The organism is uncultured Rossellomorea sp., from assembly GCF_947488365.1.
Lineage (GTDB): Bacteria > Bacillota > Bacilli > Bacillales > Bacillaceae_B > Rossellomorea.
Genome location: NZ_CANKZT010000003.1, coordinates 173,015 through 634,387 on the forward strand (window position 1 = coordinate 173,015; position 461,373 = coordinate 634,387).

Sequence of the window (461,373 nt, forward strand, 5' to 3'; positions counted from 1 at the left end):
CAAGTCGACCTCTTCCAATCGTTCACTGCTTATCTCTGCAGCATCCTCCACCGATACAACGATGGCCGGCCCCATAAACCTCTCTAATGGCAGGTCCAATATTCTCTTTCCTTCATTGTCAAAGTGGAAGGGGGCATCGACGTGTGTTCCAGTATGAGAACTCATGGTAAGCTGACCGACATTCACGGATCCCGATTCCTCCTTCGTCCAATTCAAAGAAAAAGAAAAGGGAGTGTCCCCTGGCCAAACAGGAGTATCATGGTGCAGCGGGCGGGAAATATCAATGATCTTCAAGCGGCTTCATCCTTCCTAAAAGAAGTTACGCTACAACATTCCGCGTATTTTCAAACTTCTTATATTCTTCCTTGTCCATGATCATTTTCAATATTTGGATGGTCTCCCACACATCTTCATACGAAGAATAGAGAGCGACGGGAGCCAGTCGGATCACATTTGGAGAACGGAAGTCAGGTGTGACATTGTTCACCTTCAAGGCTTTACAAATTCTTGCCGCCTCTTCATGCTTTAAACTAATGTGCCCGCCTCTCTGATCATCTTCACGTGGGTTACAGATTGTAAACCCATACTGTGAAAGTTCTTGTTGAAATAAATCCATCATAAATCGTGTAAGAGAAAGGGATTTTTTTCTCAGGTTCTCAATACCGGCTTCTTCAAATAACTCAAGCGAGCCAAGTAATGGAGCACTGCTTAATATATGCGGGGTCCCAATTTGGAAGGCACCTGCAGAATCTGCATGGGTCAGCGTATGATCCATATCAAACTGCTTATCCTTACGGGAGCTGAACCATCCGGAAAGGCCAGGCTTCTTCCCTTTATGCCTGTTATGAACAAATAATCCACCTACACCACCCGGTCCGCTATTTAAATATTTGTAATTGCACCACACGGCAAAGTCCACTCCGTCATCATGTAATTGATGAGGAAGAGCTCCTATCGAATGGGCCAGATCGAATCCAATCACAATTCCACGTTTATGGGCTTCGCTCGTCAATCGCTTCATATCCAGGAGCTGTCCGCTTCGATAGAGAACGGATGGTAACAGAATTAGAGCAATATCATCCGTCATATCCCTGATGATGTCCTCTTCACTTAATGTGTATCCGTCTCTGCTTTTTACCTGAATCAGATGTTCATCAGAGGTGTAGCCTTTTAACTCCAGCTGACTTTGGATCGCGTAAATATCCGAAGGGAAAGTCAATTCATCTGCAAGGATTTTGGTGCGGTTTCCATCTGGTTTATAGAATGTAGCGAGTAACTGATGAAGGTTCGTCGTAATGGAACCCGTCACAATCACTTCTTCCTTTTCTGCCCCAACTAAAGGGGCTGTCATTTCGCCAAGTTTCTCAGAATAATAGAACCAGGGCTCCTCGCCATCCATCCAGCCATCAATCCCATGTTCCTTCCAATCTTCCAATGACGTCAGTAACGACTTCTCAGCCCGTTTAGATAATAAACCTAAGGAGTTCCCATCCATATAATAGTGATTTTTCTTTATGTAAAATTCATTCCGGAATTGGGCCAATGAGTCCTGCCTGTCCAGTTCCTTAGCGTGTTCCAACGTCAACTTCTCTCCATCTGTCATCCCTATCCCACCTTAAACAGTCTTACCAAAATGATAATCGAAATGATTTGAATAGTAAAATAATTATTAGGTCTGTCATAGTATAATGGTTTTTTAGTAGGTTCTATTCACCAAAATTTGTGGTTTAACGTCATTAAAATTGCTATGAGTCCTGTCAACCAGAGTGTGCTAGATGGTGAGGGGAACTGCTCCGCTTTCCGCGGACGTACGGCCGAGCCTCCTCAGCTTCGCTTCCGGGGTCTCGGCACGCCCGTTCTTCCGCAGGAGTCTGCGCAGTTCCCCTCACCATCTATAAGAGTTTCTAATGACAGAGTTTAAAAGTGGTGAAAAAACAACCTTAAGAAAATTGAATACTAGTAATTAACAAAAAAGAAATAGAGAAGTGATTTCCTCAAATATTTTGGTTTTATTTAGCTATAATGAAAATTCATGCTTAGAAAGTTGATTGGAGTGGAAGGTGCTCGACTCCTGCGGGAGAAGCGGGAAAGTTGAGACCCCACAGGGCAAAGCCCGAGGAGGCTCAACTCACGCCCCGCGGAAAGCGAGCACCTGTAGCGGAAATCAACTACTGCTCTCTTGAATTTAAGTAATAGCTTTTTACAAATCAGTTAAGCAAAAATATTTATTTTTGAATAATTTATTCAAAAATGTATAAAAAGTCAAAAAACTTTGGTATAAATGAATTAATATAAAATTAATCAGGATAATTATTCATTATTGAATAATTTCAAGACTGGCAAAGGGGATGCTGTCTGTGACTGTAAAGAAAAAAAGTTGGAATGAAAATGAGGCGATTCTTCATTCGCTTCAAGATGATATTTTAGTAACCAATACAGATGGGATCATCTTGAAAGTAAGTGACGCAACCGGGGATATTTATAATGTGAACTCGGCAGACATGGTAGGGAAATCTGTATATGATCTGGAAAAAGAAGGCGTTTTTTCTCCGATATTAACTCCGATCGTTCTAAAAGAAAAGAAAAAAATAACGTTGGTCCAGACGAGTAAAGAAGGCAAGAAACTGCTGGTTACAGGGATCCCGGTATTCAATGAAACGGGTGAATTAGTGAGAATCGTAAGCTATTCCCATGATGTAACGGAATTATTGAATATGAAAAAGTATTTAACAGAAATGGAAGATGAGATGGAGAGGGTGAAAAGCGAGCTTGAAATCCTTAGAAGCCGTCATTATTATTCGGAAGGGATCATTGCCACAAGTAATGAGATGAAAAAGGTGTTACAGGTCGCCCTGCAAGTAGCAGAAGTCGATGTGAACGTCCTGCTCCTAGGGGAATCCGGTGTCGGCAAGTCCCATATCGCGAAATTCATACATAACAAAAGTCAGCGAAAAAGGGGTCCGTTCATTGAGGTCAATTGTGGAGCAATACCAGACTCATTATTTGAAGCAGAGTTCTTTGGCTATGAACCCGGATCTTTTACGGGTGCGGACCGCAAAGGGAAAGTAGGATTAGCAGAACTCGCTGAAGGCGGCACTCTATTCTTGGATGAAATAGGGGAGTTATCTCTATCGAACCAGGTCAAAATTCTAAAGTTCATCCAGGAGAAACAATTTTATCGCGTAGGCGGTACAAAGCAAAGGAAGGTTGACTTCCGGGTTCTGGCAGCTACGAACAAGGATTTAGAGGCAGCTGTTGAGGAGAAAGAATTCAGGAGGGATTTATTCTTCCGTTTGAATGTGGTTCCTATTACGATTCCTCCATTGAGAGAGAGAACATCAGACATTATTACGTTGATCGATTACTTTGTAAATCATTTTTGTGATAAATATCAGCGCCAGAGAGAGCTGGATGAAGGGGTTGTTCACCAGTTGTTGATTCAAGATTGGAAAGGGAATGTCAGAGAGCTAATGAATATAATTGAAAGGCTGATTGTGACATCATCCAAGCCATTAATTGAAATGGAAAATCTCCCTGGTCCATACATAAAGCATAGTGCTGATATTTCAGGATTTGAGTACAATGGTCAATCATTAAAAGACATTCTTGAGTCAGTCGAAGAACAAGTATTAAAGAATGCGAGGGAGAAGCACAAGACTACTATTCAAATGGCTCAAAACCTGGGAATTAGTCAGCCTTCAGTAGTCAGAAAACTTAAAAAATACAAAATTAAATAAAATATTGGCATAAAACTTGCATGTACTAAGGTGAAAAGAACTGGAAGGTGTAGAAGGGGGATATTCATACGACGCATAAGTGATTCTCGAATGGTTAGGGGTTATGGATAAATTATAAAGGGGTGTTTGACAATGGAAGTCGGAAAACAAAATGTTAGTCAATTAGAAGCCCGGTCAGGCAGAACGGCAAGAGAAGCAATGAAGTTTATCATACCGTCCTTGTTAGGGGTACTTTTGTTCCTTGTGCCTGTTACGTATGAAGGAAATATGACTATCGGGGTCGGGATATTCGCTTCTTATTTTCAAGGGTTGCTGGAAGGTGTACTGCCATTATTCATGACTGTGATTTTTGGTGTATCGGCTCTTATGGCTATTTATACGAAAATGTTTAAACCTCAGTGGATTGTCAATCAATCATTTTTAAAAGGACTATTCGACGTAGGATACTTTTGGATCGCTGTTCGTGTCCTCGGTTCGATATTTGCGGTGATGACGGTAAATGGGAGTGGTCCCGAGTGGATTATTTCTGACTTTACGGGAGGAACCGTATTGTATTCGTTAGTTCCTGTCTTAGCCACTTGGTTTTTATTTGCAGGCTTATTGATGCCCCTGCTTTTAGATTTTGGATTGATGGATTTCTTCGGCACTCTGCTGCAGAAAATCATGAAGCCGCTTTTCCAATTGCCGGGACGATCCTCTATCGATGCTCTTGCATCCTGGATGGGGAGTGGCACCGTCGGCGTATTGATTACAACGAAACAATTTGAAGAGGGCTACTATACAAAGCGGGAAGCAGCAGTCATTGCGACAAACTTTTCCGTTGCTTCGATCGCTTTCAGTCTTGTGATTGTCAGCTTCATCGGATTGGAATCAATGTTTGTTCAACTGTATGGGACAGTGGTGATTGCAGGGATAGCAGCTGCGGTCATATGTCCGCGTATCCCGCCTCTTTCCCGAAAGAAAGACACCTATTATGAGCCGGTTGGCATGCAAATATCCGAAACCGTTCCTGAAAATGTTTCCCGTTTTCAGTGGGGGTTTGAAAAAGCAGTAGAAAAAGCATCAGAAGTGAAAAGTGTCGGAGAGGTAACGAAAAAAGGATTCCAGAACGTTCTGGATATCTGGTTTGGTCTTATTCCTTTAGTCATGGCCCTTGGAACGATCGCTTTAGTGGTAGCGGAATATACTCCAGTGTTTGACATACTGGCTTATCCAATTGTTCCACTATTAGAGTTATTACAAATTCCCCAGGCGGCAGATGCGGCTCCTGCCATGATCGTTGGTTTTGCAGACATGTTTTTACCTGCTGTAGTAGGGAGCGGAATTGAGAGTGAGTTAACAAGATTCATCATTGCTGCCATGTCTTTGACTCAATTAATCTACATGTCCGAGATTGGTATTCTATTAATCAAATCCAAGATTCCGATCAGCTTTTTAGATTTATTCATTATTTTTATCCAACGTACGATAATTACATTACCTATCGTCGCTTTATTGGCTCATTTCTTCTTTATGTAAGAAAATTAATATAAAACAAATTTGTCAGCCACATATATGGAGGTTACTAGAATGGAACGAACGTTTGAACAGCTTATTCAAAATATGCCTAATCGTCTGGCACCCAGTATGGCAAAGGATCACCCGAACTTACCGGTAGTAAAAGAAGAGGGGTGCTATTACTACGGGTTGGACGGAAAGAAATATCTTGATTTCACCTCTGGAATTGCCGTAACGAATGTTGGACATCGTCACCCAAAAATTGTACAAGCGATTAAAGATGCAGCAGATGGGCTTATGCACGGCCCATCAGGTGTAATAATGTATGAATCGATCCTTCGATTGGCTGATGAGCTTGCGGAGATTCTTCCGGGAGACTTAGATAGTTTCTTCTTTGCCAATAGTGGCACGGAAGCGATCGAGGGAGGAATCAAACTTGCGAAATATGTAACGAAGCGTCCTTATGTCGTTTCCTTTACCGGCTGTTTTCACGGGCGTTCACTTGGTGCGTTAAGTGTCACGACTTCTAAAAGTAAGTATCGAAAGTTTATGCAGCCATCTGGCCTGACGTATCAGGTTCCATATGCGAACGAAAGAGAGTGTCCCGAGGGACTTGACTCAGTCCAATATGTTGTTGAGAAGCTTGAAAAGGATTTCGAAACTCTCTTTAATCATCAGGTCACTCCTGAAGAGGTAGCGTGTGTCATATTAGAACCTGTCCTTGGTGAAGGTGGGTACATCGTTCCTCCGAAAGCATGGCTCAAAAAAGTAAGGGAGATTTGTAATCGTCACGATATTTTACTGATTTTCGATGAAGTCCAAACAGGCTTTGGACGTACGGGAAATTGGTTTGCCGCTCAAACCTTTGATGTAACACCGGATATCATGGCGATTGCAAAAGGGATTGCTTCGGGGCTGCCCCTGAGCGCGACGGTCGCATCGAATAAGCTCATGAAACAATGGCCACTTGGGAGCCATGGGACCACGTTTGGTGGAAATCCGATTGCGTGTTCCGTTGGACTTGCTACATTAGAAGTTATGAAGGAAGAGAATCTTCTCGATAATACGAAAACGATGGGGGCTTATGCAGTATCAAGGCTTGAACTCCTGAAGGAAAAACATAACGTAATCGGCAGTATTCGTGCTGTGGGGTTGATGATTGGAATTGAAATCGTTCATCCTCAATCAGGGAAGCCGAATCGGGAAGGTTTGATGAACATCCTTGACCTGGCTCTTGAAAAAGGAGTGTTATTCTACCTGTGCGGCAATCATAGTGAAGTGATACGTATGATTCCGCCACTTACTGTAACGAAAGAACAAATTGATGATGGACTGCGAATGTTGGATGAAGCTATAACGGAGTACGAAGAATCGTTAATGAGCCATCTTGATTAAATTCCCATAGCATAAGGAAAGGTTGATCAGTTTCACACTGATCAACCTTTTTTATAGTCTTTTAACCGAAATAGCCTTCCTCATTTTGCGGAGTGCATCCTGACCTTCCATTTCCCTTCTCATCATCAGGTTTACATAGAGAGCATCAATTAACGTTAATTGCGCAATACGGGAAGAGAGGGCCTCGGAGCGATAGTCGGTTTCTTCGGATACGGTGAAGAGTGATGTATCGACTCTTTGGCTCAATGGTGATTTTGCAAAATTGGTGATGCAGATCGTCTTTGCCCCGGTTTCTTTGACGATGTCCAGAACCTGGAGGATATCTTTCGTTGAACCGGAATGGGAGATGAATACAGCACAATCTTCACTCGTCATTTGGGAAGCGGTCATCAACTGGATATGACTGTCGCTCGCGGCATGCACACGTAAGCCGGTTCGAATGAATTTATGATAGGCGTCAAGGGCGATGACACCGGATCCACCACTTCCGAAAAATTCGATTGAGCGTGCGTTGATCATGATGTCCACGGCTTTCAATAGTTTCTTTTCATCAACGACCATTAACGTGTCTTCGATGGTTTTGATGTTCGATCGGAATACTTTTGTGGCAATCGTTTGAGCCGTGTCCCCTTTATCGATGCGCTCGTGAATGTCCTTAAGTCCCGTCACAATTTCTGAAGCAAGAGCGATTTTCATCGCTTGATATCCTTTAAAGCCGATTCGTTTACAAAAGCGGAAGACAGTGGAGTCCGCGACCCCTAAATCTTCTGCTAAACCATTAATCGTTGAATGAATAATCTCAGTTGGATTTTCAAGTATATAGTCGGCAATTTTCTTCTCGGTCACGCTAAATTGAGGATAGTGTGAGCGTATACTGGCTAAACAATGCTGGTGTTGACTCATAGATATCACTCCTGTAAGGGTTTTCATAGTTTTATTATACAAGAATAATAGAAAAATAAAAATAATTTCTGTAAACGGTTGCAAAAAGAAAAATATTTTTTATAATAGAGGTATACAGAAAAAAATTTTCCTGATTATCTTAAACGACGAAATGAACTTCCTTTAAGCCATTTCCGTTTAGTAGATCAGAGAGTAGAAGTTACATAGAGTGAATTGTAAACGTTTTACTTTCTAATTAGTCAGGATCAACCGTTATAAAAAATCTGGCAGCCAAGCTGTCGTCATGAAAGAAAGGTAGGGATAGAGATGTCTGATCAAATGCTTATTTTAGTTGCATTAGCCGGAATTTTTCTTCTATTATTTTTAGTTATTAAAACAAAGCTTCATGCTTTTGTTGCCTTATTATTAGTGAGTTTGATTGTGGGGATCGCCGCTGGAATGCCGCTGCAGGAAGTGGTTACCTCCATTCAAAATGGAATGGGCGGGACCCTTGGATTTGTCGCTGTCGTGGTTGGTTTAGGTGCGATGTTCGGTCGTATGCTTGAGGTTTCAGGGGGAGCGGAACGATTAGCTCAAACATTGATTAATAAATTTGGTGAAGATAAAGCGCAATGGTCCCTTGGTATCACAGGTTTCTTGGTTGCCATTCCTGTATTCTTCGATGTAGGATTCATCATTCTTGTACCGATTGTATATGGTTTGGCAAAGAAAACCGGAAAGTCTCTACTATACTATGGGATTCCATTATTAGCAGGTCTTGCTGTTACACACAGCTTCATTCCGCCAACTCCAGGACCGATTGCTGTTGCTGATTTAATTGGAGCGGATCTTGGCTGGGTTATCTTATTTGGTACTCTTGCTGGTATTCCATCCATGATCATCGCTGGTCCACTTTTTGCAAAATTCATTTCGAAACGAATTCATGCTGTGGTTCCGGATTATATGCAAGTGGAAGAGATCGAGTATGATAAAGAGCTTCCGAGCTTTGCAATGATTGCGTCACTTATCTCGATTCCTTTAGTGTTGATCTTATTGAATACGCTTTCGGGTGTTCTATTAGATGAAGGAAATACCATTCGTTCAATCTTGACGTTCCTGGGTCATCCGTTCGTAGCGTTAACGATTGCGACGCTATTGACGTTTACATTATTAGGAACGAGACGTGGATATTCCCGTCAAGACGTTCAGGATATTGCGACAAAAGCACTTGAGCCGGCTGGGATCATCATCCTTGTTACAGGTGCCGGTGGAGTGTTCAAGCAGGTTCTGATCGACTCAGGTGTCGGTGAAGTCCTTGGTGAAATGATGGCCGGTTCAAGCTTGCCTCCGATTGCCCTTGCTTTCTTAATTGCCATGGTCGTACGTGTGGCACAAGGTTCAGCGACTGTATCCATGGTCACGGCAGCAGGATTAATGAGTCCATTAATTTCCACTCTTGGTTTAGAAGGGCCGGTCCTTGGTTTAATGGTTATTTCCATTGCAGCAGGAGCAACTGTCTTCTCTCATGTGAATGACAGCGGATTCTGGCTAGTGAACCGTTATTTTGGATTAGATGTGAAAGATACGTTAAAATCATGGACAATGATGGAAACGCTCATCGGTTTTGTAGGATTTACCGTAGTATTCATTATAGGGATATTCATCGGATAAAATAGGATAGAATAATAGTGGAAGAGGGAAGAGCCATGTCGCTTCTTCCTTTTCTCTATTTATTTTGGGAGGAACAAAGATGTCAGAATTTATGATTGGTGTCGATATCGGGACAACCAGTACAAAAGCGGTACTTTTTAATGAAAAGGGAAAAGCGATATATCGTCACGGGGTCGAATATCCATTACATACACCAGCACCGGGAACGGCTGAACAGGATCCCGAAGAAATCTTCCGGGCAGTCATCAGTTGTATAAAGGAAGTGACCTCTAATACAAGTGAGAATATCTCGTTTGTGTCGTTCAGTTCTGCTATGCACAGCTTGATCTTAGTGGATGATAAGGACCAGCCATTGACTCCTTCCATTACCTGGGCTGATAACCGCAGTGCCGAGTGGGCAGAGAAGATAAAAAAAGAAATGAACGGATTGGAGATTTATCGTAGAACCGGGACTCCCATCCATCCCATGTCCCCACTCGTGAAGCTTGCCTGGCTGCAGCATGAGGAGCCGGAATTGTTCGGGAAAGCAGCTAAGTTCATTTCAATTAAAGAATTTGTGTTCCATCGCTTTTTCGGAAAATATGTTGTGGATTATTCAATTGCATCTGCAACAGGTATGTTCCATCTGGAAAACCTGGCCTGGGATGAAGAAGCGTTGAAGGTGGCAGGTGTCACCAAGGATCAACTTTCGGTTCCTGTCTCAACAACTGAAAGCTTAGTCGGATTGAAATCCGAGTACACGGACATGTTGGGCTTATCAGCGGACACACCGTTTGTCGTCGGAGCAAGTGACGGGGTTCTATCGAATCTTGGCGTCAACGCCATTGAACCCGGTGTCGTAGCCGTTACGATCGGAACGAGTGGTGCGATCCGTGCTGTAACGGACCGTCCGGTAACGGATCCGAAAGGACGTATTTTCTGTTATGCCTTGACGGATAATCATTGGGTGATTGGAGGGCCTGTCAATAACGGTGGCATGATTTTCCGTTGGGTGCGGGACGAACTGGCTTCTGCAGAGGTGGAAGTGGCGAGCCGGTTAGGGAAAGATCCTTATGAAGTCCTTACGGATATTGCTTCTAAAGTAGAACCGGGCTCGGAAGGGTTACTCTTCCATCCATATATGGCCGGGGAGCGTGCGCCTCTTTGGAACGCAAAAGCACGCGGGTCTTTCTTCGGACTCGGCATGCATCACAAAAAAGAGCATATGATACGTGCTGTATTAGAAGGAATTGTCATGAATTTATACAGCGTTCTTCTGGCGCTGGAAGAATTAATCGGAACACCGAAAAGGGTCCAGGCAACGGGTGGATTTGCCCGCTCGGAAATTTGGCGTCAAATGCTCGCTGATGTATTTGATCAGGAAGTGGAAGTGCCGGAAAGCTTCGAAAGCTCATGTCTTGGGGCGGTGGTGCTCGGAATGTATGGCAGCGGAATGATCGACTCACTTGAGGAAGTAAGTGAAATGGTCGGTTCTGTACATTCTCATCAACCAGATCCACAGGCTACAGAAGCATATCGTAAGCTCATGCCGATCTTTATTCGTGTACCGCGTTTATTAGAAGCCGAATATGAAGCGATCAGTGCTTATCAGGAAGGGAGCTGACTCATATGAGTCGGCTTTTTTCAGGTGAGGGTGGCAAGGAATCACTTAGCCAAAAATAGTTTTTTTCATGTATAATAGAAAGGAAAATACCTTTTAAGATTGAAAGTATCTATAGATAAATGTGAAAGAGAGTGAAACAATATGGGACGTAAGTGGAATAATATTAAAGAAAAGAAAGCGTCTAAGGATGCGAATACTAGTCGTATTTATGCGAAGTTCGGTCGTGAGATCTATGTTGCTGCCAAGCAAGGTGAGCCGGATCCTGAGCTGAACCAAACGCTGAAATTTGTTCTTGAGCGTGCGAAAACATACAGCGTACCGAAACATATCGTGGACCGTGCCATTGAAAAAGCAAAGGGTGGTTCAGAAGAGAACTATGACGAACTACGCTATGAAGGCTTCGGACCGAATGGTTCCATGGTCATTGTGGATGCACTGACGAACAATGTAAACCGAACTGCATCCGAAGTGCGTGCTGCTTTCGGCAAAAATGGCGGCAACATGGGTGTGAGTGGATCTGTAGCGTATATGTTCGATGCCACAGCCGTCATCGGTATTGAAGGAAAATCAGAAGAAGAAGTAATGGAAATTCTGATGGAAGCGGATGTAGACGCACGTGATATTATCGAGGAAGATGATGCTGTGATCGTATACGCTGAACCAGATCAATTCCATGCGGTTCAAGAAGCGTTTAAAGGTGCAGGTGTGACTGAGTTTACAGTAGCGGAACTGACTATGCTTGCGCAGAATGATGTCGAACTTCCAGAAGATGGTCAAGCTCAATTCGAAAAAATGATTGATGCGATAGAAGATTTGGAAGATGTTCAGCAGGTATATCATAATGTTGATTTAGGTGAATAACAGAAGAAAGGACCCCTTATGCTGAGCGCATTTGGGGTTTTTTATTGGAGAACATCCCCGCTGATTATGTCACTTTACCACTTTATTTGTCGAATAGATTGAAAATTCAGCAAAATACTTCATTCTTCCTATCTGCTTTGTTATGCTAAAGAGGAATCTGAATAAATACGTGACAAGGGGAGAGGAAAATATGGGACTAGATCAACTTGAATTACAGCAAGCAGAACAGAACGTGGATCGAAAGGAAAAAACCAAACCCTATCTAACGGCATTGATCGGTTGGAGTCTGCCGGCAATCGAAGCGTGTACGAAGCTTAACAGGCCTTTCGTGGTTGTTGGCCCCCCTGATTTTGAGGCATATGCAGAAAAACATGATATTGCCTTTATCGGTTGGGACTTCGATCGGTTAAATGAAGGTTCAGATCATCTTTATAAACAGCTGAAAGCAATGGGTGCGGAAGTGGCTGTTCCTTTGTATGAAGAGTGTGTGGAGTGGTCCGGGGCATTAAACTCACGTTTCCGTAACGAACCACGCGTCTTCAACCGTTCTCTTCTATTAAGAGATAAAGGGATGATGAAGCGTAAAGCGCAAATTGCCGGAATCAAAGTAGGTGTATTCGAAGAAGCAAGGGATAAGGAAGATGTAAGAAGGTTCTTGAAACGTGTGAATGAAGCCCTTCTGAAAGTCGAAGGAGATAAGAACGACCCCATTCACGTAAAACCTCTTGATAAAGCAGGGTCTGTCGGACACCGTGCCATTGAGAATCCGGAAGATATCGATGCTCTCACCGAGTCGGAGTTTCCGCTTCTGATGGAAAGTCATTTAGACGGACAGGAATTCTCGTGTGAAGCTTTTATTCATAATGGAAAGATCCAATTTTTAAATATAACGGAGTATGTGCGATTAGGCTACTCTAATTTCGTACCGGCATCTCCAAGCCTTGAGGAAAAGCGTCCGATCATCCGTGAGGCGATTCAACAGCTCATTGATGCGTTTGAGATTGAATACGGTGTTATTCATCCCGAATATTTCATTACATCAGATGGTACTCTTCATTTCGGCGAAGTCGCAGCCAGAGTCCCCGGCGGACATATCTTTGATTTGATTGAACGTGCTTATGGATTTAATGCATATCAAGCTCAAATCCTTTGCAGTGACCCCAATACAACAGAAGAAGAGCTTAGAGAGTTTTTCCCTTCTACAGGTGAAAAAGCAAAAGCCCATGCAGGTTGTTTAATGGTCCATCCTCATGTTAATTATGTGGAGAAGCTGGAGGTACCCGATGAACTGGAGAACCATGCCTATTTTGAAAAACATGATATGTTCAGTCCTGCCCAAGGGAAGGTAGCTCAGCGAATCGGCTTCGGTAATCATTACGGAACGATCTTCTTCTACGGGGAAGACAGTGAAATCATGAGGGATCTATTAAAGGAATACGAACAGTTTAACTTCTATATTTAATTCTCTCATCCACTGGTATTTTGATTGATAAAGGAGTTTTGAAATGGCATTTGAATTAACGTCTAAGCTGGAAGATCGTTTTCTGCAAGCGCTTAATGAACTGGAGAGCGCAGCTTCATTTGCGAAATCAATGTATCAAACTGACGTGTATCAGGAAGCGCAAAGATTGTTGGATACGGATGAAGGATTGGAGATTCTATATCGAAGCGCAAGCCGCTTTGAAAAGGCCGGGGTCTTCCAGGACGGCCCCTGGGAAAAGGCGTCCAAGCTTCAACCACCTCTTGTGGCCGGGTCACTACAAGCAAAGGGGCTTCCTTCGATCATTGAAATTCTTAGTGAGTTAAGAATGCTATCCATCGCAGAGGGTCAATATGAACATCCCGATGTTTCGACTGAAATGGCAGAGGATTTCCTCAATGAAGTAATGGTTCTGAATCTGAACCTGCTTTTTCCTGAAGCAACGGAAGCAGCACGGATTGAAGGTGGAGAGCAGAGTGAAAGGGCAACGGAATTATTTCGATTTCTATCTGATAAGCTTTCCTATCAAGCACTTACAACTACACTGATTAAAGAAATCGAACGTTTGACCGCACAGCGTCCGATTATGGTGAAGCGGACAGTGTCAATGATTGAAACAGCGAAAAAGATGCTCCATTCAGACTTAAGTGTAGCGGAACGACTTGTTTTAGAAAAGTATGTGTCTGCTATTGAAGGTCCGTCCCTCATAAGCAAAAGCATTGTCCAGCCGGGTGAATACCGTAAGAAGCTTATGAGTCTGTCTAAGGAAGAACTGGAGAAGGAAGCTGTTGCCTTTGCGCAGTCCATGCGTGAAACGGGGCTTGTCGCTCCCCAGCATGCGATACTACTAAGGTTCCTGAGCAGAAAGGTTCAAGAGCTTGTTCCGGCTGCCCTTCAGTTAAACGACAAAGGAAAAGCAAACCTAGACGAACATGCGGAGCTCGTATTCCAGCTGATTAAAGTGGCGATCTATCCAGCCACAAAGCAATCGGTTTATGGACTCGCCCTTATGCTTGAGCGGGGTGTATTATCTTCCTCTCCTGTATCACCGGGATTGAAAAGGCTGATAGAGCTTGATATTCGACCGGAAGTACGGAAGACGCTCCTTAATTCGTGTAAAGCTGGAGACGGAATTACAGCAAATTCTGTCCTTCTGGCCGGTGTCATCAATGTCCTCGGTCAACCGATCGGGATTGGCCAAGGCTTAAACCCGACTTGTCAAACAGCGCGGGGGATCAGCCTTTGGGCACAGCATGCTCCTGGGTACTTACTCGAACTGATTCCACGGGCAGCGAGGGACGGAGATATCGATATAATGTTTGAAGGAACGCCGGTCCATTCGAAAGAATTAAGTGGAGGGCTGGCGCCTGAGCTTCATCAAGAGCTTGATCCTGTGTCACTTGTTCTCGTTCCTCATCTTGACCGTATTTATAGTGAGATGATGAGACGTGTATCGCTTAGAGGGGAAGATGGACACCGCTGGGTGAATCCGGAATTTTATGGAGATTGGGTTCAAAAAGGGTTTAGCACAGTCATTGATTCACTAACAGGCCTCATCTCTGACTATCCGGGATTCGTTCGCCTATTCTATGCCACTCACCACCCGGAATACAATGATGACTACGGATTGATCTATCCGAATCCAGTCGGGATCTTCATCACAAATGTTCATGGAAAGCTCCTTGGCTTCCATGCCGTTTCGATTTTGAGAATCACCCAGGATCCCAAGGGCGAATACCGGATCTATTTTTATAATCCGAATAATGATGGATCACAGAACTGGGGGCAGGGCATCGAACCTTCCGTCATGGAAAACGGGGAACTGGAAGGAGAATGCTCACTTCCGTTTCACGAGTTTGTTTCCCGCCTATACGCTTTCCACTACAACCCTTATGAACAGGGAGATGCCTTTGCTGTGGAAAATGAAATTGTCGATGAAATCAAAGATCTTGCCCGGGATAGCTGGGGAAGGGATTATACGTGGGTTTGAATCAGTTTCATGGCGTTAAGCACCGTTATTGCTTAACGCTTTTTTTTGCTGCCCGATGCCAGTCGATTTTTCGTGTTTTGCATGATTATGTATTCAGTAGCCATACTAAATACTGGAGGTGGAATAGATGAGAGATCATAAGAAACCTGAAGAGTTACGAATGGACACGCCGTTAAACCCGGAATTCACTTTGAATAATGAGGTTCGAAATCCCAGTCAAGTCTATGTTCCGGGAGAGTCTGTGGAGGAACATCATGCAGTAGAGGAAGGAAACGGGTTCATGGCAGAAAAGGAAATCGGACAATCCAATGAAAATGGGTAGGAGATGATAAGAATGAATACGAAAGAATTTCCCGTAGCGGACCTGTCTGAAGATACCTTGAATAAAGTGAGAAACATGGAAAGTGAACTTCGCCAGCAAACGGAAGAGGATATTATTCTAATCGCTTATAAGAATGGTGGTGAAACGATTGAAGGAAGAAGATAAAGTGAAAAAAGGAAATAAAGACATGCCCGATTTCAAACAGTTAAACGACCGTGTCATCGCAGAGGAACCGAAAGGACCATTTCTCGCCATCAAAACAAATATGGATACAGCAGGAGTCAAGGATAATCCGTATGCGTCTGAAAATGCAGATCCTGAACAAGATGAGAAATTACAGCAATTTTTCGAGGATGAAGAATTATAAGCAAATAGTGTCATGAGCAGTACATAAAAAAGCGCCAATCCGAAAGTGACTGGCGCTTTTTTGATATGATTATTGATTGAAAATTACATCTTTTCAATAAAGGAAAAAGGACTATACTAAAGAGGAAGAATAAAACAAACTGAAAAAGGCAAACTTGTTGAAAAGCAAGGACTGAAAAAGCTATCGGCCTGCCCGTCTTTCGAATGGCCGCCAAGCTGCCAGGCTCCTCACAAGAGTCAAGGCTCAAGAAGAGGAGAATGAAAGATGAATAGAATATGGAAGATGAGTATTTGTCTGATCCTGTTGAGTATCAATTCTTACCAATCAAATGAAAAGGCAGCTGGTATGGACGTGAGAGGGAAAAGCACGTGGCTTTGGAATACGGTTGACATCGTCGGACATAAAGAAGAAATCATCGGTTTTTTTAAAGTTCATGGAGTAGATGAAGTGTATCTGCAAGTGAACCCGAACGTAGAGAAGGAACACTATCAACAATTTATTCAAATGGCGACTTTAGAAAATATACACGTGTACGCCTTGGACGGGGCTCCAAAATGGGCAACCGTAAAAGGACAATCCGCCCTCACTGCTTTTTTTGATTGGCTGGGGGAGTACCAGCTTGAAACGAGTGAGGATCAAAGATTTACCGGTGTTCATTTGGATGTGGAGACTTACCTTTTATCCGGATGGTCAACCGCCTACGGCAAGACGGTGTTAAATTACCAGAAGATGGTGAATGAAGCAGTGATTCGATCTGATTCGCTTCAGCTTCCATTAGGGATGGATATTCCATTTTGGTTTGATGGGAAAACATTTAACAATGAATTAGGAAAAGGTAACCTTGCTCAGTGGGTGATTGGGAGGACGGATGAAGTTGGTGTTATGGCATACCGGGATCTGGCGAATGGGGAGAATGGAATCATTGAACTTGTCAGGAATGAGATGGAATTTGCCCAGGCTGCAGGGAAAAAGGTGAAGGTAGGAGTGGAAACAGCTCCATCTGCTGAAGGGGATTTCCTGACATTTCATGAAGATGGAGAGCAAATCATGCTTGCTGAACTTGCTCTTGTTGATGCCCAGTATGGTACATATTCTTCCTATAATGGAATCGCAGTTCACCATTACAGAAGCTGGAAGGATCTATCTGAATAGAGACAAAGAAGAAATGAGGAATGAAAGATGCCGAAAGTAGCCTTGGTTGCAGGATCCACTGGATTGGTTGGTTCACACCTGATTGAAATACTCATCAAGAGTCCCGAGTATAAAAAAGTGATTTCGTTCGTGAGAAGAAGCAGCGGGGTGAAGCATGAGAAGTTGGATGAACGAATCATCCCATTCGATCAGATGAAGCTCCTGCCCCACGAGGAAATCGACGATGTATTTTGTTGTCTTGGAACGACCATCAAGAAGGCGCAGACGAAGGAAGCATTTAGAAAGGTAGATTACGAATACCCCGTTCAGCTAGGAAACCTCGGTAAGGACCATGGGGCCAAACAATATATGGTCATATCAGCTATTGGGGCGAGCTCCGGTTCACCGTTCTTTTATAGTAAGGTGAAAGGGGAGCTCGAGGAAGACTTAATAGCCCTGAATTATCCTGCCCTGCACATTTTCAGGCCATCCCTTCTTTTAGGGGAAAGAGATGAATTCCGCCTTGGGGAAAAAGCGGGAGAAATCTTTTCCAGAGCCATCCGCCCGGTAATGGTAGGTAAGTTAAAAAAGTACAGAAGCATCTCAGGTGGTCAAGTGGCTTATGGAATGTACCGTGCCGCCAATGGCCATGTCAGTGAAAAAGTAACCTTCCATGAATCGGATCAAATTCAGCAGCTGTAAAAAGAGGAGGATAAAATGAAGAGAGTACTTAGGGGACATCATCTTCTTTGCACCCACGGATTTAAAGGCATGGGGTATAGTCCTGATTTTGTAAACGTTATGACGGAAATAGTGGGAGAAATACGAAATGATGAAAGGGATCTTCCCATTCAGGTCGTTCATGCCTTTGATGACGCCTGTCAAGCATGTCCACATAAAGGGAAAACAGTATGTGAAAAAAGTGAAAACTCCAATGATCATGTTCTATCATTAGATAGCCGTGTCCTCCGGCATTTAGAGCTGAAACACGGGGAAACCTATATGAAATCAGATCTGATTATCCGAACGGCTAATAAAGTGAAACCTGAGGATCTTGATCATCTATGTAAAGGCTGCTCCTGGCTTGAATATGGGGTCTGTAAGGAAGGGATCGGGAAGCTGAGAGAAAAAGTTCTAGCTTAAGAGAAGGCTCTCTTACTACTTTCTCCTATAAAATAAAAAAGACCCGCATTTGAGCTAAGCGGGTCTTTCGAGTCAGAATCCATAAAAATGTCTCAAGGCATTCACGAGATGCTTCAGCGATGGGTCCTCTTCAAGATTCACAATCATTCCTTTAATGACGACCTGCCGGGTTTCCTCTTTTTGAATTTCCTCTTGAATGACTTCCAGAGAAATTTTGGTATTTTCATCCTCTGCTACTTCACGTGCATCCTCGATCATATGAACAAGTGTAGACTCATTGATCCTGTTAGATAAAGTGAAATCCTTCACCAGATCCTCCACTTTTTCAAAGGAAAGAACAGGCTGATCCCCGCTTTTTAGTAAGCCTTCCACTAAATCATCCGTACGTTTCAATATGAATCGGGACAAATAGGCAAAATCCAATTCGATTTTATCAAGCATCACCAATTCTAAATAAGAATGGAAAAAACCTTGAATCATCATAGTGATATCCCAGAAGTAGGGTTCGATTTTTTTTCCGTAAATCCCATATAATCTTTTTTTATAATAACGATGGGTGTCCATTTTCATTTCACTGAGGAGATCATGGATTTCATCGTTAAACGGCATGGCGTTCTCTCTGATCTGCATAATGATAAACTCTTTATGTTTACAGATTTCAATAAGCTGGCATTCTAATTGCTTTTGGAATTTTTCATAAGGAGGCAGATCCTCGTTTTCAATCTCATTCACTTTAGCTGTGATCATTTTAAAATAGTATTTCATGATAGCCAATAGAAGGGCTTCCTTTGACTTGAAATACAAATAGAATGCACCTTTAGATATTTCACACTCGTTCACGATTTCTTGCACCGAGGTGGCGTTAAACCCTTTCGTGGCAAACAGCTTAATCGATGTTTCAATAATTAATTTCTCTTTTTCCTTCATGCTTTCCTCTCCTTGATAAACTCCTTGACTCTATTATGACCGATTGGTCACAATAAATAAACCTTTAATTTTATAAGTATATTGACTTATGACTGTACGGTCAGTTATATTAGATTGTGTTATGACTAGTCGGTCAGAAAATGAGAGAAGGGACGAATAAAGAGTGAATAGTATTATTAATTTCGTACTCAAGAATAAGTTTGCCGTATGGTTAATGACCATCATCGTCATTATTGCTGGCTTATATTCAGGATTTAATATGAAACTCGAAACCTTGCCAAATATTAATACACCGATTGTAAGTGTTACGACGGTGTACCCTGGAGCTACGCCTGAAGATGTAGCAGAAAAGGTATCAGAACCAATTGAAAAACGTTTGAAGAATTTAAATGGAGTTAATGTTGTCAGCTCCACGTCTTATCAAAATGCTTCAGCCGTTCAGATAGAATACAAGTTTTCGAAAGATATGGACGAAGCAAAGACTGAAGTGGAAGATGCTCTCTCGGATCTCTCTTTTCCAGAAGGGGTCAATGAACCGGAAGTCTCAAGACTGAGCTTTAACGCTTTCCCGATCATTGCGCTGAGTGTTGCAAATGAAGACCAATCTTTAGCTGAATTAACCTCAACAGTTGAAGAAGCCATCGTACCACAACTTGAAGGAGTGGACGGGGTAGCATCTGTTCAAGCTTCAGGTCAACAAGTTCAAGAAGCACAAGTCGTTTTCGATCAAGAAAAGCTTGCTCAATACGGCTTAACCGAAGAAACGGTCCAAAATATGATCAAAGGGTCTGATGTGACAGCACCATTAGGGCTTTACACGTTTAAAGACAGTCAGAAATCTGTGATGGTTGATGGAAATATCACAACGATCGAAGATTTGAAAGAGATGAAGATCCCTGTGACACCTTCAGCTGGGAGTATGGAAGCGCCGCAAGGACAACAGCCTGGTGGTCAAGTTTCTCAAGGTCCACCTGTAGAAACGCCTCAGGCTCAGGAAGCACCTGCGGGGATGAAGATCCCAACCGTACAACTATCAGACATTGCTGATATCGAGCTGAAAGGGAAAGCCGAATCCATTTCCAGAACCAATGGGAAGGAATCCATCGGACTTCAAGTGGTGAAAACAGCAGATGCCAATACAGTAGACGTTGTGAATGCCGTAAAAGAAGAAGTGAAAGCTTTTGAAAAAGAGTTGGACGGGGTTGAAATCATCTCTACCTTTGACCAAGGAGAACCGATTGAAGAGTCTGTCAGCACCATGCTGAATAAAGCTTTATTCGGTGCCATATTTGCCGTCATCATCATTCTGTTATTCTTGCGGGATATTAAATCGACGTTAATCTCGGTCGTATCGATTCCATTATCGCTGTTAATCGCGATATTGCTCTTAAAACAAATGGACATTACATTGAATATCATGACCCTTGGAGCGATGACTGTAGCCATCGGACGGGTAATCGATGACTCCATTGTAGTAGTAGAAAATATCTATAGAAGAATGTCACTGAAAGGTGAACTGCTTAAAGGAAAAGAATTGATCCGGGAAGCAACAAAGGAAATGTTCGTTCCGATCGCGTCTTCCACGATTGTAACGATCGCTGTGTTCCTTCCGTTAGGATTGGTTCAAGGGATGATTGGGGAACTATTCCTTCCATTCGCCTTGACGATCGTGTTTGCCCTATTGGCTTCACTTCTTGTGGCAGTAACGATTGTACCGATGCTTGCTCACTCGATGTTTAAAAAAGGTGTCGGGAAGAAGCATGTGGAAAAGCAAAGCCGTTTAGCGATTTGGTACAAAGGCGTATTAAATTGGACGCTGAACCATAAGATCATCACGTCACTCCTGGCTGTCGCGATGCTTGTCGGAAGCTTGTTCCTGGTGCCGCTCATCGGTGTGAGCTTCCTGCCATCAGACGAAGAAAAAATGATCATGGCCACGTATAAACCGGAACCTGGTCAAACTGAAGAAGATGTAAATCAAATCGCTCAAGAAGCTGAAAAGTATTTCCAAGGACGTAAAGGGACTGAAACGATTCAGTACTCGGTTGGCGGGGAAAACCCGATGAGTCCGGGAAGCTCAAACAATGCAATATTCTATGTTCAATACAGCGATGATACAGAGAATTTCTCTGAAGAAAAAGAACAAGTCATTAAAAAACTTCAAGAAACAACAGATAAAGGGGAATGGGCTTCACAAGACTTCTCCGCAAGTGCCGGCAGCAATGAAATTGTCGTGTACGTGTACGGTGAAACCCTGAAAGAAATCGAACCTGTCGTAAACGATATTCAAGCTATGATGGAAGATAAAAAAGATTTCAAAAAAGTAGGATCAAGTATCTCTGAATCGTACGATGAGTATTCGTTCATTGCAGATCAGGAAAAATTGAGTGAGCTTGGCCTTACAGCAGGTCAAATCGCCATGGAACTTGGTCAGACACGTCAACGTCCCGTCCTCACCACCATTGAAAAGGATGGAGAAGAGGTAAATGTCTATTTAGACGTTGAGAAAGAAGAGTACGAAAGCATCAACGACTTGACGGACAAAACGATTCAATCACCACTGGGCATTGAAGTTCCGATTAAAGACGTCGTTGAAGTGCAGGAAGGTAAGACATCCGATACTGTTTCACGACGCGACGGAAAAGTATTTGCTCAAGTAAGCGGAGAATTAAAATCGGATGATGTATCAAAAGCTTCGCAAGCCATTCAAAAAGAAGTCGAAGAGCTTGATTTGCCAGCCGGTATCAACGTAGACATGGGTGGAGTAACAGAAGATATCCAGGAATCCTTCACACAACTGGGATTAGCGATGCTTGCAGCCATTGCCATTGTGTACTTGATCCTCGTGATCACATTCGGCGGAGGGCTTGCACCATTTGCCATTTTGTTCTCGCTGCCATTTACGATCATCGGGGCATTGGTTGGACTATTGATCGCAGGAGAAACAATCAGTATTTCCTCCATGATTGGTGCCCTCATGCTGATTGGTATCGTTGTAACCAACGCAATCGTCTTGATCGACCGGGTGATTCATAAAGAAAACGAAGGTCTATCCACAAGGGAAGCTTTACTGGAAGCCGGCGCCACCCGACTTCGCCCGATCCTTATGACAGCAATTGCGACAATCGGGGCACTGTTCCCATTGGCATTAGGTCTTGAAGGAAGTGGATTGATCTCGAAAGGACTTGGCGTAACCGTGATTGGCGGTCTGACAAGTTCGACACTATTAACACTTGTCGTTGTGCCGATCGTGTATGAAATCCTGATGAAAATGAAAGGGAAGATTGGTCGACGGAAGCGAAAGGCAGTAAAAGAGTAAGTTGAGGAAGGCAGTCCTGTTGCGGGGCTGCTTTTTTGTAGTTTTTTTATATGGGGTTCGGGGTATTTTTGGGGGTTTGTTCACAATTTGGCACAAGTTTGATGGAAAGTGGCACAAGTTTTGCCGAAAGTGGCACAAGTTTACCCCAAACTGGCACAACAAGCACCTGTCATACCTTCCAAAAAAGAATAATACCTGTGTTATTTACGTAGAAAAGAGGCAATTCTTGATGAAATGACAAAAAAACCACGTCATCATCACGATTACAAAAACTTTCCGGCACTTTTTAAACTTTTCTAAAAATTGTATTGATTCCATCAAAAGTCTGGACTATAATAACATTAACGAAAGCGCTTTCGATGAAGAGGAGATAACAATGGTTACAATCTATGACTTAGCAAAACGGACTGGTTTTTCCAGTACGACAGTTTCTAAAGCTCTCAATAATTACACAGATGTGAGTCAGAAAACGAAACAAAAAATCCTGGAGGCAGCAGCTGAAATGGGGTATTTACCAAATGCCCACGCCCAGTCTTTATCGACAAAAAAATCCTGGACGATCGGTGTAATGTTCGCTGAGGACAACGAGGTCGGGATGAAACATCCTTTCTTTAGCGCCCTCATTGAAAGTTTTCGAAAGCATGTAGAACGGGAAGGCTATGATTTAATCTTTGCTTCTCGGAATCTACGAAATCGGGATACTAGTTATTTAGAACATTTTATGTACCGTGCCGTGGATGGGATCGTCGTAATATGTTCAGATCCTAACGACCCGCAGGTTCAAGACATGATCAATAATCATGTGCCGATTGTCGTGATTGATATGAGCAATCAGAACTGCAGCGTCATCTATTCCGATAATATCGAAGGAGGAAGGCTTGCCGTAAACTATCTTCATTCATTGGGCCATACAAGAATCGCTCATATATCAGGGGATCCAAAGATCGATGCAGGAGCACAAAGGATTAAAGGGTTTTCTAAGGCCATGAAGGATTTAAACCTTCCGATTCATCAAGAATACCTTGTGAATGGCGGATTATTTTCCATTCAAGAAGGTAGGGCAGCAATGGAGTCCCTCCTGGAACTGGAAACCACACCTACCGCTGTTTTTGTAGCAGGTGACCATATGGCCATTGGAGCAATGGAAGCCATTAAAGAAAAGGGATTAAAAATACCGGAAGATATCTCGATCATCGGGTATGATGACATTGAAATGTCAGCCTATGTCACTCCGAAACTAACCACAGTCAGACAAGACACGGATAGAATCGGTGCTCGGGCAGGACAGTTACTAATTAAACAGATGATTCAAAAAAAGAAACTCATAACAACGGAAATCATTCCAGTAGAACTAATCATCAGAGAATCATGTACATCACCAAAAAAAGAAAAAAAGAATTAATTTTTATTTTTTAGTAATTCCGAAACCGGTTTCGGAATTTTTATAAGAAATGAATCGAAACCGCTTTCGAAACTATATTGTTGAAAAAGAACAAAGGGGGATAATGATGAAAAAGTTTTTAGCAATATTTATGACGCTTGTACTGCTGGCAGGGGTGTTGTCAGCTTGCTCCGGAGATTCCAAATCATCAGGTGATTCTAAATCAAGTAAAGATGTAGATTTGAAGATTTGGTCATTCACGGATGAATTAAAGAAACCCATTACGAAATTTGAAGAGAAAAATGGTGTGAAAGTAGAGTTGACGATTGTTCCGATTGCCGACTACCCGACAAAATTAAAGCCTGTTCTTGAAAGCGGAGTAGGGGCGCCGGATGTATTCACTGGCGAAATTGCATTCCTTAAGCAATGGGTAGATGCAGGGTATTGGGAGAACTTATCAGAGGACCCATACAATGTAGACGAAATCAAAGATAAATATGTTCCTTACGTATTTGACTTAGGTAAAGATAAAGACGGAAATGTAAGAGCTCTATCATGGCAAACGACGCCAGGGGGAGTTTTTTATAAGAGAAGTATCGCTAAAGAGGTACTTGGTACAGATGATCCAACTGAAGTAGGCAACATGCTTAACTCCATGGACAATGTATTCAAAGTAGCAGAGAAGATGAAGGAAAAAGGCTACAGCATGTTCCCTGATGAAGGGTCCATCCGCTGGTTCTCGCAAGGAGACAATCCACAACCTTGGGTGAACGACAAGAATGAGTTAAAGCTGACTGAACAGAAGATCGAGTTTATGGATTATGCTAAAAAACTCCGTGAGAACAGCTATACGGCACTTGCTCCTGAGTGGTCTCCATCGTGGTTCGAAGCAATGGATAAGCCAATCAAGGTAAAAGAAAACGGTAAAGAGAAAGAAACCCAAGTATTCTCGTATGTTCTTCCTACATGGGGTCTTCACAGCGTTCTGAAAACAAACGTGAAGGAATCTGCTGGGGACTGGGCAGTAACGAATGGACCAAGCCCATACTTCTGGGGTGGAACATGGTTAGGGGTTTACGAAAAGTCAGAGAACAAAGAGCTTGCGTATGACTTTGTAAAAATGATGACTCAAGAAGATGAGTTCCTGACAGATTGGGCAAAAGAAACAGGGGATGTTCTGTCCTACCTGCCTGTAACAAACGAAATCAAGGATGATTTCAGTGACGAATTCCTTGGCGGTCAAAATAACTATCAATTCTTCCTTGAGCAAGCGAAAGAAATCGAGCCTGGCATTGTAACAAAATACGACCAGCAGCTTGATACGTTCTATGGAAACGCTGTTCAGCAGTACGTAGACGGGAAGAAATCCAAAGAAGAAGCCATTCAAGAATTCTATAAAAAAGCACAAAACGCATATCCGGACATAAAAGTACCAAAAAATTAACACGTAAAAATCAAGGGCAAGTGGCATGGACCATGCCACTTGCCCAATCTACTAACAACTAAGGGGGGCTGGGGAATGAAGAAATTAGACCGATATGGTTATGTATTTATTGCCCCGTTTTGGATCATCTTTTTGATATTTAGTATTTATCCCGTTGCGCTTACTTTCTACTACAGCTTTACGAACTATTCAGGGAGCGGGACAGCAGAGGTTGTCGGTCTTGCAAACTATACCCGTTTACTCTCGGACAGTTATTTTGTGGAAGCATTTTTTAACACATGGAAAATATGGGGAATAAACTTTGCCCTGCAAATTGGTCTGGCCCTTGTACTCGCATTAATCTTCTCTGATATGAGAATGAAGTTGAAAGGTTTGGCATTTTTCAGATCGATCTTTTATTTACCTAATTTAATCACGATTAGTTCAGTCGCTCTGCTGTTTGGTATCTTGCTGGACTGGCAGCATGGATCATTAAATATGATTCTATTAAATATAGGTCTTATATCAGAACCGATTAATTGGCTGAACGAGCCCGCGACTGCCCAGCTTTCTGTATCCCTGATCCTAACCTGGATGTGGTTCGGCCATTCGTTCATTGTTGTCATGGCGGGTGTTTCCGGTATATCGAAAGACTATTATGAGGCTGCATTGATCGATGGAGCCAACAGGTGGCAGACGTTTACGAAAATCACGATACCTTTATTGAAACCCATCTTACTCTATATCATGATCACATCCCTGATCGGCGGCCTTCAGCTGTTTGATCTGCCGATGCTTCTGACAGACGGAATCGGTTCCCCGGATGGATCACTGAACACGATGGTTCTGTATCTGTACAATCAAGCGTTCAAGTTTAACAATTATGGATATGCATCAGCTGTCGCATATGGATTGTTTGTCATCACCCTGATCTTTTCAGCGATTGTCTTTAAAGGGATGTACGGAAATGAACGCAAACAAGCAAGGAGGGTGTAAAGCATGTTGGGAAAAACAGCCGTTGAAAAAAATGTACAGGCTCAGAAGGCAGAAAAATCAAAGCCTGAACTTCTGCCACATGAGTCCAAACTAAAGACCAGAAATACCATTGTGAAGAGCATCATTTATACCCTGCTTGTGTTGATGGCGATTGTTTGCTTCATTCCATTCCTGATGATGCTTGTGAATGCAACAAGATCAAATGAAGCAATTCTTTCAGGATTCACCTTGCTCCCAGGCAGTTCCTTAGTCGAAAACTATGCCAATATGATGGAGTACGTAAATATTTGGTCGGGTTTCAAGAATAGTCTGATCATCTCTGTCCTCACAACCGTATTATCAGGATATTTCTCAGCGTTGACTGCATATGGATTTGCATTTTACACATTCAGAGGGAAAAATTTCTTATTCGTCTTCATGCTTGTGATGATGATGGTTCCAGGACAATTGGGTCTTATCGGCTTTTATGAATTAAGTAAGAACCTTGGGATATTAGATACCTTCATCCCGCTGATCGTACCTACCATTGCAAGTCCGTTTGTTGTGTTCTTCCTAAGACAATACATCAAAACGACCCTGCATCCGAGTTTAATCGAGGCTGCCCGTATCGACGGTGCAAGTGAGTTCAAGATTTTCCATACAGTGGCGATTCCGATCATGATGCCGGCTGTTGCAACGATGTCGATTTTCACGTTCATCGGCTCATGGAATAACTACATCATGCCACTCGTGATACTGTTCTCACCTGAGAAATATACGTTGCCAGTATTAATGGGATTCTTGAAAGGATCTCAAGTGGCACAAAATTTAGGATCGATGTATTTAGGTATCGCGATTTCAGTGGTCCCTATCATGATTGCATTCCTATTTCTATCAAAATATATCGTCAACAGCATCTCAGCAGGATCGATCAAAGAATAAAGGAGAGAAAAACATATGCATTTCGATAAAACATTTACCTTTGGAACCGCAACATCATCGTATCAAATTGAAGGGGCACATCAGGAAGGGGGAAGAACACCGTCCATTTGGGATAAGTTCTGTGACATTCCAGGGAAAGTATACAAGCAGCATAATGGTGATGTCGCGTGTGATCACTATCACCGGTTTGAAGAAGACATCCAGCATATTAAACGCCTTGGAGTGGATACGTATCGTTTCTCCATTGCCTGGCCGAGGGTCTTTCCTGAAAAGGGGAAATACAATCAGGAAGGTATGGATTTTTATAAAAAGCTCGCGAGAAGACTTCAAGAAGAAGGAATCAAACCTGCTGTTACGTTGTATCATTGGGACTTACCGGTTTGGGCTCATGAAGAAGGCGGATGGGTGAATCGTGAATCCGTACAATGGTTCTTGGAATATGCAAGAGCATGCTTCACAGAACTTGATGCGGTCGTTGATTCATGGATCACCCATAATGAGCCTTGGTGTGCAGGTTTCCTAGGCTATCATCAAGGGGTCCATGCTCCTGGTCATACCAATATGGATGAAGCAGTAAAAGCGGTCCACCATATGCTGCTATCTCACGGAAAAGCGGTTGAGATGCTGAAGAAAGAATTCCAGTCCCAAACCGATATCGGTATTACACTGAACCTATCACCGGTGTATCCAAATACGGATTCCGTGAACGATGCTTTAGCTGCCAATAATGCAGATGGTTATTCGAATCGCTGGTTCCTTGACCCTGTATTCAAAGGCGAATATCCAAAAGACATGATGAATTTGTTCTCAAAATACGTCCATTCCTATGACTTTATCAAACCAGGGGATATGGAACTGATTTCAATAGATTGTGATTTCTTCGGTATTAACTATTACAGCCGGGGAATCGTCGAGTTCAGTGCTGCCCATGACTTTATGCATAAAGGGGCCTACTCTGATTATAAGAAGACAGGGATGGGCTGGGATATCGCGCCGAATGAATTCAAAGACCTCATCCGCCGCCTGAGACAGGAATATACGGATCTGCCAATCTATATCACGGAAAACGGAGCGGCGTATGACGATGTATTGGAAAATGGAAGAGTTCATGATCACGAACGTGTTAATTATTTAAATCTTCACCTTCAAGCAGTTTCTGACCTTAATGAGGAAGGCATGAACATCCAGGGTTATTATTTATGGTCACTGATGGATAATTTTGAGTGGAGCTTTGGTTATGATAAGCGGTTTGGCATCCTTTATGTCGACTTCGATACACAGGAGCGAATTTGGAAGGACAGCGCCTTCCGATACGCTGAAATCATCCGGGATCATAAAGAGAAGCATGGCCATCATACAAATGCTGAGGAAGTTGCACAATGAATGCGAAGCAAGTAAAGGTAATTTTGACAGCCAAAGAAACAGGAGATCGGTTCTCTGAAAAAGAACCGGTTTCTTTTTCTGCAGGTCAGGCTTCTACCCATATACAGCTTGATCCAGAATGTGAATATCAGGAAATGTTGGGGTTTGGCGGTGCATTCACAGAAGCGGCGGCTCACAGCCTTTCCCTCATCAGCCCTGAGAAAAGGAAAGAGATCATTCACCGCTACTTCGATCCGATAGAAGGCTTGGGCTATCGCTTAGGAAGGACACATATCAATAGCTGTGATTTCTCATTAGGGAACTATTCGTATGTGGAAGAGGGAGATACGTCGTTAGAAAGCTTTTCCATCGAACGGGAGAAGAAGCTTGTGATTCCTCTTATTCAAGAGGCGATGGAAGTGGCTGATGAAGAGCTTTCCATTGTAGCTTCACCCTGGAGTCCGCCGTCATGGATGAAGACGAACGGCGAAATGAACAATGGCGGAAAACTTTTATCAGAATATGAATCTGTTTGGGCTGATTATTATTCAAAGTATATAGAGGCGATGGAAGAAGAGGGGATCCGGATCTGGGGAGTAACGATCCAAAATGAACCCGAAGCAAAGCAGGTTTGGGATTCTTGTCTATATACGGGAGAAGAAGAGCGCGACTTCATCAAAAACCATTTAGGTCCGTCCCTGGCGGAAAATGGCCATGATGATGTGAAGGTCATCATATGGGATCATAATCGTGATGTGATTTATGAGCGTGCCCATGCTGTGTTATCTGATCCTGAAGCAGCTAAATACGTCTGGGGAACAGGTTTGCACTGGTATGTATCCGAGGAGTTTGAAAATCTCTCTAAAGTGCATCATGCTTTTCCGGACAAGCATCTGATTTTTACAGAAGGGTGCATGGAAGGCGGGGTCCAAGTAGGTTCATGGGATACCGGTGAGAGGTATGGCAGAAATATCATCGGTGACTTGAACAATTATCTTGAAGCCTGGATCGATTGGAATCTGGTATTGAATGAAGAAGGCGGACCCAATCATGTAGGGAACTATTGTGATGCGCCGGTCATCGTAGATACCACTAAAGATGAAGTTCACTATAACAGCTCTTATTACTACATCGGTCATTTTAGTAAATATATCAAAGCGGGAGCGAGACGTATTGGGTGTCATGTTTCAAATGACTCTGTATTGGCTACTTCCTTTGAAAATCCAAATGGGGAGATTGTAGTGGTTGTGATGAATGCGAATAGTGGGGATGAAGAAATTTCACTTTCCTGTGCCGAGGGATCGATGACTACTGCGCTCCCTTCTCATTCTATAGCTACATTCATTATTAGATAAAAGATTGAAAGCAGTCCTGGAGAGGGCTGCTTTTTGTTTTGAAAATAGATAGCCTAGTGGTTGTTCGGTTTGTTCACAATTTGGCACGAGTATACTTGAAAGTGGCACAACAAATCGAAAAAGTGGCACGAGTTTGCCTGAAAGTGGCACAACAAACGGCCAAACTGGCACCCCTTCACATATTACCGGGACAACCATCATAGAATAGACCATCTAAAACAAAGGCAGGGTGCAAACATATGAGTTTGTTTTTAAGGGGTACGTTGGTGCTGGTGGTGACGGCTTTTTTAGGTGAGTGTTTGGAGTTTGTGATTAATATGATTTTGGCTCGTGAGCTTGGGGAAGCAGGTCTTGGCACATATATGTCGATCCTGCCGACTGTGTTTCTGATTGTGATTTTATCAAGCATGGAGCTGCCGATCAGTCTTTCCAAGTTCTTTGCCGAACGGGAAGAAAAGTATCATCGGGGCATGCTTCATTATGCTTTTCGATTTGCGGTCATCACGACGTGCATGCTCTTAATTCTTATGGTCCTTATATATGCCTGGACTCCTTTGTTCGAGGGATACCATCCAGGGATTCGCTGGCTCATCTTGATTGTGATTCCCATTGTTGCGTTTACCTCGATTACGAGAGGGTATTTTATGGGGATCCAGCAGATGGGCAAAATTGCAGTGGCTAATTTTCTGCGTAAAGGCATTCAGCTATTTTTATTAGTTTCGATCTATAATTTTCTCTCGTTTGGTATCAACACGTCAATCTTCATAGCCCTTGGGACACTGATTGCCAGTGAAGCGGTCGTTTTTGTTTATTTAATTCATGCTTACGTTCTCGAGATTAGGGGTAAAAGAAAGAAGAGCCATTCTACATTATCAACAATTGAAATGAGAAAGTCAGTATTATCTGTATCGATACCGACGACCGTGTTGCGAATTTTCCACGCTCTCACCCATGCGGTTCAGCCATTTTTGATCAAATGGGCGCTAGTGCTTTCAGGTATGGGAGCTCTGGAAGCGAATGAGCATTTCGGGATGCTGGCTGGTATTGCCCTTACCATCGGCTTCTTCCCATCATTTATTGCCTTTTCGATGTTAATCGTGTTAATTCCGACTGTATCGGAAAAAGTATCATCAAAGGACTTTGATGGGATCCTGACCCATCTTAAGCAAGTCATGTGGATTACGTTAGGATATGGGATTCCTGCCGTATTCATATACTATTTGCTTGGGGACTATATTACAGAAACGTTCTTTCATTCTATGGCATCGGCCTATTATTTGAAGCTGCTCTGGCCGTATTTTCTGTTTCATTTCCTGGTGTTTCCACTCCAAGCCTTTTTGATCGGACTGGGATTGGTGAAAGATGCCCTCCTTCATACCATATGGTCGAGTGTATTTTCTTTTACACTGATATACTTGCTCGGATCCCGTTATGGCATGGAAGGAGTTATTCTTGGCATGAACGCGGGAGCCGTTCTGATCACCATGCTTCACTATTTTACGATCTGCAGAGAATTGGAAACGACTCTCTGGTTAAAATCGGCAATTAAAATGTAAACTATAAAAAACACAATGTGCCCTTTTGAACCTCTTTGTTTTGCACAAAGAGGGACAAATCTTTTATCCTGGAAACACGTACATACTATCTACTGTTATGATGGCTGATTTCATAACCTTCAAAGGAGAAAGCTATGATCGATTCTATTTTATTCAACATCATGTTAGTCGGAGTACTCGGGATCGCTTCCCAGTGGATCGCCTGGAGATTCAGGCTTCCTGCCATCGTCGTCATGTCGATTGTCGGATTGCTGGTGGGTCCTATATTTGGTCTCATTAATCCAAAGGATGATTTTGGTGAAGTCTTTAAACCCATTATATCCATGGCGGTTGCCATCATCCTTTTTGAAGGAAGCTTAAATCTTAATTTTCGAGAGGTAAAGGGATTAGGCAAGCCTTTATTTAGAATTGTGACCTTTGGAGCTTTACTCGCTTGGATATTAGGTTCACTCGGTGCTCACTATGTAGCCGGTTTGTCCTGGGCTGTGTCCTTTGTGATTGGTGGATTATTCATCGTAACCGGTCCAACCGTTATCCTGCCGCTGCTCAGACAGGCGAAGCTGAAACCAAGACCGGCGGCTATCCTGAAATGGGAAGGGATCGTCGTTGATCCTTTCGGTGCACTGCTTGCCGTTTTTGCTTTTGAAATTATTAATTTTCTTATAAGCGATGATGTCACGGGATTAACTTTATTACTCTTCTTTGCAGCTTCCCTATTTGCAGTGGTCTTTGGATGGGCCCTGGGGAAATTCACAGGATTTATATTTGAAAATGGACATGTGCCTGAGTTCCTGAAATCACCTGTTGTCTTTGCACTTGTACTTGCCTGCTTCACGATTTCAGATCAAATCACACATGAGACAGGACTGTTAGCGGTGACCGCCATGGGGATGACGCTTGCGAATATGCATATCTCATCCATTGACGATATGCGTCACTTCAAAGAAAATATTTCGGTTCTGCTCATTTCTACGATTTTCGTCATGCTGACAGCATCGTTAACCGTAGATACGCTATTACGAATCTTTAACTGGAACATCGTCGCGTTTGTGCTTCTTATGTTATTCATTGTCAGACCATTATCGATTTGGTTATCTACGATAGGGACGGACCTCTCTAATAAGGAGAAGTTGCTTGTTGGGTGGATTGCCCCAAGGGGAATTGTCGCACTGACGGTCTCAAGTTATTTTGCTTCAGTCCTATTAGAGAAAGGCTTTGAGGATGCGGCTATACTGACGTCCCTAACTTTTGCACTCGTTTTCTCTACAGTATGTGCACATGGCTTCTCCATTAAATGGCTGGCGAAGAAATTGGACCTTGCCATTGATGAAAGACCGGGGGTTATGATTGTGGGAGGAAGTAAATTCAGTACTGAATTTGCCAAGACCCTTCAAGACCTGAAGATTCCAGTCTTAATTTCGGATTCATCCTGGCAGCGATTGTTTTCAGTCAGAAAAGCGGGAATCCCATTCTACCGTGGTGAAATCTTATCCGAACAAACGGAATACTATCTCGATATGACGCCGTATGAATACATGATTGCGGCTACGGAGCTTGATTCATATAACGCTCTGGTTTGTACGACATTTGTTCCAGAGATTGGCCGTAATAACCTGTTCCAACTGAGTCTGCGGAGCCAGAGGGACGATGATCTTGAAGACATGGTTCATACGATTGGCGGACGGATTTTATTCCAAAACCACGTAACGTGGGAAGAACTGAACAAACGTGTTGAGCGGGGAGACGTATTCAGAAAAACGAATATTACTGAAAAGTACACCTTCGAATCTTACCTGCAGGAGCGGGATGAAAATACATTATTGATGTTTGCCCTTAAACCTACAGGAAGGATCGAGTTCTTTACTGAAGGGACTTCGCCTAAGATTGAGCAGGGAGATGTGATAGTCAGTCTCACCCAGCCGTGTAAGGAAAAGAATAAGATTCAGGAGAAGCTTACGGTTCAACGTGAAAAAGAAATCATAAAAGCTCAAAATGAAACGAATCAAGAAAGCGCCGACTAAGTCGACGCTTTCTTTTTGCAATCCTTTATTTCTTGCCACTATATTGCTCCCCTAATAACTGTTTTACCTGATTATACGTCAGCCCTGAATGCTGATTGAGTCGTTTGACTTCATCAATATCCGTTCCGGAACGAGTGACGTTCTTCTTATGCTGGTTCATACACTACACCCCCTATCACTTAATGTAAGTCATCAGAAGGGTTCCTATACAAAAAAAAGGCCCGAGGGACGGACCTTCGTGCACATTAGGATTGTCGTGTTCTTTTGTAGACCAGGTCAAAGATGAGGATGATAACGGCGAGTGCGTAGGCGGTATAGGCATAGGTTGAGTGTTCTGCCATGTTCTTTACTCCGATACCGACAAATGCCCAAACAAATACAAGTGGATAAAGCAAGTCATGCTGCCCGATGCGGAACCAGAACGCGAGTACCGTAGCGACAATCAGTCCAAGATAAGCCCACACCCATTCAGAAATGCCGAACCCATTCCAGCCAATATCCGTTAAGTAATACGTGATATTGACAATCGTGGCAATGGAAATCCATCCTAAGTAAATGGAAAAAGGGGCTCTATCCAGGAGGGACGGACCTGTGCTCTGCACCCGTCTATAAAGGGCAATGAGAGTTGATAGGAGTCCGATCATGATAAATACGGAAACGAGAAAATAATTGTAATGCCAAACGAATATCCATGCTGAATTCAATAAGCAGCTAAGGATGAAAAGTCCGCTTGTTTCCTGATAAAGAGGGAGATCTCTTCTGTCTTTAGGGAATTGTCGGATGATCCATATCGCAAGCAGCAGATAAATCAGGCTCCAAATGGAAAAGACATACCCTGCAGGAGTAATCATGATATCAAGCCTGTCACTGATTTCCCCTGTCGATTGATTATTCAAAGGCAAAGTCACAGCCAGCGTATTCATCACGATCACTAAAGCGAATGCTAACATATTCAAGATCAGTTTCATTGCGTGTAACCCCCTGTAAGTAGTGGTGTTATATACTATTCCACTCTTATCATATTAAAAACCAAATGAAGAGAGTTAGGAAAAAAGGATTAGTGAAAGATCAGGAAGGATTTAAGGGATTTATCGAGAATTAGAAATAGGATAGGGACAATGAGAAAATTTATTAGGGGGACATTATGGACCGTACAAATCATACATATTCGGATGTTTGGGATTTGGATGTTTTTTTTCAAGGAGGAAGTGAATCACCGGAATTCAGAAGGCATCTCGATACGTTAGAAAAAAAGAAAAATGACTTTGAAGAAAATGCACTCGCTTTCCATCCGCCACAATCGGCTGGTGATGCTGACCTGGTATGGAAGCTTATAGAAGAAGCAAAAGAAGTGATGCTGTATTTGCGTCAGGCAGGTGCTTTCGTGAGCTGTCTTGAAGCTCAAAATATGCATGACAGAAAAGCAGATTCTCTCCGCGGGGAAGTCACAAGCCTGAGTGCGGACTTTTCTTCTACTTTTACAAAGTTTCAGCAGCAGCTTTCGGATTGCAGAGAGGAGGTCTGGAATGAACTGCTTCAACATGATCAACTGAGTGAAATTACATTCGTCCTCAATGAGTGGAGACAAAAAGCGAAAGATAAGTTATCCAGCACAGAAGAGTCACTTATCCAGGCGTTAGCTGTCGATGGCTATCACGGCTGGGGACAGATGTATGACACGATCGTGGGGGCCATGGAGATTGAACATGATGGAAAAAAGCGATCGGTTGGTCAGGCGAATAATCTGCTCTCCAGTCCAGACGCCAATACGCGCAAAGAGGTTTTTGAAAAATTAGAGAATGCCTGGGAACAAAATGAGGAACTCTTTGCAAGGACGCTTAATCACCTGGGCGGCTTTCGCTTGAATGTTTATAAGAAGCGTGGCTGGGACGAATTGATGAAGGAGCCCCTCGAATATAATCGTATGAAGCAAGAAACGCTGGATGCCATGTGGGGAGCTATTTCAAAGCACAAACAGCCTTTCGTCCAGTACCTGGAGAGAAAAGCAAAACTAATCGGGAAAGACCGACTCGATTGGTATGACCTTGACGCACCCGTGGCAGAGTCGACGAGTACCATGTCATATGACGATGGGGCAAAATTCATTCTAAAGCAGTTCTCCCGATTCGGAGAAGAGATGGCCCAGTTTGCTGAAAAAGCATTTGAGAACCAATGGATAGAAGCGGAGGACCGATCCGGAAAACGTCCGGGTGGATTCTGCACATCCTTCCCGTTAAGTGATCAATCCCGTATCTTCATGACGTATTCAGGCTCAATGTCGAATGTCTCCACCCTTGCACACGAGTTAGGGCATGCGTTTCATTCTTATGCATTAAAACCGATGCACACATTGAATCGTAACTACGCCATGAATGTGGCGGAGACGGCATCCACTTTTGCTGAAATGATCGTGGCGGATGCTGCCGTAAAAGAAGCGGCGACGAAGGCCGAAAAGATTGCCCTGGTGGAAGATAAACTGCAGAGGAGTGTCGCGTTCTTCATGAACATCCATGCCCGTTTCTTATTTGAGACACGTTTCTATGAAGAACGTAAGAAGGGGATTGTATCTGCTGATAAACTCAACGAACTGATGGTGGACGCTCAGAAGGAAGCATTCTCAGACTCCATAGGAGAGGTTCATCCGCGCTTCTGGGCATCGAAGCTCCATTTCTATATTACAGGAGTGCCGTTCTATAACTTCCCATACACCTTTGGATACTTGTTCTCACTGAGTATTTACGCCAAAGCACTGGAATCGGATGAAAGCTATGAAGAAAATTACATGGCATTACTCCGTGACACAGCGGTCATGAATGTCGAAGAACTGGCCATGAAGCACCTCGGTGAAGACATCACCAAAGAAGCCTTCTGGGAAAAAGGGATCAAGCTATGCATAGCCGATGTGGAAGAATTTCTTGAGTTAACAGAATAATGCTGGTAGGGTCCGTTCCGTTTTGGGGACGGACCTTATTTTTGTAGTGGAACGACTGTTGTTATGGTTTATCGACCGTTCTATAAAAAGGACAAACTTCTCAACCCCTCCGTCAAACACCAACAAACGACAAACTTCGCGATCCCTCCGCCAAAACATCAAAAAAACGACAAGTCCTACCACTCCTAAGCCTCAAGTCTGATACGAAAATAAAGCTCAGGCTCGTTATGGGAAATACGGAAAATAGATAGGATAGAGACATGAAGAAGAAAGGAGGCAACAACAAATGAAAAAATTCGGATTGCTCTTAGCTGGAGGGATTGCAGCCATTGTCCTGCTTGCCAATTTGGGACCGATCGTAGGGCTCGCCATCTCTTTAGTGATCATGTATTACAGCTTTAAAGGATTTGTGAAAACAGATTCCACAATGAAGAAGATCTTATGGGCACTGATCGGTCTTGCGGCATTCAGTGCTTCGATATCCAACTTCCCGGCGATCATCGGATTGGTTGCTCTATACGTTCTGTATGTGATCTACAAGAACTGGAAAAAAGAAGAAGTCATTATAGAAGAAAAATCATCGGATCCATTCACTAATTTTGAAAGAGAATGGTCTCAATTAAAAAACTAAAGGAGAGATTTCACTATGGCAAACCTATTTCAAAGAATTAAAAATACAGTCATGTCCGACCTGCACGAAGCATTAGATAAAAAGGAAAAGAAAAATCCAATAGCTGTGTTAAATCATTATTTAAGACAGTGTGAGCAGGAAGTAGAAAAAGTAAGTAAGCTTGTGGAAAGACAATATCTATTAAAAGAAGAATTTCAAAAAGAGTATCAGCAGGCTTCTGCATTAGCTGACAAACGAAAATACCAGGCTGAGGTTGCATCGAAGGCAAATGAAGAGGGTCTGTATGAATTTGCCCTGCAGGAACAAAAATACTATGAAGAGCGTGCCATACGCATCCAGGAATCCAAGTTGAAAGCGACGAAAGAGCTTGAGGAACTTGAGAGAAAATATGAAGAGATGAAACACAAGCTAAAGGATATGTACATCAAGCGGATGGAGCTGATGGGAAGAGAGAATATTGCCCGTGCCCATAACAAGGTGAATTCTGTGCTTGAATCTTCTTCCGGTTATAACAACCAGGCGTTCTCTAAATTCGATGAAATTGAAACATACTTAGATCATTTAGAGCATGGTGTGAACTCCTCTTATTATCGAAATACGATCGATGCAAAGATCGCTAAATTAGAAAAAGAAGTAAAAAAAGAGGAAACGGAAGCCATTCCTTCATAAAACATGGTATTCTAGGTTAAGAAAAACATAATAACGATAAAAAAGGGGGAGCCCAACCGGGTTCACCCCGTTTTATCATCAAATAATATGAACCTCTTGTCGGATAATCTTCATTCATAAAAAATACATAACCAGAAAGGAGGAACCCCCTTGTTCAATCGTTTACGCTCAGATGGGATCAGCTGGATCATTTTAATAGGAACCCTTTTAATACTGTTGGAAGTATCATTCTACGATGGGGGGGTTCTCGTCTTTCTCTCGATTGCGGCCTTCTGTATCTATATTGGAAGAAAGAAGCTTCCGAGTACTCTTGGAAAGCTCCTGCTGTGGTTTGGGATCATCAGCTTAGCGGTCAATATCTTTAATACCGTAGCATTTAAATTTTTATTGTTTGCCATTCTTCTATTTATCATTGTCCGTTTTGCTGATTCGAAGAAACATCCTAAATACATCACTCCGGCGATTAAGGAAACGTTCACCCACACAAGTGAACCACTCGTCATGAAAAAGTCCGCTCTTCAAAACGAATGGTTCGGGCCGAAACGGACTCCGGAAGACGTATATGAATGGAATGATATCAACATCCAGGGTGTGATTGGAGACTCGGTCATCGACATTGGAAATACGGTGCTTCCTAAAGGGACGTCCGTCGTTTCAATTCGAAACATTTTAGGCAATATTGAAATATTGATTCCGTATGATGTGGAAGTGAGTGTTCATCACTCGGTACTTGCCGGTTCGATTGAGGTTTTTGAAGAAGTGGAGCCGAAAGCGATCAATCAGTCCCTTTATTATCAAACGCCAGGCTATGATACGGCTGTCCAGCGGGTGAAGATTGTAACCTCTATGTGGATTGGTGATTTAGAGGTGAAGAGAATATGAGTACAGTCAGTAAGCAGATCGCAGCAGGCATTCTCTTTTCTCTTGGTTTGGTGGTCTTTTTATCTCTTTCATTCTTTTATTTGTATCCTTTAGAGGATTGGTCCCTGCTATGGGAAGTGGAAATCATGGATATACCGGGAGCAGGGTTTATCCTCGTTGTAAGTATCCTTATCGGAATCGTGTTTGGCATCCGGACAGGGGTGAAGGATAAACGGCAGCTGAGGGAGATAGAAGATGCCCTTATGAATGTAGAGCAGGGCCGCTCGATCACACTCCCTGAAACGGCAACCACGGAAGTTCAGCAGGTTTGGAAAAAGGTCGATGCGTTAGGAAAACATTTAACGGATCAAGCGCGATATTCCCAGAAGCTTGCCAATGAAAAGGCAGAGGAGCAGGAAAAGAGAATCCAGGAAATCGTTTCCCAGGAGCGGAACCGCTTGGCGAGAGAATTGCATGACTCGGTCAGTCAGCAACTGTTTGCAGCATCCATGCTGATGTCGGCCATCACGGAAACACCATCATCCGGCCGAACTCCACATGAAGAGAAGCAGCTTGGAATGGTGGAGCAGATGATTCATCAGTCTCAGCTTGAAATGAGGGCACTCCTCCTTCATCTTCGCCCCGTTGCGTTAAAAGGAAAGAATCTTCAAGAAGGAATGAAGGAACTATTAGTCGAATTAGCTCAGAAGGTCCCCCTTGATATCGAGTGGAAAATAGAAGACATGAGCCTTGATAAAGGAATCGAAGATCATCTCTTCAGAATTCTGCAGGAGTCGGTGTCAAACACCCTGCGACATGCGAAGGCGACTTCCTTGGATATTCGATTGATTAAAAGGGAATCGATCATTATTTTACGGGTAGTGGATGATGGTCAGGGCTTTGATGTGAATGAATCAAAAGTAACAAGCTCCTATGGGCTTCAGAATATGAGGGAGCGAGCCATTGAAATCGGTGGTACGTTTAAAATCATCAGTGTACCGAATAAGGGAACACGCTTGGAAGTAAAGGTTCCCGTTGTGGAGAATGAAGGTGAAAATAATGATTAAAGTGGTATTTGTCGATGATCATGAAATGGTCAGGATCGGGGTCTCTTCTTATTTATCTGCTCAGGCGGATATCGATGTTGTGGGGGAAGCGTCAGATGGAAAAGAAGGCGTCCAGCTTGCTCTGGAGCTGCGCCCGGATATTATTCTCATGGATCTTGTGATGAAAGAGATGGATGGCATTCAAGCGACGAAGGAAATCATTCAAGAGTGGCCAGAAGCGAAGATTATCATCGTCACAAGCTTCTTAGACGATGATAAGGTATACCCTGCCCTGGAAGCGGGGGCGGTCAGTTATATGCTGAAAACGTCGAAAGCAAGTGAGATTGCAGAAGCGGTTCGTAAGACGTATAACGGCCAATCGATTCTTGAACCGGAAGTTACAGGGAAAATGATGACCCGCATGAGACAGAAGACCGTTTCTCATCCCCATGAGGAACTAACCAATCGTGAACTGGAAATCCTTCTCCTGATGACGCAAGGGAAAACGAACCAGGAAATTGCCGATGAACTATTCATCGCCCTGAAAACAGTGAAAACCCATGTGAGCAATATCCTCTCGAAGCTGGGTGTACAAGACAGAACACAAGCTGTAATATATGCCTTTAAACATGATTTAGTTAAATAATCGTGCAAAGTGACCCAAAAAGAAAACTTTTTGGGTCACTTTTTCGTATAGAGAAGGAGAAAGCAATTCTACCTTTCATCTTCAAAGGAAAAGCATCAGAATTCCAACGTGAAATATATATCTATTAAGGCTTGATGTTTTTGGGTAACAAGTATGAAAGAAATACAATTCTTTCATCAACGGAAGGAGGAATAATGGTAGAATAAGCGATATATTGTCAAATATTGAAAAATAACCTGTAGGGGGATATAACGTGAACGCAAAATTCAGTAAGCCTAAAGGGTTCGGTGAAATACTGGACCACACATTTCGATTAAGCAAGAACCGCTTTAAAGACTTTTTTCTTATTTTCCTTATTCTGTTAGGGCCGGTTTATTTACTGCAGGCACTCATTGAACTGGCAGCAGGAGTCAGTTTTTTTAGAACCGTCGGTACAGGGGAAACCTGGTTCGATGGGATAGTCAACAGCTTTTCAGGCGAGTTTACTGCTGAAGAGGTACAGGAAGTAAATCTGGCAGCAGAGCTTGGTACAGGTCTTATTGGACTCATCAGTATAATTCTGGCTCCAATCGCTCAGGCGGCGATTTTATTTGCCCTTAATCATATGAGGAAAAATGAAGAATTTACGGTGAAGCTTGTGATCAAGGAAGCATTCATCCGTTTTTGGCCGATTATCGGAAGCAGTCTCCTATTCGGTGTGATCGTATTCGGTATCGTTTTTGTTCCGATTTTCATATTTGGTTTTGCCGGAGTATTCGGTGCTGCACTTCTGGAGCCGGGCGTCGGGATTGTGATCGCAGGGGTTGTCCTGTTGCTTGCATTCGCGGTTGCAGTAGCTTACCTATTAACGCGTTGGAGCTTCTACTTTGGAGCGGCAGCCATAGAAAATGACGCACCCGGTCTCGGCAGGAGCTGGAGGCTGACGAAGAAACGTGGATGGACCCTTCTTGGATTATTCATTGTTTTCGGCTTGATCATTGGAATCGTAAGTTCTGCCTTCGAATTGACGTTTGGACTGGTCTTAGGGAATAGTGTCCTGTACGGCATGATTATAAACGTTGTAACTTTATTTACGTCGATGCTGTTTGCCGTCGGATTCGGGGTTATGTTCCTTGATCTTAAAACGAGACATGATGCAGATGATTTGAATGAAATGATCGATGATTACAACGGAATCCAATAGCTTTGTTGAAAAATCGAAGTAACCAGTCTGGGTCCGGAAACCTCATGCTTCCGGGCTTTTGATCTGAAAGCTAGGTGAAAAAGATGTTGAATGAAAATAGAGCAAGAGATCAATTAGAAGAAATCTTGGATGGGGAGGAATATAAGGCCTATCGTGATGGATCTCAGGGGCTGCTGGCCAGCTGGTGGGGGAAGGCAAAGGAATGGCTTTCAGAACAGCTGGGAAAACTGTTCCCTTCCCTTGAACCGACAGACGGGGCGGCATCAGGCATCCTGATCATGTTGATTGTCATTGCAGTGGCCATTCTCCTCGTTGTTGCATTCTTTGCCATTCGGAATGGAGTCCGAAAGCGGAAATTCCGCTCGAATAAACCACTGCAGTCCATGAATGAGATGGAGTGGTCTTACGAGAGACATTTAGACGAAGCTCATAAACAAGAGGGGCTCGAAGATTATTCGAGGGCAACCCGTCATATGTTCCTGGCCCTCCTTTTATACTTTCATGAAAGAGACTATCTCGAAGCAAAGGTCTGGAAAACAAATTGGGAGTATTATGATGAACTGCGTAAAGTGAATCGGGATTGGGCAGAGCGATTCTACAGGCTGGCCCTCCTGTTTGATGAGGTGACCTACGGTGAGCGGGAAGTGGAGGAAGAAGAGTATCTTCCCTATAAACAGGAAGCTCTAAGCTGGTTGGAACATGAAACGGATTCACAGCCTTACGCATAAGAGAAAGGAGGTAGGAACGAGCATTGAAAACAAATAGAAAGGCGTGGGTCTGGCTCACCACACTTTTAAGCTTATTTATCATCATCGGTGTATTTCTTTCTCCTGAAAAGCCTAAGGAGTATCCAGCTTATGTTTCCGAGTCTCCATCCCCGTCAGGAATCAAAGCCCTCTATACCTATTTGGAAAACGAAGGTGCGTCTATACAACGGTGGTCTTTTTCACCAGATGGGCTGCCTGCAACTGAATCTGATCAATTACTGATTATGGTAGAACCTTTTTCAATCCCTGAGCAAGAAGAAATGGAAGCTTACGAGAGTTTCATGAGGGCAGGCAATACCATACTATTATTAAAAGATAATCCAAAAGGAATGTTTGGCGCAAAGACGGTCCTATTAGGGGAAGGGCTCGATAATCCTCTTATACGTGATGGAAAAGGGAATACATATCAAACGGATATTTTATCGGACATAAGACTGGAAACGACGGATGAAGATACCATCTTATTAGATGATCGGGAGGGGACGATTGCCTACAGCTCTCCTATGGGTAAGGGTCAATTGATTGTCTCTACTTCACCGGGCTGGGTGATGAACGGGAATATCCTTGATAGGGATCATCTACCGCTGATTCTCAGTCTATTAGAAAGCGGTCTCGCTGCCCGGAAAACGATCCTCATCGATGAATATCTTCACGGAGGGGAGAGTCAGGCGACCCTGGCTTCACTTTATCCCCAGTGGCTGCTGCTTATTTTACTTCAATTACTGATCTTCACCATCCTATGGCTCTGGATGCGGGGCAAGCGGTTTGGAAGTATTCTTGTTCCAAGAGAAGAGACGGTCCGATTCAGTGATGAGCGAATCAAGGCGCTTTCAGCCTGGTACTTAAAAGGGCGCCAATACAAAGAATCCTTAGTGATTCAAGCCGAGTATGTCAGAGTTCTGTTCCAAGAACGGTGGGGGATCCCGACAAGCAAGGAATGGTCGGAATTGAACGGGACGTTGGAAAGAAAATTAACCACCGTTTCTAAAAAAGAAATCGATTCGTTTTTATCAGGAATAAGGGTTGTATTAGAAAAAGAGCGCATCAGTAAACAGGAATACGTACTGTGGTCGAAAAAGATTGAACTATTCAGGAAAGAGGTGGAGGATCGTTGAAACCAGAAATCACATCCTTAATGGAGAAATATGAAGAGCGTATAGTAGGACAGAGCACGAATCTCAAACTCTTGTTATCTTCCATCCTAGCAGGAGGGCATGTGCTGATTGAAGGAGTACCCGGCACTGGGAAAACCCAGATGGTGAAGACTCTTTCCAGGTTGCTCGGGGGAAGCTTTAACCGGATTCAATTCACACCGGATCTGTTACCGAGCGATATCACGGGAAGTACGATTTACAACATGAAGGATAGCAGCTTCCAGACGATCAAAGGGCCGATTTTCACGAATGTATTATTAGCCGATGAAATCAACCGGACACCGGCCAAAACCCAAGCGGCCCTGCTTGAAGCCATGGAAGAAAAGCAGGTGACGATTCAAGGATCAACGTATCCACTTGAAGAGGTATTTTTTGTGGTGGCCACCCAGAATCCGATTGAATTTGAAGGAACCTACCCACTGCCTGAAGCACAGCAGGATCGATTCCTCTTTAAGCTCGACATTGACTTTCCTTCCTTTGAGGAAGAGAAAAGCGTTTTAAAACAAGTGATTGAGAATCATTATGATTCAAGTGAAGTGGGAGCGGTTCTAGACATTGAAACCTTCCTTTCCATCAGAAGGGAAATCGACGAGGTCACACTTAGTGACGCGGTGCTGGATTATATTATGCAGATTGTGAGAAAGACCCGTGAAACGGAGTCGATCCGCTTCGGGGCAAGTACAAGGGCAGCGATTTCGATTGGGAAAGCTGGACGTGCGTGGGCCTATCTGTCAGGGCGTGATTATGTCACACCGGATGATATCAAGATCGTCGCAAGACCGGCCCTAAGACACCGCATACAACTATCCCCGCATGTAGAATTGGAGGGAGTGACCATTGACCAAGTCATCCAAGAGCTTGTTGGGTCGATTCCTGTTCCAAGATAAGGGAATATTGCCGACTGCGAAGTTATTGATCTCGTACCTTCTATTTTCCGGTATCCTTCTGGCAGGAACGTTTATTGGACTATCATGGACGATGATTTTTATAATGAACGGCTTATTTATCGTCGTGAGTCTCATTGACCTGACCCTATCGCCACCCAAAAAGGAAGTAGACATCAAGCGCAGTATCCCTGATCAAATGGAAAGGGGACTTGATTATCTCGTCGATCTGGAAATCATAAACAGATCTAACCGTGAAATGGAGTTTCGGATCCTGGATGGTACCCCTCAAAGCTTTCAAACATCCTTTCCCTTAGAAGGGAAGCTTGAACAGGATTCAGCCGGGACCCTTACCTATGATGTGGTGACACCGGTAAGAGGAGACTATAACCTGACGAAGCTGTATCTTCGCTATCGAAGCTCCCTCGGGTTATGGGAAAAACAAAAAACAATGGAGCTCCAGGATGGGGTGAAAGTCATTCCGGATCTCACTGAAACGAAGAAAGTATTGGAGAGTGCACAGCAATTCTTACTGTATGAAGGGGTAAAGATCCGTAAGCAGCAAAGCGGTGCCGGAGAATTCTCCAAGATTAGAAATTATGTACTCGGGGACGATCCCAGAAAGATTAACTGGCGTCAAACCGCTAAGCTTCGTGAAGTGATGACCAATGAATATGAACCTGAGCATGGGAAGTACATCACGATTCTCATCGATTGCGGAAGAATGATGGGAGCAGAAATGAAAAAAGCAAACCGGTTGGAAAAATCCCTGGAGGCGGCCCTGACCGTGACGGCAGCAGCCCTTCAAAACGGGGACTATGTGTCTGTCCTTGCTTTCAGTAAAGGTGTTAAGGTATATATCCCTCCGGCAAAAGGGATGGCGCATCTGCAAACGATCCTTCACCGCATTTATAATTTGAAGGTAGACGCAGCCGAATCCAATTATGCAGCAGTTCTTCATTATGTACAGACGGTTCAAAAGAAAAGAAGTCTGCTGTTATTATTTAGTGATGTACACACATTTCTTCATGAAGACAGTGCCCTGTTTTATTTACAGCGCCTGCGGAAACAGCATCTCTTTTTAACGATTGGGATAGAAGACGAAACGTTGGTCAAGAGGATCAAGACAGAGCCTGTTGATTCAGAGCAGGCGATGATGAAGAGTATGGCCCAGAAGCAGATGCTCGTGAAGAAAAGGGAGAAAGCCAAGTGGGAAAAACAGGGCCTCCTGATGGTGGAGGCCCGTGAAGAGAAACTGGCCGCTACGGCTGTTTCGTACTATATTGATATGATGAATCGAGGGTTACTGTAGGCTTGCCTTTAGCCGAAGCCTTCCGATCGTCATATAGAGAATCAGACCGATAACCGTTAAAAAGGCAACCATATATTTTGCGAGTAGCGGTATGGCAGCAGGCGTTATGAATCCTTCGATGATCCCGGCGATCACAAACAGGGGTACCGTTCCGAGGAGCAGCTGGACGGATCGTTTCGCTTGCTGCTTTAATTGGTAGCCTCGTGTGAATCGTCCAGGTACAAAGAGCTTATAGCCCATTAAGAGTCCCGCACCGCCTGCAATGAAGATGGCTGTAAGCTCGATCATTCCATGGGGGACGATGTAAGCCCAGAATTCATAGCTCATACCCTGGTGCCAGAAGACAGCGGCCAGGGCACCTACAATGATTCCATTGTACACAAGCATATAGACAGTCAAAAGACCAAATGTCACCCCGCCGGCAAAGGCAAGGAAGGCGACTTTGATGTTATTGGTCATAATGGCAGCCGACATAAGTGAAGAATCCACCTGTCCGTCACTTTTCCCCAGATTAGAGGGATCCACCCCTTGAGACATCTCAGGGGGTAAAATGGAATAAAGATGAAGAGGGTCATTCACGACAGAAATGAAGGCACCGAGTGCACCGATCGTAAATAAAAGCATCGCCGTTACAACGAACTTCCACTGTTCAAGCAGTAATCCGATAAAGGTAGTGGAGAAAAAATGTCTAATTTGTTTTCCACTTGAGATTTGGTCTTTATATAATAGATTGTGAGACTTTGATACGAGGCCGTTCAAATAATCGGTTACTTCTTCACCGGGAAAATAGGTCTGACTGTACGATAAATTCTGGGCAGCCTTTTGATAAAGACGGTTGAATTGATCAATGGCAGGACCCGTTGTGTTCTTCCTCTTGCGAAGAGTCCCGAGGAGATCTTCTAACTGCTTCCAGTCGTCCCGGTGCTGTTTAACGAATTGCTTCACGTTCATTTTGACACCTACTTGTTCTGTTGATTTCTTATCTCTTATTATAGTAAGTTAAGAAAAAAATAGAAACCATTAAAGGTAAATTCATCCATAAGGGAGGGGATTGTAATGCATGAAGAACAAGTCGATATTAGAACCCCCGAATATGTTTCCCTGCAATTTCAGCCTGCAGGTTTAGGGAGCAGGGCTGCAGCCCTGATGATTGATCAGCTGCTGTTAACAATCGTAAACATCCTGATCCTTGTGCTCCTGTTTTTTGTGACGTCGGGGAATAATGGCATATTTAGTATGTTGGAAATCAACTCGACACTGTGGGGGATCGCCATCATCGCCATCTTCTTTCTCAACTGGGGGTATTTCTTTGCTTTAGAATTCTTCTGGGGTGGAAAGACGGTAGGGAAGCGATTATTGGGAATCCGGGTGATGCAGGAAAACGGACACAGTGTTACTCTCTTATCCTGTTTTATTCGCAATCTATTAAGAATCATCGATATGCTTCCTGTTTCCTATTTCATAGGTATGGTCATGATCTTCCTTCATTCTAAACATAAGAGGGTGGGGGATCTTGTAGCCGGAACCATCGTTGTTCATGAGCGACGCGTCAAAGGGAAACGAAAAGAAAAAGCCATCGTGAAGGAAATCCGCCGACGCGGCTTGAGGAAAGAGGATTTAACGGTGGAAGAGTGGGAATTAAAGCAGCTCGGTGCGAAAGAATGGAATCTGATTAAAACGTACAGTAACCGATTCGTTCAGCTCCCCCTTTCAGAACGAAACCAATTAACCAAAAAGCTTGCTCTGATCCTCTATCCGAAACTGGGATTAGAAATACAGGATAAAACCTATGAGGAGCTTGAGGATACCCTTCTCCTTTTATACCTGGCATTAAGCGAAGAGTGGGAATTTGAATGGTAGAAAGCAGCAGAGTCTGGAGAGGGCTTTGCTGTTTTTTTATTTGTCAGATGACAAGGACTTTATACCTGATAAAGATTCCTTGTGGCTATTAAAGCAATCTTTCAAGAAATTAGATAATGACATAGAAAATTAAGTAAATATAGTAGGATAATGGTGATAGAGGTTTACAATCACTAAACGTAATTTACAAAATAATTAGAAAAATAGTGTCCATTACCCCATTACATTACAAAATGCGACAAAATATACTTGTACTGTAATCATATAAATATATTTGTTATTTGCATTGAAAGGGGAAAGGGTATGAGGACGAAAAAGATATCTTTATCAATTGTCAGTATATTGTTTTTACTTACTGGAGGTTTCATCCAGCCTCAGGAATATATGGACAAGAGTATGGCGGCCGCACCCGGGTCTGCTGTCATCAATGAAGTGGCCTGGATGGGGACAACGGGATCCTATAACAATGAATGGATTGAATTGCACAATACAACCTCATCAGATCTATCCATAGATGGATGGGTGCTTGAAGCCCAGGATGGATCACCGAGTATCGGGTTAAGCGGTACAGTATCGCCAAACGACTATTTTCTTTTGGAAAGAACGAGTGATGGAACGATTTCAAATGTCGTAGCGGATCAAATCTATACAGGAAGCCTTGGGAATTCCAATGAAGTTCTGTATTTGAAAGATACCTCCGGCTCCATCATCGATGAAGTGAACAGCTGGTACGCTGGTGACAACACCACGAAAGCCACGATGGAACGAAACGACCGTTCTATCAGCGGTACGGATCCGGCCAACTGGAGCACAGCAACGGCTTCCTATGAAGGTGGATTTGGTACTCCTAAAGCAGCTAACTCACCGGCTCCAAGCAGTAATGGCAGCGAATCCCTCACGAATGTAAGCGAGGAACTTGGAGCCATCAACGTTTATTTCAACAAAAGCGCCTCCACTCAATACGCAATGCCGGGCAACGAAGCAAACTACAACGTGAACCTAGAAGATCGTCTCATTGAACGTTTGAATGAAGCAACCACGTCAATTGACTTTGCCACTTATGAAATCAATTTGCCCAGAGTGGTCGATACGCTGATGGCAAAAGCAGCACAAGGTGTGGACGTTCGAATCCTGGCTGATGCCAAGGATGGATCGGATCCTCATTACGCTGAACGCTATGAAACCATGCGTCTATACTTGGAAAAGCTTGTCCGAGGTCAGGATGGAGTAGTGGGATCAGCGGATGACGCTCATATCTTATCAGATTCCCCTATGTTTGTAGTCGAAGATACCGTGAAGCGGGCAGCTTATGATTTACCTGCAAGCTTCAGTGATTTCCCAGAGCGAAACGTGGCGGTTGGCAGCACGGTGACAACGGGCTATATGTTTGTAGAAGGAGAATTGAAAGGAACGGACAACTATTATTCTCCTGGGAATCAAATGCATAATAAATTTGCCGTGGTAGATGGAAAGTGGGTCTTCACAGGAAGTTGGAATTTCACCGTAACAGGCTTATATGGTTCTGAGGAAAACATGAACCAGGGGATCCTCGACGGAAACCAGCAGCATGTCGTCGAGGTTCACTCTCCTGAACTTGCCTCCATCTATAAAACGGAATTTGAAGAAATGTGGGGAAGTGGATCCACGACTCCAAATAATACAGCATCCAACTTTAGCACAAGAAAAGTCGATAATACACCTCATACGTTGACGATCGGCGGAGATACGGTGGAAGTGTACTTTTCTTCAGGTGACGATGCCGTTGGACGTATGACAGAACTTGTAAAAACAGAAGCAGATGAAAACGCATATTTCACCATTTTCGCATGGAGCGACCAAGCCCTTGTGGACGAATTGAAGAATAAGTGGGAAGGAAGCTATATGGATAACCAGGGAACGTTGACCGGCTTTGACGTGAAAGGTCTATTCGATTCCAGCTTCTGGAATCAGTGGTGGTCGGCAAGCATTGAAATGACAGGTAGAACGGCAACGCAAACGAGCACCAACAATCCTAACACGCGCTGGGCAAACCCGGCACCCGTGTTCAAGGCAAATGAAAGCCGCAAGCTTCATGCCAAAACCATGCTCATCGATGCCGACACAAACAGTGATCCGACCGTCATCGTAGGGTCGACCAACTGGAGTGAAAACGGCAATAATGTGAATGATGAAAACATGCTCATTATCCATGACGATGCCATCACGAATCAATTCCTGCAGGAGTTTAACGCTAGGTATGTGAATGCTGGTGGGGTTGTGCAGTAAGTTGAATGAACAGTTCCTTAAATTAGGCACAGATTGAAAAAAGAGGCTGGGACATAAGTGTTTTAGTCTAAGTAAAACCCGAACAAATCTGCTTCCTGGAAGGTGGATTTGTTCGGGTTTATTATTTATTTCGATACATTTGATTTTAGCTGTTTCCAGCGGTTGATTGGAGTGCAAGACGAAGACTCCCGCGGGAAAAGTAGCTTATGTGAGACCCGTCCGCTCCGGGACTTAGAGGCACATGTCATAAGTCAAACCGTCCAAGAAGGCAAAGAACACCTTCGTGGCCGCTTCGCCTTATGCCACCCGCCTCTATACAAAGCCCCTCCGCTTTTCTTCCCCGCAGGCTTGCCGAGGAGGCTCACGGGCTACCCGCGGAAAGCGTAGTCTTGCACGGAAATCATTGCGGTATTAAGAGCCTACACTTCTATTTTTTTCTTTACATCGTGGCACTTTAGTTTTGTCCCAGACTCTTTAATTGGTGCCATTTCTTGTTTACTCCATCCCGGGAGCCTTCTGAATTTCAAAAATAAGTACAATTGCAGTGATCGCATGGGCAATCAATCGGATGACCGGGAAGAAGTTTAAGAAGGAAGCAAGGATACCAAGGGCACTTCCAAGGATCGGCTGATCTTCTGATCTTGAGATATACAACACGCTCGCATGCCACAGAGCCACTAAACACAGGAGAAAAGGGATAGCATCTCCAGCAATATTGCCAAAGATAGGAACCGCTAAAAACAATTCGATTGAAAAGGACAACCATTTAATTCGTGAAAGCACGGACACACACCTCCTTATTTCAGTGTATGAATGAATGGGGGGCGTGTGCCTGTTTGAGGGAATTGTTTTTGGGGGAGGGGAAGATTGGTGGAGGAGGGCATTGGGCTGAATTTGTCTATGTATATAGAATGGCATATATAATGAAAAATATGGCATGGAAACCCCGGAAATGGCAGTTCGAAATACCCAGCGGAAAGCAACTCTCACATAACTTGTTCTCTAACCAATAGAGCCCGCCTTCTCATTCTAAGAAGGTGGGCTCTACGATTATGCCAGAAGTTTCTCTATAACCTTATGTTCATTCTCATTCAGCAAGTTTTTACCGATTGTTTCGTGAACCTCTTTATTCATGCTATCTTCCAATACAGCGGCTTCTTCTTTATCCCCGACGAGGACGATTCGTTCCCATTTTTCATCGGCGGCCTTTTTGTCCAGGATGCTGCCGAGGCTTTTCCACCAGCGTTGTTGGTTGGCCTTGAGGCGATTTTCGAATTCTTCCTGCTGATTGGCTTTTCCGCCGCCGCTTCCCATGCTGACGTCTGCGTGGTGAGGACCTTCATGCTTTCGCCAATCATCTGTTTCTAAATCGAACTCCATTAATTCGCTGGACTGAATCTCTCCAAAGGCAGAGGTGAGGATTTTGATTTGATTTTGCTGAAGAAGCACGAGTCCTGTGTAAGGATAATCTTTATGCAGGGATTTTAATTGATCCAGATGAGGGTTCTCCTCCCAATAGAAATTCGTTTCAACGGGTACTTGAAGTTCGAAGGTTTCCCAAATACCGCTATCTGCTGAGGCGAAGATGATAAAGCTTCTTGGCAGTTCACGTTCTAAACTATATACATAGTTTTCTACTTTCGGACGGATCGATTGAAGCCTTTCTTTTTCCTCGGGAGCACTTTCAAGGTATTCTTCCAGGCGGTTGAATCCGTTTTTGAGGGCGATTTTCCATTCGCCTCCCTGTTGATCGGGATCGCTGCGGTCCGTATTCAAGTATACAGTCAATAATTTATCAGGTTTTTGTAAGTACAAGTTTTCCAGTACGCTCAGTGTTTTTTTGAAAGGCATGTAATTCCTCCTTATAAAATGCTTACTTTTCATATAAACGGTAGAGACCCCTCTTAAACATCATTTTGTAAAAAAAGGAATTGACGAAAGGGATTTTATAGGAAAAAATAGGAGGGGATAAGGGAGGAGAACAAATGAATATAGAGAAGCAGTGGGTCCAGGAAGATAGCGATTACATACGTAAGAAATTAATCGAATACAATATGTCACAAGTAGATGAGCAGACAAAGACACCCCTGGAGCAAATCAGTTTTGTTATGAGAAACGATGAAGATGAAATCGTTGGCGGAGTGGTCGGAGAAATGTTCTGGCATCATCTCCATATTGATTATCTGTGGGTGGCAGATGACTATCGGCATGGAGGGTACGGCTCCAAACTGATTCACAGGATAGAAGAGCACGCCAGGGAGAAGGGATGCCATCTCGTTATATTAGATACATTCAGCTTTCAGGCCCCTCATTTTTATCAAAAATTAGGGTATAAGGAATTTGGTGTCCTTAAAGATTTTCCTAAGGGCCAAAGTCAGTATTTTATGGAGAAACGATTGTAGCAACCAGCCGGGACTGGTTGCTTTTTTTTCGATTGTAGGTTCCTTCTATAAAATCTCCAATATGCTTTTTAAGCCATTTTCTTAAAGAAATCAGATAAATCATGTTTTATGTTCTTTCCATCGGGTAAATATGTACTAAATAACACACGACGGGAGAGAATAAAGTGAGCTATATTAACCAGGGTAGAGAGCGTATTCAATTTGATCGAAAGGGTAAGAAAAAGGATTTACATATTCTGGAGTGCACACATTGTGAGAATGAATTCCGTTCATCGATGAATGTCAACCAAATCGAGTGCTCACATTGTTCAACATCTACAGATCCTAAATTGGACCTTTCAATTTTTAAAGTCATCGGATTTATTGAAAATCTTCAAGGGAGTGAAGTTCGTTGCTAAACAAGGACAAATTAGCCGATTTGAAAATGGATTTTAACGATATTCTTTGGATGAGTTCCGGAGTTGCCATTATTCTATTATTACTCGCTTTAGCAAATTTCTTTATCCTAGCCTAATCATATTGTTGTGATCGGAAAAGTCCTGTCTGCTTAGCAGGGCTTTTTTTGTTGGGCGAAACTCTCCATTGAAATAGCCTGCCCGCTTTTAGGAATAAAGCGGGCAGGCTTTTCTTTTAGTTGTTATCCTTTATAATTTTCATCATACTCAAGATAAACAACATGAGTTTCCAGGTATTCGTTAAGGCCGTGTTTTCCATCTGCTCCGCCGATTCCGGATTGACCTCGACCAGCGTGGAAACCATTGATGGCTTCGAAATTTTCCCGATTGACAAAGGTTTCGCCGTATCGAAGTTCATTGGAGGCTCTCATGATCTCATGAAGATTTTCACTGAAGATGGATGAAGAAAGACCATATTCAGTATCGTTGGCAAGCTCGATGACTTCATCAAAATCCTTGTATGTCATAATTGGAAGGACCGGTCCAAAGATCTCTTCCTGAATAATCTCCATATCCTGTTTTACATCTACGAGAATGGTAGGCTCGTAGTAGAAACCTTTATCCATATTGAGCGGTTTCCCGCCGGTAAGGATTTTTGCTCCTTTTTCAACGGCTGTATTAACCATTTCAGTTACGGTGTCAAGTCGATCTTTATTCACAAGAGGTCCGATGTCGTTATCCCGGTTTGTCGGATCTCCGACAGTCGTATTTTTCATCGCTTCGGTCATTTTGCTTATGAATTCCTCTGCTATATCCTCGTGGACATACACTCGTTCTGCGTTCGTGCATGCCTGCCCGGAGTTGGTGATTCTCGACGTTTTGATCTTTTCAACGGCAAGATCAATATTTGCATGCTTGGTGACGATGGCAGGTGCCTTCCCCCCAAGCTCCAGGTTTACTTTTGTAATGGACTTCGATGCGGCCTCCATCACTTTTGAACCAGCCGGGTAGCTTCCCGTCATGGATACCATGCGTACTTTAGGATGGCTGGACATTGGGTTTCCGATATCGGACCCTTTACCCGTTACCAGGTTGAAGACTCCTTTTGGCAATCCGACTTCGTCTATGATCTTAGCAAACTCACATGCGGTATTTGGCGTGTATTGACTTGGTTTCATTACAATCGTACAACCTGTCACAATCGCAGGGGCAACTTTCCTGGCGAGGATGAACATCGGAAAGTTCCACGGTACGATTCCTGCTACGACACCGATCGGTTTTTTGTAAACAAGGATGTTTTCATTCGAGCGCTCACTTTCAAGGATTTCACCTTCATATCTTAACGCCCAACCCGCCATGTACCGGAAATACTCGATGGCTAAATCGAGCTCACCCTCAGAGGCATCCAACGTTTTCCCGTTTTCTTCTGTCAGCATTTGAACAAATTGGTCTTTCCGTTCCTCCAGCTTATCGGCTATTTTATATAAATAGGAAGCACGCTCCTTGGAAGGGACCTTCTCCCACGAAAGAAAAGCAGAATGAGCAGCATCAATCGCGTGATTCACATCCTCTTCCGTCCCCATCTGAATGGAAGAAATCGTCTCCTCATTCGCAGGATTGATCACGTCCAGCGTATCCTTCGACGTACTATCCACAAACTCACCATTAATATACATCTGATACTTCTTCACGATTACTCCTCCTTGTAGAACTCTTTCTTATCATATCTCCTCCTTTTCCCGTTCAATGGGGAGGGATAAACATGGGGATGTGCGAGGGACCTCAATCACTCATATATTAACCTCTGAAATCTGAATACAAAGGGGGCTAAGTGAGTTTGTGGGTTCGGTTTTGGAGATAAAATGATTAGAGGGACGGACCTCATCCACTCAATCCTTCAATCGAAACGCTGATTTAATAGGATTTGAGTAAAAATGGAGGTCCGTCCCTCAGAAGGGCTACTTGCTTGATTCTGCGATTTTGACGAGTTGTTTGCCGATGTTTTTGCCTTGGAAGAGTCCGAGGAAGGCGTCGGTTACGTTTTCTAAGCCTTCTGTGATGGTTTCTTCGTATTGGAGTTTTCCTTGGGAAAGCCATTGGCCGAGTTCTGTTGCCCCTTCTTTGAAGCGGTCATTGTAGTCGTTGACGACAAAGCCTTTCATGAGTGCGCTTGATTTGATTAATCTGGTTTGTACGCGGGGTCCCAGATCACGATCCGTTTTGTTATAAGAAGAAATCGCTCCGCATACTGGTACGCGTGCATGCTTATTTAGTAAACTAAGGGCAGCGTCACCAATTTCACCACCAACGTTTTCGAAATACACATCGATGCCGTTTGGACAAGCTTCTTTTAACGCAGTATAGATGTTGTCCGTTGTTTTGTAGTTGATTCCTTCGTCGAATCCAAGCGTATCTGTCAGATAGCTTACTTTTTCATCCGAACCTGCAATCCCGACGACACGGGCTCCTTTGATTTTGGCGATTTGTCCAACTACAGAGCCGACTGCACCTGCAGCACCGGATACAACCACGGTTTCGCCTTCTTTCGGTTGACCGATGTCAAGGAGTCCGAAATAAGCGGTCAATCCAGTCATTCCCAGTATACTAAGGTGAGTAGAAATAGGAGCGACTTCAGGATCGATTGAGCGGATCTGCTTTTCGTCTGCAAGGGAATACTCCTGCCATGGCAGCATTCCTACAACGAAATCTCCTTTTTGGAAGTGTCCGGATTCTGACTCAACGACTTCTCCAACGGCTCCGCCAGCCAACGCTTCGTTCAATTGGAATGGTTCTACATACGACTTGGCATCAGACATTCTGCCCCGCATATAAGGATCCACGGAAAGATAAAGAGTCTTGACTAATACTTGACCTTCGGATGGTTTAGGAACTTCAATCTCTTTGAAGTTGAAATCCTCTTTAACAGGCATTCCTTCAGGACGGGCGACTAATTGAATTTGTTGCTGCTTTTCAGGTAACATCATGATTCCTCCCCGTAATTTAAGCTAGAATATATTTTCCGATTACTTGAAACTTATCACATGGAGTTTAGGTTCTACAAAGAATAACACTTGAGAAAGGTGGGGTGAATGTGGCGAATAGTTGGGATGCGGAGGTCGCTGTCACCATTGAACAGGCAAAAGCATTAATCGAGAATCAATTCCCGGAACTTCATCCAGCAAAAATTGACATCATTGACTATGGATTCGATAACACGGTCATGAATGTAAACAGTAGTTGGGTCTTTCGATTTCCACGACGGGAAATCGCCGTGAAGCTTTTAGAAACAGAAGGAAAGCTCTTACCGCTGCTCGATGCAAAGAATCTCGGACTCCGAATTCCGGTTCCGACCTTTTTTGGAGAGTCTTCCCCTCAATACAAATGGCCTTTTCTAGGCTACCGGTATGTCGAAGGAACGATTCCATCCCGAGCAAGTGGGGTAGTTAGAGAAGGGGAGTCAGCCCTTAAGTTGGCATGGTTTCTAAAGAAACTTCATCTGACGGATGTTTCAGAGGCCTTGAAACGGGGAGTACCTTATGATGAATTGAATCGTTTAGATGTTGAAAAACGAATCCCTGCTTTGGAGAAAAACATTCAGGAAATCATAGAACTAAACCTTTTTTTCCAGGCTGGAAAGTTAAAAGACTATCTTAAATACGTACCAATAAAGCCATTACCATCAGAAACCACACTGGTTCATGGCGACCTTCATTTTAAAAATATGGTTGTGAATGAGAATGGAATCTTATCAGGGATTCTGGATTGGGGTGACGTTCATATTGGCCATCGAGCCATTGATCTTAACCTCGCGTACAGTTATCTCAATCCCGCGGGACGGGAGTTGTTTTTTAAAGAATATGGCGAGGTAGAGGAAGTTGAGTTGGAATATGCCCGGTTCAAAGCCATCTGCACAAACGTTGTTCTGCTTCTTTATGGCTATCATGAAGAGCAGCCTCATACAGTTGCAGAAGCGCAGAAAAGTTTAGAACGTGCATTAAGAAGAGGGACGGACCTTGATGAGTAGCATCAAGGTCCGTCCCTCTTCAGATATCATTTAACGTTCTTTTGAATATACTTCACGATTTTTCTCAGTTCATTCGCGTGTGGACGGCCAAAGGGGCTCGTTTGTCTTTGCTGGTACATGGTTTGTCCTTTTTCGTTCACAAGGAAGTAAGCCGGTTCACCATGCTGTCCGTGATCCTCATAAGGGGCATCCTCATCGTGATAGAACACATCATAAGCTTTGATAGCCTCTAGTTTTTCGTCGGCTAAAACCGGAAATGTTAAATCCTCTTTGTTCGCAAACTCTTGTAAGTCCTCCAGTTTATCACTGGAAATCGCAAGTATGTGAACATTATGTTTTTCAAAATCCTCTTTGTTTGCTTGAAGTTCTCTTAACTCTTCCTGACATACCGGGCACCATGAGCCCCTGAAGAAAACGATAAGATGCCAGCTTTGATGTTCTTTTTGATGGTCCTCGAACGAGAACGTCTCACCTGAAACTGCCGGGAGCGTGAAATTTGGTACCGTATCATTTAATTGAAAAGTTGCCATTATTCATTCCTCCTATTTGTTTTCTTTCTAGTCAGATAGGCGTTAGGACAAACCTAACCAAATCATGAACATACAATAAAGTAATATATTTTGCTTACATGAAGTGTATTTCCCTTCATGCAAGAAACAAAACGTATGAATGTGTAAAGTGAGTAGAAAGGACGAAGGGTATGAGAAGAAATAAGACAGGTCCGAATCTGTGTGTGTTCCCAGGATACAAATGGTGCGGACCGGGATGCAGCGGCCCCGGTGCCCCCATCAATTCAGTTGACGCAGCATGTAAAGCCCATGATCTATGCTATGAGCAATACGGTCCAAGTTGCCGGTGTGATCGGATGTTCATGAGAAGACTTAAGAACGAAATCAATCCTGAGACTCAAAAAGGAAGGCATGCCTTTCTTCTTTATCAATATATGAAGCTCCAGACAAGGGTTACGTGTCAGGGGGATCGGTGTGGGAGGAATCGGTGTCGGGGGTCGTGGATTTAGGTATTAACCGCTTTGAGTGATCAAGCGGTTTTATTTTATTTGGAGTTAGAAGTGTATATAATCCAGTTATTTCCTCTTCTTCAAGTAAGTTGATGTTGAAATTTGTCGTTATTTGTTGAAAAATGGCTAGTGTACCCTATAAGACATTGTTCTTATTTTAGTAAATGATAATGCACAACTATTTTAATTTAAATAGATTTAACCCTGATTACAAAGGATTCCTTGAAGGTATTGTGGTATGAAAGTATTCCAAACGAAATTAGAACCAAAGTTGCCTTTTAAATTTGTACAGGGATTTTCATGCCTGATTCTATTACAATTACCTATGTTATTGTCAGCAAGAAAGGGGAGAGACTGTGTCAACAAAAAAGAAAAAATACCTCTTTGAAATACATTTTTTAAGAGCATTTGCTTGTTTAGCTGTTTTAGGAGTTCACGTATCAGCTACTTATTACTCCATGAATGATAATACGTTTAATTGGTTTTCATACTTCTTAAATCAAGTAGGTCGTTTTGGAACGCCTATATTTGTTGTGATTGCCGGTTTTCTATTATTCTATCAAGTAAAAAGAAACACGTATTCCTTTAATAAATTTGTCACTTCCAGAATATCAAAAATCATTATGCCATTGATACTATGGAGCTTGGTCTATCGTTTCTTGCTCTATTATTTTGATAATCAACAGATTGGAGCAATAAAGACAGAACTTGTGAAGATCTTTACAGGCGGTCACTTCTATCATCTCTATTTTATTGCTATTATCGTTCAATTTTATTTTATCTTTCCTATTCTGCAAAAAGTATTCAGAACGAAAATGGGATTGATTATATTAACCGTCATCTCATTTTTTATCAGTTATAAAATGATCGGGTTTGACCCTGGAATTGAAGGATTTATCGGAAACTTTATGGCAAGTAAATCATTTATGCCGTTATGGATTTTCTATTTCTCATTCGGTGGACTATTGGCCTTCTTCTGGGAGGATATTAGAGATTTTGCAACAGACTTTCCTTGGATGATGTTAGCCTTATCATTACTCATAACAGCAGGAGCAATCGTAGAGTATACACTCAATGGAGATCTGACCAACAGAAGAGCAAGTAATTTATTAAATATACCTCTATTAAGCATTGCTACAATTGGAATGTATCCTTTACTTTCTCATTGGAGTGTTTTGAAAAAGCCTCTGACGTTATTAGGAAAGTATTCTATGGGGATATACCTGATTCACCCCTTTGTTCTTCACTTGATGAAAATTTATTTACCTGCTTCTACGTGGAATATGATGTATTTGCCAGTAACATTTGTCGCCGTGTTAGTAATTTGTGTAGGATTGATCCGACTTATCCAGCAGGTTCCATTTAGCAGTTATTTCATTCCAGTACCAAAAATCAAAAAAACACCAAACAAAGAAAGTGTAAGGAATGTCTCATCAAAAGAAGCTACAGCATAGACGAAAGAACCGGGTTGAACGCCCGGTTCTTTTTTTGTGTGAACCTATAAATTGAGCCAAGTCGATTGAACTCCGGCAACCTTTTCACTTCAAGGGAAGAGTGTAGTGATACACGGTCTCTTCCTTTATATAACCATTCTTTTCATACAATGCCTGGGCATGAACATTGTCCCGGTCGGTTTCCAAAATAAGCGACTTTGCATTGGTTTGCTCAGCGTGCTCTTTGGCAGCGTCTAATAACATCTGTCCGGCCCCTTGATTTCGTGCTTCTTGAGAAACATAGAGGTCGTTCAGTTTCCAAATCCGCTCCATGTAAATAGAGGAGAAAGAAGGGTACAACTGTGTGAAGCCTACATAACTTTCTTTTTCGACCGCAACAAAAATGACAGATTCATCCCGTGATAATCGTTCTTCAAGATACCGTTTTGCTGCAGACCTATCCGTCACTTGATGATAAAACATACGATAAGAATTAAAAAGGTCCACAATTCCTTCTAAGTCTGAAAGTCGTGCCCGAGCTACCTTCATCCAATCCCTCCCTATATACATTATTTTATGAGAGTGGGGAGAGAACATGCTTGTGATGATGAGAATGATGTGGGGGAGGAAAAGGTCTGTTCTCGAGAAGAATAATAGGTAAGATCTGAAAAAGAGGTTAAAGAGACGGAAAATGTTGCATTCAAGGTGGATAATGCAAGCCCGGGAATGGATAAAGATAGTGTATTGCGCCTGTTTTAAAAGTATTTTGTATAATGATAACGAAAAAGTTTTAGTTCTATCGATTTGAAAAAAAGGGGGAAAGCAAAAGAATGATTGAGAAAGATGAAATCAGGCATAAAGTATGGAATCGGTTGACGGAAAATAAATTAGGCCGGTTTCCATTTCCGTTAGTTGGCCGGATTCCGAATTTCAAAGGGGCAGAAAAGGCAGCCGAGTTTGTTCAGAGTATGGATATTTACAAGGATGCTCAAGTGGTAAAAGTAAACCCAGATGCACCGCAGCTTCCACTTCGGGCAACTGTGTTGAAAGACGGGAAAACCTTGCTCATTCCAACACCGCGCTTGAAGGACGGATTTGTCATGATTAAGCCTGAATGGGTGCCCCGGGGAGAAGAGAAAAAGGCAGCGAGTATCAAGCATATGAACTCTTACGGTCAAGTCGTGCCGCTCACGGACATACCTCCCATTGACCTAATCGTCGTAGGTTCCGTTGCGATTCATCGTGATGGGAGAAGGCTTGGAAAAGGAGAGGGATATGCCGATCGTGAATATGCCATCCTGCGTGAAATCGGAAACAAACCAGTGCCGGTCATCACCACCATTAACAGTGAGCAGCTTGTAGGTGACGACATCCCAAGAGATTCCTATGACCTGGCCGTCGACTGGATCATCACCGAAGAAGGCATTACAGAAACCCGTACTCCATACCCAAAACCACACGGCATCGAATGGGACCACGTAACCGAAGACGAAATGGAGAAGATGCCAATTCTGAAGGAGTTGAAGAATTTCTCTGGAGGCGCACTTTAAATTATAATCAATTGGCAAGAATGCTATAGGGACGGGCTTTTGTAAAAATTGGAGGTCCGTCCCTCTAAAAAAATCCCTGAAGGCAAATTCGCCTTCAGGGATTTTTGGGTAATGCTTGTCGCCTCTGGGCAAAGCCCTTCTGCTTTTCTTAGTATCCTTCTACTACCAAATCAAGTTTCCCTGTTTCAGGACTGATGACAAGTCCGTGGACAGGAATCTTTTTATCCATCAATGGATGGTTTTTGATCATGTCGACGCTGTGGGCGACGCTTTCCTGTACTGAGCTGAAGCCTTTCAGCCAGTCGTGGAGGTCGATGCCGGAGTAGTTGACGGTGTCGAGTGTTTCTTCTGGAATCCCACGGTCCTTCATTTTGTCCAGGATTTTGTGGCTGTCAATGGCGCTCATGCCGCAGTCATGGTGACCGATTACGAGTACTTCGTCGGCTTGAAGCTCATACACCGCAACGAGGAGGCTGCGCATGATACTACCGAATGGGTGACTCACTACCGCACCGGCGTTTTTAACGATTTTCACGTCGCCATTTTTCATGTTCATGGATTTAGGCAGAAGCTCCACTAGACGGGTATCCATACAAGTAAGAATGACTAAGCGTTTGTCTGGAAACTTGGTTGTTCTGTACTCTTCGTACGATTGTTCTTGTACAAACTGTTGGTTGTAATCAAGTATGTTCGTTAATAATGTCATGTCGTCTTCTCCAATCTCCTATAAAATTATTTTTATCACTTCACATTTTGTTGAAGGTGATTTTCTATCTCTTTTATTTTATCCATAATTTCTTGTCGATTCCAATCAGAAGTATTTGAAAGCTTCAAATAAAGAGAAGATACTTTAGCCAATACTTCTGTCAAATTCGGTTCTTTTCGTGGATACGTGGATTTACCCATGAGGTCAAATAAGCCATTCATTTGATCTGACACTTTCTTATACTGATCATCTTTTGAAATGACCGCTACATGGAAATATTGCTGCATATCTGAAAACTGATAAAAAATATCGAACAGTTCAAATGTGCTGTTTTTCTTCAGGTTCAATTCAATTTCACCGAAGGGATTTTTATGAATAATCCGAGCGAACTTTGGGGAACTTTCTTCTTCTATAATAGACATGAAGTTTTCCCCGGGCTTTAAAAGGTCGTACCCTGTATTGGAAGCATCAATTAAATTAAATTGCCTATCCAATAGTAAATAAGGAATCGGGCATAAATGCAGGTTTTCCACATGATCACTCCTTTGGGCAGGTTAATGGACGTCATTGCCCGTTCCTCGCTACAGAGAAGGTTTCATGTGGGATAACATTCAGTGAACCTTATTATGTTTGGCTATTTAGGATTAAGGAGCTAGCCTTTCTGGAAGACAAGCTGTTCAGACATATCTGTCAGATACGCATTGAGCTCTAACAAGTCATTAAAGCTTTCTACCTGTGGTTTCTCCAGAAAATCGAGGGTATAGTTTGAAATCAATCGGCCCCCAACTAGAATTTCAACTTCTTGATTATGCTCTCTAATCTCTTCGATGCACTCTTTCAATCGAGTTAGTTCCGTTGTCATACCGATGGATATTCCAATGGCATGAGGTTTCCAAGCATTAATGAAGGTCAATGCATCTTTGACAGGGACATTGGCTCCTAAGTAACGAGTATTCCATTGCTTTTCTTTGAATACTTCGTTAGCAAGCTCCAACCCCAGACTGTGATGTTCACCCTCTATACAAAATAAAAGAGCTTTAGGGTGGTTTTCTAAAGCTTCTTGATGGGTAAATACGGTAGCAAGTAAATATTTAAGAGTTGCAGTAGCCAGATGCTCATCTGCAACGGTAATTTGATTCTTCTCCCAAAGATCACCAATTCTATACATAGATGGTTTTATGATTTTCTCGTAAAAAGTAAAATTATCTATTTTTGAGTGAATAGAAGACGAATGTAATTCCATTAATGAATGCACGTCTCCTGCGAGAATAGACTTGGTGAAAGCCTTGACCAGCTGATTCATTTATGATCACTCCCAGCAAAAATACCAATTACTATATTCAATAGATAGAATTGAAATTCCTGCTACAAATTTCAATCTATAATTGGATTGACTTTCCCTATATTCTTATTTAATATAACCTCTGTATCACTAATAATCGCTCAAGTACCTGAGAGAGGTTCATAGCATTAACCCTCTATAAAAAACTATGGTTCTATGAATCAAACATGTGGTTTTCTTAAACATGTTATCCTTTAAGCGTAACAGGATATAACAATTTTTGCAATTTTACTGCCTGTTACTCCGATTCTTAGGCTAATGCTATGTCCTCCTTCATTCGAGGCACTCTGAAGAGGAGGATTTTTACATGTCAGGAAGAAAAGACGAAGATTTAACAGATCTATCATTATTAGGAAATCAAGGAACAAATTACTTATTCGAGTATGCTCCACACATTTTGGAAGCATTCGACAATAAGCATCCAAACCGGGACTATTTTGTGAAATTCAACTGTCCTGAATTCACAAGTCTCTGTCCGAAAACAGGTCAACCGGATTTCGCTACCATCTACATTAGCTATATACCAGGTGAAAAGATGGTGGAAAGCAAATCACTCAAACTCTATCTATTCAGCTTCAGAAATCATGGTGATTTCCACGAAGACTGCATGAACATCATCATGAACGATCTGATCGAATTAATGGACCCTCGTTATATCGAAGTATGGGGGAAATTCACCCCACGCGGTGGAATAAGCATTGATCCATACTGCAACTACGGGAAGCCTGGTACCAAATACGAAACGATGGCCGACCACCGGTTGATGAATCATGACTTGTATCCGGAGAAGATTGATAATCGATAATATGGAAGAACGATTCTTTAATGGGATCGTTCTTTTTTTTGAAAATTTCGGAGAATAAGTGTAAATTTTCGTAGAACGGCTGGATTTTAAGTGAATCCGGCCGAATTATCCAACAAAACGGCCGGATTTTCAGATATTTCGGCTGAATTTTCCATCTCATTGGAAAATCAATGTGCACAATAGTGAGGATTCTCTATGTTCTAAAGCGATTTGGTTTGTAAAATGAGTCAAAACGGCCTTCAGTAAAGGCTGGTATTGTGGTGGATCAGTCAAACTATACGCTAGGCGAATATTTCTATTGCCGAAATAAATAGCGAGGACTATACTTGCGAGAGAGTTAGAAAAAGGAGGGAGCGGGATGAAACCATTAAACGCATCTCTTTGTGTGCTGATCGGTGCCAGCTCATACGGAATTCATGCTTCTGTCGTGAAGCTTGGATTTGATGAAGGATACTCGGTGTCAGAAGTGACGGGTGTTCAATATTTATTTGGAGTGGCGATGCTATTCCTTGCTTTTCTTTTTACGAAAAAAATTAACCTAAGTAAGAAACATTGGATTTCGCTCCTTGGAGTCGGGGTTTTACTCAGTATGACGGGGATCTTTTATGGACTCAGTCTTCATGCAGTACCTGCATCCATTGCGGTAGTCATGCTTTTTCAGTTTACGTGGATAGGCGTTTTGATTGAATCCATCTATATGAAGAAACTTCCTTCCAATAAAAAGTTGGTGTCTGTATTATTTCTTTGGATGGGAACTCTCTTGGCAGGCGGAATCGGCTCTTCATCAGGCTTCAGATGGATGGAAAACAGTATGGGGATCCTATTTGGATTCTTTGCAGCCATCACCTTCGCCCTGTTTATTTTCTTCAGCGGAAAAGTGGCGAAAGAAGTACCGACGATTCAGAAGAGCATGATGATCACCCTTGGTGGTCTGCTCGTCGTCCTTATCGCGTTTCGCCCGGCTTTTCTAACAGAACCGGTGCAAATTGTAGAGATGGCTGACTTCGGCTTTCTTGTCGGGATATTCGGAAGCATCCTTCCTGTCGTATTCTTCGCCATTGGCACACCACATATCGATTCGAGTCTATCGACCATCATGGGGGCAGCGGAACTTCCGGCTGCAATCCTTGCAGCCATGTGGATCTTGCAGGAGCAGGTCCTTCCCTTGCAGTTCATTGGCATCCTGCTCATATTAATCGGGATTGCCATTCCCCAGTTTCATATAAGACCTACCCAACCACGGAAACAATACGGGTAAAAGGAAGCTCTCTTCTATGATGAAGGGAGCTGCTTTACGGTGGAGGCTAAAACTCCTCTTATACCCTGAATGTTAACTCTTAAACCTAAACCCCATCCTCATCACATCTGCAAACCCTTCCAATTTTCACAATTATTAAACCTTATTTTTTTACCCGTATTCCCTTTACAAAGGGTCTTTATGGGCTTTATAATCCCGTTGTTCAACTCTTTACGGAAAACCAAAAAATTTTAAAGAAAAAGGAGGTTGCGGTGATGCGACAAAGAATATTTTCCTTCTTAATGATGAATCTCGGTGCATTTCTTGTTTCGGTGAATGTCCATTTTTTCTTATCGCCTAATAATTTAGCGACAGGGGGAGTCAGTGGATTGTCGATCATCATGAACGATCTATTTCCGGGTCTTTCACTTGGACTGTTCATGATCATTATCAATATCGTGTTATTTATCGTCGGTGTGATCTTTCTCGGGTTTAACTTCGGTGCGAAAACCATTTACGCAAGTTTCGCCCTTTCATTCTATGTCTGGTTATTAGAGAAATTTGCTCCGATGAGTGCGCCATTAAGTGATGATATATTGATTCAATTGATCATCGGTCAATGCATTGCCGCAACCGGGATGGCCATTGTGTTCAACCAGCAGGCATCAACGGGTGGAACGGATATCGTGGCCCTGATCTTTAATAAATATTTCAATATAGATGTTGGCAGAGGCGTTTTACTGGCAGATTTATCAATCGCCATGTCCTCAGCCGTACTATTCGGACCGCAAGTCGGTATGTATGCATTCTTCGGTGTCATCCTGAACGGTCTGGTTATCGATTATGCATTGCAACAATTCAATTCAAATAAAGAGATTGTGATCATCAGCCGATACAGCGATGAAATCAAATCTTACATCGTCCATGAACTTGGAAAAGGAGCGACGATCCATACGGCAACGGGAGCCTTCACTTCCGACGAAAAGGAAGTTATTACAACGATCCTTGGTCGCAAGGACTTTTCCAAGTTAAAAGGGTTCATCACCCAGGTCGATAATCGTGCCTTCATCACGGTTCATACGATGAATGAAATACTAGGTCAAAACTTTAAACGACTCGCATAGAAACGAAGCTTCACCTTTATACAGGGTGGAGCTTTTTTATGTGCAAAAATAATTTTCGACCACAAAAAAATAAAGGAAAATATTAGACTTTTCCTGTATAAATAGAAGGGAGGGGGTGGAAATATGGAGAAAGAAGAGTTTGAACGCCTGGAACGAAAAATCAGCACTCTGGAAAAAGAGCTATACCTTGTGAAAAGGCAGTTGATTCAAGCGAAAAGTGAAAGTGAAGCGACTGTCATTCAAAAAGCAGAAGTGTATGAAGAACCTGAGAAGCAGATCCCTGCTGAGGAAAATGAGCACTTCATTGAAAAAGAGCCCTTCGACTTTTCAGTGGAACGCTGGCTTCCGAAAGTGTTTCTGTTTGTGTTATTGATAGGCAGTATCTGGGGCTTTATGGCTGCTTCTCAAAATGGCTGGGTTACGCCCGGATTGAGGGTGTTAACAGGGGCTGTCATCAGTATTGGGATGTATTTCTTAGGAGAACGGTATATCAGGGATCAGAGGAAATTAGCCCTCACACTGCTATCGGGAAGCATCGTCCTTGCGATCATTACGTTATTCTCAGCAAACATCTTATATGGATATATAAGTGGACTCATCACGAATCTACTATTACTCGTCATTATTTCTCTCGGACTGTGGACTTCCCATAAGCATGGTTCTGAAGTGATCCTGTGCTTGATCGGGGCAGGAGCGTACCTGTTTCCGTTTCTTTTTGCAGGGGATGAGCGGAATGAGTGGTTGTTTTACGGATATGAGTTAGTATTGTTCTTTGTTTTAATGACGTTCAGTACGGTGAAACGATACCGGATTGCCTGGAATATACACTATTATTTACTTTATTTCTCATTGTTTTTCTTTGCGGCCTTCGGGGTAGGGGCGATGACGCTGACCATTCTGATTCCATTTGCGATTCAGCATGCCTATGTTTTACTGTTGATCGTGCTGGGCCGGGATGAGCGGGTAAGTGCCGAAATGATTCCTGCTTTGGTATCAGGCTCATTTATCCTTCTTGGATTGTTGAATGATATTTACGCAGTGATCCCGCTCTTTTATTATGTGACTTTCGCTGCGGTGTATATCGGCGTATCGTTCATTGAACCGAAGGAAAAGAAACAAACAAAGGATGTTCTGCTGGTCTTAGGTTTCCTGCATGTGCTCCTCTTCTTACTTGAACTATTCGAATACGATTGGCGCTTTGTCTTAGTCGGCATTCAGGCTACTGCCCTTTTATGGCTTGCGGGAAGAAGGGAAAGCTATCTTGGTTTGATCGCTTCCATTCTTTTGATGATGGGTTCATTCCTCGGGGTACCGGGTGGTGCATCTGATGATTTCTTTACGATTGAGCTGCCGATTTTTGTGATCGCTTTTGGGTATGTGCATCTGTTTTCCCGCTACAATAAGAGTGAGTCCTCGTTCTTAAACGTGTCGACAACGGCGATTAAAGTCGTGTTGACGGGGCTTGTGATGTTCTTCGTATTACGTTTAACGGATTTCATTGTGATCGGCTGGGAATATACCCCGCGGACAACCGCCTTCACCGTAGCGATTGCGGCTCTGTCCATTGCTTATCTCATCTTCGGTGAAAGCAGGAAGGACACCTTTTACCGCTGGGTGGGGATCAGCTTTTTAGCTCTGGCATTGATCAAATTCTTCCTGGCAGATCTCGTGTTCCTGGATTTCACGATCCGTGCCATGATCCTGATTCCAATCGGGGCGATCGGTCTTGTGTTATCAAGAATTTTATATAAAAAGAAATAAACACATTGCAAAAGCTTTCAGAATAATTATATAATGATGATATTAACTAACGTGTAATGGAGAAGGAGGTGGAATTGAGATGAATCGTTCTGTAGGGTTGCGTGGAAAGTATTTAGACTATATTTACATTTGCCGTGCAATTTTTCATGCATTTGCGTTCAAGGGGACACGTATGCCCTTTTTCAGCAAGTGAATATGAATACTGAACGGTAAGAGGTCTCAATTCCAATCACTTTTCTATAAAGAATCGGAAAAAGGGGGCGTTTTCGCTCTCTTTTTTTATGTCTTCTTTTATAAAAGGGGGAAATGCGTACAATCGCATTTCATGTCAGCCATGGGTGAGCCTTCTGCTTCCTCATGGCTTTTTTGTGATAAAAACCTCTTACCTTAAAATAGATGACCGAAAGGAAGAGGAAAATGATACTATGCAGTGCACAGGAATTAAGCAAGATGTTTGGAGGACATTTAATATTTGAGGAATTATCCTTTGAAATACCGGAAAGAACAAGAATCGGTCTCGTTGGCAGAAATGGGACGGGGAAGACGACGATTTTTAAATTATTATCAGGAGTAGAATCCCCTGATAAAGGTCTCGTTCATTTAAAAAAGGGAGCCAAGGTAGGCTATCTTGCGCAAATCCCTCACTATCAGGAAGGGACGAAAGGTCTCGACGTATTGCGCTCTGCGTTTTCAGATTTAATCAAGACTGGTGAGCGCTTAAAAGAGTTGGAATTTCAAATGGGGATGGAGCAGGATGCTGATACTCTCAATCATTTATTAGAGGAATACGGCAAAATTCAGGACGGATTCACCCTTGCCGGGGGATATGAAATTGAATCCAACATTTCAAAAATCGTCAATGGATTGGATATTCATGAACTGATCGAGAAGGACTTCAATGACTGCAGCGGCGGTGAACAAACAAAGCTTTGTTTAGGGTTGATCCTATTGCAAAAGCCTGACCTCCTGCTCCTTGACGAACCCACGAACCACTTGGATATTGGAGCCGTCGAGTGGCTGGAGGAATTTTTGAAGGAGTATGAAGGAGCCGTCGTCTGTATCTCCCATGATCGCTATTTTCTCGATAACGTGGTTACAAAGGTGTATGACTTAGAGGATGGGGAATTAACGATATATCACACGAACTACTCCGGTTTCGTGAAGGAAAAGGAAGAACGTCTGATGATCGAATTTCAGGCCTATCAGGAGCAACAGAAGAAAATTAAGAAAATGAAAGAGGCCATCAAACGATTGAAGGAATGGGCGAATCAGGCCAATCCTCCTAATGAAGCTTTGCATAAACGGGCACGTAACATGGAGAGGGCGTTAGAACGGATGGAGAAGATCAAGCGCCCGATTCTGGACCGCAAGAAGATGGGATTGGAGTTTGAAGAAAGTGATCGAAGCGGGAAAATCGTGTTTTCCATGGAAGATGTTTCAAAGTCTTATGGAGACAAAAGCTTGTTCAGTGACGCCGATCTCCTCGTCCATTTCAAGGATCGCACGGCGATTGTCGGGCAGAATGGAACCGGTAAATCAACGATTATCAGAATGCTTCTCGGAGAAGAAACCGCCGATGCAGGTGTTGTGAAGATCGGAAGCAATGTGAAATTAGGCTATCTTTCTCAACACTTTACGGTGGCGGATCCTAGTGTTCGTTTGATTGATGCGTTTCGGGAAGAGGTTCCCGTGACAGAGGGGGATGCACGGCATATTCTAGCTAAATTTTTATTTTATGGACCGAATGTGTTTCGACGAGTAGGTCAGCTGAGCGGTGGGGAAAAAATGAGACTCCGCCTTGCACAATTGATGCATCAGGACATTAATTTCCTTGTCCTTGATGAGCCGACGAACCACCTGGATATTGATTCACGGGAGGTGTTGGAGGATGCCCTGGAGGACTTTAAAGGCACGATATTGGCTGTCTCTCATGATCGGTATTTTTTAAATAAGTTATTTAAGAAAACGTACTGGATTCATAAAGGGGAGCTCTATTTCTTTGATGGACCCTATAGCTGGGCAAAAGAAAAGCTGCCTGAGCTGGTTCCCCAGGAAGTGCCTGCAACACCCGTGAAAAAACAAGCAGCCCCTAAAGCTGTGCCGAAAAAAGCGTCGCGGACGATGGAGGAAATAGAAGCTGAGCTTGAACAGGTTGAAGAAGAAATTTTTGCTATTGAAGAGAAGCTTCTCTCACAAGGGGACTTGGACATTCTTCAGGAGTTATATAGGGAAAAAGAACAGAAAGAGCAGGATCGGGACAAAATGTATCAGGAGTTAGAAGAATTATTGGCGTAGGGAAGAAGGGGGATGACGACGGAGTCATCTCCCTTCCATTATTTCCAAAGACCTTTGTATAATGAAAAAAGAGAGGATGAGAAGAAATGACAACGAAAGAAGTGATTATCATAGGTGGCGGTTTGTCGGGAATCATGGCTGCCAGAACGTTAATAGAAAATGGAATAACGGATATCCTGATCATTGAAAAGAGTAAAAGTGTCGGAGGGCGACTCGCCACAAGAAGGATACAAAAAGGAAAAGCGGATCACGGTGCCCAATTCTTCACAGTGCGTTCCGCAGGACTTCAAAAGGATGTAGAGAATTGGCTCCAGTCAGGCTGGATCAAAAGATGGTTCGGCAACCCCTACCCGCGATACACCTCCGTTAATGGAATGAACGCCCTTGCCCAAAAACTGGCCGAAACACTTCCTATAAACCTCAACACAAAAGTCTTCTCCATCCGTGATGGGAGGGACGGACCTCTGGAAGTGGTGCTGGATAATGGTGAGAAGATCATTGGGGAACATATCATTGTAACGGCTCCCGTACCTCAGGCCCTTACATTGCTGTCTGAAGTCAGGGGCACGGAGCTGTTGAACACTATCACATTCGCTCCATGCTTCGTAGGTATGTTCACCTTTGCTAATGAGAGCATCGTACCTGCACCGGGACATAAAGACGAACAGCTGCCCGCGGGAGTAGAACGGGTGGTGGATCATCACAAGAAAGGAATTTCTTCTACCGTAACGGTGAGTGTGTATATGACGGGAGTCTGGTCGAAGAAGCGCTTTGACCTGGAGGACGACACCATTTTGGGTGAAATTCAGAAGGTTGCAGAGCTTCATCTGGGAGAGGGAAATCAATTGGTCGATGCTCAATTGAAACGTTGGAAATATGCTGAGGCAGAAGAAGTCGTTCGCTCTCCTTATGTGGAACTTGGAAGTGATAAGCGGGTTATGGTTTGTGGAGATGCCTTTTTAAGAGAAAAGGATGAAGCAGGACGAACACGGTTTGAAAGTGCTTATTTATCCGGGATTTCAGCCGGGGAAAGAGTGGCAGAAAAGCTGAAGGGAACATGAACTGTGTAAGGTTGATTGTGGGGGTTCAGTATAACCACCTTATCATCAAGAAACACTAGAAGAGTACATTAATTCAATGATAAGAAGAGGAAATAAAATGAACATACAACTAAAGCAAGCGAACCCTGACCATCTCGACACGATTATGGACGTTTACTTGAGATGTAAAAAGGATCTGGATGAAAAAGGATTACTTCAATGGAATGAAGTCTACCCGAGCCGTGAATATTTTGAGGAAGAAATGACCAATGAAAATCTGTACGTACTCATGATAGATGAAAAAATAGCAGGATCCGCGACCCTGAATGAATGGCAATCCCCGGAATGGTCCGAGATTCCTTGGAGATTTGCGAAGGAGTGGGTGATTCATGCATTGTTTCTTGATCCCCTTCAGCAGGGAAATGGATTGGGGAAAGTTTTCATGGGGAAGTGTGAAGAGCTCGCTCGTAAAAAAGGGTTCGAGAGTATCAGATTAGATGCGTATTCGAGGAACACGGGAGCCAATTCCCTTTATGAAAAAATGGGCTATGAGTACCGGGGATCGGTCTATTTTACCTCTAAACCAGAGGGACATCAAGAATATCGATGCTATGAGAAAGCCCTGACTCTCTAAGATTCAATGGTTGTTCATATGTACCAAGGAAAAGAACATAGGATAAATGGTATACTTGAAGGTACAGTATGCGCTGAATAAGATAGCAGGGAAGCGATTATATTGACACCGATTTTGGATGAGGCGAGGGCCTTCATTGAGCAATGTTATCAGGAACTGAATAAAAGCGAATCAGACATGATGCTTCGCTTACAACAAATAGAAGATGAACTAAAAACAGAAGGGACTTATACCCATACGAGGGAAGAGCTTGTGCACGGAGCCAAGATGGCATGGAGAAACAGCAATCGCTGTATCGGCCGGTTGTTCTGGAATTCGTTAAACGTGTTTGACGCACGGGATGCCTCCACTGAAGATGAGGTGTTCGGAGCGTTAGAGCGGCACCTTGACTATGCTTCTAATAACGGTAGAATACGTCCGACGATTACCATCTTCAGACCGTCACAGCGACATCAACCGGACATCCGAATATGGAATCATCAATTGATCAGATATGCTGGCTATGTGGAGGATGGTCAATATATAGGCGATCCCCATTCCATTGCGTTTACCAAGAAATGCGAAGGGTTCGGCTGGAAAGGGCAGGGGACTCACTTTGATGTCCTGCCTTTCGTCGTGCAGATCGGGGACGGACCTCCACAGTGGAAAGAGATTGATCTTAATCTGAGATTGGAGGTTTCCCTGCGTCACCCTGAATTTGACTGGTTTCAGGATTTGGGGTTGAAGTGGTATGGAGTCCCGATCATTTCTGATATGGAATTGAAGATAGGAGGCATCTCCTATAAAGCGGCTCCGTTTAACGGCTGGTATATGGAAACGGAAATCGGCGCACGGAATCTTGCGGACGAGAATCGCTATAATCTTTTGCCGAAAGTAGCGAGCTGTATGGGATTGGATATGTCGAGAATGGCAACGTTGTGGAAAGATAAAGCGCTGATCGAGTTGAATATCGCCGTACTCCATTCCTTTAAGGAAGATGGAGTCAGCATCGTGGATCATCATACGGCTGCCCAGCAGTTCCGCTTGTTTGAAGAGAACGAGAAGAGCGCTGACCGTGATGTGACCGGGGATTGGACATGGTTGATTCCGCCTGTGTCACCGGCGACGACTCATATTTTTCATAAAGAATACGACAATACGTGGAATACGACGAATTATTTCTATCAGGATAGACCTTATTAAGGGGAGCTGTTTTCTGTTTCGTGCAGAAAGCAGCTTTTTTCAATACGTAAAGGGCGGACGTTTGGACACCTCATAGTATTGAAACCAAAACCTGAATTCATCAAATAAGACAGGACCATCGAATGTGAAATTCTCAAAGAAATCCTCAATCAATTCTGCGTCGGCATCATCCATAATGCCAGTCACATAAAGAGGCGTCTTGAATCGTTTGTATAAATCCTCATATCCATAAAAGCTAAACAGATCTTGCAGTTGTTGTTCATTCATCATCTTCACCTTCCTTACTAATAGGTTTTCTCTATCTTGTAAAAATATCCATAAAAAAACAGCAGCGGAAGGAGTCCGTGCTGTTTTTTATTGCTTCAATTCTGTATAAACGACCAGGCGCTTGCTGTAGTTTCTTGAGGAACGGTCAAAGTCACCAGTGCAAGTGATCAAATTAAGGGTACTGGCATGGGAGTATCCAAAGATTGATTGAAGGGGGGCGTCATTCCAAGGATATTCCTTCATGTCTGTTACAACGAAGGTTCGTTCTTCGCCATCTTTATTCTTTACAATGATTTCATCACCTTTTGAAACCTTGTTCAGGTTATAAAAAATAGCGGGACCATTCCGGCTGTCTACGTGACCCCCGATGACGGCATTACCCGGTTCACCCGGCATATATCCACCTTCGTACCATCCAGTCTTTTCGAAACTTTCCGTTACGGCCATTTCCCCGTTTTCCTTTAATCCGACAGCTTCTACAGGTGCCGATAAATCGATCGCCGGGATTTCAATGGTCGTTGGCACGATTCCACTTCGCTCATCTTTAATGATCGTTTCAGCAAATGGGGAAGGGGAAGTAGTGGTACTCGCCATTTGAGCTTTTGGCTTTTCCTCTTGCTTTTCGATTGTTTGTGTTTTCGCTTTATCCTCTTGAGAACTTGAACTTAATCCTGCAGAACAGGCAGAAATGGGCAATAGTACAAGCACAAGTAGTACAACCCTCATAGTATACATTATGTGAAGCCACTCCTTTCATCTTCACACTGGGGGACGGACCTTAATAGGTCCGTCCCTCTCATCTTTTCCTATTATTTTTTGTGTGTAGCGTATTTTTTCATTCCGAGTGTTGTTCCACCAGCGATGATTAAGAGCGCTGCAAGAAGGTATTCGAATGGGAATTCGTTTCCGGCTGTTCCGCCCATACCGGTGTTTGGCATTTCAGAAGGCATATTGGCTTTGAATTTGTCAGGGAACTGATCGGCAAATGCTCCTGATAATCCTTTTGCCGGATTCAGCATATGCTCATACGCCATGCGGATTTGCTCCCATGATTTTTCATAATCCCCGGCTGCATAGCTGTCAAATGCTCCAACAAGTTGCTCAACGTGCATTTGAAGTCCTTCTGCAAGGGCGTCAGATTTCAAACGGCCATCCGTTGCCGTTTCAAGGAATTTGGAGAATTCTGCACGATATCCATCCAGGTTCTTAAGGGCTTCTTCTTTTGCTGCTTCATCTTCAGCACCCGTTGCTTTCACATAATCAACGAAGAATCCGATGTGCTTTGACCACATGTCTTTAAATTGGTTACCTGCTTCTTCACCATATACAGAAGCGATCGCTGCAGACAGGTCTTCAGTATTAGCATTCAAGGCACCAACAGATGCATCGAAGTCTTCTGATCCGTCAATCCCGTTTTGCATCGCCATCGTTGCAAGGGCAGCATGCTCTGTTAATAAGTGGTTAAGGGTTGAACGTAAATCAGTTGCAGGTGTTACAGCCATCGTATTTTCAAACTTCTCGGGATATTGATCCGTGATCGCACTTGATAATCCTTTTGATACCATTCCCATATGTCCGATTGCTTCACGCTCGTATTCGTAAGCCTTTTCATAGTCTCCGGCTACATAGCTGTCAAATGCACCGATCAGTTGGTTGATATGCATTTGAAGTCCTTCTGCCAGACTATCAGATTTTAAACGTTCACCCGTTGCCGTTTCAAGGAAAGTAGAAAACTCTTCTTTATAGCCTGCGAGATTTGCAAGTGCTTCATCTTTTGCCGCTTGATCTTCAGCACCCGTTGCTTTTACATAGTCAACGAAGAACCCGATGTGATTCGTCCAAATCGTATTGAATTGATTACCGGCTTCTTCACCGTAAACAGAAGCGATCGCTCCTTTTAAATCGGCTGCGTTATCATTCAGGGCACCGGCTGCTGCGTCAAAATCTTCAGCTCCCTCAGCTCCGCGTCTCATCGCTTCCACTGCTAAGTATGCATGCTCAGTAAGTAAGTGATCTAATGTTGTTCTTAATTCTCCTGCTGGAGTATCCACTTTCACCTCGTGTGAATGATCTTCACCGTTGTGGGCTGAAACTGTACCTACAGTCGGTACTAGTAATGTCATACTTAATGGGACCGCTAAATAACTTTTTTTCATTTTCATATTGGAATCTCTCCTTTTGGTTTTTTTATATTTTCATAGAGCTAACGAGAGGAGTTGAAACTTGGATCACTTTTTTTGAAAAAACTTTTGCACTTTTTTTAGAAAGAGATAAAAGTAGGGTGAAAGTATGTAGAGAGTGGGGTCTTCTTTAACTATGTATCCTTAATAAAAGAGTAGAAAAGATTGTAGCGGGATCTGTAATAGATTTGTACAACTTCTGTTCTAATAGGACTAAATTCCCTAGTTCTATTTTCTTGAACATCCAGATGTGCTAAAAAAATATGGGTGCTTTCTTATTGAAAATAAAAAAGCCCAGCAGTAATGGACTGCAGGGCGAGGAGAAAAGATTATTAAATTTCTGAAGCCAGCACAATTTCTCCCTGTGGAAGCTGGCTATCGGCATCCGGTTCGAGTGTAATGGCCACCGTATCCCAATCTTTCTTTGTGAACTCTTCGTTAAATTTAAATACAACCGATCCTTTGCCATCTTTACTCGTGACAAATGTTCCGGCACGTTCAGGTTTGTCGTCTTTAATGAGCCATACCTGATAGACTTCTTCGTTAGAAAGATCCTGAAGCTCAGAAGCCTGGACAACCATGCTTGTTTGTTCACCCTGCTTAATGATACTGGCTGTTCCCTTGGCATTTCCACTGACGGCAGCGAGGTCGACATATTGTACTACCTGATCGATGGTTGCTTGTTCCACCACTTCGTTTTGATCCTCAAGCTGCGTAAACAGGTACGCATTCCCGACTAAGGAAAGGGCCAGGGCGGCTGCGACAGAAGGGAGGAACCACGCTCTCTTTTTCTTATTGGAGAAAGGTCCGACCTCAGCTTCTGGCTTCTCTTCACCCAGAATGTTAGCCAAAACACGGTCTTCCAGGTCTTTGGGGGGCTCGACAACATCAGATGCGAAAGGCATATATTCTGCTAACTGCTCCAGTTCATGAAGCTCTTCCCGGCACTGGGGACAGCTTTCCAGATGCTTTTCAAATTGGGCTCTCTCAAGTTCAGATAAATGACCGTTGTAGTAATCCAGTAAGTGCTCGCATTGGTGTGTAGTCATTCGAATTGACCTCCTTTCCCTTTAAGACACGTGTGTAAATGCTTTAGCGCCAAACGTATTCTTCCCTTGACAGTCCCTAGTGGAGTGTCGGTGGAATATGCAATGGATTGCTGAGTCAATCCTTTAAAGTAGAATAATTGCACAATGTGTTGCTGGTCTTCTTTTAACGATTGGATACACTCCCGAATCGCTGCCCCTTTTTCCTTCCATTCCAATTGATCAGCCGGAGTTTCGTAGGTGACCTGCAGGGAGTCCTTCTCAATATATTCAACAGACTCATGTTTCTTTCGTCTGCGGATTGCATCGAGGCAAGTGTTCCTTGTCATCGTTAACAGCCAGGACGAAAACTTCCCTTTACTGTGATCATACGGAGAGTGCTTTTTCCAGAGCTTCATGAATACCTCTTGAATCACTTCCTCGGCGATTTCACGGTCTCCTGTCATTTTATATGAGAAAGAATAGATCAGTTTTTCATATTGTTGATAAAGCTGTCGCAGTGCAGTCGAATCTTTGGCTAACACTTGTTGATACAGTTCTAAATCGTGACGATCATTGGGCATAAAACGCTCCTTATCTTTGACATGAATACAATAAGGATACTAAACAACGGAGCTGAACTCAATTTTAAAAAGCTAACGTAAGAAATAAGAATTTGGATCATAAATGTTTGGGGAAATTGTTAGTGGGGTATATAAATGAGTTTGAAGTGGGAGCTGGACTTGTCTATCTCATTATGCGGCGATAAAGCAATTGAATATTCCCCAAAACAAAATCCCCCAAATCATTGGGGGATTTCTCCAGCTTATTTTACTTTTTGTAACTTATCAATCACGGATAAAGAACGTCCTGTTCCGATTGCCACTGATTCAAGCGGGTTAGGAGCTAAGTGAACCGGTACAACGATCTCTTGGCTTAACCAATCTTGAAGTCCGTTCAATAATGCTCCGCCACCAGTCAGGATTACACCGCGGTCAACAATGTCACCGCTTAGTTCAGGAGGACAATTTTCCAATGTTGCACGGATCGTTTCCAGGATGTGAAGAAGAGATTCTTTCAACGCATCTTGAATCTCATTGGACGATAGTTCAATCGTTTTTGGAAGACCGGTAACCAAGTCACGTCCACGAATATCCATCGTTCTTTCCTCATGGTCGATCAGTGCTTGACCCACTTCGATTTTTACCAATTCAGCCGTTCTTTCACCGATCAGTAGATTGTAGCGTTTGCGTACGTATTGAACGATGTCTTCATCCATTTGGTCTCCGCCGATACGGATCGTGTTACAGGAAACAACACCGCCATAAGAGATGATCGCAACTTCCGTTGTTCCGCCACCGATATCAACGATTACGTTGGCGACAGGCTCGCCTACAGGCAAGTCAGCACCGATCGCAGCAGCGACAGGTTCTTCAATAAGTGTCACTGATTTCGCGCCGCTTCCTCTCACTGCATCCTGAATCGCTCTTCTCTCGACACTCGTTGCACCAGAAGGCGTACACACGACAACCGTTGGCTTGCGGATGGAAAATCCAAGTTTTTTACTCGCTTTTTTCATCACTTGTTTTAACATTTCAGTTGTCACATCAAAGTCGGCAATCACACCATCTTTAAGTGGGCGTACAGCCACGATCTTTCCTGGCGTTTTCCCGATCATGCTCTTGGCTTCGGTTCCAACCGCCAATACCGTTTTATTTTCTGTGTCAATCGCCACAACAGATGGTTCATTAAGTATAATTCCTTTATTTTTACTATAAACAAGTATATTTGCAGTTCCTAAATCGATACCAATTTCAGAGTTTGATAACATCAATATTCCTCCAACTATAAGAATTCTAGACAGTATATCCTTCTATACAGTATAGGAGATTTCTGTCGGTTATGAAGGTGGAGATATTTACCACCGACAAAATGTTACAAAGTATGACAGATATGAAAGCGTTAACGAAAAAATAAAAAGCTTGTACGGAGGTGTTTTGTATACCTGGGTGTGTATATGAGGGCGGACCTTGAAATATTGTTCGTTAAAAAAATTTAAACGTTCTGTAATATAGGTGGGGAGATTTGGAGTATTCGGATGGTGGTGAGGGGAGTGATTGTGAAGGTTGGATTGGTCTTTGGGAGGAGGGTGTGGGGCAAAAGTAGAGAGGAGGTGTGGGAGGGTGTCGAAGGTAGGCGAGTTTTCTTTGGGCTGTAACTAAAATGGGAAAATCGGGTGGAATCGGCAATTAACATAGGGAATTGCATTTTTTTGGAGTGGAATCGCTATTAATGTTGGCTGAAAAGAGGGAGGAGATGGATTTTGGATGGAAAATGAGAAGAATTTTAGGTAACGAATTCAAGAGATCAGCGGAATTCCCGATATATCAGCGAAGTCGGTTCATATATCAGCGAACTAGGTCCACATATCAGCGAAATTCTGGATATATCAGCGAAATCGGTCCATATATCAGCGAACTGCCATTTCGCCTTCTTAAATAACACTATGAATTCTCCTACTTTTAATAAGCGTAATAGGAGAAGAACCCAAGATAACGGCGAAAATCAGAATATAACGGCGATATTTTAAATATAACGGCGAAATCTCTGATTTAACGGCGAAAATCCAATTATAACGGCGAACAGACAAATTACCAGTTCTCTCCCAACAAAAAAAGAGATGCTCTCATCAAGCATCTCCCCCTCATTAATACGCTTTACGGAAAAACTCCGCAAGTTCCTGACTATGTTTTTTGCGGGCTTTACGATGTTCTGCACGGTTCTTGGCAGTTTCGTTCAACCATTTTTCCTCTTCTGTTTCCGGTACGACTTCCGCAATGACGGCTGGTTTATTGCCTTCTAAAGCAACAAAGGTCAAGAAGGAGATGGCTGCCACATTGGTTTCCCCTGTTAGAAGCACCTCTGAAGTGACCTTCACACATACCTCCATGGAGCTGCGTCCGGTATACGTCACCATCGCTTCCAACGTCACGGCATCCCCGACTTTTATGGGCTGCAGGAAGTCTACGGAATCTGTTGAAGCCGTGACGACGGGCTTGCGGGCGTGACGGGTAGCGGCAATGGATGCCACGTCGTCTATATAGGCCATCAGTTTTCCACCAAACAATGTACCGTGATGGTTGGTGTCGGGTGGAAGAACGTGGGTCGTTTTACTTGTTTTCGTTTCTTTCATGAACTTTTTTTCTCTCAATGAATTCACCTTCCGTTATCAATGTGCAAAAAGATTGCTACCTTATACTATTCACTAAAGTGGGGTGGAAGAAACATGAAAACAGAAAAAGTTATAGAAATATACTAATGATAATGGCCGTTATGAAGCTCGCCAGTGTTCCTGCGATGATGGCCTTCAAGCTTAATTTAGAAACCATAGGTCGTTGTGTCGGCTCTAAAGAACCCAAGCCGACAATCAATTGTCCGATCGAAGACAGGTTTGCAAAGTTGCAAAGGGCAACGGAAAGAATGGCAACGGTCTTAGGGGAAAGCTCGCTCATCATTCCTGATAGTTCTTTGTATGCGACGAATTCATTCACAGAAAGCTTCGTCCCGATAATGGAGGCTGCACGGAACGCTTCATCCATTGGAATACCGACGAGTAGTGACAGTGGATAGAATAGGTAGCCGAAGACCGTGGAAAGACTCATATCGACTGCACCCAGCAATCCATTGACGAGAGCAAGGATCCCGATAAACGCGATGAGCAGTCCCCCAATATTGATGGCAAGTTGTGTACCACTGAGGGCACCTTCGGAAATCGCTTCGAATACGTTTGTATGAGTGGTTTTTCCTAACGAAATATCTCCATTCGTCTTGGACTCTTCCGTTTCAGGTTCGATGATTTTGGCAATCACAAGAGAGACGATTGGCACACTAAAGACGGATAGAAGAAGGAATTTCATGTCGATCCCCATCAATGAATATCCGATTAATATCGCTCCACTTGCTGAAGCTGTTCCTCCAACCATCACGGCAAAAAGTTCTGAACGAGTCAACTTCGCTAAATAAGGCTTAATTAAAAGAGGAGCCTCTGCTAATCCGAGAAAGGAATTCCCAATGGCATTAAAGGATTCAACCTTGGTTGTACCAAGGATTTTCCCCAACCCGATTCCGATATATTTTACGAAAAACGGGATGATTCGCAAGTAATAAAGAGCCGAAATGAGTGCAGAAATAAAGATGATCGCACCCAGGACATTGATCGCGAAAACGAATGAAATATTCGTCCCTTTTTCGAAGAATCCCCCGAAAACGAACATGATTCCTTCATTGCTGTAGTCGATGACTTTCTGTACGCCTAAGGCTGCTTTTTTCAAAATGGTTTGTCCAAATGGGACTTTTAATACAAACAAGACAAGCAGGAACTCAAGACAGATCCCGATGATGATCGTACGCCATTGAATGGCTGAGCGGTTGTAGCTCAACAGCCATGCTAAAAATAGAACTCCAAGTAATGATAATACGCCATATACTAAACTCATAATACCAATCCCCCAACATGTAATCTTCAACGAATTCTCAGGTTTACGTCGTATGATGTCTGACCTCTCAGGGAAATAAAAAAAGTGCATGAAGACATTCTCTAAAAAATAGGGAAAGTCTCCATACACAAACAGCATATAGAAAAGACTTTCCTTATAGTCCGGCACTTTACGGCTGCCAGGTAGAGACTTATGGTCCATATCACCATAGATATATAAGGAATTCGTATGAAGTTGATTTGAAATATGTTTTCTACTCTATCACACGATTGAAGACTATCACAATAGTTTTTTTGAAAAGAAAAGCATGGAAAAACGTGGTGGTTCATTTTTACTGTTTTTAGCAAAATTCCAAAAATAATAGTTTACTAGTATAACATTTGGGGAACTTTCACAAACACATGTAGTAAATATGAAGGGAAGAGGATGCATGTTTGAAAGTGGATTGCTATTTACTCTATTGTCCTGTGTGTTTTTTATGGGGCTGGTTGCTTGGGTTTCATACATAAAGACCAAAGGATCATTGAACGACTCGACAGGATATTTTTTAGCCGGAAGAGGATTGACTGGAACGTTTATCGCTGGTTCCTTACTTTTAACCAATTTATCAGCTGAACAGTTAGTTGGTTTGAATGGACAAGCTTTCAGGGCGAACCTTTCGAATATGGCGTGGGAAGTGACAGCCGCCATCGCGATTATCATCATGGCCTTATATTTGCTTCCGAAGTATTTAGGAAGAAGCTTCACGACGTTGCCCGAGTTTCTGAATCAGCGCTATGACAAAGGGGTTCGTCAGTATACAACCATCCTCTTTATGCTGGGGTATGTATTTGTTACGATCCCTTCCATGCTTTATTCAGGAGCACTAGCCGTTTTAAAATTATTTGATGTCCCCGACCTCATGGGCATTTCCTATACACAATCAATCTGGATGATTGTGTGGGTGATCGGGATCATCGGCAGCATTTATGCCATCTTCGGCGGACTGAAAGCCGTTGCGATTTCCGATACGTTGAATGGAGTCGGACTCCTGATCATCGGGATTCTCGTTCCGATTCTGGGGTTTTATGCTTTAGGAGAAGGAAGTTTCCTATCAGGTGTGAAAGAGATTGCCACTAACAATCCGGAAAAACTGAATTCGATTGGTTCATCTTCAGATTCAGTGCCGTTTTCAACGATTTTTACCGGAATGATTTTTGCGAATTTATTTTATTGGGCATCAAACCAGTACGTGATCCAAAGGACTCTGGGGGCTAAAAACTTAGCAGAAGGACAGAAGGGTGTCCTCATTTCGGGGTTCTATAAGCTGCTTGTGCCGTTCATGATGATGCTTCCGGGAGTCATTGCATTCCACCTTTATGGAGATTCTTTGAAAAGTGTGGATCTGGCATATCCGGCTTTAATCAATGCGGTCCTGCCGTCTTACTTAACAGGCTTCTTCTTGGCCGTGCTACTGGGAGCGGTGTTGAGCTCGTTTAATTCTCTATTAAATAGTGCAGCGACTTTATTTGCACTGGATATCTATAAGCCTCAGTTCAATCCCGATGTCAGTGATCAGAAGCTGATCACGATCAGTAAATGGTTCGGTGCTGCACTCGCAGTCGTTTCTATGTGTGTGTCACCTATGTTAATAAACGCGACAGATGGCTTGTGGGACCTGATTCGAAAGTTCACAGGATTCTTCAATATTCCGATTATCGTCGTTCTATTGGTGGGAGTGTTCTCAAAACGCATCCCGGCTTTAGCCGCCAAAACAGTCATTATTCTTCACGTGTTCACGTACTATATGCTGGTATGGGGAACAGGGCATCTATTTGGATTCACGATCAATATTAACTTTATCCATATCTATGGAATCCTATTTGTTTCAGAGATTGTACTGATGGTCTTGATCGGCTGGTGGAAGCCGTTGAAGAAACCATACGAATATCGTTACAATCCCAAGGTGGATATGATGCCTTGGAAATATAGCATTCCATTGTCCATCGTGCTCATGGCGTCCGTAGTGCAAACGTATTTCTTATTTTCTCCTGTTGGACTGGCATATGAAACAAGTGTCATTTCACCTTACTTCTGGCCAGCCACAATCGGATTGGCCCTTGTCACCACAGGATTGATCTACTGGTCAATGAAGAGCTGGACCCGGAAATACCAAGCCTACCTGCTGAAAAACAAAACGTACAAACTAAACCGAACCAAAAAATACTCCCTGCAAAACCTGAACCCAATCTATTCATCGAAGCTGCTAAAATAAAAAGGAGGGACGGACCTTCATTCCTATGACCAGGTCATAGGAATCGAGGTCCGTCCCTCGCTTATGTTTTATTTTATGCGTTCTAATAGGTTTGCCAGAACATGTTTTTTATAGGATTCTACTTTGCGTTCCTCGTAGCGGCGAACGCCTGCTTTTTTTAGTTCTTCCACGTACCAGCCTTTGCTTCCGATATGCATTGAAATAAACATCCTTTCTTTGCGTAGTATTGATTGGAATCTCCGACTAGCTCATTTCACATGAGCTACGCTAAGATTGCTTACGGTTGTACATTGTAACATCTCATTTTTTATGAAAAAAGGGGGTGAAGGGAATTTTTCGGATTCATCCTTTTCTGAAAATTTTTCGAGGAAAATGAAGGGGTCTTAATACAATGCTGCAGTGAGATGATAAAGGTTTTGATTCAAGACTGTAACTTGAAAGAAAAGGAATGATCCGCATCGGATCATTCCTTTTTTAATGAACAGCTTTCTTCAATTCCAATTCTTCTTTTTCAAAACGCTCGAACATGATGAAGAAGAGTCCCGCGCTCACAAGAGCAAGAATCGACAGGATGATGAACGTCCAATCATACCCTAGATAAAGTGACAGGGTGATGGATAGAGGTGCAATGGTCCTTGCAATCGTGAATCGTAAACTTGCTGCTGCAAAGTACTGCCCCCGCATATGATCCGGTGCAAGCTTCGATACAAAGCTTTGCTGGATACCTGCTGTCATGAGCTCTGCGAAAGTGAATACTGCCATCGCAATCACAAACATCCAAACCGAGCTTGTTTGTCCAAACATAAAGATCGAAATGGCGTAAATGACAGAAGAAAGGATGAACACATTACGTTCACGGAACTTCGTGATCCAGCGAGTGATGACCACGGTAAGAAGGGCCACCAGGAATCCATTTTCAGATAGAATTAACCCGAATACCTGCTCACTCACAAGGGTCAATGACCAGTCCCCGAAGCTGAACAGAGTGGCTTGATCCATCACATCTTTAATATATACGGGAATCAGCAGGTCCAATTGCATAAAGGTTTGACCCACGAGAATCCCTGCTAATATGAATAATAAAAACGTTTTGTCTTTAAAAATAACACTATAATCCTTCATCTGATCTGATATCACACTATGCCAGGCTTTCTTTTCACCTTCTGTCACTAAAAGCTTACTTTTATCTCGAGGTGCAGTTTCTCTCGTCATTTTATATAAAAGAAGAGCTAAGAACATGCAAATAAGCGCAGCTGCAATTAATAGCTGGAAGCGGTAGTGAACATAGAAAATCCCGCCAAGTATCGGTCCTACGACTACTGCGATATTTATGGACGTATAAAAGACGGCAAACACGTGACTACGGTCCTTTTCATCCACTACATCAGCTACCATCGCCTGACTTGCCGGCCAATAAAACGAACCGAATACCCCTACTAAACTGAAACAGATAAATCCGATCATGGCAGAATCGAGCCAAGGTGAACTGGCAAGCCCAAAGATTAAAAAAGCAAAGCCTTGTCCGAAAGCGGAGATGACCATCATACGCTTGCGGCCGAAACGGTCTGCGCAATAGCCTCCCATCAGGTTCGCCAATACTGCAAATACCTGCGAGAGAACCAATAGTAATCCTGCCGTTTGCTTTCCGAATGACTCTGTAAAATAGATCGTTAAAAACGGAAAGAACATCCAGAAGGTGATATTAATCGCTGCTTCCCCAAACAGCCGGACCTTTAAATTACGGTCCCAATCCCGAATTCTCATCTATATTCCTCCCCTCATGAAACGCTAGATGAACTAGAATATCATAGCTCGATAGGACAAAATAAACAAGACTGATTTACTGGTATTTACAAATTTTTTACTTGAGGGGAAATGGATGCGAATGATACCAATTTCCCTTTTTTGAATACATTAAAAGTATCGCAGGGGAAAGGAACGGTGGGTGGAGGTGATTGATAGGCTTATCCTTATTACTGGTGCTTGGACGCAAGTGATCGGAACGGTGATTGCAGCAATTGGCGAAACCATGGTCATACAAGAAGAACGATACAGTCAAGAGCCTCTCGGGTTTCGGTTAGTCTCCATCGGAAATGGATTTGAAGCGGCAGGAAATGCACTTCAAGGTGTGGGAGCTGAAAAGCTCTCGGACGGTTCGTTTGGAGAAACGTTAAGAGTGATAGGTGATTGGATTCAAGCTTCAGGAAACGTAACAAACGTCGCAGCAGCTGAACTCCAATTCGCAGGGAGAGAAGTGGAAGGATTGAACCTTGATATTTTTGGAGACACCGTCCAATCCTTAGGGGCAGGGCTGGAAGCATATGGGGCCACGTTGAGTACGCGGAAGTTTTCAGATCTCCTTGCAGCCGGAAATTCACTTCAATCCCTTGGTGCAGCAATTGAAGCGATAGGAGAAATTTATATTCTAAAGGAAATGAAGGAAATCGGGCTGCAGATCACCGCATTCGGAAGCTATGCCCAGGCAGCCGGTGCGACGATTGCAGCCATTGCTTTAACGAAGCAGTATGGGTGAGCTTTTGATCGAAAGAGGAGGATTTGTTTGGAAAATGTGCTAATTACATGATGAATGGAAGGTAGATGGAATCACGGAAGAAGGATACACCGATTGAAAGGGGAGAATTGCGTCTTTTTTCAGGTTTTTTGCGTCAAAATATAATTTTATGCGTGGTTTTTCAAATTTATGCGTCAAAATTTCGATATATGCGTTTTTTTTCAGTTACCCCCAACAGATTGAGCGCTCAGTCAACCGATATTCTTCCAAGCCCGTCCTCATCTCCATAAAAAAATCCCAAAAGGCAGCCAAACCACCTTCCGGGATCCTCCACAGTCAAATATTAAAACGCCCAACCGCCATCGCGGAATACTGCTTCAGTCGAGCCGTCTTCTTTCACTCCATCGATGTTCATTTTGTCTGAACCGATCATAAAGTCAACGTGAGTGATACTGTTGTTTAAGCCATTTTTCTCAAGCTCTTCTTCACTCATTTTCTTTCCGCCTTCAATACAGAATGCATAGGCATTACCGATCGCAAGGTGGTTTGATGCGTTCTCATCGAATAAAGTGTTGTAGAATAAAACGTTCGATTGAGAGATTGGGGACTGATGTGGAACAAGGGCGATTTCCCCAAGGTAATGAGATCCTTCATCTGTATCCACAAGGCGCTTCAGGATTTCTTCGCCTTCCTCAGCCTTAACGTCCACAATGCGGCCGTTTTCGAATGTAATCGTAAAGTTGTCGATCACGTTTCCGCCGTAGCTAAGCGGCTTCGTGCTTGATACTGTTCCGTTTACACCTGTTTTTAGAGGAACCGTGAATACTTCCTCCGTTGGCATGTTCGCCATGAAAGTGGTTCCTTGTTCGTTTACACTTCCAGCTCCTACCCACAGGTGACCTTGAGGAAGCTCGATCGTAAGGTCCGTCCCTGGTGCAGTGTAGTGTAGCTTTTTGTAGTTTTTGTCGTTCAGGTATGCCACTTTTTCATGAAGGTTTGCGTCGTGATCCTTCCAAGCTTGAACAGGGTCAGCCTGGTCAGCGCGGACTGCTTTAAAGATCGCATCCCATAATAGGTCCACTTGCTCTTCTTCAGAAGCGTCCGGAAATACTTTTGCAGCCCAATCTTTCGAAGGAGCAGCCAGTACGCACCAGCTCACTTTGTCCGATTGAATGAACTGACGATATTTGGACATTGCTTTTCCAGCTGCTTTTTGGAAGTTTGAGATACGATCTGGATTTACTCCTTTAAGCAAATCAGGGCTTGAAGACACGATACTCATGAATGCAGCTCCGCCTTCAGCCAGCTCTTCGACTTCACGTGCCTTCCACTGAGGGAACTCCTGGAATGCTTCATCTGGAGCAAGATCATATTTCGTACGATTGACCACATCATCATTCCAGTTAACGTATACGTGCTTAGCCCCAACTTCATAGGCTTTCTTTACTACTAAACGAACAAATTCTGCAGAATCGATGGACGTGTTAATGACCAGGGTTTGACCTTTTTGAACATTGACACCGACTTCTACAGCCAGGCTTGCGTATTTCTCAAGATTTTGTTGGAAATTAGGCATATGTATTCTCCTTTTTTCAGAATGTTCTATTACATTCTTATTGTATCAGTGCGGGCATCGTTTGCAAGTGTTTACACCCATCTTTCTATCGTACGCGAAAGAATGGAAAATTATTTTGGCGCATGAAGAATATGAAAGTTCTATGGCATTCAAACAAGAATCATAGCCTTGTCCTGGATAACTATACTATAATGATTGAAGCAATACTCTAGACAAAAAAAGGGGGAAGGAACATTGGCGTGGAATGTCCTTTTATTACGAATGTCCGCCATCTATGGGTTTATTGGAGCATTTCTCGGGTCTCATATGGCAGGAGCAGGATCGTATGCGTTTAAGCCCATTCATGCTCATATTTTAGTAGTTGGTTGGTTGAGCTTATTTGCGTATTCATCCTATTATCGTTCCTATCAAGTACCGAAATCTTCTAAACTGGCATTTGCACATGTATGGACGGCGATGATCGGTTCAATCGGATTAACAGTCGGAATGTGGATGTACAACTTAAATCCATTCAATCTGCCAGGCAGCTTCACGATGGTCTTCTACATAGTAGGAGGCAGTACGCTACTTCTGAGCTTTTTTCTATTTGTATGTATGACATTTAAATATAGTGAGAGTAAGAAGTAAGAGATAGCCTGTTTTCATGATGAAAGACAGGCTTTTTTTTGGGGACTGTGAGTGATTTGTGGATAAATTGTACCTGGTACATATCGTGTGAAATGTACCAGGTACAATCTGGACAATAGGTGCCAGGGACCACTCCACTCATATCCCCAATAAAAAACTCCTCCCCATCTAAATGGAGAGGAGTAATCATACCTTATGGTGACGCTTCACCCTTCTGCTGCTCTTGAAATAAAAACCGGTAGTCCATCGGGTTTTGGATCAAATCTGCCAGGGTGTATTCGTCAAGGACAGAGAGATAGGCGTTTAACGCCTTTCCAAGTACATGCTTTAGTCCGCAAACTGGAGTGATGACGCAGTTGTTGTTTTTTGCATCAAAGCATTCGACAAGGTGGAAGTCTTCTTCTGTTGTCCTGACAAGTTTTCCGATATTTATATCTTCCGGGGATTGTGCAAGCTTGATACCCCCGTTCCTGCCGCGGATCGTTTCGATCAGACCGTTTTTCCCCAGTTCATACGTCACTTTCATCAGGTGATTCTTTGAGATGCTGTAGGCATCAGCGATTTCTTTTATATTAGAGAGTTCCTCCTTTGGTTTAGATGCCAGGAAGATTAGGACTCTCAGTGAGTAGTCAGTGTATAAAGTTAGTCTCATTTATCTCACCTTTCCGATCCGTTATTATTATTATACAGAAGGAAGCATGTTTGTGTCTAAATGTGGCTGTTTTGTTAAAGGTGTATTTTGTATATTGCTTTATGGAAAAAAGAGGAGTACGCTAAAGATGTATTTAAAATATATCTTTAGAGGTGACCAATATGCTATCTCAAAAAACCATTGAAATCGTGAAGTCAACTGTGCCTGTGTTAGAAGTGAAAGGGACAGAAATTACGTCCACTTTTTATAAAAATATGTTTGCGAATCATCCTGAGTTATTGAATATTTTCAACCATGCCAATCAGAAAAAGGGAAGACAGCAAACAGCATTAGCCAATACGGTTTATGCAGCTGCACAGAATATTGATAAGCTCGAGATGATCCTGCCCGTTGTAAAGCAAATCGCTCATAAGCATCGAAGTTTAGGAGTTAAGCCCGAGCATTATCCGATTGTTGGGGAGCACTTACTTCAAGCCATCAAACAAGTACTTGGAGATGCAGCGACAGATGAGATCCTTGAAGCGTGGGGAGAAGCATACGGTGTCATCGCCGGGGTATTTATTGATGTAGAAGAAGAGATGTACCAAGAAACGGAGAACAAAGACGCTGGATACAGAGACTTTAAACCGTTTGTCGTAGCGAAAAAGGTAGTTGAAAGCGATTGCATAACCTCTTTCTATCTTCAACCAAAAGAAGGGGGCAATGTCCCAGCCTACATGCCAGGTCAATATATTTCTGTACGAGTGACCATCCCTGGTGAAGAGTTCACCCATATTCGTCAGTACAGTTTATCAAGCGCGCCAGTGGAAAATCTCTTCAGAATTTCTGTTAAAAGAGAAGCAGAATTTGATCCGGAAGGGAAGGTGTCTAATTTCTTACATGACAAAGTTGCCGTAGGAAGTGAGATTGAGGTCAGTGCACCAGCAGGGGATTTCTATTTAACGGACGCTGAAACACCTGTTGCTTTTATAAGCGGAGGTGTGGGAATCACGCCTATGATGAGTATGCTTGAAACGGTGGCAGGAACGAAGCCGGAACGCCCGACTGCCTTTATTCATGCGAGCAAACATGAAGGGGTACATGCCTTTAGAAAAGATGTCGACGGTTTAATGGAAGAATTAATGAATGGGGAAGCGTGCTATGTTTACGAAAATCCCCGTGACGAATCTCAAGGTCATTTTAAAGGATATGTGAACAAAGAAATTCTTTCACACTATGTGGATGGAGAAACGGAATGCTATGTGTGTGGACCGGTACCATTTATGAAAGCTGTCATCACAACGCTGAAGGAAATGGGGGTCCCTGAATCTAACATCCACTTCGAATTCTTCGGACCAGCCATGGACTTATCGAAGAAGGAAATTGTAAATGTTTAAAAAGCGGATCGGGAATTGGATTTGAAAATAAAATGGGAAAGTTGAAAATAAATGGGCCGAAATTGAAAATAAAATCAGTTTTCGCCTCTCTCAACATTCCAATTTGCCCTCATTTCAGCCAATCAAACGGAAAAACGCCAGGAAATCCTGGCGTTTTGTGTATTTACAGACGATGTTCGTCCTCATCCACCCGGTTTTTAAACGCTTCCTGGGTCACAATCAGTTCTTCATCCCCTGCTGCGTCTTCTGAGTGTTTTCCCTCTGGTGTACTATACTGAGGAAAGTTTCCTGGATGTCCCTTTTTCTTTGATTCGAACGATTTTCCGCGTGCCATGGTATCCACTCCTTTTAATTCGTGATACAGGTAGTTTTTCCAGCACGTACGAAAATATGTGAGATGAATTGTCAGAAAATAGACGTATCTAAAGCATTCAAAGCCGGAGTCTTTTGGATATACTAATGGTAACAAGTGGGTAGTAAACGATACGTCTAAGACCAGCCGCGTCCACTATAGTTTGGAGTAGGAGGGGTAGAATTGGATTTTTCGATGATCATGTCCGAGCAACGAATTAAGAAGGCCTATGAAGAGGGGGAGTTTAAAGAGCTTCCGGGATTCGGTAAACCTCTTAATTTAGACGATGATTTAGGAGTTCCCCAGGAGTTGAAGATGGCCCATCGGATGATGAAGAATGCCGGCTTTACAACAGATGAAATGAATCTCAAAAAAGAAATGATGCGCATAGAAGACTTGATTAAAGCATGCGATGACGACTTGGAGAAGCGGGAGCTGCAGAAGAATCTGAATGAAAACATCCTGAAATACAACGCGATGCTTTCCAGGAAGAGAATCAATACGAATGGTTCCTTATTCAAAAATTATGAGCACAAAATAGAAAACAAGCTCCTGAAATAATGAAAACACCACTTTCAGAAAATGAAAGTGGTGTTTCTTTATTTCTTCTCGGGTTCATCTTTAAATAAGAAGAATGAGATCACTCCGGATAAGAGTGCCGCTCCTATGATGATCATGGTTTTGGCTTCAGAAGGGATTTCAGAGTATCCTTTGCCGATCATCCAAGTCGCTACCACGGCTACGATAAACATGATGGGGATCATCATGATGATTCTTCGTTTCAAGGTGCCACATCCTTTAGTACTCTAATAATGCTTTTAGTTTATCATATTTTACAACTCTACACTGCGTTGAATTCGCTCTGCACTTGTGGCGGTATCTTGAACATATTGAGCAATCATACGGTTATCACCATGAAGGGTCTCGATAGTGGCACTGATTTCTTCGAGTCCTGCAGAGGTTTGCTGAATGACGGCTGCAAGCTCTTTCGTTGATAGTTCGGCTTCTTCGGTTTGGCCTCTTACTTCTGATGCGGTAGAGGTCAAGGTCTTGAACTCGTTTGAAAGGGAATCAAGCTTTTCGCGAAGTGTCGTGAAATACTCCGTTACCTCTCCCGTTGCTCCCACATTTTCATTTAGCTTTTCTGAGCTGAGATTCATGATTTCGACAGCAGAAGAGTTCACTAAGTTAACGGAAGCAAGATTGTCGTTAATGCGGATGGCTGTGTGTCGTGTAATCTCTGCAAGTTTCCGGATTTCATCGGCCACGATACTGAATCCCCGCCCGGCTTCTCCTGCCCTCGCCGCTTCTATAGATGCATTTAAGGCAAGTAAATTGGTTTGGTCCGTAATGTCTTGAATGCTTCCAATGAACGTATTCGTTTCTTCTATTTTGCTTGTTAATTCGCTGAACGTTTGACGTAGTCCTTCAATAATGTTTTTCAGTTCAATCATGTTTTCCTGCAGATATGTGACACGCTCGCTTCCTGAAACGGCGATAGAATTCGCTTGGGTAGAATGAACAGTGAGATTGTTTGAAAGCTTGGAAACCTCCTCCATTTTACTCATCGTCGTTTCCGAAACGGCAGCAATGTTGTTAATCTGGTCACTTTGTGTGACGCTCCCAGCCGATATTTCATTAACGGCGGTTCTCATTTCATCATGTGAGACGAGGTGGGTTTGAATCTGCTCGTTTATTTGATGAATGCTCGTAGAGATGGTCGCTAATTCTGTTTGTAGGAAGTTTCGTTGTTCTTCTTTTTTCATGCTGTCGCTTTCTGTCATTTTGATCAATTCCTGAAGCTGCTTGAATTGATTGCGGTTCAAGTGTATCACCACTCCAAGGACCGTCCCCAACAGAACATAGACAAGCAATGCCGGAATGAATAATTCTGTGAAAATCGGGTCGTTGTCGGGCGCAAGGATTCCATTTAAGATGAACAATGCAAGTCCCGATACATATCCGATTCCAAAGATCACTGGATTAAAGTGAATCGCACTGATGACAGCCAAAAATAATAAGATGACTAATTCTGTGGGATTGGATCCTTCTAAAAATAGCCAGATTCCGATGATGGCATAAACGGTAGGAATGCTGAAATAAACATAGGAATGTGGCTTTTTCAAGATTACTTGCAGCACAATAAAGTATCCTGTAAGAAATAGAATCTGGGAAGCGAAGACGGTTACGGCGATGATTCCTGACTCATTTATGATGGAATACGTGAGGGCTGCGACCAGACTGATGGAATACGTGATCAGGAACAGCAGGTTTTTTCTTTTACTATCGATTTCTTTCAATTGCTCTGGGGTCATGACGTTTTCTCTCCTTTAATAGTGACACCTGTATAGTACATATATCGACAAGATCAGGTAGTACTTCATAACGATTTACGGTAATTTATAAGAAAATTTTGAACACTTTCACCTCTCAATAATTAGAAATTCCATCCGATACTAGTAGTAGACTACGATGAGTAAGGTGGAGCGATCGATGGATAAGACGTCTTTAATAGGAGTCATTTTAGGATTGATAGCGGTTGGAGTGGGGATGGTTTTCAAGGGAGTAAGCCCTGTTGCCTTATTGAACCCTGCAGCCATTTTGATTATTTTGCTTGGAACAGTGGCAGCAGTGACCATTGCCTTTCCAACCCATGAAATTAAAAAAGTACCTAAGCTATTCGGCATACTGTTTAAGGAACAAAAACTGCAGGACCCGAAACAAACGATTCAATTCTTCTCTCAATTAGCAGATCTTGCCCGAAAAGAAGGACTGCTTGCACTCGAGGCCAAAACACAGGAAGTCGAAGATCCTTTTTTGAGGGACGGACTTTCATTAGCGGTGGATGGACAAAGCGCTGATTATATACGGGACGTACTTCATGAAGAAATTGATGCCATGGAAGAGAGACACAGTGCCGGGGCGCTCATCTTTACACAAGCAGGGACCTATGCACCGACACTCGGTGTGCTTGGAGCGGTGATTGGACTTATAGCGGCCCTCAGTCACATGGACAATACGGATGAACTTGGTTACGCGATTTCAGCGGCCTTCGTTGCAACGCTCCTCGGTATCTTCACGGGTTACGTTCTTTGGCATCCATTTGCCAACAAGCTGAAGCGCAAGTCAAAGCTTGAAGTACAGATGAAAATGATGATGGTGGAAGGGATCCTGTCGATCATCGAGGGAGAATCGCCGCGGGTGATTGAACAGAAGCTGGCGTCCTATTTACCGGCAAGTGAACGATTATTGTTATTAAAGGGGGATGAGGATGAGGCGGCGTAAGAAGAAACATGACGACGAGCATATGGACGAGTCCTGGCTGATTCCATACGCTGACTTACTCACCCTGCTGCTGGCCCTGTTTATCGTGCTTTATGCGTCAAGCTCGGTGGACGCTCAAAAATTCAGGGAACTTTCCCAGGTGTTCAGTGAAATCTTCACGGGAGGGACGGGAATGATGGAGTATCCCAGCCCCGTAGCACCTCAGCAGTCGAGCGATCAGGAAAGCAAACAGGCAGCATCTTCAGGGGATGAAGAGGAAAAAGAGAAGGAATTAAGCAAGGAAGAACTTGATAAGCAGGCTTTTCTAAAGGATCAGGAAGAGCTAAAGGAAATACAGGAAAAAATAAATCAGTACATCAAAACGAATAATCTGGAAATTCAATTCGTCACGAAGCTTACCGATGAAGGCTTGCTTCTCACGATTCGGGACAATGTCTTATTCGACTCGGGATCAGCCATTGTCCAAGGCAATGACCTGAGCGTGGCCGGGGAATTATCTGCGCTGCTTGAAATGAATCCTCCACGGAACATTATTATTAGCGGCCATACGGATAACGTGCCCATCAGTAATGCGGAATACGATTCAAACTGGGAGCTAAGCGTCATGCGGGCAGTTAATTTCATGAAAATCATTTTGGACAATCCAAAGCTTGATCCCCAGTGGTTCAGTGCAAAAGGATTCGGAGAATTTGAACCGATTGCCGACAACACTACATCAGAAGGCCGGGGCCAAAATCGCCGGGTGGAAGTGTTGATTCTGCCCAGGGTATCAGATTAAGAAACAGGATCTGCAGTCAGAAGTTGGCTGCAGATTTTTTGTTGGTCAGAAATTGCCGTATTTCCGGGGAAATGAACGGGTTTTGTCGAAAGGACCTTGGTTTTAACCAACTAAATCATCCTCATCCTTCCTCATTTTTAAACAATATGTTTCACACCACCAAATTTAGGGAAAAGTTTGAAAAACCATTTAGAAGTAGTGGCTAATTTTTCAGGAACAGGGGTCTCTATATGCGGAGGAAGGGCATTATACATACTTTTCCACCATCATTTACGCCTTCCCCAACCAACAATTCCAAACCTTAGCCACTGCCTCTACTAAAAGGAGGAGCACGATTGGATACGTTTTTTGACATCATAGGTAAAGTTTCGGCATGGTTATGGGGGCCCCCATTAATCATTGTCCTGGGTGCAACGGGTTTGTACCTGACATTCTTATTGAAATTCATACAATTTCGCTATCCTCTCTACATCTTTAAACAAACGATAGGGAGCGTTTTTAAGAAGCCGAAAGGCGAAGGAACGGTGACGCCGTTGCAGGCCTTGACATCGGCTCTATCGTCCACCATCGGGGCGGCGAATATTGTCGGTGTACCGGCAGCGATCATGTTTGGTGGGCCAGGAGCTGTTTTCTGGATGTGGGTGATTGCCTTAATTGGAATGGCTCTTAAGTTTTCCGAGAGTGTACTTGCGGTCCGCTATCGTGAGAAGAATGAAAAGGGGGAATATGTTGGCGGTCCCATGTACTACATGACGAAAGGATTAAACATGAGATGGCTCGGTGTATGGTTTGCCTTTGCCCTTATGATCGAGCTGATTCCAAGTGTGATGGTGCAAGGGAATGCTGTGGCATCAACGGTAGAAGAAACATTTAATGTAGATGGGCTTATCACGGGCATTGTTGTGGCCCTCATCGTTGTATTAATCGTATTTGGTGGAATAAAGCGTATTGGTAAAGTAACGGAAATATTTGTCCCATTCATGGCTCTGATCTATGTAGGAAGCGCTTTGGTCATTCTATTTATGAACATTGGTGCAGTGCCCGAATTCTTCAGTCTGATTCTGTCAAACGCTTTCCAACCCATGTCCGCAATGGGTGGGTTCGCCGGGGTAGCAGTGGCTGAAACGATCCGTTGGGGATTTGCCCGTGGATTATACTCAAATGAGGCAGGACTTGGAACTGCGCCGATTGCCCACGCTGCGGCACAAACCGATCATCCCGTCAGGCAGGGGCTTTGGGCGATCGTTGGGATCGTGATTGATACGATCATTGTCTGTACGGCAACGGCCTTCGTAGTGTTATCATCAGGGGTGTGGACAGCAGAGAATGCATTGGATGACCCGTCAGCCCTTACGACAGAAGCATTCACAAGTTATTTCGGGGAATTTGGTGGAATCCTCGTTACGATTTCATTGATTTTCTTCGTACTATCGACGATTATCGTCATCGTCTTTTACGGAGCAAAGCAAGCGGAATTCCTATTTGGCTGGAAGGCAGCACAAGGAATCAAGGTTGTATATACGGTTGCGATCGTGCTTGGTTCAGTTGGTGCAGCAAAAGTCATTTGGCAATTCCTTGACTTAGCCCTTGCAGCGATCTTAATTCCGAATATCATTGCGGTTCTTCTTTTAAGTAAAGAAGTTAAGAGGCTTACACATGAGTTCTTTACGTCGGATGAGTATTACATGAAAGACACCGGCAAGGTAAAAGAAAAGAAAATATCATAGTCCAAAAGACTTGTTTTTCCGAGTGGGGAAGCAAGTCTTTTTTTTATGGAATTCTGGCTGCCCTGCGCATTGCGACCTACTTCTGGTTCGTGGATGATTATGGAATTAGTGATAATCATTTTCAATTAGGTGTTGACACCTTTTGAAAATGCAGTATATGATAGTCATGTGCTAAATGATAATGATTTTCAATATCAATGAAATTTAGTAAAATCAATGAAAGTTTTGGGGATAGTCATGAAACAACGTTACCTTTTTATTGCGCTCATCTTGCTGTCACTCCTGTCTTTATTTGTAGGAGTGAGCCATATTACACCGATGGATTTACTTCAATTTCAATCCGAAGAGACACAGATTTTTCTCATCAGTCGATTCCCCCGATTATTGGCGATCTTACTTGCCGGTGCGGGAATGAGCATTGCAGGGTTGATTATGCAATGCTTGAGTCGAAACAAGTTCGTATCCCCTACGACGGTGGGGACGATTGATGCTGCCCGGCTGGGGATCCTTGTATCGATGATTGTGTTTGTAAACGCCTCTTTACTTGAGAAGATGATTGTTGCTTTTGCATTTGCGTTAGCCGGCACATTGCTTTTTATGCAAATACTCGATCGGATCAAGTTCAAGGATGCAGTCTTTATCCCCCTCGTCGGGTTGATGCTTGGGAATGTGTTGTCTTCGGTGACAACGTTTTTTGCCTACAAGGCAAATGTGATTCAAAATATGGCGGCATGGCTGCAGGGTGATTTCTCATTGATCATGAAAGGCCGATATGAACTTTTGTACATAAGCATTCCCATTATGATCATTGCCTATCTTTATGCGAATCGGTTTACTGTCGCCGGGATGGGGGAGGACTTCTCCAAGAACCTTGGTGTTTCTTATCGCAGAATAGTGAATACTGGTCTCGTTCTGGTGGCCCTCATTACGGTGACAGTCGTATTGACTGTCGGGATGATCCCATTTCTGGGTTTGATCATACCCAATATCGTTTCCATCTTTAAAGGAGATCACTTACAGAAGACATTGCCTCATACGGCCTTACTTGGAGCGATCTTCCTTCTTGTCTGTGATATTTTAGGCCGGATTATCATCTACCCGTACGAAATTTCGATTAGTTTAATGGTTGGGGTCATCGGCAGTGCCATCTTCCTATACTTGCTGGTAAGGAGGAAGGCATATGCGTAATCGGTGGAAAATGCTTATTTTATTATTTGTAGCCCTGTTATTTTGCGGGATTTATTTATTCTACGAGCTAAATGGAAGCTATGATTATGCACTGCCTCGACGGGGGATGAAGGTGCTTGCTATGGTCATTACGGGAATCGCAATCGCCTATTCAACGGTCGTATTTCAAACGATCACACATAATAGGATCTTAACACCGAGTATTATGGGGCTTGATTCTCTTTATCTCCTTCTTCAAACGGTGATCATTTTCTTCCTGGGATCGGATCACATGCTTGTCATCAACAAGAATATAAACTTCTTACTATCGGTTGCAGCCATGATTGTATTTGCTCTTATCCTGTATCAATTATTATTCCGTCATAGTAATCAACCCATCTACTATTTATTGTTGATCGGAATCATCGTTGGTACATTCTTTGGAAGCATCACCACATTCCTGCAAGTGTTGATTGACCCCAATGAGTTTTTAATGGTTCAGGATAAGATGTTTGCGAGTTTCAATAACATGAATGCGGATCTGGTTTGGCTTGCCTTTATCGTGGTAACCATCGTGATGATGATTGGCTGGAGGAAGATCCATTACCTGGATGTCATGTCATTGGGAAGGGAGATGTCCATTAATCTTGGTGTGCCTTATGATCGAATGGTGCGTCGTATGCTGGTGATTGCGTCTGTACTCATTGCTGTTTCAACCGCCCTGGTCGGGCCGATTACCTTTTTCGGATTAATCGTCGCAAACTTAGCTTATCAATTCTTCCGGACCTACAAACACAGCATGTTCATTACCGGCGCGGGCTTGATGAGTATCATTGCCCTCGTTGGCGGACAGTGGGTGGTAGAACGGATCTTCACGTTTTCCACGACCCTAAGTGTGATTGTAAACTTCATCGGAGGAATGTACTTTATATATCTTTTGTTAAAGGAGAGTAAAGCCAAATGATACACATTCGAGGGCTATCCAAGTCGTACGGGAAAAAGCTGGTGGTTGAAGACGTGACTGTCACGATTCAGCCTGGTCAAATTACTTCGTTTATTGGACCGAATGGTGCCGGGAAGTCGACCCTTTTATCAATGGTAAGCCGTCTGCTCGACTCAGATAGTGGTGAAATCATACTGGATCAAGCTGATCTCAAGAAAATGAAATCAGATGATCTTGCCAAAAGAGTCGCGATCCTAAAGCAATCGAACTTCCTTAACGTCCGTTTGACGGTGAGAGAACTGGTATCGTTTGGACGATTTCCTTATTCGAAAGGCCGATTAAAGGAAGAAGATGAAAAGGCAGTTAATCAGGCACTTGACTATATGAATCTGGGGGAGTTAGAGGGGAACTACTTAGATGAATTATCCGGGGGGCAAAGGCAGCGTGCTTTCATTGCCATGGTCATCGCCCAGGATACAGATTATATTCTCCTGGATGAGCCCCTGAATAACCTGGACATGAAACACTCCGTCCAGATCATGAAAATTCTGCGCAGATTAGTGGATGATCTGGGGAAGACGGTCGTCATTGTCCTGCATGACATCAATTTTGCCTCGGTGTATTCAGACAGAATCGTTGCAATGAAAAATGGCAGGGTCATAAATGAAGGTTCAACAGATACCATCATTCAAACTCAAGCGTTAAAGGAAATCTATGATATGGACATTCCTGTACAACAGATGAACGAAAATCGGATTTGTGTTTATTTTAATTCATAAAAAAGAGGAGAAAAGATAATGAAAAAATGGTCATTAATAACACTATTACTTACAGTTTTACTAGTATTGGCAGCGTGCGGTTCAAAGGAAGAATCAACGACAGAATCGGAAAGTTCCGGTGGAAACGAAGAACTGAAAGAAATCACAGTCAAGCATGAACTTGGCGAAACGAAGGTTAAGCAAAATCCTGAAAAGGTCGTCGTGTTTGATTTCGGTGTCCTTGATACGTTAGATGAGCTTGGAGTGGAAGTAGCGGGAGTACCGCAAGCAACCATTCCTCCATACCTTGAGAAATACAGCGGTTCTGACTACACGAACGTAGGAAGTTTGAAAGAAGCAGACTTTGAAGCGATCAGCTCCATGAAACCGGATGTGATTTTCATCTCTGCCCGCCAATCGGAAATGTATGAAGAATTCGCGAAAATCGCTCCCACCGTGTATGTTCAGACGGATTACACAAATTACATGGAATCATTCACAAGCAACATGAAAACCATTGCAGAAATCTTTAATAAAGAAGATGAAATGAAGAAGGAATTAGAGGATGTTCAAGCGGGTGTCGACGGTATTAAAGAGAAGACTGGAAGCCTTGATAGCAAAGCGTTGATCTTGATGGGGAATGAAGGGGAAGTCAGTGCATACGGTCCTGGCTCCCGTTTCGGAATTCTCCATGATGTATTCGGATTCAAGCCTTCTGATGAAAACATAGAGGAATCCACTCATGGTCAAAATGTGACGTTTGAATATGTATTGGAACAAAATCCCGATGTTCTGTTTGTGATCGACCGTGATGCTGCCTTTGATCCAAACGCAAGCGTCAAAGATTCAATTGAAAACGAACTTGTACAAAAAACGAACGCCTACAAAAATGAAAAAATCGTCTATCTGAATGGGGGCCCATGGTACCTTTCAGGAGGCGGACTTCAATCGATGAAACAAATGGTTGAAGATGCGAAGGCAGGTTTATAATATGTTTTATCAAATAAAGAGACTGGTAGTGAAAGAGGGAGCATCATCAAAAGTGGTTGAAAGGTTTTCCGGTGAGGGATTAATTGAAAAACAGCCAGGGTTTATCGACTTAAAAGTCCTCGTCAAAAAAGTACGCCGCGGCGACGAAGAAGTGATTGTCATGATTCAATGGGAATCGGAAGCGGATTGGAAAAATTGGGAGAAGAGCCCTGAGCATATTGCAGGTCATAAAGCGAGTGCCGGCAAGCCTAAACCCGACCATATTCTTGAATCGAGTCAACATGTGTATGAGGTAAAGGCAAGTAAATAGTGAAAAGAAGTGTCCTGAGGTATATCGGGACGCTTTTTCTTTTATTTTCCTTCTTGTCTAAATTTAAACAAAAGTTTAGAATATTAACAAAAGTTATTTTTCTTTATAGGGGTGGGAGCTTGTGAACGAAAAAGAAAAGCTTTTGTTGACGTATATTGAGGAAAATCCATTTATGACTCAACAGGAATTGTCCGAGCGAAGTGGGATGTCACGCTCAGCGGTTGCAGGGTATATTTCGAATCTGGTGAAGCAGGGGAAAATCATGGGGCGTGCGTATGTTCTTCCGAAGAAAAACGGGATCACGTGCATCGGAGGAGCAAATATCGACCGGAAGCTTCAGTTGGACGGTACGTTTATTCCTGAAACCTCAAACCCTGCGAGAACAGAGCAATCCAGTGGCGGCGTGGCACGCAATATTGCCGAAAACTTAGGCCGGCTGGGAAAACAGGCCAATTTGATAACGGTTGTAGGCGAAGATACGGAAGGAAGCTGGCTTTTATCTCAAACGAAGTCGTATGCCGATGTATCCGCATCCCAGCGGCTTCCAAATGAAAGCACCGGGGCTTACTCCGCCATATTGGACGAAGAAGGGGAAATGCTGTTTGCCCTGGCTGATATGAACATTTATGAAAGCGTTGACATTGGTTTTATTGATAAGAGATGGGGATTGATTTCTTCATCTGAAATGGTGCTGCTCGACACCAATTTTCCAGAGGATGTACTGAAGTACATCATCCGCAGGTGCCAAACGGAGGGAGTGCCCCTTACGATCATCCCGGTTTCTGAACCGAAAGTGTTGAAGCTTCCTACATCATTGGAAGGGGTTTCCTGGTTCATATGCAACAAAGGGGAAGCGGAAACGTATGTAGGAATGACGATTGAGACAGAGGGCGACTATTTTAAAGCGGCCAAAGCCATCACCCAAAGAGGTGCGGAAAGGGTCGTGATTACACGGGGAGATCAGGGATTGGTCTATTACACTACTTATAAAGAAGCGAGAGCCGTGTTACCTCCCAAAGTTGAAGTCGCTGATGTAACCGGTGCTGGAGATGCCCTTGTTGCGGGAATATTATTTGGCTATTTAAAAGGATCCGATACAGAAGGAGCTTGCCGGATCGGAGTGATCTGCTCGTCCATTACACTGCAATCCAAATTTACGGTGGCACCTACGCTGAACAAGTCCAAGCTTCAACAAGAGTTTAGTCATTACTATTGATTAGGGGGAAATGTACGTGAATATCAACTCATATATTGAATACTCGCAGGAAGTATCAGAAGCCAAAAAGGCAGGAAAGGCAATTGTGGCATTGGAATCAACGATTATTTCTCATGGAATGCCTTATCCACAAAATGTGAAAACCGCTCGTGAAGTGGAGGGTATCATTCGTTCAAAGGGTGCAGTTCCAGCAACGATTGCCATCTTGAACGGGAAGATCAAGATTGGTTTATCTAATGAAGAGCTTGAATATTTAGGACAGGCTTCAGACGTGATCAAGGCAAGTCGCCGCGACATCCCTTATATCCTTGCTTTTAAAAAGGACGGGGCGACTACGGTTGCTGCCACCATGATCTGCGCGGAGCTTGCTGGTATTTCGGTTTTCGTGACAGGAGGCATCGGGGGTGTGCATCGGAATGCAGAAGTGACGATGGATGTTTCGGCGGATCTTGAGGAGCTTGCTGTGACGAACGTGGCCGTTGTCTGTGCCGGTGCTAAATCCATCCTGGATATAGGCTTGACGATGGAATACCTGGAAACAAAAGGAGTGCCTGTTTTAGGATACGGAACAGATTCCTTACCGGCCTTTTATACACGAAGCAGTCCTTTTTCAGTGAACTATAAAGTAGAGACCGCCCAAGAGACGGCTGATATTCTAAAAGCGAAATGGGACCTTGGATTAAAAGGAGGCGTGGTCATCGCTAACCCGATCCCTGCCCAGGACGCACTGGATGAAAACGAGATGAATAGTATCATAGAAAGAGCGTTAAACGAAGCGGAAGAACAACGTATTTCAGGTAAGGAAGCTACGCCTTTCCTCCTTGGGAAAGTAAAAGAATTAACAGAAGGAAAGAGCCTTACAGCCAATATCGAACTCGTGAAGAACAATGCTCATGTAGGGGCAGATATTGCAGTTCATTATGCCAAACTTGCGAAGGTGAAAACCTTCTAATACTGTGAAAATAGGAGAAACCTGGGCAGATGGTTGTGCCCGGGTTTTTTATATGAAATATATTGACCGTTTATATGTTTGAAGAGGTAGGGTAAAATGGTGGTAAATAACGATACAAAAAAGGAAGGTACTATGGCTGATATGCAACCCTATCATGCATTGAGTGTTGACTCGATTCCAGTCCCGGCTGCAATAATAGATGTGCAAGACCAAAATTTTATAGAAGAGAATGAAGAATGGAAAGGTTTGACCCTGCAAGAAGATAATCTTCTTCAGAAAATATTAGTAGAAAAGAATTGTTCCATCCGATTAAATCATTATACCTACAAAGTTAAACGTAAACAGATCGATGAACAAAAAGAATTAGTGATGATTGTTCCGGAGGTGTGTGGAGAGAAGCACGTATCCCATGATTATTCAAATAACTCCCGTTCGGCCATATATGAGTCTCTTATTTATAACACCCCGACTTGTGTTTGTATTCTTGATAACAAAGGGAAAGTAGTGGAGATGAATCAATCCTTTCAGGAGCTGTTTCATATTTCCGATACCGTTTTGGGTGAGTCCCTGTGCAATCAAACACCCCTTCAGAATCAAGCCTTTATCAACTTAGTGATGAACGGAATAAGGGGAGTGAATACGACCGGGGAAGAAGTAACCTTCATGATGGATAATCGACGGAAGATTACATGCAATATTACCATTTCCCCGGCCAATTACAAAAGTGACGGAACTGTAGACAGTGTCGGAATCATCCTTCACGACATCACGGAGAAGAAAAACTATGAAAACGAACTGGTCTCATTGAAGGCGGAACTTGAGAACACACTTCGCCTCCAAAAGACGATCACCTATAAGATTAATAAGAGGGACAATGAATTTGTCATCGAGATGGCGGCAGGGGAGCTATTGAAAAAATTAAATCTGACTCCTTCAAAGGTGATTGGTAAAACCATTGAAGAAGTATTTGATTCCCATCATTTAGGTAAAATCCAACCTAAACTAAAGCGTATTTGGGAAACAGGGGAAGAGTTGACGTATGAGGATGAATACAAGGATTTAGAATATATCGCCTCCATCGTCCCAGTGGTACAAGATGGAAAAGTAGCGGAAATCATCTGCTCCATTTCAGATATTTCCCTGATCAAAGATATTCAGAGAAAACTGATCGAAAGCGAACAAAAGTATAAGTCAATTGTGAAATACAGTCCTGATAATATTTATATGGTTGATACGAAGGGGATCATCCAGGAAGTGAACCCTGCTGTGAAACAGCAATGGAATCATATCTCTCCCTATATGATCGGCAGTCACTTCAGTGAATTCATTGCGGAAGGCAGTAAGAAATCAGCCATCAATCACTTTGAAGTCGCCTTAAAAGGAGAAGCGTCAAGGTTTGTCACCACCTTCGAAAATGGTGAAGGTGGCAAAAGCCATGTAGCGGTCACCAACATCCCGATCCGGGTCAAAAACAAGGTCATCGGAATTTATGGATTCGGACAGGATATCACAGAGAAACTGAAGATGGAAGAAGAACTAAAAGAAGCGAAAGAATTACTGGAAGCGTACTTTGAGCATGCCGGTGATGGAATTGTTCTTTTAGATCCAGAGGGAAGCGTATTGAAGGTCAATCAGCAGTTTGAATCGATGTTCGGTTGGAATAAAGATGAAATTACAGGAAATAAAATCACCTTTATTCACCAGGAAGACCAGGTAGGACAATTCAAACAGAATTTAATGACCATCAAGGCCGGGAAGCGAATAAAGGATTATGAAACGGTGCGGTACCGAAAAGACGGCACGCCGATTGAAATTGCCTTTAACATGAACCCGATCTTAAATGACGATGGAAACCTGATCGGTATTTCAGCCATCATCCGGGACCTATCCGAGAAGAAGCGAAATGAAGACTTACTGAAGAAATCGGAACAGTTAGCGATGATCGGACAGCTCGCAGCAGGAGTGGCCCATGAAATCAGAAATCCGCTGACGACCCTGAAAGGCTTCCTTCAACTGATGAAAGAAAATGCAAAGGATGACTTTTACTTAGGGGTCATCCAGGGAGAGCTCGATCGAATCGAAATCATCACCAATGAATTTCTGGCCTTGGCGAAACCGAGAGCCGTTCAATTTTCCCTGACGTCCTTAACGACCCTGCTCACAAGCTCTGTCGAATTCATTAAGATGGAATGCCTGAAGCAAGGAGTCGATGTAAGGTTCTCCGTGGAAGAAGCGGAAATTTATTGTGATTCCCATCAAATGAAACAGGTCATATTAAATGTCATGAAAAATGCCCTGGAAGCCATGCCAAGTGGGGGTCTCCTCAGTGTTCAACTTGAAAAAGAAGACGGTTATGCGAAAATCTCCATTCAGGATAATGGAAATGGAATCCCGCCTGAGCGAATGAAGCATTTAGGTGAACCTTTCTACAGCACGAAAGAGAAAGGGACCGGTCTCGGATTGATGATCTGCCAAAAAATCATCAAAGAACATCACGGCTCACTATCGATTCAAAGCAATGTATCGGAAGGAACGACCGTTACGATCTTGCTGCCGATTGCAAATGAAAAATAGAATAGAAGAAACTCCATGATGAGAGGGAACTCTTGTCGTGGAGTTTTTTTATTTCCTCGGCTATTGTCGATTTAACTAAGGGAAATCATCCGACAAAAAATGTAAATTCCAGATAAGGTGGACTCTTGAAATGCTGATATTTTCCGGGAAATAGTACGTTCTACAAATTTCTTATTTCTCTTTTCTTTCTTAAGAACTTGTCTACTCGTGGCGATTGGATGAGAGCACATCGCCACGTTTCAACATCCTGGAAAAAGGTTAAAGAGAGAGAAAGAGGTGAGGAGAAATGGAGACAAACGTCTTTATTAGTGGTGGAGGAATCGGCGGTCTGACACTCGGCTTGAAATTAGCGCAGTGCAATATAGACGTAACGGTAGTGGAACGGTTACCAGGTCCAGGTTCCGTATACAAAGGCGAACTCCTCCAGCCAAAAAGCCTGGAAATATTCGATTCATTGGGGGTCATTGACTCCGTCTCCGATAACGGTCATATCATTTCCGATTTGGAACTCATTGAATTGAAACGTGCGAAATCAAAAGCGGAGAACTCCACGATGAGCTACTCGATTCTTCCCAGTCGATACCCTTATTCATTAATGATCCATCATGAAACGTTAAAGGAGATTTTACGAGATAAAGGGCAGGAGTATCCAACATTTCATTATCGATCAAATACAGCCTGTAAGAAAATAGACGGTCACATGGTGACCATCGAGGATCGGAAGACGAAAGAGATACACGAGATTCATAGTGATTTCATTATAGGGGCTGAAGGAAGAAGCTCTGTCACCCGTGACTATATGGAAGTGGATGTAAAGGAAAGAAAGTACAACCATCATTTCTTGACGGTGACGTTTCCACGTCCAAAGGAAATGGTGAAGGGACGTATCATTTCTACATATCAATCATTCCTGGGTCTGTTCCCGTTACCAAACGATGAAGTACGATCCGTTTATCTCATTCCAGCAGGGGAATATAAGTCTCTTCGGAAAAAACCGATTTCAGAATTTCATAAGCTCTATATCCAAATGTGCCCGGATCTCGATGGGTATGTGAACCAAATAGAGGACTGGAAAAAAATTCAGCTGATGGTACCCCTGAAATATCATGCGGAAACCTATGTGAAGAATCATCTTGCCCTCATAGGAGACGCCGTCCACACGGTTCACCCTATGGCAGGAGAAGGAATGAATATGGCGATACAGGATGGGAGCATTCTTGGAGAATTGTTGTGTGATATGTATTCGGCCGGTAAATTAGATCCTGCTAATTTAGAGTGGTACCCAAAGGTCCGGAAAAGAAGGGTGGCCCATCAAATGCATCTCAGTCATTTATCGGCCCTGGTTTATTCATATCCGTATCGCCCGGTTGGCTGGCTGCGAAATAAGAGCCTTCAGCGCATGGAGAGGGATTCGATCTCCCATTACAAGCAGATGCTGAACATATCCGGTCTCGGCATGTGGAGAGAAACCCTGTACGACCGGATGGTCCAGGGGGGAGTGCTTCCAATCAGAAATGATTCGTTAACAGAAGAAGAAAAATCCAACACAAAATTTACTGAAGTTCAGGATTATCCCTGGAAAGGAAAGGAGGCACTACGATGATCGGAGAAATGGTGAAAGTATGGCGGGCAAGAACATGGATGAAAAAGAATGTGCCGTTTCTGTACAGCTGGCACGCTTATGTAGGGTATGAAATGGATCTTTTTGAAAGCTTTACAAAGCCTGCCTCCATTCAGGAAGTTGCGCTTGAAAAAAATATCGAAATGGACCTCCTTGAACAGTGGGTAGAAGTTGGCATCACCATCAAGCATATGAAGCGGGTGGAGGATGAGAAAGTCACCACGAGAAACCGATGGAAGCTTCCGACTCCCAAGAGGGACCCTCATTCGTCAGGTATTTTGCTGAAAGAAATGATGGAGCTTCACATACCGGCCCTCTTGTCGTATCCACAATTATTACGTAATCAAACGAAGCAGCATTTCAATTCCGATGTCCATGGCTCGACTGTAGCCAAAACGTCGATTCTGTTAGAGCGCTTTGCCTTTCCAAAGGTACAGAAGGCGATTAAAAGATACAATGTGAATTCGATATTGGATCTGGGCTGTGGTGAAGGCGGGTATGTGAAAAGAATAGGAGATCGCTATCCTGATAAGAGAATGGTAGGGATCGAGATTCATGAAGCCGTCGCAAAGGCTGCTGAAGAATCGCTCAGTGACTATGAAAATATTGAAATTCTTTGTAAGGACCTCCATGAATATGAACCTGGTCAGCTCTTTGACATGATCATGGCCAATAATCTCTTTCACTATATCGATCCGTCCGAGAGACTGCAATTCTTTGAGAAAGCATCGACTTGGCTTGAAAAAGAAGGCTTGTTCTTTGTTCTGACACCTATGCAGAAATCAAAGCACGGTCAGCAGTTTTCCAGCGCCTTCAACAGCTTCTTCATGACCTTCCAGAACCTGTATCCGATTCCGTCGCAGAAGGAGATGGAGACATTGGCCGCTAAAACAAATTTCAAAGTGGAGTCCGTCGAACCGATCGTGAAAGAAGGCGGATGGTATGTGATGATATTCAGGAAGAACTGATCCTTGTGGTGGGATTGGTTTTTTTGTTTGGGTATGTGGTGCTGGCGTGTGTGGCGGAGGTGTATGTCGGTTTGTGTCGTTTTATCCTTAGTCGATAATAAAAGTGCCGAAGTCGATAATATATCTGGAAAGTCGATAATATATGGGAGTAAAGTCGATAATATAATCCGAAATTCGATAATATTATATAGTGGAAACTCGATAATAAAAAGTTTCGCATCCCCTTTGAAGTACCGCATCTATACACATTTGTCCCTTTCCTTAACCAATATTCAATCGCGAATAATAAAAAACACCGTTAAGGGTGCAATTCTTAAAGCGAATCAATTAAAATAGTTCAGCAGCTGAATATCGGGTATATTTTAACAGTCAAATTCCGATTGAAAATCAACTGTTAAATATCACGCGAAATTCACCAGTCAAAATATTCGCCCACCACACACATCCGTCACAATTATTTTCACTAAAAAGGGTAATCCCCCATCGTTTTAGGGTAAAAATAGAAAGATGATTACAAATGTGGAGGAGAGCCAATTGAGTAGACAGGATGTATATGATTGTATCGGTATTGGGATTGGTCCATACAATTTAAGTTTGGCGGCGTTGATGGAGGAGAAGACGGATTTGAAGGTGAAGTTTTTTGATCAGACACCTGAGTTTCAGTGGCATCCGGGGATGTTGATCAATCTGACGGATCTGCAGGTTCCATTTATTGCGGATTTGGTGACGTTTGCGAATCCACAAAGCCGGTACAGTTATTTGAATTACTTACATACGCATAATCGTTTATATAAATTTTTCTTTTTTCAAAAGTTTGAAATGCCCAGGCAGGAGTACAATGATTATGCCCGCTGGGTGGTGAGTCAGCTAAGCTGCTGTCAATTTCATAGTGAAGTGATCGGGGTCACGGATCAGGGCGACTGCTATAAGGTTGTGATCGATAATCGGTTGACCGACGAGCGTGAGATCTATTATGCGAAGCATGTGGTGATGGGGACGGGAAGTAAGCCGTTGATTTTAGACGGGATGGATGGTCTGCCGGATGTGGACGTACATCATACGAGTAAGTATCTGTTCCATAAAAACACAACAATGGAAGGTTCCGCGATTACAATTGTTGGATCCGGTCAAAGTGCAGCCGAGGTGTTCTTTGATTTATTGAAGGAGCAGGAAAATCATTCATATCAGCTTACATGGCTGACCCGTTCAGAAGGAATATTGCAGCTCGAGTCGTCGAAGCTTGGACAGGAATTCTTTGCCCCTGACTATGTGGATTATTTTCATGGGCTGACGTATGAGAAGCGTGTGGAGGCATTAGAAACGTTGGATCAGCTGCGGAATGGGATTGATCCCGATACCCTCAATAATATTTACAACATCCTTTATAATCATTCGGTCAGTGATCACTCACCGGACATTATGATTCAGCCTTTAACGGAAGTGAGTAAGATCCGGAAAGAGGAGGATCAGTACGTTCTGAATTGCCGTCAATGGCAGGAAGAGCGTGATTTTTCATATCAGACGGATAAAGTGATATTGGCGACGGGTTATAAGCCGAATATTCCTGATTGGTTTTTTGAGGAGTTCGAGGACAAAATCGTTTGGGAGGATGAGAAGAAGTATAAAGTCTCCCGAAATTATAAGCTGGAATTCAAAGAGAACAGAGACCGGGATCATCACTTCTATACGGTGACGAGCCTGGAGCATTCTCACGGTGCAGGGGCAACGAACTTAGGGTTGGCTGTGGACCGTAATATTCAAATCATCAATGATATCGTGGGTGAAGAAGTGTATGAAGTGCAGAGGAACACGATTTTTTCTCAATTCACGATGGATAAATAAGGGTGTTGTGTTTGAATGTATGCACAAAGGGTAAAGTACATGTGTGGTAAAAAACAAACGATAACTAGGAGTGTTTCAATTTTATGGCTAAAATAGCAACGTTAATCACAGACATGTTTGAAGACGTAGAATTTACAGATCCTGAAAAAGCGTTTAAAGAAGCAGGTCACGAAGTTGTGACGATTGAAAAAGAAAAAGGGAAATCAGTGAAAGGGAAGCAGGGCGATGCAACGGTGAAAATTGATGAAAGCATCGATGACGTTAATCCTGCAGACTTTGATGCCCTATTATTACCAGGGGGATTCTCTCCTGATCAGCTGCGTGCAGATGACCGTTTCGTGAAATTTACGAAGCATTTCATGGATGAGAAAAAACCGGTATTCGCCATATGTCATGGTCCACAATTATTGATTACGGCAAAAGCACTGGAAGGACGCAAAGCGACTGGCTTCAAGTCCATCAAGGTTGATATGGAATATGCAGGTGTGACGTACGAGGATAAAGAAGTTGTCGTATGCGGGAACCAGCTTGTGACAAGCAGGACACCGGATGATATTCCGGCATTCAACCGTGAATCACTGGCGCTTCTTTCTAGTAAGTAGGACAAGTAAATGAAAGGGGACATTCCCCAAGGTATTTTGTACCTTTGAGGGAATGTCCCCTTTTTACATATCATTTTCGCAGGTTACCCATTTCTTCAATGATCGCAGTCATTTCACTCGGGCTGAATCTGTCCTTGCGATCGACCATTACGTAAAGGTCGTGAAGATCTTCATACATTTCTTCATTGAAGTCTTCAGGCTTTACGGCTCCGGCATTGACAATTTTTAATTTTTCTTTAATGGCAGTGACCATGAATTCGATATTTTCCGTTGTATTTTGTGATAAATCCATATGGAATCGTCCTTTCTGACGTGCATTCATTATATTTATCTTTCCATGATTCCTTGAACCTGTCAACATAACTTCCACCCGAGAAGGATTTTTTTCTGAGAATGTTTTACACTATTAAGGAATGGGAAATGAGTAGGTAAGTTAAAACGTTAGGAGAGGCACGTTCATGGTATCTGTGTTATTTGTATGTTTGGGAAATATTTGCCGGTCCCCTATGGCGGAGGCGATATTCAGGTCAAAGGTTAAAGAAGGGAATCTGGATGGCGTGATTGAGGTTGACTCTGCAGGCACGGGAGATTGGCATGTCGGGAAGAAACCTCATGAAGGAACTTTAGCCATTCTTAGAGAAAATAATATAAAGAGTGATGGCTTGCTCGCGCGACAATTCCATGGTGAAGATAAGAAATATGATTACATCGTGGCCATGGACGCTTCGAATGAACAAAATATGAAGAAGATTCTTGATCGTGATCATCACGGAAAGGTGTTCAAGCTCCTGGACCTGGTGGAAGAAAGCCGGGAGAAAGATGTTCCCGATCCGTACTTCACGGGGAATTTTCAAGAAGTGTATGATCTAGTGGAGTCCGGCTGCAGCCTATTATTAGAAAAAATAAAAAAAGACAATCATTTGAAGGAGGGTAATACATATGGGAAGCAATAAATTTTTCAAAGGGGTTCTGTTAGGTGCCGTGGCAGGAGGGCTGCTTTCCCTCTTGGATAGAACGACCCGTCAGGAAATGGGTACATCTTTAAAGAACAGTGGGAATTATATTTCAACATACTCAAAAAATCCTCAAAGACTGGTCGAGTCATCGAAGGAAGTGTATGAGAAATTACGTACGACAGCTGATCAGGTCAGCAGGGATATTCAATTCATCAGTGAAAAGGTAGATGAAATCAAAGGGATGACTCCACAGGTGAAAGAAATCATCGAGGAAACAAAAGAAACCTTTGAAGACTCTTCAGAAACCTATAAAGATACGTTTTCAGATAGGGAAACATCAAATGAACTAACAACTCAGGATGAAGAAAATCAACCGATTGCTTCATCATTCAAGGGATATTAATTAAACGAGGTGAGAACATGTCGGATGAGACGGTCAAAGGAGGATGGAAAGGATTTTCTAAAAGTCTTTTCTCAAATATTAGTGCGAATGATGTAACGGGCCTGGCCGCACAAATTGCCTATTACTTTCTTTTATCGCTCTTTCCACTGCTGATTTTTATCGTAACACTCTTGCCATACCTTCCTGTCGAGCAGGGGGACATACTGGGTCTGGTCAGGGATTTTGCACCAGGGGAAACGATGTCCATGATCGAGGAAACGCTACAGGACATCATGTCGAACCGGAATTCCGGTTTACTGTCTGTCAGTATCATCGCCACGATATGGTCGGCATCCAATGGGATGAATGCCATCGTGAAAAGTTTAAATCGTGCTTATGATGTAGAGGAAACAAGATCATTCATTGCGACCCGTCTCATGTCTATTCTATTGACACTAGCCATGATTCTCGTATTTGTCATAGCTCTTTTACTTCCGGTGTTCGGGAAACAGATCGGTCTTTTATTATTTTCTCAATTCGGATTTTCAGAGCAATTTTTAACGGTATGGAACGGGATTCGCTGGGCGATCAGTCCCATCATCCTGTTTATTATTTTCGTAGGGTTGTATTTCTTTGCTCCAAGTAAACGGATCAAATGCTTAAGCGCGTTCCCCGGGGCGATCTTTGCGACGCTTGGCTGGGTACTCGCATCCTTGGCATTTTCTTATTACGTAGGAAGCTTCGGAAATTATTCGGCCACATACGGCAGCATCGGAGGGATCATCGTCCTCATGATCTGGTTCTACTTAACGGGAATCATCATCATGATCGGCGGAGAAATCAATGCACTGGTCACGATTAAAGACAAAGATTCATGTTAAAATAGGGGAAAGACTCCCCGGACATAGTACAGGTCAAAGTAGGGGAAGATTCTATTAAACGTGACGTTTAGTAGGTCTTCTTTTTTTATGTATATAAGAAAGAGAGGTGGTCCCCTTGTTGATAGCTGCGATGGTGGAGAGGCTTGGTATCATTGTGACGATTGCTTTTATTATGACCAGGATCAGCTTCTTCCGTCATCTTATTGAACAACGAACCCATGTGAAGAAAACCCAGACTTTTTTGCTCATATTGCTATTTGGTTTCTTCGGGATCGTTGGTACATATACAGGATTGATCGTGAATCCGTTTCAAGAGGAATATACAAAATGGCAGTGGCATCTTCAGCAGAATGAAGCGATTGCCAATTCAAGGGTGATCGGTGTCGTGGTCGCCGGGTTACTGGGTGGTCCATGGATCGGACTAGGAGCTGGATTGGTCGCTGGGGTCCACCGGTATTTTCTTGGAGGATTCACGGCATTCTCGTGCGGGATCTCGACGGTGTTAGCTGGATTACTGGCGGGGTGGATCGGGAAGCGGGAAAAGAAGAACAGGCTTGTTTCCCCTCAAAAAGCGTTTTTGGTTGGCTTTGTCGCAGAAGGGATGCAGATGCTTCTCATTCTTCTATTATCGAAGCCGTTTGATGATGCGTATTTACTCGTTTCCGATATCGGATGGCCGATGATCCTTGCAAATGGAGTCGGAACCGGGATTTTCCTGCTGATCATTAAAAGCGTTTTTTATGAAGAAGAGCGGATGGGAGCGGCTCAATCCCAGAAAGCACTGCGATTGGCAGATAGCACGGTGAAATATATGCGAAAAGGATTGAATGCCGCCTCTGCACAGGCAACGTGTGAGATCCTGATGAGAGATGTGAACGCGCTGGCAGTTTCCATCACGAACACTTCCCACATCCTCGCTCATGTAGGTCTTGCCTCGGATCACCATCAACAAGGGCGCCCGATTCAAACCGAAGCCACGAAACGGGTCATCGAAACGGGAGAGCTCATGAAGGTGGGAAGAGAGGATATTCAATGTGACCGGAATGGATGCCCATTGGGAGCCGCGATCATGGCGCCTCTTTTAAAAGGGGGAGAAATTGTCGGGACGCTTAAATTCTATTTTCATTCGGAAAAAGAAATATCGCCGATCCTGATGGAATTAACGAAGGGGATCGCGACCCTGCTTAGCCATCAGTTGGAGCTTGCTGAAATCGATACCCATAAAGAGCTTGCGAAAGAGTCAGAAGTAAAGGCGCTGCAGGCACAGATCAATCCGCATTTCTTATTCAATACCATCAATGTCATCGTATCGTTGACGAGGATCAATCCCGATAAGGCGAGGACCCTTCTGATTTCACTATCTCAATTTGTCCGTCAGAACCTGACAGGAAGCACGAAATCCACCTCGACCCTTAAAGAAGAAGGACAGCATGTAAAGGCCTATCTCGCCATTGAAGAAGCACGATTTTTTGACCGGCTGGAAGTGGTGTATGAGATTGACGAAGATGCTCTGCAGGCGAAAGTCCCTTCGATAACCCTTCAGCCTCTTGTTGAAAATGCGATCAAGCACGGGATGAAGAATGTTGAAGAAGGATTTGTGCTCAAGATCTTGATTGCGCTTAATGGTGATGAGGTGACTGTCCGTGTTGAGGATAACGGCGCGGGGATTGATGAAGAGAGACTGGAGAAGCTTTTGCTTGAGCCTGTGGAATCACAGTCCGGTACAGGTATCGGACTCTATAACGTGAACAAACGATTGGAAATGATGATGGGGAAAGAAGCAGGTCTATCGATCACTTCATCAATAGGAAATGGAACCACCGTTGAATTTACGGTAAGGAGTGATAAAGAATGAAAGTCGCCATTATTGATGACGAACCATATAGCCGGGAGGAAATGAAGCATCTATTAAGCGGTTATTCATGGGTGGAAGTAGTCGGAGAAGCAAGCTCTGCCGAAAAGGGATTGGAAATCATTTTAACAAAAGAACCTGATGTCCTATTCCTTGATATTGAAATGCCGGGCATGAGCGGGGTCGACTTAGCAGAAGCCCTGCAAAAAATGAAGCACAAACCGGAAATCGTCTTTGCCACTGCGTATCCGGATTATGCCCTTAAAGCGTTCCGGGTTGAGGCCGTTGACTACTTATTGAAACCATTTGAAGAAGATCAGCTCGGGCAAACGATGGATCGGTTGAAGAATCTTTTGAAAGTGGGAGTGAAAGAGCAAAGCGAGAGTCCGTCGATGGGGAAACTGGCGGTTCAGGATGAAGACAAAATTGTATTCATCAGCCCGAAAGACATTCTATATATCTTCCGTGAAGAGCGGGAAACCTTTATTTGTACGGAGAGGAAGAAGTATACGTGCCGCTTGCCGATCAAGGAATTGGAATCGAAGCTCAGTACATATCCATTTTTCCGGGTTCATAAAAGCTACCTCGTTCAGCTGCCCTTCGTGGAGGAGCTCATCCCGTGGGGGAGCGGTGTGTATCAGCTGAAGGTTCATGGAGCGGAAGAAGCAATTCCAGTGAGCCGGAATTATGTGAAAGAATTGAGGGAGCGGTTGGAGTTGTAGGTGGGGGTGTTTTTTTGAGAGTTTGGTTTGTACCAGGTGCAATTGATGTTGTTTGTAATGGGTACAGGTTAATGGACTTGTACCAGGTACATATACGGTTTATTGTACCAGGTACAAATATGGCTTTTGGTACCTGGTACAAATCAAGCATCTGGTGCCAGGCACCAAACCCGTCATCAGTGCCAGGCACCAAACCATCTAATAGTGCCAGGCACCCATCATTTCCACCATGCACATTAACCCCCGCTCAGAACATCTCAACCCTGATTTACGACATCTTGAACAGAATGTGACAAAACTGTGAATTTGATTGCTATAATGAAAGCGTATTCACAAATGAACGAAAGGGGATCATAAGCATGGTCACATTTCTGGTCTCGATTGTTGTATTAATTATCGGTTATTTCACATATGGAAAATTAATTGAAAAGATTTTTGGAATTAATGAAAGTCGTTCGACTCCTGCTTATGCGAAGGCGGATGGAGTGGATTATGTACCAATGAAGACGGGTAAGAACTCTATGATCCAGCTGTTGAATATCGCGGGTGTAGGACCCATTTTCGGTCCGATCATGGGAGCACTTTATGGACCGGTCGCTTTCCTTTGGATCGTACTCGGTGCGATTTTTGCCGGAGCGGTGCATGATTACTTAACGGGGATGATTTCGATCCGTAACGGTGGAGCTCATTTACCGGAGCTTGCAGGAAGATTTCTAGGCAAAACGATGAAGCATGTGGTGAACGCATTCTCGATTTTATTACTCGTGCTGGTGGGAACGGTTTTCGTTACAGCACCTGCAGCACTGATCGCGAATCTGACGCCGGCTTGGATTTCACTTGGTGTCATTATCGCCGCAATCTTTATTTATTATATTGTCGCAACCCTATTACCGATTGATAAAATCATCGGTAAGGTTTACCCGCTTTTCGGAGCACTGCTTGTAGTGAGTGCGGTTGGGATCGGTGCAGGATTAGTGATTACAGGGGCGGATATCCCTGAGATCAGCTTAACGAATATGCATCCTGATTCAGTTGCTATTTTCCCATTATTATTCTTAACAATTTCTTGTGGGGCACTATCAGGGTTCCATGCCACACAATCACCAATCATTTCAAGAACCACGCAAAATGAAAAGAACGGACGCAAAATTTTCTACGGTATGATGATTTTAGAAGCGATCATTGCGATGATCTGGGCAGCAGCTGCCATGAGTTTATTCCAGCCTGGTGAACTGAATGCCATCCTGAAAGAAGGCGGACCTGCAGCGGTTGTAAGTGAAGTATCGATCCTTATGCTTGGATCAATCGGTGGAACACTCGCCATCCTTGGAGTAATCATTCTTCCGATCACGTCTGGTGATACATCATTCAGAAGTGCGCGTATGATCATTGCCGATTATATCAAAGTAGGACAAGTGAAAATCTCGAGCAGACTTTGGATTGCGATTCCATTGTTCGTGATCTCAGTCGTATTGACCCGAATTGATTTTAATCTATTATGGAGATATTTCTCCTGGGCGAACCAATCGACAGCAATGATTGCTCTTTGGGTAGGTGCCATGTATCTGGCCCTTCAAAAGAAACCGCACTGGGTCGCAACGATTCCAGCGATCTTCATGACAATGGTGACATTCACTTATATCCTGAATGCACCAATCGGTTTCGGTTTATCCATGGGTACAGCCTATATGGGAGCAACAGTCGTAACCATCGCCGCAATCTTAGCTTTTATTTACACATTAAGAAAGCGCTTAAACGATGGATCTGTCATTCAAGTCGACGAAGACGTTCCTCAATCAGCAGCTTGATTAGAAAAGAGAGTTTTCCGGTAATTACCGGGGAACTCTTTTCTTTTTTTGCACAAAATAAGAATGGTTCAAAAACCACAAGTTTTCTTGATGACGACTACTTATTAGGAGTGATTCAGCATGACAAAGAAAACGAAAAAAGACGGCGGCACAAAGCAAAACGGCAAGCACAAGCCGAAACAGAAAACATCCGGTTCTGCAAACGGACAGAATGGATATCACTAGATAATGACGGCCAATCCTTAACGGGTTGGCTTTTTAATTTGGAACTCGAGATGTTTTCTGATGGAGGATGTATTATAATAGGAGTAGTTTCAAAAATTTAGTTGTCTCAAAAGGAGATCCCATTATGTCTAATAATGATCAGCAAATACAGCCAGAAAAGAAAAAAATCAGTCTGCAGGAAGCAATGAAGCAGCAGCTGGCAAAGAAAAAGGAAGCACAAGCCGGTGGAAAACAATCAACAGGCGGTTTAGCGTCGAATCAACGCATGCAAAGCCAACAAACGAAGAAGCCCAGCAATACTCGCCGTAAGATGGGGAGCTAATGGGGAAGAGCGCTCGGGAATTGGGGAGTGCTCTTTTTTTATTGTGCTGGTGTTGTTGCTGGGTGTCGGTTGAGCGATGAATGACAGCAGGCACTAGGGAACTCGACGACTTCGTGAACTGATCATCATATCACTTTAATGTGAATATTCCATTTACTTCCTCCCTCAATCATGCTATCATAATAAAAATTTCAATTAAATGCCATGAAGAGAAGAGTAGATATCCTGAAATCTTTAACAGAGAGCTCCGGCAGCTGAAAAGGAGCAAGAGGGACGGTATTGAATCAAGACTCTGAGCAGCGCATCGGAACCAGGCAATGGGGATGGTGTGACGGGAGCTCCCGTTATCGGGCTAGGGTATAAGCCTGTTGGCCGTACCCGAAAAGGTTAGTATGGCGACATATTAACGAACTGGGGTGGCACCGCGATATCGAATCTCGCCCCCAAGATCAACGTCTTGGGGGTGGGATTTTTTTTGTTTTTCTAGACATATCGCGGGGAGGAATAACCAATGAGGAAGTGGAAGTATCCTTTATTGCTGCTGGCAGGCATCGGGATTTCGAATGTAGGAGGGTGGATTTATTTAATCTCCCTAAATTTGATTGTTTTAGACGAGTGGGGATCACCTCTGGCAGTGGTGATTTTATATGTCTTGAAGCCTGTGGCGGCCATTTTGACAAATGGCTGGGCGGGAAGCTTGATTGACCGGGTCAACAAGCGGAATCTGATGGCGGGTCTTGATTTTTTCAGAGGGGTGTTGATTGCGGCATTGCCTTTTCTTTCGTCCAATTGGTGGGTGTATGCGGTTGTGTTGATCATCAATATGGGAAGCGCCATGTTTTATCCGGCGTCCATGGCGTACATCACGACCATCATTCCCCGGGGTAATAGACAGCGATTCAATGCTATCAGGGGGCTGATCGGATCGGGTGCGTTTCTTATTGGACCTGGAATTGCCGGACTGATGTTCATGATGGGGACACCTACGTTTGCCCTTTATATGAATGCATTGGCCCTCTTTTTATCAGGAGTGATCACCCTGTTTCTACCGAAGCTTGAGGATGGAATCCCAGTTGATACAGGTGATACCAAATGGGAAGTCATCAAAGAGGATTGGCGGATGGTGTGGAGGTTCAGCCGGCGCGCTACTTATGTGATGGTTCTTTACGTCTTGTTCAGCATTCTGCTTGTGATGACGGCAGCCATCGATTCCCTTGAGGCCGCATTTTCTAAAGAGGTATTGCAGCTTTCGAACAGTACGTATGGATATCTTGTAAGCGTTGCAGGTGGTGGATTTGTATTGGGGTCGATCCTGAACGCGTCCCTTTCCCATAAGCTCCATCACATGCATCTGATGGGATTTGGTTCTCTGCTCGTTTCCGGAGGATATCTGATTTATTCTTTCTCAGAAGGTTTCTTATTAGCGGCGATTGGGTTTGCTGTTTTATCATTTGCCCTGGCCTTTGCGACGACAGGGTTTGAAACCTTTTATCAAGAACATATTCCCGCTGTGATCATGGGGCGGGTAGGCAGTATTTATGGATTGCTGGAAGGGGTATTGGTCATCCTTTCCACGGTGCTTATTGGAGTGGGAGCCGAGTTGGTGTCGATTCGATTTGTTGTGATTGCGGGTTCGATGATCATGCTTGGGGTTACAGTGATTTTGTATATTAGCTCTACCAGGAATTATTGGGAAAAACAGTTAAGACGTAATTCTGAATGTTATAATAAATAAAAAAGGCACAAAGGGGGTCAGTGGATGAAGATGACGGCTGATCAATACTGGGACCGGTGGGAAGAGTTGATGGGCCAGGAAGAAGCAAGTTATGAGAAATGGAACGATTTAGAGGATCTGTTGTCCATTGCTCAGAAAGAAAAGGACCTCTATAAGGAGTTTTGCTGCCGGTTCGGGATCATGAGGACCGTCAACTATCTTGGGGAGTATGAGGAATTATTCGATCATTTCGAGTGGTGCAACGGCTTCTTTTTAGATAATGAAGAGAGCCTGCAGGATTGGGTGGAAAGCCTCTTTTGGATCTATAAATGGATGGCGGAGCATCTGGTGAAGATGCCCGGCATTGACACGGAACTGTTAGATGCCTTTTTCAGTGACTTTCAAGAAGCGTATGACCGTTATGGCTACAGTCTAGGCCCCTTTTACCAGCATCAGCATAAACGTGCGTTGAAAACAGGGAATGTAGAGGAAGCGGAAGAGTATTATCAAAAGTGGATGACAGCGGAAAGAGACTCGCTTTCAGACTGTGAAGCCTGTGAATATCAGACACAGCTTGAGTATTTTTATTTTACCGGGGAAAAGGAAAAAGCCCGCCCCATTGAAATGCTTTTATTATCAAAAGAAGTGACATGTGGTGAAATTCCCCACTTGACCTATAGTAAGCTGCTCTTGCCTTATCTTGAAGATGGTCGGGTGGAGGAAGCCTCGCGCTATCAGTCAGAAGGATACTTTTTCATCTATGATAAGCCACACTTTTTAGTCGAAGCTTCCGAACATATCCGGTTTCTTGCTTTAACGGAACCTGTCAGGGGAATTAAAGTATTGGAGCGTCACATCGAGTATGCGGATAGCGGGAAGGATCCTTACGGGTTGTTTTACTTTTATATGAGTGCGATTGTTCTTCACCGTAAGCTTGTGGAAGCCGGTCATCGTCCGGGATTTGCCATTGATGTGATGAGTGAAATTGCGAAAGAGATCGCCGGAGATTTTGATGAGAGGAATGGGAATGATTTCTTTAGTCGGGAGATGGAGAGAATTTATTCTTTGTAACAAATATTGACACCCCCATCAAATCTATATATAATCATCTAAAATATGTGAAACATTGCCGAGGATCAGTAAAGGGATCTTGTCTTTATAGAGAGGGAGCGTTTTGGTGAAAAGCTCCTATAGATGAACCTTTGAACCTGCCTCTAAGTTCTGTATCGAATGAAGATATCAGCGGTCCGAAACCGTTATCATGGAATGAGTGTAAAGCTTTGCTTTGAATCAGGGTGGTACCGCCAGAAATGGTCCCTGATGAGAAGCAGGGCTTTTTTTGTTTTATGGGTGTCGATCAGGCGATTCGCTGATAAATCCGGTATTTCGCTGATAAAATGAAAATTTCGCTGATAAAATGAAAATTTCGCTGATAACTAAACCAATCCAATTAAAAATAAGAGGTGCTTTCAAATGGCAAAAGAATTTGTAAAAGATGTTACGGGCATGAATGAGGATTTTGCCCAATGGTATACGGATGTCGTGACGAAGGCGGAGCTGATCGATTACTCAAGCGTCCGCGGGTCGATGATCATCAGACCTTACGGGTACGCCCTGTGGGAAAATATCAAAGATGCCCTTGATGCGAAAATAAAAGAAACAGGGCATGAAAATGTGTATATGCCACTTTTCATACCTGAAAGCCTCCTGCAACGGGAGAAGGATCATATCGAAGGCTTCGCGCCTGAAGTGGCATGGGTGACCCATGGAGGGGAAGAGGAGCTGGCGGAACGATTATGTGTACGTCCGACTTCCGAGGTATTGTTCGGAGAGCACTATAAAAACATTATCCATTCCTACCGTGATCTGCCTAAGCTTTATAACCAGTGGGCCAATGTGGTCCGCTGGGAAAAGACGACCCGTCCTTTCCTGAGAACATTGGAATTCCTCTGGCAGGAGGGACATACGTGTCATGAAACGGACCAGGAGGCACATGATGAAACGGTGAAAATGCTTGAGGTGTATGCGGAGCTTTGTGAAGAGCTGCTGGCGATCCCGGTCATCAAGGGGCAGAAAACGGAAAAAGAAAAGTTTGCCGGTGCGAAGTATACGTATACGATCGAGAGCCTGATGCATGACGGGAAGGCTTTGCAATCAGGAACGTCCCACCATTTAGGTGATGGATTTGCGAAAGAATTCGGCATTCAATTCACGGACCGTGATGGAAAGCTTCAGCATGTGCAGCAAACGTCCTGGGGATTCACGACCCGCATCATCGGTGCGATGATCATGGTTCACGGGGATGACCGGGGGCTGGTGGTTCCTCCACGAATCGCACCGACTCAACTGATGATCGTGCCGATTGCCCAGCACAAGGAAGGCGTCCTTGATTTTGCCTATAATCTAAAAGGTCAGCTTGCTTCCATCGCCCGCGTTGACATCGATGCGAGTGATAAGAAGCCGGGCTGGAAGTTTAATGAATATGAAATGAAGGGAATCCCACTTCGCCTGGAGGTCGGTCCACGGGACATCGAGAACGGGCAGGTGATTTTAGCAAGACGAGATACGGGTGAGAAGATCACGGTTGTCATGGAAGAGCTGGAGGGGAAAGTCACAGAACTTCTAGAGGACATTCAACACAATCTTTTAGAAAAAGCGAGAGCTCACCGTGAAGAAAAAACCACGGTAGCGAAAACCTTTGAAGAATTCAAAACGACGGTGAACGAGAAAGGTGGATTCGTCAAAGCCATGTGGTGTGGAGACCGCGCCTGCGAAGACAAGATCAAAGAAGAAACGAGTGCTACATCACGATGTATGCCATTTGAGCAGGTGCAGGTGTCCGATACGTGTGTGTGCTGTGAAAAAGGTGCGAAACACCTAGTATATTGGGCAAAAGCGTACTAAGAGACAAAAGACTGGTTCTTCCGTCCTTTTTCTTACAAAAGTCGTCTTTTTATCGTGTTTGATTAATAAACATAGGTAAAGGAGGCGTCGATTATATGGATTTTGAACTCATCATCGTTTTGTTTATGGTATTCGTGGTAATCAGCCTTTGGGTCGTGCATACCAAGCTCAACCGGATCACCGAGCATGTGCAGCAAATGGATGAAGAATACTTATCCGATGAGCAAATCGAGAGGGAATTAGAGGAAGAATGGAATAATGATAAGTAATGACTAAGGCGTTTCTCCTCAGAGGAACGCCTTCCGTTTTTATGAAAAAAAACTACCAATCTAAATGGCCGGTTGATACTATTAAACGTATGAGGGGTGAGGGAAGTGGGGGCTTTTGTCATCATTTTGGTCCTAGTGCTATCGCTATGGTCTATAACAGTCACCATTGAGAAGCAAACAAGCAGACTGGTAGAAAGCCAGCGTGAGCAGATCGAATGGCTAAAGAAGATACAATCAAAATTAGAAGAAAAATGACTTATATAAACGAAAGGGAGGGGCAAAGATGAAATATAAGGACTTAATCATCGAAACACCCCGATTGGTCATCAGACCCTTTGTAAACCGGGATTACAAAAACTGGTTAAGGGAACACCTGAACAGGCTCCCATCCCAGCATAAATATGATGTTGGCTATCAGGACATGAGTGAGTGCACGGAGTTCTGGTTCAGGGAGATGCTTCTGAAGCATGATGAAATGATCGATCGGGACCAGGTCTATATTCTGGGGATCTTTCTGAAAGAAGGTGGCGCGAATATTGGGACCATCGACTTCTCCACTCTGATGCGGTACAACTTTAACTGGGGAAGGGTCGGTTACACGGTACATAATCGTTACTGGAACCGGGGCTACGGGAAAGAAGCTGTGAAGGCAGCCCTTCAGCTGGCTTTTGTCAAATTGAATTACCACAGGATCGAGGCCCATATCAATCTCGATAACGCGCCATCGATCAGCCTTGCAGAAGGTGTCGGCATGCAGTATGAGTGCACGCGGAAAGGATTCATTTATGAGTTTGGGAAGTGGACGGATAATCTGGTGTATTATGTGAATGCCGGTGAATCATAAAAAAACGATGAGAGCTCATGAGCCCTCATCGTTTTTTTATTATAATCCTTCGATGGTCAGTTCTTTCACTGGCAGGAATTCTTCCCCTGTATCCATGTACTTCACGTTCACCTTGTCATTTTCCTTCAGGTAGATCGCAAGTAAGCTGTTTTCGGAGGAGACGATATAGTTGTTGCTGTTGTCGAGTAAGAATGATACGACTGTGGAGTCGCCTGTCTTTTCTTTATAGACCCGGACGACTGTACCATTTGTCTGTTTCTCCTCGGCTTTTGAGCTGCCGTCAACGCTCCCGCCTCCTCGTTGAAGGGCGGTTTTGTATTGCTTCAATGCCTGGTTTGGTGTGCCCGCATAGGCTGATATTTCCGGGTTGGCTGCCGAGACGATGAAGTAGTTTTGTAAGAAACCATTCGCATCGAGCACCGGGGTCAGCCAGCTTGCTTCTCCGTAGAAGTTATAGAGCACCGGCATTTCGCCGTCCCATTTTTTCTCGATGAATTTCTTCTGGATGATCTGTAGGGCTCCTTGTGAATCCATGTAGGATTCTTCAAGATTTCCTGTGTAGAATGTCGCTTCTCCCGTTCTTGAGTTCGTCAGGGAGTAACCGAGCATGGAATCGACACCTTCTTTTGGCGAGGTGAAATCGGTGAAGTAGTACATGTCACCATTTTCGTCAAAAATAGGGCTCACATTGGCTTCGGTCCCTTCATCTGAAGGAAGCTTGACGTCTGATTTACCGAAGCGGCTGTTCCAGAATCCTTGAACGTAGTTACCGAAATAACTGTTTTGGAGGCTGACGGTTTCCGGTGAAATCGCGCCGTCAATGAAATCCGGTACGTCATCGATTTTGTATGACTTGGTATCACCGGATTTTGGATCTACCATGACGATTCCTTTCGCTTCAAATCCATTTCGTGCAGAAATGAACTCACCGTACGTTCGAATATAGAATGGCTTTCCTTCGTCATCGACCTCAAGCTGAACATCACCATTGAAGATCTGCTTCGGATAGTTCAAGCGGATGTGTCGCTCGATCTTTTTATTAAAGAAGGCAGATGGTGTGTAGACCATTTCCTCTTTAATGAATTTAGGGTTTGCTGATGAATCGGTGGCACTTAGCGTGAAGTAACCAGGTGTTTCATCCCCCTTGAACCATTTAAAGAATCCGGAGAATTCAACCGGTGCAATGTAGACGTACTCGCCATTGACCTTTTGAATCTGCAGTCGTCCAAGCTCATAGTAACTCGTATTCGGAACCTGACCGAATGCTTTCTTCATTTTGTTACGGGCGAATTGTGGAGGGACGCTTGCCGGCGTTTCCTTCTCATCGAACGCTTCGATTTCCGTTTTTACGTCCATTTTCGCTGATTCAAATTTCTGATCTGCGTTGAAGACAAAGGCAGTCAGGAAGTAAGCCCCGATGAGGAGACTTCCAAGGAACAATGCGCCCTTCACCATTCGTTCGGTCCCGGTTGCAAGTGTGACGCCGAATCCTGCAGCTACGATGAGCAAGATCCACATGCTCGTAAAGTTCTGATCAAGATTCGTCATGTAATAGAAGACGAATACAATGATCGTCGTGATCAGGAGAGTGGCTCCGGACAGTGCTGCAAATGACGGATACCCCTCTTTTTTATTCTGCTTTTTCATGATTGCCATCGGTACGACGAGTAAGGCCATGACCAATCCGACAATGACTGAAAATAGTAATATATTTCCCATAGTGTTCCCCTTTCAAGTGCTTCTGTTTATAGTGTATATACGGATGAGGGGGTGGGGAGGTTTCAATTGTTTTTAGGAGCGTTGACTGAGTGTTCGATTGGGTGGATCGATCGTCCGATCATGGCTATATATCCAACCTAAGCATCATTCGGTATAATAAAAGAAAGCAACCATTCAGGAGGAGTCTATGGATATATTTGATATTGCGAGGATTGCGGGGGTGTCTCGGAAGACGGTACAGCGTGTATTGAACAATTCGGATCAGGTACGAGCGGAGACCAGGGAACGCATTCTGCAGATTATGGAGGAGAATCACTATCAGCCCAATGTGTCAGCGAGAAGGCTGGTGAAAAAAAAGACGCACACGATCGGCCTTTTTATCATTCAAGATCCTTCGAAGCATCGTATATATTCGGATGACCTATTTTACAGTGTGGTGATCGGGGCCATGATCAATGCCTGCTCAGAGCGGGGCTATAATATGCTGGTGACTATGACGGATCTGAATGATTCCTCCCCGGTTTTAAAACTTTACCGTGAAAAGAGCATCGATGCGGGGATCATCATCAGTTGGAGCAACGTCCAATCAATCGTGGATCAAATTTCCGCAGCGGGCTTCTTGGTGGGGGTCTTTGATCAAAACAACGTGTCAAGGTGGACACCTGAGATCCCGATGCCCGTATTACAAAACGAGGTGAGTGCACTGGGGGCGACCAATCATTTCATTGAGCTTGGTCATGAGGCGATCGGGATCATTACGGGTGATGAAGATAATCCTGCAGCAATGGCGCGTTTGAGAGGCTATCAAATAGCGATGCAAACAGCAGGGCTTCCCGTGCAAACGGATTACATATATAAAGGTAAGTTCATCGAGGAGTCAGGACGGGATGCCGTCAATCATTGGATCGGGCGGGGGACTCTTCCTTCAGCTATCGTTTGTTCGAATGATCATATTGCATTCGGTGCCCTCAAGGCGTTAAAAAAAGCCGGCAAAAATGTCCCTGACGATGTGTCTCTCATTGGCTTTGATAATCTATTGCTTACGGAATATACGTCTCCCGCATTAACGACCATGCATGTACCTAGAGTTGAGATGGCGGTGGCTCTGGTGGAGCAGCTGATTCATAGAATCGAGGAGATTCCCTATGAAAAGATGAGTCCATTTCAAGCTGCACTCGTCAAACGAGCTTCCTGTCGTCAAAAAGATTAAGAAGAGAAAATGCTGTATTCCCAAGGGAGTAGGCATTTTTTTTCGTTAAAAATGGAATTGTTATTGTAAAAAAATGTTGTCAAAGAGTGGTGATGCTTTTATAGTTATATACAAATGTCCCACGTGAGACATCAATCAAAACAGGAGGCGTTCCAATGATTAAAAAAGCTGTCACCTCTTTTACCGCTGCATGTCTCATCATGAGTCTTACACCAGGAAACATAGGAAAAGCAACGCAGAAAGAAAAGCCTTTTCACCTCAAGGATTCGACATTAATAGATAAAACGATTGAAGGCGACCTGGTGATCACACCTGATGCCGGAAAAGACATCACCCTTGAAAACGTGACGGTTCACGGGAAGACCCTTATCAAAGGGGAAGCGCCTGATACCCTTCAGCTGTCCGATTCGGAGTTACACAATCTATCGGTTCAAGGACCTGGTCACCCTACAAAGATCACCGTCTCTGGGGAATCAATAGTCGAAGAAACCCTGTTGGATGGAAATGCCGAGCTTGAAGAAAGAGAACTTTCGTCCGTTGGATTCCAGAACGTAACCGTATCGGCATCCACGGTCAAAACGAAGAAAGCTGATTTGAAAGGCGAGTTCGAAACCATTACAACCACTGGTAAAAAAGGAGGGGCTCAAGTAGAGCTTGACGGCGTTGCAGATCGGTTTGAAATGAACGCGCTTTCAAACGTCAACCTTGCTACGGATGCGTTAGTAAAGGAACTTACTGTATCAGCATCCGGTAAAGGGTCGATTATCGATGGAGACGGTAACGTGGAGAAAGCAACTTTGAACGGCACCGTTATATATAAGGGAGAAGAAACAAGTGATGCATCTTCTTTTGCTTCACCATGGTCCCTCGTATGGAATGACGAATTCAATCAGGCCGATATTGACCGTTCGAAATGGACGTTCGATATCGGCAACGGGTTTACCGATGCCAATGGTACCTTTATACCCGGGTGGGGGAATAATGAAAAACAATATTACACAGACCGCCCTGATAACGCTAAGGCAGAAGATGGAAAGCTCGTCATCACGGCTAAAGAAGAAGAGTATGAAGGCCACTCTTATACGTCCGCACGCCTGAAAACGAAGGGGCTTTTTTCAAAAACGTATGGGAAATTCGAAATGAAGGCGTCGCTTCCAGTCGGGAAAGGCTACTGGCCGGCGTTCTGGATGCTCCCGGAAGATGATAAGTATGGAGGATGGGCAGCCTCCGGTGAAATCGATATATTAGAAGCCCAGGGAAGTAATCCACAAGAAGCGATCGGGACGATTCATTACGGTGAAACCTGGCCGAACAATAAATACACCGGCGCTCACTATGCCTTTGAAGATGGATCGACCATTGCCGACGAGCATGTATACTCAGTTGAATGGGAGCCGGGGGAAATTCGTTGGTATGTGGATGGAAAGCTCCGCCAAGCCCAAAACAATTGGTATAGCAAAGGGACAGGCAATGCGGCCAACTTCACGTATCCTGCACCATTTGATCAGCCTTTTCACATGTTATTGAATGTGGCGATAGGCGGGAATTTTGACGGGGGTCCAACAGAGGATACCATGTTCCCTCAATCCATGGACGTTGACTATGTGCGGGTTTATGATCTGACGGGAAGACCGTATAAAACGCCGGAGTTGCCTGTATTCGAACAGCAACCATTACCGGAAGAAGCGAAACAACCCCTCGAAGACGGAAATCTCATTTACAATAATGGATTTGATCAGGACTGGGATGACGTTGAAGGGATTGAAGGGGTGGAGAATACGGATTACTGGTATTTCTTGACCGTCCCTGACTTTGGAGGGAAAGCGAATGTGTCCCTTGATCAGTTGGATAGCGTGAACTACGCAAAAGTCGATATACAGGAGCCCGGTAATCAACCTTATTCTGTCCAGCTGATACAAGATGCCTCTATTGGAAAAGGACGTTATTATCGTATGTCTTTTGATGCGAAGTCCAGTGAGGCGCGTCCGATTAATGTAAAAGTCAGCGGGGGTCCAGAGAGGGGATATGCCACGTATTCACGAAGTGAGTCGTTTGAGTTAACAGATCAGGTGCAAACCTATGAAACGGTGTTCCAAATGACGGAGGAAACCGATCTTGCAGCCCGACTGGAGTTTAATTTAGGCTTGTCCACCATGCCTGTCTGGATCGGAAATGTCCGGGTCGAGGAAATCCCTCCTGTGAAAGTGGATCCGGATGCTTCCAAGTCTGCGCTTCCTGACGGGAACCTTGTCTATAATGGGACGTTCGACCAAGGATTCCCTGACCGTTTGCTTTATTGGAATTTGGTAGATTCCGAGAATGCTGAGTTCATCGGGGTGGATCCCGATGAGCGGGTATTTTCTGCCAAGCCTTTAAATGAAACGGACAAAGTACAATTAGTGCAAAAAGGTGTTCAGCTTCAAGCTGGAAGTGAATATGAACTGACACTGGACGGGATGGCTGAAAGTGCCCGTGATATTCAGATTGAGATGAGAAGCAAGGATGGAGAGGTTTCCTATGCAGCGGAAACGATTCCTCTGAATGGTGATTGGGAGAGTCATGGCATGGCTTTCAAGATGCGGGATGTAACGGATTTGGAAGCGCAGCTGGTCATCCACCTTGGGGGCAGCACTCATAAAGTGAAGCTGGATAATATGAAACTATTGAAAAAAGTGGGACCCATTGATCCGTTTCCTATTAAAAACGGGACATTCGACAATGCTTTAGATCCCTGGGAGTCTTACATCCATTTTGATGCAGGGGCAAGTATTCAGCATGTCGATGGTGAAGCACATATCTCCATCGGGAATGAAGGGAAGGAAGCATGGAGCGTTCAACTCTTTCAAGGGAATCTGGTGCTAGAGCCCGGGAAAGAATACACGCTATCCTTCGATGCAAGCTCTTCAGTAGCACGGTCGATGGAAGTGACGCTGGAAAACAGTCAATATACGAGGTACCTTTCGGAATTTGCTGAACTTAATGAAAATCTGGGTCGCTTTGAATATACGTTTACCACCCCTTTGAGGGAGGAAACGAGTTTGAAGTTTTTACTTGGTGCCACTGGAGAGGTGCTTGGCGCACATGATGTGGTGATTGATAATGTGGAGTTGAAATAAGTTTGGGTACAGCGTCTTTTGGGCGCTGTGCTTTTTTGTTTAGGTTTTGAGTGTGGGGAGGCTTGAGGGTGTGTGAATGCTTTGGACTAAATGTTCCGCCGGGTGGAGGGCGTGTAGTTTTGACGGAGAATAGTAGAACGGTCGATAAATCTCAAAGCGCCCATAATCCCCCTGGGCAAAAACGACTCCGACACCCAAAACTCGTATGATTCCCGTTCAAACTCCTCCCAAAACAACACAAACCTCATTATAATCACAAAAAAAGCAGCCGATCTAAGATCAGCTGCCTACCCCTTCACCCAAAACCACTTCAACCCCGAAGTGATCCGAGACAACAGGCTTATTGACATCATTAAAGATGACCCGGGACGACCGAACGTCCACTTTCTCACTGGACAACACAAGATCAATCCTTAAATCGACCTTATTCTCATCCCATCCGGCAATCTTCCCTTCAACGGTTATCCCGTTGTCACGTTCAACAGCTTCATCAAATGTATCCATGAGTCCTTTGGAAAGAAGGTAATCATATCCTTCCTCACGAACCCATGCATTATTATTGAAGTCGCCCATTAAAAAGAAGGGGAATTCAGTGGTGACTTGCTCGATCAATGAGTCAACCTGAAACTTAAACGGTTCTTCTTCGTCCGTCCACCAGCCGAGGTGGCAGGAGTAGAAGGTGAGGGGCTTTCCTTCATATGAAATCGTGGCCCCTGCGATCTTACGGGTTTTCCAGTAGGATTGGTCATGGCTTTTTGAGATGAAGAAGCGGTGTTCTTCAACGACCGGGTGCTTCGTTAAGATGGCGACGCCTTCTTCATAGACGTCGTACCCGATATGAGCGAAGTCCCATACTAATGAATAATCCTTCACGCCAAGTTTCTCCAGTTCCCCAAGAAGGACAAGGGCAAAATTGTCTTTTTTAACTAAGCCCTGGGCAGTCTCACTTTCGATCAGCTGACTGACTTCCTGGAGGGCGATGACATCGTAGGATTTCTCCGCGATGTCATGTGCCAGGATCGAGATTTTTTCGAGTTGGCTGTCTTCTTGCCATGAGTGACAATTCAACGTGAGTAATTTCATGTATTACGCTCCCAGTAGATCTTGAATGTCAGACTTGATGACGTCTGCTTTCGGACCATAGATGGCTTGTACGCCTTTGTCTTTCAGGATGAGCCCCAATGCTCCGTTTTTCTTCCATTCCTGTTCAGTCCAGACTAGGCTTGTGTCTTTTACAGTTACACGAAGACGGGTCATACATGCATCCACGTCTACGATGTTGTCTTTACCGCCAAGCATGGCAACGACTTTCGGCGCGATGGAATCTTTACTTACTGTCCCGCCGCCGGTAGTTGCTTCGTCTTCAATGTAGTTCCCGTTACGACCCGGTGTCGGGAAGTTGAACTTTTTGATCAAGAAGTTGGCAACCGTGAAGTTAAGGCCAAAGAATACGATACACGCAATCACAAAGTTCACAAGGTCGACCCATAGGCCGGCTTTGAGGATCATCGGAACACGAGTCAATAGCTCGATGGATCCAAATGAGTGAACACGGATGTTGACGATATCCACAATCGCGAAAGCAAGTCCCGTCATGATGGCATACACAACGTATAAAAGCGGAGCTGCAAACATGAACATGAATTCGATTGGTTCTGTAACACCTGTTAAGAATACAGCTAAACCAGCTGATAGGAACATGGATTTGTATTTTTTCTTCTTGTCTTTATCCACATTACGGTACATGGCATAAGCGATACCGATTAAAGCAGCTGTGGATAAAATCATTTGACCTACTTTGAAACGTGCAGGTGTGACGTCATTTAATAATTGTTTGTAGCTTTCCGTATCTCCTGCAGCCAGGAAGTTGTTTAAGTCAGCGATCCATGCGAGCCATAGTGGATCTTGACCAGCAACCGTCGAACCTGCTCCTGAACCAGTCAGGATCTTGTACGTTCCGCCGAGTTCCGTGTAATTGATTGGAACCGTTAACATATGATGCAGACCGAATGGTAATAATAGACGCTCTAACGCACCGAAAATGAATGGCGCAATGATTGGCGCTGTGTTACGGGATGTTGCGATCCATTGACCGAAGTCATTGAGTAATCCTTGAATGAATGGCCATACAATGGACATTACGACAGCGATTACAACAGAACCTACAATAACGACGAATGGCACGAAACGTTTTCCGTTAAAGAAGGAAAGGGCATCTGGTAATTTATCATAGTTATAATATTTGTTGAAAAGGTTGGCTCCTAAGAAACCTGAGATGATTCCGACGAATACACCCATGTTTAAAGCGGGTGCACCAAGAACCGATGTGAAATAGTCAGAAACAATTAACGTTTGTCCGAAAAGAGAAGAGACCGTTGCTTCGGGGTCTCCAAGCATATCTCCATTGACTCCGAAGATCGCTCCGGTAATACGGTTGATCAGGACAAAGGCGATCAATGCAGCGAAGGCACCGCCCGCACGTTCTTTCGCCCATGAGCCACCGATGGCTACTGCGAACAAGATGTGAAGATTGGTGATGATTCCCCAACCGATATCCTCCATAACTCTTGCAATCGTTTGCACTAATGTGATGTCTCCACCCATCATTGCAATCAACTTACCGATGGAAATCATAATCCCTGCAGCTGGCATGACGGCCACGACCACAAGCAATGCTTTCCCGAACTTCTGCCAAAAATCAAATGACAATAAATTCTTCATAAACCCGTTTCCTCCTTTAATATCAATCTATTCGACTATATATTTTACATTGGATTACATGTGTGCGTTTACATTTCAGATTAAGTGAAATGCTGATTGGTGCGTCTTTATCATTAGAGTGCATGTATCATGAAAATAGATGCAACCGTTTGCACTAACTAAACACATTTTATGATATCCCTTTCAAGAAAGCAACAACAAAATATTATTTTAGTAAAATATTATTAGTTTGAGGGACGGACCTTGGTAGGTGAGGGTATGTTACAGGGGGTGTGGATAACTATTCTGGTTGTTTAGTAGTGGGAGGAATAGATGGGGATATATTCATGGGATGAGGATTGTGGATAATTTTCAGGAGGTGTAATGGGTTGATCTATTGTGGATGAAATAGGGGTGTGGATAAGTGTCAGAGAATCGCTGGACCGCCATTCAATTTCAATCACTGCAATTACATCCCTCACGAATTCACCGCCAATTCACAAAAAAACATCCAACCTCTCAAGATTGGATGTTTTTAAACATTATTTCAACAATCGCAGACCATTTAAGATAACCAAGATCGTACTACCTTCATGCCCGATGACCCCATAAGGGAGATCCAGGATTTGCAGGAAGTTCGACGCGATCAGCAGCATGATCACAGCGATGGAGAACACCACGTTTTGTTGCACGATCCGTTTCATTTTTTTCGAAAGCTTGATGGCTTCAGCAATACGGGTAAGATCGTTTTTCATTAGCACGACATCGGCTGTTTCCAGTGCGACGTCGGTTCCTTCACCCATGGCGATTCCTACGTTGGCCGTTGCAAGTGCAGGTGCGTCGTTGATTCCGTCCCCGACCATTCCGACGGTACCGAATTGACGTTTCAGCTTTTTCAGTTCGTCTACTTTCGTTTCCGGCAGGCACTCGGCAATGAAGGAGGCAACCTTGGCTTCTTCTGCAATGGCACGAGCCGTCTTTTCGTTGTCCCCTGTCAGCATGATCGTTTGGACGCCTTCATCTTTAAGGAGTTGCAAAGCTTCGATGGTTTCTTTTCGAACCACGTCTTTCAATGCGATCAATGCCACAATCTGATTTTCCTTGGCAACGAAGACCGTTGTTTTACCTTCAGAAGCGATTCGTCCAAAGGCACCATCCATAAATTGTTCTGCCAACACTTTATCCACAAAATCTGCTTTCCCGATTTTCCATTCGGTTCCGTTCACAAGCGCTTTGACTCCCCAGCCGGATACGTCTTCGAGGGAATCAGGCTGAAAAAGTTCCGCGTTACGTTCACGAGTTGCGTGTTTCACAATGGCTTGAGCAAGTGGATGATTCGACTGATTTTCAATCGAAGCGACGACAGTCATCACTTCATGTTTATCCACATGATCCGCAACCACTATATCCGTCACAACTGGTTTTCCTTTCGTCAACGTACCGGTTTTATCAAAGGCAATGGCTTTGATGTTGCTCAAGTTTTCCAAGTGAGCTCCGCCTTTAAAAAGAATTCCATGACGGGCACCGTTTGAAATCGCCGATAAACTCGCCGGCATGATAGCGGCAACCAGGGCACAAGGTGAAGCAACAACGAGTAGGACCATTGCCCGGTAGAATGTTTCCGTCCAGCTCCATCCGAGTAGGAAGTGGGGCAGGAACATCATCAGGAAGACAACGGCAAGCACTACTTTTACATACGTTCCTTCAAAGCGTTCGATGAACTGCTGTGAAGGCGATTTTTCGCTTTGCGCGGATTGCACAAGGTCAATGATTTTTTGGAAAAGGGTTTCACTGCTTGGTTTGGTCATTTCAATGGTGATGGCACCGTTGATGTTGACCGTTCCAGCGAACACTTCATCTCTTTGACCTTTAGTTACAGGGACGGCTTCCCCTGAAATGGCTGCTTCATCGATGGACGTTGTTCCTTTTACGACAATACCGTCCGTTGGCACGCGTTCACCCGGTTTGATCAGAATATGGTCTCCGATTTCAAGGCTTGAAACGTGGACTTTCTTTTCGCCAGATCCTGTCACGAGCCATGCTTCTTCAGGCTGAAGCTGCATGAGTGCGGAAATTTCCTTCTGACTTTTGTTCATCGTATACGTTTCAAGTGCGCCGCTGACAGCGAAGATGAAGATCAGGATGGCACCCTCTGTCCAGTAACCGATAATGGCAGACCCCACTGCGGCAAAAATCATCAGCATCTCTACATTCAGCTCTTTGTTTTCGATGGTTTCTTCGATTCCTTCTTTGGCTTTCGCGAATCCGCCGATGGCAAAGGCGAGGAGATAGAAGATGATGCTCAAGCTTGAGTCGTCATTTGATGTCAACCATCCCAGTAAAATAAACACACCACTGACCAATGCGGCAATCAATTCTGCATGAGGTTTTATTTTTTCAAAGAAGTGTATTTTTTCATTTGGTGCTCCCATGGATAAGGCTTTGGATTGTGAGCTCATAGCGTATTCCTCCTTCAGATAAATGAAAATACGAGATTCTCATTGAGAATAATAATCAACGTCAATACCCCTATAAAACGACGAAAGCTGCCACCAATGAAAGGTGACAGCAAAACTGCACGTGCTCTTAGATGATTTTATATGAAGTTAGTAATTTATAATTATTATAATCTAATCCTATCACATGTATATGATAATGGAAAGAGTTTTGTGCTAGTTATTCTGGGTTATTTCACTACGTCGATTTTGAAGGGAAAAGACGAGTAGGCTCACAAAAATCATCAGCATCATGCATGCAATTAAGTAGAAGAAGCTTGAGCCTTTGAACCAGTCGATGGTGATCCCTCCAACGAATGGACCCATCATGCTTCCGAAGCTGAAGAAGATCCCGCACATGATGTTTCCGGCAGGAAGTAATTCTTTTGGCAGAAGATCAGTCATATAACTAATACCAAGTGAAAAAGTCGATCCGACAGCCATCCCGGCTAACGTAAAGCAGATAAATAAGCCCATGGTGGATTCAGAGACGATTCCTGCGGCAGAAAAGCAGAGAAAGCCGATCATCATGACGATGAGCAGGACATTTTGTCTTCCATATTTGTCACTCAGAATCCCGAGTGGTACCTGGGAAATGATACTTCCCACGGCAAAAGCAGGCAGGAGGATGGCGACTGCTTCAATGGAAAGACCGTTTCGAAGGGCGAACACAGGGAAGTTTCCATTTAATGAAGCTTCAAGGAAACCATATCCCAACGGAGGCAACAGGGCGACCCATGCATATTTGAGAACCTTTCCGAAGCGCTGGAACGATCCAAGGAACGAGGCACTGCCGATATTTTGCTGATCGGGGAATTCGTTTTGTAATTTAAAGACGAACATCCACACGGTCAGGCTTAATAAGGAAGAGATGATGAACGGCAATGCCTGATGGATGGTGATGAGCTGAGTCATCATCGGTCCCACGGCAAAACCGACTCCAAAAGAGACCCCGTAGATGGATATATTACGTCCGCGATGTTCTTTTGGTGAAAACGATGTGATCCATGTCTGGGTGGCGAAGTGCAGCATGTGATCGCCGATTCCAATGCAAAGACGCAGGAAGAACCAGAACCAGAAGGATTTCCAAACCGGGAACAGTAAAAGTGACGCTGCGACCACTATTCCTCCGATGATGATCATAGGCTTGTATCCGATTTTTTGAAGTGGCCTTTCCATTAATGGAGAGGCGAGTAAGATTCCGATATATAGTGCAGTTGCGTTTAATCCGTTCAGGGAGGAAGAGATGCCGTCCTGCTCGAATATGATGGCGATTAAAGGAAGGAGCATCCCTTGTGAGAATCCTGAAATTGCCACGATTCCGACAAGGACCCAGAAACGGAAGGTCAGTGTTTGATTCATTTGTAAAAACTCCCAATCATTGATGATTACTTATTAGATGGTACCCCCAATTTCATTGTTTGGCAATACGAAACGAATAGAGTAAAATCAAAACATCTACTAACATAATAAGGAAGGAATGATGTAAAAATGGAATTTAACATGCAAGAAGGCGGATTTTTCACAGATTTAGGGTTTGGGAAGCTGGAGGTTTCGGGTAACGAAGAGTATGGCTTTCGGCCGTTCCAATTATTGGTATCTTCCGTAGCAGTCTGCAGCGGGGGAGTGCTCCGAAAAGTACTGGAGAAAATGCGCATCGAATTTGACGACATACATATCAAAGCAGATGTAACCCGCAACGAAGCCGAAGCAAACAGAGTCGAAGCCATCTCCCTTCACTTCACCATCAGAGGGACGGACCTTGACGAAAACAAAATCGAAAAAGCCATGAAGCTCACCCGCAAAAACTGCTCCATGGTCCAATCCGTACAAGACAGCATCAAAATCGAAGAAACGTTTGAGTTAGTGCAGTGAAATTTTGAGGGACGGACCTCCATTCAACGAGCATAAATCTTATTGTAACAAGGTTTATAACTAGATGGGAGGTCCGTCCTTCAGTGCAGTAGAGTGTTGAGGGATGGACCTCAAATCAGTTTAAGCCCTATTCCATCAAGTCTTACAACCAGATGAAGGTCCGTGTCCCTCACTACAGTAAACTGTTAAAGGACGGACCTCTAAAATCAGCATAAGTCCCATCAAACAAGGTTCTCATCTGATTGAAGGTCCGTCCCTCTTTAGGTGTCCTCTATAGGCTTAGTTCTTGTGGTTCTTTGCCTGTTTTTTCGTAGTAGAGGATGGTTTTGGGTGTGAGTTTGAGGAGCATGTATTCCGGGTCATCGGGGCTTGCGATCCAGGATTTTAGTTGGTCGTTCCAGAATTTCTCTTTCAGCTCTTTGGATTCTTCTACAGTTGCCTCTGCTTCAATTTCTACATAGTGCTCATGATCGGAATCTCGGTCATGGCCCAGAAGAATATGAACATGAGGGTTTTGTGCGATGTCTTCCGCTTTGTGCGCATGCTCATTGGTTGCGGTGTAAAGAGTAAGGTCTTCATGGTAGAACATCATAAAGCGTGAATATGGTTTGTTGTCTCGGATTGTGGCAAGGGTGCCCGTTTTATGGTTGGAAAACAACTCAACGATCTTATCTTTTAAGTTTTGTGCCATGGGTGGTACCTCCTAATTGGGTTCTACCTATAATGTGTCTAATCTCACTTGATTTAAACAAATTTTCTTTTAGAAAGAAGGATCTTACACATGAACAAAATATTTGCACTGCTTGTATTTGCAGGAGTTCCGATCTCAGTCATCGGTTCACTGCTTCATTGGCCGAATGTAATTATGTTCGTAATCTATTGTGTGACGATCATTGCCCTTGCAGCATTTATGGGAAGGTCGACGGAAAGTTTGGCCGTTGTGTCAGGACCCCGTATCGGCGGGTTGCTTAATGCCACCTTTGGAAATGCGGTTGAACTCATTATTTCAATTTTTGCGTTAAAAGCTGGTTTGGTTGGCGTCGTGCTTGCCTCCTTAACTGGATCCGTACTTGGAAACCTTCTATTAGTTGCCGGGTTGTCCTTCTTTGTTGGGGGAATCAAGTTCAAACGTCAGAAGTTTAATGTGTTTGATGCCCGTCACAACTCGGGGCTGCTTATGTTTGCCATTATCGTTGCTTTCGTGATTCCGGAAGTATTCGCCCAGGATATGAACGAAGCGAAGACCATGTCCCTTTCAATTGGTGTGTCTGTTATTTTAATCGCCCTTTATTTATTTGCCCTATTCTTTAAATTAGTCACTCACCGCGGGGTGTATCAGCATGAAGGCGAAGAAGGTGCGCACGCTCATGAAGAACCGGAGTGGAGTAAAGGGAAAGCATTACTGATCCTTGCCGCCTCTACAGCAGCCGTTGCCTATGTATCTGAACGCCTCGTTCATACCTTTGAAGAAGTAGGGAACACATTCGGCTGGAGCGAACTGTTCATAGGGGTCATCATCGTAGCCATCGTCGGAAACGCTGCCGAGCATGCGTCGGCGATCATAATGGCTTATAAAAATAAGATGGATATCGCTGTGGAGATTGCAGTTGGATCTACCTTGCAGATCGCGATGTTTGTAGCGCCGGTTCTTGTATTGATTTCACTGTTTTTCGAAACGAGCATGCCGCTGGTGTTTACGTTACCGGAACTGGTGGCCATGGTTTCAGCAGTACTTGTCACGATCGTCATATCCAATGACGGGGAGACGAACTGGTTTGAAGGACTGACCCTACTCGCAGCCTATTTCATCATGGGGATCGGATTTTATCTACTATAATAAAAAAAGAAGCGGAGTCCAATTACGGACTCCGCTTCTTTTTTAGGGAATGTAGGAATGATTGAAAACGGTCAGTATGCCCGACTGTTTTCTTTTCAAAAGTAGTATAATATAATATTTGAATTTTGTAAATATTCTTTCAAATAAAGTTTTTTGGATAAGCTATTCCAACTAGGAAAAACTAACGGCAAACCCTTAAGTTAAGCTTGAAAGGAGTCAATTTTATGAAAATCATGCGCACTGCTCTTATGGTCATTCTCGCATTTTTCGTTGCAACCACTGGTATCCATGCTGAAAATAGTCCTAAAAAAGCAACTGACAAAGCACCGAAAACAACGGAGAAAGCTCCGCAAGCAAATGAAGATACCAGTGTAAAGATCCCGAATTCGGTTTTAAATATCGCCAAGGAAAATACGTATCCCAATTCCACACAGGATCAGCCGTATCTTCAACCGAGCGAATGGTCTCAGGAACTAATTGAAACATCCAATGTGAAAATTGAAAATCCGAACCTGATTCGGATACTGAACGAATCCACGATGAATAAAGCACCGACGATTGGATTGCGTGCAACCATTTATTTAGGGGAATGGCCTTTAAATTATGCTTCAACGGAGACATCTCCTAACTGGGAGTATCAAAAGGTCAATACGAACTATTTCGATAACCGTGGCGGAAAATCCAACTATCAAATTCATTACGTCCAGGAAGCACAAAAAGTGGTGAAGGGCGGACTCACGGCAAAAGTTCCACATGCAGAAGATGTGGAGAAAATGATGCTTATTAAAGCAATGGATAAATCAAAGCTGCCACTCGCATTTCAAACAATTGTAGGAGCAGGAACGAAGAAAGACCAAGTGTACAATATTTCACCTAAACGACTTGGTTACTTATATGCCTACGCACCAGCGATTAACGAAAAAGGAAAAGTGACCTACGGTGAAGTGTTCCTTGTCATGAAGGGTACGAAACGCTCCATCGTCGTGAAAAACGTAACCTCTCAAGGAGTTGGAGCGTGGATTCCAGTTCAGGATCATGTCCACTTTGGCTTCATGGCAAGCGAAACACCAAGATAAATGTTTAAAGAGGAGTGAAATGGGGTAAACCTTAATTTCACTCTTTTATTATTTTCTTTGATATGTTATAATAATTAGAATATTCAGAATTGAAGGAGGGATATCATGGAGTATCTACTTATTTTTGGTGGGATCCTGATTGCGTACACAGCTATGAGAATTTGGTTCGGAGCGAAAAGGGCTAAAGTATATGCCGAAAGCCTCAAGAATCAAAAGTATAACGTAATGGACCCAGCACTACAGAAGATTGACCAGCCCGTGAAAGAAAATCACCGCGGTCCAATCGGATAAGAAGCACACCGGATAAATGTCCGTTGTGCTTTTTTTTGTGTATGAGAGGGACGGACCTTGAGTTGGAAGAATGGCGTGATATTTAGGTTTAGAGGGACGGACCATGTTTTTAGGGGAGAAGTGGGGTTTATTGGCGTGCTTGGAATGAATGGGTATTTGGTGTACGAGTTGCGATTGGTTCACAAATTGACACAACAAACCTGGAGAGTTGCACAACAAATAGTCAAACTGGCACAACAAACATCCAAAGTGGCACAACAAACCCGAAAACTGGCACAACAAACATCCAAACTGGCACAACAAGCCCTTAAAGTTAGTCAACTAATAGAAAATCAGATCCCAAATTACATGAAAAAAGCCCAAATCCATAATGGATTTGAGCCTTCACACTATTTTATCGAGAAATCTTCGCTTCACGCTCCGAAAAGTCAACATCACCATAATACATAGACTTCACCAGGACGTTCGGTCCAAGGCAGCGGGCCATAGGGCAGTGACAGTTCAACTCTTTCGCAAGAGGTTGTTCTTTCCACTTTTCAAAAATGGCAGGAAGCGTATCCTTTGTTATGTTTCCAAGTGGCGGCGTGTCGCCGAAGTCAGTGACGATGACATCACCGGTGAATATATTTACGTTCAGACGGGAACGGCCGTCGGGATCATTACGGACGCTAACATTTTTAGCTGCATAGAGTTCAGTCAGAAAATCCAAGTCTTCCTGTGAAGAGCTGCATGGATAGAATGGCAGCGTTCCAAATAGCATCCACACGTCTTCATCACGGAAGGAAAGAATGTCTCTAATTGCTTCACGTGTTTCTTCCAATGAAAGAGTTTCTAGGCTTGAAGCGAAATCGGAAGGGTACATTGGGTGAATTTCGTGACGACCACACTTCATTTCGTCTACTACTTGACGATGGATTTTTTCCAAGTAGGGCAGGGTGTTTTTATTTAACATGGTTTCTGCCGAGACAAGGACTCCACGCTCAGAAAGTGCACAGCTGTTTTCGATCATGCGGTCAAAGAGTTTCTGACGCTGCTCCCTTGTTGGCTTTCGTTCCATATTGGCAAAGCCGACATCGATGAACTCATCGACCGTTCCCCAATTGTGAGAGATGTGCAGGACATCCAGGTAAGGGGCAATAAGTAAATAGCGGTCAAGATCCAGGGTCAGATTTGAATTGATTTGGGTATGTACGCCTCTGGAATGTGCATACTTGAGTAATGGCAAGACATAATTTTCAACGGATTTCTTTGACATCATCGGCTCTCCGCCGGTAATACTAAGGGAACGAAGTGTTTTAATATCGTCGAGCTTCTCGAGAATCAATTCTATGGGAAGAGCGCTTGGATCCTTCGGAGACAGGGTGTAACCGACGGCACAGTGCTCGCATCTCATGTTACAGAGCGTTGTGGTGGTGAATTCTATATTGGAAAGCGTGATATCACCATGCTCATCCACATCTAAGTAAGCCTCCCAAGGATCATGGTCAATCGACATTTTCTTGGAGAGAGTATCAGTTTTCATTCGTAAAAGCTCCTTTATTAGTAAGTCACCTATCCATTATTGAGAAACGCCCAGCCCTTGTCAATCCGAAAGTTATTGGTTACCATAGTAAACGTATTGAAAGGAGAGAGAACTCTTGGGTAAAGCTATCAACGATAAAGACTCACAAGTGAGCTATTTAAAACAACGCCTGAACCTGTTCGTCGACGTTCTGGACTCAATCGACCCTGAACAAGCGGATATAGACGATATCGACCGCCTTATTGCGATGATCGATGATATAGAAGTAAAATGCGAGCAATTTAAGAAGAGTGAGTAAGAGTCCTTGATGGGGCTCTTATTTTTTTGAGGGACGGAGCTTTGATTGGGGTTGGGTGGTGAGGTGAATAGCGGTGGTGACGGTGATTTTTTTTGCGGAATTTGTTGGATTTTGTAGAACAGTTGATAAAATGAAATAACAGTCGATAAATCTGATTAGCGATCGATAAACTTTAATAACGGTCGATAAGAATTCATAACGGTCTACAATTTTTTTATCCGCCCCATAAACCTCACCCTTCATCCTATGCAAAATAGGAGACAAGAATACCAAGCAGGATTTCCCCGCTAAAACGTCAAACTTTAATAAAAACATCTATTATTAAAGGAGCGAATCATCCCCATGATCATCACACCCATTGAAAAACACCAATGCCAAGCAGCCAAAGACGTGATCCTGTCCGGTTTCCTCGAACGGTTCGGCTTCATCGATCATACCCTGAATCCCGATATTCATGATATTTCTGTAGAGTACGATGGGACGCACCATCATTTTTTTATAGGAAAAGATAACGACAAGATCATCTGTACAGGCGCTATCCGAAAAGAAACCCAGGATACGTATCGGATTGTGAGAATGTCTGTATTATCCCCATTTCGAAAACGAGGTCTTGGCCGCATCATGCTCAATCATTTAGAAGAAAAAGCTTATTCTCTTGGTGCACGCACACTCACCCTCGAAACCAACAAGCACTGGGCGGACGCCATCCAATTTTACCAGAGTAACGGGTACACCTATAAGGAAGAAGACGAGGTTTCATGTTATTTTGAGAAGGAAATTCCATTGTGAAATCCCTTTCAATCTTATTCTTATAGGAGTATAATGATGTATGAAAATTAAGACTGTTTTTGAGATCTTTAGAGGGGGAGAACGATGAATAAAGAGACATTACAGCAAAGTATGTACGATTTGATTGTGGAAACATCCACAAACCTGCCAAAGGATGTTAGACGTGCGATCCGCACGGCGAAAGCCCGTGAGAACGCCGGCACGCGGTCTGCTATGAGCCTGGACACGATTTCAAATAACGTAAAGATGGCGGATGACAATGTATCACCGATTTGTCAGGATACAGGGCTTCCGACTTTTAAAATAAAAACACCGGTCGGCGTGAATCAGCTTGACATCAAAGAAGCGATTTATGCTGCGATGGTACAGGCGACGAAGGACGGAAAGCTTCGTCCTAACTCAGTTGATTCATTGACCGGGGCAAACTCTGGAGACAATCTTGGCTTAGGGACACCGGTCATCAAGTTCGAGCAGTGGGAGAAGGATTACATCGATGCGCGCCTGATCTTAAAGGGCGGCGGTTGTGAAAATAAAAACATCCAGTACAGCCTTCCGTGTGAGCTTGAAGGACTGGGCCGTGCCGGACGTGACTTGGATGGGATCCGTAAATGCGTGATGCACTCGGTGTATCAGGCTCAGGGACAAGGCTGCAGTGCCGGTTTCATCGGAGTTGGAATCGGAGGAGATCGTTCTTCAGGCTATGACCTGGCAAAAGAACAATTATTTCGTTCCGTTGATGATGTGAATCCGAATGGAGATCTACGTAAGTTAGAAGAGTACGTAATGGACCATGCGAATGAGCTTGGAATCGGCACGATGGGATTCGGCGGTGAAACGACGCTGCTTGGCTGTAAAGTCGGTGTGATGAATCGTATCCCTGCAAGCTTCTTCGTATCCGTTGCTTATAACTGCTGGGCATTCCGTCGCTTAGGGGTGAAGCTTGATGTTGAATCAGGCGGTATCGACGAATGGTTCTACCAGGAAGGCGAGAAGATTGACCTTACTCAAGGATCTGAGGCTGAGCTTGAAACGGCAGCGGCTTCATCCGGGGAACAGCCGAATGTTGTGGTACTGCAAGCTCCGATCACGGAAGAAAAGATCCGTGAGTTGAAAGTGGGAGACGTGGTTCAAATCAACGGGCGCATGTACACCGGCCGTGATGCGATCCACAAACATTTGAGTGAGAATGATGCACCGGTGGATCTTGATGGCCAAATCATCTACCATTGTGGTCCGGTCATGCTGAAAGACGATGAGGGCAACTGGCACGTGAAAGCGGCTGGCCCGACAACATCGATTCGTGAGGAGCCTTATCAAGGGGACATCATGAAGCGATTCGGCATCCGTGCTGTCATCGGGAAAGGCGGAATGGGACCGAAAACCCTTGCTGCCTTGAAAGATCATGGCGGTGTTTACCTGAATGCCATCGGTGGAGCGGCACAGTACTACGCAGATTGCATTAAAGGCGTAGACGGAGTGGATCTGATGCAGTTCGGTATTCCTGAAGCGATGTGGCACCTGAATGTGGAAGGCTTCACAGCGGTTGTAACGATGGATTCACATGGTAACAGCCTTCATGAAGAAGTGGATAAATCGTCATTGGAAAAATTAGCTCAGTTTAAAGAGCCAGTTTTTAAATAAGAAATTGGAACCACCTCGTACGGGATACGGGGTGGTTATTTTATTGGTTATTTATGTTAAAATCAGGTTGAAACTTTAAAGAGCGTTCGTTCGTATTACATACAAACAGGAGCTGGAGGGCTATGATGATTTTCAATAAATTAGTGAGCATGTTGTTTCTTTCCTTGATGGTGTTCTTAACAGGGTGTGCAAGCACTAGTGAAAAGTCCAATATCACTTCAATAGAAGACGTGAACGTTGATACGTTAAAAGAAAACAGTGGAACCTATGTCGGGGATAACTCCAAGGTCAGTGCGATCCTTCAGGAATTGCCCGGTGGAGAGACCATTCAGGAAGTCGATCTTTCAGGAGAAATGGTGAAGGTGACCTACGGCAATAAAGAAGGGGGCCTTTCTGAAAGTGATGTGGATGAGTTTTGGTTTGACGGTAATCATGCCGACCGCAAGAACTTATATTACAACGCCATCTACATGACCCTACTCGTTCCGAATGCCCGGGAATATCATTTCCAGATAGACGAATCCATGGTATCCGTTTCAAGGGACAAAATGGTCAAGAACCTCCAGGATGAATTTGAGCAATTCCCAACAGGAGAGGCCATCTGGGATAAAAAAGTCGTGTCTGAATTCATCGATGAACATAACGGGAAACTAACCGAAATGGCGACGAAGTATCAGACATTTTTTGAGTGAGGGACGGACCTTATCTCGAAACATGTCTCTCTTCGACGAAAAATGAAAGATCAGGGTGACCTGCCCAAGCTTTTGTATTGTATGCAAGTTATAATCATCTAAACTTTATTCTACTGTCATCCCACTCGAAGATTCCTTTTGTACTAATAGAAGGAATCTTTTTTTTACTTATGAACTATATGAATTCAACATATTTAAAGTATTATCTTAAATACATCTACATAAGTATGAGGAGGAAGAGTGAGAGTGAAGGGGGAAGAACATATGACAAATCCGATCGTGGTCCGATCTTTAGATGAGATTCAATTCTGGTCGAGAATTATGAAGGAGCATGCGTTGTTTTTGAGCTTGGGATTCACGTATGATCAGAAGCAATTAATTGAAGAAGCACAACAATTCATTGTGGTTTTCGAAAGAATCGAGGAGAAGCTGAATAAATACTCTATCAACACGGATGTACGGCAAATCCAGGCATTTAACAGCGAAGTTTATCAAGCGGCAGCTGCGATTTGGAACTATAAGCGGAAAATATTAGGTTTGACATTGCGATGTGAAATTCGCTCTAATAATTATCCCTTGTTAGTGGATCATATTAGCAGAGAGGCAGCATTCTTTGCCAAGCGTCTGCAGGAATTGAATGAGGGGAAACTTGTACCAGAACAGGATTCCATAATCCAGGAAAATGTATTCTTTCTGAAAATCATGGCCGATCACGCGAAGTTTATCGGACATCTATTGGATCCTTCCGAACGGAAATTAGTTGAACAGGCAAGAGAATTCAGCCAGGATTTCGATCAACTGGTTTTTCAAGCGATTGATTTAGACTCCATGCGTCCACAATCAGAAACAAAGCCGATGTTGAATCAATTTCTGAATCAGAATAAGGTTTCAGTTAAGTCATTACGTGATTTCAAGAAAACCGCAAGAGAATTAATTGAAGAATGCAGGATCAAAAGTAATATCCATCCACTATTGGCTGATCACACATTTAGAGAAGCAGAACGATTCCTGGAAATCATCGATCTATTTGAAGCGAGTTTGCAAACGAAATAAAGGTTGAAGTTTGATAACCGCTTAAATTATTGGATACTTTTAGTACACATGAATCCTTCCCGTTCTCAAAAACTAAGGGAAACGGAATGTGAAAGAAGGGTTCAACTTGCGGAAATCACAAAAAGTGTTGATAATAGCGTCAATCTTAGTATTGCTCATCCCGGCACAAGCCTATGCAGTTTCAAACAACCCGATAGGCTGGGGATTTAAGAAGAGTCAGAATGAAGCTCCTGCAGAAGCAGGGGCTCAGCATGATCAGCTGCTTGATAAATATGATGCTTTTTACAAAGGATCACCGGATAAAAAAGTCCTGTATCTGACCTTTGATAATGGGTATGAAAATGGCTACACAGGTCAGATCCTTGATGTGTTGAAGCAGGAAAAAGTGCCAGCCACCTTCTTCGTGACAGGGCACTACTTACTAAGCGCTGAAGACCTGGTCAAGCGCATGGTAAAGGAAGGGCACATCGTTGGGAACCATTCCTGGCATCACCCGGACTTCACGGCAAGCTCCGATCAGAAAATCCGTGAAGAGTTGGAAAAAGTAAAAGTGAAAACGAAAGAGTTGACAGGTCAGAAAGAAATGAACTACTTGCGTCCACCAAGAGGCGTATTCTCTGAACGTACGCTTCAAATCGCGAAAGAAGAAGGCTACACCCACGTCTTTTGGTCAGTCGCCTTCATCGATTGGAAAACCGATCAGCAAAGAGGCTGGCAATACTCGTACGACAATATCATGGCACAAGCCCATCCAGGCGCAATCATCCTTCTGCACTCCGTCTCCAAAGACAACGCAGACGCCATGGAAAAAGCCATAAAAGACCTAAAGAAAAGGGGCTACACCTTCAAAAGCCTGGATGAACATCCAATGATGAAAAAATAAGGGGGACGGACCTTCATTCCTAGGACCTGGTCCTAGGAAATGAGGTCCGTCCCTCGATGCTCAGACAAAGGACATGATCAATTTTCCTTACAGCGCTAATTGTTATAAATAAAGAAAACCCTATCATTTGTATATTGTAAGTACGAAGACTCACATTCATACTTAATGGCAGAAAAGCAGTAAAAGAAAATGCCTCCCAACCTTCATTAAATATCCTGATGAGATATTTGTTTCCAATTCTAATGAATGAGGTAATGTGAAATGCCTACTGTGGGTGGATGAAAAGGAAAAGGTTACCTTGATATACACAGTTTGCACTAGGTATGCGGAGTATTTTTTTAGAACCTTCTACTGTATTGGTTCCACTCTAAGTGTGCTATCATTTTAATAATGATAAATACTCGTCCTCCTTTTTAGGAGGGCGTTTTCTTTTTGTAAAAGGGTGAGAATGTCCATGTATGTGATTGTTGGCATACTTTTTTTATCATTTTTCGATAGTCGTCTGATGGAAAATCAGGGATATTCGGTCAAAGAGGAGTGTTTTTTTTGGAAATAGTCATCATCGTGTTTTTCTTTTTAAGTGTGACGTTCCCGGTGCTGCATCTATATCATTGTCTACCATTGTTCCGTGATCCTGACGAAAGGTCGAGGCGAAACCCTGCTTTGAAAAAGTGGATGATCGAACATGGGCATGAAGATGAAAAGGGAATGAGCATTTTGATTCCCTGTTATAACGAAACGGGTATTATTGACACGTCCATTGAGAGCATGAAATCATTGCCGTATTCTCAAATGGAGGTTGTGTATATTAATGATGGTTCAACGGATGGGACAATGGATTATTTATTTGAACGGCTTAAGTTGAAATCATGTTCCATAGATCCAATCGGAAAGCTGTTATATGAAAAAGTCGAAGGAGTATACCGATCGAAACTTTACCCACATTTCTTCGTGATTGATAAGGAGAACGGGGGAAAAGCGGACGCTTTGAATGCCGGCATTGAATACGCGAGCCATGACATCATCATTACGTTGGATGCTGATACGATTTTGGCCGAAGAAGCATTATCGGCTGTCAATGATGCGTTCGAAGATAAGAACGTCGTTGCTGCAGGCGGGATGGTACATGTTTTGCAAGCAAAGACAAATGAACCTTCGAACCGACTGTCTTTAAGGCATACAAACATGCTATTAAGGGTTCAAGTGCTGGATTTCCTTAAAGCATTTTATATTTCAAAACTATCTCTTGTACGATTCAGAGCTTTAGCTGTCATATCCGGGGCATTCGGGATTTTCAGGAAGCAAGCATTACTCGATGTCGGGGGCTATCGCAAGACAATAGGAGAAGATATTGACATCACACTCCGTATCCAAAAACTCATCGCGAAACATAAAAACTTACGAATCAAGTTTATATCCGATGCCGTCGGGTACACCGAACTACCGGAAACATGGAGGGACTTAACCAAGCAGCGGTTACGTTGGCAGAAAGCCTATATCGACTGCATCATTCATTTCAGCGCCTTCTTTGGAAAAACATTATTTACAAAGACCGTTTCTTTCTTCTATATATTTGAAGCGTTTCTGATCGGTACCCTTGCTTCTTATATTATGACAGGAATCGTGATCTTCAATATGATATACGACCCTCAAAATACATATGTGGATTATCTGTTTTTTTATTTGTTTTGGATATTCTTATTTGGTTTCATGTATGACGTGGTGGCGATACGCCAAGGGAAGCGGTACGGTTTCACCTTCTCTATGAAGGATCGTTTCCGTCTGTTTTTTGCGATTTTGTTTGATATTTTCATCTACCGATTTGTCACGATGTATTTTGTCATGTATGGAAGCATCTCCTATTTCTTCAACAAAAAGTGGAACAAGGTGTCCCGGACAGGACGGAATTATCATCAGGAAGGCTCTAAACCCGCCGCATAGTCAACAGGCGCATTTTTGAGCCGACATCATTGTAGCAGGCTTTAGTGTGGAGGACAGATAATGGGTAAAAAATTTCTGCTATTCAGTTTAACCTCTGTGACAGTATTGATTCTGGGGGTAATCAGCTTTACATTCCAATTTGTCACCTCGATCGAAGCCGGTATGGACGAAGAGGTCGACAGGAAAGAATCATTCGAGAAACATGTGGAAACGATCCACTTGAAGGATGGGGACCCCATCTCGATTCTGTTGATGGGAGTCGATACGAGACCGGGTGAAGCGGGCGGCCGAGCCGATACCATGGTTCTCTTAACGATCAATCCCGATTCCCAATCGATGCATATGGTCAGTATCCCCCGCGATACGTATGCCAATATAGAAGGCGGCCTGAACAAAATCAACAGTGCCTATCAAGTGGGAGGGCCAGAGGAGACCATCCACTCTGTAGAAAATCTCCTCGATGTTCCCGTGGATTATTTCTTGCAAATAAACATGGAGGGGTTCGAGGGCATTATTGATGCGTTTGACGGGGTGGAAGTGAACAATGATTTAGAGTTCACTGACAAACATGTCCACTTCCCCGAAGGTAAGATTCGATTGGATGGTAAAGAGGCATTGATTTATGCCCGAATGAGAAAGAAGGACCCACGAGGAGACTTCGGCCGTCAAAAACGTCAGCGCCAAGTCATTGAAGAACTGATGCAAAAAGGGGAGAATATATCCTCGATCACGAAATTCGGTGAAGTCGTCAAGGTCCTTGAAAAAAATATCAAAACAAACATGTCCTTGATCGAGATGTGGAATATTCAATCTCATTATAAGGGAGCCCGGGAAAACATCAAGGAGCACAAAATCGATGGTAAAGACAAAACCATGAAGGGTACCTACTATTACATACCCGATAAGGAAAAGCTTCATGACATTTCTGATCAGCTGAAAAAGCACTTGGAACTTGAAGGTGATTCAAAACTGCCAGAAGAGAATCGAAAAACAAGCAGTTCAGGCAATAAGACTGATCATGTCAAAGAAGAAAAAGCGACTTCCCCTAAACCAAACGATACAGGGTCAGGCGGGGAGAAAGAAGATACTCCCAGTGATGACGCCAAGGAAGAGTCTGATAAACAAAAAGAAATTAAAGTTTCGGACGGGATAACCGTCAAGAATAGCGACGAACCGAACGTTGATAAAGTCATCACGAAAGATTGGCAGTCAGTACCAACCAATCAGAAAAACCATACGAGAGTGACATTGGATGAAGGCTCCCTTGATTGGGGGGAGATGACGACTGCCATTTCAAGAGGAGCAGACTTATCAAAAGAGGATATGATTCTATGGTGGGTGGAAAGCGATCGTTCTGATAGTGCCACTGCTACAGTGACGAATAAAGCTCAAACAGAAACCTACCGGGTCTACGTATCATGGCTGGACGGGACAGGGTATACACCGACCAAAGTGGAATTGCTTCATGTCAATGATCAAAAGCAGTAAAAACATTGTACGAAACACTCTAGAGTAAGGATTCCGAAAAAGGGGGACATTTCCCTCTTTTTTTGGTTAATAGAATGAAAAGAATATAGAGGAGAGGCTTATTGATGGAAAACACAGTCATACTTACAGTAGTCATTATCGTATTGGCAGGTATCATTTTGGGACAGCTACTATTCATTAGGAAGAAAACGAAAAGGTACGAAGAGCGAATAACAGAACTTGAGACGGAAGCTCTTGCCAGTTTAAATAGGGTGGAACATAATCTTATTTTTAAGAGAGAGCAAAAAGGGGGAGATCCTTCATAGTAGGTAGGGTCTCACGCTTTCCCATGCAGCAGATCTGATTTTCAGTCAAGAAGGAAGGTCCGTCCCTCCAAACCATCAATACCAAAGGACGCTATCATCGGCATCATTCTTGTTGCAATCGGCCAGGTTATACATATTCTTTGCCATTGTTCCATCTTCGACATGCTCGATCTTCTTACATGTCATTTCCATGATTTCACCGTTGCCAAATGTATCCCGACGAGAATCTCGTACTGAATGAATCAGTATTCCATCAAACTCAAGGTCATGCAAGATTGGATCGCCTTCATCTGTATAGCTGACAATTCGGACACGATCCTCAACGCCATTCTTCACATTACCGTAAAACTCCTCAAATTGCTCGAGATTTAGAACATCACCATGTGTATTTACAATATCCGTCTCAGCAGGTTCATAATCCGCCACTTGCTTACCTAATCCAACCTCGACCTGATCTCCATGCTCATTACAACCAGCGACCAGCACAAGGAACAAACCAGCCATCATCAATCTCTTCATCCAATCACCCTTTCAGAAATTCCATAAGGTCCGTCCACTTTTAGAGGTCCGTCCCTCTCTTCTAATGTATTAGACGAACGACAACGTTGAAGTGTTACACTCCCGTTATGCTATAATACACATACAAGTTTTGTGCGGAAGGATGAGGACGATGGTAAGTAGGAATGTTAAGATTGAAGGTCCGTATGATTTCGACCGGGTACTGGAGCGGCTGTCGCTGGATCCATTGAACGCAGTGGATCAGGAAGACCGAAGCGTAAAGGTTCCATATTATCTCCCGGATGGGAAAGGCGAGGTCATCATGGTTCAGGCGACAGGCACCACGGATCAACCTGAATTCAGCATCACCTTTGAACATGAAGAATTCCTTGAACAAAAGCAGGACCGAATCTCAGATATTTTCCAGTGGCACACCGGTCTTAACAAAATGCACGAGCACTTCCTGCAAACCGATCTTAAGCCGATCTTCGAAGAGCATATCGGCACACCCATCATCCTGGAGTTCGACCCGTTCGCCACAATCATCAAAAGCATCATCCACCAGCAGCTGAACCTGAAATTCGCGTTCACCCTGACCCATCGTTTCGTCACCAAATATGGCTGGCAAAAAGACGGAGTGTGGTTCTATCCATCACCGGAAACAGTCGCCGGGCTTACTGTGGAAGAACTGCGGGAGCTGCAATTCAGTCAGCGGAAAGCGGAATATGCAATTGGCATCGGACAGAAGGTAGCAAGCGGAGAACTGGACCTGGACAAATTAGCCGAGCAGTCGGACGAAGAAGTCATCAAGGAACTTACTAAAATCCGCGGAATCGGCCCATGGACAGCCCAAAGCTTTCTGTTATTCGGACTTGGTCGGCCGAATCTCTTCCCGAAAGCGGATATCGGCATCCAAAATGCCATCAAGAAATTATTCCAAATGGATCAGAAACCGACCATGGACGAGCTGGATCAATTCAGCGCATCCTGGCATCCTTATTTAAGCTATGCATCCTTGTATTTATGGAGAAGTATCGAATAGAACGGACGTGAACCAATGAAAAAGCAATACGCAAAAAAGCAGCACAATGAAGTGAAAATCGAGTTGAAACAACAGTTCCCTCTGACCATAAAAAAAATCGGCATCAATGGTGAAGGAGTCGGATTCTTTAAACGAAAGATCGTCTTCGTACCTGGAGCACTGACGGGAGAAGAAGTGGTCGTCGAAGTGACCAAGGTCCACCCGAAATTCTCCGAGGCCCGCATCAAAAAGATCCGGAAGAAGTCACCAGAGCGCACCAAAGCCCCATGTCCGGTCTACGAGCAATGTGGAGGCTGTCAGCTTCAGCATCTCTCATATGAAGGACAGCTCGACGCCAAACGGGATATCCTGCTTCAATCACTTGAGCGTCATACGAAGCTCAAATTAGAAGACCTGGACATCCGTTCGACGATCGGGATGGACAACCCTTGGCACTACCGGAATAAAAGCCAATTCCAAGTGGGAACCCAAAACGGGAAAGCCATCGCAGGGCTATACAGCATGAACTCCAACAAGCTCATCGACATCGATGAGTGTATCGTTCAGCACCCACTGACGAATAAAGTCACAACTGAAATCAAGCGCATTATCAACGACTTTAACATCCCTGTCTTTGATGATAAAAAGAAGAAGCCGTTCCTGAAAACGATCGTGACCCGTGTCGGCTTTGAAACAGGCGAAGTCCAAGTCGTACTCGTCACTGCAGAGAAGAAGATTCCACGCAAGGAATTACTGATTTCTGAAATTCAGAAACGTCTTCCGGAAGTCGTTTCAATCGCCCAAAACATCAATCCTAAGAAGACGGCACTCGTATTCGGAGACGAAACAATCCATCTATCAGGTAAAGAAAGCATCGAAGAACGCCTGGAAGAGTTCACCTACGAGCTATCCGCCCGGGCATTTTTCCAGCTCAACCCGATCCAGACGAGCAAGCTGTATAACGAAGCGAAAAAAGCAGCGGGGCTCACAGGGGAAGAGAAGGTTGTCGATGCGTACTGTGGAGTCGGTACAATCGGTCTCTGGCTCGCAGATGGAGCGAAAGAAATCCGTGGGATGGATGTCATCAAGGAAGGAATCGATGACGCGAAGAAAAACGCCAAGAAATTCGGAGTGGATCACGCTGAGTACTTTGTCGGGGGTGCGGAAACGCTCATGCCTCAATGGAAAAATGAAGGCTGGCGTCCGGATGTGGTCGTAGTCGATCCTCCTAGAACAGGTTGCGATAACAAGCTGCTTGATACGCTAAAAGAAGTAAAACCGAAAACATTCGTTTATGTATCCTGCAACCCTTCCACCCTTGCGAAGGATATTGATTATTTGAAGAAGCACTATCGCGTGGAGTATTTGCAGCCTGTTGATATGTTTCCGCAGACTGCCCATGTGGAAGTTGTGGCGAAGCTGGTACTAAAATAATAAAAACGGACAAAGCCCTGTGATTTTCTCGCAGGGCTTGTCTTATTGATTATTTATTCCTCAAACATTACTATGCTGTGATTGTTTATTCCCAGGGGCAAACCACCCAAACAAAGCGATCCCCACAAGAACACCGTAGAAAGTGAGTGTCCAACCAGTACTGTGAGGGAAATCATGATCCAGCACCCCGATATCTTCATGTGCAAGGGTAATGACCGCAAGCTTCACCCCGACCCATGCGACAATCGCATAAGCGGTAGTTTCTAAAGCTGGGCGCTTTTCAAGCAGCTGGACAAACCAGGTTGCCGCATATTTGATTAAGATCAGCCCGGCAATTCCTCCAAGGACGACAATCAGGAACTTCCCGCCGTCCATTCCGCCGAAATTATCCAGAGGAGAATCAGGCAGCCCAAGGGCAAGGGCCACAGCAGCTAGGATCGAATCAATGGCAAAGGCAAGGTCCGCCAATGCGATTTTCCCGACTGTCGGCCAAAAGCCTTTCCCTGCAGCTTCTTCTTCTGTGTCTTCCCGTATATTTTCGTTTTCTTTTCCAAAACGTGCTTTGATGACATGCTTTAAGCCCAGGTAAAGAAGGTAGGCTGCACCTATGGCCTGTATCTGCCAGACGTTTGCGATAAACGAAATGGCAAAGAGGGCACCAAAACGGAAGGCAAAGGCGAGGAAAATCCCATATTTAATGGCCCTTTTCTTCTCGTCGTCCGGCAGGTGTTTTGCAATAACGGCGAGGACAAGGGCATTATCCGCTGATAACAAGCCTTCAAGGCCAATAAGGATCAGTAATGTCCATCCGTATTCTAACCAGATTGATTCCAAGCGTAAAACTCCTTCCTAGTGAATATGCAACCCGATACGGGTCATACCTTTTGAAAATAAGTTCACATGGTTAGCTTCCCACTTAATTTGCATCTGATACTTTCGTTTTTAGTGATGGAAGGACGGAAGCAGAATCCAATTTCCTTTTGCTTCCGTCATCCCTTCATGGTATAGTTAATTTACTAATTATGACAGGAGTGATGGGTGGACGATGAAGAACTAATCTTATTTTCGCGACGTTTGAAATTTCATATTTCAAATCAACCAAAATAGGATTAGTCTGCCCATTTTTATTACATCGTCTGAGCCATTGATTTCAAGTGGCTTCTTTGAGCGCGACAGGTACGGCTAATCCTTCCAGAAGAAATGGGAGGATTTTTTTTATTCTCCCTTTGATGAGAGGGGAAGATCGTATGAGAGAATTAATGAAATTAGTGAATATAAGCTATGAAATCATGGATCAGAATATTTTTGAGGATGTAAAAGCGAGTGTGCAGGAAGGGGATGTCATCGGGATCATCGGGCAGAATGGTGCGGGTAAATCTACACTTCTGCAGTTGATTAACGGGGATTTAGTACCTTCCGAAGGCACACTCCAATGGTTGCAGCATGACTTGAACATCGGTATGGTCGAACAGGAAATGGAATCCTATTCCATCAACGACACGACCCCCTCCGAATCCAGGTTACTGGAAAAATGGCATGTTCCCGACAATGATTTTCAGCATTTGAGCGGCGGTGAAAAGCTGAAGGCGAGGCTTGCAAAAGGCTTTGCGATAAACAGAGACCTCCTTCTGCTGGATGAACCGACGAATCACCTGGATCAGGAAAGCATGGAGATCCTGACAAAACAGGTCAAGGAATATAAAGGGACGATCATTCTTGTGTCTCATGACCGGTATTTTCTGGATGAAGCCGTAACAAAGATATGGTCGATTGAAGGCAGAAAGCTCCTTGAGCATAGAGGGAATTATTCGAGCTACATGGAGGCACGAAAACAGAAACGGCTGTCCCAGCAGCGTGAATATGAAAAGCAGCAGAAGATGGTGGAAAGGATCGAAAGTCAGATCAGCGAGCTCAATTCCTGGTCACAAAAAGCCCATGCTCAATCCACGAAACAGGAAGGATATAAAGAATACTACCGTGTAAAAGCAAAGCGGACGGACAGTCAGGTGAAATCGAAGCAAAAGCGTCTTGAGAAAGAGCTTGAGAGGGCAAAGGTGGAAGAGGTTGAGGAAGAACATACGGTGCGATTCTCCCTTAAGGCCACATATAAGACCGGAAAGCGGTTCCTGGAAGTGAAGGATCTGACGAAAGCTTTCGAGGGACGAATCCTATTCAGGAACGCCAATTTTACGATCCAGCATGGCGAAAAGGTCTCGATCACCGGACCGAATGGCAGCGGGAAGACGACATTATTGAAGGTGATCCTGGGGCAGGAGAAGGCTGACGGTGAAGTATGGGTTTCACCATCTGCCCAAATCGGCTATCTGACGCAGGAAGTGTTCGACCTTCCTCTTGACGAAACGCCCGAGCAGCTTTTCCACCAGGAAACATTCGAGGAAAGAGGGAAAGTCCAGACGCTCATGAAGCACTTGGGATTCCAGACGACCCACTGGCGGGAACCGATCAGGAATATGAGCATGGGTGAGCGTGTAAAGTGCAAATTGATGAAGTATATTTTAGAAGAAAGAGATGTGCTGATCCTGGATGAGCCGACGAATCATCTTGATCTGGCATCGCGTGAACAGCTTGAGGATACTCTCTCCAAGTACAGTGGAACTTTGATCGTCGTGTCCCATGACCGGTATTTTCTAGAGAAGACGACGAGTACCAAACTTGTGATTGAGAACGAAGGGATTCATAAACGGCTGAATGAACCTGCTCCAGAACGGGATGAGCAGGGGGAATTGAGGCTGAAACTGGAGACGGAGAGACAGGATGTGTTGGGGAGGCTCAGTTTTATGACGCCGGGTGATAAAGGGTATGCTGAATTGGATAAGAAATTCTTAGAGCTTACGAAGGCGATCAATGGGTTGAAGTGATCATTTTTATGAGAACAAATAATACCGGGCACACGACATTATATCGGTGTTCGGTTGTTTTCTTGAATTTTGCCTGTTGGTAGATGGTATTGCTGCTAATAGTCCTGAGTTGGGGATAAACTAACATATACTTACAATGAGGAGTGAGAGTATGTTCTTGCAAGGGACCATTATTGCGGGGGATTTTGATTCAACTACTAATGAATTTTCTATACAGAAAGTAAAGGATTTGAATACAGAGTCAGTCCTCAATAAGAATCAGATCGATAGTATCTATCAATATTTAAAAAAACATCAAAACGAAGATGACGGACAAATTATTACACTAAATGATCAAATGCCTGTACGCTTATCACAGGTTGAACTAAATGATTTGATCAGTGATGTAGAGAAAGTGCTTTCCATGTATCAGTGAAATAGGATTGTTGGGTACAGGATTTGCCTTAACTCCTAAATGGCGATCACTCATCGGCTTTTCAGGTAAAAGATGTTATATTTATCTGTAACAATAGAACGCTGGGAAGTGATGGATATCCTTTATGCAACGATTTTATTTATATGTGCCGGTCTAGCTGAAATTGGTGGCGGGTACCTGATTTGGCTTTGGTTAAGAGAGGGAAAACCTGCTTATCTGGGGTTATTAGGAGGGCTCGCATTAGCTTTGTACGGTGTCATTGCAACACTTCAAACCTTTCCATCGTTCGGCAGGGTGTATGCAGCATATGGAGGAGTCTTTATTGTCCTCTCTGTTTTATGGGGCTGGGGAATTGATAAAGAAACACCTGATTTATATGATTGGGTTGGTGCCGGTATTTGCTTAGTCGGGGTATCGGTCATGCTTTTTGCACCCCGGCAGTGATGAATAAATTTCATACAAAAAGGCTCAGAGCTTAATTCTGGGCCTTTTTGTGTGCAGCAGATCAATTTCCACCCGTATACCACTTGTACTGATTGGAGTCTGCGCGGCATTGCGTGTTATATCCCTCACTCTTATGGGTGTCGTAGCAATCACCCGTGAGGTAGCCTTGGGAAAAGTATTTCTCTTTGATGCTGCCTCCGATTGCTACTGCACCCAGGAAAGAGAGGGGAATCAGGACGAATAACCAAACCATTCTAAAAACCTTCTTTATAACCGAGTTAGGTGAAAGCAGGTGACAACCCTGTTGTAATAGCTCATAGATATGGAGATCCCGGAGAAAAAAAGATGAAGAAGTGGGACAAGGGACCTGTCCCTGCGTCCCATCCTGCTACTATCTTACCGTTGAACATATGGAAAAATATAGATAATATTTCGACGTGGGAGAGGCAGGTTTGTACCTGGTACAAAAGCGTTGAATTGTACCAGGTACGAAAAAAGACCGTTAGTACCCGGCATAGATAATCAGATGGCGGATAAAGGTTTTCAGCAAGTTGTTTTGGATTTACAGGAATCAAGCGTGGCACATTCCCCAAGCAGATGAATGGTCAAAACATCTTTTCATCTACTATGATATTCCTTGAACAACAAGAAGGAGGCAAAAACCATGAATGCAAAGTATAAAGATTTATTTACCCCATATAGATTCAAAAACGGAATAGAGCTGAAAAACCGTATCATCATGGCACCGATGACGAACTTTTCATCAGATGATGATGGAAATGTAACGGATGCAGAGGTAGACTATTATGCCCGCCGTTCGAAGGGTGTCAGCATGGTTGTCACAGCTTGTACGTATGTGACACCTAACGGGAAGGGATTCCCTGGTGAATTTGGTGGTGACACGGATGAAATGATCCCGAGTCTTGAACGATTGGCGGGAGCAATCAAGGATCAGGGTGCGAAGGCGATATTGCAGATTTTCCATGGCGGGGTGCAGTGTCCTTCTGACCTGGTTCCTGATGGCGACGTTGTCAGTGCGAGTGATGTGATGGGTGACAATCAAGAGAAGAAAGCAAGAGCTTTAACGGAGGCTGAGATCGAGGAAATCATCGAAGCTTTCGGAGAAACGACCCGCCGTGCAATCGAGGCCGGCTATGACGGCGTCGAGATTCACGGAGCAAACGGTTATTTGATCCATCAGTTCTTTTCTCCAATGACAAATCAGCGAGAGGATCGTTTTGGAGGCAGCTTGGAGAAACGGATGACATTCCCGATGGCGATCGTGGATAAGGTGAAGAGTGTGGTTGATGAGCATGCCAAGCATCCATTCATCGTCGGCTACCGTTTTTCACCTGAAGAGCCTGAGGAGAATGGATTCTCCATGGGGGATACTCTTTCCTTGGTAGACGCATTAGCAGACAAAGATCTGGATTATCTGCATGTGTCTCTATTCGATTTCTTCTCGAAACCGAGAAGAGGCGTGGAGGATGTAGAGAAAACGAGAATGGATTACCTGCTTGAAACGATTGCAGATCGTACTCCACTTATCGGTGTAGGCTCTATCTACTCTGCAGAAGATGCGCGTAAAGCATTTGAGACAGGGGTTCCTCTATTGGCACTGGGGCGCGGTCTCATCATCGATCCCGATTGGGTACAGAAGCTTGCAGACGGGAAAGAAGATGAAATTGTGACGGAGATCGATAAGGAAAAGCAGGAACAGTTAGTAGTGCCTGATCCTTTATGGAATGCAATCATTCATACGCCAGGGTGGTTCCCGGGGGTATAAGGCACGTAGTTATATTAAGCTTAAAGGCAACTGCCTATAGTGGCAGTTGCCTTTTCTGTTACCAAAGTGATCTTTAACAATATGAACTTTTTTTCTATCTTCAATTGGTGTGTGGCCAATGTGAATTGGGAGGGGTCTCAAGTTGGATCAATCCCCCACCACTCATAACAAAGTACATTCCAGAATATGATTTCTAAGTGTGTTCAATTACAAAATGCATAAATGGGACAGTAAACCTGTCCCCCTGTCCCGCACATCTGGTATATAATGAATCTATAAACCTTTGGAGGTACATATGAAACAACAAAGCTATGAGAATCACAGTAAGATCGATCCGTTGTATCATTATGGGATAGCACTTTTATCGATTGTGACGTTGGTATTATCGATTACGTTCTTCGTGAAAAATGTGGGGACAGAGGCGCTCCTCAGTTTTATTGTGCTGTTCGCTGCGATTACGTTCCTGTTTATGACGGTGAAGCTGCGATTATATGCTCTCCAGCTTCAGGACCGGATCATTCGCAACGAAGAAAATTTCCGTTATTATCGCTTAACGGGGAATCGGTTAGATCCTACTATTTCCATGAAACAGGTGATCGCCCTGCGGTTTGCCCCGGATGAGGAATTTCCAGGTTTAGTGGAACGCACATTAACAGAGGACTTAACTGCAAAGGATATTAAAAAAGCTGTACAAAACTGGCGTGCAGATCATCACCGCGTATAGACATCTAAAGAACGGACCGCTCACTCATGGGCGGTTACATTTTTGTAAAAGGAGGCTCGTTATGACGAACGGGATTATGGTAGACGTAAAAGGTCTTGTGAAAAAATATGGTTCCTTCACTGCTGTGAAAGAAGTCCGGTTCAACGTGGAAAAGGGAGAGATATTCGGCCTGCTTGGTCCGAATGGAGCGGGGAAAACGACGACGATCGAGATGCTTGTGGGACTCCGGAAGCCGGATGAGGGGACGGCAACCTTAGCCGGCTTTGACGTTCGGAAAGACGTGAATAAGGTGAAGGAAGTAATCGGGGTTCAGCTTCAGTCGACCTCGTTGTTTGAGTTGCTGAAGGTGGAGGAGATCCTTCATTTGTATGCAAGTTTTTATCCGAGACATGTGGACATCGATCAATTGATCGAGGAGATGCTCCTGACCGAGAAGAGGAAGGACCGGATCAAGGGGCTGTCTGGCGGTCAGAAGCAGCGGCTCGCAATTGCCCTGGCGCTGATTCATGATCCGGATATCGTGTTTTTGGATGAGCCGACGACGGGATTGGATCCACAGGCGCGACGGACGCTTTGGGACATTGTGCTGCGCTTGAAGGAGCGGGGAAAGACCGTGATTCTGTCCACACATTACATGGATGAAGCCCATGTACTCTGTGACCGCATCGGCATCATGGATCAAGGGGAGCTGATCGCCCTTGACACGCCGGCTAATCTGGTGAAGACACTGCAGTCGACGAGTACGGTAGAATTTCACCTCACCAATCCACCTGAACAGGAGTGGTTCATGGAAATGGATGGAGTCGAGGAAGCTGCCATCAAGGATACGTTTGTCCAGCTGTATACAGATGATCTTCAGCTTTCCCTTACATCCTTGATCCAATTGTCTGAGGAGCACGATCTAAAAATCAGGGATCTTCAAACGCGGCAAGCGACATTAGAGGATGTCTTCATTCATATGACAGGAAGGAGGCTGCGGGAATCATGAGAGCTTATTGGCAGTTAACCCTGGCACAATTACGGATTTTTGCCCGTAACAAGCAAGTCCTATTCTTTACATTGCTCTTTCCAGTCATCCTGATGGTGGCCCTCGGGTCATTTGCAGGCGGGGGGAATTCGATTTCATTAACAGTGGGGATGATCGACGGGGATCAATCCGAAGCTTCGAAGGAATTAAAGGACTTATTTTATAAAAATGAGGGAATTGAGACAACGAAATATAAGAGTGTCAAAACGGGGAAAGAAGCCGTTGAGAATGGAGATATTCAGCTTCTCATCGAAATCCCGAAAGGGTATGAAGATAACCTGAAGGAGGGGAACGAGGCTTTTTCCCTACCTGTGTACTATAATGAGAAAAACCTGACCACGTCAGAGCTTGGATTGACGGTGGTGAACGGAATCATCGATCAATACAGCAAGGACCTGGTGGACTACAAGCCGTTGGTGACGGTTGAAAAGGTAGGAATCGAAGCGTTGAATCTTCGATATGTAGATTTCCTTGTCCCTGGTATCGTAGCTATGATGATCATGAGCAACAATATGAACGGGGTGGCGGGTCAAATTTCCGCCTGGCGTGAACGGGGGATCCTCCGCAGAATGCAGGGGACGAGACTGAAGGCTTCCACCTTTATCGCAGCCCAGATTACGGCGCGCTTGATGCTGAACGGGACCCAGGCATTGCTCGTCGTCCTGATCGCCGACCTCATCTTTGACATTAACGTCGCCGGTTCGTGGCTCGCCATGATCTTCTTCATCATCCTCGGAACCCTTGCCTTTATGGCACTTGGCTTTATCATCGCAGGAATGGCGAAGAATCCGGAAAGTGCCGGGCCGATTGCTGGATTTGTGACGTTCCCGATGCTGTTCCTTGGGGGCGTGTTCTTTCCCATCAACAATATGCCGGATCTTATTCAGCCGATCGTGAAGGTGCTGCCGATCGCTCATCTGAGTTCGGCTCTGAGAGAGACGATGAATCTTGGGACTCCGTTTTGGGAGTTGGGGATGGAGACCCTGATTTTGGGTGCTTGGCTTGTTGGCGGATTTGCGCTGGCTAGTTATGTGTTTAAGTGGGAGTAACATAAAAAAGTCCAATCGGATCAACCCGGTTGGACTTTTTTATGTCCTCTCCCTTAGCAGTTTGACTTCTTTCCACATCCTTTTCATTCTTCTAGGTGCCGAATTACGCATCGACGAATGGCGTTGACACCCCGTACCAGTCATTTTCGTCTTCTATTTGTAAATGAAAATCATACGCTCTTTCATGTCACTCTTCTCATAAGCTTCAGCAACCCCCACCTCATCAATCAAGCTTTTTACGACTATTTTGTATTGCAGGGATACGTGAAACTCCTTCTCAAAGGGATAAGGTTCAAGGGTCACTTCCTTTTCATTCAACCATCGGGCCATGAGCGGCTGATTTTCCGGATGAAACATTTCTGTATTCTGAAATCCATTTTTAAACCACGGATGCTCGTCTTCTTTCGCCACACCCGGCTCATTCAAACACAGGTATAAGGACAGGTTATCTGAGAATTGGAGTAAGTGGAAATGCTGCTGCAGTAATTCTTCATCGAGGTCAGGGAACGACTCCCTAAGGTTCATTTGTCTTCTGGCTTCGCCCGTCAAAAAGACAAGGCAGTCTTTATTTTGGGATTGTGAAAAGAAGGAGCAGAAGTGCAGGCTGCATAGGAGACTGGCATAGGTGTTCACTCTCTCAATCTCGTCCACCCCGATTTTATAGAATGCGAGCTTTGGCAGGAGGGGATAGTCAGAAAAGGTGAAGGGAATACTCTCCCTATCATTCCAGATCGGGGTCTCGTCCAGGCCGATCCAGCTGCGGTCATGCTGATAGGCTGCATATAAGGCGTCGTCAAAGAATGCATCTGATTTTAGCAGGGAAGGCTTGAAGTGCTTGATGAGTTCGCCTGATAAAAAGGCGTGGTCGTGCTGCCTGATCATGATAAATGAATCCTTGATTTCACGAATGATCATGATGGGTGGGCTCCTTTCTGTGGGCTTGTCTATGAATCCATTATAGCAAAGGTGTAGTCTATTACAGAAAAAAATATGGGAGAAGTGATGAGGATGGCAGTCTTTTCTTCAAAAGAAAAGACCGGAAGCGAGTGCTTTCGGTCTTTTGTCATCAGTGGTGAGAATCATGATTTCCACTATCATCTGGAGTTTGATCATTCAGGGCTTCGACATCAGCCTTGGACAGCTCACCGACAGCGAAGGGCAGGGTCGGCAGGATGGTGGATCCGTTATTTGCGGCATGGACCTTGATGTAATAGAGTCCATCTTCCGTCAGCTTTTTGTTAAATGTATAATACCCGTCTCCGGCATTATCGGCTTCCTCCATCTGATCATGGAAGGAGCCGTCACCTTTCCATATTTCGACATGGACAAAATCGGCATCATCGACGGATTGACCGTTTTGTGTGAGGGCAATCTTGACCGGTTCACTTCCGGAAAAGTCTTCAGGCATGGTGATATCCGCCTGAAGCGGAGATTCCTGACGGTAAAGCTCGGCTGCATCCTCTTTAGGGGAACAGGCTCCGAGCATCATGCAGATGAGGATGAGACCAATGGTTTTCGTACGATTATTCATGAAGTATCGCCCTTTCTTATTCCGCACCGAGGAATTTATTTAAAGCCGGGATCCGTTTGATAACCAGCCAGTCAAGAAGCAAGATAACGATCAAGGAAACTCCAACCAGAGGGAAGAGGATACCCAAGACAATCATGAGAAGCAGGAAGAGCTTCATTTTCAAGATGCTTGGCGCTTTCGGTGAGCCCATTTCTCTTTTCGGTTTCCGCTTTAACCATAGATAGAATCCGCTCACCACCACCAGGATAATCCCCAGGCAAATGAAGAGACTGATCAATTGGTTGATGAAACCAAATTGAGTTCCGGTATGGAGGGTAATACCCATGGCGACGATTTTCCCGCCGATACCGTAATGGTCGAAGCGATAATCAGCCAGGACAGCTCCAGAATATTGATCAAGGTGCATGGTGACCTCATTCTGAGCTTTTGCTGGAAAGGCAGACAGTGTATAGACGCCGTTCTCACCCTCAGGGATGTACACCGTGTAACTCGGGTCGATTCCTTCTCTGTCGGCGATGCTCACGACATCATTGATCGATACGGGAGTGTAGCCTTCGAGTGCCGATACAGGGACTTCCAGGTTTTCCGCTGCCCATGGGACGTCGGCGATTTCTTTTGTTTTCACAACGGACTGTGGTGCTTCACCTGTCCAAATCGATGGAGGGTATCCGGCACCTGCATTCGTCATGAGATTCTGGAAGTTCGTTCCCCAGAAGCCCGACCAAGGCAAGCCTGTCATGATCAGGAACAGCATTCCAGCTGTAATCCAGAAAGCGGGTACAGCGTGAAGGTCCCGGCGCAGGATGCTTTTTCCCTTACCGAAACGGGGAAAGAACACTCCCGACAGCTTGTCTTTCTTACGTGGAAACCATAGGAATAATCCTGTGATAATCAGAACGATGGCCCAGGAGGCGACAAGCTCAACGATACGATCTCCGATGGTTCCCGCCATCAGTTCCCCATGGAATTCAACTATTTTATCCATGATCCGGTCTTCAGGCTTTAACTCTCCAAGTGATTTTCCGGTGTAGGGATCCAGGAAGACAGTGACTGAACCATCATCGGTGCTGATACCGATTTCACTGGAGCGTTCTGGACTTTCTCCCGGACGATACTTGGTGATTTGTGCATCCGGGTGGAGTTTCTTCACTTCCTCAATTTGTTCAGAAGCAGGAAGTTTCTCCCCTTGTGCTTTCACTTCGTAATACTCTTTGTATAGATTCTGTTCGATCTGGGGCTTGAATAGATAAATGGACCCCGTCACAGCCAGGATGAGCAAGAACGGTGAAATGATGATCCCCGCATAGAAATGCCATCTCCAAATCGTTTGATAAGGAGACATGTTCAACTTTTTACGCATAGTAGATTCCTCTTTTCTTAGTCATGACAGCAGTCTGAGCCCGACATTTCTTCTGAAATGACGGCGATGGCCTCTTGAAAGCTGTAAAGATGCCCTCCAAATCCCGTTTGGAATTGACGGGCCTGCTTGTTCGATTCGAATGCCATCACCTGGGGCTGGCAGCAGTTCAGGTTTAAGTCGGCATCGATCAGGAAAGTGGCGGTCTTCCCACTTATCGTCATATCCGTTAAGAAATCACGACACATGATCTGCACGACCTCTCCCCGGATGTCCCCGTAACGGAGTAATCCACAGTGAGGGCAGCAGGCCTGCTCGATCGTGTGATCCTTCTTCACCAATTGAACCGATCTTCTGGAAGTGGCCGGCTTCAGGCAATAGATGCAGATATTCGTGGGAATGCCTTGATCTTTGAGGGTTGAAATGCCATTGGAGGTTTTGTGGACCCTGTTCTCTTCAAGGAGAGGCTTCAAGTCCCGATACACCGTCATTTCCGAAACCTCAAGGCGGGAGCTGATTTCCGATACACGAAGTGTCCCTTCCTCTTTGAGCCAGGTTAAAATCTGTTGTTGTCTGTCGATGGGCAGCATAATCATCGTCCTTTCGAATGAAATCGCTTTATAGTTAAATAGTATGGAAGGATCATAGGTTATTCAAGAAAATGATTGTTGGTAAATGTGAAAAAATGTTGATTTGTAACACGATGGACAATTGTACTTCATATTTCTCACACAAATGGGTTTCTCGCTTTTGAATTCTTAATGAAGGGGCACTAAGGATACGCATTTTTAATATGATTTGGATTATAGAATTCAGATTTTTTAAAATATTGGAGAGTCCTGAAGGAAAAAGAAGGGATTTCCCTTCAGAAACAGAATGATTATAGTGAAATGATAGAATTCAAGGAGGTAAGAACTATGGGGAGATTGGTACATTTCGAAGTACACGTGGATGATATGGAACGTGCAAAGACATTTTATGGCGAAGTATTCGGATGGAAGTTCGAAGACTGGAGTGAATTCGCCGGAATGCCTTACTTTGGTGCGGTGACAGGGGATGAAAATGAGATGGGGATCAATGGTGCGCTGATGCAGCGTCAAAGTCCTCCACCAGAACCGAACCAGCCGATGAATGGGTATTCGTGTACGATGGGTGTGGAAAATTATGACCAAACGGAGAAACTCATTCTTGATCATGGCGGCAAGGTAGCGATGCCGAAATATGCCCTTCCTGGAATGGCGTGGCAGGGGTATTACATCGATACAGAAGGCAATGTGTTCGGGATTCATCAGCCGGATAAGGATGCGAAGTAGAATTTTTTAGATTGATAGAAGATATGTTGCCTGACCTTTTGCGGGTCAGGCAATATGTATGAATGGATGAGTTCATGGAGGAATAGGCATTGATAAATGGAGAGTTATGTATCAAGGTAAATGGTGTGAAACATTGGGTACGGATTGCTGGGGCAGAGCACGATACCACCCCTTTGATTGCGATTCATGGCGGGCCTGGAGGGCATCAATGGATCCTGGAGCAAACGGGGGGGAAACTGCTCGAGGAGTTCGCGACGCTTGTGTATTATGATCAGCGGGGCTGCGGCCGTTCAGACCCACCGGCAGACCCGGGGGAATATTCCATCGACATTCTCCTTGATGATCTGGAGGAAATCAGAAAAGCACTGAATGTGGACAAATTCATTCCATTAGGACACTCGTTTGGAGGGGAGTTGGCACTGGAGTATGCGTTGAAATACCCTGGGTGTGTCGAGAAAATCATTCTGGAGGGGCCGGCCATTGGTGACTGGGACAGGCTAGCGATCAATCAGATCATGAGTTTTATATCGATTACGGACGGAGAGGTTCAGTGGAAGCTAAGGAACCTCCTGCAAGAAGGGGCTCCCTATACAGGCAGGAATGGAGCGGCTTGGGGATTAGTGGATGAACAGACGACGATGGCATTCTCCTTTTTCAAAAAGGGTTCCTATGAGAAACTAGTCGAAATCAGCACGGATGACGCCCCAAGGGTTGGGAATGAAGATATGAAAGAGAAGATCCAAGAAGTCCCTTTCTCGAATCTGACCGGGAGAATCAAGGCGATTGAATCGCCCGTACTGGTCATGACCGGGCTATATGATGGAAATACAGGAATCGATATGGCGCGGGATGTCTACCGGAATCTGCCTAATGGCGAGATAGAAATCTTCCTGGAAAGCGGACATTATATCCAGATGGAAGAACCGGAGAAGATGGCAGAGGTTGTGAAAGAATTCATGATTAAGTAAGAAAACAGACGTCCTGAGACAGGGCGTTTTATTTATGGATGAATTCATTTGGTATGGTAAAATAAGGATGAATACTGGGTGTTTAAGCAATTTTATAAAATAATTGGGGATTATGCGTTGAAATGGATGCATCTTATTTATCTCGAAGACATTGTATATATAAGAGGAAAAGAGGGATCAACCGTGCTGAAAATATTAAGAAAAACGATAAGTATCATCGTTCTGGCACTATCACTCTATGGATTGGCTTCAAATCATAACGATTTGCTTCCATATACCATGGCAGGCTTGGCGGTCCTCATGGTGATTATGGGAGCGGAAGAACACCAGAAGGATCGGAAATCGTATCGAAGCTATCTGTTTTTTGCCGTATCTGCTTTCTTGCTCATGGTTTTCATCCAAGGTTTTATCTACCAACTTCTCCCGTGAAAAGGAGAATCCCCCCTGTTTGTTGAATTGATTCAAATGGAAATCAGGAGGGGGAGCGAAAGTGGATTATCTATTAGAACAGGTGAATGATCAAATAGATGTGTTAGCGGTTTGGGATGCTGAATGGAATACATATACGAATGCTTACTTTATTCAGGAGGATGCTGGATTGACAGTGGTCGATTCGTGTAAAGAGGGTCACTTGGAGTTTCTCCGGCATTCCTTAAACAAAATCGGGAAAACGGCTGACGATGTAAAGCTGATGCTCGTCACACATGGTCATGAGGATCATGTGGGAGGGGCGCCGTTATTTACTAAGGCAAGGAAGGTCATTCATGCTGACGAGACGTTGCCGGCTGAGTCTTTCATTAGCGGGGAGCTCCTTGATAGGGGAACGATAGGGGATTACGAATACACGAGAGTCGGCTATCATTCTCCGGGTTCTGTGATTTTCTTTCATCGGCCAACCAGAACGCTCTTTACGGGGGATTTCCTCTGTTTCTTTGGGGATCCTTTGTCGGATGGAGGGCTTGTTTCAAAAGGGGAAGATCTAAGGCAAGCCTGGATTGAATTTCTTCAGTGTGGTGGAGTTGCAAAGGTGGACTTACCAGTATTCCTGAATGGACTAAGGATGATGAAGGAATATGATCCGGATGTGATGTGTACGGGACATGGCGGTGTGTTAGTGGGGGATCTTGACGTGTTCCTTGAAGAGTTGATCACTATTGGAGATGCGGATAAATAAAGAGTGGAAGGGATGGGTGGAAGTAGATGCCCATCCCTTCTTTCTGTGCTATTTACTCTGTCCTGACCAAGATGAAATCCTCTAATGATTCAAGTCTATTATCGATGAAAGGCAACAGCCGCCTCTGCCATCTCTAGTATTTTTTGACGAAGATTCTTCGGTTCAATCACTCTTACCTGATTGGCGAAACCGAGGATGTATCCCTTTGCTTCGTCTTCTGTATCAAAAGAAAGGGTCACCGGTATCCAGTTCTCTTTGTTTCTATCCCCCATCTCAAGGACACGGGCAAAGCGTCCGGTGAATGTCAGCCTCGATAAAGCAAGTGGAGAGACCTCGACTTTCACTTCATAAGAGGGCAGCCGTTTAATGAAGGATTGAGTGGAGGATGTCCAATACTGAGCCAGGTCGAATCCCCGGGGTCTTATGAACGTTCCGGCCAAAGAATCGGCAGAGAGGATACGGGAGGCCCTGTAATTCCGGATGTCTCCGTTTTCCTTGGAAGCCACGAGGTACCAGAGGTCACCTTTTGCCACGAGTCCGAGTGGTTCCACAATGCGGTCGTCTGTTTTTCCGTCTGCACGCTGGTAGGTGATCCTCAGTTTCTGTTCCTTCCATATGGCCTCTTTAATGACTTCAAAGGAGGCTGCTTTTTCTTTCTGCTTCCGCCATGAGCTTGTGTCGATGTGGATTCGGTTCCATACGTCTTTAGCGTTTTCACGATAGGTGGATGGAAGGGAGGCGATGAGTTTGTTTCTGGCTTCCTCGGACGTACGGGTCAAGCCGAGATCGTCGAGGAGGTGGGATGAAGGTGAAACGAACAACGAGCGGATTTCTGATTCTTTCAGACCGGTCAGATCCGTCTGATAGTCTTCGAGTAAAGACCAGCCGCCGTTTTTTCCGCGCTCTGCCACCACGGGGATCCCTGTTCCGCTCAGGGCGTCCATGTCCCTGTAAATCGTCCGTTCGGAAACTTCCAATCTCTCTGACAGTTGTTTTGCGGTCATCTGCCCGTGTGATTGTAATAATAAGAGAATGGATACCAGTCTGTCGCCTCTCATCTGCTTCACCTTTTTCTCAATTTGTTAATTTTATTTAATTAAATATGACAGTGGATGTCAAGAATAGGATCGTATAATAAACGTATCTTGTAGATGAAAGGAATGGGTTGGATGAAATCATTGACTGGAAAAGTTGTACTTGTAACGGGGGGAAGCCGGGGAGCAGGACGCGCAATTGCGATTGAATTGGGAAAAGCCGGGGCGACAGTGTATGTCACGGGACGTAGCACAAAAGGGAATTCAACGCAAAACTTTCCGGGAACGATTGACGACACGGTTACTCAAATAGAAGAGGCCGGTGGGAAAGGGATCGCGGTTCGTTGTGATCATACGATTGATTCAGAAACGGAAGCTGTGATCAAGCAAATTCGTGAAGAACAGGGGAAGCTTGATATTCTGATCAATAACGTGTGGGGAGCGCATGACATCGGGGTGAATCCGGGAGCGTTCTGGGAGCTGCCGCTCGCGAATTGGGATACGATGTTCACGGCCGGTGTCCGGGCACAGTTGGCGACGAATCATTTTGCCATCCCATTACTTCGTGAAAACAAAGAGGCCCTCATCGTTCACACGACCTTCTGGGATGAAGGCAAGTACGGAGGACAGTTCTATTATGATTTGGCGAAGAACGCACTGGTTCGCATGGCGTATGGACTTTCAGAAGAATTAAAAGGGGACAATATCGCGGTCCTTGCTGTTTCGCCGGGGTTTATGAGGACAGAGCTTGTACTCGAGCATATGGGAGTGGACGAGGATCACTGGCAGGAATCGGAAGACTTGAAGAAATCAGAAACGCCTTATTATATTGGACGGGCCATCACGGCGCTGGCGATGGATTCAAAGGTGATGGAAAAGACAGGACAGGTAGTAAGAGCGGGTGATTTGGCGAAAGAATATGAGTTTACGGACGTAGATGGGCGTTATATTCCGCCGTTTACGATGTAACCGTTTGTTTTGTTCCCCGGATTAAAGGCCCGGGGGACAAATTCAATCGATGAAATCCAGTCTTAACCCGCATCTAAGCCGAATAGACTATTCATGATAACCACTTTCAAAAGGAAGAGGGGTGGCATGATGTTTTCGGTGACAGAGATGCGTACGTTCGAGTTGTTTTCTGTTCCGCATATTGCTGTGCTTTTGATGTTTGTGGCTTTATCGTTTATCCTTGTTTACTTTAGACGCTTCCTGAAGAGGTATCAGTCATTCTTGAAGGGGACGTTATTCTGGATGCTGGTCCTGTCAGAGGTATCGTGGCATATCTGGCTCGTCTCAACAGGGACGTGGGAGGTGGGGGATCTGCCTCTGCAGCTCTGTTCAGTCAGTACCTTTATCGCTATTTATTTATTCCTGAAGCCGAATCAGAAGGCATTCTATCTGCTGTTCTTTATTGGATTTCTTCCTCCGATCTTAAGCATGGTAACACCTGAAATAGCATATCAATTTCCTCATTTTCGCTTTCTTAAATACTTTCTCCATCATGCAGCGATTGCATGGTCCGTCCTTTATTTCATCGTGTATGAGGGATACAGGGTGCCACGAAAAGCTGTATGGACCGGCTTCCTGATGGTCAATCTTCTCGCCCTTCCGATTTTCTTTCTAAACCTTCTTCTAGAAACGAATTTCTTCTACTTAGCCAATCCAACGGAATCTAAAACGATCCTTTCCTTTTTCGGGTCGGGTGTCATGTATTATATCAATCTGGAAATCGCGGCACTTGTGGTGTTTTTCGTGACGTATCTTCCGATGGGGATGCTTAGGAAGCGGGAGAGGGATAAGGATAAAGTTCATTCAGATGGATTTGCCTAAATCCAGCCTTATGATTCCGCGACTACCAGGGACTTACCCAACTTACAATCTAACTAAAATACAAAAGACCCGTTCTCTCAAATGACGGGTCTTTTCAGCTTTCTCATATTTTCCCTGTTCCACCTGCATAATAACCCCATAGACCCATATCGAGTCAATCAGCACGACTTACGAATCATTGACGGGTTCTTCGCTTCTGTTATAGTTTAGACTTGCTGAAATTCGGACTGGAGTAAGGAAAGGGGGCGTGTAGATGAGGAGTGTCAGGGGTCGTTTGTTCGGTATGTTGCTGCTGTTCATTATCTTGCCGTATTTTCTTTCGGTGTTCATTATTTATAACAATACGAAGACGAGTGTCGAGGAGCATGAGATGAAGACGAGCCTGGAAGAGATGAGGGAGAGCGGAGCAGTGCTGGAACGGTATTTCGATGATATGACTTCGGTTCCCTATGCCCTGTATAACGATCCGGATGTCCTGAGGGTTTTCGAACAGGGACTGAAAGGGGAGCAGGTCCAACCCTTCGAGAGGAGCATGAAGATCTTCACCGTCACCCGACCGGAAATCCGGCAGCTGCGCATCTATTTCGACCGGGGTCAAGAGGCGATGACAGTGTACAGGTCGAAGTTCAGTGCTCCGAAAGTCCAGGAGGATTATCTTCAACAGACCCCTTTCGATAAGCTGTATCAGTCGTCGGAGAATTATGTCATCGAACGTCCTCATGTGATCGAGAATGCGAATAACGCAGCGATCATCCCGGAGTCGGATCGGACGAAGGTGCTCACGATCCACCACAAGGTCAGCAATGTCCTGACTGGGGAGTTTCTCGGCTTCTTTTCCATGGACATCGAGATGAGCTCCTATTCGTCCCTCATCCATCATCTGTCCGATACGGGGGAAGCCCGGGTGGCATTGGTGGATGAGCACGATACCATCATGTATTCCAACAGCCCGGATAAGATGAGTGAAACCTACAAGGGGGAGAAATCTTCTGAAGAACTCATTCTGACCGAGAATCTGGATGGGAATCTTGAAGGATGGAAGCTGGTAAAGATCATTTCGAAGGATGCGCTGTTCAAGGACGTAAATGAAGCGGCATACACGAATATTGTCTTGGGGGTCGGTGTGGTGGTCCTTGGAATCATCATGATCGTGATCATTTCCCATATCATCACGAAGCCCATCACCAATCTTAGTGAGAAGGTCCGTTCCATTGAGGGAGGGAACATGGACATCGATTTCACCACTTCGAGGAAGGATGAATTGGGTCATCTTGAAGATCACATGGATGATATGCTGGACCGGATCAATCAGCATATCGACCGAGAGTATAAACTGGAAATCGAGAGCCAAAGGAATCAGTTCCGTGCCTTGAGGTCCCAGGTGAATCCCCATTTCCTCTTCAATGCGCTCCAGACGATCGGGGCCGTCGCCCTCAGGTCCAGTGCGAAGGATGTTTACAAACTGATCATTTCCCTGTCCAAGATGATGAGATATTCCCTTCATGCGGATCAGTGGGTGACCGTACAGGATGAATTGAATTATATCCAGGCCTATCTCTCACTGCAGAAGGAGAGATTCGGGGAGGGGGTTCACGCAGAGATCGAGATGGAGGAGGAGATCCTTTCCGCTTCGATTCCGAGCATGATCCTTCAGCCCCTTGTGGAGAACTATTTTAAACACAGCTATGAAGAAGGCTATGACGATTCCTCTTTGAAGATCACAGGGAAACGGGACAGGAATTCCATCCTATTCCTCATCAAAAATACAGGAGCATCCTTGTCAGAAGAAGAATTGCAAAGAATCAAAGCGTCCGTTTACGCCAAAGGTTCCCCCAAGTCGTTTCAGGACAAGGGAATCGGGCTGAAAAATATTTATGACCGATTGCAGTTGAATTTCAACGATCAAGTATCTTTTCATATCGATACAATGGAGGGGATGGGCTTCAAGGTCACCATGAGGCTCCCTTTCCTTCGGGATAGATAGAAGGGGGAAAACCAATGAAAGCACTGATTGTCGATGATGAGCGGAATGTCCGCAACGTTATACGTCAGCTTGGGGAATGGGAACGTCTCGGCATCACTACGGTCCTCGAGGCGGCAAACGGCCTGGAAGCGCTGGGTATCATCCAGGCTGAACAGCCGGATATCATCTTTACGGATATCAAGATGCCGAAGATGACGGGAATGGAACTCATCGAAGAGATCAACAAGCTGTCATACAAAAGCAAAATCGTCCTCATCACAGGTTATGACGATTATACCTTCATGCGGAAAGCAATCCAGCTGAACAGCTTCGACTATTTGTTGAAGCCCATCGATGATGACGCCTTTGACGCCGTCTTAAGGAAGGTGGTGGAAGCAGTGAAGCAGGAGGCGGCAGAAGACACGGAACAAGAAGAAATCCTGGAAGAAGCGATGAGATTGCGTGCCAATCAGGTCATTACCTCGGTATGTTCCGGGGAGGAAATCGAGGAAGATCTACCCGTGCCGCTTCTCCCGGCGGATGAAGGGATGGATATGACCCTTCTTTCCTTCTATCGCACGCATCGGGCCGGGACGTATACGGCAGCACTCTCGGAAGAACTGCAAACCCGGAATATCGGAAACGCCTTCACGTATCTCAATGAAGAGAACCTTTGCATCGTCTTCACTGCGAATGATCAGTGGGTCTATGTGGAGGAATGGATCAGTGAGCATATATCCCTCCCCATCAGACTTGTCCAGGAGCGTCTGAATTCCTTGGAAAGGATCCATGAGGTATTTCAGGGATTAATGGGTGACCTGGAACAGAATCAATGCCGCACGATCCGCCGTCCAGATGAACTGGAATCGGCTAAACGCATCCAGGAGATCGTTTCCTATGTCGAGACGTACTATATGGAAGACATTTCCCTTGAGAAGCTTTCGAAGATGTTCTTCTTGACGAGGGAGCATATTTCCCGGACGTTCAAGAAAGAAACGGGTTTGACCCTGTCGAAATACGTGATGAAGCTTCGGATCGACCAGGCAAAATCCTGGCTGCAGGAGACGGAAGAGACGATCTATTCGATTTCCACCATGCTCGGCTACCAGGATGAGAAGTACTTTTCCAAGCTATTTAAGAAAGTGACGGGGATGACGCCCTTTGAATATCGATTAATGGAACCTTCAAAGGGGGTGACGGAATGAGTAAGAAGATGATCCTTCTCGTCATCTTCGGCCTTCTCTCTGCGATCCTTGCAGGCTGTGGGGCAGCGAAGGAAGAAGGGAAGAAAGAAACAGAAACCGAACCTGATAAGGTGACCCTGACCATACGTAACCCGAAAGTCGAGATTGCAACGGAATTCGAACAGATGGTGTCGGCTTATGAGAAAGAGCACCCCGGCGTCGACATCACGGTGGAAACGATAGGGGGCGCAGCCGATGATTATTCAGATATCACGGCAAAGCTCGCTGCCGGGGCAGGTCCGGATATTTTCACGAATTTGGGAAATGACGCAGCGAAGGAATGGCTTCGCTACTTAGAAGACCTGTCAGGTGAACCATGGGTGAAAAGAGCATCAGATCGCGTGTTGGGAGGGATCACGTTGGACGGGAACGTCTACGGGATGCCCATGAACATCGAAGGGTTCGGGATTGTATACAACCGGGAATTGTTCGAAAAAGCCGGTATTTCTTCCCCGCCTTCCACCTTCTCTGAGCTTAAGGATGCGGCAAGAAAGTTGGATGCAGCAGGAATCATGCCGTTTGCCAATGGCTATTACGAGGATTGGAAACTCGGGCATCATATGGCGAGTGTCGCTTTCGCCCAACAAGATGGCGGGTTCATCGAAGGGATGAATGACGGGTCGGCTAGCTTCGAAGAGAACCCTTTATTCCAGGACTTATTCTCCCTGCTCGATCTGACGGTCCGTTACGGGAATGAGCGTCCCACTAAAACTGATTACTATACAGAGCTTGACCTGTTCACAGATGGAAAAGCGGCCATGGCCTTGCAGGGGAACTGGATTCAACCGCTTCTAGACGGAAAGGATATCTCCACAGGGATCTTCCCGGTGCCTCTCAATGATCAGTCGGAGAGCAGGATCCTTGCCGGGGTGCCGGGATACTGGGTCATCAATAAACAATCATCCCCCGAGAAGAAGCAGGAAGCGAAGAGGTTCCTGGACTGGATGGTCTCATCACGGAAAGGTCAGGAGTTCATGACGGAGAAGTTCCATTTCATCCCTGCCTTCAGAGACATCCCTGTCACGGACCTCGGTCCACTGGGGCAGGAAACCTTGAACCTCATCAAGGAGACGGACACCTTCAACTGGTCTTCATTTTCTCCTTGTCTCAAAAAGGAGATGGGGGAGATCATGCAGGCACAAATCAATCAGGAAATCTCCCGTCAGCAAGCATTGGAAACGTTCGACCGGACTTGGAATCAAGGTACATGTCCATCCCCCTCCTCGTGACCGGTGGGGGGTTTTTTTTGACCCTTCAATTTCTAACATATCAATGTAAGACGAAATCTGAATCAATCCATGCCATATTCAATATGGGGTATTCCTTCTTATACTAAGTATGTAAAGTAACAGCGAACTTAATTCGCCGGCACTTATAACTATCATTTAGGAGGAGTACATAATGAACTATCGTCAATTTGCAAACAAAGCAACCGTTGTTTCATTAAGTGCAGCCATTCTTTTCGGAGGCAGCTTCACTTCTGTTTCTGCCAACGGGGCTGACGAAAAAGGATACAAAGAAACGTATGGCACGTCACAGATCACCCGCCAGGATATGAAAAACATGGTCGAGCAGCAGGGAGACGCTCAATTCAAGATTCCTTCCTTCGACGCTTCTTCCATCAAAAATGTAGAATCAGCAACCAAAATCGATGAAAACGGAAATGAAATCAAAATGGATGTATGGGATACATGGCCGCTTCAAAACGCAGACGGCACCGTGGCTGAGTACAACGGCTATCACATCGTGTTCGGACTTGCCGGTGACCCGAAAAACGCCAATGATACCTTCATCTATATGTTCTATAAAAAAGTCGGCGATGATTCCATCGATGCCTGGAAAAATGCGGGACGAGTTTTCGATGATGAAGATAAATACAAAGCGAACGACGAAACATTAAAGGGTCAGGTAGAAGAATGGTCTGGGTCCGCCCTCTTCACAGAAGACGGTGACATCCGCTTATTCTACACAAACCGCGGAGATTTCAATGAAAGCAAGGGACTATTCGGACGTCAATCATTGACAACAGCCCAAGTGAATATCTCTGAACAAGCGAAAAACGAATTGAACATCGACGGTGTCAAGGATCATAAATCCATCTACAGCGGCGGCGACGGAAATACGTATGAAACAGTCGGGAAAGCATTCGAAGACCGCAACTTCATGAATAACCATACGCTTCGTGACCCACACTACATCGAAGACAATGGGAAAAAATACTTAGTATTCGAAGCAAACACAGGTACAGAGTATGGCTACTCGGGTAAAGATTCCCTGTACAACCGTGCGTACTACGGAAACGGAATGAACTTCTTCCAGAAAGAATTCAAAGCCCTTCAGGAAAGCCCGAAGAAAGATCTTGCTGAACTTGCGAACGGCGCCATGGGCATCATCGAAATCAACGATGACTACACCATCAAGAAAGAAATGAAGCCGTTGCTTGTATCGAACACGGTGACAGATGAAATTGAACGCCCGAACATCTTCAAGAAGGATGGTAAGTTCTATTTATTCACAAGTACTCGCGGATCGAAAATGACCATCGAAGGCACAGACGATGAAGATATCTACATGTTAGGATACGTAGCAGACTCATTGACAGGTCCTTTCAAGCCAATGAACAAGTCGGGAATCGTCCTCCATCAGGATCTTGATCCGAACGACATCACATGGACGTATGCACACTATGTCATCCCGCAAAAAGAATCGGACAAATTTGTCGTAACCAGCTACATGACCAACCGTGGGTACTTCCAGGACCACAAATCAACATTCGCTCCATCCTTCCTGCTTGATATCAACAACAAGAAATCATCCGTTGTGAAGGACGGTATCCTGAAGCAAGGTCAAGTCACATACGACGAGCAATAATAGCAAACTTCAAAAAAGGAAAATGTCATTGATGGCATTTTCTTTTTTTAGTAGGTGGTGGAAAAAATGAATCTAGTAAAAAGAAAGAAGGGAATCGTCCTGCTGATTGTTCTGCTCATCCTGGTGATTAGCGCGGCTGCATGGTGGATGAAGACGCCTGAAAGGGAGAAGGAACCGGTCGTGAACAAGGAGGTATCCTACCGTTCCTCCTACCATTTCACAACCCCGGATAAGTGGAAAAATGACCCGCAAAAGCCGGTTTATTATAAAGGGAAATACCATTACTACTATCTTTACAATAAGGACTACCCGGACGGCAACGGGACGGAGTGGCGCCATGCCGTATCCAATGACCTTATCCACTGGGAAGACCAGGGAGTCGCCATCCCCAAATACACCAATGAAAACGGTGATCCATGGTCCGGATCCGTCGTCATCGACCGGGAGAATACGGCCGGTTTCGGAAAGGATGCCTTCATTGCGATCGTGACCCAGCCAACCGGGGAGACGGGTGAACAGGAACAATACATGTGGGTGAGTACCGACGAAGGAAAAACATTTAAAAATTATAGTCATGAGCCAGTCTTGAAGAATCCTGGTATGAAGGATTTCCGTGATCCCAAAGTTGTGTGGGATGATGAACGGGATAAGTGGATAATGCTCATGGCGGAAGGTTCGAAGGTCGGTTTCTATGAATCTGAGAATCTGAAGGACTGGACGTTTACGGGGGACTTTCAGACACCGGACTTAGGCGTGTTGGAATGCCCGGACCTTTTTAAAATGAGGGCGCCCGATGGCACGGTGAAGTGGGTGCTTGGTGTTAGTGCAAATGGAGAAGCTATTGGGGAGCCGAATACGTATGCCTATTGGACCGGGGAATTCAATGGCAGTTCGTTTGAAGCGGATCAGGCGGATCCCCAGTGGTTGGACTATGGATTCGACTGGTATGGTGGGGTGACGTTTGAAGACGGCATGGCCGATGATAAGGAAGAGAAACGTTATGCGTTTGCCTGGATGAATAAGTGGTCTTATGCAGATAATACTCCCACGATGGAGCATGATGGGTTTAATGGGACGGATTCAATTGTGAGGGAAATCAGGTTGGAGGGTGATGCTAGAAGTGGATATTATCTTGGCTCCAAACCTATTGAAGCGCTTGATGGGTTGGTGGAATCTACGGAGACGTTTGAGGATGTTACTGTAGAGGATGGTATGGAGAAGCTGGACATCAAAGGTGACGTGTATCGGATCGAAGCGGACATTTCGTGGGACGAGGCCGAGCAAGTCGGTTTCAGATTACGCGAATCCGAGGATCGATCCCGACATATTGATGCTGGAATCTCCCTGGCAGGTAACTACTCATACCTGAACCGGAACTTTACCGATCAACCGGACAGAGAAGGGAGATTCGTGGAAAGCAAGGCACCATTCGATTCCGCCGCTAAACAGGTTCATATCACTATACTAGTTGATAAGACGAGTGTGGAGGTGTTTGTTGATGATGGGCGGATTGTTCATACGAATTTGGTCTTTCCGCAATCTGGGGATCAGGGTATTTCTTTATTTTCTGAAGGGGGACAAGTGACGTTTGAGAAATTGAAGGTGGGGAAATTAAGGTCCATTAAATGAATACATCAGTGAGGAAAAACCTTTAAGAATTTTGTGAAGTCACCTAAATTTTGGGTCTGATCTCCGGTAGGTGTAACACACACTTAAACGTTTTACGGAACCGGGAATCAGACCATTATTTTGACTACCTCTCCATCACATGCAAACAAAACTCCAAATCCGCCTGTATATGCTCCTTCATCAACCTCTCAGCTTCATCCCCATTATGAGAAACGATCGCATCATAAATATCCTGATGTTCATCAATTAAAAACGGTCGGTTGTGATAAACCACCGTCTTCCTGAATAGGTAGATGATCGACTGCATGCGTTCGATGGTGTCGACCATGACGGGGTTGTTGGTGGCATTGACGATGATGTCATGGAATTGCTTGTTGGCTTCCATGATTTGTTCGGGTGTCCCGGTCCGGCCGATGTGGATGCATTCCTTCAGCTGGTTTAGGTCCTGATCATTCATGAAAGTAGCAGCTGATTTGGCTGCGAACCCTTCAAGGAGTATACGGACCTGGAAGTAGTGTCGAAGGTCCATATCCGTTGGGTTGACGACACGTTTTTGTTTGACGAGCCCTTCCTGTTCGAGCTTGCGGATGGATTCACGGATCGGTGTCCGGCTTACACCGAGCTCTATCGCCAGTTTTTCTTCTATGAGTTTTGTGCCCCGTTCGAGTTCGCCGTTCAGGATTTGATCCCGGATATATTCATACGATTGTATATAGGCGTGCTGCTGCGTTTTCTTCTTCAAGTTGATCGACTCCAATGAAAGACTCTGCCAGTCTTCTTTACGTATTCGGCTTCCATAATAAAAGCCCTTTCTAAAAGTATAGAACGAGTGGGAATGATTTAAAAGTTATAACTGAAAATAATTTTGTATACATTTTATATATTTTTGTATACAAAATATAAATTATTGTGTACAATTGGTGACAACAGCAAAATGAAAACGCTTTATCAACAGGAGGGAATGGACATGAGACTTGGATTTATTGGTCTTGGGATTATGGGGAAACCGATGTCACTTAATCTAGTAAAGAGTGGCTACGATGTAACCGTGTTTGATCTTAATGAGTCTGCAGTAGAAGAGTTAGTGAGCTTGGGAGCACGCGGTGCAGGTTCTCCGAAAGAAGTGGGGGAGCATAGTGACATCATTTTCACCATGCTTCCTAAGGGAGAGCATGTCATGAGTGTGGTCCTTGGTGAAAGCGGTGTCATCTATGGCGCGAATGATGGAACGATTGTAGTGGATATGAGCTCCATCTCTCCGGTCCAGTCGAAGGAAATTGCCGCAGCCCTTGCCGTAAGAGGGATGGAGATGCTGGATGCTCCGGTAAGCGGTGGTGAGCCAAAGGCGATCGACGGAACACTGGCCATCATGGTCGGAGGAAAAGAAGAAGTCTATGAAACAGTGAAACCGGTATTGGAAGTGATGGGTCAGGATATCACCCTTGTTGGGGATCATGGTTGTGGTACGACTGCGAAGCTTGCCAATCAGATCCTGGTGAATGTCCATATCGCAGCGATGTCTGAGGCACTGACGTTAGCGTCGAAAGCGGGAATCGATATTAAGAAGATGTACGAAGCGATCCGTGGAGGGTTGGCTGGAAGTGCTGTGCTGGATGCGAAGGTTCCATTGATCCTTGAGCGGAACTTTGTCGCCGGCGGGCGGATCGATATTAATGCGAAAGATCTGACCAATGTAATGGATACGGCTCACTCCATCGGGGTTCCATTGCCGCTGTCAAGCCAGGTGCTGGAGATGTACCATGCGCTAATGGCAGACGGGAAAGCTGGGGACGATCATGGAGGACTGATTCAGTTTTACGAGAAACTTGCGAATCACGAAGTAAAGGGTGTCAGCCAGTGATAAAAGTGAGAAATGTAGATGAAATACTATCGTCCTACCAATCTATTGATCAGCAAAAAGTGAACCAATGGTGGAAAAAAGTCAGACCTAATTTCACACACAAGATTGTCGTCCTTGATGATGATCCGACAGGCGTCCAAACCGTTCATGGGGTTTCTGTCTATACGGATTGGGAGGAGGAAACCATTGAACAAGGGTTTGCCGAAGATAATCAGATCTTCTTCATCCTGACGAACTCGAGAGCTTTTACGGCAAAAGAAACCGAGCAGGTCCACCGCGATATCGCAGAACGAACCGAGGCCATCTCCAAAAAGCTGGGGATACCTTACCTCATCATCAGCCGTGGTGATTCGACTCTGAGAGGACATTATCCCCTTGAAACAGAGGTTCTCAGACGAACGATGGAATCCGAAAGCAACATGAGTGTGGATGGGGAGGTCATCCTTCCGTTTTTCAAAGAAGGCGGGCGATTGACGATTGAGAACACTCACTTTGTTCAGCAGGAAGACGTGCTGGTACCTGCCGGGGAAACCGAGTTTGCGAAGGATCGGACGTTCGGATACACATCGAGTCATTTAGGTGAATGGGTGGAAGAGAAGACGAAGGGTGCTTTTCCTGAAAAAGGCGTCACGTATATTTCACTGGAATCCATCCGGAACATGGCCATCGACGGAATCGTTGATCAATTGCTTGGTGTGAAGGGCTTTGGCAAAGTGATCGTCAACGCCGTGGAAGAATCGGATGTGAGAGTCTTTACGACGGCGCTTATTCTTGCCATCCAGGAAGGAAAGCGATTCATCTTCCGTACGGCGGCAGCTTTCACCAAGGTGATCGGGGATATCTCTTCACGACCATTGTTAACGAAGGAAGAGTTGATCAGCGAGGAACGGGAGAATGGCGGATTGGTCATCGTCGGATCGCATGTCAAGAAGACGACGGATCAATTGGAGAAGCTCCGGGAACTGCCATCCCTGCATTTCATTGAGTTCGATGCTCATCTGGTGCTGGATAAAGAAGCATTTCAAAAGGAGATCGAGCGTGTACAGCAAGAGGCAGAGACGAAGGTTGCTGAAGGCATCAGCACGGTCATCTATACGAAGAGAAAGCGCTTAGATCTCGGCGACGGGATGGAAGAACAGGAACTACAGTTATCCGTTGAAATCTCGAATGCCGTCACAAGCATCGTGCGTCATTTCTCCATACGACCGAATTACTTGATTGCTAAAGGCGGAATCACCTCCAGTGATGTGGGCACGAAAGGATTATGTGTAAAACGTGCCACCGTTGCTGGACAGATCGCACCGGGGATACCGGTCTGGAAAACAGGGGAAGAGAGCACGTTCCCGTTCATTCCTTATGTGATTTTTCCAGGGAATGTAGGAGCAGTCACGACGTTAAGAGATGTGGTCTCGACACTGGAAGGGTAATGGATCCATGCAGGATTCCCTCTTTCTAAAGGGGAATGCAGGGCGATTCTGCTTGTGATAAACGTGTTTCACAAAACAAAGGGGGTAATCGTACATGGTTACAGGCAATATGTTGATTGTGATTTTCTTTCTGGCATTAGCAGCACTTTTTTTCTTAATTTTAAAATTGAAAGTTGAACCATTCCTTTCCTTGATTGGGGTTGCATTCGCAACGGCTGTGGTCATCGGGATGCCGTTAAATGAAGTGGCGGCCACCGTGACCCAAGGATTCGGGAACACCCTGACCGGAGTCGGGATCCTTATCGGACTCGGTGTCATCTTCGGACAGTTCCTTGGTGCATCAGGTGCGATCGAAAAAATCGCGGCAGCGGTACTTAAAGCATTTGGTATCAAAAAATCTCCAGCCGGTCTTGCATTGACGGGGACAGCCGTTTCGATTCCTGTATTCTTCGATGCGGCATTCGTCATCCTAAGCGGATTGATCAAAAGCTTATCGAAGAAGACGGGTATCTCGGTCATTTCATTTGTTACGGCCCTTGGTGTAGGATTGATTGTTTCCCATAACATGATCGCCCCGACACCAGGACCTCTTGTAGTTGCAGAAAACACAGGTTCAGATCTTGGCTTGTTCATCCTTTACGGCATCCTTGTAGCAATCCCGGCTACACTTGTCGGGGGGTATTTCTACGGACTGTTTATTGGAAAACGGATCAACCATTCAGGTGCCATCGAAGAAGTGGCGGTTAGCCTTGAAGATGCACCGAAAAAGGAAATCAGCACAGGTTTAAGCTTCTTCATGCTGGCACTTCCAATCGGACTTATTTTGATCAACACGGTATCGCAGTTGCTCATCCCGGACACGGGTCTTTCAAGTGTATTGGGATTCATCGGTGACAAGAACATTGCGCTATTCATCAGTGTGGTGGCAGCGATCATCCTGCTTGCCCCTTATATCTCAGTTCCAAACAGCAGATTGTACTCAGAAGCCATCAACTCAGCCGGGATCATCATCCTGGTGACAGGAGCGGGTGGAGCATTCGGAGCGGTGATCAATAAGAGTGGAATCGGCGATTATTTAATCGCAACGATGCAAAGCTGGAGCATCCCGGTTCTATTACTTGCATTCATCTTCTCACAAATCCTGCGTGCGTCACTTGGATCCGCGACCGTTGCCCTTGTGACAACGTCCAGTATCCTTGGACCAATGGCCGTTGAGCTTGGTGTATCACCAATCTTACTCGGGCTTGCCATCTGTGCCGGTGGTATCGGTCTTTCTCTTCCGAACGATTCAGGATTCTGGGTTGTGAACCGATTTGGTAAATTGACGGTTGTGCAGACGTTGAAAGCCTGGACACTCGGTGGTTTCATTGCCGGGTTGACGGCGATAACAACAGTTTTAATTTTGAGTTTGTTCTCGGGGATACTTCCGGGGTTGTAGGAATAGGAAAGGTCCGTCCCTCATGAGATTTGGGGGACGGACCTTTTAAGGCTAACCGAATGTTTGTCTAATTCCATCAAACCCTCTACAATAAAAGCAACAAGAGATGGGACGCTCGTCTCATTACGGAGGTGGAAGTGAAATGAATAAGACCGAGAAACATTATTCAGAGGAAAAGTTTTGGGATAAGTTGAAGAGGTACGGTTTAAAGGCCGGGCATTCTGTGGTTTATACAGCATTGCTTCTCTATTTTGTCCTGCAAAAGCCGGATATTCCCGTGAAGGCGAAGATGATCATCATCGGGGCACTCGGATATTTCATTCTTCCAACGGACTTCATTCCCGACATGGCGGTGGGTGTAGGATTTACCGATGACTTTGGTGCGTTGGGTCTGGCTTTATTGCAGGTGGCGATGTATATCGATGACGAGGTGAAGGCGCAGGCCAAGGCGAAGTTGAGAGATTGGTTCGGGGATGATGTGGATACGTCAGAGGTTGATGGGAAATTGTAAGAGACAGAGAAAAGCCACCCGCTGAATTCAGAGGGTGGCTTTTCATACGAGATGGTCAATTTCAAGATAGAACTACACTAACACAGAGTTCAATGGATGACAAACTTAAATGATCAGGGATGAGCGGGGCCCTTGCCACGAACTGCAAATTGGTGTATGCTGATGGCGAAAATATATAGGTGACATAGAGAAACTATGTTGGCGTCCAATTGGTTAATGACGATTGGTTATCGTAGCGCAGTGCCTCCTGATTATCGGGGGGCACTTTTATTTATATCTAAGGGGGAATGGGTTGTGTGGATAAAAGACGTTCTGTACGGAGAATACAAAGTGGACAGGGTATTGGAAGAACTGATTCTAAGTGATCCTGTTCAACGATTAAAGGGGATCCATCAAGGCGGAGCCAGTTTCCTGGTCAATGAGGAGTGGGATGTAACCAGATACGAGCACTCAGTAGGTGTAATGCTTTTGATTAAAATATTGGGAGGCCAAGTAGAGGAGCAGATTGCTGGATTACTGCATGATGTATCACATACTGCCTTCTCCCACGTCATTGATGGGGTTCTCGATAATCTTTCTGAGGATTACCACGAAGAGATTTTCGAACAGGTCATCCTTCAATCTGAGATTCCTCAAATCTTGGAGAAGTACGATTATGACTATCGGGACATCCTTCTTGATGATTCCAAATGGTCACTGCTTGAGCAGCCGGCACCTGAGCTTTGTGCAGACCGGGTGGATTATACGTTGAGGGATATGTATAGATATGGGTTTATCTCATTTGAAGAGGTTCACGATTTCCTGGAACAGGTTGCAGTGGTGGAAGGGAAGATCTGCGTGAAAACCATTGATGCAGCTGAGTGGTTTGTTAAAACTTATTATACAGAAGTGATTGACTTCTTCATGAATCCGTTGAATATCTATGGAAATCATTCTCTTTCTAAGGTATTAAAAAGTGCATTAGAAAAAGGATGGATCAGCTTGGATGATTTTCTTGGGGAGGATGAAGAGGTACTCCAGAAACTCCAACACACTGATGACCACATTCAGATGCTCCTAAGTGAACTGAATCAAGATGTATATATAGAAGAAAACAAAGCCGACTACGACATTCACCATAAAGGAAAGGTGAGGCTGATAGATCCCTCGGTTATGAATGGGTATGGTTTGCAAAAGTCGTCTGATATGTCGGAAGAAGTGAGACAAAGGGGAGAAGCTGCTTTTGAAGTCAGTAAAACAGGCAGGTATTTGAAGGTGAATGGCGTTGGTTAGTTGAATAGGGTCCTGCTTTGGGTCGAGCAAGCAAAGCGGGTCGTCTATTAGGATGCCCCGCATTTTATACTGGAAAAACATAATTGGTCATTTTCATGCTCATACTAAAGCATATACGTTTAAAGGAGCGAGTACCATGACTGAATCCCAGCAGACCATGCTTGGCCGTTTAAAAGAGATCCAGGAGAATCAAACCGAAATGTGGACCAGCTATTGGCAGCAATATTCTGATCTTGCCACCTGGCCGTTTTGGGTATTGGCTGCATTGTTTGTTCTTCCTTTGATCATTCTTCTTTTTAGAATAGATAAGCGAAAGGCCCTACTTATAGGGTTTTATGGATATAATGTTCATGTTTTTTTTACATACGTAGATGCGATAGGAGCCAACATGGTGAAGTGGTTCTATCCTTATAAAATTTTCCCGGTGCTGGCGAGCTCGGTCTCACTGGATGTGTCCTTGGTTCCCGTTGCCTACATGCTCATGTATCAATTTACATTAAACCAACATAAAAATTATTATCTATTCATGTTGCTGCTCAGTGCAGTCTTTGCATTTGCTTTCAAGCCATTGCTTGTTGCGTTGGGTCTGTTTGAGATGAGCAGGGGTACGAATTATTTCACCTTATTCATTGGATACGTGGTGGTCGGTCTGATTGCGAAATGGATCACGAATATCTTTGTTTACTTCGAAAAGAAAGCTCATTGATCTTTCATGGTTTCCCGTCTGCCTTACCCATGACGTTGATAAAATCCTCGACAAAGCTTGGATAGTCCAATTCAAGGTAGATGTTGATGTTTTTTTCAGCAGGCTTTGAACTGGGCCTGAAATCAGCGATGGACGTTCCCATTCCTGTTCCCGTGGTCAAGATGTTGATTTCCCTTCTGATAGACTGCCCCATTTCCGGGTTCACCATCAGGGATAGGGTCACGACATCGTGAAGGGGGGCACCTTTTATTCCGGGAACGAGCTTCTTATAAGCATCAATATAGTACTCCATGACTTCATCCATGATTTCAATCAATGGATTATCTGACATCTGCTGGATATAACGGATTTGGTCCATGGTGATGATGGCTTTGTTCGAGACATTCAAGGGAACGACGTAAAGATTGTCCAGATCCCTGACCACCACCTGTGACGCAATGGGGTCCCCATAGAAGTTCGCTTCTGCAGACGGGGTGACGTTTCCGGGAACTAAAAATGCTCCTCCCATAATGTAAAATTCCTTGATGTCCTCGACGATATTCTCACCTAATAAGTAAAGGGAGGCGAGGGATGTACTTCTCCCCACGTCAACGATGGTGATATCGTCCTGGTCCTTGATGATTTTGTAGAGTTCTGAGAAATTGGTCAGTTCACCAGCTAAGCTCTCAGGGGGTCTGATGGGTCCGAGCCCTTCCTGTCCGTGGATCTCAGGATAGTACGTTGGGATTTCCCCTGACGATGGGCTATTGGTTCCCCCGATGATCGGGACATCCTCTCGTCCGGCAAGCTTAAGCAAGTAGGCTATATTATCCGTTGCCTGCTCTTTTGAAGTGTTCCCATAGCTTGATACGATGGCGAGTACTTTAATCTCGGGATTCAGTAAGGCGTACATGATGGCAATGGAATCATCAATGCCGGGATCCGCAAACAAAATGATTTTCTTCATCGGACATTCTCCTAATCAATGATAGTGTACTTATATAACGTATCGATAGAAAAAAGGGATTATGCCTTTGAATGAAGTCTTTCTTCTACTTATCCTCGAATAAATCCTCGTCCCCCTGTGGTTCTTTGATTCCATGCTTTTCTTTCAGGAATCGTCCGATGACCGAGCTATTAATGCCTTCTCGAACGGCTCGCTCGATAATGATATAGAAGATAAAAAGAAAAATAATCAAGATGATGATGCTAATAAAGACGAAAAAGAGTTCCATGGCGTTCACCTCCGAAAATTGATTTGTGTTCGTTTAAATTATCCACCCATTCAACACCATTCCCATATTCATCACCATATGAAAAGCAATTGAAGGATAGAGGCTATCCGTTTTCAACACCACAATGGCATAGAATAAGCCTCCGAAAGAGAAGAGGAGACTCAGAAGTACCGGGATTCCGATGGAGAGATGTAAGAGACCGAACCCCAAGCTTGTCACCGTGACGGCATAAAGGACGGAGACGTTTCGTTTCAACGATGACAACATGATGCCTCTCCAAATCAGCTCTTCTAGTATCGCGTTAAGGATGGTAAATCCTATTGCGAAGAGGAATAGGGATTTCACCTCACTTATTTCTAGGGACCAGATGAGTGGGATGAAGATGGTGCTTGATCCCGCCAGGCCAATCAGTAAGAATAAGGGCAATGAAATGGTGTGCGATGGCATGGAGATGCGCTTTCTCCAATTCGGGAACTCAGTGAAGAATCGGATTTTTTCTTTTGATATCAAGTGTGAGAATGCTAGCGCCATCAAGATGATTAGAAGGAAGCTCCTGTTCAACAGAATTTTCGTTTCTTTTGAAACATTCCACTCGTTGATCCAGCCGGTTGCAAGTTGAAACACCAGTAACCCGAGCAGGAAGAACAGGAATAGGGAAATGACCGATCGGTTCTTTTTAGTAGAAAGATAGAGAATGAGAAAGCCCAGGAGCGGCAACAGTCCCCAATCGTATGTTCTATATGAAAGAAGGATGATTCCTGTGAAAAACAGGGAGGCAGAACTGATAAGGAAAATCGTTTGCTGTGAACGGATCATGGGGGTCCCCCTTGGTTGTTCTTTATAAATACTTTAGCATAATTTTCCTATCTTGTATGAGTCCTTTTTTCGTTAAAGATGAAGAGGCCGTTGCTTGTGGTAAAATTAGGATAAGTTACATAAGAGAGGGGAAAGAACATGTACAAACATATCATATGGGACTTCGACGGCACTCTTTTTGATACATATCCCGTCATGGCTGGCTCCTTCAAGGATACGCTTGAAAGTCATGGAATCGAAGAAACGTTAGAGGAAATCATGAAACAGATGAAGGTATCAATCACATCCGCTCTAAAACACTATGAAGAAAAGTATGGGATTGGGAAAGAATTTGTTACAGCCTACAATTCCAGGAGAAAAAAAGTTGAATTCGACAGGTCCAAGCCCTTTGAAGGAATCGTGGAACTTTGTAAGTATGTTCATGAAACGGGAAGAAGGAATTATCTATATACCCACAGGGGAGAGTCATCGATCAGGATGCTGGAGAGTTACGGATTGACGGCTTACTTTTCAGACTTCATTACCTCACAGCACGGATTTGAGCGGAAGCCGAGTCCCGATGCCATTCAACATTTGATTCGTACACATGATATTGATCAATTGGAAGCAATCATGATTGGTGACCGGGATTTGGATCTGGAATCAGGAAAGAATGCCGGGATCAGCTCATGCTTCTTTACGGATAAGCGGGTAGCGAATCCCCATGCTGATTTTGTGGTTACTAGTGTGGAGGAGTTGTATAAGATCATTTGAGGGAAGGAAGTCGAATGGAAAGGCACTATAAACAGCTCCAGTTACTCCCAAGGGAACGTACGTGAGCAATATATGCAGTTGCTTAATAAGGGCCAGCTTGAGCGAGGGTGGTTCTAGGATATATAAAAGGAATGATTCAGTGGAGGGTCATTCTTTTTGGGGGTTTGAGAAAGTTACGCCATTATGAATAAACGGTAGTAGGATACAGCGATGAGGCCATTTTCTAGGAAGGTGGACGGAACCGGTATCCAATGGACTGTTTTAGTACGGAAATGACGTTAATTACCCTTTTTTAGCTAGTGGAGGATTTTAAAAGGGCTTGTGAGACAGAATTTGGGGTGAGATTCCTCTTAAGCAGATGCATCCAGGGAGGAATTGATCCGGATTGGACCGTTTCAATCCTGATCTCAGATAATTGATCCTGATTTGATTTTATCAATCCCATTTTTAATTTATCGATCCTCTATTAAATTAATTGATCCTACTTGTCGAATTTCCTTTAACTTAACGCGTGCTATGGCTGGAAGGCTTCCACTGAAGCCATTAAGTGTTAAGGGAAATTCTCAAAGGCAGCAAGATGTCCTCAACCAGTGAACCGGTCCCGTTTCTCCTTCATTAATAAATCCTGACATGAATAGCGGCATTTTTCATAAAATATTCTGAGGTGAGAAAAATGCCAAGAGTCAAATATACAGATGCAGACGTTGCCTTGATGGCAAGGATGATGAGAGCCGAGGCGGAAGGTGAAGGAAAACAAGGGATGTTGTATGTTGGAAATGTCATCGTGAATCGGGCGAGAGCGGATTGCCTGGACTTCAAGAAGGTAAGGTCCATCCGGCAAGTCATCTTTCAAGTGCAAGGAGGAAATTATTCCTTTGAAGCCGTTCAAAAAGGTAATCTCTTCTATAACAGAGCGAGATCGGTTGAGAAAAGATTAGCAAAGCAGAATCTGGACTATTGGGCGCAGCATCCGGCGAAATATGCTCTTTGGTATTTCAATCCTTATGCCCCGTGTCCTCCAACTTGGTATGATCAGCCTTTTTCAGGGCAATTCAAAAACCATTGTTATTACGAACCAGCAGCCGGAACGTGTGCCAGTGTTTATTGATAGCGGAGGATAAGTAGATATTTTATAAAACGGGAACTCTTGGCTGGCAAGTGTTCCCCTGTTTTTATTAGGAAAAGAAACTTGTAAAACGTCATAAAAGCTTTTTCAAATTCCATACACAAGACTAACGACTCGTCCATGACGGGTCGTTTTACTATTTATCAATGACTATCCTTGCGGGGGCCAAATGAATTGTAACATTTAAGAACATCGTTAAAAGTATGCAAAACAGGAAAGTTGATGAAAATAAATGAAAGAGAAATAATATATCGTGTGTGTTGCTCTTTTATAACAAGCAGCCTGTTGATAGGAATGAAAAGATAGGATTCAAAAAAGAGAAAGGTGATGATTATATGAGAGCGGTACAAGTAACAGGATATGGGGATGTGGATAAGTTAAAAGTAGTCGATATCCCCATACCTGAACCTAAAGAAAATGAAGTACTTGTAAAGGTAAAGGCGTGTGCCATTAATAATACGGAAATCTGGATGAGAGAAGGTGCATACGGTACCGGTTCAAAATCCGGGTGGCGGCCTGAAGGAGTACAGTTCCCGCGTATACCCGGGTCGGATATTACAGGCGAAATAGTGAAAGTTGGAAATCTGGTAGAGGAATCGATGGTGGGGAAAAATGTTGTTTTATTCCCGTTTACGTCTAGTGGAGAAGCGGGATCTGAACATATTTCTGAGGATATGTCCTTTATAGGCTCAGAAAACGACGGGGGTTATGCCGAATATGTGGCATGGCCAGCTGATCTCTGTTTTGATATGCCCCTTTCCGGTTACTCGGAAAGCGCCGTTTTTTCAGTAAGCGGGTTAACGGCTTGGCATATGGTCAAGCAGATCCAAGTTCAACCTGGAGAGACTGTTATGGTGACGGGAGCAAATGGCGGTGTCGGATCGTTAAACGTGCAAATCGCCTCTAAGGTCTTTGGTGCCAAGGTTATTGCGATTATTGGTGACTTGGGTGCTGAGGAAAGAATGAAGGAATTAGGCGCCACACATGTATTATCGTATAAATCGGGAAATCTTGCCGAAAAAATCCTGGAAGTGAACGGAGGACCTGTCGACTCTGTATTAGATGTGGTGGGAGATGCGTTGTTCTCTCTATCTCTTAAGGTTTTAAAAAAAGGAGGCAAGTTCTGCATTTCGGGATCTGCAGGCGGCCAAAAGACAGAGCTTGATTTCAGAACACTGTATCTAAAGCATATTACCATGTATGGATCGGTGTTGGGGACGAGGCAGGAGTTTCAAGAAATGCTTCAGGCCATTTCTGAAGGGAAAATAGAACCAGTCATCGATAAAGCTTTTCCTTTGGAACAAGCGAAAGAGGCTCAAGTATATTTTAAGAATAAGGGGAAGTTAGGGAAGATAGTATTACTACCTGAAGAATAAATACATTCGATTAATGCGCCAAACAAATGATTTGTCATCATACTTCGAACATGTCATCATTAATTCATACTAAAATAATCGGGATAAGGAGATGATGAAATGAACGTAGCAGTGGTAGGAGCAAATGGACAGATTGGAAAGCAAGTGGTCGGGCTTTTAAAGGAAAGCAGTGAGCATACACCAAGAGCGATTGTGAGAAAGGAAGAGCAGGCGCATTCCTTTGAACAGGATGGTGTTCAATCTTCACTGGTTGATTTAGAGGGAACGGTGGATCAGATTGCGAATGGCCTGAAGGATGCCGATGCCGTCGTATTCACGGCCGGATCCGGGGGCAAAACGGGTGCCGATAAAACATTGCTCATCGACTTGGACGGAGCGGTCAAAGCAATGGAGGCGGCCAAGCAGGCAGGAATCGACCGGTTCGTCATGGTGAGTGCCCTGCAGGCCCATCACCGTGAGAACTGGAATGAGTCCTTGAAGCCGTATTATGTGGCGAAGCATTTCGCGGATCGGGCTTTGGAACAGAGCGGGTTGACCTATACCATCATCCGTCCCGGGGGATTACTGAATGAATCAGGGACAGGGAAGGTAGCCGCAGCAGAGAATCTATCAAGAGGCTCGATTCCGCGTGAAGATGTGGCCAGAACGATCGTGGCTTCACTTACCGAGGAACGTACATTCAACCGAGGGTTCGATCTGATTTCAGGAAATGATGGAATTGAAGAGGCTGTGCGGAATATATAAGGAGAATGAAGGAATGATCATCCATAGGGTGGTCATTCTTTTTTTGTAGAGTAATTACTTGTAAAAAGCCATAAACGAATATAAGTGATTCAATCCTCCAAAACTGGGTAAACTATCCCCACCTATATTTAAGGAGGTCATTAAATGAAGAAGAAGTTAACCGTTTTAGCCCTTGTTTTTTTCTCGGTTTTTTTATTGGCAGGCTGTAATGATAAGGAAGAAGTCAAGAATCCACCGGAAAAGGCACCTGTAGAAAATACGAATAATGAGAACAATGAACAAGGAGCTTTTCCTTTTACAAATTTCGATTTAGATGTTGATTATAAAGATAATAAATCGATCGATGTGGACTATGAAAATGAAAAAGACGGAGTGGAAGCGAAATACCAGGATGACCTCAATGGTCAAAACCTGCTATCAGATGAAGCAATGGACAAGCTCGCCCCTATCTTTGAAGGGTTCGACTTCGATCAAAATACAGACGGGCAAAAGGTCATCCAGCAAGTAAAAGAAGCATTCTCTGTTGAAGAAGGCTATCAGGTATTTGAACTTGAAATTACATACTCTGATGGGGTTGAAAAGGAGTACAGGGAATAAGACTCCGGTTTTTTTGTTAATCGGTATACCGCGACTAAAAGAAACAGCTTTCATTCACGCTATTTCTTTTTTTTTTGAATACGAGGGTGTGAGATGAATCTTTAACCTTATCATAAGCTCCTCCATTGGATAATAAAAATGATAGGAAACATATAAAAGTGAGTTAGATGATGCGGTTATGGTAGGTGGCTCTTCGATCTAGAATATTGTCCTGGATTCGCTGAACTAGAGGTTGGGGACGGCTGTAGAAAAATCGTTTAATGATTATTAACATGGGAATCTCTCCTTTCAATCATTCATTGATTAAGCAATCAGGTTATGGAGATGGGCCCTGCGATCCAGGATATTGTTCTGGATTTGCTGAACTTGGGGTTCGGGACGGCTTTGGAAAAAACGTATAATGATCATGAACATAAAAATCTCTCCTTTCATTAGTTGTTGGTTAACCGATGCTGTTATGGAAGTTTGCACGGCGATCTAGGATGTCATCCGTGACGCGCTTTACTTCTGGGGCAGGATAGTGATTGAAAAATACTTTAATAATGGCAAGCATCGTCATTCCCTTTCTTTAAATATCAGTGTGTTCTTTAAATGATATGTGAGAGCTGAATAAAAAGTGACACATATGTCGTTATTATAATCGACAAAAGTGTCATTTATAACCACTTTTTAATTTTTCTTATAAAAAAGTATTATAATGCAGTATTTTTACTTTTTAACTTTCTGAATAATGGATAAAAAGGATTGAAAATAGATATAAGTATCGCTATAATTAAATTAATAAAACGACATTTATGTCTATTATAAGAGCGGGAGGGTTAAGATGAGTTCATCATTAAGAAAAAATAAACACTTCGTTACCTTAATGACGGCACAGGCTATTTCAAGTTTGGGAGACTGGTTGAGTATTGTGGCAATCATTACGCTGGTTGGACTGAAATGGGAGGCAACACCCATGCAGATGTCCTTTATCATCCTGAGCCTGGCACTGCCGATGGCTCTATTGGGACCGATCTCGGGGACCATTGCAGACAGGATGGAACGAAAGACGTTAATGATTTTTTCAGATGTGGTCAGGGGAGTGCTCATCCTGCTATTGACGCTTGCGACGAAAGTTTGGATGGTGTACGGCTGTTTGTTTCTAATCGGAATTTTCTCTTCCGTCTTTGTGCCGGCAAAGAATGGGAAGTTGAAGGAGCTGGTCCAGGATGAACACATCAAGGGAGCCATATCTCTGTCGTCTACCATCGATTCAAGTACGAAAATCATTGGTCCGTTGGTGAGTGGGATCCTGGTTTCAACGATGGGAACCTACAATGTATTTTATATCGATTCAGCCACTTTCTTTCTCTCTGCGCTTTTCATTTTGCTTTTACCTAAAGCGTTGAATGAAACGGAAGCTGTTGAGGGAATGGAGAAGAAGGGTGGGCCTTCCTTTAAAGAGGAGATCAAAGTCGGGATGGGCTTTATCAAGGAAAGCAGGTTTTTACTGTATGGATTGTTTCTACTGGGTGTCAGCTTATTAATCCTGCAATTATCTGATTCCCAAATCATCGTATTACTTCGTGAGTTGACCGATGTATCTCCTGATCTATTCGGTTATACGGTGACGGGGGCGGGTGTCGGTATGCTCGTGACAGGGATTTTCCTTTCTAAGAAAACAGATTACAACGCATTCTTCTATATGTGCTTCGGAGTGTTAGGTATTGGAATAGGGTTTGGAACGATGGCGATCCTGACGTATTATGATCTAAGCCTGTCATTGCTTTGGGTTCCTGCACTCGGCTTCCTGGCAGGGGGCTCAGCCGGATTTGTTTTTATTCCGTTTCAAGCAGCGGCACAGGTGAAAACTCCTGTTCATATGACGGGAAGGGTATTTGGAGTGGTCAACAGTACAACGACTACAGCAACGATCATCGGGCCATTAGCCGGTGGGGGACTTGCCACGATCATAGGTATCATTCCATCCTTTATTGTCACAAGCTCATTACTGATCGTACTATTCATTGTTTCTGTTTCGGTAAGAAATAAAGTAGAAGAGGGGGAGAAGGATGTCACCGAAAGTCAGTCAGGAACACAAGGAGCAACGCCGCTCTAACTTATTAGAAGCAGCAAAAGAGGTATTTATTGAGCATGGCTATGAAAAGGCCACGATGAAGCATGTGATGGATAAGGCAGGTGTCAGTCGGGGGGGATTGTACCAATACTTTGATAATAAAGAGGATCTGTTCGAAGCGTTGATTGAAGAACAGCAGATGCAGTCGATAGATGAGTCCCTTCAGGCGATGCTTAAACATCAGGGCTCCTACTGGGATGCTTTATTGATGACCTTCCTTGGGGAAGCCAAAAAGCCTACCAATAACATGGATCCATTGGCTCCTTCCAAGCTGGAATACTTCATTACAGGAAGGAATGAAAAAAGAAGGCAGGAGCATGCCAGGAAGCGGTTCGTTCAAGCTTATAAAATGACCATTCACATAATCGAAGAAGGCATAAAAGCGGGAGAATTTGCTCCCCGGTTCGAAGTGGAAGTGATAGCAAAGTCCATTATCTCCTGGATTGATGGCATGGCAGTGGATCATGCCATCTTAGACTCTGAAAGTATACGATTAAAGGAACAAACCGAGATGCTTCTGGAGTATTTGAAATGGGGATTAAATGTGAAGGAATAGATGCAATCGTAGTAGAAGAAAGAAAAAGGAATTCCTGATGAGAGGTTTCCTTTTTTGGATTTGTGATCCCTTAACCGACAAACGTATTGTAATGCAGGAATCCGACATATAGCTCATTTCACTGAATGTATAACGAATAATGAGGAATAATAGTGGCGACAAGCAATTAGGAGGCTACTTGATGACAAGTACTTTTGAAGCTATTTCAGCCATTATTAAAAATTTTGTAGATGAAGCACCTAAACCCCCTTTACATGTCGGTGAAGTCATGGATCTTTGGACAGCATTTACCGCATTTCATGAAGCCCAATCTCTTTATCAAGTAGGACTGAATACAACGAGTGATCAAGATATGGAACACGTGTTACAAAATGCGTTGGAAGGTAGCAAGACTGATACGAAAAAAATAGAGGAATTCCTTTTAAAAGAAGGGGTTCCGTTGCCTTTGGTCAACCCTACAAAACCATCGTCGAATTCAGCTGCGGTGCCTGAAGGAGTTAAACTGAAGGATGATGAGATTGCCAATCTCATATCTGCCAAAGTAGCCACTTCTATCACCTTTTGCGCACAGGCTATGTCCAAGACCGTTCGGACCGACGTCGGATTAATGTTCTTTTCCATTCAAATCAACTTAATGAAATTCGCTGCCCCTTTAAAAAATCTAATGATTGCAAGAGGCTGGCTGAGAATTCCACCTAAATATAATCCTCCTGGGTTACCGGAAAAAAGCTAAGGATTACCTGAACGTAAGGTTGATATATTTGAAAGGGGAAAGAATTGGATTTACAACTGATCACTTGATGATCGAATAATTTAGTATGAAGAAGTTCATGAACAATAGTCTACGAAGGAAGTTTATCTTAAAGGTAAGCTTCCTTTTTTTTGAATTAATCCTTGAGATGAGCAGAGTGTTTTGAAATAATTGGAATTGATCGGTATAATTGTAAAATTCGAGTCAAAGGGAGAGAATCTAGTGAAAGAAATGAAAATTTTCTCTTTTTTATTTATATTGTCATTGCTTTTCTTGAGTGGATGCCATTCAAGTCCTGTTCAAGAGGAGAAGGGTCTATTTCAATATAAAGCTTCTTATGTAGGGGATAATGGTGCTGTTGGCCAAATTACCAGGAGATTGCCAAATCCGGATGGTGAACATATCAGTGGATTGGAGGTTCAAACGAAAAAAGAGCCCTATGGCATTACACTGAATTACATCAATGTATAGAAAAGTGAAGGTATAAAAACAAATTACAAAGAGCTTGCTCTTCATAATGCCAATTATATCCTTGCATTAGTTGAAAACGCAGAATGGGTGAAATTTCATTTTGTTGAACGGGAATTCAGCGTAACCAGAGAGGAACTAGAGAACTTGTATGATAAAGATATAAAACAATTTTCAAGCGAAGAAGAACTGAGCAAGTTCATCCAAGGATATTTGGAGGATTCGGATAGAGTGAACAATTTTTTTGAGTGAAGAGGTATGATGGTAATCCTTTTGTATAAAAGATTACCTCTCTTGCCACAATCAGCTCGACCGCTAATTAAGAAAAAAGGTGAGAAATGAATGTATAGACATATGCCTTTGAACTATATATGTCCTTTTTGTTTGGCGGTAAATGGAGAAGAGGACGAAGAAAATAAGAGAGTTCAAACGAAGCAGCAGGATATTATTTATAAAGATGATCATGTAACAGCATTGATTGCAACCTTATGGTGGCCAAATAATAAAGGGCACGTGATCATCATACCGAATGATCATTATGAAAATATCTTTGATCTGCCACTAGAAATAGCTACTAGAATACATGAGTTGGCCCGGCAGGTCGCTCTGGCACTCAAGGAATGCTATGGCTGTGATGGTATCTCAACAAGACAGCATAATGAACCTGGTGGCAGTCAGGATGTCTGGCATTATCACCTGCACGTTTATCCTAGATCTTTTGATGATGACCTTTATCTTACTCATGGGGTGTTAAGTGACCCATCGGACCGTTTCGTTTATGCGGAAAAGCTTAGAGGATGGTTTCGTTCTAATAGACTGAGTGAAATAAAGCAGGCGGGTGAATGAAATCTGAAACTATTTATCAGAATTTTCGTAAATGTATGTTTGGATAGGAGTGAAACATATGGAATTAAAAGTAACAAAGAAAGACGAAAACTTAAATATCAAATGACAATTAAGCAACATCACTATTCCATTATCCGATATTAAAGAGGTGAGAGATGATGATACATCTAGCGGGGAAGGCAAAACAGCAATGAGAATAGGTTATCCATATGGACACACGGATAGAGTCATGATCCAAACAAGTTCAGAAACGTTATTCTGTTCACGAGTAATGGTGGTTTGAAAGAGAAGATTTTGTCGTCGTACATTGGAAGTCAAAGTGCACGGTCCTGATCACTACGCGGACATCGGGTTAGTAAACTATTATAAACAGGGGGAAATACATATGAACAAAACCATCACCATTCTTCACACCAATGATCTTCACGGAAACTATGAACTGGTCGTACGGCAGGCTGCGTACATAAAGGAACGTGTCAGTGAGCTTAAAGCACGAGGGGAAAGTTATTTATTGCTCGATGGCGGGGATCATTTGGATATGAGCATCAATGAGTGTCTTGCGACGAATGGCCATATGCATTTGGATATGCTTTCGGATGTCGGGTATCATGCGATGTCGGCGGGGAATAATGAGCTGCTGAGATCGACACCGGAATTAATACGAAAACATAGCCGGAAATCAAGTGTCCCGTGGTTGTTATTGAATCTCGTAGAGGGTGACGGGACTCCCATCGGCGGGATGAAAGAAACGCTTCTTGTGACAGTGGATAACGGTGTGAAGGTTGGACTTTTTGGAGCGACTGATCAATTCGGGGATCTTTATGAGAACAAGCACGGATTTAAGAATCTGGAAACCCTTGGGGGAATAAAAAAAGCTGTGGCGGATCTGAAAGAACAGGGGGCAGATGTCATTGTCTTTCTATCCCATCTGGGCTATGGTGCCGATGTGGAGATGGCGAAAGAAGTCAGCTGCCTGGTCGATGTGATCGTTGGGGCTCATTCTCATACGGTGCTTCAACGTCCCGTTGTGGAATCAGGTGTCGTGATTGTTCAAGCTGGGTCACACGGACAATATGTCGGGGAGTTGAAATTGGATTTACATATCGAGAATGGTCTTGATAAGATCAAGTCCTTTGAGGGGAAATTGGTTGAGATCACTCCCGAGTCAGAAGCCGATGCCAGTATGGAAGCCATTTTAGAAAAGGGTCGTGAGGAAACGAATGAGTTTTTCTCTGAGGTATTGTACACGACCAGTGAAGAACTTACTCATGCTGATGTCATTCAGTTAATAGCAGATGCCGTGCGGGACTACTGGAAGTCTGAGATTGGCATTATGTATGGGGGAGCAGCAGTGGATGAGGGGCTGGAAACCGGCGATGTAACGAAGGGGGATGTGTACAATCGATGCAGAAGCATGCATTCCCCAGTGTTAATGGAGCTTAAGGGTGAACAAATTGCCGGTTTGATAGAGGATTGTTTGAATCAAGAGGTTATCTCCAAGCCTGTATATGGGAATGGTTTCAGGCCGCATGGGATTGCGATCGGGGCTTTAGCGTTCTCCGGCGTTACGTGGAGAGATAATGACGGCGTAATTTCCGATGTTAAAGTGAATGGCGAAGGCCTGGTCGGAGAGAAGGTGTACAAGGTTGGGACCGGTTCGCCGTTATTGTATAAAGAGGTATGTGGATACGCTTCGGTGAAAGGGAACAAATTAGTCGAGGTTGGAAAAACAGAAATGGTGAAGGATGTGTTTATGGATTACTTAAGAGCCAATCGGGAGAGTCCAGTCAAACTCACTCGTTAAATGGCATAGAGCTGGGCATGGGATGTATGAACCGGATGTCAAAATACCACTGGAAACGATCAGCGGTGCTGAAGCCACTGATCGTTTTTACTGTGTCTGCCCCTGAGCTGTTTTTTTCTTTCTTGACTTCCAAAAAACCACCAGCCCCAATATCAACGGAAGAATGAATTGTACGGGAATATGAAGGTAATAGGGGACGAGCTTCAATCCCACATGTAAGTGCTCGGCGATGTCGTCACTTCGATGGAGGGAAAGCAGGTAAACGGCCACCAGTAAGAGGAGCACATGCCAATTCTTTTGTTTTAACTTAAACAACTGAGTCAGGACGACCCGTGCGGCGTAAAGGAAAACGGCTACTTTCATAAATCCCCCACCAATTAATAGGAGGTAGGTGAAAATCTCCAAGTGTTCGACAATACCTAAATAGGTAACCAGTTCCATCGCTTTCACAAAAGGAAAGTAATAGGTGTTTGCGAAAGGGGCGTGGAGGATTCCGATGACCAATTCCATCGTGATCATAACGACCAGGCCCGCGAGGACGATCGGTATCCATACGACCTTTTGGAGTTTTTCTTTCTTGACTATCGGTAGCAGTACTAGAAATACTACAAGCTCCCCGTAAGGAAAAGTAAGTCCTGTAGGGATAATCATTTTTTTTAAGGGCTCCCAGCCTTGTGCGAAGAGAGGCAGCAGGTATCGGGCTTGAAATTCCTCTGAAAAGAAACCCAGCAACCATAGGGTGACCAGAATCAACAAGGAACAAAAAGCCATGATGACAGCGCTCCTCGCTACTGCTTCGATCCCAAGCATGGTACAGTAAGCAACTACGAGCAGGAATGGAATGGATGCGATCCAGTTAGGGGCGTCAGGAAAGAGCAGCTGGGTTGTAAAAAAAGCAAAATCATTCATCACTCTCCCCGCTATGTAAAGGAAATAGAAGCTGAATACCAAAGCAATGACCTTGGCTAATAGGGAACCGAACCCCATTTCCAAGAGAGGGATGAATTCCTTCCAACCGCTCCTTTTTAACAGGTAGAGGTAGAAATAGAACAATGGTACTCCGAAACCTATCTCTATCAATATGGCCAGGATGCTGTCTTCCATGGCCGTGAAGTTCAAGCCGACCACAACGGTGCTTCCGATTAGAAAAAGGAGCATCATCGAACATACTTCAAGTGTGGTTATGGATACTTTGTTCATGAAATTCCGTCCTCCTTTTTCTTTATTGCTTGATGTGACCGAATCTGATGAGCTGCACATCCACATTTGTATCTACGTTCATCGAAGAGAGGAAATGTTTTTCTTTCCGTTTCTTTTTCCATACATCTGGCTGCTGGCGGTAGAGGGCATCCTTGAGTCCCAGGATGTCGGTTCCGTCCTCATGCGCTTTCTGGATTAATTGATCTATATCCGATTTAATCTTTGTTTCCATTTGTTTCTCAAGCTTTTCCTTTAAAGCCAGTTTGGTGAAATCCTTTTGACATGCTATTTGTTCCAAGTTCCCTTCGATCAACACTTTCAGACGAAAAGTGGTAGGATCACTGTCTGTCTTCAGAGAAGAAGACGTCTGAATCGTATTGACGGTGAACGGTTTTTCTGTATCCGGGCATTGATTGGATATGGATACCACCTGGTTGACTCCTTTGATCAAAGCAAGCGTATTGCTTTCTTCTGTCGTCAAGTAAGAGTGAAGCTTCTCTCCTTTAAAGGTGGCGAATCCTTCAAGTGAAACCTGGGTTGCCGGAGTAAAATCTTCAATATTCTCCTTAGATGTTCCTTTTTCCACATCTCCGTGAATCTCCACGTACGGAATGACGATGTCGGAGGTATTGTCTTCTAAATAGCTTTTGATCCTCTCGGAAGAAGTGTTCACCAAATGCCCCCAGGATTTTTTCGAATTCTTCAGCATGATATTCGTGTACAAAGCGGATAGTTTCTGCTGCGGGGTGAATAATTTTAGAAATAGATCCGGACTTTGATTTTTTAATATGATGGTATTGATCTGTGCCGGAATTCTTGAATCACGGACAAGAAAATCCAACGTTTCTCCCAAACCTTCCTCCTTAGCAAGTTTCTCGCTCAAAACCACGACTTGTAATGTATCGAGGATGGGCTCTTTCAGGCTGTCTTTTTTGATCTTCTGGATGGCCTCAGGTATGGTTCTTCCCATTTGAGTATAGGTGAATCCACCTGTCGGGTCCGTCGCATTCTTCTGATTGGCAGAAGGGTTGAACACCTGCAGTGTAATGGCATAGTGGTCATCCAATTTGTCAACTCCGAGACCTGCCACAAGTTCAACTTCATTTAAAAGGCTGCTCTTCACATATCCGACGATAAAGGTTCCCAAAATGATAAAAAGGATCGTGATGAGACGTAATTTTGATAGATTCACGAGTCACTCTCCTTTTTAGGCTGTTCTTCCATTGGTTCCTCCTTATGAAACGCAGGAATGGTCTTGTTAATGTCAGGTATAGGCTTCCGGATGAATACATCTTTTGCCATGTCCCGCCTTGTAAACGGCGAGATGGGGGCAAGATAAGGAACTGTGAACGATCGTAAATAGCAGAGATGTACCAAAAGCAATAATGTAAATAGCGCAAGGCCATACAACCCTAGCAGGGATCCAATGAGTATCAAACTGAGCTTAAGGATCCTGACTGAATAATTCATAATGGCAATCGGAACGAGACTTGAATAGATGAACGAAACACTGACGATCACAAGGGTAATGGGCTGAACGAGCTGTGCTTCCACAGATGCCTGGCCGAATACGATGGCACCAAACAGAGAGAGGGTGATGATCACGGCCTGGGGAAGGCGGCTGGTCCCCTCAAAGATGGCATCCGTCAATGTCACGATTATAAGTACCTCAAAGACGGTGGGAAATGGCACGAGTTCCTGTTGTGCCGTAAATCCCAACAGTAAATTCACAGGCAACAGACCCTTGTGGAAGGTCGTGAATGCCACATACAAACCAGGTATATAAAGAGCTACCCAAAAGAAGAGAAAACGAAGGGGGCGAATATACTTAGTGGCTTCACTGTGAATATAATAATCATCAGCTGACTGAAAGAACTGGATCAAGACAGCCGGGGCAATCAGGGTGAACGGACTCCCGTCCACGACGATGCACACCCGTCCTTCGAGAACCTCTGCCGCGGCGACATCCGGTCTGTCGGAATTCAAGACTAGTGGAAAGAGGGTTTTGGACTCTTTCGTCAAGTACTCAGAGATATAGTTGGAACCGATGACAGAGTCAGCTGAGATTTGTTCAAGCTTCTGTTTGATATCAGATAAGATGTCTGGATCAACCATGTGATGCAGATAGACAAGAGATATAGACGTACTTGTAATATCACCATAGGTTTGAGTTTCGACTTGAAGAGACGGGTTCTTGATGTATTTTCGAATCAGTGCCACATTTCCACTCCGGCTTTCTGTAAATCCCACATCCGGCCCCTGAACCGTCCGCTGTCCCTTTGGACTTGAGAGGGATCGTTCCTCCCACTTGGAGGTATCGGCGGCAAGGATCTCCGAATGCCCATCAAACAGAATGATGGTGATTCCATCCACCAGCTTGCGAAGGATCTTGTCCATTTCTTTCACTGTTTCCACATCTGTGATTTGGAGTACCGACTCTATCAAGTAAGGGATGGAAAGACTGTCATCTTCGGCTATGGGCTGGGTCAATAAAGGTTCGATGATATGCTCCTGGATGGACACGGTATCCACGATGCCATCTATATAGAGGAGGCAGGCCGAAAGACGTCCTCCGGATAACTTCAAGTATCTTGATTTAACATCCGAGCTATCACTCAAGCTAGCAAGAATCCCGGCTACCCGGTCTTCCAACGTTGCGGGTTGATTCATGTTCATTACGCTCACCCTTTAGACTATGTCAGTATGGTAGTATGCGCTAAGATTGCTTGATTATTCCATAGGGGAGTCATTTTTTATATAGGGAAGGAGAAGATTGAAATCATGACAATAAATTCTATCAGGAAGTTGGATCGAAAAGCAGAAGTCAGTCCGGAAATTCCAATATTCACAATAACTCCAGCGATTTGAACAACAATCATAACTAACAGCCGGGTGGTCTTCGGAAACTCAAAAAGACCTGTCGATTAGCGACAGGTCTTTTTGAGTTGATGTGTATTGATAAGTCATAAATGTTCTAATCGGGTTAAAGCGGAATGGATATCATCATAGGTTTCCTTTGTGCCATTCTGAATGATGATAAATGATTCTAATTCCTTTGAGTACGAAACAAACAATGGTTCCGAACAATGTTCAGTGAAGGAATGAGTAATGTCACACTCTGAATAGGTTTGGAGGGTCTGCAAGATTGTAAGAAGCTCTCGGTTTTCTGACATTTTCTTTATCTCCTTTCGAAAAAAGGGAAGGAATTTGTCGGTTTTGGATAATATTAACACAAACATGAGATGCTTGTAAGTGAGAAAAGTCATACGATAAATTAACTGAAAAGAGGGATAGCAACTCATTTTTAGATGAACGCATTGAAGAGCGGGCATCAGTATGTAAATCACTCAATGAAAACATGAATGAAAATACGTTGACCGTGGAAACTATGAACGATGCAACTCATGAAAACCCATAAAAACCCATAAAAGCTTTCATTTACTCTCTAACAAATTGAAATTGAAAAGGATCTTTTTATAAAAAATAGTTGATCGTAGGGGGTCGTGTATGAAAGAACAATATGATCGAATAAGAGAAAAGGCTTTGAATGTTGTTCACGAGAATACTGTGTATTGGCAGGAATATTGTTTCCTATCCCCACGCTGGTGGTTCTTAATAGGACTCTTCATCCTGTCCTGGTACTTCTATTTTCGTTTAACGAGAAGAGAGGAGATGCCGAGGCTGCTCTTTCTTGGGTTAATATGGATCATAGTGGCAGCGAACCTGGATGGGCTTGGATTTGAGCTTGGGTTATGGGGCTATCCGTCACAATTAATCCCTATTCTTCCAAAAGCATATGTCTTTGACTATGCATTAATCCCTGTTACCTACATGCTTCTATATAAATACTTCCCTAAAGGGAAATCCTTTTTGTATGCGAATATCGTTCTAGCAGCATGTGCATCGTTTATTGCTGAGCCAGTGTTTGAATGGTTAGATATTTATAAAGTATATCATTGGAAGAGATGGTGGTCTTTTATCATCTATATCATCCTTTCCTATGGGATAAGATGGCTGGTTGAGGTTGTATTTGATTCTGAGTCGGGCACTGATAAGAAGTGAAACGGATATTGCTGTCGTGCAATATACTCACCCCATGACACCAACTACCAGAATATTTAGTAAGACCTAGAAGTGTGGTGGGGACAGAATCGTTCTTCCTTCGTGTATCTGGGAACGATAATAAAGGAAAATCCTTTCCTTGACGGATCATGGAAAGGGTCTGTGTCATTTTCTAAATCCATCACCGGTAGGAATGATCATAAGACTAATCGAACTCATAATAGAATCCACCATTCATGGGCGTGACCAACTCAACTGAAGGATGGTGTGTAGATCATACTGTGCGTCATAAGATGGTTGGCAAAGCCCTGCCCCTGGTGCTTTCATCGATAGAGAACGAGGTTAGTAGTCTTGCCTTTTTTGATTAGAAGTGTATTTACGAAGTTTTCCCCCTTTTTCCTAAGCAAAATATCCGACGGGTTCGACGTCATGCGGGATCACTACATGGGTGGTGCCTTTGAAATAGAGGGATGATGGATTTGATCGAGTGGCATGCTGGTGAATTCCAGCTGGTCTTCCGGCAGGTGGAAGTTGCTAAGATAGTCCTTTACGGTTAAATAAAGATTTGGGCCAGCTTGAGGAATGGAATGAACAGTGACCGGGGGAGGGCTCCCATCGATCATCCGGTTTGAGGTTTGAATAGAAGTCCATCGGTCCTCTTTTTTCTGTCTTTCAACGGAAAAGGACGTTAGTTTAGCTAGATTCGGTTCCTTGAGTGATAATGAGTACCGGAATTAGAGTGAAATTCTTTATTGGGAATCCCTTCTGCTATGGAATTGATCCAAATCGGACCATAATCGATCCTGATATAAAATGATTAATCCTGCTTAAACTTTTTTGAACCTTTTTTGATTTATTAATCCTCTTTTAAAATAATCGATCCGCCGTGTCGAATTTTCTTTAGTATGGTAGCCGGGTGATCGGCCCCGTTGCTCTTAATGCAGTTGCTTGAACAATAGATTTGGGACTCTCGATCAATTCCATTCATGACAATGCTTCCGTTCATATGTATCGTTGTATTTGATAAAGGCATGGTGTGATCATCCTGTTCAGTGTTAGGAAGAAATTATAGTCTATTTGGAATTTTAGGGCAAATAGGAGTTGGAAAAATGTTCAAAATGGATTAAAATAAGAACGTATGTTTTGTTCGGAACTAAGGTAGGAGGAGCTTATGATGACTCAAACAAAATACAAAACAGTATGGAATCTCGACAGCATCTTCAAAGGAGGAGGCACATCACCTGAATTACATGATCATATGAAGTGGACGGAAGCCAAAATTATGGAGCTGGAAGAAATGGTGAAAGAGTGGACGGCGGTAATAGATTCGGATCAACTAGTCGATGTTCTTAATCGACTTAGGGATATAAAGATGTCCGTATCACAAGCAAGATCCTATGCTATCTGTCTTCTTTCCGAAAATCCGAAAGACCAGGGCGCACAATTCTACAGAGGGGAATCCACGGCTCTTCAATCAAAATATGATTCTATCAACAGTGACCTGAAGAGGAAATTAGCCCATACGGAGGAATCGGAGTGGATGAGCCTGCTTGCATCAGAGGATCTGAAGGAGTATCGCTTCACCCTTCAAGAGTGGCGGGAAGAAGCGGACCGGGAGCCTTCGCAGGAGGTGTCGGACCTTATGGCAGACGGGTACCATGCCTGGGGGCAGTTCTATCAATCGTTCATGAGCAGCATTAAGGTCCAGGTAAAGGGTCAGGATTTCTCTGTAGGGCAGGCCATCAATCTGCGTTCGCACCACGATGCTTCGATTCGAAAAGAATCTCATGAGGCGCTGGTGGAAAAGTGGACCGGGCTTGAGGGGCAGTTTGCGCAAATCTTGAACCATCTGGCCGGTTTCCGGTTGAATATGTATAAGAGCGTGGGAATTGAGGACGTCCTCCATGTTCCTCTGGCCCAAAACCGGATGAAGGAAGAAACGCTGAATGCGATGTTTTCGGTGATGGAGAGATATAAAGAACCGTTTGCCCAATACTTGAATGTGAAGGCAGACATGAACGGCGATGCCAAAATGAAGTCTTATCACTTTTGGTCCCCAATGAATCATCACCATCAAGGAATGGAATACGGAGAGGCTGCGGCTTTGGTCGAGGAGCAATTTCTCGCATTTGGTACCGAAATGGGACAGTTTGCAGAGACGGCGTTCCGTGAAGGCTGGGTCGAGGCAGAAAATCGTCCGGGAAAGTCTGCAGTTCCCATTTGCGCGGCGTTTCCGTTGACGGGGGAGTCCAGGGTGTTCCTGACATTTCCCGGCACATTCAAAGGGGTATTGACCCTTGTGCATGAACTTGGTCATGCCTTTCATAACCATGCGATGAAATCAGTGAACGGGATGAACAAGTCCTACCCCATGAGCCTGGCCGAAACGGCTTCGACCTTCGCAGAGATGATTATTCTCGAGGCGGCCATGGAGAAAGCGGAGACGGAGGAAGAGAAGCTGTTCATCCTTGATGAGAAATTAAAGCGCAGTGTCATGAACTTCATGAACCTTCATGCCAGATTCATCTTTGAAAAAAACTTTCACGAAGAACGGAAAAAGGGGTTCGTCCCCGCATCACGTTTGAACGAACTGATGGAGGCTGCCTTAGAAGAAGGGTATGCGGGTTCCCTGGATGAGGTCCCGATTCACTCGTGGGTATGGACGCCCCATTTCTATAAAACAGAATCTCCTTTTTATAACTTTCCTTACACCTTTGGATATTTACTTGCACTGAATCTCTTCGTCAGGGCAAAGGAAATGGGGAAAGGATTCGAGGAGCAATACATGAACCTCTTGCGGGATTCAGGGCGCATGTCGGCAGAAGAACTCGTCATGAAGCATCTGGGAGAAGACATTACGGAGGAAGCCTTTTGGGAAAAAGGGATGGCGTTGTGTGTAGAGGATAGTGAGGAGTTTGTGAGATTAGCAGCTTATCTTCATAAAGAGGAAACCTAATGAATAGGATTCAAATGTGATTCTGAAATCGATTTGAGCGGTGATGTTTGAAGATGTATTTTACGAGAAAAATAATCACGAATCATAGGGAGAGAGTTCATGGACAAGATCTTACATAACATAGCCAATCTATTAAACCAGCAAGATCGAAAAATGGTCATCGGTATTTCAGGACATGGTGCTTCGGGTAAAACCACGTTTGCCAAGAAGCTTTTGACGCTGCTGGAAGGAAAGGATATCAATTATATCAATGCCGATCCCTATATCGTCAGTTCTGGCGTAAGAAGGCACACCTCCATCCAATATGAGTACAACAATGAAATCCATCAATCCAAAATGACTGCCTGCCATCCGGCTGCCCACCATGTATTGGCTCTCGATCGGGACGTTAAGATGGTAAGGGAGGGAATGGACTTCTATACCATGGACGTCCCTTATGAAAGAAGTCAGCTCATCTCCTCCCGAATCAACTTGACGATTGTAGAAGGGATGACGGTTGCATTCAGCAACCCCGACTTATACGACCTTAAGATTTACTTTTACACAGATGGCGAGACAGAGCTTATAAGAAGAGGAATCCGCGATGTTTCCGAAAGAGGCATGGATGTCGAGTATTTACGGAAAACCCATGACGAACGCAGAATCCAATATGAGGTATTTATGCATCCGAAGCATGAGAATTTTGATGTAGTGGTGAGGAATTCGGATGAGGGGTATTGGGTGGAAAAGGATATGGAGTGGTCGTAAGTGTAAACAGGAAGCTTATCCGAATGTGGGCAGGCTTCTTTTAGTGAAAATAGTGATTGAGTGTGATGGTTTATTTTGACATAATTGGAATTAAGGGAGTTTGTAGACAACGCAAAATAATGGAGGTCAAATCGTGAAGAGACCTATAGGTGTATCCATCATAAGTTATTTCTATATTTTTGGTGCAATCGTATTATTATTTACCGCTATTTTTTATCAGGCTGCTGCTGATACGATTAGCATTTCTGAAAGGTTTGGAGTACCGATTATGCCTGAACGATTCATGAGAGTAGTAGTGGCGTTCTTTTCCTTAGTGATGGTTTATGGGTATATGAGATTGAAAAAATGGGGTTTTTGGCTATTCATCGCGTACTCCGTGTTGTTTGGGGTGATCAGTTTCCTATTGTTATCTGTACAGCCCGATCAGCCTTTTATAGGGAATTTTATTTTTTCGGTGATTGTCTTGACGTATACGATTTATGTGAAAGAGGCATTTTTTAGATCTACTCACGAACATCGTATAAATTAATTCTGAGGAAAATTATTATTGAAGTGGAGGGGTGTTATTTATGACACAAAACACACAGGATATATATTCACCGCCAAAACATATCGTTTCAGCTGCCACCATTGTCATCAATAACCAACAGGAAATCCTGTTGATAAAGGGACCAAGGCGTGGATGGGAAATGCCCGGTGGTCAGGTGGAAGAAGGGGAGTCGTTGAAAGAGGCTGCGATCAGAGAGACGAAAGAGGAAACAGGAATGGATGTGGAGGTACTGGCATTTTGCGGGGTATTTCAAAATGTGAAAAGATCCATCTGCAACACTCTGTTTCTCGCGAAGCCTGTTGGAGGCGAACCGACGACTTCAGAGGAGAGTCTTGAGGTGGGCTTTTTTTCGATTGAGCAAGCGCTCGAGATGGTGACTCATTCGAATTTCAGAGAGCGGATCGAGCTTTGTTTGGAAGAGAGTCAGCATCCATTTTATATTGAGTTTTAGGGGGATTCAATCTTCCAGGAATGGTGTACAGTTGAATCTCTTTTTGACTGAAAATTGAAACTTTTTAAGGCCTCCACTCGTAAGTATTAGTAATATACGAGGGGGTATATAATATGAAGAAATTCATAACACGAACGTCATTACTAACGGCTGCGATACTTGCTATAGCTATCTGGGTCGGGAGCCTTCTGTTCTCTTTTTCTTACGGAGAATGGAGCTTTTTTATCGGACTGGGATTAACGGTCGGACTTTTCTTTTTTAACAGTAGTGGTGGTGCCTTATCCAAAGGAGCTACTTTGGAGGCGAGTGAGGCAGGATGGAAGATCCAAAAGGACAATGAATTGAAGGCAAATGTAGGTTCAGTGTTTTATGGAGCTGTCTTATTTACGCTTATCAGTTTTGTCATTATGATGATTACCTATTTTTAAAATGTGTGGTTAATAGACAAGGAGAGATAGTATGGTCCATTTTTACGGAACTCCCACTTTGGAAACAGATCGACTCATCCTTCGAAAATTGGATCTCGACGATATTCAAAGCGTCTTTGGCCACTGGATGTCGGATGAGCGGATCGCCGACAATCGAGTTAGTCCGGCACATAAGACCGTTGCCGAAACGCAGGAGCGTGTGGAGAGGATTGTGAGTGGGTATGAATCGAAGGAGTTTTGTCACTGGGGCATTGAACTCAAAGATGATGGTGTACTCATCGGAGAGATCGATTTATATGATTTTGGCCACTCTACAGGGAATTGCGAGGTCAGTTATTCCCTTGGATACAATTGGTGGAATAAAGGATATGGTACCGAAGCCTTGAAAGCGGTCGTGGAATTTGCCTTTATACATATGGACGTTCATAAAATATCCGCCGCCCATAATACGGATAATCCGGCTTCAGGCAGGATCATGACGAAAGCAGGGATGGAGCAGGAAGGGATCATCCGGCATATGATTCGAAATGCGAAGGGTCAGTATAAGGACTGTGCTGTTTATGGGCTTCTTCGGGAGGATTATGTTAGAAATCATACTAAATCCCATATCCTTGTAGGAATGTAAGGCGCTATGGTAAATCAAACAGGTTTTTTTATTCAGTTGGTGTAACGGTTAAGTGACAAACGTTCAAATTAAATTAAGGGGAGCTTATCATTAACTTGAATAAGCTTCACTTTTTTGAGGATTTCCTCTGCACATACTTTTAGAAGGCTCTTTTCGTGAAATTTGTTGCTATTGTAGAGGGAAAGTAGTAGTTGATTTACGCTATAGGATGATCTTTATTGAAGCATTGAATGGTTTTCCTAGTGCGTTTCCAATCAAATGTTAGATACGATCGTATTTTATAGAATACCACAGGGTGAAAGAAAATTCGGGGACGAAGAAGTTTGGGGAATGGTATCATCGCAAGGATTTGGTTTACGATATGAGGGATACAAATGATTGGCGGTTTGTATAGTGGCTATTTATTCGATCAATTATTGGTTTTGTAGGAAAGCGTTCATAAGCAAAGCTATCCCAATCTATTTGGGAATCCTCTATCGTAATATGTTTGAATAAAATCTCATAATTAAGTAAAATCATAATATATTATTTTATATTAACGTCTGGAGGGATACTAATGGGACAGAGAAGCTAAGATACGACTCAGCTGAGCGATGCTGCGTAACATTCGGTTCAATGATTCAATCCGGGTTGCTGGAAGCTGGACGGTCTACTTCTCAATATGGGTTCTATTCAATCCCTTCTAGAGATAAGCAGTTTTCACTTCATGCTTTCATCGATCTAGCCATTCACTTGGTGTATGAAATTTATCATGATGGAGGTGTAAGCCTTATCTAAGGATAAGGCTGCTAATTGACAACGTCTATAAACTTAATTTTAATTGTTTTATTGATTGCTTTAACCGCTTTTTTCGTAGCGACGGAATTTGCGATTGTAAAGGTACGGGGTTCCAGGATTGATCAGCTCATAGCGGAAAATCGTAAAGGATCGATTGCCGCTAAGAAGGTCGTGACTCATCTTGATGAGTATCTATCTGCTTGCCAGCTTGGAATTACGATTACGGCACTTGGTTTGGGCTGGCTGGGTGAGCCGACTGTGGAGAAGATTTTGCATCCACTTTTTGCTTATTTCGAGTTAAATGAAGCGATCACGCATATCCTGTCCTTCGGTATCGCCTTTGCCCTTGTGACATTCCTTCACGTTGTAGTCGGGGAACTTGCGCCAAAAACGGTGGCGATCCAGAAAGCCGAAGCCGTCACGCTATTATTCTCCGGCCCGATCATTTGGTTTTACCGGATCATGTATCCTTTTATCTGGTTCTTAAATGGATCTGCACGTGTGCTTGTGGGAATCTTCGGGTTGAAGTCGGCTTCGGAGCATGAAGAAGTTCATACAGAGGAAGAGCTTCGGATCCTGCTTTCGGAGAGTTTTAAAAGCGGTGAAATCAATAAGAACGAACTAAAGTATGTGAACAACATCTTTGAATTCGATGAACGGATTGCGAAGGAAATCATGGTCCCACGAAAAGAAATCGTCTCCCTTTCCATAGACGATACGCTCGAGGACGTGATAAATACCATTCGAAAAGAGAATTTCACGCGTTATCCTGTCGTGAACGGCGATAAGGATAATGTCAAAGGATTCGTAAATATGAAAGAGCTTCTGACAGAGGCGATGGTCAACGAACTGGATACGAACTTTACCCTTCGACCTTTTGTCAATCCCATCATTACAGTCATCGAGACGATTCCGATTCATGACCTGCTTGTCAAGATGCAGAAAGAGCGGGTTCATATTGCCGTTCTGATTGATGAATACGGAGGTACATCAGGAATTGTGACGGTTGAGGACATCCTTGAAGAAATCGTCGGTGAAATCCGGGATGAATTTGACGAGGATGAAGTAGCTGAAATCCGAAAACTCAAGGATGGTCATTACCTTCTTGATTCAAAGGTTCTCATCAATGATGTCAACTCTCTTTTGAATATAACCATTGACATTGGTGAACTGGACATCGACACCATCGGCGGCTGGTTCATGACACAAAACCTCGATGCCAAAGTCGGCAGCTTCATTGAGGAAGAAGGGTATCGCTTTAAAGTGATTGAAAAAGACGGGATCCAGCTCCGCTATATAGAAGTGACAAAGATATAGACACCAAAAGAAGCAACCGGCTCAAGAAAGCTGGTTGCTTCTTTACTTGTAATACCAAGGCAACATCCTGATTTGAAAGGAGTCTTCATATAAAAAGGAGGATACAGCATGCGACAAAAGCACATCACTATTACTCCGTTTCACCCCGACTATGCCCAAGAAACCGTGAACATGTGGCGGGAAAGTAAAGAAACAGCCATTGATCAAAAAGAAAAGCACAGCGTGGACAGTCACCTCTTTTTTTTAACCCATATCCTGCCTGAACAATATCAAATCGATTTAGCACGAATAGATGGAAGAGTAGTGGGAATGGCCGCATATAATGAAACGGAAATCAGTCAGCTTTACATTCATGTCGATTATCAAGGTGTTGGAATAGGTCAGACCTTATTGGATAAAGCGAAAACGCAATCGAGTGGCCGCTTAACCTTATATACGTTTGAAGTGAATCGAAATGCTCAGCGATTTTATGAAAAGAATGGATTTATGATTATCGGCAGAGGGAAGGAGAATGAAGAGAATCTGCCGGATATTAAGTATGAATGGCGTCTAAAAGAGTAGGGGGATTTAGATGAGAAAATACAATGGTCTTGTATCAATCTTCATCCTGATTGTCACGTTCTTGATTTTACAATCCCTCGTTGGCAAACAGATTGGGAATCTGTGGGTGTGGATCATTGCAGTAGGATATATCGGTTCGGCCCTTGCTTCCTGGTATAGTGCGCCGGGATTTTGGAGGAAGGCATCGGCGGTGCTTATGGTGGTTCTTCCGGTAGGATTTATCATCTTTATTGGTTTATTTATTATTGGATTGATAGGGTTCGGGTTTTAGGACTATCCATTATGAAGGAGGAACACATGAGCCACCATACTAACGAAAAGCAGAAGCGGGTTCAAGATCTATATCGGAAGAAAAAGCGGGAGGATTCTTCCCCTACATTCTGGACGGTGATCTTGATGCTCTGTGTAATCCCGGTGCTGATTCTTCTTGTAACGAGCGCATTATTCGATCTTGGCGTACGGCTGCCTGAGTTTTTTGGCAGATAATAGAGTCTCTGTGGAAATGAAGATAAGCTAATGAAACAGTGGAGATCCCTTTTTAACAAAAAAGGATCTTTTTTTATGGAGAATTGAAATGGTAAGAGGAAACACCCTTCTCTATCTTGAAAGTATAAGTGATACGGAAATGCAGGAGGGAATTAGGATGAATGCGAAACAAGTATTACTCATGCAACTGGATGCATGCCACACTCAAAATACCTGGTTTGTCTCGTTGATCAATTCCATCAAGGATCTCACAGAGGAACAAGCAACGTGGAAACCAAATGAAGCCACCAATTCGATCTCTGAAATCATCCATCATCTCATCTACTATAATCAACGCCATTTAAATCGATTGAAAGGGATTGAGAATGAAGAGAGTACAGGTGGGAGCACGTTCAAGAATAGGGAACGTCTCAGCTGGAGTGAAACGTCCGAGCGGATTGATCAGTTGATGGCTGACTGGAAGAAGACGGTTGAAGCGGTAAATGAGGTGAATCTGACTAAGTGGACTGAAATCATTGCCCACCTCACCATCCATACCACTTACCATGCAGGACAAATTCTTTATATCAGAAAATTACAGGGGTCTTGGAATCCGCGAGCGGGAGTGAAGGGCTAAAGCCTAAGAGAGAGGACTTGGTGGCAAGTCCTCTTTTATGTTGATTGTGCTAGTTCCCTTCTCCCCAACCATAACGATATCCCAATGGAGGTCACGGAAAGGGCAACGATCATCCACACGACACCTGGCCAGTTAAATTGATGATAGAAGCTACCACTGACGGTTCCTCCGACACTCGATCCTGCGTAATAGGCGGATAAGTAGAGTGCTGACGCCTGCGCTTTATCGTGGATGGCCAACCGTCCCACCCAGCTGCTGGCGATGGAGTGGCCGGCGAAGAATCCGTAGGTAAAGATGGCGATCCCGATGATTTTCACCCACAGATTCGGATGCAGGGTAGCTGATACCCCGGATAACATAATAACTAGCGAAAGCGGCAGGATTCTTTTTTTTCCATACTGATCGGCGAGCATCCCCATCCACGTCGAGCTGAAGGTACCGACGATATAGACGATGAAGATGAATCCGACAACGGTCTGGCTGAGTGAGTAGGGTGGTGCGATCAGCTCGAATCCGATGTAATTGTAGAGGGACACGAACCCGCCCATCAATAGAAATCCAATGGTGAAGAGATACGTGAGTCCCGGTACCTTGAATTGGCTGAACAGGGATCCGGCCAATGATTTCAGCTGAAATGTCTGAGGTTTGAAATGGGCAGACGGCGGGATAAGCACAAGAAAGATGACGGTTGAAAGCAAGCTGATGATCCCGACTCCCATCAATGCGACATGCCAGTTGAAATGGTCGGTAAGGACGCCACTGATGATCCGACCGGACATTCCCCCAACGGAATTCCCGCTGATGTATAACCCCATGGCCATCCCAAGACTCTTCGCTTCAATTTCCTCACCCAAGTATGCCATGGCAACAGCAGGAAGCCCGGCGAGTGTAATCCCCTGCAAGATCCGGCCGATGATGAGCATATGGAAGCTTGATGTAAATCCTGTGCATATGGCAAGAATGGAAGATGCCAGTAACGAGAAGGTCATGACGGATTTTCTTCCACAGACGTCAGATAAGGATCCTGCGATTAATAGACTGATAGCGAGGGCAATGGTAGTGGAAGACTGGCTGAGACTTGAGGTGGCCGGTGAAATATCAAACTCATTTGCGATATCCGGGAGCAGGGGCTGAGTTCCCCAGAGGATGGCGAAGGTGCTGAATCCGCCTGCAAACAGGGCCAGGTTTGCGTTTTTGAAGGCCGGTGTTCCCCGTTTGATGTAATCCATGTAGCAAGACTCCTTATATTTTTTTGAAGATTTCTATCTTCATCATACACCTCTGGAGGAAGCACTTCTATCATAAGGCATTCTCCTTCCTAACCTCGCTCCGGTGTAAATTAAATTACAAAAATGTTAAAAACCCCCTACATCTGTTTAGCTCTCATCTCACGAGGTATATAACCAATGTACAAACATACAACACCATTTTACTAAACTTAAGGAGGATTTTATTTATGTCTAACAGTAACAACAGTAACAACAATAACAACAACAGCAGCAACAGCAGCAACAGCAATAACAGCAACAACAAAATGAGTTACGAGGAAGCAGGTCGTAAAGGCGGCGAACAAACAGCGAAGAACCACGACAAAGAATTCTACCAAGAGATCGGTGAAAAAGGTGGAGAAGCAACTTCAGAAAATCACGATAAGAAATTCTATCAGGAAATTGGAGCGAAAGGCGGAAGCCAGTCCGGGAACTCGGGCAGCTCAAATAATTCCAATAGCTCGTCCAACAGCTCGAATAATTCCAACAGCTCCAATAGATCTAACAACTCAAACAACTAAATCCAATAGCCGGATCTTTTCCGGAAACGAAAAAAGACCTGTCAAACATCCATGACAGGTCTTTTTGTATATTTCCCGCTTCAAGGGCTCCGATATATGTATGTGATAAAAGTCATGAATCGAAGGGGAAACATTTTCCCTTATTTCTTGCGTCCTATAGTGATTAACGCTATCGTTAGGGGAAAGGAGTGAGCATTGTGTGTGAGGATATATCAGAAATAGATTATCTCGAGGTTATGGAATATTCACTAGATCCACTTATCATACATACGGATTACAGAATCATGTATGTAAACGGGGCGGCGGAGGAATTTTTTCGAACGGATAAAGAAGGCGTCGTCGGTCAAAGTCCCTTGGATATCTTCAGGGAATCCTCAAAAGACGCGATCAGGAAAAGAATCCAATCTGCCTACGGAAAGCCCGCGGATGTCATTGAGGAAACGGTCTATCGAACGGACGGATCGACCGTGGAAGTCGAGTTGTATTGTCACCCCCTCATGATAGGGAATACTCAGGCGATTCAAACATATGTGCACGACATCACAGAGAAGAAAGAAAGGGAAAAGAAGCAATCGGAAATGGTGGCTGAAATAAATGAATTGTCTGCTACGTTGGTTCCACTGCTGGACGATATTGCCGTCTTTCCTATCGTCGGGAAGGTCGATGAAGAGAAAGCCCGCCTGCTCCTCGATATCATTCCGGCCAAAGTGAGAAAACAGAACGTCAATCAGGTGATCATTGATTTTTCCGGTGTCTACACCTTAGATCAATTCGTTACCGATGCCCTTTTTAAGATTACAAGTGTGCTAGCCTTACTGGGCGTTCGATCCATCATCACGGGACTACGACCGGAAATGGCCATGAGCGCCATAAACCAGAACATCGAGCTCTCATCGATTCCTACGTTTGCTACAGTAAAAGATGCCCTAGCTTACATGTATGTAAACGTCCAGCCATAAAAAAACGCCCCCAGCGGTCTATGGCGCTGGGGGCGTTACTTTGTGTTTTAGTTGGTTTGATCAGCAAGCTTGACCAGCACATGAGCCATATGTTCCCGCTCTTCCTTATTAGCGACATTCCACATCTCATTCAGCACTTTCTGTTCCCGGTTTCGTGGCTCCTCATGCTCCGCTAAATAGTCGGCTACACGCTTGGCTCCCTTAGAAAGTGCTTCCTCACCTAGACCCAGTTTCTCTCCCTTTTGAACCTGATTTCCCAAATAGTTCTTGAAAGAGTCGAAATGCTGCAGGATTTCTTGTCTTCATTCATTTGTGCGGCTGCTTGTTTTGGACCGTGTTCGATAATGCATTCCTCCTTTTGTAGTTGTTATTAGTGTCTTTCTCTTGCAGAATGACAATAAACAAGGAAGAGCACATCGAGATACCGGGGTGGTGTTATTTGAAGAGAGGTACAGCAAAATACATCCAGAGAAACCATCCTATTTTCCTTCCAACAAATCACTATTTATGATAAATTTATAATGTGAAATAATTCACAATCTCGTTTGGAGGTTGAGAGAATGAATAAATTAAAGCAGGCTATTTATACGAGTTTGATTCTTTCTACTTTTTTGATGATCATCAGCATACTGGACGGGGGCATTGTGCTCTTTCCATTTGTCTTGATTTATTCCTTAGCCGGTAACCTGGCTTATGGGATTCCCGTTTCATTGCTTTCTGATAGGTTAACGAGAAGGCTATCGAAGGGACGGATAATGGCTGCTGGTTTCATCCATGCTTTCTTTGGAGCTATCACGTATTTTGTGATAGACGGGTTTGCATGGTTTGCGGTGATATGTGCGGTAATATTCTTCTTGGTAGATGAATGGCTGAAAAGGAAGAACACACCGGGTCCCGACCGGGAGAATAAGCGATTCTATCTTAAATTAGTAAGCGTGGTTTCTGTGGTGGCAATTGTGATGCTGGCAGTGAATTGGATATCCAGTGAAGATCAAGGAGAAATAATAAAAAACCGCTACCTGATCCCTGAAGGTTATGAAGGGACGATTGTCGTTTTCTATGGCATGCCGGATCGACCTTCCATTGAGAAAAATGGAGAGTTTTCCGTCATTCCTGTAGAGATTGAGAGTCTGCCCACGTTGATGAGTACGGATATTGAAAAGTACGGTATCTATCAAACTTCTAAAAAAGAAATGGGATATAACATAAATCAAAATCAGTATTTCTACGTAGATGATGATGGAAACAGAACCTCCATCGAGGATTACTGTATACATCATAGCGTGAGTGGAGGCGTGACCGGCTCCGATGGCACGGACATTTCATATGATGCATTCCAGGTGACGAATTCGGACTGCGGGGAGGACTTCTATTTAGATGGAAATGACCGCTACTCTGCCCAGGGACGGGAGATTGTGAAGTATTGGTCGGGTTTGCATGATGACTAGGAGGAGTTTAACTAAACAGGTTGAGCCTTTTTTATGTGAATTGGTGATTGAGTTTTAAGGGATATTTTCATTCGATTACAGCCAAGGGATAATACATAATTGGGTTGATTAAAACCGAAATTATAGGACCCAATAAAAACCAATTATTGTTTAAATTTTTACATTATTCAGTAAATAAAGCGCTTTCATAATTGGCATAGAACTTGCAATAGATAGAGTGATCTTAAAAAAAGGAGGACGAGTGTGTGAAAAGACTGATTGCTTTATTGGTTGTCGCAGCTTTATGGGGAGGTACCGTTACTTCCGCGGGTGCTGCAAAAAGGAACTATACGTATTATTCCTATGGAAGTGAAGGGGATGTCACGACTGCCACTTCATATGGTGTGAATCTGATGGGTGGCTCGACTGACGTGGATGAAGCGATGAGGTGGATGGCGGAGAAAGCGAATGGAGGAGACTTCGTTGTACTTAGAACATCAGGCAGTGACGGGTACAATCAGTACCTGTACGATTTAGCGGCTGACAATCAATCGCCACTGAATTCGGTTGAAACGATCCTGTTGCAAAATCGGAATGCCGCGTATGAAAATTTCGTGCTGGATAAGGTGAAGAACGCAGAAGCGATTTTCTTTGCTGGGGGAGATCAGTTTCTTTACGTGGATTATATTAAAGGAACTCCTCTTGAAGATGCACTGAACGCTCAGATTCAGAAAGGGATCCCGATTGGAGGTACCTCTGCGGGACTAGCCATTCAAGGAGACTTTGTCTACGATGCTGCAAATGGGACCGTGTATTCAGATGAAGCATTGGCTGATCCATACAATCGCTATATGACGTTTTCAAGGGACTTCCTTCAGAACCGTTACCTGGATAATACCATTACGGACAGCCACTTCGAGCAGCGGGACCGGATGGGTCGATTCGTCGGGTTCTTATCCCGAAATCTATTGGATGGATGGACAACAGAGGCAAAGGGGATAGCGGTGAATGAGCAAACCTCTCTATTGATCGAAGCCGATGGATCTGCCAGGGTGGTCGTGCAGCCGGGAGGGACCGATCAATCGGTTTATCTTGCCAAGGCTTCTTCACAGCCTGCCAATGTATCGCCTCTTTCCATCAGCAATGTTGATGTCATTAAATTGGAGAATGGCGATACGATCGATATGACGAATTGGGCGAGTCATACTGGTTTTTCTTATCAGTTGGAAGCGGTCAATGGGGTTCTGAGTTCGTCGAGTGGTTCGGTTTATGGGAATTAGTATGGGGCTTGACGAGGGCTTGTGAATAATAAGAAGGGTGCTGAATCTTGTTGATTTGGTGCCTTTTTTTTGAGTGAAACCTTTACCTGATTTCCGGAGGCTCAGTGGATATTTTCTATAACATGTGGAATCAGCCTTCACTTAAAAAGAAGGAGAGTTTCCTGTCAGATATGATGAGCTTCTTTTTAATAAGAATTAGTGATTGAGTACATGGCCGACTTTTGAAATAATTGGTAGTAACATACTTTAGGAGGTTTCTATGAACGACAAAACATTCAAGCCGTTTCTTGATGTATTTTTAGACGCTTGGAAGAATTCCTCTATCATAGAGTTTGAGAAATTCATTTCGACTGATTATCAAGCCAGGGAAATCAGGGATGGAGAAACCGTTGATTTTGGATATGAGGAATCGATTGAGGGCTGGAAGCAGGGGTTTGATTTTGTGAAAAAGCAGCACGCAGAGTGGGAGATCCATGAGGTGTCGATCATTCCTATGAAGGAAGATGAAGTGATGGCGATTCTGTCTGCAACGATTGTGCTGAATGGGGAAGCAATGGAAACGTGTCACTTGTTCTTTGACACGTTTAAAAAGGGGAACAATTGGAAGATAGTGAGGAGTTATATTGAGACGGGGGTTGTGCGAGGGACGGACCTCTAAAACAACCGCAAAGAGTACGTTCTCCTGGAGAATCGAGGTACGTCCCTGATTGTGGTGGAGGCAATTCGCCGTTAAAATCTGATTTTCGCCGATAAATGGATGTAAAGGCTTGTCACACATCGAAATGATAGAGCAATTTCTTTATATGAGCTGCTCTGGTGTGCTCGGATGAGACGATTTTTCGCGTGAGTGACCATTTTCACTCGAAAAACGCAGGAAATAGTAACTTTAACGTAGGCATAGCCGAAAAAGAGTACATAACATGGGATTACATCCGATTACATGAAGACGTTAGAGTTCATCTAAGTGTAGATAGATTCTTTTTTTGACATAGTGTGAAACGTTTTGGTCTGTTCACTAGTCTAACGGGTAGAAAGCGGGTGAGTGCAGTTGAAGTTGATGGAGAAAAAGGTCAAGAAAGCGAAAAGGGGAGATGAGAAGGCCTTTCAAGAGTTGATTCATCAGGAAAAAAACAAGCTTTATCGAATGGCCTATATGTATGTGAAAAATGAAAATGATGCTCTTGATATTGTACAGGATGCTATTTATAAAGCTTTTATATCCATTAATGCCCTGAAAAATCCTCAGTATTTTTCAACTTGGTTATCAAGGATTTTAATCAATACAGCATTGGATTTTATTAAAAAGAATGAACGTATCATCCTGACGAATGAAGTAGATATACTTTCTAAAGAGCAGAATCTTGGAATTGAAGAAAAAATGGATTTAGCAGGGGCGATTGAACGGCTGGATGTTTCATATAAAACGGTCATTATTCTTAGATATTATCAAGATCTTACCATAAAGCAAATCGCTGAAATGCTCCATTGCCCTGAAGGAACGATCAAGACGCGATTGCATAGAGCCATTAATCTCTTGAAATCGGATTTAAGGGAGGGGTGTATCTGATGAAGGATCATTTAGGCAATAACATTAAAGACGAGATGGACAGCATTCAAATCCCTGAAGACAAATTGAACCATACGATTCAAATGGCCATTGAGAGAGGGAAGAAGGATCGGGGAGGCCGCGGAAGGAAGTGGATGTATTATAGCAGTGCCGCCATCCTTTTATTTGGATTATTAATCGGTTCGGCTCTGGTATCGCCCGCCATGGCCAATGTGGTATCCAAGATTCCGTACCTGGGGAGCATTTTCGAATCCAAGGGTGATGTCGTAATGGACATGTCAGATGAACTAAGAGAAAAAGGATATCCTGTTAACGGCCTCGGTGTATCATTTCCGGAGAAAGTGATCCGAATCGGAATTGAAGGCGATCAAGACTATTTTAATCGTGTCAAAGCAGAGGTTGAAAAAGTGGCCATGGATTTTCTGAAATCGAGAAACTATGATGCCTATACAGTTAAAGTGAGTAGATATAAAGAGCCAAAGGTTCCGCAGAAAGATAAGGAAACGCAGCAGAGAAGTGAAGACTTCCAGTTGATTGACAGTCGTGTCAGGGAAGAGCTTGGGAAGCGAAACGTAGAAGTATTGCAGCTGGCACACTTGGCGAGACCAGAGAGCATTCAGCTGGAAATCCCCAATACTACGGAAGCCACGAGCGATGAAATCAAGGAAGTAGTAAGAGAGATAATGAGTGAAAATAATATACGCCCTATTCCAGTTGAAATCAAAAAAATCAACATGAAGAAGAGAGAGCAAGATAGAAGATGGAGGGAGATCCTGCAAACTGTCAGTGATGACTTGTTAGGGAAGAAAGATTACAAAGTGAGGATGGTCGGGTATTCCGTGCATCCCGAACCGGAGATTCAAGCTTTTATCACCCTATCAAGCAAGGACGAAAATGCAAAGGTTTTTGCCAAGCAGCTTGAAGACGTCATTGATGAATTTTTGAAATCCGATCAAATGAAAGCCAGGATTAAGGGTGATTCCTACCATATCACGATCTATAGTAAGGACGATAAGGTAATCAACTGAAGTAAATAAATTTAAGAGGCTTATCTAAGCCTCTTTCTTGTGAAAAGATGTTTGAGTTCCTTGTTCAGGTTTGGAATAATGAATATTGAGAAAACTCATTATTATGATAGAGATAGTGGGAAGAATCCGACAAATGGAGGTCCAAATGAAAACAGTCATAGCATTCAGCGGTGGAAAAGATTCCACCATGGCATTATATAACATACAGCAAAATCCGCAATACGAGGTGGACTCACTGCTCGTGACGCTGACGGAAGGATTCGATCGGGTTTCGATTCATGGGGTCCGGTATGGGATGTTGAAGCAGCAATCTGAGTCGTTGGGGATTCCGCTTCGGGAAGTCTGGATCCCGCAGGAGTGTCCGAATGAGGTGTATCAGGAACGGATGGAGGGAGCGGTATCTGACATGTTGGGTGATGGAGTCACTCACATGGTCTTCGGGGATATCCACCTGGAGGATGTGCGGGCGTATCGTGAGGAGATGCTTTCAGGGACGGGGATCAATCCGGTTTTTCCGCTTTGGGGGCGACCAGTGGGGGAGTTGAGTCGTGAATTTATCGAGCTTGGATTCAAAACCGTGCTCACATGTATTGATCTGGAACAGTTGCATCGATCTTTTGCAGGGAGAGTATACGATCGGGATTTCCTAAGAGATTACCCTGAAAGTCGTGACGTGTGCGGTGAGAAAGGGGAGTTTCATACGTTTGTGTTCGACGGTCCGAACTTCGGGTTTCCGATCGAGTATGAGTTGGGGGAGGAAAGGGTGACGCCGGATGTTCAAACAGAGCGGGATCGATTCTTATTTGTAGATGTTTTACCGATGAGACCCAAATAACCCTTTATGCAGGAGAAAGACCATTTAAGAGGATAAAAGAAGCCGGCCGGTAAGAATCGGCCGGTTTTTTATGATTTTACTTCAGATTGTTCGTTCCGACGATTTCAACGTTGACCTTTGGGATAAACTTGACTTCTTGATAGTCTTCCTTCCACGTATCGGGCTTCCATGAATCATGATAGGTGACCGATAATTTCTTCCCGACTCCCAGCGCGTCACTATTGGCTTCAAGTAATAGATCGGTGAGTTCCCGGGCTTTTTTAGTGAGTTCTTTTGAAGCGATTTTATTTAAGCTTTTAATGTCTTTTGGAGTGGTCTCCTCATAATAACTTAAAACCCGTGCTTTCAAGTCCGTATTGATCGTACAGGTGACTTGTCCTTTCGCTTTTTTGACGTCCATTTTTGTTGTGGCTTTATGGATGGCCAGCGTCAGGGGCTGGCTGAATTCATTTGATTGTATAATTAATTTCCCCCGTTTTTTCAGCTGATTCATCATCATGATCAGCAGGGAGGTTTGGCTGGTGGTGAGGGTGTGCCCGGTAAACTTATCGTCGTTGAATAAAGCAGATCCGGCCAGTTTAAGCTTATCTTCCTTGTCTTTTTTAATAAATGGGAGGATCATGTCCTTCTCTTTGGCCGTGTGGTGATTCCAGACAGTAAATGTCGTTTCATCAGGGATATAGGCTTCTTCCACCCCACCTATAAGCAAGTCATTCACCTCGAACACAATCGGACTGTCTTGTCTGTTTAAAGTGAGAATGTCATTTCCTTTCCCTTCACTAATGACGATGGATGAAGCGATATATCCTTTGACGGATCTGAAGATCGGCTCTAAAAGGGGAGCGATGCCCCTAGACTTTGCAAGGTCCTCCCCTACAATGATGATGAAGGCCTTTTCCACATCCATCTGACCGGATACTTTATTCTGGAGATTGATCTCAAGCTCGGAAACCGTTTCCTCTTCGGCTTCATAGAATTCATCCATTACCTCGAACTTTCCCCCACCGGAACTTCGGATATTAATGGCCCGGGCTGTTCCGAGGATCTTATCTGGATCTTCCGTCGTGTCAAAACTGATTCCGTTGACCAGCCGGCTGTCTTTTAACTGCCTTTGATCCCAGCACCCGGTCAAAAGGAGCAACGAACAGAATAGGAATGGTAATTTTCTCAACGGGAATCCACCTTTCTATGTTTGTGTAAGAATCGTGAACATAGTAGTAGCATGAACGGAATGGCGACTAAGACCAGGTAGCTCATATATTCGATCCAAATAGTATAGAGCTGCTTGGATTCAAGATCTTTCGGCGCCACTATAAAAAGGAGGAATACGGCCAGGCTATTCATAAGCACCCGTTTCGTTTGGTTGTGAGTAAATAGTCGCAGGCTTTTACTTGCCAAATAAATAAATATGATGATCGAAGCGGCCAGTGGAACGATCCAGATGGATATAAACAGTAGATCGAGCCGGTCGATCATTTGAAAATGAAGGGGTCGCAGAAAATAGATGACAGGATAGTTGATTTCTTCTAAAAAGGCTTCACTGAATATCAGTATGCATATTAGTACAAAGTAAGCCGTCAGCCCTGTGACAAAGACGTTCGCCCACGTAATGACCTTGAGGAAATCGGTTCCTTTTTTCTCTGCTAATGGGTATAAAAAGAGAATCACTTCAAATCCCAACAACGTTAACATAGAATCACGGCTGCCTAAGGTAATGTTCTTTAGGCCGCTGCTTCCGAATGGGAGGATACGATGCAGTTCCATCGGAAGAAGAAAGGAAAAAAAAGAAATCCCGAATAAGAAAAGAAATAGAATGGAAATCAGACCAAAAAATCTGGCGATGATCCGGATATCACTGATGGCTGCATATGTACAAGTCAGAATCATTAATAATCCTATGACCCAATAGGGGGTACTCATGAGCAGATGCTCTTCAATAATGGATGTGAACTGCAGTAAAACGAACGTAGCCGCCCAGATGAAATACATGTAAATAATCAGGTTCACAAATGTTCCTACTTGTTTTCCCAGCACAAATTGTGTGATTTCAGGATAGGTCAAACGTGGGAACCTTTTTAATAACAGCCAGAACATGATGAGGACAAGCTGAATCATCACTCCGGCGATAATGACTGAAATCCAGCCGTCACCTTTACTGGTGGTTTGCAACGTATTGGGAAGGGATAAAATCCCGAAACCGATTTGGGTCTGGGACATCAAAAAAAAGATATGCCGGTTCGTCAGGAAATTTGTCTTGGCCATGAGAGATTCCCTCCCCCCTTTCTGAAGGTGAGCTACGTTTGTTTCATAGGGTGATTTCTTTTCTTCGTTTTAATAAAGGTATCTTTCAGTTGATGGAAGTAAAATGGTGCGATCGATTCCAAATATGGCTTACCGAACGATTCCAGACGGCATAAATGTATCAATAGTACAGCAAGGGAAAGGACGATTCCTAAAAACCCAAAGAAATTAGCCGCAAGCATGATTGGAAACGCCATGATCCTTGCACCCGTCCCCATTTGGTTGACAGGTGCAACAAACGATGCAATCGCCGTCAGGGCGACAACGACGATCATCGTGTTGGATATAAAGCCAGCCTCTACAATCGCCGTCCCGATGACCAAACCGCCTACGATCCCAACCGTTTGAGCAATGGGGGAAGGGAGGCGGATCGCCGCCTCTTTCAAAAGCTCCAATACTACCTGCATGGCGATTGCTTCGAAAAATGGCGGGAGCGGGATGTATTCGATCTGAACACGTATGGCGTACAGAATCCCAAGAGGCAGAATTTCTGAGTGGAAAGACACGATGGCAATGTAGACAGCTGGTAAGCAGATCGCCATTAAAAAGCTGAAAATCCGGATGAGACGGAAAAAAGATCCAATGATCCATCTGCTGTTATAGTCATCCGGAGATTGATAAAAGCTGAAAAAGGTGATCGGTGAAACAAGCACATGAGGATTTCCATCCACGATCACAAGTGATTTTCCTTCCAGTAAATAAGACGCCGCCCGGTCGGGTCTTTCCGTTGCTAATAGTTGGGGAAAGACAGAATAACTATTATCTTCAATCAATTCTTCCAGCTCCCCTGCAGATTGGAGCTCCTCCACCTCTACCGCCTCGATCCTCTCAATAAGAATGTCTAATGGTCCATGATCCACCAATTCCTCCAAATAGACGACCGATACTTTGGTTTGTGTTTTAGACCCCAGAGTATAATTCTTCATTTGCAAAGATGGATTTTTCACTCTTCGCCTGATCAAGAAGAGGTTTTTGTTCATATTCTCCGTGAAGCCATCATGTGATCCCTTGATGATGTGTTCATTTTCAGGTTCCTGGATGGACTTATCATCGCCGGCCGCAACGGGCATGAGGAGAACGGAAGCTACACCTTCTTCTAACAGGGCACAGCTCCCCTCAAGGAGACCGGTCACTGCCACTTCCAGATCAGTCGATCTACTATATTCGGCGTTCTTGATTACGGTTTCAGGGGTGGCATTTCCTTTGGTTTCAAGAAAAGGTTCAATAATGTTTCGTTCGATCAACTTTTTATCCACCAGGGAATCGATGTAGAGTAGTTTGCATGGTTTGTCCAGAAAAATGAGATCCCTTATCTTCAAATCTTCCGTATGATAGAGGGCGGAATGAATCTCCTCTATATTTTGTTCGATTCTGTCGACGATATTTTTAGAAGGACTCATTTGTGATTCACCTGCCGTCTTTAGATGGTTGCTATTATTTTGCCTGAAATGGGATATTTTATGTTTGGAAGTAAGGGAGGATTTCGTGGAGGGATCTACGAGGTAGCCGAAATGATGTCTACGATACTAGGGGATGAGATCCAATACCCGAATCCTTCAGTGAAGGAATTTACATCTTATATGGTGAAAAAAGGTGGGAAAGTGGATTTCGTAAATGTGGTCATCGGGATTCATTTTTCCAACCAAGTTAGGGGTGGCGGGAGGAGTCACACATGAATTCAAGAAAATAACCAATTCGGATCCCATTCGATTGGAACGTTATATAGAAGAGTTTCAGGGAAGCTGGGAGAAAAACTAGGGTAAATGTATCATGGTATTGTGTCATTATAAAGGTCAGAAAGATTGATTCCCTGAGCGCTTTCTGACCTTTTTAAAATCCATCAGTGATATTCCCATGGAAACGATTATTTTTGGATGGGTCTAAAGTGATTTCTTGTACTTAAATAATGAGAGGCGAAATACATAGCTGTATAAATCGGGAATGAATAGATGTATTTCCATCCTGTATACACCACAAATTCACTCCACACAAATATCGGCTCTGCTACAAAGGAAATCAAGAAACCATATAGTATTCCTTTTATAAAGAAATGGGCATGTGGTTTGACTTGAATAAAAACAATCGTTAATACAGGAATCAAGGTAATATCCCACGGTTTATAAGAAGGGGAGAAGGGGAGGACTTCATAATTGTAATGCCATAAGCCCAATTGAACTCCTATGCTGTCCAGCCAAATCGCGATGAACATGACGAAAAAGGCGATGTATAATAATCGGTGGGTACTTTCCTTTGGACGGTATTTGGCCCATAAGAGCCAAGGAATGATCGTCAGCAGGACCCCGACCCACCATTGCCAGCTGAACACAATTTCCTCTTGCCATAATTCGAACTTCTCTATGTAGGTTTGATGCATAGCTTCATAAATTTGTTGGACCTTTTGCTCCGTGCTCATCTTTCCCTCCACCTCCGCCTATACAACATCTCACTAACGAAAGTCCAAAACACCAGTAAAACTGGAAATCACGTTATCCTGTAGTATGAGAGAAAAAGGGTAATTTATGCATTCAGGATGGAAGAGGGACGGACCTCGAAATGGTTATGGAGGGTGTACAAATGAGAAAAATCTGTCAAAAGAGGTCCGTCCCTCTGGAGGAGGATATGTTAAAATTTAGTGAAAAGTAATTGTGTAGGAAGAAGGTACATGCTGGCATTATGATTCAATATTGATTATACGTAAAGAGGGATGAGAAATGGCAACCATTAAAGAACTTCAAACCCGGAATGAGATGATTCAAGCCTATCCGGTGATGAACGAGTTACGTACCGATTTGTCGGAAAAGACATATATGGCATTGGTTGAGGATATGAGGAAAGAGGGATATCGCTTGTTCGCTTTATATGAGGACGATGAGATCGTGTCTCTCGCCGGTATTGGGGAACGGGTCAATTTTTACAACAAACATCATATGTACATCTATGATTTGATCACGTCGTCCAACCATCGCTCCAAGGGATATGGAAAGCAGTTGTTGGAGTACGTCCATCGATTGGCTGAAGAGATCGGGGTGGAATATGTAGCCCTGGAGTCCGGACTTGAAAGACGTGATGCCCATAAATTCTATGAAGATAAGCTGGGATATGAGAAATGGTGTTATTCGTTTCGAAAGAAGTTGTTCTGAATATATAAAGGTCCGTCCCTCAAAACGAGGGACGGACCTCTAAACCATCTTAATTCCGTATCAGGTAGTCGAATGCGCCAAGTGCGGCGTTTGCGCCTGATCCCATGGAGATGATGATTTGGTTGTATGGGCTGTCTGTACAGTCTCCTGCTGCAAATACGCCAGGGACGTTGGTGGCACCGTGTTTGTCCACGATGATTTCACCGAATTTCGTGCGTTCTACAAGGTCGCCGAGCCAGTCTGTGTTTGGCACAAGACCGATTTGGACGAATACACCTTGTAGTTCGACGTGCTTCTCTTCAAGAGTTTCACGGTCTTTATAAGTGATTCCATTCACTTTATCTGTACCGGTAATCTCCTGAGTTTGTGCGTTCGTGATCACTGTCACGTTCGGCAGGCTGTAAAGACGTTTCTGCAGTACGTCGTCGGCTTTTAGTTCTGAGTTGAATTCAAGAACCGTAACGTGTTTGACGATTCCTGCAAGGTCGATGGCTGCTTCGATACCGGAGTTTCCTCCGCCGATGACAGCGACATCTTTCCCTTCGAACAGTGGTCCATCACAGTGAGGGCAGTACGCCACTCCCTTGTTCTTGAACTCCTCTTCACCAGGAACGCCGATGTTGCGCCAGCGTGCACCTGTCGAGATGATCAGACTCTTACTCTTCAGGACCGCACCGTTTTCAAGCTCAAGCTCCACAAGGTCTTTTTTCTCAAGACGGCTTGCGCGCTGAAGGTTCATGACATCGATGCCGTAGTCTTTCACATGCTCTTCAAGGCTTGCGACAAGCTTGGGACCTTCCGTGTGCTTCACACTGATGAAGTTCTCGATGCTCATCGTATCAAGGACTTGACCACCGAAGCGTTCCGCAACGATTCCAGTACGGATTCCTTTACGTGCAGCATAGATCGCGGCACTTGCTCCTGCAGGTCCTCCACCGACGACAAGGACGTCATAAGGATCTTTATCCGATAGCTCATCCGCACTTGGACCTTCTACGATTTTAGATAGAATTTCTTCCAAAGTCGTACGTCCGCCGTTGAAGAATTCCGCATTCAGGTAGACAGCAGGAACGGCCATGACGTTCTTGCGTTCCACTTCTTCCTTGAAGGCAGCTCCGTCAATCATCGTGTGCGTGATATTCGGGTTCAGGACACTCATGATGTTCAGCGCCTGCACCACGTCCGGGCAGTTGTGACAGCTAAGACTTACATACGTCTCGAAGTGGTGTTCGCCTTTGACACTCTTGATCTGGTCAATGACGCTCTGATCCACTTTCGGCGCTCTGCCGCTCACTTGAAGAAGGGCAAGGACCAAGGATGTAAATTCATGCCCAAGAGGAATCCCGGCAAAAATGATACCGGTCTCCTCACCAGGACGATTCACGCTGAAGCTTGGTGTTCTTGTCAACTCTGCTTTTTCAACACTGATGCGGGATGACATGGAAGCTAGCTCTTCAACAAGAGCCAGCATTTCCTTTGAAGTGTCATCTTCCCCTGCACTGACTTTCAGGACGATGTCGCCTTCCATCATCTGCAGGTACTGTTCTAATTGTGCTTTAATATCTGCTTCGAGCATGCGTAGCACTCCTTATAATTTACCAACTAAGTCAAGGCTTGGCTTAAGTGTTTCAGAACCTTCCTGCCATTTCGCCGGGCAAACTTCGCCTGGGTTGTTACGCACATATTGTGCCGCCTTGATTTTGCTTACTAAGATATCTGCGTCACGGCCGATTCCGCCAGCGTTGATTTCAACTGCCTGGATGATACCATCCGGATCGATGATGAAAGTTCCGCGGTCAGCAAGACCATCTTCTTCATTTAATACATCGAAACCGCGAGTGATGCGTTGTGACGGGTCACCGATCATCGCGTATTTGATTTTACCGATTTTTTCAGAGCTGTCGTGCCAGCCTTTATGTGTGAAATGAGTGTCCGTAGAAACTGAGTACACTTCTACGCCAAGCTCTTTAAGAGTTTCATAGTTATTTTGAAGGTCTTCAAGTTCTGTCGGGCATACAAATGTGAAGTCTGCAGGGTAGAAGCAGAAAATGCTCCATTGACCTTTCAGGCTTTCGTCTGTCACAGTGATGAACTCACCGTCTTTGAATGCTTCTGCTTTAAATGGTACGACTTGTGAACCGATTAATGACATAGTGTAAATTCCTCCTAGTGGTTTGTGTGATTGAGAATCATTAATAGATTATAATAATTCTAATTCGATATTTATTATTATATATATACGTTCTAATGTCAAGGGAAAAGATTCAGGTTCTGATAGAATGATAGAAAGGAAAAATATAGAGGAAGAAACGATACTTAACCTGTTTGCGATGTTCAGGATTCTTCCCGTCCATATCTACGCGGTGTCGACATTTATAATAGGGGACGGAGAAAGTGTGAGGTTTATATATCATCGTTTTATTCCAACATAAAGCAAAGGAGGTTCAATTCATGTATTCTACACAAACCTTGCCTCAATGGTTTTGGCTACTCTATTACTCACTCATTCTATTAACGATTGCATCTGTCTTCTTCTCAATTCAAAACCAACGGGACATATGGAGGGCAATGATCACCATCTTTGTCACTCTTTCCATTCCGGTTGTCGGCTTTGTTAATGGAATTTATCGAGAGCAGAATCAAAATGAATGGGAGCAATGGCTGAGCCACCTTGGCAAAGGGGAGTTGTGGGCATTATATCTTCTGTTCGGTTATATATATGTGGTCGTTTGGTGGGGGGCATTGATCCGGAAGAGGAAGGAAGCTGAAAGAGTCAGCAGACAAGGATAAGTTATATTCTGGAGCGATTCCTTATCCACCCTGTTGCCTGGGCTTTCCCAAACATAAACCAACAATAAAGTAAAACCTTTTCCGGGCTCTCACGTATGTAAGAAAACCAAAATGGAGTCATATGAAAGGGAGGATGGTCAAATGGATTATTTTCAAAGGCTCAAAGAAATCCAGCTCCTTCAATGGGAATTATTTATTGATTATTGGTTTTTACATATTGGGGTTTTGATAGTGGGGGTAGGTCTCCTCCTATTTTGGATCTTGAAAAAGTAAGAGAGTGTGGGCTGTCCAGGCTATTTGCTTTTATCGGAGAATAACTTGAAAAAGCTGAAGATCAGAAAGAGGAGCTTCAGCTTATTTTCATTTGAGCGTTTACCTGTTTTTAGGTGCCCCTGGAGGATAATAGTACGGTGGTACCTTTATCCACCCTCTTTTGCGCATAGCCGTTTTCAGTTCAAAACCGAACACCATTTTTTCTGCCTGGAATCGTGACCACATGAGTCCAATATCATTGCGAATGCTTTGGCTTGTGTTTGTGGCACACATCACAATATTTGTGGCAACCTTAATGGAGATGAAGTTAGCAATTTCCTCATCTGTCATTTTGGCCCCTAAGGGAATACTGTTGGGATCGGATTTTGGCCTTGGTTCTGACGTTTGAGATAGGGGGATGCCTTCATCGACCATAAATTGTTGTAGGGCGTTCAATTGGTGTTCCCCAAGCTTCTTTGATTTGTTAATAAGTTGAATTAATTCGTTGTCTGTCGTTGTATTTAATGCAGCCTCGAGGACCGGTATTTCTTCTGCCAGGGCAGTGAAATACAGCCAACATCCCATTGCTTCACCGATATGTGGAGGCGTCTTGGGTTCTGTATCAAAAGTGGTTCGCAGGTAATCGAAAGCGGTTTCAAAGATATTCTGCATGTAGGGTCATCCTTTTTTTAGTACCATTGTTGCCAATTTCCATCCTTTTAATCTGTTGTTCTTCACTTAAGGAAATGGGAGGGACCTGTTGGTTAATTCTTTTCTTCTGGGATAGTACGAAAGATTCCTGGCGATGGAGTTGTAAGTAAATGACTCGGTGGGGCCAAAGCAAAAAGCTTAGAGACCGGCTCTAAGCTTTTATCTATTCCCCTTAACCACCCACCTATTCTCTGTATCCGGAGATTCCATACATCAGGATCCTCAGGATGACGTCATGTTTTTTCACGTCCTTCGGATCACTGAAAAGGATGCTTTGTTCGGAGGAAACATCCTTTCGATACAACTCGATGATTTTCATGATGATATCATTGGGGACCTCATTGGAGATTGTTCCTTCTGATTTTGCATCATTGATGAACGCGGTAATCAATTCATACGTCCTGGTGATGAATTCCTGTTCGATCAGTTCCTTCATTTGAGGATCATTCATGATGAAGGAAATGAAATCGGGATGGAATTGACTTAATAACTCATTTTTGGTGAATATAAGTCCGGCTATCTTCTCTTCTGTAGAATCATCCGACTGGGTGATTTCTTCTGCCACATGTAACTGATTGGATAAGACCAATCGAACCACTTCAAGCATCAACCCTTCTTTATTCCCGAAGTAGTTGTAAATGGTCACCACCGAGACCTTTGCCTGTCCAGCAATTTCCCGAATAGAAACCTTGCTTGGGGAGAATGATTTAAATAAGACGAGAGCTGATTGGATAATCAGTTCTCTTTTTTTATCTGTACGTGCTTTAAATCCGTCCATTGCTTCACCTCAGAAAAAATTATAACAAAACGTTGATTTTGTTTCAAAATATTATTATAATCATTTTTGTACCAAATGAAACAAAAATATAAAAATGTTTCAAAATTAGGAGTGGATGACATGATTGCAATAGAAGCCAAAGGATTGACCTATTCATATGATGGGAAGTCAAACGCGGTGGACCAGTTAACGTTTCAAGTGGAGAAAGGGGAAGTGTTCGGCTTTTTGGGTCCGAGTGGAGCCGGGAAGTCAACGACGATCAGACTGTTGACCAAACTGATTGCCCCGCCACCGGGAAAGGTTTTTATACTCGGGCAGGATATGTCAAAAGCGAATCATTCGTTTTATAAAAAAATCGGGATCGCCTTTGAAAATGATGTCTTATACCCTACCCTTACCGGCTATGAGAACCTTATTTTTCACGCAAAGTTGTTTGGGACGGGAGAGGCAGAGGTGAATGACATCCTGAAAAAGATGGATCTTTACAAATCGAAGGATAAGAAGGCAGGGGAGTATTCCAAAGGGATGAAAACCAGGCTTGTTCTCGCCAGGGCCCTTGTCACCAATCCGGAAGTGCTTTTCATGGATGAGCCGACGTCGGGAATGGACCCGGAAATCGCGGCCTATGTCAGGGAAGTCATACGCAAAATGAACCAAAAGGGTACGACCATGTTCCTTACCACACATGACATGAATGAAGCGGAAAAGCTTTGTGATCGCATCGCTTTTTTCAATAACGGAAAGATTGTAGAGCTTGATACGCCTGAAAGCTATAAGAAGCGATTCGGTGAAAAAACCGTCACAATCGAACAGAGCGGGAAGAAGCATACCTTTACGCAAGATGGTGATCTGACATCCCTTCTTGCCATGATTGGAAGCAAAGAATTCGAGAGTATCCATTCCCAGGAAGCAAGCCTGGAAGAGATTTTCATCAAGGTAGTGGGCCGGGGACTGAAGGGGGAAGCATAATGCTGAAAATGGAGTACCTGAAGCTGATCCGAAACAATGTGGTTGCCCTGATCTTTGGTTATATCCTTATCATGTCGATCGGGATCAATATTCTGTCATATGGATTTCAGGATGTTGACTGGGTAGCCCGATGGCTGCCGATTTTAACGATCTTTTATATTGTGATTCTCATCGACCTCTTATTTTGGATGGCGGCCATGCAGATTTCAGAGGACATGGAGACAAACATGATACAGGTCATGAGAACAAGCCGGAATATTGTCCAGTACTTTATGAGTAAACATATTCTGTTGCTTATCATCAATCTGGTCGCGGCCTTTCTCGCTGTGATTCCTGCAGCTCTCCAGATCGGATTTGTCCTGCAGTTTTTATATGTGACCTTCATTCTTTCGCTCTTTATGATCGCGAGTGGTGTTCTCCTTGCGATGATCGTGAAGAAACAAAGTGTGGTGATGCTTGCCGGGAGTGTAGTCACCGGATTTATCTTTGCCGTCATGGTCCGGCTCGTCTTCCCATTATGGAACATCCAGCCTGTACCATTTAACCCGTTTGAACCCTTCATTCAGGCATACTACAACCTCTATCTGACAGATGGACCGGGAATGGAATCGTATGTTGGCCTGACGGTTCTTGCAGTAGTATTCTATGCGGTCAGTCTTTTTATTTTTAAAAAGGTTACGTTTGACAGGGGGTTTCGATTATGAGGAGGGGATTATCCATGTTTATCCAAAAAGATTTTACCCTGGCCAGACGGAATATTCTGATCTGGCTCATCATTCTCTTTCCCATCTTCACAGCATTCGGAGCTTCAGGGATCACCGATACGTATTCGGATACTCCGAAAATGGTGGTAATGAACGGGGAGCAGCTCGAGCATGATCTGCCTGCTGAAGTGAAGGTCCTGGTCGCAGATTCCAAAGATGAAATGAAAAAGATGGTGTATGATCTCGATGCCAAGATTGGTATTTCAGATGGGGAATTGGTGACCGATGGCCGGGAGCCGAAAGAGGCGATGAAAAAAGCAGAACAGATGCTAAAAGGAGAGCCTATCAATACCGCCACACTGAGCAAGGATTTATTTGAAAAGGTGTATGCGTTCAATTTATACGGGGCCTTCCTCTTTTTTGGAATCATCATTCTTTTCAGCTTAGTGGAAGAGAGGAAAAACAAGACGACGGAGCTTCAACATGTGCAGCCGGTCCACCCGGTCATTCCGATCCTTTCCAAGGTGGTAATCGCCTCTTTGATCACTGTGATGGACTTTGCCATTTGCAGTTTCATATTAAATGTCCCGTTTCAATTGGGTCCAGTATTGTTGATCATCGTGATTGGAATCCTCCTTGGAACCGTGCTTGGTATGGCCATGGCGTTTTATGCCTCAACCGAAACCCAGGCACTGGCGATCTTAAAGCCGGTGACACTCGTCTTCTTAATGGCCATTCCCGGATTGGGCTTTTTCCTGGGAGGCATCATGCATAGCGTGGCCATGGCGGATCCGTTCTATTGGCTTTTAAGATTGATTCACGGTCTTTATACAAATCAGTTGAACCCGATGTACGTGTACCTGAGCTTTATTGTTTCCTTTACTGCCCTAACTTTAATTGCCCTGAATTGGCACCGCACGCCTTATGGGGTGAAGAAGCACCATAATGCCTAGAGTATAATAAGGCAGGTACTGAGCGACCCGGTGCTCTTGGTACCTGCCTTTTGGGGTTTACCTGATCACGGAATCGGCAACCCTTAGGACATATGTCCTTTCACAAAAATCGGTCCTCCTATTTAATAGAACAAAGAATAGGAGGATGAACGATGAAAGGTGCTTTATTTGCGCTGCTTGGTGGACTTTGCATCACCATGCAGGGGATATTCAATGCAAGGATGAGTGACGCGATCGGCGGGTGGCATACGACTTCGATGGTTCACCTTGTGGCCTTTGTGATTGCGATGACGATCTATATGAAAGTAAGAGATGGCAAAGGAAAGAGCTTCAGGCAGGTGCCGTTCCTGTACTTGATCGGAGGATCGTTCGGTGTGATCGTGGTTTTCTCGGAACTGACGGCGATCCACATGATCGGCCCGGCATCGGCGATTGCGATCCTTCTCGTGGCACAGATCGGGACAGCATTTCTCATCGAGTCACGTGGATGGTTCGGGGAGAAGAAGATCCCGGTTACGCCGAGGCAGGCAATTGGCCTCTCGATGATGCTTGCAGGGGTCGTCCTTTTCCAATTGTAGAAGAAGGAGTTTTACGATGAGAGAAATACAAGGGGGTTCCCCCCATCATTATATAAATCAATTCGAGCTGGAGGAGTTATTCCCGGCGGATTTCAGAAAGCATATCAAGGTGTATCACTTTGAAAAAGGGGACAATCTTTTTTCCACAGGGGAAGAACTCGACGAATTGTACTTCCTCATGGAGGGAAAAATCAAGATCTTCACCCATACACCGGAAGGAAAACTGTTGATCAACCGGTTCAAGCGTCCCCTTGCCCTGATCGGGGATGTGGAGTATGCGAAAGGTACGGCGGTGCTCAATTCAGTGGAAGCCGTGACGGACGGAGTGTTCTTATCCGTGCCTTTCACCGATCTTTCAAGGCTTGAGAAAGAGAATCCCGCCATTATGCGATTTTTATTTGATACAGTGGCCCACAAGTTCTACACGGAATCACATATCACGAGCATGCACATGCTGTATCCCGTCGAAGTGCGCCTGGCGAGCTATTTACTATCCATATCAGAAGCAGGAGAAGGGACCATGTTCCATCAGGAAATGCATACGTCCAATCTCATGGAGCTCGCTGAATGGATCGGAACCAGCTACCGCCACCTGAACCGGGTACTGAAGAAGATGGCAACGGATGATCTCATTGAACGGGTCAACGGTTCCATCACCATCAAAGATCTTGATAAACTCAGCATCCTTGCGAAAGGAAACATCTATGAATAAGGAGGGTCTCATATGATCGGAATCGCACTCGCCATCATGGCAGGAATCTTAATCAGTTTGCAAAATGTATTCAACGCACGGGTCAGTGAAAAAACAGGCCCATGGGCAACGACGAGTTTGGTACTCGGCCTTGGTCTCGTCTGTTCACTGCCGGTCTTCTATACAATGGAAGACAAAAGTCTGCTCGACTTCAGCGGGGTCGATCCCGTCTTTCTGTTCAGCGGCGTATTCGGTGTCGGCATCGTATTCTTCCTGATGAGGGGAGTCACGCTGATCGGCCCGGCGTATGCGATCTCGATCGCACTTATTTCTCAAATCACCATTGCATTTGTCGTCAATACAGGTGGATGGTTCGGTTTTGAACCTTCTGCCCTTTCCTGGGAGAAGATTCTTGGGATCGGATTGTTGATTGGCGGAGTGTTGGTTTATAAGTTGGAGAAGCGGACGGAAGTAGGAGAAGATGTTGTAGGTGAGAAAATTGGAGCATGATTTTTATAGTAGGCAACGGGAACGGTTTTACTGCTTATGTAGCATAAAACCGTCTTTTTGCTGCGCTCTAATAAGCGATGACATGGAGGTTCTGTTGAACATAAACCTGAACCCGATAGATACGCCTTTTCAAAAACCGGTCCAAATCCTGAAGAGGGTAAAGCTGCCTTCCGTGTAGATATGTATGCCCACCTAAAGAAAATTCGACAACTAGGATCAATTGTTTAGATAGAGGATCAATAAATAAATATTTGGATTAATAAATCCCAATCAGGATTAATAATCTGAAATGAGGATTGAAAATAATCCAATCCGGATCGATTACTCCGAGAAGGGATTGCTCACCAGGATTTCCACCCATATCCGGCCCCTCAGACCATGTCCAGAATCCTACTTCAGCTTAAAAATAGACAATCTAACGTCATTTTTCGTCCAAAAGCAGTCCGAATATATGATGTGTTCATCAATGGCACACAAAGCCAGACTTGCTGCTTCAAAAACCGATTGTATAAATCCAAACAGGGATTTCGAAAGTAAGAGGAAAAGATTATTGAACAGAAAACACGCCTCTTCCCAACATGGAAGAGGCGTGTTTCGTTTATTTCAAATCAAACCGATCTGCATCCATCACTTTCCCCCAAGCGGCAACAAAGTCACGGACAAATTTCTCTTTATTGTCATCCTGCGCATACACTTCTGCTAGAGCACGAAGGACAGAGTTCGAACCGAACACCAGGTCAAAGCGTGATGCCGTACGAACCACTTCACCCGTCTTGCGGTCACGGCCCTCATACTGATTGAAGCCTGCCGGTTTCCACTCGATGTTCATATCGAGCAAATTCACGAAGAAGTCGTTGTTCAGCGTACCGACGCGATCTGTGAATACGCCGTGTTTCGAATCACCGTGGTTGGCGCCGAGAGCACGCATACCACCAAGAAGGACGGTCATTTCCGGTGCAGTCAGTCCTAACAATTGTGCTTTATCCACAAGCATTTCTTCCGGGCTGACAGCGTATTCCTGCTTCTGGTAGTTGCGGAATCCGTCTGAAACCGGCTCCAGTACACCGAAGTTTTCAGCATCAGTTTGATCGGCTGTTGCATCGCCGCGACCAGGTGAAAATGGAACCGTTACTTCGAAACCGGCGTCACGGGCGGCTTTTTCAACCCCTGTGTTTCCGCCTAACACGATCAAATCAGCCAAGCTGACTTTCTTATCAAGCTTGCTCTGAAGGCCCTCATAGACACCCAGGACTTTCTCAAGCTGCTGTGGTTCGTTCACTTCCCAGTCCTTCTGCGGTGCGAGACGGATGCGTGCACCGTTCGCACCACCGCGCATATCAGAACCGCGGTACGTGCTTGCGGATGCCCAAGCTGTTTTCACGAGCTCGCTCACGGTTAGACCTGTTTCCAGAATCTTTTCTTTCAACGAAGCTACTTCAGAATCGGATAAATCATAATCCACCGCAGGAACCGGATCTTGCCAGATCAATTCTTCATCAGGAACCTCTGGACCCCAGTATCTTGCTTTCGGCCCCATGTCGCGGTGAAGAAGCTTGAACCAGGCACGGGAGAAGGCATCGGCAAACTCTTCCGGATTCTCGTGGAAACGACGGGAAATCTTTTCATAATCAGGATCCATACGCAGCGCCATATCAGCGGTCGTCATCATCGTCTTCACTTTGATCGACGGATCTTCGGCATCAGGTGCCATATGTTCTTCCGTCATGCCGACCGGTGCCCATTGGGAAGCGCCTGCCGCACTCTTCGTTTTCTCCCACTCATACCCGAATAGAAGGTCGAAGTAGCCGTTATCCCATTTCGTCGGATTCGTCGTCCAGGCACCATCGACACCGCTTGAAATCGTGTCACGGCCTTTACCGCTACCGTATGAACTGATCCAGCCGAACCCTTGATTTTCAATGTCCGCAGCTTCCGGATCGTCACCGACAAGAGAAGCGTCGCCGGCTCCATGAGCTTTTCCGAATGTGTGACCGCCTGCAATAAGGGCCACGGTTTCATAATCGTTCATCCCCATGCGTCCGAATGTATCACGGATATCACGGGCACTTCCAAGTGGATCCGGCTCACCATTCGGGCCTTCCGGATTAACATAGATGAGACCCATCTGGACGGCAGCGAGTGGATTTTCAAGCTCACGGTCCCCTGAGTAGCGGTTGTCCGCAAGCCATTCTTTCTCATTTCCCCAATATACATCTTCCTCAGGATGCCAAATGTCCTCACGTCCTGCACCAAATCCGAATGTCTTCAATCCCATGGATTCAAGAGCAACGTTACCTGTTAACACAAGCAGGTCAGCCCAGGAAATCTTATTCCCATACTTTTGTTTAATCGGCCACAACAGGCGGCGGGCTTTATCAAGATTGACGTTATCCGGCCAGCTGTTCAGGGGGGCAAAGCGTTGTGAACCTGATGAGCCGCCTCCGCGTCCGTCCGTTTCACGGTATGTACCTGCTGCGTGCCAAGACATCCGGATGAAGAATGGACCGTAGTGACCGTAGTCAGCAGGCCACCAGTCCTGGCTGTCTGTCATCAGATTGTGAAGATCCTGCTTCAGGGCATCGTAATCAAGCTTCGAGAATTCTTCTTTATAATTGAAGTTTTCCCCCATTGGGTTTGATTTCGTGTCATGCTGGCGAAGGATGTTCAGGTTCAACATGTTCGGCCACCAGTCTTTATTCGTCGTACCTCCTGGAGCCGTGGTCGTCGTGATGGCACTATCCTTGTGGTGAGTGACAGGGCACTGACCTGCAGCTGCTGAGTGATCCTTTTGGTCTGGGCGATTGTTGTTTTCCATTTACAATTCTCCTTTCAGATATGGGACACTTGGTCGAATAAACCATTACCATTTGCTAGAGATGAAGAGTTAGATTATTATGATAATTCTTACTTGTATTATAGTGGACGATGAGTCTGATTCAAAGTGAGAAGTGTTCAATCGACGGATTTTTATGGAAAATGTATCAAGTAGGAGGCTTCTTATAGAATAAGAGTAAGTCGAGGGGGAATAACATGAATGAAACAGATTTCGAATATGTCTTCTTAGGTGAAGGGACGGCTGGTCGGAACCTGTCCATTGATTCTGCTTCCATGATAAAATATGTTGATAAAATGACTGACGGTTAGGGTGTATGTATATGAAAGTGTTGTTGGTAGAAGATGATCGGACGATTGCGGCAGGGTTGGAGTATTCGCTGCGTCAGGAGGAATATGAGACGATTCTTTGTTATGATGCGGAGTCTGCCAAAGCGATGATTCATGGTCGGTTAGAAGAAATCGATTTATGTTTGTTTGATTTGTCGCTTCCTGATGGGAGCGGCTATGATTTGTGTGAGATGGTGAAGAAGCGGGACGATAAGCCGGTGATCTTTTTGACAGCGCTGGATGACGAAGTGAACGTCGTAATGGGGCTGGATATGGGAGCGGACGATTATATTACGAAACCGTTCCGGGTCCGTGAGCTGCTATCCCGTATCCGGTCGGTGCTCCGTCGATATCATAAGCAACCGGCACAGGCAAATGTGTGGATGGATATTGAGGATATCCGGATTAACACGTTAGAGGGCAAAGTGTATAAAAATGGTGACGAGGTAGTATTGACCGCTTTGGAATACCGGCTTCTCCTTATCTTTGCCAATCACGTCGGACAGGTTCTGACGAGGGCCCAGCTCCTCGATCGGATATGGGACGTGGCCGGTGATTTTGTCAACGATAACACGTTGACTGTTTATATCAAGAGGCTGCGCGAGAAGTTAGAGGACCATCCGCAGCGGCCAACGATCATCAAGACCGTTCGCGGTATGGGATATAAGGCGGGGGATTAATATGTGGCGGAATCGGGAAGTTCAATGGTTTTTCATCAGCCTATTATCCATCAGTCTTGCGGCATTCGTATTGGCAGGTTTTCTGTTTTCGATTCGGGTTGCATGGTTTGTGCTGGTCACATCCGGCTTGCTCGCAGGATGCAACTTTTTCTTTACAAGGTGGCGATACGGTGAAATTGAAAAGCTGTCGGGTTATTTGAGAAAAATCAGCAGCGGGGATGACAGCCTCGATGTCCGGGATAACCAAGAAGGGGAGCTCAGCATATTAAAGAATGACATCTATAAGGTGACCTTGATGCTGTCTGAGCATCGTTCATTTTTAGAGAAGGACAAACTCACCTTGACCAATGCCCTTTCTGACATCTCGCATCAGTTGAAGACACCTTTGACTTCGATGATGGTGATGGCCGATCTCTTAAGTGATAGCACATTGGAGGAATCCAAACGTGCCGAATTCACTCATCATATCCGGGTGCAGTTGGAGAGGATCGAATGGCTTGTCTCTTCCCTTTTGACATTATCCAAGATCGATGCAGGGACCATCGCCTTTAAGAAAGACACGGTGGCCGTCCGGGACCTGATTCAGAGGGCGGTGCAGCCTGTCTTGATTCCAATGGAAATTAAAGAGCAGACATTGAACGTGAACGGGGACGAATCGGTCACGTTCATCGGTGATCTTCGCTGGACGGCCGAGGCCCTCATCAATATCCTGAAAAATGCTGTGGAGCACACGGGAGAAGGAGGGGTGATCTCCATTTCGTTTTCGGAGAATCCACTCTACACTGAAATCACCATTTCCGATAATGGAGACGGGATTCCAAAAGAAGATCTCCCATACATATTCAGGCGTTTTTACAAGGGCAAGAATGCAAGTGACGACAGTGTCGGAATCGGTCTGGCGATGGCTTACAGCATCATCACCAGTCAGCAGGGGGATCTTGAGGTCCGAAGTGAAAAAGGAAATGGGACCGTGTTTTCGATTAAATTTTATAAATAGGAAGGTGTTTATTCTTGCTCCCCGTACCCACTAAAGTGAATAAATTGTCACTTTCATAGTCACTTTAAAGTCATATTGGACAGATATACTGGGGTCTACATCAACATTATGGAGGTACCAAATGAATATTTTACAAATTGAAAATCTGTCTAAGATATATGGCAAGGGGGAGACGGCGGTCAAGGCACTGGATGATGTCTCATTCTCTGTGAAAAAGGGGGAATTCGTTGCGATCATCGGTCCTTCTGGATCGGGGAAATCCACCTTGCTTCACCTGCTTGGAGGCGTCGACCGTCCGACAAGTGGGAAAGTGCTGATCGATCAAACCGATATTTATCAATTGGATGAAACCCAGCTGGCTGTTTTCAGAAGAAGGCAGATCGGGTTGATTTATCAGTTCTACAATTTGATCCCGATCTTGACGGTGGAAGAGAACATCACCCTCCCCATGTTATTGGATCAGCATAAAGTGGATCAAAAGCAGTTGACGGATCTAGTAACGACATTGGGCCTTCATGAAAGGCTGAACCACCTGCCGAACCAATTATCCGGTGGACAGCAACAGCGTGTATCCATCGGAAGAGCGCTGATCAGTAATCCTGCCATCATTCTCGCGGACGAGCCGACAGGAAATCTCGACAGCAAAAACTCTACGGAAATCATCGAACTGTTAAAGATGTTCAACAAAACCTATAACCAGACATTGATCATCATCACCCACGATGAACGGATTGCGCTGCAGGCCGATCGTGTGATCGAAATCGCAGATGGAAAGGTCGCAAAGGATGAGGTGATCCGTCCATGAATATCATCAACAAACTGACATTACGGCATCTGAAAGAAAACAAAAGAAGGACCCTTGTGACCATCACCGGGGTCATCATCTCGGTGTCGATGATCATGGCCGTTGCGACACTCGGCGTCTCATTCCTGGACATTATGAAAAGACAATCTATAGCCGACAATGGCGAGTGGCATGTTAAATATCAAAACGTCAGCCCCGAGCAAATCAAAGCAATAGCGAATGACGAGGATACGGGAAGATTGCTCCTATCCAATGACTTGGGGTATGCAAAGCTCGATGGGGCCAAAATGGAAGATAAGCCCTACTTATTTATAAAAGAATATAATGAAGAAGGCTTGAAGCAATTTCCGGTCGAGTTGAGTAAAGGCCGCCTGCCATCCGATGAACAGGAAGTGGTCATCTCCGAGGAAATCGCGAATGATGCCGGGGTTCAGTACAAGATCGGGGACCAGATCAAACTGGCTATCGGGAGCCGGATGATGGAGGGGCAAAGCGAGCCATTGGGACAGAATGACCCGCTCCAAAGGGATGGAGAAGGCATGAAGGAAAAGCTCGAAGTGAACTCCATGGAGACCTTTACGGTTACGGGCATCATCGAGAGCCCATCATGGGAACCGGCATGGTCTCCGGGCTATACGGTGCTCGGCTATATCGATAAGAGTTCCTTGAATAAGTCAGATATGGTGGATGCGGTTGTGGTGTTGGACAAAGTGAAGTCCTCCGTATTTGAGCATGCCGAGAAACTGGCAAAAGAGAATGGAATCGAAAAGGTAGCTTTCAATGATGAATTACTACGCTACTACGGTGTGACGGACAATGACAGTCTCCGCTTCACTTTGTTCTCCTTACTTGCGATTATCATGGCCGTCATCATCATCGGCTCGGTATCTCTTATTTATAATGCATTTGCCATCAGCGTATCTGAACGATCCAGACACTTAGGGATGCTTTCGAGCGTGGGGGCGACGAAGAAACAGAAGAGAAATTCCGTCTTTTTCGAAGGGATGGTCATCGGAGTCATCAGCATCCCCCTTGGTTTATTGGCAGGTGCCTTGGGGATCGGAGCTACCTTTTGGTTTATCAATACCTACATTGACGGGGCATTGGGCATTTCGGAGAGACTTCAGGTTGTCGTCACACCGTCAACGGTCCTGGTTTCCTGTCTGATTTCAAGCGTGACAATTTTTATTTCCACTTATCTGCCTGCACGAAAAGCCTCGAAGATTTCAGCGATCGATGCGATCAGGCAGACGCAGGATATCAAATTGACCGGTAAGGCGGTCAAAACGTCCAAGCTCGTCCGGAAGCTGTTCGGGCTGGAAGCGGAAATCGGCTTAAAGAATCTGAAACGGAATAAACGACGTTACCATGCGACGATCTTTTCCCTGGTGATCAGTATCGTTCTCTTCTTATCGGTGTCATTCTTTACAGATAACCTGAAGAAATCGGCAGTCATGTCCCAGGAGGGCACGAATTTCGATATTTCCGTATCGGCCAACACGGGGGATACAGAGCCATTGGAAGACTTGGTTCAACTGGAGGATATCACAGCATACAGCGTCCAAAAAAGTCTGAACCCGACGGTCCTTATTGATAAAGACAAATTTCCACAGGAACTGAAAGACATGATCAAACGGGATAACATTCCCCTTGATGATGGACGTTATCAATACTATGTGAACTTACATGGATTGGATGAACAGAGCTTTAAAGACTATGCCAAAAAAGCAGGCGTAGAACCCGGGATGTTCGACGATCCCAAGAAGCCGACAGCCATCGTCATTGATCAGATTTCCTATCAGGATCCGACGACGGCCAAGTTCATCGAGGCCAAATCGATCGTAACCGAACCGGGAGACGTCCTCGATTTGATCTTCACGAACTATGATACAGAGAAATCGAAACCTTTGGGATCGTTTACGATCGGCGCCATGACAGACCAAGTGCCGATGGGGGTCCGTACCGCAATGATGGGCGGATTGGATGTCATCGTACCAATGGAAACGATGGATGCCTTGATGGATGACGAGATGAAAAAGCAAGTCCGCAGCCAGTTATATATAAACAGTACCGACCCGATGGAAACCCAGAAAGCCCTTGAAGAAGTGGTGCCATCGAACCTGTATATATACAATGTCTATCAAGACAGGCAGCAAGAAGAGCAGCTCATCCTGTTCCTCTCAGTCTTCACATATGGGTTCATCGCACTGATTTCAATGATATCCATCGCGAACATCTTCAATACGATTTCAACGAGCATTTCCTTGAGAAAAAGGGAATTCGCCATGCTGAAATCCGTTGGGATGACGCCAAAAGGATTTAATAAAATGATCAACTATGAAAGCATCTTTTACGGAGTTAAGGCATTGCTGTACGGGCTGCCGATCAGTATCGGTGTCATGTATCTGATCCACAGATCTGTCGGAGAGACCTTCGATTACGGGTTCGTGCTGCCGTGGATCGATATCCTATCTGTCATCGCGGCGATTTTCATCATCGTCAGCTCGGCCATGCTTTATTCAATCGGAAAGGTCAAGAAGCAGAATATCATTGAAGGTTTGAAGCAAGAGAATATATAGACGAAAGGAGATGGGCTTTTATAGGCTCATCTTTTTTTATGGTAGAAAGAAGGAAGCCCGGTAATATTTCTTGAAACTCAAATAAAGAAGGAATTAAGAAAAAGTTGTCAAATCTATTTCAGAAGCACGATATCTGAGGAGGTCATTCCATTTGAGTATCCCTTTCGAAGTAAAAAGAAACTTTCAGGTTTCAAAAGAAGTAGCATATAGAAGTCTATTAGATCTTGATTCTGCCAAAGACTGGATGCAAGGGTTGGTGAAAATCGAGCGGATGGATGAAGGGCCGCTCCGTGAAGGCAGTCAGTGGAGGGAAACGAGGAGGATGTTCGGCAAAGAGGCTTCGGAACACTTTGAGGTAGTGGAGCTTAAAGAGCCTGATAAGATTGTGCTGCGATGCGACGGTACGAAGGGGACGACAGGTAAAGGAGAATTTGTATTTACCTATCTGCTTGCTTCATCAGGTGATCAAACTGAAGTGACCTTACTTGGAGAAATCAGAGGACTGACCGGCCTGTCAAAATTGTTCGGTAAGCTAATGGCAGGCGTCTTTAAGAAGGCTTGCGCAAAGGATTTGGATTCATTGAGAGAGTATTTGGAGAAAAATAAAGTGGCAAGCTCCTGACAGTGTCAATCGGAAATGGTATAATCTTTTAGAAGGAAAGTTAGCGTTAAAAGCAGTCTGTAGTTGATCTCGTACATTTTATTATAATAATAAAACCTTTTTAGGAAGTGGATTTTTATAGAGGCAGCTCTATTTTCGCCACACAATGTCAATTGACAATTGTGTGGTTTTTTTATGTGTAGAAAAGGGGGAGAAAAAATGAAAACGTGGCAATATGCATCGATTGTATTTTTTGGTGGATGCTGTTATGGGATATTATCAACATTTGTCAAACTTGCTTATTCAGCAGGTTTTTCAGTAACAGAGGTAACAGGTGGCCAATATTTATTTGGAGCTTTGCTTACCTGGGTGCTGGTTCTGTTTACAAAAAAGAAAAGAATACCTTTCAATCAAGCTTTCAAACTATTATTATCTGGAATTCCATTTGGACTGACAGGTGTGTTCTATTATCAGGCGCTGCAGACACTGAATGCTTCGCTTGCAATCATTTTTCTATTTCAGTTTGTTTGGATCGGAACGCTATTCGAGTGGATCTTCTATAAAGAAAAACCAACTAAAGGTAAAATCATCTCAATTGGTATACTAATAATCGGCTCCATTTTAGCTGCAGGTGCATTTGCAAAGAGTGAAGTTGTTCTATCCTTGCAAGGAACTGCCTGGGGGTTACTTTCGGCTTTGACGTTTACCACTTTTATAACACTCAGCAGTTCTGTCGGAAAAGATTCTCCACCCGTCTTGAAAAGTGCTTTCCTTTCAACAGGTGGTTTAATTGTCGTATTTTTACTATTTCCACCCACGTTTTTAGTTGATTTACCTACTTTGACGGGGGTCGCACAGTATGGTTTATTGCTCGGCTTCTTTGGCGTTGCTTTACCACCTCTTTTATTTTCAATCGGCATGCCCCATGTTGGACCAGGACTTGGCACAATCTTAACTGCTTCTGAACTCCCAGTGGCTGTAACCATGTCCGCTCTAATATTAGCTGAAGTAGTCAGTTTTTCACAATGGGTAGGAGTCGTGATCATTTTATGTGGAATTGTGCTCGGTAATTTAAAACTGAAAGGTAGAATGAAATCCATCTCATAATGAGAGTACAATGAAAAAAAAGAAAAGAGGTCCGTCCCTCATTGCGGTAAAGCTCTACCGTGGTGAGGGACGGACATTTTTAGTTTCTCATGATTTCAGGACTTCTTTGAGTTATGAAAGTCTGATTTTAGAGGGAGTTGATAGTTTGGAGCTTTTTATGCAAAGCATGAAAAATTTAACCGCTACTGTCCAGTAACTTTCATAATTCTGATTGTTATGGATGTGGGTGTGTGAGCTTAATTACTTATTTCAATTCACTCATTTCACTCATTGTCTGCATAATCTCCCATATTAAATAAAAAAAGCCAATTCCAAATAAGAGTTTTTTCATGAATTTCACTTAATTTTGCTTATATTCTGAATGGTAGGTTCAAAAAAGCGAGAGATAAGACCTGTAGTAACCAGATGGAACATATAAAATTACGTGGGATGTAAAAGAAGATAGTGACTATCTCGGAAGTTTACTTTGAATCAATGATAGTGGCCCTATATATGATGTAATGGAAAGTGGGGAAAAAGACTTGGTGTTAGCAATTGATAATTTCTATAATACAGGTTTCGGTTATGCTGGAAATGAGAGGTTACTGCATGCCGGACCATTCATCCAATGGTGGCATGTTACCGGTACAAACGTAAACAAGCCTGTCAGCATCACAGTCTTCAGTTATAACCGGGTGGATTGGCATGCAGAGATTTTAGACGCCGAGGCAAAGTGAAAGAATATGCTGATATTGAAAATGAACATTCCATTTATGGATTACCGTGGAATCCAAGTTCTGAATATCCTGATGGAGAGTTATATGTAACAGTAACTGGTACGGATGATAAAGGTTTCTCCTTAACGTCTGAACCGGAGACCATAACCGTAAAACACTAAGAAATGATGCCTGTCACCGAATGGTGGCAGGCATTTAACATATAGTCAAGTCCTCACTCGAGATTAAGATCCACCAACCATGAAAATACCACCACACATTTATCTTACATTACCCCAAATGACAAACAACAAAAATAAGTCTTTAGGACTACATAAACAAAACTTAATTGGTTATATAGAACTGAATCAAATGGATAGGTTCGTACGTGTTGCAGCAGCAAAACCCCGATTTACAGTGTACTAGCACCATGCTAACATTCAAAATGAATAGTTCGATTATTCTAAAAAGAATAAAAAAAGGAGTTGACTATCGAAAGGTATTGGCAATAATTTACTAGTTGCACTGAGTTGTCATTCTGAAAGAGAAAAAACGTGAATTGTCGGTTTAGATTGAAAAAAGGCTAAAGGGGGAAATTTTAAGTGAAGTCTACTACTTTAAAGGGAGTAGCGTCAGCTGCTTTAAGTGCTAGTTTATTAATGACTCCAATGAGTTCGATGGCTATGGGGTTGGACTACTTGAAAAAGGCTCCAAATGATCAAAAGGGAATATCGGATGTGGAAGTTGCATTGAAGGGCCTGACTGAGCAGCAAAGATTGCAGTTTACTAACTTGTATTCAGATAAAACCGCCAAATTGCGTATTTCATCCGATGTCAATCTAAATAATGAAGAAAACTTGGATATTATCGTTCAGTTTCAAGTAGATCCTGCAGCAGTACAGGTCGCAAAAGAGAAAGCAAAAGGCAAATCCGCTTCAACCCTTCGATTAGAAGAGGCTCAGGAGAAAGTGGACAAGTCCCATAAAGAATTCAAGGAAAAAATCAACAAAGTAAAATCTGAAAAAAAGAGTAAGATTACAAGAGAATTTAAAAACGCGTTTAACGGCGTATCAATGACAGTACCGGCAAAAGAGGTACTGGAGCTCATCGAATTGCCAGATGTTAAAGCGGTTTGGGTCGATCAAGAGATACAGCTGGACCTTCCGATAGAAGAAAAAGAAACGATTTCTCCACAGATGAACGATAGTATTCCTTTCTTGGGAGTTGATGGACTCCATGACGAAGGAATCAATGGGAAAGGGATAAAAATAGGAGTCCTGGATACTGGTATTGATTACAACCACCCCGATTTAGAGGGAGTTTACAAAGGGGGTTATGACTTTGTAGATAATGATGATGATCCAATGGAGGCTACATATGAAGAGTGGAAAGGGTTGGATCCTGCTTCATGGCCGGAAACATGGAATGGATCTCCATATTATACATCTCATGGCACGCATGTATCTGGGATAATTGCAGGCCAAGGTCAAAATGATTCCGGCCATGCCATAACAGGTGTTGCGAACGGGGTGGATTTATACGGTTATCGTGTTTTAGGACCATATGGATCGGGATTTACAGGTTCTGTTCTGGCTGGTATTGATAAAGCGGTACAAGATGGGATGGATGTTATTAACCTGTCACTGGGAGCTACAGTAAATGATCCTCTTTATCCAACATCCGTTGCGTTAAATAATGCGATGATTGCTGGAACAGTAGCGCTGGTAGCTGCAGGAAATGCTGGTCCGAATGACTTTACCGTGGGCTCCCCTGGAACATCACCATTAGCCATAACAGTGGGAGCAAGTGACGTTTCTGTCAGTATACCAACTGCAAAAGGCGAACTTGGGGAAGATTCATTTGCTCTTCAGTTAATGGCCAAGCATTTTGATGACAATATAACCGAATTGTCAAATACATCCCTGGAGGTTGTGGATGCTGGTTTAGGTTATGCTGAGGAATTTAACGGGAAAGATTATTCTGGAAAGTTAGCGTTGATTAAACGCGGTTCACTCTCATTTAATGAAAAAATTGCAAACGCAAAAAATGCTGGAGCAAGTGCAGTCCTCATATGGAATGATGTTGACGGAAAGATTTCACACTATTTCGGTGAAGGAATTGATTACATTCCTGCTTTTACTTTAACGAAGGAAGAAGGACAAAGACTACAAGATCTTTTAACCGAAGAGAAAATGTTTACATTTAAGGAAATCAGCGAGATCAAAACAGAAGGAGATAAATTAGCGGAATTCAGTTCTCGTGGACCAGCTTTAAAAACATACGATATTAAACCAGAAATTACAGCACCAGGGGTTAGTATCTTATCGACCGTACCAGCTTATATAAATGATAAGGAAGATACATCAAATTACCAATATGCATATGAAAGATTGTCTGGAACTTCCATGGCCACGCCATATGCCGCTGGTGTTGCTGCCCTGATACTTCAAAACAATCCTGAATATTCACCATTTGATGTGAAAACGGCATTAATGAATACGGCAGACGACTTAAGTGAAGATTACAGTGTATTTGAAGTAGGTGCCGGCAGAGTCGACCCAACTAATGCTGTTCATTCTGAAGTGAAGCTTCAAGTAATGGACGAAACGATCTCTTTAGATGAATCTTATAATGAAATTGTCATTGATGATATCACAGGAGCCATTGCTTTTGGGTATCATTATAAACAAAAAGATTCATCAACAGCAGATGGGAGAACAGTAGAATTACAGAATAATAGTGACGAAAAGAAAGATTTTAATGTAAATGTAGAACTATTGTCTTCTGAAATTTCAGGTGCAAATAATGCAGAAACGAATGACATTGTCTTTACTGTAAATGACAAAGTCTCTGTAGAGGCTAACAGTAAAGTTGAAATGACACCAAGTATCGAAGTGCCGAAAGAAGCAGAGGCAGGAACATATGAAGGCTATATCCATTTCACAAATGCGGATAACGAACATGAGAAATATCAGATCCCTTTCTCCATCATCGTGGCTGATAGAGGAATAAATTATTCAGTCGATCGACCTGCGTTTGCTTCAGACGCCAGCATGTATCATGCACATATGAGCGTCCCTGCAACGTTCTTAAATGTCGGTTTGAGAAGTCCGATGGAAACCATGGATTTAGTTGTAAAAGATGGAGACACAGGTGAATATCTGGGCTATCTAGGCTGGATTAATACGGAATTCTTAAACGAACAGCTGGGTGTTGACTTTTTAGTACCATTTGTCTTCGGTAGTGGAGCATATTACCCATTTACAGGGGACGAAGAAAACCCAATAAGTGAGGAAATGGTGTTGGCGCCTGATGGAGCATATGAACTTGAAATCATCGGGACTAATGAAGAAGGTGAAATGTTTCAGCCATCAGATTATGTATTCATTGATAATCAAGTGCCGGAAATAACAATGGAAAAAGAGCCCGGCGTTTATGAAATTGAGTACAACAAGGATGATGAACAAGGGGTCTCGTGGTTTAATGGAAAGGTCTACGATTCAAACGTAGATGCTATGAAAGAAAAAGGGTTAAAGGAAATAAAAAATAATCGGGACGGGCAATTAAGTCCTGTTGACCAAGGATTGAATACGGTTGTGGGCTATGATAGTAAGGGCTGGGGCTTCCCTACTCATTATTTTACTCCTGAAGCGGACGGAAGCTTTAAGTTCGGTGTTACTCCAGAAGAAGTAGCTAACGGTCAATACGTTGACTTTGGTTTCTATGGATTTGATGCAGCCACAGCAGGAGATCAAAGCAAGGGTATGCATAAATATTACTTCATAGAAAAAGGCGAAAAATATGCTAAGGCTGATCTTGATAAGGACGAACTGTACTTGGGTGATGAAGTAACTGTGACTTTAACGTTGAAAAATGTTGAGAAGTTCATTGGTGGAGAGTTTAAACTTAGTTATCAAAATTCATATTATGAGTTCGTTGATGCACAAATAAACCCGGAATTTAAGAAATTCGCAGAAGAAAAGAAATTAAGCACAAGGGTGGAAGTTGGCGAAATCAAACATGACCTATGGGAGGATCAAATCCCTGTTAGTGCATTTTTAGAAGGGGATTCATTAGAAGGAGCAGATGGCGATATGCCTATTCTGAATGTTACCTTCAAGGTCACGAACGATGAATTTTATGATTATATTCCTTCATTTAATTTTACAGAAGCTAAATATCATAAATTGGGGGAAGAGGAAGTTGTACAAGTCCCAGGCTTTATTACAGATCAGTTAGAGATAGTGCCTAAACAATCTGTTGTCTGGGGATATTTAGGACCTGAAGCATTCCTTCATGAAGAAGGATGGGTAAATGTAGATTTACATGGTAAAGGCGTCGAAATTACTGCAATCTCACCTGATGGAACTAAATATGAAGGTGAGCTTGTGGAATCATCTAAATCAATATTCGAAATTCACGGTATTCCAGCTTCTGAAGATACCTATAAGGTAGTGGTGAAAGCACCAGGACACTTTGAATCCCACACGACCGTTACTGTAGGTGAAGTGGTTAATGGCGAGGTATTGGGAATAAAAGAAAGAATGTATCCGGGATTGCAATTAGCTGGTGATGTTAATGGTGATCATGTCATTGATATCAAGGATGCTTTTTTCTTGAAAAATCATATCAATAAGCCAGGAGAAAGACCATTAAAAGCAGATATTAACCAAGATGGAGCTATTGATGCTACCGACATGTCATTTGTCGTGAACAACTATTTAAAAGTGAATGAAATGGTAGACAATGCCCCATCCCCTACAGAAAAGCACGGGGGGAAATCGCTTGAAGATATTCTTAAAGAGGTAGGTTTAAGTGATTTATTAAATTAGTAGAAATATCAAATGAATAGGGCCCATTTTGGGCCCTATTTTCAAGAAATCACTAATCAAAGTTCCATTGAATTATGGATATAGACGTTGAAAATACGAAATGACTAAATGGTAGAATCACATAGCTATGAATCAACATCAAAGCATGCGAATGTGATCGTAAGAAACGTGTATAATGATTAATGAGTAGCTTTACAAGTGGTTAAATAAATGGTTTTAAAGGCGGGATGGGGGGACTGTGATGATTGAGGGGAAGATCATAAAGTATTATCGTGAAAAAGCAAAATTAACACAAAAAGAGCTTGGAGGTGGAATTTGTTCGATTACTCATTTAAGTAAAATTGAACGAGGGTTAACAGAATGTTCCACTGAAACGATCGAGCACATTGCCAACCGTTTAGGAATTGATATAGAAATTGAACTGGGAAAGCTTTACAAGATCAAAGACCTTCTTGACCGTTGGCATGAAGTGATGATTAAAGAGGCACTCCCTGAAGTAGAAGCCATAAAAAATGAACTTGAAAATGCTCCGTTAATTCATATTTCTACCTATAAACATTTTTACAAACTGTTAAAAATAAGATATGAACTCATTCATTATCATTTTGATAAAGCAGAGGACATCATACATGATCTCCAGAAAATCGAATTTCATTTATCAGATTACGAAAAGAACTTGCTTAAACAATTACGAGGAATGTACTACATCGCGAAGAGTGACTATGTCAAAGCAATCGATACATTAAAAACCATCAAGCAAAATGAATATAATCATCCTGAATATTATTATCATCTGGCCGTTTCCTATCATAATCTTAACTCTCAGATTATGTGTTACCATTATGCTGAGAAAGCATTGCACTATTTCAAAAAGAGTAATAACTTTCTGAAAGTCATTGATACTGAAATGCTTATGCTAATCCAGCTTCAATTTGATCAGCACCATGATTTCAACGAAACAGTAAAACAATATGTAACGTTAATTGAAAGCTGCGTTATATGCAATGCAATCAGAAGAAAATCCAAGCTTTTACATAATTTAGCCTTTTTCTATTATGTTCGAAAGGATTATCAAAAGGCAAGCGAGCTATATAAAGAATCATGCAGTCTGAAAAATAAGAAGTCAAGCGAATACTTATTGTCTTTTGAAGGCTATATCCGCTGTTCTTATGAAGCTGGCCTATTATCAAAGGCAAAATTAATCCAATTGACCAAAGAAGGATTATCGGTAGCGGTGGAATTGCAACAGAATACATTCAGGATCCTCTTCAATCTCCTATTGTATTTAATTAAAGGACAACACGATCAGTACTATCGCTATCTATATGAAGAAGGCTTGCCTTACTATAGAAAATATGGATTTGTCTATTTAATTCAGCGCTCAGAAAAAGAACTGTTTCATTATTATCATGAAAATAATGAGGTGGAAAAGGCTTTAGACATTGCCTATCTTTCCTTTAGTGGAGAAGACAGTGTGCCCATTGAGACGAGAAGGAATAATGAGTGAGTCAAGGGTCGATTGTTGTCCGGTTCACCATGCTTTATGATGATGAGTCTTTAGCGGCTCATCTTTTTTGTGCATTCTTCTATTGGGCTTTACTCTTTTTGAAAACATAATAACAATAAGGAAAAGAAGCTAATAGAGCAGAATAACTCAGACAATTCCATCACTCGAAAGGGACTTACAGCATTATGCTATGCTAGCGACATCTTATATCCCTGCAAAAGGTCAAGGCCCAGGGAAAAGGCAAATAAACATCCCAACATTAATAGGGTAATACTTAAGGTTTTCACACCGATCACACTCCTCCTCTTATGTTCTTCCTCAACAGTTTCCTGTGACCGACGTCGGTGCCCTCAACAATGGAACTTCGGTCAGCACCTTTTCCAATTACACAGATGGAGCCGAGCCTTCCTCACTCAGTCTCTTGACGGAGGCATTTATAAACGTTTTAATCTATTGTTCCTGTTTGTTGGATTTCACACTCTGCCTTAACAGTAACAGGTACATTTGGATAATACGTTTCCCATTGTTCTTTATTAAATTTGCGATAATGTTCCTTATATTTCGCACCTAAACCTAGTGGATCAACGTTCTGTTCTTTTAGTTGCGTGATGATTTTGTCAGCCCTATCTTCTAATTGTTGCTCTATCTCTTTTTGATATTTCTTTTTATTAAAAGACTGCCTTTTTCTCTTTGAAGAAGAAAATTCTTGTAGCTTTGTTTTCATTTTAATATTAATGATAAACTCCGGTTTACCGTGTACGATATTGACTTTATATTCTGGATTTGATTTAAGAGTTTCGAGAACCACCTTATCTCCATTATCAAACTTATATCCCTGAAGACCATCACTTGTATTTTTAGTAACTAACATCTTAAAAATATTTATTTCTTCCATCGGTATGGATGTAATATATTTATCATAGTGAAAAAAGGCTATCCCTGTGATTTTGATTTTGCCATTTACATTTTTGATCAAAGGTAAATAAGGGTCCTGGCCTATTTGAAACAATTGAAATAAAAAAGTTTGTAAATTGGTGTGGGGGAGTTCACCGGATTCCATATTTTGATCCAGTAATTCTTGAAGGAAAATAGAAATATTCTCATTCTTATATTTATTCAAATTTAATAACTCATTCGCACTACCATCAACAATGGCTATTTGAACAATACTTCCGATAGATGGATCACGGTTCAGGGTATCGACAAAATCATTGATCCCAATTTCCGCCAGTGCTTTTCCGTAAAGAGCAAACCTGAGTTGTCCGCTTACTAAGCGACGTTGTGTTTCATTATTTATACTGGTCCGCATTTCTTTACTGGATTGTGCCAAGGCGGATCTGACTTCTGTATGGGATTCGTTCTTTTTAATAATAGGATATAATATGGTTCCCAATATGTTTCCTTCGTCGGCCAAGTCATAGCCCACGCCTTGTATCATCCCGATCTCATTTACAATATTGGTAGGGAGTAAGGAACAACCTGATAATAGTAAAATGAAGAACATTGAAATGGCAGCACGATTAAACACTTTGATTCCCCCTTTTAAGCAAAGTAAAATAAAGCAGGAGCAGAGGGATATAGATGTAAAAGATGTATAGATTCATTTGAGTGACAGAAGTATCAATTATCTTCTTGACATGCTCGTTTGCTAATTGACAAATCAATACACTTATGAAGCTTAGAACCAGTAATGCATATTTCTGTTTCATATTGAAAATTTTCTTTAGCCCTCTGCATGAGCACCATAACAAAAGTGAAATCAATGCCGTAACAATGATTGAATACATAGAGATATACAAGTATTCAAATCGTTCCAAATAAGAGAACTTTATTATTTTGGTAATCGAAAGCTCAGGCCAAATAGTGGCCTTTAATTGATCCTCACTATAAAATGTGAAAGAAACAATAGAAGAAATGGTATAGAGTGCTGTAGTAAAAAGGACACCAAGATGAGCAAACTTTTTGGATTTATCAGGTTTTCTAATAAATGGATAGAACATTAATAACACCTCTGTACCTGCTATGGTGTACATCGAGCTCTTAATGGAGTCCAACATGTCCATTACGGAATGATTCATTATTGGCATCAGGTTTGAAAACTGAGCAACTTTCAAGGGAAAAAAATACAATACCATTATCAATACTTGTGGAAATATAAAAGACAAGAAAGACAAGCCTACAACGACTCGAAATCCTCCGGAAATACAATAATAGACTAACATTAGAATCAAGGTGGAGATGACCCAGGATGGTAACATGGGAAACATCCATACTTGAATAATTTCGATGAATGTAAGCATAACCGATATGCTGGCTAAACCGTAGTAAATGATAATGAAAAAACTTAAGAATCTCCCAAGAAACTTACCGAAGGCAGCAGTATGTACGTCAATAATATCCCCATCTGCTTTTCCTAGCAGTTTATACATAACCCAAATGAAAACCTGGACCAAGCACCCTGCGGCTAAGACACCAATCCATGCATCATATCCTGCTTTCGTTGCAATCGTTCTTTGAAAACTTAAAATTCCAACACCTACCTGGGAATTATAAATGATAAAGAAAACTAAATAAGGAGAGACTTGGTGCCTTACATCTACTTTCAAAAGTAATCACCCTATATGTTTATTCAAAAATATTTATTCATAAAAATCATTCAATGGCTCAGGCTTTTTCTTGCTGTCTACAAGTTTTTTCTTTTTTTGTGGTCTTAAGTTTTTGGGGTTATCTTTCTGCATGGAAAAAGGGAGTCTTACCCACAAATCTTGAAATGAAGTGATTCGTATCGGATACTGGCTTAAATAAGGTCGTCCAAGTGACGTCAATCTTAGCAAATGGATCAATGTATAGATTAAGCATAGAAAGACACCTAATAAGCCCATCCAAGCAGCAAGAAAAATGACTGGAAACTTAATAAAACGGATGGTGTTACTAAACTTATACACAGGAGATGTGTAGGAAGCTAAGGTTCCGAGTCCCACGATAATTAACAATACATTACTGGTTAATCCGGCTTCCACAACGGCTTGCCCAATGACAATCCCACCTACAACACCAAGTGATTGCCCAATTTTCAGTGGTAAACGAATCCCTGCCTCCTTTACCATTTCAATCATTATCTCTAGAAACAGTGCCTCCAGAAATGGAGGAAAGGGAACAGTTGCCCTTGACCCTACAAGCGGCTCAAGTAATCGAGCTGGAATCAGTTCGTAATGATAGGTCATGATTGCCACGTACATCGGAGTGACAAAAGAAGAGATAAAAATGGCGGAAAATCGCAATAACCGAAAAAAATTGCTAATAATCCAAGAATAACTATAATCTTCCATTGCAATAAAGGATTCCATAAAAGTTACTGGGAGGATAATCAGGTTTGGTGATCCGTCAACCGCAATGATTATTTTTCCTTCAGTAAGACCAGCAGCCACCCTGTCTGCTCTTTCCGTTGCAATTGACTGTGGAAACAAAGAATTTGAATTGTCCTCAATCATGGCTGAAACATAGGAACTGTCCTGAATATGATCATATTGTATATCATTGATCCTCTGAATTGTGGTGTTTACATTTTCTTCATCAGCGATTCCGTTCACATACAAAACAGCTACTTTGGTTCTCGATAATTTTCCGACCTTCATTTCCTTGACGGTAAGCTCCGAGATAGGCAATCTTTTGCGGATAAGATTGATATTTGTATCTAATTCTTCTATAAACCCAACCTGTGGACCCAATGCAGAGGATTCCAATGTTGGTATTCCTACATCGCGAAATTTACTGTTTGCAATATTCACTAATAAACATTCTTCATCATGGGGATGTAATTGAATAGACATATACCCATTCATAAGATTCTGGATAATGTCATCTTTATCACTGGTCAGAATACTTTCTTGAATGGGGATGATGCTCTTTAACTCTTTTAATGAGCTCTGATCCTGTACATAGGGAAGAACATCTTTATGTAAGATATCTGAAGAAATAAGCGTACGATAATAGGAAATCCAAAAGGGTTCTCCATCTTTTAAGGAAGTGTGATAATGAATAAAGTCATTTGAGTCAGAAAGAACTGCAACCCAGTCTTGATGGTTGGCATCGCCACTTCTCACCTTCCTAACCCCCTTCAATGCTTTTTCTTATTATGTGTAAAAAGGGAAAATGTATGCAGAGGCACGATCGGATGATAAATGGGACTGATCCCTCACACGGTGGAGATTTAGTGTGTTGGAAGCCAGAAGCTAATAAAAAAACCTCCACACAGTGAGAAGGTCATATTCCATCAGTTCCAGAAACCACATTTTTTGCACTTCGATGATTTCGTTGTCGGGTGTAACGGTACTTGGATACAGGCATCAGTTGGTGGAGGTTGAGGCGGTCGCGGCAGTGAAGAAACGTACACATTTAACGTAATCTAGGTTTGTCCAATGGATAAACTAAGTATTTTTCACCTGTTTTTAACTACTGAAACACCAAAATTCAACAGAACAAGACAAGAATGTTTCCCAAAAATCGATTGCGCCAGCAGTAGTCCTTTGCTATGATGATCTTACTAATAAATGAAATGGAGGTTTTCCTGTTGACAGCATCAATCAGATTGCGTTTCCCGCTTTTCACTCGTTAATTGAATACGTTTGAAGGCTCTGCCTATGTTCAGAGCAATGGGATTGATCTGTCTTTTTTTAAGAAAACCTGTATTTGTCGGTATTTTTAAAGAGGGGAGGAGTCTCCTCTCTTTTTTGTGTCTTAAAAATAACAAGTAGGCAAGGCTTATTTTTATATAAAATATAATAGAAATGAGTTGGTGGGAAATGAACATAGTAAATCAAAATCAGAAGGAAGATTGGTTAAGAAATATCATTCTTTTCCTTAGCAGTCAGACGATTTCGCTATTTGGATCGTCTTTGGTGCAATACGCGATCATGTGGCATATCACGTTAGAGACGGAGTCCGGGTTGATGATGACGTTGTTCATCATTTGCGGATTTATTCCGACCTTCCTCCTGTCCCCGGTTGCGGGTGTCTGGGCGGATCGCTATAACCGGAAGCAGTTGATTGTGTTATCGGATGGATTGATCGCGACTTCAACACTGGTTCTCGCGATTCTCTTCTTAATGGGATACGATTCGATCTGGCTGCTGTTTGTCATGGCAGCGGTCCGGGCCCTTGGAACCGGGATTCAGACACCGGCTGTCGGCGCGATTTTGCCGCAGATTGTCCCAAAGGAGAAGCTGACGAAGGTGAATGGGGCAAATGGGAGCATCCAGGCTGTCATCATGTTCGTGTCCCCAATGGTCAGTGCGGCATTGCTTGGGATGGCATCAATTGAGATCATCTTCTTCATCGATGTCATTACGGCAGCCATTGCGATCATCACACTGCTGGCCTTCTTGAAAATCTCGGTGCATGAGAAGGCAGCGGGCATACAAACAACAAGCTATTTCAGTGACTTCAAGCAAGGCTTGCAATATGTCAACAACCATGGATTCTTGAAGAAGTTCTTCCTGTTCTTCTCCATCTTCTTTGTTCTGATGGCACCTGCAGCCTTTCTGACTCCGCTGCAGGTCACCCGGAGCTTCGGAGACGATATTTGGAGACTGACGGCCATCGAAATTGCATTTTCCATCGGGATGATGGCAGGCGGTGCCATCATTGCTTCCTGGGGCGGGTTTAAAAATAAGATTGCCACGATGACCTTCTCAAGTCTGATTATGGGATTCTGCACCTTCGCCCTTGGCATCGTTCCGGTCTTTTGGTTCTATCTCGTCTTCATGGCTTTATTCGGAGTGGCCATGCCGATTTTCAATACACCGACAATGGTGCTGCTACAGGAGAAAATAGAAGAGAATTACTTGGGAAGAGTCTTCGGGGTCATGGGGATGATCTCCACCTCGATGATGCCGATTGGCATGCTGATATTCGGACCCTTGGCAGATATCATCGCCATTGAATGGCTCCTCATCGGAACAGGCGTATTGACTATTCTCCTTTCCGTCATGCTCGGCCGCGACCAAGTGTTGATCGAAGCAGGGAAGCCTGCACCTGCGCTGGAGTGAATGTAGCCTTAAAAAGAGCTGTCCTTGTGGCAGCTCTTTTTTGTGTCGTGATATAAAGGAAAAGTAATATATAAAGAGAATACTTATACTAAACAGGAATTGTATTGGATGCAAGACAGATGAAAAGAGAGGGGAACAGGAACATGACCAATAACCCAACACCCGAAAGCGAATTGCCTAAGATGAGTAAGCCCGCGAACCGTGAGCTTCATAACGCCGGATTTTATCGCCTTGAGCAATTTACCAGCGTGTCGGAATCCGATATTTTGAAGATTCATGGGGTAGGACCGAAAGCAGTGCGCATTCTGAATGAGGCCCTGAAAGAAAAAGGGCTGTCTTTTGCAAAAAAATCATAAAACGATTTGATTAAAGTGTAGTTGTGCGAAGGTGGATAACCCATAAAATAAAGGAAGTGGATAGGATGGATTCACTAACGGTCATGCAAGAGCTGGAAGCACTGGGCAAGGAACGATCGAAGAAAATGTACATATCCAATGGTGCCCAGGAGCCGGTCTTTGGCGTCGCGACAGGTGCAATGAAGCCGATCGCCAGGAAAATCAAAAAGGATCAGGCGTTGGCTGAGGAGTTATATGCAACGGGGAATTACGACGCCATGTACTTTGCCGGTGTCATTGCCGATCCGAAAGCCATGACGAAGGCTGACTTTGACCGCTGGATCGACGGGGCGTATTTTTATATGCTGTCCGATTACGTGGTGGCCGTCACTTTGGCTGAAGCCGATATCGCCCAAGACGTGGCAGACAAGTGGATTGCAAGCGGGGAAGAGCTGAAAATGTCCGCGGGGTGGAGCTGCTACTGCTGGCTGCTTGGGAATCGCAAGGACGAAGAGTTTTCGGAAACGAAGCTTGCAGGGATGCTGGAACAAGTAAAAGAAACGATCCACAATGCACCTGAACGGACGAAATCGGCGATGAGTAATTTTGTCACGACAGTCGGGGTTTCTTTTGTACCACTCCATGAACTGGCTCTTCAGACGGCAAAAGAAATCGGACCTGTAGAAATGGTACGGGAAGGGAAAAAGAACAGCACACTGAAGGCTGCCGATGATATTCTGAAGCAAGTGGAGAAAGGGAAGATTGGGTTTAAGCGGAAGTATGTGCGGTGTTAATCCGTTCACCGCGACAGGTACTTTGGCCATGTGAGCCAGGTGACCTGTCCTATGGTGTTCTTGGTGGGTTAAAGAAGAGAAGTGAGTCATGAGAGATTGACTCACTTCTCTTTTTAGGTCATTACCTAACTAATGGGTGGAAAAAGAGGATTTTCCTTAAGGATGTCCAAACTTCTTTTCAAATTGTTCAGACCCACCAACAGCTTGTTCAATCACTTTACCAAGACTTTGATCGAGTCTGTTCATAAGTTGATGAGAACGCTTGTTAAACAAGTAGTTATTAGTCATCATTAAAGTGAAGATTTTCACTTTACGTCCGGAACCAGGGTTGATAATCGTAACCTTCTTGAAATCGCTATCAAAAGTTAGTAGATTAGCAGACTGATTTACTGCAGAAGCAGCGATGAAGGCATCATTAGACTGAAGGGGAACGGACTTTGAGAACTGCATGCCGGTCTCTAGGCATGCAAATGTAGTGTTAGAGAGCTTAAAAAATCTTGACTGAATCAAGCCTTCTAATCGTTCAGTCGATTTTTTATTATAGTATCTTAAGAGTTCTGGTTTTTCGTGATTTTTCACGATGTTTGTAATGAATGTGCTGCGAATCTCGTCTTTCTTATCTTTATATTCGTTCTTACTCCCTGTATGTTGAGTTAACCAATGGTCATGTTCCTCGCTTTTTATCCACTTATGGAATTGTTCTTCTGTATATATTCCCCGTGCTAATACATCGACTGCTTCAGAAAGAACGGTTTCACTTATATACAGTCTAGCCTTCTGCTGAAGTAGATAAATCGTATGTATGACGGTGGAAAGATGGTGGGGGTGGGACGAGTCAATAAATGCAATAAGATAATTGGTATCCATGAAAAAAGCATCCTCCGAATAATCTTTTCCGGGGATGCAATATTCCTCAAGGTATTGAATAGTCATCATTCTTTTCCTCTGACTTCCCGGCAGATTTGATCTGAATCTTCGCCTAAATCAATGGTTCCAATGGATTTTGATAACAGTCTGAGCTGCTCCTCAAAGGGAAGTTCCTTTTCCTTATCAATGGATGGAGTTTGTGTCGGCATAGCTTGATCATCCCCCTTTTTCATCGTTACACCCCCTTAGAATAAGGATTACCTAAAATCACTTATTATAAAAGGTATGTGGTGAATATATATCTATTCTATAAAATGAGGTGATGATTTACAACTATTACCTATTGATGAAAGCCAGGCTTTTACTTTCCTGGTCCTGTGCTTTCTGGACGGATTACTAACTGTCTTTTTTCCTAAATCATTCATGAAAATCAATAACTCCCGACTAGTAATTGCTCCTTTACATTTCCCCCCTCAGAAAATCTCCCGTGTCAACCCGAAATACAATCATTAACAATTCCGCCATAATCAAATGTCCATTTTACAAATAAAGTAAAATATCCTGTGTATAATGCAAAGGATACCTTACATTTAAGTTAATAAATCCATAAAAGGAGAAAAATGGTAGATGTTGAATAATTCTGTTCGAGAATTGCGCACCAGGTTCCGGTTTACCCAGCAGAATCTGGCTAATCGTATAGGCGTTACCAGACAGACGATCGGATTGATCGAAAAAGGGGATTATGCACCGTCCATCACGCTGGCTCTGAAGATCGCACACGCTTTTAATGTGCCGGTGGAAGAGATATTTCGCTTGGAAGAGGAGAGAGGTTCATGTTAATGCAGATATTTCAGTCACCACTGTTCAATGCCGTTCTCATCATCGGTCTTGGGGTCATCATGTTGGGAGATCATTATGCGGCCCACATCCCGGATTGGCTGGTGATTGATTCGATGGTGCTCGGGATTCCGATCCTCATCTTGATGGCGATCATTCCTGTCTATAACAGACGGCATCCGGAGAATCGGATCAAGCCGAGCGTGATCCCGATGGAACTGCGGGAAGAAGATGAGGGGATGCAGTGGCTGACGTTCAAGGCGACGAGGAAGGTGTATATCTTCTTTGCTTTCGCGATTCCGATCGGCATAGCGCTGACGGCTTATTTACATCACATTCCTTATGTCCCTATCATTCTATTAATCGGAATGGGCGTCGTTCAATACCTCATTTATTGGTTTCAGATGAAGCGATTCAGCTAAAGGGGGAAACAGATGGATACTCAGTTGATCATCTCAATCATCATACTCATCACTCTGGCGGAGGTCGGTGCCGTCATCCTGTTTGTGAAATACAGAAGGGGGGACATGGACAGCAACCCGTTCATGACCATCCTGAAAAAAGAGTGGATCATTCTTTTCTATGCCTTGTTTAAATGGAAGAGGAAGAAAGGCAATGATAAAGGAATCCAGAGCTATTATTATCACAAAGGATCGAATTATTTCTGGCTGTTCATCGCGCTCCTTCATGAACAGGTGATTGAAGGTATTGTCTTTCATATCTACTTAAAAGAAATCGATCCCCTCAGGGCAAATATCCTGGTTGTGCTGCATGTCTACAGCATCCTCTACATGCTGGGGGACTACAACTTAGTCAGGAACTCGCCGATCATCCTGAAAGGGAACAAAGTTGTCATGAACATCGGGGTAAGAAGGTCACTGACCTTTCATATCAGGGATGTCGACACCATCCAACCGGCAAGGACGCAGTATAGCAAGGGCGGCGGCATCATCCACGAGAAAAATGCCTACCATGTCAGCATGCTTCCAAGGGTGTTCACCCGTGTATTCGGCATGATGGATGAACTGAAATATGAAGTCACCTTCAAGGAACCCATTTACGCCAGAGGATATTTCGGCCAGAAAAAAATAGTAAAGAAAGCTTTGATATCGATGGACAACCCGGAACAGTTCATCATGGATCTCAGGGAAAAGGTGGACAGCTATGAAGAAAGTGAAGACACGGAAGGTGATCGATTGGTCGCTGCCGCTTATGAGGGGAAAAGACCGAATTTTATCAACTGGAAGGTCTATTTTACCTTACTTGTCCTGAACATACTGGGAGCTTTGGCGATTTCCCCCTATGCGATGGAGCGGGAGAACCTTCATGAAGTCATGGGACTAAGCAAGCTGTCCTTCACCCTGTATTACGTCATTCAGGTGCTGCTGGAAGCGGGAATCCTGCTATTCATCGCTTTGTGGCTCGCAAAGAAGGTGAAGCTCAAGGCACCGATCATAGAATCCTTTTTCAACAAGAACCAACCGCTTCATTCTTTTAGAAAACCGGTCATGAAATCCGCCCTCTATGGGGTACTCGCAGGTGTGGTCATCAGCATCTTCAGCCTGATCGTATCGAAGCCCCTCGGAGTGGACAATTCTTCACTCAATGAACCCACTTGGTGGCTCGGGACATTGGGGTCATTCGGAGCGGCCGTGAATGAAGAATCGATTTTCCGTCTGTTCCTGGTCACGCTGCTCATATGGCTGCAGGTGAAGATGTTCAAAGGAACGGTGACAAAAGCTAAGAAATGGACGGCCATCATCGTTGCTAGCTTAATCTTCGGCATCATGCATTATGGTGTGGCGGCGTCCAATTTCGATATGACTCTCGGTCTCTTCATCAGCATGCTCGTCATCAACGGCATTGGTGGTCTCGTGTTCGGGGCACTCTTCGTCTTTGTGGGACTTGAATTCGCCATGATCGCTCATTTCACAGCGGATATTGTGCTCCATGTGGTTGGGCCGCGGGTGGTGGAGTGAGGGAGCCATGCGGACAGGTCCCATGGCCCCATTTTGATGCCTGCCCCGTTGCGTTAGTGTAAGAACGCAACGGGGCAGGCATTTTTTTATGAATTTGAAGTGTTACAAAAAACAGTTAGTGGTAATGTACAACAACCGTGATGGGAATCACATCCCCTTTTTCATGCAAAATGCAATGTTTCTGCATAATTAGTGGGTAACAATGAACTATAGCAGATATCGATTACAGAAAAGGAGATGGTCATTTGTTAGAATTGATTGGCGAATCTGCGAAGACCTCACTGGGGTATTTCTGGAAATCCGGTTGGGCATTCGTACTTGGATACTTAATCAGCTCCATGATTCAGGCTTTTGTACAGAAGGATAAAATGGTCAAGTATATGGGAAATCCAAGTTTGAACTCCGTTGGGTTATCCACACTATTCGGGGCGATCAGTTCCTCCTGTTCCTTTGCAGCCCTGGCAGCAGGGCGGAATCTTTTCAAAAAAGGGGCCCATTTTATTCCGACCCTTGCCTTTCTATTTGCTTCTACCAACCTGGTGATTGAATTAGGCATACTTATTTATATCTTTCTAGGGTGGCAATTTGTGGTTGCAGAGATGATCGGGGGCATCGTTCTGATCTTTATTACCTGGATTCTTGTGAAAGCCACCTATCCTAAGAAGCTGGTGGAGGAAGCAAAGGATCATGTGGAGGACGATGAGGGAGACGAAGAAGGCTTCAACTGGAAAGAGAAAATCAAGACCAAAGAGGGCTGGTATCAGGTCGGACATGAATTTGTGATGAATTGGCAAATGGTGTGGAAAGAGATTACCATTGGATTTACGATTGCGGGGATCATGGCAACATTCATATCAGAAGATACTTGGAAAATGTTCTTCCTCGCCGATCAGCCGGACTCATTTTTAAAGGTGCTGGAAAATGCACTGATCGGGCCGATCGTTGCCATGCTCACCTTTATCGGGTCAATGGGGAATATCCCCATTGCCACAATCCTCGCTTCCAGTGGAGTGGCCTTTGCAGGAATCATGGCATTCATCTATTCTGATTTGGTCGTGCCACCGATTGTGGCGGTCCACAAGAAGTATTATGGCTTAAAAACGGCATTATACATTGCAGGTATCTTCTATTTATCAATCATCCTGACTGCGATGGGGATGCATTATGCGTTTACGGTCATCGGATTGATCCCGGAAAACGCCAAACAAGTGATGAATGAATCACCCTTTCAAATCGATTACACGTTTTGGTTAAACATCGTATTTGCCATCGTTGCGATGGTGTCCATCTATTTGAATCGACTGTTCATGAAATCCGGTCATCACCATTCGATGATGAACATGGAAGGTGACTCGAAAGTGAAGACGATCGTAACGTATATTTGTATTGGATATTTAGTGGTTGGGACTGTGGTGCATTTTGTGTGATTCGTTCAGTTAGGTTGCCCGTGATAAGCGGGCAGCCTATTTTTTTGTGTCGGATACCTACCGAATAGAACAAGGGATTTATTCCCTCACGTCGAACTTACCTTAAGAGATTAATAGGATTCACTCCTAATCATGGGAACCGCGAAGAAGGGGAGGGTGAAACAGCATGTCCTCACATTTTCACTTGAGAAATTGAATAGAGGGGGAAAGCTTATGAACTTTGAATTAAATGAAGGAATCGAGGTTTTGGAGAGAACCCCAAAGACCCTTGAATATTTCCTTACCGGTTTGTCAAAAGGATGGTTGGAGTGTGATGAAGGGGAAGGGACCTGGAATGCCATTGGAGTTGTGGAGCATTTAATCGAAGGGGAGAAGCATAATTGGATTCCGAGATTGAAGATGATCTTTCAAGAGGGGGAAAGTACGGTGTTTCCTGTTTTTGATCGTTTTTCTCATTTAGAAGAGGGCGCTTCAAAAAGTCTTGAGGAGAAGATCATGGAATTTGCTTCGCAGAGAGCAACGAATGTGAATGAGTTAAAAGAGTTAGCGGCTCGGTATTCCCTTGATGCAACGGGAATGCATCCTGCTTTCGGAAGGGTCAGTGCCCGTGAACTCATCTCCACTTGGGTAGTCCATGATTTGACCCACCTTTCTCAAATTGTAAGGGTGTTTTCCAATCGTTATATGGAAGATGTGGGGCCATGGAAGGAATATTTAGGGGTATTGAACTCTTAAACATGAGTGAGTCTTCGGATTCATCAAAATAAATGGAGGGAACAACATGAACAAAAAAGTATCAATGATTCAATCAGCCCATTTAGCCAATGTTGATTATGCATACGCTTCAAGAGTACCTTCGGACATGGATCTCCTGTTTTTAGCAGGGGCTTGTCCTCTTAACAAAGAAGGGGAAGTTCCTTATATCAATGATTACGAACTTCAAGCCAAACTGTGTGTGGAGAATATGAAGGAAGTATTGAAGGAGAGTGGTGCCTCCTTGAAAGACGTCGTATATACCCGGGTTCTTGTAGCTTCTTTAATTCAGTCTGATTTAGTGACGGCTTGGAACGCGATAAGAAAAGAGTTTGGGGATCATGACGTCCCGAGTACGTTATCAGGAGTGACTGTACTTGGGTACACAGATCAATTGGTAGAAATAGAAGCGATAGCAGCAGTTGAGAAACGAACAAATGTATAGCTGAAAGGAGGATAGGATCATGTATATTCCAAAAGATTTTAAGATCATAGATGAATCGGTGGCTTACGAAATCATGAAAGAACATAGTTTTGCCACTCTTTTTTCTCAACACGATGGGTTGCCGTGTGCCACTCATATACCGTTAATAGTAAACGGGAAGTACTTATACGGACACTTCGCCCGTCCGAATCCCCAGTGGAAAGATATTGAAAACCAAACCGTCCTGGCTGTTTTCCATGGTCCTCATTGTTATATCTCCCCATCCTGGTATGAGACCGGGAAAGCAGTGCCGACATGGAATTACGTGACCGTTCATGCGTATGGAGAAGTCGAGCTTCTGGAGGACGAAAATGAGTTGATGGATTCGTTCCATGATATGGTAATGGAGTATGAAGCTCCTGACAGTCCATACAGATTACAGGATGCAGGTGCTGAGTATCTCGCTGGCTTGAGCAAGGGAGTTCAAGGTTTCAAAATGAAAATCAATAAGGTAGAAGGAAAAGCGAAGTTAAGTCAAAATCATTCATTGCAACGACAGGAGCGGGTGATCCATCAACTTGAAAAAATTCCACATACGGATGAGCAACAGATTGCAGCCTGGATGAAGGCGAATTTAAAAAAGTGATAGGTTAATGCTTTGGTAACATGGTGTGGCTTAGCCAGCGTTTCTGCTCCGATTAGTTTGATTATCTTTCTTCTTTATTATAAGAAAATTGGGCTTTAAGACTTAATGCATTTATTTGATAGAATGTAAGGTTCATTGGGTTTATAGGGGTTAAATGTTTTTATTAGAAATAACCCAATAGCCACTAAAAAAGTAAATAAACTTCTAATAATACTGAAAATTAACAATATTTAAAATTGGCATAAAACTTGCATTTGTATGGAGTGCAGGGACAATCTGATACGTCTCTGCAAATTATGAAATGCGGGGAGTGCAAGAAACATGAAGAAATTTTGGAAAATGGCAACAACGATTGGTTTGTCGGTGGGATTATTGGCGGCTCATGCGCCTGCTGAGGCTGCAAGTGGGGACCATACATATTACGGCTATGGGGATACGACCAACATTAGTCGTACAACAACGTATGGGATCAACTTGATGGGTGGTTCGACGGATGTGGACGAAGCAATGCTATGGATGGCGGAGAAGGCAAACGGTGGAGACTTTGTCGTACTGCGTACTTCTGGTGATGATGGGTATAATCAATATATTTACGACTTAGCCGCAAGGAATGGTGTTCCCCTCGACTCGGTGGAAACCATTGTATTGAATAATCGGAATGCTGCGTACGATTCCTTTGTACTAGATAAAGTATACAGGGCAGAGGCTGTATTCTTTGCCGGTGGGGATCAGTCTTTATATGTAGACTATATCATCAATACCCCACTGGAAGATACATTGAATGATCTCATTTCAATTTACGATGTCCCAATAGGTGGTACGAGTGCAGGACTCGCGATTCAAGGACAGTTCGTGTATGATGCGGAAAACGGTTCGGTTTACTCAGACGAAGCATTAAGCAATCCAGGGAATCGGTACATGACGTTCACACGCAACTTTTTGGATAACTCGTACTTAACAAGTACCATCACGGACACCCATTTTGAACAGCGTGACCGCATGGGGCGATTTGTCGGCTTTATGGCCCGTAACATCATGGACGGCTGGACGACACAAGCAAAAGGGATAGCCGTTAACGAGCAGACTGCTTTATTAGTGGAAGCAGACGGTTCCGCAAGAGTCGTATCGCAACCGGGAAGCACGGATGCAGCTGTATACGTAGCACGTTCAACCAGTGCACCAACGAGCGGCTACAGCTCACCATTGACCATGAAAGACATCGAAATGATCAAGTTAGAAACAGGTGACACCTTCTCTTTCCCATCTTGGTCGAGCAATAATGGTGTTCCATATAAATTAAGTGCTCAGAATGGTGTATTGACGTCAACGACGGGAAATATATACGGCAAGTAATCGAATAGAGCGTTTATAAAGGGTATATATAGTTTCATCGCTTTTTTTGATAGTCCTCCGACGAAATCGGGGGATTTTTTTCATTTTATCCCATTTTCCTTGTAGTGAGATGTTCCTTATTCACCACCTTTTCCAGCAACGAATATGTGCCTCATCAGTATGGGAATAATTTCTTGAATGGAAAGGGAAACTAGGTGAAAGCAAGCTTGTTTAGGAGGGTTGTTTAGTGGATTTTCTCAATAAGGTGATAAGGTTCCTTCCTGATTTCAATGTATACATCTACGCAATGGTTACATTGATCGTACCCATTATCATTATGAAAATAAAGACCTTCCTTACTGGTGCATTGTATCAACCCGGCTCGCCAAAACAGATGGAATCAACCCTTATGATGACAAGCGATATAACTGAGAATGTATCGATGATCAATGAAGTGCTGGGAGAAAATAATGATATCATAACACGTGAATTTTCCATGAATGATTCAAGAGCTTCGATCATTTTCACGAGAGGGTTAGTGGACACAGCCATTATTAATAATAATATTTTGGAACCTCTTATGTTCAACACGATAGATGAAGAGAGGATCCCATATTCACTTAAAGAAATGCTTCCTGTGAGTGAATGTCATGAGGAAACGGATATACATACAATCACCTCCTATATATTAAGAGGGGAAACAGCATTGCTTCATGAGAAATCTCCTAAGGCAATCATTTTAAAAACAAGTGAATCAAAAGATCGTAGTATTGAAGAACCGGTAACCGAGCAGGTGGTGAGAGGTCCCAGAACCGGTTTTAATGAAAATATTAATGATAATCAAGCCATTCTAAGAAAAGCTGGTGTAAATAAGGATCTCAGGTTCATTAGCTTCCAGGTAGGGGAACGATTTAAAAAGGAACTGGTCATCGCCTATATAGAGGGCATTGCCAATGAGACCATCTTACAGAACGTGAAGGAAAGGATTGAATCGGTTCACATCGATAATGTACCGGAATCTGGATATATTGAGGAATTTATGGAAGAGAGTACTTTCTCACTCTTTCCGCAAATTCAAAGCACGGAGCGACCTGATCGGGTGATTGCTGCATTGTCTGAGGGGAGAGTGGGTATATTGCTGGATGGTACCCCTTTTGTCTTGATTGCTCCAGTGACCATCAATATGTATCTGCAATCACCAGAAGACTATTATGATCGCTGGATTCCCGGCTCATTGATTCGGTTATTACGATATACGGCTGCTTTCATATCGGTCTTCACTCCCGCATTATATATTTCCTTTGTCTCTTTCCATCAGGGATTGATTCCAACGAATCTGGCCATTTCCATTATCGGCTCTCGTGAAGGAGTCCCCTTTCCTGTTCTCATTGAAGTTCTGTTAATGGAAGTTTCGATTGAAATCTTAAGGGAGGCAGGGTTGCGTTTGCCAAAACCCATCGGCCAAACGATTGGGATCGTCGGGGGTCTTGTGATTGGAGAAGCTGCGGTGCAAGCAGGTATCGTTAGTCCGGTTACAGTCATTGTTGTGGCTATAACGGCCATCTCATCCTTTTCACTCCCACAATATACGTTAAGTATTTCATTGCGTATCTTACGATTTATAGCCATGTTTTTAGCTGCTACTCTGGGACTCTATGGTGCCATCGTCTTTTTCCTTTTTTTCTGTATTCACCTTGTCCGGTTAAAAAGCTTTGGAGTCCCGTTCCTCGGTCCTGCGGTACCGTACCAAGTTAGTGATTGGAAAGACTTTTTAATCAGATTGCCGATCCAATCAATGAAAAAGAGACCCGACATTCTGAAGCCTGGGGACAAAATGAGAAAAGGTTAGTCATGGACTTTACTTATTGAAAGGACTTGTCATGAATGAACATGAATCAACAGGAACGAATCAGTCCTACTCAAGCGATCATCCTCATCATTAACTATGTTCTTGGGGTCGGAATATTAACGCTGCCAAGGACAGCAGCTGCTGAAGTAGGAACGCCCGATATCTGGATAACGATTATCATCAGCAGTATTTTTCCCATCCTGGCAGGGATGATCATTTTAATTCTTAACAACAGATATCCTGATAAAACCTTTTTTCAATATAGTAGAGAAATTGTCGGGAAAGTAATCAGTATCATCCTTGGGGTAACGATGATTTTTTATTTCCTTACACTCACCAGCTTTGAAGTCAGGGTTATGGCTGAAGTAACCGAAACCTATCTACTCGAGGGGACTCCCATTCAAGTATTAATTGTATTATTTCTTTGGCTTGCCTTTTACTTAAATACGGATGGAATTAATTCCATTGCCCGTGTGTTCCAGGTGATTTTTCCCCTTACCGTCATCATTTTCATCTTAATTGCCACCATGAGCTTAGGTTTATTTGAAATCAATAATCTGCGCCCTGTTATGGGAGATGGAATCCTCCCCGTGTTAAAAGGCGTTAAGACAACTTCACTTTCCTATATTGGGATTGAGTTAATGATTATTTTATCGGCCTATTTAACGGAACCTAAGAAAGGGAGAAAGATTGTCTTTATTGGAGTGTTACTACCGATGATTTTTTACCTGGTTACAGTCGTTATAGTCATAGGTGCATTATCAATAGATGGGGTGGGTAATCTCGCTTGGCCGACTATTTCTCTCATCAATTCGTTTGAATTTCCAGGCATCTTTTTTGAACGCTTTGACTCGTTATTTTTGATTGTATGGATCCTACAAATATTCGCTACAATCTCCATCACGCTTTATGTTGCCTCTCTTGGTATGTCACAATTATTTAATAAGGACATAAAAGTGTTTCTGCTAATCTTTCTTCCCATCGTATTGATCATCTCGATGGTCCCGAATGATATCCACCAATTATTCGCATTGGGAGATTACCTTGGAAATGCTGCCATCGTTTTATTTGGTGTCCTGCCAATCCTATTATTAGCGCTCTCTTTCTTAAGGGGGAAATTCAATTGAAGCCTATTGCATATCTTCTCATCCTCTTACTCACTGTTCTACTGTTGACAGGATGTTGGAGTTCTAAGGATATTGAAAAATTGGACCTTCTATTGGGCGTGGGGATCGATGAGGGGCAAGGGAATAGTCATGAGTATGAGTATTCAGAAGAGGATTTAATGAATGTGACCTTTCAACTTGTGAATGTATCAGGCAATCAATCCTCAAACACATATTCTGGTAATGCTAAGCCTTTTGTTAATGTGAATGAAACAGGTGAATCATTACTCGAGGCTGCACGGGAAGTGTTACTAAAACGAAAAAACACTCTGAACGGGCAACATCAAAGACTGGTTGTATTAAGCAGTGCAATAGCCCAAAAAAGAAATATCAGAGAATTATTGGATTTCTTCATTCGTGATCCCGAAGCAAGGATGAGTTGCTTGATCATGGTAACGGATGGACTGTCCAGGGACATCATGAACACGGAAACGAATGAAATCCCTTCGGTGCATATAAAGGATATTTCAGACCATATTGAAAAATCGAATAAGCTGATCGAGCCCATGACTTTATCCAAGATTAATGCAACGATGGAGGCGAAATCTAGCTTCTTGTTACAAAATATTGAGAAGAAAAATAACGAAGTCATCCTCACCGGTGCAGCTGTTATAAAAGGGGATACACTAACTCAAATCGGATTTCTAAATGAAGAAGAACTGGTCGGGATTAATTGGTTAACAGCTTTAACAGAGGGAGGAATCGTAAAGATAAAGGAAGAAGGCAGCAACAAAACGATTACGTATGAGCTGGAAACCGTCAATAGCAAAGTCAAACCTCTACTAGAGAATGGACGAATTTCCTTTCAAGTTGATACTAAAGTAAGCGGGCACATATCTGAACTGATCGCAGAAACGGATGAACTCACAAAGAAAGAAAATATAAAGGATCTGGAAAAACAAATAGAAGAAAAAATCAAAGAACAAATAAAAAATAGCTTAGAGAAAATCCAACAGGACTTGAAAGTGGACGTCATCGATTTTCACGAATACGTTAGAATTCAACACCCGGACTATTGGAAAACTCATAAAGAGGACTGGGACCATATGTTCAGTCAAGCAAACATCGATTATCAAGTCGATGTCGGAGTTTCTTCGTTGAATATGAATATAAGTGAATAATACAAGCTTTATAAATGAAAATGAATTTCCTACCGTAAATTGCAGCTATGCCAGGCTATGTAAAGTTTTATTGAAGAGAAACTGGCCCTGTTCCGTACAGAATAGGGAAAGGAATTTAGATGCAACGGTTAATGGATGGAATAGGAGGAAGTATTGTGAAAGAAATAAGATATTCTTGGTTAAGTTATTTATCAATCGGATTAGGTTAAGGTTGTCCTTTCTAAGACGAATTCCATTAAGAAAATCTCAAAAGGATGGAACCAAGTATAAGGTAATCCCTTTAAATACTACATTGGTGAACAGAAAGAGCCTGGGACAAAACTAAAGTGCCACGATGTAAAGAATAACAATAGAAGTGTAGTTTCTTAATACGCTAATGATTTCCGTGCAAGACTACGCTTTCCACGGGTAGCCCGTGAGCCTCCTCAGCTAAGGGGTCTCACATAAGCTTTTTCCCGCAGGAGTCTTCGTCTTGCACTCCAATCAACCGCTGGAAACAGCTAAAATCCAATGTATCGAAATAAATAATAAACCCGAACAAATCCACCTTCCAGGAAACAGATTTGTTCGGGTTTTACTTAGACTAATACACTTTTGTCCAGCCTCTCTTAAATTCTGAAAAATTATTTGAATGGACTCTTTAAGTCAAAGGAAAGGACTTATAGTCGCCCGGGCAAAAGATTAATAATTCCCTACTCAGGATCTTTGGATTTAGACAACTTGTCTTTATCTATTGTACCTGGTGGTTCTTCCAACCATTTATTCTTAATCATTATATCTGCACCGTCTTTTGCATATTGTCCTATTTCCAATGAGAGTCTTTCATAGATAAGAACTAAATCATTTCTCTGACTAGCAGCTGCTGCAGTTGAATAATTACCCACCCCAGAGGCGCTTAAAAAAGTCATAAGAAATAATGTTAACTTATCTGAAAAAGGTGGAGTCGTCTCGTTTGTAATGGATACGTCTGAAGACATAGGAGATTGTAAATTATTATCCAATAATTTTTTTGAAAATATCTCAATATGCTTTTTTGCAATATCGCTTCCTCGCAACATCCATTTTTGGACATCCTGACGAGGCGAGGTTTGAGCAAAACTTATTGCGAGCTTTGTTCCAAGTACATTGGTTTTAATGTTCATAAATAAATATGAAATTTCAATAGCATTTAAAGGACGTTCCTTATTAAAAAAGGAAAAACCAGATAAATAGGATTTATTGTCGACAAAATCGTTTCTAGTTGGATATGCAATATAAGGTGCTTTAACATATAGCCCTTTAAGAAGAGCGGCATCCGTACATGCGTCAAACAATTTTGTTGTCTCATGTAATTGTTCAATTAGATAAGCTCTTATGTCTTTTCGAGAAACCATTGAAATAAATCCGCCATAGGCAATTAACCCTGATTTTGACATAAGGTCTAAAAAAGTTAACATAAATTCATCCGTATATAACCTAGGTGCATTTAAATTAACATCATTTTCAATAGCAAATCCATTAGGTATGAGCAACCCTTCATCTTTAAAAATAAGAGTGATTTTCTCAATATGTGTTTTTGTAAGGGTTCTTGCATATCCAACAAGCGGACGTATTTCTCGATCCTTTGCATGAACATAAAAATATTCTAAGATGCAGTGAGCCATGGTGTCGTTCATATAAGCAGACCAAAGGGTGGCAATTTCAGCCGAAGTTAATTTGATTGATTTGTCTGTTGACATGGTTATCCTCCGTTGGGAAAGGTTATTACTATTCTTTACATATACAAACCATATTATTTGATTTAATTTCACTGCAGACCCTGACCAAGTTGAAAAGCGGCTCCTAAAGAGTGAAAACCGGCTCATAGAACGGATAAGGTGGTGACAATCAAAACTAGCCCGCGGCAACCGCCACGGGCCAGACACTATTTCTTATGTCTTCGTGATCGTAAATCCTCCCCCCAAACACATCCCTCACACCATGGACAACCACAAATGCTTTCTCATCAATTTGTTGGATCGTTTTTCTTTAAGAGAAATAACTCTTGTTTATTAATGACAACATACAAAATGTCTTTTGACTCATTTGAATAATGACCCCTTGCATTAATAGCGTGATGAGGGACGGACCTTTGGCGGGTGTTTAGTGTTTGTTGATGACAATGGATAGTTTGTAGTTTGCATATTCCGTCAACCTGGTGATGAAGTCATCGAGTTCATCGTGTGAGGGGAATTTGCACTCAAGGAGGTAGCAGCCTTCCCCGCTGATTTTATAGTTATGGATGACATACTGAGGAAACTTGTCTAGAGAGGTGAGGTACGGCTCATGATGAAGGCTTTTGGTATAAATATTGATATAGGCATGAACGGAATAACCTGTCTTCCGGTCATTGACCTTGATTGTGTACCCTTCGATGATTCCTTCTTCTTCCAACTTCAATACTCTGGTGGAAGCCGCCTGTCCTGTCAAATGAACTTTGGCTCCCAGCTCTTTCATGGTGATCCGTCCATTTTTGGACAGTTCTTCGAGAATCCTTTTATCCGTGGCATCCAGCATCCCGACCCATCCTTTCACTATTCAAGTCGAATCCGATAAACACTTGATTTCTTCTATGTATCGGTCATCCTCCCTATTTTATACTATAGGTGAAGTCAATAGAAGGAGGAAAGAATGATGAATTTACGACTGATACGAAACGCGACCATGGTGGTGGAGTTCGCTGGAAAGAGATTTCTGATCGATCCTTTCTTCGCTGAAAAAGAATCCATGCCGCCATTCCCGAATACACCTAATCAAGACCGTGCCAACCCGCTCGTGGGTCTTCCCATTGCAGTTGAAGATGTGATAGACGTTGACGCGGTCATTGTGACGCACTTACATCCCGACCATTTCGATGAAGCGGCCATCAATGCTCTTCCTAAGGAAATAAAAGTGTTTGCACAGAACGAAAAGGATGCAGGAACCATCCGGGAGAAAGGCTTTCTGAATGTGGAAGAATTGAGAACAACGACCTTGTTTGAAGGGATCGAACTCATAAAAACGAGCGGTCAACATGGCAGGGGTGAAATCACCCAATTTACAGGAGAAGTGTCAGGGGTTGTTTTTAAGCATCCTGACAAACAAAGCCTATACATCGCAGGTGATTCGGTCTGGTGTGCTGAGGTCGAAGCAGCGATCGACACTCATCAACCCGAAGTGATCATCGTGAATGGAGGTGCAGCACATTTCCTGGAAGGCGGTCCGATTACAATGGCAAGTGAAGATATTCTAGCTGCACATCAGGCAGCCCCCGAAGCAAAAGTCATTGTCGTACACATGGAGTCCCTGAATCATTGTATGTTGTCAAGAGATGAACTGGCTGGAATTCTTAAGGAGAAGAAAATAGAAGGAAACGTCCTTGTACCGGATGATGGAGAGTGGATTGTAGTTTAGAAGTCGGAAAAGCTCAAGGGAGAGGACCCAAGATTGGGAACCATCCCTTAAGTATGCTGCTCTTTTTTATCCCCATTGGAATGAAGGAGCAGAAATGAGTAAGACCATTATCCCGGAATAGCAGGAATATGATTTCTTGTACTTGGCTCGTCATTGATAAAGGTTAGATTGATTGAACCCTTTATTTCTTTGTCTGCATGAGCCTTTACACTAATTTCGGGGAATTGATTCATGATTTCGTTGCTCTCTTCGAAGAGGGTCAGCCCGTTTTGATTAAGTGAATGCACTAACTCCCTTATTCCTCTAGCTTCTATTTCAAAACTGATCACAATCATTTTATTTGAATACATCGTATGATTGGTCACCCAACCTGAACATTTTGATATGCTGCTAACGGCATAATCAATCATTTCATGTCTATTTTCTCTTGTGAATCCTTTTAATCGGATGGTACTTGGCAGCATTCAATCACCTTTTTTCCTTATTTATACCTATATGAAACCATCATTCTTTTTACCTCCTATCCAAGTAAAGGGAAAACACCTACATGAACGATAATAGTGTCGTTTCCTCCGATTTAAAGAGTAAGAATACAATCCCTGCGTGAGCTGGACCAAGTAAACTAAGCCCGCGGCAACCGCCACGGGCCAGACACAACTTCTTACGTCTTCGGAAACGTAAATCCTTCCCCAAACACATCCCTCACATCATGGACCACAACAAAGGCTTTCTCATCAATTTGCTGGATCGTCTTCTTTAAGAGGAAGAGCTCCTGCTTATTGATCACTACGTACAGGATATCCTTCGATTCCTTCGAATAGTGGCCTTTTGCATTAATGATGGTCACGCCACGGTCCATTTCTTCGCTCACTTTCTCAGCGATGGAGACGGTATGCTCGGAAATGATCGTGACCGCCTTACGTGTATCGAAACCATCAATCAGGTAATCGAGGATCTTCGTACTGATATAGATGGATATTCCCGTGTACATCGTGTTCTCGATCCCTATGACAAACGCCGAACCGAGGACGACAAGGATATCGAACACGAACATCGACGTACTGACAGCCCATCCGAAATGCTGATTCAGCATGCGGGCAATGATGGTGGATCCACCCGTGGTCCCTCCTGAACGCAGCACAAGTCCAAGTCCGAGACCGATGAATACACCGGCGAAGACCGTCCCGAGCATGATGTCGACGGAGTTCCCCATGCCTTCCGTAAAGTGAATGAAGAGGGAGGTAAAGAAAATGGCAAGCATGGTGTACCATGTCACGCGTTTATTTAACACTTTATAACCGATCGCTAAGAGGACTCCGTTCATGACGAAGTTGGTGATGCCGGGAGACCATCCCAATACATAATAGAGAGTCATGGAAATACCGGTCACGCCGCCTTCCCCAAGCTCATTCGGGATGGCGAACAAGTTCACCCCGAGGGCAAAGAATAAGGAGCCAATAATGATCAGTGTGATTTCTTTCGTTGTTGAATTCATTTCATCACCCCGTTCCAGTTGAATACTAGGATACTATATCACACGGGGGATTTTTATGGAAAAAAATATTCAAACACCGTACGATTTTCATAAGGGGTTCCGTTCAGGGAGAGAAAATAGCAAATAGCACTATAAATAGCAGGCTAATTCGCATACGGATTAGACCTGCTTTATTTATTGTTATATCAATGTTTTCATCAAATTCGGGGGTGAATTAGCACTTCAAATAACACCTTAATTAACAAGCGTACAATAATTATTGTACAGCAAAAAAATGGGTGCTAATTAGGGTGCTAAAGGACTTGTCAATTCGCAACCTGTTCTTGCGGAAATGAGACTTTGGTGAGGCATTATGTGATACAATTGTAAATAATGGATATTCCATTAACGGGCAGTTTAATGGAATAATCTCCCTTTATTGTTTCATTGTGATACAATGGGAATGTACGTTCGTGAATAAAGGGGGAGATTGGATGTTGAAGAACCAAGAAGATGTAGTAAAGTTAATTCAAAATGATAAAAGAATGATGGAAATAGTTAAGGCTGCGAGTAAACTAGATTTGCCAGATTGGTGGATATGTGCAGGATTTGTACGTTCTAAAATTTGGGATGTATTACACGGGTTTGAAAATAGAACAAATGCTCCAGATGTGGATGTTATATATTTTGATGATAAAAACATTGATGAGAACACTGAAAAAGAATTGGAAGCAGAATTAAGAAAAATCCTTCCTGATATACCTTGGTCTGTTAAAAATGAAGCAAGAATGCACGTTATAAATGACATTCCACCTTATATTTCTTCAGAAGATGCTATTTCTAAGTTTCCAGAGACAGCAACTGCTCTTGGAGTGAAAATAGACAAGAATAACAGACTAATTCTTACTGCTCCTTGTGGTATAGACGATGTATTAAATTTAGAGTTGAAGCCGACACCATATTTTCAAGAGACCAAAGAAAGAATTGCAATATATGAGGAACGCATTATTAAGAAAAATTGGAAAGCAATCTGGCACAAAATTAAGGTCCATCACATTTAGCATCTTCAAGTAAAGGGGGCCTTTGCTGAACAAGCAGCCACCATTTGTTCAAGTAAAGGACAGGAATGTTGAACAACGTTGATTAATGGAGGGATTAGATGAGGGAAGGGAAACAAAGATTATATCTCAATATGATTTTTGGCTCAGTTGGATTGTTATTGGTTGCTTTAGCAGCAATGAGATATATTGCAGAAGGACTCAATAGTGGTAATAACGGTGGATATCTAATAGTATTATTTGGTTTTATATTTACAATGAACTATGTTAATTTCCTTGAAGAAAAAGCTGGAGTAAGCAAAAAGATTACGTGGATTAGAGCCATCATCTCCATAATTTTGTTATTTGTAATATCATATTATTTATTTTTCTAGTTATTATACATACGGGGGCAATAACGGAAAATCAGCTAACTTGATCCGCCTATTACTCTTATTCAATTATTGGGCAGGTTAATGGAATATTTGTGTAAAGGTCAAGAAAATACTAAGTAGGTGAAAAAATTGAATAAAGTTATAGAAAAACTTAAAGAAATAGATGTTGGGGAAGTAGGGATAACTATATATTCCACTAAAGAAAGGAAACAAATTATCGCTTTAAATAGTGAACTAATAAGCCCCCTCGCCTCAGTAGCAAAAGTAGCAATAGCATTTTGTGTAGCAAAATGGGTAGATGATGGTTTGGTTAATTGGGACGCTACTGTTGAAGAAGTATCATTTAATCCAGAAGAAGATAGCAAAGAACTTTATCCTCATCTACAAAACAGACGTACGCTTCCTTTGAGGGAGGCGGTAGAAGTAATGATTGCGTGTCACGATAGCTATATAGCTAGATGTATTGTTAATTTTTGTGGAGGCTGGGAAAAGTTAAATCAGTCCATTCAGTCTTATTATCCTACAATAAATGTTACTGAAAACCCAAGGGATGTTAAAAATAAGGCTCAAATAAACGAAATGATCGATTTGATTATACATATCTATCAAGGTTACAAAACTCAACCTCTGTTATGGGCACCTATTATTAATGGATTAGTTAGACAAAAGGGAGATATAAAACATATACCAGCACATCGCCTGAACCATATGACTGGTGGATTAGAGAATGTTGCTGTTGATATCGGAGTAATGGGTGACTTTAATGAGAATCCTTATATCTTTGCATTAGGTGCGATTAATTTACCTAATAGATTTAACAGTCAAGTTGCTGACAGTAAGATTATTGAAGCTATGGAGTTATTATATGATGAATGTTTGAAGCAGTAAGCAGCTTTATTCAATTATAGGGGGCTATAACTGAAGATCAATGGGTGATCTCCAGTTATGTCCTTATTCATTATTGGGGCAGGTTAGTGCAACAAGAAATTTGAACAGTGTGGTAAAATTAGGGTATTAAATGTGAAAAAGAAGGTAACTTTATGGAGTTCTTAACTGAAAAATTATTATTTATAGCTTTGTTTATTTTTATCATCCATTCGATAGAAACACTTGCTTATGCAGTAAGGTTATCAGGTGCAAGAGTTAAAATGATAGCGTCTGCATTATCTCTCTTTAACATAATGGTCATTGTTTCAAGACTTGCTAATATGATGCAACAACCATTCACTGGTAGTCTGATCGATACTGCTTCAAAAGAAAATGCTCTGGAATTTGTAGAAACTCAATTTCGAATTCTTATAGGTGCATCAACGGTTGGTACAGTTTTTGGAATAATACTACTTCCTACTTTTATAGCTTTATTTTCAAGAGCAATCATTCATTTGTCACAGGAAAAAGGGTCTGTACCTTCATTAATGAAAAGGATATTTTCTTTCGAATACATAAAGCGTGGCATAACGCATTTTAGTTTACCGAAGTTTTCATACTTACAGGATACTCGAGTTAAGGATATTCCAATAAGACTATTTTTGGTAAATATGATAATAACAGCGATATACACTATCGGTGTATTATCTGCACTATATGCAGCCTTATTAGCTCCTGAAAGAGCTTCTACGGCTATTATGGCATCAGGTTTAATAAATGGGATAGCAACAATACTCTTGGTTATTTTTGTAGACCCGAAAATATCTGTAATAGCAGATGACGTTGTTAATCAAAGAGGAAGTTACAATAAGCTGAAAAATATGTCGTTAATGATGGTAACTTCAAGGTTATTAGGCACAATACTTGCCCAATTGTTTTTTATATGGGGAGCAAAATATATAGCATGGTTTACGAAATTTATTGTGTAATCGTTATTCAATTAAAGGCGGCGTTTGCTGAACAGGCAGCCCCCTGGATTGTTAAAGTAAAGGGAATTTAACACAAAATGGAATTTCCCCACTAAAAGGAGTTGTTTTTTTGATAAAAATAAGCAGACAAGTTATAGCACTTTTAATAATTATCTTTTCAATCTACGGTCTAATATCTAATCGAAACGAACTTCTACCATTTTTGCAGTTGTTTTTCGGGCTACTTATGTTAGTTTATTGTATTGAAACTTTCATTATTGATAGAAAAAGAATTTGGGGCATTGTATTTTTGGGCTGTTCAATTATATCTTTCGCCACCTTTGTCAATAGTTCAGTATTCCATTAAACCAGCTAATAGTTTGTCAACATTTTTCAATGAAAAGTTCAGAATAAACATGTTACACTAAATTTGGGCATACCAAATAGCCTTCCACTATGCTTGTTATGGAAGGTTTTGTATTAAGTGGACAAGTCTATCTTTTAATCTATATCTTGGAAAGCTTCTTTGCTTGTTAAAATGGCAAAGATCCATCTTAAAAGTTTGTTTACACAGGCTATCACGGCTACTTTGTAAGGTTTCCCTTCGTCTCGCTTTTTATCATAAAAGGCTCTTAATCTTTTGTTTCGAGGGATAACCTCATCGGTGATTTTCTTTTTGCGACAGTCACGAATGGCACACTTCACCGCCATAAATAACGCCTGGCGAAGACGGCTTGAACCTCTTTTGGTTATGCGATTGATCGTGGCTCTGAATTTGCCAGATTCAAAGACACTTGGATCAATTCCTGCGAAGGCTACAAGCTTTTTTGGGTGACTAAACCGTTCAATCTCCCCGATTTCAGAGATAATCGTTGCCGCGATTTTTTCTCCAATTCCAGGGATTGATTTTATAAGTTCATATTCTTCTACTTCTTTTGCGAGAGCGTCTATTTCAGCTGCCAACTTTGATAGATGCTCTTTATACTGTAGAAGCATATGAATATACATATTCATGCTCAAGATATGGCTTTGATAAAGTGTTTTTTGAATTGGATTACGCTCTGCCGCCTCTTTCAATTCAGTAGCTTTTTCTTTTGCCCATGCTCTAGATCGAGACTTACATAATTCAGCTATCTTATCAGAAAGCTTTCTCGTCAACCCTTAATATATCCTCAGAAGAAGGGTATTCCTTTAACGTCAGTAGTGATACCACTGAATATAAGCTGCCAAAAACCCCTTTATACTCCGGAAAAACTTGATCAAGTAGGGATTGGAATTGTAATTTAGCCTGTACATGAAGTTCGGTAATGTTCTCATGTTGCCTTGTGAGATTTCGAAGGTTCAAGAGTTGGATTCCTCTTTTTTTGTAGGGCTCTAACTCCTCCTTATAATACAGCTCACATAGGTGATAGGCATCAATCACATCGGTTTTTACCTTCCGTAAATTTGAACTTTTGGCTCTATAGGAGACAAGGGGATTAACAATAATTAATAGATAATCACGCTCCTCTAAATATTGAACGACTGGAATGTGAAAGTGACCTGTAGATTCTAATACGACCGGAGGTCTAATCCCAGTAAAACCCCTTATTTCTTCAAGATACTCTACTAGACAATCAAGACCTTCTATTGTGTGTGGGATACTGAAACTCTTTCGGTGAGGCTTTCCTTTTTCTAAGAATGCTTGAATTTGACTTTCTCCTTTAGAGACATCCAGACCAACGACTGGATTCATTCTAAAATCTCCTCCTTATGAATAAACTTGCCGGTAACCCCTAACTCCATCTTGCAGTGTCATAGCTTCGCTTGTTATACGGGATCCTAGTCCCAACCAGCCTCAATCATGTTTCTACAAGTAGGGGGCGAACAGTTTAATGGACGGGATCAAGTCCCACGGGGGCTTCCGTTCTACCCCGGCTACCGTAATCATATATCGATATAAAAAATGGTCAACCAGAAATATCTTGCTGACCTTATAATACGAAAGGGGGGCTTAACAGAATAAGAAGATAATAAAGACATAAAAACCCAGAGTCATTTGCTCTGGGTTTTTTACTGTTAAATATCGTGCTATTTACATCGTTATTTTCGTTATTTCTGCTGCTAATTGGTGTGTGATTTAAGGTTTTCCCTCCCTCAACGGAACCCGTTACGATTTTCAATAGGGGGTTTTTTGTAACGAAATCACTCCAGCATAGTCTTACTTAGGATGGGAGGCATATACGGACACCGACAGTCCAAAAAAAACAACCGGCCGGGGCCGGTTGTTCATCACTCTTTAGCTTTTCTGAGCATTCATCGCTTCCATTTCTTCCTTACTTGGACCATACACGCCAGGAACCTTTAGACCAGCTTGTCTCATCAGAACCGTCAACTGTCCGCGGTGGTGGGCCTGATGCTGAATCAGCAGGCGGAATACGCCCTGAACCGGCATCTCCATGCCGAACAGATTCACCATCTCGTTCATCTTCTCATCCGACACCTGTTCAGAAACGGCTTCGATCAGGCGATCACTGACCAACTTATACGTTTCACTGATTTCACTTGCTGTTACCGGCGCATCTTTTCGAAGATCAGGCACTTCGAATGTGATCCCGACCTGAGCAGGGAAGTAGTATGTAGCTCCCGTGATATGCCATGCGACGCTTCCGATACTGTATAAGCCTGGCGCCACCTCTTGTTTCAATGACTCGTCTGTCAGGGCATCGAGCACCTTTTGGGTTACGGCTGCTTCTTGTTTCCATTCTTGTAAGAAATCATTTTTTGATGTAAACATGGTTATTCCTCCCTTAATGTAATCAACATTATTGTAGCACGTTGAGTGACGAGAACGCTTCTTTTAAAGACTGAGGTTTTCTTCGATCATGACAAAGCGCGACATCCTGGCCAGTGGCGGTATTTATGCTAAAACGTCATCACTCTGAAACAAGCAACTTCGTCTTACACGTGCTAAATTCCTCTATCCAATCAGATCCAATGTTTCCATCCGTGACAATATAGTCGACCTTCTGGAGAGGGGCGATCCGGACGGTGACCTCTTTGCCGAATTTGGTGTGGTCTGCTGCCACATAGACTTTTTTCGAGATTTCGATGATTTTCTTCCTGGTGACGGCTTCTTCAAGGTTGTAATCGGATATGCCCCTCTCGGTTGTGATTCCGCTCGCGCAAACAAAGGCTTTCAGAATGTTCAGCTCATCAAAATTAAATATATAATCGTAGGCGACGACGGAGCTTTCGTGTCTTCTGATCTTGCCGCCGATGATGATGAGCTCGATTTCACTGTTGATGAGCTCTGTGATGACAGGCAGTGAATTGGTCACGACGGTCAGGTTTTTTCTGTTCTTGATGGCTTTCGCCAATTGATAGGTCGTGGAGCCGCTGTCGATGTAAATGCAATCTCCCTCTTGGATCTGTTCATTGCATCGTCGGGCGATGCTTTCCTTTTCTTCAAGTCGGCTCACCATGCGATCAGCCATCGCGGATTCCCCGAAGTCATCTTCAAGTAATTTGATTCCTCCATAAATCTTTTCGATCTCTCTGTTTTCAGAAAGAATGTTTAAGTCTCTCCTAAGTGTATCAATGGATATGCCTAACTCTTCCGTAAGTTCTGCGTGTTTTAATACCTTCTTTTCTTTTAATAAGTCCATGATTCTTTGACGTCTTTCCAGTGGAAACATACCCTCACCCATTCTGTATTGTTACTTGTAGTGTAAGGGTACTGGCGGAAACTTTCAATGATGATTATGTAAAAATATGAAAACACCTTTGTTAATATATGCATAAGTTAGTTAGAAGTTATTAAAAATATGTGCAACTTTTACATAACCTTTACACAAAACGTGACGTCTATTTACAGAACGTTTTTATACTGAGGGTGTGATTGAGGAGGTGACGCGTTTGCTTACATTACATGGAGTTCGCAAACAATTCGATAAAAAAGTCGTGTTAGAGGATATCACGATTGATATTAACCAAGGGGAGATCGTTTCGCTTCTGGGTCCGAGCGGAAGCGGGAAAACGACGCTGCTCAACATCATCCTGGGGCTCACAAATATGGATGATGGACGAATCCTTTTCAACGGACAGGACGTGTCAAACGTCTCGATGAAAAAGCGCGGATTCAACATCGTTTTTCAGGATTATGCGTTATTTCCAAATTTGAACGCGTATCAAAATATCGTGTATGGACTCAAAAACCAGAAAGTGAAACTCCTAGATGCAGAACTGCAGGAATACATAGACTTCCTGGAGCTTGAGCCTCATCTGGAAAAACGGATCGGCGAGCTGTCAGGGGGCCAGAAACAGAGAGTCGCCCTTGCACGGACACTGGTGACGAGGCCGAAAGTGCTGTTACTCGATGAACCGCTGAGTGCATTGGATGGCGTGATCAAGGAGTCCATCAAGGACCGGATCAAGTCAATCGCGAAAGAACTGGGACTCACGACGATCATCGTCACCCACGATCCCGAGGAAGCACTGACGCTTTCCGATAAGATTCTCATTATTAATGAAGGAAAGGTCGCCCAGTATGGAACGCCTAAGGAAATTATTCAACAGCCACAGGATGAGTTCGTCCGGGAGTTCATTTTGAAGCAGCTGCAAATTAAGCGAAACAATATTTATGCCCTGTTTGGTGATAGCCATGATTAAAGTGAAACCGGAAATGAAGGTCATCTTTTACGCTGCATCGGGATTGTTTCTAGTCTTCTTGGTCCTGCCTCTCATGTTCTTGCTGATGAAGTCCCTTGAAGGTGGTCAGGGGTTTACGTTATTGACGTATCTAGAGGCCTTATCAAATGAGGAGATTTTAACCGCGATCGGGAACAGCTTTAAAGTATCGGCGGTAACGGCATTGATCACAACGGTCCTGGCGTTTGTGATGGCCTACTCGATCAATGCAACGAGAATTCATCCAGCCTTCAAGGGTGTGTTGAAAACGGGGATACTCCTGCCCATGCTGCTTCCGACCATTACATACGGATTTGCCATTATGTACTCCTTCGGAAATCAGGGGCTGTTTTCGAAGCTGTTTGGCTCGCCGCTCTTTGATATGTATGGCTTTAACGGGCTGCTGATCGGTTATGTGATCTACACATTGCCGCCGGCGTTTCTCGTCATTCATAATTCGTTTCAGTACATTGACAAGAAATTCATCATCGTCTCGAAGCTGATGGGGGACAGCACCATCAGAAGCTTTATGAATACGATCGTCATTCCGCTGTGGGGGACACTCGGAGGGGCCTTTGTCCTTTCGTTCATTCTTAGCTTTACAGACTTCGGCATTCCTGCTTCCATCGGGGGAACATATACGGTGGTTGCGACGCTCTTGTATCAGGTGATGCTCGGTTCGATCCCGGATTTCAATCAGGGGGCTGTCATAGCCGTACTGATGCTGCTGCCGGCTGTCCTGGGAATCCTGCTCCTTCGCTATTTGGAGAAAATGAATTTTCACTATGACAAGGTGACGGACACGGAGCTGCTGGGGAATCGATGGAGGGACGCGGTCCTTGGATCACTTGCCTTTCTTATTTTATCCGCGATGGTCGCGACGTTTGCGATTATGTTCATCGCTCCGTTCCTGAAGCAATATCCGTTCAACAATACCTTTACCTGGGAGCATATCATCGATACGTTCAGCTCCAGTGATTTAACGGGGGTCTATAAGAATTCTCTTTTCGTTTCCGTACTGACGGCGATCTTCGGAACCATTGTCGCCTATGGAGCGGCCCTGATCAATGGAAGGACAGCCGTGAAAGGAAAATCCGTTATGGACGGGATTGCAATGGTCACGAATACGGTTCCCGGGATGGTGCTCGGGCTGTCTTATCTGCTTTTATTCAATGGGACGAGCTTCAAAGGTACCTTTGCCATCTTGATCTTCTGTAATTTGATTCACTTTTTCACGACCCCGTATTTAATGGCAAAGCATTCCCTGTCGAAGATGAATCCAGGCTGGGAAACAACAGGGGAGCTCCTCGGGGACAGCTGGTTCAAAACCGTGCGCCGGGTTATCATTCCGAACTCAGCCACGACCATTCTTGAGATGGCGGGCTACTATTTTATCAATTCAATGGTTACGATCAGTGGAATCATTTTTCTGATCACGGCAGAAACGTCGTTGGTTTCGAGTAAAATCCAGCAGCTTCAGCACTTTGCGAAGTTCAACGAAATCTTTGTCCTGTCCCTGCTCATCTTTGGGACGAATTTGATCGTCAAGCTGTTACTGGGCTTTTGGCAAAAAAGAGCATCACTTCATACGTTTTGAAAGGTGGCGGCCTAAGACAGTGGTCGCAAGCCTTGAAAATAAAAAATCTACTCAAAGGGAGACATGAACATGCTAAGCAAAATGAAAAAAGGGTTTCTACATTTATTGCTGGTATCATCTGTTGCAACACTGGCAGCATGCGGCAGTTCGGCATCAGGGGAAGAGGAAAAAGTGGTGATTTCAACGAATGGCGATGATGAAGCGGTGGAAGCGATGGAAACCGCATTGAAAGGCGCAGGCTATGAAGGGAAATATGTCATTCAATCCCTCGGGACATCTGAATTAGGCGGAAAGCTTTTAGTAGAGGGAGAGAAAACGGATTCTGATTTGATTACGATGAGTTCTTACTATATTGAAAGTGCTCAGAAAAAGTATGACATGTTTGCTGATTTGAAATTTGATCCGAAGGCATTGGAGGAGACTCCAGCTTATTATACTCCGATTCTATCAAATACAGGCTCCATTTTCGTGAACACGGAAATCCTGAAACAAAAAGGCTTAGAGATGCCAACGTCGATCAAGGACCTGGTGAAGCCGGAATATAAAAATCTTGTATCGATCCCGAACATTATGGATTCTTCTACAGGCTGGCTTCTCGTCCAATCCATCATGAGCGAGTACGGTGAAGAAGAAGGGAAAGCCATTCTACAACAATTGATTGCGAATGTCGGGCCTCATCTTGAAAGCTCAGGCTCCGGTCCCATCAAGAAGGTGCAGGCAGGAGAGGTTGCTGTCGGATTCGGACTGCGTCATCAGGCAGTGGCAGCCAAGGAAAATGGAGAGCCCATCGACTATGTCGATCCGACAGAAGGGAACTTCTCGTTAACTGAATCGGTAGCGGTTGTGGAAAAGGATGAAGCGACCACGGAGCTTGCACAGGAAATGGCGAAGGTCATCATTGAAGACGGACGAGAAGAGTTAATAGAGTCCTATCCTGTTGCGCTTTATAAAGGGGAAACCGTATCTGAGAGCAATAAACCGGCTCATTCGAAGACATTCTCAGAGCCATTGACCGTCGATCTATTGAAAGAACATCAGGAATTCTTTAAATCTGCTAAATAAGGAGGGGGAACCTATGAACGCATATAAGCTGTTAACACCGGGTCCCTTAACGACATCGGGCACGGTCAAAGAGACAATGCTCGTTGACCGCTGCACGTGGGATCAAGACTATAAGACGATCACTCAAAAAATACGACATCAGCTGCTTGAACTGGGCGGATGTTCAAATGAAGACTACACGGTTGTCCTCATGCAGGGAAGCGGGACATTTGCGGTGGAGTCCGTCATGATGACCGCCATCTCAGAAGAGGATAAGCCCCTCTTGATCACCAATGGTGCTTACGGGGAGCGGATTGTCAAAATGGCTGAGGCGATTGGCATGCCATTCAGCCAGTACAGTGTGGAGTATGATGAGGTCCCGAAGGAAGAAGAGATTAGAAGAATCCTAGAGTCAGACCGTGACATTACCCATATCGTGATGGTGCATTGTGAAACGACGACCGGGATCCTGAATCCATTAGAGATGATATCTGATGTATCCAATCAATATGGGAAAACCCTTATCATTGATGCCATGAGCAGCTTCGGAGGAATCCCGATCAACGTTCCGGAGCTTGAGATTGACTACTTGATCAGCTCGGCGAATAAATGCATCCAGGGCGTTCCCGGCTTCGGCTTCATCATTGCGAGACGCGATAAGCTGATGGCCTGCGCGGGAAACAGCAGAAGTCTGTCACTCGATTTATATGATCAGTGGAAAGGCATGGACGCGGACGGCAAATGGCGATACACGTCCCCGACCCACGTCGTTGCAGCCTTTTCACAAGCGATCGATGAACTGCTGGAGGAGGGCGGCGTTTCCGCGAGATTCGATCGGTACCAAAAGAATAACCGGATCTTAAGAGAAAAACTAAACGGGATCGGCTTTGAATCCTATATTGCAGACAAGCTTCAGTCGCCGATCATCACATCGTTTATATACCCGACGGCCGCATTTGATTTCGAAGACTTCTACACGTATGTAAAAGAAAGAGGCTATGTGATTTATCCAGGAAAGCTGACGGAAGTGAATACCTTTAGAATCGGCAACATCGGTGAAATCTATGAAGAGGATATAGAAAATCTTTGCGACGTTATCACAAAATATATGGGAGATGAGACGAAATGAATCGACTAGAAGCGGTGATTTTTGACTGGGCAGGAACGACTGTAGACTATGGATGTTTTGCCCCTGTCAAGGTGTTCATGGATATTTTCAAACAGGCGGGCATCGAGGTGACCATGGTGGAAGCGCGTCGACCAATGGGAATGCTGAAGATCGACCATATCAGGGAGATGCTGAGCATGCCGAGAATTTCCGGCCTGTGGGAGGAAGTGCACGGTCGGCCGTTCCAGGAAGAGGATGTAGAAGCTCTTCATTCAACCTTTGAAACGACTCTTTTAACGAATCTCGCGGACTATACGGATCCAATTCCACATGTCATTGACACTGTGGAAAACCTCAGGGAGATGGGGCTGAAGATTGGTTCCACCACGGGCTATACAGGTTCGATGATGGAAATCGTCGTGCCACATGCAGAGAAGAAAGGGTATCGACCGGACTTCTATATCACGGCGGACGACACAAACTCCTTTGGCCGACCGTTCCCTTATATGATTTTCCGGAACATGGAGGCTCTTCATTTGACGGCACCGTGGAAGGTCGTCAAAGTCGGTGATACGGTATCTGATATGAAAGAAGGCGTCAATGCAGGAGTGTGGACCGTGGGTGTGATCGAAGGAAGTTCGGAAATGGGGCTGACTCAAGAGGAGTTTGATAGTCTTTCAGAGACGGAGAAGGACCAGGCCAGATCCAAAGTGGAGCAGGTTTTCTATGCGAACGGCGCTGATTTTACCATCCAAACCATGAAGGAGCTGCCGGAGCTGATTGAACGTATCAATGAAAAGATCGAACAAGGAAAGCGGCCGTATGAGCAAGAACGAATTGAAGCGTGAGGGGGATATAAATAAGAGTTCCCGGCGTTCTCAGTGGAATGAGCGATTATCCGAGCGAAGTACCGCATTCCTTCAGGAGGATGACCGGTCCTTTTTAAAACAATCCATGTCGACTCCCTGCCTCGAGGCGGTGGCTGATGCGGAAGGCTGCTATATCACGGATGTGAATGGGAAGAAGTATCTGGACTTTCATGGAAACAGCCTTCATCAGGTCGGCTACAAAAACCCGTATGTTGTGGAGGCAGTCAAGAAGCAAGTAGAGGAGCTGCCGTTCATTCCGAGGCGGTTTACAGCCGACATTACGATTCGAGCGGCTCAGGCACTTGTGAACAAAACAACATCAAAGGATTACCGGGTTTTGTTCACGCCCTCAGGCAGTGCCGCTGTTGGCCTCGCTCTTAAAATCGCCCGAAAGGCAACCGGACGGCACAAGGTCATTTCCATGTGGGAATCGTTCCACGGGGCAGGACTTGATACGATTTCCGTCGGGGGCGAGTATGTGTTCAAGAAAGACATGGGTCCCCTCATGCCGGGAGTACTGAAAGGCATTCCGTATAATGGATACCGAAATCTCATCAACAGTGAAGATCCTGAAGAGATCGCGTCCTTTTGCCTTCGGTATCTGGAATACATGATTGAAAACGAAGGGGACATCGGGGCGATCTTGCTGGAGCCGATCCGGGCCACCGATACGCATATCCCGCCGCGCAGCTATTTCGAAGGACTGCGGAGGATCTGTGATCACTATGGCATCCTTTTGATCTTTGATGAAATCCCGACCGGCCTTTACCGAAGTGGAACGTTTTATGTCCATCAGCAGTTTGGTGTGGAACCGGACCTGCTTGTATTGGGGAAAGGCCTGGGAGGGGGAGTCATCCCGCAGGCTGCGGTCCTTGCGAAAACGGAGTACGATTGTGCCGGGGATGTTTCTCTTGGGCATTATACACATGAGAAGCCGGCACTCGGAAGCGCGGCAATCCTTGCCATGATTGATTATATCGATGATCATAAGCTTGGGGAACGGTGCCAGAGGCTTTCTGCGTTTGTGCGTGATGAGCTGAACAGGCTTGCTGAGCGGCATGAATGCATCGGAGACATCCGGATTGCGGGACTCATGATTTCGATTGAACTGGTGAAGGACCGGGGAACGAAGGAGAGACACCCTGATTTAGCTGAGCGTGTCTTGTATTACTGCCTGGAACGAGGATTGTCGTTCAAGGTTTCGGGTGGGAATTGTATGACGTGGCATCCTCCGCTTGTTGTGACAGAGGAGGAGTTGGGGTTTGCTGTGGGGTTGGTTGATGAGGCGTTGGGTGAGTTGGTTTGAGCCGGGGGGACAGGTCCCTTGGCTCTTTTTTTGTGGAAGCAAGTGGACGGTTCTTTTGCTTTTTTATACGTGAAGAGGAGACAACTAAATCTATCTTCCCGGATAGTGATTGAAGTATGATGATTGGTAAGAGGGGGAAGCGGATAAACTTTACACTACATGAAGCAATTGAAATATTGGAGAGAACCCCAGTCACACTGGAAACGTTCTTGACTGGTTTGTCAAAAGGACGCCTGGAATGTCATGAAGGCGATGGGGCGGCCATGATGTGCCGAAATGACAATTGTAGTAGCATCATTGTTGGTATATTAACAAGTAGAACTCGCCGAAGTGAATGTGGCGAGTTTCTTTATATAGAAATACAATTATGGATACGGCTCATCGTAATCTTTCAAATAAGATGTATTCCCCTTTATGGAAGAACCAGGGGGGGAAGTGAAATAAGCGGAATTTTTCCGGTTACATTCAGAATGGAACTTGTTTTGGTGGTACATAAGCGGAAGTTTTCCGCTTATGTATAGAGAAATTACCTATTTTTGTGTTTTTTGATTAAATAGGCGGAATCTTTCCGTCTATTTCAGTCTTTTTCAATAGTCATTATGAATTAAGCGGAATTTTTCCGACTATTTATCAGCTGTGGTGTTTGACCATATCTCTCAATTGATACGTGCGTCTTCTTTTGAACCTATAGGTGGGAAGCAAGGGGACGGTTTTTATGAAAAGGAAGCAGAAGGACCGTCCCTGTGCATCTTACTTCAACTGCAGCTCAATCTCATATTCCTTCATCTCAGCCTCGAAATCATCCTCCGCTCCCTGATGCCCCGAGAACTCCAACTTGATCCACTCGATATCTTCTGCGTGGCCTCTTTCAAGGTACCAGATGATATTCCCTTCCTTGATGACCCCTTTGTCGATCTCTCCGCCGATGCTATCTGAGACCCACATATCGGGCATATCAATTTGTTCCCCGGTGCTAGTGACGAGGACGGCCTGGTCCGGGTAAAACGTGAACTTGCCGTCCGTTGTATTTTCCATTTTGAATTTCACTCCCACTGCTGACGTCTCTGCGTTTTCATCTTCCATCGTAGGAGCTTTATCCGTCACAACTGCTTTCTGGATTTCCATCTTCAATCCATTGTAATCATCCGACCAGGTTGCATCATTGTAATACGTCCAAATATCGTTTTCCTGTGCTGTTTCCTCAGGATTTTCTTCCTTAGCTGGTTCACTTGTCGTCTTGGCCTCGGCTTTTTCTGTATCATTTTTATCCAGTTCCTCCACAGCTGCATCACCTCCGCAGCCTGCAAGCATGAGGGTCAGTGCACTAGCGAATAGTAAACACAAAATCTTCTTCATGAAAAAATTCCTCCTCTTGAAATTGAATGTAAAACATTTCCTGATAGTTTTAGTGTAATGGGTTACCCTTTTGAATTTTTGGTAAGGGGGAGGGTTCTATTTTAAAAATCATTTAATATATGGGAACTGGGGTGACATGGAATGCGTTAAAATGCAGCGGGATAAAATGGTGCTGGGACAAGAAAGCTCTCCCTTCTTCTTTGGAATAGTTCTAAAGTCACGTATAGTATTTTGAAAGGTTTTGTTCATTGACAATCGTGGTATAAAAGAACGATGATAAAATTCCTTTTTTTGTCATCCCTCCATTTCTAAATAGAATGATGAAGATAAGGGTGGTACTATATCATTAGCGGAATAATCTGTAAGGGAGATGCCAGCATGGGACTCTACAATGAATTGAATGACATTCAAAGTGTGATTCATTCCCGATCGAGCGATATTCAGGAAAAGATTTCGCGATTGAGGGATGCAAAGAACGCCATTCTGAATGAACAAAGTCAACTATTAAATGAAATTAAGCAAATCCAGCAGCCGGAATTACATAAAAATTGGATGGGTCCGAGGTCGGAAGATTATCATGCGGAACGGGATTCTGCCCTTCAGGCGATGAGGCAAATAGGACATGAAAACTATGACGAATACGTCAGCTCCATAGAATCAAAGATTCATTCCTTGGAAGCGCAGCAAGGGATTATTAGCTTCTACGGCAATCTGGCCAATGACGCAGAATATTTACTTTCCAAAGGTGAAGATTTTTATGAGCAGGTCTCCCATAAACTCAGTGACTTGAAAGGGAGGTTATTTTAGATGAATGTGAACTCGGGATCTGGAGGCGGATCAACGCAGCAAATAAAGCTCAACCACAGTGAGGTCATGGCGAAACTGAATGAAGCGCTCAACTCACTGGAACGGCTTCAGCTAAAGGCACCCGCACAGGAGCAGTTGGGACGGAACAAGCTGAATTATACGGATGCATGGATTCAGCGCGAACAGAACATTCAACTGTTATTGAAGGAATATATCGCCACAGTGGAAAAGAATATTGAAGATACAAAAGTAAATGTAGAAGCTTTAAAACAACAGGATGAAGCCATAACAAGATCCTGATAGAAAGGCAGACGCGACCATTGAAAGTATATGAAGCCCCCACTTTACTCGACGCAATGTCATCACGTCGACATGAATACGAGACATTAAGAGACCAACTTCTTACATTAAAAAGTTCTTTTCAAGCCATTGTGGAACTTGACGATGAATTCCAGGGAAAGGGTGCCGATGCCATTAAAGGCTTCTACGGCGCTCAAATCAATGTCGTTGAGATTTGGATTCAACTTGCTGAAAGTAACATCGCTTTTTTCAATGGCATTCAGGGTGACGCAGAAGGGCGAAACCTTGGCAGGGAAACGGTGGAACTTCCATTCTTGGAGGAAGATCTTCATCAAAGCGAGCGACGTTCGGGTGAAATGATCGCTGCACAGCAGCAGGAACTCCAAAGAATCCTCAATCGCATAAGCGACATCCAACCGCTGAATGTCTTTTCACGGGATCGATTCGATACCCATATGGAAGAAGCAAGGAGGCAGCGAGAAGATACACTTGACTCCGTCAATCGATTTGATGAAGAATTAAAAAGGGAATATCAACATTTAGAGGTCAGCGAACAGATACTCTCAGGGCTGATGAGGGAATTAATGGAATCATCCAGGCAAGGGAGTCACATCTCACCGCTCTATTTCAACGCGGCAGCCTATTACTCCAGTGATGCCTATAAGTTGACAGACGACATCACAGCCCAGTCGGACTCTTACTTGAAATTCAAGGAATCACAAGAACAGGCAAGAGAACCTAAACCAATCCCGGAAGAGGAAATCAACGAAAACCCCATCACCGAATCCCTCAACAGTTTTAAAGAAATCGGACAGGATCTCTGGGCTGGGATGGAGAAGAGAAATGAAGACAAATTTGACTCCGTCTATGATTTTGGAAACTACATTACGGCAGGCGGACTGGATGTAGGCAAGGGCTTCACGAGTGGTCTGAAGGAACGTGCTGAAGTAGCAACCGACTCAGGCTCTGACTTTATCAACTACCTGACGATGGGTGGAATGGATCTTTTCAATGGAGCTGTAAACCCAGATGACACTTACTCTAAAGAACACTGGTTGAACAGCTTCGGACTGGCAGCACTTCTTGTCGGCGGTGCCAAACCTGGGTTAAAAGCCAAAGGTGGCACGAACATATCAACTCCAGCACCTAAGACAGTTCCGAAAGTTTCATTGAATCATAGATGGGATCAGATCCGGTTGAGGATTGATGATCTTTATAACCGGCCAATGATGGTTGCTGATAATGGGATGTTGGTTGGTGGAGAGCCTGGGTGGAGTCGGCTTTCTGTTGATAAGGCGGTTAATGAGAGAGAGATAGGTACTGGTGATAGGGTTGGTACTAAAGATACGGCTAAAGTTGATAAGGATGCTAGTGAGGTAGGCAAACATGTAGATGATGTGAAAATCCCTGAAAATATGAAGAAATGGGATTATCCACCTAGCAAAGAATTATTTAAGAAATATGAAGATGTATATAAGAATCCAGAATATTATGACCAAAATACAGGAGAAATACATTGGCCTCCTAATGATGGATTTGTTATGGGAACTCAAAGAGCAGATATATTACACTATGGAACGGTTTTGGATAGATACGGGAATCCATCCGGTTCCTTTTTAGCTCCTGAAAGCGATTCATTTCCAAGTAGAGCCTTAGCTCCGCATAGTGAAAAAGCACCTTATTATGTTTATGAGGTTATTGATGATTTTGAAGTAACAATAGGGGAGATTGCTCCTTGGTTCGATCAGCCAGGTGGAGGAACGCAAATCATTAAATATAAATCTAATGGTCGACCTTACTCTATAGAAGAACTAATAGAGCTTGGCTTTATTAAACAAACAAACCCATAAAGGAGTGTAAAATATGGACCTAGATGGTATATATCATTTAATTGAAACAGAATTTAAAGTGGTCAAAAAGGAAAAAGAACTTATTTGCGTCGCACCACTAAATGGAGAAGAATATCCTGAAACTATTGTTAAATTAACTCTAAATGAAGTGAATAATCATTATGAGCTTTTTGAAGTTGTTAGAGGAAAAGAATACAAAGTAGATGTATTTTCAGATAAATTTAAATCCGTAATAGCCTTATATTTTTTTTCAAAAAGCAAGTTAGAAGTAAGGAAACATAATGCTAATGGTCGAAATGAGATTGAAAGTGCAGCATCATTAAATGATATTCAAAAGATCTTAAGAACTTTTTCAGATGAACAATATTATTCGTTTTTTAACCTTAAGCCTAATAAGATCATTTTAGAAAAAAGCACAAAGGATAAGTATAATGTTTTATTCTTGGGTAAAAATGACTCTAAGATTTATATAGCTGAATCTAGAAACTTGAATAGTGCAGCGATTGTTCTATACAATTTTTCTTTTAAATTAAGACATTTTTATGATTCTATTAATAAGACTGAAGTGAAAAATGATCCTGATTTTATAGAAACTCTAAAAGTCTTATATCTTTTAGGATAAAGAATGCAAATATATATTTAGGGGGACGACGGGACTGGAAATCACAGGGCGGTACCATTAATTACTTAATATAGAACTAAGAAGCACAGGGACTGATCTCGTGCTTCTTTTTAAATTGATAGGAAGCATCAGAACCATCCCATGCCTCTTAAGGCATAGACCTCTTTAACGATGCTCTGAACCCTGACGCTGTCTATTTTCAAAGGGAAATTGGTTAAACCGCTTTGGGCCTAGCAGCACTACTCAGCTATATCCGTGAAATTAGTCAGTGAGGTGAAAAGATGAACATTAGCATTGCAGCAAAAATCATGAATAAGGCAGGAAAGCAGATAACAATAGAACCTGACAAGTTAGTTGAAATAAATCCTCCTTATGAAAACTATCACTACCTAAAAAAAGTAGGGGAAGAGTGGGAATTCGGCTTATTGTTGGTTGAAAGACAAGAAGTCCCTAGTGAAAAAGTGATAAAACTGTTCAAATCAGAAGAAGAGGCAGCAATGTATTTTTTAATGAATAGGTTATCTGCCTTCTACTTTGATAAAAGAATCCGTCCGTTTATGATGGAACATCAGGAATTTGATATTGGTGGTCCGGAATTTAATGAAAGAAAGTTTCATGAAGCCATATATCTAATAGGGATCCCCCCAACTCTGTTTTCTTTAAATGACACCATCTTAAAAACTAACAGAATAATAGTAGATGCAGAAGATGATAAATTTATAGTTAAGTATAGAGGTGAAGATGGGAAGACTATCAGCTCCACCTTACCTATCAGTAAGAAAAGAGCACTTTTCTTTGCTTTTAAGAAACTATTTCTGTTTTATATATTTAATAAAGAAGTTAAAGATCTACTGATAGAACATGGGGAGGGAGATAATATTACCGATGAAGACATTAGTGTATTCTTAACTTAAAAATCTTTATTAATAAAAAATTTAAAGTAGTATTTAGATGAATAGAAAAAAGTTTACAATACTTAACTAAAAACACTTGAGGCATCAAAGGAAGAAAAAGCACGGGAACAGTTCTCGTGCTTTTTTTGCAATAAGTATAGAGGTGTGTGAAATTTGGACATAAATGGTATATATCATTTAATTGAAACAGAATTTAAAGTGGTTAAAAAGGAAAAAGATCTAATTTGCGTCGCACCAGTAAATGGAGAAGAATATCCTAAAACTATTGTTAAATTAATTCTAAATGAAGTAAATAATCATTATGAGCTTTTTGAAGTTGTTAGAGGAAAAGAATATAATGTAGATGTATTTTCAGATAAATATAAATCCGTAATAGCCTTATATTCTTTTGCGAAAAGCAAGTTAGAAAGTAAGAAAACATAATACTAATGGTCGTAATGAGATTGAAAGTGCAGCATCATTAATTGATATTCAAAAGATCTTAAGAACTTTTTTAGATGAACAATATTACGGATCTCGTGCTTCTCTTTACATTCAGTGGAAGCATCAGAACCGTCCCCGTGATACCGTGACGAAATTGACAGAGCCCTGTCCCATTCCCCTTTCAAAATAACCATAGAACCCTTTCACAGGATTCTATGGCAACGAGTGCAGCCTCATGGATTCCATGTGCGGACTCCTGGTCACAAAGTGCCTCAGACGGCGATGACTTCAAGACCGCGTTTGAAAAAGGAGTAGCGGCCGCTGTTGAGGGAGCAGAGAAAACCAAAGATATCGTTGCCCGGATGGGACGTGCCGGTACGGTAGGTGAACGAAGCCTCGGTCATCCAGATGCCGGTGCTTATGCGCTGGGGGTTATCTTTACGGAGCTTGCGGAGAGTTTGAAATAAGGAGTGGAGGAAGCAAGGGGACGGCTCTCTTGCTTCTTTATTTTGTGGGTTGGAAGCGAGAGAACCGTCCCTGTGCTTCCATTAACGAAACTTTCCAATTTAGCTAAACGTATACATATATAATGAATAAAAACAGTGGTGGACTCGAGGAGGCGGTCAGAATGGAATTGCATATCTTTCTAGCCATTTTCGGTTTATAAGTGTTGATTTTCCCTATTGATCTAACCTATGCAATATCGCTTCTTGATCACTTTAAAAGCTGAAGAGGAGAAGAACCGATTGAAAGGAAAGAAACAGGGAGATATGTATGATGCCATGAATGCTGGTGAACTGAGCCTTCATGGGAATATGCAGGGGAACCCGTTATTCTTTTTGGCTAATCTTTTTGCTCCGATATTGTATAGGGTGAGGCATGGTGGGGATCGGAAGTAGGTAAAGGGATTCTTTTGCCCTGGCTTTCTTAACCTATCAAGGAGGTATTTCAATGAAAGGGAAAATGGAGAAAATAAGCATGGTAGAAAACCTAATAGGTAGTTTGTTATTATTTTGGGCAGGGTTTCAAGCCTTTTACTTCATAAAATATGGACATGAGACTGAATTCGCCTATTATGTGAATATTGCAGGCCCTGCCCTTCTAATCCTACTATTATTAACTCTAGCTATCAAAAAAATCACGGATAAAAAGATTATAATGTTTTCCTTATACGTAAGCCTTTCTATTGTTGTCGCTTATGTATCTTCTGCCTATTTTTTATAAAAGAAGAAGATTATATATACTACTAGATCGAAAGCATGGGAACGATCCCCATGCTGCCTTATTAAATAAAGCAAGACCAGAAAAACATCTGTTTTCCGGACCTGCTTATAGAGATTTTTCAGAGCCCTTTTCCTTTGAAGCAATTAAATCTGCCACAAGGATATAACGTTCAGGCGATGCCCCAATAAAGTGAAAAGGATAGCATGTAGAAACGGTCAATGTTGCGTTGGGTTTTGGTACGATGACGGTTGGATCGTCCTTGTCCACAATGCGTACTTTCTTTACTTTATACGTAAATTCCCCCGCAGTTGTTTGTACGATAAGCAGATCGCCTACTCTAACTTCACCAAGCTTACGAAAGACTGTGTCCCGATGCCCTGACAGAATGGAATTGTCCTTTTCACCAGGCAAGACACTTCCGGCGAAATGGCCCACTCCTTTTTCCAGTTCATCTTCATCTGTTCCATGAAAGATGGGCAGCTTTGCCTCCAACTTTGGAATAATGAGTTCACCTATATTTTCACCTTTTTCGGGACGTTTAGAGTAAAGGGGCTTTTGTTCTTTATGCTGTTCCTTTACATCCGGCTCTGCTTTATAGTCCGCGGCGTCTACTTGACCCGTTTGAGAGAGCCAATACCCTTTCAGATAGGCGTAGGCATTCGTCCCTCCAAACCATAGACCGAATACCATCAACAAGACAGATAGGGAAAGAAGAAGCAAGCGATTGCTTCTTCTCATGTTGTATTTTCTCATTGGTTGATTCCTTTATCCCCGATGCGACGGAATAAGAAGATACCGGCTAATACAAAGGCAATCCCGGCGAATGCTTTTCCGGCATAGTTGGATGCTGTCGTTGGAAGCTCTCCGCCTTTGACGGTTTTCGCCAGAGGTTTTGCTGTCTTGCTTTCTAATGCTTTTGGATTTTCTGTCACGATTTCCTCTGCCTGCATCATGTCTTTACCCGTTTCCTGGATAAGTCCAGAGTCAAACATGTCAGCGGTCAATAAGATATCGGCAAGAAACGCTCCTTGATGGTTGTATAGTTCGATCAAGAGATCATACCCATTTGTTGTATCCATTGTAAGTAAAGATTCAAATGATACGGGGTGTTTTTCACCGTCTTTTACAAGATAATAATTCGTCTTCAATTCAAATAGATCAAGCATGTCATTCAAAATATCAAATAGTTCTGCCGTTTGTTCAGCTGACAGTTCTTCCGCCGTTTCAAAATTTTCAAATGCCATCATTCGTTCACTTAACTCAATCATCTGATCGATTAAAGCAGGATTTTCGAAATCAAGTGTTTCAAGATGAGTAAACAGTTTCTCAAATTCCTCATCCGTCAGTCCAATCTCTGCGAACAGATCAAATAGTTCGTCTGAAGTGTCATCCCCGTTCACATAGAAGTCAACGGCAAGCTCAAGATCTTCAATATATTCATAGTTTTTGATCGAATCATCGTTTTCATTTAATAGCTTCTCCAGTGCATCTTTTGAATCAAAACCATAATCAGTCAAAAGCTTCTGAAGATTTTCTTTGTCAATTGGAGTACCTTCCCAACCGTTTAAGTAGAAGTCGACGTATTCATGAAGATCTTCAGAAAAAATGATCCACGTTCCTTCTAATACATCTTGTCCTTCTTCTATGTCACCAAACTCAACAAGAAGTTCATTTAACTCTTCACGGCTTAGGTCAAATTCTTCTAACACAAGCCCAACAGATTCTTCCGAAAGAGGGGTACCAAGATCATCAATCGACTCAACATCTTCTAAGTACCATTCTTTCCTTTCAAGATAATCGATATAGTCTTGCTTCTTCCAGCCAATACCCTTTAAAAACATTTCGAACTCTGGTTCATTCGGCTCAATGGCAAAAGTCATAACAGGTAAGACGCCAAAGCCGATGACAAGAGCCATAAGTATAGAAAAAAACTTCTTCATTCCTTGTCCCCCTAGGTTTCTCTATATAATTCTAGAATAGTATAATTCTTGGGGTTCTAATTAGATATAGGTATTTTTTTCTAGGTGTAACGGGGCGGTTATCGTGAATTTTTGCATGTAGAGGAATCATCAAACCGATCCCCATGCTTTCTGGAAAAATTCGAATGGCTGTCAAGTTTTTGACATAATAAGGCAGGCATGTCAGTATTGTAGAACTGATACTGTTCCTCGTTCGTTTTAATGTGGGACAAATTAATAGATGAAAAGGGGATTTACTGGTTTGTACTTGATACTATCAATTTTTTTAGCAAGTATACTAGGTTTGGTATTATTTATATCGGGACCTTGGGTAGGCGGTATTCTTGCTTTCGGCATCATGGCAGGTTGCATGTTCAGGGGTCTCTATCTGTTGAATGACATACATAGAAGACTAGTAAATGATCTACCGAGAGCTGATAAAGCAAAAGAGGCATATAAAGACTATTTGAGAGAAAAAGAGGAGAACGATCAAAGGTAAGAGAAAGGGATTTCCATCATCAAAAAAACGTCCAGAGTAAATAACCCTGGACGCTTTTTAATGATAAATATCAGCTGCCTGTCTGTTGTTTGTCCTTCTCCACAGCTTTCAGTCGTTGACCTTCGTCTGCAGAGCTACTCTTCTCTTGATCGTTTCCATTCATAAGGTCGCTGGTAGCACTTTTGAATTCTTTTAATGTGCTTCCGAAAGCACGTCCGATTTCTGGGAGTTTGGAAGGTCCAAAGATGATCAACGCGATGACAAGTACAAGGATTAATCCTGGGATTCCGATATTGGTTAGCATAATTCAGCCTCCTGTTGGGTTTATAGTATGGGCATGCCGTGTCGTGCGAACGCAGCTGCTTCCAGGTCTGACATTCCCTGGACTTCGGCAAAGGCCGATAGTGTGTCTGAAATTTTCGGTGCGTAGGCAGCGGGTGGTGCAGCATGGCCCATGAGCCTTCTGCGGGATGCATTTTTTCTGGCGAATGGTCCCCAGATCGCGAAGGTCATCCCGGGTGATTGAATATTGATGAAGAAGGTTCGGCCGTCTGTCGAGAACGTTGGTCCTGCAAGTTCTGAATTGTTCACTTTGTTCTCTGCGAACACGTACGTTTCGCCTTCTGGTGTCATTCCGATAATACGATCGACACCGTCCCCGTCTTCCGCGATCCACAGGTCTCCCCATGGAGTGATGCAGATATTATCAGGCATTTCCAGATCATTCTGCGCAGTGGATTCATAGAATAGCTCCAGTGTGTTGGTGGCCGGGATATAGCGGTACACACGGCCCAGATCTTTATCCCCTGCGGATGTATCGTCAAACCAAAACACGCCGCCTTCGAAATAAGCCCCCTCCAGACGGCTGAAGGCAATGCATCCTTGTCTGCTTGCATCAAGGGTCGGTTTCTCTGGATCGACATCCTTCCATACAATACCGAATTTCTGACCTGTACGGAACGAGCTGGTTTCATCCTTGCTCATTTCTTCGATGGCTGCCGCTTGAAGCTTGCCGCCTTTTTGCAGGGCGCCGACCTTTTGACTGCGGTCGTTCGGAAGGAAGCGATATAAATAACTCGGCCCGGCGTCTTCGGTTAAATAGACGATCCCTGTTGCCGGGTCAATGGCCGTGGCTTCATGGGAAAAGGCACCCATGTCGCGGATCGGGGTTTTCGAGATGTTGTTTTCTGGGTTGTTTGGATCCACTTCGAACACATAGCCATGACCTTCTTCCAGCGTTTCTTCACATGTGAGCCATGTGCCCCATGGAGTCGCTCCGCCTGCGCAGTTACGGATGGTACCGGAGGAAGAGACATATTCCTTCATGACTTGGCGGTCAGGGCCGACGACCAAGGAAGTGGTCCCGCCAGATTCTTCACGACGGTATGGATTTTTCCCGATCACGGGGTATTTGCTGTTTCCGCTCAACTCATGGTTCCTCACGAGGATGGTGGAATTATGGGGGCCACTATAGGCGGCCATCCCGTCGAACTTGGCAGGGACGGGTCTGCCATCCGATAGTGAATTTCCTTCCTCTGAAATGATCCGGTATTGGAAACCGCGGGGAAGGTCCATCACTCCGCCAGGGTCCTTGACAAGGGGACCATAGCCGCCGGTCGTTTTCCTGTTTTGGGATGTGCCGGCAAATGCTTTATTTCCACCGAAAGACATCAATCCAGTGCTGCCGAGGGCAAGGGCAGCTGTGCTGATCCCGCTTGCTTTCAGAAAGTCTCTTCTGTTCATATCGTGTTTATTCACGTCTTTTCACTCCTTAGAACTAAATTTTCTTGACCTGCATGTGACTCCGTCGATTGAGAAGCGCGTTTCTTATACGCAATCGTTGAACAAGTAATGCTGACTTCATATAAAAGGAGAAGCGGCAGGATGACGAGTACATCCGACAGGAAATCTGGCGGCGTAATCAGCACGGAAATGACAATCAGCAAAAAATAGGCTATTCTTCTTGATTTCTTCAATTTGGCCGGGTCCAAAATGCCAAGTACCGTCAGAAAGACAATCACTAAAGGCATTTCAAATAACAATCCAAAAGGTAAAGTAAGGTGCAGCATAAAGCGGAAGTATTTTTCCGCCGTGAACATCGTTTCAAATTGGCCGGCTGACAGGGTGGTCAAAAAATTCAGGACGATGGGAAAAAGTAAAAAGTAACCGAACCCAATGCCGGAAATAAACAAAAAGAACAGGGCGGGTATGAAGCGTAACGTGACTTTTCGTTCTGTCGGGCTCAGGCCTGGTGAGACAAACCGCCAGATTTGGTAGGCAGCGACAGGAATGGTTGCAGCCAGTGAGAAGACGGCGGCAATCATCACGTACACCCAAAGAATCTCACTCGGTCCGAGAATCGCAAGCTTCATGTCTAAATCCCTGATCAGCCACCCGTAGATCGGTTTCATAAAAGCCATCCCCACGATCAGGAAACCAATGAAAGCGAGCACGGTTTTAATGGCCCGGCTCCTGAGCTCTTCCAAATGTCCGATCAGCTGCTGGTTGCGATCTTTCATGGCATCAGCCTCCTTGGTGCTAATTCATTTGCATATGTTTGCCTTTTTGGGCCTGTTTTTTATGGGCCCTGTTGTGCGCTTCATGACGATCCTCTTCCACCTCGGAAGACATTGGTTTTCCTTGAGGAACGGTTGACGTTGAAACTTCCTTCAGTCCTTCTGAATCTTTTTCGTACACGAATGAAGCTCTGGTAGAAATATCTGCACCGGGACTCGAGACGAATGGAAGGACACGATAATCGGTTCTCCACTCGGTCTGCGTGACATGACAGCGTACGTAGCCGCGATAATCGTTGAAGAATTTAATATGTTCGTTCTGGGCAAGAATCCGGTCTGTGTCAGCACGCTTGTCCGCCCCGTCTCCACCGGATGTGATCGACGTGCCGACAAACTCGGCTCCAAGCATTTGGGAAGAAGGATCATCAAAGTCTGCCAGGATATTGGAAGCCCAGTTCGCGTGTACATCACCTGTCAGGACGATCAGGTTATCCATGTTTTTCTTACGGACAAAATCCGTGATGCGCTCCCTTGCAGGTGTGTAGCCGTCCCAGCCATCCATGCTGTAACGCGGTTGATCAGGGCTTGGACCATAATTTCGTTTGGCAAAAAAGATTTGCTGGGCAAGTACATTCCAGGAAGCAGCCGATTTGCCAAGATGATCAAGGACCCATCGTTCCTGCTCGCCACCCAGCAAAGTGCGTGAAGGATCCAGGGATTCTGCCGTCTGCGGAGAGCTTTTGTCTCCATTCGCCTGATCGGAACGATACTGACGGGAATCGAGCACCATGAAATTGGCCAGGTTCCCGTATGAGAACTGACGGTAAAGCTGCATGTCCACTCCATGTGGCATCGACGATCTTCTTAATGGCATATGTTCATAGTAGGCTTGATAAGCAGCCACACGCCGGTTCACGAACTCTTCCACAGACTGACCTTTTTCCGGGATCATATCAGCATAGTTGTTTTCCACTTCATGGTCATCCCATGTCACAACCCAAGGGAAAGCCGCATGGGCAGCCTGCAGGTCCGCATCTGTCCGGTATTGGGCATGGCGGTTCCGATAGTCCTCCAACGAACGGATTTCAGGACCTTTATGGTGTCGTACATTTCCTGTACTTGCTACATACTCATGGGGACCGTATTCATAAATGTAGTCTCCAAGATGGAAGACGAGATCAAGATCTTCTTTGGCCATGTGCTTATAGGCTGTATAATAACCGTGCTCATATTGCTGACAGGAAGCAAAGGCGAAAGTGAGGCTGGCGACGTCTGCATTCAGGGCAGGAAGGGTTTTCGTTTTTCCGATCGGACTGTAATCCTTCCCGACTTTGAAGCGGTAGTAGTACACCGTACCGGCTTCCAGATTCCCAACTTCTGCATGAACGGAGTGAGCGAGGGACGGACTGGCCATTTCCGTACCGCGCTGAACAACCCGGCGGAAATGTTCATCTTTCGCGATTTCCCACTTCACAGGAATCTTGCGGTCAGGCATCCCGCCGCCATTGAGCGGGTCGGTGGCTAAACGTGTCCATAACACGACACTATCCGGCAGCGGATCGCCAGAAGCCACCCCAAGTAAAAACGGATAGTCCTCTAACCCGGCTTCTTCTGCAGAGACAGAGAAACCGCCCATGGATTGAGCAATCGCCACTCCTAACGAAATGCCGGCGACTTTCCCCGCACCTTGAAGGAAGCTGCGGCGGTCGACCCCTTTATGTAAGGTCTCTTCATTAAGCTTTTGAATCCAATTTTCCATCGATCTATCATTTGTCATGCGGATGTCTCCCTTCATGAATCTATTCAATCGAACAGTTCATAGTATAGGGGGTCCGTTTTAACTTGCTGTAAATGAATGTAAATAGAGGATAGAACAGGAGGGTAATCATTCCCGGGACAAAAGGATGTTTATTGATTGAATATTTCAATAAATAGGGAAGATTCAGCAGATTTCACCAATTTTCCATAGGAGGTCAGTCCCGTTTTTCTTAACATGGATGAAAAGAAAACTACATAATAAAATGAATAGAGGGAGAAGGAGATATACGGGCACTGAAATAAGGAGCAGAAATTCCTCCACATGTCTACAAAGGAAATAATAAACAAATTATCCACTTGACCAACTACTTGTCCAGTTGCTATATTTATCTCAAGACCACTATTTTGGTGAAAAAAATGAATAAGACTCCAAAGGGGAGTAGCTTTCAAGTATGTCGTCATTTCGTGATGGGATTCCCGTCTCCGGCCTGCTTGGCAACTGCGATGTTGCTTGCGAGACCTTTGCCTACAAGGTAAAGGACCCCCTCTGTATAGATGCAGATGAAAGACCTTTACCAATCGGTAGAGGTCTTTTTCTATTGGAAAAGGAGTGGTGTCAGGGGGATGTTGCAGCAAGTCGTTGAGTCGCGTGACAATGGGCCTGAATGTAAAAAATGGGGAAAGAGGGATGAACATTGGAATGGTCTTTATTAGTGGAGTATGGCTGGGTCTTAATGATATTAATCGCTTTGGAGGGAATCCTGGCTGCGGATAATGCGCTGGTCATCGCGACGATGGTCCGGCACCTGCCGGAGGATAAGCGGAAGAAAGCATTGTTCTACGGCTTGGCGGGAGCGTTTGTGTTCCGGTTCGGTTCCTTGTTCCTGATCTCATATCTTGTTGACATCTGGCAGGTGCAAGCCATCGGTGCCGTGTACCTGCTTGGGATTGCCATCTACCATTTACTCAAGAAGCATGTAATCAAAAAACAGATTGAAAAAGTGAAAGATAAGGAAGACACAAAGGGATCCGGTTTCTGGTGGACCGTCGTCAAAGTAGAATTGGCGGATATCGCATTTGCGGTGGATGCCATCCTGGCAGCGGTCGCTCTTGCGGTGACGCTTCCCGAGACCAACCTTCCGGCCATCGGGGGACTTGACGGCGGACATTTCATCGTCATCTTACTCGGGGGAATCATCGGCCTTGTCATCATGCGATTTGCCGCCTCTGCGTTTGTAAACCTGCTGGAGAAACGTCCAGGACTCGAGTCCGCTGCCTTCGTTGTCGTCGGCTGGGTCGGCGTGAAGCTTGCGGTTTACGCATTAGCCCATCCGTCCTTGGGGATCATCTCATATGAGTTTGCCAAGGGATCCGTTTGGAAAGGGATCTTCTGGACGGTACTGATCGGCATTGGAATTGTGGGTTGGGTCAAGTCGAAGCCGAAAGAGGATTCAAACCAAACTTCCCGGAAAGAAATTTCTTAAGTCGGTAAGGGACTGAATAGGCAAAGATCAAGAGCTGAGGGGACTTGGCTCTTTTTTGAATGACGATCAGGGCGAGTCCCAATTGAGTAAGTCCACCTAGGTAAAAGCGCTGCCGATTGCTTGGTGATCATATTTTAGAATTTGGAGTCAGTCCCGCGGTATACTAGTGCGTTATGATGACGGGGGACTGACGCCATTTTTCATGAGGAGGCTTAGGAACCTGAGAGAGGTGGGTAAATGGGGACGTTCCCGACCCTGCCTTCAAATAGAAAGGAATAATCAGAAATCCCCCAATAGGATGACAAAAAAATGATTCATTCTGATTAGGTTTGATCCTCCGTCGAGTCGCTGGTAAGAATGTATTGCTTTCATTCGCGACAAAATACCTAAATGAAAACCCCCATAGTTTCTTCCATTGTTTCCCTCTAAAATTTTAAGTGTAAAGACAGTTGAAATCAGAATGGAGGAATAGTAGTTGAAGAAGATCGATTCTAAGAATCTATTAAAGGGATTGACGGCTTCTGCCTTGGTTGGATCTTTGGCCGTGAGTGGGCTTCCTTTGCTTTCCCCGGGGACGGATGTGGCGCAGGCAGGATCCGTTGTCACGTCGGATGAGGTGTTGAGTGCGTTGACACCGGAACAAAGGCGTGTCGTGAAAGAGATCGCGAGTACGTCTTCAGAAGGGGGCATTCAGCTTCCTGCCGGCATGGACCTGTCGAGTGAGGAAGACATCTCCGTCATCGTCGAATTGAAAGGACATGCTCCTGTGACAGAAGTGTTACTGGAAAAGATGAACGGGAACACGCTTTCTATGGAAGAAGCAAAGTCCAAAGTAGAGAAAGAGCATAAGAGTTTCAAAGAAGATCTTGAGAAACTCAAGATTAAAGGGAAGATCACAAGCTCGTTCAAGGAGTCCTATAATGGGGTGACCTTGTCGCTGCCTGCCTCTCAGGTGAGCAAGCTGGTAGAATCGAAACATGTCAAAAATGTGTGGGAGAACGGGAAAGTAGAGCTGATCGAGCCGGTTGTCAATGAAACGGAGCAAAGCAGTATCTATCTTGGGAAACACCCCCATGAAATGACGAATGTGGACAAGCTGCATGAAAAAGGATTGACAGGCAAGGGTGTCAAGGTGGCGGTGTTGGATTCAGGAATCGATTATAATCACCCCGATCTAAAGGATGCATATAAAGGCGGCTATGATTTCGTGGATGAAGATCATGATCCGATGGAAGCGACCTATGAGGAGTGGAAGGAATCAGGAATGCCTTTATACAATCCAACCTTATATTACACCTCACATGGCACCCATGTAGCAGGGATACTTGCAGGTCAAGGCGATGGCAAGACTCCGCTTTCGGTCAAAGGAGTCGCACCGGATGTCGATTTATACGCGTACCGTGTACTGGGACCATACGGCTTCGGTTCGACAGAAGACATCATGCAGGCCATCGATCAATCGGTGAAAGAGAAGATGGATGTGATCAATCTTTCCCTTGGGAATATCCTGAATGATCCGAGATCCCCTTTATCACAGTCCATTAACAACGCAGTTTTATCAGGGGTCACATCGATCCTCGCTGCAGGGAATGAAGGACCCGGGCTGTACTCTGTGGGATCACCGGCAACGTCAGCTCTTGGCATTACCGTAGGCTCGACGGATACAAAGGTGAGCTATGCCAACTTTATGGGGGCTCTTCAATCCGACCAGCTGCAAGGGGAAATCGAAGTGCGCTATTCGACTTCCGAGCTTGGAGTCAACCCGCGTGATTTGAAAGGAAAGACGCTTGAAATCGTGGATGTCGGTCAAGGGACGGAAGCGGAGTACGAAGGGAAAGATGTGGCGGGCAAGATCGTCTTAATCAAAACCGGTGGATACAGCCGGTTAAGTGAAGCTTATACGGTGGCGAAGGAAAAAGGCGCGGCTGTTGCCTTCGGATACTCCAAGAACTCTCCAGGATTCATCTCGGATGCCTACCCGGATGATCCTCATATGCTTCCGGCCTTTACCCTGGAAGGAAGAAAAGCCAATGAAATCGTTCAGGCCCTTCAAACAGAGGAAGTCACCTTTGCATTCAATGAGGTGAAAGAAAGAGAAGTCGCAAGGGATGACTACGTTTCATTCTTCAGCTCGAGCGGACCGGCAAGACTGACCTATGATATCAAACCGGAAGTCGTTGCACCAGGGGCCGGTATCTTATCCACGGTGCCGAAGTATTATCACCACGTGGAGGATTACACACAGTCTTACGCCAAGTTTTCGGGTACGTCCATGGCCACCCCACATGTGGCTGGAATCGCTGCCCTTCTCCTTGAAGCGAAGCCGAAGAGCGATCCGGATGACATCAAGGGCATGCTGATGAATACAGCCGATGATCTCATTGCCAACTATAGTGTATTTGATTTAGGTGCCGGTAAGGTGGATGCACTGGAAGCCTCAGAGGCAAGTACAATTATCCAGGTAGAAGACACAACGCCTCAAATAAAGAACGACCACGAAAAGGAAATCGATGAGTTAACGGGTGCTTTAAGCTTCGGGACCAAGTTTGTCAATGGAGCTGATATCGAGGACTCCCGCGACATCACCATTCAGAATACATCGGACACGGAAAAAGAATATGCCGTTGATGTCACTTTCAATGTAAATGCAAGAGGGTCCGTAGACGGGGAGGCCCAGGGTGTCAAGCTTGTCACTCCTGAAACGGTCTCAGTAAAGGCCAATGGAAAAGAGGGGTTCTCTGCGGAACTTCTGATCCCTGAAAAGGCAGTAACAGGCATTTATGAAGGGTACGTAACGTTTACCAATCGTAAGAACGAAGAAGAAGTATATCAGATTCCATTTGCCGTAAGAAAGGTGAAAGAAGGAGTCGACTATGTTCAAACGACCGATGTCCTCTCGACGGTCAGGGAGAATGGGTACGCCAGAACGCCTGCATTGAACGGAAGCTTCTCCTTGAATTCTCATATGAAGAGTGTAGACATCTTCCTGATGGACGCTGAAACGAATCAGGATATCGGGTTCCTTGGCAGTATGGATGGGCGATTCATCCCTGAAAATACTCCGGGTTATGTTTATGGATTTTTTGACGGGAGCTATTATCCGTTTACGGATGACGCGGATCACCCGATTGGTTATGAAACCATCGAAGCAGAACAAGGTGCTTATAAAGCGAAATTTGTGTTTACAGCAGACGATGGGAAAGAAACGATCATCGAAAAGCCATTCGTCCTCGATAACGAAATGCCGAGTGTAAAGACAGACCTTGAAGAACGAATCATTGAATTGGAGCCGGATGCGACATCATTCGCCATCAAGGGCTCTATCCACGATGAACAAATCGGCCTGGCCAATGAATTGGGAATCAATGTGAATCAAGGGAAAAATGGTGTATTTTATCGATCGAGTGGCAGTTACTATGATCAACCCGTTGCAGTGGATGATGAAGGGAATTTCCAGATTAATGGCTATCTCCCAAGCTACAAGAAAGTCACTTCCTATATCGTAAAAGGGAGAGACCGGGCAGGCGTGAATGCCCAGCAGCATGAATACTTCTTTGTGAAGAAGGGGACGCCATACCTCGCGACGGTCCCGGCTGAGAAAGAGGTGATGACGGGAGAGAGTATGAACTACTCCGTTTCCGCTCATCATCATGATGCCTGGAAGCAAATCACCTATTCGTATGCTTTCGATCAAACGATCATCAACGTCGATAAAGTGCAAGTCTCAGAGGAATTCAAAGACAAGGTTGCTGTTGAAACAGAAGTAACATCCAAAGGGATGACCGTTACATTAACATCTGTAACAGGCGAAGCGATTGCGGCTTCGGCAAACAGCTCCTTACTGGACATACAAGCGACGTTTAAAGAAGAAGGATTTTATCGTAAGGATCTTCCATTAACGGCAAGTGCCATCAAGTTGACGAAAGCCGATGACACCATCGTCAATCTTGAAGGGATTTCTCCTTCTGTCCAAGCCTGGTCAAGTGTCTCTGAATTGACGGGCGACCTAAACGGTGAAGCGGTCTTCCTCCGGGATGGCTATGGAAAGCTCCTCACAACAGATATTGACTACAAGGCACTGGGAGCAACCATCAAAGCCACGGACAAGGAAGGAAATGAATATGAAGGACAAGTCATCGAGGACGGAAAGTTCAAGATCCAATTGCCTTCCACCCAAGAACAGATGACCCTTACCTTTGAAGCACCGGGCCATCTGAAAGTCGTGAAAGAATTCCAGATCGGCCGTGAGAATAGGTATGGAGAAGAACAGACCATCAAATTCTTCCCGGCCATTGCAGGAGATGCCAACCACGACCAAATCGTCGATATCCGCGATGCTGTCTACCTTGAAACGCACTGGGGTTCTGCAGATCGCCAGGCAGATTTCAACTTTGACGGGAAAGTCGATAGGGAAGACATGACGTATATCCAGAAAAACTACTTAATGGTGAATCCGATGGTAGAAGTGAAGGATAAGGCGAAAGACAAGGATGCTGGTAGAAGTCTTGAGGATATTGTGGAAGCATTACAGTAATGTTGCGTTGGCGGCATAACGTAATGGGAAAGACCACTATGTGTATCTCGAGATAGTTGTTTTATGTCAATAAAATATTGGTGCCAGCCCCCGGTTCGTTATTTTCTGAACACAATGGGGGCTGGCACTATTTTTTTGAGGGGTGGCTGACATGTCTCCTTACGTCAACTGCAAGGGATTTTCAGATTTTCGGATAGCGGATTGGAAGTCTTTTTGTGTTAGAGGACTTCAGTACAATCAGTCCCTTCGCAAGGGTTTCATTTTACGATCATTTGAACATTTGACCAAGTCCTTATTTACCCTCCAAGACTATTCCTCTTTTTTCATTTCACCTGAGCAAATTTTCAATAGGGTCCTGTTATAACCTGAATATGTAAATAATTAATTAGTTTGTGATGGGGTCACTTATGTTGAAATGAATCAAAAAAGGAGAGGGTTTCCATGTTTGATGCGTTAGCTGGAATGGGGTTCTTGGGGTTCCTGGTTTTTATCGTGTTGGGATTGGTGGCGTTGGTGAGAAAGTCGGGTAAGGCGAAGAAACGGTTTGGGATTGCTGCGGGGCTTTTTGTTTTGTTTATGGTTGGAGTACTGAACAGTCCGACAAGCGAAACGGCCACTAGTGATGTGAAAGCGGATGAAGGGGAAGTGAAGGCGGCAAAAGAAGAGAAAGTTGGTCAGAAAGAAGAGAAAAAGCAGCCAGAAAAAAAGCCGGCCACAATGGAAGAGGTCAAGGCAGTTGTTACTGCGGGGATGAGTGATAAGGATTTTAAGAAAGCGAAAAAAGATCTGAGCGTCGAACATCCGAAAAGCATTTCGATCGGGAATGGAAATGTTGGCTATGTCCTGCAGGCCACTGACGGGATCCTGGTTGCGACAACGGACGGGGAGTCCATCATGGAAGTGGTTCCGTTTGCTTCGATGGAAGAAGTGGGGAAGTATGAGTCGGAGATGGTGGCAAAAGCAGAGGTTGAAGCGAAAGAGAAAGCCGAAAAGGAATTCGAGGAATCAAAGATCAAAGTGAGCGGCAATGGAGATACAGCGTCCGACGGGGTCAAGCTGACATCCGGTTGGGCAATCTTCGATGGAAATCATAACGGAGGCGCGAACTTTATCGTACAGCTGCAGGACGAAAACGGGAACGACCTTGAACTCCTGGTCAATGAAATCGGCAGCTATAAAGGGAAGACATTTGCACAGATTCCTGTGGAAGGAACGTACTACTTGAACGTCAAAGCAGACGGTCCTTGGGAATATACCATTTACCAGTCGCCGCCGGTGGAGATGGCCGATGCACCGACTACCTTGGAAGGCTCCGGCGATGACGTTGTATTCTTCAATATCAAGAGCGGGAATTACAAATTCAACTTCTCTCATAACGGTTCCTCAAACTTCATCGTTATGCTGAACGGCCAAGGGCTGATGGTCAATGAGATCGGGGCGTATGAAGGCTCTACACGGCAAGTATTGAAGACGGATGGGTATTATGCGCTGGTGATAAAGGCAGATGGTGATTGGTCTGTGGGGATAGAGGAATAAAAACAAAAAAGGTCGGGTTTCTTGTTTATCAAGAACCTGACCTTTTTCTTGTTTGCGTAACCATATATAAAATAAGGGCCGGATTGGCGGGGACTGAATTCTGCCTTCGACCCTCTATAAAAAAACCATAGAACCTTTCCCAGGATTCTATCGCAGCGGGTGCAGCTTTATGGATGGATAATCTCGATCTTATTCCCCTTATGTACCTCTTCCGTACCAGCTTCCAATGCAGTCTTGTAGTAACTGCATTTATGGTCGATGACTTCCATTGTTTGCTGAAGTTCTTTGATCTTTGCTTCTACGGTGGCTTTTCTTTCCAGGAACATATCATATCGATTTTGCAGGGTGGCATCGCCTTCTGCACACCAGTCTATGAAATGTTTGATCTCCTTGATCGGCATCCCGGTGGATTTCAGGCATTCGATAATGTGTAAAGCGGCAATATCCGATTCTTTGAATAAACGTGTGCCAGCTTCTGACCGTTCGACAAAAGGCATGAGGCCTTCCTTGTCGTAGTACCTCAGGGTATAGATTGAGAGATTCAACTTCTTTGCCACTTCGCCAATTGAATAGGTCTTCATCTTTACGCTCCTTTTCCAACTATCTCGAGATCGAGTTAACTCTATGTTTGTGGGGGGATCGTAGCACGGTTATCCCCTTCTGTCAAAGCAAAACAAATCAGCCAGATTGAGCAAGGGTTATCCCTTGACCTAGAGTGAACTCTAGGGATTACCATGGGTGTAACAAGAGTTCATCAGGTATGTTCACCTGTCTCTTGAAAGCTACTATCACAGGAGGTTTTTATTCATGGTAATTGCTAAAGCACGAGCCGTTGACGGTCCTGACAAATCTTTCAGAGAGGCTGAAATCGAGAGGCGCGATCTTGATGTGCATGATGTTCTGATTGAAATCAAGTATGCAGGGATCTGCCATTCCGATATCCATACGGCACACGGAGACTGGGGAGAAGTGAAGTATCCGCTCGTACCCGGGCACGAGATTGCGGGAATCGTCACGGAGGTCGGTTCCGGGGTTACGAAGTACAAAGCCGGCGACCGGGTAGGAGTAGGATGTATGGTCGATTCCTGCGGTGAGTGTAAGAACTGCCGGGATGGGGAAGAGCAGTACTGCCTCAAAGGAAACGTACCGACGTACGCTGGTGTGGACAAATATGGCGAGCTTACTCAAGGAGGGTATTCCACCCATATCGTGGTGACAGAAGATTTCGTCCTCCGCATCCCTGACAACATCGAGCTTGACGCTGCGGCACCTCTGTTATGTGCCGGGATTACGACATATTCTCCATTGAACCATTGGAATGCCGGCCCAGGGAAGAAAGTAGCCGTTGTCGGCATGGGTGGACTCGGTCATATGGCGGTCAAGATTGCACATGCCATGGGAGCCGAAGTGACCGTTCTTTCACGTACGTTAAATAAAAAAGAGGATGGCCTTGAATTCGGCGCAGAAGCCTATCATGCCAACACCGAGCCGGAGACGTTCGAGAAACTGGCCGGCACATTTGATCTGATCATTAACACGGTAAGCGCGAAGATTGATATCAGTGCGTACCTTTCACTCTTGACGCTGGATGGGGCGATGGTCAATGTGGGAGCACCTGCTGAACCACTGGAAGTCAATGTGTTCTCTCTCATCGGTCACCGCCGTTCATTTGCCGGTTCCATGATCGGAGGCATTCGTGAGACGCAGGAAATGCTCGATTTCTGCGGGGAACATGGAATTGTCCCTAAAATCGAAGTGATTTCGGCTGATTACATCGATGAAGCGTACGAACGGGTATTGGGTTCTGATGTGAAGTATCGATTTGTGATTGATACGAGTACGATTTAATTGATGAGTGAAGGAAAGAAGCAAGGGGCCCCCTTGCTTCTTTTTTTATGCGTTGGCAGTGTTTCTCCACACCTTTAAGTCTTTTGAATGAAAATTTTTGGGTTAATCAGGCATAGAGTTTATGTTGATTTGTGTCGTTTTTTCACACAGATAAGGGATGGTGCCTATATCCAAGGTACCTGCAATAACCCAATTGCTTTATAACAGAATAACGGAAATAATTTAATATGAACGGTTAGTAAAAATATAGTTTGATAGGGGAGAGAAAACACGGAATGAAAAAAAAGCTGCAAAAAGCGACGATCATTGTGTTAGGGGCAGGGCTCATATCTGGAAGTCTACCAGTATCGTATTCTGGTCTGCCTTCAGAAGCACAGGCTGCTTCTAAGATACCGGACGTTTTAATCCAAGACTCGGTGAAGGGAGAGGCTCAACCAGGTTCTTCCCCCACTGAGCAGGCACTCCAAGAATTGTCTCCAGAACAAAGGGAAGCCCTTGTAAAGCTGCAATCGATCAATCAAACAGGTTTGCATCTGGCACCGGAGATTGATCCGGATAGTACGGAAGAAATTTCTGTTATCGTTGAGTTTAAACAGAGTCCGTCCAAAGTGGCAGTCATAAAGGCCAAAGCAGAAGGAAAAGACTTGTCTGAAGCACAAGCCAAAGCTCAAGTCGAGAAAGAACATGATGCATTTAATAAAGACCTGGATAAGATATTGGATGGAAAAGGGAAGGGCAAAAACGCTGGATACATAGTAAAACGATCGTATAAAACAGCCTTTAACGGTGTATCTATGAAACTCCCGGCCAATCAAGCGAAAGAATTATTGCAATCCAATACCGTTAAAGCTGTGTACAGTGATGCTGAAGTTCAAGTAGAACCACTTGTTCAAGCATCAGATATCGATGCGGAACACACCGGGATTGGCATGTCAGATGAACGTTCCTTCTTACAAGTGGACAAGCTCCATGAAGAAGGCTTCACAGGAAAAGGCACGAAAGTAGGCGTGCTTGATACAGGTATCGACTATAACCATCCTGATTTGAAAGCCGCTTATAAAGGTGGATATGACTTTGTCGATAATGATGAAGATCCAATGGAAACGACATATGAGGATTGGAAGGATTCAGGAAGGCCGGAAGTTTCGGGTGGCAGAGTCTATTATACAAGTCATGGTACCCATGTGTCAGGGACGGTTGCCGGTCAAGGGACGAATCAGAGTAAATTCGCTACAAAAGGGATTGCACCCGATGCGGAATTGCATGCTTACCGTGTGTTAGGACCATATGGATCTGGATCGTTTGAAAATGTCATGGCAGGGATAGAACAAGGGATTGAGGACGGCATGGATGTGATGAACCTGTCACTCAGCGGTGCCCTGAATGATCCAATGAACCCTGTGAGCATGGCTGTTAACCATGCCGTATTAAGCGGGGTAACGATGGTGCTTTCTGCCGGGAATTCAGGGAATGCCATGTATACGCTGGGTACACCGAGTGCAGCTGCACTGGCGCTCACGGTAGGGGCAAACGATGTACCCGTGACGCTCTCTACGTCAACAGGATCATTGGATGCATTGTCTGTAGACTTGCGTCTCATGGCGATAGGATACGGGGATGATCTTGACCAGTTAGAGAAAGAGACCCTTCCAATTGTTTATGCAGGTATGGGAGCGGAAGCGGATTTCACAGGCAAGGATCTGGAAGGCAAGATTGCCCTCATAAGCAGGGGACAAAACATTCCACTAGTGAATAAGATCCTGGCTGCAAAAGAACATGGTGCAGCTGCCGTACTCCTATTCAATGATAATCCAGAAGAAGGGCATATTCCTGCATATTTTGCAGAAGGAAGGGAGTACATTCCAACTTTTTCATTAAATCATGCAAAAGGATTGGCTTTAAAAGAAAAGGTTGAGTCCGGTCAGAATGACTTTACATTTGGAGAAATGAAAGAAGAGAAAACACAAGGTGGCACGCTGGCAGAATTCAGTTCCCGCGGACCATCCCGTACAAATTACGATATAAAGCCGGAAGTGACAGCACCTGGGGTCTCTATGATGTCCACCGTTCCGTCAGATGTAGTGAACGGGGATAAAGGGGACGATTATCAATACGCGTACCTGCGGTTCTCCGGTACATCGATGTCGGCTCCGGTAGTAGCAGGTATATCAGCCCTGTTAATCGGATCCAATCCTGATTTGAGTCCGTCCGACATTAAAACGATCCTGATGAATACAGCAGATCCATTAAGTCAGCCTTACAGCGTATTTGAGCAGGGGGCAGGGCATGTGGATCCGTATGAAGCCATTCATTCAACAATGGAAATCACAGTCAGAGATGAAACTCAACTGATTGAAAACGGAGAATCCGAGACGATCGATGAAGAAACAGGAGGTCTTAGTTTCGGCCGGGTGGTTTACACAGGGGATCACATGTTGGATAAACGTTCTGTAAAGCTTACCAACAATGGGAAAAAGGATAAAACCTTTGATGTGAAGGTACAATTCCAAACAGGATTGCGTGAATCCAAAGACGCAGAAAAAAATGGAGTAAACGTGACAACCACCGATACCATCACTGTAAAAGGGAACAAAAGTAAAAATACGTCTGTTTTTCTTTCTATACCAAAGACAGCAGAAAAGGGGACATACGAAGGTTATGTAACCTATACAAACATAGAAGATCCTTCTGAAACGTACCAGATCCCTTTCGGTGTAACATATGAAGAAAATAAATTTGAGAAGTTTGACATTGTATCCGGTCATACGATGGCGTCAGTGGGGTATTCAGATGTCAATCCCTTTATGAAGAATTATCTTATGATGAATTATCAGGTGAAAGGTCATATTAAACGTGTGGATTTCTTGTACGTAGATCCTGAAACAGATGATATAGTCGGTCATGGTGGGTTCGTCAGTGGATTGAATGTAAAACCAAATAACGGTAATTTGGTATTGAATACGGGGTTTTACTTACCATTCATTGGTGATCAGAAAGAGCCGTTTTCAACGGATCCTGAATACTTGCAATCTCAATTCTCGAACGTGGTGGCTCAGTTCGTTAAACATGGAAATTATACACTAAGGGCCGTTGCTACAGACGATCAGGGGAACACATTTACCAAAGATCAATATGTGTTTGTTGATAATTCTGCCCCTGAATTCTCTATCACCTCCCTGCCACATGGTGTCTATGAATATGAAGAAGGACAGACATCCGTTCGGGTAGAGGGGAGCATCCATGAAGAAAACATCGACCACATGAAGAAGTATGGGTTCGATGTTAACCAGGCTTCCAACGAAGTTGTACTATACCACAATAAAGAGGTTCCAAAGTATAACCAATACATCACTAGTCCTAAATATGCGCCAAATGGAGAAGTTCCCCTTAATCCGGATGGAACATTTGCAGCTAATCTGCCGCTTGATGATGCCCTTCCGATTCTTCCGGTTCGATTCTTCGGTGTCGGAATATCAAGTGCGGTGAATTATCCAAACGCACATGCCACCTACTTCGTCAAGAAAGGAACACCATATGTGGATGCGACACCGGATAAGATCAACCCGATGATGGGAGAGACTGTCACCTATACAATCAAAATGAATAATACGTCAGGAATCAAAAATCAAACCATTGCCTTTGATTATTTGAGCGACCATTTTGAGATTGAAGGTGTAACCGTCCATCCGGAATTGGAGAAAAAGGCAAGCGTTCGAATGAATCATGAGGATGCTGCAGGTGGAAATGGAACGAGAAAACAGACCATTCATTTGACCATCAATGATCCTGAGGGTCTAACCGGCACCACCCCGGCTGTGAATGTAAAAGTGAAAGTGAAAGATGAAAAATACTATGAGGGTGTTTTACAATTACAAAATATAAATTCTGCCTATACGAATGAGGAAGGCTCTGAAGTTTCTCTTCCTAGTTTAGCTGTGGAATCTTATGTTGACCCGTCCTTTTCACAGATGAAAGTTCCTATTTTTGCTGAAGGAATTCCGTTTGGGAATGATTTTACCAAAGCAGGGATTGATGGGTATGCAACAGATGATTCCAACCATCAATACAACGGAACGATTGTGATGGAGAATAACGGCATTGCTGAATATCCAAGACTTTATGTTAAATTGCCGATTACAGACGAAGAATTCACCTACTCCATCCATGTACCGGGGCACTTTAAATATAGCAACCCATTCACGGTCTTTAAGCAAATCGGGGAGAAGATACGAGGCGAATTTGACACCGAAGGCTTTCCTCAGATGATAGCAGGAGATGTCAACGGTGACCAGGTCATTGATATCATGGACGCCACCTATATGCAATCTCATTGGGGCACGGACCACCGTGATGCCGATATTAACTTTGACGGTATAGTGGATATGAACGATTTCACATTCATCGAAAAAAACTATGGCCTACAAAATCCTACCGATCGAAGTGCACCGAAAGCAAAAACGAAATACAAAAATAAAACACTGGAATCAGTGAAAAAGGAATTAGAAAGCTAATATTTTTGTTTGAAGCAAGGGGTCAGTTCACAATCCTCTTGCTTCATTTTTTTATTTAGAGGAAGCATCTGAACCGTCCCTGTTCCAATAAAAAAGCCCGCTCAACAGTCACGACTGGACGTTTGAACGAGCTTTCTTATGAACAGTACTTACTCCGGAAGTAACACTTCATCAATCACGTGAATGACACCATTGGAAGCCTGAATATCCGCTTTCACTACATTCGCATTATTGACGCGGACAGGGTCCAGTGAGATATCCACTGTTTTCTTGGCTAGTGTTTCCGCCTTTTGACCGTCTTTTAGATCGGTAGACATCACTTTACCGGAAAGCACGTGATACAGAAGAATGTCCTTCAGATCTTCTCTTGCCAGTAATTCTTCTGCCGTGATGCCTAATTTCTTCAACAGCTTTTCAAACGCAGCATCAGTCGGCGCGAACACCGTATACGGACCCTCGCCTTTCAATGTCTCCACAAGTCCGGCTTTTTCTAAAGCGGCTGCAAGGGTTTTGAACTGACCCGCTTCTACAGCGGTGTCAACGATATCCTTCGTTGCCGGTGCCCCGTCTTCAGCGGCCAATACGCCATTCGAAAGGGGCAGGAATACCATGAATACTGCCATCATCAACGCAAATGTTTTGTTTTTCATCCTACTACCTCCTGCTTTTTTATGTAAACATGTGTTTACTCAAAAGGTAGTATGTGTTTGTTTAGAAGGATTATCCATTTAACTTGGACGAACTTTATCAATCAAAAGTCTTATAAAACTTCAAACGAATAACGGAGCCATTTATTCGTCGGAAAGTATAGGATACAGATGAGGAGGTGATGTCATGATTAAAGGATTATATGAAGCACATCTACCTGTAAGTGATATGGGGAAATCAATCGATTTCTATCAAAAGCTTGGTTTGGAAGTAGCGTATGAAAGCGAGAACGTTTCATTTGTCTGGATTGAAAAAGGGAAGAGCTGGCTTGGTTTGTGGGAGGCTGATCAAGTAAACATCCCGTATCATGCCTCCATCAGGCATATCGCCTTTCATGTAGAGACTGAAGATATGATAGAGGCAAAAGGATGGTTAAAGAAAAGAGGTATTGAGGTAAGGGAAGCGTTTGGTTTTTCACCGGAACGTCAGCCTCTTGTCCTCCCTAACAACCCACAAGCCCATGCCTGTCTTTATTTTCATGATCCCGATGGAAATTCTCTTGAATTCATTGCTCCTTTGAGATTGGATCATGAGGAAGATTTTAAAATGATGACGCTTGAGGATTGGTATGACCGTAAACGCTAACACTGACCGAGAGCTTTCTGAAGAATAAATTGGTACGATTCCGCTTAATAAAAATGAGTGATTTTAATAGTCTGCTTTGGTAGAATGTCATTATATTCAATAAGGAGAGATCAAATATGGTGTATGGAGAGTACGATATCGTTTAACAAAGTATCCTCCAAATCCTATTTCAACGGAGGATACTTCATTTTTGAAAATGGAGGAATGAACGTTGAAATGCACTTTAAAACCAATCAACATTGGAGAAAAAATAGAAACAGATAATAAATATTGTAAGATGGTTTTAGAGAACCAGGATGAATATTATGAGAAAGTAGGCTTTACTCCACCATGGATCAGCTATTTAGCTTTTTTGGATTCTCATGTCGTTGGTGTGTGTTCCTTTAAAGGAACACCAAAAAAGCAGAGAGTTGAGATTGCCTATTTTACTTTTCCGGAAAATGAAGGAAAGGGATATGGCAAATTTGTGTGCATGTCTCTTGTAGAAATCGCCCGGGAATTCGATCCGGATATTGTGATTACTGCACGTACAAAACCTGAATTTAATGCTTCTACATCCATTTTTAAGAAAAATGGGTTTGAAATCCGGGACGTTGTTATGGATGAAGACGATGGAGAAGTATGGGAATGGGTTAATCGTTCATAAATAATTATTGAATCAGAGAAATGAAGCGCGGGGGCAATCTCGCGCTTCTATTTTTCTATTAGGAAGCTACACAAATGGCACGAGTAAGATTAGGAACCGGGAAGCAGTACAGTTGGCTGAGTGATGATACGAATGCTAAATGTTGAAACCAACGCCAGTCTTAAACGTAAGTAATGTAAAGACTCAAAAGTGGGAGGCAAAATCATGAGGCAACTTTATATAAAGCAAAAAGTATTTAGCCTTAGCGGGAAATTCACGGTAAAGGATCAAGAGGAGAAGGATCGATATTATGTGGAGGGAAGCTTTATGAAGGTTCCGAAGACTTTCTCCATAATGAATACAAGCAGGGATGAAGTGGCACTGATTACGAAGAAGACTTTCAGCTTTTTACCGAAGTTTTTTGTTGAGGTGAATGGTCAAGAGGTATTGACGATCAAGAAGGAATTCTCCATTCTGAAAGCACGCTATACGATTGATGCGGCAGGCATTGAAGTCCAGGGGAATTGGTGGGATATGGATTTTCAAGTGTTGCAGCATGGCGAGGTTGTAGGCGAAGTGGGCAAGGAGTGGTTCACTTGGGGCGACAGTTACAGGGTGAAAGTAATGAATGAAGAGATGGAGACGATGATGATTGCTCTTGTTATTGCGATTGATTGTGTGAAGGCGGATGAAGCGGCTGCTTCTTCGGTTAACTGAGAGTGTAATAAGCACGGGGACGGTTCCCGTGCTTTTTTAAGTTGTAGATCAATTTGTAGATCCGCCTCTGGTCCATGGGGATAGGTAACGTTGCTTTCTCTGACTGGACTGACCAGGGTACCTGTCCCTTTGGTTTATCAAAGGATATAGCAATATCATATTTATTTATTTTAATTATTTTAATATACTTAATTTAGTGAACTTTCAGTCTAATGATTGTTTTCTTCAGAGATTTCTTTTAGCCGGCTTTTTCGAAAATCCCAATTATTTAAGAAGTCGCAAAAAGCTTTGATCAGCACGTTATTGGAGTATTCTTTCTTGTAAATTAACCAGGTTTGCCGTTTCACATGCTCCCCTTCTTTTGTTAAGCAGGGTGTTTTGAAGAGGTCTTCATCCTCCTCCAATAATATGTTGGGGAGAATAGCATAGCCCAAGCCGTTTAATACCATTTCTTTACACGTTTCCATATTGTCTACTCTCATCGTGATGGATGGGGGTGATACATAATTTTCTGTCCACCAGTTATCGATCAATGTTTTTAATGAAGTGTCCGTGTTGTAGTAAATCCTTGGGAGATTCGCCAGGTTACTCAGATCAATAGGCTTTTTGGATACAATGAGTAAGTTTTCTTCCATGAGTAATTGTTTTTCTTGAGAAAGCTTATAGTTGCCCCTGAGGATTCCTAGCTGTGTTTGTTCTTTGAAAATGGAGTTGATGACTTCTTCACTCCACCCGGTTTTGACATGGAATTCCACTAAGGGAAACTGTTTTGTGAACTCACCCAGAATAGGAGGGAGTTTGTAGCGAGAAAAAATGCTGGAAGCACTGATTCTTAACGTTCCTTGAATCTTGTTCTCAAAGTTTAGGACATGTTCTTTTACTTTTTGGAACTCTTTCTGCATGTTCATGGCGTATTGGACCAGGTATTCACCTTGTGGGGTAAAAGCGACGCCCCGATGTCCCCGGGAGACAATTTTCACGCCGAACTCTTCTTCCAGCTTTTTTAGTCTATAGGTTACCGCAGGTTGTGAGCTTCTTAAGGCTTCAGCGGCTTTGGTAATATTTTTGTGTTCGAATAACAAAGTCAATAAATCCCAGTCGAATTGATCCATGACAGCCTCCTGGAGTTGTTGATGTTAGTGGTTTTAGGGAATGATATAAAAATATTTTATCGTATATTATAAAAAATAAATATTTTATTTATTTCTCTTCCTTGAATATACTCTTCTTATACCATGGTATCAATTAATTTTTTAAGAAGGTGCATGACAGAGTGAACATTCATGGTCAATTATATAAACTGCCAAGCGTTTTAATGAGGGGTGGGACGAGTAAAGGGTTAATTTTCAAAGATATGGATCTGCCAAAGGATGCCAAAGACAGGGATTACGTCATAACCAAAATTTATGGAAGTTCTAAAAATGGACAGATCGACGGCATCGGAGGGGGAACTCCCCTGACAAGCAAGGTTGCCATTGTAGGTGTAACGGATAAACCGGGATGTGATATTTATTATACATTCGGTCAGGTTAGTACAAATAGTCAGAATATTGATTATAATGTGACTTGTGGAAATATGGCTTCGGCTGTCGGATTATTTGCAGTCGAAGAAGGCCTGGTCAAAATCAATGAAGGGATGACGAGGGTAAGGATTTATAATACCAATACCAAGCGGGTGATGGAAGTGGAAGTACCCGTCAAGGATGGACATGTCATCTATGAGGGGGATTTCGCTATAGCCGGTGTGTCGGGAACGGGATCATGCATTATGGTCAACTTCCTGGATTTCGGGGGATCCTACACGGGGGATTTGCTTCCGACGGGGAATGTAGTGGATATCATACAGCTCGAGGATGGGAGCATGGTGGAAGTGACGATCATTGATGTTGGAAATATTCTGGTCTTCCTTCACGCTTCTGATATTGGGTTAAAAGGAATTGAACTTTCAGGGGAAATCAATCAACCATCTGTGCAAAAAAGAATTGAAGAAGTCAGAGTGAAATGCGGCAGACTTATTGGATTATTTCAGGAAGGGGAGGTTGTCACACCTGAAACTCATGCTCTCCCAAAGGTAGCCATTATTTCTCCAGCAACCGAGTATACGGATGAAAATGGGGAAGTGGTCAAGAGCGACAACATAGACATCGTAGCCCGATATATCGCAATGGGAACACTGCATCGTGCATTTGCAGTCAGCGGCGCCATTGGGCTCGGCACTGCTTGCAAGATACCCGGATCCCTTCCTCATTCACTTATCTCAGAAGGCAAGGATGAAATCAACATCGGCCATCCGACCGGAACAATCCTTGTTCATGTCAGCGTAAGGAAAGAGAATTCTACTTATAAGCTTGTAAGAGGCGGAATAGGAAGAACGGCAAGAAGGATCATGGAAGGACATACTTTGATACCCATTGAATTGATGGGTTGATAAGTATCGAAAAAAATTAAAGCGTTTACAAAGGGGAGAATTACATTGAAAAGAAAACTTGTACTGATTGTCATTTTACTCGCAGGGCTCATCATAGCAGGCTGTAGCTCAAATAAATCTGCTGCAGGAAGTCAGGATTATCCCAAAAGACCGGTCGAGTTAGTTGTTCCTTTTGGTGAAGGGAGTGCCAGTGATACATTTGCCAGAAAATTTGCTGAAATCATGTCTAAAGATATGAAGAAACCCCTTCAACCTGTCAATAAAGATGGCAGCGGCGGTCTGGTGGGAATGGTGTACGCACACGGCCAGGCGAATGATGGGTATACGGTGCTTGAGGTTACGCCTTCTCATGTGATTGCAGATGTGCTCGGAAAAGGGGAGGGTCTGACGTTCATGGATGAGTTTGAACCACTTGCCCGCATTCAATCAGATATATATGTTCTATCTGTGCCCGCGAATAGCGATTTAAAAAGTTTTGATGAACTGGTGAAAAAGGGGAAAGAAAAAGAGATCACCTTCGCAGGCGTCAGTCCAGGTGGTTTGGATGATATGACCCTGAATGCTTTAGCTGATGCTACAGGTGTCAAAGTAAAGTTCATTCCTTACGGGTCAGGATCTGAAGTGAAGGCAGCGGTACTTGGTGGGGAAGTGGACGTATACTTAGACAAGTTGATCAATACGGTCGGATACATCAAAGATGGCAAGGTCAAGCCGTTGGTTGTTTTGAATGACGAACGTATCGCCAAAATTGACGAGTTAAAAGACACGCCTACAACAGTGGAAAAAGGCTATGATGTCACAATCGGATCCTGGAGGGGATTCGTGGTCAAAAAGGGGACTCCTCAGGAAGTGAAAGACGTTCTCTTAGATCAAATGAAAAAAGCATATGAAACGGAAGAATACAAAGAGTTCAATGCTGAATCGCTAACAGATATTCGTGAAGGATTCTTGGGTCCTGAAGAATTCAAAGCGGCCATGAAAGAAGACTACGAAAAATTTGATAAGGTAGCGAAACAAACGGGACTTAAATAATCTTACGGCGGCTTCAAATGCCGCCCGTTTTGGAGGGGAGTATATGGGAGAAGTACTATTTCATGTTGTTCTGATACTGGTGATGGGGCTGTTTTTCAAAGAATCGTTCGCCATTTCAACAGGACGGTCGGCTGATCCAATAGGGCCGGCCGGGTTTCCACAGGTCATTATTGTGCTCATTCTATTATTATTGATCGTATCTTTATTCAAAGCCATTAAGAAATCCAGTAAAGAGAAGGCTGTACCTTTAAATATTAATCGAGCATATGGCGGGCTGTTAGTAGGAATCATCGTGTTTATAGTGTTGAACGATTTCATCAGCTTCACACTGGCTACCATTCTTTTTTGCTTCTTTTTATTCTTCTTACTGGGTCAAAAAAATTATGTGAAAATGACCATCACGTCCATTGTGGTCGCGGTGACATTTACACTGGTATTCGGAAATCTACTGACTGTTCCTCTGCCTAGAGGAATTGGTTTGATAAAAGAATTAAGTTATTTCTTATATTGATAAGGGGGGAGAATGATGGATATACAACTATTAGTGGATGGGCTGTTAACAACCCTGACACCGATGAATTTACTTCTGGTCTTTGTCGGGATGCTGGTCGGCGTATTTTTTGGGTCGCTCCCAGGGATCAGTTCTTCAATGGGAATCGTTCTGATGCTGCCGTTTACATATTATATGGGAATACTTCCTTCCATTATGTTACTAGTAGCACTCTATGCAGGTTCAGCCTACGGTGGTTCCATCACTGCTATTTTGTTTAATACACCAGGAACACCTGAATCAGTCGCCACAACCTTTGATGGCTATCCGATGACCAAGAACGGGAAAGCGGGGAGGGCACTTAGTCTGGCGATCAGTGCCTCGGCATTTGGAGGAATATTCTCTGTTCTGATTATGCTGTTTCTGGCACCGCCTTTATCCAAGGTTGCCTTGAATATTCAGAGCGCCGAGTATTTCGCTTTAACCGTACTAGGACTCACGGTCATCTCATCGATTGGAACGAAGTCACCGATCAAAGCCATCACCTCGGGTTTGATAGGAATACTGATTGCGATGATCGGGATGGATCCCATCGTAGGGGCGAATCGCTTTACTTTCGGCAATGTGGAACTGATGAACGGCCTTGAGATGATTCCCATCATGATTGGGGCGTTTGCCCTGGCGGAAGTATTGAATCAAGTAACAGACAAACAGAAAGACTTGAATATGAGCAACAAGGTTTCACTGGAAACGATCAAGATTGTAGAGCTTATCAAACATAAGTGGGTATTACTGAAATCGGCCGTGATCGGGACGGTGATCGGCATCCTTCCAGGAACAGGCGGGTCCATTGCCTCGATTGTGAGTTATGGAGAAGCCATGCGTACGAGTAAGAATAAAGAACAGTTCGGGTCAGGGGAAGAAGAAGGAGTCGTGGCCCCGGAAGCCGCCAACAATGCAGCAGCTGGTGGGGCAATGATCCCGACACTTGTCTTAGGGATACCCGGCAGTCCCACAACGGCGATTATCCTGGCGGCCCTTGCACTTCAAGGATTGCAGCCCGGCCCTCAGCTCATGACGGAACAACCGCTGATGCTGTATTGCATATTCTTCTCTATGTTAATCGCAAGCGTAACCGTATTTATTGGCGGGCGATTGGGGGTCAAAGCCTTTGCGGCGATACTGAAACTTCCTTATTCGATGTTGGGAACCCTCATCGTGTTACTATCAATGGTAGGATCCTATGCCGTGGGCAATTCCATGTTTAACGTCTGGGTCATGCTTGTATTTGGCATATTGGGTTACTTTATGAAGAAATATCATTTCTCTCCTGCATCCCTAGTACTGGGGCTGGTCCTTGGGCCGATGATGGAAGAGAACTTTAGAAGGAATCTGTTGGTCACAGAGGGGGATTATCTCTCCTTTATCACTAAGCCGATCTCCGGAATCATTCTATTGATTGCCGTACTCGCCATGTTTTATCCAATCATCGCCAAGGCGTTAAAAAAGAAGAAAAGCATGGGAGGATCAAGTATTGGATTATAGGGAGGGAGAAGAAGTAAGGGGACGGCTCTAAAAGGCTCAAATGGAAGTTTTATGTTTAAGAGACACAGCTAGGGAGCTATTCTAGTTGTGTCTTTTCATTTTATTTTGGTCATTGATACGCAAGTGGAATTTTGATAGTCAGGAATCCAGGTCAACGGAGGATTGGAAGATTGCATTTCGTCAGCCAGTCTGAAGCACGGGGACGTTTCCGACTCAACTTTTGTAAAGAAATCACCCAGGATTCTGGGCTGGATACTGGAGAAGAGTTTGTACTGAACGTTAAAGGAATTTAAAAAGCGACTCAAATAAAGGTCGCTAACAATCAAAAAGAAAGCTGCAACTTACCTCTCCCGTAAGCCACAGCTTTCTTTTTTCGCCAACCTAATAACTTCCTTCACATCAGTCCCTCTAAATATAGAAGTCTTACGATCATTTTCCGTCAAATAGATTTCCCCATAGGCGTTCTTCTCATCAGACCCAACAATTATAAAATTATAAACCTGCTTATCTTTCAATAAAACCATTTCCATCTTTTTGATCCCAATCACCTCTGCTTAAAATAGGAGCATTGAATTGATTTAAGTGGAAGAATCACTGTTTCTATGTTCCCTCACACTCTCCCACACTTCTTCATTTAAACGATCCACGCTAATTCCCAAAGCCATCGCAATCTTTGATAGGGTATAGGATTCAGGAATTCGTTTACCGCGTTCAATCATACTTATCGTGGTTCGAGCAAGTCCTGCTTTCTCTTCTAGTTCTGCCTGAGTATAGCCCATTTCGTCTCTTCTTAATCGTAATAAAATAGCTAAATATTTCCCGTATAATTCCCGCTCTGTCAATGGTTTAACCCCTTTTACAACCATTATCAAATTGTGAAAAATAGGATGGAACGAGCAAGTCGTCAATATATTACAATTATTGAATAATGTTAAAGGTTTATTTTTGCTCCATGTGCAGCTTTTTGGAGGATTAAAATAAAGGACGTAAATTTTCGATCTCCCCCTTGCTAAACCCAAAATTTAACTAAATAATAGGAATATACTGTTAAATGGAAGACTGTCGAATTTGATCATATATCAAACTCCGAAAGAAAAGTTCCTAGAAGACGTTTTTCATGATGAGCTGGACTATAATATATGCAACAATTACAAGTCCATATTATTTAAGGGAGGGTTAGGGAAAATTCTATTTTCTTCGTGGAGGTGAAGCAATGGAAGTCGTTCAGGTGATCATTGGGAAAAGAAGCGACTGAGAGTGTGTCTTTTAAAGTAGAAGGGAAACATAGGTAATTAAAATAAAGTATGGGCGCTGGACATGAATTCAAGTTGTTTATTGAAGATGACAAAAAAGTTTTAAATTGTTAAAATTTAACTCGTAATGAAATTACTAGAATACTTGGAGGGGAATATATGACGGATGTCTCAATTTTACAAACTGAAGCAGAAAAAAATGCAGAACTTGCAGAAGGTTTAGATGCATTTGGGGGGTTAAATGTACAATACATAAAAAAACAAACTGAAAAAATCTTACAATTAATAGGTAGAGGAGGTATTTTTGAGGAATATACTTACCATGATATATCCCACATAAATACAATGCTAAATAGTTTAGATTGGATAATACCAGAATCCACTAAGAAGGTGATGTCTCCATCAGACTGGCTTCTTATAGTTCTTGCTATTTATTTTCATGATATGGGAATGCTGGTGACTTCAGATGAATATGAAGCTAGGGGAAGCTCTGGATTTACTGAATTCAAACAAAGTATTATAAGCGGAGATAAAGGGAGAGACTTAATTGACAAATTAGCTCAGCTGAATAACGAAAAAAAAGAGAAATTTATTTATCAGGAATTTGTTCGGCAAAATCATGCAAAAAGAATAAAATCTTGGATAGAAGGAAAAGGGCATTCTGACTTTGGTATTTCAAAAGAAATCGTGCATGAATTAGATCAATTACTATCCCCCTTAGGTGAAGTATTTAGAGAAGACTTAGCGCTAATTTGTGAAAGCCATCATTTAGATGATTTAACTAACTTTAATAAATATAAAGTATCAAAGCCATACGGTAATAGTATCAAAGAAACAGCAAATCTCCAATACGCAGCAATCCTCTTAAGAACTGCGGATTTATTGCATATTACTAAGGATAGAACACCTACCGTTTCTTTTAATATAATTAATCCCTCTGATCCTATTAGTCAAGATGAATGGGCAAAACAGATGGCTGTACGTTCAGTAAGGCCAGCCCCTGGTAAAGATAAAAATGGACGTGTAAATAATCAATTGCAAAGTAATACCATTGAAGTACATGCGAGTTTCAGTAAAAAGGATGGATTTTTTGGATTAACTTCTTACCTAGACTATGCTGAAATCCAAATGGAAAAAAGCTATAAATCTGTTAAGTTAGCTAACGAAAAATGGGGATCTACATACGAATTTCCATGGAGAAAAATAGACCAGGATCATATTGAAACTAGTGGATTCTTAAAAGAACCATTTAATTTTGTGTTAGACCCTAAAAAAATCTTAGATCTTCTTACTGGCCATACTTTGTATAACGATTCCAGTGTGGTAATTCGTGAACTGATTCAAAATTCGCTAGATGCCATTAGACTTCAACAAAAAATAAATCCCAAATCAATAGATTCAGGAAAAGTTGTTGTGAATTGGGACAGTACTGAACGTCTCTTAACTGTCAAAGACAACGGAACCGGTATGACCCAAGAAGTAATAGAAAATTATTTTTTGAGAGCGGGTGTCTCAAGGTACCAAGACCCTAAGTTTAAGGAGAAGTTCCCATCGTTTTCCCCTATTAGTCGGTTCGGAATAGGTATTTTGTCAACATTTATGATTGCTGATAATATCGATGTAATAACAACACATCCAGAAGAAGAAAAAGGACGTCATATCTCTCTTAGAACAGTTCATGGTAAATATCTAATTGAACTATTAGATAAGTCAAGTCAAGAAATTTTAAATATTGGCGACCATGGAACAGAAATTAAATTAAAAGTTAGGCCGAGTGTTAATATGGGGGATGTTTTAAATACTGTACAGAAATGGATTTTATTTCCTGAGACTGAGCTTATAGTTATAATTGATGGAGAAAGATTCGATGTAGGGTATAGTAGTCCTAAAGAAGCAGTGAAAGAGTTTTTAATTAAGAATGGATATTCAGAGGCTGAATCAACCTTAGGAAGATATAAAATTGATATTAAAGAAAAAGAAATAGATGGTTTAAAAATTGCTTATGCGGTAAAATGGTCTGACTATTTTAAAGAATGGTCTTTTCTTACTCTGTCAGAAGACGAGGATATTATTGGAGATATAAATAATAGAAAAGAAAATCTTTTAGGAATGTGCATAGAGGGTATAAGAGTGGAATTTGTAACTCCAGGGTTCACAAAAAATAGAATTATTGCGATTGGGAATGTTAAAGGACAAAATGGCCCTAAAACAAATGTAGCACGTGAAGGTATAGAACACACTCAAGAATATGAGGATATGTTAAGAGTGATTTATAGTATATACTGTGAACATGTTGAAGATCAAATGACTGAGCTTCAGAAGAGTTATTCTCTTACTTGGGTAGTAAGGGAGTCACAAGTTTTATTAGAACCTTTAATAAATAGAAACGGCAGAATAAATGCAGTAAATGAAACAATGTTATTAGATGAAGTAAATAAAATATCTACTTTAATAGCAGAAACAGATGGAAAGAGAGAGGCTATTTCTCCTAATACTTTAAGGGGTTATGAGAACTTTTGTACTATCCAGAGTATTTTATATTCTAACTTAGAATCTCTAGTTAGAGAATTACCGAGCAATGCTTCCATATCTGAGATAACAAAAAATGTAAAAATAGCTAATTATGAAATACCTTCAGGTACAATTCTTTCAGAAAGGCAAAATGCACTATTCCAACCTGTTTTAGAATCAATGGACGTTAAGAAAATAACAATAAATAAAGAATTTAGAAGCGTAGAATTATATTGGGGCAAACCAGATGATGAAAAAAATTGGATAGTATTTTCTGGTAACCATGGTGAAAATGCTTTCTATACTTATAATCATAGAATCAATAGGAATAAAAAGTTATTTATTGCGAATGAAAAAGTAGATGTAATCGGATTAGAAGATGAAGTTGGCGTTATTCAAGGAGAATCAATATTCTTACTACATGGTTCTAATATTAATAAGTACTGTAAAGAATTACTATCAGACAGAGGCATAAATAAAAAGTACTCAGATCGTCAAATAGTCTTTATTTTAAATATTATCTCTTATACCATTACAAGACGAGTTAATCAAGAGAATGTTGAGTTAGTATTAGAAAGATTCTTTAGAGATTCACCCAATACCCTAAGGAAAGAACTAGAAGATGAAGGACATCTAGAAGAGATGAAAAGTGTTTTGCTTCAAAAAGAAATAGATATTTACGATCCTTTAAAATGGATTAGAAGTGAAACATATTTACGATTTTAATATCATTATCAAAATAATGTTATCCGAGAAAAATTATTAAAGGTTTCAAATTGTATGTTTCAAACTTAGAATCTATCATAAAAAGCTATACCGTAGACTGACCTAGTCGTATGAGACAGTAATAAAACACCTTCTTAGGCTGCCATGCCACCAAACTCTATTGGTGTGTGGTAGCCTAATTTTTCTTGTATACGCTCTTCATTATAATATTTTATGAATTGATCTACATGTTCCCTTACTTCTTCTCGGGATAGAGAATTGAATTTAACATACTGAAACTACTCTGATTTCAGGTTAGAATGAAAAGATTCAATGACCGCGTTGTCCCAACAGTTATCCCTGCGTAACATACTACTGACTAGATTTTATCCGATTTTGATATGCATAAGAAGCATACACGCTGCCTTTATCCGAGTGGATGATCACTCCTTTAGGGTTTCCTCGTATTTCGAGCGCTTCACTCAAGGTATCAATGACTAAAGGGACTTGTTGGTGAGTATAAAGCTTGTAAGCAACGATTTCATTATTAAATAAATCCATGATTATTGATAAATATAAAGTGTCTGGACCATATTGGATGTAGTAATATCCGTCACCCATTTTTGGTTAGGTTGGCTTGCAGTAAAATCCCTCTTTAATAAGTTAGGAGCGACAATAACTGATTCCCCTTGAGACTTCCACTTTCTCTTTGCCTTAACTCTACATTGAAGATCATATTTCTGCATAATCCGTTGAACAGTATTACGGTTTAATTTGATATGATATTTACGCTTTAAAGCTCTTTGATTTTACGGTGGCCATATCGGTACTTTGTTTTTTCACAGAGGAGGATAATCGTTTGTTCCTCCCTAGACAACTCTATTGATTATAAAGATGCCCAGCGATAATAAGTAGATCTGGGTACGTTTAAAGCAGCTAAAATAGCTGATACTGTATACTTTTTTTCGTAAGGTCTGTACTAGTTGGAGGACGATATCTTTTTCAGCTCCTTTTCGATCTCCAAATACTTTTTTAAGATTTCATTCTCCTGTCTTAAGTGATTCATTTGATGTTCTTTTTTCTCTTCTTCACTTGAACTATCAGGCCCATGTCCATACGAAGATTGTTTTCCAATCGGTTGGTCAAATCGATGGACTTGATTTTCACGATACCATTTCATCCAGGTTTTAATTTGAGAAACATTTTTAATCCCATACTTCTCCATAATTTCTTGTTTTGTCAGCTGACCACTCACCTTATCTTTAACTACTACCCATTTAACTTCTTTTGAATATACGTTTTTGCCCATGCAAAAACACCTCCGAATTAGTACTTTGTTTAAGTGTACCATTTCGAAGGTGTTTTATTGTGTCTCAATAATTTAGGTTAGTCTACTTACTCCCGACGTAAACTCCGGCTTTCTCTCTTAGCTAACTTTATAACTTCCTTCACATCCGAACCCCTATAAACGGAAGTCCTCCTATTATGATCTGTAAAATATATCTCCCCATAATCATGCTCACGGGAAAACCCAACAATCATAAAATTATATGTGTGCTTCCCTTTTAATAGAATAAATTCTTGTTTCTTGATGGTAATCCCCCCAATTAACTACCAAGTCATTCTTTTGGCTTTTTGTCTTTTCTTATATTATCTATTTCCTGAAAAATCCGGTCAATACTAATTCCTGTATTATTATGTATTCTGCTTAGTGTTAATGAGGTTAGAATACTTTCTCCTCTCTCGATCCTTCCGTAGCCTTCTTCAGACATTTTAGTGATCCAGGCAAACTCAGCCTGGGTCATATTCATTTCAATTCTTCTTCTTCTAAGTAGCTTCCCCAATAGTTCCGCAAAAGGCTTATTTTCTTCTTTTACCAAAGGATTCTCCCCTTTTTAGAACCATTATCAAATTGGGGAAAATCATGTACCACGAACAGTAAGTAGGATTATTACAAATTATGTAAAATAAATTAAGTTTATTTTGTCACCGGACATTTCAATGGGATTACTACATTCAAGTGTCTAATAGGGATTGAGAATTGGTAAGAAAGTAACTGGTGTGCCCTTCTTTGCTCTATGGACTCCATATAAATGTTAAAATATAGATAATACAATCCATAGGAGGTCACTACATGCCGACCTACAACAAGTTAGTACGGGATAAAATCCCACAGATCATTGAAAGTAAAGGTAAGGAGTTATCAACAAAGATTCTTAACGATGAAGACTACATAAAGTACTTAAAAGAAAAAGCTTATGAGGAACTTGATGAATACTGTGCGGCTGAAACGGATGGAGAAGCTGTGGAAGAGCTTGCTGATCTCTTGGAAGTTGTCAGGGCTTTGTCTAAGCAACATGGATCTACTATTGATGAAGTAGAAGCGGTACGGAAAGATAAGGCTGAGAAGCGTGGGGGATTTAAGGATAAGATGTTCCTGATTGAGGTAAAGGATTGATTCATTGGAAGTTCCAACTTACCTATTATATAGGAAGAAATAAAGCTCTATGATTGGTGGGAAATGATGAACAGCTTTGAGTTAAAGGAAAGAATTAATAACTTGTCCATATGGAAGAAAGGGGACCAGAGAGCTCCCCATAAACCATTGTTGATTTTGTTTGCTTTGGGACACCTACAAACAGATAAACCCAGATTCATAAGTTATGAGGTTACAAGGGAGAAGCTGACAGAACTGCTGAGGGAATTCGGTCCGCTTAGGAAATCCTATCATCCTGAAGAACCTTTTGTACGTTTAAAAAGAGATGGGATATGGCTTTTGGATAAAGAGGCGAATGCGAAGAGTCCGAGTAATCGTCAATTACTAGCGGATGAAGTTGCGGGGGGATTCACACCGGAAGTATTTCAGCTTCTAAAAAATGACCCCAGGCTGGTCCAAGAGATTGCTCATATTATATTAGACAGTCATTTTCCAGATACGATCCACCAAGATATCTTAGATGCGGTTGGACTGGATCTTTTCACTGTTTATACGAAAAAGAAGAGGGATCCAAAATTCAGGGAGAAGATTTTAAGGGCTTACGGGTACAGTTGTGCTGTTTGTGGTTTTAATGTAAGACTAGCCCACACACTTGTCGGTGTTGAAGCAGCCCATATCAAGTGGCACCATGCTGGTGGTCCGGATACTGAGGAAAATGGAATAGCTTTGTGTTCTTTGCATCATAAACTATTTGATAGGGGAGTGTTCACGTTGACGCCTGAGCGTAAGATGGTTGTGTCTCAGGATGCACATGGAACTCAGGGGTTTGAAGAGTGGTTGTTGAGGTTTAATGGACAGCTGGTTCGGGAGCCGATACAGTCGTATTATTATCCGGATCATTCGTTTTTAGATTGGCATGTCAGGGAGGTTTTTAAAGGACTGCAATACAGAATATAAAGCTGACACAAAACAGAGTAAATCCATCCCCCTCAGTAAACTAAAGTAATTTCGTACGGAGGACGGTACCTCTTTGCAAATGAAAGGTGCTAAATAAATTCATATATTGAAACATAGAAACGGTTCTCATGCGTCGGAAACAGTGGGAGTCGATTGAAGTGATCAGGGAGAAGAAGCGATTGGAAAGAAGGCAATGAATCGGGGTTTGGTGAAGACGACTCCTACTTCGTACCAGGGATGGTCATATACTTCTCTGATCAAGGATTACAATGCGAATCCCCGAATGAGGAAATGAAACTGTATCCTTTTGCGAATTTACATAATTACTAGAAGCGAGGGGAGAACGATCCCCTGACGGATACGATGTATGAGTATAAATTAATTGCAAGTCAATTTTATATAATTTAGATACTTAGGTGGTATATGCAATGAAAAATATGATATTTAATCTATGGGAAGGCAATAAAGATTTCTTTCAGTCAAAGTCTATCGAGCAAATTTTGTCTTTTTGTGGAGATGGTAAATTAAGGGATGGATCTTTAACTTCTCAAGAATTTAGAAGTTTTATGGGGAAGATACCATCAAGATATTTACAAAAATATGCAGATGAATGTTTAGCAAATTCATATAAAGATGGGGGGTTAATTTTACAAGACATCATAAATCAAATTGGTGTGAGGTTAGGTTTTAACGTAGAAGATGGATTGTATAGGGGTACAAAAAATAATAAGGATATTGGATATGATGGAATTTGGACATCAAAAGATGGGTATGAAATGGTTGTCGAAGTGAAAACAACAGATACTTATCGAATTAATTTGGATACTGTGGCAAATTATCGTAACCGATTAATAGAAGATAAAAGATGTAAAAAAAATAAATCTTCAATATTAATAGTAGTTGGTAGACAAGATACTGGTGACCTCGAAGCTCAGATAAGGGGATCTAAACATGCATGGGACATAAGGTTGATAAGCACTGATGCTTTACTAAAGCTAATGATGTTAAAAGAAAATTTAAATGATACGAGAACATCTCTTCAAATCAATGAAATATTGAAGCCAATGGAATACACAAGAGTAGATCCACTTATTGATATTATTTTTAATACAACTGAAGATATACAGAGTGATAGTGAAATAGAAATAGACGAAGAGAAATTCGATAGAGTATCCTCGGAACAAAGTGGTTACAGTATTAAGAAGGAAAAGGATAAAAAGAATAAAGATGTTGAGTTTAGAGAGGCATGCATATCTAGAATTCAAAAACATTTTAAGACCTCTTTTATTAAAAGAGGACGTTGTTTATATTCGAGCTCTAATATCAATATCAATTTAGTGTGCCTGGTGTCAAAGGAATATGTGTTAAAGACAGCAAGGAGATATTGGTTTGCTTTTCATCCTCCTCAACAAGAGTTTCTTATTGAAGCGGACAATTCTTATATTGCTTTTGGATGTGGATCTTCAGAGACAATTATCCTTATCCCTTACTCACAATTTGAAAATAGTATTAAGAAATTAAGTCAAACTAATAGAGAAAATGGAAGTTTTTATTGGCATGTGGAGATTTATGAGAGAGATGAAGTATATACCATCAGACAAAATCATTCTAAAGACATAGTAGTCACAGATTGTTTCTTAGGATAAGTGTTATAACAAGAAATTAAAAAGTATTGATACCGAATTAGAGTTTTATAACTATTCTATTTGCAGAGCTAAAACTGTAAACCTGATGTCTGAAAATTGAGATGTTATCCAGGCGAATCAGTGAAATTTGGAGAATCCATATGTGCTATTCAAGCATATCCAACGAAAAACCAAGAATCTATGTCTATGCTTGACGAAAAATTATCACAAGCTTTGAGTTAAATGGGGTTACTCTAACAAGAGTAGCTCTATTTTTTATTGATTAAACGAACGTATATTCTTGCGTCTAGCTGAAAAATGAAATATAATGAATACAGCAAAATGATATATTTAGTGTGTTTTTGCTGTATTGGGGGTGTGTATATGAATCTAGTAGAACCTATAAAAAATCAATCCGATATAGAATTAATAAAAAATGAACTATTGAGTAATTGCTTCCGCGACTACTTTTTGTTTGTTTTAGGGATAAATACTGGAATGAAGATTTCGGATTTACTGACCCTGAAATTTATGCATTTAATAAGAGAAGAACAGATCGTTTCTTTTATACATATTAGAAATACAAAATACCCCATTAATGATGGGTTGAGAATGTGTATAGGAGACTATTTCAATAGTTTAACACATTATTCTCAAGACAGTTATATTTTTGAAAGTAGAAAAGGGAATGAACCAATAGATCGCTCACATGCATATAGAATTATTAGTGATGCAGCTAAAAAAGTTGGTGTTAACTGTAACGTTGGCACACAAACATTGCGAAAAACATATGGTTATCATCATTTTAAAAAGCACCAAGATATTAAATACCTACAAAAGGTTTTTAACCATAATTCAAGAAAAAAAACATTTGACTATATTGGTGTGGAATTAGCTGAAATAGTTAAGGAAGATAAAGAAATTTACTTGTGATTGTTCTTTAGAAAGGGTGAGTATAATGCCAAGAGTTATCGATTTATTTTGTGGATGTGGCGGAATTAGTGAAGGGTTTCGTCTAGCTGGCTTTGATATTATTGGAGGGCTAGATTTTAATAAAGATGCAGTAGAGACGTTTGATAGAAATTTCGAAAATGCTAGAGGGATATTTGCTGATATTCAGGATGTCAAGAACGAGGATATCCCGTTTATGTTTGATTTATTAGGGGATATTGATGTCATTGTTGGTGGACCTCCTTGCCAAGGTTTTTCATCAGCAAATAGATGGCAGAAAGAGATGGCAGATCCCAGAAATAAATTATTTTATGAATTCATTCGGTTTGTAGAGGTGCTTCAACCTAAAGCAGTAGTAATTGAAAATGTCAGAGGAATTTTAACCAGAGACAATGGTTACGCGAAAGATCGAATTTACACAATTCTAAATAATTTAGGCTATAACGTAGATAGTAATGTGTTAGATGCTTCTAGTTTTGGCGTACCTCAAAAAAGACTGCGAGCTTTTTTTGTTGCAACTAGAAAAGATTTACCTAAAGTTACATTTGAAAAGTTAACCGAAAAAAAATCAGTATTTGTTAAGGATGCATTGGAAGAGCTATATGGACTAGAATCAGAAAGACAATCCAATAAATCTACCTATAAGCTTCAATCTAAACCAAAATCTGAATATAAAAAGTATCTAAGACATAAGCAAAACATGGTCTATAATCATGAAATAAAGTATCCTGCGGAGATCCAACAAGAAAGAATTTCCAAAGTTCCTCAGGGGGGGAACTGGAGAGATATACCTGAAGAGTTATTTTCAAATAAAAGGAACAATAGACATTCATCTGCTTATAAACGATTAAATGAAGAAGATTATTCAGTAACAATTGACACTGGGAATGCACATAGTAACTATTTCCATCCAATATTTGATAGAATTCCAACGGTAAGGGAAGCTGCAAGATTGCAATCGTTTAACGATAACTATGTATTTTATGGATCACGAACTAGCCAATATAGACAAGTGGGAAATGCGGTACCTCCTCTGTTGGCTAAAGCAATTGCAGTTGCAATTAAGGAGGGGATATTTAATGAACAAACCAAAGATTATAGATTTGTTTAGTGGTGTAGGTGGGTTTAGTTTAGGCTTTGAGATGGCAGGTTATGAATCTGTCTTTGCTATAGATTTTTGGAAAGATGCTGTCAATACTTATAATTTTAATCGTATTAATCCAGTTGCACATGAAATGAGTATTCACGATTTTACCCAGGATAAAATTGATAAGTTACTCGAAGAGCATGAGATTGAGGGTATTATCGGCGGCCCTCCCTGCCAAGGCTTTAGCACTGTTGGAACACGGGATATAAACGATGAAAGAAATCATCTATACCTAGAATACTATCGAGTCGTAAAACAAATAATGCCTAAATTTTTTGTTATTGAAAATGTAAAAGGTTTAATGACTCTCAATAAAGGCATGTTTAAGGAAGATATAATGAAAAGGTTTGGGGAGCTCGGATATCGAATTGAAGAGCCTAAGGTATTAAATTCAGCTAACTATGGAGTTCCACAACATCGTCATCGTGTATTTTTTGTTGGAGTTTTAGATGGCCGGTTTACTTATCCTACTGAAAAAGAGGAATTTGTTTCAACATCAGATGCACTTTCAGATTTACCTTCATTAGATAATATGTCAGAGTATCGGGATGAATATGAATACAGTATAGAGCCTACAAATTATTATCAAAACTTTATGCGATCTAAATCTTCTGTTATTACAAATCATAACCAAACAAATCATACTGAACAAACGATTAATATTATATCAATGGTCAAAGATGGTGGGTCTATAAAAGATTTACCTGAAGAATATTGGGCAATAAGAAAATACAATAAGGCATTCCAAAGAATGAATAGTCAACTGCCTTCACATACCATAGATACCGGACATCGAAATTATTTCCATTACAAGGAAAATAGAGTGCCATCAGTTAGGGAATGTGCTCGAATACAATCATTCCCAGATGATTTCACTTTTATAGGTACTAAATCAAGTCAGTATAAGCAAGTAGGGAACGCTGTACCACCGTTACTAGGATTTGAAATTGCAAAGCAGTTACAAAAACGGTTAGAAAATTTTGAAGAAGCTTCAGAAAAAATAGTAATAGAAGATAAAGGGCAGCTAAGTATGACCATTTAAATTAATTATGATAAGTCTGGATATTATATATATCCAGGCTTTTTTAAGTTTTTAGTTAATAGTCGATTTTCTGATTAACGAGAATAATAGTAATAAAGATAAAGGTGAATTCAATAGTTAATGGTATCGGATATAGTATAAAGGACCTTTTTTGTAAAAAAATCACTTGAAAAATATGTTATATTATAACTAGAGTTGATGAACGGTGGTGGTAGCTTGTCATATTTTGGGTATGACCATGAAAATGTAGAACCAGAGGCATCCTCGGTAGTAGAATCGTTGAGGTCTATTGGTTACAGTTTGGAAACAGCAATATCAGATATCATAGATAATAGTATTGCTGCAGATGCGAGCAAGATTAAACTTACATTCCATTGGAATGAGAAAAATAATTATATAAAAATTGAAGATAACGGTAGGGGTATGGATGAAGGGGAACTAACTCAGGCTATGAAATTTGGTTCGAAAAGCCCTCTTGAAACTCGCGATCCTAAAGATTTAGGACGTTTTGGTATGGGACTTAAAACCGCAGCATTCTCTCAAGCAAGACGACTTACTGTAAAAACGAAAAGAAAAAATGGTAACTATTACGTGCGTTGTTGGGATTTAGATATTATTAATGAGACTGGAAAATGGACGTTATTAAAGAAAGCTTACAATGAAATATCATTATCAAGCTTGGGGAATTTATCAGAAGAAACTCACGGGACGATTGTTCTGTTAGAAAATCTAGATCGTGTAGTTGGTGATCATTATACTCCAAAAGGCTATAATGCATTTTTGTCAAAAGTTAATGCATTAGAAAAACATTTAAGTATGGTATTTCATAGATTTCTCAAGGGTAAAAATTCAATTGCCATTTTAATAAATGGACGCCAAATTGAGCCGTGGGACCCGTATCTTCTTGATGTAGATGCTACTCAAGAATTAATAGACGAACCATTCATGGATGGGAATCAAAAGATAAAAATCTCGGCTTTCGTATTACCCCATCATTCTAAAATTACTAAACATCAATATGATTATGGAGAAGGTCCAAAAGGCTGGAATGCACAGCAGGGATTTTATATATACAGAAATAAAAGACTCTTAGTTGCAGGGACCTGGTTAAATTTATTTCGTAAAGAAGAGCCCTATAAATTAGCAAGAATTATAATCGATATTACGAGTGAGTCTGATTTTAATTGGCAGATAGATATCAAGAAATCAACTGCTCGACCACCCCAGGAGTTATTGCCAGAGATTAAAAGAATAGGACTCTTAACTAGAAACGCTTCTTATAGAACCTTTTATCATCGAGGCACAAAGGTAATCGGTGAGAGAAATAATCAAATGAAATATAAGAATGCACATCTATGGGAGCAAATTTATAAACATGGTAAGTCGTTTTATAAAATTAATAAATCTCATCCAATGTTATTAAAATTATTAGAAGATCTTTCTATAGATGAGAGACTACTGAATAGTTATTTGTCTTTAATTGAGGAGAATGCTCCTGTAAATCTGATTGCCTATAAGCCTACAACTGAATCAACCAATGAGAATACCACAAGTGAAATAACAAAGGATCAAAAAAATAACTTACTTAATGGTCTAAAGGATCTTATTTATGCTATGAGATTATTAAATTATACGGATGATCAAATTCTTTACCAATTAAATAATATTGAACCTTATAAGCATCATCCAGAATTAGTTTCATTATCTTTAGAAGGTTATTACGAATAATATAGGAGGCTATTTTATGACGAATTTCAATGATGCTAGAACAATGGGATTATTGCTATACAAGTCTTTTGAAACACAAAACATTAATAGCGAAGATGCACTAAAACAAGCTATTGACAGGACTCTTCCGATGTACCCTGGCTTAGAAGAAGAGCGTTTACGCGCCAGTTTATTAGAATCAATAAATATTAGCTTAGACGAAGATGCTCTTCTGACTAATGAAAACGATATGGAACACATTCCTTGGTACTATGAGCAAAAAGGTAAGCAAGATTTGAAGTTCTGGCGTAGATACGAACGTTATTTAAATGAGAAGAAACACTGGCCTCAAAAGGTTATACAAAGTCTGGACGAAACAACTGATCGTATACTTGACCAACTAGAAGATCCCAAAATAAAAGGGAACAAGTATGATCGGAGGGGAATAGTGGTCGGACACGTTCAATCGGGAAAAACGGCAAACTTCACTGGTTTAATTAATAAAGCTATTGATATGGGATATAAACTAGTAATAGTCTTGGCAGGTATGCATAATAGCCTTAGAAGTCAGACACAAATGAGGCTGGATGAGGAAGTATTAGGATACGAAACGAGTATCTTAAGTCAAAATCCTAATAATAACAAGTTAATTGGGGTCAGCACTTTACCTGGTGAAGGTTTTTTAAGAATTAATACATTAACTACCCGTGATGATAGTGGAGATTTTAGTAGATCGATTGCTAGGAAAGTAAATGTTCAACCAGGGGTAGAACCCTTTTTACTAGTTGTAAAGAAAAATGCAAGCGTTTTACAGAATGTACTTAACTACTTTCGAAATGATAGTTTACTAGCACGTATGGCTTCAGAAGATGCCCCCCATAAAACTGTTCCTGATGTTCCTATGTTATTAATTGATGATGAAGCTGATCAAGCTTCCATTAATACATCTGAACTTTATGATGAGGATGGACAACTAAGTGATGATTATAATCCTACAAAGATAAATGGACTAATCAGAGAGATATATAACACGTTTGAGCAGAAAGCTTATGTTGGGTATACAGCAACTCCTTTTGCTAATATTTTTGTGCATAACACTGCAGGTACGGATAAATATGGATCTGAATTATTTCCAAAAGATTTTATTATGAGTCTTCCGAAGCCATCTAATTATACAGGGCCCTCTGAATTTTTTCGGTTAAATGAGGAAGATGAAGAAGGTAATATGTTGTTAATTGAACCAATTCTATACCATGAAAATTTTGTTCCTTTAAAACACAAAAAGGATCACATCCCTGTTGCTTTACCTGACAGTTTAAAAAAAGCCATATTAACCTTTGTCCTGTCTACAACTATTAGAAGGCTTCGTGGCCAAAGGAAAGTACACAACTCCATGCTCATTCATGTGACGAGATTTAAAGATGTGCAACATCATGTGGCCGAGTTAGTGAAAGAAGAAATGTATACTATTAAGAATAGAATTAGATATGGAGAAACAAGTGAGTCTACTTCAATTTTACAACAGTTAAAGGAAATATTCTTTGATGATATTGTACCTACTTCTGAAAAACTTAAAGAACCTATACATTCATGGGATGAAGTCGTTAGTGAATTGATTCCAACAGTCGAAAGTATAATTGTAAATGAAATCAATGGTTCTAGTGGTGATATTTTGGACTATAAAGATAATGAATCAACAGGATTAAATGTTATAGCGATAGGTGGAGATAAACTTTCTCGTGGATTAACATTGGAAGGATTAACAGTTAGCTACTACCTTAGAGCAAGTAAGATGTATGACACGCTTATGCAAATGGGTCGTTGGTTCGGTTACCGTCCAGGTTATTTAGACCTTTGTAGAATTTTCACGACTTCTGATCTTGCCTCATGGTTTAGACATATAGCTGTAGCAACTGAAGAATTAAGAGCGGAAATCGATTACATGGCGTCAATAAGAGCAACACCAGCTGAATTTGGTTTAAGAGTACAGACACACCCTACTATGTTGGTTACTAGCCAGTTAAAAATGAGGTCGGGGCAAAGACAAAAATTGTCTTATAGAAATACAGTTAGTGAAACAACGGTTTTTGATATAGATCCAGATAAATTTGCTCATAACTTTTCCGTGACGGATCGTTTTATAAAACAACTTAGAGCACCAGATAAGGATTTTTGGCAAGTGCAAAGAGGTGGTTCCTCTCATCATTATTTCTGGCCAAATGTAAAGGGTGAAAGTGTTACGGAATTCCTCTCACAATACAAAACCGCGCCATCTGCTCCAAGAGCAAATAGTTTATTTCTAAAGAAATATATAGAGAAACAGCTTGTGAATGGAGAATTAACAGATTGGACCGTGTGTGTAATTAATACAGGGGAAGAGGATCACCACTATAGTAAATTAGGTGGGTTAAGAGAGTTAAGGAAAGGTATTTCTAGAACAGGTACGAATTTGCAATCATTTGACAAAACTATTTCAGTCAAACGATTAATGTCTGCAGATCATGAATTTCTTGATTTTAACAAGGATCAGATGGATCAGGTAAAGCTTCTTAACGATGAAGACAAAGGTAATTATCAAACAAAAGCTCAAAAAATAAGGGCGAAGTTACGTGATCCTAAAAAAGGACTTTTAGTCATATATCCAATTGACGCTGAAAAATCTGATTCATTTACAAATGTAGAAACTAACGGAATTCAACCAATTGGAATTGCACTCGTTTTTCCTGAGACAAACTACCCGGAAGTTGCTGTGGATTACGTGGTGAATAATGTATATTCTGAGCTGGAGGAGCAAAATGCCTAATATTAGTGGTTTATTTGGGGATTTAATAAGAGAGACTGCATGTCAGGAAGAATCCGGCAATAATTTAGTATTACGCTATATTGATAGTAATGCGAATGTTCCTTTGTTTATAGGATTAAACATAAAAACAAATTGCAAGTATCTTTTTATATTATTAAATGAAAAATTGACGGAAGAAACATTTAATAAACTTCCCACTTGGAACGGATTAATAATAGAACAATATAATACATCAATTGAAATTGCTGGATTGTATAACAAGTGGTTCTTAGTCCTACAACATCAACATGAAAACGACTTTGAAATATTTGAAGCGGTTATTAACGATATTTGTCAAGAGCTTATAGGTCTGAAAAAACATCATGATTTGTTTCATAAACTGATTAGAACAATGGAGAGATGGAAATACTTCTTCTCTCTTAATAGTAGAGAAGGTTTATCGCTTCAAGCTCAACAAGGGATTTATGGTGAGTTACAGGTATTAAAAGAATTACTAGCGAATTCATCGACAGATTCAAACATTATAATAAACAGTTGGATAGGACCTGAAAGGCAACCACATGATTTTATTTTTTCTGATCGTGCATTTGAGATAAAAACATTTACTTCAAAAAAACATTATAAAGTATCCATAAGTAATGAAATGCAATTAGACGATGAAGGTATAAATAACCTATATCTAATAGCGATTAGACTCAGAAAGATAGAAAGTGGTGAAACTTTACCCGAGATCATTATGCAAATCATGCATTTGTTGAGTGATACTCCGTTCTTAATTAAGCTATTTAAAGAAAAATTATTTAATCTTGGTTATCTGGAGGAACAGTCTAAATTATACTCACAAGGATACTTAGTTCTAGAAATGTTTTCCTTTAAGATTGAACCTGGATTCCCAAGGTTACTATCAAATAATCTCCCACAGGGTGTAGGGGATGTTTCCTATACTATACAACTTTCAGCATGTGAACCATTTAAAGTAGAATTTAAAAATGAAGTGATAAACTTTATTTAAAGGGGGGATTAGTATGAGAGATACTGTATCTTTTGCAAAAAACTTTCTTGAAGATGTATTAATAACTACTGAAACAGAAATGGACTCAGCAGAAAATATTTTCATGGAGAAGTTTTGTGATTATTTAGTTGATGCTGAAGAGTGTTTTGACTATCAGATCTGTAACTACAAAAAGACTGGAAAAGGGATTAAGATAAATGCTTACGAATACACAGAAGATTTTGATTCTATTTCTATTTTTGTTGCTGACTTTGATAAATTGTCTCCAACGAGAAAAGTCAATGGGACTACTCTACAAAAAGGTTGTAATAAGGGTTTGAAATTTTTTCAACAGTCAGTGAGTGGATTCAAAAACCAAATAGAAGAATCTAATCAAGAAGTATTCGAATTTGCAGACATATTAGAAAGAAACTATAAAGAAATTAGAAAACTAAAAATCTACTATTTGACCAATGGTATTGCTGTGAACGAAATTCCTGAAGATAAAGTTATTGATAATATTAAAGTGACCTTTCACGTTTGGGATATTGAAAGATTATTTCAATTTGTTCATGAGAATAAAGGATTAGAGCAGTTGAAGATAAATTTTGAGGATGACTTTAATCAAAAAGTGTCACTAGTTAAAACACCAGATAATAATCCTTTTTACGACTGTTATGTTGGTATTATGTCTGGAGAGTTATTAGCCCGTATCTATGATCACTGGGGGCAAAGATTAATAGAAAAAAATGTAAGATCCTTTCTTCAAGCCAGAGGTAAAATTAATCGAGGAATTCGAGATACAATTAATAATGATCCCTTTATGTTTATGGCATACAATAATGGAATATCAACTGTTGCAGAGGATGCTGATATAATTCGTACTGATGGTGTGAATATGTATTACGTGAAGGAATTAATTGGCTGGCAAGTTGTCAATGGTGGACAGACAACAGCTTCTCTGTATCAAGCATTGAAAAAGAAGATTCCATTGGATAATGTCTTTGTACAAATTAAATTAACAGTGGTAAAAGACAATGTAGAAAGTGCAGAGATTGTCTCATCGATTTCTAAATATGCTAATAGTCAGAATAAAATCTCTGTATCTGACTTAAGTGCCAATGATCCATTCCAAGTGGCTATAGAAAACCTATCCAGAACCATTTGGGTACCAACCAAAGGATTTAAAGGGAAGGGGACGACAAAGTGGTTTTACGAACGTGCTCGGGGTCAATACTTAGTTGAGGTAAATAGACAAGGTACCCCAGCGAGAAAGAAAGCATTTGAGGATCAAAATCCTAAAAAACAAGTAATTAAAAAAACAGAAACCGCAAAATATGAGATGTCATGGAGGCAGTATCCATACATAGTTAGTAAAGGTGCTGAAACTAATTTTTTAGAGTTTATTGAGCTCATGAAGGAAGAGAACATTCTACCTGATCAAAAATTTTATAAGCACATGATTGCAAAAGCATTACTTTTTAAAGCAGTAGATAAAGTTGTAAAAGACTTGGATTTTGGCGGCTACAAAGCAAATATTGTTACGTATTCAATTGCATATTTTTCTTATATAAACAAGGGCGAAATAGATTTTAATACCATATGGGAAAATCAAGAGATAGATCAGAAATTGCTCATTATTTTTAGGGATTTAGCACAGACTGTTTTTGATCATATAACGGATACACCGGATGGAAATTCTAATGTTACTCAATGGTGTAAAAAGAAAGAATGTTGGGAAACTCTAAAACAGAAAAAAATAGACTCAACCTCCTTTATGGTTAAGAATGACGAATATGCAATGTAGGGTGGCTTAGGTCACCCTTTAACATTTATATACATGCAGTTAGTAATTTTTAGAGAGGAAACACAAAGATGGCAAAACTTAATGTGTTAGATTTGTTTGCTGGCGCTGGAGGACTTAGTGACGGATTTATCCAAACAGACCAATATGAAATTAAAATGGCAGTTGAGATAAATAAATTCGCTAAAGAAACTTACAAGACAAATCATAGGAACGTAAAATTAATTTCAGATATCACTAAATTGGAGTATTTTGATAAATCAGGGAGGTTGAAAGAAAACTTTGAAAGAATAGATATTATAATTGGAGGTCCGCCTTGTCAAGGATTTTCAAATGCAAATAGACAGAAAAACACATTGATTTCTAATAATAATCAATTAGTTAAAGAATACTTAAGGGCTATTGAATGTATTAGGCCAAAAGCTTTTGTAATGGAAAATGTAAAAAATATGAGTTCTAGTAAACATAAATTTTTTCTGACTGAAAATGATGACATACAAGAGTTAAAATCACTAAATATAGAATTAGATGTGGAACAAATTTGCATTGGGGAAGAAACACCTCTATTCGATTATCTGAAGGACTTTATATTTATAGTAAAAAAAGAGGGGAAACAGGTTGAATTGTCCCCTTTCTTGATAAGTCATGATTTATTCTCTAAATTACATATGATTTATCGCAAAGCAAGTAAGCCACATAAAGATGATATTGAAAAATATATCTCTATAAACAAAAAATATTTTGAAAACTTACTACATAGGTGGGAAGATCAAATTTGCCAGTATTGGCATGTGGAATTTCAGAAATTATGGTTTGATTTAAAAAATGTGTTATCCCAATTCTTAAAAGGGGAAATTAAACAAACTGATATTTTAAAACCGTTATTTTCCGTGTTGGAAACTCAGAGAATTATCTCTAAAATGAAAGAAGTCTTTGATAATGAAATTCTATTTAACAAGTTTGATTGTAGAAATGGGCAAGTGGTACTGGAGCTACATACAATCAATGTATTTAAATATGTATTAGCTAAACTGAAAGGTTTAGGATATAAGTTGAATGAAGATGACTGTATTTTTAATGCAGCTCAGTTTGGTGTTCCGCAAACTAGAAGAAGGCTAGTATTAATTGGAATAAGACAAGAATTATTGGAAGGTAATGATGTTAAGCTACCTACTCCTATATTTAAGGAAGAAAATGAATATTTTACTATAAAAGATGCAATAGGTGACCTTGAAGAGATAGAACCTGGAATAGACGTGATTAATGATTTAATTGTAAAGAATTCTACGGGAATACCCAATAATCAGTTAAATTGTTACCTGAATGCTAGTTATGATAATTTGCATAATCATGTAGTTACAAACTCTACTGAGTTAGTAATCACTCGTTTTAAGACGCTAAAAGAAGGCCAAAATTTTCACGATTTAGATGATTCTCTTAAAACAACATTTACAGATTCTAAAAGAACTCAGAATACTATTTACAAAAAAATGAGTTATAATCGAGCATCTGACACTGTTGTAAATGTTAGAAAATCAATGTGGTCACACCCCAAGAAGGACAGAGCTATAAGTATAAGAGAAGCTGCAAGACTACAATCTTTTAGAGATAATTACATATTTAAAGGTAGTAAAGATGCACAATATCAACAGGTTGGTAATGCTGTTCCACCGATATTAGCTCGTTTTATTGCAGAAAGTGTGATTAGTTCATTGGGTATGGAAGTCCGTGGAAGTATAGAAAGAGAACTATTATGTAGGGTACCAATCAATGTATAAGCATTTAAAAGAATGCAGTACCACCCCTATTAATATACGAGTTGGTCCTAAAAAATTATAAAGTGGTGAAGTGACATGATATTAAAAGGTGTTTCAGGTTGTTCCGGATTCTCATATACACCAAAGTACAAGCAATCATTTATTGACTTTTTTAAATGGATTGAAGAAAATGACGAACTGGGATTGATAAAATATCAAGATGTACAAAGAAGTATTGAAATTGCTGGCGGTTGTAGTGACTCAGAAACCAGAATGATAGTTCCATTTATGATTAAAGCTGGTATTATCAATCGAGCGAATTGCCAATGGCGCGGTAGCAGATTACATAAGATTAATACGAGGAATCTATTTACTAAATCTGGAGAGTGTTTTATTCAATTTTTAAAAATTGAAGTTAAGTGTGAAGAAGAAATTGAAAATGATTTAGCGATATCAATTATCCAGAACATTTACGAAAAATTCGCGAAAATACAATTCTATCATTTATTTTATAGTGAAGAACAGATATATAAGGAAATGGTAAAATTTCTCCTTAATTTTAGAACGATGAATAAGGAAGAGTTTTTCATGTTATGCACTGCTATGCAAGATAATACCATGGCAGATTTGGATAACGTTATTATGAGATACAGGAATAGAGAATTTGGTAGTGAAGATATTGAAATCGCGTACAACAGGAATGCATATACATATACTAGTAAATTGTTGATTCAGTACAATCTGTTTGAACAAAGAGGAAGAGATATAGAGTTGAATGCCACTTATTTACCGTATTTTACGGCTCTAATAGATAATGTGTATGAGGAGGAGGAATAATAAATGAATAACTTTGAGCAAAATACATTAGGCGAAATAAACCAGGATGTTAATCGTTTGCAAAGGATACTTAATGAATTAAATCCGTCAAATGCATTAAATATAAGATTTAATACTGGTTTTGATTCTCCATTTGAGCGTAACAGAATAGTGTTTGGAGCTCCTGGAACTGGGAAAAGTCATAGTTTAAAAAGTGATTGTGAAACTTTATTATCGGGCACTAATGGAACTTATGAACGTGTTACTTTTTATCCAGAGTATACATATAATCATTTTGTAGGCACGTATAAACCTGTCACTGAAGATGAAGTTGATGAACATGGGGATACTAGGGGAGAAATTAGGTATGAATATGTGCCAGGTCCATTTATGCGTATTTATGTAGATGCGTTAAAGAGTGGCGTAACAGAAGATCCACAACCACACCTACTTTTAATAGAGGAATTAAATAGAGCCAAAGTTGCAGCGGTTTTTGGGGATATCTTTCAATTGCTTGATAGAGATGATGATAATACAAGTGAGTATGAAATTCATACTAGTAAAGATATACGGAAATATTTAGCTAAAGAGCTGGGAGGGTCACCTGATGATTTCAGTAAAATCACTATTCCAGATAATATGTTTATTTGGGCTACAATGAACAGTGCTGATCAAGGGGTTTTCCCAATGGATACAGCATTTAAGAGACGTTGGCAATTCGAGTATATTGGAATTAATCAAAATGATGATTCTATCAAGGGTAAAACCACACTGGGAATTGGTACTCACGCTCTAGAGGTAGAATGGAATTGTCTACGTAAAGCTATTAATGAAAAATTGGTGAAAGATTATAAAGTAAATGAAGACAAGCTTATGGGACCTTTTTTCTTGTCAAAGAAATTAATTAAAACTAATGACACCGATGACTTAATTATCAACCCAGAAAAATTCAAAAAGGCCTTTAAGAGTAAGGTCATTATGTATCTCTATGAGGATGCTGCAAAACTTCATAAACACAAACTATTTAGCGGTTGTGATAGTAGCATGTATTCATCAGTTTGTGATGCCTTTGATAGAATTGGTATAGAAATTTTTGGTGATGATTTCCGAGAATTATATGATCATCAAGGTGTGTAAGAAAATGGAGCTTGTATCTGAGTATGTCAAGGAGCAAAAACGGTATACCAAAAGTGAATTGAAGAAGATTTTTAAATTATCTTCTGAACAAGCTATAGTATTTATAAAGAATTTGAAGGCGTTTGGGGTTTTAAAGGTTGTTAAAAATAATTCTGAGCAGCGAGAGTTATCAGATTTAGTAGATGAGGATATAGAAATAATTGATGAGGAAAGTAGTAATGACTCCCATTTATACGTATTTACATATGTAGGAGTGATTACTATTGGTTCCCGGACTATAAAATGTTACCCGAAATATTTGAGTACAGAAACTGTATCGCTCGAAGAAATGAAACAAGTTTTAAAAGTTATAAGCAAATATGGTACTAAAGAGCAGATTATTAATATGTATAATGGCGATTCTGAAAATATCAGTTTCAATTTATTAGCAGTAATAATCTTCCTTCTCAATGACTATCATGAAAACGGAATTTATAACAATAGTGAAAATATTATTGAAGTGAACGGCGAGGGAGAAATCTTATGGGATAAGACAATTAATGAAAGTTTTTCAATTTTAAGTAATAACAGACCATATTATATGGAATTATTCACTAGAAAAACTGTTGACGATGAGTTTAGTTATTTTAAACGTCTCCATGAGTGTGTACTTACAGAGTGTTCAAAGCAACTTGAAGCATCAGGTCTACTTGATTTATTTGATTTAGTTTCAATTTCTTTATCAGAAGATGTATTAGAAGACTTCGGAGATGTTGATTATATCTTATACATGCTACAGTCAGAATTGAGTATTCAATTTAATACAAGAAAGCAGATACTCTTAAAAACTCTATATGCTTATGTAGCGCATAATCGATCTTTAGAAGATAGTTATGGAATAAGTGTGTTTGGTACCAAAAATTTCAACTTGGTTTGGGAAGACGTTTGTAAACAAGTCTTTAACAATAAATTATATACACCTCTAAACCAATTAGAACTACCTATAACATTACTCGATAGTTATCATCCAGAAGATAGACTAATAGATATAATTAAAAAACCGTTATGGAAAGGAAATAAGGCAGATGGAGGTACATTTGATAAGTCTGCAAAGGATACATTTGTTCCTGATCTTATTACTATAGGGCATCAAGGAGATAGTTATAAATTCATTATTTTAGATGCGAAATATTATAATATACAGTTGGAAGAGATAAAGCCCCTAAGAGGTCAACCAGGTGTAAATGACGTTACTAAACAGTATTTATATCAACTTGCTTACAAAAGTTTTTTGATAGACCATAATATAAATGAGGTAAAAAATAGTTTTTTAATACCAGCTCAAACTAATACTATAGTCAATAAAGGTACAGTGAAAATGGATATCCTAAGTTCTTTGGGACTCCAGGATATCCAGGTCTTGCAATTACCAGCAAAAAAAATGTTTGAATTTTATCTAAGTAGAAGAACCTTAGATTTGTCGATGCTCAATCTTTAAAAGTGAAAAATCACCCAATTATTGAGAAGTAGAATGATAGCAACAAATATAAATAGTTGATAGATAAAATAATCAGGAGTAAGTTGGAGTATCTTTAAATATTTAATATATAACTTATGAAATCAAGGATTTTTAATCAGATTTCATACGTTTTTCTATTTTTTATACAAATATGGTCAACTCGAGAGTTTTAAGTGCCACAATGTTCCTTGCGGAAGTGTATTAAAAAATGCAAACAAATGTTCTTGCTAATCAGTACTTCCTAGATTATAAAGAATACAGCAAAATGAAAAAAACATATTTTTGCTGTATTGAGGTGATTATGTGAATATAGTTGGCCCGATTAAGAGTGAAAAAGATATAGAGCGGATAAAAGTAGAGTTGTCCAACCATAGTTATCGAGACTATTTATTATTTGTGCTTGGCATCGACACTGGAATGAAGCTTTCTGACCTGTTGAATTTGAAATTTAATCAACTATTGAAAGAAGGTCAAGTGGTGTCTTCCATACATATAAAAAATATAGAATATCCGATAAATGATAATGTTAAGGAATGTTTTGAATTCTATTGTTATAAGGTAGTTGGTAACCCTTCCAATGACGGCTGGGTATACCCTAAAGGATAAAAAATTCTCCGGTTAATTCCTTCCTTGAATATTTTAAATTTTCAATCTAAGATGGGTAATATTAATAGTGCGAAAAAACTGAAAAAAGGAGGAAACGTTTTGGGAGATACTCTTATTAAAGCAGATGATTATGTAACGTTATGGGGAATCATTGTTGTATGGGCTTCGGTGAGCATTATCTTAGAACAGCGCTACACTTGGGCGGCGAAGATCTCTGGAGCCATTGTTGCGCTGATTGGGGCTATTATTCTATCAAATACGGGAGTTATTCCTACAGAGTCACCGGTTTATGATGCTGTCTGGACATTTATCATTCCGCTTGCGATTCCGTTGCTGCTTTTCCATGTGAATTTTAAAAAGATCTGGCAGGAAAGTGGACGGCTTCTCATTCTTTTCTTGATCAGCTCCATCGGTACGGTTGCAGGGGTGATCATCAGTTTCTTTTTATTGAAGGATCATATACCAGTCCTTGATAAGATTGGTGCGATGCTCAGTGCTTCTTATGTTGGCGGCGGGGTCAATTTTGCAGCTATGGCGGCAAAGTTCGAAGCTCCTGGGGAAATGGTTTCTTCCGCCGTGGTCGCGGATAATTTAATGATGGCGATTTATTTCATTGTTCTGATGATGATCCCGGCCATGAGTTTTTTCAGAAGACGCTTTAACGCACCCCATGTGGAAAAAGTGGAGAGCGGAAGAATGAAGGAAGAGGGAAAGACCCTTGCGGAAAGCTTTTGGGAGCGAAAGGATATCTCCCTTAAGGATATTGCCCTGTCTGTAGGGACTGCCTTCCTGCTCGTGATGGTTTCATTTAAAATCGCAGAATTCCTGGACGGATTGATTCCTTCCGGTGAAGAGACGTCTTTCTTTCTCAATTTGTTGAATGGATTGTTTGGAGACAAGTACTTACTGTTGACGACATTGACATTCCTGGCACTTGCCCTGTTTCCGAGGTATTTTGAATCGATTAATGGAAGCCAGGAAATCGGTACGTTCCTCATTTACTTGTTCTTTGTGGTGATTGGCATTCCGGCATCGATCCCCCTCATTGTCCAAAATGCTCCGTTGCTGCTCGTATTCGTGTTCATCATTGTGGTAGTGAACATGGCCGTGTCACTGACTGCAGGAAAGCTATTAAAGTATGACCTGGAAGAGATCCTTCTAGCCAGCAATGCCAATGTAGGAGGGCCGACGACGGCTGCTGCGATGGCCATTGCAAAAGGATGGAAGGATTTGATTGGACCGATTCTTGTGGTGGGGACGTTGGGGTATATTATTGGGAATTATATTGGAACTACACTCGGAATATGGTTTTCTGGTTTAATGTAAATGGCTCTGCCCGCAGTTCTTTGCGGGCTTTTGTCGTTCTTATGACCGCAAAAGATCGGTTTTGTTCCTCTTAGGTTAACAGAACAGATCAAGCAAGATCTTGAAGGGAGATCCACAATCCATTTTCTCCTTCCCCAGTGGGACAAAGTTATGCAAACAAAGACTATTAAAGTAAGCGGACGGGTATAGGAAACCAAGAGCCGCGTGTCTCTCGTTTTACCTATACAGAGATTAAATTCTTGAAGAGGATGGGACGGTCGTGTATCCGGGGTTGGATGGATAGTATGGAGTGGGTACGATGGCCACTTCCCCCTTATACTTATTATTAACCACATAATGAGTTCAATATCTATTAGAAAATGAGTTAAGCACCATCCTCGGTTCATCTATAAAGAAGGGGTATCCTACTTTTTCGTGGAATACTAGATAGTAGAAGACCTACCGAACCTTATCTAATAATATCAAAATCTCTACATACTTCCTGAAATGTCGGCCGTTCATACTTTTGACCGGAAAGAAAGACGGATACGCCTCATTCCCGAAGCAGCACGTCTCAAAGAATGTCAGCTACTATACTACCAAGGGAGGTAACGTTTATGTTCCGTGTCATGATGGCAAAATTACTGCGTCTCTTTTCCCATCTATCCAATAAAACACCTATTATCCCCCGGCAGGATGTCCAAACGAAAAAAGATGTGGTACTTGAAACATCTGTGGGACCAACTCACGTTTCCTTCTATTATCCACTGGCCTCAAAACAGAAAAAACGCCCAGTCTATATCAACTTCCATGGCGGGGCGTTCATCATGAATGATAAGGAGTTGGATGATCCCTATTGCCGTTACCTGGCGAATCAGGCCGAATGTGTTGTTCTGAATGTCGAATATGGCAAAGCACCCGAGTATCCTTTTCCGAAAGCCATTGAACAGGGCTATGAGATCATTCAATGGGTGAAGGAAAGAGCGGAGGAATTGGGCATTGAGGCAGAAAAGGTCATGGTTGGCGGACAAAGCTCAGGTGGGAATATTGCCGCAGCTCTTTGTCTCTACCTTGAAGAGAAGGGGGAGGAGCAGCCCTTGCTCCAAGTGCTATCGTGCCCTATGCTGGATTTTGTCACCCCTCATGCTGAGAAGCCGGAACCAGACAAGTGGCGTTCGCGCTTTCCCAAGGCAGCCCATTTTATCCATATGTGTTACGTACCAGTGAAGGGACAAGCGGGAAATCTTCTCGCTTCCCCTGTCCGTGCGGAGGTTAGCGGCCGCTTAGCATCAGCCCTGATTCTCATAGCTGAGTCCGATGCATTCAGGCCGGAAGCCGAATATTATGCGGAGAAATTAAAAGCAGCAGGGGTGAACGTTCAAGAGGCGATATTCAAGGGCTGTTCCCATGCGTTTACCCATCTGGGACCAAAAGAAAGAGCAGAAGAGGCCTGGCTCTTGATCGCAGGGAAAATCAAAGCTGTGGCTGAAGCCCCTCCATATTGAACCATGACCCAAACACATTCAACGTTTTTTCTTATAGGCATTGAGGGTATAAGATAAGTGCAAAGGATACAGACTTGATGTATTGGAAAAAGCAGGCCAAACCGGGTCTAGTTCCATGATCCAGAGATGGGTAAGGAAGAGCTTGATTTGGAACTGGCACAAGGACAGGCGGATGTTGAATGTGTTTTAGATAAACATACATACTCCAAACAAGATTTCGGAACAGGAGGAACGGTAACCATTGAAAAATAAAACGGTACTTATCATTGGAGGCGGACTCGGCGGGGTGTCGGCGGCCATTACACTGGCACAGGCGGGATACGATGTTTCCTTATATGAAAAAAACAATCATATTGGAGGGAAGTTGAATCGGCTGGAGCAAGACGGCTTTGGGTTTGATCTTGGCCCGTCCATTTTGACGATGCCGCAGATCTTTGAAAAATTGTTTGCGGCCAGCGGTAAATCCATGAAGGATTATGTCCAAATTGAAAGGCTGGATCATCAATGGCGTTCCTTCTTCCCCGATGGAAATGTCATAGACTTATATGAAGATATGAACGACATGCGAGAGAAGAACGCCTCTCTCAGTGAAAAGGACATTCGTGAATATCAACGTCTGCTGGAGCATTCGAAGACTCATTACGATATGACGGATAAAACCTTATTTAAAGGTGCGGATACGGCAAAAGGAATCGTCAAGCAGGCGGGACTGTTCAGTGTCTTGAAGAACATTGACCTGATGTCCACGGTGCATAAATCCCTCGATAAGCGGATCAGTCATGAGCAGTTTCGCGATATGCTCTCTTATTTTATCAAGTATGTGGGTTCGTCCCCTTACGATGCGCCGGCCGTGATGAATATGATGATCTACATGCAGCATGACCAGGGGGCATGGTATGTTCCCGGCGGTTTGCATAAGCTCGCGGACGGCCTTGTGAAGCTGGCGGAAGAAGTAGGGGTGACCTTCCACCTTGGAAGGCCGATCGTCAAACTTGAAAAGAAGGATGGCGAAATTACCGGAGCCGTTTTGGAAGACGGAACAAAACTGACGGCAGATTATTATGTTTCCAATATGGAAGTCATACCGGTTTACGAGCGATTACTGGAGGAAGACAGCGATTATATTGAAAAATTAAAAACGAAATTCGAACCGGCGAGTTCCGGCCTCGTCATGCATCTCGGTGTGAAGAAGAGCTATCCGCAGCTTCGCCATCATAATTTCTTTTTCGCCGAGAATATGAAGGAGCAAATGGAATCGATCTTCCACCGTCATGAACTGCCGGAGGACCCGGTCATTTATCTTGTCAATGTGAATAAGACCGATCCGACTCAGGCGCCTCCAGGCCATGAAAATATCAAGGTGCTGCCGCATATTCCGTTTATCCGGGATGAGAATCCGTATACGCAAGAGGACTATGAACAATTCGCCGAGCGGGTCCTGATCAAGTTGGAGAAGATGGGCCTTGAGGGCTTGCGCGAGAACATTGTCACGAAGGATATGTGGACACCGGAAGATATCAGGCGTACGTACGGCTCCGACCGCGGTGCGATTTATGGGACGGTGTCAGACAGCAAGAAAAATAAAGGGTTGAAGCATCCGAAACAGAGTGAACGCTATGACAACCTCTATTTTGTCGGGGGGACGGTGAACCCCGGCGGCGGAATGCCGATGGTTACCTTAAGCGGCCAGCTTGTAGGGGAGAAGATTGTGGAGAGGGATTTGGTTTAAAAAAGGGGTGATGTCATGATCGTCTCACTTCCTGACCAGTGGATCATACTCATTGATGTGCTTGCCTGGACGTTCTTTCATCTCGTCATTTCGGCCGTTTGCTTGAAACTGCCTTTGACCTGGTTTCTGAAGGACCGTTTCTGGTTTCGGACGTTCCCTTTTGAACAGTCCGGAGCATTGTGGCAGCGTTTATTCCGCGTGAAATCGTGGAAGGGATTGATTCTGGATGGAACGATTTTTTTCAAAAAGGGATACAGTAAAAAGGGGTTGCATGGTACGAAGTCGAGGGACTTGATCGTATTTGCAGCAGAAACGAAACGCGCGGAATTAACCCATTGGCTCTCCATTCTCCCTGCTCCGCTGTTCTTCATATGGAATCCCGTATGGGCAGGGTGGATGATGGTCCTGTATGCCCTTGTATTCAACCTTCCAATTATCGTGGTTCAACGGTACAATCGGGGGCGCATATCGGCGATTACGTCGGGTGTTGGCAAGAAATGAAGCAAGCTACTGTAAGAAAATGCAGCTACATAAAGGTTGAACGGGAATTGGCACGGTTGTGAGTTTGAGAGGAAGGAGGCAGATTACATGACAGCTTCAGAAGTGATCAATCTCATCCTAGGTTTCCTGGGTGTGATCATTGGCATGATCATGTTTTGGTCCTTGCCGGTTCCAAGATTCACCTCCAAACATACGGCGGGGTTGCCGTTTGTGTCCATCATTATCCCTGCGAGGAATGAAGAAGGCAGGATCTCCCCGTTATTGAAGTCGTTGCAGGAGCAGCGATACAAGGGATATGAAATTCTGTTGGTGGATGACGATTCATCGGATCGTACTGTTGAGGTCGCAGAAAGCTACGGTGTCACGGTCCTCCAGAATAAAGGGGCAGGAAAATCGTCTGCCTGCTGGCGCGGTGCCAAGGAGGCAAAAGGGACCTGGCTCCTGTTCCTGGATGCCGATACCAGATTCACCAGTGTGGATGGATTACGCAATCTCCTGCATTTCTACGAGAGGAAAGGAGCCAGGGGGATCCTCGCCTTGCAGCCCTATCACACCGTGGAGCGTGTGTATGAGCATCTCTCCATTGTTTTTAACATCATCGTGGTGGTAGGGATGAATCTATTCACCGTCTGGGGATCCCGGTTCAAAGCCGCCGGTTCGTTCGGTCCATGCATTCTATGTAATCGAGACGATTACTTTTTATCCGGAGGGCATGAAAAAATCGAGGGAGCCATCATGGATGATCTGGCACTGGGAGAGGCCTTTCTTGATCAGAACCTTCCCGTTCGCTGCCTGGGCGGCAGAGGGATCATCTCGTTTCGCATGTATCCGGAAGGCATGGGAAGCCTGATCGAAGGCTGGTGCAAAAGTTTTGCCGTTGGTTCCAAGTCCACTCATCCCGTGGTCATGTTGATGGTCATTCTCTGGATTACCGGAAGTTTAACTAGCGCATCTTCATTGATCTCTTCGATTATGGAGGAAAGAACCGCCGCTATGATCGTCAATGGGGCATTGTACATCCTCTATTCCGTTCAAACAGCATGGTTTGCCCGCAGGGTCGGGGATTTCAGATGGGTGTTTTTCCCTTTTTACCCACTGCTATTTTTATTCTTCGCAGTGATTTTCCTTTATTCTTTTGTTCGGGTGAATGTTTTTCATTCTGTGAAATGGAAAGGGCGTAAGATAAAGGTGTGATGTGTGGATGAAAAGGAAGCACGAGAACCGTCCCCGTGCTTCCACCCGTGCTTCCAGCTCAATCTACTTTTACTTTGTTTAATATTATTTTTAAAGAAAATCCAATTATCAATCCAGGAATGACACACAGCATTGGGAACCACACCGGTCCCAGTAATACTCCGAAAATTTTCGCTTGTGCTGAATACATAACCCCTACAGTCACAAAGAATGCGGAACTGACGAATGGAAGATAGGAATAAGGTTTTTCCCCCCCGCCTGCGTCCTTAAAGGCATCCCACATCGAGAAGAAGTATAAACAGGGATAAAACATAAGCCACTGATAATTTGTATGTGACACTACACCCTCTATATTTCCAAGGAAGCTCAAGCGGATCATTTCATTAAAATTTGCCATGACGTTTATAATAATCTCCAATCCTACAAAGAGAATTCCTTTTATAAGCCGTCCATTTAATAATTGAGAAAATCCAGGCAGGGCTATACTCCATACTATACTCTCAATGATTTTATCTTTTTTTTTTATCGCTATACATCATTTGTTTTTTGCCAAGTCATTATGATCTGTTGCCAGAGGGGGCTGTTCCATCCACTCATTTTCTATCAGTAGATTCATTCCGTCTTCAGCTAACAGTCCTATTTCTGCAATCATTTTTGCGTAACTCGCCGCTAAATCCCTTCGTTGGCTTATCCCCATTGCCTCACCGTAATAACCAATAGCAGAAGAGAGTAGTGCAGTTACATGAAACAACATAAGTTTGTCTGAAAAAGGAGGAGTTGTTGAATCAGTCACCTCCGTCTCATATGTCCTGGGAACGTGTAAATTATCTTCGATTAACATAGAAGATAGTACTTTAAAGTGATCGTTACAGAGCTGCCTGGCCCGTTCCATGTAATTCCTGACTTCTTTGGATTCAGCTACTTGACTGAAGCCTAATTCAAGGACAGTCTTCACCATTGTTTTCTGCAAATTCAGATAGGTACCACTTATTTCTACTGCACTTATAGGTCTGCGTTTTCCTAGCCAACCTGTTAAGAAATTTTGTTTCTTTATAAACTCAACTTTTTGGTGATTGTTCAAACTAGGTGGTTTGCTAATAATACCTTTATGTGTAAGAACTTTAGTGGACCGATCATACAATTCCAACGTTTCCGTCATAACTCCAATAAAATATTCTCTCTGATCTTCCCGAGTGACATTGCCTATTGCACCTGCATATCTAGTGAGTCCATGAATAGCCATGATATGTAAATAAACAATGATATAAGTGTCTGAAAATAAAGGAGGTGCATCTATAGTAACATCTTCATCTGTAAATCCTTTTGGGATCGGATACCCTTCTGTTGTTAAAAATTCTCCAGCCTTTTGAAGGTGTCTTTCCGTTAGTTCAAGGGCATATTCAAGCACCTGAATAATATCTGTATCTTGAACATAATGAAGGAAATGGCGAAACATGCAACGGGCTAAGCTATCATTGACATACTGTGTCCAGAGGTTTGCGAGTTCTGATGAACTTATCTTAGTTTTATGGTGACTGATTTCCATTAAAATACCTCCTGTTATTGGTCTGAAATAGTTTATCCCAATGGACCTTGTTTAATGAGTAAATAAACAAACCCATCTTCACAAAATGCAAAGATGGGTTTGTCTACAATCCTACGTTGCTAACTTAAGGATTTTTGTGCTATGTAAGAAAAAATTAGGGGATATCTGCTTTCATTAACATTTCACCAAGGGGACGTCCGATTTTGTCTTATAACCATTTTGATGTTTCCATGAGAGCTTCGAAATTTGTACTCTTTTCAATGTTTATGTCTTGAAATATATTGACTGAAGAAAAGGAAGCACGGGAAACGTCCCCGTGCTTCCAAGCAGCCTAATGCAACCGCTATTACCTATTCATAAACTTCTTCATTTCCGATTTCTTCGGATCAATCGTAAACCTGTAGATCGGCAATTCCTGGCCAACTTCAGAAGGGACATAGTTAAAGCTTACATAACTGTCTACTGATTCTGGCTCAAGTGATAAAGATAATAGGTTTGTCTGAGGCTGTGCCGTCAAGAATACATAGCTGCCTTTCGGGAAAGTCACTTTCTCTTTTGTTACCTCTGTTTCCACGTCAACAAGCTGTCTGTCCTCGTACTCTCCAATATTGTCCTTTTTCGTGACGGTAAAGGACTCGGCAGGCAGTTTTACAACCTTAGGCAACGTAAAGGCTTTTAATCCCTGGTTTTTGAGTTTTTCAGCTATTTCCTCCTGACCGGGCATAAGCACGTTGGTGGTCGGTCTTTCTCTTACTAATGTTGGTTCTGCATCAGTGGCGCTGAAGTAGTTGACCGGAATGTCCTGCACCGTACCTGAGGCGATGTCGACCATTTCAAGGGTTTGATCGGCAATCTCTTTGTTTTTACTATCGATGATGATAGGATCATTGTCATTTGGAATCAGACCTTTTTTTACTAGATTCAGTCTTTCGGAGGCTACAAGGTGCTTAATTTGTCTTGCATGGTCGGCGGTTTGCGTAAGTATTTTCTCATGTGTAGCAATTTGTGCATTCACTCGTCGGGCAAAGTCTTCCCGGCCAATTCCAATTCCGCGGCTTTCTACAAAAAAGGAGAAAGAAGGAGCAAGCCCAAATGAATTGCCCCCTATTAAAGGGGCTGTAAGCTAGGTTGTACGATCTACTTTTATTCGGTTTCCGAAACATTTCCAATAGAATTGTAGAAGAATTTTCCTGAAATGTTAGAGATATCTTCTGAAAAAACAGTTCTTTTGTTGGGCATGGATGGGGATGGTTCTATTGGTTCATTGTGAGCTAGCTTCTGGTGAGGGGGGAATGAAGGGAGATAATACGGAGTTTCAGAGTGGATGGGGTTGTTTGGGTGCGACCGATTCAGACGGCGTAGGATGGGGGATTCGTTCATCAGGTTTATGGAGATTTGGAGGGAGAGGAGTAGTAGCGGGAGTTGGGTGAGGTGTGCGGTTTTGGGTAAGTGAAAAGGAAGCATGAGAACCGTCCCCGTGCTTCTTGGGAAAGCAAAATGAGGTTATAGGCCTGGTCTTTTTATACTACAAATGAAAAATTAACACTGAATGGAAATTTCGGAAGGATCGAAACTTAGGCCATTACTAGAGGTTACGAGGCGATTCAGCACGGATTCCCTGGCAGATTGTTCATCCTGCTGTCTTTTTCTGATCTTTGAACTCAGATCTATCTACCTATAGGCCTTTCCCAATAGGTTACAGGCATGACCAATGCTATAGTCAAAGTGTTAGAAAATTAAGAAAAAGGGGATGGAATAAGTAAATGAAGAGAAACAAAAAAATGTTAGTGTATGCATTAGGTACAGGCCTCTTGCTCGGTTCCGGAAATATCCCGGCAATTAATGTCCTTGCAGAAAAACCAACTTCAATGGAATCCGTACTTGCCAACATGTCTCCACAGCAGCTGGAAAACTATAAGCAGCTTCAGTCAGTGGAAAAACAAGGTCTCTACTTAGATCAAACGGTTAACCTTAAGAGTGACAGCCCGGTGAAAGTCATCGTACAGCTTGACCACCATCCTGAAAAAGTCGCTCAGTTGAAAGCGAAACTGGAAGGAAAGGACCTTGACGCTCGTGAAGCGAAGGCCCATGTAGAAAAGGATCAAAAAGACTTCAAAAATGAATTGGCCAAAATGTTCAAGGGTAAAAGCAATAATGGTTACAAGGTAGGCCAGGTGTTTAAAAACGCCATGAACGGTGTTTCCTTGGAACTTCCAGCTAATAGAATTGATGAATTAATCAATCTGGATGTGGTAAGAGCGGTCTACAGCAACGTCGACGTTCAAATCGATCCACCGGTTCCATCCGAGGCTCCTTCTAACAAATTAGCGGAAGAGTACATGATGGAAAGCCTTCCTTACTTAGGAGTCGATAAACTACATAATGAAGGGTTTACCGGCAAAGGAATCAAAGTGGGGGTCCTTGATACAGGTATCGATTATAACCATCCTGACTTGGATGAAGTCTATAAAGGCGGTTATGACTTCGTGGACAATGACAATGATCCTATGGAAGCAACGTATCAAGAATGGCAAGAGTCCGGTTTACCGGAATTCTCGAATGGCAATTCCTACTATACTGAACATGGGACTCATGTGTCTGGTACGGTTGCCGGTGAAGGTGATAATGAAAGTGAATACAGTATAAAAGGGGTTGCGCCTGAAGCAGATCTTTATGGCTACCGTGTCCTCGGACCTTATGGAAGAGGGTCGAGTGAAGGGGTCATTGCAGGGATTGATCGTGCCGTTGCTGACGGAATGGATGTCATCAACCTTTCTCTTGGAGCAGGTGTGAATGATCCCCTGTATCCGACTTCTGTAGCGGTGAACAATGCTGTTCTCAGCGGTGTGACGGCGGTCGTTTCGGCTGGTAATAGCGGAAGTGAATCCTTTACATTAGGCTCACCTGGAACCGCTGCACTTGCCTTAACGGTAGGCGCAAGTGATGTCCCGATTGATATTGCGACATTCAAAGGTCAATATGGGGCAGAAAGCGTCAATCTTCAGCTGATGGCCAGAAACTATAGTGATCATCTTGCAGATTTAGAAGATAGTAGTATGCAGCTTGTCGATGTTGGCCTTGCTGCCAGTAACAATGACTTTATCGGTAAGCCGGTAGCCGGGAATATCGCATTGATCAGCCGTGGTGACATTTCGTTTGTTGATAAGATTAAAGCGGCAGCAGCGCGTGGGGCTAAAGCCGTCATGATTTACAACAATAACGGTGAAGAAGGACACATCCCTCATTTCCTTGGAGAGGGAGTCGATTTCATTCCTACATTCTCCCTGACAAAAGCCGAAGGAGAAGCGTTGAAGGCAAGCATCCAGGAAGGTGAAACCTTCACCTTTAGCGATAGGCAAGCCATCACCACAGAGGGTGACCGCCTTGCCGATTTCAGTTCAAGGGGACCATCCAGAATGAATTATGATATCAAACCTGAAATTGTTGCCCCTGGTGTGGGAGTCCTATCAACGGTTCCTTCCTATATCAACGATAAAGAAAACGGATCGTATGAATACGCCTATGCGAGGTTATCGGGAACCTCGATGGCATCCCCGCATGTAGCTGGTATGGCAGCACTATTATTACAATCCAATCAAGACTTGGAACCGGCTGATGTGAAATCCATATTCATGAACACCGCGGATCCTATGAACGGAGATTACAGTGTCTATGAAGTCGGCGCCGGCAGGGTGGACCCTTATGAAGCCATTCATTCAGATATGAACTTTCAGGTCATTGATGAGACAACCACCCTCATGAATGGAGAAGAAATGAACATTGATGAGAAGACCGGGGGTATGAGCTTCGGATTTCAGTATATTGAAAAGTCACTGAGAGATCAGCGTACGATTATGATTGAGAATTCCGGTGAAGAATCGAAAACATTTAATGGTAGTGTGGAGTTTACCAATCAGTCCCATGACGCTTCCAAAAACGGAATCCATCTATCTTTTGATGAAAAAATTAAGGTGAAGGCCGGGAAGAAAAAGAAAACAAACGTATTCCTAAATATCCCTAAAACAGCTGAAGAGGGTTACTATGAAGGGTATATCCGTTATGTGAATGAGGAAAATCCATCTGAAGAATATCAAATCCCATTTGGTATCCGAATTTCCGAAGAAGGAATTGAATCAGTCAGAGCGTTCAACTTCTCGACGAAAGAGAATAATCAATTCGGAGCCTTGTTCAATTATACCCCAATGGATTTTACGTTGAAGTCACCTATGGAACAGATCAACGTCGTGTTGGTCGATGGCAAGACAAATAAAGAAATGGGACTGGTCGGGGTCATGGATGCTTCAGGAATCAATGAGGGACAGAGGATCATCATTAACTCTGCCTTTGCAGGTTACTATTACCCGTATGATGATAACCGTATATCAGTCAACCCTGCATTGGCACCGGAAGGCCACTACAAGCTAAGATTAGTGGGGACCAACAGTGAAGGGAAGACGTTCACGAAAGAAACGGATACATTCATTGATAATACAGCCCCGGAGTTTTCAAGTACATTGCCGACGGGCGTGTATGAGTATAAGGAAGGACAAGAAACGGTTCCATTCTCCATGTCCCTTTTTGATAAGACCATAGAAGATATGAAGAAGGCGGGACTCGAAGCATCTCAATCCAATAATTACATTGTCTACCATTATGGATCACCATTCCCAACAGGGGCATTGAATACGGATGGTGAAGGGAACCTTTCGGATGAAATCTTGATGAACCCGATTCTCAGCAGGTATCCTGTTGGGTTCTTCGCACACGACTCCGTCGGAAACTTCGCGCAGGGTGGACCAATTGTCAATAGTTTTGTAAAAGAAGGTACACAATATGCCACTGCTTCCATGGATAAAAAAGAAATCATGGCTGGCGATAAGCTGACGATGACACTCTCGTCTCATAATGTTAAACAACTTAAAGAAGGATCTTTCTCAGTAGATTATGATAGCAATCAACTTGAGTTGACGGACGTGAAGATCCATCCGGATTTCCTTGAATATGGTGCTACTGAGATTACGTATGACGACAAGGGAAAAAGCAGTTCTACAAGACACCTTGATGTTCAAGTGAATTTGGAGAATCCGGAAGCTGAAGTGAATGGGGACATTCCATTGGCAGAAGTTACGTTTGAAGCGAAGGATGCCAAATTTTATAGAATGAACTACGTAACTGCGCCGACCTTCTCAAGCAAGTATACAGACGTTAACGGTCAAACGACTAATTTAAAGGGATATTTTGAAGGACAATATCCGGAACTGCTGCGCAGCTATTCAGAGATAAGAGGGGACATTAAAGCCCAAGGATTCTTTGGTACCGACGGAAAATATGACAATGGTACAGACTATTCAAATGCTCCAGTTTCCATAAAGGTGACCGATTGGGAAGGCAACGTACATGACGGGGAAATGGTCCGTAACAATGACTTTGTAGCGAAGCTCCCAGTAACTGATAAGCCTTTCCAGATTGAAGTGAATATCCCTGGACACTTTCCGGTCAAATCCACTTTCACTATTTATGATCAACGTGAAGATAAGGTTGTCGGCACATGGCATGGCTTGCCTCTGCGCACGCAGGATGCCGGGGACATCAACCAGGACAGTGTGATTGATATCATGGATGCGATCGAGTTGAAAAACAGCTGGGGAACGGATGATCAAAACTCCGACCTGAATTTCGACGGAACGGTTGATGCGAAAGACTTCGAATTAGTCGAATACAACTTCCTTGAAGCAGATCCTGGCGTGGATTCTGCCCCGAAACCAATAGAGAAATACAAAGGAACGTCCTTAGAAGATATTAAAAATGAATTAGGTATTGAATAGAAAGAGGAAGGAGACAAAGGCACCCCGTGCCTTTGTCTCATAACTATTATTGAGTTTTCTTCGCGATTTTACTTTGCTGATTCTAACTATCCCTGAGTGATTTCTCGTGATAGTATCTGTTCAAGAAGAAAGAGCCGAAACTCCTGAAAATCGAAGGAATTTAAATTTTAACAATATTCAAAATTAACTATTTACATTCTTCTGAAAATTCGATAGTATTCAATGTATACAAAACTAATTGTTTTATGAATTTTTGAATGCGCATTCAATAACATGTTTCTTGAAATAAAGTGGGAGGTAACCATGAGTAATTATCAAGAAGAGAAAAGAGTTGTAAGACGTTACTTCGATGAGCTCGAGAAATCTACACCAGAAAACGTACATAGTGTCTTAAAGGAATTTACAGGTGAACATTATAGTTGGCAAGGAGTGTATCCCTTCCGTGAACAGGAGGGAGTTCAGGCAGTAGCGGAAACCTTTTGGGTCCCTTTATTGAAGTCCATAAAGAAAATGCAGCGACGTCAGGACATATTCATGGCTGGAACAAACGAAATAAGTGGTGAAACATGGGTCATGAGCATGGGGCATTTCATGGGCCTCTTTGATCAAGACTGGATGGGGATTCGACGAACAGGGAAAATGATCAACCTAAGATATGCAGAGTTCCATTGTGTAGAGGATGGTAAAATCACCAAAACGGGGTTATTCGTTGACCTGATCGGATTCATGATCCAGGCAGGAGTGAACCCGCTGCCTCCTTCAACAGGTACATACTTTGTTTATCCAGGTCCAAGGAATCATGATGGACTGCAATTCGAAGATGCTCCAGAAGAAGAAGGTGTGAAAACGCTGAATCTTGTCAATCAAATGGTCAATGATTTATCGGAATTGAATAAGAGTGGAGCCAGGGGGTGTCCTCCAGAGGTCTTGGAGCGAACTTGGTCGGAGGATATGATTTGGTATGGTCCTGGCGGGATCGGGGCAAGTTATACCATTCCGAGATACCAACAGCAGCACCAGCTTCCCTTTAGAAATGGTCTGAAGGATAAGGAATTCAATGGTCATGTGTGCCGGTTTGCTGAAGGACAGTTCGCGTGCTTCTTTGGATGGCCGAACCTTTCGAATACGCCAATAGGCGGATTTCTGGGGCTGCCAGGTGGGAATATTCGAGCTGACATGCAAGTGGTGGATGTGTATTACCGTCAAGGGGATAAGCTTTCTGAGAACTGGGTTCTGATCGATATCCCTTATTGGCTGAAGCAGCAGGGATTAGATATTTTCGAGCGTACACAAGGGATCATGAATCCGTCACTTTAAGGATCAGCTTCAAGGTTACGTACATGATCACTTCTCCAACGATATAACGGAGATAAGAAATAATGAATGCGTTTACAGTGCTTGAATCTCTGCCTATATTAAATCCATACATCTTCGTCTCAATCATAAGCCTCTTTAGAAAGGCAGTGGGTAGATCATTTTGCTTTTTTATGAATCCGCATTCAAAAATATGGATATGGGGGGTCTTAGTTCAATATGGGTTGGATTGATATGACGATTGTTGCCGTATATATGATTGCTCTGATCATTATGGGTTATAAACTGGGGAAGGGAAATCACACACAGGATGACTATTTTGTAGGCGGGAGATCTGTTGCTACATTCCCGATTGCTCTTTCCATAGCAGCCACCACGGTGAGCGCAAATGGATTCATCGGCGGCCCAGGGTGGGCGTATGGCTCAGGGTTAATCGCTTTTATGTTGAATTTTAGTATACCGATCGTATTGATTTTAACATTATCGATATTCCTACCGTTTTTCTACAATTTGAGGGTGACCTCAATCTATGAATATATCGAAATGCGTCTGGGAGGGAAAAGCAGACTTTTAGTAGTCTTTGGATTTATTGTATCAAATGTGATTCAAGTAGGTTCGTTCTTATTTATTCCTTCACTGGTCATCCAAACCTTCACAGGATGGTCACTGACGATTGTCGTTCCCATGGTTGTGGCAGTGGCGATTCTGTATACGTTACTAGGCGGAATTAAAGCGGTTATCTGGACGGATGCGATTCAGATGTTCGTCTTATGGGGAGGAGTCATTGCTGCATTTGTCATTATTTTGAGCAATTTAGATATTGGCTTCTTTGAGGCGATGAAGGTTGTGAAAGAAGAGGGGAAACTGGATGCACTTGATTTCTCGCTGGATGCGAAATTGGAGAATGGTGTATGGGTTGGCCTGATTGGCGGTCTGTTTATGTGGCTTAAATACTATGCCACGGATCAGACACAGACTCAAAGAATGTTCGCAGCAAAGTCGATCAATGAAGTGAAAAAGTCGATCTGTATCAGCGGATTTGTGATGAATATCATGTATTTTGTGTTTATGTTCATAGGAGTATTGCTTTTCGTCTTCTTTGACGGCAGGGAATTCGATAATTCCAACAACATTATGATTACTTTCATTGCAAATAACATCCCTGTAGGAATCTTGGGGCTGATCATGGCAGGGATTTTTGCAGCTGCCATGTCCAGCATAGACTCCGTACTAAATTCAGTTACGACCGTCTTCATTAAAGACATTTATGAAAAGTTCATCACGAAAGGAAAACCGGCTTCTCTAAAGGTTTCGATGGTCTTCACCCTTGTGTTTGGGGTATTGCTGATCGGATTTACCTTGATGGCATTCAGCGGTACGACCGCATCGATCTTGAAGACAGTGGGCAGCTACCTCTCGTACTTCTCAGGTTCGATACTGGCGATGTTTCTTCTGGCGATGTTCACTAAGAAAGCAAATGATAATGGAGTCGCAATCGGGTTTGTATTAGGAATCGTCATCACGACGTATATTGGAAATCTTGGGCTGGTGAACTGGCTCTGGAATTATCCGATCGGATGCGTGATCACTCTTATCATTGGTTACATTTTCAGCTTACTATTTCAAAAGAATAGAAGAATCGAATTGGAAGAATTCACGTTTAATGGTCAAAGAGCAAGGTTGATAAAAGAAGGAACTGTAACAGATGAAAACGGTCATTCCATTGTTCCGGGGGGCATGGACAAATACTCATATGCACTCATCGGATTGTTTATTGCACAGGTGATCATATTGGGGCTTATCCAGTTATAGGGAATGAGGCTTTGTCATTATCTGAATTTTTAATTATAATAGAATGTGAATCCGGATTCATCATTCTCGCTAGATTATCGGAATACCATAACAACCGGGTTTAATACACGAAGGCAACTTTTGAAAGGGTTTTGAAAAATGAAAGCCAGAATTAGCGCATATGATGTGGCGAAACAGGCAAGTGTTTCACAATCGACCGTTTCCAGGGTCCTGAACAATTATCCTCATATCAAGGAATCTACAAGAAGGAAAGTCCTTGAAGCGATAAAGGAATTAGGGTTTACAAGGGATGAGATTGCCAGAAGCCTTGCCAGTAATAAAACGAGAACCATAGGATTGATTGTCGGGGATATCACGAATCCTTTCTTTGCCGAATCAGCGAAAGTGATTACGGGAAAAGCACAGGAGATGCAGTATGATGTGATCCTTTGTAATACGAATCACAATGAAGAGAACCTGGATAAATATATTCAAACCCTTAAAGGGAAGCGAGTCGATGGGATCATCATTGCCTCTGCAGATAAAAACAATCAAAGAATCAAAGAATTATATGATCAAGGATTTCCTGTCATTCTGTTCAATAGTATCTTGGAACACGAGAAGGCGAATTATATAGCCGTCAACAACTACAAAGGAGCTAGACTTGCGGTGGAACATCTTTATCAATTGAACCATCGCCGCATTGGCTATATTGCAGGTCCTTCGAAGTATGTCACCACCCATTTGAGGAATTTAGGATACAAAGAAGCACTAGAGGACTTAGGGATTGTCGGAAACGATCAGTTTGTCTACAACAAAGAGTTTTCTTACGATGAAGTTTATCAGTTTACCAAAAAGTTATTAAAACAGAGTGACCGGCCAACAAGCTTTTTCTCTGCTTCCGATCAAATGGCCCTTGCCGTGTTAGATGCTGCAGCTAGTGAAAACATCAAGGTACCGGAAGAATTATCAGTCGTAGGATTTGATGATATTGATTTGGCAAAGAATCAATATATTGGACTCACCACCATCACCCAGCCGAAAGAAAAAATGGCAACCCTCGCCTTGGAAAAACTGATCTCCCTGATTGAAGAGGGCGAAGGGAAAGACGAAGGGTTTCAGATCATATTAGAACCCGATTTAATTCAACGAAAAACAACGGGAGTATGCAGGAACGAGAAAGGAGGATAAGAATTGAAGCACTTTGCTGAATTGAAAGGGAAAAGGGTCATGGTTACGGGAGGAAGTAAAGGCATTGGAAAGGATATCGCGCTCTCCTTTGCCAAACTGGGGGCCACAGTGGTGATTTCAGGGAGGAATGATGAAGCCCTGTCAGCTGCTGTCCTTGAGCTGAAACGTTACTCCCCCGATTGTTCTTATGTGAAGGCCGACATCCGGCATGTAGCGGACATTCATAAGATGGTGGATGAGGCTGCCGCTCATATGGGGGGACTCGATGTACTGGTCAATAACGCAGGAGTGAATATTCCTAAACCAGCCATAGAAGTGACGGAGGAAGATTGGGACTCAATCCTTGATACAAATCTTAAAGGAAGCTTCTTCTCCTCCCAGCGTGCAGCGAAGTATTTTCTTTCACAAAAAAGTGGGAAGATCATCAACATTGTTTCACAGATGGCATTCGTTGGCTATATCAAGCGGGCAGCCTATTGTTCCAGTAAGGGAGGGGCCGTGCAAATGACCAAAGCTCTTGCTGTTGAGTGGGCACCCTACAATATCAAGGTTAATGCAGTGGCTCCAACATTTATTGAAACCGAGCTCACATCCAATATGTTTGAAGATCAAGATTTTTATCAAGACGTGATCAATCGAATCCCATTAGGGAAACTTGCCCAACCTTCTGATGTGACAGGAGCGGTGTTATTTCTCGCTTCTGACATGGCAAACTTTGTAACGGGTGAAACCATCAAGGTTGATGGAGGTTGGACCGCAATTTAAAGAGTATCTTTTATTGCATTTTGAATGCGCATTCAAAAAGGAGGAATCAAGATGCCGAAAGTGGATGAACGAAAAGAGGAAAAAGTAGAAATGGATCGTCCTCTTCATCAAGCACCTCAACATGACAACGTATTCTATGGCGACTCAACCGAAGTGAACCGTGTTGGCTATACGGATTACAATGAATTTTCAAAGAATACAAAACGTAAACAAAGAATGAATGGATTCGACGAGGAGTATCTCGATTTTGTGGATTATATCATCAAGATCACCCATCGTATCTGGGAAGAAAAAGGGATCGGGATTATTTATCAAACCTATCATAATGATGTCACCATGCACGCAGGAACAACCCATATACAAGGTGTAAATGAAGTGGTTTCCGGGACCTTGCAGGCTTTGCACGCCTTTCCGGATCGAAGGCTGGTTGGGGAAAATGTCATATGGTCAGGCAATGATGAGGAAGGATTTCTCTCTTCTCACCGTATCGCATCGAGTGCCACCAACCTGGGGGATTCCTCATTCGGGCCTGCTACAGGTAAGAAAGTTTTCTTTCGAACCACGGTTGACTGCTTTGTCCATTCAAACCGGATCGTGGAAGAGTGGCTTGTACGAGACAACCTGTATCTAGTCAAGCAGTTAGGATTCGATCCAATAGAAGTGGCAAGGAAACTGGCACAGAATTCGGAGAACAAGACCCCGGCATTGCAATCCCACTTCGGTTCCAGCGGGACAATGGAAGGGCAGCTGATGCCACAAGTATACTCTCCAAAGTCAGAAGGTTTTGAAATTGGTGATTTTATTTTAGCCATGTACAACAAAGTATGGGAATGGCGATTATTTAACCACGTGAAGGACTTCTACTCGAGTCATGCGGTGGTTCATTATATTTGCAATAAAGATTTGATTGGCACCAGCCAGATCCAGGGAATGCTCGTCAGTTTGTTTGCCTCTTTCCCAAGTGCTAAATGTATGGTCGAGAGAGTGACCTGTAACGAGGGAGCCCAAAAGGGTGAATGGGATGTTGCCGTAAGGTGGAGATTGCAAGGGATTCATGAGGGGATTGGGTATTTCGGTCAGCCAAGTGGAAAAACAGTAGAGGTATTGGGGATTTCTCACCTGAAAGTGAGGAATGAGAAAATTGTAGAAGAATGGATGACATTTGACGGCTTGGATGTACTGAGGCAGATCTATCTGGGTACAGAGTCTAATGCTGACGATGCCGAAGCCGGAACATACGAATAAATCATCTTTCATTACTTAGTTTTGAATGCGCATTCAAAAAGGAGGAAATACCATGTCAGTACAAACGTCTATTCAGAAAGATCCTTCAAGTATAAATCAGGATTTTCATATGCCTGGGAATATCCGTTTCGGAGTCGACACGTTTTATTCCTTACCGGATGAGATTAAGAAATTAGAGGTTAGCAGAATCGTCATTATTAGTGATAAAGGTCTTGAACGGGTTGGAGTCGTTGAACGTGTACTGGAATTAGTGGAATCGGCAGGAATCGAGAGTAACGTGTTTACAGACATTGAAGGAGAGCCGACCTTTACTCTGGTACAAAAATCAGTAGAGTTTGTGAAGAAATCAGGAAGTGAACTCGTGATCGGCATCGGAGGCGGAAGCGCTCTGGATGTTTCCAAAGCGACGGCAGCTCTGGTGGATAAAGATGACGTGAGCCCGTATTTAAGTGGAGCCAAAACCATTGATTCCAGACAGGTCAAGTGCATTCTGCTTCCGACGACTTCAGGAACCGGATCGGAAGTGACGATGAATGCCATATTCGGGGATGAAGAGGAGGAAGTAAAACGGGGGATTGTCAGCAGGCATCTTCTGCCGGACCTCGCCATCATCGATCCTGCTCTGACACGCTCATGCCCGCCACGGGTCACCGCTGCTTCAGGTGTGGATGCTTTCACACATGCACTTGAATCGTATGTTGCCGTGAGAGCTACACCCTTAACGAAGATCTATGCTGAAAAGGCCATGAAGTTATTTAGTTCGAACATCACGAAGGCAGTTCATAACGGGAAAGACATGGAAGGACGTATCGGAATGAGTTGGGTAAGCATGTTGGCAGGAGTTTCGTTAGCCAATGCAGGTGTGGGGGCCGTCCATGCCTTAGCTTACCCCCTCGGTGGAAAGTACCACATCGAGCATGGAGTTGCCAATGCTCTCCTTATGCCGTTTGTTTTCGAAGAGACAGGGAAAACGTGCATGCAGGAAATGGTAGAGGTTGCAAACTATCTTGAATTAGGAGATTACTCAAAAAAACCACACCAGGCGCTTAAGGCAGTAGTGGGATATCTATATGAATTACTGACGAATCTTGACCTCCCCACATCATTAGCGGAGCTTGGGATTATGGAGGAAGATTTGCCTCTACTTGCCGGGCAAGCCTCACAGATTGATCGCCTTTTGTCCAACACGCCGTACCAATTGACCGAAAAGAAGATCTTAGCCATTTATCAAAAGGCATTCACGGGATACGAGAAAGGACGTGATGAAGGTTGCTGAAAAATCAACTCAAAAAGAAACTCTACATTGATGGCAGGTGGCAGGAAGCAAAGAACTATTATGAGTTGAAATCCCCATTCAGCGGAGACGTCATTGCCAGCGTCCCTTTGGCAGATGAACGGGAAGTGGAAGACGCCTTAGAGAGTGCACAATCAGGTTCTGAGAAAATGAAGCAATTGACTTCCTTGGAACGGTCGGACATCCTTGAGCGGGTTTCGCGACTTTTTGAAGAGAGATTTGAGGAAGCAGCAGAAATCCTTGCCATGGAATGTGCGAAGCCGATAAAGGCAGCTCGTGCTGAAATCGCGCGAACGATCGAAACGTATAAGTTTGCAAGCGAAGAGGCGAAAAGGATTCACGGGGAAACCATTCCGATGGATGCTGCCAAAAGTGGGAAGGGACGATTTGCCTTTACGATCCGTGAGCCTTTAGGGGTCATCGCAGCGATCACGCCCTTTAACTTCCCATTCAACCTTGTGGCCCATAAGCTGGGTCCCGCCTTTGCTGCCGGGAATTCAGTGGTCCTGAAGCCGGCGAATCAGACGCCTTTAAGTGCACTCCTTACAGCGGAAATTTTTGAGCAGGCAGGTCTGCCGGAAGGGGCGTTAAACGTAGTCACGGGGAGAGGCAGTGTCATTGGAAATCAGCTCGTAAAAGATCCGAGAGTGAAAATGGTCACCTTTACGGGAAGTGTAGAGGTTGGGCTTGGCATTAAGGAAAAGGCAGGGTTGAAAAAAGTAACACTTGAACTGGGTTCGAACTCAGCTGTCATCGTCGATGGGGCGGAGGATATGGATGCTGTCGTTGATCGATGTGTGGAGGGGGCGTATTCGTTTGCCGGTCAAGTATGCATTTCGGTGCAGAGAATATACGTGCAGGAAAAACTCTATGACTCTTTTGTTGATCAATTCATTGAAAGAACGAAACAGCTTGTGATCGGCGATCCAATGTCAGAAGGCACAGACTTATCGGCCATGATCAATCAAGGGGAGGCAGAAAGGATCGAAGAGTGGTTCAAGGAGGCAACAAAAGCAGGTGCGCACATCTTATATGGAGGAAAGCGGGAGGATGCCATCATACACCCAACTGTGATCACGGGGGGATCATCCACTTTATCCCTGAACTGCAAGGAAGCATTTGCTCCCATTGTCACGATCACACCATACGGTTCTTTGGATGAAGCGATCGGACTCGTGAACGATTCGGAATACGGATTGCAGGCGGGTATCTATACTACCTCTGTTCATAAAGCATTCGATGCCCTGCACCGACTTCAAGTCGGGGGAGTCATGATCAACGATATCCCTACTTTCAGAGTCGATCATATGCCATATGGTGGTGTAAAGAACAGCGGTACCGGCCGTGAAGGAATCAAATATTCCGTGGAAGAGATGACAGAACTGAAACTAGTGACATTTAAATTGTAAGAATAGTCAATAAATAAAATTTTGAATGATAGAAAGGGAGATTGCTATGCCGACAGAACAACCGAAAGTGAAACGATATGTATCCAATGAAAAGATGGAAGAAAACTGGATCGTCCGATTTGATGATCTAAAATCAAAAGCCATTCCTCTCATGTTTATTGATAGTATCATACCAGGTCATCAACGCCTGAATTACGCCCTGATCGGGGATACGGCCAGTGAAAATGATACCTATTCCCCTGAAATAACAGAACCACACGGGTTTCAAATCGGCATGGTGAAAGCACCTCCAGGGAATGGACCGGCTTACCATACTCATGACTACATCGAAGCGTTTCTTCCTCTTTCCGGAAAATGGCGTTTCTATTGGGGAAATAGTGAAGATGAGATCGAGGGTGAAACCATCATTGAAGAATGGGATTTAATTTCTCTGCCTCCAGGGTTATGGAGAGGCTTTGAAAATATCAGTGAGGATGATGCTTGGATCTTTGCCGTGCTTGAACAGCATGAAGTATTCAACGGGAAAGATCCATACTGGGCTCCACAGGTCGTCAGGAAAGCTGCGGAACATGGCTTCCATGCAGATCAATCAGGAAAAATGATCAAACCTGAGAATTTTTCAGCACTTGAGAAACAAATGGCGGAGAAGCTGAGGGCGGGAGAGAAATAGTAGATGAAGAAAGAAGCGTTAGTATTCTTACCGGGTACGCTTTGTGATGAGAGACTTTGGGAGCATCAGTTGGAACATCTGACTGATGTTTCCGATCCTTCCGTTTCAATGTTAACTGGAGCAGACACCATAGAGGGAATGGCTGAATCCGTCTTGAAGCATGCCCCTGAACGCTTTGCTCTAGCCGGGCTTTCACTTGGTGGGATTGTGGCAATGGAAGTCATCCGGCAAGCACCAGAAAGAGTGACCAGACTTGCCCTATTGAACTCGAATCCACATGGCCCCAAGCCAGAGCAGTTGGAAAGCTGGAAGAGCCTTATGTCAAAAGTGGAATCTGGGCAGTTCCAAAGCATAGTAGAGGAAAAGTTGTTACCGAATCTCATTCATCCCGGCAGGCAGGAAGATGACCAGTTGGTATCAACCATAAAGGATATGGCGGAGAGAGTAGGACCAGAAGGATATGTGCAGCAATTAATGGCCGTTTCTACGCGTTCTGACCTTCGGGAAGGCTTAAGGCAAATCAACGTTCCCACGCTCCTTTTAGTAGGAAGGGAGGATCAGGTTTGCCCCTTGTCCTTACATGAAGAAATGCAGGCAACTATTTCAGAGTCCCGGTTAGTTATCGTAGATGATTGTGGCCATTTAAGCAGTTTGGAGCGACCGGAAGAAGTGACGGCTGCTTTACGCAACTGGCTGATTGAGTGAAAGGGTGTAAAGTAGGGAGGTAATTTCATTGATCAATCGTGTAAAGGATAAACTCAGAAGCGGGGAAAGAGTACTTGGAAGTTTCATTGGATTCTATTCTCCCAACTTCATTGAAATGATCGGGTATGCCGGATTTGATTTCGTGGTTATAGATGATGAGCATGGGGCATTCAGTTCTTCTGAATTAGAAAACATGATCCGGACAGCCGAATCAGTGGATCTAGTACCCATTGTCCGAGTCTCATATGATCCGTCCAGTATCCAGAAGGCTTTGGATAGAGGGGCCAAAGGGGTACAAGTACCGATGGTCAATTCAAAGGAAGATGCCATAAAGGCTGTGAAAAGGGCGAAGTTCCCCCCTTTAGGAACCAGGGGTGTCGCTTATTCACACAGGGCGGCGCGCTATGGAAATCAAGGAGGGAAGGCATTCTTAGATAGCTCCGATGAAAACATCTTGGTCATTCCACATATAGAAACCCTTGAAGCGGTGGAGAATATTGGGGAGATCATGGGGGTCGAAGGTATCGATGTTCTTTTCATCGGTACAACCGACCTATCGGTTGATATGGGATTTAAAGAAGAAGGTGCCAACCATCCTGAAGTTCAAGGAGTCATACGAAACTTGTATCAAACAGCATCAGAAAATAACGTTGCGATTGGAACGGTTGCGGCTGATAGTACAGGAGCGCAGCAAGCTTTTGAAAAAGGGGCAAATTATGTAGGGGTTGTAGCGAATTCAGTGATTCTTAAGGCGCTTCAGATAGTGGTAGAAGATACTAAAAGAGTTGGAAATGAAATGACCAATAGAGGTATTAGAAAGTAAAAAAAGAAATCTTCACCAAACTCGTAAAATAGATGGGGAAGAATGATGCTTTAGTGACCTTAATATGTTGGGAAAAAGGGAGGGTTCTCGTGCTTACGAATAAGGAAGCATGAGAACCCTCCCTGTGGTTTTTTTCTGCGCATGTCTCCCAACCAGTGGGGCAGGCAGGGACCGAATCTCGTCCTTCGATCCAAGGCACCTTTCTCCCCGACTTACAGAAATTTCTTCAAAGCCATATGAAGACTGGATGTCACAGTGATGTCCGAAGAATTGATTCCGAGATGGGTCATGGTCTGGGCGATCTCGGGTCTTATTCCGGATAGGATGGTTTCGATTCCGATGAGGGATAAGGCATCCATTACCTTGAAGATGCGGTCTGCTACCATCGTATCAATGATCGGAACGCCGGACAGGTCAACCACCAGGTATTCTAAGGATAATTCGCTCCCTCTTGAGAGTGCTTTATCCATCAGTTCTTGGGCTCTTTCGGTGTCGATGTCACCGATCAAAGGGAGTATGCCGACTTGATTGGTTATTTTAATCACCGGGATGGATAATTCTAATGCTACAGCTTCTGCAGCGTTGATCCGTGTATAAAATCTTCTTGTATACGACATGCTCAGCCAATGTACGGCCTTGTCCACCACTGCGTCAAAATCTGAAATCAGGTTATAGAATTCATCGAATGTCAAGTTGAAAGCGGAAGCTTCCTCTTTTATGATTTGTCCGATTAAATTTCGGTAATCTCTTACTTCGTCCAGAGCAATCTCCAATGGAAGGTTGAAATTCACGAGTGTATCGACTGCCTCTGATCCCCACTCCTGTAATTGCTCGAAGGCCGTATCCAAGTCACTTTCGATCGATTTTGCATAAATGTCAATGATATTCTCACGCCAACTATGAAGCTTCGATTCTATGTTGCTGTATTGGCTTGATCTCAAATTGTCCTTTTGAACGATAAGCTCTTGCTTTTGACTCAATACTTTGTCACAGATAGCTTTCGTGTATGTTCGTTTACCTTGATCGATCATGTACTCATCGTCTCTCCTTTTTGCTGTAGTTTCCAATTATATTTTAACATATTCAAGAGTGAGAGTTGGAGCATGAACGATTGAGCAGAGCCAGGGGACAGTTCTAATGGCTTAGAACCTAGTTGATAAAAAGTGAAGGAATTAGGGTGTTTGTGAGGGAGAAGCAAAGGGGATCGTGAAGTAAAGTGGCGGTTTTGCCACTTTTCTGAGTTCATAAAGGAAGCGCGAGAACCGTCTCTGGGCTTCTCGTTGAATCTAGGGATATGTCTAAAAGAGAGCTGTAGATCATCAAACCATTCTAATTAAAACCAGAACGTTGGTCTAAGAAGGATTAACGGCCATTTTTGTTGAATTTTTTATTGAATCAACCGTTAATGGAAGAAGAAATATCGACTAAGGGGTTAATAAGTAGTTAGTAACACCAAAGAGTTGCAGTCTTAGAGATATGAAAAGTGTTACCACACAATGATAAGGAGTTGAAGATATGAAGTTTCTGCTCACATCTGCAGGCGTCAATAACAAACGTATTCACGAAGCGTTGGTTGACATGCTGGACAAGCCGATTGCCGAATCCACAGCCCTGTGCATCCCCACCGCGATGTACGGACACCCCTGGGTCGGCCCAGGCGTCAAAGCATGGGAGTTCATCAGTGGCAATTCCGGGAATCCAATGGTCGAGCTGGGCTGGAAATCCGTCGGAGTGCTGGAGCTCACAGCGCTGCCAAGTATCGACGAAGACCGGTGGGTGCCGCTGGTCCGGGAGACGGACGTCCTGCTGGTCTCAGGCGGGGACGCCCTCTACCTGAACCATTGGATGCGGCAATCGGGGCTTGCGGACCTTCTGCCGTCCCTGCAAGCAGTCTATGTGGGAATGAGTGCCGGGAGCATGGTGATGGCACCGAACATTGGTGATTCCTTCGTTGGCTGGACTCCCCCCGGCGGTGGCGATGATGCTCTCGGATTGGTCGATTTTTCAATCTTTCCCCACCTGGATCACGAAATGCTGCCGCATAACACCATGGCTGCCGCAGAGAAATGGGCTGCTGAAATGCAGGGTCAGGCATATGCGATTGATGACCAAACGGCCATCAAGGTGATGGGCGGAGCTGTCGAAGTGATCTCTGAAGGGAATTGGAAATTGTTTTCGAAGGGATGAGGGGAGAGTGGGAGCTGTCTCCACTCTAATCTAGACTGACAAATAATATACAATTAGCAGGTATGCACGTAAAAGAGTTGGACCTGCTATTTTTTATATTGGCAGGGCAATCCTCGAAGCAATCTAGATGAAATGTACCAAGTAGCCTCGATTTCGCCATATCAATAGATTAATTATGATAGTATTGAAAATAATGGATATTCCATTTGCGGAAGGGTAGGCGGGGAGAAACAAGGCATACTCTCACTATGGAATCGACTAAGGAGAAAATGTAATGAATACAAGTAAGATGTCAAAGGTAAATTTAGTCCAGTTTGACAAGAAAGATATCCCGGGTTTAATTGAACTGTCTGAATCAGTGGGGTGGGACTATGATGAACACGAGATTGGTACAGTTATGTCATCTGGTAAAGTATTCGGCCATAAGAATACTGAAGGGGAAATTGTTTCAAGTGCCGCCATCATCCCCTATGAAGCCAATTTCGCCTCCATTGGTATGGTAATAGTCAACAAAGAGTATAGAGGGATGGGATTAGGAAAAGAAGCGACACAACAATGTATGAATTCCATTTCAAGTGACATTGCGATCATGCTGATTTCGACTGAAGACGGGAAGCCTCTCTATGAAAAAATGGGGTTTAAAATCGTTGACCGAGTGCACAAGTACATATGCGACACCTATTCAAATTCTAATCTACCCAATCGAACAGTTACCATCGAACATTATAAAGAGAGCGACTTACATAAAATAATTGAGTTAGATGAAGATGCTTTTGGAGATAAGAGAAGCAACTTTCTTAAACATAGAATCAATCAATCCGAGGAATGTGTAGTAGTGAAAGATTACATAGGGAACACTATAGGTTTTGGATTATCTATATTAGGACCTATTAATCTGATAATAGGACCTATTGTGGCACCGGATGCTCAAGTAGCATCAATGATTCTAGATAAGCTGACTATTGGGCATCAAGGCAAATTAAGGATCGATATACCATCAGGTAATGAAGTATTTATTGAAGCCGTTGAGAAATGCGGGTTTGTAAGCGTGAGTAATCCATCAATTATGATATTTAACTCAACTGAGATGCCCCAGAGAAATGGTGAATTATTTGGAATTGCCGCTCAGGTGTTTGGTTAAAAGACTTAGATATTTATAGTTTTCTCATTTGAATGTCGGCGGTTTCTTTATTTAGTTAAAGGGCAGGAATATTGAAGAAAGCATGTTATATTAGAAGCAAAGATAAAGCATTAGAATTCTTTATAGAGGGAGTTAGAGAGAAAATTTCATGGGGGAAATAAAGGCTTGGGCGAAAAGATTAAAACAACAAATCTTTGTACTATACTTATCTTATAAAGATGAAAGAGTACCTTGGTATGCTAAATTATTTACTGCTTGTGTAGTGGCTTATGCGTTTAGTCCGATTGATTTGATACCTGATTTCATACCGATACTTGGTTATTTAGATGATGTTATTATCGTTCCAATAGGTATAATGTTTGCATTAAAGATGATACCTAAAGAAGTAATATCAGAATGTGAAGGTAAAGCAAAAGACATGATGAAAAATGGTAAACCGAAAAATTGGGTAGTAGGCTCACTCATCATTTTGTTATGGAGTATCATTATGTTGTGGGTTATTTTAATGGCTTATCAGATATTCAGCTAAAGGGAGCTTTAACGGAACAAGAAGATGACATAGACATAAAAAACCAGAGCCAAATAGGTCTGGTTTTTTTGCTGTTAAATAAGTGTTATTAGCACTGCTATTTCTGCTGCTAATTCGGGTGTGAGTAAGGTTTTCTCTCCTTAAGCGGAACCTCTTAGCTAAAGACAAGTCTACTTTAAAGTGAGCCTATCACGGTCCCTATGGCTCTTGGAAAGCTAGAAGAACACCTATGAAAAGGCATGTAAACTAATCATTTTCATTGATCTTACCATCGTTCCCCTTGTCACTGCCCGTAGCATTATTGATTACTTGAGAAACCAAGTTTAACCCCTGATCCATCGCATTCATTGCATCTGCTTTTTGGCCGATATCTTTTGATTTTTCTTGTTTTTTCATTATGGTCGCCTCCAATAGCTAGGATTAGTCGTAAATCAATTCACCTATATTCATTATGTTCACCGTACGATTAGGATATTCATGAATCGAGTAGGCCTATTTAACGTAAGAACAGAATTCAAATGATCTAGAATTCGAGTCTTCGGCAACAGGGGGCGCTCAACGAAAAAAGTGTCACTCTCTTTTGGTTGAATTCTTATAATGAATGAGATCTAACCATATGTAAGGAGGATTCAAATGGAGAAAAGAGTTCAGTTTGACTTTGAAATAGATTTTACAAATGGCGGAGGGATACAAGGGCAGGAATTCCGCCTTGATATTGATGGAGATGACATCTCTGATCAAGAGCTGGCTGAATATATTGTGGAGGATATGAGGTTATTGATGGTTGGCGAAGTGAGAATATTGAACAAAAAAATCATTCATGAAAAGCATAAACGAAGGTCTGTTTAAGAGAAGAATGGGGGCGGTTCGGGTGCTTTCAGACTGAATGATCGATATATACCCCGGCTACCATAATAAAGAAAATTCGACACGGAGGATCGATTTTGTCCCGATTTGGATCAATTCCACAGCAGAAGGGATTCCCTATAAGGAATTTCACTCCAATTCCGGTCCTCTTTATCACTCAAGGAACGAATCTAGCTAAACGAATGTCCTTTTCCGTTGAAAAAAGATAAAAAGAGGACCGATGGACATCTATTCAAACATCAATCCGGATGATCGATGGGAGCCCTCCCCGGTTCACTTTGATTTGACCTTGAAAATTACGCCTTTTCCCGATTGGGATCAGGCGTTTTTTTGTACGTTGGAAAACTTAAGGTTGCGTTAAGCTTCCGTTAAGTTTCTTGTAAATGTTTCCCACTATAATACATAGAGAAGAATTCTTCATATTAATTAGAGTCGATCGATTGATACGGCAGATTCAACATGATTTATCTGCCTTGACCAATAGAAAGGTAACGTCAAACTAAATGAAACATAAAGAGACTTATCGTGTAATAGGTATCATCGCAATGTTGTTCGGGATCGCGCTGTTGTACTTGATGAATGAGAAGCAGCCGATCAAGGTCGCTGTACTGGACAGCGGAATAAATAAAGACCATCCGGCATTGAAAGGAAAGATCCATCAATCATATAATGCCATCCAGCCGGATCAGCCGATTGAAGATCATTATGGTCACGGGACGCCCATTGCTGGCATCATAGCGGCTGAGGATACGGGAGGCGAAATGAGCGGACTCGCTCAACGGGTGTCTATATATGATGTGAAGGTTTTAGATAAGAAAGGCTACGGGAAGGTAGCCGATTTGGTGAGAGGCATCCACTGGTGCATCGAAGAGAAAGTAGACATCATCAATATCAGTTCCGGTTTTCAAGTGGATGACCCTTCTCTTAAGAAAGCCGTTGATAAGGCGCTTTCTTCCGGGATTATCATCATAGCGGCAGCAGGGAATACACTGGGGCAGGAGGCTGACTATCCGGCACGGTATGAGGGGGTATGGTCCATCACATCCGTAAACCCCAACCTCGTCCGATCTACATTGGCGGCAAGGGGAAAAGTGGATTTTGCCGCAACTGGGACAGAGGTTCTTTCAATTAATAAGGAAGGGGACTTCGAACCTTTCAGCGGTACCTCCTTCGCCGCAGCCCAAATATCTGGATATACTGCCCGTATACTGGAGCGTGAATCCCGTATGAAGGGAACCAAGGACATTTACAAAATGCTGCAAACAGAAGCGATCGATTTAGGCGAAGCAGGACCTGACCAAGACTATGGACATGGTTTGGTTAGAATAAAATAAAGAGGTGCGCTCATTGAAAAAACTACTAGTAAAAAGTTTGATTATCACATTGTTGTTCTCCATCCTCCCACAAGGCAGTTTGGCCGCAACAGAGGATAACGCTCCACCACAAGGAATCGATTTAGAACAAGCTGAAAGGTCACTTAGTGAGGAACATGATGTCGACCTCTCAGAACAGGTGAAAGTAGAGCTTAAAGAAGACAGTGACGAGAAACTTGTCATAGATATGAAAGTGGATGAAGAAGATCTTAAAGTGGATACTGAACTGACCATGGACCTTGAGAGCCAGGATGCCGTGATCACAGGCAACATTGTGGATGAATCAGGGAAGGAATACCATGAGTCCTATCATGTTGTCTTCCACGAAGTAGACGATGAGATCCTGATCGCTACCCTGATTGATACCGAAACAGGCGAAGAGTACGAGATCAACTCTACTACTCTACAAGCTTCGGTTATTCCCATTATCGTCGGTGTTGTATTACGACTCGGTATCAAGTATGCTATTAAAAAGTTTGGAAAAACAGCCGTAAAGAATGCTTTGAAACAAAGCCTGAAGAAAAAATGGAGTGCAGACGATCTAAAATCACTTCCAAAAGCAGATCAAAATGACATCAAAAAAATGTACGGCACGGCGTCCGATGCCTGGGATTTCTTCAGTGCCCAAGTCTCCAGTCATAGGGAAGTTTCACCTGGAGTATTTGTCGGAAAAGACAAGAACGGGGTCACCTTTACATATAGGAAATCTTCTAAATCAGGGCCTCCTACCATCGATATAAACGGAATAAAAGGCGTTAGAAAAATAAAGTTTCTTTAGGGAAAGAGGGAAAAAAGTGGAGAGATTTCAAAAAGCAGAGGACATTTCCCGGTTAAAGGAAGCATTCCATAGAGTATTTAAGAAATCGGATCCATTTGGAGATCCATTTCAAGAAACCCTCAACGAAAGGGTGCTGATCTTCCCAACTAACGGATATTATCTTCAGGAAAATCAGTTCCATGCTCTGATGAAAACCTTGGTACAGGTTGGACAGGAGACCTTCTTCGTATCGGAGTCGGAAGGTGATTCTTTTAATCTTTCACAGGACTTTCACTCGGAGCTGGCACCACAACACTGGGTCGCCGGGAATACCATGGCCTACGAAGACTATCAGGCCATTCCACTTGTGGTCGAGAATTCCCTCTATTCGCCCCATGGAGAATGGGGCTTGCAAGTATCTCATGAGGATCACGCAATCCTTGCAGGGACTTCAACATTCATTGATGCCTTTAAAGAAGCATATCCTGAATGGAAAGAGGACACAGAAAAATTCCTTCAACATTGGGTAGGTGTAAATAAGGAATACTCTACAGATATTTCGTGGATTCACGATTTTTTAAAACCATTTTAAGCATCATTAAAACCGGCCAAGTTTGTTCTGGCCGGTTTTGCTGCTTTGTTTTCGTGAAAGCGAACGAAAACCCTTCCCGTGATTCTACGAACTATGTAGGCCTCTGTTTATTATCCACCCACGTATTACAACTTAAAGCAAGGCTTACTTTTATTAAGTGTCTCCTCTTTTATAATTTATGATAAATATGGTGGACAGACTTGTAATGGTCATCAGGCCCATTTGAAAAGGGCTTGGTTTAACATTTATAAGTATGATAGTTAACGATATCACAAAGAAAGAAATACCGTAGACTAATCGTTTTCTTAAACTCATTTCCATACCTCCTGACTGATATAGAACATTGGTTTATTCATATTTTTTACCCGCAAGGTCGTGCCTGGTTTGATATTTGATAGATTTTCATCTTATCTTAACGCTTCGTAATAATTTCTTTCGCCAGTCTATTATCAGGATCTAATTCAAGCATCCTTCTCGCCGTATCATACGCTTCCTCTTCACTGACTACTTTATCGGGGATATGATGCAAGAATAACAGATTGGATAAATACCTGATATCTTGTCGGTCTGTTAATTCCACACATCGCCTTGCATGATAAAGGGCAGCGTAATAAGCACCGTCCAGGTAACTTAGTGGAATCGCCATCAATCTAAACGCCATTTCATGTAACTCAACGTTTTCCTCTTCGACTAGTAAACTCATGATGAATGCGTAATTCGTTATACTTGAATCCTTGAAGGCGTTTTCCATCAGTTCTTCATCAAGTTCTGAATAGGAAAGTTCATTCATCATTTCTTTTGCCTCTACAAAGTGTCCTTTTATGATGAACTCATTTAATTTGTTTGTCATGTTCATTACCCACCAAACTACTTTTTTTAAAATGGCCGGTCATATATTTGAAGGACCATTAACTAATTTATTGTACACAACTTCCTTAACTCCAACCTTAAAGCAACCTTAAATTAACCATAAATCTCAAAAACCCTTGTAACTTTCATGATAAAATAGGATGGAAATTTGATTTTACAAGACTGGGAGTAACGGTATGGCAGAGTTAATTTATATAGCGGAAGATGATGTGGATATTAACCGATTGATCAGCCTTCATTTGCGGAATGAGGGGTATCAGGTGGAGCAGGCGTATGATGGAGAAGCAGTGATCCGGAAATGCAGGGAGAAGCGGCCGAGCCTTCTGATCCTGGACCTGATGATGCCGAAATTGGGCGGGTTTCAGGTGATCAAGGAAGTTCGGAAGTGGTGCAAGGCTCCGATCATGCTGCTGACAGCGAGGGCGGATGATGCAGACAAAGTTCTGGGATTTGGGCTGGGGGCAGATGATTATGTCGTGAAGCCCTTCAGCATGGTTGAGCTTGTATCAAGGGTGAACGCGCAGATCCGGCGGTATACGGATTATAGTGTGGTGGAGGAAGAAGGGGTCATTCGCAACGGATCGCTCGAATATGATCCTATTAATCAAACGGTGACCAAGGATGGGGAGCGGCTTCTGTTGACCCCGAAGGAGACAATGCTCTTATCCATCTTCATGAAGAATGTGAACCGGCTGTATTCGAAGGCCCAGCTGTATGAGCTTGTATGGAACACGGACTACATCGGTGACAGCAATACGATCATGGTCCATATCAGTCGGATCAGAGAACAAATCGAAGCAGATCCTAAATCCCCGACGTACATCACGACGGTGAAAGGGCTCGGTTATCGGATGGAGAATCATGAAGACTAATCCGATCCTCCTTAAAAAATCCATTTCCATCACCAAGCAGTTTTTTATCAACTATGCTTTATTGTTCATCATTCTACTCGGAGTGGGGACGTTCACCCTGGTGGCAAACTTTGTATATGTCGAGACCGTGTATGAGGATTTGGATCAGGAATTCCTTAAAGGGACGTATGAAGATGCGAAGAAATCTGGGATGAAAGCGGCATTCAAGAAGAATGAGCTGCCGGATCATGCGTACCTTGAAATCGTCAGTACCGATTATAAAGTGACCGATCAATTCAATAGTCCTCACAAGATCGGGTTTACCTATGGATTGAATGAATTTCTGAAGAACACCGATACGTACGATACGGATTTATACATACCTGAAAACGGTGAAGAGTATCTATTGCTCTATTTCCCCGCAGATGACTATTTCCAATTGGATGATGTGTTCTTCTTCACCATCTTCTTCTTCATCGTGTGCTTGATCGTCATCCTGTACTGGTACGTGAAAAGAACATCCGTCCAGCTCATTCAGCCGATCCAAAAGCTTCTGAAGGGGATCGATTCGATTTCAGCAGGAAACTATGGAGAAAAAATCGAGTTCGAGGCGAATCAGGAATTGAACCAGTTGAAGAATAACATCAACCTAATGGCACAGACGATTGGCACGGAAATCGCCTTAAAGGAAAGGTCCGAAAGCCTGAGAAAACAGCTCATCCTGGATATCTCCCATGATCTGAAAACCCCACTTACCAATATACAGGGATACGCTGAAACGTTGACCAGCCTGACGAATATGAGTCGTTCTGATCAGAAGAGATATACCGATATCATCGTGTCCAACAGCAAGAGAGCAAATCGGCTCATCCATGACCTGTTCGACTTGTCCCATTTGGAAATAGAGTGTGATTCGGTTTCCCTTAAGGAAAAGGATATGGCCGAATGGCTCCGTACCATGCTGTCTTCTTTTGTAGTAGAGTTCGAAGAAAAAGGGATGGAGTATCACCTGGATATTACCGAGGATCCCCTGAGGGTAAGGTTCGATCGATCCAAGCTTGAGCGTGCGATTACGAACATTCTCCATAATGGGATGGCGTACAGTGATGGCTATCTGTCCATTTCACTCAAGCAGCAGGAGAACCAGGCCGTGATGACGATCGAAGACAAAGGGATAGGGATCCCCGCCGACTACCACGAAAGGATCTTCGAGCCGTTTGTGAGGATGGACGAATCCCGGAATGGCGAGACAGGGGGAACGGGACTGGGGCTTTCCATTGCGAAGAAAATCGTCGAGCAAAGTGGTGGGACCATTGAGTTGGATGGGACTTATGAGGACGGTTGCCGGTTTGTGGTGAGGTTTGCGGGTCTTGAGGACGGTTCTGTCGCTGCGGGCTGACTTGAAAAGGAGCATGAGGACCGTCCCCGTGCTTTCCCATGACAAGGAATAATCATTTTATTATCGTAATAAAAAAACGAATACGATTCTCACATTCGTATAATTCTAGGGACACGGGGACAGGTACCTTGTCCCACTATTGAATAAGAGCCAACGTACCTATCCCTGCGGCTCCTTTCAAAATTTTTCTAAATATTCCTTGATAGGAATATTCCTTTTGGAGTATATTAGGGATATGAAAACCATATTACATGCTCTCGCCGAGCCAAATCGCCTGCTTATAGTTGAACTTCTGCGTGATGGACCCCTTACAGTGGGGGAAATCACTGACAAACTACGAATGAACCAGCCGCAAGTTTCTAAGCATCTCAGAGTATTGAATCAGTCAGGTCTCGTCGAAGTCCAGCCAATTGCCAATCGACGTTACTACAAGCTAAGGCCTGAGCCTTTTAAAGAGTTGGATACGTGGGTGGATTCTTATCAACACCTATGGAACGAGCGATTTAATCGTTTGGATGAGTACCTGCAAGAAGTAAAACGAAAGGGAGTGGATGAAGATTAACCGGAAGTGGGTCAGTCATGTTCATAGGGCCATGTCTAGAGAAGAATGGAAACATAGTTAGAAAGGCAGAAGGAGTTAAGGATTCTCTGAAGAATACTACTATCGGTTCCTTTTTTATAGGGCTATTGAGGTTTAAGGGCAACACGTCTTCACATATGTACGTTCATTTGAAATGGAGGAGGAAACGAAATGTCCAACAGCAATCAAATGTTTTCCAGAGTGGAGGAAAACCGGGTGCTTGTACTGGAGAGGGTGTTCGATGCACCGCGTGACCTGGTGTTCAGTATGTTTAAAGAACCTGATCATCTAAAAAATTGGTGGGGACCAAGAGGCTGGGAGTTACCTGTATGCCACGTGGATTTCCGTCCAGGCGGTGTCTGGCACTACTGCATGAAGTGCGTGGATCAAAGCCAGGGTCAATTCTACGGGATGGAATCTTGGGGGAAAGGTGTTTACCAAGAAATCATCGAACCGGAAAAGATCGTCTACGTCGATGCTTTCTCGGATGCGGAAGGCCATACGAATGAAGACATGCCATCAACGGAAGTTACGCTTGAATTCATCGATATGGGCAGCAAGACGAAGCTGATCAGCCGTTCTGTTTACTCTTCAGAAGACGCCCTTAAGACCGTTATGGACATGGGAATGATACAAGGCATCACAGAAACCTGGGATCGCTTGGAAGAAGCTCTTCAGTTGCTAAATAAGTGAAAAATACAGAGTGAATGTATTCTAAAGGAGTGGAGCAATCAATGATTAATAAGGTCGGTCAAATTATGGTGTACGTTGATAACCAAGATGAGGCAGTACGTTTTTGGACAGAAAAAGTAGGATTTAGCGTAAAGGCTGAGGAAGATAATGGTCAAGGAATGAGATGGATTGAAGTGGCGCCAACAAAGGAGGCCGAAACAAGCATCATTCTGCACAATAAGGAATTCGTGGCAAAAATGTCACCTGGAATAAATCTTGGTACCCCTTCTTTAATGTTCTTCACCGATCAATTTGATGAATTATATACCGATTTATCCAACAAGGAGATCAAAGTGGGCGAAATTGTCAATATGCCTGCCGGCAGGATATTTAACTTTGCCGATGATGAAGAAAACTACTTTGCCGTCATGGAACAAAAGTAAGCGGGAAGCATGGGGAGGGTTCTGCTGGTTCAACCTGACCGAAAAGGAAGCGCGAGAACCGTCACGGTGTTTCTTAAACTGTGGGAACAAACGTACGAACTGAATGATCAATCAATAAAAAAGAAAACAGCTGGCTTAGAGGGAAGGGCCAGCTGTCTCTTTGTATCTGATGGAAACAATGAGAACTGCGATCAAGTGATCTGATGGAGTCTCCTATTGCAAATGTCGTAGTTTATCGGGATTAGCAACCGTGTAAATCGTCTGGATTTGATTGCCGCTGAAGGCAAAGGAGTACACATATTGTAATTGGTCATCAATTGTTAAGATCAGTCCTGGTAGACGGTTGACAGATGTATAGTTGATGGTGAACTTACCTGCATACATTTTCATTAGGTTTTGGAGCAATTGAACCACTCTGAAAGCACCCAGAATTGGGACTTGTGCAGCTTTTACTTTGCCGCCGCCATCCGAGTACATTGCGACATCTTCACTGACAAGTTCCAATAATTGATTTACGTTTCCATTTAATATGGACTGTACAAACTCTTTTATGGTAGATTCGGCCATTGAAATGGAAGGTTGTTTCTTAGGAGCGTATCCCATGCTTTTCTTCGCACGGTGAAAAATCTGCCGGCAGTTTGCATTGCTTTTTCCTAGGATTTCAGCGATATCATCATACGAGTATTGAAAAACTTCTCTAAGCAAAAAGACGGCTCGTTCTATGGCATTTAGTTGTTGTAATAATAGTAGATAGGCGGTAGAGAGGGACTCTTGTTGAAGAAAGGCTTGGGAAGGATCGTTAGTTGAATTCTCAACTTCAAGCAACGGCTCGGGGAGCCACGGTCCAACGTATACCTCACGTTTCTTGGCGGATGACCGTATTAAATCCAGACAACGATTGGTGACGATCTTACATAGATACGCTTTTTTGTTTTCGATTTGATCGCGGTTGGGAAGCTGATTAAAGGTTATAAACGCTTCCTGGACAATATCCTCTGAATCCATCACGCTGCCTAACATACGGTAGGCTAATGAAAAAAGCAAAGGTTGATAGGTTTGATAAAGTCCTTCCATACTCATCTTTTGATTTCCTCTCTGGTGTTTAGTAGATGTGAAACGGCTCGTTTAGCGCTGGCTACCGATGCATCAACGAGAAGCTCCCCATGTGATGCCCAGTCCCCAGCAACATATAGTCCCTCAATTTCAGGAACAGCAGGTCCGGGATCTTCCGTTCTATTCATATGAGGAAAATCGTGGACAACCGTCATTTTCGGCAGGAACTGTCTTATTACTAATTCATTCCGCCAGCCGGGTTGAACCACATCTAACACGTGCTCCAACTCAGCCTCATCCTTCGCAGCATCTGATTGTGCCCCCTGATATTTAAAAAGCGATATCAGCTGTGTCCCATCATCACTCAAGATAGCAGGCCTTGGTTTACCCTCCCGTGAATGGTTCGAGAGGAAAATGGATCGATCCAATCCATAAGTGAATTGGTGCCTTGGCTTAGGCAGCTGGCGTAAACCAACATCCAGACAGGCAACCGTAACAGGAATCGATTGATCGTTCCACGTGTGAAGGGCAGTTTGATCTGCATGAGGAACCAGCTTGTGAGAAATAGACGGTGGAGTGGTTAGTATGACATTGGATACTTCTATTCTAGTACCATCTTGACATAAAATCGAGTGTACGTTTTGATCTTGATGTTCGATTATCCCCACCTTACGATCACTGACCAATTCCACTCCCAGTTGGACAGCAAGTTTACGCAGTTCTTCTACAAGTGTCCCCCATCCTTTATCGAGATACAGAACCCCATTAAGTGAACGCTGCAGTTGCTTTAAGGCAGGCCCTGCAGTGTGTAATTCAGGTGCAAGGACATAAGTGGATGTTCGGAGCAGTGCATAGAACACGTTCCGCAGCATGGGATCATGCAATTGAGTTTCAATCCAATCGCGTATACTGATCTCGTTCCAAACGCTTGTGTCCATTTTACCTAATTTAATGAACCACTTCGCCAATTCGAGCTTTCCTGCCCAACTTAGGAGCGGTGTTTGAAAGAAGGAGGATATGTTCGTTGGTAAGGGCACTACTTGTTCTTTCCACATCCCGTAAGCATCGATAGAAGGTGTGCTCCCCTCAAGTCGTAATCCGAGTTCCCGGAATGCTTCATACGCCTCCCCTTTATATAGTGCATGACCGCCCAAATTAAAATAGACCCCCTGTTTTTTGTTGGTGATGGCTCTGCCCCCAAATCGCTTTTGCTGTTCGAATACAAGGGTTCGTTTTCCTGCTTTTGCTGTATGGATAGCAGCCGTTAATCCAGCGATTCCTCCACCTACAATAACCACATCATATTTTCCCATCATCATCATCCTTTTGGTTTATTTACTGATATAACGGATGAGTGAATGATTCTGTGACAGAATAGAGGAAAAAGATTTTTTGGAAGAAATTGTCGGACAAAGAATGGATTGAGACATAAGTAGTGAATTTAATAGCGAAAAGAGTATTGCTCCATAATAAAAGTGATTTCCTGATGGGCGCATCTTCAGAATAAGAGGATCACAGCCGTTTCCTGAGGTTATATTTGGTTGTGAGAAGATGTATTTAACTCCTTGACAATTTATAAAAATTTTATTATCCTTTAAAAAATTAATATTCTTACATTCGTATAACTCCAATAATATGGTTTGGAGGTCTCTACCAGGAACCAATAAATCCTGATTACGAAGAAGATACTATTATGAGTATTTTCTTCGTAATCAGGATTTTTTTTTGAAAAAATGGAGGAGGAACAACAATGAATCATTCTACAATGCCTAAAATTGAACTGCACTGCCATCTGGATGGGAGTGTCAGACCTGAGACGATTATTGAAATGGCCAAGAGAGATGGCATAGATCTCCCTTCCTTTGAAAGGGAAGAGATGAAAGAAGAGCTCATTGCCCCATTAGACTGCGAATCATTGGATGAATACTTAGAGAAATTCTCGATCCCTAATGCCGTGATGCAGTCAAAAGAAAATTTAAAGAGAATCACCTTTGAGCTTTATGAAGATGCAGCGGAGGAAAACGTGAAATATATGGAGGTCCGGTTCGCCCCGCTGCTTCATACTCAACAGGGATTATCGGTAGAAGAGATCATTGGAAGTGTCATTGAAGGCATGAAAGAAGCAGAAGAACAGTTTGATATTAAAGGAAATATCATTTTGTGTTGTATGAGAACGATGTCTCCGGAACGTGCCTTTGAGGTCGTTGAAAAGGGGAAGGGCTTCCTTGGAAAAGGAGTCGTCGCGATCGATTTATGTGCGTCCGAAGAAGAAGGGTTCTGCGGGAAGTTCATTGAACCCATCGCCCTGGCGAGGGAATATGGATACAGAGTCACGATCCACGCCGGTGAAACGGGCGTTGGAAGAAATGTGCTCGAGGCCGTTGAATGGCTCGGGGCAGAACGAATCGGGCATGGTGTGTATATTACAGACTGTCCGGAAGCGTATCAGGTTGTAAAGGATAAGGGAATTGTGCTTGAAATCTGTCCGACAAGCAATGTTCAGACGAAAGCGGTTAAAACGTTCCGTGATCACCCTCTCTACGATTTTCACAGAGCCGGAATTAAGATTACCATCAATACTGACAACAGAACCGTATCGAATACCACGATGACGAAGGAATGTGAGTTAGTCTGGGGTGAATTTGCTATGAGTGAGGAGGATTATGGGGAGATTTATATGAACAGTGTGGAAGCTGCTTTTGTGAGTGATGAGGTGAAGGAAAGGTTGAAGAAGTACTTATAGGAAAGTATGGGGATGATTCTGCTGCTTCTACTTGACTTCAAAGGAAGAATGAGAACCGTCCCCACGCTTCGCTAATTATATTGGAGAGAAGTAGAACAGGACGGTGCCCGCGCGCCGAAGATAAAAGGATGAATGAGATGGAAATGCCCCCGACCGCAGAATGGTACTGCGGTCGGGGGCATTTCTGATTTCGTCCTGTAACTCTATGAGACTAGTTATCAGACGTTACACTCTATCTTATATTTCATACTGTATACTATCACTCTAAAAAGGGGATGAAAGTATGCCAAAAAGTAGGAAACCAAGTGTATGTACGATAAGACAGACAACGGATGGTACTGATTTTTCTATTCCTTGTGACGGGAGTACTCGAACGTTCTTTAGGAGTATAACGGATACTATTCATAATGAAGTGAGTGTGGATATTCAGAATAGGTCAGAGACCGACGATTGTGTGATGACCTTAGTAATAGAAAGAAGAGACGGTTCTATCATTACTAAGGTCATTCAGCCTCCTCAACCTTCAGAAACTAGTAATGGGTATTCCATTTATGATCAAGATGTGGTAAGTATTTCCGTAAGGTGTGAGGGGAACCCCGCGAATTCGTGTGATGGATTTATTATTTTCAATAGTTTCTCTTGTTTTTGCTTAGAATGTGGGTTTAGAAAATGTGAAGCGAAGACAGATAACCATTTATCAGATACAGGGTGTATGACTTTACCATTGACTACCTTTGCGAGATTTAATCAACCGTGTGATGGAGAACTACGAACCATATTAGATAATTTGTCCGATCGGAACAGCATGACAAGAGTAACGATTCAAAATCTCACGCCCGAATGTGAGATGACAGCCATTATTGAGGCAAATGACGGAACGCAAATAGAGAGGTCAGTCATTTTCACTCTTTCATTCAATCTTTCTGTTGAAGATATCAGAAAAGTATCAATCAGGTGTGAAGGAGAGCCAAATGGTGTCTGCGAAGGAACAGTGACCTCTGAAAAGAGATCCTGTTTATGCTGCAATGAGAGAGTGTTAAAAGATTAAAATTAATCCAAAAGAAGGAAATTTATGTCGCCTTACCGCATGGAAGAAGACAGACATTTCATGACAAAATAAAAGGAGCTGATTTAATATGAATGGTGTTGATTGTAGGAGTGCCAATACATTATGTAATATACAGTCTGAATCATATTTAGATAATGATTTCTCTATACCCTGTGATGGGGAAAGGAGATATTTCCTGGAGATCATGGGAGGGGACAAATGCAGTGAAAGTATCGTGAGTATTAGAAATATCACAAGGCCGCCAGCTACCTGTACGATGACCTTGATCATAGAAAAGAATGACGGGACCATCATAAGCAGGGTTGTTCCTCCACCAATCCAAGTATTTAATAGTAATGCCATTGCTATAGCAGTGAATGGGTTGAAGAGTGTCTCAGTGAAATGCGAAGGTTTACCTGAGACTACATGCCAAGGACAAATAACAGTATCCCGTCTAGTATGCGAATGTCTGACATGCAACACTTGTTTTAAGAAAAAGAAAAGAAAGTGTAAGGATCCAAGTATTGAACAACAGGAATGTAGTCTACAAGGACTGCTATTATCCCCTTCGTTCCCCAGTTTTTTTGAACAGAACTGTAATGGTACCACTCGAACCGTATATGAAGATCTATCGGATCGTGAGAGTGTGACCCAGATAACCGCATCCAATCTAGAAGTATCCGGTTCTGAAGAATGTATGATGACCGCTATCATTGAAACAATGGATGGCAGAATAACTACTGAAATCATAGAAGGTAGAGAAGCTTTTCTTGTTGATAATATTAGAAGTCTTTCAATTACATGTACAGGTGATCCAGACGGTATTTGTCGGGGGCAGTTTACTGGACAAAAGCAATTCTGTTTGTGTTGTTGAAGTCCTGAAGCGGAAGCCATAGGGCCAGGTTCCTTGGCACCATTTGTATGAGAGCCACGGTACCTGTCCCCGTGGTTAGTGGTTCGCCTAAGTGAAAGAAGGATCAAAGAACACCCCAACGTTCTTTGATCCTTCTTCTTTTTTTTTTAAAAATCGTTCTATTACGCACCTCTATAGTGTATGATACATAGTATAAACCATATAGTGTACGACACACGGTATAATTCAATCAAAGAGGTGAACATATGGATAAGTCACTGCTGACTTCCTTGACGACGGAACTGAGGAGGGGGACATTGACCCTGGCCGTATTGAGTCAATTGCGGTCACCCCAGTATGGATATTCACTTGTCCAATTACTGGAGAAAAGCGGAATTTCGATGGAGCAGAGTACACTTTATCCGCTGCTGCGCCGTTTGGAGAAGCAAGAACTGGTCACTAGCAGCTGGGACCGGTCGGAAAGCAGGCCGAGAAGGTATTATGTGCTGAGCGAATACGGCACTGAGATCTTGGGACAGTTACAGGCCGAATGGGAAAAGATGTCGGGGGAACTGGCCATTTTATTAAAGGGGGATGAGGAAGGATGAAGCTTGTTGAACTCTATATTCAAGAAGTGATGAGAAGGCTGCCGGAGAAGAATCGGGAGGATATTGCCCTCGAATTGACATCCACGATTGAAGACATGTTGCCGGAGGAGTATACAGAGGATGATGTGAGGGAGGTACTGACGTCACTCGGGAACCCTGCCGTGCTTGCTTCGAATTATCAAGACAGGCCGATGCACCTGATCGGGCCAAGATATTATGATCTGTATATGACGCTCTTGAAGGTCATTCTCCCGATTTCTGCCGCCATCACATTCATCGTGTTAGCCGTATCATCTGTATTGAGCTACTCAGGGGAATCAAGTCCCATTGAGATATTCCTGTCCATCGCAGGAAATGGCGTGGTCGAGGTCATCGGAACCGGAATGCAGGTCTTCTTTTGGCTGACCCTCACCTTCGCCATCATCGAGCGGACCGTTTCTTCGGAAAGTCAGCTTCCGATCACCATGAAAGGAAAAGAGTGGACGCCTGATGACTTGAATGACATCCCGTATATCCCAAAAGAAAAACGAATTTCCAAGCTGGAGATTTTCGGAGGTCTGGTATGGACGGTCATCTGGTCAACCTGTTACTTTAAAGCGTCAAGTATCGTCGGATTGTATGAAAAGAGTGACAACGAAAGAATGTTTACTCCTATCTTTGATCAGGAGGTACTCATGGGGTATTGGCCGTTGGTCGTGGTCCTGATCGGCTTGGAACTTCACCTGCTTCTTCTAAAATGGAAAGCGGGGGTCTGGACCAGGAAGCTTGCGATCGTGAATGCCGTATATCAGTTCATTCCTGTTCTAGCCTTTATGTTTGTTTTCAGGAACATGGAGGTGCTGAATACCGGATTCACAGATAGGATACAGGAACTGTTCAACAGCTCCTTCAATTTCCAGTGGCTCTACCTGACGATATCGGTTGGATTATTGGTCACTGCGGTGATCAACAGCTATGATGGATTGAAAAAAGCGTATAGATGAAAAAAGGTTCCGATCTCCTGATCGGAACCTTTTTTCTTTAAGTCACGGTACCTGCCTTTCGTAAAGAAAATTCGACACCAAGAATCAATTATGTAAAAAGAGGATTAATAATCTCCAGAGAGGATTAATTAATCCTGTACAGGATCAATCATCCCCATTCAGGATTGAATGTGTCCCAATCTGGATTAATTCCAAACTCAAAGGCATTCCTTTTGAGGAATTTCACTCTATAGTCGGCATCTCATCCCCTCCCAGGACCCGTCTCCAACTAAAAATGGACAATCTAACGCCTTTTCCCGTCTAAAAGCAGATCAAAAAGGACAAATGGACTCCGATTCGAACAGCAAGCCCGGAACCTCAGTCTTATAAAGTAGTACCGAGGCAAGGACCATTGATCCGGGAAACACACGAGTGAACTTGTGGTAAAATAAAGTTGCAGGGGTGTTCCAATAAAAGGAATTTGATTGATGAACTCTACTGAACGGACTGTACTCTAAATAGGAAATGAGGGAAACACACATGAAAAACGTGTTGGTATTGATCACAGACGGTTTCGCCGATTGGGAAGCAAGCTACGTAACGGCAGAAATCAATAAACAAGGAACGGGTTATCACGTTCAGACCATTGCGATTGATAAAGAGCCTAAGGTTTCGATGGGTGGGTTAAGGGTCGTTCCGGATCATAGTTTAGAAGATTATCCTATGGCATTTGGAATGCTAATCATTCCCGGGGGTACTGGATGGAGAGAAGAAAAAAATCAACAGACAAAGAAGCTTGTGGATTATTGTTTTGAAAACGGAATTCCAGTGGCCGCCATTTGTGATGCCACCACGTTCTTAGGGATTCATGGATATCTGGATGACCGTAAACATACTGGGAATTCACTGGCCTATTTAAAAGAAGGGGCACCCAACTACCGAGGGGATGAGCACTATATAGAAAGGCAATCGGTCAGTGATGGTGGTCTGATCACGGCGAATGGAACCGGGGCATTGGAGTTTTCGAGGGATATCTTGCATAAGCTTGGTGTGCTGGAAGGGGAAAAACTGCAGGGTTGGTATGATATGTTTAAGAATGGTTTTTTGAAAGGTTGATAGAGTACATGAAATACTTGTATGGAGGCTCATATGAAATCACTTAATAAACAATATAATCAAATAACAGAATACATAAATGACCTGCTTCATGATCACCAGGGAGTCGGAGTAAGCGTTGCCATTGTGAAAGATTCAGAGACGATCTATTCCAAGGGGTTTGGGAACGCCAGGATCGGAAACGCAGAACGCCCGATTGACGGCGATACTAGGATGAGCATTCAAAGTATATCCAAGAACTTTATGGCGCTTTCCATCATGAAGCTTGTAGAGAAGAATTTAATTGCATTGGACGATGCGGTTGTTACCTATTTGCCATACTTCAGAACGAAGAATCAAGAACAAAGCGCCAAGATCACCATCAGGCATGTGTTATCCCACACGGCAGGTTTTCCTTCAGAAGTGGGGATCGCCAATATGATTGCTCCGAATGTAAAGGAAATATTCTCAGATACACCGACAGAATTTCAGGAAGCATTGGACCATTATCAGCTTACAGAAGAAGAGATTACAAGTATAAAAAATCGCGAAGATATCACGAAATGGTTCGAAAAAGTAGAATTGGAATACCCACCAGGGGAGGGATGGAATTATTGCACGGATGCGTATGTGATTCTTGCCGATCTTTTTGAAAAAGTGACTGGCCGCAAATGGGAAGCATCCCTGCACGATGACATCCTCACACCTCTTGGTATGAAGCGGACGACGAGTGACCCGCATGAGGTGGAAGAAGATCAGAACAGTGCCAGATATTATGTAGGCGAGGATAAAATAGAAACGCCTTTTCCCATCAATCCAATCTCGGCTCCAATCGGGTATTTGTATTCGACTGCCAATGATTTAGGCAACTATGTGGCATTCCATTTGAATAAAGAATCGGCTATCTTACAATCAGAATTAATAGAAGAAATGCAAAAGCCCATCCATCTTGTAAGCGAAGAGTGGAGGGCGCCTGGATGTGATGTCAGGAGCTATGGACTTGCATGGTTTACAGATACGTATAGAGGATATAAAATCGTCGAACATGGGGGAGGTCAGTTAGGTGTCAGATCCCTGATGACCATGGTTCCTGAGCTCAATCTGGGAGTGGTGGTTTTATTGAATTATGATGGGACTATTCATCATGATATTTGTGATAGGATCATGGATGTTTTTATGGATTCATAACAGTTGGACGATCAAAAGGGGGGCTTCCTCCTATCGAACATCCACCGGAATGCCGTGGGGAAAGCAAGAAAAATAAATCCCGGGATCCGGGAATGATAGGCTTCCGATCAGGGATGAGTTTGAACTGGAGAAGGGTGTGAGTTAACTGATGGAAAAACGAAATTGGCCAAAATGGGCTGTGGAATCAATAGAGATTGAACCTCCAAACCCGGACTGGATTGACGCAGGAAGCGCTGAAGCGAGGGGACTCCTACGCTTGTTAGGTCCCTATGGTGTAAAGGGAGTGGAGCATATTGGAAGCACCTCGATCCGCAACCTTCCTGCCAAACCGATTCTTGACTTGATGGCGATGATTCCATCCTTTGACGACTTAGACGAGATTGCATGTAAACTTGCGGAGGATCAATGGCATTATGTTCCGCCGGGGTTGGACAACCGACCTTGGAGGAGATTTTTCATAAAGGTGGAAAACGAAAAACGTGTCGCTCATCTACACCTAATGCCAGAAGGTGAACCAAGATGGGAGCAGCAACGTTTGTTTCGGGATCTTCTAAACGGAAACCCAACTTTAAGGGATGAATACGCTGTGTTAAAAAAACATCTGGCCAACCAATTTCCTGACGATCGGGAAGCCTATTCGGAAGGGAAAACAGCATTTATTCAAAGAGTATTCGCTCGCTTGGAAATGAGGGAGAGAAATGAAGAATAGGCACGGGTACCTTGGCCTCATTAATGGAAAAGAGCCACGGTACCTGTCCCTGTGGTTCCTGTTCAAGTAGAAATCGTACTCGTAAATGTCATATAAGCAATGACGACCCAACAAATGGAAAATACAATGCCGATTATACTGAAAATGACCCCTGCAATGGCCAGATTCTTGCCCTCCCGGTTATCACGTTTTACTTCTTTCAGTCCGATCATACCCAGTATGACACCGACTATGCCCAGAACAGCTCCGATAACAGGAATAATCACAATGACGATGGATAGGATACCTAATATGAATGAGGCAACCGATTTTCCATTTAACCCTTTCCTCTCAGTCTCATGAACCTGATTCATTGAACAGTCCCCCTTTTTAAAAAGTATATGACTCATGCAATAGAAAACGACCCTTCCAATTTTCCGGAGGGACGGACCTCCAGAATCTTTTCAGTTTCCCTCATAGTTGACTGATGAAAGGTTATAGAAAGGAAGTTGACACAGAAAACTCACCCTGCACTTTGGTTAATTTTATGCCATATTGGGGATTCTTCTTACTAGTGACCAAAGAGGAGTGAGCGTATGGAGTTAGAAGGCAAGAAGTTAAAAGACAGGGCATTCGCCGCTATGAGTAAGTTCAAAGATACTATGAAGGGGACGTATTATTCTATCGCAGATATTCCCACAGCTTCCGTACAGGAGCTGGCGGATTTCGTACAGCACCATCACGACACACAAGAAACCAGGAAGCATCTTTTGGGTATCACCATTACCTTTTCCAGGTTGAACATCAACCATTATCACTTCTACTTAGAAACAAAGGCTGACCGTATTTTACAACTGGATGGTTCATTACACGGGAAGAGATTCGTTTCCTATCGTTCCTATAGGGATTCTGATGAATTAGATTCGCAAGTTAAATTGAGTTAAGAGTAGGGAAAAGAGCCTGGGACAAAACTAAAATGCCACGATGTAAAGACGAACAATAGAAGTGTAGGTTCTTAATACCGCTAATGATTTCCGTGCAAGACTACGCTTTCCGCGGGTAGCCGGTGAGCCTCCTCGGCAAGCCTGCGGGTAGAAAAGCGGAAGGGCTTCGCTCAGAGGCGGTTGGCATAAGGCGGAGCGGCCTTGAAGGCGTTCTTTGCCTTCATGGACGATCAGACTTATGACATTTGCCTCTAAGCCCTATAGCTGGACAAGTCTCACATAAGCTACTTTTCCCGCAGGAGTCTTCGTCTTGCCCTCCAATCAACCGCTGGAAACAGCTAAAATCAAATGTATCGAAATAAATAATAAACCCGAACAAATCTGCTTCTTAGAAGGTAGATTTGTTCGGGTTTCACTTAGACTAAAACACTTTTGTCCCAGCCTCATTTTTTCGTCTCCTCACTTCCCTGAAAAAACATCGTATAAATTGTAAAGATGGTAAATCTCAAGTAAATATATCAACGAAGCAATGCAGAGAGTATAAACATGCAAGGGGGAACAGTTAAATAAGGAATGGATCTCTTCCATTCACCCTCCAGTTTATCCCGGTTTTAAAAAAGAGCCATGGGGCGATCCCAAGGCTCCTAACTTAACAAACTCCCTTTCACCCAAGCCCGCTCCCGAAAAGGTCCGATCGGTATTTGAATCAAGGTGGTTTGACCTTTTGAATCGAGTTTGTAGATTTCATCTGTCAACGTCGTATCAAACCCAAGCAGCGGGTGTCCGCCAAACCCGGCGGCCGATGAAGCCAATAGCAGGCGCTGTACTAGCATTCCGGCTTCCATTTGCATGATCCTGTAGCCTCTGTATCCCAAGGTGTCTTGATAGTGATCTTTGTTCCCGATGATATGAAGGCATAGGGGCACCTGATGCAAATTGACATTATCTAGAGACAGACCTGATTGAAGCTGAAGACGATGATCCCCTGTGCTGATCTGCCGCAATGAATGACGGACGCTGTCATATGCGTATGCCCCATTTGGTACGCCTTCCACATTATATAAACAGCCAAAAATCGAAACACCGGATTCATTGCCGTAAGGAACTTCGTCGATGTCACTTCGAAAGGAGTAGGACTGAGTCGCTTTTTTTAATAACGTCGCGAGCTTCTGCTGACTGACCTTACTCATGACAAAATCCATTTCGGGGGAATGGCGGTTTTTGCATATTTCAACAAAATCATAGGTGAAGGGCTCCATCTCTGGCAGATGGATTTCGTTTTCTCCGGTTCTAACAGCCGGGTGTTTTCCGAGTTTCTGAAAATCGGCTGTCGAACCGATTTTAGAAGCTTCATTCGCTTCTAGTAACATAGGAAACTCTCTAATCCTTTCAGACCTTTCGTAGTGTTCTACAGAAAGTGGGGGAAGCTCCCTGCATACTTCTTCAGCGGTGAATGTCCGTTCCATTCCCTTGCTGTTTCCAGCCCAGTTCGTTGGTGCAACCGAAAGCGGGATGACGGTATAAACACTTTCCTCTTCCTCGGTCAGTCCAAGCAGAGAGTTGATGGGTGAATCCAGAAATTGAACATATACCCCTGACTCGAAGCCAAACCGTTTGGCTGTCTCCAGCAGCTGCCCCATCAGAACACCGGCATCCAATCCCTGCAGCCGATAGGCAAAGTTATTGTATTTAAAGAAGTTTTTCCAGAACCTTGTGGAGACAAAGGCTGTGGCAAAGCAGGATGAAATTTCGCAGCGATTGCCGAGTGCCCTTTCTACGTATGAATCGACATTCCCTTCCCGGAGCAGGACGAGGCGATGGTGGGCAACATCATAATGATAGATTCCGTGGGGTAAATCATCCAATTTTAAATAGATATATAGTTCATTCGGATACAGGGCCCCTCCTGATGGAGCGAACCGCCGATAAGAGTGGATGGGGTAAGACTCCTGATGCTCGGAGTCATCAGAATCCACCGACTGGCTTACCCCGGTGATGCCATAGACATACCAGAGAAAATGACCGATTCTTTCTAAGTCGGGTTCTGACGGTGCCTGGCTCCCGGTGAGTGACACCGGTACTTCAAGAGACAATGGCACGACCCGCAACCCCCGGTATAGCTTATAGGGGAGAGGGGCATCGTCCCAGTCCGCTTCCCAGTTTGGCTGATTGGCCCGATTGATATCAAATTGCAGATTGTGTAAAAATTCTTCCAGACTCATCCTCCTTACCTCCTAGTACCTTAAGGAAACGGATGCGGTTTTTGATTCAGCTGCTCATAGGTCAACGGCCGGTCGGCATATCCCAGTTCTGCAGGGATTCGAAGGACTCTTTCCAATCCTGTCAGACGGGTGAGGTGATGACCGAATGTCATGGGAAGCATGCCGGGAATCAAGACTTTCACGCAGTATAGTCCGTTCTGTTCCAGTTCGGGTGCGGTTTGATCCACGACAATGACATCAAGGTTCCGGTTCCGGAAAGTTTTTAGAATCTCCTTCAGGTCATCCGTAAGATCTTTGTGATCAGACCTCCAGTTGAATACCTCCTGGAAACTCCGCAAAGGCCGGCTGTCATCCTGCAAAAATGTGAAACGTTCCTCGGCCTGGGGAAGTCCATACAGCATGCCGTGATCATCCATCTGCCTGACAAGAGAATCATCGTCAAGCATTTTTTCATAATTCGACTTGTTCTTCTCCAATTTTTCATCCAGATTCAGCATCATCCCGGCGAGCTCCTGAATCGCGCTTTTTGCCGCTCTTACCGGATCCAGATGGGCACCTGCCGCGAGGATCAGATTCAATCCTTGATCCTTCCTGTTCTTGGCCATCGCAAAGACGCTTGGAATTCCGTGCTCCATGGTAGAGTCATACAAATATAGATCATACCCTGCAACTGCCCGCATCCGTTCGATCATTAACTGAAGCTCCTCGTCCTCTGCCGTAAGAGGATCGAGACGGTGCAGATTGAGTTCGGCATACCAGGTCATAAGGAACGAATCCCTTTCGACTACCTCCATGATTCCGTAAAAAATCGCTTCCTCCCGGCTTCCCCCAAGGGCACAGCCATTGGACGTTTCATAGACAAAACCGGATGAGCCGCAACCCAGACTGTAATAGGAGAGGAGCTCAGGGACGAGAATCGGCCGTTCTTCGATGAGGGAGTAACCCCAAACCCAGTCCATTGCCCGGTCAGGGTCGAACTTCTCAAATGGGAAGCCTGGCATAGCGTACTGCTCGTCGGTGTGCACGCCGACCTTCAGGGGATTCAGTGCATGTTCCGCCAATTGTCGGTAGCTGTCATGGACGACTGTCCGTTTGCCCCGGGGCTCTAGGCCGCAGTGGCGCTCCAATCCTTCAAGAATGGCAGTCAGCTCGCTATCTGAGTAGACTTGAGTCCGTCCAGCCGTTCCTTCATCCCCGGAGAACATCGGCATATTGACACTCGCATCGGCAAATGGCGTCACCAGGTCGTACATCTTGCTGTTGAAAAGTCCGGTACGATTATCCAGATAGTCTTTAACCAGAACGTTCTTCAAATCGTCCAGGGGAGTACAGCGAAAACTGCCGGTATGAATCTTCGGGCTGGGCTGAAGGGAAACACGGGCTATTTCCGGTGAGTCGTCCGGAATCTGGCTGCAGATCCGGCATAACGAGTCGGGAACGAAGGAGTGCCAGGAGCTGTTCAATGTTTTCAAGTCGGTTACACATATCCGTCCTTCGGAATATGCCTTTTCACCCTCAAGGAGCCTGCCGGCTTCTGCTGCAATCATGTGAGTCATATGCAGTAAACCGGTATTCGAAGCCCACGGGTCTTTCGCGATTCCACCGACTTCAGCGAGTTTTTCCTGTACCTCCCGCATTTCATTCCGTTCCTTTCCTCCAAGGAGACGCCTCACATCGGCACATTGTGAGCATCCTGGTATGTTCGGACGAACCAGTGGGCCGATGATTCCCTCTCCAAACGAAACGAATCCTCTCAGCCATGGTACTTGAGCCTGCCTCATCACTTCTTCGGCCATGTGATGGACAGCCGGATTCCAGGTATCATCCAATGTCAGCACCAAATCTGTATGTGCCGGAAACTTTTTTTCGACGTTTTTTTGCCGGAAAACGGGATAGCGGGCTGACATTTGCGCACATACAAGGTCCGCAAGCATCCCACTTCCCACAATCACCACGAAAGAACTCATCAGGTTTCCTCCTCTCGCAGCAGCACACTGAACACGCCTGCGAGCTCCTGTTTAAAAGCGGGTTCAATATTCAGCTCATACACGACTAACTTCTTCTGATTCCTTTTCAAGGTATTGATTGCTTCTTTCAGGTTCTCACGTTGGATTCTGTCTTCATTCGCTTGAATGGATATTCTTTGGGCATTCTGTTCCTCTAGTGCAAAGACAACAGGTTTTGCGTCGATGGCCTCCGTATCATTCTGAGCTTGAAAGAGTGCATGCTGCAAAGAGTTCCTCAGTGCCATGGTGATCGTGAAATCGGTATTTCCATACCAGCCATTCTTTCCACGAACATAGACGACAGGAAATCCAGCCAAATCCTCCCCTAATCCGATTTCCGGCTTTCCTTGCATGGTGGTCAGTGCCTTTAAGTAAAAACGGCATTTTTCATCTTCCACCCCATCCAATTCAAGACGGGAAATCGTGCAGCTTTGAACAGATTCTCTTTTCCTCAGCCCCTCAGTCAAACACTTCCGAAGACCGCGACCGACACATTCTGCAAATGTCGCTCCTGCTCCGGTGGCCATATATTCACCCGTCTCATGAGGGACGATCATCCTGGTCAATCGTGAAGTGTACATCTCTATTCCTCTTAATCCGGCTTCCCGGCGTGCTTCTTCATGGGTCAAACCATTGCAGATCACTTCATCGAGCAGTTCTGCGGGACCTTTGGATAGTACATCGATCGGCTGGACACGGCATTGAGCCAATGGAAGCTGCTTTGTTTCTCCTTCCTCCCATACATGAAAAACCCCCGTCTCTTTTGACGTCAGCAGACTGAAGAAATACAGCATCTTTTCAGGGTCAGATCTATCAGAGTCCTGTTCCAACCGTGTTTCCAGACTCTGAACGGCTTCAGCTGCTACGTTCCCTGTTTCCAGGGGATGGGGTAAAAAGGAATGCCAGCTTCCTTCAAGGGTTTCTGAATCCAGCAGAAAGATTCGATTTCTCTGATTGGATTTTGAAACACCTGTCAGCTCCTTGTATAACTCAAAGACAATCATGTTCGCAAGCATCGCTCCAGGGACCGCCGATTCAGCAGGGAACTGATTTTCTTTTAGCAAGGCAGTCGTGTGGATGCGCCTCCATGCCGATTCCCAGCCAGCCTCGGAATCAGGATGGATGATGGGGCCAGCGATTCCTTTCTGCCTGTGACAAATCGCCGGAATAAACAGCTTCTTATCTGTTCGGCAGATGGCATGGAGGAGGTCCAACTCCTCAAGGTTTTCTTTATGACTTACGTATAAAATGGAATCGAAAGGCTTCAGGGTCTCCCGCCATCCGTCTTCATTGAATCTCACTTCCAGGAGCTCTACCTCCGGATCGGTTTTACGCGCATGGTCCACAAGCTCCAGCAGCCGGCCTCTATTCGTTGGAACCTCATCGGTCAGGAGAACCTGCAGCTTAGCCATCCCGGATTCAATCAGTGATGAAACGAGTGAAGTCAGTAAAGGACCAGATCCGACTGCCAGGACATTGGCCCCGCGGTAGGTTTCAAACCTTGAAGCTCCCGAACCTGCCAAACTGTCGACAAATTCGATCTGTGATGCGAATTTCTCCACTGCATGTTGGGGCAGCCGGTGTGGCTGATCCCTGCTCACGTCCCGAACAAATCCATTTTTATGCAAAACCTCTGCCATTTCCATGACCCTGTTTTGATAAGGTCCAGGCAGACCGTTCGTCAAATACTCAAGGGAGTACTCCCCATTGAACATCGGCAGCAGCTTCTCCACCCATTGATCTATTCCACTTCCTTCCATGCGGAAAGAGCATTGGTTATTCCTAAAGAAAACACCGCTGTTTGGTTCAGGGAGGTAAAACGTATCCCTCTTCACTTTTAAACGCATAGAAGGGTCCAACTTTGCCATAGCGCTCCTCCTTACATCCGCTAATGTGACTATCATTATCATCGTATGAGTCTCAATTTGTCCCTTATGTATAAAAAAGACCCCTGCACTGACTCATGCAGGGATCAAGTTGAAAACGATATTCTAAATGCCGATTATCGGCCGCAGCGTCCACATCTTCCGCAACCGCCACATCTGCCACAGCCACCGCATCTGCCGCAGCCTCCGCAACGGAAACATCCACCACAACCAAAGCAGCTAAAGAAGCATGAGAAACCAAAGCCGAAACAGCCTCCAAATCCAAGGAAAAGTCTTTCGTCATTCGGATCATACATGTTTTGATCCCAGGAAACAGGTTGTGTTGCCTGGAAATCACCTACATTCAGACTTTGAAGTTCATTGTGAAAGTTATTCATTCTCTTCATTACCTCCCAAACAAATTACCCAAGGGCTCTCGAAACTAAGAAACAAAAACTTTTTTAAAGGAATTTCTGTCATTTAGGTAAATGCACTATGTGAACACTCTTCAACAATCTATGTCACCTTGCTGGGTATTGTTACTGATACATAAGCCTATTTAAAGAGGGAGGTTGGAATAGACAGTGCTTCATTAGAAAATAGTTAACTCCAACGATCGAAAAACAACTACTGGTGGAGAAAAGATCGTATATAGGTGGAAAATTTGATTTTTTTTGTATTCGTTTTTGTTACTTTTTCCGATAAGCTTCTGACTAATCGCTCCAAATAGAGTGAAAAAAAGACCCGTCGAATTTGACGAGTCTTTTGACTGTGTGCTTCTTCTGTAGAGGGGGGATATAGTAACAGGTGGTTTCATACAATTCCCTCTACTTAGATTATACTACTAAAAATGATCGATTTATAGACTGCACTTTCTAGAGCTCCTGCCCTATACTGTTAAAAGCAAGCCTAAAATTCTAAGAGGTGATTCAGTATGAATGGCAAAAAAGATGTCTTAGACAATGGTCCTTTCTTTCATGGTACGAAAGCGGAATTGAACATCGGAGAGCTTCTTGAACCACAACACTTATCAAATTACCAAGACAAAAAATCAAACTATATCTATTTCACCGCAACATTAGATGCAGCTAAATGGGGTGCTGAATTAGCAACATCTGATTCAAAAGAAAGAATTTACATGGTAGAACCATTAGGCGAATTTGAAGACGACCCGAACTTAACGAACAAAAGATTCAAAGGAAATCCAACCCGTTCTTACAGATCTAAATCGCCATTAAAAATAATAGCAGAATTAGGTTCATGGGAAAGACATTCCGATGAAGAAATCACTCATATGCTGACAAGCTTAAAAACGTTACGTGAACAAGGAAAAGCTATCATATACGATTAATTTAAAAAATCGCGGGGACAGGTTCCTTGGCTATCTTATTGTATAAGGGCCTTGGTGCCTGTCCCCGTTGTTCTGAATGTCCATTCTTAGTCTGCAGGAGAAGTTCTAATGTCGATTATTTTCCATGCTTTTGAAATCATTCCCAGAAGAAGATGAAAGGCCCGCACTGCAGAACCCAACAATCCTTGAAATCAATTCCCGGTCAGAAAGAGAAGAGCTATTACCATCCGGAAGGTCAATGAATTTCCCTAGATTATGGATGATGAGGCCTATCATATTGCGGTACCTCCAATATAGTTCTTCTTCAGATAATTCCGGGAGGCGTTTCTTTAGAGCCTCCAGGTATGCTGCGTCGATCTCTCTTGTATTCTGATAGAATGTCTCGCGGGTTTCTGCTTGGGTATCGATCAGCAGCCTTCCCAATATAGCTGTTTTGACTTTTCGATCCGCTTTGTTTGAATAAAGAAGAAAAAAAGGGGTAGTAAAGGCCTCCACGATATCTGAAACCTGACATTGATCCAATTCAGACAGTCTTCTGAGCTGTTCCTTATTTAACTCCCCAGAAATTCCTTCAACCAACTCCTCGATCAGCTGAGATTTAGATCCGAAGTAATAGTTGACGGCAGCCACATTCACTTCAGCCATTTCCGTGACGGTCCGCAATGAAAAATTGGAACCTTCATGGGCAAAGGCTTGTTCAGCGGCTTTTAAGATCCGCTCTTTTTTATCCTTGCGCTTGGACACTCCGCTTTCCTCCTTAAACAGTTGTTTTAAACATTATTATAGTCATTTCATTCGTGTGAAATCAACCCGGATGAGTGAGAGTGTACACGTGAACATTCGTTGACGTCCAGGTGAACGATTTATGACAAATCGTTCCTTGTAAAAGCCAGAAAGGCAAAAAACCTTGATATATAAGGTTTTGTCATCGTTAGTAAGGAAACTGAATGAATTGACAAAAGCGAGAAACATTTTTACTATAAAAGTGAATTAAAACAACTGTTTTAAATTATTGTTTAAAAGGAGAGAACGATGGGAAATAACGTTTGTACCATATGCACGGAATCACATGTGGAGTTGAAAGATGGTCTTTGCAGGAACTGCAGGCAGTCCTGCTTCTCCATTTCACTTAAGATGAAGCGCTCTAAAGAGTGGTATGCCCTTGGGATCAAATCGACGAAAGAGGAAGCAGAGGCAGCGGCCAAACAAACGATGGACATGTTTCCATTATTCGAAACGTATAGGGTAGAAGAAATTCCTTTTACATTAAAGGAACATAAGGGGAAAAGAGGCGGAGTGGTCGCTGTAAAACCTAAAGATCTGAAGGAACAATTGAAAGCCAACGATGCCATACAATTGTTGGATGTCAGGGAATCTTTCGAAGTGGAATCAGGTATGTTACCAGGAGCGATTCATATTCCGATTAAGGAGCTTCCTTCAAAGTTGAATGAATTAGAGAAGGGGAAAAAGTATGTGGTCTATTGCTCTGCAGGATATAGAAGCCCTTATATTTGTGAGTTTTTAAGAGACAACGGCTTTTCTGCTTCTCATCTCGAAGGCGGGATGATCGCATGGAAGGGAGCGGGATTCATCCTCCCAATCGTCACAGGAACCTTGAAAACGGTTAGTAAATGGAAGAGACAAGGGAGAAGGGAGACCCGGTCATGATTTACTTTGATAACAGTGCGACAACGTTTGTAGATGATAACATCCTGAAAGAGTTTGTACATGTTTCCACGGCTTATCCAGGAAATCCTTCCTCTTCTCACCGGCTGGGACAGGCTGCTTCTCTGATGCTTGAAAAGGCGAGAGCACGGGCGGTAGAAGCTCTGGGGGGAGAATCGGGTGAAGTGATCTTTACTTCAGGAGGGACAGAGAGCAACACTTTGGCCGTGAAGGGTGCGGCTTATGCCAACCGACAAAAGGGCCATCACATCATTACCACCTCCATTGAACACGCTTCTGTCTATGAAACTTGTAGACAGCTTGAACAGGAAGGGTTCACCGTCTCCTATCTGCCGGTCGATTCTCATGGAATGATCCATCTAGAGGATCTCAAACGAGAAATCTGTCCTGAGACCATCTTGATTTCCATTATGGGGGTCAATAATGAGGTGGGGAGCATACAGCCTATAGAGGAGGTCGCTACCTTGTTAGCAAAGTACCCCGACATCCTCTTTCACGTAGATTTTGTCCAAGGGTTCGGGAAGATTTCACTGGATATGAGTCGGATTGACCTGCTGTCCCTATCCGGGCATAAACTTCACGCCCCAAAAGGAACGGGTCTATTGTATGTAAAGGATGGAACCAACCTGTTTCCCGTTCAAGCAGGGGGAGGACAGGAACGTGCATTGCGATCAGGAACGGAGAACCTGGCTGGAAGTGTAGCCCTGTCGTTAGCCATGGAGAAACAGGTACTTCGTTTTGAAGAAAGTGTCAATCATCTGACCTCATTAAGAAATCACCTAATCCAAGGGCTCAGAATGATTCCGGGCGTCACGATCCATTCCCCTGAGAATGGAGCTCCCCATATTGTTCATTTCTCTACAAAGGGGACCAATTCGAGGGACGTCATGGAGCAGTTAGGACAGGAGGAGATCTATGTTTCAAACGGTTCTGCCTGTTCATCCAAAAGCGGGAAGCCGTCCCGGGTGCTTTCCGCTGCGGGTATCCAGGAGGAGAATGCGGCAGGCGCTATCAGGGTCAGTTTCTCCATCCACAATACGCTTGAAGAAGTTGACCAACTCCTGATGTGCTTTATTCGAATTTGTCAAAAGGACATATTCGTATGAGAAGGGTGTCTTTCCTTTTCCTGTTGATCATCGTGTTGGCATGGTTCGGACATACATTCTCAAAGAATTTCATCGTGGATCCTGATTTCTCACGATTTCTCGAGCATAAAGGTTCCTTTGAGCTGTTGGAGAATCATCTTTGGACGTTCTTCCTTAGAACGCACATCATCCTATCACTTGTAGCGCTTTGTGCGGGACCCATCGCTCTTTTGAAGAGATCCAGGAAAGGGACGGCTACTTTGCACAAGTACGCCGGGCGATTCTATGTCCTTTCTATTTTCCTAAATGCCATACCTGCTCTATATGTCTCTTTTTATGCCACAGGTGGATGGATCAGTTTCCTGGGCTTCCTGTGTCTGAATGTGGTTTGGACGGGAACCACTTACCTGGCCTATAAGAAGATCAGGCAGGGAAAAGTGGCCGATCACAAAAGATGGATGACGAGGAGCTATGCTGTCACTCTAGCCAACACATCGATCTACATCCTGACACTGGCATTGAATAGTGGCGCGGGTCTGGACTACATCGTGTCTTATCAAATCTCCGTTTGGATTGGATGGTTCTTGAATCTTATCATCGCAGAGGGAATCATCAAGAGAAGAGATGACAATAGGGGATAATGCGGTTGTCGTAGCCGGAAGGATCCTGACAAAATCAGTATCGGCGAACTATCCGGGAGTTGGAAATCCTAAGCAGTATGAGAAATATCGAATGATTAAATTTATTCCAAGAAAAAGATACCTCCCCATATTAAATGAGTGTTCCATAGACAGAAGAGCACCCTTTATTGATAGATCGGGACTTGCAGCAATTTATTCTATAAGTATTAAAGCAAACAATAGATATTCAGTTTTCTGTTTTTCTAAGGAGGGGCGGTACCGACCCGTGGCTTCTCCAAAATAAAGAACATTCGACATGGCGGATCAATTCGTTAAAAAGGGGATTGATAAATCGAAAGCAGGATCAATAAATTCCGTACAGGATTAATAATCGGAAATCAGGATTGAATGTGGCGGAATCTGGTTCAATTCCAAAGCTGGAAGAACTTCGTATGGAGGATTTGACTTTATATCCGTCACCTCATGCCCATAAAGGAGCCGGCTCCAGATAAAAATTGACAATCTAAGGTCTTTCTCCGTCGAAAAGCAGATAAAAGAAGATAGATTGGCTTCAATTTAAGTAAGCTTCCGGATACATCCAGTACTTTCATTCTACTATCTTACCAGATTCTTTTTTTACAATTGAATATATGGTATCTTCCGGTAGAGTACCTCGTGATGTGTAAAATAAGGGGAGAGGGCAAATGAACCCCGTATGAATTATAGAAATGATCCTAGGCTGTTTTCATCACCATTAGGGTAGCCCGAAAATGGTGAATTCAAGTGTGGTCTATAATGAGCTGAGTGAGAACAACAATTTAAAAGGAGGGATCCACCCATGCATGATAAAAAAGTCCGATGGGGAATCATCGGCTGCGGCGATGTGACAGAGAAGAAAAGCGGCCCTGCCTTTCAGAAGGTGAAAAATTCAGAGCTTGTTGCGGTCATGCGGAGGACAGGCGAGTTGGCCAAAGATTACGCGGAAAGACATCGGGTACCCAAGTGGTACGATGACGCCGATGCACTCATAAATGATCCAGAGGTGGATGCCGTCTATATCGCTACGCCGCCAGGCTCTCACAAGGAATATACCCTTAAGGCAGCCGCAGCGGGGAAACCTGTTTATGTTGAGAAACCGATGGCTCGTAACTTCGAAGAATGCACGGAAATGGTGGCTGCTTGTAAAGAGGTGGGTGCTCCCTTATATGTGGCATATTACCGCCGGGCACAGGAGCGCTTTTTGAAAATCAAAGAATTGCTGGATCAAGAGGCGATCGGAGACGTTCGTTTTGTCTCCTCGACTCAGTATCAAAAAGCGCGGGACGACGTGAAGGATTCCGAACATCTTCCTTGGCGTGTCCAGCCTGCTGTTGCTGGAGGCGGATTATTCTTCGATCTGGCCAGCCATACTCTCGATATTCTAGATTTTCTGCTTGGACCCATACAAGAGGCAAAAGGGTTTGCCTCGAATCAAGGGGGCTATTATGAGGCAGAAGATATTGTGACGGGTACATATCAATTTACATCCGGCGTTCAAGGGATCGGAAAGTGGTGTTTCACGGCTTTTGAAGATGTGGACATGAATGAGATTGTCGGAAGTAAAGGGAAGATCCGCTTTTCTACTTTTGGAGATGATCCCGTCAGGCTGACAACAATCGAAGGAAAAGAGCAATGGAGTTTTGAACGACCCCTACATGTTCATCAGCCGCTTGTTGAAACGATTGTGAAAGAGCTGACCGAGGGTGGCGATTGGTGTCCAAGTACTGGAGATTCCGGTGCACGAACGAATTGGGTGATGGATGCGATCGTCGGGAAAGAAAGGCACCTGAGTGTGTTAAAAATCTAGCTGATTTTAGAAACGGAACGCTTTTGAATGCAATGGATTCACCATGGTCTTGGGAGCATGACCTCGGGCACGGTAACGTTATAACGTACTCGGGGCAGGCTCCGTTTAAAAACAGTATTTTATTTATTTCATTTGACAATAGGTAATAAATGATATATAGTTAGTTTGTCAAACTAACTTAAAGGTAGGTTGTTGCATTTATGGAAGAAATTCTTCGTGAATTTATCGTTACACTTGACACTTCTTTTAAGAAGTTGGTCCAAGAGACGATTGAAACAGCAGGTGTCTCCAATTTAAGTGTCAATCAGATTCAGTATATACAAGCGATCGGCACACTTCGGTATCCTACTATTAGTGAGATAGCCGAAGCGCTCAACATCACGAAAGCATCGGCCACGACAGGAATTAATAAATTGGTTTCACTCGGCTATGCGAAAAAAAGCCAATCAACCGAAGATAAAAGGATTTATCACGTGACACTTACTGAATCCAGCCAGACATTCATGCGTCTGCATCAAAAGGCTTTGGAGGATTATGTCGCATTCATCGAACGGCTGCTTACCCCGGATGAGGCTGAACAGTTCAAACGGACGTTGGAGAAATTGATCAAGGGGTTCTATGAGAAAAACGCACAATAACGTTCTGGAACAGTGGGGAAGTCCCATGTTCTACTAAAAGATAAGTTAGTCTAACTAAAAGAAAGTTCCACGAACATTAGCTAGAGATAGGCTGACGCATGAATTTTATAAAAGGTAAGTTAGCCTAACTAAATTAATTTGAATATGAGGTGTTAACGAATGAAAATTTCACTATTAACCACAGGTACAAGAGGAGATACCCAACCATACATTGCACTTGGGAAAGAACTAAAGAATCTTGGTCATGAAGTGAAACTTGCCGCGTTTGAAAATTATGGGGAATTGGTGGAGCAGCATGGTTTGCACTTCCATCCAATCAAGGGGGATATTGCCAAAATTTCAAGGGAGATGGCCAAGAGCTCGATTGAGTCCGACAACCCGATTAAATTTTTTTCTAGCTTTCAAAAGATGAAGCCTTATATAAAAGATAAGCAGATGGGAATGCAGAGGGACCTGTTCGAGGCGTGTGAGGGAGCAGATGCCATCATCTATCATCCGGGAGCAGCCATCGGTCAGTTCGCCGGTGGACATTGGGGTGTGCCGACTATTCTTGCATCCCCTTTTCCCATGGCGCCTACAAAAGAATACCCCGCCCTCATCTTTTATCAGCTGAGATGGGGCAAGACGGTCAATCTCCTGACACATAAATTGTTCGAGAAGGGATTCTGGCTTACGATCAAGCCTTCGATCGCTGCATTTTGGAAGGAACGTTTCGGTGGACGCCCGCCCCATTTTACCAACCCATTTGGTAGAGAGTCGACAACGGATCATACCTCTGTCATGTCGATGAGTCCCTACGTATTTCCACAACCCAAAGCTGGGATGAAGTCGTTGGGTTACTGGTTTCTGGATGAGGATCTGAGCGAGTGGACTCCACCCCGCGATCTTGTCGACTTTATGGATCAAGGGGATGCGCCCGTTTATGTGGGGTTCGGAAGCATTTATGATGAGCGTGCCGATACAACAACGAAACTGGTCATAGAGGCACTCCGTAAATCCGGTAAAAGGGGGATTATCGGGACGGGTTGGAATCAGGTTGGGAACAAAGAAGGATATGAAGATATGTACTTCATTGAAAGTATTCCTCATACATGGCTTTTCCCTAAGATGGCCGGGGTCATCCATCACGGAGGGGCGGGTACCACAGCAGCCGCATTCCGTGCAGGTGTCCCAAGTGTCGTCATCCCCCATGGAAATGATCAGTTCGCCTGGGGAAAACGGACAGAAGAATTGGGGGTGGGACCCGCCCCCATCCCGAGAAAGGAATTGACGGTGGAAAATCTATCGCAAGCAATTACTTCCATGCAACAAGAACCGATGAAAAAGACTGCTCTCGAATTGGGAAGACAGCTGCAACAAGAAAATGGTGCCGGAGAAACGGCAGATTACATTCATCACTTTCTGAAAGGGTAGGGATCGATATGACAGACGCAAATAACCAGGACTTCCGTTTTGGCCCAATGTTTACGGTCATGCTGTTAGGGGCTTTCGTGGGCATTCTAAATGAAACTTTATTGTCTACGGCGTTGCCATCCATTATGAATGACTTCGGTTTGAATGAGAATAAGGTACAGTGGCTGACGACGGCTTTCTTACTGACCAACGGCGTCATGATTCCCATTTCGGCTTATTTGATTGAACGGTTCTCGACAAGGGCGCTTTTCCTGTCAGCGATCGGGTTGTTCGGTCTGGGGACTATGCTTGCAGCCCTCTCCCACAGCTTTTCATTGCTATTGTTGGGAAGGGTGGTACAGGCAGCGGGCTCCGGTATCATGCTTCCACTGATCATGACGATCATCCTGACCATCATACCAAAGGGGAATAGAGGTCGGATGATGGGCTGGGCTGGTATCGTCATTTCCTTTGGACCAGCGATCGGACCAACCTTGTCCGGGTTCCTACTCGAATATTTCTCTTGGAGAGCGCTATTCTTCGTTGTCCTGCCCATTGTGGCAGTGATCATGGTGCTGGCGGTTGTGTATGTGAAAAATGTGACAAAGCTGACTCGTCCCAGAATCGATTTCCTGTCGATTTTCCTCTCCTCTCTGGGATTTGGGGGGTTGCTTTATGGATTCAGTGTGGCGGGGGAAAAAGGCTGGTCCAGCCAAATCGTCCTCCTCTTCATCACAATGGGCTTCATGACGCTTGGAATCTTCATATGGAGGCAGCTAAGACTCAAACAACCATTACTTCAATTTAGAGTCTTTGGTTATAAGACTTTTACGTTATCTCTAGTGATCACGATGGTCGTCATCATTTCGATGATCGGCGCAGAAACATTGCTGCCACTGTATATGCAGAATGTAAGAGGATTCAGTCCGCTCCAGTCCGGCTTGATGCTATTGCCGGGGGCGATTGTGATGGGGGTCATGTCCCCGGTTACCGGATTTCTCTTCGATAAATGGGGGGCAAGAAAATTGGCTGTTCCTGGACTCCTGATCGTCGTCGTGACGTCTTTCTTGATGACGAATTTGTCCATGGAGACGTCGATTGTCTACCTGTCAGCCATTTATTGTCTCCGGATGTTCGGATTGTCTCTTGCGATGATGCCAGTGATGACGAATGGGCTGAATCAGATCCCCGTTGAGTGGAGTGCCCATGGATCCGCAATGGCCAATACATTCCAGCAGATTTCGGGTTCGATCGGGACCGCCATATTGATCACGATTATGACAATGTCCTCAAAAGGTTACACACCTGAAGGTCCTTCCGGAGGCGGATCACAGATGATCGGTGAGATGGCCATGGTACATGGGTATAACCAGGCATTTCTATTTGCTTCATTCCTTGCCATTGGGGCGCTGGTTCTGTCCCTCTTCTTAAAAAAGGGAGCATCAGAACAAACGGAAGGCCATGAAGTAAGCAATGGATAAAACAAAAGAACATTCATTATAGGAGGAACAACACATGAGTATCAAAGTCAGCAACATTAAGAAATCTTATAAGCTTGGTAAGAGTGAAAGTGTTCAAGTATTGCATGGTGTGGATGTAGAATTCAATCAGGGGGAGTTCGTATCCATCCTAGGGGAGTCCGGGAGCGGGAAGTCCACCCTGATGAACATCATCGGCGGGATGGACAGGGATTTCGAAGGAGATGTGATGGTGGACGGAACAAGCCTTCAAGAGATGAAGGAAAATGAGCTCGATGCGTATCGGAAGCTTAAAGTAGGATTTATCTTCCAGAGCTTTAATCTGATCAGTCATTTATCCGTATTGGAAAACGTTGTCCTGACTATGCAGATGACGGATATGAGTGCGTCTGAAAGAGAACAGAAAGCCAAGAAGACTTTGACCGACCTTGGCTTGGGGAATCATATAGATAAAAAACCGAATCAACTGTCAGGAGGGCAGAAACAAAGGGTGGCCATCGCACGCGCGCTTTCCAATGACCCAGACATTATCCTTGCAGATGAACCGACAGGGGCTCTTGATAAGAAAAACAGCGAGCAGATCATGCAGCTGCTGGATGATATCGCGGCACAAGGAAAGCTTGTCATTACGGTTACTCATTCTCAAAAGGTGGCGGACTATGGGACCAGGATCATCACCATGGATGATGGGAACATCATCAAAGATGAATCGTTGAGAGAACCTTATGGCCAGAAGGAGAACGCGCCGAAGGTCAAAACAAAGAACTTGAGATTTGGGGCAGCGATGAAAATGGCTTTCAACAATATCCGATTGAACCTCAAACGAAATCTGCTCGTATCATTCGGTGGTGCGATCGGAATCTTGAGCGTCATCCTGATGTTGGGGTTGGGGTCAGGGGTGACCGACTATATCAATAAAGAAATCAATGCCAATCTGAATCCGAACCTCATTCAAGTGACGAAAGCGCCCGAAGGTGATGAAAGTGCAGGCTCAGGACCACTACCGAATCCAGTGCAGGAAACGGTGCCCCTTGAACAGGAGGATGTACGGCGAGTAAAGAACATCGACCATGTCAAGAAAGTCGAGAATGTCTATACGTTAACGATGGGAAGCTCCATTTTGTACAAGGATACATCAGTGAATATCGTACAATACCAAACGATGAATGATAGTGTGAATGAAGAGGATCTCATTGCAGGCGAACTCCCCGGGGTTGATGAAGTACTGCTTTCTGAAACGGCCGCAAAAAAAGTGAAAGACTCTCCTGAAGAACTTGCCGGAGAACAAGTGGAACTTTACATCAATACAACAGATGATCAAAACAGGCCGGTCATCCTAAAGAAAGAAATGACTGTGTCAGGAGTCATCAAAGGCAGCATGAATCAGGATCTTGCCTACACATCGTATCAGACATTAGATGAGATGTTTCAAAGTGAAGACATCACATTAATGGCCACCCAGCTGGATGTGACGGTGGAAGAGGATAAGTATGTCGATAGGGTACAGGCAGATCTGGAGGACGCAGGCTTCACCGGTACCGGGGTAGGGAACATCCTGAACCAGGTGACAAATTACTTGAAAATCGCCACCAATGTATTAGCCGGGATAGCCGGTATTTCCCTGCTAGTGTCCGCTATCATGATCATTGTCGTGCTGTACATCAGCGTAGTGGAACGGACAAAGGAAATCGGGATCCTGCGTGCCGTGGGGGCAAGAAGAAAAGACATCAAACGGATCTTCTTTTCAGAAGCCGCTTTACTCGGTTTTGCTAGCGGCGTGATCGGGGTCCTGATGGCAAGCATTATCGGGATATTGGGAAATAATGTGATGCAACAGGCGTTCGATGCCCAGTTGATCCAAATCAGTGCAGGGAATGTTCTGACGGGAATCCTGATCAGTGTGATCATCAGCATCCTTGCTGCCTTGTTGCCAGCTGCCAAAGCATCAAAGCTGGATCCGATGGAATCGCTGCGCTACGAATAATCAGGCTTTGGTCATTCGAGCAAAACCAACGCTAATGAATATGTTATATAGGGCCCAGGCGATCATGCTGGGCTCTTTCTGTGAAATGGAGGAGGTAACGTGATTCACGCTTATGGAATTACACATGAAAATAAGCTGGAGACGGATATTTTGATTGGAGGGGGACTCCAATCATATAAATGGATCTGGATCGATTTCGATACCCCTACGGTTGAAGAAATCAGTCATTTGTCTGATACGTTCCACTTTCATCCTTTAGCGATCGAGGACTGTCTCCAATCGATTCAAAGACCTAAATTGGACTATTACGAGGATCATACCTTCTACGTAACCCATGCGGTGAAGAAAGGACGGGAAGGACTGTCAAAGGAAGAGGTTCAATTCTTTGTCGGAAAACAGTTCATAGTAAGCTTCCACCGGTATCAATCAATAGAGATCAATCAAGTACAGAGACGGATACGGGAAGTACAAGCTGGGATTGAAAACTGGGACCCAAATTATGTGTTTTATCAAGTGGTAGATAAAATCGTGGACAACTACTTTCCCGTTATTTATGAAATAGAAGACCGCTTGGACAGAATTGAAGATAATCGGCAAAACCAATCGATGAATGTTCTAATGACCGAGCTTTTTGATACACGCTCCCAATTGCTGACACTACGCCATATCATCCATCCAATGCGCGATCTCCTTTATAGAATGCTCAATTCCCAACACTTACAAGGGATTAAAGAGAAAAGGAAGTATTTTTCGGATATTTACGACCATCTTCTAAAACTATCTGAAATGGTCATGTCGAACAGGGAAATCACGGTGGATATCCGAGATAGCTATCTATCATTGAACTCCTTGCAAACCAACAATGTCATGAAAATCCTTACGATCATTACGTCCATTTTCGCTCCTTTGACGTTTATCGCAGGAATTTATGGGATGAACTTTGTTCACATGCCGGAACTGAGGTGGACCTACGGCTACGCCATTGTACTCGGAGTCATGGGCTTGGTATGCATCTTGATGATCGGGTGGTTTTGGAAGAGGGGATGGTTTAGATGACCCATGAAGTGGCGAATCTGCCGGGGGTCTGGAACCGGGGGACTGTCCATGTGGTTCCGCTGACCCCGCCTTCCTGGCCTCATAAGGTATGCTGAGGTAAAGAAAATTCGACACGGAGGATCAATTATTTAATAAGAGGATCAATAAAAGTCTAAACAGGATTGATAATCGAAAAACTAGGAGCAATAAACGTAGATCAGGATTGAAAAGGGTCTGAGTTGGATCAATTCCACATTCGGTGGCGTTTCCATGGTGGATTTCACTCCAGTACCGGGGCCTCATGCTCACCAAAGAACCTGCTCCAGATAAAAATGGACAATGTAACGTTCTTTTTTGTTGAAAATCAGATAAAAACGCTGGAGGGGGAACCGAGATGGGAACAGCAGCGGTCATTCCAGTAACGTTTGAACGAAAAACCCTTTTTGAAGGGAGAATATGCAGAGCTCAAGAAGCATCTGGCGGACCGACCTGATGACCGGGAAGCCCATTCGGAAGCAAAGGCAGCATTTATTCAAAGAGTATTGAATATGGAGAGGTAAGGTTTGAGAAAGGCTGAGAAGGGAGCTTTTTGTTAGATGATACCTTGCTTGATAGGAATCGTGAGGTAGATCAACTGTTTTTGATTATTAGGTAGTTCACTTTTAAAACAAAAAAAGGGTGCCAGCCCCGGCACAGTGAATGTGCTGGGGGCTGGCACCCCTTTTAAACAAGGGCCCTTACTTAGTCACAGAAAAGCCTTCCTCATCTTTCACTCCATCTGCATACTCATCAAGAAGAGCGCGAACTTCGTCGGTGGTGACGGTTTCCATCAGACGATTTCTCAGCTCGCTCGCTCCACGGAAGCCGCGGACGTAAATCTTGAAGAAGCGGCGGAGCGGTTTGAACGGACGAGGCTCGAGTTCATCGTTATACTTATCATGAAGATCCAGCTGCAGCCTTAGAAGGTCAAGCAGTTCTTCACTTGTATGTTCTTTCTTCTCTTTTTCAAAGGCGAACGGATTATGGAAGATCCCTCTTCCGATCATGATGCCGTCCACGCCGTATTTCTCGGCGAGCTCAAGTCCTTTCTGGCGGTCAGGGATGTCTCCGTTGATCGTCAGTAAGGTGTGTGGGGCGATTTCGTCACGGAGTTTCTTGATCTCCGGAATCAGCTCCCAGTGGGCATCAACGTCACTCATTTCCTTTTTCGTACGGAGGTGGATGGACAGATTGACAATATCCTGTTCCAACAGGTGCTTCAGCCAGTCGTGCCATTCCTCCACCTTAGTATATCCGAGACGGGTCTTCACACTGACGGGAAGTCCACCCGCTTTGGCTGCCTGGATGAGTTCCGCTGCGACTTCCGGGCGGCGGATCAGACCTGATCCTTTTCCGTTCGCTGCGACATTGTGTACAGGACAACCCATGTTGATATCGATTCCGCGAAAGCCCATTTTCGCCACACCAATACTTGTTTGGCGGAAGTATTCAGGCTTGTCCCCCCAAATATGGGCGACGATCGGCTGTTCATCTTCCGTGAACGTCAAACGTCCGCGTACGCTGTCTTTTCCTTTCGGATGACAGTAGCTTTCTGTATTCGTAAACTCTGTGAAAAACACGTCAGGTCTCGCCGCTTCACTCACAACATGACGAAAAACGACATCGGTCACGGCTTCCATCGGTGCCAAAACAAAAAACGGTTTAGGCAACTCATGCCAAAAATTATCTTTCATATCTATTTAAACCCTTTCCTTAAGGAAAACATGTTCCCAAAATTAAAAAGTAGAATGCTTCAGTCTTATCCATTCCCAGATAGGCTGGATTCCAACCAGTATATACTTTAATAGGAATAAACGAAAAGTGCAAGGGGGACAAGTCGTCTTATTTTGAGGAAAATCCTCCTTCATTCTCCTCTGGAAGGGGGAGATTGGATGATAGTGATGTTGAAAATAGAACGATGAACCTTCGCACAAGTAGAGGTACAGCCAGTAAGCTAACGTTTCGCACACCAAGGGACCGGATTTCATTCATATCTCAAAGATGAAAAAATACCCAAAAAGTACAACCAACATCTGTAAAAAATTGCTATAATGATTCTTATAGTGCAGTGCAGGCACTCACATATTGAATGACAGTAAAGGGGAGCTGCTGATGTCTGAGTTTAATGAAAACCCATTAATAAAGAGCGATGAAACGAAAACAAAGATCAAGGTGGAAAGAAAAGAAGGGGAACCGACTGCCGCCTTTAAAGGGGCGAGCTGGGCGGCCTTTGTAGTGGGTGCTTCCGCTTATCTGATCGGCCTGTTCAATGCTTCGATGGAACTGAATGAGAAGGGGTATTACTTTGCGGTATTGATTTTCGGACTGTATGCAGCAGTATCCCTGCAAAAAGCGGTAAGGGACAAAGAAGAGGATATCCCTGTTTCCGGCATCTATTATGGGCTCAGCTGGTTTGCCGTCATTGTGGCCATTTCCTTGATGGCGATCGGACTTTATAATGCGGGGAGTATCATTTTAAGCGAAAAAGGATTTTACGGTATGTCTTTTGTTCTTTGTCTGTTTGCTGCCATCACCATTCAGAAAAATATCCGGGATACGCAGTGGGCAAGAGAAAGGGAATAATTCTAAAAAAAGAAGTATCCAAGAACCATCCAACGTTCTTGATACTTCTTTTTATTATGACATCAATTAAGCCGATGCCGCGTGCTTCCGGTCCAATCGATGACTCAAGAAGGTCAATAGACTCGCACCAAGTGCAACGACCCCGCCGACAAGTGTCACATTCAATAATGGGCCTTGATGGTAGACAAGCCCTCCGAGTGCCGAACCCATGGCGATGCCGACATTGCTTGCAACGGGCATCAAGGAAGCGGCGAGTCCTGTCGCTTTCGGCTGATACACACCGGCAAGGTCGATCAAGTAAAGCTGGGTCGAGGTGGTGAGCAGAATCGCCATCAGGGACATCAGTCCAATGTTGATCAATCCGACGACGAAATGGCCGGTGGTAAAGTACAATCCCATCAGGACAAAGGCCTGGATAAGGAAAACGAATCGAAGGCGTCCGATGGCATTGTGGCTGGCAATCTTTCCGGCCAGTATGTTACTGAAAATCGAGATGAAACCGTAGGCAAACAGGATCAAGCTGATGGAGCTGCCCGGTGCGCCCATCATGTTCAGAATCGGGACAAGATACGTAAATACCGCATAGGTTGCACCGAAGCCAAGAGCCGGGATGAAGAAAGCCATCAAGATCCGCGGGTGGGTCAACAACGAAAACTGATCACGCATGGAACTGCGGTATTGACTGAGCTTACTCGGCAAATTCATGAAAGAGGCCAAAAAGGCAACCACACCAAGAATCGTCGTTAACAGGAACGTGGCATGCCAGTCGTACCACTCCGCGATGACGGTACCGATGGGCACTCCGATCACGTTTGCCAGAGTAAACCCGCCGAAAACGAAGGAAATGGCCACTCCCCGTTTCGTTACTGGAATCGCTTCGCTGGCGATCGTCATGGCAAGGGAAATCGAAACGCCTGTGACGATGGCTGTCAGCATTCGAAGGACAAGCAGCATGACGTAGCTCGTCGAAATCACACACAATGCATTCAGGATGATAAACGACCCTATCAAAAACAACATCCATTTCCGCTTAGGAAAATGGCTTGTTGCAGACATGACGACCGGGGTGGCGATGGCAAAGGTAATCGCAAACGCCGACACAAGCGTACCTGCCTTTGCGTTGGTTATATGAAGGCTCGAGGAAATCTCCGTTAAGATCCCCACGATGACAAACTCGCTTGTGCCGAGAACAAAAGTTAGTAAACTAAGCGTGAAGATAAGAAACCACTGTTGTTTGGTTAATACAGTCTCTTGCATAAGTACCTCTTTTCTAGGATGGATAGACATCAATAGTAGTATGGGCAAACAATTTCATTATCATATCATAAAATGGGACAGTGGGGACAGGTCCCTTGTCCCAGGAAACATGGGGGGCGGTTCTGGTGCTTCCTAAACAAAAAAGGAATGCTATTCATTCTCAGCATTCCTTTTTTTGCTTTTACGGTTTCTATATCAAGGCATACGCGACGTCAACAGCCAGTAGCCGCGGAACCTGTCCCCACTGTTCTCAAATCTCCGGCCGCACCCACAACTTCGAAAAGTCCACATATCCAAAATGCTTGATCTCAATGTTCATAATGTCAGTCGAAAAAGGGATGTATCGTTTCTCGTAATAGAGTGGAATCATGATGGATTCTCTCATGAGCCTATTCTCCAGCTCCATATTTAAGGCGGTCCAGTCTTCGAATGATGTTTGACGATATTCCTCCAGACTGGACTTCCACGTACTGTCTTTTTCAAAAAGGGGATAAAGAGGCGAATATCCGTTTTTCAAAAAGTGATAAAACGAGAAGTTCTGGTTGGATTCAAAGATTTCTCCGTGAACGAATAGGTCCACATGGAATGTCTCGGGCTGCCTCGTCAGGGTGTCGGCAAAGGAAAACCACTTAACGTCGACTGGAATGCCTTCTTTTTCAAAAACCTCCACAAGCCACTCGGTGGTTTTCGCTGTATGATTGGCACAACGGATCACAATCGGCTCTTTAAACAAGGGACGTTCTGCCTCCGGGATAGTCATGGATTGGTCCTGTCCGATCAGGATGCTCTTGCCGTTCGGTGTCAGGCGGGGATCGAGGTCACGAAGGGTGTGGCGGTTCTTCGCAATCACCCAGTGCAGATAATCCCGTACGGCTTTTCTTTGAATCTGGGAATCTCGTCCCGGAACGGCATTCATGACGACAATCCCGAAGCCCGAGTCACTCTCGACCTCAACAGAAGAAGACTGACTCTCTTCAATGTGAGAATGATAGATTCCTTTGAAATCTTTCGGCACCTGGACAAATTCTACAGCATCGAGGAGCGGCCTCTCCTGAAAGTGCTCTTTAAAGGCAGCGAGAGTTGTCTTCGCATCTGTATTCTCCTCGATGGAAAAGCATCCAGTCCCGAAGGTCCGTCCCTTGTTTTCTTTATAAATGCTCGCACACATCATGCTGAGCATGGGGAGGATGTAGCTGCAGCCCCCGGGGTGATGGATATCGATGATGAGGGGGGCCTTTGCCTCGATCCTTTCGACTGGTTCCCATAGATCTTGATAATGAGGGCATGTCCGAAGCTGTTCGAGACAATGGACAACATCCTTTGCCGTCAGGATGGAACCGTCGTGGAATTGGATGTCCTTTTTTACATATAGTCGCAGTTTCGCAGATGAAGCGTCCCAGCTGTGTGCAAGTTCCGGGAGGATGTCCCCTTCTTCTGTGAGGGAGACGAGGCGGTTGAATACGTTTGCCACTAGATGGGCGCTGAGGACATCGGCTGCCTCCAATGGGTGGATAGAGAAAAAGGGATATCTCTTCGGCACGATCAGCTTATCTTTGGACTCTTTCACAAATCCGAGCTTACTGTGGAATTTATTCATCAGCCTCATCTTGCTGTCGGTTGACCAGTTGTACATGAGATACTTGCTGCTAGTCTCAATTGGTTCCTCGTCCAGGAGCTTTACGACTTCCTCTTCGAACTCTTCCTCCACATCTTTCTTCCATAGAAGTGTCGATACATTTCCCCGTCCGCGTCCCGGTGTAAAAGCAATCCAGCCTTCTTCATTCCATTTTTTCAAATAGCGGGTCGTCTGCTTGTGGCTCAATTGCAGGGTTTCAGAGATTTCCTCCACTCGGATGCTGCCTGATGGATAGTACCGCCAAAGGGTTAGTAATTTATTCTCCACGTTGCTTCTCCTCCTAAAAAGGGGACATCGATTTGAAAAGTGTCTATTTTTATAATCTTTCGTCTAGTTTACTATACAGTAAATAGAGGAGGGGTAACAACATGAAGTGGAAGGAATTACCTCAAAACATAAAAGTACGGATGATCACGTCATTCTTTAACCGTGCCGTCTCATCCGCCGTCATGCCGTTCATGGCGCTGTTCTTTGCTCAGGAACTGAATAAGATTTGGGCAGGGATCTTCCTGATCGTCACCGTGGTGATCGGGTTTTTCATCAATCTGGTCGGGGGATACATATCAGACCGCTTTCCCCGGAAGAAAGTCCTGCTGACAACGTCTTGGCTGAACGCCATGTTCTTTTTCATCATGACTGTTAGTCTTTTTCCGAAGGATAACTTGATCCTGCTGTTTGCAGGTGCCTATATCGGGTTCATCATCACGAGCAGCCTGGGCCGTCCTGCAATGCATGCGATTATCATCGATTCGACGACGCCGGAGAACCGTAAAGCCGTCTACGCCTTGGATTACTGGCTCGTCAACCTGTCCATGGCGATCGGTGCGGCCCTAGGGGGACTACTGTATTTGGACCATCAGACAGAGCTATTTATGATGCTGACCTTTACGTCCATGACGATTCCCGTTGCGTATGGGATCTGGCTTCAGGACAACTTCAAGGATCAGCTGCAGAAAAAGCACGAGAATGTGTTCATCGATCTCGTGAACAATTACCGGATAGCCTTCAGGGATTCGGCATTCGTGAAAGTGGTGGCAGGGTCCACCTTCATCTTCGCAGCGGAATTCTCCCTGAACAGCTATATCGGGATCCGTTTAGCGGAAACCTTCAAGGCTGTGAACATCGGGGATTTTGAAATCGTCGGAGTCAGGATGCTCAGTATTTTGAACATTGAGAACATGTTGCTCGTCGTCTGCCTCACGTTCATCATCAACCGTTATACAGACCGCCTGAATAAGAAGAACGCCCTCTTGATCGGACTCATCCTGTACGGAATCGGCTATGTGGCGGTCACATCCGCCAACACGTGGTACGTCCTGATTGCATTTAATCTGATTGCGACAATGGGGGAACTGATCTACTCCCCGATCCGTAACGCAGAGCAGGCTAATATGATCCCAAGCGATAAGCGGGGCTCCTACTCCGCATTTTCTAACCTGTCCTTCAGCGGTGCGGATCTTGTCGCACGGTCCACGATCATTATAGGTGCCTTCTTGATGCCGACGATGATGAGTGTTTATATCGGTTTCATCGTTATGCTCGGTACCGTTCTTGTTTATACGGGATTGTTTGGCGGAAGCTGGGTAAAGGCGAAAGTGTTGGACAGTGGTGTTGGTGCGAGTGGAGGAAAGTAAAAGGGAAGGGGATTCCTGGAAGGAGGAATCCCCTTTTTTTGATGGTTTCTAAATCACGAGTTGTTCCGTTGATCAGAGGGAATGAAAAAGTAATTAAGGAGCAAGAGGGAGTGAGTGGTATGAGTATGAGTCCCTCTTTAGCATGATCTTCATTACCACTTTCCTTTGTGATTCTTATTCATTAAATCCCCCATTGCTTTAAGTGTAGTTCTTCACATTTTTTTATCATTCTTATCAATCATTCTAGAGATTAATTTATGACAACCTATTGTATAGAGAAACATGATTAAAAAAGGATTGGTCGTTGGGAAAATTTCCACCCCATCCTCTTTTACATGTACCACGTACAAGCTTGAGATGTTGTAGTTCTCTGCAAGGGAACTCAACAGAATAAAGCCTAAGTAGAACCCAATAAATGATAGTACATATAAAATGAACATTTTGATCATAACCATCTCCCTCTTATGTTCTAGCACCAGCTAGTTTAAATAAGACTTAAAACTCAATTCCAGACAGCTGCTTTATTTCTTCTAATCGTTTCTCATGACGTTTAACAGTCATAAGGGGTTTTTGTGGTGAATCAAATTTACTATAGAGGAAAAGCTTACTTTCAATCCTTCGATTTTTTCCGCCTGACTATTGTTATCGTAAAACGAATAGATTCCCTCATACGCCCACGTAATGAACTCATGGACATCTTCCTCGATCCTTCTTCTAATGGTCAGTTCCATGCTTTTTATCCACCTCAGTATTCTTTGTCCTGTTTCTCGATCCATTTATTCACTTTTTTCTCCATCTCTTTTTGCAATTCCCCAATGTTTCCACTATCTCTCTGAGCGGTTTTAACGTATTTCGCCGGGAACATTTTTTCCAAGGAGGACTGATACATGCTGCCGTCCTTTGGTTCTATGTATTCAATCACAGAATAGGTACCATCTTTTATGCTTAACCGAATCACGGCAGGTAATGAATGCCCGGACTGGGCTTCTAATCCGGTCGCTTTATTAAATCCACCGTAATACGACCACATATACACACTCAGGATCCCATCCTTTTCGCTCGTTCCATAGATTTTGTGGACTTCAAACTGCTTTTCTGTACCGTAGTAGGAGGTGGAATAGTTCTGAATGATATATTGGGAGATCGCGTTATCAATTTGTTGGGTTATCTGTTTATCTCCGTCGATCAGATTCTGTTCTTTCCCGTAACACCCGGCCAATAAGACCACTGCCATTAGTAAAAGTAAAACTCGTACCTTTTTCAAAATGTCCTTGCTCCTTGTATACATGTATTTTTGAAGGTTATAAGACATGGAGAATTTAATTCCATTTTACCATAGGGTTTCTTGTATTTTCCTTTTTTTACAATTAAATCTATGGTATCTTCCAGTAGAGCACTCACGAAACGGATAAGGGGGAGAGGACGAATGAGGATCGTATCACTTAAAGAGATGCCGAAAGAGAACCTGGTTGAATTCTTCAATCGGCATTGGGGCAGTCCGAAGATGGTCATTTCCAGTGGGATCTATGACTGTGCTGCGTTAGACGGCTTTGCCTACCTGAATGAAGAAACCGTAATCGCAGGTTTGATTACATATGTGGTCAAAGACGAAGAATGCGAGATTATTTCCCTTGATAGTTTGGAAGAAAAGAAGGGCATCGGCACCTCCCTGATGAAAGAAGTAGAAAAGGTGGCAGTCGGGAGCCGGTGCAAGCGCATCACGCTGATCACAACCAATGACAATCTGCCGGCACTGAAATTTTACCAAAAGAGGGGCTTCATGATTTCAACTATTCACCGGTTCGCAGTGGAGAAGGCGAGAAAGGTAAAGCCTGAGATCCCTATGATCGGAATTGACGGGATTCCCATTAGAGATGAAATTGAACTGGAGAAGGGGGTGACTCTGACGGATGATTATACTTAAAATAATGAAAAGAGTAGGAGGGAAGATGTGAACAATTTTAATAAAGCGTTATCTCTTGTAAACAAATTAGTCTATGAACCTAATCAATTAACCTTAAAATCGGTTCAAGAAGAAAAACGAAATGCGAATTACGGAGCTGGTACATTTGAACTGGCTTCTCGTTCAGTTCGATTTAGGGTCGCAAAAGTAACACCTAATAAGGTGGGGCAATTTGTTGCATTTTGGGAAAAAGATGAAAATGATAACAATCAACCATATACATATGAAAAGGCACCTGACTTGTTGGTCATCAATACCTTTTTGAGTAATGAAGAATGGGGGCAATTTGTTTTCCCGAAAGACATTCTTGCCAAACAAGATATTCTTAAGACGAGTGCTGCGAAAGGGAAAATGGCCATTAGAGTTTACCCCAGTTGGGATACCCCAACCAGCAAACAAGCGATAAAAACTCAAACATGGCAGTTACCCTATTTTGTCGATTTGAGTGATACCAATAAACTGCCCATGAAAAAAATATTGGAACTGTATTCGCAGTAAATTAGTATATTCACTTAATACCACATGTCTGAACTTATATTTATCCATTAAAGAGGGCTTACCCTAGAAACGATAAGCTTTTTTATTGTGATAATTTGACTTGAGTAGGATAATGAATTTGAAATAATTGGTATTGGTTTAATGAATGTGGAGGACAGATGATGGATAATCAATATTTTGTAGGTTGGGGCACACTGGCGCTGATAAATGCCGGACTTGCACAAGGGAAAAACAGGAAGGGGTTAAACTGGTTTCTGCTTTCACTCGTATTGGGTCCTTTGGCGACGCTAATTTTGCTATTTGTTGAAAAGAGGGAATGGTAGCGTGCGTATATTGAAGGTTTAACTCTCTTTTTGTTGAATTCTTATAATAAATTTGAAGATTAACCGAATTTTATAGAGGAGGAAGTATAGTGAATCAAAACAGTGCATTGATTATAGTGGATGTTCAAAAAGCATTTGATGACCCAAAATGGGGAGAACGAAATAATGTAAATGCAGAAGAGAATATTAGTAAAATACTAAAGGTTTGGAGAGCGAAGGGAGGGCAAGTCATTCATATTCAACACACGTCAGACCATCCGAATTCTGTATTTTATCCCGGCAATAAAGGTTTTACTATAAAGGAATTGGTTAGTCCTCTTGAAGAAGAAGTGGTAATTACCAAGAAAGTGAATAGTAGTTTTATTGGCACCAATTTAGAAGAAACGTTAAATAAAAATCATATTAAAACAGTGATAATAACAGGGTTGACCACTCCTCATTGCGTCTCAACAACGACGAGAATGAGCGGGAATTTAGGCTTTAACACTTACCTAATATCCGATGCCACAGCGGCATTTGGAATGAAAGATCAAGATGGCCGTTATTTTGATCCGGAAACGATACATAACGTGTCTTTAGCTACATTGAATGATGAATTTGCCACCATCCTTTCAACGGAACAATTGTTAGATATGTTGAATTAAGACACCATGGGGACAGGTACCATGGGGCCTCATTTTAGTAAAGGTGCCGAGGGGGCTGTCCCTATGGTTTCCATAACAGAAACATAGGAGGCGTGGGATATGAACACCAATAGAATCGATCATGTGAGTATAAACGTAAATGACCTTTCAGAGGCTAAGGCGTTTTTGTTGATTTAGGACTCGAAGTGCAAGCGGAATGGGAATTGGATGGAGAGCAGTTGGACAGAATCGTTGGACTTAATCACGTTAAAACGGCATGTGTAGGATTGGGGATGCCAGATGGTCAGGCATGGATAGAGCTGGTCAAATTTTATACACCTTCAGATGAAAAAGGTATTCAGCAACCTTTTGCCATTACGCTGGGTATCCGACATATTTGCTTTGCTGTTGAAGATATTGAAACGATTGTGGCCAATTTGAAAAAAAGAAGGGCACGGAAATCTTTAGTGAGATACAGCAGTACGAAGAAAGTTATAAGTTATGCTACTTTCGTGGTCCAAAAGGGATTATTTTAGAGTTGGCGGAGAAAATCAGTTAAATAGTGTATCGGATTTTAAATGATTTAGATCTCCGGCTTGGGGTACTTTAATGAAAAAAGACGCTAAAAGAGGAAAACACCAGAACCATAAGTTTCTGGTGTTTTCTATGTCCCTAATAACTTTCTAAAAACCGTTAAAGGGGATTTTTCTTATTATAGGGAATCATAAAGTACCTTCTATCAAGCAACCAATTAGTTGCTTATACTTGACGAGCAACCATTTAGTTGCATATAATCAATCTATGACTTGGGACAAAGACACTATATTCAAAGCACTTGGCGACTCGACTCGGCGGCTTATCCTGGATGAGCTTTCCGATCGCAACGAGCTGACATTGTATGAACTTACGGCACGCCTCGTTATGAAGCACAACCTTTCCATTTCGCGACAGGCGATCACCAAACATCTAAATCTATTGGAAGATGCAGGACTCGTCATGTCAGAACGGAAGGGTAAATATCGAGTACTTATGTTTAACAAAGAACCACTTGCAAACTTATTGAAAGGATGGGTAGACTAACTTTTCACGAATCGGCAGAAGAGCAACTGCCATCGCAACGATTAAAGGAGGCCAAATGAGGATGAAAATTATTATAACCAGTATATTCGTTCAAGATCAAGACAAAGCATTAGCGTTTTATACAGACACGCTGGACTTTGTGAAAAAACATGACGTTCCTACAGGAGCACACCGGTGGATTACGCTTGTTTCAGCTGATGAACAAGACGGGACCGAGCTTTTACTTGAACCAAATGAGCACCCGGCTGCGAAAGAGTATCAAGAGAAATTATTCGCAGACGGCATCCCTGTAACGATGTTTGGGGTTTCAGATATTCGCAAAGAGTACGAGCGACTAGTGGAAAAAGGTGTAACGTTTACGATGGAGCCTACCGTCATGGGAGAGATCACGATAGCTGTCTTTGACGATACATGTGGAAACCTTATTCAGATGATACAGCAGTAATTGGTTATGACGATGTATAAAATAAATTGGAGCATTGAAAATTAGGTGAGATAAAAATGGACAGTCAAGTAAAGTTGGAATTTGAACATTCTAAGTCAGGCGATAAAGAAGAGCGTTATGAAGCCTACCAATATATATTAAAAGTAACGGACCAAAAAGTTGATTGGGCATATGAAGTATGGGATCAACTACTAGAGGACTTAACTCATAAAGATAACCATCAACGCTCTCGTGCAGCACAATATTTAGCTAACCTAGCCATAAGCGATCCAGAGATGAGGATAATGAAAGATTTCCCAGGGTTGTGGGAGGTAACAAAAGATGAAAAGTTTGTGACGGCCAGGCATTCTCTCCAATCAATCTGGAAGGTCGGAATTGCTGGTACACCTCAAAAAGAAATGGTTATGGATTTTATGGTTGAACGTTTTAAAAAAGGAACAGATGAAAAAAACGTTACTTTAATCCGGAATGACATTCTTCAAAACATGAGGAATTTATATGACCACTTTAATGATGAGTCTATCAAACAAACCGCTTTAGATTTGATTGATACGGTTGATGACAAAAAATACAAAAAAAAGTATATGGATATTTGGAAGTAATTCAACTTTCTTAAAGAACGAAGTCTTAACCCCCGTGGCCATTCCTCTACGTGTTGTAAGCAGCACGTAGAGGAATGGTCCTTTTTCTTTAAATAGGGATAGTCAGTAGGAAAAATATCGGTTTATTCTATGAGATGTTGGGGATTCTTCTTAATAATAAGGAACATAAAATAAATTTATTGATAAAAGGATTGCTTAGAGGAGTCATCCCATTTAGCTTCTTGATATTCTTTTAGCTGTTATGGAATCAATTTCAAGGGTCATCAGCCATTGCAAACACATTCTTTTTTTATGGTCAGTTCTCTTTTTTCATAGGGTTGGCAAGCGTCATATATGAAATTGAACAATGGCGATTCTTCAAACAAATGATGGCTCAATACTTGGTCATGCTGTTGACTGTTTTTCCAACTTTACTTCTGAACGGTTTTTACCCGCTTGTTTCTTTCAGAGATGTTGTGAACGTATTTTTCCTTTTTAATAAGGTTGGAGTTATCTTGTTTTTGATTACATATTTAATTTTTACATGGCGTAAAAGGGCTTATATGAAAGCCCGTCATCAATAACCTGACTACCGCTAACATGGATCTTTGCTTCCAAAAGCAAGAAAGAAGCATAAGAACCGTCCCCGTGTTTCCGTGCTCTCTTGATTTTTGTCGAATGTTCGCAATGAATGGAAAGGATTTCCGATAAGGATGTCGAAGAATTTAAAGAAGATTCTTTTTCTTAAAGGAGACCTGCTATGGTAGAGACTGTCCATCATTTAATTTTGCATGTGGTATTCATCCTATTTACGATTCTTGCTTTTCAGATGGTTACGAATGGATCGGACAGCAATACAGAAGGGTTTCCCTTTAAGTTCTTTCTCATGAATCTTGCTATTTTACTGTTTACAATGATCTTCCCCGTTGTATACTCCAGTGGTTATGTGTACGATTTCAAGGTCGTTCCTATTATCCTTGCCTTTCTCTATGGCGGGAAGAGAGCCGGGTTCAGTACGTTCACCGCCATGCTGTTGATCGGTTCATTGACCAACCATGTAATGGTCTTTTTGATCGTGAATTATGCGATTTATAGTGTACTCCTGATTCCTTTATCGAAATGGTATAGAAAGGGTACCTGGAAGAACAAAATGATCCTGATTTCGGTTTTTTATTTGTTCATCCCGGTTACAAAATCCCTTTATTTACTCCAGAACAATGAAGTACGGCAGCTTCCCCTTGTCGCAAGTTCCACATTGATCATTTGGATCACGCTGATCCTGACCATTTATCTGATTGAAAACCGACTGGAACAAACCAGGATTAAAACTGAACTCATGAAGGCTGAAAAGTTTAATGTAGTCAGCCAGTTAGCGGCTTCTGTTGCTCATGAAATCCGAAACCCCATGACGACCGTAAGAGGATTCATGCAGCTTCTGCAGAGAGAAACGTTAACGACTGAACAGAAGAGCTTTATCGACATATCCATACAAGAATTAGATCACGCCCAAGACGTCATTACTCAATACCTCTCCCTTGCCAAGCCGCAGACGGAGGAATACGAGGTGTTCAGTCTGACTGACACCATGAATGAATCCGTTGACGTGATGTCTACGTATGCTGTGATGAATAGCATTAAAATACATAAACATATTGAAACAGAACTGATGATCAAAGGGATAAAAATTGAGATGAAGCAAGTACTCCTCAATCTTCTGAAAAATGCCATCGAGGCGGTAAAAGAAAATGGAAAAATCACGGCGGCAGCCACTGTACATAAAGACGGCAGGATCTTGATTGTCATTCAAGATAATGGAGCGGGCATGACTCCGGAACAACTCAAGGTATTGGGCAGACCTTATTACTCGACCAAGGAAAAAGGGACGGGACTTGGTTTGACCTTCTGCTATCAAATTGTCAAAAGGTTGAAGGGTGAAATACAGGTGGAAAGCGAGCAGGGAGTGGGGACAACGTTTAGGATTTATTTGCAGGGGTGAGCCATGGGGACAGGTCCCATAGCACCACATAATAAAATATTGGTGCCTGTACCCAGCACGGTAAACCTTTAGCGTACCGGGGGGCAGGCACCGTTTTTATGTGCGTTTCATCCTATCTTAAGAAAAAATTAAGAATTCTCCCATGATTTTTTTAAGAAATTTCATTTACACTATCACACTTGAAGGTTTTTTTTATGTGTAAGTAAACAATACTTATCATCGATGATGAAATCCCTTTGGATATCTTCTCTCCAAAGGGTATGCTTATGAAAAAATAATGGAAAATAAGTGAAAGCCCTAAATGAGCCGCCGCGAAAGTTACAATCATGATGACGAAATGTCAGGTGCAGCTTTGTAAGGATTGTTGGAGATTTAGCGGATGTCACTAGAGTAGGAGTGAAAGAATGAAACCTTTATCAATTTTAGTAGCTGATGATGAGGAGGAAATTGCGGATCTGATTGCCATCCATTTAGAAAAAGAAGGATACCACGTGACGAAAGCATCGGATGGTGAGGAGGCGGTTCGTGTGGTCGAGACTCAGGTTGTTGATTTGCTGATTTTGGATATCATGATGCCGAAAATGGATGGATATGAAGTCACCCGACGCATTCGGGATCAGCATAATATGCCAATCATCTTTTTGAGTGCCAAGACATCTGATTTCGATAAAGTTCAGGGCCTGGTCATTGGGGCAGATGATTATATGACGAAACCCTTCACCCCGATCGAATTGGTTGCTCGTGTAAATGCTCAACTCCGACGTTTTTTGAAGCTCAATCAACCTAAGACGGCTACAGAAAGGAAAGCCTTCGTGGAAAGTGGTGGATTGGTCATTTCCCCCGATCAGCGTAAAGTGACTCTATATGGTGAAAGCATCGAACTAACGCCTAAAGAGTTTGATATTTTGTACTTACTGGCGAGTCACCCGGGGAAAGTTTTCGGTGTGGAACATATTTTTCAGCAGGTGTGGGGGGATGCATACTTTGAAGGTGGGAATACGGTAATGGTCCATATCCGCACATTACGAAAAAAGCTTGAAGAGGATAAACGGAAAGATAAATTCATTAAAACAGTATGGGGCGTAGGGTATACATTCAATGGGTAAAATACTACGAGGCTTTCGTTTGAAAATGATCTTATTGCTGGGTCTAAGCATGTTGTTGTCTGCTGCTATTACATACCTATTCTTTAAAGTACTCCAAATGTATTATTATTCAAATGTGAATTATGGAGATTCATTAGGTTATTTTCGCATTATCATACGAAATATTGGAGACTTCAACGTCTTTTTACTAGTATTCATCCTGCTTTCGATTTTCTTCTTCTTTTTACTTACAAAACCCTACTCTGCCTATTTCAATGAGATTTCAAAGGGAATTCATTATCTCGCCCAGGGTGACTTCAAGCATCGGGTTCAAATCGTGTCGAATGATGAGTTTAGTGACCTTGCCGAGAGCATAAATCTCGCCAGTGAAAAATTGGAACAAGCTATCGAAAGAGGGGACTTCTCGGAAAGTAGTAAAGAGCAGTTAGTCGTCAATTTAGCTCATGATCTCCGTACACCCCTCACCTCCGTTTTAGGTTATTTGGATTTGATCCTTAAGGATGAGAATTTGACGAAAGAACAAGTCAGACATTTTTTAACGATTGCCTTTACGAAATCCCAGCGTTTAGAAAGACTGATTGATGAATTATTCGAAATAACGCGAATGAACTATGGCATATTGCCCATTCAAAAAAATCATCTAAATGTAAGTGATCTCCTTAATCAATTAAAGGAGGAATTGTATCCTGTCTTCGAGAAGAATGATTTGATCGCTAGAGTGAATGTGACTCCGCAACTACCTGTTTTGGGTGATGGAGAGCTGTTGGCACGCGTGTTTGAAAATCTTTTGACCAATTCGAATCGCTATGGTAACGATGGCCAGTTTGTGGATATTAATGGCTTTATTGATTCAGGGAAAGTGGTTATTCAGATTGTGAATTATGGAGATCCCATTCCTCAGAATGATCTGCCCCATCTCTTTGATATGTTCTATACCGGTGACAAAGCACGTACTCATCAAGGAGGCGGCACCGGGATCGGCCTCTTCATTGCCAAGAATATCGTGGAGCAGCATGATGGGACCATTACGGCCGAAAGCAGTATCATACGTACCATTTTTGAAGTGCGCTTGCCGCAGGATGGTGAAAGTCCGAATGAATGATTTAAGAAAAATTTAAAATTTACCCCACTCTTTATTTAAATAGTTTTCCCTACACTTATAAGCAACTAAGAGTAAGGAGGAAACAGATAAATGAAGAAGTGGGGCTTTTTATTATTATCCTGCCTAGGGTTAACGTTCGCCTATTTGGAACCTTTGTCTGAACCAGAAGTGAAAATTCAAAACCATGTTCAATCTGAAAATGGTATCGCAGAGGGTGGCATCCAAGAAATCGAAATGACAGAGGATCAAATCTATCAAGGAGATCTGCTTTTGGTCAACAGTGAATATCCTGTTCACCAGGAGAGCATTCGATCGGATATTGTCAATTTATCTGCAAACAATGAACTGGCACAAGGGTACGTGTTGTTAGGCAGTGACACTTATTTATCAGAGGAAATTGCACATGCGTTTTCAGAGATGGTTGCTGCTGCAAAAAAAGATGGGCTTCAACATTTCGCCATTACGAGCGGCTTTCGGGATTTTGATGAGCAAAGTGTGCTTTATCAAGATATGGGTTCTGACTATGCCTTGCCAGCAGGCTACAGTGAACACAATCTGGGCTTATCCCTTGATGCAGGATCTACTCAAATGAAGATGGCTAATGCACCAGAAGGAAAGTGGATAGAAAAGAACGCTTGGAAATACGGGTTCATCTTACGTTATCCAGAGAATAAAACGGACATAACAGGAATTGAATATGAACCGTGGCACATCCGCTATGTTGGTTTCCCCCATAGCGCAATTATGAAATCCAAGAATTTCGTATTAGAAGAATATCTGGAATACCTAAAAGAAGAAAAAACATTTTCTGCTAGTGTAAATGGGGAAAAATATGAGATTTCTTATTATCCTGTTACTAAAAGTACGACCATCCATGTGCCTGCCGATCTACGTTATGAGATTTCAGGTAACAATATCGATGGTGTGATTGTGACAGTGTTTCCTGATGCGGAATGAGACGAACGAACTGAATGAAAGGCATGATGGTACATGGCTAAAAAAACAGCACTCGTTTTGACAATTCTTCTTTTCCTTTCATTTTTATAGTGCCCATCTTTGGGTTAATGCGTGCTTTGGGAACTGTTGGCCTAGGTACATGAAGGATATGTTCTAAAAAAATAGAAATAGTAGTAACTTAATGAATATGCAGGATACATTCACAAAGAATAGAGGGATAACCTATGAAAATTATTCGTGCTAGTGAATCAGAAAGTAATAGAAGAAATGAGATGAGTACAATCTTTGTAGACGGCTTCTATCAATGGCTGAATTATTTTTCAAAGGATAAGGCTAAACTTTACAAGACATTTGCCCATATGTTTAATGAAGAGGTCTTTTATACGGCAGTAGTTGACGATCGTATTGCGGCTATAGCGGCTTGCACTACAAGCAATATACCTTCTGTAAGACTGAAATATAGTGAATTTAGAAAGCACCTCGGCTTATTCATGGGGAGTATTGCTTATGTCATTCTCAAAAAAGAATTTGAGAAAGAGCAATATCCTTTTCAAATTTCTGAAAAGATGGGTGCAATAGAGTTTGTGGCAACGTCGGTAAAGTATAGAGGAAAAGGTGTGGCAATTGAACTGCTAAAATCGATCATACATTCAACTTCATACGACGAATATGTCTTAGAGGTAGCAGATACCAACATAAGTGCCATCCACCTTTATGAAAAACTGGGTTTTGCAGAGTTCATGCGTATACCTCAAAAGCACAGTGAAAAAAGTGGTGTTAATGATCTTGTATATATGAAGCTTGTGAAAGTGAAAGAAGTGGGGGACTAAAGAGCTTATGGAATGACTGATTTTTGGAAAAACAGGTTAGTATAGTGAGCTCCAATAATCTAGAAGAAAAGATATAGCATAACGGGTCCGGCTTAACATCATACTAGTAACAAAACCTTTAAACGGAGGATCATGTTGTGGAGAAAAAAATGTTAAGCGTACTCATTTCCTTATGCCTGATTTGCTTCCCATTCTTATTCAGGGGGGCTAGGATGAAGCAAAACTTAATTGTTTTCTTTTCAAAGGGAGTTCTGTCCACTCTAGTTGATACATATGTTGTGTCGGAGAAACGTGTTGCCTATCCAATTCGTCCTTTTCCAGGAGTGTTTAAGACCAACATTGTTTTTGATATGTTGTTTTTTCCATTGTTGAGTGTGATCTGGGTTAGACAAACGTATAATGACGGGTTATGGAAGATCCTTTGGAAAAGTTTGACTTGGAGTGTTCCTATGAGTATAACTCAATGGTTTCTTGTGAAATACACAAAGTTAATCCAATGGAAAAAGTGGTCGCCATTTCATACCTTTGGTTCTGTAAGTTTCACATTATTTATCATCAGAGGGCTTGTATCCGTAGTTAAAAGATTGGATCAACCTAAGAGTACTTAATATTAAAACGTCAACTAAAGGTTTGGTCATATGAAAAAGACTCAAAAACTAGAAGTGGTGTTATGGAGCATAGCATTTCCGGGCTTTGGGCAGCTGTTGAATGGTCATGTCATAAAAGGATTCTTATTTATTTTATTAGAATTTATCATTAATAGCATGAGTACATTTAATCTGTCTATCATGTATAGCTTTCTTGGCAGAATTTCGGAAGCTGAAGAAGTGATTCACTACCAATGGATCATGTTTTATCCATGTGTTTACATGTATGCGATGTATGATGCATACAAATTTTCAGATGGAGAAAATCCTCCGTTATCGTTTATTCCATTTGCCTTCGCTGCCTACTTTGTCACGGTTGGAATTATGTATTCCCCCCAACCATTCCTCTCCGTTCACTTTGGTCCGATTTGGCTGCCGATGCTTGCGCTGATTCCGGGACTGGCGGCAGGGTTTATCATTCGGGCAATTTTGTTGAGGTTTACCTCATTATAAATATCCGGTGCCCAATTATGGGGTCACCGGATATCATCCTAGCAGAATAGAGATTCAAATGTACTTTTCTCAGGGGTGGGAAATCAATGCATCATCATTTCATCAGCGATTTCCTCGCCGCTTAAGTCAGAAGGATAATAGGTTGGCCAGTTAACAACTTCCTCCAGCAACGCTTCCCGGTCTTCTCCCCAATACAAGTGATAGTGATGTGAATCGGTTGGGGCAATGCTGTGATCACTAAACTGGATGTAGTTTGGCATCTTTCCTTCCTCCTCATCAGCAAGCTTGAAGATATAGCGCACTCCACGGTTTCCCTTCTCATAGGTTAGAATTTCGTACCCGTCATAGGTATAGTGTCCAGACGATTTTTTTCCATCTTCATAGAAGGTGAACGTATCCCCATCAATCATGATGCGCTCGACGCCTGTTTTGTATCCGATTGTATAGTACTCTTTATACTCTTCGGCAGTCTTATCTCCGTCTTCGGCTTTGTGAGCAAATACTTCATCGAGGGTACCATCCAGTAAATAAGGGTAAACGGACTGCCAGTCACCTTCCCAGTCAGATAGCTCACGATCTTTCACTTGTTCATCTTCAAAGTAACCATCATAAATCTTCTGCGCTTCTTCATCTAATTTATGGCTATGGTCATGGTCGTGCTCTTCCGGTTCAATAGCAGGTGCATGTTCCAATGCTGTCTGCAACTGTGTCAGGTTATGTCTCATCAGTGTAAAATAGTCTTCATCCTTTTCAATATCTTCATCTGTCAGTACAGACAGGTTATGAAGTCTGAGTGTTTCTGCACCTATTTCATCCCTTACGACTCCAGCTATTTTCGTCGTGATGTTCTGTTCAAAAAAGACATGCTTTAATCCATATTCTTTAGCTGTCTCTACAATGGTCTGGAGTTCTTTCTGAGACGGTTCCTGTGTCGGGCTCAATCCGGAAACAGCAATCTGATGTACACCATACGCTTCTTCCCAATAGCCATAGGCGGCATGAGAGACGAGAAAGTGATTGCCTGGTGTTGCTTCCAGTTCAGTGGCAAACTCCTGATCAAGAGCTTCAAGGTCAGCCTTGAGTGTTTCAAAGTTTTCATTAAATAGTTTCTCTTCTTCAGGCTTCAATTCTACTAATACATTCTTAATGTTCTCTGCTAATTCAATGGAGCGGATTGGATCCAGCCATACGTGAGGATCATGATCTCCGTGGTCATGATCCTCTTCATGATCGTGGTCATGGGCTCCTTCATTGAGCTCAATCCCTTCAGCTGCTTCAACGACCTTCACATCTTCAGCCTCTACAGCCTCAGTGATTTTTTCGGCGTACGCCTCCATCCCCGCGCCATTCATAATGAATGCATCTGCTTCAGCAATGGCCATTACGTCTTTAGAAGTGGGCTCATAGGTATGAGAGTCCGATCCGGGAGGTAAAAGTGATTCAACTTCAGCTTCTTCACCAGCAATCCGTTCTGCAAAAAACTGAAGGGGATATACCGTAGTGAAAATTTTCACCGGTTCAGTTGAAGACGCTGCCTGTTCCGCACTGTTATTCTCATTTCCTTCTCCGCAACCAGCAAGAGAAAGAACAAATAATAAACTAAATAAAGCCACCCATTTTTTCCTCATATGTATCCTCCTTATTATTACTAAACATAATATATCGTAATCGTTACGATTTGTAAATAGTAATTGTTACGATTTATTAGTGGTAGTAGATAGTAATGATCGCTTTTTTCCGTAAGCTCAGATAATCGATTATGGGGCCATAACTTTCCACTGAATGGTCTCGAAGTTCCTAAAGATGGACAAAATGGTTGTTGAAAATTCTCCTAACTTTCAACATTTTTTTGCAGGGAGTCGTCATATTCGCCGAATGTTTTTCATTGAAAATTCAAATACTTAGGTAATGGTAGATCAATCTTTAAAGGGTGGATTAATTGAATGAACAATTGCAACGACAAGAAGATCAGTAATTGGTGCGTGGTAAGTATGGCCTCGATTCCTTTGGTGATGACCTTGGGGAATTCCATGCTGATCCCTGTACTGCCCATTTTTGAAAAAGAGGTGGGGATCACTTCTTTTCAAACGAGTATGATTATTACAAGTTACTCCATTGCTTCGATCTTTCTGATTCCGGTGGCTGGATATCTGTCGGATCGCTTCGGAAGGAAGGTGGTCATCCTCCCCAGTTTACTCATTGCGTTATTGGGGGGATTGGTTGCTGGGTTCGCTTCATGGAAAATGGATGATCCCTTTACTTGGATCATCATCGGCCGTGTTCTGCAGGGGATTGGGGCAGCTGGTGCGGCTCCGATTATTTTACCGCTGGTGGGTGATCTGTATAAAGATGATGATAAGAAAACGAGTTCCTGTCTTGGATTGATTGAAACATCCAACACATTCGGCAAAGTGTTAAGTCCCATAATGGGGGCGATGTTTGCCGCTTATTTATGGTATCTTCCTTTTTTCTCTATTTCTGTTTTTAGTCTTATTTCAATTGTACTCGTCATCTTCTTCATTAAAGTTCCTAAGAAGAAAGAGAAGCCTGCCGCACTGAAAACATTCATCAAGAATACAAAGAAGATTTTTAAACAGGAAGGGAAATGGATCTTTACTGTTTTTCTCGTAGGGATCTATATCATGCTGGTCTTGTTTGCCGTCTTGTTTTTCCTATCTGATTCCCTGGAGAAAACACATGGACTGTATGGGGTGAAAAAAGGGTTTGTATTGGCCATTCCTTTACTGACTCTATGCATCGCTTCTTTTATTACAGGTAGAAAGATCAAAGGTGAGCTAAAGGTCATGAAGGTAATCATGACGGTGAGCTTGATTCTGATCAGTGTCAGTGTGTCATTGATAGGATTTGTCGACGAGCGATTGATTCTTCTTTTGTCTGTCTCAAGCTTCATGGGTCTCTCGATTGGTGCGTTGCTGCCTACAATGGATGCTCTGATTACCGAAAACATCGAGAAAGAGGAGCGGGGGACGATCTCTTCTTTCTACAGCTCATCCCGATTCATCGGAGTGGCTGCCGGTCCCCCTCTGATGGCCTTGGTGATGAATTCTCTATTGAATGAGAGTTTTATCGGCGCAGGTATCTTAGGAATCGGGATGTTTCTGAGTGTGCTGTTTTTTATTCAATCTGAAAAATCCCCCACTTCTACTACAAATCAAGGAGGGTCAACATGAAACCATTAGACAGTGATTTTTCTGACACACATCTCCCTTTCTTTAGTGTGAAAAGTGGGACTGGGAGGGAAGTAGGTAAAGATCTTTATTATTGGACCAATCAGATTGTGAATGTCTGTTTCTACGGAATTCCGGGAAGCAGGGAGTGGGTGTTGATTGATTGTGGGATGCCTCACTCTAAGCAGAAGATCATGGAAGCGGCGGAAGAGCGGTTTGGCCATAGGGGTAAACCGCAAGCCATTGTGTTGACTCATGGCCATTTTGACCATGTCGGGTCCCTGGAGCCGCTCTTAGAGGAATGGGACGTTCCAGTTTATGCCCATGAACGGGAAATCCCTTATCTTAACGGCGAAAGGAACTATCCGAAAGGGGATCCTACTGTGGATGGCGGTTTGGTCAGTGAGTTGTCCCCATTTTATCCCCATCATGGAATCGATGTGTCCGATCGTCTTCACGTTCTTCCTGAAAGTGGTGAAGTCCCCTTTATGCAAGGATGGAAATGGGTTCATACACCTGGTCATACGCCAGGGCACATTTCCCTTTATAGGGAGTTGGATGGTGTATTAATCGTCGGGGACGCCTTTGTGACAGTGAAGCAGGAATCCCTGTACCGGGTTGTCCTTCAAACGAAAGAAATCAGCGGTCCGCCGAGGTATTTCACGATGGATTGGAAAGCGGCCAAAGAATCGGTCGCAACATTATCCAATTTGAATCCGAAAGTAGTTGTCACCGGACATGGAGAGGCGATGGCGGGGAAAGAGCTGGAAGGAGCTTTAAGAAAATTGGTTGAACAATTTGATGAGATCGCTTTACCGGCAAATCGGAAACGGCATTAACTTTTGGTTCGAATAATTTTATGCCTGTAGGGAAAATTAATCAGGCACAAACCTTTTTCCCTCTTCACCTGAAGAGGGTTTTTAGCGATAGAAGGGACAGATGTTAAATGGATTTGGATTGGATTTGGAAAGCCGTGCTTATCGTACTGGCAGGAACCTTATTATTAAGGGTGGCCGGCAGAAAGTCAATTTCCCAGATGACATTGGCACAGACGGTCATTATGATCGGAATCGGATCATTACTCATTCAACCGGTAGCCGGCAAGAATATCTGGACCACGATAGGTGTCGGGTTGACTCTTGTCCTTACCCTCATGACCATGGAATATCTGCAGGTGAAATCCGATCGTGTCGAACAGTTTATCACCGGGAAATCCAAACTTCTTATGGAAAATGGCGTCATCAACGAAAAGAACTTTAAAAAGTTACGAATGACAGTCGATCAACTTGAAATGAAATTAAGACAGCAGGGAGTCAGTAAGCTTTCGGATGTGAAATGGGCGACACTTGAGCCGAATGGACAAGTCGGAGTGGAATTGATGCCCCAGGCAAAGCCGGTGACGATGAAAGATTTTGAAAAACTTCAGGCACAAGTACAGAGACTGATTAATATGCTCGATGTCCCACCTTCCACGACGAGGCCAGTCAGTCAGGAAGTGGGAGGGGAAGATATATTTAAAGAGATCAAACAGAACTCTTCCGTCAACACTCCCCCAAAACATCTTCAGTAGTAAGGAAATGGATAGAATCTCGATTGGAGGACGTTTATGAAAGCCGTCACATATCAAGGAAAGAAGTCCGTAGCCGTCAAGAAGGTAGAGGACCCGCGGATACAAGATCCACAAGACGTCATAGTCAACATCACATCAACGGCCATCTGTGGATCCGATTTACATCTGTACCAGGGGAACTTTCCACTCCCGATCGGATATGTCATTGGGCATGAGCCCATGGGAATCGTAGAGGAAGTCGGGAAAGATGTCACGAAAGTCAAAAAGGGGGATCGCGTCATCATCCCTTTCACGGTGGCTTGCGGGACTTGTGAATATTGTCATAACCATTTAGAAAGTCAATGCGATCATTCCAATCCCCATTATGACTCTGGGGGATTGTTCGGTTACTCGGAGAAATTCGGGAATTACCCCGGGGGACAAGCGGAATACTTACGAGTTCCATTCGGGAACTACACCCCTTTTTTAGTACCGGAGAATTGTGAACTGGAGGATGAACAGATCCTTTTATTATCTGATGTACTTCCCACGGCCTACTGGAGTGTGGAGAATGCCGGTGTGAAAAAAGGGGACACGGTCATTGTCCTCGGATGTGGTCCGGTCGGATTGATGGCTCAGCAGTTTGCCTGGAAAAAGGGTGCAGAGAGGGTCATCGCGGTCGATTATTTCGAGTATCGCTTACGTCACTCAAAGAAGATGAACCATACGGAAACCTTTGATTTCACCCAATACGATGATATGGGGGAAACGTTAAAAGAGTTGACAAAAGGCGGGGCGGATGTCGTGATCGATTGTGTCGGCATGGACGGGAAGAAGTCCCCACTTGAATATATGGAACAGAAATTGAAGCTTCAGGGTGGAACAATCGGTCCAATTCAAATCGCCACCAAGGCTGTCAGGAAGTGCGGGACTGTTCAATTGACCGGGGTATATGGCGGGCTTTACAACATGTTCCCCCTTGGGGCATTCTTTGCCCGTAATATTACCCTGAAGATGGGACAGGCGCCTGCGAGAGCGTATATGGCCCCCCTTTATGAACAAATCGTCAAAGGGGAAATCGACTCCACTTCCATCATCACACATATACTTAAGCTTGAGGAAGCGGCAAAAGGGTATCAACTATTTAATGAGAAAGAAGACGACTGCATCAAAGTCATCTTGAAGCCTTAACGTTAAGAAGGAGGAGGGATTCGTGTCCCTCCTTCTTTTTGTTCACGGGACACCCTGCATTTACATAAAGTGGAAGGGTGTTGTAAAAGAGAGAGATAGACAGAGGAGATGAGACTGTGTTTTATCATATTAAAGAGCTTCAGTATGAGGCTAAACCAAGCCGGCCAAACCCGGCTTATGCGAACCAGCTGCAAGAAATTCTAGGTGGACAATATGGAGAAATTTCTGTTATGATGCAATATTTATTCCAGGGATTCAACGGTCGGGCGGACAAGAAGTTCCGTGACCTGTGCCTGGATATCGGGACAGAGGAAATGGCCCATGTAGAGTTATTGGCCACTCTCATTGCCCGCCTGCTGGACGGTGCCCCCGTGTCTGAACAGGAAGCGATGTATAAGAGTAATCCGGTGCTCGGGGCAGTGATGGGTGGAATGAATCCACAGCATGTGATTGTGAGCGGGTTGGGTGCGATGCCGGTGGACAGTGTGGGAAATCGGTGGACAGCTTCTTATATCGGCGCCAGCGGGAACCTCCTGGCCGATTTCCGTGCCAACTTAACGGCAGAATCAATGGGCCGGTTACAGGCAGTGAGACTGTATGAACTGAGTGATGATCCGGGTGTCCGTGATACGCTTTCCTTCTTGATTGCCCGTGACACTGCTCATCAGAATCAATGGGCGGCAGCCATCGCAGAACTTGAAGAGCGTGAAGGGGATATTGTCGTACCGACGACGTTCCCGAGGGAGCTTGAGAAGCAGGCTGTTTCCTATGATCTTTATAACCTGTCCAGAGGGGAAGCGAGTGCCGAAGGACGATGGGCGAGCGGACCTAGCATGGACGGGAAAGCGAATTTCCAATACATCAGTGAACCTGGTCCATTCGGGTCGAAACCTAAACTGGCCCCTGCCCCTAAATATGTACATGATACCGTGCCGATGCCTCCAATGATGAAATAACCTGACTACTATTCCATTGATTCAAGAATTGAAAAAAAATTCTCAGGTTGACTTGAAATGACAAGCCAACATGAGAATCTTTCCAATTCAGTGATTACTCACAATGTTCATTTTTGTTTTTGTGAAGGGGTGGAGGGATCAACCATCCCTTTTCTTTGTTTAACTTAAGTACTTTAGCACCCATTAGGGCTTTTTGTATATGAAATTGGCCGAACATCATCGCCACATCTTCACGTATGCTTTGTCCCATGATTGTGCTGCATGCAACTAGGCCTGAAGCGATATTAGCTGATAACCCCGCTGCAACGGCAGGATCCGGCATGCGGGCACCAGTCGGAATATCATCCAGGCAGGCATGCGGAGGTTCTGGAGGTGTTGGAGGCAACCCAATCCCATTTTCCTTCAGAAGTTTTTCTACTTGCTTGATTTCTTCTTGCCCACCCTCGATGCTGTCCTTCAGTAATTTCTTAAGATCATCATCTCCGGCATGGTTAAGCTGCATCTGATATCCTGCCACAGTGGCTTTAGCCGTCAACAGATAGTTCCAGGTTCCAAATACTTCACCATAATGCAATGGCTCTTCTTGTGGATTTCCACTTAAAATACCCATAATCATCCTCCTTAACATAATGTGCCACCTTTCAAAGTGAATGTTTAAGCACAAAAGTATTTTTCCACTAAGCACTTGGAAGTATGTATTTGTTTTTTACATTTATTGTATATGTAAACATTTGGTGTGGGTTTGGCTTATGACCACCAAGTCTGGGTATTCGATACGAATGCTCAATTAATTGAAAAATGGACCAATAATTCAAATTCAGGTTTAATAAATTCTAAATGGGATTAATTATTTCTGATCCGGGTCGAAAGTAGGCCAATCGGGATCGATTCTTAAAGGATAGTCACTTGATGGGCGAACTCTCTACTATTATTAGAGCCAATTAGTAAACTCAAGACTTGAATCAGGAAAAATATAAAGGTTGCATCTGCTTTGCTATTGCCTAAGGGTATCACGGGGACGGTTCTTACGCCTCCGAGCAAGAGAGCCGTCCCTGTGTTTTATAAGATTATTGATAGTTAATAATCGCAGGGCTGGGTTCCATCTTCAACACATCTTCCGGCTCCAAAACCGGCACATCCTTATCATAAAAGATCTTGAATGCCCCATACTGTTTCGGTTCATCACGTATGTATTTCCCGTACAGGGCCTGCTTGTCCGCGGATGCTCCCCAGCCGTCAAAGTTTATGGCGACTTCGACGTTGTCTGTCGGTTGGATCACCTCTTTATTTGTCAGTACGTCACCGGTGAATTGGTGGACGAGTACGAATTTATCCGGGAGGTCGTTCTTTTCCGTAAGTTCCGATACATACTCGACTGCCTTCTGGATTTCCTTTCCATCCACTTGCCCTAGATCCTCTCCGGGTTTCTCCCCTTCGGCTACGTGGAATTCCGTATCGATCGCCAGGTGAACATGCGGGTGCTTGAGCCACTTCTCGATCATTTTCACCTGCTCCATAACGGTGTCCGTTCCGAGCTGAACATCGAGCAGCACCAGTGCGTCATGCTTCTCGGCAAGCTCCACATACCTTTCAATATTTTCTTCGGATGTCATTCGCACATAGTCTCCATCAGGACCCGGTTCACTCTGGGCCATTGTCGTAATCAACTCGATCGTTGGGACCGCCGGACGGTCGGGATCAGCGTCTGAATAGGCCTGCGTCTGTTCCTTTAGCTTCTTCATGTACTCCTCAGGTTCCAACTCGCCCAGAATCCCCATATTTTCAGAATCTGGCGTTCCATAATAGGCAACCAATCGATGATCCTTTAATGGTCCATCGGATGGATCTTTCACCCCTTTTGCCAGCGTTTCACCCGCAGGGACCGAACGCTCGGGATTTCCACCCAGCGCCGCTTGCATATCAGGAATTTCCTGCTGTTCCATATCTGATAAGCTTTCCTTCAAAGACACAGCATTTTCAGACGGTTCCAACGGTTTGAAGGGCTGTTCGGTCTCCTTCGGTTCTTCGTTTTCCGTTTTTTCCGTGTTTGATTCGTCCCGTTCGGAAGTCGGCGCTTTCTTCTCACTTTCCTCTGTGGCCGAAGGATCGGCGCAGGCTCCCAGTATTAGTACTCCTGCTGCAAGTAGCAGCAATATTTTTTTCATTGCCTCACACATCCTTTTTATATAGAAGAATATGGAGGACTTTAACACATTTTCCTCTACATGAAACCTATGTAAACAAATTGATAGAAACTCTTAATCCAAACGTTAAAGCTTATGAGGGAAGCGCTGAGAACAAGGCTTTTATAAAAAATATTCTGATAGTAAACAAGGGAATATTTGGTACAATTAAAGCAGAGGGGGCCAAATGGACAAACCCCATGGCTCCATTTATCGCAAGCGCTTTTGAGAGAAGAGGTCGTACCAGAACCATAGGGCTTTGAAAATGAGAAATTAAGGGGGACTATCAATGATCAATTACGATGGACGCACGTTTGTATCCATTGAAAATACGACGAACGGTGAAGTTTCTTCAAAAACAGTTTTTGAATATAAGCAAGATGGAGATATCCTTTCAGCAACATATAGTGGCGGAGACATTATGAAAGGAACCCTGATTGGCATCGTGAAAGAGGATGGTGGCTTAACGTTTAGATACAACCATGTAAACGTTCATAATGATATAAGGGGAGGTCAATGTACTTCTGTTCCTGAAATTCTACCGGATGGCCGAATAAGACTGCATGAAAGCTGGAGATGGATGGATCGTGACCAAAGTGAAGGGGAATCGATCGTTGAGGAAGTCATATAATTAGTAGTAGTTGAATTCAGCGTTTTTTCAAATCATGGGTCGAGGTGAGGGAGATGGGGACATATGAGCTAAAGCTTATTAACAATCTGTTAGATGTTGATTTAGCTCATTTAGTAGAGCATAGCAAAGAAGAGGGTTTTCGTTTTGTAGAAAGATTAGTGAATGATTATAGAAATGGAAATAACACGTTCAACCGTGCAGGAGAAGGTATATTCGGCGTGTTTAATGAAAATGGCATCCTGGTTGCTATAGGCGGATTAAACAAGGATCCTTTTTCAACTGGTGAATGCATTGGCAGGATGAGAAGATTTTATGTCAGCAAAGAGTTTAGAAGAAGTGGTGTAGGAAACATGCTGGTGCAAAGGATCATAGACGAAGCAAGAAACCATTATGATACATTGGTGCTTCATACAGACACAGAACAGGGGGATGCATTTTATCGGGCGATTGGGTTTTCAAAGGGGGAGCTTTATTCGAGGTCGAGTCATTATTTGAGCTTAGGGTAGCATGGGGACGGACCCGGAGGCAGCTTTTTGGTATATATAATCCTTAAAAACATAAGGAACAGATTATAGGCACGATTATGGATAAGCTGAATTTTCAACTGAAAGGTGCATAAGAAAGGTCTACCACTTAAAAATCGGGAGAGTGTTCCTATGTTCAACAACTTTCATTTTGAAACGATTTATCGTGAACGGGATGATCGCACCCCTCTAGTGGTAATGATGTGTGGTGTGGCTGGCTCCGGTAAAACGACATTCTCGCAGCACTTAGAGAAGAACGGCTTTGTGCGACTTTCAATTGATGAAGAAATATGGGCGACTCATGGTCGTTATGGGATTGATTTCCCTATGGAAAAGATGGAGGAATACAAGAAAGTGGCAGAAAGTAAATTGCGCAATGAATTAGTAAAGCTCATTCACGATAAACAACAGGTGGTCATCGACTTCAGTTTTTGGGACCGTGGAAGAAGGGATCGATACAAACAATTAATAGAAAAGTCAGGTGGGAAATGGAAACTGATTTATTTAAAGGTCCATCCTGATGATTTACTTGAAAGGCTTACAATACGGAACAAGCGCTTTGATGCGAATGCGTTCCCGATTTCGGAAGGACTGTTGACTTCCTATTTGAATGGTTTTGAAATTCCTGAGGGGGAAGGGGAGATTGTGGTTGGGAATTAGAGTTACTTTTAACTGGCCAGGGAGAGGGGACAAGGTATCAGTCCCCATGGTTCCGTGTTTCTAGTCGGTCATATACTCATTCACCAACTCATAACATCTATCCTTCGTCGACTCATATAAAGAGATGTACCACGCCACATTTTCAAACGTCCCGCCTTCATACTTCAGTCTTTCTTTCTCGGCTTTCGTTTCTTTCTGTTCGATCCATCTTAACTGTTCCGCTTGTAATTCCTTCATGACCTCTGGAGACAGCTCTTTTTTCAGCAGGGTGTAGATCTCATTCAATGCATCATCAAACTTTTCGTAGGATACTCCATAATAGTTTTTCATCGCGTTTGTGACACCTTTATCTGAATCCTTCTTATCTGGCATGGCATCAAGTTCTTTTTGGATGTTGTCCAGTTTGTTCAGAAATTCTGTTCTTCCCTCTATTTTTGTTTTGGGAGTATGATCTTCCATTAATGATTCTTCCGATTGATTCTCCTCGTTGTTATCGGCTTCCATTGTGCTTTCTGAAGAAGAATCATCTGTACTTGCTGGTATCGTATCAGATCCAGACTGATTAGAAGTATCCTCTTCAGGTGCATCGCTACATGCAGACATGAAGACGAATAACATAGTTAATAAGGCTGCCACGGTAAACATTTTTGGGTTCTTCATTTTTACAGCTCCAATTCCTTATTGAAAATAGATTATTTGGTTTATTTTAACATATTTGAAATATCCTATTAACCTGTTAGGGTCCGCTTATTCGTTGCCTCCATGTTTCCTCTTTCATTAACCCCTTCTTAAAACATTTGTGATACAATTTTCGCAAGAAGGCTGTTTCAGGAACCTCGGTACCTGTCCCCATTGCCCGGAAGGAGGTAGAGTGTGATGGAACGTGTAGTTTGTGAGAAAAGGTCCTATTCAAAAGAGTTTCATTCTCATCAGCATGAGTTTGGTCAGTTTCTTTTTCCTTTACAAGGTTCCCTGGATATCCAAACGAAGTGGCAAGAACTTCATCTTGATCCGGACCATTGTTTTTATCTGCCTCCAATGTCTGATCATCAATACAGGTCGATGGACCGGAATGAGTTTTTGATTCTGGATATCCCCCTGAACTATTTACCGGGGGATACAGGAAGCATGTATATGCAGCTTGATGAGCAGTGGGTTTCTATCCGGTATTTACTGTTGGAGGAAGCGGGGAACCCGGAAAATAGGATGTCGTTGATAAGCTTGGCCAGGTATGTGACGACCAAGCTTCAACAATCTTCTTCCCCTTCAATTGACTATATTCATAGACATTTCATGGAGCCGATCAGGTTAGAGACATTGGCGGAATTGGAACATTACCATCCGTCCTATTATTCGGCGTGGTTCAAGAAAAAACATGGTAAGAGCCCGAAAGCGTATATATCGGAACTACGTTTGAAAGAAGCTGATCATCTGCTGCTATCAACAGAATGGTCAATGTCCCGGATCAGTGAGGAGTTGGGCTTTGAGAATTCTTCTTCCTTCACGAGATGGTTTGTAAGACATAGGGGGATATCCCCGCAGCAATATAGAATCCTTAAAAAGGGATAAAAGGATATCAAACTTGGTAAAGAGATTTCTAAGTGGATTCTCTATCCTAAGTTTAGATACTCCTTTTATCTTTTTTTATTGAGGTGAGCAGAATGAAGGGTCCTTTATTGATCTTAATTGCCGGCATCCTCTGGGGAACCACGGGTACAACCCAGGCATTCGCACCGGAGTCGGCACATCCGATCGCCATCGGTGCTGCCCGCTTAGCAGTCGGGGGGCTGTTTTTGATGGGAATTGTCCTTGCGACTGGCAAGTTGAACGTGACCAATTGGCCGGTAAAGCGAGTGGTGTTGGCTTCTCTGAGTATGGCATTCTATCAGCCGCTGTTTTTCACGGCCGTCACCCGGACCGGGGTGGCAATCGGAACGGTTGTAGCCATTGGGAGCGCACCTATCTTATCGGGGGTCATTGAATGGCTCGTTTTAAAAAAACGTCCGGATTCCATTTGGTGGTGTTCCACATTCCTATCCATCTTAGGGTGCCTGCTGCTGTTTATCAATAACGAGTCCGTACATGTCGATTCCATGGGACTAATCATGGCTCTGGGAGCCGGGCTATCTTTTGCCATTTACACACTTGTCAGCCGGGAGCTGGTTGAAAACCGCTTGGCATTATCAGTGGTTGCCGTTGTATTTACATCGAGTGCTGTTTGTTTATCCCCTTTTTTACTCCTGTATAATATGTCTTGGATTTGGAGTATTCGAGGTGCAGGGGTAAGCCTTCATCTTGGGATCATGGCAACCGGGATCGCCTACTTATTGTTTGCCAGAGGGCTTATCCATGTTTCTTCTTCAACCGCCGTTTCCCTTGCGTTGGCGGAGCCGCTGACGGCAGCGCTTTTGGGAGTTTTCATCGTGGGTGAATACTTGAGTGTCGTTTCTTGGATGGGGGTTATGCTGTTGATGCTGGGAATCGGAATCCTTGTATGGTCGTCTAAGGGTTCCGGTGTTGGAAAAGAAGGTGGGGGAATTAATGAAAAATGGAGACAGGTGTAGTTGCCGATTATAGAGTATGCGTTTAAATGATCGTTTACTATAGATGGATTCTTGATTGAGAGTTTTAGCGTTGATCTCTACCGGTTGATGATACTTTGAAGTGACATCTATTTTACAAGAGTGGCTTTAATAGCATAGTGGGACCTGACCCGCGGCACGTTGAAGGTTGAACGTGCCGGGGCAGGCCTTTTTGTTTTATTAAAGTACTCCTTGAATATAAAAAACTTCCCACGCTGTACATAGATTGTTAATAGTTTCGTAACATTTACCCTCTAAGATGAAATCAACAGCAAAGTTCAACCGAGCAAAATCAATCGAGGAGGAAATAAAATGTTAGAACATAATCAAAATGAAGAAATGAAACATATAGAATCAGACAATATGGAATCCGTGAAGAAAGAAGAAATGCAACGAAGCCCGAAGCCGAAGAAGCCTTTTAAAGGGCGGGGGTTTCTAAACACGGTAGGTGCCGGGATCATCGGTTCGGTCCTGACACTGACGGTATTGCCTCAAACCGACTATTATCAGAACCTGGCTCAGCCGGGCATCGAACAATCGGCAGGGGACAACGGCAAGGTGGAGTCTTCGGGTGATTCGGAGATCAATCCTACAACGGTATCAACGGGTAGCGGCGATGTGGCGAATATTGTGGAAGATGCCTCTGAATCGATTGTCGGAATCGTCAATTATCAACAGCAGAATGGCATGGGTGCATCTCAAGAAGCTCAAGCAGGGACAGGTTCAGGCGTTCTCTTCAAGAAGGAGGGGGACAGTGCGTATATCATCACCAACAACCATGTCATTGAAGGGGCATCCAAGACTGAAGTGTCTCTCTATGATGGCCAGAAGACCGATGCGGAGCTGATTGGGGCAGATCCACTGACGGACCTTGCCGTATTGAAGATCGATGGGAAATATGCAGACAACCTGTTGGAAGTGGGAGATTCCAGTGCATTGCGCGCCGGTGAACAGGTGATCGCGATCGGGAACCCTCTCGGACTCGATTTATCAAGGACGGTGACACAAGGAATTGTCAGTGCCGTTGATCGTACGATTCCAGTACAGACATCTAAAGGTGAATCTGAATTGAATGTCATTCAAACAGACGCGGCGATCAATCCGGGTAACAGCGGAGGGGCACTTCTGAATTCAAAAGGTGAATTGATCGGGATCAACAGTGCGAAGATCTCGAACTCCGGTGTGGAAGGCCTTGGGTTTGCCATTCCAAGTAAGGATTTCCTGCCGGTCGTAAGTGAAATCATCAAAACGGGGAAAGTGGAACGCCCGTATATTGGAATCGGAATGACGAATCTTTCTGATGTTCCACGCAACTACTTGGGGAATTTGCCTAAGGAAGTGGAGTCGGGTGTGATTGTCGCCAATATTGATGACACATCAGCGGCAGCAGAAGCCGGGATCAAAGAGGGCGATGTCATTACGGAGCTGAATGGAAAAGCAGTAGCGGATGTGGCCGATTTGAGAAGGCAGTTGTACGCTGACCTGAAGGTGGGAGATCAGATTGATTTGACCATTTTCCGGGGTGGAGAAGAAATAACGATCAGTTTAACTTTGACTAGTAATGCGATGGTTAATTAATCGATAGGGTGTGTGGTGCCTGGTACAGATGGAGTGGATGGTGCCAGGCACAGATGGAGTGATTTGTACCAGGTACAGATGGAGTGAATTGTACCAGGCACAGATGGAGTGAATTGTACCAGGCACAGATGGAGTGAATTGTACCAGGCACAGATGGAGTGAATTGTACCAGGTACAGATGGAGTGAATTGTACCAGGTACAGATCGGTTGATTTGTACCAGGCACAAATGGGTTGATTTGTACCAGGCACAAATGGGTTGATTTGTACCAGGCACAGACCGGTTGATTTGTACCAGGTACAAACCGTCCAAATTGTACCAGGCACCAGAAACCGGGCACCAGAAACAACAACTGAACCAAATACAAACAATTGAAGATAAAGGAGTACGGGTGAGTGGATAAAAAAAAGCGTTCGATCACGTTATGGAGTGTCATAGGGGGCATTGTCGTCGTCGGCACGATGCTTGTTATGTTTGGCTTTTCGAAGGATGAAGTGGTGGCGAAGGTGGGAAGTAAGTCGATCAGTAAAGAAGACTTGTATACGACGCTTGTGGATCAGTATGGTGAAGCGGCCCTGGATACACTGATTGCCGAGAAGATTGTGGAGCTTGAGAGTGACAAGAAGGCAATCACAGTCAAGGACAGTGAGATCGATGAGGAACTGGAGTCAATGAAAGATTCGTATGGGGGAGAAGAGGCATTCAATGAGGCATTGGCCTCGAGCGGAGTGAGTCTTAAGAGTGTCAAAAAGAATGTCGAATCGTTTTTGTTAACGGAAAAATTGTTGAAGGACAGAATCTCAATTAAGGATGATGAGATTAAAGAATATTTTGAAGCGAATAAAGACTCGTTTGCCGAGGAAGAGCAGGTAGAGGCAAGCCATATTCTTGTAGAGGATGAGGAAACGGCCAAGGAAGTGAAGGACAAGCTTGATGACGGAGGGGATTTCGCTGAGCTTGCGAAAGAATACTCCACTGATACGTCCAACGCTGAATCAGGCGGAGAGCTAGGGTTTTTTGCAAAAGGTGAAATGGTGACAGAATTTGATGATAAAGCGTTTGCCATGAAGAAGGGTGAAATCAGTGAGCCTGTTAGAACGGAATTTGGCTATCATATCATCAAGTTGACGGACAAAAAAGACGCGAAGGAAGCGGTTCTCGACGATCATAAAGAGGAAATAAAGGATATTCTGTTTGATCAGGCACTTCAAACGGAGTATGGCACCTGGCTTGAGGAACAAAAAGAGGAGTACCAAATCGAAAATTTATTGAAAAGTTCATGATCCGGCAACTATTTGTTCATGATTTGGTCATAACTTCTGGAGAAAATGACAGGGCAGGGGATCGAATCCCGACTTCATCGTCAGCTACATAGATGGGTTCGATACCTGTAACACATTAAAGGAGGAAATAAAAATGAATAAGAAAACCCTAACGTATGTACTGACAGGTGCCTTATCTGTCGGGATCCTGGGGGCTCTTCCAGCCTTTGCTGCCGAGGAGGACACAGCGAAGACGAATGACTCGGCTGTTGTAAGCGAAGAGACCAAGCCGGCATTTGGCGGACATCGCGGCGGTGGAAACGGGATGTTCCATCTGAATGAGGAACAGTTGAAGGAAAAAGCAGAAGAACTTGGAATCGACACCACTGATAAAGATACACGTGAACTCGCCAAAGAGATCATGGATGCGGAACTCGAAAAAAGAGCAAAAGAATTGGGTATTGAAACAGAAGGAAAAGACCACCGTGCCGTCATGGATGAAATCCGTCAGGCGGAACTGAACAAAAAAGCGAAAGAGCTGGGAATTTCCATTGAAGGAAAAGACCAGGAAGAGCTCTCTCAAGAGGTAAGGGAAGCACTAATTAAACAAAAAGCAAAAGAACTTGGAGTGGAAACCGAGGGCAAGGATCTGGATGAGCTTGCAGATGAGGTAAGGGAAGCAGCACTTCTGAAGCAGGCAAAGGACCTTGGAATTGACACAGAAGGAAAAGAGCATCATGAATTGAAAGAAGAGATATTCGAAGCTTCCATTCTAAAAGCGGCCAAAGAACTGGGCATTGAAACAGAAGGCAAAACGACGAAAAAACTAATGGAAGAAATCATGACCGATCATGCCGACGAAGCGAAGAAACTGGATTTTTTCCCTTTTAATAAAGAAGAAGGCTTCTTTTTCCTAAAGGGCGGCAAGGGCCATCACGGTGGTCCGGGTCATGGAAAAGGTCCTCATGGATCTGTGCATGAGGCCGAACAAAGTGAGGAACCAGCAGCCGAATCCCAAAGTGACACATTATAAGGATGGAAATCCCCGCCAGGTGAGCGGGGTTTTTCGTTATGAGGAAATAATTAGAACCGAGGGGTAAAAACGACTATAATTTAAATAGAAAGAAGTCGGGAGAGGAGCGATGTTGATGAACGTGCTGGTAGTAGAAGACAATAAGAGTGTCACGTCGATGCTTGAGATGTTTTTTATAAAAGAAGGCATACAAGGAGAGTTTGTCCACGACGGGGCTGAAGGGTACCGGCGTTATAAAGAAGGGGTTTGGGATCTTGTCATCCTGGACTGGATGCTGCCGGGGATGGACGGGGTCACCATTTGCAGGAAAATCAGGGAGGAAGGGTCACAGGTCCCGGTCATCATGCTGACGGCGAAAGACAGTGAATCCGATCAGGTGCTCGGGCTCGAACTCGGTGCCGACGATTATGTGACCAAGCCTTTCTCGCCCCTTGCTCTGATGGCAAGGATACGTGCTGTCTCGCGGCGGTATCAAGGAGAGAAAAACAACGGGACAGGAACTCAGGATGTTTCGACGGCAGACTTCCAAATCAGTAAGGAAACACGTGAAGTCCTTCTGAAAGGCGTTCCCCTTACCAATCTGACGCCAAAGGAATTTGAATTGCTCTATTACCTTTCACGGCATCCCCGTCAAGTGTTCTCGAGGGAACAGCTTCTCGAACGCGTATGGGGGTATGATTTCTACGGGGACGAACGGACGGTCGATGTACATATCAAGCGGCTTCGCAACAAAATCGGCAGCAAGGAACAGCCGTACCTGCATACGGTCTGGGGAGTAGGGTATAAATTCGATGAGACGGCGGCCGGGGATGAAATTTAGATATCTTTATCAGCTGCTTCTCAGCCATACAAGCGTACTCATAATCGCCTTCATGATCCTCGGCCTCCTGTTTTCCCAGTATGTCGAAAATCTTGTCTACGAGAATAAGGTCACGGAACTGAGGTCGTATGGGGAGAAAATTTTATCAGACCTTGAAAGACCAAGCCCGAGAAGACCTCTTTATCTGGAGGAATACAGCAACTTGCTTCATGCCCGGAACATCGATGTGATCACGTTCAATCGCCAAGGAGAGGTATCATTCTCCAGGGGAGGGGTGTACCCGCGGATCGAGCTCTCCAAAGAAGAGTGGCAAAAAATCGAACGGGGTGAAACCGTCCCGCTGAAAAAAGATTTCGGACGTTTTGACCAGGCTGTATCCCTCGTCATCATGCCAAGGATCATCAATGATCAGCTGGCTGGCGGACTGATCTTAATTTCACCGATCAGCGGCTCGAGGGAAATGCTGAGTGAAATCAATCGATATCTCCTGTATATCGTCCTCCTGTCACTGGCGATTTCTCTCTTGATCAGCTTGTTCTTATCAAAGCTCCATGTGAAAAGAATTCAGCGGATCAGGGATGCCACTTCCCGTGTGTCATCCGGTCATTACGATGTTCACGTCCCAAGCTCCAACTTCGATGAAATCGGCGATCTTGCTGAAGACTTTAATAATATGGTCACGAAACTCCGGGCATCCAAAGAGGAAATCGACAGCCTCGAGAACCGGAGAAGGCAGTTCATGGCGGATGTGTCACATGAGCTGAGAACACCGCTGACCACGATTCGCGGTGTCATTGAGGGAATCAGGAACGACATGATCCCCGAAGAACAGAAAGAGAAAAGCTTCGGTCTCGTCAGCGAGGAAACGAGGCGGTTGATCAGACTTGTGAACGAAAACCTGGACTATGAAAAAATCCGCGCAAACCAGGTAGCGATCACGAAAGTCACCTTACCATTACTGGATGTTTTCGAAGTCATCAAGGAACAGCTCGACCTGCAGGCTGAAGAAAAGGGGAACGAAATCAATATCCTTGCAGATCCTGATGCAATAATACACGCTGACTATGACCGGCTCATTCAAATATTGATCAACATTACGAAAAACAGCATCCAATTCACCTCTGGAGGAACGATCACGTTAAGCGGCTCCACTTCCGGGACAGAAACCGTCATCGAAATCGAAGACACAGGAATCGGCATGGATCCCGAAGAAATCCGATCGATTTGGCGCAGGTTTTATAAAGCGGACCTGTCCAGGACGAATAATCCATACGGTGAATTCGGTATCGGACTCTCCATCGTGAAGCAATTGGTGCTCATGCATGAGGGGACGATTGATGTTTTCAGTGAGAAAGGCAATGGTACGAAGTTTGTGATTCGGTTGCCGTTGTAGGTAGGGTATTTGTTTCAACTAACGCTTTAAATATGCCTGCCCCCAGGTAATGGAGGGCAGGCTTAATTATTATAAAAATATATTACAGATATATAATATCCACAATTGACTCAAAAAAATATCAATCTACGGTATTTTGTGACCGTTCTACTGAAAACAGCCAAATAATTTTTTTGTCGTATACTCCTCCTTGAGTTTAGAAAATCTCTTCAAATAAAGCTGCATTGACTCCTATTGCTGTTTTGCTGCCTGCAGCGGCTGCGATAATTAATTGAGAGGGGGCAATGATGGAGGTGTCGCCACATGCAAACAACCCTTCCACATTGGTGTGGCCGGTTGCATCCGTGATAATTGCGCCTTGATCAGTGAATTCACACCCCAGTTCTTCCCCGATGGTAGATGCTTGCCCCATTTCCGGTACAACGAACCCTCCTTCTCGCCGGACTGTGATTCCATCCTCAAACGAGATCTTTTTCAAATAACCATCCTCACCAATAAGGGAAGAAATCTTCTGTTCATACACGCTTATCCCTTTGTTTTCAAGAATCGTCTTGTCATTTATGGATAGGACCTTGTTTCCATTTGTACACACAATCAGGTCGCTGGACCAGTTGTAAACAACCTTTGCCATATGAAAAGCCCTCGTATTTTCTGCAATGACAGCCAGCGGACGGTCCCTCAACTCCCATCCATCACAAAAAGGACAGCTAAAAACAGAAGTTCCATAATACTGCTTGAGGCTGTTTATTTCAGGGAACGTTTCCTTAAGTCCAGTAGCTAAGATTACTTTCTTGGCATGATAAACATCCCCGGCCTCTGTTTCAATTGTGAATCGCTGGTGATCCTTCGTGACCTTTCCTACTCGCTGTTCTATGATTGTAACGTCCGGATAGTTTCCGAGTTCTGCACGGGCAATTCGTCTTAACTCTGAGGGATTTATTCCATCCCTGGTGATAAACCCATGTGACTCCTTGGTAACGGAGTTTCTTGGTTTGTCATCATCAAATAAAACCGTTTTTCGCCGGGATCTGCCAAGGACCAAGGAAGCGTTCAGCCCGGCTGGACCTCCCCCGATTACAGCACAATCTAACATGATTTCATCAGCTCCTTAAATTGAGTTTTCTTTCCTGGATTTTTCATCGATCTCTTTGGCAATATCGATGAGAAATCTGTTCGCCAGATCGTCTTTCATGTTTTGCTCAGCCTCGATCATCACATTCTCGATCAGGCAGCCCTCACGATGATCCATGGAGCAATAAAATAAATTAGATTCTCCTTCAATAGTCTTTATGACATCGAGGAACGAAATCTCATCATTCTTCTTTGACACCTTATATC

Annotated in this window: 442 protein-coding genes, 8 pseudogenes, 3 riboswitches and 2 other annotated features (2 of these 455 only partly in view); of the genes and pseudogenes, 325 read left to right on the plus strand and 125 right to left on the minus strand. The window is 43.3% G+C overall.

The genetic code is table 11. The features are described from left to right. Positions 1 to 294, minus strand: the beginning of a protein-coding gene (gene kynB, locus Q1B03_RS12100) for an arylformamidase (protein ID WP_299741441.1). It extends 330 nt beyond the left edge of the window; the window shows 294 of its 624 coding nt (coding positions 1-294); it begins with the start codon at positions 292 to 294; its stop codon lies beyond the left edge, outside the window. A 25-nt stretch (positions 295 to 319) separates the two neighbouring features. Further along, the gene (gene kynU / locus Q1B03_RS12105; protein ID WP_299741442.1) at positions 320 to 1,603 is read right to left on the minus strand and encodes a kynureninase; all 1,284 of its coding nucleotides are present in this window, start codon (positions 1,601 to 1,603) and stop codon (positions 320 to 322) included. Positions 1,604 to 2,357: 754 nt separating this feature from the next. Between kynU and Q1B03_RS12110 the strand changes: the two genes are divergently transcribed. From Q1B03_RS12110 to Q1B03_RS12120, 3 genes are all read left to right on the plus strand, one after another. Continuing rightward, positions 2,358 to 3,737: a sigma-54-dependent Fis family transcriptional regulator gene (locus Q1B03_RS12110; RefSeq protein ID WP_299741444.1), complete on the plus strand. Its 1,380-nt coding sequence runs from the start codon at positions 2,358 to 2,360 to the stop codon at positions 3,735 to 3,737. Between the two features lie 132 nt (positions 3,738 to 3,869). Continuing rightward, on the plus strand, positions 3,870 to 5,255 hold the full coding sequence (locus tag Q1B03_RS12115) for a YjiH family protein (RefSeq protein ID WP_299741446.1): 1,386 nt from the start codon (positions 3,870 to 3,872) through the stop codon (positions 5,253 to 5,255). Positions 5,256 to 5,306: 51 nt separating this feature from the next. Beyond that, positions 5,307 to 6,629 carry an aspartate aminotransferase family protein gene (locus Q1B03_RS12120; RefSeq protein ID WP_299741448.1) on the plus strand — a complete coding sequence of 441 codons (1,323 nt, stop codon included), beginning with the start codon at positions 5,307 to 5,309 and terminating at the stop codon, positions 6,627 to 6,629. Between the two features lie 51 nt (positions 6,630 to 6,680). Here the strand turns inward: Q1B03_RS12120 and Q1B03_RS12125 are convergent, their stop codons facing one another. Beyond that, complete coding sequence (locus Q1B03_RS12125; protein WP_299741450.1) at positions 6,681 to 7,532, minus strand: MurR/RpiR family transcriptional regulator; 852 nt, start codon at positions 7,530 to 7,532, stop codon at positions 6,681 to 6,683. Positions 7,533 to 7,838: 306 nt separating this feature from the next. Here Q1B03_RS12125 and Q1B03_RS12130 point away from each other — a divergent pair, with 306 nt between their 5' ends. The 11 genes from Q1B03_RS12130 (at position 7,839) to Q1B03_RS12180 (ending at position 18,079) form a co-directional block, all read left to right on the plus strand. Continuing rightward, positions 7,839 to 9,182 carry a GntP family permease gene (locus Q1B03_RS12130; RefSeq protein ID WP_299741452.1) on the plus strand — a complete coding sequence of 448 codons (1,344 nt, stop codon included), beginning with the start codon at positions 7,839 to 7,841 and terminating at the stop codon, positions 9,180 to 9,182. Between the two features lie 91 nt (positions 9,183 to 9,273). Further along, the gene (gntK, locus tag Q1B03_RS12135) at positions 9,274 to 10,785 is read left to right on the plus strand and encodes a gluconokinase (RefSeq protein ID WP_299742632.1); all 1,512 of its coding nucleotides are present in this window, start codon (positions 9,274 to 9,276) and stop codon (positions 10,783 to 10,785) included. Between the two features lie 141 nt (positions 10,786 to 10,926). Next, positions 10,927 to 11,646, plus strand: coding sequence for a YebC/PmpR family DNA-binding transcriptional regulator (locus Q1B03_RS12140; protein ID WP_044339151.1), 720 nt, complete (start codon positions 10,927 to 10,929; stop codon positions 11,644 to 11,646). Positions 11,647 to 11,836: 190 nt separating this feature from the next. After that, entirely contained in the window at positions 11,837 to 13,108 is a 1,272-nt protein-coding gene (locus Q1B03_RS12145; protein ID WP_299741467.1) for an acetyl-CoA carboxylase biotin carboxylase subunit family protein, read from the plus strand. Positions 13,109 to 13,151: 43 nt separating this feature from the next. Then, entirely contained in the window at positions 13,152 to 15,116 is a 1,965-nt protein-coding gene (locus tag Q1B03_RS12150; RefSeq protein WP_299741469.1) for a hypothetical protein, read from the plus strand. A gap of 127 nt (positions 15,117 to 15,243) precedes the next feature. After that, positions 15,244 to 15,438: a hypothetical protein gene (locus tag Q1B03_RS12155; RefSeq protein ID WP_299741471.1), complete on the plus strand. Its 195-nt coding sequence runs from the start codon at positions 15,244 to 15,246 to the stop codon at positions 15,436 to 15,438. A 12-nt stretch (positions 15,439 to 15,450) separates the two neighbouring features. Next, a complete protein-coding gene (locus tag Q1B03_RS12160) occupies positions 15,451 to 15,603 on the plus strand; it encodes a hypothetical protein (RefSeq protein ID WP_299741473.1) in 153 nt (50 codons plus the stop codon). Next, positions 15,587 to 15,805 (plus strand): hypothetical protein, encoded by a 219-nt coding sequence (locus Q1B03_RS12165; RefSeq protein WP_299741475.1) that lies wholly within the window; start codon positions 15,587 to 15,589, stop codon positions 15,803 to 15,805. The genes Q1B03_RS12160 and Q1B03_RS12165 overlap by 17 nt, the downstream gene beginning before the upstream one ends. A gap of 137 nt (positions 15,806 to 15,942) precedes the next feature. Then, positions 15,943 to 16,028: riboswitch (cyclic di-GMP riboswitch) on the plus strand. 41 nt (positions 16,029 to 16,069) lie between these two features. After that, entirely contained in the window at positions 16,070 to 16,957 is an 888-nt protein-coding gene (locus tag Q1B03_RS12170) for an amidase (protein ID WP_299741477.1), read from the plus strand. 27 nt (positions 16,958 to 16,984) lie between these two features. Next, positions 16,985 to 17,638: an NAD-dependent epimerase/dehydratase family protein gene (locus tag Q1B03_RS12175; protein ID WP_299741478.1), complete on the plus strand. Its 654-nt coding sequence runs from the start codon at positions 16,985 to 16,987 to the stop codon at positions 17,636 to 17,638. Between the two features lie 15 nt (positions 17,639 to 17,653). Beyond that, entirely contained in the window at positions 17,654 to 18,079 is a 426-nt protein-coding gene (locus tag Q1B03_RS12180) for a DUF1284 domain-containing protein (RefSeq protein WP_299741480.1), read from the plus strand. Positions 18,080 to 18,151: 72 nt separating this feature from the next. On the opposite strand, the gene Q1B03_RS12185 is transcribed toward Q1B03_RS12180, so the two are convergent. Next, the gene (locus Q1B03_RS12185; RefSeq protein ID WP_299741482.1) at positions 18,152 to 19,006 is read right to left on the minus strand and encodes a TetR/AcrR family transcriptional regulator; all 855 of its coding nucleotides are present in this window, start codon (positions 19,004 to 19,006) and stop codon (positions 18,152 to 18,154) included. A gap of 163 nt (positions 19,007 to 19,169) precedes the next feature. On the opposite strand from Q1B03_RS12185, the gene Q1B03_RS12190 reads away from it, so the two are divergent. The 9 genes from Q1B03_RS12190 to Q1B03_RS12230 all read left to right on the plus strand — a co-directional run bounded on the left by Q1B03_RS12190 (position 19,170) and on the right by Q1B03_RS12230 (position 33,340). Further along, positions 19,170 to 22,325: an efflux RND transporter permease subunit gene (locus Q1B03_RS12190; protein WP_299741484.1), complete on the plus strand. Its 3,156-nt coding sequence runs from the start codon at positions 19,170 to 19,172 to the stop codon at positions 22,323 to 22,325. A gap of 376 nt (positions 22,326 to 22,701) precedes the next feature. Continuing rightward, positions 22,702 to 23,727: a LacI family DNA-binding transcriptional regulator gene (locus tag Q1B03_RS12195; protein WP_299741486.1), complete on the plus strand. Its 1,026-nt coding sequence runs from the start codon at positions 22,702 to 22,704 to the stop codon at positions 23,725 to 23,727. Positions 23,728 to 23,833: 106 nt separating this feature from the next. Then, positions 23,834 to 25,150, plus strand: coding sequence for an ABC transporter substrate-binding protein (locus tag Q1B03_RS12200; protein ID WP_299742635.1), 1,317 nt, complete (start codon positions 23,834 to 23,836; stop codon positions 25,148 to 25,150). Between the two features lie 75 nt (positions 25,151 to 25,225). Continuing rightward, positions 25,226 to 26,125 carry a carbohydrate ABC transporter permease gene (locus tag Q1B03_RS12205; protein WP_299741488.1) on the plus strand — a complete coding sequence of 300 codons (900 nt, stop codon included), beginning with the start codon at positions 25,226 to 25,228 and terminating at the stop codon, positions 26,123 to 26,125. A gap of 144 nt (positions 26,126 to 26,269) precedes the next feature. Beyond that, positions 26,270 to 27,046 carry a carbohydrate ABC transporter permease gene (locus Q1B03_RS12210; RefSeq protein ID WP_299742638.1) on the plus strand — a complete coding sequence of 259 codons (777 nt, stop codon included), beginning with the start codon at positions 26,270 to 26,272 and terminating at the stop codon, positions 27,044 to 27,046. Between the two features lie 15 nt (positions 27,047 to 27,061). Continuing rightward, positions 27,062 to 28,429 (plus strand): GH1 family beta-glucosidase, encoded by a 1,368-nt coding sequence (locus Q1B03_RS12215; RefSeq protein WP_299741490.1) that lies wholly within the window; start codon positions 27,062 to 27,064, stop codon positions 28,427 to 28,429. Further along, entirely contained in the window at positions 28,426 to 29,763 is a 1,338-nt protein-coding gene (locus Q1B03_RS12220; RefSeq protein WP_299741492.1) for a glycoside hydrolase family 30 protein, read from the plus strand. Before Q1B03_RS12215 ends, Q1B03_RS12220 begins: the two co-directional genes overlap by 4 nt. A 239-nt stretch (positions 29,764 to 30,002) precedes the next feature. Further along, positions 30,003 to 31,319: an oligosaccharide flippase family protein gene (locus Q1B03_RS12225; protein WP_299741494.1), complete on the plus strand. Its 1,317-nt coding sequence runs from the start codon at positions 30,003 to 30,005 to the stop codon at positions 31,317 to 31,319. 134 nt (positions 31,320 to 31,453) lie between these two features. Beyond that, entirely contained in the window at positions 31,454 to 33,340 is a 1,887-nt protein-coding gene (locus tag Q1B03_RS12230) for a sodium:proton antiporter (protein WP_299741496.1), read from the plus strand. 25 nt (positions 33,341 to 33,365) lie between these two features. On the opposite strand, the gene Q1B03_RS12235 is transcribed toward Q1B03_RS12230, so the two are convergent. Further along, on the minus strand, positions 33,366 to 33,500 hold the full coding sequence (locus tag Q1B03_RS12235; protein ID WP_299741498.1) for a hypothetical protein: 135 nt from the start codon (positions 33,498 to 33,500) through the stop codon (positions 33,366 to 33,368). Positions 33,501 to 33,585: 85 nt separating this feature from the next. Beyond that, the gene (locus Q1B03_RS12240; RefSeq protein WP_299741500.1) at positions 33,586 to 34,308 is read right to left on the minus strand and encodes a TspO/MBR family protein; all 723 of its coding nucleotides are present in this window, start codon (positions 34,306 to 34,308) and stop codon (positions 33,586 to 33,588) included. A 176-nt stretch (positions 34,309 to 34,484) separates the two neighbouring features. On the opposite strand from Q1B03_RS12240, the gene Q1B03_RS12245 reads away from it, so the two are divergent. The 11 genes from Q1B03_RS12245 to Q1B03_RS12295 all read left to right on the plus strand — a co-directional run bounded on the left by Q1B03_RS12245 (position 34,485) and on the right by Q1B03_RS12295 (position 45,425). Continuing rightward, positions 34,485 to 36,272 carry a M3 family oligoendopeptidase gene (locus tag Q1B03_RS12245; RefSeq protein WP_299741502.1) on the plus strand — a complete coding sequence of 596 codons (1,788 nt, stop codon included), beginning with the start codon at positions 34,485 to 34,487 and terminating at the stop codon, positions 36,270 to 36,272. A 286-nt stretch (positions 36,273 to 36,558) separates the two neighbouring features. After that, positions 36,559 to 36,903 carry a flagellar basal body rod protein gene (locus Q1B03_RS12250; RefSeq protein ID WP_148967341.1) on the plus strand — a complete coding sequence of 115 codons (345 nt, stop codon included), beginning with the start codon at positions 36,559 to 36,561 and terminating at the stop codon, positions 36,901 to 36,903. A 15-nt stretch (positions 36,904 to 36,918) separates the two neighbouring features. Continuing rightward, positions 36,919 to 37,572 (plus strand): PspA/IM30 family protein, encoded by a 654-nt coding sequence (locus Q1B03_RS12255; RefSeq protein ID WP_299741505.1) that lies wholly within the window; start codon positions 36,919 to 36,921, stop codon positions 37,570 to 37,572. A gap of 150 nt (positions 37,573 to 37,722) precedes the next feature. Continuing rightward, positions 37,723 to 38,454, plus strand: coding sequence for a cell wall-active antibiotics response protein LiaF (liaF, locus tag Q1B03_RS12260; protein ID WP_299741507.1), 732 nt, complete (start codon positions 37,723 to 37,725; stop codon positions 38,452 to 38,454). Beyond that, complete coding sequence (locus Q1B03_RS12265) at positions 38,451 to 39,500, plus strand: sensor histidine kinase (RefSeq protein ID WP_299741509.1); 1,050 nt, start codon at positions 38,451 to 38,453, stop codon at positions 39,498 to 39,500. The genes liaF and Q1B03_RS12265 overlap by 4 nt, the downstream gene beginning before the upstream one ends. Next, a complete protein-coding gene (locus Q1B03_RS12270; RefSeq protein WP_299741511.1) occupies positions 39,493 to 40,125 on the plus strand; it encodes a response regulator transcription factor in 633 nt (210 codons plus the stop codon). The genes Q1B03_RS12265 and Q1B03_RS12270 overlap by 8 nt, the downstream gene beginning before the upstream one ends. Positions 40,126 to 40,378: 253 nt before the next feature. Further along, positions 40,379 to 41,308, plus strand: coding sequence for a hypothetical protein (locus tag Q1B03_RS12275; RefSeq protein WP_299741514.1), 930 nt, complete (start codon positions 40,379 to 40,381; stop codon positions 41,306 to 41,308). Between the two features lie 83 nt (positions 41,309 to 41,391). Continuing rightward, positions 41,392 to 42,036, plus strand: a complete 645-nt coding sequence (locus Q1B03_RS12280; RefSeq protein WP_299741516.1) for a DUF4129 domain-containing protein — start codon at positions 41,392 to 41,394, stop codon at positions 42,034 to 42,036. A gap of 23 nt (positions 42,037 to 42,059) precedes the next feature. Next, positions 42,060 to 43,190, plus strand: coding sequence for a DUF4350 domain-containing protein (locus tag Q1B03_RS12285; protein WP_299741518.1), 1,131 nt, complete (start codon positions 42,060 to 42,062; stop codon positions 43,188 to 43,190). After that, on the plus strand, positions 43,187 to 44,116 hold the full coding sequence (locus Q1B03_RS12290; protein ID WP_299741519.1) for a MoxR family ATPase: 930 nt from the start codon (positions 43,187 to 43,189) through the stop codon (positions 44,114 to 44,116). The genes Q1B03_RS12285 and Q1B03_RS12290 overlap by 4 nt, the downstream gene beginning before the upstream one ends. Beyond that, the gene (locus Q1B03_RS12295; protein WP_299741521.1) at positions 44,067 to 45,425 is read left to right on the plus strand and encodes a DUF58 domain-containing protein; all 1,359 of its coding nucleotides are present in this window, start codon (positions 44,067 to 44,069) and stop codon (positions 45,423 to 45,425) included. The genes Q1B03_RS12290 and Q1B03_RS12295 overlap by 50 nt, the downstream gene beginning before the upstream one ends. Here the strand turns inward: Q1B03_RS12295 and Q1B03_RS12300 are convergent. Next, positions 45,417 to 46,376, minus strand: a complete 960-nt coding sequence (locus tag Q1B03_RS12300) for a stage II sporulation protein M (RefSeq protein ID WP_299741523.1) — start codon at positions 46,374 to 46,376, stop codon at positions 45,417 to 45,419. The genes Q1B03_RS12295 and Q1B03_RS12300 overlap by 9 nt on opposite strands. A gap of 105 nt (positions 46,377 to 46,481) precedes the next feature. Here Q1B03_RS12300 and Q1B03_RS12305 point away from each other — a divergent pair, with 105 nt between their 5' ends. Then, complete coding sequence (locus Q1B03_RS12305) at positions 46,482 to 47,285, plus strand: RDD family protein (protein WP_299741524.1); 804 nt, start codon at positions 46,482 to 46,484, stop codon at positions 47,283 to 47,285. A gap of 303 nt (positions 47,286 to 47,588) precedes the next feature. Next, positions 47,589 to 49,550, plus strand: a complete 1,962-nt coding sequence (locus Q1B03_RS12310; protein WP_299741526.1) for a phospholipase D-like domain-containing protein — start codon at positions 47,589 to 47,591, stop codon at positions 49,548 to 49,550. 495 nt (positions 49,551 to 50,045) lie between these two features. Here the strand turns inward: Q1B03_RS12310 and Q1B03_RS12315 are convergent, their stop codons facing one another. Together Q1B03_RS12315 and Q1B03_RS12320 are read right to left on the minus strand one after the other, a co-directional pair. Continuing rightward, positions 50,046 to 50,333 carry a hypothetical protein gene (locus tag Q1B03_RS12315; RefSeq protein WP_044339178.1) on the minus strand — a complete coding sequence of 96 codons (288 nt, stop codon included), beginning with the start codon at positions 50,331 to 50,333 and terminating at the stop codon, positions 50,046 to 50,048. A 267-nt stretch (positions 50,334 to 50,600) separates the two neighbouring features. After that, positions 50,601 to 51,401: a VLRF1 family aeRF1-type release factor gene (locus Q1B03_RS12320; protein ID WP_299741530.1), complete on the minus strand. Its 801-nt coding sequence runs from the start codon at positions 51,399 to 51,401 to the stop codon at positions 50,601 to 50,603. A gap of 134 nt (positions 51,402 to 51,535) precedes the next feature. On the opposite strand from Q1B03_RS12320, the gene Q1B03_RS12325 reads away from it, so the two are divergent. Next, positions 51,536 to 51,952, plus strand: coding sequence for a GNAT family N-acetyltransferase (locus Q1B03_RS12325; RefSeq protein WP_299741532.1), 417 nt, complete (start codon positions 51,536 to 51,538; stop codon positions 51,950 to 51,952). A gap of 164 nt (positions 51,953 to 52,116) precedes the next feature. Beyond that, entirely contained in the window at positions 52,117 to 52,350 is a 234-nt protein-coding gene (locus Q1B03_RS12330) for a hypothetical protein (RefSeq protein ID WP_299741533.1), read from the plus strand. Between the two features lie 239 nt (positions 52,351 to 52,589). Here the strand turns inward: Q1B03_RS12330 and aldA are convergent, their stop codons facing one another. Both aldA and Q1B03_RS12340 read right to left on the minus strand, forming a co-directional pair. Then, complete coding sequence (aldA, locus tag Q1B03_RS12335) at positions 52,590 to 54,038, minus strand: aldehyde dehydrogenase (RefSeq protein WP_299741535.1); 1,449 nt, start codon at positions 54,036 to 54,038, stop codon at positions 52,590 to 52,592. A gap of 267 nt (positions 54,039 to 54,305) precedes the next feature. Further along, positions 54,306 to 55,328: an NADP-dependent oxidoreductase gene (locus Q1B03_RS12340; RefSeq protein ID WP_299742641.1), complete on the minus strand. Its 1,023-nt coding sequence runs from the start codon at positions 55,326 to 55,328 to the stop codon at positions 54,306 to 54,308. 110 nt (positions 55,329 to 55,438) lie between these two features. Here Q1B03_RS12340 and Q1B03_RS12345 point away from each other — a divergent pair, with 110 nt between their 5' ends. Next, positions 55,439 to 56,371 carry a phosphotransferase gene (locus Q1B03_RS12345; protein WP_299741537.1) on the plus strand — a complete coding sequence of 311 codons (933 nt, stop codon included), beginning with the start codon at positions 55,439 to 55,441 and terminating at the stop codon, positions 56,369 to 56,371. Positions 56,372 to 56,397: 26 nt separating this feature from the next. Here Q1B03_RS12345 and Q1B03_RS12350 read toward each other — a convergent pair whose 3' ends face one another. After that, positions 56,398 to 56,901: a peroxiredoxin family protein gene (locus Q1B03_RS12350; RefSeq protein WP_299741539.1), complete on the minus strand. Its 504-nt coding sequence runs from the start codon at positions 56,899 to 56,901 to the stop codon at positions 56,398 to 56,400. A gap of 170 nt (positions 56,902 to 57,071) precedes the next feature. Between Q1B03_RS12350 and Q1B03_RS12355 the strand changes: the two genes are divergently transcribed. Both Q1B03_RS12355 and Q1B03_RS12360 read left to right on the plus strand, forming a co-directional pair. Next, positions 57,072 to 57,389, plus strand: a complete 318-nt coding sequence (locus tag Q1B03_RS12355) for a phospholipase (RefSeq protein ID WP_299741541.1) — start codon at positions 57,072 to 57,074, stop codon at positions 57,387 to 57,389. A gap of 356 nt (positions 57,390 to 57,745) precedes the next feature. After that, a complete protein-coding gene (locus Q1B03_RS12360) occupies positions 57,746 to 58,843 on the plus strand; it encodes an acyltransferase (protein ID WP_299741543.1) in 1,098 nt (365 codons plus the stop codon). Positions 58,844 to 58,927: 84 nt separating this feature from the next. Here Q1B03_RS12360 and Q1B03_RS12365 read toward each other — a convergent pair whose 3' ends face one another. Further along, on the minus strand, positions 58,928 to 59,371 hold the full coding sequence (locus tag Q1B03_RS12365) for a GNAT family N-acetyltransferase (protein WP_299741545.1): 444 nt from the start codon (positions 59,369 to 59,371) through the stop codon (positions 58,928 to 58,930). 281 nt (positions 59,372 to 59,652) lie between these two features. Between Q1B03_RS12365 and Q1B03_RS12370 the strand changes: the two genes are divergently transcribed. Continuing rightward, complete coding sequence (locus Q1B03_RS12370; protein ID WP_299741547.1) at positions 59,653 to 60,372, plus strand: 5-formyltetrahydrofolate cyclo-ligase; 720 nt, start codon at positions 59,653 to 59,655, stop codon at positions 60,370 to 60,372. 148 nt (positions 60,373 to 60,520) lie between these two features. Here the strand turns inward: Q1B03_RS12370 and Q1B03_RS12375 are convergent, their stop codons facing one another. The 3 genes from Q1B03_RS12375 to Q1B03_RS12385 all read right to left on the minus strand — a co-directional run bounded on the left by Q1B03_RS12375 (position 60,521) and on the right by Q1B03_RS12385 (position 62,381). Then, positions 60,521 to 61,078, minus strand: coding sequence for a carbonic anhydrase (locus Q1B03_RS12375; RefSeq protein ID WP_299741549.1), 558 nt, complete (start codon positions 61,076 to 61,078; stop codon positions 60,521 to 60,523). 35 nt (positions 61,079 to 61,113) lie between these two features. Next, on the minus strand, positions 61,114 to 61,611 hold the full coding sequence (locus tag Q1B03_RS12380; RefSeq protein WP_299741550.1) for a hypothetical protein: 498 nt from the start codon (positions 61,609 to 61,611) through the stop codon (positions 61,114 to 61,116). A gap of 119 nt (positions 61,612 to 61,730) precedes the next feature. Beyond that, positions 61,731 to 62,381 (minus strand): B12-binding domain-containing protein, encoded by a 651-nt coding sequence (locus Q1B03_RS12385; protein ID WP_299741552.1) that lies wholly within the window; start codon positions 62,379 to 62,381, stop codon positions 61,731 to 61,733. A 346-nt stretch (positions 62,382 to 62,727) separates the two neighbouring features. Between Q1B03_RS12385 and queF the strand changes: the two genes are divergently transcribed. The 9 genes from queF (at position 62,728) to Q1B03_RS12430 (ending at position 72,498) form a co-directional block, all read left to right on the plus strand. Then, on the plus strand, positions 62,728 to 63,225 hold the full coding sequence (queF, locus tag Q1B03_RS12390) for a preQ(1) synthase (RefSeq protein ID WP_034761195.1): 498 nt from the start codon (positions 62,728 to 62,730) through the stop codon (positions 63,223 to 63,225). A gap of 358 nt (positions 63,226 to 63,583) precedes the next feature. Next, complete coding sequence (locus Q1B03_RS12395; RefSeq protein WP_299741560.1) at positions 63,584 to 64,483, plus strand: DMT family transporter; 900 nt, start codon at positions 63,584 to 63,586, stop codon at positions 64,481 to 64,483. 254 nt (positions 64,484 to 64,737) lie between these two features. Continuing rightward, positions 64,738 to 65,586 (plus strand): YitT family protein, encoded by an 849-nt coding sequence (locus tag Q1B03_RS12400; protein WP_299741562.1) that lies wholly within the window; start codon positions 64,738 to 64,740, stop codon positions 65,584 to 65,586. 123 nt (positions 65,587 to 65,709) lie between these two features. Continuing rightward, the gene (locus Q1B03_RS12405; protein ID WP_299741563.1) at positions 65,710 to 67,347 is read left to right on the plus strand and encodes a DUF2339 domain-containing protein; all 1,638 of its coding nucleotides are present in this window, start codon (positions 65,710 to 65,712) and stop codon (positions 67,345 to 67,347) included. A 79-nt stretch (positions 67,348 to 67,426) separates the two neighbouring features. Then, positions 67,427 to 67,540: an RAxF-45 family protein gene (locus tag Q1B03_RS12410; RefSeq protein ID WP_098351140.1), complete on the plus strand. Its 114-nt coding sequence runs from the start codon at positions 67,427 to 67,429 to the stop codon at positions 67,538 to 67,540. Between the two features lie 224 nt (positions 67,541 to 67,764). Next, positions 67,765 to 69,642, plus strand: coding sequence for a ribosomal protection-like ABC-F family protein (gene abc-f, locus Q1B03_RS12415; protein ID WP_299741566.1), 1,878 nt, complete (start codon positions 67,765 to 67,767; stop codon positions 69,640 to 69,642). Positions 69,643 to 69,728: 86 nt separating this feature from the next. Then, positions 69,729 to 70,703, plus strand: a complete 975-nt coding sequence (locus Q1B03_RS12420; RefSeq protein WP_299741567.1) for an NAD(P)/FAD-dependent oxidoreductase — start codon at positions 69,729 to 69,731, stop codon at positions 70,701 to 70,703. Between the two features lie 97 nt (positions 70,704 to 70,800). Continuing rightward, on the plus strand, positions 70,801 to 71,316 hold the full coding sequence (locus Q1B03_RS12425) for a GNAT family N-acetyltransferase (protein ID WP_299741569.1): 516 nt from the start codon (positions 70,801 to 70,803) through the stop codon (positions 71,314 to 71,316). 102 nt (positions 71,317 to 71,418) lie between these two features. Then, complete coding sequence (locus tag Q1B03_RS12430) at positions 71,419 to 72,498, plus strand: nitric oxide synthase oxygenase (protein WP_299741571.1); 1,080 nt, start codon at positions 71,419 to 71,421, stop codon at positions 72,496 to 72,498. A gap of 39 nt (positions 72,499 to 72,537) precedes the next feature. Here Q1B03_RS12430 and Q1B03_RS12435 read toward each other — a convergent pair whose 3' ends face one another. The 8 genes from Q1B03_RS12435 to Q1B03_RS12470 form a co-directional block, all read right to left on the minus strand. After that, entirely contained in the window at positions 72,538 to 72,768 is a 231-nt protein-coding gene (locus tag Q1B03_RS12435) for a hypothetical protein (RefSeq protein ID WP_299741573.1), read from the minus strand. 84 nt (positions 72,769 to 72,852) lie between these two features. Next, positions 72,853 to 73,500, minus strand: a complete 648-nt coding sequence (locus Q1B03_RS12440) for a class F sortase (protein ID WP_299741574.1) — start codon at positions 73,498 to 73,500, stop codon at positions 72,853 to 72,855. A 74-nt stretch (positions 73,501 to 73,574) separates the two neighbouring features. After that, entirely contained in the window at positions 73,575 to 74,927 is a 1,353-nt protein-coding gene (locus tag Q1B03_RS12445; RefSeq protein WP_299741576.1) for a copper amine oxidase, read from the minus strand. Positions 74,928 to 75,277: 350 nt separating this feature from the next. Then, on the minus strand, positions 75,278 to 75,994 hold the full coding sequence (locus tag Q1B03_RS12450) for an anti-sigma factor (protein ID WP_299741578.1): 717 nt from the start codon (positions 75,992 to 75,994) through the stop codon (positions 75,278 to 75,280). Then, positions 75,991 to 76,554 carry an RNA polymerase sigma factor gene (locus Q1B03_RS12455; RefSeq protein ID WP_299741580.1) on the minus strand — a complete coding sequence of 188 codons (564 nt, stop codon included), beginning with the start codon at positions 76,552 to 76,554 and terminating at the stop codon, positions 75,991 to 75,993. Before Q1B03_RS12455 ends, Q1B03_RS12450 begins: the two co-directional genes overlap by 4 nt. Before the next feature lie 242 nt (positions 76,555 to 76,796). Then, on the minus strand, positions 76,797 to 77,801 hold the full coding sequence (mreBH, locus tag Q1B03_RS12460; protein WP_044339203.1) for a rod-share determining protein MreBH: 1,005 nt from the start codon (positions 77,799 to 77,801) through the stop codon (positions 76,797 to 76,799). An 876-nt stretch (positions 77,802 to 78,677) separates the two neighbouring features. Next, positions 78,678 to 79,181: an acyl-CoA thioesterase gene (locus tag Q1B03_RS12465; RefSeq protein ID WP_113968670.1), complete on the minus strand. Its 504-nt coding sequence runs from the start codon at positions 79,179 to 79,181 to the stop codon at positions 78,678 to 78,680. 91 nt (positions 79,182 to 79,272) lie between these two features. Further along, positions 79,273 to 80,466: a NupC/NupG family nucleoside CNT transporter gene (locus Q1B03_RS12470; protein ID WP_299741587.1), complete on the minus strand. Its 1,194-nt coding sequence runs from the start codon at positions 80,464 to 80,466 to the stop codon at positions 79,273 to 79,275. 137 nt (positions 80,467 to 80,603) lie between these two features. Beyond that, positions 80,604 to 80,705: riboswitch (purine riboswitch) on the minus strand. Positions 80,706 to 80,896: 191 nt separating this feature from the next. Here Q1B03_RS12470 and Q1B03_RS12475 point away from each other — a divergent pair. Further along, positions 80,897 to 82,720: a solute:sodium symporter family transporter gene (locus Q1B03_RS12475; protein ID WP_299741589.1), complete on the plus strand. Its 1,824-nt coding sequence runs from the start codon at positions 80,897 to 80,899 to the stop codon at positions 82,718 to 82,720. Positions 82,721 to 82,788: 68 nt separating this feature from the next. Here the strand turns inward: Q1B03_RS12475 and Q1B03_RS12480 are convergent, their stop codons facing one another. Beyond that, the gene (locus Q1B03_RS12480) at positions 82,789 to 82,917 is read right to left on the minus strand and encodes a YflJ family protein (protein WP_299741591.1); all 129 of its coding nucleotides are present in this window, start codon (positions 82,915 to 82,917) and stop codon (positions 82,789 to 82,791) included. Between the two features lie 277 nt (positions 82,918 to 83,194). Continuing rightward, a complete protein-coding gene (locus Q1B03_RS12485) occupies positions 83,195 to 84,484 on the minus strand; it encodes an MFS transporter (protein WP_299741593.1) in 1,290 nt (429 codons plus the stop codon). Positions 84,485 to 84,671: 187 nt separating this feature from the next. On the opposite strand from Q1B03_RS12485, the gene Q1B03_RS12490 reads away from it, so the two are divergent. Beyond that, on the plus strand, positions 84,672 to 85,253 hold the full coding sequence (locus Q1B03_RS12490) for a DUF6944 family repetitive protein (protein WP_299741595.1): 582 nt from the start codon (positions 84,672 to 84,674) through the stop codon (positions 85,251 to 85,253). A 322-nt stretch (positions 85,254 to 85,575) separates the two neighbouring features. Here the strand turns inward: Q1B03_RS12490 and Q1B03_RS12495 are convergent, their stop codons facing one another. After that, complete coding sequence (locus tag Q1B03_RS12495) at positions 85,576 to 86,808, minus strand: aminopeptidase (RefSeq protein ID WP_299741596.1); 1,233 nt, start codon at positions 86,806 to 86,808, stop codon at positions 85,576 to 85,578. A 234-nt stretch (positions 86,809 to 87,042) separates the two neighbouring features. Between Q1B03_RS12495 and Q1B03_RS12500 the strand changes: the two genes are divergently transcribed. Then, positions 87,043 to 87,435 carry a hypothetical protein gene (locus Q1B03_RS12500; protein WP_299741598.1) on the plus strand — a complete coding sequence of 131 codons (393 nt, stop codon included), beginning with the start codon at positions 87,043 to 87,045 and terminating at the stop codon, positions 87,433 to 87,435. 193 nt (positions 87,436 to 87,628) lie between these two features. Here Q1B03_RS12500 and Q1B03_RS12505 read toward each other — a convergent pair whose 3' ends face one another. Beyond that, positions 87,629 to 88,087, minus strand: coding sequence for an Rrf2 family transcriptional regulator (locus Q1B03_RS12505; protein WP_299741600.1), 459 nt, complete (start codon positions 88,085 to 88,087; stop codon positions 87,629 to 87,631). Positions 88,088 to 88,248: 161 nt separating this feature from the next. Here Q1B03_RS12505 and hmpA point away from each other — a divergent pair, with 161 nt between their 5' ends. Beyond that, on the plus strand, positions 88,249 to 89,463 hold the full coding sequence (gene hmpA, locus Q1B03_RS12510) for an NO-inducible flavohemoprotein (RefSeq protein ID WP_299741602.1): 1,215 nt from the start codon (positions 88,249 to 88,251) through the stop codon (positions 89,461 to 89,463). A gap of 163 nt (positions 89,464 to 89,626) precedes the next feature. Here hmpA and Q1B03_RS12515 read toward each other — a convergent pair whose 3' ends face one another. Further along, the gene (locus Q1B03_RS12515) at positions 89,627 to 89,797 is read right to left on the minus strand and encodes a hypothetical protein (RefSeq protein WP_299741604.1); all 171 of its coding nucleotides are present in this window, start codon (positions 89,795 to 89,797) and stop codon (positions 89,627 to 89,629) included. A gap of 201 nt (positions 89,798 to 89,998) precedes the next feature. Between Q1B03_RS12515 and Q1B03_RS12520 the strand changes: the two genes are divergently transcribed. Further along, positions 89,999 to 90,376, plus strand: coding sequence for a DnaJ family domain-containing protein (locus Q1B03_RS12520; RefSeq protein ID WP_299741606.1), 378 nt, complete (start codon positions 89,999 to 90,001; stop codon positions 90,374 to 90,376). 38 nt (positions 90,377 to 90,414) lie between these two features. On the opposite strand, the gene Q1B03_RS12525 is transcribed toward Q1B03_RS12520, so the two are convergent. Both Q1B03_RS12525 and Q1B03_RS12530 read right to left on the minus strand, forming a co-directional pair. Continuing rightward, positions 90,415 to 90,600 (minus strand): histidine kinase, encoded by a 186-nt coding sequence (locus tag Q1B03_RS12525; protein ID WP_299741607.1) that lies wholly within the window; start codon positions 90,598 to 90,600, stop codon positions 90,415 to 90,417. Between the two features lie 48 nt (positions 90,601 to 90,648). After that, positions 90,649 to 92,130, minus strand: coding sequence for a methyl-accepting chemotaxis protein (locus tag Q1B03_RS12530; protein WP_299741608.1), 1,482 nt, complete (start codon positions 92,128 to 92,130; stop codon positions 90,649 to 90,651). A 178-nt stretch (positions 92,131 to 92,308) separates the two neighbouring features. Between Q1B03_RS12530 and motA the strand changes: the two genes are divergently transcribed. The 15 genes from motA (at position 92,309) to Q1B03_RS12605 (ending at position 109,548) form a co-directional block, all read left to right on the plus strand. Continuing rightward, on the plus strand, positions 92,309 to 93,100 hold the full coding sequence (motA, locus tag Q1B03_RS12535) for a flagellar motor stator protein MotA (protein WP_299741609.1): 792 nt from the start codon (positions 92,309 to 92,311) through the stop codon (positions 93,098 to 93,100). Next, positions 93,087 to 93,878, plus strand: a complete 792-nt coding sequence (motB, locus tag Q1B03_RS12540; protein WP_299741610.1) for a flagellar motor protein MotB — start codon at positions 93,087 to 93,089, stop codon at positions 93,876 to 93,878. Before motA ends, motB begins: the two co-directional genes overlap by 14 nt. 335 nt (positions 93,879 to 94,213) lie before the next feature. After that, positions 94,214 to 95,605 carry a sodium:alanine symporter family protein gene (locus Q1B03_RS12545; protein WP_299741611.1) on the plus strand — a complete coding sequence of 464 codons (1,392 nt, stop codon included), beginning with the start codon at positions 94,214 to 94,216 and terminating at the stop codon, positions 95,603 to 95,605. A gap of 237 nt (positions 95,606 to 95,842) precedes the next feature. Beyond that, a complete protein-coding gene (locus Q1B03_RS12550) occupies positions 95,843 to 96,793 on the plus strand; it encodes an ABC transporter permease (protein WP_299741613.1) in 951 nt (316 codons plus the stop codon). Beyond that, positions 96,786 to 97,736 carry an iron chelate uptake ABC transporter family permease subunit gene (locus Q1B03_RS12555; protein WP_299741615.1) on the plus strand — a complete coding sequence of 317 codons (951 nt, stop codon included), beginning with the start codon at positions 96,786 to 96,788 and terminating at the stop codon, positions 97,734 to 97,736. Before Q1B03_RS12550 ends, Q1B03_RS12555 begins: the two co-directional genes overlap by 8 nt. Further along, complete coding sequence (locus Q1B03_RS12560) at positions 97,733 to 98,494, plus strand: ABC transporter ATP-binding protein (RefSeq protein ID WP_299741617.1); 762 nt, start codon at positions 97,733 to 97,735, stop codon at positions 98,492 to 98,494. The genes Q1B03_RS12555 and Q1B03_RS12560 overlap by 4 nt, the downstream gene beginning before the upstream one ends. A gap of 18 nt (positions 98,495 to 98,512) precedes the next feature. Next, a complete protein-coding gene (locus tag Q1B03_RS12565) occupies positions 98,513 to 99,463 on the plus strand; it encodes a siderophore ABC transporter substrate-binding protein (RefSeq protein WP_299741618.1) in 951 nt (316 codons plus the stop codon). 1 nt (position 99,464) lies between these two features. Further along, positions 99,465 to 99,773 carry an antibiotic biosynthesis monooxygenase gene (locus Q1B03_RS12570; protein WP_299741620.1) on the plus strand — a complete coding sequence of 103 codons (309 nt, stop codon included), beginning with the start codon at positions 99,465 to 99,467 and terminating at the stop codon, positions 99,771 to 99,773. A 121-nt stretch (positions 99,774 to 99,894) separates the two neighbouring features. Further along, positions 99,895 to 100,989, plus strand: coding sequence for a carbohydrate kinase (locus tag Q1B03_RS12575; RefSeq protein ID WP_299741622.1), 1,095 nt, complete (start codon positions 99,895 to 99,897; stop codon positions 100,987 to 100,989). Positions 100,990 to 101,011: 22 nt separating this feature from the next. Next, entirely contained in the window at positions 101,012 to 101,941 is a 930-nt protein-coding gene (locus tag Q1B03_RS12580) for a pseudouridine-5'-phosphate glycosidase (protein ID WP_299742643.1), read from the plus strand. 96 nt (positions 101,942 to 102,037) lie between these two features. Beyond that, positions 102,038 to 104,515 carry a PAS domain S-box protein gene (locus Q1B03_RS12585; protein ID WP_299741623.1) on the plus strand — a complete coding sequence of 826 codons (2,478 nt, stop codon included), beginning with the start codon at positions 102,038 to 102,040 and terminating at the stop codon, positions 104,513 to 104,515. Positions 104,516 to 104,801: 286 nt separating this feature from the next. Further along, complete coding sequence (locus tag Q1B03_RS12590) at positions 104,802 to 106,118, plus strand: NAD(P)/FAD-dependent oxidoreductase (protein ID WP_299741625.1); 1,317 nt, start codon at positions 104,802 to 104,804, stop codon at positions 106,116 to 106,118. After that, positions 106,115 to 107,104 (plus strand): trans-aconitate 2-methyltransferase, encoded by a 990-nt coding sequence (locus tag Q1B03_RS12595; protein WP_299741627.1) that lies wholly within the window; start codon positions 106,115 to 106,117, stop codon positions 107,102 to 107,104. The genes Q1B03_RS12590 and Q1B03_RS12595 overlap by 4 nt, the downstream gene beginning before the upstream one ends. Before the next feature lie 534 nt (positions 107,105 to 107,638). Beyond that, positions 107,639 to 108,946: a lysine N(6)-hydroxylase/L-ornithine N(5)-oxygenase family protein gene (locus Q1B03_RS12600; protein ID WP_299741629.1), complete on the plus strand. Its 1,308-nt coding sequence runs from the start codon at positions 107,639 to 107,641 to the stop codon at positions 108,944 to 108,946. An 83-nt stretch (positions 108,947 to 109,029) separates the two neighbouring features. After that, complete coding sequence (locus Q1B03_RS12605) at positions 109,030 to 109,548, plus strand: type 1 glutamine amidotransferase domain-containing protein (protein ID WP_299741630.1); 519 nt, start codon at positions 109,030 to 109,032, stop codon at positions 109,546 to 109,548. Between the two features lie 70 nt (positions 109,549 to 109,618). Here Q1B03_RS12605 and Q1B03_RS12610 read toward each other — a convergent pair whose 3' ends face one another. Continuing rightward, a complete protein-coding gene (locus Q1B03_RS12610; RefSeq protein WP_044338940.1) occupies positions 109,619 to 109,840 on the minus strand; it encodes a DUF1128 domain-containing protein in 222 nt (73 codons plus the stop codon). A 166-nt stretch (positions 109,841 to 110,006) separates the two neighbouring features. Between Q1B03_RS12610 and Q1B03_RS12615 the strand changes: the two genes are divergently transcribed. The 13 genes from Q1B03_RS12615 (at position 110,007) to Q1B03_RS12675 (ending at position 122,427) form a co-directional block, all read left to right on the plus strand. After that, positions 110,007 to 110,501 carry a low molecular weight protein-tyrosine-phosphatase gene (locus tag Q1B03_RS12615; protein WP_299741638.1) on the plus strand — a complete coding sequence of 165 codons (495 nt, stop codon included), beginning with the start codon at positions 110,007 to 110,009 and terminating at the stop codon, positions 110,499 to 110,501. Further along, positions 110,488 to 110,907 carry a hypothetical protein gene (locus Q1B03_RS12620; protein ID WP_299741639.1) on the plus strand — a complete coding sequence of 140 codons (420 nt, stop codon included), beginning with the start codon at positions 110,488 to 110,490 and terminating at the stop codon, positions 110,905 to 110,907. The genes Q1B03_RS12615 and Q1B03_RS12620 overlap by 14 nt, the downstream gene beginning before the upstream one ends. A gap of 17 nt (positions 110,908 to 110,924) precedes the next feature. Then, positions 110,925 to 111,767: a YihY/virulence factor BrkB family protein gene (locus Q1B03_RS12625; protein WP_148967403.1), complete on the plus strand. Its 843-nt coding sequence runs from the start codon at positions 110,925 to 110,927 to the stop codon at positions 111,765 to 111,767. A 106-nt stretch (positions 111,768 to 111,873) separates the two neighbouring features. Then, on the plus strand, positions 111,874 to 113,622 hold the full coding sequence (locus tag Q1B03_RS12630; RefSeq protein WP_341357357.1) for a sensor histidine kinase: 1,749 nt from the start codon (positions 111,874 to 111,876) through the stop codon (positions 113,620 to 113,622). Then, positions 113,619 to 114,341 carry a LytTR family DNA-binding domain-containing protein gene (locus Q1B03_RS12635; RefSeq protein ID WP_299741644.1) on the plus strand — a complete coding sequence of 241 codons (723 nt, stop codon included), beginning with the start codon at positions 113,619 to 113,621 and terminating at the stop codon, positions 114,339 to 114,341. Before Q1B03_RS12630 ends, Q1B03_RS12635 begins: the two co-directional genes overlap by 4 nt. Before the next feature lie 359 nt (positions 114,342 to 114,700). Continuing rightward, the gene (locus tag Q1B03_RS12640; protein WP_299741645.1) at positions 114,701 to 116,149 is read left to right on the plus strand and encodes a carbon starvation protein A; all 1,449 of its coding nucleotides are present in this window, start codon (positions 114,701 to 114,703) and stop codon (positions 116,147 to 116,149) included. Positions 116,150 to 116,498: 349 nt separating this feature from the next. Next, entirely contained in the window at positions 116,499 to 116,696 is a 198-nt protein-coding gene (locus Q1B03_RS12645; protein WP_299741647.1) for a hypothetical protein, read from the plus strand. A 195-nt stretch (positions 116,697 to 116,891) separates the two neighbouring features. Next, positions 116,892 to 117,144 (plus strand) — a binding site (T-box leader). 63 nt (positions 117,145 to 117,207) lie between these two features. Next, positions 117,208 to 118,431 carry an MFS transporter gene (locus Q1B03_RS12650; RefSeq protein WP_299741649.1) on the plus strand — a complete coding sequence of 408 codons (1,224 nt, stop codon included), beginning with the start codon at positions 117,208 to 117,210 and terminating at the stop codon, positions 118,429 to 118,431. Positions 118,432 to 118,455: 24 nt separating this feature from the next. Beyond that, positions 118,456 to 119,481 (plus strand): hypothetical protein, encoded by a 1,026-nt coding sequence (locus Q1B03_RS12655; protein ID WP_299741650.1) that lies wholly within the window; start codon positions 118,456 to 118,458, stop codon positions 119,479 to 119,481. A gap of 46 nt (positions 119,482 to 119,527) precedes the next feature. After that, positions 119,528 to 119,732, plus strand: a binding site (T-box leader). Between the two features lie 151 nt (positions 119,733 to 119,883). Next, positions 119,884 to 121,314 (plus strand): proline--tRNA ligase, encoded by a 1,431-nt coding sequence (gene proS, locus Q1B03_RS12660; RefSeq protein WP_299741652.1) that lies wholly within the window; start codon positions 119,884 to 119,886, stop codon positions 121,312 to 121,314. A gap of 95 nt (positions 121,315 to 121,409) precedes the next feature. Continuing rightward, entirely contained in the window at positions 121,410 to 121,583 is a 174-nt protein-coding gene (locus Q1B03_RS12665) for a hypothetical protein (RefSeq protein ID WP_299741654.1), read from the plus strand. Positions 121,584 to 121,688: 105 nt separating this feature from the next. After that, the gene (locus tag Q1B03_RS12670) at positions 121,689 to 121,838 is read left to right on the plus strand and encodes a hypothetical protein (protein ID WP_299741656.1); all 150 of its coding nucleotides are present in this window, start codon (positions 121,689 to 121,691) and stop codon (positions 121,836 to 121,838) included. Between the two features lie 28 nt (positions 121,839 to 121,866). Beyond that, positions 121,867 to 122,427 carry a GNAT family N-acetyltransferase gene (locus Q1B03_RS12675; protein ID WP_299741657.1) on the plus strand — a complete coding sequence of 187 codons (561 nt, stop codon included), beginning with the start codon at positions 121,867 to 121,869 and terminating at the stop codon, positions 122,425 to 122,427. A 39-nt stretch (positions 122,428 to 122,466) separates the two neighbouring features. Here Q1B03_RS12675 and Q1B03_RS12680 read toward each other — a convergent pair whose 3' ends face one another. Continuing rightward, the gene (locus tag Q1B03_RS12680; protein ID WP_299741659.1) at positions 122,467 to 124,146 is read right to left on the minus strand and encodes a hypothetical protein; all 1,680 of its coding nucleotides are present in this window, start codon (positions 124,144 to 124,146) and stop codon (positions 122,467 to 122,469) included. A gap of 187 nt (positions 124,147 to 124,333) precedes the next feature. Between Q1B03_RS12680 and Q1B03_RS12685 the strand changes: the two genes are divergently transcribed. Together Q1B03_RS12685 and Q1B03_RS12690 are read left to right on the plus strand one after the other, a co-directional pair. Next, positions 124,334 to 125,356 carry a LacI family DNA-binding transcriptional regulator gene (locus tag Q1B03_RS12685; protein WP_299741661.1) on the plus strand — a complete coding sequence of 341 codons (1,023 nt, stop codon included), beginning with the start codon at positions 124,334 to 124,336 and terminating at the stop codon, positions 125,354 to 125,356. A gap of 155 nt (positions 125,357 to 125,511) precedes the next feature. Continuing rightward, the gene (locus tag Q1B03_RS12690) at positions 125,512 to 128,472 is read left to right on the plus strand and encodes a carbohydrate binding domain-containing protein (RefSeq protein ID WP_299741663.1); all 2,961 of its coding nucleotides are present in this window, start codon (positions 125,512 to 125,514) and stop codon (positions 128,470 to 128,472) included. Positions 128,473 to 128,751: 279 nt separating this feature from the next. On the opposite strand, the gene Q1B03_RS12695 is transcribed toward Q1B03_RS12690, so the two are convergent. The 4 genes from Q1B03_RS12695 to Q1B03_RS12710 all read right to left on the minus strand — a co-directional run bounded on the left by Q1B03_RS12695 (position 128,752) and on the right by Q1B03_RS12710 (position 135,029). Next, complete coding sequence (locus Q1B03_RS12695; RefSeq protein WP_299741664.1) at positions 128,752 to 129,555, minus strand: endonuclease/exonuclease/phosphatase family protein; 804 nt, start codon at positions 129,553 to 129,555, stop codon at positions 128,752 to 128,754. Between the two features lie 3 nt (positions 129,556 to 129,558). Next, positions 129,559 to 131,193: a PTS transporter subunit IIBC gene (locus Q1B03_RS12700; RefSeq protein ID WP_299741666.1), complete on the minus strand. Its 1,635-nt coding sequence runs from the start codon at positions 131,191 to 131,193 to the stop codon at positions 129,559 to 129,561. A 521-nt stretch (positions 131,194 to 131,714) separates the two neighbouring features. Continuing rightward, positions 131,715 to 133,631 (minus strand): heavy metal translocating P-type ATPase, encoded by a 1,917-nt coding sequence (locus Q1B03_RS12705; RefSeq protein WP_299741668.1) that lies wholly within the window; start codon positions 133,629 to 133,631, stop codon positions 131,715 to 131,717. A gap of 213 nt (positions 133,632 to 133,844) precedes the next feature. Beyond that, on the minus strand, positions 133,845 to 135,029 hold the full coding sequence (locus tag Q1B03_RS12710) for an MFS transporter (RefSeq protein ID WP_299741670.1): 1,185 nt from the start codon (positions 135,027 to 135,029) through the stop codon (positions 133,845 to 133,847). 129 nt (positions 135,030 to 135,158) lie between these two features. Here Q1B03_RS12710 and Q1B03_RS12715 point away from each other — a divergent pair, with 129 nt between their 5' ends. Continuing rightward, positions 135,159 to 135,542: an OsmC family protein gene (locus Q1B03_RS12715; protein ID WP_299741672.1), complete on the plus strand. Its 384-nt coding sequence runs from the start codon at positions 135,159 to 135,161 to the stop codon at positions 135,540 to 135,542. A gap of 271 nt (positions 135,543 to 135,813) precedes the next feature. On the opposite strand, the gene Q1B03_RS12720 is transcribed toward Q1B03_RS12715, so the two are convergent. After that, positions 135,814 to 136,233, minus strand: a complete 420-nt coding sequence (locus Q1B03_RS12720; RefSeq protein ID WP_299741673.1) for a pyridoxamine 5'-phosphate oxidase family protein — start codon at positions 136,231 to 136,233, stop codon at positions 135,814 to 135,816. 90 nt (positions 136,234 to 136,323) lie between these two features. Here Q1B03_RS12720 and cax point away from each other — a divergent pair, with 90 nt between their 5' ends. The 4 genes from cax to Q1B03_RS12740 all read left to right on the plus strand — a co-directional run bounded on the left by cax (position 136,324) and on the right by Q1B03_RS12740 (position 139,196). Next, entirely contained in the window at positions 136,324 to 137,379 is a 1,056-nt protein-coding gene (gene cax / locus Q1B03_RS12725) for a calcium/proton exchanger (protein WP_044338559.1), read from the plus strand. A 224-nt stretch (positions 137,380 to 137,603) separates the two neighbouring features. Continuing rightward, positions 137,604 to 138,455, plus strand: a complete 852-nt coding sequence (locus Q1B03_RS12730) for a YfkD famly protein (protein ID WP_299741677.1) — start codon at positions 137,604 to 137,606, stop codon at positions 138,453 to 138,455. Positions 138,456 to 138,560: 105 nt separating this feature from the next. Continuing rightward, complete coding sequence (locus tag Q1B03_RS12735; protein ID WP_299741679.1) at positions 138,561 to 138,746, plus strand: hypothetical protein; 186 nt, start codon at positions 138,561 to 138,563, stop codon at positions 138,744 to 138,746. A 57-nt stretch (positions 138,747 to 138,803) separates the two neighbouring features. Further along, complete coding sequence (locus Q1B03_RS12740) at positions 138,804 to 139,196, plus strand: hypothetical protein (RefSeq protein ID WP_299741681.1); 393 nt, start codon at positions 138,804 to 138,806, stop codon at positions 139,194 to 139,196. Here the strand turns inward: Q1B03_RS12740 and yfkAB are convergent. Next, positions 139,141 to 140,268, minus strand: a complete 1,128-nt coding sequence (yfkAB, locus tag Q1B03_RS12745; RefSeq protein WP_299741683.1) for a radical SAM/CxCxxxxC motif protein YfkAB — start codon at positions 140,266 to 140,268, stop codon at positions 139,141 to 139,143. The genes Q1B03_RS12740 and yfkAB overlap by 56 nt on opposite strands. A 115-nt stretch (positions 140,269 to 140,383) precedes the next feature. On the opposite strand from yfkAB, the gene Q1B03_RS12750 reads away from it, so the two are divergent. From Q1B03_RS12750 to Q1B03_RS12790, 9 genes are all read left to right on the plus strand, one after another. Beyond that, complete coding sequence (locus Q1B03_RS12750) at positions 140,384 to 140,566, plus strand: SE1561 family protein (protein WP_034761313.1); 183 nt, start codon at positions 140,384 to 140,386, stop codon at positions 140,564 to 140,566. Positions 140,567 to 140,908: 342 nt separating this feature from the next. Further along, positions 140,909 to 141,355 (plus strand): GNAT family N-acetyltransferase, encoded by a 447-nt coding sequence (locus tag Q1B03_RS12755; protein ID WP_299741687.1) that lies wholly within the window; start codon positions 140,909 to 140,911, stop codon positions 141,353 to 141,355. Positions 141,356 to 141,439: 84 nt separating this feature from the next. Further along, positions 141,440 to 142,996: a fumarate hydratase gene (locus Q1B03_RS12760; protein ID WP_299741689.1), complete on the plus strand. Its 1,557-nt coding sequence runs from the start codon at positions 141,440 to 141,442 to the stop codon at positions 142,994 to 142,996. A gap of 122 nt (positions 142,997 to 143,118) precedes the next feature. Then, positions 143,119 to 143,688 carry a DUF4825 domain-containing protein gene (locus Q1B03_RS12765; protein ID WP_299741691.1) on the plus strand — a complete coding sequence of 190 codons (570 nt, stop codon included), beginning with the start codon at positions 143,119 to 143,121 and terminating at the stop codon, positions 143,686 to 143,688. A 264-nt stretch (positions 143,689 to 143,952) separates the two neighbouring features. Next, positions 143,953 to 144,741, plus strand: a complete 789-nt coding sequence (locus Q1B03_RS12770) for a DUF2935 domain-containing protein (RefSeq protein ID WP_299741692.1) — start codon at positions 143,953 to 143,955, stop codon at positions 144,739 to 144,741. Positions 144,742 to 144,847: 106 nt separating this feature from the next. After that, positions 144,848 to 145,624: a delta-lactam-biosynthetic de-N-acetylase gene (pdaA, locus tag Q1B03_RS12775; RefSeq protein ID WP_299741694.1), complete on the plus strand. Its 777-nt coding sequence runs from the start codon at positions 144,848 to 144,850 to the stop codon at positions 145,622 to 145,624. A 546-nt stretch (positions 145,625 to 146,170) separates the two neighbouring features. After that, complete coding sequence (locus Q1B03_RS12780) at positions 146,171 to 147,565, plus strand: glycosyltransferase family 2 protein (protein ID WP_299741696.1); 1,395 nt, start codon at positions 146,171 to 146,173, stop codon at positions 147,563 to 147,565. A gap of 60 nt (positions 147,566 to 147,625) precedes the next feature. After that, positions 147,626 to 149,053, plus strand: coding sequence for a DUF1510 family protein (locus Q1B03_RS12785; RefSeq protein ID WP_299741697.1), 1,428 nt, complete (start codon positions 147,626 to 147,628; stop codon positions 149,051 to 149,053). A 104-nt stretch (positions 149,054 to 149,157) separates the two neighbouring features. Next, positions 149,158 to 149,358, plus strand: a complete 201-nt coding sequence (locus tag Q1B03_RS12790; protein ID WP_299741699.1) for a hypothetical protein — start codon at positions 149,158 to 149,160, stop codon at positions 149,356 to 149,358. Positions 149,359 to 149,433: 75 nt separating this feature from the next. Here the strand turns inward: Q1B03_RS12790 and Q1B03_RS12795 are convergent, their stop codons facing one another. Further along, complete coding sequence (locus Q1B03_RS12795; RefSeq protein ID WP_299741701.1) at positions 149,434 to 149,877, minus strand: DUF4362 domain-containing protein; 444 nt, start codon at positions 149,875 to 149,877, stop codon at positions 149,434 to 149,436. Positions 149,878 to 150,028: 151 nt separating this feature from the next. Here Q1B03_RS12795 and Q1B03_RS12800 point away from each other — a divergent pair, with 151 nt between their 5' ends. After that, a complete protein-coding gene (locus tag Q1B03_RS12800) occupies positions 150,029 to 150,898 on the plus strand; it encodes a DNA-3-methyladenine glycosylase (protein WP_299741703.1) in 870 nt (289 codons plus the stop codon). A 15-nt stretch (positions 150,899 to 150,913) separates the two neighbouring features. Further along, positions 150,914 to 152,311: a 23S rRNA (uracil(1939)-C(5))-methyltransferase RlmD gene (gene rlmD, locus Q1B03_RS12805; protein ID WP_299741705.1), complete on the plus strand. Its 1,398-nt coding sequence runs from the start codon at positions 150,914 to 150,916 to the stop codon at positions 152,309 to 152,311. 60 nt (positions 152,312 to 152,371) lie between these two features. On the opposite strand, the gene Q1B03_RS12810 is transcribed toward rlmD, so the two are convergent. Continuing rightward, the gene (locus Q1B03_RS12810; protein ID WP_299741707.1) at positions 152,372 to 153,145 is read right to left on the minus strand and encodes a TerC family protein; all 774 of its coding nucleotides are present in this window, start codon (positions 153,143 to 153,145) and stop codon (positions 152,372 to 152,374) included. Between the two features lie 413 nt (positions 153,146 to 153,558). Between Q1B03_RS12810 and abc-f (Q1B03_RS12815) the strand changes: the two genes are divergently transcribed. The 3 genes from abc-f (Q1B03_RS12815) (at position 153,559) to Q1B03_RS12825 (ending at position 156,049) form a co-directional block, all read left to right on the plus strand. Further along, positions 153,559 to 155,190 carry a ribosomal protection-like ABC-F family protein gene (abc-f, locus tag Q1B03_RS12815; RefSeq protein WP_299741709.1) on the plus strand — a complete coding sequence of 544 codons (1,632 nt, stop codon included), beginning with the start codon at positions 153,559 to 153,561 and terminating at the stop codon, positions 155,188 to 155,190. Positions 155,191 to 155,341: 151 nt separating this feature from the next. Continuing rightward, a complete protein-coding gene (locus tag Q1B03_RS12820) occupies positions 155,342 to 155,605 on the plus strand; it encodes a hypothetical protein (RefSeq protein ID WP_299741711.1) in 264 nt (87 codons plus the stop codon). A 72-nt stretch (positions 155,606 to 155,677) separates the two neighbouring features. Further along, on the plus strand, positions 155,678 to 156,049 hold the full coding sequence (locus Q1B03_RS12825) for a YnfA family protein (RefSeq protein ID WP_299741712.1): 372 nt from the start codon (positions 155,678 to 155,680) through the stop codon (positions 156,047 to 156,049). Positions 156,050 to 156,110: 61 nt separating this feature from the next. Here Q1B03_RS12825 and Q1B03_RS12830 read toward each other — a convergent pair whose 3' ends face one another. After that, entirely contained in the window at positions 156,111 to 156,302 is a 192-nt protein-coding gene (locus tag Q1B03_RS12830; RefSeq protein ID WP_299741714.1) for a hypothetical protein, read from the minus strand. A gap of 411 nt (positions 156,303 to 156,713) precedes the next feature. On the opposite strand from Q1B03_RS12830, the gene Q1B03_RS12835 reads away from it, so the two are divergent. From Q1B03_RS12835 to Q1B03_RS12850, 4 genes are all read left to right on the plus strand, one after another. Next, complete coding sequence (locus tag Q1B03_RS12835; protein WP_299741716.1) at positions 156,714 to 157,835, plus strand: NADH-dependent flavin oxidoreductase; 1,122 nt, start codon at positions 156,714 to 156,716, stop codon at positions 157,833 to 157,835. A gap of 295 nt (positions 157,836 to 158,130) precedes the next feature. Further along, entirely contained in the window at positions 158,131 to 158,559 is a 429-nt protein-coding gene (locus Q1B03_RS12840) for a DUF6526 family protein (protein ID WP_299741718.1), read from the plus strand. A 61-nt stretch (positions 158,560 to 158,620) separates the two neighbouring features. Then, on the plus strand, positions 158,621 to 159,547 hold the full coding sequence (locus tag Q1B03_RS12845; protein WP_299741720.1) for an ABC transporter ATP-binding protein: 927 nt from the start codon (positions 158,621 to 158,623) through the stop codon (positions 159,545 to 159,547). Then, positions 159,544 to 160,635 (plus strand): ABC transporter permease, encoded by a 1,092-nt coding sequence (locus tag Q1B03_RS12850; protein ID WP_299741722.1) that lies wholly within the window; start codon positions 159,544 to 159,546, stop codon positions 160,633 to 160,635. Before Q1B03_RS12845 ends, Q1B03_RS12850 begins: the two co-directional genes overlap by 4 nt. Positions 160,636 to 160,788: 153 nt before the next feature. Here the strand turns inward: Q1B03_RS12850 and Q1B03_RS12855 are convergent, their stop codons facing one another. From Q1B03_RS12855 to Q1B03_RS12870, 4 genes are all read right to left on the minus strand, one after another. Beyond that, complete coding sequence (locus tag Q1B03_RS12855; RefSeq protein WP_299741724.1) at positions 160,789 to 161,550, minus strand: DUF3891 family protein; 762 nt, start codon at positions 161,548 to 161,550, stop codon at positions 160,789 to 160,791. Between the two features lie 151 nt (positions 161,551 to 161,701). Continuing rightward, on the minus strand, positions 161,702 to 162,166 hold the full coding sequence (locus Q1B03_RS12860; protein WP_299741726.1) for a FixH family protein: 465 nt from the start codon (positions 162,164 to 162,166) through the stop codon (positions 161,702 to 161,704). 16 nt (positions 162,167 to 162,182) lie between these two features. Next, the gene (locus tag Q1B03_RS12865; RefSeq protein ID WP_299741727.1) at positions 162,183 to 163,526 is read right to left on the minus strand and encodes a PepSY domain-containing protein; all 1,344 of its coding nucleotides are present in this window, start codon (positions 163,524 to 163,526) and stop codon (positions 162,183 to 162,185) included. A 17-nt stretch (positions 163,527 to 163,543) separates the two neighbouring features. Further along, positions 163,544 to 164,113, minus strand: coding sequence for a DeoR family transcriptional regulator (locus Q1B03_RS12870; protein ID WP_299741729.1), 570 nt, complete (start codon positions 164,111 to 164,113; stop codon positions 163,544 to 163,546). A gap of 327 nt (positions 164,114 to 164,440) precedes the next feature. On the opposite strand from Q1B03_RS12870, the gene Q1B03_RS12875 reads away from it, so the two are divergent. From Q1B03_RS12875 to Q1B03_RS12890, 4 genes are all read left to right on the plus strand, one after another. After that, positions 164,441 to 164,836, plus strand: coding sequence for a VOC family protein (locus tag Q1B03_RS12875; RefSeq protein ID WP_299741731.1), 396 nt, complete (start codon positions 164,441 to 164,443; stop codon positions 164,834 to 164,836). Between the two features lie 89 nt (positions 164,837 to 164,925). Beyond that, complete coding sequence (locus tag Q1B03_RS12880) at positions 164,926 to 165,804, plus strand: alpha/beta fold hydrolase (RefSeq protein WP_299741733.1); 879 nt, start codon at positions 164,926 to 164,928, stop codon at positions 165,802 to 165,804. Between the two features lie 78 nt (positions 165,805 to 165,882). Further along, positions 165,883 to 166,233, plus strand: coding sequence for a hypothetical protein (locus Q1B03_RS12885; protein ID WP_299741734.1), 351 nt, complete (start codon positions 165,883 to 165,885; stop codon positions 166,231 to 166,233). Between the two features lie 61 nt (positions 166,234 to 166,294). After that, on the plus strand, positions 166,295 to 166,978 hold the full coding sequence (locus Q1B03_RS12890; protein WP_299741736.1) for an MBL fold metallo-hydrolase: 684 nt from the start codon (positions 166,295 to 166,297) through the stop codon (positions 166,976 to 166,978). A gap of 98 nt (positions 166,979 to 167,076) precedes the next feature. On the opposite strand, the gene Q1B03_RS12895 is transcribed toward Q1B03_RS12890, so the two are convergent. After that, positions 167,077 to 168,036, minus strand: a complete 960-nt coding sequence (locus tag Q1B03_RS12895; protein WP_299741738.1) for a YafY family protein — start codon at positions 168,034 to 168,036, stop codon at positions 167,077 to 167,079. Positions 168,037 to 168,147: 111 nt separating this feature from the next. On the opposite strand from Q1B03_RS12895, the gene Q1B03_RS12900 reads away from it, so the two are divergent. From Q1B03_RS12900 to Q1B03_RS12930, 7 genes are all read left to right on the plus strand, one after another. Then, positions 168,148 to 168,981: an SDR family NAD(P)-dependent oxidoreductase gene (locus tag Q1B03_RS12900; protein WP_299741740.1), complete on the plus strand. Its 834-nt coding sequence runs from the start codon at positions 168,148 to 168,150 to the stop codon at positions 168,979 to 168,981. A 126-nt stretch (positions 168,982 to 169,107) separates the two neighbouring features. Further along, positions 169,108 to 169,842 carry a TIGR02206 family membrane protein gene (locus tag Q1B03_RS12905; RefSeq protein WP_299741742.1) on the plus strand — a complete coding sequence of 245 codons (735 nt, stop codon included), beginning with the start codon at positions 169,108 to 169,110 and terminating at the stop codon, positions 169,840 to 169,842. Between the two features lie 253 nt (positions 169,843 to 170,095). Continuing rightward, the gene (locus tag Q1B03_RS12910) at positions 170,096 to 171,826 is read left to right on the plus strand and encodes a sensor histidine kinase (protein ID WP_299741743.1); all 1,731 of its coding nucleotides are present in this window, start codon (positions 170,096 to 170,098) and stop codon (positions 171,824 to 171,826) included. A gap of 14 nt (positions 171,827 to 171,840) precedes the next feature. Continuing rightward, a complete protein-coding gene (locus tag Q1B03_RS12915; protein WP_299741745.1) occupies positions 171,841 to 173,010 on the plus strand; it encodes a response regulator in 1,170 nt (389 codons plus the stop codon). After that, positions 173,007 to 174,278 carry an ABC transporter substrate-binding protein gene (locus Q1B03_RS12920; protein ID WP_299741747.1) on the plus strand — a complete coding sequence of 424 codons (1,272 nt, stop codon included), beginning with the start codon at positions 173,007 to 173,009 and terminating at the stop codon, positions 174,276 to 174,278. The genes Q1B03_RS12915 and Q1B03_RS12920 overlap by 4 nt, the downstream gene beginning before the upstream one ends. 172 nt (positions 174,279 to 174,450) lie before the next feature. Continuing rightward, positions 174,451 to 175,920: a glycoside hydrolase family 68 protein gene (locus Q1B03_RS12925; protein WP_299741749.1), complete on the plus strand. Its 1,470-nt coding sequence runs from the start codon at positions 174,451 to 174,453 to the stop codon at positions 175,918 to 175,920. 147 nt (positions 175,921 to 176,067) lie between these two features. Next, positions 176,068 to 177,549, plus strand: coding sequence for a glycoside hydrolase family 32 protein (locus Q1B03_RS12930; RefSeq protein ID WP_299742649.1), 1,482 nt, complete (start codon positions 176,068 to 176,070; stop codon positions 177,547 to 177,549). 124 nt (positions 177,550 to 177,673) lie between these two features. Here the strand turns inward: Q1B03_RS12930 and Q1B03_RS12935 are convergent, their stop codons facing one another. Continuing rightward, complete coding sequence (locus Q1B03_RS12935; protein ID WP_299741751.1) at positions 177,674 to 178,291, minus strand: GntR family transcriptional regulator; 618 nt, start codon at positions 178,289 to 178,291, stop codon at positions 177,674 to 177,676. 219 nt (positions 178,292 to 178,510) lie between these two features. On the opposite strand from Q1B03_RS12935, the gene garR reads away from it, so the two are divergent. The 6 genes from garR to Q1B03_RS12965 all read left to right on the plus strand — a co-directional run bounded on the left by garR (position 178,511) and on the right by Q1B03_RS12965 (position 184,764). After that, positions 178,511 to 179,410 carry a 2-hydroxy-3-oxopropionate reductase gene (gene garR / locus Q1B03_RS12940; RefSeq protein ID WP_299742653.1) on the plus strand — a complete coding sequence of 300 codons (900 nt, stop codon included), beginning with the start codon at positions 178,511 to 178,513 and terminating at the stop codon, positions 179,408 to 179,410. A 44-nt stretch (positions 179,411 to 179,454) separates the two neighbouring features. Beyond that, on the plus strand, positions 179,455 to 180,837 hold the full coding sequence (locus Q1B03_RS12945) for a four-carbon acid sugar kinase family protein (RefSeq protein ID WP_299742656.1): 1,383 nt from the start codon (positions 179,455 to 179,457) through the stop codon (positions 180,835 to 180,837). A 94-nt stretch (positions 180,838 to 180,931) separates the two neighbouring features. Continuing rightward, on the plus strand, positions 180,932 to 182,275 hold the full coding sequence (locus Q1B03_RS12950; protein ID WP_299741753.1) for a GntP family permease: 1,344 nt from the start codon (positions 180,932 to 180,934) through the stop codon (positions 182,273 to 182,275). A 142-nt stretch (positions 182,276 to 182,417) separates the two neighbouring features. Beyond that, a complete protein-coding gene (locus tag Q1B03_RS12955) occupies positions 182,418 to 182,786 on the plus strand; it encodes a YkvA family protein (protein WP_299741754.1) in 369 nt (122 codons plus the stop codon). Between the two features lie 294 nt (positions 182,787 to 183,080). Next, on the plus strand, positions 183,081 to 184,058 hold the full coding sequence (locus Q1B03_RS12960) for an HD domain-containing protein (RefSeq protein WP_299741755.1): 978 nt from the start codon (positions 183,081 to 183,083) through the stop codon (positions 184,056 to 184,058). Between the two features lie 136 nt (positions 184,059 to 184,194). Further along, entirely contained in the window at positions 184,195 to 184,764 is a 570-nt protein-coding gene (locus Q1B03_RS12965; protein WP_299741757.1) for a CBO0543 family protein, read from the plus strand. A 4-nt stretch (positions 184,765 to 184,768) separates the two neighbouring features. Here Q1B03_RS12965 and Q1B03_RS12970 read toward each other — a convergent pair whose 3' ends face one another. The 3 genes from Q1B03_RS12970 to Q1B03_RS12980 all read right to left on the minus strand — a co-directional run bounded on the left by Q1B03_RS12970 (position 184,769) and on the right by Q1B03_RS12980 (position 186,794). Beyond that, positions 184,769 to 185,710, minus strand: coding sequence for a nucleoside hydrolase (locus Q1B03_RS12970; protein WP_299741759.1), 942 nt, complete (start codon positions 185,708 to 185,710; stop codon positions 184,769 to 184,771). An 85-nt stretch (positions 185,711 to 185,795) separates the two neighbouring features. Next, the gene (locus tag Q1B03_RS12975) at positions 185,796 to 185,978 is read right to left on the minus strand and encodes a hypothetical protein (protein ID WP_299741760.1); all 183 of its coding nucleotides are present in this window, start codon (positions 185,976 to 185,978) and stop codon (positions 185,796 to 185,798) included. A gap of 33 nt (positions 185,979 to 186,011) precedes the next feature. After that, complete coding sequence (locus tag Q1B03_RS12980; RefSeq protein WP_299741762.1) at positions 186,012 to 186,794, minus strand: CPBP family intramembrane glutamic endopeptidase; 783 nt, start codon at positions 186,792 to 186,794, stop codon at positions 186,012 to 186,014. A 138-nt stretch (positions 186,795 to 186,932) separates the two neighbouring features. On the opposite strand from Q1B03_RS12980, the gene Q1B03_RS12985 reads away from it, so the two are divergent. From Q1B03_RS12985 to Q1B03_RS13040, 11 genes are all read left to right on the plus strand, one after another. Further along, positions 186,933 to 187,547: an HAD-IA family hydrolase gene (locus tag Q1B03_RS12985; RefSeq protein WP_299741764.1), complete on the plus strand. Its 615-nt coding sequence runs from the start codon at positions 186,933 to 186,935 to the stop codon at positions 187,545 to 187,547. Between the two features lie 673 nt (positions 187,548 to 188,220). Then, complete coding sequence (locus Q1B03_RS12990) at positions 188,221 to 188,655, plus strand: cell wall hydrolase (protein WP_299741765.1); 435 nt, start codon at positions 188,221 to 188,223, stop codon at positions 188,653 to 188,655. A 353-nt stretch (positions 188,656 to 189,008) separates the two neighbouring features. Next, entirely contained in the window at positions 189,009 to 190,049 is a 1,041-nt protein-coding gene (locus Q1B03_RS12995) for a zinc-binding dehydrogenase (protein ID WP_299741767.1), read from the plus strand. Positions 190,050 to 190,148: 99 nt separating this feature from the next. Then, a complete protein-coding gene (locus Q1B03_RS13000; protein ID WP_299741769.1) occupies positions 190,149 to 190,793 on the plus strand; it encodes an SDR family oxidoreductase in 645 nt (214 codons plus the stop codon). Positions 190,794 to 190,937: 144 nt separating this feature from the next. Continuing rightward, positions 190,938 to 191,390: a YusW family protein gene (locus tag Q1B03_RS13005; RefSeq protein WP_299741771.1), complete on the plus strand. Its 453-nt coding sequence runs from the start codon at positions 190,938 to 190,940 to the stop codon at positions 191,388 to 191,390. Positions 191,391 to 192,213: 823 nt separating this feature from the next. Further along, positions 192,214 to 193,488 (plus strand): MFS transporter, encoded by a 1,275-nt coding sequence (locus tag Q1B03_RS13010; RefSeq protein WP_299741773.1) that lies wholly within the window; start codon positions 192,214 to 192,216, stop codon positions 193,486 to 193,488. Next, entirely contained in the window at positions 193,442 to 194,062 is a 621-nt protein-coding gene (locus Q1B03_RS13015) for a TetR/AcrR family transcriptional regulator (protein ID WP_299741775.1), read from the plus strand. The genes Q1B03_RS13010 and Q1B03_RS13015 overlap by 47 nt, the downstream gene beginning before the upstream one ends. A gap of 181 nt (positions 194,063 to 194,243) precedes the next feature. After that, the gene (locus tag Q1B03_RS13020; RefSeq protein ID WP_299741777.1) at positions 194,244 to 194,795 is read left to right on the plus strand and encodes a DUF3231 family protein; all 552 of its coding nucleotides are present in this window, start codon (positions 194,244 to 194,246) and stop codon (positions 194,793 to 194,795) included. 249 nt (positions 194,796 to 195,044) lie between these two features. Continuing rightward, positions 195,045 to 195,284, plus strand: coding sequence for a DUF4825 domain-containing protein (locus Q1B03_RS13025; protein ID WP_299742659.1), 240 nt, complete (start codon positions 195,045 to 195,047; stop codon positions 195,282 to 195,284). A gap of 339 nt (positions 195,285 to 195,623) precedes the next feature. Then, a complete protein-coding gene (locus Q1B03_RS13030; protein WP_299741779.1) occupies positions 195,624 to 196,127 on the plus strand; it encodes an HIT family protein in 504 nt (167 codons plus the stop codon). Between the two features lie 385 nt (positions 196,128 to 196,512). Next, a complete protein-coding gene (locus Q1B03_RS13040) occupies positions 196,513 to 197,931 on the plus strand; it encodes a bifunctional UDP-sugar hydrolase/5'-nucleotidase (protein WP_299741781.1) in 1,419 nt (472 codons plus the stop codon). 87 nt (positions 197,932 to 198,018) lie between these two features. On the opposite strand, the gene Q1B03_RS13045 is transcribed toward Q1B03_RS13040, so the two are convergent. The 4 genes from Q1B03_RS13045 to Q1B03_RS13060 all read right to left on the minus strand — a co-directional run bounded on the left by Q1B03_RS13045 (position 198,019) and on the right by Q1B03_RS13060 (position 202,304). Next, a complete protein-coding gene (locus Q1B03_RS13045; protein WP_299741783.1) occupies positions 198,019 to 199,131 on the minus strand; it encodes an endospore germination permease in 1,113 nt (370 codons plus the stop codon). 22 nt (positions 199,132 to 199,153) lie between these two features. After that, complete coding sequence (locus Q1B03_RS13050) at positions 199,154 to 200,323, minus strand: Ger(x)C family spore germination protein (protein ID WP_299741785.1); 1,170 nt, start codon at positions 200,321 to 200,323, stop codon at positions 199,154 to 199,156. Then, positions 200,320 to 201,807: a spore germination protein gene (locus Q1B03_RS13055; RefSeq protein ID WP_299741787.1), complete on the minus strand. Its 1,488-nt coding sequence runs from the start codon at positions 201,805 to 201,807 to the stop codon at positions 200,320 to 200,322. The genes Q1B03_RS13050 and Q1B03_RS13055 overlap by 4 nt, the downstream gene beginning before the upstream one ends. A 287-nt stretch (positions 201,808 to 202,094) precedes the next feature. Continuing rightward, the gene (locus tag Q1B03_RS13060; protein ID WP_299741788.1) at positions 202,095 to 202,304 is read right to left on the minus strand and encodes a hypothetical protein; all 210 of its coding nucleotides are present in this window, start codon (positions 202,302 to 202,304) and stop codon (positions 202,095 to 202,097) included. A gap of 334 nt (positions 202,305 to 202,638) precedes the next feature. Between Q1B03_RS13060 and Q1B03_RS13065 the strand changes: the two genes are divergently transcribed. Then, positions 202,639 to 203,193, plus strand: coding sequence for a CBO0543 family protein (locus Q1B03_RS13065; protein ID WP_299741790.1), 555 nt, complete (start codon positions 202,639 to 202,641; stop codon positions 203,191 to 203,193). Positions 203,194 to 204,049: 856 nt separating this feature from the next. On the opposite strand, the gene Q1B03_RS13070 is transcribed toward Q1B03_RS13065, so the two are convergent. Beyond that, on the minus strand, positions 204,050 to 204,226 hold the full coding sequence (locus Q1B03_RS13070; protein WP_299741792.1) for a hypothetical protein: 177 nt from the start codon (positions 204,224 to 204,226) through the stop codon (positions 204,050 to 204,052). A 138-nt stretch (positions 204,227 to 204,364) separates the two neighbouring features. Here Q1B03_RS13070 and Q1B03_RS13075 point away from each other — a divergent pair, with 138 nt between their 5' ends. The 11 genes from Q1B03_RS13075 to Q1B03_RS13125 all read left to right on the plus strand — a co-directional run bounded on the left by Q1B03_RS13075 (position 204,365) and on the right by Q1B03_RS13125 (position 212,707). Beyond that, a complete protein-coding gene (locus Q1B03_RS13075) occupies positions 204,365 to 206,149 on the plus strand; it encodes a M3 family oligoendopeptidase (protein ID WP_299741794.1) in 1,785 nt (594 codons plus the stop codon). A gap of 99 nt (positions 206,150 to 206,248) precedes the next feature. Beyond that, a complete protein-coding gene (locus tag Q1B03_RS13080; RefSeq protein ID WP_299741796.1) occupies positions 206,249 to 206,896 on the plus strand; it encodes a uridine kinase in 648 nt (215 codons plus the stop codon). A 133-nt stretch (positions 206,897 to 207,029) separates the two neighbouring features. Continuing rightward, complete coding sequence (locus Q1B03_RS13085; protein WP_299741798.1) at positions 207,030 to 207,425, plus strand: hypothetical protein; 396 nt, start codon at positions 207,030 to 207,032, stop codon at positions 207,423 to 207,425. Between the two features lie 40 nt (positions 207,426 to 207,465). Next, a complete protein-coding gene (locus Q1B03_RS13090; RefSeq protein ID WP_299741800.1) occupies positions 207,466 to 207,897 on the plus strand; it encodes an NUDIX hydrolase in 432 nt (143 codons plus the stop codon). Positions 207,898 to 208,010: 113 nt separating this feature from the next. Continuing rightward, positions 208,011 to 208,325 (plus strand): hypothetical protein, encoded by a 315-nt coding sequence (locus tag Q1B03_RS13095; protein WP_299741801.1) that lies wholly within the window; start codon positions 208,011 to 208,013, stop codon positions 208,323 to 208,325. A gap of 31 nt (positions 208,326 to 208,356) precedes the next feature. After that, positions 208,357 to 208,950: a GNAT family N-acetyltransferase gene (locus Q1B03_RS13100; RefSeq protein WP_299741803.1), complete on the plus strand. Its 594-nt coding sequence runs from the start codon at positions 208,357 to 208,359 to the stop codon at positions 208,948 to 208,950. 792 nt (positions 208,951 to 209,742) lie between these two features. Then, complete coding sequence (locus Q1B03_RS13105) at positions 209,743 to 211,044, plus strand: hemolysin family protein (RefSeq protein ID WP_299741804.1); 1,302 nt, start codon at positions 209,743 to 209,745, stop codon at positions 211,042 to 211,044. A 108-nt stretch (positions 211,045 to 211,152) separates the two neighbouring features. Continuing rightward, the gene (locus Q1B03_RS13110; protein ID WP_299741806.1) at positions 211,153 to 211,605 is read left to right on the plus strand and encodes a GNAT family N-acetyltransferase; all 453 of its coding nucleotides are present in this window, start codon (positions 211,153 to 211,155) and stop codon (positions 211,603 to 211,605) included. 10 nt (positions 211,606 to 211,615) lie between these two features. Then, on the plus strand, positions 211,616 to 211,876 hold the full coding sequence (locus tag Q1B03_RS13115) for a hypothetical protein (RefSeq protein ID WP_299741808.1): 261 nt from the start codon (positions 211,616 to 211,618) through the stop codon (positions 211,874 to 211,876). Positions 211,877 to 211,902: 26 nt separating this feature from the next. Further along, positions 211,903 to 212,091, plus strand: coding sequence for a hypothetical protein (locus Q1B03_RS13120; protein ID WP_299741810.1), 189 nt, complete (start codon positions 211,903 to 211,905; stop codon positions 212,089 to 212,091). A gap of 157 nt (positions 212,092 to 212,248) precedes the next feature. Then, entirely contained in the window at positions 212,249 to 212,707 is a 459-nt protein-coding gene (locus Q1B03_RS13125) for a DinB family protein (RefSeq protein ID WP_299741812.1), read from the plus strand. 35 nt (positions 212,708 to 212,742) lie between these two features. On the opposite strand, the gene Q1B03_RS13130 is transcribed toward Q1B03_RS13125, so the two are convergent. Beyond that, positions 212,743 to 213,936 (minus strand): MFS transporter, encoded by a 1,194-nt coding sequence (locus Q1B03_RS13130; protein ID WP_299741814.1) that lies wholly within the window; start codon positions 213,934 to 213,936, stop codon positions 212,743 to 212,745. Positions 213,937 to 214,163: 227 nt separating this feature from the next. Between Q1B03_RS13130 and Q1B03_RS13135 the strand changes: the two genes are divergently transcribed. Then, positions 214,164 to 214,496: a general stress protein gene (locus Q1B03_RS13135; protein WP_366141292.1), complete on the plus strand. Its 333-nt coding sequence runs from the start codon at positions 214,164 to 214,166 to the stop codon at positions 214,494 to 214,496. Positions 214,497 to 214,684: 188 nt separating this feature from the next. Next, entirely contained in the window at positions 214,685 to 215,455 is a 771-nt protein-coding gene (locus Q1B03_RS13140) for a PAS domain S-box protein (protein WP_341357414.1), read from the plus strand. A 47-nt stretch (positions 215,456 to 215,502) separates the two neighbouring features. On the opposite strand, the gene Q1B03_RS13145 is transcribed toward Q1B03_RS13140, so the two are convergent. Continuing rightward, positions 215,503 to 215,748, minus strand: coding sequence for a DUF3243 domain-containing protein (locus Q1B03_RS13145; protein ID WP_341357967.1), 246 nt, complete (start codon positions 215,746 to 215,748; stop codon positions 215,503 to 215,505). A gap of 267 nt (positions 215,749 to 216,015) precedes the next feature. Between Q1B03_RS13145 and Q1B03_RS13150 the strand changes: the two genes are divergently transcribed. From Q1B03_RS13150 to Q1B03_RS13175, 6 genes are all read left to right on the plus strand, one after another. Further along, positions 216,016 to 216,903 (plus strand): DUF6843 domain-containing protein, encoded by an 888-nt coding sequence (locus Q1B03_RS13150; protein ID WP_299741816.1) that lies wholly within the window; start codon positions 216,016 to 216,018, stop codon positions 216,901 to 216,903. Between the two features lie 245 nt (positions 216,904 to 217,148). Further along, positions 217,149 to 218,162 carry a cyanophycinase gene (locus tag Q1B03_RS13155; RefSeq protein ID WP_299741818.1) on the plus strand — a complete coding sequence of 338 codons (1,014 nt, stop codon included), beginning with the start codon at positions 217,149 to 217,151 and terminating at the stop codon, positions 218,160 to 218,162. A gap of 259 nt (positions 218,163 to 218,421) precedes the next feature. Further along, positions 218,422 to 218,820 (plus strand): flavoprotein, encoded by a 399-nt coding sequence (locus Q1B03_RS13160; RefSeq protein ID WP_299741820.1) that lies wholly within the window; start codon positions 218,422 to 218,424, stop codon positions 218,818 to 218,820. A gap of 384 nt (positions 218,821 to 219,204) precedes the next feature. Then, complete coding sequence (locus tag Q1B03_RS13165) at positions 219,205 to 219,729, plus strand: sigma-70 family RNA polymerase sigma factor (protein WP_299741822.1); 525 nt, start codon at positions 219,205 to 219,207, stop codon at positions 219,727 to 219,729. Beyond that, positions 219,729 to 220,757 carry a DUF4030 domain-containing protein gene (locus Q1B03_RS13170; protein WP_299741824.1) on the plus strand — a complete coding sequence of 343 codons (1,029 nt, stop codon included), beginning with the start codon at positions 219,729 to 219,731 and terminating at the stop codon, positions 220,755 to 220,757. The genes Q1B03_RS13165 and Q1B03_RS13170 overlap by 1 nt, the downstream gene beginning before the upstream one ends. A 145-nt stretch (positions 220,758 to 220,902) precedes the next feature. Beyond that, positions 220,903 to 221,592, plus strand: coding sequence for an adenine nucleotide alpha hydrolase (locus Q1B03_RS13175; RefSeq protein WP_299741826.1), 690 nt, complete (start codon positions 220,903 to 220,905; stop codon positions 221,590 to 221,592). 76 nt (positions 221,593 to 221,668) lie between these two features. On the opposite strand, the gene Q1B03_RS13180 is transcribed toward Q1B03_RS13175, so the two are convergent. The 3 genes from Q1B03_RS13180 to Q1B03_RS13190 are packed head-to-tail and all read right to left on the minus strand — an operon-like array spanning position 221,669 to position 225,293. Continuing rightward, entirely contained in the window at positions 221,669 to 222,763 is a 1,095-nt protein-coding gene (locus tag Q1B03_RS13180; protein ID WP_299741828.1) for a Ger(x)C family spore germination protein, read from the minus strand. Continuing rightward, entirely contained in the window at positions 222,760 to 223,854 is a 1,095-nt protein-coding gene (locus Q1B03_RS13185; RefSeq protein ID WP_299741830.1) for a GerAB/ArcD/ProY family transporter, read from the minus strand. Before Q1B03_RS13185 ends, Q1B03_RS13180 begins: the two co-directional genes overlap by 4 nt. Before the next feature lie 32 nt (positions 223,855 to 223,886). Continuing rightward, entirely contained in the window at positions 223,887 to 225,293 is a 1,407-nt protein-coding gene (locus tag Q1B03_RS13190) for a spore germination protein (protein ID WP_299741832.1), read from the minus strand. A gap of 60 nt (positions 225,294 to 225,353) precedes the next feature. Between Q1B03_RS13190 and Q1B03_RS13195 the strand changes: the two genes are divergently transcribed. Continuing rightward, positions 225,354 to 225,569, plus strand: coding sequence for a hypothetical protein (locus Q1B03_RS13195; protein ID WP_299741834.1), 216 nt, complete (start codon positions 225,354 to 225,356; stop codon positions 225,567 to 225,569). Positions 225,570 to 225,757: 188 nt separating this feature from the next. Here the strand turns inward: Q1B03_RS13195 and Q1B03_RS13200 are convergent, their stop codons facing one another. Further along, positions 225,758 to 226,306, minus strand: coding sequence for a CBO0543 family protein (locus Q1B03_RS13200; RefSeq protein ID WP_299741836.1), 549 nt, complete (start codon positions 226,304 to 226,306; stop codon positions 225,758 to 225,760). Positions 226,307 to 226,604: 298 nt separating this feature from the next. On the opposite strand from Q1B03_RS13200, the gene Q1B03_RS13205 reads away from it, so the two are divergent. Then, entirely contained in the window at positions 226,605 to 227,033 is a 429-nt protein-coding gene (locus Q1B03_RS13205) for a GNAT family N-acetyltransferase (RefSeq protein WP_299741838.1), read from the plus strand. 49 nt (positions 227,034 to 227,082) lie between these two features. Here Q1B03_RS13205 and ahpF read toward each other — a convergent pair whose 3' ends face one another. Continuing rightward, entirely contained in the window at positions 227,083 to 228,609 is a 1,527-nt protein-coding gene (gene ahpF / locus Q1B03_RS13210) for an alkyl hydroperoxide reductase subunit F (RefSeq protein ID WP_299741840.1), read from the minus strand. A 12-nt stretch (positions 228,610 to 228,621) separates the two neighbouring features. Then, on the minus strand, positions 228,622 to 229,185 hold the full coding sequence (gene ahpC / locus Q1B03_RS13215) for an alkyl hydroperoxide reductase subunit C (protein WP_113971351.1): 564 nt from the start codon (positions 229,183 to 229,185) through the stop codon (positions 228,622 to 228,624). Between the two features lie 299 nt (positions 229,186 to 229,484). Here ahpC and Q1B03_RS13220 point away from each other — a divergent pair, with 299 nt between their 5' ends. Beyond that, complete coding sequence (locus Q1B03_RS13220; RefSeq protein WP_299741844.1) at positions 229,485 to 229,823, plus strand: hypothetical protein; 339 nt, start codon at positions 229,485 to 229,487, stop codon at positions 229,821 to 229,823. A gap of 141 nt (positions 229,824 to 229,964) precedes the next feature. Further along, positions 229,965 to 230,096, plus strand: a complete 132-nt coding sequence (locus Q1B03_RS13225; RefSeq protein WP_299741846.1) for a hypothetical protein — start codon at positions 229,965 to 229,967, stop codon at positions 230,094 to 230,096. 99 nt (positions 230,097 to 230,195) lie between these two features. Here the strand turns inward: Q1B03_RS13225 and Q1B03_RS13230 are convergent, their stop codons facing one another. After that, a complete protein-coding gene (locus tag Q1B03_RS13230; protein WP_299741848.1) occupies positions 230,196 to 230,747 on the minus strand; it encodes a DUF3231 family protein in 552 nt (183 codons plus the stop codon). A gap of 223 nt (positions 230,748 to 230,970) precedes the next feature. After that, on the minus strand, positions 230,971 to 231,564 hold the full coding sequence (locus tag Q1B03_RS13235; protein WP_299741850.1) for a TetR/AcrR family transcriptional regulator: 594 nt from the start codon (positions 231,562 to 231,564) through the stop codon (positions 230,971 to 230,973). Positions 231,565 to 231,684: 120 nt separating this feature from the next. On the opposite strand from Q1B03_RS13235, the gene Q1B03_RS13240 reads away from it, so the two are divergent. The 6 genes from Q1B03_RS13240 to Q1B03_RS13265 all read left to right on the plus strand — a co-directional run bounded on the left by Q1B03_RS13240 (position 231,685) and on the right by Q1B03_RS13265 (position 235,969). After that, entirely contained in the window at positions 231,685 to 232,533 is an 849-nt protein-coding gene (locus Q1B03_RS13240; protein WP_299741852.1) for an ABC transporter ATP-binding protein, read from the plus strand. Continuing rightward, positions 232,533 to 233,237, plus strand: a complete 705-nt coding sequence (locus tag Q1B03_RS13245) for a hypothetical protein (RefSeq protein WP_299741854.1) — start codon at positions 232,533 to 232,535, stop codon at positions 233,235 to 233,237. Before Q1B03_RS13240 ends, Q1B03_RS13245 begins: the two co-directional genes overlap by 1 nt. Positions 233,238 to 233,251: 14 nt before the next feature. Then, positions 233,252 to 234,190 (plus strand): ABC transporter permease, encoded by a 939-nt coding sequence (locus Q1B03_RS13250; RefSeq protein ID WP_299741856.1) that lies wholly within the window; start codon positions 233,252 to 233,254, stop codon positions 234,188 to 234,190. 152 nt (positions 234,191 to 234,342) lie between these two features. Beyond that, on the plus strand, positions 234,343 to 234,768 hold the full coding sequence (locus Q1B03_RS13255; RefSeq protein WP_299741858.1) for a DMT family transporter: 426 nt from the start codon (positions 234,343 to 234,345) through the stop codon (positions 234,766 to 234,768). A 16-nt stretch (positions 234,769 to 234,784) separates the two neighbouring features. Beyond that, positions 234,785 to 235,480, plus strand: a complete 696-nt coding sequence (locus Q1B03_RS13260) for a Crp/Fnr family transcriptional regulator (protein ID WP_299741859.1) — start codon at positions 234,785 to 234,787, stop codon at positions 235,478 to 235,480. 12 nt (positions 235,481 to 235,492) lie between these two features. Then, positions 235,493 to 235,969, plus strand: coding sequence for a DMT family transporter (locus Q1B03_RS13265; protein WP_299741861.1), 477 nt, complete (start codon positions 235,493 to 235,495; stop codon positions 235,967 to 235,969). A gap of 598 nt (positions 235,970 to 236,567) precedes the next feature. On the opposite strand, the gene katG is transcribed toward Q1B03_RS13265, so the two are convergent. Then, positions 236,568 to 238,784 (minus strand): catalase/peroxidase HPI, encoded by a 2,217-nt coding sequence (katG, locus tag Q1B03_RS13270; RefSeq protein ID WP_299741862.1) that lies wholly within the window; start codon positions 238,782 to 238,784, stop codon positions 236,568 to 236,570. Between the two features lie 340 nt (positions 238,785 to 239,124). On the opposite strand from katG, the gene Q1B03_RS13275 reads away from it, so the two are divergent. The 11 genes from Q1B03_RS13275 (at position 239,125) to Q1B03_RS13325 (ending at position 252,934) form a co-directional block, all read left to right on the plus strand. Then, a complete protein-coding gene (locus Q1B03_RS13275; protein WP_299741864.1) occupies positions 239,125 to 239,811 on the plus strand; it encodes a response regulator transcription factor in 687 nt (228 codons plus the stop codon). A 1-nt stretch (position 239,812) separates the two neighbouring features. After that, positions 239,813 to 240,808, plus strand: coding sequence for a sensor histidine kinase KdpD (locus tag Q1B03_RS13280; RefSeq protein ID WP_299741866.1), 996 nt, complete (start codon positions 239,813 to 239,815; stop codon positions 240,806 to 240,808). Between the two features lie 121 nt (positions 240,809 to 240,929). Further along, complete coding sequence (locus Q1B03_RS13285; protein ID WP_299741867.1) at positions 240,930 to 241,613, plus strand: ABC transporter ATP-binding protein; 684 nt, start codon at positions 240,930 to 240,932, stop codon at positions 241,611 to 241,613. Beyond that, entirely contained in the window at positions 241,610 to 244,192 is a 2,583-nt protein-coding gene (locus Q1B03_RS13290; RefSeq protein WP_299741869.1) for an FtsX-like permease family protein, read from the plus strand. Before Q1B03_RS13285 ends, Q1B03_RS13290 begins: the two co-directional genes overlap by 4 nt. 151 nt (positions 244,193 to 244,343) lie before the next feature. Then, positions 244,344 to 244,814, plus strand: a complete 471-nt coding sequence (locus Q1B03_RS13295) for an SRPBCC family protein (protein ID WP_299741871.1) — start codon at positions 244,344 to 244,346, stop codon at positions 244,812 to 244,814. A gap of 198 nt (positions 244,815 to 245,012) precedes the next feature. Continuing rightward, the gene (locus Q1B03_RS13300) at positions 245,013 to 245,900 is read left to right on the plus strand and encodes a DMT family transporter (protein ID WP_299741873.1); all 888 of its coding nucleotides are present in this window, start codon (positions 245,013 to 245,015) and stop codon (positions 245,898 to 245,900) included. 10 nt (positions 245,901 to 245,910) lie between these two features. Continuing rightward, the gene (locus Q1B03_RS13305; protein WP_299741875.1) at positions 245,911 to 246,096 is read left to right on the plus strand and encodes a hypothetical protein; all 186 of its coding nucleotides are present in this window, start codon (positions 245,911 to 245,913) and stop codon (positions 246,094 to 246,096) included. Positions 246,097 to 246,421: 325 nt separating this feature from the next. Next, complete coding sequence (locus Q1B03_RS13310) at positions 246,422 to 246,616, plus strand: hypothetical protein (RefSeq protein ID WP_299741877.1); 195 nt, start codon at positions 246,422 to 246,424, stop codon at positions 246,614 to 246,616. Continuing rightward, a complete protein-coding gene (locus Q1B03_RS13315) occupies positions 246,613 to 246,777 on the plus strand; it encodes a hypothetical protein (protein WP_299741879.1) in 165 nt (54 codons plus the stop codon). The genes Q1B03_RS13310 and Q1B03_RS13315 overlap by 4 nt, the downstream gene beginning before the upstream one ends. A gap of 420 nt (positions 246,778 to 247,197) precedes the next feature. Further along, complete coding sequence (locus Q1B03_RS13320; protein ID WP_299741881.1) at positions 247,198 to 251,427, plus strand: S8 family serine peptidase; 4,230 nt, start codon at positions 247,198 to 247,200, stop codon at positions 251,425 to 251,427. A 241-nt stretch (positions 251,428 to 251,668) separates the two neighbouring features. Beyond that, the gene (locus Q1B03_RS13325; protein WP_299741883.1) at positions 251,669 to 252,934 is read left to right on the plus strand and encodes a helix-turn-helix transcriptional regulator; all 1,266 of its coding nucleotides are present in this window, start codon (positions 251,669 to 251,671) and stop codon (positions 252,932 to 252,934) included. Between the two features lie 445 nt (positions 252,935 to 253,379). Here the strand turns inward: Q1B03_RS13325 and Q1B03_RS13335 are convergent, their stop codons facing one another. Genes Q1B03_RS13335 through Q1B03_RS13345 form a run of 3 tightly spaced genes read right to left on the minus strand, consistent with a single transcriptional unit; the run spans position 253,380 to position 257,037 of the window. Next, positions 253,380 to 254,462, minus strand: coding sequence for a Ger(x)C family spore germination protein (locus Q1B03_RS13335; protein ID WP_299741885.1), 1,083 nt, complete (start codon positions 254,460 to 254,462; stop codon positions 253,380 to 253,382). Continuing rightward, on the minus strand, positions 254,455 to 255,540 hold the full coding sequence (locus Q1B03_RS13340) for a GerAB/ArcD/ProY family transporter (RefSeq protein ID WP_299741887.1): 1,086 nt from the start codon (positions 255,538 to 255,540) through the stop codon (positions 254,455 to 254,457). The genes Q1B03_RS13335 and Q1B03_RS13340 overlap by 8 nt, the downstream gene beginning before the upstream one ends. 33 nt (positions 255,541 to 255,573) lie before the next feature. Then, complete coding sequence (locus tag Q1B03_RS13345; RefSeq protein ID WP_299741889.1) at positions 255,574 to 257,037, minus strand: spore germination protein; 1,464 nt, start codon at positions 257,035 to 257,037, stop codon at positions 255,574 to 255,576. A gap of 699 nt (positions 257,038 to 257,736) precedes the next feature. On the opposite strand from Q1B03_RS13345, the gene Q1B03_RS13350 reads away from it, so the two are divergent. From Q1B03_RS13350 to Q1B03_RS13360, 3 genes are all read left to right on the plus strand, one after another. Beyond that, complete coding sequence (locus Q1B03_RS13350) at positions 257,737 to 258,981, plus strand: MFS transporter (protein ID WP_299741891.1); 1,245 nt, start codon at positions 257,737 to 257,739, stop codon at positions 258,979 to 258,981. Positions 258,982 to 259,124: 143 nt separating this feature from the next. Further along, positions 259,125 to 259,337, plus strand: a complete 213-nt coding sequence (locus tag Q1B03_RS13355; RefSeq protein ID WP_299741893.1) for a DNA-binding protein — start codon at positions 259,125 to 259,127, stop codon at positions 259,335 to 259,337. A 65-nt stretch (positions 259,338 to 259,402) separates the two neighbouring features. Continuing rightward, entirely contained in the window at positions 259,403 to 260,110 is a 708-nt protein-coding gene (locus Q1B03_RS13360; RefSeq protein WP_299741894.1) for a DNA alkylation repair protein, read from the plus strand. Between the two features lie 156 nt (positions 260,111 to 260,266). Here Q1B03_RS13360 and Q1B03_RS13365 read toward each other — a convergent pair whose 3' ends face one another. Together Q1B03_RS13365 and Q1B03_RS13370 are read right to left on the minus strand one after the other, a co-directional pair. Then, positions 260,267 to 260,977 carry a PIN domain-containing protein gene (locus Q1B03_RS13365; protein ID WP_299741896.1) on the minus strand — a complete coding sequence of 237 codons (711 nt, stop codon included), beginning with the start codon at positions 260,975 to 260,977 and terminating at the stop codon, positions 260,267 to 260,269. A gap of 65 nt (positions 260,978 to 261,042) precedes the next feature. Next, positions 261,043 to 261,210: a hypothetical protein gene (locus Q1B03_RS13370; protein WP_299741900.1), complete on the minus strand. Its 168-nt coding sequence runs from the start codon at positions 261,208 to 261,210 to the stop codon at positions 261,043 to 261,045. A 394-nt stretch (positions 261,211 to 261,604) separates the two neighbouring features. On the opposite strand from Q1B03_RS13370, the gene Q1B03_RS13375 reads away from it, so the two are divergent. The 11 genes from Q1B03_RS13375 to Q1B03_RS13425 all read left to right on the plus strand — a co-directional run bounded on the left by Q1B03_RS13375 (position 261,605) and on the right by Q1B03_RS13425 (position 272,511). Then, positions 261,605 to 261,817: a helix-turn-helix transcriptional regulator gene (locus tag Q1B03_RS13375; protein WP_299741903.1), complete on the plus strand. Its 213-nt coding sequence runs from the start codon at positions 261,605 to 261,607 to the stop codon at positions 261,815 to 261,817. Continuing rightward, complete coding sequence (locus Q1B03_RS13380; RefSeq protein WP_299741905.1) at positions 261,811 to 262,236, plus strand: hypothetical protein; 426 nt, start codon at positions 261,811 to 261,813, stop codon at positions 262,234 to 262,236. The genes Q1B03_RS13375 and Q1B03_RS13380 overlap by 7 nt, the downstream gene beginning before the upstream one ends. A gap of 12 nt (positions 262,237 to 262,248) precedes the next feature. Beyond that, positions 262,249 to 263,793, plus strand: a complete 1,545-nt coding sequence (locus tag Q1B03_RS13385; RefSeq protein ID WP_299741908.1) for a CPBP family intramembrane glutamic endopeptidase — start codon at positions 262,249 to 262,251, stop codon at positions 263,791 to 263,793. 245 nt (positions 263,794 to 264,038) lie between these two features. Continuing rightward, a complete protein-coding gene (locus Q1B03_RS13390) occupies positions 264,039 to 265,220 on the plus strand; it encodes a permease (RefSeq protein ID WP_299741910.1) in 1,182 nt (393 codons plus the stop codon). 213 nt (positions 265,221 to 265,433) lie between these two features. Further along, positions 265,434 to 265,955: a DinB family protein gene (locus tag Q1B03_RS13395; RefSeq protein ID WP_299741913.1), complete on the plus strand. Its 522-nt coding sequence runs from the start codon at positions 265,434 to 265,436 to the stop codon at positions 265,953 to 265,955. Between the two features lie 46 nt (positions 265,956 to 266,001). Next, on the plus strand, positions 266,002 to 266,418 hold the full coding sequence (locus Q1B03_RS13400) for a RidA family protein (RefSeq protein ID WP_299741916.1): 417 nt from the start codon (positions 266,002 to 266,004) through the stop codon (positions 266,416 to 266,418). 19 nt (positions 266,419 to 266,437) lie between these two features. After that, positions 266,438 to 267,043, plus strand: coding sequence for an FMN-binding negative transcriptional regulator (locus Q1B03_RS13405; RefSeq protein ID WP_299741919.1), 606 nt, complete (start codon positions 266,438 to 266,440; stop codon positions 267,041 to 267,043). A gap of 321 nt (positions 267,044 to 267,364) precedes the next feature. Next, complete coding sequence (locus tag Q1B03_RS13410) at positions 267,365 to 268,396, plus strand: cyanophycinase (RefSeq protein WP_299741922.1); 1,032 nt, start codon at positions 267,365 to 267,367, stop codon at positions 268,394 to 268,396. 226 nt (positions 268,397 to 268,622) lie between these two features. Next, entirely contained in the window at positions 268,623 to 270,224 is a 1,602-nt protein-coding gene (locus Q1B03_RS13415; RefSeq protein ID WP_341357443.1) for a spore germination protein, read from the plus strand. Positions 270,225 to 270,259: 35 nt separating this feature from the next. Beyond that, the gene (locus Q1B03_RS13420; RefSeq protein WP_299741925.1) at positions 270,260 to 271,351 is read left to right on the plus strand and encodes a GerAB/ArcD/ProY family transporter; all 1,092 of its coding nucleotides are present in this window, start codon (positions 270,260 to 270,262) and stop codon (positions 271,349 to 271,351) included. Further along, positions 271,348 to 272,511 carry a Ger(x)C family spore germination protein gene (locus Q1B03_RS13425; RefSeq protein WP_299741927.1) on the plus strand — a complete coding sequence of 388 codons (1,164 nt, stop codon included), beginning with the start codon at positions 271,348 to 271,350 and terminating at the stop codon, positions 272,509 to 272,511. The genes Q1B03_RS13420 and Q1B03_RS13425 overlap by 4 nt, the downstream gene beginning before the upstream one ends. Before the next feature lie 692 nt (positions 272,512 to 273,203). On the opposite strand, the gene Q1B03_RS13430 is transcribed toward Q1B03_RS13425, so the two are convergent. The 3 genes and pseudogenes from Q1B03_RS13430 to Q1B03_RS13440 all read right to left on the minus strand — a co-directional run bounded on the left by Q1B03_RS13430 (position 273,204) and on the right by Q1B03_RS13440 (position 275,046). After that, positions 273,204 to 274,229 (minus strand): DUF3231 family protein, encoded by a 1,026-nt coding sequence (locus tag Q1B03_RS13430; protein WP_299741930.1) that lies wholly within the window; start codon positions 274,227 to 274,229, stop codon positions 273,204 to 273,206. Positions 274,230 to 274,383: 154 nt separating this feature from the next. Further along, positions 274,384 to 274,600, minus strand: a pseudogene (locus tag Q1B03_RS13435) (YitT family protein); the annotation flags it as partial. A 32-nt stretch (positions 274,601 to 274,632) separates the two neighbouring features. Further along, entirely contained in the window at positions 274,633 to 275,046 is a 414-nt protein-coding gene (locus Q1B03_RS13440; protein WP_299741932.1) for an Lrp/AsnC family transcriptional regulator, read from the minus strand. Between the two features lie 117 nt (positions 275,047 to 275,163). On the opposite strand from Q1B03_RS13440, the gene Q1B03_RS13445 reads away from it, so the two are divergent. Further along, positions 275,164 to 275,922, plus strand: a complete 759-nt coding sequence (locus Q1B03_RS13445; protein ID WP_299742671.1) for an MBL fold metallo-hydrolase — start codon at positions 275,164 to 275,166, stop codon at positions 275,920 to 275,922. A gap of 107 nt (positions 275,923 to 276,029) precedes the next feature. Here the strand turns inward: Q1B03_RS13445 and Q1B03_RS13450 are convergent, their stop codons facing one another. After that, on the minus strand, positions 276,030 to 276,386 hold the full coding sequence (locus Q1B03_RS13450; RefSeq protein ID WP_299741935.1) for a hypothetical protein: 357 nt from the start codon (positions 276,384 to 276,386) through the stop codon (positions 276,030 to 276,032). 197 nt (positions 276,387 to 276,583) lie between these two features. After that, positions 276,584 to 277,417 (minus strand): YitT family protein, encoded by an 834-nt coding sequence (locus Q1B03_RS13455; protein WP_299741938.1) that lies wholly within the window; start codon positions 277,415 to 277,417, stop codon positions 276,584 to 276,586. Between the two features lie 473 nt (positions 277,418 to 277,890). Between Q1B03_RS13455 and Q1B03_RS13460 the strand changes: the two genes are divergently transcribed. From Q1B03_RS13460 to Q1B03_RS13475, 4 genes are all read left to right on the plus strand, one after another. Next, positions 277,891 to 278,457, plus strand: coding sequence for a nucleotidyltransferase family protein (locus Q1B03_RS13460; RefSeq protein ID WP_299741941.1), 567 nt, complete (start codon positions 277,891 to 277,893; stop codon positions 278,455 to 278,457). Between the two features lie 98 nt (positions 278,458 to 278,555). Next, positions 278,556 to 278,828 carry a hypothetical protein gene (locus tag Q1B03_RS13465; RefSeq protein ID WP_299741943.1) on the plus strand — a complete coding sequence of 91 codons (273 nt, stop codon included), beginning with the start codon at positions 278,556 to 278,558 and terminating at the stop codon, positions 278,826 to 278,828. Positions 278,829 to 278,957: 129 nt separating this feature from the next. Then, positions 278,958 to 279,716, plus strand: coding sequence for a serine hydrolase (locus Q1B03_RS13470; RefSeq protein WP_299741946.1), 759 nt, complete (start codon positions 278,958 to 278,960; stop codon positions 279,714 to 279,716). A gap of 152 nt (positions 279,717 to 279,868) precedes the next feature. Then, the gene (locus Q1B03_RS13475; RefSeq protein ID WP_299741949.1) at positions 279,869 to 280,684 is read left to right on the plus strand and encodes a lipid II flippase Amj family protein; all 816 of its coding nucleotides are present in this window, start codon (positions 279,869 to 279,871) and stop codon (positions 280,682 to 280,684) included. A 480-nt stretch (positions 280,685 to 281,164) separates the two neighbouring features. On the opposite strand, the pseudogene Q1B03_RS13480 reads toward Q1B03_RS13475, so the two are convergent. The 3 genes and pseudogenes from Q1B03_RS13480 to Q1B03_RS13490 form a co-directional block, all read right to left on the minus strand. Further along, positions 281,165 to 282,398, minus strand: a pseudogene (locus Q1B03_RS13480) (IS110 family transposase). Between the two features lie 543 nt (positions 282,399 to 282,941). Then, positions 282,942 to 283,439: a DinB family protein gene (locus tag Q1B03_RS13485; protein WP_299741952.1), complete on the minus strand. Its 498-nt coding sequence runs from the start codon at positions 283,437 to 283,439 to the stop codon at positions 282,942 to 282,944. 139 nt (positions 283,440 to 283,578) lie between these two features. Further along, positions 283,579 to 284,352, minus strand: a complete 774-nt coding sequence (locus Q1B03_RS13490) for a DeoR/GlpR family DNA-binding transcription regulator (RefSeq protein ID WP_366141293.1) — start codon at positions 284,350 to 284,352, stop codon at positions 283,579 to 283,581. Positions 284,353 to 284,560: 208 nt separating this feature from the next. Between Q1B03_RS13490 and Q1B03_RS13495 the strand changes: the two genes are divergently transcribed. The 7 genes and pseudogenes from Q1B03_RS13495 to Q1B03_RS13525 form a co-directional block, all read left to right on the plus strand. Next, entirely contained in the window at positions 284,561 to 285,313 is a 753-nt protein-coding gene (locus Q1B03_RS13495) for an ABC transporter ATP-binding protein (RefSeq protein ID WP_299741958.1), read from the plus strand. Further along, positions 285,306 to 286,928 carry an ABC transporter permease subunit gene (locus tag Q1B03_RS13500; protein ID WP_299741960.1) on the plus strand — a complete coding sequence of 541 codons (1,623 nt, stop codon included), beginning with the start codon at positions 285,306 to 285,308 and terminating at the stop codon, positions 286,926 to 286,928. Before Q1B03_RS13495 ends, Q1B03_RS13500 begins: the two co-directional genes overlap by 8 nt. Positions 286,929 to 286,997: 69 nt before the next feature. Continuing rightward, positions 286,998 to 287,990: an extracellular solute-binding protein gene (locus Q1B03_RS13505; RefSeq protein ID WP_299741963.1), complete on the plus strand. Its 993-nt coding sequence runs from the start codon at positions 286,998 to 287,000 to the stop codon at positions 287,988 to 287,990. 13 nt (positions 287,991 to 288,003) lie between these two features. Then, positions 288,004 to 289,098, plus strand: a complete 1,095-nt coding sequence (gene phnW, locus Q1B03_RS13510; protein WP_299741965.1) for a 2-aminoethylphosphonate--pyruvate transaminase — start codon at positions 288,004 to 288,006, stop codon at positions 289,096 to 289,098. Beyond that, positions 289,095 to 289,925: a phosphonoacetaldehyde hydrolase gene (gene phnX, locus Q1B03_RS13515; protein ID WP_299741968.1), complete on the plus strand. Its 831-nt coding sequence runs from the start codon at positions 289,095 to 289,097 to the stop codon at positions 289,923 to 289,925. Before phnW ends, phnX begins: the two co-directional genes overlap by 4 nt. Further along, positions 289,900 to 291,252, plus strand: a complete 1,353-nt coding sequence (locus tag Q1B03_RS13520) for an aspartate aminotransferase family protein (protein ID WP_299741971.1) — start codon at positions 289,900 to 289,902, stop codon at positions 291,250 to 291,252. Before phnX ends, Q1B03_RS13520 begins: the two co-directional genes overlap by 26 nt. Before the next feature lie 143 nt (positions 291,253 to 291,395). Then, positions 291,396 to 291,509 (plus strand): annotated as a pseudogene (locus Q1B03_RS13525) (DinB family protein); the annotation flags it as partial. 493 nt (positions 291,510 to 292,002) lie between these two features. Here the strand turns inward: Q1B03_RS13525 and Q1B03_RS13530 are convergent. Further along, on the minus strand, positions 292,003 to 292,608 hold the full coding sequence (locus Q1B03_RS13530; protein WP_299741974.1) for a hypothetical protein: 606 nt from the start codon (positions 292,606 to 292,608) through the stop codon (positions 292,003 to 292,005). 378 nt (positions 292,609 to 292,986) lie between these two features. On the opposite strand from Q1B03_RS13530, the gene Q1B03_RS13535 reads away from it, so the two are divergent. The 9 genes and pseudogenes from Q1B03_RS13535 (at position 292,987) to Q1B03_RS13575 (ending at position 298,748) form a co-directional block, all read left to right on the plus strand. After that, on the plus strand, positions 292,987 to 293,415 hold the full coding sequence (locus Q1B03_RS13535; protein WP_299741977.1) for a DUF5082 family protein: 429 nt from the start codon (positions 292,987 to 292,989) through the stop codon (positions 293,413 to 293,415). Next, complete coding sequence (locus Q1B03_RS13540; protein ID WP_299741980.1) at positions 293,416 to 293,715, plus strand: DUF5344 family protein; 300 nt, start codon at positions 293,416 to 293,418, stop codon at positions 293,713 to 293,715. A 20-nt stretch (positions 293,716 to 293,735) separates the two neighbouring features. Beyond that, positions 293,736 to 295,565 carry a T7SS effector LXG polymorphic toxin gene (locus Q1B03_RS13545; protein ID WP_299741983.1) on the plus strand — a complete coding sequence of 610 codons (1,830 nt, stop codon included), beginning with the start codon at positions 293,736 to 293,738 and terminating at the stop codon, positions 295,563 to 295,565. A 13-nt stretch (positions 295,566 to 295,578) separates the two neighbouring features. Continuing rightward, positions 295,579 to 296,187 (plus strand): hypothetical protein, encoded by a 609-nt coding sequence (locus tag Q1B03_RS13550; protein WP_299741986.1) that lies wholly within the window; start codon positions 295,579 to 295,581, stop codon positions 296,185 to 296,187. Between the two features lie 281 nt (positions 296,188 to 296,468). After that, positions 296,469 to 297,101 carry a hypothetical protein gene (locus Q1B03_RS13555; protein WP_299741989.1) on the plus strand — a complete coding sequence of 211 codons (633 nt, stop codon included), beginning with the start codon at positions 296,469 to 296,471 and terminating at the stop codon, positions 297,099 to 297,101. A 153-nt stretch (positions 297,102 to 297,254) separates the two neighbouring features. Next, entirely contained in the window at positions 297,255 to 297,524 is a 270-nt protein-coding gene (locus Q1B03_RS13560; RefSeq protein ID WP_299741992.1) for a hypothetical protein, read from the plus strand. A gap of 239 nt (positions 297,525 to 297,763) precedes the next feature. After that, positions 297,764 to 297,991, plus strand: a pseudogene (locus Q1B03_RS13565) (DAK2 domain-containing protein); the annotation flags it as partial. Positions 297,992 to 298,270: 279 nt separating this feature from the next. Next, complete coding sequence (locus Q1B03_RS13570; protein ID WP_299741995.1) at positions 298,271 to 298,423, plus strand: DUF3949 domain-containing protein; 153 nt, start codon at positions 298,271 to 298,273, stop codon at positions 298,421 to 298,423. Between the two features lie 52 nt (positions 298,424 to 298,475). After that, complete coding sequence (locus Q1B03_RS13575; RefSeq protein ID WP_299741998.1) at positions 298,476 to 298,748, plus strand: hypothetical protein; 273 nt, start codon at positions 298,476 to 298,478, stop codon at positions 298,746 to 298,748. Between the two features lie 105 nt (positions 298,749 to 298,853). On the opposite strand, the gene Q1B03_RS13580 is transcribed toward Q1B03_RS13575, so the two are convergent. Both Q1B03_RS13580 and Q1B03_RS13585 read right to left on the minus strand, forming a co-directional pair. Beyond that, positions 298,854 to 299,501, minus strand: coding sequence for a class D sortase (locus tag Q1B03_RS13580; protein WP_299742000.1), 648 nt, complete (start codon positions 299,499 to 299,501; stop codon positions 298,854 to 298,856). Next, positions 299,498 to 300,688 carry a processed acidic surface protein gene (locus Q1B03_RS13585; RefSeq protein WP_299742003.1) on the minus strand — a complete coding sequence of 397 codons (1,191 nt, stop codon included), beginning with the start codon at positions 300,686 to 300,688 and terminating at the stop codon, positions 299,498 to 299,500. Before Q1B03_RS13585 ends, Q1B03_RS13580 begins: the two co-directional genes overlap by 4 nt. 280 nt (positions 300,689 to 300,968) lie before the next feature. Between Q1B03_RS13585 and Q1B03_RS13590 the strand changes: the two genes are divergently transcribed. Then, the gene (locus tag Q1B03_RS13590; protein WP_299742005.1) at positions 300,969 to 301,205 is read left to right on the plus strand and encodes a hypothetical protein; all 237 of its coding nucleotides are present in this window, start codon (positions 300,969 to 300,971) and stop codon (positions 301,203 to 301,205) included. 70 nt (positions 301,206 to 301,275) lie between these two features. Here Q1B03_RS13590 and Q1B03_RS13595 read toward each other — a convergent pair whose 3' ends face one another. The 4 genes from Q1B03_RS13595 to Q1B03_RS13610 are packed head-to-tail and all read right to left on the minus strand — an operon-like array spanning position 301,276 to position 305,498. Next, the gene (locus Q1B03_RS13595) at positions 301,276 to 301,509 is read right to left on the minus strand and encodes a twin-arginine translocase TatA/TatE family subunit (RefSeq protein ID WP_044338674.1); all 234 of its coding nucleotides are present in this window, start codon (positions 301,507 to 301,509) and stop codon (positions 301,276 to 301,278) included. 20 nt (positions 301,510 to 301,529) lie between these two features. Further along, entirely contained in the window at positions 301,530 to 302,963 is a 1,434-nt protein-coding gene (locus Q1B03_RS13600) for an alkaline phosphatase PhoX (protein WP_299742010.1), read from the minus strand. Further along, a complete protein-coding gene (gene tatC / locus Q1B03_RS13605) occupies positions 302,960 to 303,724 on the minus strand; it encodes a twin-arginine translocase subunit TatC (protein WP_299742013.1) in 765 nt (254 codons plus the stop codon). The genes Q1B03_RS13600 and tatC overlap by 4 nt, the downstream gene beginning before the upstream one ends. Positions 303,725 to 303,743: 19 nt before the next feature. Continuing rightward, a complete protein-coding gene (locus tag Q1B03_RS13610) occupies positions 303,744 to 305,498 on the minus strand; it encodes an alkaline phosphatase (RefSeq protein ID WP_299742016.1) in 1,755 nt (584 codons plus the stop codon). 433 nt (positions 305,499 to 305,931) lie between these two features. Here Q1B03_RS13610 and Q1B03_RS13615 point away from each other — a divergent pair, with 433 nt between their 5' ends. The 4 genes from Q1B03_RS13615 to Q1B03_RS13630 all read left to right on the plus strand — a co-directional run bounded on the left by Q1B03_RS13615 (position 305,932) and on the right by Q1B03_RS13630 (position 313,033). Continuing rightward, entirely contained in the window at positions 305,932 to 306,123 is a 192-nt protein-coding gene (locus tag Q1B03_RS13615) for a hypothetical protein (RefSeq protein WP_299742019.1), read from the plus strand. A gap of 51 nt (positions 306,124 to 306,174) precedes the next feature. Continuing rightward, a complete protein-coding gene (locus Q1B03_RS13620) occupies positions 306,175 to 306,963 on the plus strand; it encodes a TerC family protein (protein WP_299742021.1) in 789 nt (262 codons plus the stop codon). A gap of 475 nt (positions 306,964 to 307,438) precedes the next feature. Further along, on the plus strand, positions 307,439 to 311,497 hold the full coding sequence (locus tag Q1B03_RS13625) for a S8 family serine peptidase (protein ID WP_299742024.1): 4,059 nt from the start codon (positions 307,439 to 307,441) through the stop codon (positions 311,495 to 311,497). A 441-nt stretch (positions 311,498 to 311,938) separates the two neighbouring features. Next, positions 311,939 to 313,033 (plus strand): hypothetical protein, encoded by a 1,095-nt coding sequence (locus Q1B03_RS13630; RefSeq protein WP_299742026.1) that lies wholly within the window; start codon positions 311,939 to 311,941, stop codon positions 313,031 to 313,033. A 167-nt stretch (positions 313,034 to 313,200) separates the two neighbouring features. Here the strand turns inward: Q1B03_RS13630 and Q1B03_RS13635 are convergent, their stop codons facing one another. Next, a complete protein-coding gene (locus Q1B03_RS13635) occupies positions 313,201 to 313,614 on the minus strand; it encodes a MerR family transcriptional regulator (RefSeq protein ID WP_299742029.1) in 414 nt (137 codons plus the stop codon). Between the two features lie 226 nt (positions 313,615 to 313,840). On the opposite strand from Q1B03_RS13635, the gene Q1B03_RS13640 reads away from it, so the two are divergent. Together Q1B03_RS13640 and Q1B03_RS13645 are read left to right on the plus strand one after the other, a co-directional pair. Then, the gene (locus Q1B03_RS13640; protein ID WP_299742032.1) at positions 313,841 to 314,881 is read left to right on the plus strand and encodes an NAD(P)-dependent alcohol dehydrogenase; all 1,041 of its coding nucleotides are present in this window, start codon (positions 313,841 to 313,843) and stop codon (positions 314,879 to 314,881) included. Between the two features lie 275 nt (positions 314,882 to 315,156). Further along, entirely contained in the window at positions 315,157 to 319,392 is a 4,236-nt protein-coding gene (locus Q1B03_RS13645) for a S8 family serine peptidase (RefSeq protein WP_299742035.1), read from the plus strand. A 149-nt stretch (positions 319,393 to 319,541) separates the two neighbouring features. On the opposite strand, the gene Q1B03_RS13650 is transcribed toward Q1B03_RS13645, so the two are convergent. Then, positions 319,542 to 320,042: a fasciclin domain-containing protein gene (locus tag Q1B03_RS13650; protein ID WP_299742038.1), complete on the minus strand. Its 501-nt coding sequence runs from the start codon at positions 320,040 to 320,042 to the stop codon at positions 319,542 to 319,544. A gap of 184 nt (positions 320,043 to 320,226) precedes the next feature. Here Q1B03_RS13650 and Q1B03_RS13655 point away from each other — a divergent pair, with 184 nt between their 5' ends. From Q1B03_RS13655 to Q1B03_RS13665, 3 genes are all read left to right on the plus strand, one after another. Then, on the plus strand, positions 320,227 to 320,685 hold the full coding sequence (locus tag Q1B03_RS13655; protein ID WP_299742041.1) for a VOC family protein: 459 nt from the start codon (positions 320,227 to 320,229) through the stop codon (positions 320,683 to 320,685). Positions 320,686 to 320,896: 211 nt separating this feature from the next. Next, positions 320,897 to 321,331, plus strand: coding sequence for a GNAT family N-acetyltransferase (locus Q1B03_RS13660; protein ID WP_299742044.1), 435 nt, complete (start codon positions 320,897 to 320,899; stop codon positions 321,329 to 321,331). A 204-nt stretch (positions 321,332 to 321,535) separates the two neighbouring features. After that, a complete protein-coding gene (locus Q1B03_RS13665; protein WP_299742047.1) occupies positions 321,536 to 322,027 on the plus strand; it encodes an LURP-one-related/scramblase family protein in 492 nt (163 codons plus the stop codon). Between the two features lie 209 nt (positions 322,028 to 322,236). Here Q1B03_RS13665 and Q1B03_RS13670 read toward each other — a convergent pair whose 3' ends face one another. Further along, the gene (locus tag Q1B03_RS13670) at positions 322,237 to 323,139 is read right to left on the minus strand and encodes a LysR family transcriptional regulator (protein ID WP_299742050.1); all 903 of its coding nucleotides are present in this window, start codon (positions 323,137 to 323,139) and stop codon (positions 322,237 to 322,239) included. 161 nt (positions 323,140 to 323,300) lie between these two features. Here Q1B03_RS13670 and Q1B03_RS13675 point away from each other — a divergent pair, with 161 nt between their 5' ends. The 5 genes from Q1B03_RS13675 to Q1B03_RS13695 all read left to right on the plus strand — a co-directional run bounded on the left by Q1B03_RS13675 (position 323,301) and on the right by Q1B03_RS13695 (position 327,815). After that, the gene (locus Q1B03_RS13675; RefSeq protein ID WP_299742053.1) at positions 323,301 to 324,455 is read left to right on the plus strand and encodes a 2-methylaconitate cis-trans isomerase PrpF family protein; all 1,155 of its coding nucleotides are present in this window, start codon (positions 323,301 to 323,303) and stop codon (positions 324,453 to 324,455) included. A 45-nt stretch (positions 324,456 to 324,500) separates the two neighbouring features. Next, a complete protein-coding gene (locus Q1B03_RS13680; protein WP_299742056.1) occupies positions 324,501 to 325,487 on the plus strand; it encodes a tripartite tricarboxylate transporter substrate binding protein in 987 nt (328 codons plus the stop codon). Positions 325,488 to 325,530: 43 nt separating this feature from the next. Beyond that, a complete protein-coding gene (locus Q1B03_RS13685) occupies positions 325,531 to 325,998 on the plus strand; it encodes a tripartite tricarboxylate transporter TctB family protein (protein ID WP_299742059.1) in 468 nt (155 codons plus the stop codon). Positions 325,999 to 326,010: 12 nt separating this feature from the next. Next, positions 326,011 to 327,522, plus strand: coding sequence for a tripartite tricarboxylate transporter permease (locus Q1B03_RS13690; protein WP_299742062.1), 1,512 nt, complete (start codon positions 326,011 to 326,013; stop codon positions 327,520 to 327,522). Positions 327,523 to 327,692: 170 nt separating this feature from the next. Further along, a complete protein-coding gene (locus Q1B03_RS13695; RefSeq protein WP_299742065.1) occupies positions 327,693 to 327,815 on the plus strand; it encodes a hypothetical protein in 123 nt (40 codons plus the stop codon). Positions 327,816 to 328,100: 285 nt separating this feature from the next. On the opposite strand, the gene Q1B03_RS13700 is transcribed toward Q1B03_RS13695, so the two are convergent. Beyond that, positions 328,101 to 328,364, minus strand: a complete 264-nt coding sequence (locus Q1B03_RS13700) for a helix-turn-helix transcriptional regulator (RefSeq protein WP_299742068.1) — start codon at positions 328,362 to 328,364, stop codon at positions 328,101 to 328,103. Positions 328,365 to 328,934: 570 nt separating this feature from the next. Between Q1B03_RS13700 and Q1B03_RS13705 the strand changes: the two genes are divergently transcribed. Continuing rightward, the gene (locus tag Q1B03_RS13705) at positions 328,935 to 332,012 is read left to right on the plus strand and encodes an ATP-binding protein (protein WP_299742071.1); all 3,078 of its coding nucleotides are present in this window, start codon (positions 328,935 to 328,937) and stop codon (positions 332,010 to 332,012) included. A 134-nt stretch (positions 332,013 to 332,146) separates the two neighbouring features. Here Q1B03_RS13705 and Q1B03_RS22160 read toward each other — a convergent pair. From Q1B03_RS22160 to Q1B03_RS13715, 6 genes and pseudogenes are all read right to left on the minus strand, one after another. Further along, positions 332,147 to 332,266, minus strand: a pseudogene (locus tag Q1B03_RS22160) (IS3 family transposase); the annotation flags it as partial. 97 nt (positions 332,267 to 332,363) lie between these two features. Further along, entirely contained in the window at positions 332,364 to 332,612 is a 249-nt protein-coding gene (locus tag Q1B03_RS22165) for a DDE-type integrase/transposase/recombinase (RefSeq protein ID WP_366141294.1), read from the minus strand. Then, positions 332,555 to 332,785 (minus strand): annotated as a pseudogene (locus tag Q1B03_RS22170) (hypothetical protein); the annotation flags it as partial. The pseudogene Q1B03_RS22170 and the gene Q1B03_RS22165, both read right to left, overlap by 58 nt. 92 nt (positions 332,786 to 332,877) lie before the next feature. Then, positions 332,878 to 332,952: pseudogene (locus Q1B03_RS22175) on the minus strand (hypothetical protein); the annotation flags it as partial. A gap of 18 nt (positions 332,953 to 332,970) precedes the next feature. Next, positions 332,971 to 333,300 (minus strand): hypothetical protein, encoded by a 330-nt coding sequence (locus Q1B03_RS13710; protein WP_299742074.1) that lies wholly within the window; start codon positions 333,298 to 333,300, stop codon positions 332,971 to 332,973. A gap of 310 nt (positions 333,301 to 333,610) precedes the next feature. Continuing rightward, the gene (locus tag Q1B03_RS13715; protein WP_299742077.1) at positions 333,611 to 333,871 is read right to left on the minus strand and encodes a helix-turn-helix domain-containing protein; all 261 of its coding nucleotides are present in this window, start codon (positions 333,869 to 333,871) and stop codon (positions 333,611 to 333,613) included. A 254-nt stretch (positions 333,872 to 334,125) separates the two neighbouring features. Between Q1B03_RS13715 and Q1B03_RS13720 the strand changes: the two genes are divergently transcribed. The 20 genes from Q1B03_RS13720 (at position 334,126) to Q1B03_RS13815 (ending at position 359,503) form a co-directional block, all read left to right on the plus strand. Beyond that, entirely contained in the window at positions 334,126 to 334,449 is a 324-nt protein-coding gene (locus Q1B03_RS13720; RefSeq protein ID WP_299742080.1) for a nucleoside triphosphate pyrophosphohydrolase, read from the plus strand. A gap of 66 nt (positions 334,450 to 334,515) precedes the next feature. Further along, positions 334,516 to 335,385 carry a phosphorothioated DNA-binding restriction endonuclease gene (locus tag Q1B03_RS13725; protein WP_299742674.1) on the plus strand — a complete coding sequence of 290 codons (870 nt, stop codon included), beginning with the start codon at positions 334,516 to 334,518 and terminating at the stop codon, positions 335,383 to 335,385. Between the two features lie 428 nt (positions 335,386 to 335,813). Then, positions 335,814 to 337,031 (plus strand): hypothetical protein, encoded by a 1,218-nt coding sequence (locus Q1B03_RS13730; protein WP_299742083.1) that lies wholly within the window; start codon positions 335,814 to 335,816, stop codon positions 337,029 to 337,031. Positions 337,032 to 337,394: 363 nt separating this feature from the next. Further along, complete coding sequence (locus Q1B03_RS13735; RefSeq protein WP_299742086.1) at positions 337,395 to 337,943, plus strand: tyrosine-type recombinase/integrase; 549 nt, start codon at positions 337,395 to 337,397, stop codon at positions 337,941 to 337,943. A gap of 25 nt (positions 337,944 to 337,968) precedes the next feature. Next, entirely contained in the window at positions 337,969 to 339,072 is a 1,104-nt protein-coding gene (locus Q1B03_RS13740) for a DNA cytosine methyltransferase (RefSeq protein WP_299742089.1), read from the plus strand. After that, entirely contained in the window at positions 339,041 to 340,150 is a 1,110-nt protein-coding gene (locus Q1B03_RS13745; RefSeq protein ID WP_299742092.1) for a DNA cytosine methyltransferase, read from the plus strand. The genes Q1B03_RS13740 and Q1B03_RS13745 overlap by 32 nt, the downstream gene beginning before the upstream one ends. 216 nt (positions 340,151 to 340,366) lie before the next feature. Then, positions 340,367 to 341,878, plus strand: coding sequence for an ATP-binding protein (locus tag Q1B03_RS13750; protein ID WP_299742095.1), 1,512 nt, complete (start codon positions 340,367 to 340,369; stop codon positions 341,876 to 341,878). A 16-nt stretch (positions 341,879 to 341,894) separates the two neighbouring features. Continuing rightward, a complete protein-coding gene (locus Q1B03_RS13755) occupies positions 341,895 to 344,660 on the plus strand; it encodes a Z1 domain-containing protein (protein ID WP_299742098.1) in 2,766 nt (921 codons plus the stop codon). Then, positions 344,653 to 345,672 carry a PD-(D/E)XK motif protein gene (locus tag Q1B03_RS13760; protein WP_299742100.1) on the plus strand — a complete coding sequence of 340 codons (1,020 nt, stop codon included), beginning with the start codon at positions 344,653 to 344,655 and terminating at the stop codon, positions 345,670 to 345,672. The genes Q1B03_RS13755 and Q1B03_RS13760 overlap by 8 nt, the downstream gene beginning before the upstream one ends. Positions 345,673 to 345,685: 13 nt before the next feature. Next, a complete protein-coding gene (locus Q1B03_RS13765) occupies positions 345,686 to 347,458 on the plus strand; it encodes an AIPR family protein (protein WP_299742103.1) in 1,773 nt (590 codons plus the stop codon). 68 nt (positions 347,459 to 347,526) lie between these two features. Then, positions 347,527 to 349,233, plus strand: a complete 1,707-nt coding sequence (locus tag Q1B03_RS13770) for a DNA cytosine methyltransferase (protein ID WP_299742106.1) — start codon at positions 347,527 to 347,529, stop codon at positions 349,231 to 349,233. A gap of 75 nt (positions 349,234 to 349,308) precedes the next feature. Beyond that, positions 349,309 to 350,049: a hypothetical protein gene (locus Q1B03_RS13775; protein ID WP_299742109.1), complete on the plus strand. Its 741-nt coding sequence runs from the start codon at positions 349,309 to 349,311 to the stop codon at positions 350,047 to 350,049. Positions 350,050 to 350,052: 3 nt separating this feature from the next. Then, positions 350,053 to 351,165: an AAA family ATPase gene (locus Q1B03_RS13780; protein ID WP_299742112.1), complete on the plus strand. Its 1,113-nt coding sequence runs from the start codon at positions 350,053 to 350,055 to the stop codon at positions 351,163 to 351,165. Between the two features lie 4 nt (positions 351,166 to 351,169). After that, complete coding sequence (locus tag Q1B03_RS13785) at positions 351,170 to 352,642, plus strand: LlaJI family restriction endonuclease (protein WP_299742115.1); 1,473 nt, start codon at positions 351,170 to 351,172, stop codon at positions 352,640 to 352,642. 324 nt (positions 352,643 to 352,966) lie between these two features. Next, a complete protein-coding gene (locus tag Q1B03_RS13790) occupies positions 352,967 to 353,269 on the plus strand; it encodes a hypothetical protein (protein ID WP_299742117.1) in 303 nt (100 codons plus the stop codon). 99 nt (positions 353,270 to 353,368) lie between these two features. Beyond that, on the plus strand, positions 353,369 to 354,595 hold the full coding sequence (locus Q1B03_RS13795; RefSeq protein ID WP_299742120.1) for a DUF819 domain-containing protein: 1,227 nt from the start codon (positions 353,369 to 353,371) through the stop codon (positions 354,593 to 354,595). Positions 354,596 to 355,191: 596 nt separating this feature from the next. Continuing rightward, positions 355,192 to 356,079: an alpha/beta hydrolase gene (locus Q1B03_RS13800; protein ID WP_299742122.1), complete on the plus strand. Its 888-nt coding sequence runs from the start codon at positions 355,192 to 355,194 to the stop codon at positions 356,077 to 356,079. Between the two features lie 241 nt (positions 356,080 to 356,320). Next, complete coding sequence (gene crtI, locus Q1B03_RS13805) at positions 356,321 to 357,808, plus strand: NAD(P)/FAD-dependent oxidoreductase (RefSeq protein WP_299742125.1); 1,488 nt, start codon at positions 356,321 to 356,323, stop codon at positions 357,806 to 357,808. A 15-nt stretch (positions 357,809 to 357,823) separates the two neighbouring features. Beyond that, positions 357,824 to 358,309 (plus strand): glycosyl-4,4'-diaponeurosporenoate acyltransferase, encoded by a 486-nt coding sequence (locus Q1B03_RS13810; RefSeq protein ID WP_299742128.1) that lies wholly within the window; start codon positions 357,824 to 357,826, stop codon positions 358,307 to 358,309. Between the two features lie 87 nt (positions 358,310 to 358,396). After that, positions 358,397 to 359,503: a glycosyltransferase family 2 protein gene (locus tag Q1B03_RS13815; protein WP_299742131.1), complete on the plus strand. Its 1,107-nt coding sequence runs from the start codon at positions 358,397 to 358,399 to the stop codon at positions 359,501 to 359,503. Between the two features lie 58 nt (positions 359,504 to 359,561). Here the strand turns inward: Q1B03_RS13815 and Q1B03_RS13820 are convergent, their stop codons facing one another. From Q1B03_RS13820 to Q1B03_RS13830, 3 genes are all read right to left on the minus strand, one after another. Beyond that, positions 359,562 to 359,900: a hypothetical protein gene (locus Q1B03_RS13820; protein WP_366141295.1), complete on the minus strand. Its 339-nt coding sequence runs from the start codon at positions 359,898 to 359,900 to the stop codon at positions 359,562 to 359,564. 138 nt (positions 359,901 to 360,038) lie between these two features. Next, positions 360,039 to 361,049: a DUF3231 family protein gene (locus tag Q1B03_RS13825; RefSeq protein WP_299742171.1), complete on the minus strand. Its 1,011-nt coding sequence runs from the start codon at positions 361,047 to 361,049 to the stop codon at positions 360,039 to 360,041. Between the two features lie 346 nt (positions 361,050 to 361,395). After that, positions 361,396 to 362,064 carry a hypothetical protein gene (locus tag Q1B03_RS13830; RefSeq protein ID WP_299742174.1) on the minus strand — a complete coding sequence of 223 codons (669 nt, stop codon included), beginning with the start codon at positions 362,062 to 362,064 and terminating at the stop codon, positions 361,396 to 361,398. Between the two features lie 277 nt (positions 362,065 to 362,341). Between Q1B03_RS13830 and Q1B03_RS13835 the strand changes: the two genes are divergently transcribed. The 3 genes from Q1B03_RS13835 (at position 362,342) to Q1B03_RS13845 (ending at position 368,191) form a co-directional block, all read left to right on the plus strand. After that, positions 362,342 to 362,479, plus strand: coding sequence for a hypothetical protein (locus tag Q1B03_RS13835; protein ID WP_299742177.1), 138 nt, complete (start codon positions 362,342 to 362,344; stop codon positions 362,477 to 362,479). A gap of 333 nt (positions 362,480 to 362,812) precedes the next feature. After that, positions 362,813 to 366,874 carry a S8 family serine peptidase gene (locus Q1B03_RS13840; RefSeq protein ID WP_299742179.1) on the plus strand — a complete coding sequence of 1,354 codons (4,062 nt, stop codon included), beginning with the start codon at positions 362,813 to 362,815 and terminating at the stop codon, positions 366,872 to 366,874. A gap of 303 nt (positions 366,875 to 367,177) precedes the next feature. Beyond that, on the plus strand, positions 367,178 to 368,191 hold the full coding sequence (locus Q1B03_RS13845; protein WP_299742182.1) for a nuclear transport factor 2 family protein: 1,014 nt from the start codon (positions 367,178 to 367,180) through the stop codon (positions 368,189 to 368,191). Here the strand turns inward: Q1B03_RS13845 and Q1B03_RS13850 are convergent. Further along, complete coding sequence (locus tag Q1B03_RS13850; RefSeq protein ID WP_299742185.1) at positions 368,172 to 368,318, minus strand: hypothetical protein; 147 nt, start codon at positions 368,316 to 368,318, stop codon at positions 368,172 to 368,174. The two genes, Q1B03_RS13845 and Q1B03_RS13850, sit on opposite strands and share 20 nt — an antisense overlap. 89 nt (positions 368,319 to 368,407) lie before the next feature. Here Q1B03_RS13850 and Q1B03_RS13855 point away from each other — a divergent pair, with 89 nt between their 5' ends. The 9 genes from Q1B03_RS13855 to Q1B03_RS13895 all read left to right on the plus strand — a co-directional run bounded on the left by Q1B03_RS13855 (position 368,408) and on the right by Q1B03_RS13895 (position 378,081). Then, on the plus strand, positions 368,408 to 370,000 hold the full coding sequence (locus tag Q1B03_RS13855) for a sodium:solute symporter family transporter (protein ID WP_299742188.1): 1,593 nt from the start codon (positions 368,408 to 368,410) through the stop codon (positions 369,998 to 370,000). A 138-nt stretch (positions 370,001 to 370,138) separates the two neighbouring features. Then, positions 370,139 to 371,170, plus strand: coding sequence for a LacI family DNA-binding transcriptional regulator (locus tag Q1B03_RS13860; RefSeq protein WP_299742191.1), 1,032 nt, complete (start codon positions 370,139 to 370,141; stop codon positions 371,168 to 371,170). A gap of 3 nt (positions 371,171 to 371,173) precedes the next feature. Continuing rightward, a complete protein-coding gene (locus Q1B03_RS13865) occupies positions 371,174 to 371,935 on the plus strand; it encodes an SDR family NAD(P)-dependent oxidoreductase (protein WP_299742193.1) in 762 nt (253 codons plus the stop codon). A 51-nt stretch (positions 371,936 to 371,986) separates the two neighbouring features. Next, positions 371,987 to 373,180 (plus strand): ester cyclase, encoded by a 1,194-nt coding sequence (locus Q1B03_RS13870; protein ID WP_299742196.1) that lies wholly within the window; start codon positions 371,987 to 371,989, stop codon positions 373,178 to 373,180. A 52-nt stretch (positions 373,181 to 373,232) separates the two neighbouring features. Then, positions 373,233 to 374,456, plus strand: a complete 1,224-nt coding sequence (locus Q1B03_RS13875) for an iron-containing alcohol dehydrogenase (protein WP_299742199.1) — start codon at positions 373,233 to 373,235, stop codon at positions 374,454 to 374,456. Beyond that, complete coding sequence (locus Q1B03_RS13880; protein ID WP_299742681.1) at positions 374,453 to 375,883, plus strand: aldehyde dehydrogenase family protein; 1,431 nt, start codon at positions 374,453 to 374,455, stop codon at positions 375,881 to 375,883. Before Q1B03_RS13875 ends, Q1B03_RS13880 begins: the two co-directional genes overlap by 4 nt. Positions 375,884 to 375,929: 46 nt before the next feature. Then, positions 375,930 to 376,553 (plus strand): cupin domain-containing protein, encoded by a 624-nt coding sequence (locus Q1B03_RS13885; protein WP_299742201.1) that lies wholly within the window; start codon positions 375,930 to 375,932, stop codon positions 376,551 to 376,553. Between the two features lie 3 nt (positions 376,554 to 376,556). Then, the gene (locus tag Q1B03_RS13890; RefSeq protein WP_299742204.1) at positions 376,557 to 377,258 is read left to right on the plus strand and encodes an alpha/beta fold hydrolase; all 702 of its coding nucleotides are present in this window, start codon (positions 376,557 to 376,559) and stop codon (positions 377,256 to 377,258) included. A 28-nt stretch (positions 377,259 to 377,286) separates the two neighbouring features. Beyond that, the gene (locus tag Q1B03_RS13895; RefSeq protein ID WP_299742207.1) at positions 377,287 to 378,081 is read left to right on the plus strand and encodes an HpcH/HpaI aldolase/citrate lyase family protein; all 795 of its coding nucleotides are present in this window, start codon (positions 377,287 to 377,289) and stop codon (positions 378,079 to 378,081) included. A gap of 212 nt (positions 378,082 to 378,293) precedes the next feature. Here Q1B03_RS13895 and Q1B03_RS13900 read toward each other — a convergent pair whose 3' ends face one another. Continuing rightward, entirely contained in the window at positions 378,294 to 379,112 is an 819-nt protein-coding gene (locus Q1B03_RS13900) for an STAS domain-containing protein (protein WP_299742210.1), read from the minus strand. Positions 379,113 to 379,596: 484 nt separating this feature from the next. Between Q1B03_RS13900 and Q1B03_RS13905 the strand changes: the two genes are divergently transcribed. The 3 genes from Q1B03_RS13905 (at position 379,597) to Q1B03_RS13915 (ending at position 381,938) form a co-directional block, all read left to right on the plus strand. Beyond that, positions 379,597 to 380,268: a Type 1 glutamine amidotransferase-like domain-containing protein gene (locus tag Q1B03_RS13905; protein ID WP_299742213.1), complete on the plus strand. Its 672-nt coding sequence runs from the start codon at positions 379,597 to 379,599 to the stop codon at positions 380,266 to 380,268. Positions 380,269 to 380,542: 274 nt separating this feature from the next. Next, positions 380,543 to 381,409 (plus strand): GNAT family N-acetyltransferase, encoded by an 867-nt coding sequence (locus tag Q1B03_RS13910; protein ID WP_299742216.1) that lies wholly within the window; start codon positions 380,543 to 380,545, stop codon positions 381,407 to 381,409. Positions 381,410 to 381,557: 148 nt separating this feature from the next. After that, the gene (locus Q1B03_RS13915) at positions 381,558 to 381,938 is read left to right on the plus strand and encodes a YkvA family protein (protein ID WP_299742218.1); all 381 of its coding nucleotides are present in this window, start codon (positions 381,558 to 381,560) and stop codon (positions 381,936 to 381,938) included. 246 nt (positions 381,939 to 382,184) lie between these two features. On the opposite strand, the gene Q1B03_RS13920 is transcribed toward Q1B03_RS13915, so the two are convergent. Beyond that, positions 382,185 to 382,334 carry a hypothetical protein gene (locus Q1B03_RS13920; protein WP_299742221.1) on the minus strand — a complete coding sequence of 50 codons (150 nt, stop codon included), beginning with the start codon at positions 382,332 to 382,334 and terminating at the stop codon, positions 382,185 to 382,187. A gap of 237 nt (positions 382,335 to 382,571) precedes the next feature. Here Q1B03_RS13920 and Q1B03_RS13925 point away from each other — a divergent pair, with 237 nt between their 5' ends. From Q1B03_RS13925 to Q1B03_RS13940, 4 genes are all read left to right on the plus strand, one after another. Beyond that, a complete protein-coding gene (locus tag Q1B03_RS13925) occupies positions 382,572 to 382,787 on the plus strand; it encodes a cyclase (protein ID WP_299742224.1) in 216 nt (71 codons plus the stop codon). A 521-nt stretch (positions 382,788 to 383,308) separates the two neighbouring features. Further along, entirely contained in the window at positions 383,309 to 384,139 is an 831-nt protein-coding gene (locus tag Q1B03_RS13930) for a S8 family serine peptidase (RefSeq protein WP_299742227.1), read from the plus strand. Between the two features lie 13 nt (positions 384,140 to 384,152). Next, entirely contained in the window at positions 384,153 to 384,956 is an 804-nt protein-coding gene (locus Q1B03_RS13935; protein ID WP_299742231.1) for an SAR2788 family putative toxin, read from the plus strand. A gap of 16 nt (positions 384,957 to 384,972) precedes the next feature. Then, positions 384,973 to 385,527 (plus strand): hypothetical protein, encoded by a 555-nt coding sequence (locus Q1B03_RS13940; RefSeq protein WP_299742233.1) that lies wholly within the window; start codon positions 384,973 to 384,975, stop codon positions 385,525 to 385,527. Positions 385,528 to 385,939: 412 nt separating this feature from the next. Here the strand turns inward: Q1B03_RS13940 and Q1B03_RS13945 are convergent, their stop codons facing one another. After that, positions 385,940 to 386,377, minus strand: a complete 438-nt coding sequence (locus Q1B03_RS13945) for a hypothetical protein (RefSeq protein WP_299742237.1) — start codon at positions 386,375 to 386,377, stop codon at positions 385,940 to 385,942. A gap of 196 nt (positions 386,378 to 386,573) precedes the next feature. Here Q1B03_RS13945 and Q1B03_RS13950 point away from each other — a divergent pair, with 196 nt between their 5' ends. The 6 genes from Q1B03_RS13950 (at position 386,574) to Q1B03_RS13975 (ending at position 390,546) form a co-directional block, all read left to right on the plus strand. Next, positions 386,574 to 387,269: a response regulator transcription factor gene (locus Q1B03_RS13950; RefSeq protein WP_299742240.1), complete on the plus strand. Its 696-nt coding sequence runs from the start codon at positions 386,574 to 386,576 to the stop codon at positions 387,267 to 387,269. Continuing rightward, positions 387,259 to 388,647: a HAMP domain-containing sensor histidine kinase gene (locus Q1B03_RS13955; protein WP_299742243.1), complete on the plus strand. Its 1,389-nt coding sequence runs from the start codon at positions 387,259 to 387,261 to the stop codon at positions 388,645 to 388,647. Before Q1B03_RS13950 ends, Q1B03_RS13955 begins: the two co-directional genes overlap by 11 nt. A 235-nt stretch (positions 388,648 to 388,882) precedes the next feature. Next, positions 388,883 to 389,209 carry a helix-turn-helix transcriptional regulator gene (locus Q1B03_RS13960; RefSeq protein WP_299742246.1) on the plus strand — a complete coding sequence of 109 codons (327 nt, stop codon included), beginning with the start codon at positions 388,883 to 388,885 and terminating at the stop codon, positions 389,207 to 389,209. 189 nt (positions 389,210 to 389,398) lie between these two features. Next, positions 389,399 to 389,920 carry an SRPBCC domain-containing protein gene (locus Q1B03_RS13965; protein ID WP_299742249.1) on the plus strand — a complete coding sequence of 174 codons (522 nt, stop codon included), beginning with the start codon at positions 389,399 to 389,401 and terminating at the stop codon, positions 389,918 to 389,920. 41 nt (positions 389,921 to 389,961) lie between these two features. After that, positions 389,962 to 390,342 carry a VOC family protein gene (locus Q1B03_RS13970; protein ID WP_299742252.1) on the plus strand — a complete coding sequence of 127 codons (381 nt, stop codon included), beginning with the start codon at positions 389,962 to 389,964 and terminating at the stop codon, positions 390,340 to 390,342. A 9-nt stretch (positions 390,343 to 390,351) separates the two neighbouring features. Continuing rightward, the gene (locus Q1B03_RS13975) at positions 390,352 to 390,546 is read left to right on the plus strand and encodes a hypothetical protein (protein ID WP_299742255.1); all 195 of its coding nucleotides are present in this window, start codon (positions 390,352 to 390,354) and stop codon (positions 390,544 to 390,546) included. 9 nt (positions 390,547 to 390,555) lie between these two features. Here Q1B03_RS13975 and Q1B03_RS13980 read toward each other — a convergent pair whose 3' ends face one another. Both Q1B03_RS13980 and Q1B03_RS13985 read right to left on the minus strand, forming a co-directional pair. Next, positions 390,556 to 391,422, minus strand: a complete 867-nt coding sequence (locus Q1B03_RS13980; protein WP_299742258.1) for an RNA polymerase sigma-70 factor — start codon at positions 391,420 to 391,422, stop codon at positions 390,556 to 390,558. Further along, on the minus strand, positions 391,419 to 392,708 hold the full coding sequence (locus Q1B03_RS13985; protein ID WP_299742260.1) for an NAD(P)/FAD-dependent oxidoreductase: 1,290 nt from the start codon (positions 392,706 to 392,708) through the stop codon (positions 391,419 to 391,421). The genes Q1B03_RS13980 and Q1B03_RS13985 overlap by 4 nt, the downstream gene beginning before the upstream one ends. 284 nt (positions 392,709 to 392,992) lie before the next feature. Next, a riboswitch (purine riboswitch) is annotated at positions 392,993 to 393,092 on the plus strand. A 53-nt stretch (positions 393,093 to 393,145) separates the two neighbouring features. Here Q1B03_RS13985 and add point away from each other — a divergent pair. From add to Q1B03_RS14020, 7 genes are all read left to right on the plus strand, one after another. Then, positions 393,146 to 394,138, plus strand: a complete 993-nt coding sequence (gene add, locus Q1B03_RS13990) for an adenosine deaminase (RefSeq protein WP_299742263.1) — start codon at positions 393,146 to 393,148, stop codon at positions 394,136 to 394,138. A 283-nt stretch (positions 394,139 to 394,421) separates the two neighbouring features. Then, on the plus strand, positions 394,422 to 395,186 hold the full coding sequence (locus Q1B03_RS13995) for a hypothetical protein (RefSeq protein WP_299742265.1): 765 nt from the start codon (positions 394,422 to 394,424) through the stop codon (positions 395,184 to 395,186). A gap of 1,119 nt (positions 395,187 to 396,305) precedes the next feature. Then, the gene (locus Q1B03_RS14000) at positions 396,306 to 396,647 is read left to right on the plus strand and encodes a PadR family transcriptional regulator (protein WP_299742268.1); all 342 of its coding nucleotides are present in this window, start codon (positions 396,306 to 396,308) and stop codon (positions 396,645 to 396,647) included. Next, positions 396,644 to 397,630, plus strand: a complete 987-nt coding sequence (locus Q1B03_RS14005; RefSeq protein WP_299742271.1) for an HAAS signaling domain-containing protein — start codon at positions 396,644 to 396,646, stop codon at positions 397,628 to 397,630. The genes Q1B03_RS14000 and Q1B03_RS14005 overlap by 4 nt, the downstream gene beginning before the upstream one ends. Before the next feature lie 519 nt (positions 397,631 to 398,149). Next, positions 398,150 to 398,725 carry a type 1 glutamine amidotransferase family protein gene (locus Q1B03_RS14010; protein ID WP_299742274.1) on the plus strand — a complete coding sequence of 192 codons (576 nt, stop codon included), beginning with the start codon at positions 398,150 to 398,152 and terminating at the stop codon, positions 398,723 to 398,725. 33 nt (positions 398,726 to 398,758) lie between these two features. Further along, a complete protein-coding gene (locus tag Q1B03_RS14015) occupies positions 398,759 to 399,892 on the plus strand; it encodes a serine hydrolase (RefSeq protein WP_299742277.1) in 1,134 nt (377 codons plus the stop codon). 148 nt (positions 399,893 to 400,040) lie between these two features. Further along, the gene (locus Q1B03_RS14020; RefSeq protein ID WP_299742280.1) at positions 400,041 to 400,601 is read left to right on the plus strand and encodes a GrpB family protein; all 561 of its coding nucleotides are present in this window, start codon (positions 400,041 to 400,043) and stop codon (positions 400,599 to 400,601) included. A 62-nt stretch (positions 400,602 to 400,663) separates the two neighbouring features. Here the strand turns inward: Q1B03_RS14020 and Q1B03_RS14025 are convergent, their stop codons facing one another. Next, positions 400,664 to 400,954 carry a DUF4190 domain-containing protein gene (locus Q1B03_RS14025; protein WP_299742283.1) on the minus strand — a complete coding sequence of 97 codons (291 nt, stop codon included), beginning with the start codon at positions 400,952 to 400,954 and terminating at the stop codon, positions 400,664 to 400,666. Positions 400,955 to 401,176: 222 nt separating this feature from the next. Here Q1B03_RS14025 and Q1B03_RS14030 point away from each other — a divergent pair, with 222 nt between their 5' ends. Continuing rightward, entirely contained in the window at positions 401,177 to 401,524 is a 348-nt protein-coding gene (locus tag Q1B03_RS14030) for a hypothetical protein (RefSeq protein WP_299742286.1), read from the plus strand. A gap of 644 nt (positions 401,525 to 402,168) precedes the next feature. On the opposite strand, the gene Q1B03_RS14035 is transcribed toward Q1B03_RS14030, so the two are convergent. The 4 genes from Q1B03_RS14035 to Q1B03_RS14050 all read right to left on the minus strand — a co-directional run bounded on the left by Q1B03_RS14035 (position 402,169) and on the right by Q1B03_RS14050 (position 408,024). After that, positions 402,169 to 403,746, minus strand: a complete 1,578-nt coding sequence (locus Q1B03_RS14035; RefSeq protein WP_299742289.1) for a SagB family peptide dehydrogenase — start codon at positions 403,744 to 403,746, stop codon at positions 402,169 to 402,171. A 20-nt stretch (positions 403,747 to 403,766) separates the two neighbouring features. Next, positions 403,767 to 405,713, minus strand: coding sequence for a TOMM precursor leader peptide-binding protein (locus Q1B03_RS14040; protein WP_299742292.1), 1,947 nt, complete (start codon positions 405,711 to 405,713; stop codon positions 403,767 to 403,769). Then, the gene (locus Q1B03_RS14045; protein ID WP_299742295.1) at positions 405,713 to 407,620 is read right to left on the minus strand and encodes a putative thiazole-containing bacteriocin maturation protein; all 1,908 of its coding nucleotides are present in this window, start codon (positions 407,618 to 407,620) and stop codon (positions 405,713 to 405,715) included. Before Q1B03_RS14045 ends, Q1B03_RS14040 begins: the two co-directional genes overlap by 1 nt. Before the next feature lie 134 nt (positions 407,621 to 407,754). Continuing rightward, a complete protein-coding gene (locus tag Q1B03_RS14050; RefSeq protein WP_366141296.1) occupies positions 407,755 to 408,024 on the minus strand; it encodes a heterocycloanthracin/sonorensin family bacteriocin in 270 nt (89 codons plus the stop codon). Positions 408,025 to 408,551: 527 nt separating this feature from the next. Here Q1B03_RS14050 and arr point away from each other — a divergent pair. Then, positions 408,552 to 408,968 (plus strand): NAD(+)--rifampin ADP-ribosyltransferase, encoded by a 417-nt coding sequence (gene arr / locus Q1B03_RS14055; protein ID WP_299742301.1) that lies wholly within the window; start codon positions 408,552 to 408,554, stop codon positions 408,966 to 408,968. Positions 408,969 to 409,073: 105 nt separating this feature from the next. On the opposite strand, the gene Q1B03_RS14060 is transcribed toward arr, so the two are convergent. After that, complete coding sequence (locus Q1B03_RS14060; RefSeq protein WP_299742304.1) at positions 409,074 to 409,712, minus strand: TetR/AcrR family transcriptional regulator; 639 nt, start codon at positions 409,710 to 409,712, stop codon at positions 409,074 to 409,076. Between the two features lie 288 nt (positions 409,713 to 410,000). Here Q1B03_RS14060 and Q1B03_RS14065 point away from each other — a divergent pair, with 288 nt between their 5' ends. The 9 genes from Q1B03_RS14065 to corA all read left to right on the plus strand — a co-directional run bounded on the left by Q1B03_RS14065 (position 410,001) and on the right by corA (position 420,753). Then, on the plus strand, positions 410,001 to 410,636 hold the full coding sequence (locus tag Q1B03_RS14065) for a rhodanese-like domain-containing protein (RefSeq protein ID WP_299742307.1): 636 nt from the start codon (positions 410,001 to 410,003) through the stop codon (positions 410,634 to 410,636). Continuing rightward, positions 410,633 to 411,760, plus strand: coding sequence for a cysteine desulfurase family protein (locus Q1B03_RS14070; protein WP_299742310.1), 1,128 nt, complete (start codon positions 410,633 to 410,635; stop codon positions 411,758 to 411,760). The genes Q1B03_RS14065 and Q1B03_RS14070 overlap by 4 nt, the downstream gene beginning before the upstream one ends. Then, a complete protein-coding gene (locus Q1B03_RS14075; RefSeq protein WP_299742313.1) occupies positions 411,757 to 412,380 on the plus strand; it encodes a DUF2306 domain-containing protein in 624 nt (207 codons plus the stop codon). The genes Q1B03_RS14070 and Q1B03_RS14075 overlap by 4 nt, the downstream gene beginning before the upstream one ends. An 817-nt stretch (positions 412,381 to 413,197) precedes the next feature. Next, positions 413,198 to 414,205, plus strand: a complete 1,008-nt coding sequence (locus Q1B03_RS14080) for a Gfo/Idh/MocA family protein (RefSeq protein WP_299742316.1) — start codon at positions 413,198 to 413,200, stop codon at positions 414,203 to 414,205. A gap of 200 nt (positions 414,206 to 414,405) precedes the next feature. Then, a complete protein-coding gene (locus Q1B03_RS14085) occupies positions 414,406 to 414,843 on the plus strand; it encodes a MarR family winged helix-turn-helix transcriptional regulator (RefSeq protein WP_299742319.1) in 438 nt (145 codons plus the stop codon). Positions 414,844 to 415,002: 159 nt separating this feature from the next. Continuing rightward, positions 415,003 to 416,256 (plus strand): glycosyltransferase, encoded by a 1,254-nt coding sequence (locus Q1B03_RS14090; RefSeq protein ID WP_299742321.1) that lies wholly within the window; start codon positions 415,003 to 415,005, stop codon positions 416,254 to 416,256. 8 nt (positions 416,257 to 416,264) lie between these two features. Continuing rightward, entirely contained in the window at positions 416,265 to 417,716 is a 1,452-nt protein-coding gene (locus tag Q1B03_RS14095) for an MDR family MFS transporter (RefSeq protein ID WP_299742324.1), read from the plus strand. A gap of 34 nt (positions 417,717 to 417,750) precedes the next feature. Beyond that, positions 417,751 to 419,697 (plus strand): ATP-binding cassette domain-containing protein, encoded by a 1,947-nt coding sequence (locus Q1B03_RS14100; protein WP_299742327.1) that lies wholly within the window; start codon positions 417,751 to 417,753, stop codon positions 419,695 to 419,697. A 99-nt stretch (positions 419,698 to 419,796) separates the two neighbouring features. After that, positions 419,797 to 420,753: a magnesium/cobalt transporter CorA gene (corA, locus tag Q1B03_RS14105; protein ID WP_299742330.1), complete on the plus strand. Its 957-nt coding sequence runs from the start codon at positions 419,797 to 419,799 to the stop codon at positions 420,751 to 420,753. Between the two features lie 716 nt (positions 420,754 to 421,469). Here the strand turns inward: corA and Q1B03_RS14110 are convergent. After that, the gene (locus Q1B03_RS14110; RefSeq protein ID WP_299742333.1) at positions 421,470 to 422,465 is read right to left on the minus strand and encodes a tRNA-dihydrouridine synthase; all 996 of its coding nucleotides are present in this window, start codon (positions 422,463 to 422,465) and stop codon (positions 421,470 to 421,472) included. Between the two features lie 418 nt (positions 422,466 to 422,883). Between Q1B03_RS14110 and yiaA the strand changes: the two genes are divergently transcribed. Continuing rightward, complete coding sequence (gene yiaA, locus Q1B03_RS14115) at positions 422,884 to 423,354, plus strand: inner membrane protein YiaA (protein WP_299742336.1); 471 nt, start codon at positions 422,884 to 422,886, stop codon at positions 423,352 to 423,354. A 66-nt stretch (positions 423,355 to 423,420) separates the two neighbouring features. Here yiaA and Q1B03_RS14120 read toward each other — a convergent pair whose 3' ends face one another. Together Q1B03_RS14120 and Q1B03_RS14125 are read right to left on the minus strand one after the other, a co-directional pair. Beyond that, entirely contained in the window at positions 423,421 to 424,611 is a 1,191-nt protein-coding gene (locus Q1B03_RS14120) for an MFS transporter (protein ID WP_299742338.1), read from the minus strand. Positions 424,612 to 424,861: 250 nt separating this feature from the next. Beyond that, positions 424,862 to 426,514 (minus strand): ABC transporter substrate-binding protein, encoded by a 1,653-nt coding sequence (locus Q1B03_RS14125; RefSeq protein WP_299742341.1) that lies wholly within the window; start codon positions 426,512 to 426,514, stop codon positions 424,862 to 424,864. A 101-nt stretch (positions 426,515 to 426,615) separates the two neighbouring features. Here Q1B03_RS14125 and Q1B03_RS14130 point away from each other — a divergent pair, with 101 nt between their 5' ends. Then, entirely contained in the window at positions 426,616 to 427,881 is a 1,266-nt protein-coding gene (locus tag Q1B03_RS14130) for an MFS transporter (RefSeq protein ID WP_299742344.1), read from the plus strand. 212 nt (positions 427,882 to 428,093) lie between these two features. Here the strand turns inward: Q1B03_RS14130 and Q1B03_RS14135 are convergent, their stop codons facing one another. The 3 genes from Q1B03_RS14135 to Q1B03_RS14145 all read right to left on the minus strand — a co-directional run bounded on the left by Q1B03_RS14135 (position 428,094) and on the right by Q1B03_RS14145 (position 429,145). After that, on the minus strand, positions 428,094 to 428,330 hold the full coding sequence (locus tag Q1B03_RS14135) for a DUF3935 domain-containing protein (protein WP_299742346.1): 237 nt from the start codon (positions 428,328 to 428,330) through the stop codon (positions 428,094 to 428,096). A 108-nt stretch (positions 428,331 to 428,438) separates the two neighbouring features. Beyond that, entirely contained in the window at positions 428,439 to 428,612 is a 174-nt protein-coding gene (locus Q1B03_RS14140) for a hypothetical protein (RefSeq protein ID WP_299742349.1), read from the minus strand. Positions 428,613 to 428,626: 14 nt separating this feature from the next. Beyond that, a complete protein-coding gene (locus Q1B03_RS14145) occupies positions 428,627 to 429,145 on the minus strand; it encodes a hypothetical protein (protein ID WP_299742352.1) in 519 nt (172 codons plus the stop codon). Positions 429,146 to 429,307: 162 nt separating this feature from the next. On the opposite strand from Q1B03_RS14145, the gene Q1B03_RS14150 reads away from it, so the two are divergent. The 16 genes and pseudogenes from Q1B03_RS14150 to Q1B03_RS14220 all read left to right on the plus strand — a co-directional run bounded on the left by Q1B03_RS14150 (position 429,308) and on the right by Q1B03_RS14220 (position 440,485). Beyond that, on the plus strand, positions 429,308 to 429,805 hold the full coding sequence (locus Q1B03_RS14150) for a GNAT family N-acetyltransferase (RefSeq protein ID WP_299742355.1): 498 nt from the start codon (positions 429,308 to 429,310) through the stop codon (positions 429,803 to 429,805). A gap of 27 nt (positions 429,806 to 429,832) precedes the next feature. Beyond that, the gene (locus tag Q1B03_RS14155) at positions 429,833 to 430,342 is read left to right on the plus strand and encodes a MepB family protein (RefSeq protein ID WP_299742358.1); all 510 of its coding nucleotides are present in this window, start codon (positions 429,833 to 429,835) and stop codon (positions 430,340 to 430,342) included. 158 nt (positions 430,343 to 430,500) lie between these two features. Continuing rightward, on the plus strand, positions 430,501 to 430,665 hold the full coding sequence (locus Q1B03_RS14160; RefSeq protein WP_299742706.1) for a hypothetical protein: 165 nt from the start codon (positions 430,501 to 430,503) through the stop codon (positions 430,663 to 430,665). A gap of 89 nt (positions 430,666 to 430,754) precedes the next feature. After that, a complete protein-coding gene (locus Q1B03_RS14165; RefSeq protein ID WP_299742361.1) occupies positions 430,755 to 431,309 on the plus strand; it encodes a cysteine hydrolase family protein in 555 nt (184 codons plus the stop codon). A 99-nt stretch (positions 431,310 to 431,408) separates the two neighbouring features. Beyond that, positions 431,409 to 431,847, plus strand: a pseudogene (locus Q1B03_RS14170) (VOC family protein). Positions 431,848 to 432,089: 242 nt separating this feature from the next. Next, positions 432,090 to 432,368, plus strand: coding sequence for a helix-turn-helix transcriptional regulator (locus Q1B03_RS14175; protein ID WP_299742684.1), 279 nt, complete (start codon positions 432,090 to 432,092; stop codon positions 432,366 to 432,368). A 61-nt stretch (positions 432,369 to 432,429) separates the two neighbouring features. Beyond that, a complete protein-coding gene (locus Q1B03_RS14180) occupies positions 432,430 to 432,813 on the plus strand; it encodes a VOC family protein (protein WP_299742364.1) in 384 nt (127 codons plus the stop codon). 56 nt (positions 432,814 to 432,869) lie between these two features. Then, positions 432,870 to 433,415, plus strand: a complete 546-nt coding sequence (locus Q1B03_RS14185; protein WP_299742367.1) for a hypothetical protein — start codon at positions 432,870 to 432,872, stop codon at positions 433,413 to 433,415. A 269-nt stretch (positions 433,416 to 433,684) separates the two neighbouring features. Beyond that, the gene (locus Q1B03_RS22180) at positions 433,685 to 433,978 is read left to right on the plus strand and encodes a DUF3021 family protein (protein ID WP_366141299.1); all 294 of its coding nucleotides are present in this window, start codon (positions 433,685 to 433,687) and stop codon (positions 433,976 to 433,978) included. Between the two features lie 176 nt (positions 433,979 to 434,154). Continuing rightward, entirely contained in the window at positions 434,155 to 435,390 is a 1,236-nt protein-coding gene (locus Q1B03_RS14190) for an ATP-binding protein (RefSeq protein WP_299742370.1), read from the plus strand. 404 nt (positions 435,391 to 435,794) lie between these two features. Then, a complete protein-coding gene (gene vanR / locus Q1B03_RS14195; protein WP_299742373.1) occupies positions 435,795 to 436,496 on the plus strand; it encodes a vancomycin resistance response regulator transcription factor, VanR-F/VanR-M family in 702 nt (233 codons plus the stop codon). Further along, positions 436,489 to 437,598: a HAMP domain-containing sensor histidine kinase gene (locus tag Q1B03_RS14200; RefSeq protein ID WP_299742375.1), complete on the plus strand. Its 1,110-nt coding sequence runs from the start codon at positions 436,489 to 436,491 to the stop codon at positions 437,596 to 437,598. Before vanR ends, Q1B03_RS14200 begins: the two co-directional genes overlap by 8 nt. Before the next feature lie 90 nt (positions 437,599 to 437,688). Continuing rightward, positions 437,689 to 438,555 carry a VanY-A/VanY-F/VanY-M family D-Ala-D-Ala carboxypeptidase gene (gene vanY, locus Q1B03_RS14205; protein WP_299742378.1) on the plus strand — a complete coding sequence of 289 codons (867 nt, stop codon included), beginning with the start codon at positions 437,689 to 437,691 and terminating at the stop codon, positions 438,553 to 438,555. Positions 438,556 to 438,779: 224 nt separating this feature from the next. Beyond that, positions 438,780 to 439,385, plus strand: coding sequence for an N-acetyltransferase (locus Q1B03_RS14210; RefSeq protein ID WP_299742380.1), 606 nt, complete (start codon positions 438,780 to 438,782; stop codon positions 439,383 to 439,385). 212 nt (positions 439,386 to 439,597) lie between these two features. Then, a complete protein-coding gene (locus Q1B03_RS14215; RefSeq protein WP_299742383.1) occupies positions 439,598 to 439,993 on the plus strand; it encodes a CBO0543 family protein in 396 nt (131 codons plus the stop codon). Between the two features lie 30 nt (positions 439,994 to 440,023). After that, on the plus strand, positions 440,024 to 440,485 hold the full coding sequence (locus Q1B03_RS14220) for a hypothetical protein (protein WP_299742386.1): 462 nt from the start codon (positions 440,024 to 440,026) through the stop codon (positions 440,483 to 440,485). Between the two features lie 83 nt (positions 440,486 to 440,568). Here Q1B03_RS14220 and Q1B03_RS14225 read toward each other — a convergent pair whose 3' ends face one another. Further along, a complete protein-coding gene (locus Q1B03_RS14225; RefSeq protein ID WP_299742389.1) occupies positions 440,569 to 442,113 on the minus strand; it encodes a metal ABC transporter solute-binding protein, Zn/Mn family in 1,545 nt (514 codons plus the stop codon). A gap of 315 nt (positions 442,114 to 442,428) precedes the next feature. On the opposite strand from Q1B03_RS14225, the gene Q1B03_RS14230 reads away from it, so the two are divergent. The 5 genes from Q1B03_RS14230 to Q1B03_RS14250 all read left to right on the plus strand — a co-directional run bounded on the left by Q1B03_RS14230 (position 442,429) and on the right by Q1B03_RS14250 (position 447,369). Beyond that, positions 442,429 to 443,676 carry an MFS transporter gene (locus Q1B03_RS14230; protein WP_299742392.1) on the plus strand — a complete coding sequence of 416 codons (1,248 nt, stop codon included), beginning with the start codon at positions 442,429 to 442,431 and terminating at the stop codon, positions 443,674 to 443,676. Next, a complete protein-coding gene (locus tag Q1B03_RS14235; RefSeq protein ID WP_299742395.1) occupies positions 443,673 to 444,512 on the plus strand; it encodes an MBL fold metallo-hydrolase in 840 nt (279 codons plus the stop codon). The genes Q1B03_RS14230 and Q1B03_RS14235 overlap by 4 nt, the downstream gene beginning before the upstream one ends. A 107-nt stretch (positions 444,513 to 444,619) precedes the next feature. Continuing rightward, entirely contained in the window at positions 444,620 to 445,243 is a 624-nt protein-coding gene (locus Q1B03_RS14240) for a DUF421 domain-containing protein (protein WP_299742397.1), read from the plus strand. A gap of 36 nt (positions 445,244 to 445,279) precedes the next feature. Then, positions 445,280 to 446,413, plus strand: a complete 1,134-nt coding sequence (locus Q1B03_RS14245) for a zinc-dependent alcohol dehydrogenase (RefSeq protein ID WP_299742400.1) — start codon at positions 445,280 to 445,282, stop codon at positions 446,411 to 446,413. 116 nt (positions 446,414 to 446,529) lie between these two features. Further along, positions 446,530 to 447,369: a manganese catalase family protein gene (locus tag Q1B03_RS14250; RefSeq protein WP_299742402.1), complete on the plus strand. Its 840-nt coding sequence runs from the start codon at positions 446,530 to 446,532 to the stop codon at positions 447,367 to 447,369. 94 nt (positions 447,370 to 447,463) lie between these two features. On the opposite strand, the gene Q1B03_RS14255 is transcribed toward Q1B03_RS14250, so the two are convergent. After that, the gene (locus Q1B03_RS14255) at positions 447,464 to 447,979 is read right to left on the minus strand and encodes a DUF3231 family protein (RefSeq protein ID WP_299742405.1); all 516 of its coding nucleotides are present in this window, start codon (positions 447,977 to 447,979) and stop codon (positions 447,464 to 447,466) included. A 457-nt stretch (positions 447,980 to 448,436) separates the two neighbouring features. Then, entirely contained in the window at positions 448,437 to 449,534 is a 1,098-nt protein-coding gene (locus Q1B03_RS14260) for a hypothetical protein (protein ID WP_299742408.1), read from the minus strand. Between the two features lie 307 nt (positions 449,535 to 449,841). Between Q1B03_RS14260 and Q1B03_RS14265 the strand changes: the two genes are divergently transcribed. The 3 genes from Q1B03_RS14265 (at position 449,842) to Q1B03_RS14275 (ending at position 451,367) form a co-directional block, all read left to right on the plus strand. Continuing rightward, the gene (locus tag Q1B03_RS14265) at positions 449,842 to 450,183 is read left to right on the plus strand and encodes a n-acetylglutamate synthase (RefSeq protein WP_299742411.1); all 342 of its coding nucleotides are present in this window, start codon (positions 449,842 to 449,844) and stop codon (positions 450,181 to 450,183) included. A 53-nt stretch (positions 450,184 to 450,236) separates the two neighbouring features. Then, entirely contained in the window at positions 450,237 to 450,689 is a 453-nt protein-coding gene (locus Q1B03_RS14270; RefSeq protein WP_299742414.1) for a GNAT family N-acetyltransferase, read from the plus strand. Between the two features lie 150 nt (positions 450,690 to 450,839). Then, on the plus strand, positions 450,840 to 451,367 hold the full coding sequence (locus Q1B03_RS14275) for an ATP-binding protein (RefSeq protein ID WP_299742416.1): 528 nt from the start codon (positions 450,840 to 450,842) through the stop codon (positions 451,365 to 451,367). A 60-nt stretch (positions 451,368 to 451,427) separates the two neighbouring features. Here Q1B03_RS14275 and Q1B03_RS14280 read toward each other — a convergent pair whose 3' ends face one another. Further along, a complete protein-coding gene (locus Q1B03_RS14280; RefSeq protein WP_299742419.1) occupies positions 451,428 to 452,027 on the minus strand; it encodes a lysozyme inhibitor LprI family protein in 600 nt (199 codons plus the stop codon). 216 nt (positions 452,028 to 452,243) lie between these two features. On the opposite strand from Q1B03_RS14280, the gene Q1B03_RS14285 reads away from it, so the two are divergent. The 3 genes from Q1B03_RS14285 to Q1B03_RS14295 all read left to right on the plus strand — a co-directional run bounded on the left by Q1B03_RS14285 (position 452,244) and on the right by Q1B03_RS14295 (position 455,527). Further along, complete coding sequence (locus tag Q1B03_RS14285; RefSeq protein WP_299742687.1) at positions 452,244 to 452,936, plus strand: AraC family transcriptional regulator; 693 nt, start codon at positions 452,244 to 452,246, stop codon at positions 452,934 to 452,936. 92 nt (positions 452,937 to 453,028) lie between these two features. Further along, positions 453,029 to 453,931, plus strand: a complete 903-nt coding sequence (locus tag Q1B03_RS14290; RefSeq protein WP_299742422.1) for a DMT family transporter — start codon at positions 453,029 to 453,031, stop codon at positions 453,929 to 453,931. A gap of 330 nt (positions 453,932 to 454,261) precedes the next feature. After that, positions 454,262 to 455,527, plus strand: coding sequence for a S1C family serine protease (locus Q1B03_RS14295; protein WP_299742425.1), 1,266 nt, complete (start codon positions 454,262 to 454,264; stop codon positions 455,525 to 455,527). Here Q1B03_RS14295 and Q1B03_RS14300 read toward each other — a convergent pair. After that, on the minus strand, positions 455,524 to 455,853 hold the full coding sequence (locus tag Q1B03_RS14300; RefSeq protein WP_299742428.1) for a hypothetical protein: 330 nt from the start codon (positions 455,851 to 455,853) through the stop codon (positions 455,524 to 455,526). The two genes, Q1B03_RS14295 and Q1B03_RS14300, sit on opposite strands and share 4 nt — an antisense overlap. A gap of 69 nt (positions 455,854 to 455,922) precedes the next feature. On the opposite strand from Q1B03_RS14300, the gene Q1B03_RS14305 reads away from it, so the two are divergent. From Q1B03_RS14305 to Q1B03_RS14320, 4 genes are all read left to right on the plus strand, one after another. Then, positions 455,923 to 456,810, plus strand: a complete 888-nt coding sequence (locus Q1B03_RS14305) for a peptidylprolyl isomerase (RefSeq protein WP_299742431.1) — start codon at positions 455,923 to 455,925, stop codon at positions 456,808 to 456,810. Between the two features lie 133 nt (positions 456,811 to 456,943). Beyond that, positions 456,944 to 457,822: a hypothetical protein gene (locus Q1B03_RS14310; RefSeq protein WP_299742434.1), complete on the plus strand. Its 879-nt coding sequence runs from the start codon at positions 456,944 to 456,946 to the stop codon at positions 457,820 to 457,822. Positions 457,823 to 457,937: 115 nt separating this feature from the next. Next, positions 457,938 to 458,642, plus strand: a complete 705-nt coding sequence (locus Q1B03_RS14315; RefSeq protein ID WP_299742437.1) for a response regulator transcription factor — start codon at positions 457,938 to 457,940, stop codon at positions 458,640 to 458,642. Further along, positions 458,632 to 460,035: a cell wall metabolism sensor histidine kinase WalK gene (locus Q1B03_RS14320; RefSeq protein WP_299742440.1), complete on the plus strand. Its 1,404-nt coding sequence runs from the start codon at positions 458,632 to 458,634 to the stop codon at positions 460,033 to 460,035. Before Q1B03_RS14315 ends, Q1B03_RS14320 begins: the two co-directional genes overlap by 11 nt. 196 nt (positions 460,036 to 460,231) lie before the next feature. On the opposite strand, the gene Q1B03_RS14325 is transcribed toward Q1B03_RS14320, so the two are convergent. Then, a complete protein-coding gene (locus tag Q1B03_RS14325) occupies positions 460,232 to 461,131 on the minus strand; it encodes an NAD(P)/FAD-dependent oxidoreductase (protein WP_299742690.1) in 900 nt (299 codons plus the stop codon). Positions 461,132 to 461,143: 12 nt separating this feature from the next. Further along, positions 461,144 to 461,373, minus strand: the 3' portion of a protein-coding gene (locus tag Q1B03_RS14330; RefSeq protein ID WP_299742443.1) for an Rrf2 family transcriptional regulator. It continues 190 nt past the right edge of the window; only the last 230 of its 420 coding nucleotides appear in the window; its start codon lies beyond the right edge, outside the window; it ends in the stop codon at positions 461,144 to 461,146.

What these genes read in the sequence shown, in the direction of transcription:
- kynU (WP_299741442.1), bottom strand. Translation starts at nt 1,603, where the DNA reads ATGACAGATGGAGAGAAGTTGACGTTGGAACACGCTAAGGAACTGGAC.
- Q1B03_RS12115 (WP_299741446.1), top strand. Translation starts at nt 3,870, where the DNA reads ATGGAAGTCGGAAAACAAAATGTTAGTCAATTAGAAGCCCGGTCAGGC.
- Q1B03_RS12120 (WP_299741448.1), top strand. Translation starts at nt 5,307, where the DNA reads ATGGAACGAACGTTTGAACAGCTTATTCAAAATATGCCTAATCGTCTG.
- Q1B03_RS12125 (WP_299741450.1), bottom strand. Translation starts at nt 7,532, where the DNA reads ATGAGTCAACACCAGCATTGTTTAGCCAGTATACGCTCACACTATCCT.
- Q1B03_RS12130 (WP_299741452.1), top strand. Translation starts at nt 7,839, where the DNA reads ATGTCTGATCAAATGCTTATTTTAGTTGCATTAGCCGGAATTTTTCTT.
- gntK (WP_299742632.1), top strand. Translation starts at nt 9,274, where the DNA reads ATGATTGGTGTCGATATCGGGACAACCAGTACAAAAGCGGTACTTTTT.
- Q1B03_RS12140 (WP_044339151.1), top strand. Translation starts at nt 10,927, where the DNA reads ATGGGACGTAAGTGGAATAATATTAAAGAAAAGAAAGCGTCTAAGGAT.
- Q1B03_RS12145 (WP_299741467.1), top strand. Translation starts at nt 11,837, where the DNA reads ATGGGACTAGATCAACTTGAATTACAGCAAGCAGAACAGAACGTGGAT.
- Q1B03_RS12150 (WP_299741469.1), top strand. Translation starts at nt 13,152, where the DNA reads ATGGCATTTGAATTAACGTCTAAGCTGGAAGATCGTTTTCTGCAAGCG.
- Q1B03_RS12155 (WP_299741471.1), top strand. Translation starts at nt 15,244, where the DNA reads ATGAGAGATCATAAGAAACCTGAAGAGTTACGAATGGACACGCCGTTA.
- Q1B03_RS12160 (WP_299741473.1), top strand. Translation starts at nt 15,451, where the DNA reads ATGAATACGAAAGAATTTCCCGTAGCGGACCTGTCTGAAGATACCTTG.
- Q1B03_RS12170 (WP_299741477.1), top strand. Translation starts at nt 16,070, where the DNA reads ATGAATAGAATATGGAAGATGAGTATTTGTCTGATCCTGTTGAGTATC.
- Q1B03_RS12175 (WP_299741478.1), top strand. Translation starts at nt 16,985, where the DNA reads ATGCCGAAAGTAGCCTTGGTTGCAGGATCCACTGGATTGGTTGGTTCA.
- Q1B03_RS12180 (WP_299741480.1), top strand. Translation starts at nt 17,654, where the DNA reads ATGAAGAGAGTACTTAGGGGACATCATCTTCTTTGCACCCACGGATTT.
- Q1B03_RS12185 (WP_299741482.1), bottom strand. Translation starts at nt 19,006, where the DNA reads ATGAAGGAAAAAGAGAAATTAATTATTGAAACATCGATTAAGCTGTTT.
- Q1B03_RS12195 (WP_299741486.1), top strand. Translation starts at nt 22,702, where the DNA reads ATGGTTACAATCTATGACTTAGCAAAACGGACTGGTTTTTCCAGTACG.
- Q1B03_RS12200 (WP_299742635.1), top strand. Translation starts at nt 23,834, where the DNA reads ATGAAAAAGTTTTTAGCAATATTTATGACGCTTGTACTGCTGGCAGGG.
- Q1B03_RS12205 (WP_299741488.1), top strand. Translation starts at nt 25,226, where the DNA reads ATGAAGAAATTAGACCGATATGGTTATGTATTTATTGCCCCGTTTTGG.
- Q1B03_RS12210 (WP_299742638.1), top strand. Translation starts at nt 26,270, where the DNA reads ATGGCGATTGTTTGCTTCATTCCATTCCTGATGATGCTTGTGAATGCA.
- Q1B03_RS12215 (WP_299741490.1), top strand. Translation starts at nt 27,062, where the DNA reads ATGCATTTCGATAAAACATTTACCTTTGGAACCGCAACATCATCGTAT.
- Q1B03_RS12220 (WP_299741492.1), top strand. Translation starts at nt 28,426, where the DNA reads ATGAATGCGAAGCAAGTAAAGGTAATTTTGACAGCCAAAGAAACAGGA.
- Q1B03_RS12225 (WP_299741494.1), top strand. Translation starts at nt 30,003, where the DNA reads ATGAGTTTGTTTTTAAGGGGTACGTTGGTGCTGGTGGTGACGGCTTTT.
- Q1B03_RS12230 (WP_299741496.1), top strand. Translation starts at nt 31,454, where the DNA reads ATGATCGATTCTATTTTATTCAACATCATGTTAGTCGGAGTACTCGGG.
- Q1B03_RS12235 (WP_299741498.1), bottom strand. Translation starts at nt 33,500, where the DNA reads ATGAACCAGCATAAGAAGAACGTCACTCGTTCCGGAACGGATATTGAT.
- Q1B03_RS12240 (WP_299741500.1), bottom strand. Translation starts at nt 34,308, where the DNA reads ATGAAACTGATCTTGAATATGTTAGCATTCGCTTTAGTGATCGTGATG.
- Q1B03_RS12245 (WP_299741502.1), top strand. Translation starts at nt 34,485, where the DNA reads ATGGACCGTACAAATCATACATATTCGGATGTTTGGGATTTGGATGTT.
- Q1B03_RS12250 (WP_148967341.1), top strand. Translation starts at nt 36,559, where the DNA reads ATGAAAAAATTCGGATTGCTCTTAGCTGGAGGGATTGCAGCCATTGTC.
- Q1B03_RS12255 (WP_299741505.1), top strand. Translation starts at nt 36,919, where the DNA reads ATGGCAAACCTATTTCAAAGAATTAAAAATACAGTCATGTCCGACCTG.
- Q1B03_RS12265 (WP_299741509.1), top strand. Translation starts at nt 38,451, where the DNA reads ATGAGTACAGTCAGTAAGCAGATCGCAGCAGGCATTCTCTTTTCTCTT.
- Q1B03_RS12270 (WP_299741511.1), top strand. Translation starts at nt 39,493, where the DNA reads ATGATTAAAGTGGTATTTGTCGATGATCATGAAATGGTCAGGATCGGG.
- Q1B03_RS12280 (WP_299741516.1), top strand. Translation starts at nt 41,392, where the DNA reads ATGTTGAATGAAAATAGAGCAAGAGATCAATTAGAAGAAATCTTGGAT.
- Q1B03_RS12300 (WP_299741523.1), bottom strand. Translation starts at nt 46,376, where the DNA reads ATGAACGTGAAGCAATTCGTTAAACAGCACCGGGACGACTGGAAGCAG.
- Q1B03_RS12305 (WP_299741524.1), top strand. Translation starts at nt 46,482, where the DNA reads ATGCATGAAGAACAAGTCGATATTAGAACCCCCGAATATGTTTCCCTG.
- Q1B03_RS12310 (WP_299741526.1), top strand. Translation starts at nt 47,589, where the DNA reads ATGAGGACGAAAAAGATATCTTTATCAATTGTCAGTATATTGTTTTTA.
- Q1B03_RS12320 (WP_299741530.1), bottom strand. Translation starts at nt 51,401, where the DNA reads ATGCCTTTCAAAAAAACACTGAGCGTACTGGAAAACTTGTACTTACAA.
- Q1B03_RS12325 (WP_299741532.1), top strand. Translation starts at nt 51,536, where the DNA reads ATGAATATAGAGAAGCAGTGGGTCCAGGAAGATAGCGATTACATACGT.
- Q1B03_RS12340 (WP_299742641.1), bottom strand. Translation starts at nt 55,328, where the DNA reads ATGTTACCTGAAAAGCAGCAACAAATTCAATTAGTCGCCCGTCCTGAA.
- Q1B03_RS12350 (WP_299741539.1), bottom strand. Translation starts at nt 56,901, where the DNA reads ATGGCAACTTTTCAATTAAATGATACGGTACCAAATTTCACGCTCCCG.
- Q1B03_RS12355 (WP_299741541.1), top strand. Translation starts at nt 57,072, where the DNA reads ATGAGAAGAAATAAGACAGGTCCGAATCTGTGTGTGTTCCCAGGATAC.
- Q1B03_RS12365 (WP_299741545.1), bottom strand. Translation starts at nt 59,371, where the DNA reads ATGAAGGTAGCTCGGGCACGACTTTCAGACTTAGAAGGAATTGTGGAC.
- Q1B03_RS12370 (WP_299741547.1), top strand. Translation starts at nt 59,653, where the DNA reads ATGATTGAGAAAGATGAAATCAGGCATAAAGTATGGAATCGGTTGACG.
- Q1B03_RS12375 (WP_299741549.1), bottom strand. Translation starts at nt 61,078, where the DNA reads ATGACATTATTAACGAACATACTTGATTACAACCAACAGTTTGTACAA.
- Q1B03_RS12385 (WP_299741552.1), bottom strand. Translation starts at nt 62,381, where the DNA reads ATGAATCAGCTGGTCAAGGCTTTCACCAAGTCTATTCTCGCAGGAGAC.
- queF (WP_034761195.1), top strand. Translation starts at nt 62,728, where the DNA reads ATGTCAGGAAGAAAAGACGAAGATTTAACAGATCTATCATTATTAGGA.
- Q1B03_RS12395 (WP_299741560.1), top strand. Translation starts at nt 63,584, where the DNA reads ATGAAACCATTAAACGCATCTCTTTGTGTGCTGATCGGTGCCAGCTCA.
- Q1B03_RS12400 (WP_299741562.1), top strand. Translation starts at nt 64,738, where the DNA reads ATGCGACAAAGAATATTTTCCTTCTTAATGATGAATCTCGGTGCATTT.
- Q1B03_RS12405 (WP_299741563.1), top strand. Translation starts at nt 65,710, where the DNA reads ATGGAGAAAGAAGAGTTTGAACGCCTGGAACGAAAAATCAGCACTCTG.
- Q1B03_RS12410 (WP_098351140.1), top strand. Translation starts at nt 67,427, where the DNA reads ATGAATCGTTCTGTAGGGTTGCGTGGAAAGTATTTAGACTATATTTAC.
- abc-f (WP_299741566.1), top strand. Translation starts at nt 67,765, where the DNA reads ATGATACTATGCAGTGCACAGGAATTAAGCAAGATGTTTGGAGGACAT.
- Q1B03_RS12420 (WP_299741567.1), top strand. Translation starts at nt 69,729, where the DNA reads ATGACAACGAAAGAAGTGATTATCATAGGTGGCGGTTTGTCGGGAATC.
- Q1B03_RS12425 (WP_299741569.1), top strand. Translation starts at nt 70,801, where the DNA reads ATGAACATACAACTAAAGCAAGCGAACCCTGACCATCTCGACACGATT.
- Q1B03_RS12435 (WP_299741573.1), bottom strand. Translation starts at nt 72,768, where the DNA reads ATGATGAATGAACAACAACTGCAAGATCTGTTTAGCTTTTATGGATAT.
- Q1B03_RS12440 (WP_299741574.1), bottom strand. Translation starts at nt 73,500, where the DNA reads ATGTATACTATGAGGGTTGTACTACTTGTGCTTGTACTATTGCCCATT.
- Q1B03_RS12445 (WP_299741576.1), bottom strand. Translation starts at nt 74,927, where the DNA reads ATGAAAATGAAAAAAAGTTATTTAGCGGTCCCATTAAGTATGACATTA.
- Q1B03_RS12450 (WP_299741578.1), bottom strand. Translation starts at nt 75,994, where the DNA reads ATGACTACACACCAATGCGAGCACTTACTGGATTACTACAACGGTCAT.
- Q1B03_RS12455 (WP_299741580.1), bottom strand. Translation starts at nt 76,554, where the DNA reads ATGCCCAATGATCGTCACGATTTAGAACTGTATCAACAAGTGTTAGCC.
- mreBH (WP_044339203.1), bottom strand. Translation starts at nt 77,801, where the DNA reads ATGTTATCAAACTCTGAAATTGGTATCGATTTAGGAACTGCAAATATA.
- Q1B03_RS12470 (WP_299741587.1), bottom strand. Translation starts at nt 80,466, where the DNA reads ATGAGTTTAGTATATGGCGTATTATCATTACTTGGAGTTCTATTTTTA.
- Q1B03_RS12475 (WP_299741589.1), top strand. Translation starts at nt 80,897, where the DNA reads ATGTTTGAAAGTGGATTGCTATTTACTCTATTGTCCTGTGTGTTTTTT.
- Q1B03_RS12480 (WP_299741591.1), bottom strand. Translation starts at nt 82,917, where the DNA reads ATGCATATCGGAAGCAAAGGCTGGTACGTGGAAGAACTAAAAAAAGCA.
- Q1B03_RS12485 (WP_299741593.1), bottom strand. Translation starts at nt 84,484, where the DNA reads ATGAGAATTCGGGATTGGGACCGTAATTTAAAGGTCCGGCTGTTTGGG.
- Q1B03_RS12495 (WP_299741596.1), bottom strand. Translation starts at nt 86,808, where the DNA reads ATGCCTAATTTCCAACAAAATCTTGAGAAATACGCAAGCCTGGCTGTA.
- Q1B03_RS12505 (WP_299741600.1), bottom strand. Translation starts at nt 88,087, where the DNA reads ATGAGACTAACTTTATACACTGACTACTCACTGAGAGTCCTAATCTTC.
- hmpA (WP_299741602.1), top strand. Translation starts at nt 88,249, where the DNA reads ATGCTATCTCAAAAAACCATTGAAATCGTGAAGTCAACTGTGCCTGTG.
- Q1B03_RS12515 (WP_299741604.1), bottom strand. Translation starts at nt 89,797, where the DNA reads ATGGCACGCGGAAAATCGTTCGAATCAAAGAAAAAGGGACATCCAGGA.
- Q1B03_RS12530 (WP_299741608.1), bottom strand. Translation starts at nt 92,130, where the DNA reads ATGACCCCAGAGCAATTGAAAGAAATCGATAGTAAAAGAAAAAACCTG.
- motA (WP_299741609.1), top strand. Translation starts at nt 92,309, where the DNA reads ATGGATAAGACGTCTTTAATAGGAGTCATTTTAGGATTGATAGCGGTT.
- motB (WP_299741610.1), top strand. Translation starts at nt 93,087, where the DNA reads ATGAGGCGGCGTAAGAAGAAACATGACGACGAGCATATGGACGAGTCC.
- Q1B03_RS12550 (WP_299741613.1), top strand. Translation starts at nt 95,843, where the DNA reads ATGAAACAACGTTACCTTTTTATTGCGCTCATCTTGCTGTCACTCCTG.
- Q1B03_RS12555 (WP_299741615.1), top strand. Translation starts at nt 96,786, where the DNA reads ATGCGTAATCGGTGGAAAATGCTTATTTTATTATTTGTAGCCCTGTTA.
- Q1B03_RS12560 (WP_299741617.1), top strand. Translation starts at nt 97,733, where the DNA reads ATGATACACATTCGAGGGCTATCCAAGTCGTACGGGAAAAAGCTGGTG.
- Q1B03_RS12565 (WP_299741618.1), top strand. Translation starts at nt 98,513, where the DNA reads ATGAAAAAATGGTCATTAATAACACTATTACTTACAGTTTTACTAGTA.
- Q1B03_RS12570 (WP_299741620.1), top strand. Translation starts at nt 99,465, where the DNA reads ATGTTTTATCAAATAAAGAGACTGGTAGTGAAAGAGGGAGCATCATCA.
- Q1B03_RS12585 (WP_299741623.1), top strand. Translation starts at nt 102,038, where the DNA reads ATGGTGGTAAATAACGATACAAAAAAGGAAGGTACTATGGCTGATATG.
- Q1B03_RS12590 (WP_299741625.1), top strand. Translation starts at nt 104,802, where the DNA reads ATGGAGACAAACGTCTTTATTAGTGGTGGAGGAATCGGCGGTCTGACA.
- Q1B03_RS12595 (WP_299741627.1), top strand. Translation starts at nt 106,115, where the DNA reads ATGATCGGAGAAATGGTGAAAGTATGGCGGGCAAGAACATGGATGAAA.
- Q1B03_RS12605 (WP_299741630.1), top strand. Translation starts at nt 109,030, where the DNA reads ATGGCTAAAATAGCAACGTTAATCACAGACATGTTTGAAGACGTAGAA.
- Q1B03_RS12610 (WP_044338940.1), bottom strand. Translation starts at nt 109,840, where the DNA reads ATGGATTTATCACAAAATACAACGGAAAATATCGAATTCATGGTCACT.
- Q1B03_RS12615 (WP_299741638.1), top strand. Translation starts at nt 110,007, where the DNA reads ATGGTATCTGTGTTATTTGTATGTTTGGGAAATATTTGCCGGTCCCCT.
- Q1B03_RS12620 (WP_299741639.1), top strand. Translation starts at nt 110,488, where the DNA reads ATGGGAAGCAATAAATTTTTCAAAGGGGTTCTGTTAGGTGCCGTGGCA.
- Q1B03_RS12625 (WP_148967403.1), top strand. Translation starts at nt 110,925, where the DNA reads ATGTCGGATGAGACGGTCAAAGGAGGATGGAAAGGATTTTCTAAAAGT.
- Q1B03_RS12635 (WP_299741644.1), top strand. Translation starts at nt 113,619, where the DNA reads ATGAAAGTCGCCATTATTGATGACGAACCATATAGCCGGGAGGAAATG.
- Q1B03_RS12640 (WP_299741645.1), top strand. Translation starts at nt 114,701, where the DNA reads ATGGTCACATTTCTGGTCTCGATTGTTGTATTAATTATCGGTTATTTC.
- Q1B03_RS12645 (WP_299741647.1), top strand. Translation starts at nt 116,499, where the DNA reads ATGTCTAATAATGATCAGCAAATACAGCCAGAAAAGAAAAAAATCAGT.
- Q1B03_RS12650 (WP_299741649.1), top strand. Translation starts at nt 117,208, where the DNA reads ATGAGGAAGTGGAAGTATCCTTTATTGCTGCTGGCAGGCATCGGGATT.
- Q1B03_RS12655 (WP_299741650.1), top strand. Translation starts at nt 118,456, where the DNA reads ATGAAGATGACGGCTGATCAATACTGGGACCGGTGGGAAGAGTTGATG.
- proS (WP_299741652.1), top strand. Translation starts at nt 119,884, where the DNA reads ATGGCAAAAGAATTTGTAAAAGATGTTACGGGCATGAATGAGGATTTT.
- Q1B03_RS12665 (WP_299741654.1), top strand. Translation starts at nt 121,410, where the DNA reads ATGGATTTTGAACTCATCATCGTTTTGTTTATGGTATTCGTGGTAATC.
- Q1B03_RS12675 (WP_299741657.1), top strand. Translation starts at nt 121,867, where the DNA reads ATGAAATATAAGGACTTAATCATCGAAACACCCCGATTGGTCATCAGA.
- Q1B03_RS12680 (WP_299741659.1), bottom strand. Translation starts at nt 124,146, where the DNA reads ATGGGAAATATATTACTATTTTCAGTCATTGTCGGATTGGTCATGGCC.
- Q1B03_RS12685 (WP_299741661.1), top strand. Translation starts at nt 124,334, where the DNA reads ATGGATATATTTGATATTGCGAGGATTGCGGGGGTGTCTCGGAAGACG.
- Q1B03_RS12690 (WP_299741663.1), top strand. Translation starts at nt 125,512, where the DNA reads ATGATTAAAAAAGCTGTCACCTCTTTTACCGCTGCATGTCTCATCATG.
- Q1B03_RS12695 (WP_299741664.1), bottom strand. Translation starts at nt 129,555, where the DNA reads ATGAAATTACTCACGTTGAATTGTCACTCATGGCAAGAAGACAGCCAA.
- Q1B03_RS12700 (WP_299741666.1), bottom strand. Translation starts at nt 131,193, where the DNA reads ATGAAGAATTTATTGTCATTTGATTTTTGGCAGAAGTTCGGGAAAGCA.
- Q1B03_RS12705 (WP_299741668.1), bottom strand. Translation starts at nt 133,631, where the DNA reads ATGAGCTCACAATCCAAAGCCTTATCCATGGGAGCACCAAATGAAAAA.
- Q1B03_RS12710 (WP_299741670.1), bottom strand. Translation starts at nt 135,029, where the DNA reads ATGAATCAAACACTGACCTTCCGTTTCTGGGTCCTTGTCGGAATCGTG.
- Q1B03_RS12715 (WP_299741672.1), top strand. Translation starts at nt 135,159, where the DNA reads ATGGAATTTAACATGCAAGAAGGCGGATTTTTCACAGATTTAGGGTTT.
- Q1B03_RS12720 (WP_299741673.1), bottom strand. Translation starts at nt 136,233, where the DNA reads ATGGCACAAAACTTAAAAGATAAGATCGTTGAGTTGTTTTCCAACCAT.
- cax (WP_044338559.1), top strand. Translation starts at nt 136,324, where the DNA reads ATGAACAAAATATTTGCACTGCTTGTATTTGCAGGAGTTCCGATCTCA.
- Q1B03_RS12730 (WP_299741677.1), top strand. Translation starts at nt 137,604, where the DNA reads ATGAAAATCATGCGCACTGCTCTTATGGTCATTCTCGCATTTTTCGTT.
- Q1B03_RS12735 (WP_299741679.1), top strand. Translation starts at nt 138,561, where the DNA reads ATGGAGTATCTACTTATTTTTGGTGGGATCCTGATTGCGTACACAGCT.
- yfkAB (WP_299741683.1), bottom strand. Translation starts at nt 140,268, where the DNA reads ATGAAAACTGATACTCTCTCCAAGAAAATGTCGATTGACCATGATCCT.
- Q1B03_RS12755 (WP_299741687.1), top strand. Translation starts at nt 140,909, where the DNA reads ATGATCATCACACCCATTGAAAAACACCAATGCCAAGCAGCCAAAGAC.
- Q1B03_RS12760 (WP_299741689.1), top strand. Translation starts at nt 141,440, where the DNA reads ATGAATAAAGAGACATTACAGCAAAGTATGTACGATTTGATTGTGGAA.
- Q1B03_RS12765 (WP_299741691.1), top strand. Translation starts at nt 143,119, where the DNA reads ATGATGATTTTCAATAAATTAGTGAGCATGTTGTTTCTTTCCTTGATG.
- Q1B03_RS12770 (WP_299741692.1), top strand. Translation starts at nt 143,953, where the DNA reads ATGACAAATCCGATCGTGGTCCGATCTTTAGATGAGATTCAATTCTGG.
- Q1B03_RS12785 (WP_299741697.1), top strand. Translation starts at nt 147,626, where the DNA reads ATGGGTAAAAAATTTCTGCTATTCAGTTTAACCTCTGTGACAGTATTG.
- Q1B03_RS12790 (WP_299741699.1), top strand. Translation starts at nt 149,158, where the DNA reads ATGGAAAACACAGTCATACTTACAGTAGTCATTATCGTATTGGCAGGT.
- Q1B03_RS12795 (WP_299741701.1), bottom strand. Translation starts at nt 149,877, where the DNA reads ATGAAGAGATTGATGATGGCTGGTTTGTTCCTTGTGCTGGTCGCTGGT.
- Q1B03_RS12800 (WP_299741703.1), top strand. Translation starts at nt 150,029, where the DNA reads ATGGTAAGTAGGAATGTTAAGATTGAAGGTCCGTATGATTTCGACCGG.
- rlmD (WP_299741705.1), top strand. Translation starts at nt 150,914, where the DNA reads ATGAAAAAGCAATACGCAAAAAAGCAGCACAATGAAGTGAAAATCGAG.
- abc-f (WP_299741709.1), top strand. Translation starts at nt 153,559, where the DNA reads ATGAGAGAATTAATGAAATTAGTGAATATAAGCTATGAAATCATGGAT.
- Q1B03_RS12820 (WP_299741711.1), top strand. Translation starts at nt 155,342, where the DNA reads ATGTTCTTGCAAGGGACCATTATTGCGGGGGATTTTGATTCAACTACT.
- Q1B03_RS12825 (WP_299741712.1), top strand. Translation starts at nt 155,678, where the DNA reads ATGTTATATTTATCTGTAACAATAGAACGCTGGGAAGTGATGGATATC.
- Q1B03_RS12830 (WP_299741714.1), bottom strand. Translation starts at nt 156,302, where the DNA reads ATGGTTTGGTTATTCGTCCTGATTCCCCTCTCTTTCCTGGGTGCAGTA.
- Q1B03_RS12835 (WP_299741716.1), top strand. Translation starts at nt 156,714, where the DNA reads ATGAATGCAAAGTATAAAGATTTATTTACCCCATATAGATTCAAAAAC.
- Q1B03_RS12840 (WP_299741718.1), top strand. Translation starts at nt 158,131, where the DNA reads ATGAAACAACAAAGCTATGAGAATCACAGTAAGATCGATCCGTTGTAT.
- Q1B03_RS12845 (WP_299741720.1), top strand. Translation starts at nt 158,621, where the DNA reads ATGACGAACGGGATTATGGTAGACGTAAAAGGTCTTGTGAAAAAATAT.
- Q1B03_RS12850 (WP_299741722.1), top strand. Translation starts at nt 159,544, where the DNA reads ATGAGAGCTTATTGGCAGTTAACCCTGGCACAATTACGGATTTTTGCC.
- Q1B03_RS12855 (WP_299741724.1), bottom strand. Translation starts at nt 161,550, where the DNA reads ATGATCATTCGTGAAATCAAGGATTCATTTATCATGATCAGGCAGCAC.
- Q1B03_RS12860 (WP_299741726.1), bottom strand. Translation starts at nt 162,166, where the DNA reads ATGAATAATCGTACGAAAACCATTGGTCTCATCCTCATCTGCATGATG.
- Q1B03_RS12865 (WP_299741727.1), bottom strand. Translation starts at nt 163,526, where the DNA reads ATGCGTAAAAAGTTGAACATGTCTCCTTATCAAACGATTTGGAGATGG.
- Q1B03_RS12870 (WP_299741729.1), bottom strand. Translation starts at nt 164,113, where the DNA reads ATGCTGCCCATCGACAGACAACAACAGATTTTAACCTGGCTCAAAGAG.
- Q1B03_RS12875 (WP_299741731.1), top strand. Translation starts at nt 164,441, where the DNA reads ATGGGGAGATTGGTACATTTCGAAGTACACGTGGATGATATGGAACGT.
- Q1B03_RS12895 (WP_299741738.1), bottom strand. Translation starts at nt 168,036, where the DNA reads ATGAGAGGCGACAGACTGGTATCCATTCTCTTATTATTACAATCACAC.
- Q1B03_RS12900 (WP_299741740.1), top strand. Translation starts at nt 168,148, where the DNA reads ATGAAATCATTGACTGGAAAAGTTGTACTTGTAACGGGGGGAAGCCGG.
- Q1B03_RS12905 (WP_299741742.1), top strand. Translation starts at nt 169,108, where the DNA reads ATGATGTTTTCGGTGACAGAGATGCGTACGTTCGAGTTGTTTTCTGTT.
- Q1B03_RS12910 (WP_299741743.1), top strand. Translation starts at nt 170,096, where the DNA reads ATGAGGAGTGTCAGGGGTCGTTTGTTCGGTATGTTGCTGCTGTTCATT.
- Q1B03_RS12915 (WP_299741745.1), top strand. Translation starts at nt 171,841, where the DNA reads ATGAAAGCACTGATTGTCGATGATGAGCGGAATGTCCGCAACGTTATA.
- Q1B03_RS12920 (WP_299741747.1), top strand. Translation starts at nt 173,007, where the DNA reads ATGAGTAAGAAGATGATCCTTCTCGTCATCTTCGGCCTTCTCTCTGCG.
- Q1B03_RS12925 (WP_299741749.1), top strand. Translation starts at nt 174,451, where the DNA reads ATGAACTATCGTCAATTTGCAAACAAAGCAACCGTTGTTTCATTAAGT.
- Q1B03_RS12930 (WP_299742649.1), top strand. Translation starts at nt 176,068, where the DNA reads ATGAAGACGCCTGAAAGGGAGAAGGAACCGGTCGTGAACAAGGAGGTA.
- garR (WP_299742653.1), top strand. Translation starts at nt 178,511, where the DNA reads ATGGACATGAGACTTGGATTTATTGGTCTTGGGATTATGGGGAAACCG.
- Q1B03_RS12950 (WP_299741753.1), top strand. Translation starts at nt 180,932, where the DNA reads ATGGTTACAGGCAATATGTTGATTGTGATTTTCTTTCTGGCATTAGCA.
- Q1B03_RS12955 (WP_299741754.1), top strand. Translation starts at nt 182,418, where the DNA reads ATGAATAAGACCGAGAAACATTATTCAGAGGAAAAGTTTTGGGATAAG.
- Q1B03_RS12965 (WP_299741757.1), top strand. Translation starts at nt 184,195, where the DNA reads ATGACTGAATCCCAGCAGACCATGCTTGGCCGTTTAAAAGAGATCCAG.
- Q1B03_RS12970 (WP_299741759.1), bottom strand. Translation starts at nt 185,710, where the DNA reads ATGAAGAAAATCATTTTGTTTGCGGATCCCGGCATTGATGATTCCATT.
- Q1B03_RS12975 (WP_299741760.1), bottom strand. Translation starts at nt 185,978, where the DNA reads ATGGAACTCTTTTTCGTCTTTATTAGCATCATCATCTTGATTATTTTT.
- Q1B03_RS12980 (WP_299741762.1), bottom strand. Translation starts at nt 186,794, where the DNA reads ATGATCCGTTCACAGCAAACGATTTTCCTTATCAGTTCTGCCTCCCTG.
- Q1B03_RS12985 (WP_299741764.1), top strand. Translation starts at nt 186,933, where the DNA reads ATGTACAAACATATCATATGGGACTTCGACGGCACTCTTTTTGATACA.
- Q1B03_RS12990 (WP_299741765.1), top strand. Translation starts at nt 188,221, where the DNA reads ATGCCAAGAGTCAAATATACAGATGCAGACGTTGCCTTGATGGCAAGG.
- Q1B03_RS12995 (WP_299741767.1), top strand. Translation starts at nt 189,009, where the DNA reads ATGAGAGCGGTACAAGTAACAGGATATGGGGATGTGGATAAGTTAAAA.
- Q1B03_RS13000 (WP_299741769.1), top strand. Translation starts at nt 190,149, where the DNA reads ATGAACGTAGCAGTGGTAGGAGCAAATGGACAGATTGGAAAGCAAGTG.
- Q1B03_RS13005 (WP_299741771.1), top strand. Translation starts at nt 190,938, where the DNA reads ATGAAGAAGAAGTTAACCGTTTTAGCCCTTGTTTTTTTCTCGGTTTTT.
- Q1B03_RS13010 (WP_299741773.1), top strand. Translation starts at nt 192,214, where the DNA reads ATGAGTTCATCATTAAGAAAAAATAAACACTTCGTTACCTTAATGACG.
- Q1B03_RS13015 (WP_299741775.1), top strand. Translation starts at nt 193,442, where the DNA reads ATGTCACCGAAAGTCAGTCAGGAACACAAGGAGCAACGCCGCTCTAAC.
- Q1B03_RS13020 (WP_299741777.1), top strand. Translation starts at nt 194,244, where the DNA reads ATGACAAGTACTTTTGAAGCTATTTCAGCCATTATTAAAAATTTTGTA.
- Q1B03_RS13025 (WP_299742659.1), top strand. Translation starts at nt 195,045, where the DNA reads ATGAAAATTTTCTCTTTTTTATTTATATTGTCATTGCTTTTCTTGAGT.
- Q1B03_RS13030 (WP_299741779.1), top strand. Translation starts at nt 195,624, where the DNA reads ATGTATAGACATATGCCTTTGAACTATATATGTCCTTTTTGTTTGGCG.
- Q1B03_RS13040 (WP_299741781.1), top strand. Translation starts at nt 196,513, where the DNA reads ATGAACAAAACCATCACCATTCTTCACACCAATGATCTTCACGGAAAC.
- Q1B03_RS13045 (WP_299741783.1), bottom strand. Translation starts at nt 199,131, where the DNA reads ATGAACAAAGTATCCATAACCACACTTGAAGTATGTTCGATGATGCTC.
- Q1B03_RS13055 (WP_299741787.1), bottom strand. Translation starts at nt 201,807, where the DNA reads ATGAACATGAATCAACCCGCAACGTTGGAAGACCGGGTAGCCGGGATT.
- Q1B03_RS13060 (WP_299741788.1), bottom strand. Translation starts at nt 202,304, where the DNA reads ATGTCAGAAAACCGAGAGCTTCTTACAATCTTGCAGACCCTCCAAACC.
- Q1B03_RS13065 (WP_299741790.1), top strand. Translation starts at nt 202,639, where the DNA reads ATGAAAGAACAATATGATCGAATAAGAGAAAAGGCTTTGAATGTTGTT.
- Q1B03_RS13070 (WP_299741792.1), bottom strand. Translation starts at nt 204,226, where the DNA reads ATGCCTTTATCAAATACAACGATACATATGAACGGAAGCATTGTCATG.
- Q1B03_RS13075 (WP_299741794.1), top strand. Translation starts at nt 204,365, where the DNA reads ATGATGACTCAAACAAAATACAAAACAGTATGGAATCTCGACAGCATC.
- Q1B03_RS13080 (WP_299741796.1), top strand. Translation starts at nt 206,249, where the DNA reads ATGGACAAGATCTTACATAACATAGCCAATCTATTAAACCAGCAAGAT.
- Q1B03_RS13090 (WP_299741800.1), top strand. Translation starts at nt 207,466, where the DNA reads ATGACACAAAACACACAGGATATATATTCACCGCCAAAACATATCGTT.
- Q1B03_RS13095 (WP_299741801.1), top strand. Translation starts at nt 208,011, where the DNA reads ATGAAGAAATTCATAACACGAACGTCATTACTAACGGCTGCGATACTT.
- Q1B03_RS13100 (WP_299741803.1), top strand. Translation starts at nt 208,357, where the DNA reads ATGGTCCATTTTTACGGAACTCCCACTTTGGAAACAGATCGACTCATC.
- Q1B03_RS13110 (WP_299741806.1), top strand. Translation starts at nt 211,153, where the DNA reads ATGCGACAAAAGCACATCACTATTACTCCGTTTCACCCCGACTATGCC.
- Q1B03_RS13115 (WP_299741808.1), top strand. Translation starts at nt 211,616, where the DNA reads ATGAGAAAATACAATGGTCTTGTATCAATCTTCATCCTGATTGTCACG.
- Q1B03_RS13120 (WP_299741810.1), top strand. Translation starts at nt 211,903, where the DNA reads ATGAGCCACCATACTAACGAAAAGCAGAAGCGGGTTCAAGATCTATAT.
- Q1B03_RS13125 (WP_299741812.1), top strand. Translation starts at nt 212,249, where the DNA reads ATGAATGCGAAACAAGTATTACTCATGCAACTGGATGCATGCCACACT.
- Q1B03_RS13130 (WP_299741814.1), bottom strand. Translation starts at nt 213,936, where the DNA reads ATGGATTACATCAAACGGGGAACACCGGCCTTCAAAAACGCAAACCTG.
- Q1B03_RS13135 (WP_366141292.1), top strand. Translation starts at nt 214,164, where the DNA reads ATGTCTAACAGTAACAACAGTAACAACAATAACAACAACAGCAGCAAC.
- Q1B03_RS13150 (WP_299741816.1), top strand. Translation starts at nt 216,016, where the DNA reads ATGAATAAATTAAAGCAGGCTATTTATACGAGTTTGATTCTTTCTACT.
- Q1B03_RS13160 (WP_299741820.1), top strand. Translation starts at nt 218,422, where the DNA reads ATGAACGACAAAACATTCAAGCCGTTTCTTGATGTATTTTTAGACGCT.
- Q1B03_RS13170 (WP_299741824.1), top strand. Translation starts at nt 219,729, where the DNA reads ATGAAGGATCATTTAGGCAATAACATTAAAGACGAGATGGACAGCATT.
- Q1B03_RS13175 (WP_299741826.1), top strand. Translation starts at nt 220,903, where the DNA reads ATGAAAACAGTCATAGCATTCAGCGGTGGAAAAGATTCCACCATGGCA.
- Q1B03_RS13185 (WP_299741830.1), bottom strand. Translation starts at nt 223,854, where the DNA reads ATGGCCAAGACAAATTTCCTGACGAACCGGCATATCTTTTTTTTGATG.
- Q1B03_RS13190 (WP_299741832.1), bottom strand. Translation starts at nt 225,293, where the DNA reads ATGAGTCCTTCTAAAAATATCGTCGACAGAATCGAACAAAATATAGAG.
- Q1B03_RS13195 (WP_299741834.1), top strand. Translation starts at nt 225,354, where the DNA reads ATGTTTGGAAGTAAGGGAGGATTTCGTGGAGGGATCTACGAGGTAGCC.
- Q1B03_RS13200 (WP_299741836.1), bottom strand. Translation starts at nt 226,306, where the DNA reads ATGAGCACGGAGCAAAAGGTCCAACAAATTTATGAAGCTATGCATCAA.
- Q1B03_RS13205 (WP_299741838.1), top strand. Translation starts at nt 226,605, where the DNA reads ATGGCAACCATTAAAGAACTTCAAACCCGGAATGAGATGATTCAAGCC.
- ahpF (WP_299741840.1), bottom strand. Translation starts at nt 228,609, where the DNA reads ATGCTCGAAGCAGATATTAAAGCACAATTAGAACAGTACCTGCAGATG.
- ahpC (WP_113971351.1), bottom strand. Translation starts at nt 229,185, where the DNA reads ATGTCATTAATCGGTTCACAAGTCGTACCATTTAAAGCAGAAGCATTC.
- Q1B03_RS13220 (WP_299741844.1), top strand. Translation starts at nt 229,485, where the DNA reads ATGTATTCTACACAAACCTTGCCTCAATGGTTTTGGCTACTCTATTAC.
- Q1B03_RS13225 (WP_299741846.1), top strand. Translation starts at nt 229,965, where the DNA reads ATGGATTATTTTCAAAGGCTCAAAGAAATCCAGCTCCTTCAATGGGAA.
- Q1B03_RS13230 (WP_299741848.1), bottom strand. Translation starts at nt 230,747, where the DNA reads ATGCAGAATATCTTTGAAACCGCTTTCGATTACCTGCGAACCACTTTT.
- Q1B03_RS13235 (WP_299741850.1), bottom strand. Translation starts at nt 231,564, where the DNA reads ATGGACGGATTTAAAGCACGTACAGATAAAAAAAGAGAACTGATTATC.
- Q1B03_RS13240 (WP_299741852.1), top strand. Translation starts at nt 231,685, where the DNA reads ATGATTGCAATAGAAGCCAAAGGATTGACCTATTCATATGATGGGAAG.
- Q1B03_RS13245 (WP_299741854.1), top strand. Translation starts at nt 232,533, where the DNA reads ATGCTGAAAATGGAGTACCTGAAGCTGATCCGAAACAATGTGGTTGCC.
- Q1B03_RS13250 (WP_299741856.1), top strand. Translation starts at nt 233,252, where the DNA reads ATGTTTATCCAAAAAGATTTTACCCTGGCCAGACGGAATATTCTGATC.
- Q1B03_RS13255 (WP_299741858.1), top strand. Translation starts at nt 234,343, where the DNA reads ATGAAAGGTGCTTTATTTGCGCTGCTTGGTGGACTTTGCATCACCATG.
- Q1B03_RS13260 (WP_299741859.1), top strand. Translation starts at nt 234,785, where the DNA reads ATGAGAGAAATACAAGGGGGTTCCCCCCATCATTATATAAATCAATTC.
- Q1B03_RS13265 (WP_299741861.1), top strand. Translation starts at nt 235,493, where the DNA reads ATGATCGGAATCGCACTCGCCATCATGGCAGGAATCTTAATCAGTTTG.
- katG (WP_299741862.1), bottom strand. Translation starts at nt 238,784, where the DNA reads ATGGAAAACAACAATCGCCCAGACCAAAAGGATCACTCAGCAGCTGCA.
- Q1B03_RS13275 (WP_299741864.1), top strand. Translation starts at nt 239,125, where the DNA reads ATGAAAGTGTTGTTGGTAGAAGATGATCGGACGATTGCGGCAGGGTTG.
- Q1B03_RS13280 (WP_299741866.1), top strand. Translation starts at nt 239,813, where the DNA reads ATGTGGCGGAATCGGGAAGTTCAATGGTTTTTCATCAGCCTATTATCC.
- Q1B03_RS13285 (WP_299741867.1), top strand. Translation starts at nt 240,930, where the DNA reads ATGAATATTTTACAAATTGAAAATCTGTCTAAGATATATGGCAAGGGG.
- Q1B03_RS13290 (WP_299741869.1), top strand. Translation starts at nt 241,610, where the DNA reads ATGAATATCATCAACAAACTGACATTACGGCATCTGAAAGAAAACAAA.
- Q1B03_RS13300 (WP_299741873.1), top strand. Translation starts at nt 245,013, where the DNA reads ATGAAAACGTGGCAATATGCATCGATTGTATTTTTTGGTGGATGCTGT.
- Q1B03_RS13305 (WP_299741875.1), top strand. Translation starts at nt 245,911, where the DNA reads ATGAAAAAAAAGAAAAGAGGTCCGTCCCTCATTGCGGTAAAGCTCTAC.
- Q1B03_RS13325 (WP_299741883.1), top strand. Translation starts at nt 251,669, where the DNA reads ATGATTGAGGGGAAGATCATAAAGTATTATCGTGAAAAAGCAAAATTA.
- Q1B03_RS13350 (WP_299741891.1), top strand. Translation starts at nt 257,737, where the DNA reads ATGAACATAGTAAATCAAAATCAGAAGGAAGATTGGTTAAGAAATATC.
- Q1B03_RS13355 (WP_299741893.1), top strand. Translation starts at nt 259,125, where the DNA reads ATGACCAATAACCCAACACCCGAAAGCGAATTGCCTAAGATGAGTAAG.
- Q1B03_RS13360 (WP_299741894.1), top strand. Translation starts at nt 259,403, where the DNA reads ATGGATTCACTAACGGTCATGCAAGAGCTGGAAGCACTGGGCAAGGAA.
- Q1B03_RS13365 (WP_299741896.1), bottom strand. Translation starts at nt 260,977, where the DNA reads ATGGATACCAATTATCTTATTGCATTTATTGACTCGTCCCACCCCCAC.
- Q1B03_RS13370 (WP_299741900.1), bottom strand. Translation starts at nt 261,210, where the DNA reads ATGAAAAAGGGGGATGATCAAGCTATGCCGACACAAACTCCATCCATT.
- Q1B03_RS13375 (WP_299741903.1), top strand. Translation starts at nt 261,605, where the DNA reads ATGTTGAATAATTCTGTTCGAGAATTGCGCACCAGGTTCCGGTTTACC.
- Q1B03_RS13380 (WP_299741905.1), top strand. Translation starts at nt 261,811, where the DNA reads ATGTTAATGCAGATATTTCAGTCACCACTGTTCAATGCCGTTCTCATC.
- Q1B03_RS13385 (WP_299741908.1), top strand. Translation starts at nt 262,249, where the DNA reads ATGGATACTCAGTTGATCATCTCAATCATCATACTCATCACTCTGGCG.
- Q1B03_RS13395 (WP_299741913.1), top strand. Translation starts at nt 265,434, where the DNA reads ATGAACTTTGAATTAAATGAAGGAATCGAGGTTTTGGAGAGAACCCCA.
- Q1B03_RS13400 (WP_299741916.1), top strand. Translation starts at nt 266,002, where the DNA reads ATGAACAAAAAAGTATCAATGATTCAATCAGCCCATTTAGCCAATGTT.
- Q1B03_RS13405 (WP_299741919.1), top strand. Translation starts at nt 266,438, where the DNA reads ATGTATATTCCAAAAGATTTTAAGATCATAGATGAATCGGTGGCTTAC.
- Q1B03_RS13410 (WP_299741922.1), top strand. Translation starts at nt 267,365, where the DNA reads ATGAAGAAATTTTGGAAAATGGCAACAACGATTGGTTTGTCGGTGGGA.
- Q1B03_RS13420 (WP_299741925.1), top strand. Translation starts at nt 270,260, where the DNA reads ATGAACATGAATCAACAGGAACGAATCAGTCCTACTCAAGCGATCATC.
- Q1B03_RS13430 (WP_299741930.1), bottom strand. Translation starts at nt 274,229, where the DNA reads ATGTCAACAGACAAATCAATCAAATTAACTTCGGCTGAAATTGCCACC.
- Q1B03_RS13440 (WP_299741932.1), bottom strand. Translation starts at nt 275,046, where the DNA reads ATGCTGGATGCCACGGATAAAAGGATTCTCGAAGAACTGTCCAAAAAT.
- Q1B03_RS13445 (WP_299742671.1), top strand. Translation starts at nt 275,164, where the DNA reads ATGAATTTACGACTGATACGAAACGCGACCATGGTGGTGGAGTTCGCT.
- Q1B03_RS13450 (WP_299741935.1), bottom strand. Translation starts at nt 276,386, where the DNA reads ATGCTGCCAAGTACCATCCGATTAAAAGGATTCACAAGAGAAAATAGA.
- Q1B03_RS13455 (WP_299741938.1), bottom strand. Translation starts at nt 277,417, where the DNA reads ATGAATTCAACAACGAAAGAAATCACACTGATCATTATTGGCTCCTTA.
- Q1B03_RS13460 (WP_299741941.1), top strand. Translation starts at nt 277,891, where the DNA reads ATGTTGAAGAACCAAGAAGATGTAGTAAAGTTAATTCAAAATGATAAA.
- Q1B03_RS13465 (WP_299741943.1), top strand. Translation starts at nt 278,556, where the DNA reads ATGAGGGAAGGGAAACAAAGATTATATCTCAATATGATTTTTGGCTCA.
- Q1B03_RS13475 (WP_299741949.1), top strand. Translation starts at nt 279,869, where the DNA reads ATGGAGTTCTTAACTGAAAAATTATTATTTATAGCTTTGTTTATTTTT.
- Q1B03_RS13485 (WP_299741952.1), bottom strand. Translation starts at nt 283,439, where the DNA reads ATGTTTACATCAAAAAATGATTTCTTACAAGAATGGAAACAAGAAGCA.
- Q1B03_RS13490 (WP_366141293.1), bottom strand. Translation starts at nt 284,352, where the DNA reads ATGGGTGAGGGTATGTTTCCACTGGAAAGACGTCAAAGAATCATGGAC.
- Q1B03_RS13500 (WP_299741960.1), top strand. Translation starts at nt 285,306, where the DNA reads ATGATTAAAGTGAAACCGGAAATGAAGGTCATCTTTTACGCTGCATCG.
- Q1B03_RS13505 (WP_299741963.1), top strand. Translation starts at nt 286,998, where the DNA reads ATGCTAAGCAAAATGAAAAAAGGGTTTCTACATTTATTGCTGGTATCA.
- phnW (WP_299741965.1), top strand. Translation starts at nt 288,004, where the DNA reads ATGAACGCATATAAGCTGTTAACACCGGGTCCCTTAACGACATCGGGC.
- phnX (WP_299741968.1), top strand. Translation starts at nt 289,095, where the DNA reads ATGAATCGACTAGAAGCGGTGATTTTTGACTGGGCAGGAACGACTGTA.
- Q1B03_RS13520 (WP_299741971.1), top strand. Translation starts at nt 289,900, where the DNA reads ATGAGCAAGAACGAATTGAAGCGTGAGGGGGATATAAATAAGAGTTCC.
- Q1B03_RS13530 (WP_299741974.1), bottom strand. Translation starts at nt 292,608, where the DNA reads ATGAAGAAGATTTTGTGTTTACTATTCGCTAGTGCACTGACCCTCATG.
- Q1B03_RS13535 (WP_299741977.1), top strand. Translation starts at nt 292,987, where the DNA reads ATGGGACTCTACAATGAATTGAATGACATTCAAAGTGTGATTCATTCC.
- Q1B03_RS13540 (WP_299741980.1), top strand. Translation starts at nt 293,416, where the DNA reads ATGAATGTGAACTCGGGATCTGGAGGCGGATCAACGCAGCAAATAAAG.
- Q1B03_RS13550 (WP_299741986.1), top strand. Translation starts at nt 295,579, where the DNA reads ATGGACCTAGATGGTATATATCATTTAATTGAAACAGAATTTAAAGTG.
- Q1B03_RS13555 (WP_299741989.1), top strand. Translation starts at nt 296,469, where the DNA reads ATGAACATTAGCATTGCAGCAAAAATCATGAATAAGGCAGGAAAGCAG.
- Q1B03_RS13575 (WP_299741998.1), top strand. Translation starts at nt 298,476, where the DNA reads ATGAAAGGGAAAATGGAGAAAATAAGCATGGTAGAAAACCTAATAGGT.
- Q1B03_RS13580 (WP_299742000.1), bottom strand. Translation starts at nt 299,501, where the DNA reads ATGAGAAAATACAACATGAGAAGAAGCAATCGCTTGCTTCTTCTTTCC.
- Q1B03_RS13585 (WP_299742003.1), bottom strand. Translation starts at nt 300,688, where the DNA reads ATGAAGAAGTTTTTTTCTATACTTATGGCTCTTGTCATCGGCTTTGGC.
- Q1B03_RS13595 (WP_044338674.1), bottom strand. Translation starts at nt 301,509, where the DNA reads ATGCTAACCAATATCGGAATCCCAGGATTAATCCTTGTACTTGTCATC.
- tatC (WP_299742013.1), bottom strand. Translation starts at nt 303,724, where the DNA reads ATGAAAGATCGCAACCAGCAGCTGATCGGACATTTGGAAGAGCTCAGG.
- Q1B03_RS13610 (WP_299742016.1), bottom strand. Translation starts at nt 305,498, where the DNA reads ATGACAAATGATAGATCGATGGAAAATTGGATTCAAAAGCTTAATGAA.
- Q1B03_RS13615 (WP_299742019.1), top strand. Translation starts at nt 305,932, where the DNA reads ATGTCGTCATTTCGTGATGGGATTCCCGTCTCCGGCCTGCTTGGCAAC.
- Q1B03_RS13630 (WP_299742026.1), top strand. Translation starts at nt 311,939, where the DNA reads ATGTTTGATGCGTTAGCTGGAATGGGGTTCTTGGGGTTCCTGGTTTTT.
- Q1B03_RS13635 (WP_299742029.1), bottom strand. Translation starts at nt 313,614, where the DNA reads ATGAAGACCTATTCAATTGGCGAAGTGGCAAAGAAGTTGAATCTCTCA.
- Q1B03_RS13640 (WP_299742032.1), top strand. Translation starts at nt 313,841, where the DNA reads ATGGTAATTGCTAAAGCACGAGCCGTTGACGGTCCTGACAAATCTTTC.
- Q1B03_RS13645 (WP_299742035.1), top strand. Translation starts at nt 315,157, where the DNA reads ATGAAAAAAAAGCTGCAAAAAGCGACGATCATTGTGTTAGGGGCAGGG.
- Q1B03_RS13650 (WP_299742038.1), bottom strand. Translation starts at nt 320,042, where the DNA reads ATGAAAAACAAAACATTTGCGTTGATGATGGCAGTATTCATGGTATTC.
- Q1B03_RS13655 (WP_299742041.1), top strand. Translation starts at nt 320,227, where the DNA reads ATGATTAAAGGATTATATGAAGCACATCTACCTGTAAGTGATATGGGG.
- Q1B03_RS13665 (WP_299742047.1), top strand. Translation starts at nt 321,536, where the DNA reads ATGAGGCAACTTTATATAAAGCAAAAAGTATTTAGCCTTAGCGGGAAA.
- Q1B03_RS13670 (WP_299742050.1), bottom strand. Translation starts at nt 323,139, where the DNA reads ATGGATCAATTCGACTGGGATTTATTGACTTTGTTATTCGAACACAAA.
- Q1B03_RS13685 (WP_299742059.1), top strand. Translation starts at nt 325,531, where the DNA reads ATGGGAGAAGTACTATTTCATGTTGTTCTGATACTGGTGATGGGGCTG.
- Q1B03_RS13690 (WP_299742062.1), top strand. Translation starts at nt 326,011, where the DNA reads ATGATGGATATACAACTATTAGTGGATGGGCTGTTAACAACCCTGACA.
- Q1B03_RS13705 (WP_299742071.1), top strand. Translation starts at nt 328,935, where the DNA reads ATGACGGATGTCTCAATTTTACAAACTGAAGCAGAAAAAAATGCAGAA.
- Q1B03_RS22165 (WP_366141294.1), bottom strand. Translation starts at nt 332,612, where the DNA reads ATGGGTGACGGATATTACTACATCCAATATGGTCCAGACACTTTATAT.
- Q1B03_RS13710 (WP_299742074.1), bottom strand. Translation starts at nt 333,300, where the DNA reads ATGGGCAAAAACGTATATTCAAAAGAAGTTAAATGGGTAGTAGTTAAA.
- Q1B03_RS13720 (WP_299742080.1), top strand. Translation starts at nt 334,126, where the DNA reads ATGCCGACCTACAACAAGTTAGTACGGGATAAAATCCCACAGATCATT.
- Q1B03_RS13725 (WP_299742674.1), top strand. Translation starts at nt 334,516, where the DNA reads ATGAACAGCTTTGAGTTAAAGGAAAGAATTAATAACTTGTCCATATGG.
- Q1B03_RS13730 (WP_299742083.1), top strand. Translation starts at nt 335,814, where the DNA reads ATGAAAAATATGATATTTAATCTATGGGAAGGCAATAAAGATTTCTTT.
- Q1B03_RS13735 (WP_299742086.1), top strand. Translation starts at nt 337,395, where the DNA reads ATGAATCTAGTAGAACCTATAAAAAATCAATCCGATATAGAATTAATA.
- Q1B03_RS13740 (WP_299742089.1), top strand. Translation starts at nt 337,969, where the DNA reads ATGCCAAGAGTTATCGATTTATTTTGTGGATGTGGCGGAATTAGTGAA.
- Q1B03_RS13745 (WP_299742092.1), top strand. Translation starts at nt 339,041, where the DNA reads ATGAACAAACCAAAGATTATAGATTTGTTTAGTGGTGTAGGTGGGTTT.
- Q1B03_RS13755 (WP_299742098.1), top strand. Translation starts at nt 341,895, where the DNA reads ATGACGAATTTCAATGATGCTAGAACAATGGGATTATTGCTATACAAG.
- Q1B03_RS13760 (WP_299742100.1), top strand. Translation starts at nt 344,653, where the DNA reads ATGCCTAATATTAGTGGTTTATTTGGGGATTTAATAAGAGAGACTGCA.
- Q1B03_RS13765 (WP_299742103.1), top strand. Translation starts at nt 345,686, where the DNA reads ATGAGAGATACTGTATCTTTTGCAAAAAACTTTCTTGAAGATGTATTA.
- Q1B03_RS13770 (WP_299742106.1), top strand. Translation starts at nt 347,527, where the DNA reads ATGGCAAAACTTAATGTGTTAGATTTGTTTGCTGGCGCTGGAGGACTT.
- Q1B03_RS13775 (WP_299742109.1), top strand. Translation starts at nt 349,309, where the DNA reads ATGATATTAAAAGGTGTTTCAGGTTGTTCCGGATTCTCATATACACCA.
- Q1B03_RS13780 (WP_299742112.1), top strand. Translation starts at nt 350,053, where the DNA reads ATGAATAACTTTGAGCAAAATACATTAGGCGAAATAAACCAGGATGTT.
- Q1B03_RS13785 (WP_299742115.1), top strand. Translation starts at nt 351,170, where the DNA reads ATGGAGCTTGTATCTGAGTATGTCAAGGAGCAAAAACGGTATACCAAA.
- Q1B03_RS13800 (WP_299742122.1), top strand. Translation starts at nt 355,192, where the DNA reads ATGTTCCGTGTCATGATGGCAAAATTACTGCGTCTCTTTTCCCATCTA.
- Q1B03_RS13810 (WP_299742128.1), top strand. Translation starts at nt 357,824, where the DNA reads ATGATCGTCTCACTTCCTGACCAGTGGATCATACTCATTGATGTGCTT.
- Q1B03_RS13815 (WP_299742131.1), top strand. Translation starts at nt 358,397, where the DNA reads ATGACAGCTTCAGAAGTGATCAATCTCATCCTAGGTTTCCTGGGTGTG.
- Q1B03_RS13820 (WP_366141295.1), bottom strand. Translation starts at nt 359,900, where the DNA reads ATGGCAAATTTTAATGAAATGATCCGCTTGAGCTTCCTTGGAAATATA.
- Q1B03_RS13825 (WP_299742171.1), bottom strand. Translation starts at nt 361,049, where the DNA reads ATGGAAATCAGTCACCATAAAACTAAGATAAGTTCATCAGAACTCGCA.
- Q1B03_RS13835 (WP_299742177.1), top strand. Translation starts at nt 362,342, where the DNA reads ATGAAGGGAGATAATACGGAGTTTCAGAGTGGATGGGGTTGTTTGGGT.
- Q1B03_RS13840 (WP_299742179.1), top strand. Translation starts at nt 362,813, where the DNA reads ATGAAGAGAAACAAAAAAATGTTAGTGTATGCATTAGGTACAGGCCTC.
- Q1B03_RS13845 (WP_299742182.1), top strand. Translation starts at nt 367,178, where the DNA reads ATGAGTAATTATCAAGAAGAGAAAAGAGTTGTAAGACGTTACTTCGAT.
- Q1B03_RS13850 (WP_299742185.1), bottom strand. Translation starts at nt 368,318, where the DNA reads ATGATTGAGACGAAGATGTATGGATTTAATATAGGCAGAGATTCAAGC.
- Q1B03_RS13855 (WP_299742188.1), top strand. Translation starts at nt 368,408, where the DNA reads ATGGGTTGGATTGATATGACGATTGTTGCCGTATATATGATTGCTCTG.
- Q1B03_RS13860 (WP_299742191.1), top strand. Translation starts at nt 370,139, where the DNA reads ATGAAAGCCAGAATTAGCGCATATGATGTGGCGAAACAGGCAAGTGTT.
- Q1B03_RS13870 (WP_299742196.1), top strand. Translation starts at nt 371,987, where the DNA reads ATGCCGAAAGTGGATGAACGAAAAGAGGAAAAAGTAGAAATGGATCGT.
- Q1B03_RS13875 (WP_299742199.1), top strand. Translation starts at nt 373,233, where the DNA reads ATGTCAGTACAAACGTCTATTCAGAAAGATCCTTCAAGTATAAATCAG.
- Q1B03_RS13885 (WP_299742201.1), top strand. Translation starts at nt 375,930, where the DNA reads ATGCCGACAGAACAACCGAAAGTGAAACGATATGTATCCAATGAAAAG.
- Q1B03_RS13890 (WP_299742204.1), top strand. Translation starts at nt 376,557, where the DNA reads ATGAAGAAAGAAGCGTTAGTATTCTTACCGGGTACGCTTTGTGATGAG.
- Q1B03_RS13900 (WP_299742210.1), bottom strand. Translation starts at nt 379,112, where the DNA reads ATGATCGATCAAGGTAAACGAACATACACGAAAGCTATCTGTGACAAA.
- Q1B03_RS13905 (WP_299742213.1), top strand. Translation starts at nt 379,597, where the DNA reads ATGAAGTTTCTGCTCACATCTGCAGGCGTCAATAACAAACGTATTCAC.
- Q1B03_RS13910 (WP_299742216.1), top strand. Translation starts at nt 380,543, where the DNA reads ATGAATACAAGTAAGATGTCAAAGGTAAATTTAGTCCAGTTTGACAAG.
- Q1B03_RS13915 (WP_299742218.1), top strand. Translation starts at nt 381,558, where the DNA reads ATGGGGGAAATAAAGGCTTGGGCGAAAAGATTAAAACAACAAATCTTT.
- Q1B03_RS13920 (WP_299742221.1), bottom strand. Translation starts at nt 382,334, where the DNA reads ATGAAAAAACAAGAAAAATCAAAAGATATCGGCCAAAAAGCAGATGCA.
- Q1B03_RS13925 (WP_299742224.1), top strand. Translation starts at nt 382,572, where the DNA reads ATGGAGAAAAGAGTTCAGTTTGACTTTGAAATAGATTTTACAAATGGC.
- Q1B03_RS13930 (WP_299742227.1), top strand. Translation starts at nt 383,309, where the DNA reads ATGAAACATAAAGAGACTTATCGTGTAATAGGTATCATCGCAATGTTG.
- Q1B03_RS13945 (WP_299742237.1), bottom strand. Translation starts at nt 386,377, where the DNA reads ATGACAAACAAATTAAATGAGTTCATCATAAAAGGACACTTTGTAGAG.
- Q1B03_RS13950 (WP_299742240.1), top strand. Translation starts at nt 386,574, where the DNA reads ATGGCAGAGTTAATTTATATAGCGGAAGATGATGTGGATATTAACCGA.
- Q1B03_RS13955 (WP_299742243.1), top strand. Translation starts at nt 387,259, where the DNA reads ATGAAGACTAATCCGATCCTCCTTAAAAAATCCATTTCCATCACCAAG.
- Q1B03_RS13960 (WP_299742246.1), top strand. Translation starts at nt 388,883, where the DNA reads ATGAAAACCATATTACATGCTCTCGCCGAGCCAAATCGCCTGCTTATA.
- Q1B03_RS13965 (WP_299742249.1), top strand. Translation starts at nt 389,399, where the DNA reads ATGTCCAACAGCAATCAAATGTTTTCCAGAGTGGAGGAAAACCGGGTG.
- Q1B03_RS13970 (WP_299742252.1), top strand. Translation starts at nt 389,962, where the DNA reads ATGATTAATAAGGTCGGTCAAATTATGGTGTACGTTGATAACCAAGAT.
- Q1B03_RS13975 (WP_299742255.1), top strand. Translation starts at nt 390,352, where the DNA reads ATGGGGAGGGTTCTGCTGGTTCAACCTGACCGAAAAGGAAGCGCGAGA.
- Q1B03_RS13980 (WP_299742258.1), bottom strand. Translation starts at nt 391,422, where the DNA reads ATGAGTATGGAAGGACTTTATCAAACCTATCAACCTTTGCTTTTTTCA.
- Q1B03_RS13985 (WP_299742260.1), bottom strand. Translation starts at nt 392,708, where the DNA reads ATGGGAAAATATGATGTGGTTATTGTAGGTGGAGGAATCGCTGGATTA.
- add (WP_299742263.1), top strand. Translation starts at nt 393,146, where the DNA reads ATGAATCATTCTACAATGCCTAAAATTGAACTGCACTGCCATCTGGAT.
- Q1B03_RS13995 (WP_299742265.1), top strand. Translation starts at nt 394,422, where the DNA reads ATGCCAAAAAGTAGGAAACCAAGTGTATGTACGATAAGACAGACAACG.
- Q1B03_RS14000 (WP_299742268.1), top strand. Translation starts at nt 396,306, where the DNA reads ATGGATAAGTCACTGCTGACTTCCTTGACGACGGAACTGAGGAGGGGG.
- Q1B03_RS14005 (WP_299742271.1), top strand. Translation starts at nt 396,644, where the DNA reads ATGAAGCTTGTTGAACTCTATATTCAAGAAGTGATGAGAAGGCTGCCG.
- Q1B03_RS14010 (WP_299742274.1), top strand. Translation starts at nt 398,150, where the DNA reads ATGAAAAACGTGTTGGTATTGATCACAGACGGTTTCGCCGATTGGGAA.
- Q1B03_RS14015 (WP_299742277.1), top strand. Translation starts at nt 398,759, where the DNA reads ATGAAATCACTTAATAAACAATATAATCAAATAACAGAATACATAAAT.
- Q1B03_RS14020 (WP_299742280.1), top strand. Translation starts at nt 400,041, where the DNA reads ATGGAAAAACGAAATTGGCCAAAATGGGCTGTGGAATCAATAGAGATT.
- Q1B03_RS14025 (WP_299742283.1), bottom strand. Translation starts at nt 400,954, where the DNA reads ATGAATCAGGTTCATGAGACTGAGAGGAAAGGGTTAAATGGAAAATCG.
- Q1B03_RS14030 (WP_299742286.1), top strand. Translation starts at nt 401,177, where the DNA reads ATGGAGTTAGAAGGCAAGAAGTTAAAAGACAGGGCATTCGCCGCTATG.
- Q1B03_RS14035 (WP_299742289.1), bottom strand. Translation starts at nt 403,746, where the DNA reads ATGAGTCTGGAAGAATTTTTACACAATCTGCAATTTGATATCAATCGG.
- Q1B03_RS14040 (WP_299742292.1), bottom strand. Translation starts at nt 405,713, where the DNA reads ATGAGTTCTTTCGTGGTGATTGTGGGAAGTGGGATGCTTGCGGACCTT.
- Q1B03_RS14045 (WP_299742295.1), bottom strand. Translation starts at nt 407,620, where the DNA reads ATGGCAAAGTTGGACCCTTCTATGCGTTTAAAAGTGAAGAGGGATACG.
- Q1B03_RS14050 (WP_366141296.1), bottom strand. Translation starts at nt 408,024, where the DNA reads ATGAAGAGAATGAATAACTTTCACAATGAACTTCAAAGTCTGAATGTA.
- arr (WP_299742301.1), top strand. Translation starts at nt 408,552, where the DNA reads ATGAATGGCAAAAAAGATGTCTTAGACAATGGTCCTTTCTTTCATGGT.
- Q1B03_RS14065 (WP_299742307.1), top strand. Translation starts at nt 410,001, where the DNA reads ATGGGAAATAACGTTTGTACCATATGCACGGAATCACATGTGGAGTTG.
- Q1B03_RS14070 (WP_299742310.1), top strand. Translation starts at nt 410,633, where the DNA reads ATGATTTACTTTGATAACAGTGCGACAACGTTTGTAGATGATAACATC.
- Q1B03_RS14075 (WP_299742313.1), top strand. Translation starts at nt 411,757, where the DNA reads ATGAGAAGGGTGTCTTTCCTTTTCCTGTTGATCATCGTGTTGGCATGG.
- Q1B03_RS14080 (WP_299742316.1), top strand. Translation starts at nt 413,198, where the DNA reads ATGCATGATAAAAAAGTCCGATGGGGAATCATCGGCTGCGGCGATGTG.
- Q1B03_RS14085 (WP_299742319.1), top strand. Translation starts at nt 414,406, where the DNA reads ATGGAAGAAATTCTTCGTGAATTTATCGTTACACTTGACACTTCTTTT.
- Q1B03_RS14090 (WP_299742321.1), top strand. Translation starts at nt 415,003, where the DNA reads ATGAAAATTTCACTATTAACCACAGGTACAAGAGGAGATACCCAACCA.
- Q1B03_RS14095 (WP_299742324.1), top strand. Translation starts at nt 416,265, where the DNA reads ATGACAGACGCAAATAACCAGGACTTCCGTTTTGGCCCAATGTTTACG.
- Q1B03_RS14100 (WP_299742327.1), top strand. Translation starts at nt 417,751, where the DNA reads ATGAGTATCAAAGTCAGCAACATTAAGAAATCTTATAAGCTTGGTAAG.
- Q1B03_RS14110 (WP_299742333.1), bottom strand. Translation starts at nt 422,465, where the DNA reads ATGAAAGATAATTTTTGGCATGAGTTGCCTAAACCGTTTTTTGTTTTG.
- yiaA (WP_299742336.1), top strand. Translation starts at nt 422,884, where the DNA reads ATGTCTGAGTTTAATGAAAACCCATTAATAAAGAGCGATGAAACGAAA.
- Q1B03_RS14120 (WP_299742338.1), bottom strand. Translation starts at nt 424,611, where the DNA reads ATGCAAGAGACTGTATTAACCAAACAACAGTGGTTTCTTATCTTCACG.
- Q1B03_RS14130 (WP_299742344.1), top strand. Translation starts at nt 426,616, where the DNA reads ATGAAGTGGAAGGAATTACCTCAAAACATAAAAGTACGGATGATCACG.
- Q1B03_RS14135 (WP_299742346.1), bottom strand. Translation starts at nt 428,330, where the DNA reads ATGATCAAAATGTTCATTTTATATGTACTATCATTTATTGGGTTCTAC.
- Q1B03_RS14140 (WP_299742349.1), bottom strand. Translation starts at nt 428,612, where the DNA reads ATGGAACTGACCATTAGAAGAAGGATCGAGGAAGATGTCCATGAGTTC.
- Q1B03_RS14150 (WP_299742355.1), top strand. Translation starts at nt 429,308, where the DNA reads ATGAGGATCGTATCACTTAAAGAGATGCCGAAAGAGAACCTGGTTGAA.
- Q1B03_RS14160 (WP_299742706.1), top strand. Translation starts at nt 430,501, where the DNA reads ATGATGGATAATCAATATTTTGTAGGTTGGGGCACACTGGCGCTGATA.
- Q1B03_RS14175 (WP_299742684.1), top strand. Translation starts at nt 432,090, where the DNA reads ATGACTTGGGACAAAGACACTATATTCAAAGCACTTGGCGACTCGACT.
- Q1B03_RS14180 (WP_299742364.1), top strand. Translation starts at nt 432,430, where the DNA reads ATGAAAATTATTATAACCAGTATATTCGTTCAAGATCAAGACAAAGCA.
- Q1B03_RS14185 (WP_299742367.1), top strand. Translation starts at nt 432,870, where the DNA reads ATGGACAGTCAAGTAAAGTTGGAATTTGAACATTCTAAGTCAGGCGAT.
- Q1B03_RS14190 (WP_299742370.1), top strand. Translation starts at nt 434,155, where the DNA reads ATGGTAGAGACTGTCCATCATTTAATTTTGCATGTGGTATTCATCCTA.
- vanR (WP_299742373.1), top strand. Translation starts at nt 435,795, where the DNA reads ATGAAACCTTTATCAATTTTAGTAGCTGATGATGAGGAGGAAATTGCG.
- Q1B03_RS14200 (WP_299742375.1), top strand. Translation starts at nt 436,489, where the DNA reads ATGGGTAAAATACTACGAGGCTTTCGTTTGAAAATGATCTTATTGCTG.
- vanY (WP_299742378.1), top strand. Translation starts at nt 437,689, where the DNA reads ATGAAGAAGTGGGGCTTTTTATTATTATCCTGCCTAGGGTTAACGTTC.
- Q1B03_RS14210 (WP_299742380.1), top strand. Translation starts at nt 438,780, where the DNA reads ATGAAAATTATTCGTGCTAGTGAATCAGAAAGTAATAGAAGAAATGAG.
- Q1B03_RS14215 (WP_299742383.1), top strand. Translation starts at nt 439,598, where the DNA reads ATGAAGCAAAACTTAATTGTTTTCTTTTCAAAGGGAGTTCTGTCCACT.
- Q1B03_RS14220 (WP_299742386.1), top strand. Translation starts at nt 440,024, where the DNA reads ATGAAAAAGACTCAAAAACTAGAAGTGGTGTTATGGAGCATAGCATTT.
- Q1B03_RS14225 (WP_299742389.1), bottom strand. Translation starts at nt 442,113, where the DNA reads ATGAGGAAAAAATGGGTGGCTTTATTTAGTTTATTATTTGTTCTTTCT.
- Q1B03_RS14230 (WP_299742392.1), top strand. Translation starts at nt 442,429, where the DNA reads ATGAACAATTGCAACGACAAGAAGATCAGTAATTGGTGCGTGGTAAGT.
- Q1B03_RS14235 (WP_299742395.1), top strand. Translation starts at nt 443,673, where the DNA reads ATGAAACCATTAGACAGTGATTTTTCTGACACACATCTCCCTTTCTTT.
- Q1B03_RS14240 (WP_299742397.1), top strand. Translation starts at nt 444,620, where the DNA reads ATGGATTTGGATTGGATTTGGAAAGCCGTGCTTATCGTACTGGCAGGA.
- Q1B03_RS14245 (WP_299742400.1), top strand. Translation starts at nt 445,280, where the DNA reads ATGAAAGCCGTCACATATCAAGGAAAGAAGTCCGTAGCCGTCAAGAAG.
- Q1B03_RS14255 (WP_299742405.1), bottom strand. Translation starts at nt 447,979, where the DNA reads ATGGGTATTTTAAGTGGAAATCCACAAGAAGAGCCATTGCATTATGGT.
- Q1B03_RS14260 (WP_299742408.1), bottom strand. Translation starts at nt 449,534, where the DNA reads ATGAAAAAAATATTGCTGCTACTTGCAGCAGGAGTACTAATACTGGGA.
- Q1B03_RS14265 (WP_299742411.1), top strand. Translation starts at nt 449,842, where the DNA reads ATGATCAATTACGATGGACGCACGTTTGTATCCATTGAAAATACGACG.
- Q1B03_RS14270 (WP_299742414.1), top strand. Translation starts at nt 450,237, where the DNA reads ATGGGGACATATGAGCTAAAGCTTATTAACAATCTGTTAGATGTTGAT.
- Q1B03_RS14275 (WP_299742416.1), top strand. Translation starts at nt 450,840, where the DNA reads ATGTTCAACAACTTTCATTTTGAAACGATTTATCGTGAACGGGATGAT.
- Q1B03_RS14280 (WP_299742419.1), bottom strand. Translation starts at nt 452,027, where the DNA reads ATGAAGAACCCAAAAATGTTTACCGTGGCAGCCTTATTAACTATGTTA.
- Q1B03_RS14285 (WP_299742687.1), top strand. Translation starts at nt 452,244, where the DNA reads ATGGAACGTGTAGTTTGTGAGAAAAGGTCCTATTCAAAAGAGTTTCAT.
- Q1B03_RS14290 (WP_299742422.1), top strand. Translation starts at nt 453,029, where the DNA reads ATGAAGGGTCCTTTATTGATCTTAATTGCCGGCATCCTCTGGGGAACC.
- Q1B03_RS14295 (WP_299742425.1), top strand. Translation starts at nt 454,262, where the DNA reads ATGTTAGAACATAATCAAAATGAAGAAATGAAACATATAGAATCAGAC.
- Q1B03_RS14310 (WP_299742434.1), top strand. Translation starts at nt 456,944, where the DNA reads ATGAATAAGAAAACCCTAACGTATGTACTGACAGGTGCCTTATCTGTC.
- Q1B03_RS14315 (WP_299742437.1), top strand. Translation starts at nt 457,938, where the DNA reads ATGAACGTGCTGGTAGTAGAAGACAATAAGAGTGTCACGTCGATGCTT.
- Q1B03_RS14320 (WP_299742440.1), top strand. Translation starts at nt 458,632, where the DNA reads ATGAAATTTAGATATCTTTATCAGCTGCTTCTCAGCCATACAAGCGTA.